The sequence below is a fragment of the Actinomyces sp. HMT 175 genome (assembly GCF_016694895.1).
Classification (GTDB): Bacteria; Actinomycetota; Actinomycetes; order Actinomycetales; family Actinomycetaceae; genus Actinomyces; species Actinomyces oris.
The window spans coordinates 861823-1323195 of sequence record NZ_CP068012.1 but is presented as its reverse complement, the minus strand read 5'-3'; the positions used below and the strand labels follow the sequence as shown (position 1 = coordinate 1323195).

General features: G+C 68.6%; 379 protein-coding genes, 11 tRNA genes, 3 rRNA genes, 1 other RNA gene, 2 pseudogenes and 1 riboswitch (2 of these 397 cut by a window edge). Of the genes and pseudogenes, 145 read left to right on the top strand and 251 right to left on the bottom strand.

Annotated features, from left to right (window positions below; translation table 11 throughout):
- Both JJJ14_RS05665 and JJJ14_RS05660 read left to right on the top strand, forming a co-directional pair.
- On the top strand, positions 1 to 1791 hold the 3' portion of the coding sequence (locus JJJ14_RS05665; protein ID WP_201444930.1) for a DNA gyrase/topoisomerase IV subunit A. Its footprint begins 753 nt before the window's first position; the window shows 1791 of its 2544 coding nt (coding positions 754-2544); its start codon lies off the left edge, out of view; its stop codon occupies positions 1789 to 1791.
- A 67-nt stretch (positions 1792 to 1858) separates the two neighbouring features.
- Positions 1859 to 3502 (top strand): amidohydrolase, encoded by a 1644-nt coding sequence (locus tag JJJ14_RS05660; protein ID WP_201444929.1) that lies wholly within the window; start codon positions 1859 to 1861, stop codon positions 3500 to 3502.
- A 708-nt stretch (positions 3503 to 4210) separates the two neighbouring features.
- Here the strand turns inward: JJJ14_RS05660 and JJJ14_RS05655 are convergent.
- The 3 genes from JJJ14_RS05655 to JJJ14_RS05645 all read right to left on the bottom strand — a co-directional run bounded on the left by JJJ14_RS05655 (position 4211) and on the right by JJJ14_RS05645 (position 8520).
- Complete coding sequence (locus JJJ14_RS05655; RefSeq protein WP_101558499.1) at positions 4211 to 5263, bottom strand: GNAT family N-acetyltransferase; 1053 nt, start codon at positions 5261 to 5263, stop codon at positions 4211 to 4213.
- A 129-nt stretch (positions 5264 to 5392) separates the two neighbouring features.
- Positions 5393 to 7645 (bottom strand): DNA gyrase/topoisomerase IV subunit B, encoded by a 2253-nt coding sequence (locus JJJ14_RS05650; RefSeq protein WP_070513056.1) that lies wholly within the window; start codon positions 7643 to 7645, stop codon positions 5393 to 5395.
- 101 nt (positions 7646 to 7746) lie between these two features.
- The gene (locus JJJ14_RS05645) at positions 7747 to 8520 is read right to left on the bottom strand and encodes a hypothetical protein (protein WP_201444928.1); all 774 of its coding nucleotides are present in this window, start codon (positions 8518 to 8520) and stop codon (positions 7747 to 7749) included.
- A gap of 184 nt (positions 8521 to 8704) precedes the next feature.
- Between JJJ14_RS05645 and JJJ14_RS05640 the strand changes: the two genes are divergently transcribed.
- Entirely contained in the window at positions 8705 to 8977 is a 273-nt protein-coding gene (locus JJJ14_RS05640; RefSeq protein WP_004565039.1) for a DUF7455 domain-containing protein, read from the top strand.
- A 238-nt stretch (positions 8978 to 9215) separates the two neighbouring features.
- Positions 9216 to 9623 (top strand): rhodanese-like domain-containing protein, encoded by a 408-nt coding sequence (locus tag JJJ14_RS05635; protein WP_201444927.1) that lies wholly within the window; start codon positions 9216 to 9218, stop codon positions 9621 to 9623.
- An 11-nt stretch (positions 9624 to 9634) separates the two neighbouring features.
- On the opposite strand, the gene JJJ14_RS05630 is transcribed toward JJJ14_RS05635, so the two are convergent.
- Together JJJ14_RS05630 and JJJ14_RS05625 are read right to left on the bottom strand one after the other, a co-directional pair.
- Positions 9635 to 10693, bottom strand: a complete 1059-nt coding sequence (locus tag JJJ14_RS05630; protein ID WP_236592922.1) for a trypsin-like serine peptidase — start codon at positions 10691 to 10693, stop codon at positions 9635 to 9637.
- 229 nt (positions 10694 to 10922) lie between these two features.
- A complete protein-coding gene (locus JJJ14_RS05625; RefSeq protein ID WP_201444925.1) occupies positions 10923 to 12569 on the bottom strand; it encodes an RNA polymerase sigma factor in 1647 nt (548 codons plus the stop codon).
- A gap of 224 nt (positions 12570 to 12793) precedes the next feature.
- On the opposite strand from JJJ14_RS05625, the gene JJJ14_RS05620 reads away from it, so the two are divergent.
- Both JJJ14_RS05620 and pknB read left to right on the top strand, forming a co-directional pair.
- Positions 12794 to 13954 carry a polyprenyl synthetase family protein gene (locus JJJ14_RS05620; protein WP_201444924.1) on the top strand — a complete coding sequence of 387 codons (1161 nt, stop codon included), beginning with the start codon at positions 12794 to 12796 and terminating at the stop codon, positions 13952 to 13954.
- A 112-nt stretch (positions 13955 to 14066) separates the two neighbouring features.
- Entirely contained in the window at positions 14067 to 16094 is a 2028-nt protein-coding gene (gene pknB, locus JJJ14_RS05615; protein WP_201444923.1) for a Stk1 family PASTA domain-containing Ser/Thr kinase, read from the top strand.
- 77 nt (positions 16095 to 16171) lie between these two features.
- Here pknB and JJJ14_RS05610 read toward each other — a convergent pair whose 3' ends face one another.
- The 4 genes from JJJ14_RS05610 to JJJ14_RS05595 form a co-directional block, all read right to left on the bottom strand.
- Positions 16172 to 17521 carry a class II 3-deoxy-7-phosphoheptulonate synthase gene (locus JJJ14_RS05610; RefSeq protein WP_236592942.1) on the bottom strand — a complete coding sequence of 450 codons (1350 nt, stop codon included), beginning with the start codon at positions 17519 to 17521 and terminating at the stop codon, positions 16172 to 16174.
- A gap of 317 nt (positions 17522 to 17838) precedes the next feature.
- Positions 17839 to 19068, bottom strand: coding sequence for a pyrophosphate--fructose-6-phosphate 1-phosphotransferase (locus JJJ14_RS05605; RefSeq protein WP_201444921.1), 1230 nt, complete (start codon positions 19066 to 19068; stop codon positions 17839 to 17841).
- Positions 19069 to 19108: 40 nt separating this feature from the next.
- Positions 19109 to 24196, bottom strand: coding sequence for a hypothetical protein (locus tag JJJ14_RS05600; RefSeq protein WP_201444920.1), 5088 nt, complete (start codon positions 24194 to 24196; stop codon positions 19109 to 19111).
- Positions 24197 to 24326: 130 nt separating this feature from the next.
- Positions 24327 to 25205: a lysophospholipid acyltransferase family protein gene (locus JJJ14_RS05595; protein ID WP_201444919.1), complete on the bottom strand. Its 879-nt coding sequence runs from the start codon at positions 25203 to 25205 to the stop codon at positions 24327 to 24329.
- Between the two features lie 188 nt (positions 25206 to 25393).
- On the opposite strand from JJJ14_RS05595, the gene JJJ14_RS05590 reads away from it, so the two are divergent.
- On the top strand, positions 25394 to 27052 hold the full coding sequence (locus JJJ14_RS05590) for a DEDD exonuclease domain-containing protein (protein ID WP_269089890.1): 1659 nt from the start codon (positions 25394 to 25396) through the stop codon (positions 27050 to 27052).
- A 62-nt stretch (positions 27053 to 27114) separates the two neighbouring features.
- Here JJJ14_RS05590 and JJJ14_RS05585 read toward each other — a convergent pair whose 3' ends face one another.
- Entirely contained in the window at positions 27115 to 27558 is a 444-nt protein-coding gene (locus JJJ14_RS05585) for a hypothetical protein (RefSeq protein WP_201444918.1), read from the bottom strand.
- A gap of 180 nt (positions 27559 to 27738) precedes the next feature.
- Here JJJ14_RS05585 and JJJ14_RS05580 point away from each other — a divergent pair, with 180 nt between their 5' ends.
- Complete coding sequence (locus JJJ14_RS05580; RefSeq protein ID WP_009405978.1) at positions 27739 to 28362, top strand: superoxide dismutase; 624 nt, start codon at positions 27739 to 27741, stop codon at positions 28360 to 28362.
- A gap of 101 nt (positions 28363 to 28463) precedes the next feature.
- Here JJJ14_RS05580 and JJJ14_RS05575 read toward each other — a convergent pair whose 3' ends face one another.
- From JJJ14_RS05575 to JJJ14_RS05560, 4 genes are all read right to left on the bottom strand, one after another.
- Complete coding sequence (locus tag JJJ14_RS05575; protein ID WP_101558284.1) at positions 28464 to 29456, bottom strand: FKBP-type peptidyl-prolyl cis-trans isomerase; 993 nt, start codon at positions 29454 to 29456, stop codon at positions 28464 to 28466.
- A gap of 40 nt (positions 29457 to 29496) precedes the next feature.
- Entirely contained in the window at positions 29497 to 29889 is a 393-nt protein-coding gene (locus JJJ14_RS05570) for a HesB/IscA family protein (RefSeq protein WP_070510173.1), read from the bottom strand.
- A 236-nt stretch (positions 29890 to 30125) separates the two neighbouring features.
- The gene (locus JJJ14_RS05565) at positions 30126 to 31784 is read right to left on the bottom strand and encodes an ABC-F family ATP-binding cassette domain-containing protein (RefSeq protein WP_176747172.1); all 1659 of its coding nucleotides are present in this window, start codon (positions 31782 to 31784) and stop codon (positions 30126 to 30128) included.
- Between the two features lie 48 nt (positions 31785 to 31832).
- The gene (locus JJJ14_RS05560; protein WP_201444917.1) at positions 31833 to 32489 is read right to left on the bottom strand and encodes a hypothetical protein; all 657 of its coding nucleotides are present in this window, start codon (positions 32487 to 32489) and stop codon (positions 31833 to 31835) included.
- Between the two features lie 375 nt (positions 32490 to 32864).
- Between JJJ14_RS05560 and JJJ14_RS05555 the strand changes: the two genes are divergently transcribed.
- Complete coding sequence (locus JJJ14_RS05555; protein WP_201444916.1) at positions 32865 to 34994, top strand: glucose PTS transporter subunit IIA; 2130 nt, start codon at positions 32865 to 32867, stop codon at positions 34992 to 34994.
- Positions 34995 to 35143: 149 nt separating this feature from the next.
- On the opposite strand, the gene JJJ14_RS05550 is transcribed toward JJJ14_RS05555, so the two are convergent.
- The 4 genes from JJJ14_RS05550 to JJJ14_RS05535 all read right to left on the bottom strand — a co-directional run bounded on the left by JJJ14_RS05550 (position 35144) and on the right by JJJ14_RS05535 (position 38908).
- A complete protein-coding gene (locus JJJ14_RS05550; RefSeq protein WP_201444915.1) occupies positions 35144 to 36004 on the bottom strand; it encodes a TrmH family RNA methyltransferase in 861 nt (286 codons plus the stop codon).
- Between the two features lie 148 nt (positions 36005 to 36152).
- A complete protein-coding gene (locus JJJ14_RS05545; RefSeq protein WP_201444914.1) occupies positions 36153 to 37451 on the bottom strand; it encodes an SPFH domain-containing protein in 1299 nt (432 codons plus the stop codon).
- Between the two features lie 61 nt (positions 37452 to 37512).
- Positions 37513 to 37980: an NfeD family protein gene (locus JJJ14_RS05540; RefSeq protein WP_201444913.1), complete on the bottom strand. Its 468-nt coding sequence runs from the start codon at positions 37978 to 37980 to the stop codon at positions 37513 to 37515.
- Positions 37981 to 38086: 106 nt separating this feature from the next.
- Positions 38087 to 38908, bottom strand: a complete 822-nt coding sequence (locus JJJ14_RS05535; protein WP_004565070.1) for an ABC transporter ATP-binding protein — start codon at positions 38906 to 38908, stop codon at positions 38087 to 38089.
- 121 nt (positions 38909 to 39029) lie between these two features.
- Between JJJ14_RS05535 and JJJ14_RS05530 the strand changes: the two genes are divergently transcribed.
- On the top strand, positions 39030 to 39770 hold the full coding sequence (locus tag JJJ14_RS05530) for a hypothetical protein (RefSeq protein ID WP_201444912.1): 741 nt from the start codon (positions 39030 to 39032) through the stop codon (positions 39768 to 39770).
- A 59-nt stretch (positions 39771 to 39829) separates the two neighbouring features.
- Here the strand turns inward: JJJ14_RS05530 and glgA are convergent, their stop codons facing one another.
- A complete protein-coding gene (gene glgA / locus JJJ14_RS05525; protein WP_201444911.1) occupies positions 39830 to 41059 on the bottom strand; it encodes a glycogen synthase in 1230 nt (409 codons plus the stop codon).
- A 349-nt stretch (positions 41060 to 41408) separates the two neighbouring features.
- Here glgA and glgC point away from each other — a divergent pair, with 349 nt between their 5' ends.
- Both glgC and serB read left to right on the top strand, forming a co-directional pair.
- Complete coding sequence (glgC, locus tag JJJ14_RS05520; protein WP_070512678.1) at positions 41409 to 42653, top strand: glucose-1-phosphate adenylyltransferase; 1245 nt, start codon at positions 41409 to 41411, stop codon at positions 42651 to 42653.
- 97 nt (positions 42654 to 42750) lie between these two features.
- The gene (gene serB, locus JJJ14_RS05515; protein WP_201444910.1) at positions 42751 to 43461 is read left to right on the top strand and encodes a phosphoserine phosphatase SerB; all 711 of its coding nucleotides are present in this window, start codon (positions 42751 to 42753) and stop codon (positions 43459 to 43461) included.
- A 28-nt stretch (positions 43462 to 43489) separates the two neighbouring features.
- On the opposite strand, the gene JJJ14_RS05510 is transcribed toward serB, so the two are convergent.
- Positions 43490 to 43990: a SixA phosphatase family protein gene (locus JJJ14_RS05510; RefSeq protein WP_201445088.1), complete on the bottom strand. Its 501-nt coding sequence runs from the start codon at positions 43988 to 43990 to the stop codon at positions 43490 to 43492.
- A gap of 85 nt (positions 43991 to 44075) precedes the next feature.
- The gene (locus JJJ14_RS05505; RefSeq protein ID WP_236592920.1) at positions 44076 to 44804 is read right to left on the bottom strand and encodes an SDR family oxidoreductase; all 729 of its coding nucleotides are present in this window, start codon (positions 44802 to 44804) and stop codon (positions 44076 to 44078) included.
- Positions 44805 to 44979: 175 nt separating this feature from the next.
- On the opposite strand from JJJ14_RS05505, the gene dusB reads away from it, so the two are divergent.
- Positions 44980 to 46284 carry a tRNA dihydrouridine synthase DusB gene (dusB, locus tag JJJ14_RS05500; RefSeq protein WP_201444909.1) on the top strand — a complete coding sequence of 435 codons (1305 nt, stop codon included), beginning with the start codon at positions 44980 to 44982 and terminating at the stop codon, positions 46282 to 46284.
- 45 nt (positions 46285 to 46329) lie between these two features.
- On the opposite strand, the gene JJJ14_RS05495 is transcribed toward dusB, so the two are convergent.
- The gene (locus JJJ14_RS05495) at positions 46330 to 47661 is read right to left on the bottom strand and encodes a YibE/F family protein (protein WP_201444908.1); all 1332 of its coding nucleotides are present in this window, start codon (positions 47659 to 47661) and stop codon (positions 46330 to 46332) included.
- A gap of 111 nt (positions 47662 to 47772) precedes the next feature.
- On the bottom strand, positions 47773 to 49164 hold the full coding sequence (locus JJJ14_RS05490) for a glycine--tRNA ligase (RefSeq protein ID WP_004565079.1): 1392 nt from the start codon (positions 49162 to 49164) through the stop codon (positions 47773 to 47775).
- A gap of 226 nt (positions 49165 to 49390) precedes the next feature.
- Between JJJ14_RS05490 and JJJ14_RS05485 the strand changes: the two genes are divergently transcribed.
- The 4 genes from JJJ14_RS05485 (at position 49391) to JJJ14_RS05470 (ending at position 52788) form a co-directional block, all read left to right on the top strand.
- Positions 49391 to 50470: a metal ABC transporter substrate-binding protein gene (locus JJJ14_RS05485; protein WP_201444907.1), complete on the top strand. Its 1080-nt coding sequence runs from the start codon at positions 49391 to 49393 to the stop codon at positions 50468 to 50470.
- A gap of 73 nt (positions 50471 to 50543) precedes the next feature.
- Positions 50544 to 51479, top strand: a complete 936-nt coding sequence (locus JJJ14_RS05480) for a metal ABC transporter ATP-binding protein (RefSeq protein WP_201444906.1) — start codon at positions 50544 to 50546, stop codon at positions 51477 to 51479.
- Complete coding sequence (locus JJJ14_RS05475; RefSeq protein WP_004565082.1) at positions 51476 to 52366, top strand: metal ABC transporter permease; 891 nt, start codon at positions 51476 to 51478, stop codon at positions 52364 to 52366. The genes JJJ14_RS05480 and JJJ14_RS05475 overlap by 4 nt, the downstream gene beginning before the upstream one ends.
- Positions 52363 to 52788 carry a Fur family transcriptional regulator gene (locus JJJ14_RS05470; RefSeq protein WP_101558301.1) on the top strand — a complete coding sequence of 142 codons (426 nt, stop codon included), beginning with the start codon at positions 52363 to 52365 and terminating at the stop codon, positions 52786 to 52788. The genes JJJ14_RS05475 and JJJ14_RS05470 overlap by 4 nt, the downstream gene beginning before the upstream one ends.
- Before the next feature lie 499 nt (positions 52789 to 53287).
- Here JJJ14_RS05470 and uppS read toward each other — a convergent pair whose 3' ends face one another.
- From uppS to leuA, 3 genes are read right to left on the bottom strand one after another with little or no spacing between them, the layout of a single operon-like run.
- Entirely contained in the window at positions 53288 to 54157 is an 870-nt protein-coding gene (uppS, locus tag JJJ14_RS05465) for a polyprenyl diphosphate synthase (protein ID WP_201444904.1), read from the bottom strand.
- A 2-nt stretch (positions 54158 to 54159) separates the two neighbouring features.
- Positions 54160 to 54909 (bottom strand): DNA repair protein RecO, encoded by a 750-nt coding sequence (gene recO / locus JJJ14_RS05460; protein WP_004565085.1) that lies wholly within the window; start codon positions 54907 to 54909, stop codon positions 54160 to 54162.
- A 22-nt stretch (positions 54910 to 54931) separates the two neighbouring features.
- The gene (leuA, locus tag JJJ14_RS05455; protein ID WP_201444903.1) at positions 54932 to 56713 is read right to left on the bottom strand and encodes a 2-isopropylmalate synthase; all 1782 of its coding nucleotides are present in this window, start codon (positions 56711 to 56713) and stop codon (positions 54932 to 54934) included.
- A 370-nt stretch (positions 56714 to 57083) separates the two neighbouring features.
- Here leuA and JJJ14_RS05450 point away from each other — a divergent pair, with 370 nt between their 5' ends.
- Genes JJJ14_RS05450 through JJJ14_RS05440 form a run of 3 tightly spaced genes read left to right on the top strand, consistent with a single transcriptional unit; the run spans position 57084 to position 58980 of the window.
- Entirely contained in the window at positions 57084 to 57938 is an 855-nt protein-coding gene (locus JJJ14_RS05450) for an ABC transporter ATP-binding protein (protein ID WP_201444902.1), read from the top strand.
- Positions 57935 to 58753: an ABC transporter permease gene (locus tag JJJ14_RS05445; RefSeq protein WP_201444901.1), complete on the top strand. Its 819-nt coding sequence runs from the start codon at positions 57935 to 57937 to the stop codon at positions 58751 to 58753. The genes JJJ14_RS05450 and JJJ14_RS05445 overlap by 4 nt, the downstream gene beginning before the upstream one ends.
- 2 nt (positions 58754 to 58755) lie before the next feature.
- The gene (locus tag JJJ14_RS05440) at positions 58756 to 58980 is read left to right on the top strand and encodes a helix-turn-helix transcriptional regulator (protein ID WP_020991564.1); all 225 of its coding nucleotides are present in this window, start codon (positions 58756 to 58758) and stop codon (positions 58978 to 58980) included.
- 7 nt (positions 58981 to 58987) lie between these two features.
- Here the strand turns inward: JJJ14_RS05440 and JJJ14_RS05435 are convergent, their stop codons facing one another.
- From JJJ14_RS05435 to JJJ14_RS05405, 7 genes are all read right to left on the bottom strand, one after another.
- Positions 58988 to 59335, bottom strand: a complete 348-nt coding sequence (locus JJJ14_RS05435; RefSeq protein WP_201444900.1) for a type II toxin-antitoxin system PemK/MazF family toxin — start codon at positions 59333 to 59335, stop codon at positions 58988 to 58990.
- Positions 59322 to 59561, bottom strand: coding sequence for an antitoxin (locus tag JJJ14_RS05430; protein WP_201444899.1), 240 nt, complete (start codon positions 59559 to 59561; stop codon positions 59322 to 59324). Before JJJ14_RS05430 ends, JJJ14_RS05435 begins: the two co-directional genes overlap by 14 nt.
- 152 nt (positions 59562 to 59713) lie before the next feature.
- Positions 59714 to 63286, bottom strand: a complete 3573-nt coding sequence (locus tag JJJ14_RS05425) for a proline dehydrogenase family protein (RefSeq protein WP_201444898.1) — start codon at positions 63284 to 63286, stop codon at positions 59714 to 59716.
- A gap of 156 nt (positions 63287 to 63442) precedes the next feature.
- Positions 63443 to 64732, bottom strand: coding sequence for a GTPase Era (era, locus tag JJJ14_RS05420; protein ID WP_201444897.1), 1290 nt, complete (start codon positions 64730 to 64732; stop codon positions 63443 to 63445).
- Positions 64725 to 66011, bottom strand: a complete 1287-nt coding sequence (locus tag JJJ14_RS05415; RefSeq protein ID WP_075253436.1) for a hemolysin family protein — start codon at positions 66009 to 66011, stop codon at positions 64725 to 64727. Before JJJ14_RS05415 ends, era begins: the two co-directional genes overlap by 8 nt.
- Positions 66012 to 66018: 7 nt before the next feature.
- Entirely contained in the window at positions 66019 to 66477 is a 459-nt protein-coding gene (gene ybeY / locus JJJ14_RS05410) for an rRNA maturation RNase YbeY (RefSeq protein ID WP_004565094.1), read from the bottom strand.
- A complete protein-coding gene (locus tag JJJ14_RS05405) occupies positions 66467 to 67657 on the bottom strand; it encodes a PhoH family protein (protein ID WP_236592919.1) in 1191 nt (396 codons plus the stop codon). Before JJJ14_RS05405 ends, ybeY begins: the two co-directional genes overlap by 11 nt.
- 192 nt (positions 67658 to 67849) lie before the next feature.
- On the opposite strand from JJJ14_RS05405, the gene JJJ14_RS05400 reads away from it, so the two are divergent.
- On the top strand, positions 67850 to 69100 hold the full coding sequence (locus JJJ14_RS05400) for a hypothetical protein (protein ID WP_201444896.1): 1251 nt from the start codon (positions 67850 to 67852) through the stop codon (positions 69098 to 69100).
- Between the two features lie 1521 nt (positions 69101 to 70621).
- Here JJJ14_RS05400 and JJJ14_RS05395 read toward each other — a convergent pair.
- The 7 genes from JJJ14_RS05395 to JJJ14_RS05365 all read right to left on the bottom strand — a co-directional run bounded on the left by JJJ14_RS05395 (position 70622) and on the right by JJJ14_RS05365 (position 75432).
- A complete protein-coding gene (locus JJJ14_RS05395) occupies positions 70622 to 71491 on the bottom strand; it encodes an EamA family transporter (protein WP_201444895.1) in 870 nt (289 codons plus the stop codon).
- 86 nt (positions 71492 to 71577) lie between these two features.
- Positions 71578 to 72324, bottom strand: coding sequence for an ABC transporter permease (locus tag JJJ14_RS05390; protein WP_201444894.1), 747 nt, complete (start codon positions 72322 to 72324; stop codon positions 71578 to 71580).
- A complete protein-coding gene (locus tag JJJ14_RS05385; protein ID WP_201444893.1) occupies positions 72324 to 73154 on the bottom strand; it encodes an ABC transporter ATP-binding protein in 831 nt (276 codons plus the stop codon). The genes JJJ14_RS05390 and JJJ14_RS05385 overlap by 1 nt, the downstream gene beginning before the upstream one ends.
- Before the next feature lie 54 nt (positions 73155 to 73208).
- Positions 73209 to 73826 (bottom strand): TetR/AcrR family transcriptional regulator, encoded by a 618-nt coding sequence (locus JJJ14_RS05380; protein WP_201444892.1) that lies wholly within the window; start codon positions 73824 to 73826, stop codon positions 73209 to 73211.
- A 147-nt stretch (positions 73827 to 73973) separates the two neighbouring features.
- A complete protein-coding gene (locus tag JJJ14_RS05375; protein WP_236592918.1) occupies positions 73974 to 74318 on the bottom strand; it encodes a type II toxin-antitoxin system PemK/MazF family toxin in 345 nt (114 codons plus the stop codon).
- Positions 74309 to 74533 carry a hypothetical protein gene (locus JJJ14_RS05370; protein WP_236592917.1) on the bottom strand — a complete coding sequence of 75 codons (225 nt, stop codon included), beginning with the start codon at positions 74531 to 74533 and terminating at the stop codon, positions 74309 to 74311. The genes JJJ14_RS05375 and JJJ14_RS05370 overlap by 10 nt, the downstream gene beginning before the upstream one ends.
- An 86-nt stretch (positions 74534 to 74619) precedes the next feature.
- A complete protein-coding gene (locus tag JJJ14_RS05365) occupies positions 74620 to 75432 on the bottom strand; it encodes a 16S rRNA (uracil(1498)-N(3))-methyltransferase (RefSeq protein WP_201444889.1) in 813 nt (270 codons plus the stop codon).
- A 60-nt stretch (positions 75433 to 75492) separates the two neighbouring features.
- Here JJJ14_RS05365 and JJJ14_RS05360 point away from each other — a divergent pair, with 60 nt between their 5' ends.
- Positions 75493 to 76323, top strand: coding sequence for a YggS family pyridoxal phosphate-dependent enzyme (locus tag JJJ14_RS05360; RefSeq protein ID WP_201444888.1), 831 nt, complete (start codon positions 75493 to 75495; stop codon positions 76321 to 76323).
- A gap of 38 nt (positions 76324 to 76361) precedes the next feature.
- On the opposite strand, the gene dnaJ is transcribed toward JJJ14_RS05360, so the two are convergent.
- Positions 76362 to 77486, bottom strand: a complete 1125-nt coding sequence (gene dnaJ, locus JJJ14_RS05355) for a molecular chaperone DnaJ (protein ID WP_201444887.1) — start codon at positions 77484 to 77486, stop codon at positions 76362 to 76364.
- 91 nt (positions 77487 to 77577) lie between these two features.
- Entirely contained in the window at positions 77578 to 78663 is a 1086-nt protein-coding gene (gene hrcA / locus JJJ14_RS05350) for a heat-inducible transcriptional repressor HrcA (protein ID WP_201444886.1), read from the bottom strand.
- A 170-nt stretch (positions 78664 to 78833) separates the two neighbouring features.
- Here hrcA and JJJ14_RS05345 point away from each other — a divergent pair, with 170 nt between their 5' ends.
- Complete coding sequence (locus tag JJJ14_RS05345; RefSeq protein WP_201444885.1) at positions 78834 to 79910, top strand: DUF3097 domain-containing protein; 1077 nt, start codon at positions 78834 to 78836, stop codon at positions 79908 to 79910.
- Between the two features lie 31 nt (positions 79911 to 79941).
- Here JJJ14_RS05345 and JJJ14_RS05340 read toward each other — a convergent pair whose 3' ends face one another.
- The 8 genes from JJJ14_RS05340 to lepA form a co-directional block, all read right to left on the bottom strand.
- Positions 79942 to 81363 carry a sodium:proton antiporter gene (locus JJJ14_RS05340; RefSeq protein WP_201444884.1) on the bottom strand — a complete coding sequence of 474 codons (1422 nt, stop codon included), beginning with the start codon at positions 81361 to 81363 and terminating at the stop codon, positions 79942 to 79944.
- Positions 81364 to 81498: 135 nt separating this feature from the next.
- Positions 81499 to 82542 carry a ferrochelatase gene (gene hemH / locus JJJ14_RS05335; RefSeq protein WP_201444883.1) on the bottom strand — a complete coding sequence of 348 codons (1044 nt, stop codon included), beginning with the start codon at positions 82540 to 82542 and terminating at the stop codon, positions 81499 to 81501.
- Positions 82543 to 82695: 153 nt separating this feature from the next.
- The gene (locus tag JJJ14_RS05330) at positions 82696 to 83328 is read right to left on the bottom strand and encodes a hypothetical protein (protein WP_201444882.1); all 633 of its coding nucleotides are present in this window, start codon (positions 83326 to 83328) and stop codon (positions 82696 to 82698) included.
- A gap of 707 nt (positions 83329 to 84035) precedes the next feature.
- Positions 84036 to 85283, bottom strand: a complete 1248-nt coding sequence (hemW, locus tag JJJ14_RS05325; protein ID WP_236592940.1) for a radical SAM family heme chaperone HemW — start codon at positions 85281 to 85283, stop codon at positions 84036 to 84038.
- A gap of 35 nt (positions 85284 to 85318) precedes the next feature.
- Positions 85319 to 86638: an MFS transporter gene (locus tag JJJ14_RS05320; protein WP_201444880.1), complete on the bottom strand. Its 1320-nt coding sequence runs from the start codon at positions 86636 to 86638 to the stop codon at positions 85319 to 85321.
- Complete coding sequence (trmB, locus tag JJJ14_RS05315) at positions 86635 to 87645, bottom strand: tRNA (guanosine(46)-N7)-methyltransferase TrmB (RefSeq protein WP_201444879.1); 1011 nt, start codon at positions 87643 to 87645, stop codon at positions 86635 to 86637. Before trmB ends, JJJ14_RS05320 begins: the two co-directional genes overlap by 4 nt.
- Positions 87646 to 87721: 76 nt before the next feature.
- Complete coding sequence (locus JJJ14_RS05310) at positions 87722 to 88537, bottom strand: MOSC domain-containing protein (RefSeq protein ID WP_201444878.1); 816 nt, start codon at positions 88535 to 88537, stop codon at positions 87722 to 87724.
- A 95-nt stretch (positions 88538 to 88632) separates the two neighbouring features.
- A complete protein-coding gene (gene lepA, locus JJJ14_RS05305; protein ID WP_330831702.1) occupies positions 88633 to 90552 on the bottom strand; it encodes a translation elongation factor 4 in 1920 nt (639 codons plus the stop codon).
- A 164-nt stretch (positions 90553 to 90716) separates the two neighbouring features.
- Between lepA and JJJ14_RS05300 the strand changes: the two genes are divergently transcribed.
- The 19 genes from JJJ14_RS05300 to ribH all read left to right on the top strand — a co-directional run bounded on the left by JJJ14_RS05300 (position 90717) and on the right by ribH (position 113582).
- Positions 90717 to 91205, top strand: a complete 489-nt coding sequence (locus JJJ14_RS05300; protein WP_201444877.1) for a DedA family protein — start codon at positions 90717 to 90719, stop codon at positions 91203 to 91205.
- Positions 91206 to 91353: 148 nt separating this feature from the next.
- Positions 91354 to 92967, top strand: coding sequence for a S8 family peptidase (locus JJJ14_RS05295; protein WP_201444876.1), 1614 nt, complete (start codon positions 91354 to 91356; stop codon positions 92965 to 92967).
- A 274-nt stretch (positions 92968 to 93241) separates the two neighbouring features.
- Positions 93242 to 95029: an anthranilate synthase component 1 gene (locus JJJ14_RS05290; RefSeq protein ID WP_201444875.1), complete on the top strand. Its 1788-nt coding sequence runs from the start codon at positions 93242 to 93244 to the stop codon at positions 95027 to 95029.
- 3 nt (positions 95030 to 95032) lie between these two features.
- Positions 95033 to 95740, top strand: coding sequence for an anthranilate synthase component II (locus JJJ14_RS05285; protein ID WP_101558329.1), 708 nt, complete (start codon positions 95033 to 95035; stop codon positions 95738 to 95740).
- Positions 95741 to 95853: 113 nt separating this feature from the next.
- Positions 95854 to 96942, top strand: a complete 1089-nt coding sequence (gene trpD / locus JJJ14_RS05280) for an anthranilate phosphoribosyltransferase (protein ID WP_201444874.1) — start codon at positions 95854 to 95856, stop codon at positions 96940 to 96942.
- A gap of 9 nt (positions 96943 to 96951) precedes the next feature.
- A complete protein-coding gene (trpB, locus tag JJJ14_RS05275) occupies positions 96952 to 99216 on the top strand; it encodes a tryptophan synthase subunit beta (RefSeq protein WP_201444873.1) in 2265 nt (754 codons plus the stop codon).
- Between the two features lies 1 nt (position 99217).
- A complete protein-coding gene (trpA, locus tag JJJ14_RS05270) occupies positions 99218 to 100093 on the top strand; it encodes a tryptophan synthase subunit alpha (protein ID WP_101558332.1) in 876 nt (291 codons plus the stop codon).
- 206 nt (positions 100094 to 100299) lie between these two features.
- Positions 100300 to 101835 (top strand): hypothetical protein, encoded by a 1536-nt coding sequence (locus JJJ14_RS05265; protein WP_201444872.1) that lies wholly within the window; start codon positions 100300 to 100302, stop codon positions 101833 to 101835.
- Positions 101836 to 102017: 182 nt separating this feature from the next.
- A complete protein-coding gene (locus JJJ14_RS05260; RefSeq protein WP_101558506.1) occupies positions 102018 to 103529 on the top strand; it encodes a hypothetical protein in 1512 nt (503 codons plus the stop codon).
- A gap of 158 nt (positions 103530 to 103687) precedes the next feature.
- Positions 103688 to 104341, top strand: coding sequence for a type II toxin-antitoxin system PemK/MazF family toxin (locus JJJ14_RS05255; protein WP_101558334.1), 654 nt, complete (start codon positions 103688 to 103690; stop codon positions 104339 to 104341).
- Between the two features lie 184 nt (positions 104342 to 104525).
- A complete protein-coding gene (locus JJJ14_RS12795) occupies positions 104526 to 104945 on the top strand; it encodes a lactococcin 972 family bacteriocin (RefSeq protein ID WP_442859496.1) in 420 nt (139 codons plus the stop codon).
- Positions 104946 to 105011: 66 nt separating this feature from the next.
- Positions 105012 to 106997 (top strand): hypothetical protein, encoded by a 1986-nt coding sequence (locus tag JJJ14_RS05245; protein WP_201444870.1) that lies wholly within the window; start codon positions 105012 to 105014, stop codon positions 106995 to 106997.
- The gene (locus tag JJJ14_RS05240; RefSeq protein WP_201444869.1) at positions 106990 to 107694 is read left to right on the top strand and encodes an ATP-binding cassette domain-containing protein; all 705 of its coding nucleotides are present in this window, start codon (positions 106990 to 106992) and stop codon (positions 107692 to 107694) included. Before JJJ14_RS05245 ends, JJJ14_RS05240 begins: the two co-directional genes overlap by 8 nt.
- Before the next feature lie 142 nt (positions 107695 to 107836).
- The gene (gene rpsT / locus JJJ14_RS05235) at positions 107837 to 108097 is read left to right on the top strand and encodes a 30S ribosomal protein S20 (RefSeq protein ID WP_009396927.1); all 261 of its coding nucleotides are present in this window, start codon (positions 107837 to 107839) and stop codon (positions 108095 to 108097) included.
- Positions 108098 to 108204: 107 nt separating this feature from the next.
- Positions 108205 to 109692: a DUF1846 domain-containing protein gene (locus JJJ14_RS05230; RefSeq protein ID WP_009405457.1), complete on the top strand. Its 1488-nt coding sequence runs from the start codon at positions 108205 to 108207 to the stop codon at positions 109690 to 109692.
- A gap of 131 nt (positions 109693 to 109823) precedes the next feature.
- Positions 109824 to 109953, top strand: a riboswitch (FMN riboswitch).
- An 86-nt stretch (positions 109954 to 110039) separates the two neighbouring features.
- Positions 110040 to 111128, top strand: coding sequence for a bifunctional diaminohydroxyphosphoribosylaminopyrimidine deaminase/5-amino-6-(5-phosphoribosylamino)uracil reductase RibD (ribD, locus tag JJJ14_RS05225; protein ID WP_201444868.1), 1089 nt, complete (start codon positions 110040 to 110042; stop codon positions 111126 to 111128).
- Entirely contained in the window at positions 111128 to 111787 is a 660-nt protein-coding gene (locus JJJ14_RS05220; RefSeq protein WP_070512573.1) for a riboflavin synthase, read from the top strand. Before ribD ends, JJJ14_RS05220 begins: the two co-directional genes overlap by 1 nt.
- Positions 111781 to 113112, top strand: coding sequence for a bifunctional 3,4-dihydroxy-2-butanone-4-phosphate synthase/GTP cyclohydrolase II (locus tag JJJ14_RS05215; protein WP_201444867.1), 1332 nt, complete (start codon positions 111781 to 111783; stop codon positions 113110 to 113112). Before JJJ14_RS05220 ends, JJJ14_RS05215 begins: the two co-directional genes overlap by 7 nt.
- Positions 113109 to 113582: a 6,7-dimethyl-8-ribityllumazine synthase gene (gene ribH / locus JJJ14_RS05210; RefSeq protein ID WP_201444866.1), complete on the top strand. Its 474-nt coding sequence runs from the start codon at positions 113109 to 113111 to the stop codon at positions 113580 to 113582. Before JJJ14_RS05215 ends, ribH begins: the two co-directional genes overlap by 4 nt.
- Before the next feature lie 7 nt (positions 113583 to 113589).
- Here the strand turns inward: ribH and holA are convergent, their stop codons facing one another.
- The 5 genes from holA to JJJ14_RS05185 all read right to left on the bottom strand — a co-directional run bounded on the left by holA (position 113590) and on the right by JJJ14_RS05185 (position 119510).
- A complete protein-coding gene (holA, locus tag JJJ14_RS05205; protein WP_236592939.1) occupies positions 113590 to 114492 on the bottom strand; it encodes a DNA polymerase III subunit delta in 903 nt (300 codons plus the stop codon).
- A complete protein-coding gene (locus tag JJJ14_RS05200) occupies positions 114489 to 116381 on the bottom strand; it encodes a ComEC/Rec2 family competence protein (protein WP_201444865.1) in 1893 nt (630 codons plus the stop codon). Before JJJ14_RS05200 ends, holA begins: the two co-directional genes overlap by 4 nt.
- A complete protein-coding gene (locus JJJ14_RS05195; RefSeq protein ID WP_201445083.1) occupies positions 116378 to 117151 on the bottom strand; it encodes a ComEA family DNA-binding protein in 774 nt (257 codons plus the stop codon). Before JJJ14_RS05195 ends, JJJ14_RS05200 begins: the two co-directional genes overlap by 4 nt.
- Before the next feature lie 157 nt (positions 117152 to 117308).
- On the bottom strand, positions 117309 to 118184 hold the full coding sequence (locus JJJ14_RS05190; protein WP_101586989.1) for a DegV family protein: 876 nt from the start codon (positions 118182 to 118184) through the stop codon (positions 117309 to 117311).
- Positions 118185 to 118253: 69 nt separating this feature from the next.
- Positions 118254 to 119510, bottom strand: coding sequence for a glycosyltransferase (locus JJJ14_RS05185; protein ID WP_009406116.1), 1257 nt, complete (start codon positions 119508 to 119510; stop codon positions 118254 to 118256).
- 267 nt (positions 119511 to 119777) lie between these two features.
- On the opposite strand from JJJ14_RS05185, the gene JJJ14_RS05180 reads away from it, so the two are divergent.
- A complete protein-coding gene (locus tag JJJ14_RS05180) occupies positions 119778 to 121790 on the top strand; it encodes a helicase HerA-like domain-containing protein (protein ID WP_101558345.1) in 2013 nt (670 codons plus the stop codon).
- Between the two features lie 121 nt (positions 121791 to 121911).
- Here JJJ14_RS05180 and JJJ14_RS05175 read toward each other — a convergent pair whose 3' ends face one another.
- On the bottom strand, positions 121912 to 124893 hold the full coding sequence (locus tag JJJ14_RS05175) for a leucine--tRNA ligase (RefSeq protein WP_101558346.1): 2982 nt from the start codon (positions 124891 to 124893) through the stop codon (positions 121912 to 121914).
- A gap of 283 nt (positions 124894 to 125176) precedes the next feature.
- Between JJJ14_RS05175 and JJJ14_RS05170 the strand changes: the two genes are divergently transcribed.
- Positions 125177 to 127705 (top strand): HNH endonuclease signature motif containing protein, encoded by a 2529-nt coding sequence (locus JJJ14_RS05170; RefSeq protein ID WP_201444864.1) that lies wholly within the window; start codon positions 125177 to 125179, stop codon positions 127703 to 127705.
- A 26-nt stretch (positions 127706 to 127731) separates the two neighbouring features.
- Here the strand turns inward: JJJ14_RS05170 and JJJ14_RS05165 are convergent, their stop codons facing one another.
- A complete protein-coding gene (locus JJJ14_RS05165) occupies positions 127732 to 128178 on the bottom strand; it encodes an HIT family protein (protein ID WP_201444863.1) in 447 nt (148 codons plus the stop codon).
- On the opposite strand from JJJ14_RS05165, the gene JJJ14_RS05160 reads away from it, so the two are divergent.
- Complete coding sequence (locus JJJ14_RS05160; protein ID WP_201444862.1) at positions 128162 to 128395, top strand: hypothetical protein; 234 nt, start codon at positions 128162 to 128164, stop codon at positions 128393 to 128395. The genes JJJ14_RS05165 and JJJ14_RS05160 overlap by 17 nt on opposite strands.
- A 318-nt stretch (positions 128396 to 128713) precedes the next feature.
- Here JJJ14_RS05160 and JJJ14_RS05155 read toward each other — a convergent pair whose 3' ends face one another.
- The 7 genes from JJJ14_RS05155 to JJJ14_RS05125 form a co-directional block, all read right to left on the bottom strand.
- Entirely contained in the window at positions 128714 to 129634 is a 921-nt protein-coding gene (locus JJJ14_RS05155; protein WP_236592916.1) for an Abi family protein, read from the bottom strand.
- 177 nt (positions 129635 to 129811) lie between these two features.
- Positions 129812 to 130576, bottom strand: a complete 765-nt coding sequence (locus JJJ14_RS05150) for a metal-dependent transcriptional regulator (protein WP_201444861.1) — start codon at positions 130574 to 130576, stop codon at positions 129812 to 129814.
- On the bottom strand, positions 130573 to 131307 hold the full coding sequence (locus JJJ14_RS05145; RefSeq protein WP_201444860.1) for a vitamin K epoxide reductase family protein: 735 nt from the start codon (positions 131305 to 131307) through the stop codon (positions 130573 to 130575). The genes JJJ14_RS05150 and JJJ14_RS05145 overlap by 4 nt, the downstream gene beginning before the upstream one ends.
- Before the next feature lie 93 nt (positions 131308 to 131400).
- On the bottom strand, positions 131401 to 133416 hold the full coding sequence (locus JJJ14_RS05140) for a metallophosphoesterase family protein (RefSeq protein ID WP_201444859.1): 2016 nt from the start codon (positions 133414 to 133416) through the stop codon (positions 131401 to 131403).
- Positions 133417 to 133424: 8 nt separating this feature from the next.
- On the bottom strand, positions 133425 to 134282 hold the full coding sequence (locus JJJ14_RS05135) for an HAD hydrolase family protein (RefSeq protein ID WP_101558352.1): 858 nt from the start codon (positions 134280 to 134282) through the stop codon (positions 133425 to 133427).
- Positions 134283 to 134397: 115 nt separating this feature from the next.
- Positions 134398 to 134571, bottom strand: coding sequence for a methionine/alanine import family NSS transporter small subunit (locus JJJ14_RS05130; RefSeq protein ID WP_004565149.1), 174 nt, complete (start codon positions 134569 to 134571; stop codon positions 134398 to 134400).
- Position 134572: 1 nt separating this feature from the next.
- Positions 134573 to 136153, bottom strand: coding sequence for a sodium-dependent transporter (locus tag JJJ14_RS05125; protein WP_101558353.1), 1581 nt, complete (start codon positions 136151 to 136153; stop codon positions 134573 to 134575).
- 227 nt (positions 136154 to 136380) lie between these two features.
- On the opposite strand from JJJ14_RS05125, the gene deoD reads away from it, so the two are divergent.
- Together deoD and JJJ14_RS05115 are read left to right on the top strand one after the other, a co-directional pair.
- Positions 136381 to 137103: a purine-nucleoside phosphorylase gene (gene deoD / locus JJJ14_RS05120; RefSeq protein ID WP_101558354.1), complete on the top strand. Its 723-nt coding sequence runs from the start codon at positions 136381 to 136383 to the stop codon at positions 137101 to 137103.
- Positions 137104 to 137476: 373 nt separating this feature from the next.
- Positions 137477 to 137755 carry a DUF1540 domain-containing protein gene (locus JJJ14_RS05115; RefSeq protein ID WP_101558355.1) on the top strand — a complete coding sequence of 93 codons (279 nt, stop codon included), beginning with the start codon at positions 137477 to 137479 and terminating at the stop codon, positions 137753 to 137755.
- 117 nt (positions 137756 to 137872) lie between these two features.
- Here JJJ14_RS05115 and JJJ14_RS05110 read toward each other — a convergent pair whose 3' ends face one another.
- The 5 genes from JJJ14_RS05110 to JJJ14_RS05090 all read right to left on the bottom strand — a co-directional run bounded on the left by JJJ14_RS05110 (position 137873) and on the right by JJJ14_RS05090 (position 143748).
- Complete coding sequence (locus tag JJJ14_RS05110) at positions 137873 to 138760, bottom strand: hypothetical protein (protein ID WP_201444858.1); 888 nt, start codon at positions 138758 to 138760, stop codon at positions 137873 to 137875.
- A gap of 1116 nt (positions 138761 to 139876) precedes the next feature.
- The gene (locus JJJ14_RS05105; protein WP_201444857.1) at positions 139877 to 141487 is read right to left on the bottom strand and encodes a DUF6119 family protein; all 1611 of its coding nucleotides are present in this window, start codon (positions 141485 to 141487) and stop codon (positions 139877 to 139879) included.
- A 75-nt stretch (positions 141488 to 141562) separates the two neighbouring features.
- Positions 141563 to 141802: a DUF2188 domain-containing protein gene (locus tag JJJ14_RS05100; RefSeq protein ID WP_201444856.1), complete on the bottom strand. Its 240-nt coding sequence runs from the start codon at positions 141800 to 141802 to the stop codon at positions 141563 to 141565.
- An 18-nt stretch (positions 141803 to 141820) separates the two neighbouring features.
- Positions 141821 to 143002 carry a helix-turn-helix domain-containing protein gene (locus JJJ14_RS05095; RefSeq protein WP_269089889.1) on the bottom strand — a complete coding sequence of 394 codons (1182 nt, stop codon included), beginning with the start codon at positions 143000 to 143002 and terminating at the stop codon, positions 141821 to 141823.
- A gap of 2 nt (positions 143003 to 143004) precedes the next feature.
- Positions 143005 to 143748, bottom strand: a complete 744-nt coding sequence (locus JJJ14_RS05090) for a hypothetical protein (protein ID WP_201444854.1) — start codon at positions 143746 to 143748, stop codon at positions 143005 to 143007.
- A 162-nt stretch (positions 143749 to 143910) separates the two neighbouring features.
- Here JJJ14_RS05090 and JJJ14_RS05085 point away from each other — a divergent pair, with 162 nt between their 5' ends.
- The 3 genes from JJJ14_RS05085 to JJJ14_RS05075 are packed head-to-tail and all read left to right on the top strand — an operon-like array spanning position 143911 to position 145315.
- Entirely contained in the window at positions 143911 to 144300 is a 390-nt protein-coding gene (locus JJJ14_RS05085; RefSeq protein WP_201444853.1) for a helix-turn-helix domain-containing protein, read from the top strand.
- Complete coding sequence (locus JJJ14_RS05080) at positions 144281 to 144898, top strand: DDE-type integrase/transposase/recombinase (protein ID WP_201444852.1); 618 nt, start codon at positions 144281 to 144283, stop codon at positions 144896 to 144898. Before JJJ14_RS05085 ends, JJJ14_RS05080 begins: the two co-directional genes overlap by 20 nt.
- A gap of 33 nt (positions 144899 to 144931) precedes the next feature.
- Positions 144932 to 145315 (top strand): transposase, encoded by a 384-nt coding sequence (locus JJJ14_RS05075; RefSeq protein ID WP_201444851.1) that lies wholly within the window; start codon positions 144932 to 144934, stop codon positions 145313 to 145315.
- Between the two features lie 113 nt (positions 145316 to 145428).
- On the opposite strand, the gene JJJ14_RS12790 is transcribed toward JJJ14_RS05075, so the two are convergent.
- Positions 145429 to 145632 carry an integrase core domain-containing protein gene (locus tag JJJ14_RS12790; protein WP_442859491.1) on the bottom strand — a complete coding sequence of 68 codons (204 nt, stop codon included), beginning with the start codon at positions 145630 to 145632 and terminating at the stop codon, positions 145429 to 145431.
- Between the two features lie 17 nt (positions 145633 to 145649).
- On the opposite strand from JJJ14_RS12790, the gene JJJ14_RS05065 reads away from it, so the two are divergent.
- Both JJJ14_RS05065 and JJJ14_RS12785 read left to right on the top strand, forming a co-directional pair.
- A complete protein-coding gene (locus tag JJJ14_RS05065; RefSeq protein ID WP_201444850.1) occupies positions 145650 to 146162 on the top strand; it encodes a hypothetical protein in 513 nt (170 codons plus the stop codon).
- The gene (locus JJJ14_RS12785; protein WP_442859495.1) at positions 146152 to 146595 is read left to right on the top strand and encodes an integrase catalytic domain-containing protein; all 444 of its coding nucleotides are present in this window, start codon (positions 146152 to 146154) and stop codon (positions 146593 to 146595) included. Before JJJ14_RS05065 ends, JJJ14_RS12785 begins: the two co-directional genes overlap by 11 nt.
- On the opposite strand, the gene JJJ14_RS05060 is transcribed toward JJJ14_RS12785, so the two are convergent.
- Positions 146521 to 147750 carry an IS3 family transposase gene (locus JJJ14_RS05060; protein WP_201444849.1) on the bottom strand — a complete coding sequence of 410 codons (1230 nt, stop codon included), beginning with the start codon at positions 147748 to 147750 and terminating at the stop codon, positions 146521 to 146523. The genes JJJ14_RS12785 and JJJ14_RS05060 overlap by 75 nt on opposite strands.
- On the bottom strand, positions 147747 to 148031 hold the full coding sequence (locus JJJ14_RS05055; RefSeq protein WP_201444848.1) for a transposase: 285 nt from the start codon (positions 148029 to 148031) through the stop codon (positions 147747 to 147749). The genes JJJ14_RS05060 and JJJ14_RS05055 overlap by 4 nt, the downstream gene beginning before the upstream one ends.
- Here JJJ14_RS05055 and JJJ14_RS12780 point away from each other — a divergent pair.
- Positions 148030 to 148392, top strand: a pseudogene (locus JJJ14_RS12780) (zinc ribbon domain-containing protein); the annotation flags it as partial. The gene JJJ14_RS05055 and the pseudogene JJJ14_RS12780 sit on opposite strands and share 2 nt — an antisense overlap.
- A 553-nt stretch (positions 148393 to 148945) precedes the next feature.
- Here JJJ14_RS12780 and JJJ14_RS05045 read toward each other — a convergent pair.
- The 7 genes from JJJ14_RS05045 to JJJ14_RS05015 form a co-directional block, all read right to left on the bottom strand.
- Positions 148946 to 149018, bottom strand: a tRNA-Ala gene (locus JJJ14_RS05045).
- A gap of 40 nt (positions 149019 to 149058) precedes the next feature.
- Positions 149059 to 149131, bottom strand: a tRNA-Ala gene (locus JJJ14_RS05040).
- Between the two features lie 93 nt (positions 149132 to 149224).
- Complete coding sequence (locus tag JJJ14_RS05035) at positions 149225 to 149866, bottom strand: histidine phosphatase family protein (RefSeq protein ID WP_201444847.1); 642 nt, start codon at positions 149864 to 149866, stop codon at positions 149225 to 149227.
- A complete protein-coding gene (gene rsfS / locus JJJ14_RS05030; RefSeq protein WP_004565156.1) occupies positions 149863 to 150282 on the bottom strand; it encodes a ribosome silencing factor in 420 nt (139 codons plus the stop codon). The genes JJJ14_RS05035 and rsfS overlap by 4 nt, the downstream gene beginning before the upstream one ends.
- A gap of 66 nt (positions 150283 to 150348) precedes the next feature.
- A complete protein-coding gene (locus JJJ14_RS05025; protein WP_201444846.1) occupies positions 150349 to 152037 on the bottom strand; it encodes a hypothetical protein in 1689 nt (562 codons plus the stop codon).
- The gene (gene nadD, locus JJJ14_RS05020; RefSeq protein WP_009405885.1) at positions 152027 to 152710 is read right to left on the bottom strand and encodes a nicotinate-nucleotide adenylyltransferase; all 684 of its coding nucleotides are present in this window, start codon (positions 152708 to 152710) and stop codon (positions 152027 to 152029) included. The genes JJJ14_RS05025 and nadD overlap by 11 nt, the downstream gene beginning before the upstream one ends.
- A gap of 178 nt (positions 152711 to 152888) precedes the next feature.
- Entirely contained in the window at positions 152889 to 153974 is a 1086-nt protein-coding gene (locus JJJ14_RS05015; protein ID WP_201444845.1) for an ROK family protein, read from the bottom strand.
- Positions 153975 to 154257: 283 nt separating this feature from the next.
- Here JJJ14_RS05015 and JJJ14_RS05010 point away from each other — a divergent pair, with 283 nt between their 5' ends.
- The 10 genes from JJJ14_RS05010 to JJJ14_RS04965 all read left to right on the top strand — a co-directional run bounded on the left by JJJ14_RS05010 (position 154258) and on the right by JJJ14_RS04965 (position 166619).
- Entirely contained in the window at positions 154258 to 155034 is a 777-nt protein-coding gene (locus tag JJJ14_RS05010) for a DeoR/GlpR family DNA-binding transcription regulator (protein ID WP_009405609.1), read from the top strand.
- 112 nt (positions 155035 to 155146) lie between these two features.
- The gene (locus JJJ14_RS05005) at positions 155147 to 156439 is read left to right on the top strand and encodes a glycosyltransferase family protein (RefSeq protein WP_201444844.1); all 1293 of its coding nucleotides are present in this window, start codon (positions 155147 to 155149) and stop codon (positions 156437 to 156439) included.
- Complete coding sequence (locus JJJ14_RS05000) at positions 156436 to 157731, top strand: glycosyltransferase (RefSeq protein ID WP_201444843.1); 1296 nt, start codon at positions 156436 to 156438, stop codon at positions 157729 to 157731. Before JJJ14_RS05005 ends, JJJ14_RS05000 begins: the two co-directional genes overlap by 4 nt.
- Complete coding sequence (locus JJJ14_RS04995) at positions 157731 to 158900, top strand: glycosyltransferase family 4 protein (RefSeq protein ID WP_201444842.1); 1170 nt, start codon at positions 157731 to 157733, stop codon at positions 158898 to 158900. Before JJJ14_RS05000 ends, JJJ14_RS04995 begins: the two co-directional genes overlap by 1 nt.
- A gap of 50 nt (positions 158901 to 158950) precedes the next feature.
- Positions 158951 to 160726, top strand: a complete 1776-nt coding sequence (locus JJJ14_RS04990) for an ABC transporter ATP-binding protein (protein WP_201444841.1) — start codon at positions 158951 to 158953, stop codon at positions 160724 to 160726.
- Complete coding sequence (locus JJJ14_RS04985; RefSeq protein ID WP_201444840.1) at positions 160723 to 161940, top strand: aminoglycoside phosphotransferase family protein; 1218 nt, start codon at positions 160723 to 160725, stop codon at positions 161938 to 161940. The genes JJJ14_RS04990 and JJJ14_RS04985 overlap by 4 nt, the downstream gene beginning before the upstream one ends.
- A gap of 32 nt (positions 161941 to 161972) precedes the next feature.
- Positions 161973 to 163034 (top strand): phosphotransferase, encoded by a 1062-nt coding sequence (locus tag JJJ14_RS04980; protein ID WP_201444839.1) that lies wholly within the window; start codon positions 161973 to 161975, stop codon positions 163032 to 163034.
- Positions 163031 to 164359 carry a UDP-glucose dehydrogenase family protein gene (locus JJJ14_RS04975; RefSeq protein WP_201444838.1) on the top strand — a complete coding sequence of 443 codons (1329 nt, stop codon included), beginning with the start codon at positions 163031 to 163033 and terminating at the stop codon, positions 164357 to 164359. The genes JJJ14_RS04980 and JJJ14_RS04975 overlap by 4 nt, the downstream gene beginning before the upstream one ends.
- Before the next feature lie 74 nt (positions 164360 to 164433).
- Positions 164434 to 165963 (top strand): sensor histidine kinase, encoded by a 1530-nt coding sequence (locus tag JJJ14_RS04970; RefSeq protein WP_201444837.1) that lies wholly within the window; start codon positions 164434 to 164436, stop codon positions 165961 to 165963.
- Positions 165960 to 166619: a response regulator transcription factor gene (locus JJJ14_RS04965; protein WP_009405416.1), complete on the top strand. Its 660-nt coding sequence runs from the start codon at positions 165960 to 165962 to the stop codon at positions 166617 to 166619. Before JJJ14_RS04970 ends, JJJ14_RS04965 begins: the two co-directional genes overlap by 4 nt.
- Before the next feature lie 33 nt (positions 166620 to 166652).
- On the opposite strand, the gene JJJ14_RS04960 is transcribed toward JJJ14_RS04965, so the two are convergent.
- Complete coding sequence (locus tag JJJ14_RS04960; protein WP_201444836.1) at positions 166653 to 167150, bottom strand: ubiquitin carboxyl-hydrolase; 498 nt, start codon at positions 167148 to 167150, stop codon at positions 166653 to 166655.
- Positions 167151 to 167333: 183 nt separating this feature from the next.
- On the bottom strand, positions 167334 to 168629 hold the full coding sequence (locus JJJ14_RS04955) for a glutamate-5-semialdehyde dehydrogenase (RefSeq protein WP_201444835.1): 1296 nt from the start codon (positions 168627 to 168629) through the stop codon (positions 167334 to 167336).
- Between the two features lie 104 nt (positions 168630 to 168733).
- On the opposite strand from JJJ14_RS04955, the gene JJJ14_RS04950 reads away from it, so the two are divergent.
- Positions 168734 to 169888: an AAA family ATPase gene (locus tag JJJ14_RS04950; RefSeq protein ID WP_201444834.1), complete on the top strand. Its 1155-nt coding sequence runs from the start codon at positions 168734 to 168736 to the stop codon at positions 169886 to 169888.
- A 620-nt stretch (positions 169889 to 170508) separates the two neighbouring features.
- Here JJJ14_RS04950 and proB read toward each other — a convergent pair.
- From proB to JJJ14_RS04925, 5 genes are all read right to left on the bottom strand, one after another.
- Entirely contained in the window at positions 170509 to 171678 is a 1170-nt protein-coding gene (proB, locus tag JJJ14_RS04945) for a glutamate 5-kinase (RefSeq protein ID WP_201444833.1), read from the bottom strand.
- 11 nt (positions 171679 to 171689) lie between these two features.
- Entirely contained in the window at positions 171690 to 173297 is a 1608-nt protein-coding gene (gene obgE, locus JJJ14_RS04940; protein WP_201444832.1) for a GTPase ObgE, read from the bottom strand.
- 86 nt (positions 173298 to 173383) lie between these two features.
- The gene (rpmA, locus tag JJJ14_RS04935; protein WP_003785909.1) at positions 173384 to 173641 is read right to left on the bottom strand and encodes a 50S ribosomal protein L27; all 258 of its coding nucleotides are present in this window, start codon (positions 173639 to 173641) and stop codon (positions 173384 to 173386) included.
- 69 nt (positions 173642 to 173710) lie between these two features.
- On the bottom strand, positions 173711 to 174031 hold the full coding sequence (gene rplU, locus JJJ14_RS04930; RefSeq protein WP_004565174.1) for a 50S ribosomal protein L21: 321 nt from the start codon (positions 174029 to 174031) through the stop codon (positions 173711 to 173713).
- Positions 174032 to 174207: 176 nt separating this feature from the next.
- Complete coding sequence (locus JJJ14_RS04925) at positions 174208 to 177465, bottom strand: Rne/Rng family ribonuclease (RefSeq protein WP_201444831.1); 3258 nt, start codon at positions 177463 to 177465, stop codon at positions 174208 to 174210.
- 621 nt (positions 177466 to 178086) lie between these two features.
- On the opposite strand from JJJ14_RS04925, the gene JJJ14_RS04920 reads away from it, so the two are divergent.
- From JJJ14_RS04920 to JJJ14_RS04900, 5 genes are all read left to right on the top strand, one after another.
- A complete protein-coding gene (locus JJJ14_RS04920; RefSeq protein ID WP_201444830.1) occupies positions 178087 to 179646 on the top strand; it encodes a cytochrome ubiquinol oxidase subunit I in 1560 nt (519 codons plus the stop codon).
- A gap of 21 nt (positions 179647 to 179667) precedes the next feature.
- Positions 179668 to 180801, top strand: a complete 1134-nt coding sequence (gene cydB / locus JJJ14_RS04915) for a cytochrome d ubiquinol oxidase subunit II (protein WP_201444829.1) — start codon at positions 179668 to 179670, stop codon at positions 180799 to 180801.
- 66 nt (positions 180802 to 180867) lie between these two features.
- Positions 180868 to 182643: a thiol reductant ABC exporter subunit CydD gene (gene cydD, locus JJJ14_RS04910; RefSeq protein WP_201444828.1), complete on the top strand. Its 1776-nt coding sequence runs from the start codon at positions 180868 to 180870 to the stop codon at positions 182641 to 182643.
- Positions 182640 to 184553: a thiol reductant ABC exporter subunit CydC gene (gene cydC / locus JJJ14_RS04905; RefSeq protein WP_236592915.1), complete on the top strand. Its 1914-nt coding sequence runs from the start codon at positions 182640 to 182642 to the stop codon at positions 184551 to 184553. The genes cydD and cydC overlap by 4 nt, the downstream gene beginning before the upstream one ends.
- A gap of 14 nt (positions 184554 to 184567) precedes the next feature.
- Positions 184568 to 186661, top strand: coding sequence for a GAF domain-containing sensor histidine kinase (locus tag JJJ14_RS04900; protein ID WP_201444827.1), 2094 nt, complete (start codon positions 184568 to 184570; stop codon positions 186659 to 186661).
- Between the two features lie 47 nt (positions 186662 to 186708).
- Here JJJ14_RS04900 and JJJ14_RS04895 read toward each other — a convergent pair whose 3' ends face one another.
- The 6 genes from JJJ14_RS04895 to coaD form a co-directional block, all read right to left on the bottom strand.
- Positions 186709 to 187368: a response regulator gene (locus tag JJJ14_RS04895; RefSeq protein ID WP_020991587.1), complete on the bottom strand. Its 660-nt coding sequence runs from the start codon at positions 187366 to 187368 to the stop codon at positions 186709 to 186711.
- Positions 187369 to 187469: 101 nt separating this feature from the next.
- Positions 187470 to 188537, bottom strand: a complete 1068-nt coding sequence (gene mutM / locus JJJ14_RS04890; protein ID WP_201444826.1) for a bifunctional DNA-formamidopyrimidine glycosylase/DNA-(apurinic or apyrimidinic site) lyase — start codon at positions 188535 to 188537, stop codon at positions 187470 to 187472.
- Positions 188537 to 189331, bottom strand: a complete 795-nt coding sequence (gene rnc / locus JJJ14_RS04885) for a ribonuclease III (protein WP_201444825.1) — start codon at positions 189329 to 189331, stop codon at positions 188537 to 188539. The genes mutM and rnc overlap by 1 nt, the downstream gene beginning before the upstream one ends.
- A complete protein-coding gene (locus tag JJJ14_RS04880; RefSeq protein WP_101558379.1) occupies positions 189331 to 189921 on the bottom strand; it encodes a YceD family protein in 591 nt (196 codons plus the stop codon). Before JJJ14_RS04880 ends, rnc begins: the two co-directional genes overlap by 1 nt.
- Positions 189922 to 190095: 174 nt before the next feature.
- On the bottom strand, positions 190096 to 190647 hold the full coding sequence (locus JJJ14_RS04875) for a hypothetical protein (protein WP_004565185.1): 552 nt from the start codon (positions 190645 to 190647) through the stop codon (positions 190096 to 190098).
- A complete protein-coding gene (gene coaD, locus JJJ14_RS04870; protein ID WP_201444824.1) occupies positions 190644 to 191231 on the bottom strand; it encodes a pantetheine-phosphate adenylyltransferase in 588 nt (195 codons plus the stop codon). Before coaD ends, JJJ14_RS04875 begins: the two co-directional genes overlap by 4 nt.
- Positions 191232 to 191345: 114 nt before the next feature.
- Here coaD and JJJ14_RS04865 point away from each other — a divergent pair, with 114 nt between their 5' ends.
- Positions 191346 to 192344 (top strand): LacI family DNA-binding transcriptional regulator, encoded by a 999-nt coding sequence (locus JJJ14_RS04865; protein ID WP_201444823.1) that lies wholly within the window; start codon positions 191346 to 191348, stop codon positions 192342 to 192344.
- A 112-nt stretch (positions 192345 to 192456) separates the two neighbouring features.
- Here JJJ14_RS04865 and fucP read toward each other — a convergent pair whose 3' ends face one another.
- The 4 genes from fucP to JJJ14_RS04845 form a co-directional block, all read right to left on the bottom strand.
- The gene (fucP, locus tag JJJ14_RS04860; protein ID WP_201444822.1) at positions 192457 to 193785 is read right to left on the bottom strand and encodes an L-fucose:H+ symporter permease; all 1329 of its coding nucleotides are present in this window, start codon (positions 193783 to 193785) and stop codon (positions 192457 to 192459) included.
- Positions 193785 to 194213: an RbsD/FucU family protein gene (locus tag JJJ14_RS04855; protein WP_141407112.1), complete on the bottom strand. Its 429-nt coding sequence runs from the start codon at positions 194211 to 194213 to the stop codon at positions 193785 to 193787. The genes fucP and JJJ14_RS04855 overlap by 1 nt, the downstream gene beginning before the upstream one ends.
- Positions 194214 to 194277: 64 nt before the next feature.
- Complete coding sequence (locus tag JJJ14_RS04850) at positions 194278 to 195747, bottom strand: rhamnulokinase (protein WP_201444821.1); 1470 nt, start codon at positions 195745 to 195747, stop codon at positions 194278 to 194280.
- A 12-nt stretch (positions 195748 to 195759) separates the two neighbouring features.
- Positions 195760 to 197535 carry an L-fucose isomerase gene (locus JJJ14_RS04845; protein ID WP_101558384.1) on the bottom strand — a complete coding sequence of 592 codons (1776 nt, stop codon included), beginning with the start codon at positions 197533 to 197535 and terminating at the stop codon, positions 195760 to 195762.
- Positions 197536 to 197743: 208 nt separating this feature from the next.
- On the opposite strand from JJJ14_RS04845, the gene JJJ14_RS04840 reads away from it, so the two are divergent.
- Together JJJ14_RS04840 and rsmD are read left to right on the top strand one after the other, a co-directional pair.
- Positions 197744 to 198412 (top strand): class II aldolase/adducin family protein, encoded by a 669-nt coding sequence (locus JJJ14_RS04840; RefSeq protein ID WP_004565191.1) that lies wholly within the window; start codon positions 197744 to 197746, stop codon positions 198410 to 198412.
- 50 nt (positions 198413 to 198462) lie between these two features.
- Positions 198463 to 199023 (top strand): 16S rRNA (guanine(966)-N(2))-methyltransferase RsmD, encoded by a 561-nt coding sequence (rsmD, locus tag JJJ14_RS04835; protein WP_201444820.1) that lies wholly within the window; start codon positions 198463 to 198465, stop codon positions 199021 to 199023.
- Positions 199024 to 199057: 34 nt separating this feature from the next.
- Here rsmD and JJJ14_RS04830 read toward each other — a convergent pair whose 3' ends face one another.
- Complete coding sequence (locus JJJ14_RS04830; protein WP_201445079.1) at positions 199058 to 201316, bottom strand: ATP-dependent DNA helicase RecG; 2259 nt, start codon at positions 201314 to 201316, stop codon at positions 199058 to 199060.
- Positions 201317 to 201480: 164 nt separating this feature from the next.
- Positions 201481 to 203433 (bottom strand): DAK2 domain-containing protein, encoded by a 1953-nt coding sequence (locus JJJ14_RS04825; protein WP_201444819.1) that lies wholly within the window; start codon positions 203431 to 203433, stop codon positions 201481 to 201483.
- 518 nt (positions 203434 to 203951) lie between these two features.
- Between JJJ14_RS04825 and rpmB the strand changes: the two genes are divergently transcribed.
- Entirely contained in the window at positions 203952 to 204143 is a 192-nt protein-coding gene (gene rpmB, locus JJJ14_RS04820; protein WP_003785965.1) for a 50S ribosomal protein L28, read from the top strand.
- A gap of 96 nt (positions 204144 to 204239) precedes the next feature.
- On the opposite strand, the gene JJJ14_RS04815 is transcribed toward rpmB, so the two are convergent.
- From JJJ14_RS04815 to leuC, 7 genes are all read right to left on the bottom strand, one after another.
- On the bottom strand, positions 204240 to 205349 hold the full coding sequence (locus JJJ14_RS04815; protein WP_201444818.1) for a thiamine-phosphate kinase: 1110 nt from the start codon (positions 205347 to 205349) through the stop codon (positions 204240 to 204242).
- Complete coding sequence (locus JJJ14_RS04810; RefSeq protein WP_201444817.1) at positions 205336 to 206502, bottom strand: D-alanine--D-alanine ligase family protein; 1167 nt, start codon at positions 206500 to 206502, stop codon at positions 205336 to 205338. Before JJJ14_RS04810 ends, JJJ14_RS04815 begins: the two co-directional genes overlap by 14 nt.
- 85 nt (positions 206503 to 206587) lie before the next feature.
- The gene (locus JJJ14_RS04805) at positions 206588 to 207643 is read right to left on the bottom strand and encodes an NAD(P)H-dependent glycerol-3-phosphate dehydrogenase (RefSeq protein WP_201444816.1); all 1056 of its coding nucleotides are present in this window, start codon (positions 207641 to 207643) and stop codon (positions 206588 to 206590) included.
- Positions 207640 to 208407, bottom strand: a complete 768-nt coding sequence (locus JJJ14_RS04800; RefSeq protein ID WP_201445078.1) for a lysophospholipid acyltransferase family protein — start codon at positions 208405 to 208407, stop codon at positions 207640 to 207642. Before JJJ14_RS04800 ends, JJJ14_RS04805 begins: the two co-directional genes overlap by 4 nt.
- Before the next feature lie 123 nt (positions 208408 to 208530).
- Positions 208531 to 209853 (bottom strand): UDP-N-acetylglucosamine 1-carboxyvinyltransferase, encoded by a 1323-nt coding sequence (gene murA, locus JJJ14_RS04795; protein ID WP_009747258.1) that lies wholly within the window; start codon positions 209851 to 209853, stop codon positions 208531 to 208533.
- 246 nt (positions 209854 to 210099) lie between these two features.
- Positions 210100 to 210753, bottom strand: coding sequence for a 3-isopropylmalate dehydratase small subunit (gene leuD / locus JJJ14_RS04790; protein ID WP_004565201.1), 654 nt, complete (start codon positions 210751 to 210753; stop codon positions 210100 to 210102).
- 81 nt (positions 210754 to 210834) lie between these two features.
- Positions 210835 to 212328 (bottom strand): 3-isopropylmalate dehydratase large subunit, encoded by a 1494-nt coding sequence (gene leuC, locus JJJ14_RS04785; protein ID WP_101558390.1) that lies wholly within the window; start codon positions 212326 to 212328, stop codon positions 210835 to 210837.
- Between the two features lie 202 nt (positions 212329 to 212530).
- Between leuC and JJJ14_RS04780 the strand changes: the two genes are divergently transcribed.
- A complete protein-coding gene (locus tag JJJ14_RS04780; protein WP_004565203.1) occupies positions 212531 to 213280 on the top strand; it encodes an IclR family transcriptional regulator in 750 nt (249 codons plus the stop codon).
- A gap of 62 nt (positions 213281 to 213342) precedes the next feature.
- Here JJJ14_RS04780 and JJJ14_RS04775 read toward each other — a convergent pair whose 3' ends face one another.
- From JJJ14_RS04775 to JJJ14_RS04765, 3 genes are all read right to left on the bottom strand, one after another.
- On the bottom strand, positions 213343 to 214485 hold the full coding sequence (locus JJJ14_RS04775) for a glycosyltransferase family 4 protein (protein ID WP_201444815.1): 1143 nt from the start codon (positions 214483 to 214485) through the stop codon (positions 213343 to 213345).
- 82 nt (positions 214486 to 214567) lie between these two features.
- Positions 214568 to 215023: a transcriptional regulator NrdR gene (nrdR, locus tag JJJ14_RS04770; RefSeq protein ID WP_010614925.1), complete on the bottom strand. Its 456-nt coding sequence runs from the start codon at positions 215021 to 215023 to the stop codon at positions 214568 to 214570.
- A gap of 107 nt (positions 215024 to 215130) precedes the next feature.
- On the bottom strand, positions 215131 to 215880 hold the full coding sequence (locus JJJ14_RS04765; protein WP_101558392.1) for a LysM peptidoglycan-binding domain-containing protein: 750 nt from the start codon (positions 215878 to 215880) through the stop codon (positions 215131 to 215133).
- A 213-nt stretch (positions 215881 to 216093) separates the two neighbouring features.
- Here JJJ14_RS04765 and lexA point away from each other — a divergent pair, with 213 nt between their 5' ends.
- On the top strand, positions 216094 to 216882 hold the full coding sequence (gene lexA / locus JJJ14_RS04760; RefSeq protein WP_101558393.1) for a transcriptional repressor LexA: 789 nt from the start codon (positions 216094 to 216096) through the stop codon (positions 216880 to 216882).
- 73 nt (positions 216883 to 216955) lie between these two features.
- Here lexA and JJJ14_RS04755 read toward each other — a convergent pair whose 3' ends face one another.
- From JJJ14_RS04755 to JJJ14_RS04735, 5 genes are all read right to left on the bottom strand, one after another.
- Positions 216956 to 217957, bottom strand: coding sequence for an L-lactate dehydrogenase (locus tag JJJ14_RS04755; RefSeq protein ID WP_004565208.1), 1002 nt, complete (start codon positions 217955 to 217957; stop codon positions 216956 to 216958).
- Between the two features lie 118 nt (positions 217958 to 218075).
- Positions 218076 to 220136 carry an ATP-dependent DNA helicase gene (locus JJJ14_RS04750; protein ID WP_330831701.1) on the bottom strand — a complete coding sequence of 687 codons (2061 nt, stop codon included), beginning with the start codon at positions 220134 to 220136 and terminating at the stop codon, positions 218076 to 218078.
- A gap of 8 nt (positions 220137 to 220144) precedes the next feature.
- Positions 220145 to 221794, bottom strand: a complete 1650-nt coding sequence (hflX, locus tag JJJ14_RS04745; protein WP_201444814.1) for a GTPase HflX — start codon at positions 221792 to 221794, stop codon at positions 220145 to 220147.
- Positions 221795 to 221872: 78 nt separating this feature from the next.
- The gene (locus tag JJJ14_RS04740; protein WP_201444813.1) at positions 221873 to 222418 is read right to left on the bottom strand and encodes a hypothetical protein; all 546 of its coding nucleotides are present in this window, start codon (positions 222416 to 222418) and stop codon (positions 221873 to 221875) included.
- A 165-nt stretch (positions 222419 to 222583) separates the two neighbouring features.
- Complete coding sequence (locus JJJ14_RS04735) at positions 222584 to 223474, bottom strand: hypothetical protein (RefSeq protein WP_201444812.1); 891 nt, start codon at positions 223472 to 223474, stop codon at positions 222584 to 222586.
- 169 nt (positions 223475 to 223643) lie between these two features.
- Here JJJ14_RS04735 and JJJ14_RS04730 point away from each other — a divergent pair, with 169 nt between their 5' ends.
- Entirely contained in the window at positions 223644 to 224252 is a 609-nt protein-coding gene (locus JJJ14_RS04730) for a class I SAM-dependent methyltransferase (RefSeq protein ID WP_201444811.1), read from the top strand.
- On the opposite strand, the gene JJJ14_RS04725 is transcribed toward JJJ14_RS04730, so the two are convergent.
- The 7 genes from JJJ14_RS04725 to miaB all read right to left on the bottom strand — a co-directional run bounded on the left by JJJ14_RS04725 (position 224227) and on the right by miaB (position 232244).
- On the bottom strand, positions 224227 to 225762 hold the full coding sequence (locus JJJ14_RS04725; protein WP_201444810.1) for an MFS transporter: 1536 nt from the start codon (positions 225760 to 225762) through the stop codon (positions 224227 to 224229). The genes JJJ14_RS04730 and JJJ14_RS04725 overlap by 26 nt on opposite strands.
- Positions 225763 to 225790: 28 nt before the next feature.
- Entirely contained in the window at positions 225791 to 227194 is a 1404-nt protein-coding gene (gene brnQ / locus JJJ14_RS04720) for a branched-chain amino acid transport system II carrier protein (protein WP_101558401.1), read from the bottom strand.
- Positions 227195 to 227276: 82 nt separating this feature from the next.
- Entirely contained in the window at positions 227277 to 228227 is a 951-nt protein-coding gene (locus tag JJJ14_RS04715) for a diaminopimelate epimerase (RefSeq protein WP_201444809.1), read from the bottom strand.
- Between the two features lie 10 nt (positions 228228 to 228237).
- On the bottom strand, positions 228238 to 229233 hold the full coding sequence (gene miaA, locus JJJ14_RS04710) for a tRNA (adenosine(37)-N6)-dimethylallyltransferase MiaA (RefSeq protein ID WP_201444808.1): 996 nt from the start codon (positions 229231 to 229233) through the stop codon (positions 228238 to 228240).
- A gap of 5 nt (positions 229234 to 229238) precedes the next feature.
- Positions 229239 to 230027: a YbjN domain-containing protein gene (locus JJJ14_RS04705; RefSeq protein ID WP_201444807.1), complete on the bottom strand. Its 789-nt coding sequence runs from the start codon at positions 230025 to 230027 to the stop codon at positions 229239 to 229241.
- Positions 230027 to 230497: a YbjN domain-containing protein gene (locus JJJ14_RS04700; protein WP_004565218.1), complete on the bottom strand. Its 471-nt coding sequence runs from the start codon at positions 230495 to 230497 to the stop codon at positions 230027 to 230029. Before JJJ14_RS04700 ends, JJJ14_RS04705 begins: the two co-directional genes overlap by 1 nt.
- An 85-nt stretch (positions 230498 to 230582) precedes the next feature.
- On the bottom strand, positions 230583 to 232244 hold the full coding sequence (gene miaB / locus JJJ14_RS04695) for a tRNA (N6-isopentenyl adenosine(37)-C2)-methylthiotransferase MiaB (RefSeq protein ID WP_201444806.1): 1662 nt from the start codon (positions 232242 to 232244) through the stop codon (positions 230583 to 230585).
- A gap of 175 nt (positions 232245 to 232419) precedes the next feature.
- Here miaB and gcvP point away from each other — a divergent pair, with 175 nt between their 5' ends.
- Genes gcvP through gcvH form a run of 3 tightly spaced genes read left to right on the top strand, consistent with a single transcriptional unit; the run spans position 232420 to position 237069 of the window.
- Positions 232420 to 235341, top strand: a complete 2922-nt coding sequence (gcvP, locus tag JJJ14_RS04690; RefSeq protein ID WP_201444805.1) for an aminomethyl-transferring glycine dehydrogenase — start codon at positions 232420 to 232422, stop codon at positions 235339 to 235341.
- Between the two features lie 30 nt (positions 235342 to 235371).
- Positions 235372 to 236637, top strand: a complete 1266-nt coding sequence (locus JJJ14_RS04685; protein ID WP_201444804.1) for a glycine cleavage system aminomethyltransferase GcvT — start codon at positions 235372 to 235374, stop codon at positions 236635 to 236637.
- Between the two features lie 45 nt (positions 236638 to 236682).
- Positions 236683 to 237069, top strand: coding sequence for a glycine cleavage system protein GcvH (gcvH, locus tag JJJ14_RS04680; protein WP_201444803.1), 387 nt, complete (start codon positions 236683 to 236685; stop codon positions 237067 to 237069).
- A 4-nt stretch (positions 237070 to 237073) separates the two neighbouring features.
- Here gcvH and JJJ14_RS04675 read toward each other — a convergent pair whose 3' ends face one another.
- Entirely contained in the window at positions 237074 to 238597 is a 1524-nt protein-coding gene (locus JJJ14_RS04675) for an NAD(P)/FAD-dependent oxidoreductase (RefSeq protein WP_201444802.1), read from the bottom strand.
- A 98-nt stretch (positions 238598 to 238695) separates the two neighbouring features.
- Positions 238696 to 239838 carry an ROK family transcriptional regulator gene (locus JJJ14_RS04670; RefSeq protein ID WP_101558409.1) on the bottom strand — a complete coding sequence of 381 codons (1143 nt, stop codon included), beginning with the start codon at positions 239836 to 239838 and terminating at the stop codon, positions 238696 to 238698.
- 190 nt (positions 239839 to 240028) lie between these two features.
- Here JJJ14_RS04670 and JJJ14_RS04665 point away from each other — a divergent pair, with 190 nt between their 5' ends.
- The 4 genes from JJJ14_RS04665 (at position 240029) to JJJ14_RS04650 (ending at position 245603) form a co-directional block, all read left to right on the top strand.
- Positions 240029 to 242209, top strand: coding sequence for an alpha-galactosidase (locus JJJ14_RS04665; RefSeq protein WP_201444801.1), 2181 nt, complete (start codon positions 240029 to 240031; stop codon positions 242207 to 242209).
- A gap of 112 nt (positions 242210 to 242321) precedes the next feature.
- Complete coding sequence (locus JJJ14_RS04660) at positions 242322 to 243233, top strand: carbohydrate ABC transporter permease (RefSeq protein WP_070512411.1); 912 nt, start codon at positions 242322 to 242324, stop codon at positions 243231 to 243233.
- Positions 243234 to 243246: 13 nt separating this feature from the next.
- Positions 243247 to 244200 (top strand): carbohydrate ABC transporter permease, encoded by a 954-nt coding sequence (locus JJJ14_RS04655; protein WP_101558411.1) that lies wholly within the window; start codon positions 243247 to 243249, stop codon positions 244198 to 244200.
- Between the two features lie 8 nt (positions 244201 to 244208).
- On the top strand, positions 244209 to 245603 hold the full coding sequence (locus tag JJJ14_RS04650) for an ABC transporter substrate-binding protein (protein WP_201444800.1): 1395 nt from the start codon (positions 244209 to 244211) through the stop codon (positions 245601 to 245603).
- A gap of 66 nt (positions 245604 to 245669) precedes the next feature.
- Here JJJ14_RS04650 and JJJ14_RS04645 read toward each other — a convergent pair whose 3' ends face one another.
- Positions 245670 to 247397: a formate--tetrahydrofolate ligase gene (locus JJJ14_RS04645; RefSeq protein WP_201444799.1), complete on the bottom strand. Its 1728-nt coding sequence runs from the start codon at positions 247395 to 247397 to the stop codon at positions 245670 to 245672.
- 162 nt (positions 247398 to 247559) lie between these two features.
- Between JJJ14_RS04645 and JJJ14_RS04640 the strand changes: the two genes are divergently transcribed.
- A complete protein-coding gene (locus JJJ14_RS04640) occupies positions 247560 to 248828 on the top strand; it encodes a hypothetical protein (RefSeq protein WP_233431536.1) in 1269 nt (422 codons plus the stop codon).
- 20 nt (positions 248829 to 248848) lie between these two features.
- On the opposite strand, the gene JJJ14_RS04635 is transcribed toward JJJ14_RS04640, so the two are convergent.
- From JJJ14_RS04635 to pgsA, 6 genes are all read right to left on the bottom strand, one after another.
- Positions 248849 to 249340: a regulatory protein RecX gene (locus JJJ14_RS04635; protein ID WP_101558415.1), complete on the bottom strand. Its 492-nt coding sequence runs from the start codon at positions 249338 to 249340 to the stop codon at positions 248849 to 248851.
- Positions 249340 to 250581, bottom strand: a complete 1242-nt coding sequence (gene recA, locus JJJ14_RS04630; RefSeq protein ID WP_009747550.1) for a recombinase RecA — start codon at positions 250579 to 250581, stop codon at positions 249340 to 249342. The genes JJJ14_RS04635 and recA overlap by 1 nt, the downstream gene beginning before the upstream one ends.
- Before the next feature lie 267 nt (positions 250582 to 250848).
- Positions 250849 to 251067, bottom strand: coding sequence for a DUF3046 domain-containing protein (locus tag JJJ14_RS04625; protein WP_075374468.1), 219 nt, complete (start codon positions 251065 to 251067; stop codon positions 250849 to 250851).
- 129 nt (positions 251068 to 251196) lie between these two features.
- Complete coding sequence (locus JJJ14_RS04620) at positions 251197 to 251607, bottom strand: helix-turn-helix domain-containing protein (protein WP_004565236.1); 411 nt, start codon at positions 251605 to 251607, stop codon at positions 251197 to 251199.
- 161 nt (positions 251608 to 251768) lie between these two features.
- Positions 251769 to 252290, bottom strand: a complete 522-nt coding sequence (locus JJJ14_RS04615) for a CinA family protein (RefSeq protein ID WP_201445076.1) — start codon at positions 252288 to 252290, stop codon at positions 251769 to 251771.
- Between the two features lie 16 nt (positions 252291 to 252306).
- A complete protein-coding gene (gene pgsA / locus JJJ14_RS04610; RefSeq protein WP_201444797.1) occupies positions 252307 to 252930 on the bottom strand; it encodes a CDP-diacylglycerol--glycerol-3-phosphate 3-phosphatidyltransferase in 624 nt (207 codons plus the stop codon).
- 238 nt (positions 252931 to 253168) lie between these two features.
- Here pgsA and JJJ14_RS04605 point away from each other — a divergent pair, with 238 nt between their 5' ends.
- On the top strand, positions 253169 to 254329 hold the full coding sequence (locus JJJ14_RS04605; protein ID WP_236592914.1) for a CapA family protein: 1161 nt from the start codon (positions 253169 to 253171) through the stop codon (positions 254327 to 254329).
- A gap of 171 nt (positions 254330 to 254500) precedes the next feature.
- Here the strand turns inward: JJJ14_RS04605 and JJJ14_RS04600 are convergent, their stop codons facing one another.
- The 3 genes from JJJ14_RS04600 to JJJ14_RS04590 form a co-directional block, all read right to left on the bottom strand.
- On the bottom strand, positions 254501 to 257416 hold the full coding sequence (locus tag JJJ14_RS04600; RefSeq protein ID WP_201444796.1) for an FtsK/SpoIIIE family DNA translocase: 2916 nt from the start codon (positions 257414 to 257416) through the stop codon (positions 254501 to 254503).
- A 147-nt stretch (positions 257417 to 257563) separates the two neighbouring features.
- Positions 257564 to 258499 (bottom strand): PfkB family carbohydrate kinase, encoded by a 936-nt coding sequence (locus JJJ14_RS04595; protein ID WP_075415005.1) that lies wholly within the window; start codon positions 258497 to 258499, stop codon positions 257564 to 257566.
- Positions 258500 to 258517: 18 nt separating this feature from the next.
- Entirely contained in the window at positions 258518 to 260152 is a 1635-nt protein-coding gene (locus JJJ14_RS04590) for a ribonuclease J (protein ID WP_201445075.1), read from the bottom strand.
- A 173-nt stretch (positions 260153 to 260325) separates the two neighbouring features.
- On the opposite strand from JJJ14_RS04590, the gene JJJ14_RS04585 reads away from it, so the two are divergent.
- Entirely contained in the window at positions 260326 to 261168 is an 843-nt protein-coding gene (locus JJJ14_RS04585) for a polysaccharide deacetylase family protein (protein WP_442859490.1), read from the top strand.
- Between the two features lie 122 nt (positions 261169 to 261290).
- On the opposite strand, the gene JJJ14_RS04580 is transcribed toward JJJ14_RS04585, so the two are convergent.
- The 4 genes from JJJ14_RS04580 to JJJ14_RS04565 all read right to left on the bottom strand — a co-directional run bounded on the left by JJJ14_RS04580 (position 261291) and on the right by JJJ14_RS04565 (position 261688).
- Positions 261291 to 261363 (bottom strand) — tRNA-Glu (locus JJJ14_RS04580).
- 48 nt (positions 261364 to 261411) lie between these two features.
- Positions 261412 to 261484: transfer RNA gene (locus JJJ14_RS04575), tRNA-Glu, on the bottom strand.
- A 41-nt stretch (positions 261485 to 261525) separates the two neighbouring features.
- A tRNA-Glu gene (locus JJJ14_RS04570) sits at positions 261526 to 261598 on the bottom strand.
- An 18-nt stretch (positions 261599 to 261616) separates the two neighbouring features.
- Positions 261617 to 261688, bottom strand: a tRNA-Gln gene (locus JJJ14_RS04565).
- Between the two features lie 942 nt (positions 261689 to 262630).
- Here JJJ14_RS04565 and JJJ14_RS04560 point away from each other — a divergent pair.
- Positions 262631 to 263416, top strand: a complete 786-nt coding sequence (locus JJJ14_RS04560; RefSeq protein ID WP_233431539.1) for a serine/arginine repetitive matrix protein 1 — start codon at positions 262631 to 262633, stop codon at positions 263414 to 263416.
- A 141-nt stretch (positions 263417 to 263557) separates the two neighbouring features.
- On the opposite strand, the gene gltX is transcribed toward JJJ14_RS04560, so the two are convergent.
- Positions 263558 to 265174 carry a glutamate--tRNA ligase gene (gene gltX / locus JJJ14_RS04555; RefSeq protein WP_201444794.1) on the bottom strand — a complete coding sequence of 539 codons (1617 nt, stop codon included), beginning with the start codon at positions 265172 to 265174 and terminating at the stop codon, positions 263558 to 263560.
- A 451-nt stretch (positions 265175 to 265625) separates the two neighbouring features.
- On the opposite strand from gltX, the gene JJJ14_RS04550 reads away from it, so the two are divergent.
- Positions 265626 to 266429, top strand: a complete 804-nt coding sequence (locus tag JJJ14_RS04550; protein WP_180806171.1) for a hypothetical protein — start codon at positions 265626 to 265628, stop codon at positions 266427 to 266429.
- Positions 266430 to 266579: 150 nt separating this feature from the next.
- Here JJJ14_RS04550 and JJJ14_RS04545 read toward each other — a convergent pair whose 3' ends face one another.
- The 6 genes from JJJ14_RS04545 to JJJ14_RS04520 form a co-directional block, all read right to left on the bottom strand.
- Entirely contained in the window at positions 266580 to 267404 is an 825-nt protein-coding gene (locus JJJ14_RS04545) for a fumarylacetoacetate hydrolase family protein (RefSeq protein WP_201444793.1), read from the bottom strand.
- Positions 267405 to 267429: 25 nt separating this feature from the next.
- Positions 267430 to 269025: an alanine/glycine:cation symporter family protein gene (locus JJJ14_RS04540; RefSeq protein WP_101558423.1), complete on the bottom strand. Its 1596-nt coding sequence runs from the start codon at positions 269023 to 269025 to the stop codon at positions 267430 to 267432.
- A 240-nt stretch (positions 269026 to 269265) separates the two neighbouring features.
- The gene (locus tag JJJ14_RS04535) at positions 269266 to 270735 is read right to left on the bottom strand and encodes an alanine/glycine:cation symporter family protein (RefSeq protein ID WP_201444792.1); all 1470 of its coding nucleotides are present in this window, start codon (positions 270733 to 270735) and stop codon (positions 269266 to 269268) included.
- Between the two features lie 5 nt (positions 270736 to 270740).
- Positions 270741 to 272195 (bottom strand): alanine/glycine:cation symporter family protein, encoded by a 1455-nt coding sequence (locus JJJ14_RS04530; protein WP_201444791.1) that lies wholly within the window; start codon positions 272193 to 272195, stop codon positions 270741 to 270743.
- A complete protein-coding gene (locus JJJ14_RS04525) occupies positions 272192 to 273739 on the bottom strand; it encodes an alanine/glycine:cation symporter family protein (protein WP_101558426.1) in 1548 nt (515 codons plus the stop codon). Before JJJ14_RS04525 ends, JJJ14_RS04530 begins: the two co-directional genes overlap by 4 nt.
- Positions 273740 to 273862: 123 nt before the next feature.
- Positions 273863 to 275038, bottom strand: coding sequence for a hypothetical protein (locus JJJ14_RS04520; RefSeq protein WP_101558427.1), 1176 nt, complete (start codon positions 275036 to 275038; stop codon positions 273863 to 273865).
- 126 nt (positions 275039 to 275164) lie between these two features.
- On the opposite strand from JJJ14_RS04520, the gene JJJ14_RS04515 reads away from it, so the two are divergent.
- Positions 275165 to 277825, top strand: a complete 2661-nt coding sequence (locus tag JJJ14_RS04515) for a DEAD/DEAH box helicase (protein ID WP_201445074.1) — start codon at positions 275165 to 275167, stop codon at positions 277823 to 277825.
- Between the two features lie 2 nt (positions 277826 to 277827).
- Here JJJ14_RS04515 and JJJ14_RS04510 read toward each other — a convergent pair.
- The 3 genes and pseudogenes from JJJ14_RS04510 to mmuM all read right to left on the bottom strand — a co-directional run bounded on the left by JJJ14_RS04510 (position 277828) and on the right by mmuM (position 280033).
- Positions 277828 to 278463: pseudogene (locus JJJ14_RS04510) on the bottom strand (GyrI-like domain-containing protein).
- The gene (locus tag JJJ14_RS04505; RefSeq protein ID WP_201444790.1) at positions 278453 to 278971 is read right to left on the bottom strand and encodes a PadR family transcriptional regulator; all 519 of its coding nucleotides are present in this window, start codon (positions 278969 to 278971) and stop codon (positions 278453 to 278455) included. The pseudogene JJJ14_RS04510 and the gene JJJ14_RS04505 overlap by 11 nt, the downstream one beginning before the upstream one ends.
- A gap of 84 nt (positions 278972 to 279055) precedes the next feature.
- Positions 279056 to 280033 carry a homocysteine S-methyltransferase gene (mmuM, locus tag JJJ14_RS04500; protein WP_201444789.1) on the bottom strand — a complete coding sequence of 326 codons (978 nt, stop codon included), beginning with the start codon at positions 280031 to 280033 and terminating at the stop codon, positions 279056 to 279058.
- 190 nt (positions 280034 to 280223) lie between these two features.
- Between mmuM and JJJ14_RS04495 the strand changes: the two genes are divergently transcribed.
- Positions 280224 to 281564, top strand: a complete 1341-nt coding sequence (locus JJJ14_RS04495) for an amino acid permease (RefSeq protein ID WP_201444788.1) — start codon at positions 280224 to 280226, stop codon at positions 281562 to 281564.
- Between the two features lie 29 nt (positions 281565 to 281593).
- Here the strand turns inward: JJJ14_RS04495 and JJJ14_RS04490 are convergent, their stop codons facing one another.
- Both JJJ14_RS04490 and JJJ14_RS04485 read right to left on the bottom strand, forming a co-directional pair.
- The gene (locus JJJ14_RS04490) at positions 281594 to 281968 is read right to left on the bottom strand and encodes a YccF domain-containing protein (protein ID WP_004565258.1); all 375 of its coding nucleotides are present in this window, start codon (positions 281966 to 281968) and stop codon (positions 281594 to 281596) included.
- Between the two features lie 50 nt (positions 281969 to 282018).
- Complete coding sequence (locus JJJ14_RS04485) at positions 282019 to 282939, bottom strand: ATP-grasp domain-containing protein (protein WP_004565259.1); 921 nt, start codon at positions 282937 to 282939, stop codon at positions 282019 to 282021.
- A 181-nt stretch (positions 282940 to 283120) separates the two neighbouring features.
- On the opposite strand from JJJ14_RS04485, the gene JJJ14_RS04480 reads away from it, so the two are divergent.
- The 6 genes from JJJ14_RS04480 (at position 283121) to JJJ14_RS04455 (ending at position 285312) form a co-directional block, all read left to right on the top strand.
- Positions 283121 to 283633 (top strand): hypothetical protein, encoded by a 513-nt coding sequence (locus JJJ14_RS04480; RefSeq protein ID WP_075378778.1) that lies wholly within the window; start codon positions 283121 to 283123, stop codon positions 283631 to 283633.
- Between the two features lie 182 nt (positions 283634 to 283815).
- Positions 283816 to 283888, top strand: a tRNA-Lys gene (locus JJJ14_RS04475).
- A gap of 48 nt (positions 283889 to 283936) precedes the next feature.
- A tRNA-Lys gene (locus JJJ14_RS04470) sits at positions 283937 to 284012 on the top strand.
- 281 nt (positions 284013 to 284293) lie between these two features.
- Positions 284294 to 284518, top strand: coding sequence for a hypothetical protein (locus JJJ14_RS04465; RefSeq protein WP_201444787.1), 225 nt, complete (start codon positions 284294 to 284296; stop codon positions 284516 to 284518).
- A gap of 155 nt (positions 284519 to 284673) precedes the next feature.
- Positions 284674 to 285150 (top strand): thioredoxin-dependent thiol peroxidase, encoded by a 477-nt coding sequence (gene bcp, locus JJJ14_RS04460; protein ID WP_201444786.1) that lies wholly within the window; start codon positions 284674 to 284676, stop codon positions 285148 to 285150.
- Positions 285151 to 285227: 77 nt separating this feature from the next.
- Positions 285228 to 285312: transfer RNA gene (locus JJJ14_RS04455), tRNA-Leu, on the top strand.
- 300 nt (positions 285313 to 285612) lie between these two features.
- Here JJJ14_RS04455 and JJJ14_RS04450 read toward each other — a convergent pair.
- The gene (locus tag JJJ14_RS04450) at positions 285613 to 285762 is read right to left on the bottom strand and encodes a hypothetical protein (RefSeq protein WP_201444785.1); all 150 of its coding nucleotides are present in this window, start codon (positions 285760 to 285762) and stop codon (positions 285613 to 285615) included.
- 419 nt (positions 285763 to 286181) lie between these two features.
- Here JJJ14_RS04450 and JJJ14_RS04445 point away from each other — a divergent pair, with 419 nt between their 5' ends.
- Together JJJ14_RS04445 and JJJ14_RS04440 are read left to right on the top strand one after the other, a co-directional pair.
- Positions 286182 to 287135, top strand: a complete 954-nt coding sequence (locus JJJ14_RS04445; RefSeq protein ID WP_201444784.1) for a hypothetical protein — start codon at positions 286182 to 286184, stop codon at positions 287133 to 287135.
- Between the two features lie 78 nt (positions 287136 to 287213).
- Entirely contained in the window at positions 287214 to 288203 is a 990-nt protein-coding gene (locus tag JJJ14_RS04440; RefSeq protein WP_201444447.1) for an IS481 family transposase, read from the top strand.
- A 339-nt stretch (positions 288204 to 288542) separates the two neighbouring features.
- On the opposite strand, the gene JJJ14_RS04435 is transcribed toward JJJ14_RS04440, so the two are convergent.
- Positions 288543 to 288857 carry a hypothetical protein gene (locus JJJ14_RS04435; RefSeq protein WP_144033407.1) on the bottom strand — a complete coding sequence of 105 codons (315 nt, stop codon included), beginning with the start codon at positions 288855 to 288857 and terminating at the stop codon, positions 288543 to 288545.
- A gap of 223 nt (positions 288858 to 289080) precedes the next feature.
- Here JJJ14_RS04435 and JJJ14_RS04430 point away from each other — a divergent pair, with 223 nt between their 5' ends.
- Positions 289081 to 290433, top strand: coding sequence for an SMI1/KNR4 family protein (locus JJJ14_RS04430; protein ID WP_101558439.1), 1353 nt, complete (start codon positions 289081 to 289083; stop codon positions 290431 to 290433).
- 1 nt (position 290434) lies between these two features.
- Here the strand turns inward: JJJ14_RS04430 and JJJ14_RS04425 are convergent, their stop codons facing one another.
- Entirely contained in the window at positions 290435 to 290728 is a 294-nt protein-coding gene (locus JJJ14_RS04425; protein ID WP_004565265.1) for an antibiotic biosynthesis monooxygenase family protein, read from the bottom strand.
- A 153-nt stretch (positions 290729 to 290881) separates the two neighbouring features.
- Between JJJ14_RS04425 and rph the strand changes: the two genes are divergently transcribed.
- Together rph and rdgB are read left to right on the top strand one after the other, a co-directional pair.
- Positions 290882 to 291688 (top strand): ribonuclease PH, encoded by an 807-nt coding sequence (gene rph, locus JJJ14_RS04420; RefSeq protein WP_101558440.1) that lies wholly within the window; start codon positions 290882 to 290884, stop codon positions 291686 to 291688.
- 3 nt (positions 291689 to 291691) lie between these two features.
- The gene (gene rdgB, locus JJJ14_RS04415; protein WP_201444783.1) at positions 291692 to 292399 is read left to right on the top strand and encodes an RdgB/HAM1 family non-canonical purine NTP pyrophosphatase; all 708 of its coding nucleotides are present in this window, start codon (positions 291692 to 291694) and stop codon (positions 292397 to 292399) included.
- A gap of 30 nt (positions 292400 to 292429) precedes the next feature.
- Here the strand turns inward: rdgB and JJJ14_RS12605 are convergent, their stop codons facing one another.
- The 7 genes from JJJ14_RS12605 to clpS all read right to left on the bottom strand — a co-directional run bounded on the left by JJJ14_RS12605 (position 292430) and on the right by clpS (position 297182).
- Positions 292430 to 292597 (bottom strand): L,D-transpeptidase, encoded by a 168-nt coding sequence (locus JJJ14_RS12605; protein WP_236592912.1) that lies wholly within the window; start codon positions 292595 to 292597, stop codon positions 292430 to 292432.
- Positions 292594 to 293790 (bottom strand): L,D-transpeptidase, encoded by a 1197-nt coding sequence (locus JJJ14_RS04410; protein ID WP_236592911.1) that lies wholly within the window; start codon positions 293788 to 293790, stop codon positions 292594 to 292596. Before JJJ14_RS04410 ends, JJJ14_RS12605 begins: the two co-directional genes overlap by 4 nt.
- Before the next feature lie 167 nt (positions 293791 to 293957).
- Positions 293958 to 294488, bottom strand: coding sequence for a DUF3054 domain-containing protein (locus JJJ14_RS04405; RefSeq protein WP_236592910.1), 531 nt, complete (start codon positions 294486 to 294488; stop codon positions 293958 to 293960).
- Complete coding sequence (locus tag JJJ14_RS04400; protein ID WP_101558444.1) at positions 294485 to 295282, bottom strand: MBL fold metallo-hydrolase; 798 nt, start codon at positions 295280 to 295282, stop codon at positions 294485 to 294487. Before JJJ14_RS04400 ends, JJJ14_RS04405 begins: the two co-directional genes overlap by 4 nt.
- Entirely contained in the window at positions 295279 to 296142 is an 864-nt protein-coding gene (murI, locus tag JJJ14_RS04395) for a glutamate racemase (RefSeq protein WP_219350726.1), read from the bottom strand. The genes JJJ14_RS04400 and murI overlap by 4 nt, the downstream gene beginning before the upstream one ends.
- A 30-nt stretch (positions 296143 to 296172) precedes the next feature.
- Positions 296173 to 296853, bottom strand: a complete 681-nt coding sequence (locus tag JJJ14_RS04390) for a DUF2017 family protein (protein WP_201444782.1) — start codon at positions 296851 to 296853, stop codon at positions 296173 to 296175.
- Positions 296853 to 297182, bottom strand: a complete 330-nt coding sequence (gene clpS / locus JJJ14_RS04385) for an ATP-dependent Clp protease adapter ClpS (protein ID WP_180806172.1) — start codon at positions 297180 to 297182, stop codon at positions 296853 to 296855. Before clpS ends, JJJ14_RS04390 begins: the two co-directional genes overlap by 1 nt.
- An 80-nt stretch (positions 297183 to 297262) precedes the next feature.
- Between clpS and JJJ14_RS04380 the strand changes: the two genes are divergently transcribed.
- On the top strand, positions 297263 to 298633 hold the full coding sequence (locus tag JJJ14_RS04380) for a nicotinate phosphoribosyltransferase (RefSeq protein WP_201445072.1): 1371 nt from the start codon (positions 297263 to 297265) through the stop codon (positions 298631 to 298633).
- Positions 298634 to 299404: 771 nt separating this feature from the next.
- Here the strand turns inward: JJJ14_RS04380 and JJJ14_RS04375 are convergent.
- The 17 genes from JJJ14_RS04375 to JJJ14_RS04295 form a co-directional block, all read right to left on the bottom strand.
- Entirely contained in the window at positions 299405 to 301228 is a 1824-nt protein-coding gene (locus JJJ14_RS04375; protein WP_201444781.1) for a DEAD/DEAH box helicase, read from the bottom strand.
- Positions 301225 to 301590, bottom strand: a complete 366-nt coding sequence (locus JJJ14_RS04370) for a DUF3039 domain-containing protein (protein WP_004565276.1) — start codon at positions 301588 to 301590, stop codon at positions 301225 to 301227. The genes JJJ14_RS04375 and JJJ14_RS04370 overlap by 4 nt, the downstream gene beginning before the upstream one ends.
- A gap of 91 nt (positions 301591 to 301681) precedes the next feature.
- Positions 301682 to 302422, bottom strand: a complete 741-nt coding sequence (nagB, locus tag JJJ14_RS04365; RefSeq protein WP_009747490.1) for a glucosamine-6-phosphate deaminase — start codon at positions 302420 to 302422, stop codon at positions 301682 to 301684.
- Positions 302423 to 302562: 140 nt separating this feature from the next.
- Positions 302563 to 304287 (bottom strand): transporter, encoded by a 1725-nt coding sequence (locus JJJ14_RS04360; protein WP_201444780.1) that lies wholly within the window; start codon positions 304285 to 304287, stop codon positions 302563 to 302565.
- Positions 304263 to 305108 carry an ABC transporter ATP-binding protein gene (locus tag JJJ14_RS04355; RefSeq protein WP_029316630.1) on the bottom strand — a complete coding sequence of 282 codons (846 nt, stop codon included), beginning with the start codon at positions 305106 to 305108 and terminating at the stop codon, positions 304263 to 304265. Before JJJ14_RS04355 ends, JJJ14_RS04360 begins: the two co-directional genes overlap by 25 nt.
- 204 nt (positions 305109 to 305312) lie before the next feature.
- On the bottom strand, positions 305313 to 305594 hold the full coding sequence (locus tag JJJ14_RS04350) for an HU family DNA-binding protein (protein ID WP_003783064.1): 282 nt from the start codon (positions 305592 to 305594) through the stop codon (positions 305313 to 305315).
- A 202-nt stretch (positions 305595 to 305796) separates the two neighbouring features.
- Positions 305797 to 306546, bottom strand: a complete 750-nt coding sequence (locus JJJ14_RS04345) for an N-acetylmannosamine-6-phosphate 2-epimerase (RefSeq protein ID WP_010614842.1) — start codon at positions 306544 to 306546, stop codon at positions 305797 to 305799.
- Positions 306547 to 306582: 36 nt separating this feature from the next.
- Positions 306583 to 307623: an ROK family protein gene (locus JJJ14_RS04340; RefSeq protein ID WP_201444779.1), complete on the bottom strand. Its 1041-nt coding sequence runs from the start codon at positions 307621 to 307623 to the stop codon at positions 306583 to 306585.
- 168 nt (positions 307624 to 307791) lie between these two features.
- The gene (locus tag JJJ14_RS04335) at positions 307792 to 308712 is read right to left on the bottom strand and encodes a dihydrodipicolinate synthase family protein (RefSeq protein ID WP_201444778.1); all 921 of its coding nucleotides are present in this window, start codon (positions 308710 to 308712) and stop codon (positions 307792 to 307794) included.
- Positions 308713 to 308881: 169 nt separating this feature from the next.
- Positions 308882 to 309661, bottom strand: coding sequence for a carbohydrate ABC transporter permease (locus JJJ14_RS04330; protein WP_225792465.1), 780 nt, complete (start codon positions 309659 to 309661; stop codon positions 308882 to 308884).
- 60 nt (positions 309662 to 309721) lie between these two features.
- Positions 309722 to 310609 carry a carbohydrate ABC transporter permease gene (locus JJJ14_RS04325; protein WP_178388574.1) on the bottom strand — a complete coding sequence of 296 codons (888 nt, stop codon included), beginning with the start codon at positions 310607 to 310609 and terminating at the stop codon, positions 309722 to 309724.
- A 57-nt stretch (positions 310610 to 310666) separates the two neighbouring features.
- A complete protein-coding gene (locus JJJ14_RS04320; protein ID WP_004565285.1) occupies positions 310667 to 312052 on the bottom strand; it encodes an ABC transporter substrate-binding protein in 1386 nt (461 codons plus the stop codon).
- Positions 312053 to 312123: 71 nt separating this feature from the next.
- Positions 312124 to 314439 carry a sialidase family protein gene (locus JJJ14_RS04315; protein WP_201444777.1) on the bottom strand — a complete coding sequence of 772 codons (2316 nt, stop codon included), beginning with the start codon at positions 314437 to 314439 and terminating at the stop codon, positions 312124 to 312126.
- Between the two features lie 661 nt (positions 314440 to 315100).
- Entirely contained in the window at positions 315101 to 315928 is an 828-nt protein-coding gene (locus JJJ14_RS04310; protein WP_004565287.1) for an ATP-binding cassette domain-containing protein, read from the bottom strand.
- Positions 315928 to 318078 (bottom strand): dipeptide/oligopeptide/nickel ABC transporter permease/ATP-binding protein, encoded by a 2151-nt coding sequence (locus tag JJJ14_RS04305; protein ID WP_070509887.1) that lies wholly within the window; start codon positions 318076 to 318078, stop codon positions 315928 to 315930. The genes JJJ14_RS04310 and JJJ14_RS04305 overlap by 1 nt, the downstream gene beginning before the upstream one ends.
- Positions 318078 to 319043 carry an ABC transporter permease gene (locus tag JJJ14_RS04300; RefSeq protein WP_201444776.1) on the bottom strand — a complete coding sequence of 322 codons (966 nt, stop codon included), beginning with the start codon at positions 319041 to 319043 and terminating at the stop codon, positions 318078 to 318080. Before JJJ14_RS04300 ends, JJJ14_RS04305 begins: the two co-directional genes overlap by 1 nt.
- A gap of 208 nt (positions 319044 to 319251) precedes the next feature.
- Positions 319252 to 320877, bottom strand: a complete 1626-nt coding sequence (locus JJJ14_RS04295) for an ABC transporter substrate-binding protein (protein ID WP_101558452.1) — start codon at positions 320875 to 320877, stop codon at positions 319252 to 319254.
- Between the two features lie 266 nt (positions 320878 to 321143).
- On the opposite strand from JJJ14_RS04295, the gene JJJ14_RS04290 reads away from it, so the two are divergent.
- Positions 321144 to 321890, top strand: coding sequence for a FadR/GntR family transcriptional regulator (locus tag JJJ14_RS04290; protein ID WP_411674817.1), 747 nt, complete (start codon positions 321144 to 321146; stop codon positions 321888 to 321890).
- Here JJJ14_RS04290 and JJJ14_RS04285 read toward each other — a convergent pair.
- The gene (locus JJJ14_RS04285) at positions 321887 to 322975 is read right to left on the bottom strand and encodes an alpha/beta hydrolase (RefSeq protein WP_101559913.1); all 1089 of its coding nucleotides are present in this window, start codon (positions 322973 to 322975) and stop codon (positions 321887 to 321889) included. The two genes, JJJ14_RS04290 and JJJ14_RS04285, sit on opposite strands and share 4 nt — an antisense overlap.
- Positions 322976 to 323190: 215 nt before the next feature.
- Between JJJ14_RS04285 and JJJ14_RS04280 the strand changes: the two genes are divergently transcribed.
- The gene (locus tag JJJ14_RS04280) at positions 323191 to 323910 is read left to right on the top strand and encodes a FadR/GntR family transcriptional regulator (RefSeq protein WP_201444775.1); all 720 of its coding nucleotides are present in this window, start codon (positions 323191 to 323193) and stop codon (positions 323908 to 323910) included.
- A 163-nt stretch (positions 323911 to 324073) separates the two neighbouring features.
- Here the strand turns inward: JJJ14_RS04280 and ssrA are convergent.
- The 5 genes from ssrA to ftsE all read right to left on the bottom strand — a co-directional run bounded on the left by ssrA (position 324074) and on the right by ftsE (position 328243).
- Positions 324074 to 324444: a transfer-messenger RNA gene (ssrA, locus tag JJJ14_RS04275) on the bottom strand.
- A gap of 165 nt (positions 324445 to 324609) precedes the next feature.
- On the bottom strand, positions 324610 to 325146 hold the full coding sequence (gene smpB, locus JJJ14_RS04270) for an SsrA-binding protein SmpB (RefSeq protein WP_004565296.1): 537 nt from the start codon (positions 325144 to 325146) through the stop codon (positions 324610 to 324612).
- A 154-nt stretch (positions 325147 to 325300) separates the two neighbouring features.
- Positions 325301 to 326617, bottom strand: a complete 1317-nt coding sequence (locus JJJ14_RS04265; RefSeq protein ID WP_004565298.1) for a peptidoglycan DD-metalloendopeptidase family protein — start codon at positions 326615 to 326617, stop codon at positions 325301 to 325303.
- A gap of 6 nt (positions 326618 to 326623) precedes the next feature.
- The gene (gene ftsX / locus JJJ14_RS04260) at positions 326624 to 327541 is read right to left on the bottom strand and encodes a permease-like cell division protein FtsX (protein WP_004565299.1); all 918 of its coding nucleotides are present in this window, start codon (positions 327539 to 327541) and stop codon (positions 326624 to 326626) included.
- A gap of 12 nt (positions 327542 to 327553) precedes the next feature.
- The gene (gene ftsE, locus JJJ14_RS04255) at positions 327554 to 328243 is read right to left on the bottom strand and encodes a cell division ATP-binding protein FtsE (protein ID WP_004565300.1); all 690 of its coding nucleotides are present in this window, start codon (positions 328241 to 328243) and stop codon (positions 327554 to 327556) included.
- 215 nt (positions 328244 to 328458) lie between these two features.
- On the opposite strand from ftsE, the gene JJJ14_RS04250 reads away from it, so the two are divergent.
- Entirely contained in the window at positions 328459 to 329019 is a 561-nt protein-coding gene (locus JJJ14_RS04250; RefSeq protein WP_075415567.1) for a TY-Chap domain-containing protein, read from the top strand.
- Here JJJ14_RS04250 and JJJ14_RS04245 read toward each other — a convergent pair.
- From JJJ14_RS04245 to JJJ14_RS04230, 4 genes are all read right to left on the bottom strand, one after another.
- On the bottom strand, positions 329012 to 329734 hold the full coding sequence (locus JJJ14_RS04245; protein ID WP_201444774.1) for a single-stranded DNA-binding protein: 723 nt from the start codon (positions 329732 to 329734) through the stop codon (positions 329012 to 329014). The two genes, JJJ14_RS04250 and JJJ14_RS04245, sit on opposite strands and share 8 nt — an antisense overlap.
- Before the next feature lie 167 nt (positions 329735 to 329901).
- Complete coding sequence (locus JJJ14_RS04240; RefSeq protein WP_004565303.1) at positions 329902 to 331404, bottom strand: GTPase; 1503 nt, start codon at positions 331402 to 331404, stop codon at positions 329902 to 329904.
- Positions 331401 to 333002, bottom strand: coding sequence for a GTPase domain-containing protein (locus JJJ14_RS04235; protein ID WP_009747438.1), 1602 nt, complete (start codon positions 333000 to 333002; stop codon positions 331401 to 331403). Before JJJ14_RS04235 ends, JJJ14_RS04240 begins: the two co-directional genes overlap by 4 nt.
- 308 nt (positions 333003 to 333310) lie before the next feature.
- Positions 333311 to 333383, bottom strand: a tRNA-Arg gene (locus tag JJJ14_RS04230).
- 395 nt (positions 333384 to 333778) lie between these two features.
- On the opposite strand from JJJ14_RS04230, the gene JJJ14_RS04225 reads away from it, so the two are divergent.
- Positions 333779 to 336466: an ATP-binding cassette domain-containing protein gene (locus tag JJJ14_RS04225; RefSeq protein WP_201444773.1), complete on the top strand. Its 2688-nt coding sequence runs from the start codon at positions 333779 to 333781 to the stop codon at positions 336464 to 336466.
- A 98-nt stretch (positions 336467 to 336564) separates the two neighbouring features.
- Here the strand turns inward: JJJ14_RS04225 and JJJ14_RS04220 are convergent, their stop codons facing one another.
- The gene (locus JJJ14_RS04220; protein WP_201444772.1) at positions 336565 to 339072 is read right to left on the bottom strand and encodes a serine/threonine-protein kinase; all 2508 of its coding nucleotides are present in this window, start codon (positions 339070 to 339072) and stop codon (positions 336565 to 336567) included.
- A gap of 182 nt (positions 339073 to 339254) precedes the next feature.
- On the opposite strand from JJJ14_RS04220, the gene orn reads away from it, so the two are divergent.
- The 3 genes from orn to JJJ14_RS04205 all read left to right on the top strand — a co-directional run bounded on the left by orn (position 339255) and on the right by JJJ14_RS04205 (position 341127).
- Positions 339255 to 339866: an oligoribonuclease gene (orn, locus tag JJJ14_RS04215; protein WP_040321314.1), complete on the top strand. Its 612-nt coding sequence runs from the start codon at positions 339255 to 339257 to the stop codon at positions 339864 to 339866.
- A 118-nt stretch (positions 339867 to 339984) separates the two neighbouring features.
- A tRNA-His gene (locus tag JJJ14_RS04210) sits at positions 339985 to 340060 on the top strand.
- A gap of 206 nt (positions 340061 to 340266) precedes the next feature.
- Positions 340267 to 341127, top strand: a complete 861-nt coding sequence (locus tag JJJ14_RS04205; RefSeq protein ID WP_201444771.1) for a polysaccharide deacetylase family protein — start codon at positions 340267 to 340269, stop codon at positions 341125 to 341127.
- A gap of 6 nt (positions 341128 to 341133) precedes the next feature.
- On the opposite strand, the gene tagD (JJJ14_RS04200) is transcribed toward JJJ14_RS04205, so the two are convergent.
- A complete protein-coding gene (gene tagD / locus JJJ14_RS04200; protein WP_101586776.1) occupies positions 341134 to 341556 on the bottom strand; it encodes a glycerol-3-phosphate cytidylyltransferase in 423 nt (140 codons plus the stop codon).
- A gap of 584 nt (positions 341557 to 342140) precedes the next feature.
- On the opposite strand from tagD (JJJ14_RS04200), the gene JJJ14_RS04195 reads away from it, so the two are divergent.
- The 7 genes from JJJ14_RS04195 to JJJ14_RS04165 are packed head-to-tail and all read left to right on the top strand — an operon-like array spanning position 342141 to position 349260.
- Positions 342141 to 342515 (top strand): dolichyl-phosphate beta-D-mannosyltransferase, encoded by a 375-nt coding sequence (locus JJJ14_RS04195; protein ID WP_236592909.1) that lies wholly within the window; start codon positions 342141 to 342143, stop codon positions 342513 to 342515.
- Complete coding sequence (locus JJJ14_RS04190; RefSeq protein WP_004565311.1) at positions 342512 to 343552, top strand: glycosyl transferase family 4; 1041 nt, start codon at positions 342512 to 342514, stop codon at positions 343550 to 343552. The genes JJJ14_RS04195 and JJJ14_RS04190 overlap by 4 nt, the downstream gene beginning before the upstream one ends.
- A 4-nt stretch (positions 343553 to 343556) precedes the next feature.
- A complete protein-coding gene (locus JJJ14_RS04185; RefSeq protein WP_201444769.1) occupies positions 343557 to 344831 on the top strand; it encodes a glycosyltransferase family 4 protein in 1275 nt (424 codons plus the stop codon).
- Complete coding sequence (locus tag JJJ14_RS04180) at positions 344824 to 346545, top strand: glycosyltransferase family 4 protein (RefSeq protein ID WP_201444768.1); 1722 nt, start codon at positions 344824 to 344826, stop codon at positions 346543 to 346545. The genes JJJ14_RS04185 and JJJ14_RS04180 overlap by 8 nt, the downstream gene beginning before the upstream one ends.
- Complete coding sequence (locus tag JJJ14_RS04175) at positions 346542 to 347456, top strand: ABC transporter permease (RefSeq protein ID WP_060956507.1); 915 nt, start codon at positions 346542 to 346544, stop codon at positions 347454 to 347456. The genes JJJ14_RS04180 and JJJ14_RS04175 overlap by 4 nt, the downstream gene beginning before the upstream one ends.
- Positions 347443 to 348480, top strand: coding sequence for an ABC transporter ATP-binding protein (locus tag JJJ14_RS04170; protein WP_201444767.1), 1038 nt, complete (start codon positions 347443 to 347445; stop codon positions 348478 to 348480). The genes JJJ14_RS04175 and JJJ14_RS04170 overlap by 14 nt, the downstream gene beginning before the upstream one ends.
- Before the next feature lie 3 nt (positions 348481 to 348483).
- Positions 348484 to 349260, top strand: a complete 777-nt coding sequence (locus tag JJJ14_RS04165) for a DUF6270 domain-containing protein (protein WP_201444766.1) — start codon at positions 348484 to 348486, stop codon at positions 349258 to 349260.
- A gap of 51 nt (positions 349261 to 349311) precedes the next feature.
- On the opposite strand, the gene JJJ14_RS04160 is transcribed toward JJJ14_RS04165, so the two are convergent.
- From JJJ14_RS04160 to JJJ14_RS04115, 10 genes are all read right to left on the bottom strand, one after another.
- Complete coding sequence (locus JJJ14_RS04160; RefSeq protein WP_201444765.1) at positions 349312 to 350556, bottom strand: glycosyltransferase family 2 protein; 1245 nt, start codon at positions 350554 to 350556, stop codon at positions 349312 to 349314.
- The gene (locus JJJ14_RS04155) at positions 350556 to 352964 is read right to left on the bottom strand and encodes a hypothetical protein (RefSeq protein WP_201444764.1); all 2409 of its coding nucleotides are present in this window, start codon (positions 352962 to 352964) and stop codon (positions 350556 to 350558) included. The genes JJJ14_RS04160 and JJJ14_RS04155 overlap by 1 nt, the downstream gene beginning before the upstream one ends.
- Positions 352961 to 354886 (bottom strand): glycosyltransferase, encoded by a 1926-nt coding sequence (locus JJJ14_RS04150; RefSeq protein ID WP_236592908.1) that lies wholly within the window; start codon positions 354884 to 354886, stop codon positions 352961 to 352963. The genes JJJ14_RS04155 and JJJ14_RS04150 overlap by 4 nt, the downstream gene beginning before the upstream one ends.
- Positions 354883 to 356727: a glycosyltransferase family 61 protein gene (locus tag JJJ14_RS04145; RefSeq protein WP_201444762.1), complete on the bottom strand. Its 1845-nt coding sequence runs from the start codon at positions 356725 to 356727 to the stop codon at positions 354883 to 354885. The genes JJJ14_RS04150 and JJJ14_RS04145 overlap by 4 nt, the downstream gene beginning before the upstream one ends.
- Complete coding sequence (locus tag JJJ14_RS04140) at positions 356724 to 360713, bottom strand: CDP-glycerol glycerophosphotransferase family protein (RefSeq protein ID WP_201444761.1); 3990 nt, start codon at positions 360711 to 360713, stop codon at positions 356724 to 356726. Before JJJ14_RS04140 ends, JJJ14_RS04145 begins: the two co-directional genes overlap by 4 nt.
- A 140-nt stretch (positions 360714 to 360853) precedes the next feature.
- A complete protein-coding gene (gene tagD / locus JJJ14_RS04135) occupies positions 360854 to 361246 on the bottom strand; it encodes a glycerol-3-phosphate cytidylyltransferase (protein ID WP_075255204.1) in 393 nt (130 codons plus the stop codon).
- A 264-nt stretch (positions 361247 to 361510) separates the two neighbouring features.
- A complete protein-coding gene (locus JJJ14_RS04130) occupies positions 361511 to 364720 on the bottom strand; it encodes a bifunctional glycosyltransferase/CDP-glycerol:glycerophosphate glycerophosphotransferase (RefSeq protein WP_201444760.1) in 3210 nt (1069 codons plus the stop codon).
- Positions 364702 to 366009 carry a UDP-N-acetyl-D-mannosamine dehydrogenase gene (gene wecC / locus JJJ14_RS04125; RefSeq protein ID WP_201444759.1) on the bottom strand — a complete coding sequence of 436 codons (1308 nt, stop codon included), beginning with the start codon at positions 366007 to 366009 and terminating at the stop codon, positions 364702 to 364704. The genes JJJ14_RS04130 and wecC overlap by 19 nt, the downstream gene beginning before the upstream one ends.
- Before the next feature lie 75 nt (positions 366010 to 366084).
- On the bottom strand, positions 366085 to 367221 hold the full coding sequence (locus JJJ14_RS04120; protein ID WP_101558470.1) for an LCP family protein: 1137 nt from the start codon (positions 367219 to 367221) through the stop codon (positions 366085 to 366087).
- Positions 367222 to 367400: 179 nt separating this feature from the next.
- Positions 367401 to 368576, bottom strand: a complete 1176-nt coding sequence (locus JJJ14_RS04115) for a branched-chain amino acid aminotransferase (protein ID WP_004565326.1) — start codon at positions 368574 to 368576, stop codon at positions 367401 to 367403.
- Positions 368577 to 368662: 86 nt separating this feature from the next.
- Here JJJ14_RS04115 and JJJ14_RS04110 point away from each other — a divergent pair, with 86 nt between their 5' ends.
- Positions 368663 to 369490 carry a gametogenetin gene (locus tag JJJ14_RS04110; RefSeq protein ID WP_101558472.1) on the top strand — a complete coding sequence of 276 codons (828 nt, stop codon included), beginning with the start codon at positions 368663 to 368665 and terminating at the stop codon, positions 369488 to 369490.
- A gap of 34 nt (positions 369491 to 369524) precedes the next feature.
- Here the strand turns inward: JJJ14_RS04110 and JJJ14_RS04105 are convergent, their stop codons facing one another.
- Complete coding sequence (locus tag JJJ14_RS04105) at positions 369525 to 370184, bottom strand: hypothetical protein (RefSeq protein WP_201444758.1); 660 nt, start codon at positions 370182 to 370184, stop codon at positions 369525 to 369527.
- Between the two features lie 67 nt (positions 370185 to 370251).
- Positions 370252 to 371319, bottom strand: a complete 1068-nt coding sequence (locus tag JJJ14_RS04100; RefSeq protein WP_009405925.1) for a 3-isopropylmalate dehydrogenase — start codon at positions 371317 to 371319, stop codon at positions 370252 to 370254.
- Between the two features lie 116 nt (positions 371320 to 371435).
- On the opposite strand from JJJ14_RS04100, the gene JJJ14_RS04095 reads away from it, so the two are divergent.
- Together JJJ14_RS04095 and JJJ14_RS04090 are read left to right on the top strand one after the other, a co-directional pair.
- Positions 371436 to 372056 (top strand): TetR/AcrR family transcriptional regulator, encoded by a 621-nt coding sequence (locus JJJ14_RS04095; RefSeq protein ID WP_075415218.1) that lies wholly within the window; start codon positions 371436 to 371438, stop codon positions 372054 to 372056.
- On the top strand, positions 372053 to 373312 hold the full coding sequence (locus JJJ14_RS04090; RefSeq protein ID WP_201444757.1) for an MFS transporter: 1260 nt from the start codon (positions 372053 to 372055) through the stop codon (positions 373310 to 373312). The genes JJJ14_RS04095 and JJJ14_RS04090 overlap by 4 nt, the downstream gene beginning before the upstream one ends.
- A gap of 79 nt (positions 373313 to 373391) precedes the next feature.
- Here JJJ14_RS04090 and ilvC read toward each other — a convergent pair whose 3' ends face one another.
- From ilvC to JJJ14_RS04075, 3 genes are read right to left on the bottom strand one after another with little or no spacing between them, the layout of a single operon-like run.
- Positions 373392 to 374423 carry a ketol-acid reductoisomerase gene (ilvC, locus tag JJJ14_RS04085; RefSeq protein ID WP_101558477.1) on the bottom strand — a complete coding sequence of 344 codons (1032 nt, stop codon included), beginning with the start codon at positions 374421 to 374423 and terminating at the stop codon, positions 373392 to 373394.
- A 9-nt stretch (positions 374424 to 374432) separates the two neighbouring features.
- Positions 374433 to 374945 (bottom strand): acetolactate synthase small subunit, encoded by a 513-nt coding sequence (gene ilvN, locus JJJ14_RS04080; RefSeq protein ID WP_003784785.1) that lies wholly within the window; start codon positions 374943 to 374945, stop codon positions 374433 to 374435.
- A gap of 5 nt (positions 374946 to 374950) precedes the next feature.
- Positions 374951 to 376735, bottom strand: coding sequence for an acetolactate synthase large subunit (locus JJJ14_RS04075; RefSeq protein ID WP_101558478.1), 1785 nt, complete (start codon positions 376733 to 376735; stop codon positions 374951 to 374953).
- A gap of 305 nt (positions 376736 to 377040) precedes the next feature.
- On the opposite strand from JJJ14_RS04075, the gene JJJ14_RS04070 reads away from it, so the two are divergent.
- Entirely contained in the window at positions 377041 to 378807 is a 1767-nt protein-coding gene (locus JJJ14_RS04070; RefSeq protein ID WP_236592937.1) for an aspartate:alanine exchanger family transporter, read from the top strand.
- Between the two features lie 105 nt (positions 378808 to 378912).
- On the opposite strand, the gene JJJ14_RS04065 is transcribed toward JJJ14_RS04070, so the two are convergent.
- The 4 genes from JJJ14_RS04065 to JJJ14_RS04050 form a co-directional block, all read right to left on the bottom strand.
- Complete coding sequence (locus JJJ14_RS04065) at positions 378913 to 380298, bottom strand: threonine/serine ThrE exporter family protein (RefSeq protein WP_201444755.1); 1386 nt, start codon at positions 380296 to 380298, stop codon at positions 378913 to 378915.
- Between the two features lie 176 nt (positions 380299 to 380474).
- A 5S ribosomal RNA gene (rrf, locus tag JJJ14_RS04060) occupies positions 380475 to 380591 on the bottom strand.
- Positions 380592 to 380791: 200 nt separating this feature from the next.
- Positions 380792 to 383969: ribosomal RNA gene (locus JJJ14_RS04055) — 23S ribosomal RNA — on the bottom strand.
- A gap of 427 nt (positions 383970 to 384396) precedes the next feature.
- Positions 384397 to 385940 (bottom strand): 16S ribosomal RNA (locus JJJ14_RS04050).
- Together the 16S, 23S and 5S rRNA genes form the textbook arrangement of a ribosomal RNA operon.
- 653 nt (positions 385941 to 386593) lie before the next feature.
- On the opposite strand from JJJ14_RS04050, the gene JJJ14_RS04045 reads away from it, so the two are divergent.
- Entirely contained in the window at positions 386594 to 387151 is a 558-nt protein-coding gene (locus tag JJJ14_RS04045; protein ID WP_010614761.1) for a hypothetical protein, read from the top strand.
- Between the two features lie 117 nt (positions 387152 to 387268).
- Here JJJ14_RS04045 and JJJ14_RS04040 read toward each other — a convergent pair whose 3' ends face one another.
- The 4 genes from JJJ14_RS04040 to gatC all read right to left on the bottom strand — a co-directional run bounded on the left by JJJ14_RS04040 (position 387269) and on the right by gatC (position 392329).
- Positions 387269 to 388657 (bottom strand): NAD(P)-dependent malic enzyme, encoded by a 1389-nt coding sequence (locus JJJ14_RS04040; RefSeq protein ID WP_201444754.1) that lies wholly within the window; start codon positions 388655 to 388657, stop codon positions 387269 to 387271.
- 335 nt (positions 388658 to 388992) lie between these two features.
- Positions 388993 to 390489, bottom strand: a complete 1497-nt coding sequence (gene gatB, locus JJJ14_RS04035; RefSeq protein ID WP_009405656.1) for an Asp-tRNA(Asn)/Glu-tRNA(Gln) amidotransferase subunit GatB — start codon at positions 390487 to 390489, stop codon at positions 388993 to 388995.
- A complete protein-coding gene (gatA, locus tag JJJ14_RS04030) occupies positions 390486 to 392027 on the bottom strand; it encodes an Asp-tRNA(Asn)/Glu-tRNA(Gln) amidotransferase subunit GatA (protein WP_201444753.1) in 1542 nt (513 codons plus the stop codon). The genes gatB and gatA overlap by 4 nt, the downstream gene beginning before the upstream one ends.
- Positions 392024 to 392329: an Asp-tRNA(Asn)/Glu-tRNA(Gln) amidotransferase subunit GatC gene (gene gatC / locus JJJ14_RS04025; RefSeq protein WP_003789737.1), complete on the bottom strand. Its 306-nt coding sequence runs from the start codon at positions 392327 to 392329 to the stop codon at positions 392024 to 392026. The genes gatA and gatC overlap by 4 nt, the downstream gene beginning before the upstream one ends.
- Before the next feature lie 403 nt (positions 392330 to 392732).
- Between gatC and JJJ14_RS04020 the strand changes: the two genes are divergently transcribed.
- Entirely contained in the window at positions 392733 to 394562 is a 1830-nt protein-coding gene (locus tag JJJ14_RS04020; protein WP_201444752.1) for a L,D-transpeptidase family protein, read from the top strand.
- 86 nt (positions 394563 to 394648) lie between these two features.
- Here JJJ14_RS04020 and ligA read toward each other — a convergent pair whose 3' ends face one another.
- A complete protein-coding gene (ligA, locus tag JJJ14_RS04015) occupies positions 394649 to 397105 on the bottom strand; it encodes an NAD-dependent DNA ligase LigA (protein WP_201444751.1) in 2457 nt (818 codons plus the stop codon).
- A 42-nt stretch (positions 397106 to 397147) separates the two neighbouring features.
- Between ligA and JJJ14_RS04010 the strand changes: the two genes are divergently transcribed.
- A complete protein-coding gene (locus tag JJJ14_RS04010; RefSeq protein WP_201444750.1) occupies positions 397148 to 400870 on the top strand; it encodes an FtsK/SpoIIIE domain-containing protein in 3723 nt (1240 codons plus the stop codon).
- A 206-nt stretch (positions 400871 to 401076) separates the two neighbouring features.
- On the top strand, positions 401077 to 401325 hold the full coding sequence (locus JJJ14_RS04005; RefSeq protein WP_003779481.1) for a WhiB family transcriptional regulator: 249 nt from the start codon (positions 401077 to 401079) through the stop codon (positions 401323 to 401325).
- A 98-nt stretch (positions 401326 to 401423) separates the two neighbouring features.
- On the opposite strand, the gene JJJ14_RS04000 is transcribed toward JJJ14_RS04005, so the two are convergent.
- The gene (locus JJJ14_RS04000) at positions 401424 to 402899 is read right to left on the bottom strand and encodes a sensor histidine kinase (RefSeq protein WP_070511887.1); all 1476 of its coding nucleotides are present in this window, start codon (positions 402897 to 402899) and stop codon (positions 401424 to 401426) included.
- 176 nt (positions 402900 to 403075) lie between these two features.
- Here JJJ14_RS04000 and JJJ14_RS03995 point away from each other — a divergent pair, with 176 nt between their 5' ends.
- The 5 genes from JJJ14_RS03995 to JJJ14_RS03975 all read left to right on the top strand — a co-directional run bounded on the left by JJJ14_RS03995 (position 403076) and on the right by JJJ14_RS03975 (position 406426).
- Positions 403076 to 403570: a DUF2505 domain-containing protein gene (locus JJJ14_RS03995; RefSeq protein ID WP_075377725.1), complete on the top strand. Its 495-nt coding sequence runs from the start codon at positions 403076 to 403078 to the stop codon at positions 403568 to 403570.
- A 164-nt stretch (positions 403571 to 403734) separates the two neighbouring features.
- Positions 403735 to 404175 carry an OsmC family protein gene (locus JJJ14_RS03990; RefSeq protein WP_201444749.1) on the top strand — a complete coding sequence of 147 codons (441 nt, stop codon included), beginning with the start codon at positions 403735 to 403737 and terminating at the stop codon, positions 404173 to 404175.
- Positions 404176 to 404250: 75 nt separating this feature from the next.
- The gene (locus JJJ14_RS03985) at positions 404251 to 404949 is read left to right on the top strand and encodes a hypothetical protein (RefSeq protein WP_009747504.1); all 699 of its coding nucleotides are present in this window, start codon (positions 404251 to 404253) and stop codon (positions 404947 to 404949) included.
- Positions 404946 to 405839, top strand: coding sequence for a thymidylate synthase (locus JJJ14_RS03980; protein WP_101559344.1), 894 nt, complete (start codon positions 404946 to 404948; stop codon positions 405837 to 405839). The genes JJJ14_RS03985 and JJJ14_RS03980 overlap by 4 nt, the downstream gene beginning before the upstream one ends.
- The gene (locus JJJ14_RS03975; protein ID WP_201444748.1) at positions 405836 to 406426 is read left to right on the top strand and encodes a dihydrofolate reductase; all 591 of its coding nucleotides are present in this window, start codon (positions 405836 to 405838) and stop codon (positions 406424 to 406426) included. The genes JJJ14_RS03980 and JJJ14_RS03975 overlap by 4 nt, the downstream gene beginning before the upstream one ends.
- A 40-nt stretch (positions 406427 to 406466) precedes the next feature.
- Here JJJ14_RS03975 and JJJ14_RS03970 read toward each other — a convergent pair whose 3' ends face one another.
- The 7 genes from JJJ14_RS03970 to JJJ14_RS03940 form a co-directional block, all read right to left on the bottom strand.
- A complete protein-coding gene (locus tag JJJ14_RS03970; RefSeq protein WP_201444747.1) occupies positions 406467 to 406874 on the bottom strand; it encodes a winged helix-turn-helix transcriptional regulator in 408 nt (135 codons plus the stop codon).
- 147 nt (positions 406875 to 407021) lie between these two features.
- Positions 407022 to 407645: an NADPH-dependent F420 reductase gene (locus JJJ14_RS03965; protein ID WP_101559347.1), complete on the bottom strand. Its 624-nt coding sequence runs from the start codon at positions 407643 to 407645 to the stop codon at positions 407022 to 407024.
- Positions 407646 to 407801: 156 nt separating this feature from the next.
- Positions 407802 to 408812 (bottom strand): ABC transporter substrate-binding protein, encoded by a 1011-nt coding sequence (locus JJJ14_RS03960; RefSeq protein ID WP_201444746.1) that lies wholly within the window; start codon positions 408810 to 408812, stop codon positions 407802 to 407804.
- A complete protein-coding gene (locus JJJ14_RS03955; RefSeq protein WP_101559349.1) occupies positions 408809 to 409489 on the bottom strand; it encodes an ABC transporter permease in 681 nt (226 codons plus the stop codon). The genes JJJ14_RS03960 and JJJ14_RS03955 overlap by 4 nt, the downstream gene beginning before the upstream one ends.
- A complete protein-coding gene (locus tag JJJ14_RS03950) occupies positions 409486 to 410190 on the bottom strand; it encodes an ABC transporter permease (protein WP_101559350.1) in 705 nt (234 codons plus the stop codon). The genes JJJ14_RS03955 and JJJ14_RS03950 overlap by 4 nt, the downstream gene beginning before the upstream one ends.
- Entirely contained in the window at positions 410187 to 411056 is an 870-nt protein-coding gene (locus JJJ14_RS03945; RefSeq protein WP_101559351.1) for an ABC transporter ATP-binding protein, read from the bottom strand. The genes JJJ14_RS03950 and JJJ14_RS03945 overlap by 4 nt, the downstream gene beginning before the upstream one ends.
- A 271-nt stretch (positions 411057 to 411327) precedes the next feature.
- Positions 411328 to 411768 (bottom strand): VOC family protein, encoded by a 441-nt coding sequence (locus JJJ14_RS03940; protein WP_198283005.1) that lies wholly within the window; start codon positions 411766 to 411768, stop codon positions 411328 to 411330.
- Positions 411769 to 411977: 209 nt separating this feature from the next.
- Between JJJ14_RS03940 and JJJ14_RS03935 the strand changes: the two genes are divergently transcribed.
- A complete protein-coding gene (locus JJJ14_RS03935) occupies positions 411978 to 412745 on the top strand; it encodes a DeoR/GlpR family DNA-binding transcription regulator (RefSeq protein WP_101559352.1) in 768 nt (255 codons plus the stop codon).
- A 30-nt stretch (positions 412746 to 412775) separates the two neighbouring features.
- On the opposite strand, the gene JJJ14_RS12700 is transcribed toward JJJ14_RS03935, so the two are convergent.
- The 4 genes from JJJ14_RS12700 to JJJ14_RS03920 form a co-directional block, all read right to left on the bottom strand.
- Positions 412776 to 412904 carry a hypothetical protein gene (locus JJJ14_RS12700; protein ID WP_269089887.1) on the bottom strand — a complete coding sequence of 43 codons (129 nt, stop codon included), beginning with the start codon at positions 412902 to 412904 and terminating at the stop codon, positions 412776 to 412778.
- An 89-nt stretch (positions 412905 to 412993) separates the two neighbouring features.
- Positions 412994 to 414820, bottom strand: a complete 1827-nt coding sequence (locus JJJ14_RS03930) for a subtype A tannase (RefSeq protein ID WP_201444745.1) — start codon at positions 414818 to 414820, stop codon at positions 412994 to 412996.
- A gap of 231 nt (positions 414821 to 415051) precedes the next feature.
- Positions 415052 to 416488 (bottom strand): class II fumarate hydratase, encoded by a 1437-nt coding sequence (gene fumC, locus JJJ14_RS03925; RefSeq protein ID WP_070511858.1) that lies wholly within the window; start codon positions 416486 to 416488, stop codon positions 415052 to 415054.
- Positions 416489 to 416583: 95 nt separating this feature from the next.
- The gene (locus JJJ14_RS03920; RefSeq protein WP_075375199.1) at positions 416584 to 417177 is read right to left on the bottom strand and encodes a TetR/AcrR family transcriptional regulator; all 594 of its coding nucleotides are present in this window, start codon (positions 417175 to 417177) and stop codon (positions 416584 to 416586) included.
- Between the two features lie 84 nt (positions 417178 to 417261).
- Here JJJ14_RS03920 and JJJ14_RS03915 point away from each other — a divergent pair, with 84 nt between their 5' ends.
- Entirely contained in the window at positions 417262 to 417642 is a 381-nt protein-coding gene (locus JJJ14_RS03915) for a nuclear transport factor 2 family protein (RefSeq protein ID WP_020991835.1), read from the top strand.
- 39 nt (positions 417643 to 417681) lie between these two features.
- Here the strand turns inward: JJJ14_RS03915 and JJJ14_RS03910 are convergent, their stop codons facing one another.
- A complete protein-coding gene (locus JJJ14_RS03910) occupies positions 417682 to 418566 on the bottom strand; it encodes a purine-nucleoside phosphorylase (protein WP_201444744.1) in 885 nt (294 codons plus the stop codon).
- Positions 418563 to 420011 carry a purine-cytosine permease family protein gene (locus tag JJJ14_RS03905; RefSeq protein ID WP_201444743.1) on the bottom strand — a complete coding sequence of 483 codons (1449 nt, stop codon included), beginning with the start codon at positions 420009 to 420011 and terminating at the stop codon, positions 418563 to 418565. The genes JJJ14_RS03910 and JJJ14_RS03905 overlap by 4 nt, the downstream gene beginning before the upstream one ends.
- A 255-nt stretch (positions 420012 to 420266) precedes the next feature.
- Between JJJ14_RS03905 and JJJ14_RS03900 the strand changes: the two genes are divergently transcribed.
- A complete protein-coding gene (locus JJJ14_RS03900) occupies positions 420267 to 420455 on the top strand; it encodes a CsbD family protein (protein WP_020991836.1) in 189 nt (62 codons plus the stop codon).
- 75 nt (positions 420456 to 420530) lie between these two features.
- On the opposite strand, the gene JJJ14_RS03895 is transcribed toward JJJ14_RS03900, so the two are convergent.
- The 3 genes from JJJ14_RS03895 to JJJ14_RS03885 form a co-directional block, all read right to left on the bottom strand.
- Entirely contained in the window at positions 420531 to 421742 is a 1212-nt protein-coding gene (locus JJJ14_RS03895; RefSeq protein ID WP_201444742.1) for an RCC1 domain-containing protein, read from the bottom strand.
- A gap of 38 nt (positions 421743 to 421780) precedes the next feature.
- On the bottom strand, positions 421781 to 422428 hold the full coding sequence (locus JJJ14_RS03890; protein ID WP_201444741.1) for a peptidase: 648 nt from the start codon (positions 422426 to 422428) through the stop codon (positions 421781 to 421783).
- A 167-nt stretch (positions 422429 to 422595) separates the two neighbouring features.
- Positions 422596 to 423276: a ferritin-like fold-containing protein gene (locus tag JJJ14_RS03885; RefSeq protein WP_201444740.1), complete on the bottom strand. Its 681-nt coding sequence runs from the start codon at positions 423274 to 423276 to the stop codon at positions 422596 to 422598.
- A gap of 264 nt (positions 423277 to 423540) precedes the next feature.
- Between JJJ14_RS03885 and JJJ14_RS03880 the strand changes: the two genes are divergently transcribed.
- Positions 423541 to 425211: a DEAD/DEAH box helicase gene (locus tag JJJ14_RS03880; RefSeq protein WP_075375205.1), complete on the top strand. Its 1671-nt coding sequence runs from the start codon at positions 423541 to 423543 to the stop codon at positions 425209 to 425211.
- 67 nt (positions 425212 to 425278) lie between these two features.
- Here JJJ14_RS03880 and JJJ14_RS03875 read toward each other — a convergent pair whose 3' ends face one another.
- Together JJJ14_RS03875 and JJJ14_RS03870 are read right to left on the bottom strand one after the other, a co-directional pair.
- Complete coding sequence (locus tag JJJ14_RS03875; protein ID WP_075375206.1) at positions 425279 to 425908, bottom strand: MarC family protein; 630 nt, start codon at positions 425906 to 425908, stop codon at positions 425279 to 425281.
- Positions 425909 to 425964: 56 nt separating this feature from the next.
- Positions 425965 to 426810, bottom strand: a complete 846-nt coding sequence (locus tag JJJ14_RS03870) for a PHP domain-containing protein (RefSeq protein ID WP_201444739.1) — start codon at positions 426808 to 426810, stop codon at positions 425965 to 425967.
- A gap of 57 nt (positions 426811 to 426867) precedes the next feature.
- On the opposite strand from JJJ14_RS03870, the gene JJJ14_RS03865 reads away from it, so the two are divergent.
- The 4 genes from JJJ14_RS03865 (at position 426868) to JJJ14_RS03850 (ending at position 431070) form a co-directional block, all read left to right on the top strand.
- Positions 426868 to 427968 carry a Gfo/Idh/MocA family protein gene (locus JJJ14_RS03865; protein WP_201444738.1) on the top strand — a complete coding sequence of 367 codons (1101 nt, stop codon included), beginning with the start codon at positions 426868 to 426870 and terminating at the stop codon, positions 427966 to 427968.
- Positions 427969 to 428033: 65 nt separating this feature from the next.
- The gene (locus tag JJJ14_RS03860; protein ID WP_201444737.1) at positions 428034 to 429659 is read left to right on the top strand and encodes an aminopeptidase P family protein; all 1626 of its coding nucleotides are present in this window, start codon (positions 428034 to 428036) and stop codon (positions 429657 to 429659) included.
- Positions 429660 to 429727: 68 nt separating this feature from the next.
- Positions 429728 to 430099, top strand: a complete 372-nt coding sequence (locus tag JJJ14_RS03855) for an ArsR/SmtB family transcription factor (protein ID WP_010614721.1) — start codon at positions 429728 to 429730, stop codon at positions 430097 to 430099.
- The gene (locus tag JJJ14_RS03850; RefSeq protein WP_201444736.1) at positions 430096 to 431070 is read left to right on the top strand and encodes a cation diffusion facilitator family transporter; all 975 of its coding nucleotides are present in this window, start codon (positions 430096 to 430098) and stop codon (positions 431068 to 431070) included. Before JJJ14_RS03855 ends, JJJ14_RS03850 begins: the two co-directional genes overlap by 4 nt.
- 6 nt (positions 431071 to 431076) lie before the next feature.
- On the opposite strand, the gene JJJ14_RS03845 is transcribed toward JJJ14_RS03850, so the two are convergent.
- Positions 431077 to 431925 (bottom strand): sugar phosphate isomerase/epimerase family protein, encoded by an 849-nt coding sequence (locus JJJ14_RS03845; protein WP_201444735.1) that lies wholly within the window; start codon positions 431923 to 431925, stop codon positions 431077 to 431079.
- 29 nt (positions 431926 to 431954) lie between these two features.
- Positions 431955 to 432761 (bottom strand): general stress protein, encoded by an 807-nt coding sequence (locus JJJ14_RS03840; RefSeq protein ID WP_201444734.1) that lies wholly within the window; start codon positions 432759 to 432761, stop codon positions 431955 to 431957.
- Positions 432762 to 432841: 80 nt separating this feature from the next.
- Between JJJ14_RS03840 and JJJ14_RS03835 the strand changes: the two genes are divergently transcribed.
- The 3 genes from JJJ14_RS03835 (at position 432842) to JJJ14_RS03825 (ending at position 435911) form a co-directional block, all read left to right on the top strand.
- Entirely contained in the window at positions 432842 to 434134 is a 1293-nt protein-coding gene (locus JJJ14_RS03835; RefSeq protein WP_003789676.1) for a magnesium transporter MgtE N-terminal domain-containing protein, read from the top strand.
- Positions 434127 to 434699 (top strand): DUF1003 domain-containing protein, encoded by a 573-nt coding sequence (locus JJJ14_RS03830; protein ID WP_101559366.1) that lies wholly within the window; start codon positions 434127 to 434129, stop codon positions 434697 to 434699. Before JJJ14_RS03835 ends, JJJ14_RS03830 begins: the two co-directional genes overlap by 8 nt.
- Before the next feature lie 69 nt (positions 434700 to 434768).
- The gene (locus tag JJJ14_RS03825; RefSeq protein WP_201444733.1) at positions 434769 to 435911 is read left to right on the top strand and encodes an Mrp/NBP35 family ATP-binding protein; all 1143 of its coding nucleotides are present in this window, start codon (positions 434769 to 434771) and stop codon (positions 435909 to 435911) included.
- A 93-nt stretch (positions 435912 to 436004) separates the two neighbouring features.
- Here JJJ14_RS03825 and JJJ14_RS03820 read toward each other — a convergent pair whose 3' ends face one another.
- Positions 436005 to 436949 (bottom strand): twin-arginine translocase TatA/TatE family subunit, encoded by a 945-nt coding sequence (locus JJJ14_RS03820; protein WP_101559368.1) that lies wholly within the window; start codon positions 436947 to 436949, stop codon positions 436005 to 436007.
- Between the two features lie 159 nt (positions 436950 to 437108).
- Here JJJ14_RS03820 and JJJ14_RS03815 point away from each other — a divergent pair, with 159 nt between their 5' ends.
- Entirely contained in the window at positions 437109 to 437744 is a 636-nt protein-coding gene (locus tag JJJ14_RS03815) for an O-methyltransferase (protein WP_009406302.1), read from the top strand.
- 148 nt (positions 437745 to 437892) lie between these two features.
- Here JJJ14_RS03815 and JJJ14_RS03810 read toward each other — a convergent pair whose 3' ends face one another.
- Together JJJ14_RS03810 and JJJ14_RS03805 are read right to left on the bottom strand one after the other, a co-directional pair.
- Positions 437893 to 438060, bottom strand: a complete 168-nt coding sequence (locus JJJ14_RS03810) for a DUF3117 domain-containing protein (RefSeq protein ID WP_009396029.1) — start codon at positions 438058 to 438060, stop codon at positions 437893 to 437895.
- Positions 438061 to 438165: 105 nt separating this feature from the next.
- Positions 438166 to 438921, bottom strand: a complete 756-nt coding sequence (locus tag JJJ14_RS03805; RefSeq protein ID WP_201444732.1) for a TIGR00730 family Rossman fold protein — start codon at positions 438919 to 438921, stop codon at positions 438166 to 438168.
- A gap of 300 nt (positions 438922 to 439221) precedes the next feature.
- On the opposite strand from JJJ14_RS03805, the gene JJJ14_RS03800 reads away from it, so the two are divergent.
- Entirely contained in the window at positions 439222 to 440961 is a 1740-nt protein-coding gene (locus JJJ14_RS03800) for a phospho-sugar mutase (RefSeq protein WP_101559369.1), read from the top strand.
- A gap of 64 nt (positions 440962 to 441025) precedes the next feature.
- Here JJJ14_RS03800 and JJJ14_RS03795 read toward each other — a convergent pair whose 3' ends face one another.
- The 16 genes from JJJ14_RS03795 to JJJ14_RS03720 all read right to left on the bottom strand — a co-directional run bounded on the left by JJJ14_RS03795 (position 441026) and on the right by JJJ14_RS03720 (position 457860).
- Complete coding sequence (locus JJJ14_RS03795; RefSeq protein ID WP_075404339.1) at positions 441026 to 441916, bottom strand: metal ABC transporter permease; 891 nt, start codon at positions 441914 to 441916, stop codon at positions 441026 to 441028.
- Entirely contained in the window at positions 441913 to 442971 is a 1059-nt protein-coding gene (locus JJJ14_RS03790) for a metal ABC transporter permease (protein ID WP_201444731.1), read from the bottom strand. Before JJJ14_RS03790 ends, JJJ14_RS03795 begins: the two co-directional genes overlap by 4 nt.
- Positions 442968 to 443795: a metal ABC transporter ATP-binding protein gene (locus JJJ14_RS03785; RefSeq protein WP_236592906.1), complete on the bottom strand. Its 828-nt coding sequence runs from the start codon at positions 443793 to 443795 to the stop codon at positions 442968 to 442970. Before JJJ14_RS03785 ends, JJJ14_RS03790 begins: the two co-directional genes overlap by 4 nt.
- An 8-nt stretch (positions 443796 to 443803) precedes the next feature.
- Entirely contained in the window at positions 443804 to 444988 is a 1185-nt protein-coding gene (locus tag JJJ14_RS03780) for a metal ABC transporter substrate-binding protein (RefSeq protein WP_201445070.1), read from the bottom strand.
- Between the two features lie 163 nt (positions 444989 to 445151).
- Positions 445152 to 445805, bottom strand: a complete 654-nt coding sequence (deoC, locus tag JJJ14_RS03775; RefSeq protein ID WP_201444730.1) for a deoxyribose-phosphate aldolase — start codon at positions 445803 to 445805, stop codon at positions 445152 to 445154.
- A 47-nt stretch (positions 445806 to 445852) separates the two neighbouring features.
- Complete coding sequence (locus JJJ14_RS03770; RefSeq protein ID WP_201444729.1) at positions 445853 to 446083, bottom strand: hypothetical protein; 231 nt, start codon at positions 446081 to 446083, stop codon at positions 445853 to 445855.
- Between the two features lie 77 nt (positions 446084 to 446160).
- The gene (locus JJJ14_RS03765; RefSeq protein ID WP_201444728.1) at positions 446161 to 446964 is read right to left on the bottom strand and encodes a hypothetical protein; all 804 of its coding nucleotides are present in this window, start codon (positions 446962 to 446964) and stop codon (positions 446161 to 446163) included.
- Positions 446961 to 448304: a thymidine phosphorylase gene (locus JJJ14_RS03760; RefSeq protein WP_201444727.1), complete on the bottom strand. Its 1344-nt coding sequence runs from the start codon at positions 448302 to 448304 to the stop codon at positions 446961 to 446963. The genes JJJ14_RS03765 and JJJ14_RS03760 overlap by 4 nt, the downstream gene beginning before the upstream one ends.
- 40 nt (positions 448305 to 448344) lie before the next feature.
- Positions 448345 to 448779 carry a cytidine deaminase gene (locus JJJ14_RS03755; protein ID WP_201444726.1) on the bottom strand — a complete coding sequence of 145 codons (435 nt, stop codon included), beginning with the start codon at positions 448777 to 448779 and terminating at the stop codon, positions 448345 to 448347.
- The gene (locus JJJ14_RS03750; protein WP_201444725.1) at positions 448776 to 450068 is read right to left on the bottom strand and encodes an ABC transporter permease; all 1293 of its coding nucleotides are present in this window, start codon (positions 450066 to 450068) and stop codon (positions 448776 to 448778) included. Before JJJ14_RS03750 ends, JJJ14_RS03755 begins: the two co-directional genes overlap by 4 nt.
- A gap of 3 nt (positions 450069 to 450071) precedes the next feature.
- Positions 450072 to 451391 carry an ABC transporter permease gene (locus tag JJJ14_RS03745; RefSeq protein WP_201444724.1) on the bottom strand — a complete coding sequence of 440 codons (1320 nt, stop codon included), beginning with the start codon at positions 451389 to 451391 and terminating at the stop codon, positions 450072 to 450074.
- Positions 451388 to 452917: an ABC transporter ATP-binding protein gene (locus JJJ14_RS03740; RefSeq protein ID WP_201444723.1), complete on the bottom strand. Its 1530-nt coding sequence runs from the start codon at positions 452915 to 452917 to the stop codon at positions 451388 to 451390. Before JJJ14_RS03740 ends, JJJ14_RS03745 begins: the two co-directional genes overlap by 4 nt.
- A gap of 57 nt (positions 452918 to 452974) precedes the next feature.
- Entirely contained in the window at positions 452975 to 454075 is a 1101-nt protein-coding gene (locus tag JJJ14_RS03735; RefSeq protein ID WP_060956554.1) for a BMP family lipoprotein, read from the bottom strand.
- 792 nt (positions 454076 to 454867) lie between these two features.
- A complete protein-coding gene (locus JJJ14_RS03730) occupies positions 454868 to 456097 on the bottom strand; it encodes a mannose-1-phosphate guanylyltransferase (protein WP_201445069.1) in 1230 nt (409 codons plus the stop codon).
- Between the two features lie 81 nt (positions 456098 to 456178).
- Positions 456179 to 457201, bottom strand: coding sequence for a YihY/virulence factor BrkB family protein (locus tag JJJ14_RS03725; RefSeq protein WP_201444722.1), 1023 nt, complete (start codon positions 457199 to 457201; stop codon positions 456179 to 456181).
- Entirely contained in the window at positions 457198 to 457860 is a 663-nt protein-coding gene (locus JJJ14_RS03720) for a 2'-5' RNA ligase family protein (protein ID WP_201444721.1), read from the bottom strand. The genes JJJ14_RS03725 and JJJ14_RS03720 overlap by 4 nt, the downstream gene beginning before the upstream one ends.
- Before the next feature lie 315 nt (positions 457861 to 458175).
- Here JJJ14_RS03720 and JJJ14_RS03715 point away from each other — a divergent pair, with 315 nt between their 5' ends.
- From JJJ14_RS03715 to JJJ14_RS03705, 3 genes are all read left to right on the top strand, one after another.
- Positions 458176 to 458973: a DeoR/GlpR family DNA-binding transcription regulator gene (locus tag JJJ14_RS03715; protein ID WP_020991847.1), complete on the top strand. Its 798-nt coding sequence runs from the start codon at positions 458176 to 458178 to the stop codon at positions 458971 to 458973.
- A gap of 71 nt (positions 458974 to 459044) precedes the next feature.
- Positions 459045 to 460313: a galactokinase gene (gene galK, locus JJJ14_RS03710; protein WP_201444720.1), complete on the top strand. Its 1269-nt coding sequence runs from the start codon at positions 459045 to 459047 to the stop codon at positions 460311 to 460313.
- A gap of 182 nt (positions 460314 to 460495) precedes the next feature.
- A protein-coding gene (locus JJJ14_RS03705) for a biotin/lipoyl-binding protein (RefSeq protein ID WP_003789614.1) crosses the window boundary here: on the top strand, positions 460496 to 461373 show its 5' portion. Its footprint extends 190 nt past the window's final position; only the first 878 of its 1068 coding nucleotides appear in the window; its start codon is at positions 460496 to 460498; its stop codon lies beyond the right edge, outside the window.

Here is a 461373-nt window from a genome sequence, read left to right as displayed (position 1 = left end):
GCCACCGCTCACGTGGAGTCCGTCTCCCCGCGCCGCAAGGGCATCGTGGTCACCGAGCTGCCCTACATGGTGGGACCGGAGAAGGTCATCGCCCGCATCAAGGAGGCGGTGGGCTCCAAGAAGCTCCAGGGCATCACCGACGTCGCCGACCTCACCGACCGCAAGCACGGCACCCGCCTGGTCATCAGCGTCAAGAACGGCTACAACCCCGAGGCGGTCCTGGCCCAGCTCTACAAGCACACGCCGCTGGAGGACTCCTTCGGCATCAACAACGTCTCCCTCGTGGACGGTCAGCCCCACACCCTGGGGCTGCGCGAGCTGCTGGAGGTGTTCGTGCGCCACCGCCTCACGGTGGTCACGCGGCGCACCCGGTTCCGTCTGGGCAAGCGTCGCGAGCGCGCCCACCTGGTGGACGGCCTGCTCATCGCGATCCTCGACATCGATGAGGTCATCGCCGTCATCCGCTCCTCCGACGACGCCGCCACGGCGCGAACCCGGCTCATGCAGGTCTTCGACCTCACCGAGCCGCAGGCCGGATACATCCTTGAGCTCCAGCTGCGCCGGCTCACGAAGTTCTCGGTTATCGAGCTGGAGAAGGAGCGCGACGAGCTGGCCCGCGAGATCGAGGCCCTCGAGGCGATCCTGGCCGACGACGTGCTGCTGCGGCGCGTGGTCTCCCGTGAGCTGGCGGCCGTGGCCGAGCAGTTCGGCACCCCGCGGCGCACGGTGCTGCTGGAGGCCTCCGGTGAGCGCGTGACGTCGTCGGCCGCTGCAGAGACTGCGGACGACGCCTCCGCCTCAGGTCGGGGTGCGAAGCGGGCCGGTGGCGCCGCTCAGCCGATGACGCTCATGCCCAGCGCCTCCCCGGTGCCGCTGACCGTCCCCGACGACCCGTGCCGGGTGCTGCTGTCGGCCACCGGACTGGTGGCGCGCACTGCCGGCACCGAGCCGGTGGCCCGCACCGGTGGGCGCCAGCCCCACGACGCCCTGACCTCCCAGGTGGCTACCACGGCGCGTGGGCGCATCGGAGCGGTCACCGACACCGGGCGGCTGGTGCTGCTCGACGTCGTCTCCACCACGGAGGTACCCCGCACCGAGGGGGCCCCGGGGCTGGCCGGTGCGACTCAGGTTCGCCAGCTGGTGGACATCGAGCCGGAGGAGAAGGTGGTGGGGCTGGTCCCGGTGGGGTCGGCCGACAACCCGCCGATCGTCCTGGCCACGGCTGAGGGCGTCATCAAGCGGGTCAAGCCCGGTGATGAGCCCAGGAACGCCGAGAGCTGGGAGGTCATCTCCCTGTCCGAGGGCGACCGGGTGGTCTTCGCCGACACCGCGGCGGACACGGACTTCCTGGCACTGGTGACCTCCGACGCCCAGCTGCTGCGGTTCCAGGCCGCCAAGGTGCGTCCGCAGGGCCGGGGCGCCGGCGGCATGGCGGGGATCTCGCTTCATGAGGGCGCCCGAGTCATCGCCGGTGCGGCGGTTCCTGAGGAGCTCCTGGCCGAGGCCGTGGTGGTGACGGTGGCGGGCTCCGAGGGCTCGCTCCCGGGCACCGGCGGAGGCAGTGTCAAGGTCACGCCCTTGGATCGCTACCCGGCGAAGGGCCGGGCCACGGGCGGGGTTCGCTCGCACCGGTTCCTGCGCGGCGAGGACGAGCTGATGGTGGCCTGGGTGGGAGTGGCCCCGCCTAGGGCGCTGCGCGAGGGCGGCAAGCCGGTCGCGCTGCCGGAGCCCGATGAGCGGCGTGACGGCTCCGGCTCACCGCTACCGGCCCCCATCATCGGAATCGGCTGACGGGGCCGGTCGCAGCAGCGTCTCGGGGAGCCGCCCACGAGCAGGGCGGCTGTGCCTACAGTGGCGCATGGCCGATCAACCCTCCGCAGACCTGCTTATCAAGGACGCGCGCATCGTCCCTTTCCGGTCCCGCACCGAGCTGGGGGCGCTGCGCCGAGGTGACCCTCACCCCGACGCCTTGGCCGCGCCGCCGCCCCCGGGTGAGCCCGTGGATGTGCGTATCAAGGCGGGCCGGGTCGTCGAGGTGGGACAGGGGCTGAGTGCTCCCGGGACACGGGTCCTTGATGCCGAGGGCTCCTTCCTCATTCCCGGCCTGTGGGACGCTCACGCCCACCTGGACATGGAGGCGGCGCGCTCGGCACGCATCGACACGCTGGCCACCCGCAGCGCGGAGGAGGCCCTGGAGCTGGTGGCCCGGGCGCTGCGGGATTATCCGGGCGGTTCGCGGCCGGCCACGATCCAGGGCTTCGGGCACCGCCTGTCCAACTGGCCCCGGGTGCCCACGGTGGCCGAGCTCGACGCTGTCACCGGGGAGGTTCCCACGCTGCTCATCTCCGGGGACGTGCACTCCGGGTGGCTGAACTCGGCGGCACTGCGTGTCTTCGGCCTGCCGGGGGCCAGCGCCCAGGACCCGGGAGCACCGATGAAGGAGGATCCGTGGTTCGCCCTGCTGGACCGCCTCGATGAGGTGCCCGGGACGCGAGAGCTGCGGGAGTCCGGCTACCGGCAGGTCCTGGCTGACATGCTGTCCCGGGGTGTCACCGGCGTGGTGGACATGAGCTGGTCGGAGGATCCCGATGACTGGCCGCGGCGCCTGCGGGCCATGGCGGACCAGGGCGTTCTTCCCCAGGTGCTGCCCCGTATCCGCATCGGGGTCTACCGCGACAAGCTGGAGCGGTGGATCGCCCGGGGCCTGCGCACCGGGACGGGGCTGGCGGGTTCACCCCGCTTGCCCGACGGATCCCCGGTGCTGGTGCAGGGGCCGCTCAAGGTGATCGCTGACGGCTCGATGGGCTCGGGCAGCGCGCACATGTGCGAGCCCTATCCGGCCGAGCTGGGGGTTGACCACCCCCACGGCGTGGTCAACATCGACCGGGCCGAGCTCACCGACCTCATGGCCCACGGCTCCCGGCAGGGTTATGAGATGGCCATCCATGCCATCGGGGACGCGGCGGTCGACGACGTCGCCGCGGCCTTCGCGCACTCGGGTGCCGCCGGGCGCCTGGAACACGCCCAGCTGCTGCCGGCCGACGCCCTCGACGAGCCTGACGGGGCGCTCAGGCGCCTGGTGGGCTGCGGCATCGAGCTGTCGGTTCAGCCGGCCCACCTCATTGACGACTGGGCGGCCGTGAGCCGGGTATGGCCGGGGCTGGAGGGGCGCACCTACGCCTTCGCAGACATGGTGGCCGCCGGGGCCCTGCTCCAGCTGGGATCGGATGCGCCGGTGGCGCCCTTGGACCCGTGGCTGGCCATGTCGGCGGCCGTGGGGCGTCGGACGCCGGATGGGTCGGTGTGGTCGCCGAATCAGCGCCTGACGGCCGAGGAGGCGCTGGCGGCCAGTGTCAACGGGGCCGGCTCGGTGGCGCTGGGTTCTCAGGCCGACCTGGTGCTCCTGGCCGAGGATCCCCTCCGCCTCGGGGCCGAGGAGCTGGAGGGCGTTCGCCCAGTGGCCACCGTGGTGGCCGGAGCCGTGGCCCACCTGCGCGGGTGAACCGCCCGGGAGACTGTGTTGTCTCATAACTTCTGAAAGTTTCGGATGTCATGACATCTCAAGACACCGGTGGGGTGCGTCTGCGAGATGGCAGAACTGCTGCTTCAGCCTGTCGGAGCGGACACACCCGGTCACTGTGGTGGCTTACGGCGTCGTCTGGACGCACTGCACGAAGGCGGGGTGCTACTGGATGAGGGTCGGGTGCACTTCGGGTGGGTAGGGCCTTCGTGCAGTACGCACAACCCTTGGCCAGTAGATCCCGACCCTCGTGGAGCAGGCCGACTCGAGCCGACTCGGGGCGGGGCCGGCGTCTAACCATGACCACTGGGCCCCAGCGCAGACGTCGGCCAGGGAGCGGTGCAGGAGGACCTGTGACGGAGGCGCCGGGCTCTGCGGCAAGAACCCCTGACTCACTCCTGCGCGGCCCGGTGTCCACAGCGCTGACATTACCGAGCCTGCCGCCGAAGCGCCCAGCGGGGATCGTTGGAATACTGCAGTTTCTTGTCAGGCGCGCAGTCCCGATTCGGGGCTAATGTCAGCGCTGTGGACACCCACGCCCCGTTATGCCTCACCCCTAAGCCTCCCTCGCCTCCAGGACCACCAGCCCACCCAAGGTTCCCACCCGAGCGAGTGCCTCAGAACTCATCACACCCACATGTCTCCCAAGCGAGAAGACAGCACAAACAACCCGGGAGACGAACACCCCGCTCAGACGTCGAGGGCGTAGAGGATGGTGCCGCGGGTGGGTACGTAGCCCAGGGACTCATACAGGTCCACGGCGCCACTGGGGTTGTCGGTGTCGACGCCGGCGGCGGCGTACTCCATGCCGTCGGCGGCGTAGGCGCGCATGGCGGCCACCAGCAGCGCGGGTCCGATCTGGCGGTGGCGGTAGTCGCTGAGGACCCCGAGCACGTCGGTGTAGCCCTCCCGCCAGCCCAGGGCCTGCCAGTCCTGCTCGTAGCGGCCCGAGCGCAGGTACCCGGCGACACGGGCCCGGTCCCCGGAGCGGTCCATGGCCACGAAGCTCCACTGCGGGGCGAAGTAGGCGCTGCCGGCAGTCCAGTCCTCGGGGGTGACGTTCTCCGTCTCCCAGGTCTCGGCCATGGCCTGGTTGTAGGCGCGCCGGACGTCGTTGTCGATCTCGGGGGTCCACGGGTCAATGGTGATGAAGCCGTCCAGGTCCACCTCGGGGATCTCGTCGCCGAGGAATCGGCGCACCTCCCGGTACCAGCGCATCGGCTCAAAACCCATGTCCGCCAGGTGCCCCTGCATGCGTTCGTCATCCGCCATGACGGTGGTGACCACGTGGGCGGGGATCTGGGCCGCGCCCTTGCGTGGCACGGAGCCGGCCCGCTCGGCGCCCACGAGGTGGCGGGCCCGCTCGGCCTGCCAGTGCAGCAGAGCGCGTCCGATGCCACGGTTGCGCACTGCCGGGTCCACGGTGCCGGTCATGGAGGCGTAGATCTCCCCGGCCGGACGCAGGCGTACCAGCCCGAAGGCGCGCATGACGCCGTCGGTGTCGCGCCCGGCGACCCCGGAGTAGGTGGGGTCGAGGAAGTACTCGGCCGTCTCCTGCTCGCTGGTGCGGTAGGGCGGGTTGTCGACGTCCTCGGCCCGGGCGATGAGCGCGGCCAACTCGTGGTTGTCCTCCGGGCCCAGCGGCCGCCAGGTCAGCTCCCGTGACAGGGACGAGCGGGGCCCGGGGCGCAGGATGGGCCACGGTGAGGATCCCGCCCGGCGGATGCCGTAACCGGGTGCCATCAGCACACCTCCCTCAAGAGGACGAAGAAAGACGATCAGTCAGTGAACGACGCGCCTCGACCTTCGGCGGGCCGTGACACGAAGGTTACCGACATTACCTGAAGGAGCGGCCGAGACCTGACGCGCCGGTCAGGCGTCGATGCGCTCGCGATCAACGTCACGGGCGCCTTCGACGATGAAGTCGCGTCGGGGCTCGACCGAGGAGCCCATGAGGAGCTCGAAGACAGACTCGGCCTCCATGATCTGGGCCTCATCCCCCAGAGTGATGCGCCGCAGGGTGCGGTGCTGAGGCTCCATGGTGGTCTCGGCGAGCTGGTGGGCGTCCATCTCCCCCAGGCCCTTGTAGCGCTGCGGCTCCTTGAAGCTGCGACCCGCGCGCTCCAGACGGCGCAGGGTGGTGACGAGCTCCTCGTCGGAGTAGGTGTAGATGATCTCCTTCTTGCGCCGCCCCGAGCCGGAGACCTCGATGCGGTGCAGAGGCGGGACGGCGGCGAACACCCGGCCCGCCTCGATCATGGGGCGCATGTAGCGGAAGAAGAGGGTCAGCAGGAGGGTACGGATGTGAGCGCCGTCGACGTCGGCGTCGGTCATGAGGATGACCTTGCCGTAGCGGGCGGCCTCCAGGTCGAAGGTGCGTCCGCTGCCGGCGCCGACCACCTGGATGATGGCCGAACACTCGACGTTGCGCAGCATGTCGGCCTGGGATGCCTTCTGCACGTTGAGGATCTTGCCGCGGATCGGCAGGAGCGCCTGGAACTCGGAGTCGCGGGCGTTCTTGGCGGTCCCCAGGGCGGAGTCACCCTCGACGATGAACAGCTCGGAGGCGGCGACATCGTCACTGCGGCAGTCGGCGAGCTTGGCCGGCAGGGAGGAGGTCTCCAGGGCGGTCTTGCGGCGAGTGATCTCCTTGTGCAGGCGCGCCGAGACGCGGGCACGCATCTCACCGACGATCTTCTCCTCCAGGGCGCGCGCCTGGGTCTTGAGGTCCCGTTTGGAGGAGGTCAGCAGGGCGGTGAGCTCGCGCTCGACCACCTTGGAGACGATCTGGCGCACGGGCCCGGTGCCCAGGACCTCCTTGGTCTGGCCCTCGAACTGGGGCTCGGGGACGCGCACGGTGATGACGGCGGTCAGGCCCGCCATGATGTCGTCCTTCTCGACGCGGCCGTCCTTGGCGGTGAGCTTCAGGGCCCGGGAGTCGGCCTCGATGCGCTTGCGCAGCACCTTGGTGAGGGCCTGCTCGAATCCGGTCAGGTGGGTGCCGCCCATGGGGGTGGCGATGATGTTGACGAAGGAGCGCTCCGTGGTGTCGTAGCCGATCCCCCAGCGCAGGGCGACGTCGACCATGCAGGTGCGCTCGACCTCCACGGGGCGCAGGTGCCCGCTGGCGCGGTCGAGCTGCTGGACGGTCTCGGTGTAGGTGCCCTCACCGGTGAGGCGGAAGGTGTCAGTGACCGAGCCGTCGGAGGCCAGAAAGTCGACGAAGTCGGCGGTGCCGCCCAGGGCCTGAAAGACCTCGACGCCGTCGTCATCGCCGGTGTCGAACAGGTCGCCGCGGTTCTCGGTGGCGTTCTTGGCGGCCGCCCGCAGGGTGACCTCGTGGACGGCGTCGTCGGTCTCGCCGGCGTCGGCGGCCGGCGTGGTGGAGGCGGCGATGGCCTCGGCCTCGGGGCGCTTGTCCTCCAGGCGCAGGGTGAGGCCCGGAACGAGGAAGCTGGTCTGGCGCAGGCGGGCGCGCAGGGCGGCGGCGTCGTACTCAGTGGGCTTGGGGAAGATCTGGGGGTCGGCCCAGTAGCGGACCCGGGTTCCGGTCACGCCGCGGCGCACCTTGCCGATGACGCGCAGCTCGGAGGCCTTCGTGAACCCGGTGAAGGGTGAGGAGGGGCTGCGCCCGGCGGAGTCGTCGAAGATGCCGGGCTCGCCGCGGTGGAAGCTCATGGCGTAGGTCTTGCCGCCGCGGTCGACCTCGACGTCCATGCGCTCGGCCAGGGCGTTGACGACGGACGCCCCCACGCCGTGCAGGCCGCCGGCGGCGCCGTAGGAGCCACCGCCGAACTTCCCACCGGCGTGCAGCTTGGTGTAGACGAGCTCGACGCCGGTCAGGCCGGAGGAGGGCTCGATGTCCACGGGCACTCCGCGCCCGTTGTCACGCACCTCGATGGAACCGTCGTCGTGGACGGTCACCGAGATGTCATCGCCGTGCCCCTCGAGGGCCTCGTCGACGGCGTTGTCGACGATCTCCCACACGCAGTGCATGAGACCGCGCTGGTCGGTGGAGCCGATGTACATTCCCGGGCGCTTGCGCACGGCCTCGAGCCCCTCCAGGACGGAGAGGTGGCGGGCGGAGTAGTCGCCCCGGCTGGTCTTGTTCTCAGATGAGGGCACGCTGGGAATCTAGCCGATCAGTGCCGCCGGCGCCTTGTGCCCCGCCGCGGTGCGCGTGTGGCGTCATGCGTCATGCAGCCACGCCCGAGGCCGTTGGGCCCCTATGTCAGCGGGAGGGCTGGGCTCACCCGCGCGCTGCCGATCCCGCGGTCGGCCTTGCCCAGGCGGAAGCGCACCCGCCTCTTGAGCACGGTGCCGGAGACGGCCCGCCCGTCCACCAGCCCCTCGGCGGGCAAGAGCGTGAAGGTCCATCGCTCGGCGTAGTCGGAGTCGGGGACGAGCCCTGGCGGGCACTGCAGGAGGCGGGCTCCCCAGATCTGACGGGTCATGAAGGTGCGGGTGTCAACGCCGTCGACCTCGAAGAGCTCCGCGGCGGCGGTGACGTCCTCGTGGCTTCCCACCGAGATCCCGTACTGGCCGACGACGCCGGCGACCACCATCCAGCCGTCCTTGGCCAGCGTGCTCCCGGCAGTGCCAGTGGCCCCGGCGAGGTCGGCCCCCTCCCCCAGGGCCGGGTCGACGAAGTCCTCGGCCAGATCGGGCTGCTGACCGCGGCGGATGTTCAGGTCCATGGTCCCGCGGGTGTCGAGTCGGTTGCTGGCCGGGATCGCCAGGAGCCCGTAGTCGACGTCGTTGGAGAAGCGGAAAGGGGCGAAGTGCTCCCTTAAGCGGGCCACTGCGCACTCGGCCCGCGCCCAGCGGGCACCGGCACCGCCTCCGTCTCCTGCGCCCTCGTCCAGGCACTCGACGACGACCTCGGCGGGCGGCCTCAGCCCCACGGACTCCAGCCTCTGACGAAGGGCCGCGTTGGTCGCCCAGCCCGAGCGCTCCAGGCGCGCGATCTCACGGTCGCGAAACTCCTGCACCACCGACATCCCGACTGCTCCCTCCCGAGCCCTGCGCTGTGACAGCTCACCACGGCCGCCCTCCAGCATTCACCCGATCGGTCGGCTCCGTGGTGACGTGCACCATGATGCCGATGCGCCGTGGGCGAAAGCGCGTGCGCCTCAGGCGGAAACAGCCGCCTAAGACGGGTGAAGGCGTCTGCGTCATGATGCAATGCAGTCCATGAGCACAACCGGAACCTCAACCGCCACCCAGGCGGTGACCACCCTGGACGAGCAGACCACTCCTGCCGCCGACTCCGCCGAGCGCCCGCTGACCACAGCCGACCGCTGCGACGTCTGCGACGCACAGGCCTACGTCCGAGTCGTCATGTTGACCGGCGAGCTCTTCTTCTGCGGCCACCACGCCCGCAAGCACGCAGACAAGCTCAAGGAGGTCGCCCTGCTGTTCCAGGACGAGACCTCGAGCCTGACCGCCGGCAGCTGACGCCGTCGGCCGGCCGGCTCGGCCGATAACCCGGCCAACGTGGACTTTTTCACTGAGGTCGGCACTGCGATTCACTGAGTATCACAGTCTTTTTCTACCGGATGCCGCATATCCTCGTTCCTGAGGTTCTGATCCTGTTCCCACCCCGAGTCTCCCTCCCCAGAAGCCTCGCCCTGATCGAAGCATCGTGCCCCGCATCCAGGCTTGATGAAGCCGTACTCCCCTCAAGGAACTGTCTGTGAAACGCTCCCTCCGCGTCATGACCGCCTCCGCCCTGCTCCTCCTTTGCGGCGCGCTCACGCTTTCCGGATGCTCCGGATCTACAGGCTCCAGCGCCTCCTCCCCAGCTAACACCGCCTCGGCGGGTGCGAAGGCCGCCGGTCCCGTCATCATCGACCTGCGTTCAGCTGAGGAGTTCAAGAAGGGGCACCTGGAGGGGGCCGTTAACTACGACTTCTCCTCGGGTGATTTCTCCAGCCAGATCTCGGGCCTGGACCGCAGCTCCCAGTACCAGCTCTACGGCTCCGCCGACCAGCCCAAGATGGCCAGCGCCGTCATGCGCAACGCCGGCTTCTCCGGCGTCACCGAACTGGGAACCCTCGACGCCGCCAAGAAGACCACCGGGGCCAAGGTCGTCACCGACTGAGGCCCCTCCGCTCAGTCCCCGGCGGTCGCGTCCAACATGGTTTTGACCGTATCAGTGAAGTAGGGACCTCGGTTCACACCGTCCAGCGGCCGCCACAGGGAGGTCACCGACCTCACGTAACCGAGCCCGGTGGACTCGTTGTAGCGGTAGAGCCAGGGCCCGCCTGAAGCCCCCATGCCGAAGTCGCAGCCCTCGACTTTCAGCTTGCCCTCCGACTGCTCCGTGGTCCTGACGCAGGAATGGACAGTGCTACTGCCGTCGGGGGTCGTCTTGTTGGTGGGGTATCCGAAGATCGTGGCTTGGAAAACGTAACTGCCTCCCCACGCCAGCCCGTATCCACCGACGACATCGGCAACAGGCTTGTTGGCGTCCCCACCGTTGTTGAGCGTCACGTAGGCGACGTCGCTGCTGTAGTCAGTCTGATCGGCTCGCCAGCTGTTGAAAGTGCGTATTGAACGAACCGTCCATACTCCCACCGGATCCGGGTCGGCCTGGGTGCGGTCATAGTCCGGCACGAAGACCGCATTCTTCACCCACCCTTCCTCGGCGTTGTAGACGCAGTGGGCCGCCGTGATGACGACGCTCTTGGACGGGGTACTGAGAACCGAGGCGGTGCAGTAGGTGTTGTCAGAGGCGTAGCCGTTGAAGAACAGCTTCCCCTTGGCCCTGGCGGGCGGTGTCGCTCCCCCATCAGCAACCGGGGCGACGGGCTCAGTCATTGCGGCCGGATCCGTGGAGCTGGAGCTGTCACCATTGTTGCCGTCGGCCACCGACCGTTCTTGAGTCGAGTCATCAGCCGCAGGAGAATCCAGGGACTTGGAGGCAGCCATACGCTCATGCGTCCAGTAATTCAGAACGTTCTGGTCCGGTGCATGGTTCACTGTGGTCGCAGGCAGCTCATCGGGAATCGGCTCTGCGCTCCTACCGAAGCTGGTGGGCGCGGTCACCGCCATCGACGCAGCCTCAGGTCCCCCTGCCGGCACCGGCTCAGCGCCATGAGCCGACGGGGAGACCAGGGACAGTGGGACCATTCCTGCCGCCGCCAGCATGAGTACTGCAGCAGCAGTCATCGGTCTGCACAATCGAGCAGTTCTCTTCATTGGTTCGCTCCCGATGTGACGTAGTTATTTACCTTCGTCCAACGGAAGAAACCTACCACTATTACTACCGTTCGGTCTGCCGAAGGAACCGAGCATCAGGCACGTCGATAACGGCGTCGGCCCCGGAACCTCATGGGTTTCGGGGCCGACGCCGTTGACACGAAGGAGCCGGGAGTGCCCTTCGTCAGAGGCAGTCCGCTCAGTCCAGGTAGTCGCGCAGGACCTGGCTGCGCGAGGGGTGGCGCAGCTTGGACATGGTCTTGGACTCGATCTGGCGGATGCGCTCCCGGGTGACCCCGTAGACCTTGCCGATCTCATCGAGGGTCTTGGGCTGGCCGTCGGTCAGACCGAAACGCATGGAGACCACGCCGGCCTCACGCTCCGAGAGGGTGTCGAGCACGGCGTGGAGCTGCTCCTGCAGGAGGGTGAAGCTCACCGCGTCGGCCGGGACCACGGCCTCGGAGTCCTCAATGAGGTCACCGAACTCGGAGTCCCCGTCCTCACCCAGGGGGGTGTGCAGGGAGATCGGCTCGCGGCCGTACTTCTGGACCTCGACGACCTTCTCCGGGGTCATGTCCAGCTCGACGGCCAGCTCCTCCGGGGTGGGCTCACGTCCCAGGTCCTGGAGCATCTGGCGCTGCACGCGGGCGAGCTTGTTGATGACCTCGACCATGTGCACCGGGATGCGGATGGTACGGGCCTGGTCCGCCATCGCGCGGGTGATGGCCTGGCGAATCCACCAGGTGGCGTAGGTGGAGAACTTGAAGCCCTTGGTGTAGTCGAACTTCTCCACGGCGCGGATGAGGCCCAGGTTGCCCTCCTGGATGAGGTCCAGGAAGAGCATGCCGCGGCCCGTGTAGCGCTTGGCCAGGGAGACCACCAGTCGCAGGTTGGCCTCCAGCAGGTGGTTCTTGGCCCTCTGGCCGTCCTGGGCCACCCAGTGCAGCTCGCGACGCAGCTTGGCCGGCAGGTCGTTGCCCTCCTCGGCCAGGCGGTGCTCGGCGTAAAGACCGGCCTCGATGCGCTTGGCGAGCTCGACCTCCTGCTCGGCGTTCAGCAGCGCGACCTTGCCGATCTGCTTGAGGTAGTCCTTGACCGGGTCCGCGGTGGCGCCGGCGGTGACGACCCGCTGGGCGGGCTCGTCGCCCTCGTCGGAGTCGGAGACGGTGAAGGAGCCGTCCTTGTCCTGGGACTTGCCGCGCTTACCGGACTTCTTGGAGGCGGCCTTCTCCGCCTCCTCCCGGCGCATGCGCTCGAGCTCACCGGTCAGGGCCGCGATGGAGGGCTGCATCTTGATGCCCTTGATGACCCATCCGCGGAAGATGTAGCCGTTCTGAGCGAGGTAGTCGCGCGCCACCATGGGCGCGGAGTCGCCGATGACGAAGCGGGGCACCGGTCCGTGGCCGTAGGGGGCCAGCGTGATGGGCTCCTCCAGGGTGCCGTGGCCGGCGATCTCCAGGTTCTCCACGACCGTGCGCGAGCGCACGAAGAGAGTCGCCCCCGGGGCCAGGCGGACCCCCTTGAGAGAGGCGGGGTTGTTGAAGGGGCTGCGCTTGGAGCCGTCGCCGTTCTCCTCCAGGCTCACGTCCAGGTAGTAGTCGCGCAGCTCGGGGGCCGGGCCGTCATCCTCCTGGACGGCCTGCGCCTCGGAGTCGTCGTCCTGGTCCTCCTCCTCGTCAGAGGAGTCCTCGTCGTCAGAGTCGTCGTACTCCTCGTCGTCATAGTCGGCGTCGTCGGCGTCGTCGTCTCCTTCATCGTCGAGGTCGAAGTCCTCGTCGTCGAGCGGGGTCTCGTCGACGTCGTCAGTGAGCTCGGTGCTGGAGCGCGTCACTGTGGAAGAAGCCACGGAGTTCCTTTCGCGTGAGCGGGCGGACAGCCGGTGACGGGGTATGGGAACCCGCTCCGGCACAGCAGACAACCCCAGAATTGTAGCGTTTATTCCCCAGGATCACCGCACGGGCGACTTAGTATGCCCTACCTTGTCCGCACTCGGCGTCGCGCCGCGGCAAACCTGCCGTCGGGAGCATCGCCGGCCCTCCTGACGTCTGAGCTGGGACTACTCTGGCGGTCATGAGTGCGTTGCCTGCGGCCCTGGGCCGTATCCGTCCCGCCGTCGAGCACCGTCTGACCCAGGTCCTGGAGGACTGCCACCGGCGCTGGGAGGACCTGGGCCAGGCCGCCCCTGAGCTGCTCGAGGCCGCCGGGAGCGTCCTGAGTGGGGGCAAGCGCATGCGCGCCGTCCTGGGAGCCGTCGGCTGCGCAATCCTGAGCACCCCGGAGCGGCGATCCGAGTACCTGACCGCTTCCGACGCCATCCACCTGGGTGCGGCGCTGGAGCTCTACCAGGCCAGTGCCCTGGTCCACGACGACCTCATGGACGGCGCCAACACGCGTCGGGGCCTGCCCGCGGCGCACCGGGTCTTCGCCCGGGACCACGAAGACCGGGGCTGGCTGGGGCGCCCGCAGACCTTCGGGGCCAATGGCGCCATCCTGCTCGGCGACCTCCTGCTGTCCCTGGCGGGTGAGGAGATGAGCGCACTGGCGCCGTCGCGCACCTCCAGCCAGACCCGAGGCAGTGCGGTGCGGCACGCCCGGTCCGCCTTCGACGCCATGACCACCGAGGTGGCCCTGGGCCAGTTCCTCGACGTGCGCAGCGAGAACCTGCCCCTGCCCTGGGACCGGGAGCCGGGCGCCGCAGCCAGGCTCATGCAGGGCGACGCCCTGTCGGTGGTTCGACACAAGTCGGCCCGCTACTCGGTGCGCCACCCGCTACTGATCGGCGCCCTCCTGGCCGGCCTGGACCCGAACGGGACCACCGCCGAGCACCTGGCCGCCTTCGGCGAGGACGTCGGCATCGCCTTCCAGCTGCGCGACGACGAGCTGGGGGTCTTCGGCTCACCGCAGGCCACCGGCAAGCCGGCCGGCGACGATCTGCGCGAGGGCAAGCGCACAGTGCTGCTGGCCCTGACCTGGGGGCGATGCGACGATACCGGCCGCCGGCTGCTCGGCAGTGTCCTGGCCAATCCCGAGGCCACGGAGGAGCAGATCGGCGAGGTCGCCGCTCTCATCGAGGACTGCGGCGCGCGCGCCGCCCACGAGGAGATCATCGCCGCGCACCGCGAGGCCGGGAACCGGAAGCTGGAGCGCCTCGGGGACGAGGGCGTGGTGAGCACCGCATCCCTGGAGGACCTGGCGGTGCTGGCGGACCTGCTGACGCACCGGGTCTCCTGATCCGGCGCGGGCAACGGGGCGACCCAACAGATGGGCAGCACAGATGGGCAGCACTACCCGCCTGATCCGGCCGGCGGCTGTGACCATCCCACCGGCATCGTAGAATCGCGGCGTGGTCACAGATCCCCTCATTGGTCGGTTGGTCGACTCTCGCTACGAGATCGTCGACCGCCTAGCGCGTGGCGGGATGGCCACCGTCTACCGCGCCCATGACCGTCGCCTGGACCGGACCGTGGCGCTCAAGCTCATGCACGCCCACCTGGCCGACTCCCCCGACTTCGTCTCGCGCTTCCGCCGTGAGGCGCGGGCCGCGGCACGCCTGTCCAACCCGGGCGTGGTGGCCGTCTTCGACCAGGGCAGCCTGGACGGGGTTGCCTACCTCGTCATGGAGTACGTCGAGGGGCCCACACTACGCGACCTCATTGCGGCAGGCCCGCTGTCGGTCAAGGAGGCCCTGGGCCTGGTGGCCCAGCTGCTGCGCCCGCTTGGTGCCGCCCACCGAGCCGGCCTGGTCCACCGCGACATCAAGCCGGAGAACGTGCTGCTTCCCTCGGATGGCTCGGTGGCCAAGGTGGCCGACTTCGGCCTGGCTCGGGCGGTCACGGAGGTGACACAGACGACGACGGGCAACGTGCTGGGCACGGTCGCCTACCTGGCGCCAGAGCTCATCACCTCCGGGGACTCCACCTCTCGCGCCGATGTCTTCTCCGCCGGGGTGGTCCTCTACGAGCTCCTCACCGGCCAGCAGCCCTTCACCGCGGACTCCCCCATTCAGATCGCCTTCCGCAACGTCCACGAGGACGTGCCCCTGCCCTCCAAGCTGGTGCCCGACATGCCGGCCGACGTCGACGAGCTCGTGGCCACCATGACTCGCCGTGAGCCGCAGGAGCGCCCGGCCGACGCCGACGAGGCGTTGGCGCTGCTGCGCAACGTCGTTGACGAGCTCACCGACTCCGAGCTCTCCGTACGCCGCGGGGGCGGGACCGGCTCCATCCGGACCCAGCAGGTCATGACGGCCAACGCTCAGGCCGCCCGCTCCGCCATCGACAACGAGCCCCAGGACGACGCCGACGACTCCTCCGCCGAGGAGGCCTCGCCGCACGCCGGGATGCGCACCGTCTCCCTTCCCATTGGTTCGATCGGCCCGGACTCCAAGGGGAGAACACGTGCGCTCTCCCGCAAGGCCCTGGCGGCCGACGCTCAGAAGACCACTGCCGTCCCCACCCCGAAGAAGAGTAACGGCGGCTTCAGTCGCCGTCGTGCACTCGTCATCGGGCTGCTGGCCGTGGCTGGGACCGGTGCGAGCGCCACCTGGTACCTGACGGCCGGTCCCGGCAGACGAGTTTCCGTGCCCAACATCATTGGCATGTCTGAGGACCAGGCGCAGCTCGCTCTGGAGAAGCAGGGGCTCGACTGGGGCACGCCCGAGCGCGTCTACTCCGACACGGTCCCGGCCGGCAGCATCGTCTCCTGCCAGCCGAAGGCGGGCCAGAAGGTGGGGCTCGGCCAGGCCGTCACCGCCACCGTCTCCCGAGGCGTGGAGACCAAGACCGTTCCCGACGTCGTCAGGAAGACCAAGGACCAGGCCACGGCCGCGATCACGGCGGCCGGCCTGACCCTGGGGGACGTCACGGAGGAGTACTCCGCCAGCGTGGAGTCGGGCAAGGTCATCTCCTGCGACCCCAAGGCCGGCAAGGTCATCAAGCACACCGAGAAGGTCTCGCTCGTGGTCTCCAAGGGCAAGGAGCCGGCCACGATCCCCGACGTGACCGGTATGAGCGAGGACGAGGCCAAGAAGGTCCTGGAGGACGCCGGCCTGAAGAAGGGCAAGGTCAGCAAGGGCTACTCCGACTCCGTGGCCAAGGGGAACATCATCTCCTCCTCCCCCATCGCCGGGGCTTCGGGCTACTACAAGGGCGACTCGGTGGACCTGACGGTCTCCAAGGGGCCGGAGAAGGTGACGGTCCCGGATGTGACCGGCAAGAGCCAGGACGAGGCCAAGAAGGTCCTGGAGGACGCCGGGCTCAAGGTGGAGGTCAATAAGCGCCTGGGCGGCCCCTTCGGGACCGTGCGCTCCACTGATCCTGAGCCGGGCTCCAGCGTCAAGCCGGACTCCAAGGTCACCATCAACATCTTCTGACGAATGTGGCCCGGTGCCGCTTCAGCGGACCGGGCCACGTTTCGCCTGCTCTGCAGGCGGGCGCTCAGCGAGTGTTCTCAGCCCTTGAGCATCTCGGCGATCTCGAAGGCGACCTCGAGGGACTGCTGGTGGTTGAGCCGCGGGTCGACGAGGGTCTCGTAGTGCTCGGCCAGGCCGGCCTCGTCAATGTGCTCGCCGCCGCCGAGGACCTCGGTGACGTCGTCGCCGGTGAGCTCGACGTGGATACCGCCCGGGGCGGTGCCCAGGGTGCGGTGCACCTCGAAGAAGCCGCGGATCTCGTCGAGGATCGTCTCGAAGCGGCGGGTCTTGTAGCCGTTGTCGGAGGTGATGGTGTTGCCGTGCATTGGGTCGGCGATCCAGGTGACGGGGCGCCCGTCGGCGCGCACCGCCTCCACCAGCGGCAGCAGGGCCTCGCGGATGCGCTCGGCGCCCATGCGGGTGATGAGGGACAGGCGTCCGGGCAGGCCCTCGGGGTTGAGACGGTCCATGAGCCGGGCGATGTCGTCGGGGGACGTGGTGGGGCCGACCTTGACGCCGACGGGGTTGTGAACGCCGGCGAGGATGGCGACGTGGGCGCCGTCGGCCTCGCGGGTGCGCTCCCCCACCCAGAGCATGTGGGCGGAGGTGTCGTAGAGGCGCCCGGAGCGGGAGTCCTCGCGGATCATGGCGTCCTCGTACTCCAGGAGGAGGGCCTCGTGGGCGGCGTAGAAGTCGACCTGGCGCAGGGCCTCGAAGTCCACGCCTGCGGCATCCATGAAGCGCATGGCCCGATCGAGCTCCTCGGCGAAGGACTCGAAGCGCTTGTAGGCGGGGTTGGCGGTGAAGCCGCGGTTCCAGGAGTGGACCTCGCGCAGGTCCGCGTAACCGCCCATCGTGAAGGCGCGGATGAGGTTGAGGGTGGTGCCCGAGCGCAGGTAGGCGTCCAGCATGCGGGTGGGGTCGGGGATGCGGGCCTCGGGGGTGAACTCGTGGCCGTTGACGGAGTCGCCGCGGAAGGCGGGCAGGGTGACCTCGCCGCGGGTCTCGGTGTCCGAGCTGCGGGGCTTGGCGTACTGGCCGGCCATGCGGCCGATCTTGACCACGGGCGTGGAGGCGCCATAGGTGAGGACCGCGGCCATCTGGAGGATCGTCTGAACCTTGAGGCGGATGTTGTCGGCCGTGTTGTGGGTGAAGGACTCGGCGCAGTCCCCGCCCATGAGGACGAAGGCCTCCCCGGTACTGGCCTGGGCGATGAGCTCGCGCAGAGAGTCGACCTCTCCGGCGAAGACGAGCGGGGGTCGGCGGCGCAGGTCCGCCACCACGTCGGCAAGCGCGGCCTCATCAGGGTAGGCGGGCTGCTGGAGGGCGGGCAGGTGGCGCCATGCGGGGGCCTGGGCGTCCGTGCGGGCGGCGGAGAGCTCGTTCATCACGCCCGTCAGCATAGGCCAGTCGGGAGATTGCCCGGGTTCGGCGCCGCATCGCGAAACACGGGGGTTGGGAGACGAATTCTGTCACTGTGGGCGACTTTTAGGGCTGCAACAGAGCGCGCACCGACTGGTTGCAACGCCCTGACCTGCACGGATGCGAAGGCCGCCGTTACAAAAGCGCCGCGGGCGGGTTGAATAGTCGCCAAACGTGACACCTGGGGCCGCCGGCACCACCCTCCAGGGCACAGACGGGCACAGAGAGGCGGCCGGCGCCGTCACGAGGACGGCACCGGCCGCGGCAGGATGCGGGCTCAGCCTCAGTGCTCGGGGGCGGCCTCGGCGGGCTCCACCTTCTGGCCCAGCTCGGCCATGAGCTCGGTAAACCAGGCCTGGGTGATGTCGAAGGGCTTGGCGCCGGCGATGCGCGGGAAGGCGATCGCGGTGAGCTCGTCGTTGTTCTCCTCGTCCTGGCCGATGACGCCGGACTCGCCGCGCAGGGCGCAGTCGACGGCCAGGTCGCACATCTTCTTGATGAGGGCGAGGTCCTCGGCGTTGGCGTGGGCGGCGCGCGAGTAGTAGCCGGACTTCTGGACCATGACCTTCTCAGCACCGATGAGCTCAGCGAACTGCTTGGCGAACCACTGGCCGGGGTTGATGGTGTCGAGCTTGACGTGGCCGAAGGGGTCGCGCTGGACCTCCTGGCCGGCGGCTTCCATCTCCGCGATGATCTCGGGGACGCCGGCGCCCTCGGACAGGAAGATGTTGACGTTGCCCTGCTCGTCCATGATGGCCTTGAGGCGCTCGGCCTCGGCGGCGATGTCCAGCTTCACCTCGGGGAGGAAGACAGCGTGGACGTCCCAGCGCTCCTTGGTCAGGCCGAGGGAGGGGGCCCACTGCTTGGTCTGGAGCAGGTCGTGGTAGCGGCGGGCGGTCTCGGCGGTGAGGTAGCCGCAGTTGCGGCCCATGCACTCGTGGACGATGAGCATGCGGGGGTTGGAGCGGTGCTCGCCGATGACGTTGAAGGCGAAGCCGGCGCCCTCGTCGGCCGCGGTCCAGGCGCCCAGGGACTGGCGGATCGGAACCACGTCGTTGTCGATGGTCTTGGGCAGGCCGACGACGGTGAGCTCGTAGTCGTTCTCGTGGAGGTAGGCGGCCAGGTCGGCGGCGGTGGTGTTGGTGTCGTCGCCACCGATGGTGTGCAGGACGTCGACGCCGTCCTTGCGCAGCTGCTCGGCGGCGAACTCCAGGGGGTTGACGCCCTCCTCGACGAGGCCGCGATCGACGAGGTTCTTGGCGTTGGTGAGCTTGACGCGGGAGTTGCCGATCGGGGACCCGCCGAAGTCGCGCAGGATGCCGGCGTTCTTGCGGCCCTCGTCGTCGATGACGATGTAGTTGCCGGTGAGCAGGCCGTGGTAGCCGTACTGGTAGGCGATGATCTCGACCTCGGGAGCGACCTGCGTGTAGCGCTCGATGAGGTCGCCGACGGCGGCGGACAGACAGGGGGCGAAACCGCCAGCGGTGAGCAGGGCGACGCGACGAATCGACATCGGGAACCTTTCCTTGGATACGAGGAGTGACGGACCCATCCTAACGGTATGCCCCGGCGTCCCCGCCAGGCCCTTCAGGCCCAAGGTCGGGGTCGGACTCCGGGGCGGGGCATCCCTCGGGATCGATGAGAATCCGTTCATCTACGAGTTGTACTGCCAGTTCTGGCGCCACGCGCAACAGGAAGTCGAAGTGTTCCCAGACGGATGCACGGTAGGACCAAGAGCGAACCAACGCACCGCGTGCAAAATTATTCCATAGTCGCACATCAGCAGGATAACTATCACCCATCACGCCAACATCAGAACACAGCCGAGCAAAACGCAAACAGCAATTTGCGGCATCCTCCCTATCCGACAAGATTTCCGTCAGCCTCAACTCCCAACGCACAACGTCCGCAGCGTCAAGCATCATGCCGTTTTGGATCATCGCCTTGACCACGATGAACTGCACACCAACCCTTAAATCAAAGCTAGCAACCCGTTTTACGACAGATTCGGCCAACTCTAACAATCCAACCTTCACTAGGTGTCTCACAACTCGACTTACAGCACCCTCCCTCAAAGAAGAGTCAGCAATATCCTCGGCGAGCTCCATGGAAACAAATGCCAAATTCTGAGCCTGCTCAAACTGACCCGCATCCGCCAAAGCACCGGCAATCTTCACCAGAGCCTCACCACGCCACCGGGAGTCCATTACTCCGGCAGCGACTTCCTGAGCCTGCTCAAACCGACCCGCATCCGCCAAAGCACCGGCAATCTTCACCAGAGCCTCACCACGCCACCGGGAGTCCATTACTCCGGCAGCGACTTCCTGAGCCTGCTCAAACCGACCCGCATCCGCCAAAGCACCGGCAATCTTCACCAGAGCCTCACCACGCCACCGGGAGTCCATTACTCCGGCAGCGACTTCCTGAGCCTGCTCAAACCGACCCGCATCCGCCAAAGCACCGGCAATCTTCACCAGAGCCTCACCACACCGCCAGGAGTCCATTACTCCGGCAGCGACTTCCTGAGCCTGCTCAAACCGACCCGCATCCGCCAAAGCACCGGCAATCTTCACCAGAGCCTCACCACACCGCCAGGAGTCCATTACTCCGGCAGCGACTTCCTGAGCCTGCTCAAACCGACCCGCATCCGCCAAATCACCCGCAATCTTCACCAGAGCCTCACCACGCCACCAGGAGCGCTTAATTTCGGCAGCGACTTCCTGAGCCTGCTCAAACCGACCCGCATCCGCCAAAGCACCTGACATCTTAAACAGAGCAGTTTCGCGCCACCAAGAACCAGTAATCCGTTCGAAGGCATCACGGGCCCGATCAGCCTGCCCCACTTCAGATAAAGCGATGACAAGTTTTACCAGAGCTTCATTACGTGAGTGCCACTCTTCGATGTGCAACACTGTACGGGAAGCCATGTCAAACGCATGCTCGATGAAACCCAAATTAATCAAGACACATAGCGCTTTTATGAGCACCTCGGCACGCAAACGAACATTATAGATTCCTTCAGCTAGGTTTATGACGCGGTCGGAAGTTTCCTGTGCTTGTTCGACTGCTCCCACAGAGACAAGATCGTCAACTATCCTCACCAGCACCGCGGCACGCACCCCTTGATCGTCAATCTGATACGCAACCTGCCGGGCCTGTTCAACATAACCAGCTCTCGCCGCGACGCACGCCAAATCTGGCAGGCGCTCCTGAAAGTCACCGATTCGTTCTGCAACTTTCTGGGCCTGCTCGAGTAGACCCGCGCCAGCAAACGCACACGCCACCTTCATCAACGCCTCACCACGCAAACGAAAATCAGCCACCTTCTCAACCGTCCGCTGCGCCTTCTCTGCGACCTCCCGAGCCCGCTCGAGTAGACCCGCGCCAGCAAACGCACACGCCACCTTCATCAACGCCTCACCACGCAAACGAAAATCAGCCACCTTCTCAACCGTCCGCTGCGCCTTCTCTACGGCCTCCCGAGCCCGCTCGAGTAGACCCGCACCAGCAAACGCACACGCCACCTTCATTAACGCCTCACCACGCAAACGAGAATCACCGATCAGCCCAGTCACTCGCTGCGCTAGATCAAACGACCCCGAATCCGTCAATTCTCTAACCAAATTAAAATGAGCTTGATCGCGCAAACGAACATCATCAATCTCCTGAGCAATCCGCTGCGCTCGGTCGATCAAACCGCCATCAACGAAGACTTTCTGAACCTTAACCAGCGCCTCTACTCTCCACCATGGATCATCAATTTGCGCAACTACACACTGCACCTCCTCCGCAACCATTTCAGCCTGTTCAGCTAACCCCACACTTGCCAACGAAACTACCGAATTAGCCAATGCTTCAGCCCTCCATCGGAAACCACTAACCCGCCCAGAAAGCTGTTCGACAACGTTGGCGCAGCGCCGAGCTTCCTCCATCATCCCCACACTCACCAAGGCAACCACAGCATTCCTCAATGCCTCAGTACGTAACCGAAAGTCATCAACCCGCCAAGCTGCCCGTTGACTAGTAATGGCGCAGCGCCGAGCTTCCTCCATCATCCCCACACTCAACAAGACAACCGCCGCATTCCTCGACACTTCGGCACACAATCGAGAACTATCGATAGATTCAACTAACTCACAAATATGGCCTGCCAAGACTTCAGAAGTTAGCGTAGGGACACCTTTTGAGACAGAACTAAGACACAAATGTGGTTCGAAATTACATCTCCAGACTGTACCGTCATCAACAAGCGACTGTTCGGTTCGCTTCACACCAATCAGCGCACACAAAAGTTTTATTATAATTCTAAACCGCATTGCAGGCTCTTCAACACTATCGACTATTGCCTTCAGGCTATTCCAGTATGAAGAATACGCTTGGCTACAGCAATCAACTTCGAGAGATGAGGGATTCACACAGGCGGAAGTTTGCAAAGAATCTTTGGTAAAACCACACCAAACAGAATACTTACGCAGCAGCGAAGTCCTCCAACTAACCTCATCTACATCATGACCTAAGGCCCCAATGTCAACAGCTACAATATCGATCAGTATTCTCGAAAGTTCATCACGAATCTTCGGGCAGGAATTTAGTGAGTCTAGCACTTCCGGAAAGAAGTTTAGCAGTTCGCAGCCTCGACCACCTCGCACACAAGCTTCACCTACCTCTTCAACAGCTCTTAACCTGGACTCAACTGAATCTAGAGATAGCACTGTGTCTTGAATTTTTTCAATGGGGGCATTAAAGTACAAGCAGGACAATTCCAGCATGCCCGGCAAATAAGATTCCATACGAGCGAGCGCCTCTTTTAGTTCGACGATCTCCAGAAACAATCGCTCTGAATTCTCCGGAACCTCGTCACCATAAAGTTCCAACACTTTACTGTAATCACGTTCAATTGTGCGCAGAACATGGGAACGCCTCCCGAATCGACGCCATATTTCATGGTATCGATTTGAATCAAATACGAGGTCAATAGCCGGTTTTCTCTCCACATCCACGTCGGTCATCATGTCGAAGCAAGGCTCACTCAACATATAGTTGGGAGTTGTGCTGTTCCACCCGTCGGCAGCCCGCTTTTCCACCCATGCCCGGATAACACGACGATATGGCTTCAGGGCTCTACCACGGGCCGACGCCCACCAGGTTTCAGCTTTTGACTCATCATCTTTTCCGAAGCCGTCGGGAGAAATCTCACGTAGCACGGCACGCAGAACAGCGTCATGTCCCAGAATGTAGGATGGGATTTCTTGGTTTCCGAAGCCGACGTTGACTCGCATGAGCATACGACCAGGAGAATGATCTACACACGCCTTGACGTCTCTACTGGGCACATTCTCAAGATGGCGATGCCTAGCGATCAACTGCCGCAACTCATCGATGGTGAGAAAACCCCCACACGCCGCTAGAAATGCTCCGATATCGACAGCGAGATCAGATTTGAAGAACGTTTCAATATCCTTCTGATTGATCTTCTCTTGAGCAATAGGAGAAGGTTTAAGTGAGGCAATTGTCCTCGAAGAATTGCATACTATATCCTCTGGCATCCGAGGGTTCGGCCGAGACGCCGTCACCAACTTCACACCTTCGGGAAGATGTCGCGGCAGCAACGATAGAATGGACTTAGCTGCAGCCTCATCTGGTCGCTCGTAGTAGGAATCCTCGTCCACTCCGTCAATGACAAGAACCAAAGGCCGAGGGTTCTTGTCTGATTGGCAAGCCGTTGCTGCTCGACGCAAAAGTTGACGGAACTCGGTGTTCTGGGATGCCGGCTCAGAAACCCGCTCTGTGTACTCATCTCCTAAAATTTCTGCCAATTGAGCCCCAGCAACGAAAGAAAAACTTTTCCAGTCATTCCCATCGCCACCCATGCGACGAATGAAGAAGGAAACGATGTGCACGCCATCGGGCGGATTCAATGCGAAGGAGGACATCAGGGCGGTTTTTCCGCTAATCATGCCCGCCTCCATGGCGTACCAAGTGTCTTGTGAACCTCGGACAAATGTTTCTAGCTCGGCCAGCTCTCGCTCTCGATCCTCCAGTGGATCGGGAGCAAGGTCGCGGACCACCTCCATATGGTCAGCAACGACGGCGCGCGTCTGGGAGGCTCCAGCGGGACGTTCGGCGAGCCGTTGAATCCCAGCACGGACTTCCTCGACGCTTTCGAGAATAGAGGCCAACGCCTCCTTCTCGGTGAAGCAATCAGCAATGCGTTGGCAGGCCACTTCAAGCACCCAGTCGAAGGCCTGCCTCGCTGACTCGTCCGCCAGATCGCTGCGCAGGTCTGTGCCACCCAGGTCAAGAAGAGTCCGGCGCAGCTCTTCCCAGTTGTATCCCGCGGCAAGCCGTTCCTTCTCCGAGAGCTGGTCGATGAGGGATGCCGCCTGTCGGGCTGCCACATGCCAGTCAGCCTCGGAGATCCCCTGATGCTCTCGGAGCAGCTGCTTTGCTGCATCGTCGGCGATCTTCTCAGCAAAGACCGCCCGATTTCCGCCGATTTCCAGCGTTCTCCGGAACTTCGCCAACAGCCCGGCACCTTCGCCAACCGCTGTGGCGAGTGCTCCCTGTCCGGAGGCTATGAGGAGCAGCTTCACAATCGATGTCCCGAGGGGAATGAAAGTGTCGCGATCCATGGCAGCCATGAGCACTCCTCATCGTGTGGTGCATGTTACAGGAAGATTCCGTAACTTTATCGCAGCACACCGACACTCTGGAACCGGTTGGTCAGCCGTCAGGCAATCCTCGCCCTGCCGGGATCAGCCGCGCCCGCCCCTACTCGGCACCGGGCTCGGCCTCGTCGTCGGAGGTCTTGTCCTTCTTCTTGTCCTTGCCGCTCTTGTCCTCGGGCGGCTCGGGCACGGAGACCTCGGGGGCGGGGCGGCCACCGGGCGCGGCCACGGGGGCCGCCGAGGGGCGGGCCTGCGCCTGGGCGGCGAGCATCTCGGTGACGACCTCGTCGGCGGTCTTCTTCTCCGAGTCCATGGCCTTCTTGACGTCGGCGGCATAGAGGTCCACGTACTCCTGGCCGGAGAGGGCCATGAGGGCGTACATGATCTCGTCGGTGATGGAGCGCAGCACGAAGCGGTCGTTCTCCAGGCCCTTGTAGCGGGAGAAGTCCAGCGGCTCGCCGATGACGATGCCCACGCGGTGGCGGGTGGAGGGGATGGACTTGCCGATCGGCTGGGCCAGGTTGGAGCCGATCATGGCCACGGGCACCACGGGGGCTCCAGTGGCCAGGGCGATGCGGGCCACGCCGGTCTTTCCGCGGTAGAGGCGCCCGTCGGGGCTGCGCGTGCCCTCGGGGTAGATGCCGAAGAGCTGCCCCGAGCGCAGGCGGTCGATGCCGGCCTGGAGCGCCGCCTGGGAGGCCTTGCCGCCGGAACGGTCCACGGGGATGGTGCCCACGGTCTTCATGAAGTTCTTCACCGCCCAGCCCTTGACGCCCTTGCCGGTGAAATAGTCGGCCTTGCCGATGAAGGCGACCTCGCGGTCCACCAGCAGCGGAAGGAAGAAGGAGTCGATGACCGCCAGGTGGTTGGAGGCCAGGATCGCCGCGCCCTCGGCGGGAATGTTCTCCTCGCCACGGATCCAGGGCTGGTAGAGCATCTCCAGGGCCGGGCCGACTGTTGCCTTGATGGGTCCGTATCCCACGCGGGGCCTCCTGTGAACTGCTGGCTGGGCGGCCACCACACGGTCCTGCACCATCGGAGACGGACGGCACCGGAGCCGGCGGTGCCGCTCGGGTATGGGGTGATTCTAGGGTGCTTCCCACCCTGCTCGCACCGACTTCCCGACTGCCGGCGAGGATGCATGTCACTGCCATCCTCTAGCCTGCGACCGTGAGCACCATCGGGACCCAGGTGTCCTTCGCCGACATGGGCACGCCCCTGGAGCGGGCGACCTTCGTCGTGGTGGACCTGGAGACCACCGGCGGGGCGCCGGGCGCTCGCTCTCTGACGGAGATCGGGGCCGTCAAGGTGCGCGGCGGGCAGGTGCTGGCGGAGTTCTCCACCCTGGTCAACCCCGGTGTCGCCATCCCCGCCCAGATCACCATGCTCACCGGCATCACGAACGCCATGGTGGCCGGCGCCCCCGGCGTACGCACCTGCGTGGAGGCCTTCCTGGACTGGGCGGACCTGCTGGCCGACGACGTCGTCCTCGTCGCGCACAACGCCCGCTTCGACGTCGGTCACCTGCGTGGCGCCGCAGCGGCCCTGGGCCTGGAGTGGCCCGAGCCCCGCGTGCTGGACACCCTGGCGCTGGCCCGCAAGGCCTGGACCCGCAGCGAGGTGCCCAACCACAAGCTGGGGACGCTGGCTGCCTTCGTGGGCTCCCAGACCCATCCCACGCACCGGGCCCTGGATGACGCGCGCGCCACCGTGGACGTGCTGCACGGCGCCCTGGAGGTTATGGCGCCGCTCGGCGTCACGCACCTGGAGGACCTGGCCACCGCCTCCGACCCGGTCCCGGCCAGGCGCCGCGCCAAGAGCCGCCTGGCCGACGCCCTGCCCGGCGGCCCCGGCGTCTACCAGTTCCGCTCGGCGGCCGACCAGGTGCTCTACGTGGGCAGCGCCGTGGACCTCAAGCGCCGGGTGCGCTCCTACTTCACCGCCGCGGAGAAACGCCGCCAGGTGGCGCAGATGCTGGACACCACCGTGAGCGTGCGGCACATCGCCACACCCACGCTCATTGAGGCGCGGGTGCGCGAGCTGCGGATGATCGCCGAGCTCGACCCGCCGGTCAACCGCCGCTCCCGGGCCCCGCGCCGCCGCCCCTGGCTTCACCTGACCCAGGGCTCAGGCCCGGGGACCGAGCCGCGGTTGGCGCTGACCACCGTGCTGCCCACGGAGGAGGTCGGCCATGCGGTGGGCCCCTTCGCCTCACGCGGCAGGGGCCAGGAGGCCCTGCGGGCCGCCGAGTCGGTGCTGCGTCTGCGCCGCTGGGACGGGCGCGAGCTGCGGCGGGTGCGCCACGACGACCTCCCGGCTGAGCCGGCCGAGGTGCTGGCCTGCCTGTCGGGCGAGGTCGACCTGGTGGCCTCTCCCCTGCTGGAGCGCATCGCGGAACTGTCCCGGGCCGAGCGCTACGAGGAGGCCGGGACCTGGACGGGCCGCCTGCGCTGCCTGCTGCGGGCTGTGGACCGGGCTGAGCGGGTGCGGCCCCTGCTGGCCTGCCCGCATCTCATGGCGGCCCGCCGCCGCGAGGTCGGCAGCTGGGAGCTGGTGGTGGTGCGCTGGGGCGTGCTGGCCGGCTCCATGACGACCGCGCCGGGCGCCGACCCGCGCCCCGCCGTCGAGCTGCTGCGCGCCAGCGCCCGGGTCGTTGAGCGGCCCGGCCGCGTCGGTGAGGTGGCGAGCATTGAGGAGACGAGCCTGCTGGCCGACTGGGTCCTGGACGAGGGCGCCCGCATCGTGGAGGTCGACGGCGACCCCGCGGTGCTCACGTGGCCGATCGGTGCGGCTGCCCGCCACCGCAAGGTCCTGGCCTCGCAGGAGTGAGGGCGCCGAGCGCGGGCCAAGCGCCCCGTGGCCGACGTCGGACGGGGACAGCGGAGCCGAGCTCAGCCGGCGGGGGTGACGGTGCCGCGGCGGGCGGTGAGGGCCTTGGCGACGCCCTCCTGGAGGCTCAGCGGGTCCAGGGGGCGGGGCACGACGACCTCCGCCTTGGCCCAGGCGGCCAGCCAGTCGTCCTGGGGGCGGGCGGTCAGCAGGACGACGGCGGGGCGCTCGTCGAGCTCGGTGAACAGCTCGTGGGCCAGTCCCATGCCGCCGAGCTTCTTGGCCTCGGCGTCCAGGACCAGTGCGTCGAAGGGCGCCTGGCCCTCCTTCTGGCGGTCCTTGATGGCCATGCGCACGCCCTCGGCGGTGGCCGCCTCGGTCCAGCTCACCAGTGGCAGCCCCTTGGCCGGTCGGCGTCCGACACCGTCGATGACCTCCTGACGCACGGTGGCGTCGTCGGAGAAGACGAGAAGCTCGAGACGGGCGGAAGCAGCCTGGTCGGTCATAGCGGATCCTTCGTGGACGGGTACGGACGGCAGTGTTTCCGCGGTCAGTGTAATCACACGCGGGCTCCCTATCCCTCTTCCGGCGCCACGTCTAGCATGAACCATGTTCAGGACTTCAGTCCTAACGAGCCCTGCTGAGGCGGGACTGAAGCCACCTCACCCACCGAAAGGCAGTCCTTGATGGCCGTGTACACCCTTCCCGAGCTCCCCTACGACTACGCCGCCCTGGAGCCCCACATCTCCGGCAAGATCATGGAGCTCCACCACGACAAGCACCACGCCGCCTACGTCGCCGGCGCCAACGCCGCCCTGGAGGCCCTGGCCGCCGCCCGCGAGTCCGGCGACCTGGCCGCCATCAACCTGTGGGAGAAGAACCTGGCCTTCAACCTGGGCGGCCACACCAACCACTCCATCTTCTGGAAGAACCTCTCCCCCAACGGCGGGGGCCAGCCCGAGGGCGAGCTCGCCGAGGCCATCAAGGACTCCTTCGGCTCCTTCGAGAAGTTCCAGGCGCAGTTCACCGCCACCGCCATGGGCATCCAGGGCTCGGGCTGGGCCGTGCTCGCCTACGACTCCCTCTCCGGAAAGCTCGTCACCTTCCAGCTCTTCGACCAGCAGGGCAACGTGCCCGTGGGCACTATCCCGCTGTTCATGGTGGACATGTGGGAGCACGCCTTCTACCTCGACTACCTCAACGTCAAGGCCGACTACGTCAAGGCCGTCTGGAACATCGCCAACTGGCAGGACGTCTCCGAGCGCCTGGCCGACGCCGTCGCCAAGGCCCAGGGCCTCATCGTCCGCTGACGCTCGGCCCGGACACGCGCCGCACAGGCTTGTGGCCCGCGCCCCTTCACGGGGTGCGGGCCACAGCCTTATCGCGAATGGTTGCCTGAGCGGCTCCGTGCTCAGATGACCTTCTCGACGTCGATCACGAAGATGTACGCCGACTCACGCTTCCCTCCGTTGGAGTTGCCGGGGGCCAGCAGCACGATCCTGGAACCCGCCGGCAGCCCGGCCGCGTTGATCTGCGCGGCCGGCATGGCGCTGGGGGCGTGGTCCTCCCAGGTCGAGCTCCTCGTCGTGCCGTCCCACGAGGTGCGCGACATCTGCACGGCCACCGTGTCGGTCTCCTTGATCGCCTGGCCCTTGCCGCGGGCAACGACGAAGACCTCTGACTGCAGGGGCTCCTCGGCCTGAGGGCCCGCAAGGCCGGCCGCGGGAGCACCCAGGTCCCCGGAGACCGTCACGCCGCGGTCAGAGAGCTTCTTGACCGCCGCGGAGTCGACCGTGGCGTCCTTGGTGGACGGAGTCAGCTCATCGCCCGTGATACGAGCGGTGATGTCGACGACGAAGACGAGCGGCCCGGTCGGCGAGTTCGGGCGAGCCGGATCGGCGGTCTCGCCGTATGCGAGCTTGCCCGGGATCGACAGCTGGACGCGCTCACCGACCTTGTGCCCGGCCAGGCCGCAGGTCCATCCGGGGATGACCCCGGTCAGGCCGAAGGTGACCGGGGCACCCTTCTTGAAGGAGGAGTCGAAAGCCTCCGTTGACCCCCACTTCCAGCCCACGTAGTTGACGGTGACGACGTCGCCCGAGGACACCGCCGGGCCTTCCGCGGCGGTGAGTGTCTTGGAGACGAGGTTGGCAGGCGCCTGCTTCCCCTCACTCCAGGTGACGGTCGGCTCGGCCCCCGCATCGCCTCCGATCGCCGGAAGCGCCTCGGAGTCGGTCTCGATCGTTCCGGCCTCCTGAGCGCAGTCGATGATCGAGCGGGTCAGGGTCGGGGACGCCTGGGCCGACGGCGTGGCGGAGGCGTTCTTGGACGACCCCGAGCAACCGGCCAGCGTGAGGCAGGCGGCCGCGGCCAGGGCGGTCAGGGTCAGGGATGTGCGGCGCACATGAGCTCCTTGAATGAGGGAGGGGCCTGCGCGGGAGGGATCAGTGGAAGGACTCGCCGCAGGCGCAGCTTCCGGCGGCGTTGGGGTTGTCGATGGTGAAGCCCTGCTTCTCGATGGTGTCGGCGAAGTCGATGGTGGCGCCCGACAGGTAGGGCACGCTCATGCGGTCGACAACCACCTCAACGCTAGCCATCTCGTCGCTGCCCGTGGGGAAGGCGCGCACGGCGTCGCCGTCCAGGAGACGCTCGTCGAAGTAGAGCTGGTAGACCAGTCCGGAGCAGCCGCCGGGCTGGACGGCCACGCGCAGGCGCAGGTCGTCGCGCCCCTCCTGGGCCAGGAGGCTGGCGACCTTCGCAGCGGCGGTCTCGGTGAGGATGACCTCGTGCTCGGGGGTCTGGGTGTCAGTGGTCTCGGTCAGGGCGGTCTCTGCCATGCTCATCTCCTGGTCTGGTGTGCCTACGTTCGTCTGCGGCGCCTCGTGCGGAGCCGCTGAAGGTCCTGCGGTGGCTCTCGTGACGAGCGCCTGAAGGATCCACTGGAGCCAACGCTCCAGCTCGATGCCTTGTTCCTGGTGACAACCCTACGCGGTCCGCACCGCAGAGCCGTGGTGAGGGGACTCACTGTGTCCGCCGGCATCAAACCCCGGGGCGAGAGGGAGCGGTCTGCCCCTCAGGCCAGAGCCACCAGCTCGAGGTACTCCGGCCCCCACAGGTCCTCGTCGCCGTCGGGCAGCAGGAGGACCCGGTCGGGGTTGAGGGCCTCGACGGCGCCCTCGTCGTGAGTGACCAGGACGACGGCGCCGGCGAAGGTGCCCAGCGCCCCGAGGATCTCCTCGCGGCTGGCGGGGTCGAGGTTGTTCGTCGGCTCGTCGAGCAGGAGGACGTTGGCACTGGAGACCACGAGCATGGCCAGGGCCAGGCGGGTCTTCTCCCCGCCGGACAGGACCCGGGCGGGCTTGTCGGCGTCCGCGCCCGAGAAGAGGAAGGAGCCCAGGACGCTGCGCACCTGGGTGTCGTCCATGCCGGGGGCGGCGCGGCGCAGGTTCTCCACGACGCTCGCCGCGGTGTCGATGGTCTCGTGCTCCTGGGCGTAGTAGCCGATCTTGAGGCCGTGGCCGGGGATGACCTCACCGGAGTCGGGCTCCTCCACGCCGCCGAGCAGGCGCAGGAGCGTGGTCTTGCCGGCGCCGTTGAGGCCCAGGACCACGACCCGGCTGCCTCGGTCGATGGCCAGGTCGACGCCTGCGAAGACCTCCAGGGAGCCATAGGCCTTGGACAGCCCGGCGGCGCGCAGCGGGGTCTTGCCACAGGGGGCGGGGTCGGGGAAGCGCAGGTGGGCGACCTTCTCCACAGCCGCCTCGTCCTCCAGGTCGGCCATGAGACGTTCGGCCCGCTTGAGCATCTGCTGGGCGGCCACGGCCTTGGTGGCCTTGGCCCGCATCTTCTCCCCCTGGGCGCGCAGGGCGGCGGCCTTCTTCTCGGCGTTGGCGCGCTCCCGACGGCGCCGGTGCTCGTCGTCGGCGCGCTGCTTGAGGTAGGCGTCCCAGCCCAGGTGGTAGACGTCGAGGACCCCGCGGCCGGCGTCGAGGTACATGACCTGGTTGACGGTGTCGCGCAGGAGCTCGACGTCGTGGCTGATGACGATGAAGCCCCCGGCGTAGGTGCGCAGGTGGTCGCGCAGCCACAGGATCGAGTCGTGGTCTAGGTGGTTGGTGGGCTCATCGAGCAGGAGCGTGTCGGGCTGCTGGAACAGGACCCGGGAGAGCTCGACCCGACGGCGCTGGCCACCTGAGAGCGTGCCGATGGGCTGGTCCAGGATGCGGTCGGGCAGGCCCAGGGCGGCACTGATGCGGGCGGCCTCGGAGGCGGCGGCGTAGCCGCCGGCCATGGTGAACTCGTGGTCCAGGCGCGTGTAGCGGTCCAGGGCCTTGGCCTGAGCCTCACCCTCGGTGACGGCGATGCGCTCCTCGGCCTTGCGGATGCGGGCCAGGAGCGCGTCGATGCCGCGGGCCGAGAGGATCCGGTCACGGGCGATCTCGCTGAGGTCCCCGACCTTGGTGTCCTGGGGCAGGTAGCCCACCGAGCTCGTGCAGGTGATGGTGCCCTCGTGTTCGACGGCCTCCAGCCCGTGGCGCTCGTCGGCGTCGTTGACGGCACGGCCGGCGCCCTGGGCCACGGAGGCGGCGGCGAGCAGCTTGGTCATCGTGGTCTTGCCGGCGCCGTTACGACCCACGAGGCCGATGCGCATCCCCTTGTCGACCCGGAAGCCGGCGTGAGCGACGAGCTGGCGAGCACCGATGCGCATGGTGAGGTCCTGGACATTAATCACGCGCGCCATCGTACGGGCCCACCGGTACTGCCCGCCGCAACGGGCCTATCAGTCCCACCACATCCACCAGCCGACCGCGCCGCCGGCCCACTCGGGTCGGGTGCGCACGATGTCGTCGGGAATGCAGCCGGCGTCGAGCTCGTACCGGTCCCTGACCCGCTCCCACAGCGCGGAGCACTGGCAGTCCCGGCTGTGCTCGACGAGGACCTCGTAGCCCTGCAGGTCGGTGTCGGCGACCCACAGGGCCTCGGCGCTCAGCCGCTCGTCCTCCCGCTGGGGGCCGATGCCGTAGCCGCACAGGCGTACCTGCCCGTCCGCTCCGGCGCAGGCGGTCAGCATCGTCTTGAGGCTCGGGGCGAGGTTCTGGCGGTCGCTCAGTGCCGCAGCCGGCAGCCGGTTCAGCAGGTCGGCCGCGGTGGCGGCGTCCATGCCGCGGAAGGGCACGTAGTCGCTCTCCGGGGCGCCCCGGGCATCCAGTCGCAGCGGGCTCTCCCCCGGCAGGCAGCGCGGGGTGTCGAGCCAGGGCTCCAGCAGGCGCCACAGGCCGATGCGCACCGTCCATCCCGGTGGACCGTAGAGCCGCGACAAGTCGGGCGCGGCGGTCGGGGCCGGGACGGGAGGCGGAGTCGTGGTGGGCGGGCGAACCGGGATGTTCGGTAGGACCGGCGATGCCGGCTGTGCGGCCAGGGAGGTCTGCGCGCTCATGTCGAGCTCCTTCGCTTGAGACGGGGTCGGTGTGCCTCAAGCGTGCAAAACCCGCTCCCGTGGTGCACCCACTGACCCGAGCACCTGTGCGCACACCCCGTCTCAACTGCGCAAACACCGACCAGTGGATACCGGGATCGCGCAGATTCTTGGCCATTGTTCGTCTTGGGCCAGGTGCGGGCGCCATCCAGATGGACTGTTCCCTTTTTGTTCTGAGCCGTGAGACAGTACCCTCTTCCTCAACCACCTTTTTGCGCCCGCGCGGCGCACGAGGTGTCAGATCCCCACCACCGAGAGCGAGCCCGTCGAGGACTCGGAGTGCACCGGGGTGCAGCCACCGTCCTCGTCACCTTCGCTCAGTAGGAAAGGGCCCGAATGGCAACCACGACCTCAACCCCTGAGGCAATCCTCGACGCCGTGGGCGGCGCCGAGAACATCATCCATTTCACCCACTGCGCCACCCGACTGCGCTTCGAGCTCAAGGACGCCTCCGGCATCGACAAGGCGGCCGTCGAGGCCATCCCGGGCGTCATGGGCGCCGTTCCCCAGTCCGGGGACCGCTACCAGATCGTCATCGGTGGTGCCGTGCAGAGCGTGTACGACGAGATCAACAGCCTGCCGGCCATGAAGAACCAGGGCGGCTCCTCCGGCTCGGGCCAGTCCGACGCCGACGTCAAGGCCGCCGCCCGGGCCAAGGCCCGCGGCAAGAACGCCTACGTCGACGCCTTCTTCGAGTACCTCTCGGACTCCTTCCGTCCCCTGCTGCCGGCGCTGCTGGGCGCCTCCCTCATCATCGCGGGTGAGGCCATCTGTGAGGCCTTCGGCCTCATCAACACCCACGCGGATGCGGCGGAAAAGCCGGCCACGCTGCTGTTCGTCGACGCCATGTTCCGTGCCGTCTTCTACTTCCTGCCCATCATGGTGGCCTACAACGCCTCCAAGAAGCTCAAGATCGACCCGTGGGTCGGCACCGCGATCATGGCTGCGCTGCTGACCCCGGAGTTCGTCGACCTGGAGAAGCACCCGAGCACGACCTGCATCGACAACGCCACAATCAACTCCAAGCTGTGCACGGCGCACATTGCCGGTCTGCCCATGCAGCTCAACGGCTACGGCGGCCAGGTCTTCGTCCCCCTCATGATGGTCGCCATCCTGGCACTGGTCTACAAGGGGCTGGTCAAGGTCGTTCCGACCAACGTGCAGATGGTCTTCGTGCCCTTCCTGTCCTTCGTCATCATGATGCCGGTGACCGCCTTCCTCATCGGCCCCCTGGGTATCTGGATCGGTACCGGCCTGGGCACGGCCCTGTTCTGGCTGAACTCTCACGCCCCGATCATCTTCGCGATCCTCATCCCCATGGTCTACCCCTTCCTGGTGCCGCTGGGCCTGCACTGGCCGCTCAACGCGCTCATGCTGGCCAACATCGCCTCCGCGGCCACGAACCACACCGACTTCATCCAGGGGCCCATGGGCGCCTGGAACTTCGCCTGCTTCGGCGCCACCGCGGCCGTCCTCGTGTGGTCCTTCCGCGACAAGGACGATGAGATGCGCCAGACCGCCACCGGTGCCCTCTTCGCCGGTCTGCTCGGTGGTATCTCCGAGCCGAGCCTCTACGGTATCCACCTGCGCTTCAAGCGCATCTACCCGTTCATGCTCGTCGGCTGTGCCGTGGGCGGCCTCGTCCAGGGCATCGGCAGCATGCTGGGAGGCATTGAGGGCGTCACGACCACGACCTTCGTCTTCACCTCGCTGCTGACCATCCCGGTCTTCAACCCCATGTGGCTCTACGGCATCTCCGTCGCCGCGGCCTTCGCCACCTCCTTCTTCCTCATCGTCACCTTCGGCTACCGCACCAAGGAGGAGCGGGCCGAGGCGCTCGCCGCAGCGGGCGTCACCAAGGGCGGCAACACCACTGCCTCCGCTCCGGCCCAGGCCGCTGAGACGCCCAAGGCCGGCGCCGCTGCGGCTGCTGCTCCCGTGGAGGAGGGCGACCGGACTGCGAAGGCCCCGACGCCCAAGCCGGCCCTGGTTCCCGGTGCGGTCACTGAGATCGCCTCGCCGCTCAGGGCCACGACCATGGACCTGGACAAGGTTCCCGACCCGGTGTTCTCCTCGGGCGCCGTCGGTCAGGGCGTGGGTCTGGAGCCCCAGGGCGACATCGTCGTCACGGCTCCGGCGGACGGCACCGTCGTCGTGGCCCCGTCCTCGGGGCACGCCTTCGGCATCACCCTGGACAGCGGCGTGGAGATCCTCATCCACGTGGGTCTGGACACCGTCAACCTGGAGGGCCAGGGCTTCGACGTCAAGGTCTCCCAGGGCGACCGCGTCAGCGCGGGCCAGGAGCTCGTCCGCGTGGACCGTTCCGTCATCGAGCAGGCCGGTTACCCGCTGACCACGCCGGTGCTCGTCACCAACACCGCCTCCTTCGCCTCGGTCGAGGTCGTCGGCGGCGACTCGGTGGAGCCCGGCGAGGCCCTCATCAAGGTCACCGCGCCTGAGGCCTGAGCCTGACATGACGCCGCTGACCTGATCGGCTGCAGACACAACGGTGGGGCCGGATCCGTCCACGGACGGATCCGGCCCCATCGTGTTTCTCGCCTGCTACTCGTCCGGCGCGAACCTGCGGCACCGGGCTGCGCGGGCTGCACTCCGGGTCAGGGCAGACGCAGCGCCCAGAAGGCCACAGCCGCGGCGGCCGCCACGTTGAGGGAGTCCACTCCCCCGGCCATGGGGATGCGCACCACCTCGTCGGCCGCGGTGATGGTCCGGTGGGACAGCCCGTCGCCCTCCGTGCCCAGGACGACGGCAACCCGCGAGTCCGGGGCCGTACAGGCCGGTGAGGCCGCGAACTCATCCAGTGCCACGGAAGTGTCCGACAGTGCCAGGGCGGCCACGGTGAAGCCCTGTGCGTGGAGCTCGTCCATGGCGGGCCAGCGCTCGATCCGGGTCCAGGGGACCTGGAAGACGGTGCCCATGGAGACGCGCACGCTGCGCCGGTAGAGGGGGTCCGCGCAGCGCGGAGTGACCAGGACGGCGTCGATCCCCAGGGCGGCCGCGCTGCGGAAGGCGGCCCCCACGTTCGTGTGGTCCACCAGGTCCTCCAGGATCGCGACCCGCCTGGCCCCGGCTCCCCTACGGGCGGCCGCAAGCAGCTCGGAAACTCCGGCGAGCTCGGGCCGGTTCATGGCGGCCAGGGCCCCGCGGTGCAGGTGGAATCCCGTGATGGACTCCAGGACCTCCTCGGGGGCGACGAACACGGGGACCTCACCGCCGTCGTCGTTGCCCCCGCAGCCGGCCGCGGAGGCGATGACCGGGCGCATCTCCTCCAAGTGGCGCGGGGCCATGAGGAAGGAGCGCGGGGCGTGCCCGGCGGCCACGGCGCGCGTGATGACCTTGGAGGACTCGGCCATGTACAGCCCCCGCTGGGTCTCCAGGCGACGGCGCAGCGCCACGTCCGTCAGCCTGGTGTAGTCCGCCAGGCGCTCGTCGGCGCCGTCGGCCAGCTCAATAATCATCGCGTCGTCACCTTCTGGGGCTTTCCCGGTCCAGTACAGCAGTACGGCGGGAAGAATAGGCCGATCATCGTGGATCGCCCACTCCTCCCGCCGCAGCGAGTGTCCCCGGGCCCTCGTCAGGTCCCCCGGGGGTGTGAGGGCAGTCGGCTCAGGCTCCGTAGGGGCCCTGGGGCGCGCCGGGAGGCGTGCCGTAGCCGGGCTGGGCCTGGATGCCGTAACCGCCGCGAGGGGGCACGGAACCGGGCTGGGCCTCCTCGGGGTCGGACACGTGGCTGCCGTGCGCGGCGTGAGACCCCTCGAGGCCGTCGGAGGTCGGGACGCTCACCGTGGCCTCGCCGTCGGCCTCATCCGCGGGAGTCTTCGGGGAGACGCCTGCCTTGGGTGCGGGCTCCTCACTGGCCTCCTGGGAGGCCGACTCGACCTCACCACGGGCCTGGGCGAGGGCCTCCTCGGGGGCCTGGAGACTGGTGCTGGCCAGATCCGAGGCGATCCCCAGGTCGAGCTCGCTACCCGAGAGGTCGACACCGGGACGGGCGGAGTCGTCGTCGGAGTCGTCCGAGCCGCCGGGGCCACCGTCCTTGCCACCGCCCAGGGCGCCGGCGATGCCGTCGAGCGCCGCCGTGAACTCCGTGGGCACGATCCACATCTTGGAGGAGGAGCCGTTGGCGATCTTGGGCAGGGTCTGGAGGTACTGGTAGGCCAGCAGCTTGGAGTCGGCGTTACCGCGGTGGATGGCATCGAAGACCTGAAGGATGGCACGCGACTCACCCTGTGCCTTGAGGATCGCGGACTGCGCCTGGCCCTCGGCGCGCAGGATCGCGGACTGCTTGTCACCCTCGGCCGTGAGGATCTGGGACTGCTTGACACCCTCGGCGGTCAGAATCGCGGCGCGGCGGTCACGCTCGGCGCGCATCTGCTGCTCCATGGAGCCCTGGATGGAGGCCGGCGGGTCGATGGACTTCAGCTCCACGCTGTTGACTCGGATTCCCCAGCGGCCGGTGGCCTGGTCCAGGACGCCGCGCAGCTGGCCGTTGATCTGGTCGCGGCTGGTCAGCGTCTGCTCCAGGTCCATGGAGCCGACGACGTTGCGCAGCGTGGTGACCGTCAGCTGCTCAATGGCCTGCAGGTAGTTGGAGATCTCGTAGGTGGCGCGCATGGGGTCGGTGATCTGGTAGTAGACCACCGAGTCGATGCTCACGACGAGGTTGTCGGAGGTGATGACGGGCTGGGGCGGGAAGGAGACGACCTGCTCACGCAGGTCCATGATGTTGCGCACCCGGTCGATGAAGGGCACCAGGAAGTGCATTCCAGCGCCGTAGGCCGCCTGGAAGCGTCCCAGGCGCTCAACGATGATCGCAGTGCTCTGCTTGACGATCCGCACCGCCCGGAAGATGGCGACGATGACCAGGACGGCCACGAGAAGCAAGATGATGGAGACGAAGGGCACGAGGTTCCTCCTGCAGGGGTTGAACGGGTGGTCAGAACAGTTGGGGCAGGCGCGGGCGGCGTCAAGACGCGGGGGCGGCGGTGGAGGTCGTCACCGGGGCGACCACGGCCACGGCTCCGTCGATCTGGGCCACGGTCACACTCACGCCGGCCTCCAGACGGGTGAGGCCTCCCTGGGCGACGGGAGCCAGGCGGGCGCTCCACTCCTCGCCGCCCAGGCGCACCCGCCCGCCTTCACGGTCGACAGGAGTAATGGTGACGGCAGACCGACCGATGAGGGCCTCGACGTTGGTCTTCATCTGCGGGGTGGCGGCCGCAAGGCGACGCTTGGCCCAGGGGCGCACGGCGAAGAGAAGCAGGATGGAGACGCAGGCGAAAACCACGACCTGCGCCCACACGGGTCCGCCGAGGAAGGATGTCAGCCCTCCTCCCAGCGCACCGCCTGCGATCATGAGGAAGGTGAGATCCGCTGTCATCGTCTCGATGACGACGAGGAGCAGCGCCCCTGCGACCCAGAACAGCCATTCCATGCGAACCTCCTGATGAACGCGGTCGGTGAGTATGTGGTCGGGTGCCGGTCAGGGACGATCACGGATCGATGCGGCCCGCAGCGGCCTTCCCTCCCGGAACCGGTGGTCAGCCCCTGGCCTCGGCGACGCGTCTGCCGTGGCCGGCCGGGAGCCCCCTGGCCGCGTAGCGACCGCGGTCGTAGGTGACCTCCAGCGGCATACCGAAGGTCGTGCTGATCGTGTCCGCGGTGAGGACCTCCTGAAGCGGGCCGGAGCCCACGACCTTTCCCTCACGCAGCGTGAGCGCATGGGTGAAGCCCTCCGGGATCTCCTCCAGGTGGTGGGTCACCAGGACCATGGAGGGCGAGTCGGGCGAGGAGATGATCTCGGTGAGCGCAGCCAGGAGTTGCTCGCGGCCGGCCAGGTCCAGCCCCGAGGCGGGCTCGTCGAGGAAGAGCATCTCCGGGTCCGGCATCAGAGCGCGAGCCAGCTCGACGCGCTTGCGCTCCCCCGATGACAGCGTTCCCCACGACCGGTCGACCAGGTGAGCGGCCCCCAGGGCGCCCAGCAGGGCGTGAGCGCGCTCGAGGTCGAAGTCGTCGTACTCCTCACGCCAGCGCCCAATGCGCCCGTAGGAGGCCGACAGGACCACGCCGAGCACCTTCTCGCCGTTCTGGACGTTGGCGGCCAGGGCCGAGGACAACAGGCCGATACGGGGGTGGAGCTCGGAGACGTCCACGCGACCGAGCCGCTCGGAGAGGATGTCGACCGTGCCGGAGGAGGGGAAGAGCCTGGCCGAGGCGATCCTGGCGATCGTGGTCTTGCCCGCGCCGTTGGATCCCAGCAGCACCCAGTGCTGCCCCTCGTCCACGGTCCAGCTGACGTGACTGAGGATCTGGTGGCTGCCGCGGTGCAGTGAGACGTCGTCGAGGTGGAGGACACTGGTCATGAGGTGATCCTATCGTGACGGTGAGTTCACACAGGGAAGATGTGCAACGAGAGCCGCGCCCCACATGGTGACCGCTCCCCTTCGGGGCTCGCCCCACCACCATTCACTATGGTTGGCCCCCATGGATCCCCTCAACCCGCCTGTCAGCATCGTGCTGGCCCTGTGGGCGCCATCGCCCTCTTCCCACGGCCTGTCGCTCGTTGAAGGCCCCGACGGCGCCCATGACGTCATCGGCAGCGTCGTCACCGGGGGCTCGGACACACCGACTGCTGCCGCCGACGACGATTCAGGACGCGTCAGCCTGGAACGGTGGCTCGCCTCCGCCCGCCCCCTGAGTCGGGTGAGCGCGGTCCTGCCCTCACCGGCCGGCGGCACCGGTACCTGGGGGCTCCTGCCCGACATCGAGGAGGGCGTCGTGCTGGAGGGGGCAGCCGGCCGGGTGCTGCTGGTTCCTGAGGACTCCGGCACCTCGGTGTCCTGGCACGCCGAGCCACTCAGCTCCCCGCTGCCTCCACTGGATGCGGCGCACGCCCGCCGGCAGGTGCACGCCGCCACCGAGGAGGCCATCGAAGCGCTCATCGAGCTCGACCTGGCCCGCGAGCGCCCGGAGATGGCCGACGCCCTCAATGACCTGCTCACCGCGGTGGTGGATCCGCGCCTCGTCCCACCGTGGCTGGCGCGCCGTGATCGGGAGCTGTTGGAGCGCTCCTTGCGCCTGGCGGGGATGTGCGAACTGGCCCTGGACGACGACGGTGCGGCCACGACCGCCCTGCAGGCCCAGCGGCGGGCCGACGTCCTGCGCCCGCTGCTGGCGGTGGCGCGTCACGGTGCCGCTGCGGCCACCGAGTGGTGGGCCCGGTAGAGGGGGGCGCACCACTCGGTGGCGTATCGGTGGGGTAGCCGAGCGGGAACGGATCCCGCTCAGCCCTGGGACAGGACCCAGTTGTAGACGTCCATGGTGCGCTGGGCGATGGCCTCCCAGGCGAAGTGCTCCTCGACGCGGCGTCGGGCGGCCTGCCCCATGGCCTCGGCCGCCTCGGTGTCGGTGACCAGGGTGGTGAGGCGCTCGGCCAGGTCGGCCTCGAAGCGGGCCGGGTCGATGGGGGTGCCGGTGCCGTCCTGGACCTGCTCGATGGGCACGAGCAGGCCGGTCTCGCCGTCGACGACGACGTCGGGGATGCCGCCGGTGGCTGAGCCGACGACCGGCAGGCCCACGGCCATGGCCTCGAGGTTGACGATGCCCAGGGGCTCGTAGACGGAGGGGCACACGAAGACGTCGGAGGCGGCCAGCACGGCGATGAGCTCGGGACGCGGCAGCATCTCCTCGATCCAGACCACGCCGGTGCGCTTCTCGCGCAGGCGGGCCACGAGGCCCTCGACCTCGGCCTTGATCTCGGGGGTGTCGGGGGCGCCGGCGCACAGGATGACCTGGACGTCCGCGGGCAGCTGCTCGCAGGCGCGCAGCAGGTGCGGCAGGCCCTTCTGTCGGGTGATGCGTCCGACGAAGACGATGGTGGGGCGGTCGGGGTCGATGCCCAGGCGCTTGAGGGTGGCGGCGGCCGCGGCGTCGGCCTCCTGGCCCTGCGGGTGCTTCCAGGCCTCGAGGTCGATGCCGTTGTGGACGACCTTGACGCGCTCGGGGTCGACGGCCGGGTAGCAGCGCAGGATGTCTTCGCGCATGCCGTTGGAGACCGCGATGATCCCGGAGGCGGCCTCGTAGGCGGTCTTCTCCGCCCAGGAGGACAGGGCGTAGCCGCCGCCGAGCTGCTCGGCCTTCCAGGGGCGCAGGGGCTCCAGGGAGTGGGCGCTGATGACGTGGGGGACGCCGTGGAGGAGGCCGGCCAGGTGCCCGGCGAGGTTGGCGTACCAGGTGTGGGAGTGGACGAGGTCGGTTCCCTCGGTGCCCTGGGCCATCTCCAGGTCGACTCCGAAGGTGCGCAGGGCGGCGTTGGCGCCGTCGAGCTCGGCGATCTCGGGGTAGCCGGTGACGCCGTCGTCGGCGCCCTCGGTGCCGGGCTCGCGGGGGCCGCCGAAGGCGTGGACGCGGACGTCGGCCAGGGGACGCAGGACCTTGGCGAGCTCGTTGACGTGGACTCCGGCGCCGCCGTAGATGAAGGGTGGGTACTCCTTGGTCAGCAGGTCGACCCTCATGGGTGTGCCTCTCCTCTGTCTGATGGATGGACTGACCGCGCCTTCCTCGGCGCAGGACGGGCGCCTGCGGTGGGGCGGGCGCCACACCCGACGTTATACGCACACGGGGCCCGGTGGGACCGTTCAGCGCCGGTGGTTTCCACCGACTCTCCTGCGAGGGGGCGGCGGCATCCGCTCCGCAGTGGAGGCGGGGATACTCGTGCGTGAGGCGTCGGGGACCGGGTCAGGACGAGTCGCCCGGTGCTCGATCGTCCTGAACGATGCCTCAGGCAACGATTCGGTGGAGAACCTACCCGTAATGTGACCCATTTGGCCCCGCGGGCCCCTCGAGCAACGTAAGGTGGGCCACATGGCTCAACCTCGTGTTCTCGCAATCGTCCTCGCCGGTGGCGAGGGCAAGCGCCTCATGCCCTTGACCGTCGATCGCGCCAAGCCGGCCGTGCCCTTCGGCGGCATCTACCGCCTCATCGACTTCTCCCTGTCCAACATGATTAACTCCGGCTTCCTCAAGGTCGTGGTGCTCACCCAGTACAAGTCCCACTCGCTGGACCGTCACATCTCCAAGACGTGGCGCATGTCCGACATGCTGGGCAACTACATCGCGCCGGTGCCGGCCCAGCAGCGCGTGGGCAAGCACTGGTTCCTGGGGAGCGCCGACGCGATCTACCAGTCCCTCAACCTGCTCGACGACGAGCGGCCGGACTATGTGGTCATCACCGGTGCGGACAACATCTACCGCATGGACTTCTCCCAGATGCTGGACCACCACATCGCCTCCGGTCTGCCCTGCACTGTCGCGGGCATCCGTCAGCCCCGGTCCCTGGCGGACCAGTTCGGCGTCATCGAGACCGACCCGTCCGACCGCGGCAGGATCAAGGCCTTCGTGGAGAAGCCCGCGGAGACCCCCGGTCTGCCGGACTCCCCCGATGAGGTCCTGGCCTCGATGGGCAACTACATCATGGACGCCAACGCGCTCCTGGAGGCGGTGACGGTCGACGCCGCCGACGAGACCTCCAAGCACGACATGGGCGGCAGCATCGTGCCCTGGTTCGTCAACCAGGGGGCGGCCGGCGTCTACGACTTCAAGGACAACGACGTGCCGGGCTCCTCCGAGCGCGACCGCGACTACTGGCGCGACGTGGGTACGGTGGACGCCTTCTTCGAGGCGCACCAGGACCTCATCTCAGTGACCCCCGTGTTCAACCTGTACAACGACCGCTGGCCGCTGTTCGCCGGCTACCAGGCCGCGATGCCTCCGGCCAAGTTCGTCTACGGCCACCACGAGCGCCTGGGGCACGCGGTCGACTCGATCGTCTCGCCGGGCGTCATCGTCTCCGGCGGTGAGGTGATCTCCTCGGTCCTGTCCCCCGGTGTGCGCGTCAATTCCTGGTCCTCGGTGCGCGAGTCCGTCATCATGGACGGAGCCGAGGTGGGCCGTAACACCGTCGTCAACCGCGCAATCCTGGACAAGTACGTCAAGGTCGAGGAGGGCGCCATGGTGGGGATCGACCCCGAGCACGACCGCGAGCGGGGCTTCACCGTGACCGAGTCCGGCATCACGGTGGTGGCCAAGGGACAGATCGTCACCCGCTGACCGCAGGCTCACCGCCTTTGCAGTGCGCGCCGTCGCCCGAGTCTCCGGGCGACGGCGCGCAGTCTTCGCCTGCCGGCTCGCCCACTAGCATGGAGCCATGAGTGACACCTCTCGACACCGTGCCGGCGACTCCGCGGACCTCAGTGGGGCGCTGAGCGAGGGCCCCTTAGTGACTGAGGGCCCCGGCCTGCTGGTCATGGACGTGGACTCCACCCTCATCGAGCAGGAGGTCATCGAGCTCATTGCCGAGCGCGCCGGGACCCGTGAGCTGGTCGCCGAGGTCACGGCCCGGGCGATGCGCGGCGAGCTGGACTTCGCGGCCTCCCTGCGCGAGCGGGTGGCGACGCTGGCCGGTGTCCCCCAGGGGGTCTTCGCGGAGGTCCTGGCCGAGGTGCGCCCCACTCAGGGCGCGGCCGAGCTCATTGAGGCGCTGCACGCACGCGGCTGCCGGGTGGGGGTCGTCTCGGGCGGTTTTGAGGAGGTCGTGGTGCCTCTGGCCGAGCGGCTGGGCATCGACCACGTGGCGGCCAACCGCCTGGAGGTGGTCGAGGGCCGTCTCACCGGTCGGGTACTGGGGCGGATCGTGGACCGTCAGGAGAAGGTCCGCTGCCTGATCGCCTGGGCCCGACAGGACGGCGTGCCCATGGAGCGCACCATCGCAGTGGGTGACGGGGCCAACGACCTGGGCATGCTGGAGGCCGCGGGGCTGGGGGTGGCGTTCTGCGCCAAGCCGGTGGTCGTTGAGCAGGCCGACGCGGCCATCCACGTGCGTGACCTGCGCGCCGTCCTGCAGCTGATCGGGGGCTGACCGGCTGCGGTTTCGGGAAGGTCCGGCCTCAGTCGCGCTTGCGGGCGGTGAAGATCTCCCGGATGCGGGCGCCCTTGGGCTCCAGGTCCGCCCAAGTGCCGGGGACGTCGATGATGACGGCGGTGGCCGTGGGCACCCCGAAGGAGATCTGGGAGGCCAGGTCGTCGTCGGTGTCGTGGAGGATGTGGGCGAGCACGGAGATCGTGGGCTCGTGTCCGACGACAATGACCGTCCTGGCATCGGCACCGTCTTCGGCCAGAACCTTGAGGATGCCGTTGGGGCCCAGGTTGTAGATCTCCTCGCGCACGAGGGTGTCGGTGGGCTCGAGGCGGTCGCGGATGGGGCGGGCGGTCTCGCGGGCCCGGGCCGCCGGGGAGACCAGCAGCAGGTCGGTGGTCTCCAGGCGCTTGCGCAGCTCCTTGGCCAGCAGGCCGGCCAGGGCCGTGCCCTTGGGGGTCAGAGGACGTTCCAGGTCGGTGACGGCGTCGTGAGAGGCCTTGGAGTGTCGGACGAGCACGAGCCGGCGCATGGGATCCGTTGTCACGTCTCTACCCTACGGCACCGCGGCGCTGCCCGGATACGGTCCCGACGACGTCTCGCGCCCCGCCGTGCGCCTAGCGCCCCATGCCCAGGCCGCCGTCGACGCCGAGGATCGCGCCGGTGATGTAGGCGGCCGCGGGAGAGGCCAGGAAGAGGACGGGGCCGGCGATGTCGGTGACGTCGGCGAAGCGCCCCAGGGGGATCTGCTCGAGGTAGGCGGTGCGGATGTGGTCGGGCAGGGAGGCGGTCATCGCCGTGGTGACGAAGCCGGGGGCGACGGCGTTGACGGTGATGCCGCGCGGTGCGAGCTCTCGGGCCAGGGAGCGGGTCAGCCCCTCCACACCGCCCTTGGCGGCGCCGTAGGCCGACAGGCCCACGCCTCCGCGTGCGGCGATGGCCGAGGAGACCAGGACGATGCGCCCCTTGCGGGCCCGCATCATGGCTGGTGTCACGGCACGCACGGTGTTGAAGGTGCCGGTCAGGTCCGCGGAGATGACCTCGTCCCACATCTGGGAGGAGGTACGGGCCGCCAGGGACTCCCGGTTGATGCCGGCCGAGGCCACGAGGACCTCGATGGGGCCGTGCGCCTCGGTGGCGTCGGCCAGGGCGTCGGCCAGGGCGTCAGGGTCGGTGACGTCGGCGGCCAGGGCCAGGGCGCCGTCGGGGGCCTCACCGGAGCGGGAGATGCCCGCCACCCGGTCGCCCTGTGCCAGGAACGCCTTCGTAACCGCCTCCCCGATCCCCCGGGAGGCTCCGGTCACGACGACGGAACGCGATATCGACGGCTCGGTCTCTTCGTTCATCAGCACAAGCACACAAAGTAACGCGCATCAGCACTCGCCATCAGCGATTCGTCATACGCTGATACTGATCCGTCCCTGTTACTTCCTTCACAAGTGGTCTATACCTGCGCCTGTTCCGGGTCGCGGGGCGGGACCGGTCACGGCCCTGGCACCCGCCGTGTGTCAGCATGTCGGGGTGACGACGAGTGAGACCTCCCCCCGCCTCCCCGACGCCTGGGCCTCGGGCCGCGCGCCCGCGCCGCTGCGCATCGGGCCACTGGTGGTGCCCACCCCCGTCGAGCTCGCCCCCATGGCCGGAGTCACCAACGCCTCCTTCCGCCGCCTCTGCCGGGAGATGGCCGAGGCGGCCCTGCCGGAGTCGCTGAGGCCCTCCTGTCCCGGTCCGCTGCCCACGTTCGACGGCGGCCTGCTGGCCCCGGCGGGCCTGTACGTCACGGAGATGGTCACCACCCGAGCCCTGGTGGAGCGCAACGAGCGCACTCTGGCGATGGTGCGCACCGACCCGGCCGAGAGGGTGCGTTCCATCCAGCTCTACGGGGTCGATCCGGCCACGGTGGGGGCCGCGGTGCGGATCCTGGTGGAGGAGGATCTGGCCGACCACATCGACTTGAACTTCGGCTGCCCGGTCCCCAAGGTGACCCGCAAGGGCGGCGGGGCGGCGCTGCCGTGGAAACGAGACCTGCTGGCGGCGATCCTCACCGAGGCGGTGCGTGCCAGTGAGGCCGCCGTCAGCGCCGCCGGGCGGGCACGGCAGGTGCCGGTGACCATGAAGATGCGCCTGGGCATCGACGAGGAGCACGAGACCTTCCTCGACGCCGCCCGCGCCGCCCAGAACGCCGGGATCGCCGCCGTGGCCCTGCACGCCCGCAGCGCGCGCCAGCACTACTCGGGCCAGGCCCGCTGGGAGGAGATCGCCCGACTCAAGGAGGCCACTGACCTGCCGGTGCTCGGCAACGGGGACGTCTGGCTGGGCGACGACGCGGTGCGCATGATGGAGGCCACCGGCTGCGACGGCGTCGTCGTGGGCCGTGGCTGCCAGGGGCGGCCCTGGCTGTTCGCCGACATCGTGGCGGCCATGCACGGCTCGCCGACGCGCACCCACCCGGACCTGGACGCCGTCATCGAGGTGATCCGTCGCCACGGGCGGATGCTGGCCGAGGAGATGGGTGAGGACCGGGGGGTGCGCGACCTGCGCAAGCACGTGGGCTGGTACCTCAAGGGCTACCCGGTCGGCGGCGCGGCGCGCGCCGACCTCATGGGGATCCGGAGTCTCGATGAGCTCGACGCCGGCCTGGCGCGGATGCGCTCGCGCCTGCCCGAGGTCGTGGACTACCCCGGCGGCATCGTCGAGGGCCCCCGAGGGCGGGCGGGCAGCCCCAAGACTCCCCGTCTGCCCGACGGCTGGCTGGACTCCCCCACCCTGGACGCGGCCCACCGCGAGATGCTCAGCCAGGCCGAGTCCGACGTCTCCGGCGGCTGAGACGGTGGTCCGCCGGGTCCTTGAGACCGGTCATCGGCTGCTCGTCTACTCGTCGAGGACCGGGGTGACGCGGCACAGGGCCGCCGCGATCGCCGTCGTCGCCGGGATCGCCAGGACCAGACCGATGGAGGAGATGAGGGTGCGCACGATCTCCTCGGCGATCTCACCCGAGAGCATGGTGTCCAGCACGGCCCGGTCCATGAGGGCGGCGGCCAGAATGAGCGGCAGCGCCGTGCCCGCGTAGGCGAAGGCCAGGGTGTAGACGGTCGAGGCGATATGGTCCCGACCGATCCTCATCCCGCCGGTGAACAGGCGTGTGCGCGACAGCAGCGGGTTGACGGCGTGCAGCTCCCACACCGAGGAGGCCTGGGTGATGGTGACGTCGTTGAGGACGCCGAGCCCGGCGATGACCATGCCGCAGGTCAGCAGCGTCTGCAGATCGATATGCGTGCGCGAGGCAAGTAGGCGGGCGGTCTCGTCAACATCGCCGGTCAGGTGGGCGGCATCGGTCCCCCACAGGGCCAGCAGCACGGTCAGCACGATGCCGGCCACCGTTCCCAGCAGGGCGGTCGTGGTGCGGATGGACACGCCGTGAGCCACGTAGACGGCCGCCAGCATCATCGCCATCGATCCGACCAGGGTCACCGCCAGCGGGTGGGAGCCGGCCAGGAGCGCCGGGATCATGAAGAAGGCGAGCACGCCGGTGGCCACCAGCAGGCCCAGGACGCTCAGGACGCCCTTGCGCCCGGCCACGGCGACGACGAGTACGAGGTAGACGACCGCCAGGGCGCCGACCGGGAGCTGACGCTGGTAGTCGATGAAGGAGTAGGGGGAGCCGGACAGGATGGCCTGGGGCGAGTAGAGGACGACGAGCCGGTCGCCGGCGTGGGCGAGCTTGCGGGGCTCACCCACCAGCTGGACCGGCATGACCAGGCCCTTGCCCTCCCCCTCGGTGATGCGGGCGCACACGTGGCCCTTGGCGAACTCCTCGGGCTTGACGCCGTTAACCTCCGTCAGGGCGCTCACCGAGCTCTGACAGCCAGACAGGTCCGTGGAGGTGATGGTGGCCTTGCCCACCGAGCCGCCCTCGGCAGTGAAGGAGCGCGAGCCGATCAGTGAGCTCTTTCCGGGCCAGAGCACGAACAGCCCGACGACGGTGGCCAGGACCAGGGCGCCGACGATGGCACCGAGCACGATCCGCACCCGGCGGGCCTCCCCCGCATCTAGGTCCAGGGGCCCGGAGTGGGAGTGGGAGTGGCCGCTACTGCTGTGACGGCCGTGGCCCCTGCTGTCCCGGCCCTCCTCGGCCGGCGGCTCGGGAAGGCTCTCGGCGGGGACGGACTCGTTGCTCGGGGAGGTCGAGTTGGTGCTCACCACCCCATCATGCCCGCCCCGTGTCCCTGAGGTGAGCCAGGGACACGGGGCGGGACCCGGATGGTGGCCGGGCCGGCGAGGCTTCAGTGAGACTGCCGGCCTGCTTGGTGCTGATCAGCAGCCGATGAGGCGCTCAGCCAGGTAGCGCTCGACGCCCTCGAGCGGGATGCGCTCCTGGGTCATCGTGTCGCGCTCGCGCACGGTGACGGCCCCGTCCTCGGGCGAGTCGAAGTCGTAGGTCAGGCAGAAGGGCGTGCCGACCTCGTCCTGGCGGCGGTAGCGACGGCCGACCGCGCCGGCGTCGTCGTACTCCACGTTCCAGGAGCGGCGCAGGCGGGCGGCCAGCTCCTTGGCCGGCCCGGTCAGCTCCTCCTTGCGGCTCAGCGGCAGGACGGCCGCCTTGACCGGGGCGATGCGCGCGTCGAGCTTGAGCACGATGCGCTTGTCCACCCCGCCCTTGGTGTTGGGGGCCTCGTCCTCGGTGTAGGCCTCCACGAGGAAGGCCATGAGCGAGCGGGTCAGACCGGCGGAGGGCTCGATGACGTAGGGGGTCCAGCGCTCGGAGCGGGTCTGGTCGAAGTAGGACATGTCCTTGCCGGAGTGCTCGGCGTGGGTGGACAGGTCGAAGTCGGTGCGGTTGGCGATGCCCTCGAGCTCGCCCCACTCCGAGCCGGCGAAGCCGAAGCGGTACTCCAGGTCCACGGTGCGCTTGGAGTAGTGGGAGAGCTTCTCGGCGGGGTGCTCATACAGGCGCAGGTTGTCCTCGCTGATGCCCAGGTCGGTGTACCAGGCCTTGCGGTAGTCGATCCAGTACTGGTGCCACTCCTCGTCGGTGCCCGGCTCGCAGAAGAACTCCAGCTCCATCTGCTCGAACTCGCGGGTGCGGAAGATGAAGTTGCCCGGCGTGATCTCGTTGCGGAAGGACTTGCCCACCTGGCCGATGCCGAAGGGCGGCTTCTTACGGGCCGCGCTCATGACGTTGGCGAAGTTGATGAAGATGCCCTGGGCGGTCTCGGGGCGCAGGTAGTGCAGGCCGGACTCGTCGTCGACCGGCCCCAGGTAGGTCTTGAGCAGGCCGGAGAACTCGCGCGGCTCGGTCCAGGAGCCCGGCTGGCCGGTGACGGGGTCGGGAACCATGTCGAGGGTGACGTTCTCGGGGTCGAGGCCCTTGCGGGCGGCGTAGTCCTCGATGAGCTGGTCGGCGCGGTAGCGCTTGTGGGTGTGCAGGGACTCCACGAGCGGGTCGGTGAAGGCGCCGACGTGACCGGAGGCGACCCAGGTCTCACGCGGCAGGATGACGGAGGAGTCCAGTCCGACGACGTCGTCGCGCGAGCGGACCATGTACTGCCACCACTGGCGCTTGATGTTCTCCTTGAGCTCGACGCCCAGCGGCCCGTAGTCCCAGGCCGAGCGGGTTCCGCCGTAGATCTCGCCGCAGGGGAAGACGAAGCCGCGCCGCTTGGCGAGGTTGATGACGGCGTCGAGGCGTGAAGGGGTGGATGCCAACGGATGCTCCTTCAGGAGTGGTCGTGGTCCCGCCTGGTTGGTGGGGACGAGTGGTGACAGTCTAGGCGGACAGGGGCCGAGCATCGGTGAGGGGCCCGTCGCACCACCGACGCGCGCACGCGCCCGGGAGGCCCTGCCGACTGCCGTCCAAACCGGCTCTCAGCAGCGCACACGCGGGCTCGCCCCGAGTTTGACGCAGGACCGACAGAGTATGAGAATGATTCGCATGAATGTTTCACAGGCTCGTTCCCGTCATCTCCACCGCGTCGTGGCGCTCGGAGCCACCCTGATGCTGGCTGCCGGCATGAGCGCGTGCAGCGCCCTGAAGGGCGAGAGCTCGTCAGACGCATCGGCGCCGCACACGATTGCCCCGGGCAAGACTCTGACGGTCTCCACGTCCTTCTACCCGATCCAGTACCTGGCCGAGTCCATTGGCGGCAAGCTCGTCAAGGTCTCCACCGTGACCCCCTCCAATGTCGAGCCGCACGACTTCGAGCTCTCCGGCAAGGAGACCGCCGAGCTGGGCAAGGCCGACATCATCGCCTACGTCCCCGGCTTCCAGCCCTCCCTGGACAAGGCCGTCAAGGAGGTCGGTTCCGGCCCCACCGTGGTGGACCTGAGCAAGCCGGCCAACCTCGTCCACCACGAGGGGGTTGAGGAGGAGCACGAGCACGGCGAGGAGGCCACCGACAGCGCCTCGGCCAGTGCCGCCGCCACCGCACAGGCCAGCGAGGCCGAGCACGACGAGCACGGCCACGATGAGCACGCCGAGGGCGGTGAGGGGCACGACGGCGACCTCGACCCGCACTTCTGGCTCGACCCGGACCGCATGGTCAAGGTGGCCGAGGCTCTTGAGGCCTCCTTCGCCAAGATCGACCCGGCCAACGCCAACGACTACAAGGCGGGCCTGGACAAGCTCAAGACGGCGCTGACCGGAGTGGACAACCAGTACAAGCAGGGCTTTACCAGCTGCCAGCACAAGACCTTCATCACCTCCCACGCCGCCTTCGGCTACATGGCCGAGCGCTACGGCCTGACCCAGGCCTCCATCTCCGGCATCGACCCGGAGACCGAGCCCAGCCCCGCCGAGATGGCCAACATCAAGTCGGTGGTCGAGAAGACGGGGGTCAAGACGATCTTCACCGAGGAGCTGGTCTCCGACGCCCCCGCCAAGGCCATCGCCGCGGAGACCGGGGCGGAGACGAGCGTCCTCAGCCCCCTGGAGTCCAAGCCCGAGCGAGGCGACTACACCGACGCCATGACCACCAACCTGGAGCGGCTCAAGTCCGCCATGGTGTGCAAGTAGCCTCAGGGCCCGGCCGCCGAGCCCGGGTTCCCGAGCAGATGACGCCCCCTCAGATTGGCATGATCGCAACCGTATGACCTCATCATCTCCACCTTCACCAGCGTCTGTGTCGACGCCGTCCGGTTCCCCCCGGGCGGCGTCGTCCGCGCTCGCCATCAAGGTCCGTGAGCTCAGCGTCGTCCTGGGCTCCTCCCTCATCCTGGACGACGTGAGCCTGGCCGTGGGCGGCGGCGAGTCCGTGGCGATCCTGGGCGCCAACGGCTCGGGCAAGTCCACCCTCGTCAAGGCCGTTCTGGGCCTGGTGCCCCTGTCCGGCGGCAGCATCGAGCTCCTGGGCACCCCCACCTCGCGCCGGCACAGGGTCCCCTGGGAGCGGGTCGGCTACGTCCCCCAGCGGATCGGTGCCGGCTCCGGCGTCCCGGCCACCGCCTTGGAGGTGGTGCGCTCCGGGCTCCTGGGGCCGCGCCGGCCTTGGGCCGATCGGGGCCGGGCCGCCAAACGCAAGGCCATGGCCGCCCTGGACGCCGTCGGGCTGGCCCACCGGGCCGCGGACCACGTCCAGGTCTTCTCCGGCGGGCAGGCCCAGCGGGTCCTCATCGCCCGGGCCCTGGTCCGCTCCCCCGAGCTGCTCATCCTCGATGAGCCTCTGGCCGGCATCGACCGCGCCAGCCGCGAGTCCCTGGCCGAGATTCTTCAGGGGCTGCGCGCGCAGGAGCTGACCCTGGTGACGGTTCTGCACGAGATGGGTGAGCTCGCCGACGTCGTCCAGCGGGCGATCCTCCTGCAGGACGGCCGGCTCGTCGCCGACGGCCCGGCCGGCGAGGTCGCTCATCTGCGCGACAGCGGGACCGGCGCGCCCCAGGGCGACCCGCACCGCACACACTCCGACTACGGCGCCGACGACGACCACCACCCGGACGCCGGCGGCCCTCCGGCCCACCACGCCCCCGTCCTCGACCATCGGCTGCCTGACACGCGCCCTCATTCCGGTAGGAGCACCCGCCCATGATCGAGTTCGTCTCCGACATGCTTGCCAGTCCCCTCATCCAGCGGGCCTTCATCGTGGCGGTCCTGGTGGGGCTGGCCGCCCCGGTGGTGGGCACCTACCTGGTTCAGCGGGGCCTGGCGCTGCTGGGCGACGGGATCGGGCACATCGCCCTGACCGGCATCGCCCTGGGCTGGCTGGCCGGGGCCGCCGCCAACGTCACTCCTCACGACGCCTGGGCCGTCCCCGGGGCGATCCTCATCAGCGTGCTGGGAGCCGTGATGATCGAGGTCATCCGCGCCAACGGCCGGACCCGGGGAGACGTGGCCCTGGCGATCCTGTTCTACGGGGGCATCGCCGGGGGCGTCATCCTCATTCGCGTCGCCGGCGGGACGACGACGAATCTCAACTCCTACCTGTTCGGCTCGATCTCCACGGTCTCGGTCTCCGACGCCTGGTTCACCATCGCCCTGGCCACCCTGGTGCTCCTGGTGGGACTGGGGCTGCGCGGCCCACTGTTCGCACTGTGCCACGACGAGGAGTTCGCCCACGCCTGCGGCCTGCCCACCGGCGCCCTCAACGTGCTGGTCGCAGTGGTGGCGGCACTGACGGTCTCGGTGTCCATGCGAGTGGTGGGGGCGCTGCTGGTCTCGGCGGTCATGATCGTGCCGGTGGCCATCGCCCAGCTCGTGTCGCACTCCTTCGCCCGCACCATGTACCTGGCGATGGGGCTGGGCGTGGTGGCCTGTGTGTCAGGTCTGACGATCACCTACCTGGTGGCGGCCTCTCCCGGCGCCATGATCGTGGTACTCCTAGTGGGGGGCTACGCCGTCGTCGCCCTCCTGTCCGGACTGCTGCAGCTCGTCAGCCGCTCGCGACGGCACCACATCACCTCAGGAGGCAGATCATGAGCGCAAGCAGCACGGCGCAGCGCCCCCGCGCCACGCGCCAGCGCGCCGCCGTCACCGACATCCTCGCCCGCACTGACGAGTTCCGCTCGGCCCAGCAGATCCATGCCGCCCTGGAGGCCGAGGGCACCAAGGTGGGACTGGCCACCGTCTACCGCAACCTGCAGACGCTGGCGGAGTCCGGAGCGGTGGACCAGGTGCGCAGCGCCGAGGGCGAGATCCTCTACCGGGCCTGCGAGGAGCAGGAGCACCACCACCACATCGTGTGCCGCCGCTGCGGCTACACCGTGGAGGTTTCCGGCGGTGGGCTGGAGGAGTGGATTCAGCGGGTCTCGGCCCGGCAGGGCTTCACCCAGATGGAGCACACGGCGGAGTTCTTCGGCCTGTGCGCCACGTGCTCGGCCCAGGACTCCTCACAGGACTGAGCAGGTCTGATCGCCCCGGTGTCCGAGCCGGGTTTCGCAGTTGCTTGGGTGGTGCCTGGCGTGTACTGAACGAGGGTCGGGAGCCACTGAAAGAGGGCCGGGGGTACTCCACGTAGGTCGGGGGTTCGTGCAGTATGCACAACCCTTGGCCAGTAGATCCCCACCCTCGTGGAGTAAGCCAACTCGGGCTGGAGCCGGTGTCGCGCTGACCCCGCGGAGTCGAACCCACCAGCAACCAAGTGTCCATAGCGCTGACATCAACGGTTTCGCCATGGAAGCAGCCAGCGTAAATCGTTGGAATTCTGCGGATTACCCCTCAGCCTACGACGCCTGAGCAGGGCTAATGTCAGCGTCATGGACACTGGCGCCCCGTGAGACCTCTTCCATCGGCCCACCATCGACTCCAGGCCAACCGTCCCACCCCGGAGTCCCTCCGAGTGAGTGCCTCCGACAGCCATGACACTCGCACTTCTCAGAAGGAGAAAGACAAGACAGTTCTCTACTGCCCGTCGGGGCGCGGTGACTCGTCAGCCTCATCGGCCTCCCGGACCTCGGCGCCGGCGGGTTCCTCGTGCAGCACCTTGTCCACGGCCCCGCCGTAGCGGCGCTCGCGTCCGGCGTAGGCCTCGCAGGCCTTCCACAGCTCGGTGCGGTTGAAGTCGGGCCAGGCCAGGGGCGAGAAGTAGAGCTCGGCGTAGGAGGAGGACCACATGAGGAAGTTGGAGGTGCGCTGCTCGTCTCCGGTGCGGATGAACAGGTCCACGTCCCGCATGGTGGGTGAGTAGAGGTAACGCTGGATGGTCTTCTCGTTGATGGAGGAGGCCTTGAGGCGGCCGGCGGCGACGTCCTCGGCGATGGCTCGGGTGGCGTCGGCGATCTCGGCCCGCCCGCCGTAGTTGATGCACAGGTTGAGGGTGAGGCCCGTGTTGTGCGCGGTGACGCGCTCGGCCTCACGCAGCTCGTGCAGGACGGACTTCCACAGGCGCGGAGTGCGTCCGATCCAGCGCAACCTGACGTTCCAGGAGTTGAGGACATCGCGCTGGACGCGCAGGACCTTGCGGGCGAAGCCCATGATGAAGCGGACCTCGCCGGGTGAGCGCCGCCAGTTCTCGGTGGAGAAGGCGTAGACGCTCAGCTCTTTGACGCCGATCTCGATGGCGCCGGCGGCGACGTCGAGCATATTGGCCTCCCCCACTCGGTGGCCCTCGGTGCGGGGCAGGCCGCGGGCGTTGGCCCAGCGTCCGTTGCCGTCCATGACGACGGCGACGTGCTGGGGCAGGGAGGCGGCCGGCAGCACGGGTGGGGTCAGGCCGGGCCGGTGCAAGGGCGGGGCGGCCTCGACCGTCATGTCTCTGGCGACGTCTGTCATGGTTATGCCCTTTCCACCAGTGCGAGGGAGCGCAGGCGCCGCTCCAGGTACCAGGTCGTGTAGGCCGAGACGAGTCCGGAGGCCTGGGAGCGCTCGCGCTGGCCGGAGGCGTCGGCCACGGCCCAGTCGCCGGAGAGCAGGGCGCCCAGGAGCGCCATCGTGGCCGGCTCGACCTCGACGGCGCCGGCCGAGCGGCAGGACTCGCACACCGCGCCACCGGCCTGGATGTGGAAGGCCCGGTGGGGTCCGGGGGCGCCGCACAGGGCGCAGTCGTAGCACGAGGGCGCCCAGCCCCCCAGGGCCAGGGCCCGCAGCAGGTAGGAGTCCAGGATGAGTCCGGGGGCGTGGCGCCGGTGGGACATGGCGGCCAGGGCCCCGGCCAGCAGCAGGTACTGCTGGGGGCTGGCCTCGGTGCCCAGGTCACCGTCGTCGGCACTGAGGCGCTCAGCGGTCTCCACCATGGTTGAGGCGCAGGTGAACATGGCGTAGTCGGCGCTGACAACCCGGCCGAAGGGGTCGATGATCTCTGCCTGGGTCACGACGTCGAGGGTGCGTCCGGCATGGAGCTGGACGTCGGTCATGGAGAAGGGCTCCAGACGGGCCCCGAAGCGGGAGGTGGTGCGGCGCACCCCCTTGGCCACGGCGCGCACCTGTCCGTGATGGCGGGTGAGCATCACGATGATGCGGTCGGCCTCGCCCAGCTTGTAGGTGCGCAGGATGATCGCCTCATCCCGGTACAGCCTGCTCGTCACGGGCGCAGTCTCTCACGCCCTCTCAGCGCAGGGCGCGATTGATGGCGGAGATGACGGCCTTGAAGGAGGAAGTGGTGATGGAGGGGTCGATGCCCACACCCCACAGGACCTGGCCGTCGACCTCGCACTCGACGTAGCTGGCGGCCTTCGCGTCGCGTCCCTCGCTCAGGGCGTGCTCGACGTAGTCGAGGATCCGCACGCTCAGGCCCGTGCTCTCCAGGGCGGTGACGAAGGCGTCCAGGGGGCCGTTACCGGAGGCGGTCAGGTGCTTCTCCTCCCCGCCGTCGACGAGGGTGACGGTGAGGGTGGAGTCCTCGTCATCACCGGTGGAGGTCAGGGTGGCCCCACGCAGCTCGAAGCGGCCCCAGCGACTGAGCTCGGCCTCGGGGGCGGCCGCGGCGGGCAGGTACTCGTCGGCGAAGATCGACCACAGGCGGTCGCCGTCGACCTCGCCGCCGTAGGTGTCGGTGTGGCGCTGGACGATGCGGGAGAACTCGATCTGGAGGCGGCGGGGCAGCTCGAGCTTGCGGGTGGTGCCCAGCAGGTAGGCGACCCCGCCCTTGCCGGACTGGGAGTTGACGCGCACGACGGCCTCGTAGGAGCGGCCCACGTCGTGGGGGTCGATGGGCAGGTAGGGCATGGCCCAGGGGACGGCGATCTGTGCCTCGGCGTCGGTCAGCCCCTCGGCCTGCTTGGTGCTGACCTGAGTGTTGCGCGCCGCGAAGCCCTTCTTGATGGCGTCCTGGTGGGAGCCGGAGAAGGAGGTGTAGACGAGCTCGCCGGCGTAGGGGGTGCGCGGGGGCACGTCCATGCCGGTGGCCCGCTCGACGGTGCGGCGGACCTCGTCGATGTCGGACAGGTCGAGCATGGGGTCGACGCCCTGGCTGAAGAGGTTGAGGGCCAGGGTCACCAGGTCCACGTTGCCGGTGCGCTCGCCGTGGCCGAACAGGCAGCCCTCGACGCGGTCGGCTCCGGCCATGAGGCCGAGTTCGGCGGCGGCCACGCCTGAGCCGCGGTCGTTGTGGTTGTGAAGGGACAGGCACACGGACTCACGCCGGGGCAGGTGGCGGCTCATCCACTCGATCTGGTCGGCGTAGACGTTGGGGGTGGCGCGCTCGACGGTGGCGGGCAGGTTGAGGATGATCTCGCGGTCCTCCTCGGGCTCCCACACGTCCATGACGGCCTGGCAGACCTCGAGGCTGTAGTCGAGCTCGGTGTCGACGAAGATCTCCGGGGAGTACTCATAGCCGAAGATCGTGTCCTCGTCGAGGACCTTCTCGGCGCGGGCCATGATCTGGCGGGTGCCGTCGACGGCGAGCTCGCGGATCTGGTCGCGGTCCATGCGGAAGACGACATTGCGGAACAGGGGCGACAGGGCGTTGTAGAGGTGGACGGTGGCCCGTGGGATGCCGACGCAGGCGTCCAGGGTGCGGTCGATGAGCTCGCCGCGTGACTGGGTGAGCACGGAGATGGTGACGTCCTCGGGGATCGCGCCGTCATCCACCAGGGAGCGCACGAAGTCGAAGTCGGTCTGGGAGGCGGCCGGGAAGCCGATCTCGATCTCCTTGAAGCCCATGTTCACGAGCAGGTCGAAGATGGCGCGCTTGGCCTGGGGGCCCATGGGCTCGATGAGGGACTGGTTGCCGTCGCGCAGGTCGGTGCTCAGCCAGCGGGGGGCGGCGGCGATGCGCTTGTCCGGCCAGGTGCGGTCGGGCAGGTCGATGGAGACGACGTCGAGGAAGGGCCGGTACTTGGCGAACGGCATACCGGAGGGCTGCTGGGGGGCGGGGCGGGCGTTACGCATCAAGACTCTCCTGGGTGAGGTGCTTCGTGATTCGACGGCGGTTCCCAGAAGACTCATCTGACTCCTGAGGAACGCGGCCGCGAACGTGGCCGAGCAGAACGAGTCAGCCGCGGTCGGGGTGCCGGCCTGTCAGGCCCCGCCGCGGCGACTAAGCAGGAGGCTCACCTGCTGGCCTGGAGTCGCTCGCACGCCGTAGACCCTACCCCGATGAGGACCCATCGTCAGGTAAGGGGCGTACGGGACCGCAGTGTGAGACAGAGGATGAAGGGATTCCCCCGCGAACGACGCCCCTCATCCCGACGCACACCAACATCATTATGTAGTATGTCTACTACATATAGTTGCGCTTCTACTCAGGAGGGTTTGTGCGATGGCTCCAGTCATCACCACGGAGAACCTCGAGTTCTCCTACGGGGACACCCCGGTGCTGCGCGGCATCGACTTGTCGGTCGAGGCCGGAGAGGTCGTCTGCCTACTCGGCCCCAACGGCGTGGGTAAGACGACCCTCGTGGAGAACCTGCTGGGGTCTCTGTCCCCGACCAGCGGCAGGGTGCGCGTGCTCGGCACTGACCCGCGCCGGGCGGGCGCCAACTTCTGGGCGAGGGTCGGGCTGGTGCAGCAGAGCTGGACCGACCACGCCAAGTGGAAGGTGAGGGACCAGCTGGAGTGGATCCGCTCGGTCCAGCTGACGGCAGCGAGCCGGGCGAGCAGCGTCGACGAGGTGCTCGACGCCGTCGGCCTCAGCGAGAAGGCCGACTCCCGGTTGTCGAGGCTCTCCGGCGGGCAGCGACGCACCGTTGACTTCGCGGCCGCCCTCATGGCCGCGCCCGAGCTCCTTGTTCTGGACGAGCCGACGACCGGACTGGACCCGGTCTCCAAGGCGCGACTGCACGATCTCATTCTGGCCCGGGTCGACGACGACGCCACCATCGTCATGACCACCCACGACCTGGCCGAGGCCGAGCACCTGGCCTCTCGGGTGCTCATCATGAACGAGGGACGGATCCTCGCCGACGGCACGGTCACGGCGCTGCGCGAGCGCCTCGACCGCGGCGCCGAGATCACCTGGATCCAGGACGGGACCCACCACGTCCACTCCACCCACTGCCCCGAGCGCTTCGTCAAGGAGCTCGACCTCGACGCCATCACCGGGCTCACCATCACCCGCCCCACCCTGGAGGAGACCTACCTCTCCCTCGTCAGCAGCAAGGAGCCCCAGTCATGAGCACTCGCACCTTTCTGGCAGTTCTACGCGCGGCCCGTCGCCAGGCGGCCCTGGACCTGCGAGCAGGCGTTGTCGGGTCGGGCATCGCATTGCTGACCTCCGTGAGCGCCCTCGTGATCGTCAGCAGGAACACCCAAGCGAATATCGGCCCAATGTTCCTCGCCGGCAGCATTGGCACGATCAGCTGCTTCATCACCTTCCAGATCGCCAGCGAGACCTACGTCGACCGTATCGGCGGCGCCCTACTGCGGGTGCGCGTCCTGCCCCATGGTCCGCTGACGTGGGCCATCGGTAAGACGATGTCCTCAGTCACTCAGACCCTCATCTTCCAGGGCGCCATTCTTCTCGGGGGAGCCCTGTTCGTTGAGGCACTGCCCCTGAGTGCGCCCCAGGTGCTGGCCTGCCTGCCGCTCATGGTGCTGTCGGCTGTTGCGACGGCCCCACTGGGCTTCCTCGTGGGTGCCTTCGTCCGCGGCGTCTACAGCTTCATGGCCTCCTACCTGCCCATGTTCGCCCTGATCGGAACGAGCGGTTTCTTCATGCCCATGGACCGACTCCCCTCCTGGCTGCAGGCGGTTCAGCTGGCGCTGCCGACGTACTGGTCGGGGCACTTGACCCGCTGGGCACTGGTGGGGGACCCCTCGTGGGAGGTGGGCCGATCCTTCTCACCAGTGCTCGCCGTCGGGGTCCTGACGGTATGGACGGTTCTCGGCTTCGCGGGATCCTCGTTCATCGTGCGGCGCAGTTTCCGCAAGGAGACGATCGGTAGTCTGGCGCGCGTGCAGTCCACCATTCGTTCCCAGACCGGTCTGTGACCATGTCCGACGACGTCGTCCACAACCGGATCGCGGTCCTACGCGCCGACCGGCGAGTGAGCCGCCGTGAGCTGGCCGAGGCCCTCGGCGTCCACTACCAGACGGTGGGCTACCTCGAGCGCGGGGAGTACGCCCCCTCGCTGCACCTGGCCCTGCGCATCGCCCGCTACTTCGACGTGCCCGTGGAGTCGGTCTTCTCCCTGGAGGAGTTCCCCCGCCTGACGTGAGGCTCCATCACAAGGAGAGATGCAGGACCAGAGCCTCATTGACCATCTTCATCAGGCCACTGGGTAACCAGCCGACAACCTCGCCGACTCTCTCCACAGCAATCGATCGAACTTGCTCCGCCTGAGCCTTGGAGTCCTTGGGCAAGCCGGTCGCCTCCGAGGGGAGGAAGACCTGAAAGGGAAGAACTCGCGAGGTTGAGCTGGTCAATGGGACCACTGTCACCACACCACGACCAAGGCGCGCGGCCGCCGCATTGGCATGGTCATTACTCACTATGAGCGCAGGTCGACGCTTGTTCGCCTCACTGCCAACAGAATGCTCGAAATCGACAAGGCGGATTTCACCTCGTAACATCCTCACCTCCATCGATCCCGTCAGCGACCGCACTATCCCAGACGGCTGCATCATCAGAGGCATCCCAGGAGGACCAGGCCTCAGCGTAAGCATCCTGAAGATCAGCTTTTCCGAGCAGACGGATGGCATTCTGAATACCAGCAGACCTCGACGCCAGACCGTCGCGCTCCACGCATCGGTCCAGCAGAATGAGGTCACTCTCCGACAAACTCACACTTAACTTCATACCTGCATGCTACTCGGGTAGCATCATCAGGGGCAAGGGAGCGACGAGGCTCATCAGGCAACTCGAAATCGGGTGGTGCCCTCCCCCAGATGGGGAGGGCACCACCCGATTACTCGGTTCGACTACGTGTCGTCGCCCTGGTGCAGACCGCCCTACAGGAGGCCCTCGGCCAGGTCCAGCGGGGTGCCAAAGCGGTGGTTGGTGATGGCCACAGCCTGCTCACGCAGGAAGGGCAGCAGCTCGGAGTGCGGGCAGGCAGTCACGGCCCCCGTGTACAGGGCGATGTCGGGGCTCCCGCCGGTCACCCGGCTGGCGTGGCTCCAGCGGGCCGCGGAGGTCTCCTCACGCGGGCCGAGGATACGCACGCGCGTTCCCAGTCCGCCGGAGGCGGAGAGCTCGGCCAGGCGGGCGTCCCAGGCTCCCTGGTCCTCGACCGCGACCTGGACGCCGGCGGCCTGCAGCGCGTTCTGCAGCGGCTGGGGCAGACGGTCCGCGACCGACAGGCTGACGAACCCACCAGCCCGCACACCTGCAGCCATGACGCGCGTCACGTCGGCCAGCTCGGTTCCCGCCCCGGCGCGCACGAGCACGTCAGTGGGCCGGTAGCGCAGGACGTTGCGCTCGCAGGCCAGTGCCGTGACATCGCGGTTGACGCCGTAGGCGGTCCGCCAGGCGGAGGCGTCGGCCACCAGGGCGCGGCGCAGCCCGGCCAGGTCGACCTCGCTCAGCTGGCCGCTGACGGCGTCGCACAGGCTCGCCACGCGCGGGTCCAGCGCCGCGGTGCCCTGGCCGGCCGGCTCCTTCACGTCCTGGCCGTCTGCGGGCTCGATGTCCCCCAGTCCCAGCAGGTAGGAGGGGCCGCCGGCCTTCGTCGTCGAGCCGATGGCCGAGCGCTTCCAGCCACCGAAGGGCTGGCGGCGCACGATGGCCCCGGTGATACCGCGGTTGACGTAGATGTTGCCGGCCTGGATCGAGTCGAGCCAGACGGCCAGCTCGGCCGCGTCGAGGGTCTGGAGCCCGGAGGTGAGCCCGTAGTCGACGGCGTTGACCGCCTCGATGGCCTCCTCGAGCGTGTCGACCCGCATGACGCCGATAACGGGCGCGAAGTACTCGGTGAGGTGGAACTCGCTGCCGGGCACGACCCCGGCGCGGATCCCCGGGGTCCACAGGCCGTCACCGAGGTAGCGGGGCTTGAGGACCCAGTGCTCACCGACCCCCAGGGTGGTCAGGCCGCGCACGGCCTTCTCGTCGTCGGGCACGACGACGGGCCCCATCTGGGAGTCCAGTGACAGCGGCAGGCGCACCCTCAGGGAGGCGGTGGCGTCCACGAGCTGGCGGGCGATGCGCTCGGAGTTTCCGGCCGAGGAGACCAGGACCAGCAGGGAGGAGGCCGAGCACTTCTGGCCGGCGTGGGCGAAGGCCGAGTAGACGGCGTCGCGCACGGCGATGTCGGGGTCGGCCGAGGGGGTGACGATGATGGCGTTCTTGCCGCTGGTCTCCCCCAGCAGGTGCATGTCCGGCTTCCAGGAGCGGAAGAGGCGGGCCGTGTCGTAGGAGCCGGTGAGGACCACGCGGTCGACGTCCTTGTGGGTCACCAGGTGGCGTGAGACCTCTCCGTCCTCCAGCGGGGCGAGCACCACGAGGTCCTCGGGGATCCCGGCGTCGTGGAAGGCGCGCACGAGCTCGGCCGCGCAGCGTCGGGCCGGCGGGGCGGGCTTGAGGATGACGGCGCTGCCGGCCGCCAGGGCCGCGGCCACTCCCCCGGTGGGGATGGCCACAGGGAAGTTCCAGGGCGAGGCGACCACGGTGACGTCCACCGGGGCGAAGCGGGCCCCGACCAGGTACTCCGGGTCGTGCAGGAGCAGCGAGGACTCCGCGTAGTGGTGGCAGAAGTCGATGGCCTCACTGACCTCGGGGTCGGACTGGTCGATGGTCTTGCCGGCCTCGGAGCCGGCGACCTCGATGAGCTCGGCGCGCCGGGCGGCCAGGACATCGCCGACACGGTGCAGGGCGGCGGCCCGCTCGGCTGGGTCCAGGGACTGCCAGACAACGGCTGCCTCGGCCGTTGAGGCCACCAGGGAGTCGACGTCGGCGTTCGTGGCCAGGCGGGCGGCGCCGGCCTCCACCTCGGCCACGCCCCGCGTGGATCCCGGGATGGCGGCAGCGATGTCCCGGGCCCACTGGCGGTTGGCGGCCAGGGCCGGGTCGGAGTCGGCCTCGGAGACGAAGGACCTCCTGGCGCGCTCGGCGACCGTGCCGGTCTCCTCAGGGATGCCCGCCTCCCGCTCGGCGAGCCGGTTCTGGGTGCGGTTGGGCACCGGCACCGGGGCGTCCGGGTCGAGGTCGGACAGGGCCGCCAGGAAGCGGTCGCGCTCGCGGGCGAAGATCTGCTCGTTGCCGGCCAGGTCGAAGACGCCGGACATGAAGTTCTCCGGCGCCGCGTTCTCCTCCAGGCGGCGCACCAGGTAGGAGATGGCGACGTCGAACTCATGGGGGTCGACGACGGGCACGTACAGCAGGAGGTGTCCGGTGTCGCGGCGCACGACCTCCTGGATGCCGGTGGCCATGCCGGAGAGCATCTCGAACTCGACGCTGTCCTCGACGCCGCGTGCGGCGCGCAGCTCGAAGGCGAAGGCGATGTCGAAGAGGTTCTGGCCGGCCACGCCCAGGCGGATGTTGCGGGTGCGCTCGGGCGTCATCGCCCAGGAGAGCATGCGCTTGTAGTTGGTGTCGGTGGCCTGCTTGGAGGGCCAGGTGGTCAGCTCCCAGCCGTGGATCTCGGCGTCGACCTTCTCCATGGACAGGTTGGCGCCCTTGACGATGCGGACCTTGACGCGTGAGCCACCGGAGGCGACACGCTTGGCAGCCCACTCCTGGAGGCGCTGCATGGCGCCCAGGGAGTCGGGCAGGTATGCCTGCAGGACGATACCGGCCTCGTAGCCGCGCATGTCCTCCTGGTCGAGGATCGCGGTGAAGACCGCGATGGTCAGGTCGAGATCCTTGTAGTCCTCCATGTCCAGGTTGAGGAAGGTGCCGTGGTCGCGGGCCAGGCGGTAGAGGGGCAGGAGGGCCTGGACGCCGTGGGCGACGACCTCCTCGAAGCCCCAGGGGTTGTGGGGGCCGGTGACGGCGGAGACCTTGACCGAGACGTAGTCGACGTCCTCGCGGGTGACCAGCCGGGAGACCTCGGCCAGTCGGCGGGAGGCCTCCTTCTCCCCCAGGACGGCCTCACCCAGGAGGTTGACGTTGAGGCGGTTGCCGCCCTTGCGCAGGCGGGCGAGGGCGGGCCCGAGTCCCTTGTCGGTGGCGTCGACGACGAGGTCGCCGACGATCTCCCGGAAGACTCGCCGGGCGACCGCGGTGACGGTGCGCGGGGCGAGGCGGGAGGCGGCCGATCCCAGCCCCATGGCTCCGGCCAGGGCGGGCGGCAGGAAGTCGGTGCGCCCTGCCGACAGGCGCTTGAGGGCGGTGCTGGCGACGTCGAGGTCGGTGGGACGCACGACGTCGTCGACGAAGCGGGTGGTGAAGGTCAGGCCCTCGGGGTCGGAGAGGATGCGGGAAAGGAGCTTGGCTGAGCGCGGTACTGGCTCGGATGCCGACTCGTCAGCCCACCGGCGTGCTCGGGCGACGGCTTTCTCGCCCAGCGCCCACAGGTCGTCGGGGCAGCGGCGTCCTGCGTTGTCTGCGTTGGTACGGGGCTGACTGGGAACGGCGGTGTTCGTCATGCGTGTGGCCTCCAGGTCGATATGACGTCGGACCCTCCAAGTGTGCGCTACGGCACCCCTTGTGCGCGACCGATTCAGACACCAAGTCGCCACGTGTCGCAAGTTCCCTTGGTCCTAGATGCCGTCCGCACCGCTGCGCTGGCAGTGTTGAGCGGATCAGAAGCCGAGGCGGGCCAGGGCTTTGGGGTCGGACTGCCAGTCCTTGGCGGTGCGCACGTGCAGGTCGAGGTAGACCTTGCGTCCCAGCAGCTTCTCGATGCCCTTGCGGGCGGTGACGCCCACCTCCTTGAGGCGCCGTCCGCCCTTGCCGATGATGATGGCCTTTTGGGAGTCGCGCTCGACGACGAGGCTCACGCGCACCTGGAGGCGGCCTCCGGCGCCCTTGATGCGGCCGACCTCGCGCTCGTCATCGGGGTCGGCGATCTCGTCGACGACGACGGCCAGGGAGTGGGGCAGCTCGTCACGCACGCCCTCCAGGGCGGCCTCGCGCACGAGCTCGGCGATCATGACCTGCTGGGGCTCGTCGGTGATCTCACCGGTGGGGTACAGCGGCGGGGACAGGGGCATGTACTTGAGCAGAACCTCTTCCAGGACGTCGATCTGCTCGTTGCGCTGGGCTGAGACCGGGACGATGTCGGCCCACTCCCCCAGCTCGCTGACGGCCAGGAGCTGGGCGGCCAGGGCCTCTCGGGTGACGGTGTCGGCCTTGGTGACGACAGCGACCACGGGGGTGCGCAGCTCGGCGAGGTCACGGGTGATGAAGCGGTCGCCGGGGCCGATCTTCTCGTTGGCGGGGATGCAGAAGACGACGACGTCGACGTCGGCGAGGGTCTCGCGCACCAGGTCGTTGAGGCGCTTGCCCAGCAGGGTGCGGGGGCGGTGGAGGCCGGGGGTGTCGACCAGGACGATCTGCGCGTTCTCCTTGTGGATGACGCCGCGCACGTTGTGGCGGGTGGTCTGGGGGCGCCCGGAGGTGATGGCGATCTTGGCGCCGACCATGGCGTTGGTGAGGGTGGACTTGCCGGCGTTGGGACGGCCCACGATGCAGGCGAAGCCGGCGCGGAAGTCCTCGGGGAAGTCGGGGACGACGATCTCGACGCGGGCCGAATCCGTGATATCGGCGCTCTCGTCCGCGTCGTCGTCCTCGTCCAGGATCGGGAAGCCGTCCGCGTCCAGCCGGATGGCGCCGGAGCCGTCGGAGTCGCCGTCCTCGCCGTCGGAGTCGTCGCCGGGCTCGTCCTCGCCGTCTTCCTCGTCGTCGGGGTCGGTGAGCGGGTTGGGGCCGTCCATGAGCTCGGTGTCGGTGGGGAAGCGGAAGCCGGCCGGGGCGGGGCCGGGTGCGGGCATCTCGAGGGGCTCGGCCAGCAGCTCCTCGGGAGTCTCCCCGGGGGCCTGGGGCTGGTCGTCGCGGGCTGCGGGGGCGGTCTGGTCGGCGGTGTCAGTCATCGGTGTCCTCTTCGGGGGCGGGGGTGCGCGAGGCGAGAATAGTGGAGACCTGGCGGCGGCGGCCGGTGGCCTCCTCGGCCTGGAGGTGGACGCCCTGGGTGTCTCCGGCGGCGCCGGGCAGGGGGACGCGGCCGATGGCCTTGGTGAGCAGGCCGCCGACGGTGTCGACGTCGTCGTCGTCGATCTCGAGGTCGAAGAGCTCACCGAGCTCGTCCAGGGCGAGTCGGGCGGGGACGCGGTAGGTGCCGGGTGCGACTTCGACGACCTCGGGCAGCTCGGGGTCGTGCTCGTCGGTGAGCTCGCCGACGACCTCCTCCAGGAGGTCCTCCATGGTGACCAGGCCGGCGGTGCCGCCGTACTCGTCGACGGCCAGGGCCATGTGGAAGCGGCCGGTCTGCATCTCGCGCAGGAGGTCGTCGGCGGGCTTCATCTCGGGGACGTACTCGGCGTCCCGGGCGAATCCGGCCACGGCGAGGGCTTCGTGCTCGGGGTGGGCGGCCAGACGTCGCAGGACGTCCTTGAGGTAGAGGATGCCGCGCACGTCGTCGGCGTCCTCCCCGATGACGGGGACGCGCGAGTAGCCGGAGCGGATGAACAGGCGCATGGCGGCGGAGGCGGGCTTGTGGGCGTCGATGGTGACCATGTCGGTGCGTGGGACCATGACCTCGCGCACGAGGGTCTGGCCGAGCTCGACGACCGAGCGCATCATCTCGCGGTCCTCGTCCTCGATGGTGTCGGTCTCACCGATCTCGTCGATCATCTCGCGCAGGTCCTCGTTGACGGCCTCGCGGGTCTCAGCGTCGGTGGGGGCGGACTCGGGGCGGCGGGTGCGGGAGACGAGGCGGCGCTGGGGGGCGGCCAGGACATCGACCCAGGTGAGCAGGCCGCCCAGGGCGAGCAGGGTGGCGGCGGGGTTGCGCCGGCCGTAGGTGCGTGGGGAGAAGCCGACGACGACGCCCAGCAGGATGATGTTGGCCAGCAGAGCCAGGGCCAGGACCTGCCACCAGGCGCGCACGAGTCCGGAGGCGGCCAGGGTGATGAGGACGGCGGCGAGCATGTCGACGGCGACGCGGGCGACGCTGAGGGCGCCCAGGACCCGGGTGCGGTGCTCGGCCAGGCGGCGGACCCGGGCGGCTCCGCGGCGGCCCTCCTCGATGAGGTCGTCGGCGGCGGCCCGGGTGAAGCGCAGCAGGGCGGACTCGCCGGCTGACAGGAGGGCACCCAGGGCCAGGACGATCACCGCGCAGGCGATGAGCGCGGCGGTGGGGATGCCGGTCACGTGGGGCTCACTTGCCGCGCTCGGCCAGGAAGGTCAGCAGGAGGCGGCGCTGGAGGTCGAACATCTCCTTCTTCTCCTCGGGCTCGGCGTGGTCGTAGCCCAGGAGGTGGAGGATGCCGTGGACGGTGAGCAGGAGCATCTCCTCGACCGCCGAGTGGCCGGCGGCAAGGGCCTGCTTGGCGGCGACCTGCGGGCACAGGACGATGTCGCCCAGGGTGCCGGCAGGGGTGGGTGAGTCGGCTGAGCCGGGTCGCAGCTCGTCCATGGGGAAGCTCATGACGTCGGTGGGGCCAGGCAGGTCGAGCCAGCGCACGTGGAGCTCTTCCATGGGCTCGGGGTCGATGAACATGATGTTGAGCTCGGCGGCGGGGCTGACGTGCATGGCGGTCAGGACGTGGTCGGCGAGGGCCGCGAACTCGGCGGCGTCGATGACGGTGGTGGTCTCGTTGATGACCTCAGTGGTCATGCGGGTTCCTCTCCGAGTGGGGCCGGGCTGGGCGGTTGCTGCTCCCCCGACGGTACTGGCTGTTGCGGCCGCTGCGGCCAGGCGGTCCGGCGGGTCGGGCGGCGGCGTCCTGGGCGGCGACCTCGGCGTCGTGGCGGGCGTAGGCCTCGATGATGCGGCCCACGAGGCGGTGGCGCACGACGTCGGCCGATCCGAGCTCACAGAAGCTGATGCCCTCGACGCCGGCGAGGATCTTGCGCACGACGATGAGGCCGGACTCGCGTCCGCCGGGCAGGTCGACCTGGGAGATGTCTCCGGTGACGACCATGCGTGAGCCGAAGCCGAGGCGGGTGAGGAACATCTTCATCTGCTCGGGGCTGGTGTTCTGGGCCTCGTCGAGGATGACGAAGGCGTCGTTGAGGGTGCGTCCGCGCATGTAGGCCAGGGGCGCGACCTCGATGGTGCCGGCGGCCATGAGGCGGGGCAGGGCCTCGGGCTCGAGCATGTCGTGGAGGGCGTCGTAGAGGGGCCGCAGGTAGGGGTCGATCTTGTCGGTGAGGCTGCCGGGCAGGAAGCCGAGGTTCTCGCCGGCCTCGACGGCGGGGCGGGTGAGGATGATGCGCGAGACGCGCTTGCGGGCCAGGGCGTCGACGGCCTTGGCCATGGCCAGGTAGGTCTTGCCGGTGCCGGCGGGGCCGATGCCGAAGGTGATGGTGGATTCCTCGATGGCGTCGGTGTAGGCCTTCTGGCCGAGGGACTTGGGGCGGATGGTGCGGCCGTGGGAGGTGAGGATGTCGTCGGTGAGGACCTCGGTGGGGCGGGTGGAGGTCTCCAGCAGGCCGACGGCGCGCTCGACGGCGTCCGCGGTCAGGGGCGTGCCGGTGCGGGCGACGTCGATGAGCTCGGAGAGCAGGACGACGACGGTGTCGACGCGGGAGGCGGGGCCGGAGACGGTGACGGCGGTGCCGCGCACGTGGATGTCGACGTCGGTGAAGCCCTTCTCAATGGCGCGCAGGACCTCGTCCCGGGCGCCCAGGAGGGTCACCGGGGCGACGTCCTCGGGCAGGGTGAGGGTGCGGACCACCACGGTGTCAGGGGTGGTGGAGGTAGGCTGGAGGGAGACGTCTAACGCCCCAAAAGCCAGCGGAAGGCTTCCCCCCTGAACCGGAGCGGGATCGTCGTCGGAAGCAGCATCAATCATCGAGAAGTCATCGTACTAGATAGAAGATGACAAGGAAGCGGCAACTCGCCACACACTATCTCCACTCGACGCACTCTAAATTCAACACCCCCCTGAACACACACTAGACGGACAACACTTGCATACCCCTGAACCAAGAACCCATATTATCCTGCGCTAACACAGCAACGACTCAACCAACTGCGGATATAGATGACACCCCGAACGCATGAAACACCAGAAGACAGGCAAGCCGAAATTAAACCAACCCCTCCCGACAGTACTAACGATAAACTTGACGACACCAAAGTAAGAACTATTACATTTATATATAGCCACTTTTTCACCTATTTCGTCATTGGCCTAATTTCACTCTCCGTTGCCATAGCCGTCACGAGACCGACATTATTTGCAACAGTTTGGCCAAACAAAAACGCCGACAAATGTTGGCAGATCCACGATTACTTAGACTATTCATCGCAATACGCGGCGCTGATTGGATCAATTCTCGCCGTTGCAGGAATTACGATAAACAACTCAAACTACATCGCAGAACTGCTAACAAAATTACTCTCGAAGCCTCTGCCATCAATCATTTTTGCTGCACTTCAACTACTCAACTGCATTATCATATTCTCCATATTCATGCTGATCTTCAAAGCCCAAGAAATAAATTGGATTCCATTAATTATCGGATTGGGATTCAATCTGATAGCAATTACATCTCCATTAATGCTGGTGTTTCTAGTCCAGCGTTTAGTAAAACGAAATGTGATGAAAAGAATTGAAATTATCGACAACTACATAAGCAAGTTAGAAAGTAAATTTCTTGACGCGAGAAGCACCTCAACTGGATTAGGGTCACGCCATAGACACCCTCGTGACGCATTCCCGGAGGATAAGCCGTTTCGTTTTATGGCACGCATTCTCCGCAGATCAAACTCCAGTTCGATTCCGTTCTGGATGGCAAGCAGCGTAGTTTGTGCAACTCTTATCGGAGCCACGATTTTCACTGCACATCTAATTTATAAAGAGAACTACCCCTACAGATCGATAGTGAGCGGCATTTCGGCCACTTCAGTCCCAAGTATATTCATATCTCTCCCACTTCTTATTGCTCTCGGGTTAACCAGAATGACTTACAAAGAATTTTTATTACAGCCTTGTGAGCGAAATACCCTAATTGCTGTGAGTGTCATCTCACTGTTTATCGTGGAGATACTTATAGTTAGAGCAGCATGGAGTGGCCTACTCGAGTATACTTCTGCCCCACTTAAAGCGGTAGCCGCTATCACAGCAATATTCATTTTCTCATCGTCTTTCATGTTATCAACATTATCAATATTATGTGAGCGAGGAAACTGGGACGGCATTTTCTATCCAAGTAATAAGTTCGCGAAGCAAACATACGAGAGGCTCCAAGCAGAAAGGCAAGACCTCATAAATGTCTGCAATTTTACATAACATGCATCTCTATAAGAGCAGTTTAGGGCAACCTATTAGCAACTCCCTGTCGTCCGACATGCGTGCGGCTAAATCTTGAGAGATTGCTGGAACCCGAGCCAGCTCAGCCGCAAATTGCCTCCACTATAAATTGTGACTACACAGTCACCTATTGTAAATAGTTCTGAAACCAATACAACGCCATTCGCACCACATCGCCCGATCTACTTGCGTTCCGCATCCAGGGACTGATCGCATTCCCGGACATGCGCCTGTGTTGACCTACCTGTGTCATAGCCTAACCAGGAGTAACTCACCGAAGTCTGCGTCGTCCGGCAGGCCGTCACACTACGAGAGTTTTGGCACCTATACGCTGCAAGTCGACCCCACATTGAAAATTTAGAGTGTCCCCAGCATAAGGGGCCAGTCCAACTAATCGTGAACTGCACACAGCTTGAGCGCTGGCATCGGTTCGGCCACACTAGAATCTATTCAGCCGAGTACGCCATCGCTGGACTGGACATATAAGAATGTGGTTGTTCCAGGGATCGGTAAAGTCGATGGGTGAGGATACTGAGCCGCTTTGGCGGGGACGGGAAGTTATTGTCGCTAGGACGGGGGTGCGTGCCCAGCGGGGACGATGAGCGGTGTCTAGTCAGCCCTTCGTCCTGGGAGCCCGTGCTGATATCATCTTCCACCACGACCGTCCTGTCGCACCAGCCCCTTGTCCCAGGTCTCAGGAACGTGACCACCCCAAGACCGGCGGGGTGTGCGCAATAACCTACCTATGGGTGCTCTCTTTAGCGGTGACAGAGGTGCTGGCCGGATGCTGCAGGCTGACGGCGATGTGGGAGCACGGCACCTATCTGACCGGCGCCGAGACGGAAGCCCTGGGCCTGCCGCTGAGGCAGGTCCCTCCGTCGAGGTTCGCCATCCGACATGTTTTCCAGAGCCCAAAACGCGCAGATGTCAAGCCTGCCTGGCCTCATGATTCCATACAAGCACGGGTACCATCGAAGATCGCAGAGTGATCGCCGTGCTTGGCAAGACCATGCGCGCAGCCCGTACCGACCAGGAACCGCCACCTCACCTGCTGTCGCCCCAGACCAGGTCACCGGAACGGTCCTGCCTCAACCGCGGCAGGCAAACCCAACGAAATCCCAGCCGTGGGAAACTTGCTTAAACCCCCAATCCTGGATGGGGTCGTCGGGACCACCGACTCCATACACACCGGCAGACAAAATTGCCTGTGGGAGAAGAATGATCCCTCGCCCAGACATGGGGTCGTCTAGATCGCTGACTACATCAACTCACTAAGTCAACGCTCACATCACTAAGTTGGTTTACTAAGTCACCAAGTCGAGTCACTAAGTCAGCTTGTCAAGGCGCCAAGCGAGGCAATAGGACGCCGAGTCGAAGCACTAAGTCACTAAGTCAGGGCGCCAAGATGAAGCACTAAGACACCAAGTGGAGGCACCAAGTACGAACGTCCTGTTGAGCAGTTCAAATGCGACCGACACCATGCTTTCTGGTGAGCAACGCTCAGAGCGCCATCGCAAGAGTTCCACTGACCAGCAGCACTAGCCCGACAAGGTACCGCCTGCTGACGGCCTCCCGCAGGACGAGGGCGGAGAAGAGGACGGTTACCAGGACGCTCAGCTTGTCGATGGGAACCACCACGCTAGCCGGGCCGTCCTGAAGTGCCCGGTAGTAGCAGAGCCAGGAGGCACAGGTGGCTGCCCCGGAGGCCAGGACGAAGCCGAGCTCACCTTTCGGCACAGTGCGGACCTCCCGGAGCTTGCCGGTGACGGCAACCATCGCCCAGGCCATCACCAGCACCACCCCGGTGCGGATCGCGGTACCGAGGTTGGACTCCACCCCAGTGATTCCGGCCTTACCGAGGATCGCGGTGAGTGCGGCGAAGAAAGCTGATCCGAGTGCATAGAGCAGCCAGCCCCCGCCGTCGCGCACGGCCCGCGGCAGGCCGCGCAGGTCATCGGCGTCGAGCATCAACAACGTCCCGACAGCGATCAGAGCCACTCCAAGCGCCCCGATGAGGCTCACCCTCTCCCCCAGGAACATGAGGGCCAGCAGCACCGTCAGCACTGTGCTCAGCTTGTCGATCGGCACGACCTTGTTGACGCTGCCGAGCTGGAGCGCCTTGAAGTAGCACAGCCAGGAGGCCCCGGTCGCCAACCCAGAGAGCACCAGCAGGCCGGTGCTGCGGGCATCGAGGTGAGCCAGTTCGGTCTGTGAACCGACGATGAGCACCATGCCCCAGGCGCCCGCCAGCACCACGATAGTGCGCAGCGCCGTCGCCACGGTCGAGTCCGTGGTGCGGATCCCCTCCTTGGCCAGGACGGCGGTGATGCCGGCGAAAAGTGCTGAGCCGCAGGCGAAGACGATCCACATAAGGCAACCCTAACCCCACCTACACTACCGCGCGGCGGGCACGAAGGTCCTCGCCCTCACGCCCGCCGTTACTGGCTCCTCCCGGTTCAGCGGGTCTTGCGCGGCACGGTGGAGGCCGCCACCCCCAGGACCACCAGGCCGAAGCAGATCAGGTAGGTCAGGTATCGGAAGAAATCGTCGGAAGGCTCACTGGATGTGGTGAGCTCAGTGACGGCGTCGACCGCCCAGCTCATGGGCAGGGCGTCACCGACCACCTCCAGGGCGCGCGGCAGCTGGTCGCGGCTCACCAGGAGCCCGCACAGGAACAGCTGGGGCGCGATGACCACCGGCATGAACTGGACGGCCTGGAACTCCGTGCGCGCAAAGGCCGAGACCAGCAGTCCCAGAGACACCCCAACGAAGGCGTCGATCAGCGCAGTGAGCACCACCCAGCCCCAGGAGGCGGAAATGTCCACGTCCAGGCCCCAGGCGGCCACGGCGCACAGGATGAGGGACTGGATGACGGCAGTCAGTGCGAAGGCGGTGGCGTAGCCGAACAGGAGGTCGGCTCGGTGGATCGGGGTGGTCCACAGCCGCTCCAGGGTGCCGCTCACGCGTTCGCGCAGCATGGCGACGCTGGTGACCAGGAACATGACCGTGGTCGGCAGGATCGCCATCATGGAGACGGCGATGTGGTTGAAGATCAGGTCCGCGCCGGGATAGTCGCGGTAGACGAAGTACAGCAGGGTCAGCAGCGCCGCGGGCACGATCGCGATGAGACCGACCGTGCGCCGGTCGGCGCGCAGCTGGGTGAGGATGCGGCGGGTGGTGGCCAGGTAGGTGCGCAGGTGCATCAGCGCTGCCCTCCTTTCTGCTCAGGCCGGCTCTCAGAGTCGGCGATGACGGCTAGGAAGGCGGCGTCGACCGTATCCGCCCCGGTGCTGGCCAGGAGGTCCGTGGCCGTGGTGGTGGCCAGGATGCGGCCGCTGCGCATGAGGAGGACCTGGTCGCAGCGGAAGGCCTCGTCCATGACGTGACTGGAGACTAGGAGGGTGGCACCGCGCTCGGCCAGGGCGCGGAAGGTGCTCCACAGCTCCTCGCGGGTGACCGGGTCCAGACCGACGGTCGGCTCATCCATGACGAGCAGGTCGGGGTCGGCCACGAGCGCGCAGGCCAGGCTCACGCGCCCGGCCTCGCCGCCGGAGTAGGTGGACACGGGCCGGTCGGCTAGGGCGGCCAGTCCGACGACGTCGAGGACCTCATCCAGGTCGCGGGCCCGGCTTCCGGCCAGGGAGGCGAAGTAGCGCAGGTTCTGGCGGGCGGTCAGATCTCTGTAGACGGCCTGGTCCTGGGTGACATAGCCGACCCGACCGCGCACGGCGGCGGCGCCGGGGACGTGCCCAAGAACCTCAAGCCGTCCGCGGTAACGCTGGACGCCGACAACGGTGCGCATGAGGGTGGTCTTGCCGCAGCCCGAGGGGCCGAGCAGACCGGTGATGGTGCCGGGCTCCAGGTTCAGGTCCAGGCCGTGGAGGATCTCCTTGCGCCCGCGGGTCACGCACAGGTCCGTCGCGGTGACGGCCGGCTGCTCCGAGGCGGTGGCCGTGATGTCTCGACTGGAGTCGGGCGATTGGTTGCTGGCCCCCGACTCCCGGGGCGCGTCTCCTCCATCGCTTTTCATCATGTGATGAATATAGGTCGACGGCGAGCCTCTGTCCAGAGATGGATTCGGATGAGCTCAGACGGGATCGACGAGGCCGGGCAGGTCGTCGAAGGCGTAGCGCTGGATAGTGGGGCCGACGAGCGCGGCGACTGCCTCGACGTCGAGGCCGGCGATGTGGTCCATGCGGGCGACCCAGCGGGCCAGGCCGAGTCCGATGATCTGGCTGGCAATGAGCTGGGCGCGCAGCTCGGGGCGGTCGGGACAGAAGTGGGTGACGATCGGCGAGAGAATCCCAGTGGCGATGAAGTCGCGGAAGGGCTCGACGTCACTGCCCTGGCCAAGCGCGGCATGGATGACCGCCGTGAAGCGGTCCGCGCCCGCGTCGTCCCACAGGCTAACGACGGCGCGCACGATCCCCTCCCCCAGCTGCTCGGGCTCGAGCTCGGTGATGGAGGCCGCTCGGTGCATGAGGTTGGCGTCGACCCCGGCGGTCGACTCGATGACGGCCTTCGCGAAGAGCGTGGCTCGGTCCGGGAAGTAGTGGTGGACCAGGGCCGGGTCGACGCCGGCGTCGCGCGCGATGCCGCGCAGGGAGGTCTGGTAGCCGTCGCGGGCGAAGGCGGTGCGGGCCGCCGCCAGGATGGCCTCGCGCGTGTCCGGACTGCCCGCCGGCCGCCGCCCCCGCGGACTCATCGCTCACTCGTCTCGCTCATAGTCAGAGCATGCCCGCAAGCCGCCCCGTTGGGAAGCAGCCGCGCTACGGCTCCCAACCGCCGCGCGACCCTCCGCACGCAGGCAGGTGCCGCCAGCATCATTGTTTCTGCGACCTCTCAGCGCGTGCTATCTGATGCAGTCGAGCAGCCATTCGCGCACGTCCCGAAGGACAGATCCCTCCACGACTCCGATCTTTTTGGCGAGACGCTGACGTGAGATCGTGCGCACCTGTTCGGTCATGGCAAACGACCGCTGCTCCATCCCTGCTCCCGCATTGAGCTCCACGTGATTCGGCCAGCCCCGATCCTTCGTTGTCACAGGAACCACGACGACAAGCGTCGTCACCGTTCGATGGAATCGTTCATTGGACACAATGAGAACCGGACGACGCCCGGACTGCTCTCGCCCGACAGCAGGATCGGGAAGTGCCCACCACACCTCGCCCGGCTCAACCGGGACTGCTAGCTCCATGCTTCCGACTCCCACTCACGGAGCTCCTTGAGATAGGTCTCGTCCGGCGGATGCACCTCCATTGCACGCCGCACCTCGGCGAAGCGCCGCTCACGTGCCGCCTCCTCCAGCAGCTCCTTGAGCGCAGCATCCATGGTCACCCCGCGCTCTGACGCCAGGGCCCGCAAGCCGTCCCTCGTGCTGCGCTCCACCTTGATCGTCGTCATGCCAGTCATACTCATAGTATGTATGACAGTCATACTCATGTGAAGGCGCCTCACTCCATTCCTTAGTCAGGACTCGAGCAACGCACTCGCGCGTCTCACTCCCACAGGCCGCTGGCGTGGGCGAGGACGGCCAGGGCGACGGGGCCGGCTGAGGCGGTGCGCATGACGTGGGGGCCCAGCCGCACCGTCGTTGCTCCGGCCACCTCCAGGGCCGCCGTCTCCTCGGGGCTGATGCCGCCCTCGGGCCCCACGACGACGGCCAGCGCCAGCGGCTCCTCTCCGGGCGCAGGCAGGCGCACCGACTCCATGGCGGTGCTGATCGGGGTGCTGGCCTCCTCGTGCAGGACCAGCACCACTCCCCCGCCGCGAACCGTCTGCGCCACCCAGTCGACCAGCCTGCGGGTGTCCCGCATCTCTTCGACCTCGGGGACGCGGGCCCGCCGGGCCTGCTTGGCGGCCTGGAGGGCGGTGGCCTGCCAGCGCTGGCGTCCCTTGGCCTGCTTGGCCCCCTGCCACACGGACACGCAGCGCTCGGACTGCCAGGGCAGCACCAGCCCCACCCCGACCTCGGTGGCGGTCTCCACGGCCTGCTCGTCGCGCCCGCCCTTGGCCAGGGCCTGGACGAGGGCCAACTGCAGCGAGGGCTCGGGCTCCTCAACACGCTCCAGGACCCGCACGGCCAGACGGTCCTTCGCTCCGCCGACGCCGGCCCCGGTCACCTCGCACACCAGGCGCAGGCCCGCGCCGTCAACCAGGTCCACCCGCTCCTGGGCACGCAGGCGCTTAACGGTCACGGCATGGCGGGCCTCAGGTCCGGTGAGCATGAGGACAGTGCCGAACGTGGCCGAAGCGACGGCGTCGGCGGGCTCGATGGTCTCGGGCGTGAAGAGGAAGACGGGTGCGGTCACGGCTCCAGCCTACGGGCCACATCCAACCGGTGTCCGCCGGCGGTGCTAGCGTCAGTGACCATGACCGAGCCTTCAGCCGCCCATACCCCTCAGTCGTCCCCATCCCCCACCTACACCGCCGCCGTCACGGTGGAGGACTTCCGCCGCAACCTGGCCGCCATCCGCGCCCGGATTGACGCCGCCGCGAAGCGCGCCGGCCGCGACGCCGCCGAGATCCGTCTGCTGCCGGTGTCCAAGACCGTCCCCGAGGAGCGCCTGCGCACCGCCTTCGCCGCGGGCATCACCCAGATGGGTGAGAACAAGGTGCAGGAGGCCCAGCGCAAGAGTGAGAACCTGGCGGACCTGGGCATCTCCTGGTCAGTCATCGGTCACCTGCAGACCAATAAGGCCAAGAACGTGGCCGCCTTCGCCGACGAGTTCCAGGCCCTGGACTCCCTGCGGCTGGCCGAGGCCCTCGACCGGCGCCTCCAGGCGGCCGGGCGGGGCCTGGACGTCTACGTGCAGGTCAACTCCTCGGGCGAGCCCAGCAAGTTCGGTCTGGAGCCCGACGACGTCGCAGACTTCCTCACAGCGCTACCGGCCTACTCCTCGCTGCGGGTGCGCGGGCTCATGACCCTGGCCGCCAACACCGACGACGCTGCGCGCGTGCGCGAGTGCTTCAGCATCATGCGCCGGCTGCGCGACGCCGCCCTCGAGGCGGGCACCGTCGGTGACGGACTGCTGTCGATGGGGATGAGCGGGGACTTCGAGGCCGCCATCGAGGGAGGCTCCACCTGCGTGCGAGTGGGTCAGGCGATCTTCGGGGCCCGGGCCACCCCCGACTCCCACTACTGGCCCGAGTCACCTGAGGCCGACCAGTCTCAGACCGACCAGCCGCCGGCCAGCAGCTGAACGGCGAGCCCCGACCGCTAGCCCAGCCCCGGTGGCGCTCAGCGCCCGGAGAAGCGCTCCTTGAGCTTGCCCATGACGCTGGAGTCGCGCACGGGTTCGACGTCGTCCTCCCCGCGCAGGCGGGCCAGCTCGGCCAGCAGCTCGCGCTGACGGTCGTCCAGGCGCGTGGGGGTCTCCACGATGATGGACACGTGCAGGTCTCCGCGGCCCTTGCGGCGCAGGCGCCCCACGCCCAGGCCGTCGAGGACGACCTCGTCGCCGGGCTGGCTGCCGGCCTTGACGGTGACGTTCTGCTCGCCGTCGAGGGTCTGCAGCGGGAAGACGGCGCCCAGTGCGGCCGCGGTCATGGGCACGCGCAGCTCGGTGTAGAGGTCGTCGCCGTCGCGCTCGAGGAACTCGTGCGGCTTCTCGTGGATCTCCAGGTAGAGGTCGCCGTTGGGGCCGCCGGCCGGGCCGGCCTCGCCGCGCCCGGACATGCGGATGCGGGTCCCGGTGGACACCCCGGCGGGGATGGAGACCTCCAGGTCCTGGCGCACCCGGGTGCGGCCCTCGCCGGAGCAGTCCTTGCAGGGAGTGACGATGACGGTGCCGTAGCCCTGGCAGCCCGGGCAGGGCGAGGAGGTCATCACCTGTCCCAGCAGGGTGCGGGTCATGCGCTGGACGTTGCCGACCCCGTTGCACTGGGAGCAGGTGACCGGCTCGGTGCCCGGTGCGCAGCAGGAGCCGTCGCAGGCGGTGCAGGTGACGTAGGTGTCGATGGGGACCGACCGGGTCGCTCCGAAGGCGACGTCGGAGAGCTCCACGTCCACGGCCACGAGGGCGTCCTGGCCGCGGCGGGCCCGGGAGGCCGGTCCGCGGCTGGCCGCTCCCCCGCCGAAGAAGGACTGGAAGATGCCGCCCAGGTCGCCGAAGTCGGCTCCGGCGAACCCTCCGCCGAATCCACCGCCGCCTCGCACGGCGTCCTCCCCGCCCAGGTCGTACATTTGGCGCTTGTCGGGGTCGGAGAGGACCTCGTAGGCGGAGGAGACCTCCTTGAACTCGTCCTCGTGGCCGGGGCCGGCGACGTCGGGGTGCAGCTGGCGGGCCTTCTTGCGGTAGGCCTTCTTGATCTCCTCGGGGCTGGCGTCGCGGCTGACGCCGAGGACCTCGTAGTAGTTGCTCACTGCGTTCTTCCTTTACGGCTACGACTTCTGCGGTGGTGGTTTGGGGGCGTGCCCGGCCGGGCCGCTTGGGGCGGGTCGGGCAGGCCGGTTCTCACGTCTCCGGTGGGGACAGGAACCGGGACAGGTAGCGGGCCACGGCCCGGACAGCGGTCATGGTGGCCGGGTAGTCCATGCGGGTGGGGCCGATGACCCCGAGGTGGGCGACGGCCTCACCGGTTCCCGGCCCGTAGGTGGTGGTGACGACGGAGGCCTCGGCCAGGGCGTCGTCGTTGTTCTCCGATCCGATGCTCACGCGCATCCGGTTCTCGCCGGCCGGGGCGCCGTTGTCGGCGGTGAACAGGCGCAGCAGCACCACCTGCTCCTCGACGGCGTCCAGGAGGGGCCCCAGGGAGGAGAAGTCGGGGGTGGCGCGGGCCAGGTTCGCGGTCCCGGCGACGACGAGCCGCTCCTCCGCGTCGGGGCGCAGTGCGGCGATGAGCTCGTCGGAGACGGCCTCGAGCAGGAAGCGCTCGTCGGCGGACGCCTGCTCGGCCAAAGCCGCCAGGATCGGGGCGACGTCGGCGGCGCGGCGGCCCGCGAGGGCGCCGTTGAGCCGGGTGCGCAGGCGCTCCAGGACGAGGGGGTCGACGACGTCGGCGATGTCGAAGCCCCCGTCATGGCGCGCGCTCACGGAGCCCCGGGACCTGAGGGTCACGGTGCGCTGGTCGACGCGCCCCGTGTCGGTGATGATGACCAGCAGGACGCGCTCGGGCCCCAGGGCCACGAGCTCGAGGTGCTGGAGGGCCGCGTACCGCAGGCTGGGGTACTCGACGACGGCGAGCTGGCCGGTCAGCTGAGCCAGGGCCCGCACGGTGCGGGCCACGACCTGTTCCAGGTCGACCGCTCCGGACAGGAGCGCGGTGATGGCGGCGCGCTCGGGCGCTGAGAGGGGCTTGATGCGGGCTACCTCGTCGACGAAGAGCCGGTAGCCCTTCTGGGTGGGCACGCGCCCGGCCGAGGTGTGCGGCTGGTGGATGTAGCCCTCGTCCTCCAGGGCCGCCATGTCGTTGCGGATGGTTGCCGGGGACACGCCCAGCCGGTAGCGCTCCACGAGGGCCTTGGACCCCACGGGCTCGCGCGTGCGCACGTAGTCGGTGACGATGGCGGACAGGACCTTGAGACGTCGGTCGTTGGCCACGGGTCCTCCTCCCTCATCAGTGCCGAGACGCGATCAGTGCCGGTGTTAGGCGGCAGGCCGCCCGCACACCTGTGGGATGCGGCCAGCGATTAGCACTCACCCCACGTGAGTGCCATCCTACGCTGTGGTCCGGCGGGTCCACCGCCGGCGGACCGTGAGTTTCCCCTACCGTGCCGAGGGTGAACACGCCCGCCCCTTACCGCTCCCCCGTTCCCGGATCGACCGCCGCCCGCCGAGCCGCCCTGAGGGCTCGCGCCGAGGCCGAGCAGAGGCAGCAGGCACAGGGCGCCCCGGCCGCTTCGCGCTCGCGCGGTGGGGCGGCTGCGAGCAAGTCCGCTGCCCGCAGGCCCTCGTCGAGCGACCGCTACGGCGGGGACGTCCTGTCGGTCAACCCGCACCGCACGGGGCCCGGCGCCATACGCCCGGAGTCGGTGCACGTGCCGGTGACGCCGGGACTGGTGGTTGAGGACCGCCAGACCGGCTTCGTCGGCGCCGCGGTGGCGGTGGAGAAGTCGGGCGGTCAGCACGTCGTGGTCCTGGAGGACCGTCACGGTGTGCGCCGTGGCTTCGCCCTGGGGCCGGGTTTCTGGATCGAGGGCCGCCCGGTGATCCTGGACCCGCCCGTGGCGCGCAAGCGCAAGCCCACCGGAGCGGTGAGCGCCGCCGGCAGACGGCTGACGGCCTCGGGCTCCTACGCGGTCGAGGGCGAGCGGGCCAAGGTGGCGCGCGCCTCGCGGATCTGGGTGGAGGGCAAGCACGACGCCGAGCTGGTGGAGAAGGTCTGGGGTGACGACCTGCGCCACGAGGGCGTCGTCGTCCTCATGCTCGATGGCGTCGACAACCTTGAGGAGGTCATGGCCGAGTTCGGCCCGGCCCCCGAGCGGCGGGCCGGTGTCCTCGTGGACCACCTGGTGGCCGGCTCCAAGGAGTCGCGGATCGCTCAGCGGGTGGCCAAGATGCCCGGCGGGGAGAACGTGCTGGTCCTGGGGCACCCGTATGTGGACGTGTGGCAGGCGGTCAAGCCGGCCCGAGTGGGTCTGGAGCGCTGGCCGGACATCCCGCGGGGCACCGACATCAAGCACGGCACCCTGGAGGCCCTGGGCTGGCCGCACGCCACCCAGGCCGATATCGCCCGGGGCTGGCAACGCATCCTGGCGACCGTACGCTCCTACAAGGACCTCGAGCCGAGCCTGCTGGGCCGCATGGAGGAGCTCATCGACTTCGTCACCGCCCCGGGCACGCGCTGAGGCCGGAAACGGATCATGAGGGCAGGGCGGCTCAGCCCTCAGCGGCCTCGGCCTGGTCGGCCAGGGCCAGGCGGCGGGACTGGGACAGCAGACGGGCGTCGAGCGCCAGCAGCCCCACGGTGAGCACTCCGCCCAGGACCTTCCACAGGAGGCCCGGGGCGATGAAGAGCAGGACCATGGCGGCGATGATCGGCACCAGGTGCTTCATGGAGCGCCCCACGTAGCCGCCGAAGCTGGGCATCTCGACGCCGTCGGACTCTGCGACGGACTTGACCATGAAGTTCGGGCCGTTGCCGATGTAGGTGATGGCTCCGCACAGGACGGCGCCCAGCGAGATGGACACGAGGTAGAGCTCGGGAATCCCGGCAACGTCGGCGCCGCCGGGGTGGGAGACCTTGCCGGCCATCTCGAAGAAGGTCGCGTAGGTGGGGGCGTTGTCCAGGACGGAGGAGAGCCCGCCGGTGAAGATGAAGAAGGTGACCTCGTTGAGCGGCAGCGAGCCGGCGACCTCGTCGAGGTAGTGCAGGGCCGGGATCATGGTGAGGAAGATGCCGATGAACAGGATGGCGACCTCGGCGATGGGGCCCCAGGTGAACTGGTTGTCCTTGAAACGGACCTCCCGGCTGCCCAGGAAGTAGGAGCCGGCCGCGGAGGCGAGCATGATGAACTCGCGCACGGGGATCCAGTCGCCCAGGGCGGCGTGCCCCTCCTCGATGGCGTGAGCGTCGACGGAGGGGGCGAAGGCGACGGCGGCGATGATGACGGCGAAGAAGACGAAGTTGAGTGAGCCCTTGAGGCCCAGGGGCTCGATCTCGGTGTCGTCGTCGTGCACGGCCTTGGCGGGCTCCTGGGAGTAGTAGTAGGAGTCCAGGGCGTAGTAGCTCACCAGCAGCATGACGTTGACGAAGAGGTACTCGCGCAGGAGGTTGAAGGTCCAGGTGAAGGGCACCCCGCGCAGGAAGCCCAGGAACAGGGGCGGGTCGCCCAGGGGCGTGAGGAGGCCGCCGCAGTTGGCCACGATGAAGATCGTGTACAGCACCGTGTGCACCCGGTAGTGGCGCTCCTTGTTGGTGGCCAGCAGGGGCCGGATGAGGAGCATGGCGGCGCCGGTGGTGCCCACGAAGGAGGCGATGACTCCGCCGATGGCCAGGAAGATCGTGTTGTTGCGGGGCGTGGCCCGGATGTCGCCCTTGAGGAAGATGCCTCCGGAGACGACGAACAGGGCCAGCAGCAGGCAGATGAACTGGACGTACTCCACCACGGCGGCGAAGACGGACGTCCAGCCCAGGGCGACCCACATCCAGGCGGCCACCGGCACCCCCAGGCCCACGGCGACGATCAGCTGGCTGGAGTGCTTCTCCCACCAGTGGGCCGTGGCCGGGATCAGCGGCAGGACGGCGATGCAGGCGAGCATGCCCGCGAAGGGCAGGACGGACCACCACTCAAGATGCACGGCGACTTCCTCACAGAATCGGGACTGTCCGCGTCACCATACCGTCCCGGACAACAGTTTCCCCGGTGAGGGCCTGTGGTCTCTCGTGCTGAGACCGACCTTCCGGCCTGCTGCGGCCACGGGGCCGCGCCGGGCTCAGATCCAGCCGGCCAGCACCTTTCTGGCCTGCTGAGCCAGGGTGGCGATGGCGCCGTCGGAGTCGTTGCCCCAGGGGATGTAGTGGAAGCTGCCGCCCCCGGCAGTGGTGAAGGTCTCGCGGTTGAGCTGGTTGATCTCCTCAAGAGTCTCCAGGCAGTCGGAGACGAAGCCGGGGCAGATGACGTCGAGGCGGGGGCAGCCGGCGCGGCCGAGCTCGCCGACCGTGTCAATGGTGGCCGGCCCGATCCAGGCGGCGGGCCCGAAGACGGACTGGAAGGTGAGTTGGGCAAGGCCCTCGGGCAGGTCGAGCCGCCGGGAGAGGAGCTGGGCGGTGCGCTCGCACTCGGAGCGGTAAGGGTCTCCGGCGTCGTGCATGGCCTGGGGGATGGAGTGGAAGGACAGCAGGAGGCGCTCGCCGGCGGCCGGGTCGGGGCGGCCGTGGACCTGCCAGTGCTGCTCCAGGGCGGTGGCGAGGGCCTCGATGTAGGCGGGCGCCGTCTCGAAGGAGCGGATGGTGCGCAGCTCGGGCTGGTTGCGGGAGGTCAGGATGAAGCGGGCGGCCTCATCGACGACGGTGCCGGCCGAGGAGGCGGCGTACTGCGGGTAGAGCGGGATGAGGGCGATCCTGCGGCAGCCGGCCTCCATGAGCTCACCCATGACGCGGCGCATGGCCGGCTGCCCGTAGCGCATGGCGATACGGACCTGGACCGATTCGCCGAGCTCGTCCTGGAGCAGCTCGCCCTGGCGCTCGCTGTAGTGCATGAGCGGGGAGCCCGAGCGGCTGGTCTCCTCCCCGGGGCGCCAGATGGTGGCGTACTTCGCCGCCGATGCGCGAGGGCGCACCCGCAGGATGATGCCTTCCAGGACGGGCCGCCACAGGAGGGGGTGCATCTCAATGATCCGGCGGTCAGAGAGGAACTCCCGCAGGAAGGGCCGGACGGCTCTGGCCGTGGGGGCCGCCGGCGTGCCGAGGTTGGCCAGGATGAGGGCGGGGCGCTCGTCCGCGCCACGCGGGTCAGGGGCGGTGAGGCTCAGGGGCACGGAAATCCTTGGGAGGGGCAGGATCGTTCTCGACGACGACGGTATTGAGCGACGTCGGCCTCACTCTATCCGAGTGGGTCCGCCCTCCGGCTCGCAACGAGTCCGCGCCCCGCCGGTTGAGACGAGCGGGGCGCGGAGGGGGCCTGAAGAGATTCAGCGGACGACGTCGTAGCCCTGGATGCGCACGTAGGAGTAGGCGGACAGGAGCATCACCAGCGGGACCGTCACCAGCCAGCCGATCAGTGTGACCGCGCCGAGGATGTAGAGGCCGACGCCGGCCAGAGCGAAGGGGAAGAGCTCTCCGACGTGGCTGGACAGGGTGGCCCAGGACGCCTTCATTCCTGCAATGCCGTCCATCCCCTTGTCCACGGTGAAGTACACCGAGTAGTGGAAGAGGAAGGCCGCAATAATGCCCGGAACAGCGCACAGAAGGACGCCCACGGACGTGGCGAGCCACGTGAGAAAAGCCGCGAGAAGGCTCGCACCGAAGTTCGGGAACGTGAACAGGTCACCCCAGGCCAAGGGCCGCCCGGTGGCCACCTTGATCGCCATGTGAGTGGTCACGATACTAGCGAAGAGACCAATAGCGAAGGCGATATAGGTTCCGAAGGGAACTCCCAGGCTGAAGCCATGCTCCTCTCCGTTGACAGTGTAGTGGGCCTCTACAGTGAAGCTGGAAAGAACAGTCCACAGGCCCATCCCCACAACGAGAATGAGCGCATTCTCCTTGAACTTGGACCACGCCCAGGACATGCCGTCACCGACGCTCAGCGGCGCCCCTCCCATCGCACCTGGAGGATAAGGAGGCATCCCTCCACCGGCGCCCATACCGGGCTGGGGACCGTAGCCCGGGACGGCCCCCGGCTGGGAGGCGTAGTCCGGACCGGCAGCGGGTTGAGGACCGTATCCCTGCGTCGCCCCGGGCTGAGGGCCATAGCCGGGTTGCTGTTGAGGGTCGGGGCCGGCCCCGTAGCCGGGCTGTGCCCCGTAGCCCGGAACGCTCCCGGCCTGGGGATCGTAGCCTGGTTGCGGCCCATAGCCGGGGATACCTGCTCCCTGAGGGACACCACCAGCCTGGGAACCGTCGTCTGGGTAACCTGGATACTGTGGAGTAGTCATCCCGTCAGGTTGCCACAACTCCCTGGCACTACACTGAAAATATCAAGACATCGGCAAGGGTAGATCGTGAGCGGCCCGCACCTGCCTGCTCGCGTCAAGGACCTTCTTCCTACTGGGGTGGAGCTCGAAGATGAGCTCCGTGGTGGCGACCAGGAGATGCCCTCGACTCGCCACGCGACACAACTTACTGCAGCATCTGCTGGCTCCCCTACCGCTTCCACCGAGCTGCGAAAAACGACTAAGAACTGCTCCGATCGGCCCTAGAATAATGAGAGCCGCAAGTACGCGCTTGAGCCAGATGGAAAGCACAGTCAGAATTCCTTCGATTGCAGATCGAAATCCTAACCTACCAGAAGTTCGGATCGGCTTCGGGCTCACTGGGTCAGGGCGCGGGTGACGGTATCGGCCATGAGACGGCCGCGCAGGGTGAGGACCGCCCGGCCCCTCAGGGCCGCTCCGGCGTCGAGGAGTCCATCGCCGACGAGGCCGGCCACGACGGGTACCAGGTGAGGAGGAGTGGCTCCGGCAGCATCAGGCCGGTTTAGTGACGGACCGCCCGGCCGACCCCCGAGACCGGCCAGCTCGAGGCCCTCACGCAGCCGGATGCCCAGCATGATCCGCTCCAGCTCCCGGGAGTCGGCGTCAATGACCTCGTGCCCGGCCACGGGCAGGTGACCGGTGGCGATCTGCCCGGCCCAGGCGACCGGGTGCTTGGTGTTCCACAGGCGCACGTCCCCCAGGTGGGAGTGGGCTCCGGGTCCGGCTCCCCACCAGTCCCAGTCCAGCCAGTAGGCCTGGTTGTGGCGGCACTCGGCACCGGGGCGCGCCCAGTTGGAGATCTCGTACCACTCGTAGCCGGCCTGTCCCAGGGCGGCATCAGCCATCTCGTACTTGATGGCCTCGTCGTCGTCCTCGGGCATCGGCAGCTCCCCGCGGCGGACCTGCCCCCACATGCGAGTGCCCTCCTCGATGACCAGGGCGTAAGCGCTCACGTGTTCCGGGCCGATCCGGGTCACCGCGTCCAGGGAGCGCTGCCAGTCCTCCAGGGATTCCCCCGGCGCCCCGTAGATGAGGTCCAGGGAGGTGCTCAGCCCGGTTCGCCGCGCCCACTCCACCACGTGGGGCACCCGGGCGGGCTCATGGGTGCGCTCCAGAACCTTCAGCACGTGGGGCACCGCCGACTGCATGCCGAAGGAGACCCGGGTGAAACCGCCTTCGGCCAGGGCTGCCAGGCCGGCCTCGTCCACGGAGTCCGGGTTGGCCTCGGTGGTCACCTCCGCGTCTGCTGCGAGCCCGAAGCACTCGCGCACCAGCTCCAGCATGCTCACCAGGTCGGAGGCGGGCAACATGGTGGGGGTTCCTCCGCCCACGAAAACGGTCTGCGCAGCGCGCACCGGCAGGCCCGCCTCGTCCATGGCGCGGCGGGCGGCGCGCAGCTCGCCGGCGAGGGTTCCCACGAAGTCCTCGGCCGAGGCGCCCTGCCCCATGGCCAGGTTCGTGTAGGTGTTGAAGTCGCAGTAGCCGCAACGCACCCGACAGTAGGGCACGTGCAGGTACACCGAGAACGGGCGCTCACTGCCGTCCGGTGCGGAGGCGGCCGCCTGCGCCGGCAACTCCCCCATCCCCGGCAGGGGGTCACCCACCGGCTGGGCCGGGCTCACTCGGCACCGCCTTGAGCCTCGGCCCGCTCGTCGTCGCCCTCCAGGACGCCGGCGGGAATGGCCGGCTCAGGCCTGCCGGAGTCGCCCGCGCGGGCCGCGATCTGGGCGCACACGGTCATGAGCACCAGCACTCCCACCACCATGGCGAAAGGGGCCACCCATCCGCCGCTGTGCTCATGGACCCAGCCCATGACCACCGGGCCGACGGCGGCCAGGCAGTAGCCGGTCGTCTGAATGACCGCGGTGGTCCGGCGGTTCTCATCGACCGACTCCGAGCGACGGATGACCAGGGTGAACAGGGCGGCGAAGAAGGCGCCATGCGCGATGCCCGAGAACATGCAGGGAACCAGCCAGTAGCCGGGGGCCACCGTCAGGCAGACCGGCAGCATCAGCCAGCAGGCGCAGATGACGCCCAAGACCCTGCTGGCCGGCCACCCCAGCGCCTCGAACATCACCGGGACCAGCAGAGGCCCCACGATTCCCAGCAGGGAGAACACGGAGGCGGCCACTCCCGCACCGGACTCGCTCATGGCAAGCTCGTCGACCAGGGCCGTCGGCAGCCACCCCGAGATCGCGTAGTAGGAAAAGGTCTGGGCCGCGAAGGCCACCGCCATCACCCAGGTCAGGGGGCGTTTCCAGACGGCGGCGCCGGTCGACGACGTCGGACGGGCCAGGGAGCGCTCCGTCACCCAGGAGGTCATGCCCGACCGCTCCCGCAGGCTCTGCCGGGGCGCCTGGCTGCCGGGCGGGAAGACCCACAGCCACATGGCACCGGCCAGCAGTACCGGCATGGCTGTCCAGGCGGCGGCCGAGCCCTGCCAGCCGATGACGAGGGCCAGCGGCACGGCCAGGGCGGTGGCCGCGGTGACGATGACATTGCAGGTCGAGGAGTACAGGCCCGTCATGAGTGAGGTGCGGTGCCAGAAGTCGCGGCCGATGACCATGGGCGCCACCAGGTTGCCCACCGTCAGCCCCGCCCCGATGATGACGGTTCCGGCGAAGGCAGCCCAGGTGGTGCCGGCCGAGCGCAGCAGTGCCCCGACCAGAGCCATTCCCAGGGTGAGCAGGCCCGCGGTGTTGATGCCGACGCGGCGCACCACCGTCGAGGCCAGCGGGGTGAGCAGCCCGAAGCACAGGATCGGCACGGAGGTCAGTGCGCCGCGGGCCACCTCCCCCATGCCCAGGTCCTGCCCCAGGCGCGTCAGCAGGGGCGGGATGACGCCGACCGGTGCCCGCAGGACCGCGCAGAACCCGAGGAAGCCGGCGACGATGACCATGAGCCAGGCGCGGCGGGGCAGCCTGGCAGCTGCGCTCACGACCGGTCCGCCGGGTGCAGCAAGCCGTCACCGCGCCCCTCACGCAGGCGCCAGGGCTGGGACTCCAAGTGGTTCCAGGCCTGCCCCTCGGCCTCGAGGTGATCCAGCATGGAGGCGCCCCGCTCGGGGATCCAGGCCACCTCGGTGCGCACTGCGGTCAGGTCCCGGATCGTGCGTCCCGCGTCCAGGCCCCTCTGCTCGAAGCGGGTCATGACCCGCCCCTCGTAACGGGGTGACCACCCGCCGCGCACGCCCGCCGGGGATCCCGGGTCCAGGCCGTTGCCCAGGCTGTCCTCCTCGGCGGTCTCGGCCCCCAGGTCGGGGCGGGCGCCGGCGTCGTCGTGCCGGAAGTAGGGCAGGGTGATGTCCGGGCGCAAGCCGGCGGGCAGCGCCGCCACGGCCTCGATGACGTCGCGCATCTGCCAGGCGTAGTCCGCCCAGTCGGTGGCCAGGCGCCACACCCCGCCGGGACGCAGCACCCGCGCCACCGAGTCGGCGAAGGCGGTGGTCACCAGGCGGCGTTTGCGGTGGCGGGGCTTGCGCCAGGGGTCGGGGAAGAACACCCACACCTCACTGGCGCAGGACACCGGCAGGGCCGTGGCCAGCAGCTGGGAGGCGTCGGCGGGGACGACGCGCACATTGTGCAGGCCCTGACGGTGGATCGAGGTCACCAGGCGGGCGATGGCGGTCTCCCAGACCTCCACCGCCAGGTAGTCCACCCCCGGGTGGGCGGCTGCATGGGCAAGGAGCGCCTCCCCGCTGCCCGAGCCGACCTCGACGATCAGCGGCCGCACCTGCCCCATGTGCCCGAAGACCTTCTCCGGATCGAGGCGGAAGCTCGGGGACACGGTACGCACGGCGTCGGCCCGCGGCACATCGACCACGTAGCGGGGGCCGAGCTGGGCCAGGGCCTCGGCCTGGACGGGACGCAGCCTGCCGCCGGCGCGCGAGAAGGAGCGCACCCTGGAGTGGATGGCGTGGGAGCGGGGCGGGTGGTGCTGAGCCATGCGGAGCCTTGCATCCTTTACTTCCGTGAGGTCTCGAAACCGTCTGCCCGGGGTCGTCGGGCACCCAGCGGCGCCGTCAGCCCACCTGCTCATGGGCGGCGGCCCGCACGTACTTCTTGGTGAAGTCGGCGATGACGCAGTTGCCGAAGATCTCGGAGTTGAGCATTCCCTGGGCGTCGCGCGGGTCGTGGTGGGCGAACCAGCGCCTGCAGGTGACCCGGTGCCCCGGGGAGGAGACCACGCGCACCTCGTCGCCGGCCTGCACCGTCCCCTCGGTGAGCACCGCCAGGTAGACACCCACCCGGTTGCGCGCCGAGAAGACCTCCACCCAGTCCGCACGGCCCACACCGCGGGCGAAGGTGGCGCACGGGTTGCGCACGCCGGTCACCCTGACCCGCAGTCCTGCGTTGCTCGGGTCGCCGATGGACAGGATCGCGCCGATCTCCACGTCGTCGATGTCGCCCTCGATGAGGAGATTCTCCCCCAGCCGCCCCGGCTCAATACCGCCCAGGACCTCGGACCAGTGACGCTGCTCAGCGGCGCTCATGACGTAGAGGGCCTTGTCACTGCCCCCGTGGTGGGCGCGGTCCCCGTGCCTGTCGGTGACGATCCCGGTCCGGCTCACCTCAACCGGCCCGTCGACGGCGCCCTTATGGATCGCTGAGACGCCTGCCGCTCCGGCGTCGGGCCGCAGCCCCTTGACGGTGCATACCGCGCCGACGGTTCCCACCAGGTCGCCGTCGTGGAACGGTGAGGGCTCGTCCTGGTGGCGCCCGTCCGCGCCTGCGTGGGGCTCACCCAGGACCCGGGCCAGCTCCCGGGTCAGGACCAGGCCGGAGCCGTCGTCGCTCAGGGCAGCGTCAACCGTGGTCTGCCTGCTCGTGTCACTCATGTCCGCAGCCGTCCTTCCGTCGTCCGCCGGCACCGTCCTGGTACTACTCGGTCCTACTCAGCCCTGCTCGATCCTGCTCGTGCCCGCCGGCGGCGCTACTTGCCCGGCTTGGCGCCGGTGGGAGTGTCCGCGCCGAGGGCTGCGATGAAGGCCTCCTGAGGCACCTCGACCCGGCCGATGGCCTTCATGCGCTTCTTGCCCTCCTTCTGCTTCTCCAGCAGCTTGCGCTTACGGGTGATGTCACCGCCGTAGCACTTGGCGAGCATGTCCTTGCGCAGGGCCCGGATGGTCTCGCGGGCGATGACGCGGGTGCCGATGGCCGCCTGCACGGGGACCTCAAACTGCTGACGCGGGATGAGGTCCTTGAGACGCTTGGTCATCATGACGCCGTAGGAGTAGGCCGAGTCGCGGTGGACGATGGCGCTGAAGGCGTCCACCTTGTCCCCGTTGAGCAGGATGTCGACCTTGACCAGGTTGGCGTCCTGGGAGCCGTCCGCCTCGTAGTCCAGGGAGGCGTAGCCGCGGGTGCGCGACTTCAGGGCGTCGAAGAAGTCGAAGACGATCTCCGCCAGCGGCAGCACGTAGTGCATCTCCACGCGGGACTCGGAGAGGTAGTCCATGCCCTGCATGGTGCCGCGACGCGACTGGCACAGCTCCATGACCGTGCCCACGAACTCGCTGGGGGTCAAGATCGTGGCCCGCACCACCGGCTCGGAGACGGAGGAGACCTTGCCCTCGGGGAACTCGCTGGGGTTGGTCACCGTGTGCGTGCTGCGGTCCTCCATCGTCACCTCGTAGACCACGGAGGGGGCGGTGGAGATGATGTCCAGGTTGAACTCGCGCTCCAGGCGCTCGCGGATGATCTCCAGGTGCAGCAGGCCCAGGTAGCCGCAGCGGAAGCCGAAGCCCAGGGCCACGGAGGTCTCCGGCTCGTAGGTCAGGGCGGCGTCGTTGAGCTTGAGCTTGTCCAGGGCATCGCGCAGGGCCGGGAAGTCCGAGCCGTCCACCGGGAACAGGCCGGAGAAGACCATGGGCTTGGGGTCCTGGTAGCCCGACAGGGGCTCGTCGGCCGGGGCCGCCGCGGAGGTGACCGTGTCACCGACCTTGGACTGGCGCACGTCCTTGACCCCGGTGATGAGGTAGCCGACCTCGCCGGCCCCCAGACCGGCCGACGGCGTGGGCTCGGGGCTGATGACGCCGATCTCCAACAGGTCGTGGACGGCCTTGGTGGAGAGCATCTCGATGCGCTCGCGGGGCTTGAGCGCGCCGTCGACGACGCGCACGTAGGTGACCACACCGCGGTAGGTGTCGTAGACGGAGTCGAAGATCATGGCGCGGGCCGGGGCCCCGGGGTCGCCGTGCGGGGGCGGGACGGTCTCGACGATCCGGTCGAGCAGCTCGGGCACGCCCTGCCCGGTCTTGCCCGAGACCTTGAGGACGTCGTCGACGTCGCAGCCGATGAGGGAGGCGATCTCCTCGGCGTGCTTCTCCGGCTCGGCGGCGGGCAGGTCGATCTTGTTGAGGACCGGGATGATGGTCAGGTCCCCCTCGATGGCCATGTAGAGGTTGGCCAGGGTCTGGGCCTGGATGCCCTGGGCGGCGTCGACCAGGAGGACCGCGCCCTCGCAGGCCGCCAGGGAGCGGTTGACCTCGTAGGAGAAGTCGACGTGCCCGGGGGTGTCGATCATGTTGAGGGCGTAGGCGCGCGTGACGCCGTCGTCGCCCTCGATGGCCCAGGGCATGCGCACGGCCTGGGACTTGATGGTGATGCCGCGCTCGCGCTCGATGTCCATGCGGTCCAGGTACTGGGCGCGCATGTCGCGGGGCTGGACGACGCCGGTGGCCTGGAGCATGCGGTCGGCCAGGGTGGACTTGCCGTGGTCGATGTGCGCGATGATGCAGAAGTTGCGCAGCCGGGCCTGCTCGGTGGCGGCGGGCTGGACGCTGGTCATCTGCTCTGGTGTGGGGATCGGTGACACGGAGATCGGTTCCTGGCTCTTCCTCATATCCGGCATGGGTCTGGCCCAAGTCTCCCACGACGGCGGCCCGCCGCCCCAGCCCGCCGGGCCAACCTGCAGTGTGAGGTGCGGCCGTACGCCGGCTCCCCTCACTTCCCACGGGCGCAGGCGTAGGCGAGCCCACAACCGGAGGGCGATCGACTTAGGTTAGCCTTCCTCGCATGCTGGAACGGATCCACTCCCTGCCTTATCCCTGGGTCTTCCTGTTCTTCTGGTGCCTGGCCATGATGCGTTCGCACACCATGTACTGGATCGGCCGGGGCATCACGGCGGGGACCGCGCGCACCCGGTGGGTCTCGCTGCTCGAGTCCCCCGTGTACGCCCGCGCCCAGGCGTGGTCGGCGCGCTGGGGCGTGCTGGCAGTGCCGGTGTCCTTCCTGACCGTCGGCATCCAGAGCGTCATCCAGCTCTCCGCGGGTGTGGCCCGCATGCCGCTGCGCCGCTACGTGGCGGCCACGGCCGCCGGGGCGATCGCCTGGGCCGCCGTCTACACGACCATCGGCATGGCGATCCTGTCGGCCTGGCTCACCGGGCCGACAGGGCGTCTCGTCTCCCTCCTGATGGTCGCAGGTTTGGCACTCGCCGTGGTCATTCGCCGCAGTCGGGTCATGCGCGCAGGCCGCGGCAGCGGGCGCCGCGAGCGCGTCTGACCCGGGCAGCTCCGTCCCCAGAGCCCGCTGGGGAGGCCTCCCCACACTCACCGGTGGGAGTTTTCCGCCGTCTCATGCCAGAATCGTCGCATTCCGGGTTCCTGAGCACTCCCTGTCCCGAGACGTCCCTACCGAAAGCCTCCCCACCATGACCCTCAGCAGAAAACGCGTCCTGCTCATCGTCGTCGCCTCCGTCGCGACAGTCTGTCTCATCGCCGTCGGCCTGGTTCGCGCCGGAGTCATCGGCGGACACAAAGCCACCGCTGCGGCATCGGCCTCCGCCCACGGCAACGCGGCGAAGGTCACCGAGCCCAGTGACCGCTTCATCATCTCTTACGCTGAGAACTCAGCGGCGGGCAAGGTCATCGCCTCCGCGAAGGCCTACGGAGAGAACGTCCTCAACTCCCTGCCCGCCAAGGACAAGGAGGCACTGACCGCCGCCGCGGGCAAGTTCTCGGTCAAGCTGGAGAGCGTGACCGCTCACGCCATGAGCACTGCTGCCGTGAAGCTCAGTGACAAGCTCACCGTGGATCAGGTCAAGGAGTTCATCTCCACGCTCGAGGCCGCCGACGGTATCGAGGCCGTCGAGCCCGATATTCACGTCACTGCCCTGGGCGACACCTCCGCCCAGGACAGCAATGTCCCCAACGACCCCTACTTCTCCAAGCAGTGGGACATGACCTCGGGCTCCTACGGAATCAACGCCACCAACGCCTGGTCACAGTCCACCGGCAAGGGCGTCACGGTCGCCGTCATCGACTCCGGCATCCTGACCGACCACCCGGACCTCAAGGGCCAGCTCCTGCCGGGCTACGACTTCATCGCCGACGCCGAGAGGGCCCGCGACAACGACGGCTACGACGCCGATCCCTCCGACGAGGGAGACTGGTCCGAGCCGGGTGAGTGCTCCGCCTATGACGGAGGCAGCAAGCACCGGGACAAGGGCCAGCAGTCGACTTGGCACGGTTCCCATGTAGCCGGAACCATCGCCGCGCGCACGAACAACGGCGATGGTGTGGCAGGTGTCGCCCCGGACGCCAAGATCGTGCCCATCCGCTTCCTGGGCCGCTGCGGCTCCGACGGCGCCAACCTCGTGGACGCCATCACCTGGGCCTCGGGCGGTAAGGTCAACGGCGTACCGGTCAACAAGAATCGCGCCCAGGTCATCAACATGAGCCTGGGCGGCCCTGGCGTGTGCACACGCTTCCTGCAGAAGACAATCGATTCCGCTGTCGCACGCGGCTCCATCATCGTCGCCGCCGCCGGCAACAGTGATGAGGACGCCGGTAACGTCAATCCTGCCAGCTGTGAGAACGTCATCACCGTCGGTGCCACCACGAGCACCGGGGTCCGCTCATCCTTCTCGAACTACGGTGACACCGTCGAGATCTCCGCCCCCGGTGGAGAGGACGGCAGGACCAGCCCCAAGATTCTGTCCACGACCGACGAGTCGCCGACAGCCCCACAGACCCCCGCCTACTCCTTCATGATAGGCACTAGTCAGGCGGCTCCCCACGTCTCCGGCACCATCGCGCTGATGCTGTCCGCCAACCCCGATCTGAAGACTGCAGAGGTTGTCAGCATCCTGCAGAACACGGCCACCCCCATGGCCAAGTGCGACCGAAAGTCCTGCGGTGCCGGCATCGTCAACGCGGCCTCCGCCGTCGCCGAGGCGGGCAGCAAGAGCGCCAAACCCAGCAGCAAGCCCAGCGCCAAGCCCAGTGCCACCACCGGTGGAAGAACCCTCCGCCTGGGCAACTGACGCGGACGAGCACCTGAGGCGCACCGATGCCTGTGCACGCCGCACGACAGGTGCGGGCAGGCGTCTCATCTCCGGCCGACGATTTGGTCACGTCACGACCTCGTTCTACCCTCGGTGCCATGACAGCGTTCCGTGACCGCCAGTGGTGGTGGCTCCCCTCGAGGCGAGCCGCCATCATCCTGACGCGTTAGGACCTTCCGGCTCGCTCACCGCGGGCCCGCCCGACGCATGAGTGAGAGGCCCGCCTGAACCCCGATCTCAGGAAAGAGGCCCCATGTCACCCACCGTGCCAGACTCCGTGCCAGACACTGCCCCCGAGGCCGCACCGTCAGCCGCCTCATCCACTGTGCTGACACGTTCAGTGCGCTACCACGCCGACGGCGGTGCCCTGCTGGAGCAGCTGACTCGCTCCGGTCTGCTGCGCACCACTGCGGGCCCGGCCGCGCAGGGCGGCTCCGTGCGGCCGGTGGACTGCGTCTTGCTGGAGAGCGCCGACATCACGACCAAGGCCTCGCGTACCACGGTCGCCGTCCTGGAGGCCTCGGCCAGGCTGACGTGCTGGGGCGGGACCGTGATGGCTGAGGCGCTGGACGCCGTCGATGGAGGAGCCCCCGGGGCCGATGGCCTGGCGGCTCTGGCGCGTCTTGAGGCGGGGCTGGCCGAGCACGTCACCGACCGCCGCCCCGGCCGGCTGACTCTGACCCTGCCCACGATCTGCGACGACGACCCGTCCATTGAGGAGCGCGAGCGGCTCACCGCCCTGTCCACGATCGAGCCGCTACGCCTCCTGGCCCGGGCAGAGGTCGACCACCCCCACCTGCCGCTGGAGGCGGGGGCCTTCGCCTTCGACTACCTGTCCACCTTCGAGTCCCTGCCCGAGGTGGCCCAGGGCGCCAACACCTGCCCCGACTACCTCTTCTACGACGCCCGCATCATCCTGGTCGTCGACCACCCCACCCAGGAGGCGACCCTGGTGGGGGCCTCGGTCGACGCCTCCGACCTGGAGCGGCGCATGGAGGCGTTGGCCACCGCCATTGACAGGATCGAGGACCCGGCCGACAGCGCCGACACAGCCGCCAACGCAGCTGCCGACACAGCCGTTGAGGCACCGGCACCGGCCGGTGGCCCTGACTCCCCCGTCCTGCACGCGGTGCCCACCGTCTCCGACGCCGACTTCGAGACGGTCGTGGAGGAGATGCGCGGTTACATCGCCGACGGCGACGTCTACCAGGTGGTGCCCTCGCGCGGCTTCACCATTGACTGCCCCGACGCGCTGGCCGCCTACCACGTGCTGCGCCATGCCAATCCCAGCCCCTACATGTTCTACCTGGCCGCCCCGGACTTCGAGCTCTTCGGCGCCTCCCCGGAGTCGGCGCTGCTGTACTCGGTGCGCAGCGGCCGGGTCGCCATCCGCCCCATCGCCGGGACCCGGCCGCGCGGGCTGCACCCCGACGGCTCGGTGGACCACGAGCGCGACACCCGCCTGGAGCTGGAGCTGCGCACCGACGCCAAGGAGGTCGCCGAGCACGTCATGCTCGTGGACCTGGCCCGTAACGACGTCGCCCGGGTCAGCCGTCCGGGCACCCGCAGTGTGCAGGACCTGCTGCGCGTGGACCGCTACAGCCGGGTGATGCACCTGGTCTCGGAGGTCTCCGGCGAGCTGGCCGAGGACCTCGACGCCCTGGACGCCTTCCGCGCCTCCATGACGATGGGCACCCTCACCGGGGCCCCCAAGCTGCGGGCCGCCGAGCTCATCCGCCAGGCAGAGGGCGTGCGTCGCGGCTCTTACGGCGGCTCGGTGGGGTACGTCCGCGGTGACGGGGAGCTGGACACCTGCATCGTCATCCGCTCCGGCTTCGTGTCCGCCGGCACCGCCCTGGTCCAGGCCGGGGCCGGTGTCGTGGCGGCCTCCTCCCCGGCCGCCGAGGCAGCCGAGACCGTCCACAAGGCCCGCGCCGTCCTGGAGGCGGTCGCCGCCGCGCAGGGCGCCGCCCTCGTCATCGACCAGACCAGCAGCCAAACCGACAGCCGGACCGGCAGCCGGACCAGCAAGGAGGCCTGAGCCATGCCCCTTACCAGCAGCCAGAGCACCAGGCAGGCCACCGGGAGTCGTGCCGAGGCATCGGCACCGGCTCGAGTGGTTCTACTCGACAACCGCGACTCCTTCGTCTACAACCTCGTCGACCAGTTCGCGACCCTCGGCTCCCAGATCGAGGTCTACCGCAACAACGTGCCGGCCTCCCGGGTGCTCGCCGCCCTGGAGCCCACCGAGGCCGAGCGCCAGGCAGGGCGGCGCCCGGTCCTGTGCCTGTCCCCCGGGCCGGGCTACCCGGCGACGTCGGGCTGTCTCATGGAGCTCATCGCCACCGCCCTGGACGAGGCGATTCCCACGCTGGGTATCTGCCTGGGGTTCCAGGCCCTGGTCGAGGCCTGCGGCGGGCGGGTCGCCCCGGTCGGCCCGGTCCACGGCCGCTCCGACCGCCTCGAGGTCACTGAGGCGGGGCGCGCGGACGAGGCCGTCGCGGTCCTCGACGGCGGTCCGCTGGACGTGGCCCGCTACCACTCCCTGGGCACGCGCACACTTCCTGAGGCACTTGTCAGCCTTGCCCGGACTACCCCGACAGATGAGGACCCAAGCGGAGGCATCGTCATGGCGGCCCGGCACCGGTCACTGCCCGCGGTCGGGCTGCAGTTCCACCCCGAGTCGATCCTCACCCCGCAGGGACCGGCCCTGCTCAAGGCCGTCACCACCGGACTGGCCCGAACCCCCTGAGCCACACCTGCGCCCCGTCGGCCCGCACATACCGACGTCGGAGCCACCGTTCGGGCAGAATCACCCCCGGGCGCTCGACCAGCCTCAACCACCTGCGAAGGAGCTACAGACCAATGAGTCAGACCAACAGCGCGGCCCCGGCCGCTGCGCAGACCGCGCCTGCTGCCACGGCGCAGGAGGCGCACGAGCTGCTGCGAGAGGTGGTGCAGGGACGGCGCCTGAGCCGCGAGCAGGCCTCCACGGTCTTCGCGGCCCTGGGCGCCGGCGAGCTGTCCGAGCTGGAGACGGCGGCGCTGCTGGCGGCGCTGCACGCCCGCGGTGAGGAGCCCCAGGAGGTCGCGGGGGCCGCGAGCGCCTTCCGTCAGGTGGCCCGGGACTTCCCGTCGGTGTCCTTCCCGCTGGTGGACGTCGTGGGCACCGGGGGCGACGGCGTGGGCACGATCAACATCTCCACGGGGGCGGGCCTGGTGGCCGCCTCAATGGGGGTCGCGGTGGCCAAGCACGGCAACCGGGCCGTGTCCTCCAAGACGGGGGCGGCCGATGTCATCGCCGAGCTGGGGCTGCCCCTGGACGTGGAGCCGGCCACGGCGGTCGAGCTGTTGGCCCGTGACCACTTCACCTTCCTGTTCGCCCAGGCCTACCACCCGGCGATGCGGCACGTGGCACCGGTGCGCAAGGCGCTGGCCACGCCCACGATCTTCAATGTCCTGGGGCCGCTGGTGAACCCGGCTCACCTGACCTTCCAGCTCATGGGCGTGTGGGACCCGGGCATGCTGGACATGATCGCTGAGGCCATGGTCCAGCTGGGGCGCGAGCGCGCGCTCGTGGTGCACGGCTCGGGCCTGGACGAGATCGCCGTCCATGGTCCGACCCTCGTGCGTGAGGCGACACCCGACGGGGTGCGGGCCTATGAGGTCACGCCTGCGGATCTGGGGGTACCCGCCTACGAGCTGGCCGACCTGCTGGGTGGGGAGCCGGCCGACAACGCCCGTCTGCTGCGCGAGGCCGTCTCGGGTGAGGGACGGCCCGCCCATCGCGACGCGATCGCCGTCAATGCCGGTGCCCTGCTGTACCTCACCGGCCGGGCCGACAGCCTCGCCGACGGCTCTGCGGCGGCCCTGGAGCAGATCCGTTCCGGTGGCGTGGCCCGCCACCTGGAGTCCATGACCAAAGCCAGTGACCTCGCCACTGAGACGGCCTGAGGAGAAGCCGTGACCACCCCCGACACCGCCCCCGTCCCCGCCGCGTCACCCGATGGCGCAGGCCCTGGCGAGCGCACCCACCGTGAGCCGGTCGAGGCGCGTCTCATCGCCACGGGCACCGTCCTGGACTCGATCGTCCAGGCGCGCCGCGAGCGCATTGATGAGCTGCGCGCCCGTTTCGGGCACCTGAGAGCCGAGGATCTGGAGCGCTCGCAGCGCTCCTTCGCGGCCGCCCTGCGCACCCGTAGCGGCCAGGGTCGCAGCCCGCAGCCGGCCCTCATTATGGAGTGCAAGGCGGCCTCGCCCTCACGCGGCACCATCCGCTCCGACTACGACCCGGCCTCGCTGGCCGCCCAGTACGCGCCCTACGCGGCCGCGGTCTCAGTGCTCACCGAGCCCGATCGTTTCAACGGCTCCTTCGACGACCTGGCCGCTGTGCGCGAGGTGGTGGATGTGCCCGTCCTGTGCAAGGACTTCATCGTCGATGAGGTCCAGGTGCTGGCGGCTCGCAGCCTGGGGGCGGATGCGGTCCTGCTCATGCTCTCGGTGGTGCCCGACGACGTCTATCGCGAGCTGGCCGAGCTGGCTCACAGCCTGGGCATGGAGGTGCTCACGGAGGTCTCCACGCCTCAGGAGATGCATCGTGCCTCGGCCCTGGGGGCGGAGGTTATCGGCATCAACAACCGTGATCTGCGCACCTTGGAGACGGATCTGGCGCGCACCGAGGAGATGGCTCCGCTGGCCCCGGCCGGGGTGGTGCTTGTGGGTGAGTCGGGGGTCGGTGCTGCCGAGGACGTGCGGCGCCTGTCGGGCCTGGTGGACGCCCTCCTGGTGGGCTCGTCCCTGTCCGGGGCCCCGGAGCCGGCCGAGGCCGCTCGTCAGCTGGCCACCGCGGTACCGCTGCCTCAGGGTGAGGGTACGTCGTCGGCCCTGGACCGGGACGGGCAGGAGACGGGGCACCACCCGCGCCTGCCGGCCTTCTTCGGACCCTACGGGGGCCAGTTCGTGCCCGAGCTGCTCATCCCGGCGCTGGACCAGCTCGAGGACGCCTTCATCGACGCCCAGGCCGATCCGGCCTTCGCCGCCGAGCTGGAGATGCTCATGACCCGCTACCTGGGGCGTCCCACGGCGGTCACCGAGCTGCGCAACCTGCCGCTGGAGGGCAACGCCCGTATCCTGCTCAAGCGCGAGGACCTGGTCCATGGTGGCGCCCACAAGGGCAACCAGGTTCTGGGGCAGGCCCTCCTGGCCAAGCGGATGGGTAAGCGGCGTATCATCGCCGAGACCGGCGCCGGCCAGCACGGGACGGCCACCGCCATGGTCTGCGCTCTGCTGGGCCTGGACTGCACCATCTACATGGGGGCCACCGACGTCGTGCGTCAGGCGCCCAATGTCGAGCGCATGGAGCTCATGGGCGCCACGGTGGTCCCGGTGGACAGTGGTGCGGGCACGCTCAAGGACGCCGTCAACGAGGCGCTGCGCGACTGGACGGCCTCCTTCGCCGACACCCACTACCTGTTGGGCACGGCTGCCGGGCCGCACCCCTTCCCCACGATCGTGCGCGAGTACCACCGGGTCATCTCCCGGGAGGCCCGCGCCCAGGTCCTGGGCCTGACGGGGCGGCTGCCGGACTCGGTCATCGCCTGCGTGGGCGGCGGCTCCAACGCGATCGGCATGTTCGCCGAGTTCATCGATGACCCCGGGGTCGAGCTCATCGGGGTTGAGCCGGCCGGTGAGGGCCTGGACACCTCCCGCCACGGCGCCCCCATCAACAAGGGGCTGGTGGGGATCCTCCACGGGGCGCGCAGCTACCTCATGCGCACCTCGGAGGGACAGGTCGAGGAATCCTTCTCGGTCTCGGCGGGCCTGGACTACCCGGGCGTGGGGCCCGAGCACGCCTGGCTGTCGGACACCGGCCGGGCCCGCTACGTGGGCATCAGTGACGACGAGGCGATCGAGGCCTTCCGCCTGCTGTCGCGCCACGAGGGGATCATCCCCGCGGTGGAGTCGGCCCACGCCCTGGCTCAGGCCCTGGCCATGGCCCGCCGGGTGCCCGACGGCGAGGAGCCCCCGATCCTGCTGGTGTGCCTGTCGGGCCGTGGGGACAAGGACCTCGACCAGGTGCAGGCGAGGCTGGGCGGCTCCTTCTCCACTGACGGCGCCGTGGCCAGGGCCTCGCGCATGGTGGAGCAGATGGGCAAGCGAACCGAGTACGCGGGTCTGAACGCCGCCAGGGGCACCAGCCCGGACGCCGGCCCGGATGAGGAGTTCTGAGATGAGTCGTTATCCCGCGATGTTCGCCGCCCTCAAGGAGCGCGGCGAGGGCGCCTTCGTCCCCTTCGTCATGGTCGGTGACCCCGACCCGGACACCAGCGAGGCCGTCATCGAGGCACTCATCGCCGGTGGAGCCGACGCCCTCGAGCTCGGTGTGCCCTTCACCGACCCGGTCGCCGACGGCCCCACGATCCAGAAGGCGCATGTGCGGGCCCTGGCCGCGGGCGTGGGTTTCCAGGACTGCCTGGAGGTGGTTCGGCGGGTGCGCCGGCGCCACCCGTGGCTGCCCATCGGCATGCTCATCTACGGCAACGTGCCCTTCGCCATGGGCCTGGAGCGCTTCTACTCCGAGTGCGCGCAGGCCGGCATCGACTCGGTGCTGCTGCCCGACGTCCCGATCCGCGAGTCGGCCCCCTTCAGCCGGGCCGCCGAGGAGGCCGGTGTCGACGCCGTCTACATCGCCCCGCCGTCGGCCGCGGCCGAGACTCTGGACGCAGTGGCGGCGGCCTCACGCGGTTACGTCTACGCCGTCTCCCGGGTGGGGGTGACCGGCACCGAGCGAGCCTCCTCCACCGTGGGGCTCGCCGAGTCGGTGGAACGCCTGCGCGCCGACGCCGCCGCACCAGTGATGCTGGGCTTCGGCATCTCCACGCCCGAGCAGGTCGCCGAGGCCATCGCAGCCGGTGCCGACGGCGCCATCAGTGGATCGGCCACGGTCAAGATCGTGGAGCGCTACGCCCCCGAGATCATGGCGGCCGCCAGCGGCAACAATGGCGCAGGCGGTAACGAGGAGCGTCGTCACTACGCGCTCGGAGCGCTGCGCAGTGACCTCGTCGCATTCACCGCCACGATGAAGGAGGCCACGCGCCCGCACTGACGGGGCGAAGTCTGGCAGACGAGCCGCGAAGAACCACGACAAAGGTCGGTTGCACCGAAAGCTGGGCGCGACCGACCTTTGTCTATTCCTTTCATGAAGGCGGGGAAAGCGCGGCAGAAGAAGCACTGCACCATTTCCATAGCACTGTGTTCAGAGATATATTAAAGGACCGGTCGGCGTCCCTTCCGATCATTTCAGTGAAAGGCATGCTCATGCACGTCCCGTCCTCCCCATCCACTCGTCCGTGGCGGCGCCTCCTGGGTGTCGCCATGGCTCTTCCCCTGCTCACCGTCGGCGCCGTCGCCGCTCCGGTGAGCGCAGCCGTCCCAACCGCCGCCCCGGACACCGGTATCACCGTGGAGGGGCGCTATCATCCCGCTGGCGCCGGCTGCCACGGTTCCGACAGAGCCGAGGGCTGCCTGAGCTGGGGTGTCCGAGTCCCCTCGACCGTCGCCCCGAACTCATCGACCACCGTCACCATTGAGGCCGATTCCGTGCCGGGTCAGTGGACCTGGTCCTGCCCCTCTCCGGACGGCGACAGGGTGGCCGGGACCAGTGCCTTCTACATCGACAGGGGCAAGGACGAGCCCGTGTCGAAGCTGGCCGACTCCGGCCTGGGTTTCTTCGACCATCTCTACTACAACCAGCACGGGGACAGCGCCGGCTCGGTCACAGCCGTTTCCTGCACTCCTGAGCACCTGAGCCTGACCTACGAGGTCGACTTCGACTCCGCCCGGGACCAGAGCTCCTATCTCGACCTGGACCTGGGGACCACAGTCGTGGCTCCCGGCGCGGACGCGCGCAGCTACACCTTCAGCCCGAAGATCACGACCTCCACGGGCAGCCTGGTTCTCACGCCCAACGCGACGGCTCACAAGCCCGCTGCCAGCGAGGCTCACGCCACCGTGTCCACCCAGGAGGTCGCGGTCGACGGCGCCGCCAAGGACACTTCCCGCTTCACCATGACGGCGCGGAACGACTCCACCACGCCCCTGTCCAACTTCACCATCTCCGCCGGCCGGACCAGGGGGCAGTCCCAGGTGGGCGCCCTGACCTGCGACCTGACCTCCTTCGGAGGCAAGGTCGTCTCCGCCACCGGACCGGCCGAGAGTCTCAGCGTCTCCAGCGGAACGGCCAAGGTCCCCCAGGGCAAGGAGATCACCTGCCAGGTGGACCTCACCGGTGTCACGGGACGCAACACGGTCAAGGCCGCACTGACCACCGGCAAGCAGACCTTCTCCAGTGACTTCAACAAGGATCGCCCCATCAGCGAGGTGAAGGTCGAGCCCACTGATCGCGGAGTTGAGGCCGCTCCCACCGGCACCTACGAGGTCGAGGTCGGCTACTCCGTCACCTTCACCAACACCACTGACGCCGTGGGACAGACCTCCAATGTCGTCCTGCATCCTCCGGTCCCGGCCGGCTTCACCCTCAAGTACGTGTGGGGCAGTGGCACGCCGTGGTGGATCAGTATGGACGACTACGCGCTCCAGCCCGATGGCTCCATACCCCTGTCCACGAGCGACACCTTGTACGCCCACTCCTCGACCACGATGACCTTCACCGCCTTCTACGAGGTCAAGGCCGAGGCGGTCACCGAGGACACCTGGAAGTCCCTGGGCACCTGCGACCCCAAGGACCCCTCCAAGGGACTGACCACCCAGATCGACGTCGTCGGCAGCGACGGGGTTGAGCCCGGCACCTACTCGGCCTGCACCGTCGTGACGCGCACGAAGAACTGAGCACGAGCTCAGGTCGATCAGCCCGGCTGGCTGAAGGTCGGATAGGTGAGTATTTCACCTATCCGACCTTCATGTGGCTGTCTCCCGCAACGGAAATCCCATTCAGTAAGAAGCAGTCCGTTGAAGACGCAATTCGTTCCTTACTCCATTCACCTCACTTCACCTCACTGAAAGGCGTGCTCATGCACTTCCCATCCTCCCCACCCTCTCTTTCCTGGCGGCGCCTCCTGCGCATCGCCCTGGCTCTTCCCCTGCTCGCCGCCGCAGCCGTCGCAGCCCCGGTCTCCGCTAATACCGACATCACTGTGGAGGGGCTGTATCACACAGCCGGTGCAGGCTGCCATGGCTCCGACAATGCCGAGGGCTGCCTGAGCTGGAAGGTCCGCATCCCATCGGCCATCGCCCCGAAGAGCGCCACGGACGTCACCATTGAGGCCGACTCCGTGCCGGGCCAGTGGACCTGGACCTGCCCCTCCCAGAACGGTGACGAAGTGGCCGGGACGAGCTCCTTCTACATCGACAATGGCGGCGGTGAGCCCCCGGCCTTGATCGTGGACTCCGAGCTGAGCTCCATCTCTGAGCTGTACAACCCCCTGCTGGGTGAGCCCGTCGGCTCGGTCAAAGCCGTTTCCTGCACTCCTGAGCACCTGAAGCTGACCTATGAGATCAACTTCTACCTCCAATGGGACAAAAGCAGCTACGTCGACCTGGATCTGGGGACCACGGTGGCGGCTCCCGGTGCGGACGCGCGCAGCTACCGTTTCACCCCTACCGTCGAGGTCTCCACGCGCAACGCGATTCTTCAGCCCACCGTCACGGCCCACAAGCCCGCTGCCAGCGAGGCTCACGCCACCGTGTCCACCCAGGACGTCAGGGTCGACGGCGCCGCCAAGGACGCCTCCCGCTTCACCATGACGGCGCGGAACGACTCCACCACCCCGCTGTCTCACTTCACCATCTCCGCCGGCCGGACCAGGGGGCAGGCACAGGTGGGCGCCCTGACCTGTGACCTGACCTCCTTCGGAGGCAAGGTCGTCTCGGCCACGGGACCGGCCGAGAGTCTCAGCGTCTCCAGCGGAACGGCGAAGGTCCCCCAGGGCAAGGAGGTCACCTGCCAGGTGGACCTGACCGGCGTCGTGGGACGCAACCGGATCAAGGCCGCACTGACCACCGGCAACCAGACCTTCTCCAGCGACTACGTCAACCACCGGCCGGTGATTGAGGTGGAGACTCATCCCACGGATCTCCTGGTCGAGGCCGAGCCCACCGGCACCTACGAGGTCGAGGTCGGCTACACCGTCACCTTCACCAACACCACCGACGCCAACGGATCCAGCTCCGATATCGTCCTGCGGCCCGGGATTCCGGCCGGCTTCACCCTCAAGAGCGTGACAGGTACCGGCACCCCGTGGTGGGTCAGCCCGGACAGCTATGCCCTTCAGGACGACGGCTCCCTGTACTTGCGCACCGGTGACTCCCTGAACGCCCACTCGTCAACCACGATGACCTTCACCAGCACCTACCAGGTCAACGCCGAGGCGGTCACCGCGGAGACCTGGAAGGCCCTGGCCACCTGCAACCCCCAGGACCCCTCCCAGGGACTGACCATGCAGATCGACGTCGCCGGCAGCTACGGCGGTACCGAGGCCGGGACCCACACGATCTGCACCCCTGTGACGCGCTCCGGGAACTAGTACCTCACCGACGCGAGTCTCCTGGCGCACCGCACCGTCACCCATTCGCCGGCGCCACCAGTGGACCTCCTGCTTCGAGGCAGGTCCACCGGTGGCGCTGGTCGCCGTCGTGAGCCTGCAGCAGCCGCCCCATCCCGCCCGGCGGTAGGGTGGCGCCCATGGCCAGCCTTCTCAACCGGATCCTCACCCTGCTCGGACGCGCCGCCTCCGACGCCGTCAGCGACGCCCTTTCCCAGAAGTCCTCGACGCCGTCGGGCACGTCGGAGAGCAGGCCATCCGGTTCAGCTCAGACCGCGCAGTCTCGCGCCCCCAAGTCGTCAGCGGCGAAGCCGTCACCGACCCGGCCCCGCTCCCACGACAGCGGCGCCGCCGCGGACGCGACGGGCCCCTCGGCGCGAGGCGTCAGCGTCTACGACGTCTCCACCCTGGGGCTGCCCGACTTCGCTTACTCCCCCGCCCCCGATGGCGAGGCCGACCCCGGCGAGGTGGTGTGGACCTGGGTTCCCTTCGAGGAGGATCCCGCCCAGGGTAAGGACCGGCCCGTCCTGGTCCTGGCTCGCCATGAGACCCGTCTGGTCGTGGCCCAGATGACAAGCAAGGACCACGACCGCGACGCCGCCCAGGAGGCGCGCTGGGGCCGCTTCTGGCACGACGTCGGCACCGGTGACTGGGACCGGCAGGGTCGCCCCAGTGAGGTGCGTCTGGACCGTCTGCTCCTGGTGGAGCCGGCCTCGGTGCGCCGCGAGGGGGCCACGATGAAGCGTGAGGTCTTCGACGGCGTCGTGGCCGCCCTGCGCCACCACCACTCCTGATCGCCTCCAGATTTCGACAGATCGCACAGGATACGGATGTCATCCGCTAGGCCCGGACACGCTGGAAAGCACCTGTATCGGAGGTTTCTACAAAACAAGATTGAAGTATTGCCTATCCCCCCTTCACGCATAAACTTGACTTACTGGCCAGCCCACCTATCCCTATGAAGTGATCGGAGCGATCATGGCACTCCCAACAGTCACCACCACCCTCAAGGGCTTGGCTGCCATCACCCTGGCCTCGGTTCTCACTCTTAGCACGTCATCCCCCGCATTCGCAGACGATTCACCTATCCCCGATGACGCCACCGAGTACGGCTCAGTTACTGTCGAAGACAGTCCTGCCGGAAGCTCATGCATTCGCCCTGCCTGGATCACCGGTTCTCACACGGTCAAGGTCGCCGGCGGGACCTGGAGCTACGGCACGAACTCGAAAGTTGTCTACTCGAACTTTCATCACCCTTCTCGATGCCATGGCTCCTCAGCCCGAACCTACAATGGGCTCATCACCGCACGAAGTCCCAAAACTGCCGCAGGGAAGTGGTCTTACGCTCAGGTCCAACGCTCCACTGACACAAACGAAGCCTTCTACGGGTTCTGCTGAGAGCCATTAGTGTCTTGCGGTAGGCGGCGGCCCCGCTGATGGAGCCCCACCTACCGCACCACCCTCATGAAGATTCTTCTCAGAGCCACCTGGGCCCTCAACCTCACGCTGTGCTTGGCGACTATCCTGCTTATCCCACAGTCGCTCCTTTTCTTGTTCCCAGCCGAGACGAACGGCTATGTCATTATCAGTGAAACCGGCGTCGACCCGGATGAGCTTCATCAGATCGGCAAGCAGGCCGGCGTCGAGGTTGCCCAGGTACGCCACATCACGGACTTCGCCGATACCACCGACGAGTCATACTCGACAACCAGCGTCGAGCTCCTCGGCTACGAGGCTGATGACTACATTCGCCCGCCATTGACTCCCCTGCTCCTGCCGGAGCCCATCGCCTACAGCGGCAGCACCGTCCAAGACGACGCCCTGGGCGGGTGGTACGCGATCGGCTCGCGGCAAAGTACCACCCAGTTCCTCAGCCAGGTCACAGACCGGTGGGGCGATCGCATCAATGAGTCGGGGATTCTGACACCGGGCCTTGCCCTGTCCACCGCCATGAGCTCCGAGATCGGCGTGAGCCTGCTCCTGGCCCAGACGGTTCTGGCGCTCGTCCTGGCCCTTGCCACCGTCTCCCAGTCCTCTTCCTACAGAAGCGCCCGGTTGCAGGGCCGCTCCCACACCCGTCTGGCCCTCCACCTCCTCAAGAACAGCCTCCTGACAGCATGCCGGTGGCTTCTGGCCCCTTTGGCACTCCTCGCCCTGCTGGTGGCCTACGACATCTACGGCTCCGCCGTGCTGAGCGTCCACCGTCTGAGCGCCGAGCTCATCGCCTGCTGCGCGCTCCTGACCCTGGCCGCAACCCTGACCGGCACGCTCGCAGGATGGGTGGTGCTCGCGGTTGGAGGCCGACGGCGGCCCGGGGCAGCAGCGCGTCCGCGCCACGGGATCGCTCTGCTGACCTATGCACTCGTCCTGACCATGACCTGGTCCTTCTCCACCGCGAGCACCAGTCTCATCGTCGATGTACTCCAGGCGCAGGCACTTCGCAACCAGGCCCAGGCCCAGCGGTCCCTTCCCCCGGCCACCGCTCTGAGCATCTGGTCCGTCAGCGAGCCCACTCTCGGTGCCAAGACACCTCAGATAGCCTCCTTCATCAGCCAGGCCCAGAAGGAGGGGAGCCTCGTTCTGGCCTGGGCAATCCCTAACGGCTCCACCGGGGACGGCGACGGGCCGCCCACCCTGTATCTCAACAACACGGCCGCCGCCCACTACGGTCTGCCCAAGGTCACCGAGCAGCAGGTGACCCTCTACCGGCCCCGGTCGTTGGCCGGCCAGGACGAGGCCTTGACCCAGGAGCTCGTCGAGCAGGCGCGCTTCAACACGGTGCACGGGGCGAGCGTGAACGCTGTCACCGTCACCTCCCACGACCTGGAGGAGGTCAGCTCGCTCCTGCCGGAGAGCCTCCCCGCCGTCAGCTTCTTCCTCAGTAGCGAGGGCACCCGCACCAGCGACTGCCTCATCGCCGTGGTCCCCGACGGCTACTTCGCCCCAGACGACTACTTGTCCGCCATCACCCAGGGGGCTGCAGTCCTCACCGGCCAGAACCTCGTCTCCTTACAGGAGCGGCTGCGCGAGCACCACGTGGAGGACCTCGTGGCGCGCTTCGACGCCGTCGGCACCGGCAACACGGCCCTCAGGGAGCAAACCATGCACACGGCAGTCCTGCACGCCCTCGTCTTGCTGACTACAGCCACCAGCACCGCGGCCAGCGCCGGGCTCGCGGCACGCGCCTGGGCACAGGCCAGGAGTCGCAGACGTGAGATCGAGCGCCTGCTGGGGCATCGCATGCTGGCCGAGCGCCTCCTGACCGCGGTCCTCATCACCATCCCGGTACTCATCCTCGCCTGGCCACTCCTGGTCCAACCCAGCAGCGAACTGGTCCTTACTCAGGCGGCGTGCGCACTCGTTCTCACTGCCGCCGCTGTCGTGGGAACACGCCACGCCACCCCCAGGCCCACTCACCCCCGCCGCAGGAGGCAGGCCCGCCATGGCTGACACACTCACCGCTACAAACCTGACCATCTCCAGAGGCGGGCGGCTGCTCGTTGACGGGCTGGATCTGTCCCTGAAGGAGGGTACTGTCACGGCACTGACCGGCCCCAACGGCTCCGGCAAGACCACCACGGCATGGTGCCTGGGCCTGCACGACCTCGATTTCACTGGGACCGTGACCATCGATGGCCGCCCCTCCGGCGAGATGAGCCCGCGCGACATCCGCCTGACGCATCGCACCACGATCGCCCTCCAACCCCAGGACCTTCTTCTGGAGGACTCCTGGACCCCCGTCACTACACTGCGTCACGCCGCATGGGCGCTCGGGCTCCCCCGGCGCCAGCGCGCGGCGCGGATCGCCGATGCCCTGAGCACGGTCCGGCTCACCCCCCTGTCCCGAACCCGCACGGGCCTGCTCAGCGGCGGAGAGCGAATGCGGGTGGCCCTGGCACGCACACTGCTCATGGAGCGCCCCCGCCTGGTCATCCTCGACGAGCCCACCGCCGGTGCGGATGAGGAGCTGGCCACGGTGGTCATCGGCGCCATAGACGCGTGGGCTCGAACCTCTGCCGCGATCCTCGTGGTCACCCATGACCCAAGGCTTGTTGAGCGTGCGGAGAACCAGGTAGAGCTCAGCACAGGCGAGCAAGTTCACGTGCACAGCCTCCATGAGCACGAAGCCATTGAGAATTTGGACTGATAGAGTCACCCCTTGGACCTCTGGCCTGGCCGGCTGCGGGGTCCGGCGACCGGGTCAGCCAGGTGCCCCACCACCTCATGTCAACCCGTGGCGCGAACCCTCTCTCCGGCCATTGACCAATCAGACGCGAGAAAGTTTCACCGTGGCGAACATCAAGTCCCAGATCAAGCGCATCAAGACCAACGAGAAGGCCCGCCTGCGCAACAAGTCCGTCAAGTCCGAGCTCAAGACCTACGTGCGCCGCGTGCGCGAGGCCGTCGAGGCCGGTGACAAGGACGCCGCGCTCGAGCACCTCAAGGCCGCCTCCCGCAAGCTGGACAAGGCCGTCTCCAAGGGCGTCATCCACAAGAACCAGGCCGCCAACCGCAAGTCCAAGCTCGCCAAGCGCGTCGCCTCCCTCTGAGGCCACCGCAGCAGTGAGCATCTGAAGGGCGCCTCCCACCGGGGAGGCGCCCTCCCCTTTTTTCCATCACCTTCACCCGTTCATCAGACCGCTTCAAGGAGAGCCCATTGCGCATCGGATTCGACCGCGACAAGTACCTGCGGATGCAGTCCAGCCACATCGCGGAGCGCCGCGCCCAGTTCGGCGGCAAGCTCTATCTGGAGTTCGGCGGCAAGCTCATTGACGACATGCACGCCTCGCGCGTGCTGCCGGGCTTCACCCCGGACAACAAGATCGTCATGCTCGCCGAGCTGGCCGACGAGGTCGAGATCGTCATGGCGGTCAACGCCAAGCACCTCGCCCGCAACAAGGTCCGCGCGGACCTGGGCATCCCCTACGAGGACGACCTGCTGCGCCACATCGACGCCTTCCGCAGCTACGGCCTCTACGTGGGCAGCGTCGTCGTGACCCAGTGGACTGATGACAACCGCCAGGCCCAGGACTTCAAGCGCAAGCTCGAGGCGCTGGGCATCACGGTCTACCGTCACTTCCCCATCCCCGGCTACCCCGGTGACGTCGCCCGCATCGTCTCGGCGGAGGGCTACGGGCGCAACGAGTACATCGAGACCAGGCGGGACCTGGTGGTCGTCACCGCCCCCGGCCCGGGCAGCGGCAAGATGGCCACCTGCCTGTCCCAGATCTACCACGACCACCAGCGGGGCATCTCCTCGGGCTACGCGAAGTTCGAGACCTTCCCGATCTGGAACCTGCCTCTGGACCACCCGGTCAACATCGCCTACGAGGCCGCCACCGCCGACCTCGACGACGTCAACATGATCGACCCCTTCCACCTGGCTGCCCACGGCGTCCAGACCGTCAACTACAACCGCGACGTCGAGGTCTTCCCGGTCCTGAGCCGCCTGTTCGAGGAGATCCTGGGCTCCTCGCCCTACGCCTCCCCCACGGACATGGGCGTCAACATGGCCGGCAACTGCATCAGCGACGACGAGGTCTGCCGGCAGGCCGCCTGCCAGGAGATCATCCGCCGCTACTACCGGGCCCTGGTGACCGAGAAGCGCGAGGTCATCGCCCCCGTCCAGTCCCAGCGGATCGCGCTGCTCATGGCCAAGGTGGGGGTGAGCAAGGAGGACCGCCCCGTCGTGCCGCCCGCGCTGGAGGTGGCTGAGGCCACCGGCGAGCCGGCCTCGGCGATCGAGCTGCCCGACGGACGCATCGTGACGGGCAAGACCTCCGCCCTGCTGGGGTGCTCCTCGGCGATGCTGCTCAACGCCCTCAAGCTCCTGGCCGGGATCGATGATGACGTCAACCTGCTGGCCCCGGCCTCCATCGAACCCATCCAGAAGCTCAAGACCCAGAGGCTGGGAAGCCGCAACCCGCGCCTGCACACCGACGAGGTGCTCATCGCCCTGGCCGTGTCCGCCAACGGGGACGACAACGCCCGCAAGGCCCTCGACCAGCTCGAGACGCTGCGGGGCTGCGAGGTCCACACCTCCACGATCCTGGGCTCGGTGGACGAGGGCATCTTCCGCGCCCTGGGAGTCCAGGTCACCAACGAGCCCGTCTACGCCACCAAGTCCCTGTATCGCAAGAAGTGAGGCCCGGTGCGGGCCACCCTCCTGCGGTGCGCCCGCACCCGGACACCCTGCCGAGGTGTGGATGGTCACATAGGTGCGCAGAGGTGACTGAACGCACTCGCGCGCGGTACATTCTCCCCAACGAGATGAGCTCGTGTGCTCTGGGGTCGGTGAAAGTCCGAACCGGCGGTGACAGTCCGCGACCCGGTCGCATCCAGCGACCGGCTGACCAGGTGGAACTCCTGGACCGACGGTGAGAGTCCGGATGGGAAGCGCACACGGGACACACCATGCCTCGCCCGGTGCCGTGCACCCGGCGGTCGACCATGGCGGTGTCTCTCCCCAGCGCACCCGAGGGAGAGGACCGGATGACCTCGTTCACCACCGTGCAGACGGCCGCGATGCAGCGCGCCCTTCGGGCCGCGGCCTGCCCCGACGCCCCGCCCGGCCCCAACCCCCGGGTCGGCTGCGTCATTCTCTCCCCCGACGGCGACGTCCTCGCCGAGGGCCATCACCGTGGCGCCGGCAGCGCCCACGCCGAGGTCGACGCACTGGCGAACCTCGCTGCGACGGGCGCCTCCGCCCGAGGAGCGACCGTCCTGGTCACCCTCGAGCCGTGCAACCACCAGGGCCGCACCGGCCCGTGCGTCAAGGCGCTCCTCGACGCCGGCGTGGCCGAGGTCATCTACGCCCAGGACGACCCGACCGAGCAGGCCGGGGGCGGCGCGGCGGCGCTGGAGGCCGCCGGCGTGCGGGTACGGCGTGGGCTGTGCGCCCAGGAGGCAGCGCGTCTCAACCGCCCGTGGCTCCTGGCCGTGACCCGCGGGCGCCCCATGGTGACGTGGAAGCTCGCCGCCACCCTCGATGGCCGTATCGCCGCTGCTGACGGCACCAGCCAGTGGATCACCCCGGTGGCGGCCCGCCACGACGCCCACCGCCTGCGCCGCCAGTGCGACGCCATCATGGTGGGCACCGGCACCGCCCTCGCCGACGACCCCGCCCTCACCGTCCGCGATGAGGCGGGTCAGCCCGCGCCGGCCCACCTCCAGCCGTTGCGCGTCGTCGTCGGCTCCAGGAGCCTGCCTGCCACCTCCAGGGTGCTCGCCGACGACCACTACCTCCTCCTGCCCGACCACGACCCGCACGCCGTCCTGGCCGTCCTCGCAGAGCGCAAGATCCGCCATGTCCTGCTCGAAGGAGGCCCGACCCTCGCGACCGCCTTCCTGCGCGCCGGCCTCGTCGACCAGGTCGTCGCCTACACGGCCCCCGCGCTTCTGGGCGCGGGACCGGCCGCCCTCGCCGACTTCGGGGCGGCGACGATCGGCGATGCCCTGAGGCTGAGTCACCCCCGCGTCGAGGTCCTCGGCGCGGGTGACGAGCTCGCCGTCCGCTTCTGCGGTGATCTGGAGGCCAACGACGTTCCCACTGCCCACTTCCACACCGAGGAGAGTCACTGATGTTCACCGGAATCGTCGAGGAGCTCGGACGCGTCGTCCGGCTCGAGACCGTCGAGGACAGCGCCCGGCTGACGGTCGAGGCGCCCACCGTCACCCAGGACGTGAATCTGGGCGACTCCGTCAGCGTCAACGGGTGCTGCCTGACGGTCACCGCCGTGCACGGAAGCACCTTCACCGCCGACCTCATGGCCGAGACTCTCACGCGCACCACCCTGGGCTCCCAGGCGCCGGGAGACCCGGTCAACCTCGAGCGCGCCCTGCGCGCCAGTGACCGGCTCGGCGGGCACATCGTCCAGGGGCACGTCGATGCCACCGCCGAGGTCCTCGACCACCACCGCGGTGAGCACTGGGACCTCCTACGCATCGGCCTGCCGCAGGAGATCGCCCGTTACGTGGCCGTCAAGGGATCGGTCGCCCTCGACGGGGTGTCGCTAACGGTCGTCGACGTCGTCGACGCCCCCAGCACCCTCGACGTCGCCCCTGTGCCGGGTGCGGGGGCGTCGCTCAGCGTCGGGCTCATTCCCGAGACGCTGCGACGCACGACCCTGGGCACGAGGCGACCCGGAGAACGGGTCAACCTCGAAGTCGACGTCCTGGCCAAGTACGCCGAGCGTCTTCTGGGCGCCCGCCCGAGCCAGGAGGGGCAGCAGGCATGCTGAGCACCAGGAGCGCATCCCCGGGCACGCGCATGGACCGCGTCGAGGACGCTCTCGCCGCCCTGCGCGAGGGCCGGACGGTCATCGTCGTCGACGATGAGAGCCGGGAGAACGAGGGGGACCTCATCCTGCCCGCGCAGAGCGCCACGACCGAGCAGCTGGCCTTCGCGATCCGGCACTCGACCGGCATCATCTGCGCCCCCATGGCGGGCCAGGAGCTCGACCGACTGGGCATCCCCATGATGACCGAGCACAACACCGACCCCAAGAGGACGGCCTTCACCCTGAGCGCCGACGCCCGCATCGGCATCACCACGGGTGTGAGCGCCGCCGACCGGGCTCGCACCGTCCGCGTCCTGGCGGACCCGGACTCAGCTCCCGACGACCTCGTCCGCCCCGGCCACGTCTTTCCCCTGCGGGCGCGCGAGGGCGGGATCCTCACGCGCCGCGGTCACACGGAGGCCGCCGTCGACCTCATGCGCCTGTCGGGCAACCGGCCCGTGGGGGTCCTCGTGGAGGTCATCAACGACGACGGCACCATGGCGCGGCGGCACCAGCTGCGTGAGCTCGCCGACGCCCACGCCATGCCCATGATCTCGATCAGTGACCTGGAGCGCTACCGGTGGCTGCACGAGGAGCTCGTCGAGGAGGTCGTCTCGGCGCACCTGCCCACCGCGCACGGGGAGTTCACCGCCCACGCCCTGCGCAGCAGGGTCGACGGCACCGAGTACCTCGCACTGGTGTGCGGCCGCATCGCGGACGGTGAGGACGTCCTGGCCCGAGTCCACTCCGCCTGCCTGACCGGCGACGTCCTGTCCTCCCTGCGCTGTGACTGCGGGCCGCAGCTGCGCGCCGCCATGGAGGCGATCAGCGCCCGTGGCCGCGGGGTCCTCGTCTACGCCTCCGACCATGAGGGGCGCGGCATCGGACTCATCGACAAGCTCCGCGCCTACGCGCTGCAGGAGGAGGGTATGGACACCCTCGACGCCAACGTCGCGCTGGGGCTGCCGGCCGACGCCCGCAGCTACGCCACCGCCGCCCAGGTGCTGCGCCACCTGGGCGTGCGCTCGGTCGAGCTCATGACGAACAACCCGGACAAAGTGGCAGGCCTGGAGCGTTACGGCGTCAGCGTCCGCTCCATGACGCCGACACCGACCTTCGCCAACGGGGAGAACCTCGACTACCTGCGCACCAAGCGCGACCGCATGGGCCATCTGCTCAACGGGCTCGACCCCACCGGGGCCGACGCGGACTCACCACCCGGCGAGACGAGGGCCGACGACGACACTTGGCACACGAGCGACGAGAACGAAGGAGAGGAACGATGAGCGGATCCGGGGCACCTGAGCAGAGCGCACCTCACGCGCGGGGCATGAGGGTGACAGTCGTAGCCGCCCAGTGGCACGAGCGCATCATGGGGGGCCTGGTCGCCGGGGCGCTGCGCGCCGTCGAGGAGGCCGGAGCCCAGGCGAGCGTCGTCCGGGCGGTGGGCTCCTTCGAGCTGCCGGTCCTCGCCGCGGCCGCCGCCCGGGGCGGTGCCGAGGCGGTCGTCGCGCTGGGCGTCGTCATCCGCGGCGGCACCCCGCACTTCGACTACGTGTGCCGGGCCGCGACCGACGGGCTGAGCCGGGTGGCGCTGGACACCGGGGTGCCGGTGGGCTTCGGCGTGCTCACCTGCGACGACGAGGCCCAGGCGCTGGCCCGCTGCGGCGGGCCGGGCGCGGAGGAGGACAAGGGCTACGAGGCGGCGTGCGCGGCGATGTCCACGGCGCTCACGCTGGCCGCCATGCGGGGCTGAGAGCTGCTCAGCGCCGGCGACTGCCGGCGCAGCGGGCGTTGCAGATGGTCAGGACCGCCCGCTCGACGGCGTAGACGGGGTCGCGGCTGGCCCCCTTGGCCTCGGCGTCGGCCCGGGCCACGGCCAGGATCGAGGTGGCCAGGGCGTCGTCGGACCAGCCCTGGAGCTCGCGGCGGGCCCGGTCCACCTGCCAGGGGGCCATGCCCAGCTCGGCGGGGCTCATGCGTCTGCCCCCGGCGGCCGCGACCCGGGCGAGCTGGCGCACCTTCATGGCCAGGGCCGCGACGATGGCCACCGGGTCGGTGCCGGTGGCCACGGCGTGGCGCAGGGCCGTGATGGCGGCCGGGGTGTTGCCGGCCGCGGCGGCGTCGGCCACAGTGAAGCCGGTGGCCTCGATGCGCCCGGCGTAGTAGGTGCGCACGTGGTCGACGCTGATGGTGCCCTGGGTGTCGGCGAGGAGCTGGTCGACGGCGGAGCACAGCTCGCGCAGGTCGCTGCCCAGGGCGTCGACGAGGGCACCGACGGCCTCGGGAGCGATACTTCGTCCGGCGCGGCGCACGTCGGCCACGACCAGGGAGGACTTGTCCTTGGCGCTCTTGACGGCCTCGCACTGGATGGTCGGGTAGGGCGAGGCCTTGATGGCGTCCAGCAGGCGCTTGCCCCGCTGGCCCCCGTTGTGGCGCAGGATGACGCTGACCTCGGGGTCGGCGGCGCCCACGTAGGCGATGAGGTCGCTCAGCAGGGCGTCAGTCATCTGCTCCAGCGCGGGGACGTAGACGAGTCGGGGCTCACCGAACAGGGAGGGCGACACGAGGGTGTCGAGCTGGTGGGGCTCGTAGGTGGCGGCCTCCAGGCGCGTGATCTCGGTGGTGGGGTCCTTGGCCTTGGCCTGCGCCAGGAGGCTCCTCACCGCTCGGTCGGCGAGGACCTCCTCGCCGGCGCGGATGAGGACGATCGGCGCCAGCTGGGCCTGGTCCCAGCGCAGTCCAGCCGGTGCCTTGCGCGGGCCCCGGGAGCGGGGGGTGCGGGTCGCTGCCATGGGGCAAGCCTGCCACGAGCGGGCCGCCTCAACCGCCCGGCTTCCTCCAGCAGGGCGCGGCGGGCGCGAGGAGCCGCCGCGAGCAGGACCCCGATCTCGCAGGCCCCCAGTGCCAGGGCGCCCGTGAGGCCGCCTGGCCAGGGCAGGGCGGCGCCGGGTAGGTGGGCGAAGAAGCCGGCAATCCGCACCATCCAGGAGCAGGCCGCGAGCGCCGGCCAGGCGGTGACGGCGGCGGCCGCGGGCCAGGCCGGTGCGATCAGCGCCGCCAGGAGCCCGCTGATGGTGGCGATGACGGCAGCCGGCTCACTGAGCAGGTTAGCGGGCACCGACCAGGCCCCCGCCGAGGGCTGAAGGAGGATGAGGATCGGCCCGCAGGCGGCCTGGGCCACCAGCGGCAGGGCCACGGCGGCGGCCAGCCACCTGGGCAGGCGGCGTGAGAGGTGGGCGGCGACTGGCTTGGAGCCGATGACGATCCCGGCGGTGGCCACCACGGACAGTGCGAAGCCGTAGTCGCGGGACTGCCAGGGGTCGATGAGCAGCAGGACGATGGCTCCGGCGCACAGGGCGGGCACGGAGGCGGCGCGTCTGCCGGCGACGACGCCCAGCAGCATGACGGCCCCCATGGTGGCGGCGCGCAGCACGGAGCCTGAGGGGCGCACCAGGATGACGAGGAGGGTGAGCATGACTGCGCCGAGCAGTGCCCGCCACCGCCGGGGCAGCGCCCCGAGGGCTTCCAGGCCCAGTCCCAGGATGATGGCGACGTGCTGCCCGGAGACGGCGGTCAGGTGCGTCATGGAGACAGTGCGCATGTCCTCGCGCAACGGGGCCGGCAGGGCGTGGTCGTCGCCCAGAGCGACACCGGGTACGAGGCTGCGGGCTCCCGGCGGCCACAGACCTGTCTCCTCCCCCGCTCCTGCGGCGACCGGGGCCCCGATGCCCGGGGCGCCGACGGCCTGGGCGAGACCGGCGCGGACGGAGGTGACGGCCCCGAGTATCCCGCTCGGTGGGCCAAGAACGGTCAGACCGGCGCGCTTGGGGATGATGGCCGCCTCAGCACGTCCCGCTTCGGTGGGGCGCAGACGTGTGCGCACGCGGACGCGGGTCCCCATGGGCAGGCTCAGCCACTGCGTGTCGCCCAGGACAGTGGCGCTCAGGGTGGAGGCCCGCGTGTCCACTTGCTCGACGTCGAGGGTGGTGATGACCAGGGTGGAGCGGCTGGTGGCTGAGACTCGCGGCTGCTGGGAGACGGTGCCGATGAGGGTGACCGGCTGCCCAGTGGCCACTGCCGCGGTCAGCGGGTCGCGCTGGCGGGCCCACAGGTGGACGGCGCTGATGGTCAGGACCGCCGCGGCGCACAGGGCGCACACGAGCAGGCTGGCGCTGAGGGTCCCCATCGCCCCGGGGTCGTGCTCGGGGGCGCCGGGACGCGGGTCGGCCCGGTGGCGCGGTGGCCGGAAGCGCAGAACAGCCACCACAAGCAGCGCAGCCAGGGCGGTGCACCCGGAGGCCAGGAGTAGGACCTGCCTCCAGGCGTCTGCCGCCTCACGTCCAACGGCCCACCCGGCGCCGGCCCAGCAGGCCAGCGCCGGGGCGAGCAGGCGCAGGTCGAGGGCCTCGGGGGCCTTGGAGGAGGTGGCGTGCCGGCCTCCGTCTGGGTACCGGTTGCGCTCCTGCTCCTGGCGCAGGTGCGCATACAGCGCGGGGTCGTCCCACGGTGCCCTGGGACTGCCCCCACCATTGCCCCCGTGGTCCTCGTTCATACGGTGGCCTGTTCTCGCAGGCCCTCGAGCTTGGCCTTGCCGATGCCGGGGACGTCGGTGAGGGCGTCAACGCTGGCGAAGGGCCCGTGGGAGTCGCGGTACTCAACGATGCGTTGGGCCAGGGCCGGGCCGATTCCGGGCAGCTTCTCCAGCTCGGAGGCCGAGGCCGTGTTGATATTGACCATCCCGGATGCGCCGCCACCGCCGGACTTTCCCGGGGCGGTTCGCGCACCGGAGGCGGCGTCCCCACCGGTTTGGGGTGCAGGATCGGGCAGGACCTCGCCGATGCGCGGGACCCGGATCTGCTCGCCGTCGGTCAGGACCCGGGCGAGGTTGAGCTGCTGGGTGTCTGCCTCCGCGCTGGCTCCTCCGACGGCGTTGATGGCGTCGGTGACGCGGCTTCCCGGGGGCAGGGTCACCACCCCCGGGCTGCTCACCGCCCCGGTGACGTGGACGACGACGCTGCCCGATGTCGTGCTCAAGTCGCCTGGTCCTGCTGCCGGTCCCGTGGTCGGCACCGGGGCCGGTTTCATGCCTGGACTCGCGGCCGACCCTGTGGGTGGGGGCCGCATTGGAGCCGATGCCCCCGCCGCTGCGGCCGGAGCCTCGTGGCCGCCGGTGCCGGCGGAGACCAGTACGGCTCTCAGGGCCAGGGCGAGAGCCAGGATGAGGAGGGCGGAGCCGGCGATGATCGCCGCCCGGGGCGCGATCGCGAGGCGACGTGGCCTGCGCACCGGCTCCTCGGGGTCGGTTGAGCAGGCCAGACGCACAAGGTCATCCAGGGACCTGTGCGCGTCGCTCCGTCTGGCTCCCATGTCCTCGACGGTAGGGACCGGACCCATGGGGCGCATGGTGAGGCCGTCTGCCCTGTGGAGAGCAGTGGCGCCTGGCGGCCTGTGGCAACCGGGCCGCGTCGTCAGGCCTGGCTCAATGGGTCTTCAGGTCCGGGGCGACGGCGATGCCGAGGGCGCCGGGGCCCACGTGGGTGCTCGTCGCCTCGTCGACCGGGAGGGTGAGGACCTCGGAGACCTTGGCTCCTGCCTCCTCCATGGCCTGGCGCAGATCGGTCTCGAGCAGTGCCAGCTTGGAGGCGTCGTCGCCTTGAATGACCAGGCGCACCGGGTCTGCGGGGTGCCTGGGGCCGGACAGGGCGGTCCCGCCGGCGACGCGGACGGCCTGCGCGATGAGGTGGCGCCTGGCTCGGGCCGCTCCGCGCACGGTCTCCAGCGTCCGGATTCCGTCGCGGGTCAGGGCCAGGACCGGGCGGATTCCCAGGACACCGTCCAGGCGGGCCGTGGTGCGGTCGATCCTTCCCGAGCGGGCCAGGCGTCCCAGGTCGTCGACGACGAAGAGCTGGCAGGACCGGGCGGTGCTGGCCTGAGCCAGGGCGGCACCGCGACGGGCGTCGTGGGCGCCGGAGGCTGCCAGCACCGCGAGCCCCAGGGCGCCGGAGCTGGTGCCGGAGTCGACCACGCGCAGCCACTGCGGGCGTCGGCGCCCCGCGCTCGGGCCCGGGCCGTTGGGCTGGTCCCGGTACTCGGCCTCGAGCTGGGCGGCGGCGATGCGGGCGTTGTCCATGGTGCCGGACAGGGCCGAGGAGATGTGGATGGCCAGGACCTCTTCGGCCCTGCTGGCCGCGCGCCGGTAGGCGTCCACCAGCTCCTGGACACTGGGCCGTGAGGTGGTGGCGGGCTCACCGTTGTCAGCGGGGATGGCGTGCAGCGGCACCACCTCGATCGCGCGCTCACGCAGCAGGGGCTCCGTCAGGCAGGCGGCGGAGTCGGTGACGACGGCGAGCGACATGCCGCATACCTTATCGGCAAGCCGCGCACTGACCGGCAAGGCGCCACGGCTGCTCTCCAGGGCCGGCCGTCAGCGATACGAGACCAGGAGGTCCTCGTAGAGGTTGATGAGCCGCCTGGTCATCGTCTCGGAGTCGAACTGCTGAGCCACCTCCAGGGCCCCCTCGGACAGCGCGGCGAGCCGGGCGTCGTCGGACAGCAGGGAGGCGAAGACCCGGGCGAAGTCCTCCCCCTCGATGCCGTCGGTGAGGATGGCGTTGCGCTCGGTGAGGCACTCGGTCATCCGCTCGTCGCAGTAGACGATCGGCAGCCCGCAGGCGGCGGCCTCCAGGAACACCATGGGCTGGTTGTCGAAGTGGTAGGAGGCCAGGGAGAAGACGTCGGCCTGCTTGAGCAGGACGGCGACCTCCTCCGGCGAGCACGTGCCGGTCAGGATCACCCGGTCCGCCACCCCGAGCTCCTCGGCGCGCCGCCCCAGCTCCTCCTGGGAGGGGCCCGGGCCCACGAGCACCAGCTTGACCGGCAGGCCGGACAGGTGGGGCATGGCCTCAACGAGCGTCATCTGCCGCTTCTCCGGGCTGAGGCGGGCCACGCAGATGATGATCTTCTCGCCGGGGGCCTTGGGGATCGGTGAGTCGGCGGCGCGGGCACTGCGGTAGCGGGTGGAGTCCAGCCCGTTGGGCAGCACCATGCAGGGGGTGGTCAGTCCGCCGTCGTCGATGAGAATCCGGGCCAGGTGCTGGGAGGGCGACAGGCATGCGTCGCACTTGTTGGCGAAGGCCGCCGTCAGGCGCCACCCCTGACGGGACAGGGCCGTCTTCATGTCGCGCTTGTTGAGGTGCTTGATGGTCTCCCGGTGAACGCGCGGCAGGACAGGCTGCGACTTGAGCGCCACGGGGAAGGCGACGGACAGGGCCAGCAGGCCCGAGAGCACGGCCAGCGGGTAGTCGTCGATGAGCTCGGTGTAGAGGGTGTGGATGGTGGTGACGTGGGGGATGTTCTGGCGCTTGGCCACCCAGTGCGCCAGGACCCCCAGGCTGAACTGGGTCTGGCTGTGGACGATGTCGAAGTCGTAGGCGTCGAAGCGCCGGGCCAGGCCCGGATAGATGGTGGCGACCTCGCGGCTGTCGAAGACGTAGTAGCGAGAGGAGGACAGGCGGATGACGTGATCGTCGGTCTCCTCATAGCCCTCGGCCTTGGGGGCCACCACGTAGACCTCGTGTCCCATGCGCTCCAGGGCGGCACGGAAGGTGGCTGTGGAGGTGGCCACGCCGTGGACGGAGGGCAGGTAGTCGTCAATGAAGAAGGCGATCCGCACAGCGTTCACCTGTTCCTGTGGTTCGGGTGCACCAGCAGCAGGCCCGTCAGGGGCGGTTCTTTCGGAAACGACGACGCAGGGGGCAGCATGGGGGCGTGTAAACCTCGCGGCACTGGGGCGGGCAGGTGCGGGATCAGACGTAGTATCTCAACGCCATTGAGGCCCGAGGGTACCTTGTTCGCCGGGCTCCTGCCTCTCTCGCGGTCAGAAACGGCGCCGGCTCCACTGGCACGCCCAGGTCAGCGCACTGGCAGGTTCGGCGTTTACGATGGTTCCATGACCGATTCCGCTGAGATCGCACGCCTCAAGGCCGAGGCCGCCCAGGCCGCCGCCGAAGCCGCCGCAGCCAAGGCAGCCGCCGCCCAGGCGGCCCTTGACGCCGCCATCGCCTCCACCCCGGCCTCGGCCGTGGAGCAGGCCGGCGAGCCCCGCACTACTGACGCACCGGGCGAGCCCCCCGCTCAAGCAGCCGATGCCACCCCCTCCGCCGAGCCGGCTGCGGCCGCCGATCAGCCCCAGGAACCCGTGCAGGAGCCAGTTCAGGAGCCGGCACCCGCGCAGGCCGAGACCGCCGCTGCAGCCGAGCATGCCTCGGGCAGTCAGGAGGCCGAGGAGACCGGCTACACCGCCCAGGTACGTTCCGGCTACAGCTTCTCCTCCCCCACCCTGCCGGTGGGCACCTACCTCGACACGCTCTCGGGCGGTGAGCCCGCGGCGGTCAAGGGCCTGTCGGTGGGCATCCCGCTGGGACTGCTCAACCGGCACGCGCTGGTGGCCGGGGCGACCGGAACCGGTAAGACCCGCACGCTCCAGCTCCTGGCCGAGGGACTGTCCGCCGCCGGCGTCCCGGTGTTCCTGGCCGACGTCAAGGGGGACCTGACCGGACTGGCCGAGGCCGGAGCCTCCAACGACAAGATCGCCTCCCGCATCGCCTCCACCGGCCAGGACTGGACGGGCCAGTCCTTCCCCATCGAGCTGTTCAACCTCGGCGGGTCGGACTCCGGCGCCGGCATCAGCGGCACCCCGATCCGCACGACGGTCACCGAGTTCGGGCCGATCCTGCTCTCGCGGGTCCTGGGCCTGAACGACACGCAGGCCTCCGCCCTCCAGCTGGTGTTCCACTGGGCGGACAGCCAGGGGCTGGCCCTGCTGGACCTGAAGGACCTGCGCGCCGTCGTCGACTACCTGACGAACACGGAGGCCGGTAAGGAGGAGCTCAAGACCATCGGTGGGGTCTCCGCGGCCACGGCCGGGGTCATCCTGCGGGAGATCGCCGCCCTGGAGGCGGCCGGCGGTGAGGCCTTCTTCGGTGAGCCGGCGCTCGACGTGCGTGACCTCATGCGGGTCTCCCCCGATGGGCGCGGCATCATCTCCGCCCTGGAGCTGGCCGACATCCAGTCCCAGGGCACACTGTTCTCCACCTTCCTCATGTGGCTGCTCGCCGAGCTCTTCGAGACCCTGCCGGAGGTCGGCGACCCGGACAAGCCCACCATGGTGTTCTTCTTCGACGAGGCGCACCTGCTGTTCTCCGGCGCCTCGAAGGCATTCCTGGAGGCCGTGGTGCGCACGGTGCGGCTCATCCGCTCCAAGGGCGTGGGCATCGTCTTCATCACCCAGTCCCCCACGGACGTCCCCGACGAGGTCCTGGCCCAGCTCGGCAGCAGGGTGCAGCACGCGCTGCGCGCCCACACCCCGGCCGACGCCGCCAACCTCAAGAAGGCGGTCTCCACCTTCCCGGTCAGCCCGGTGGACCTCAGCCGGGTGCTCACGTCGCTGGGCACCGGCCAGGCCGTCGTCAGCGTGCTGGACGAGAAGGGGCGCCCGGCGCCGGTGGCCCCGGTGGTCATCAACGTGCCCGCCGCCGTCATGGGGCCGGCCCAGGACGGCACCGTCAGCCAGGTGCTGGCCTCCTCACCGCTGAAACCCAAGTACGCCACGAGTGTGGACAACGAGTCCGCCTACGAGCTGCTGGCCCAGCGGGTCCAGGCCGACGCCGAGGCCGCCGAGGCCGCTCGCGCCGCCGAGCAGGCCGCCAAGGAGCAGGCCAAGGCCGACGCCGCCGCCCAGAAGGCCCTGGAGAAGGAGGCCGCCCGCCAGGCGGCTCAGCGTCAGAAGGAGGCCGAGCGCCTGGAGCGCGAGGCCGTCAAGGAGGCCCAGCGCCGCCAGCGCGAGGCGGAGAGGGCCGCCGAGCGGCGCAAGCGGGAGGTCGAGAAGACCATCGGCTCGGTGGGCCGCCAGATCACCCGCGAGATCACGCGCTCCATCTTCGGCACCCTCAGGCGCCGCTGAGAACCGGCTCATGCTGAGCGAAGGGGCTGCACCAACCATCTCGGGTCGGTGCAGCCCCTCGTGCTGTTCCTGAGCTACCGCGGCGCGGCCGTGAGCGGCACCGTCGGAGAGCCCACCCCGATCACTCGGGAACGATACTCACCAGCTTGGGGGCGCGCACAATCACCTTGCGCACGCCGCGCCCGTCCAGGGTGCGGATGACGCCGGGGGCCTCCAGAGCCAGTATCTCGAGCTCGGCCTCGGAGATGTCGGGGTCGACTTCGAGGCGGTCGCGGACCTTGCCCTTGACCTGGATGACGCAGGTGACCTTCTCGGCGGCCAGCAGCGCCTCGTCGGTCACGACCGGGAAGTCCTCGTGGGCCAGGGAGTGCTCGTGGCCCAGGCGCTTCCAGATCTCCTCGGCGATGTGCGGGGCCACAGGCGCCGTCATGAGGACGAGGGCCTCGACGGCCTCACGCGGGACCTCCCCGAGCCCGGTGAGGTGGTTGTTGAGGACGATGAGCTTGGCGATGGCCGTGTTCAGGCGCATCCCCTCGTAGTCCTCACGCACGCCCACGATCGTCTTGGCCACGAGCCGGCGGGTCTCCTCGTCGGCGCTCTCCTCGGTCACCGTCAGCTCGCCGGTGGTCTCGTCGATGACGTTGCGCCACAGGCGCTGCAGGAAGCGCTGGCTGCCGGCGACGGCGCGGGTGTCCCACGGGCGGTCGGCGTCCAGCGGCCCCATGCTCATCTCGTAGACGCGGAAGGTATCTGCGCCGTAGGCCTCGTACATGTCGTCGGGGGTGACGATGTTCTTCAGGGACTTGCCCATCTTGCCGTACTCGCGGCGCACGGGCTGCCCCTGCCACAGGTAGCTGGTGGAGCCGTCCTCGGCGGTGACCTCCTCGACCTCGTCAGCGGGCACGTACTGGCCGCGGGAGTCGGTGTAGGCGTAGGCCTGGACGTAGCCCTGGTTGAAGAGGCGGTGGTAGGGCTCGGAGGAGGAGACGTGGCCCAGGTCGAACAGGACCTTGTGCCAGAAGCGCGCGTAAAGCAGGTGCAGGACGGCGTGCTCGACACCGCCGACGTACAGGTCGGTGCCGCCGGAGATGTTGCCGGCCTGCGGGCGCGGCCCCATCCAGTAGGCCTCGTTGGCCGGGTCGACGAGCGCCTTGTCATCGGTGGGGTCGATGTAGCGCATCTCGTACCAGCACGAGCCGGCCCACTGCGGCATCGTATTGGTCTCGCGGTAGTAGGTCCGGGGGCCGTCACCCAGGTCGAGCTCGACCTCGACCCACTCGGTGGCCTTGCCCAGCGGCGGCTCCGGGGAGGAGTCGGCGTCGTCGGGGTCGTAGGAGCGCGGCGAGTAGTCGGTGACCTCGGGCAGCTCGACCGGCAGCATCGACTCGGGCAGGGCGTGGACGCCGCCGTCCTCGTCCCACACGATCGGGAAGGGCTCGCCCCAGTAGCGCTGGCGGGAGAAGAGCCAGTCGCGCAGGCGGTAGGTGACCGCGCCGCGGCCGGCGCCCTTGGCCTCCAGCCAGCCGATCATGGTGGCCTTGGCCTCGTCCTTGCCCATGCCATTGATGTCCAGGTCGCCCTGGGCGGAGTTCACGACCACACCGTCACCGGTGTAGGCCTGGGCGCTCAGGTCGACGCCGTGGGGGTCGTCGGCTGGGCCGATGGTCTGGACGATGTCGATGTCGTACTTAGTGGCGAAGGCGTAGTCGCGCTCGTCGTGGGCGGGCACGGCCATGATGGCACCGGTCCCGTAGCCCATGAGGACGTAGTCGGCCACGAAGACCGGCACCTTCGCCCCGTTGACGGGGTTGATGCCGAAGAAGCCGGTGAAGACGCCGGTCTTGACCCGGCCCTCGTCGGTGCGGTCGGCGTCCGACGTCGCCGCGGCCTGGGCGCGGTAGGCGGCCACGGCCTCGGCGGGGGTCGCGTAGCCGCCGGTCCAGGCCTCCTTGGTGCCCTCGGGCCAGGCGGCCGGGACAGTCAGGGCCGCGGCGTCGTCGGCGATCTGAGCCTCGGTGCGCACCGAGCCGGAGGCCTGCAGGCCACCCAGCATGGGGTGCTCGGGGGCCACCACCATGAAGGTGGCGCCGAAGAGGGTGTCGGGGCGGGTGGTGTAGACGCTCAGCGACGCGTCCTGCTGGGCGCCTTGTCCGGCCCCGGGGACGGTGAAGGTCACCTCGGCGCCCTCGGAGCGTCCGATCCAGTTGCGCTGCATGAGCTTGACCTTCTCGGGCCAGTCCACGGTGTCCAGGTCTTCGGCGAGGCGGTCGCCGTAGGCGGTGATGCGCATCATCCACTGGCGCAGGTTGCGCTTGAAGACCGGGTAGTTGCCCCGCTCGGAGCGGCCCTCGGAGGTGACCTCCTCGTTGGCCAGCACCGTGCCCAGGCCGGGGCACCAGTTGACAGGGGCGCTGGAGACGTAGGCCAGGCGGAAGGAGTCGACGACCTCGGCCTGCTCGGCGGCGCTCAGAGCGTCCCAGTCGCGGCCGTCGGGGACGGGGACCTGGCCGGAGGCGAGCTTGTCGCGCAGCTCGGTCACCGGCCGGGCCGCACCCTTGCCGCGGCCGTCGCGGCGCGGGGCCTCGGGGTCGAACCAGGAGTTGAAGACCTGCAGGAAGATCCACTGGGTCCAGCGCACGTAGTCGACGTCGATCGTGGCCAGGGAGCGGCGCGGGTCGTGGGACAGGCCCAGGCGGCGCAGCTGGCGGCGCATGTTGGCGATGTTGGCCTCGGTGGAGATGCGCGGGTGCTGGCCAGTGGTGACGGCGTACTGCTCGGCGGGCAGGCCGAAGGCATCGTAGCCCATCGTGTACAGGACGTTCCTGCCAGTCATCCGGGTGAAGCGAGCGACGACGTCGGTGGCGATGTAGCCCAGCGGGTGGCCCACGTGCAGGCCCTTGCCGGAGGGGTAGGGGAACATGTCCAGCAGGAAGAACTTCTCCTTGTCCGCCCCGGGGCCGGCCAGAGCGCCGACGGGGTTGTCGGCGTTGAAGGTGCCCTCGGCCTCCCAGCGGTCCTGCCAGGCGGTCTCGATGGAGTCCGCCAGCTCCGCCGTGTAGCGGAAGGGGGTGTCGGACTCGACCGGTGCGGTTCTCTCTGACATCGCAGCAGCGCTCTTTTCCTACTCGTGCTTCCTGGTGCTGAGGCACAGCCTATCGTCCGCCAGCAGTGGCGCCCGGCGGCGTCCGTCCCACGGGCGGGCGAGACCGGTCACGTCGGCAGAGCCCAGCGAGGTTCGAGCGGTCTCTGCGGGCCATCACGCCGGCTCCGAGAGAGAATGCGCCGGCGATAAAGGCGCCAGATATGCGGTTAATCGTTGCTGTTCCAGTGATTCTGGAGCCTGCTTCAGCGTGCGGGGCACGGGCACCACCTGCTATACTGTACATATGTTCGAAGGTGGTGTGCTTCCTCGCGTCCCGGCCGGTGATGCGGTCGGGATGCTGGGTGCGCCTGGCGGGGCTCCCACGTCGATACCGCAGGTCTCGGCAGAGGAGACGGCAGCCCTGTTGGCCTCCCTGGGTGCGGGCCAGGCGCTGGCCGGTGTGGTGGAGGGGCTGCTGGCCCACCTGCTGGTGACTGCCCAGGACGCCGACGACGAGTGCTCTACCGCTGCCAAGGCTGCCGTGCCGTCCCTCTTCACCAATGAGTCGGGTACTGACGTGGCGCTGGTGGCCGCCTCCGAACAGCGCCGAACAATGAGCGTGGAGGAGGTCGGCACCTCAGGGCTCATGTCTCTGGGGGCCTCGGGTTTGGGAGAGCTGGCCGCGGCCTGCCACCGCCTGGCGGCCTGGGCCACCTGGGGCGAGGCCCTGGCGGCGGCCTGCCTGACCGGGTGCCCTGAGCTGTCCAGTCACCCGGGCCAGTGGGGTCCGCATGCTGAGGTCTCTCCGGTGGTGGGTTATGAGGAGCGGCGGTTCAATGCCACCTGTCTGCTCTCCACCCGCCTGGGCGTCTCTCGGACTCGGGCCGGTCAGATGGTGAATCACGGCCAGGCCCTCATGAGCATGGGCTTCGCCCCAGTCGAGGCCATGGAACGCTGCGGGGTCCTGGACTCGGCGAAGGCGTTCCTGGTGACCCACCGCCTGGAAGACGTACCCACTCCGGTGGCGCTTGCAGTCCAGGACAAGGTTCTGCCTCAGGCGCCTAGACGGAGCGTGTCGCAGGTGGAGAGGGATCTGGATCGTGCCCTGACGGAGATTGACCCTGACGGCCACGCTGAGCGGAGCCAGAACAATACCGAGCAGCGGTGCGTGTCGCGCCCCCGGCCTGCGGGAGAGGGCCTCTGCCAAGTCCGGCTTCTGCTGCCAACCATGGACGCCCTGCTACTGGACGCCACCCTGGACGCAATCGCCGCTTCGGCGCGGGCCTGCGGCGAGAAACGCACCCTGGGTCAGCTGCGAGCCGATGCCATCACCGCGATGACCCTCTCAACACTGCGCACCAGCCAGCAGGCCGCCTACCATATGCCCGCGCAAGACCCCACCACCCCCGCAAACACAAATCACGACGGCAGCAGCGGTGGCGACGACGGCACCGACAACGACAATCACGGAGGGTACAGCCTCGGCGGCGGCATCTGCGGCAGCGGCATCGGTGCCAGCGGTGATGACGGCATCTGTGGTGGTGGTGGTTTGAGTGAGCCGGGTTCAGTGCTCTCGTCCTCGGTTCCTCTTGAGCCCCCTTCCCCGGGGCGGCTGCTGCCTGACGGGGTACCTCTGGAAGGGCTCCTGGGCGCTTTGAGCGGCCTGGTGGGATCGAACAGCCCGTGGTGGACCCCTTCAGCCACCGGTCACCTTCCTCTGCCAGAAGGCATCCGCATCAACGTCAACGTCACCGTTCCTCTGAGCAGCCTGGTTGGTCTGGCTCTGCCGGAAGAGGGCCCCACCGGCGGCGTCGATCCCGGAGGCGTCAGCCCCGGCACCTCATCCGAAGACAACCGGCTCCGGGACGGCATTTCTGGGGGCTGTGGTCCTGGGGACAGCGAGAGCCCCGACGACCCCCGCTGTCTTGATCCAGGTGGAGCCGGCCCTGGCGAATGCTCCACAGCCGCGCCCGAGCCTCTCAACAGCGCAGACTCCCCGAGCGGCGGGAGAAATCTGCCCACCCCCGGTGGGAGAAGTCTGCCCGGGCCTAGAGGGAGGAGTCTGCCTGAACTCGCCCCGGTTGCTCCCACCATCCAGCCCACCGCCCAGGTCATCTCCCCGTTTTCCGCCACACCAGTAGAGGTCGCTGAGGTGAGGATCGGGGCGCGCAGCGCAGCGGTACCGGCCATGACTGCCTGGGCCCTGGCCGCCGGCGGGACCTGGAGGCGCCTGGTGACCGACCCCGCCAGCGGCACCGTCCTGGACGTCGGCCGCACCAGGTACCGGCCTCCGGTGGGACTTGCGGACCTCGTGCGAGCCCGCGACAAAACATGTGTTTTCCCCACCTGCCAGACTCCGGCCTCCCGCTGCGATATCGACCACCTCACCGCCTGGAGCCAGGGCGGGACCACCAGCCTGGACAACCTCGTGGTGCTCTGTCAGGCCCATCACCGACTCAAGCACACTCCCGGATGGGCACTCACCAGAGACCGTGACAGCGGGGTCTTGTCTTGGCACACCCCGGACAAGACCGTCTATCGGCGCCACCCAGACGGCACCATCGACCGCCTGCCCCACAAGGTCGGCCCCCACCAGCACCTTGTTCCCAGCACCGTCGTCCCGGCCGACCTGAGCCAGCAGATCGGCCCTGAGCTCATCGACCGATTCAACACCGCCCTCGACCGTACCCAGCCCAGCAGCGGTAGTGCCCGCCTCGTGACCCGAGGCCCCCTACCCGGCGAAAAGGCGGGAGACTACGAGACCACCCCTCTTCCGAGGGCCGCCCACTCCCTGGGACTAGCGCCCCTCATCGACCAAGCCCCACCCTTCTGACGAGGACAAAGGGGGTAGCGTCGGGGCTACGCGAGCGCCGCGCTGTCCATCTGCGCGGGCACGAACTCGCCCCAGCCGTCCTCGACGAGGCCGGCCCGCAGGCGCTCCATGGCGGCGTCGAGCTCGGGGACCTCGGGGTGGCGGGCCGAGGAGAAGGACAGGTCCTCCTCGCAGCGGATCGGCAGCACGTGCAGGTGCAGGTGGTCGACGCCGTAACCGGCCACGATGAGCCCGGCGCGGGGCGCCCCGAAGACGCGCACCTGTGCAGCTCCAATGCGCTTGGCGACCACGGCCAGGTGCGCCACCACGTCATCGGGCGCATCCACGTAGGAGTCGACCTCGAGCCGTGGGACCACGAGGACGTGCCCATCGGTGTGCGGCTCAATGGTGGCGAAGGCGACGCAGACCTCGTCCGCCCACACGAAACGGCCGGGGATCTCGCCGGCGATGATCTTGGTGAAAATCGTGCTCATGGCCCCATTGTCCCCCAGCCGGGCCCGGATCCGTCCAGGTTTGTCAGCAGACGACCGGTCGCTCACGGGCACGAGTCGGCGCGACGTCGAGCCACAGGCGAATGCACAGATGCCGCGCCAACTGATCCGGAACGAACTGGACCTGAGCGAGATCGAGCCGTTCAACGTGCTCGATGGCCGTGAAGAAGACGGTCTCCAGGTCGCGAACCAGGGCTGAGACACCCGTCACCTCCAGGTGCAGGCCGGGAGTCGCTGGGCCACCATCCGTACTGTCCACTCCTCATCATGGATGAGAACATGCTCTCTGACGGCATAGGCGGAAGTGTCTGCCTCACTTTGGAAGAAACGGTGTCGCCAGGAACTGCCTATTGCTGTCCCATCCCATGAGTCACTCTCACGCTCGAGCCACGATGAACACACAGGAGCCTATCAAACCGGCAAGTACGCAACAGCCCGACTTCGAGTAGTTTCGATAGCAATAGTCCGAAAAATCAAGTCCACACCACCAACTATACCTCTCAACACACTAGATGACCTACAATTTCCACAGTCCACTCTGAATCCAACCATCAGGAGCGCCCGTGCTCCAAAAAGGAACAATCTCGTTTTCTGGAAACGTCTTGAACACCGAAGGCAGTATTTTAAGATTACCCACCTTAAGAACTCTCAGTAGATATTGAATCAAAGTAGCCTGACCAAAAATTCGATTCAGTGCACCGGCACAGAAAAGCACCTCGGGATGCGTTTCCCTTCTCGGCAACCTAGGCGTTTTACCGTAAACTCGATTATACATACGTCCATGATGTGCCGCGATGTTTCTCACTATATTCAGGGCTTTTAGCCAAGATTCCAACTGAGGAGAAGTGAGGTTGACAGCATCAGCAACCTTCACCTGAGCAACGCGAGGTGACATTGAATAAAGATGCGTCAACATCCCCCAGTCCAACACCTCAACCGCCACCCATATCGGAAGGGTTCCACCATATCTCTCCTTGTGGTGCTGCACAAAGTCCTCGCGAGAAGTATCCAACTTTCCGTCATACCTATTCAGCCACTCTTCGTATTCTGACGAGCGCTCCCCTCTTGCGACAGGGCCTAACAAATCTGCATTAAGATGGATGCACGGGTCTATCTCACCCAACGCATGCCCAACCAAGGCTCGCATCGACAGTTCAACTGGCGCCAGCGCAGCGAGGACCGCCACCCTAAGTCTTGCATCAAAATCATAGAGAACAACCACATCATCAAAAGTAGACCCAGGAAGAAAACGATCAGATCGACCATCCCCACCCGGCTTACGCATACGGAACGGATACCAGTACCCCGATAGGCGATAGTAATTGACCCGACGCAATTTCTCGATGACTTGGTCACGATCTGCAACACACATTCCCCGCCCTATAAGGAGATCCACCTGCTCCTCATAAGTTTTAAAGCTTTTGGGTTGTTCAACCACCACTGCCGCCTTGACTCATCGTCGAGATAAAACGAAGACCGGCCCTGGACTTCCTTAACGGAAGCGGAACCGGTCGTGATAACCAGAAATATAATCGACGAAATGCCCGACATCCAACTTAATGGAATATGACTTAAGTCACAATTTTGCACAAAATAGGGTAGTGCGAGCTTCAGGTCAGCCCAACAGCCACAGGGAGCCGTCGGGGATGATGGCCTCCGGGGCACCCTTGGGCACTGTGCTGCGTGAGGCGTCCTCGTCCAGCAGGGCGATGACGGTCGCCCGCCTGCGGCCGCCGCCCTCCACGGCCGGTGCCACGGTGCCCCGATCGCGGATCCGCACCCGGCTGTCCAGCCCGATGCCGGCCCGCTCCAGGCGGCGCAGCGTCTCGGTGTCGTCCTGAATCCGTCCGACGACGCCGTCGGAGCCCACCGGCAACGTCTCCAGGCCCACCAGGTCGGGCACGATGAGGCGGCCGTCGGCCGTGGGGATCGGGTCCCCATGCGGATCACGGGTGGGGTGCCCCAGGACCGCGTCGAGCCTCTCCAGCAGCCGCTCAGAGACGGCGTGCTCGAGCTCCTCGGCCTCAGCATGCACCTCATCCCAGCCGAAGCCGAGCCGAGTGACCAGGTAGGTCTCCAGGATGCGGTGACGGCGGATCATGCCCATGGCCCGACGTCGCCCCTCCTCGGAGAGGGTGACGGCCTTGTAGGGCTCGTGGACGAGCAGCCCCTCCTCCACGAGGCGAGCCACGTTCTCCGAGGCGGTCGAGGGGGCCACCTCCATGCGTTTGGCCAGGCCGGTGACAGAGGCGCCCGCGCCGCCCCACTCGCACGCGGCCCACACAACCTTGAGATAGTCCTGCGTGACGGTCGAGTCCCCCGCCACCGAGGACTTCCCACCAGACCCGCTTGGAGCCCTCCGCTCCTTGGGCGCAGTCACCCGAACAGCCTCGCCAGCTGGCCGCCGAAAGCGATGACGATGGTGAGAACCACCGCCAGGTACATCGCCGCCGTGATCCACCAGCGGGCCTTGAGCACGTCCAGCGCCAGGTTGTCACACAGCCCCAGGTGCCCGCCGGCCGCGGCCCAGGCCCAGGAGTGAGCGGCCACCGGGATGGTGACGGACCAGATGACCATGCAGAAGGGGCAGAGCTTGCCGAAGGTCATGATGGATACGGACAGGAACCAGATGACGAAGGCGATCCCGCCGAGGCTGCCGGCGCTGAGCCCCCACCACATCCAGCGCGGCAGGCGCGCACCGCTGAGCAGTACCAGGCCGATCGCGGCCAGGGCCCCGAAGGCGATGGCCCCGACGAAGGAGTTGGGCACCCCCAGCAGGTTTCCCTGCCACACGTTGAGGGAGTCGCCGCAGGACACCAGGGGGCTGACGTCGCAGACGAGCTCCGCGTACGGGTTGCGCAGCAGGTTGAGCTGGGCGGTGATGAGCTCCCAGCAGGCGAGGATCCCGATCAGTGCGCACACGGTGAGCAGCCAGCCGAATCCCCGCTCGGCCCCGGAGCGCCGCAGCCAAGCTGGGCGCGCGGACGAGCCCTCGCCGGTATCACGACGAGCGCGCCGGTCGAGCTCTTGAGCGGGGCCGGAGCCCAGGTAGGCCTCGAGCTCTTCCTCGCTCATCTCATCGATCTCGGCATCTGTGGGCATGCGCGACATCGTCAGTCTCCTCACCGGTGGTGCATCAGCAGTTCTTCTGGGCCTCGTAGGGTTATCAGGACGAGAGCGTAGCCACAGACGGTCACCTCTGTCCTACCCGTCCGAGGATTCGCTCTCCCCCTGGGGCTCTGCCCCCTCCTGTGGCGCAGAGCCATCCTCGGGCCTCGTGCTCTGCGGGGCTCCGGTCGGTGTCGGCACCGGGGTGGCCGACGCCGTCGGGCTCGGGGTTGAAGCCATCGTGGCTGTCGTCTGTCCCGCGGCGAGACCCGGCACGGACCGCCAGGCCCCCACCGTCACCGAGGCGTCGGAGTGGAGGATGACGGCGCGCCAGGCCACCAGCGCGCCGGCGGAGTCGAAGGACATGACGTGGAGGAAGGCGTCCTCGGTGACCGACCCCAGGGACGTGCCGCCCTTGCCTGCGCCCGAGATGATCCCGGAGACGGGCAGACCGGTTCGGGGGCTGATCGTCGTGGTCATCCCCCGTTCGGCGTGGACGTGCCCGGCCAGGAGCAGCGGCGCGCAGCCCTCCTTGGTGAGCGTGTCGAAAGTGGCGGGCTGATGAATGAGGACGACGTCGACCTGCGTGCTTCCGCAGCTGGTCGTGGCCAGGCGGGAGGCGATCTTCTCGGTGGTCTCCCCGTTGCGGGGCTTGGTGCCCGCAGCTGTTGTGCGCTCGGCGTCGTCGTGCCCCAGGAAGGTGATCCCGGCGACCGTCTGGACCGAGCCGTTGGTGACGGTCCACCCCTGGGAGCGCAGGCGGGCGGCCGTGGCGTCGGAGTCGTGGTTGCCGATCGTGGCGACCTTCTTCGTCGAGCTCGGGACCGCCTGGGTCAGCGCGTCGACGCACACCCGCTCCGGGTCCGAGCCGGTCATGGTCAGGTCACCGTCGTCCATGTGGATGTCGGCGCCCGAGAGCTGGTCGAGGACCCCGGAGAAGGCGATGACGTCGAGGTTGCAGTGCAGGTCCGTGGTGAGCACGGCGGTCTTGCGTCCCCGCTCTGGCACTGATCGGGCCCCGGTCACCGAGATCGAGGGCGTCGCGGTGGCCCGTGGGCTCTCCGAGGGCTGCGGGGCGGTGCCGGGCTCCGGGTCGGGGCCGGCATCCACCAGAGTCTTCGCGGAGGAGGCCCTGACCCGGCTCTGAAGGCTCTCGGTATCCACCTTGCCGTCGACGGCGGTGACGTCCACCAGGCCCTCAGTCTGCTCGGCGGCCTTCCATGCGGCCCGCAGGTTGGTGTCCGCCTTGGCGTAGAAGCCCTTGTTCGTCTCCACGAAGGTGCGCGCCTTGGACCCGTAGGCGGTGACGACGTCGGCAATGCGTCCCGAGAAACGGGCCTGGGCCAGCGGCGTCCCCTCCAGGACGGACAGGGTGGAGCCGGGCGAGGTGGCCGTGCGCATGGCCGGCACCAGGAGGGAGACCGCGGTGGCCACGGTCGCACAGGCCGCCACGGTGGTGGCCCAGCGGTGTGAGGCGCCGGCTCGGACGGTCTCGCGCCAGGGCTTGGTCGGCGCCAGGCGCCAGGCGGCCACACAGCACAGGAAGATCGCCTCAACGACCCCGGCCCGGCGCAGGGCGTCGCCGGCCAGTGCGTAGAGGCCCTGCCGGATCGTCAGGTCGGGGTGGGAGACCAGTGAGAGGTAGGAGGTCGCGTCGGAGGACAGGGACTGGCCCACGCTGGCGGCATTGGCCGTATTGGGTGTCGGATCGCCCGGGATCTCCCCCAGAACCACCTTGACGCCGAGCATTCCTGCCGGGGACTCAAGCGAGGCCGTTCCCAGCGGCCCGAGGTCCAGCGTGACAGTGGAGTCCAGGGTCGTCGACCAGGTCGCCTCATGCGGGCCGACCGGTGACGAGGCCGTCGCCGTGGACAGACCCAGCAGGAGGGAGACGAGGCTGGAGGCCAGTATCATGGCCGCTGTTCCGATCACCGTGCGGGTGCCGGGGCGACGACGACGCCACCACAGGCGCGGCGACAGCAGCACCGTGGCGACCAGGGCGCAGCAGCGTCGCACGGCCGTCAGCAGACCGTCCCACAGGTCTCCTGCTCGCTCGGCGGTGCCGGTATCGGCGTCGGCTCCGGTGTCAGGGCCTGAAGATGTCTGTAACACCGCTCGCCTCAGAGCCGAGCACCCAGCGAGACCTGGGCGGCCGGGTCCTCACCGCCGTGCACGTCAGAGGCGATCAGACTCGCCAGGGAGGTGACGTAGGCAACGGTGTCCTGCCAGCCGCTCACGGCCTGGCAGGGAACGCCCAAGGCCTTGACGGGGTAGTCGTTGCCCTCCGGGTCCAGGCGGTCGCCGACGAAGATCATCTCCTCCAACGCGATGCCGGTCATCTCCGCCAAGCGCTTCATGCCGTAGGCCTTGTCCACCCCTTTGAGGGTGATGTCGACACTTGTGGAACCGCCTGAGCGAACCTCCAGGTCCGGAAGGAGCGGGGCGACGGCGTCACGCAGGGCGGCCTTCTTCTCACCCGTGGGATCCCACGCGCGTTTGGCGTCCAGGGGAGCCTCCTGCCCCAGTGCGGAGAAGGTGATCTGGCTGCCGCGGTCCTCCAGGATCGCCCCCCAGGTCTGCTCCTCCCACAGACCGAGGCGTCGCGCCTGGGCCTCGACGATCTCAAAACCGGTGCGGATCTGCTCAGGGGTGAGGTCGTTGGCGTAGACCAGCGTCCAGGCGTCCTTATCGCTCTGGGCACGGGAGGGGTCGTAGGTGTAGTAGCGCGTTCCGCAGGTGGGCATGAGGTGAAGCCGGGAGAGCTCATCGGCGTCGGCGTCGAGGTGGGCCAGGACCTGGTCGCGGAACTGCCCCACCTGCCCACCGGAGATGATGCAGACGGGGACGACGTCGAGCAGCCGCCTGAGCGCTGTGGCCATGGCCGGTGGCATGGCCGACTTGGAGGGCGCCAGCGTGTCGTCGAGGTCGAAGGCCACCAGGCGGGGCAGCGCCCGGGGGCTCACATCAGTCTGAGTCATAGGCGTATTGTGTCCCACCCGCCTGGAAACCGGCCGAACCGGGCCCCAGACGGGTGGTGGAGTCAGTCTCTCTTCTCAGGCGGTCACGTCCGCGTTTCTCAGCGGACCGCACCGGTCAGTCGGTCTGCTCGGGGTGGAGCATGTGCTCGCGGGCCCGGGCCGAGGCCTCGGCCCGGGCGTCGCGGTCCTCGCGGCGTCCGCGCGAGATGAGCGCGGTGATGGAGACCGCCAGACCGCCCCAGATGATGACAATGGCGAGCAGCATGATGAGCACGGCGATTCCGGTCATCTCAGTCCTCCTCCTGGGAAGCGGCCTCCAGCGTGAGGGCCTCGAAATCGTCCACCGGGGTCCTCCAGGGGATGAGGCTCATGACGGCGGTGCCCAGGGCAACCACCAGCAGCATCCCCCATCCGAAGACCATGACGAAGCCGCTGGAGTAGGCCTCCGACTCATATCCTTCGGACAGGTACGTCCACAGGGTCTGAATGAACATGTACCCCAGCAGGACGGGGACGACGGCGCCGACGAGGACCCTCCACCACAGGCCGATCATCCGGGACTCGGAGACGGCGTTGAGGTGGTCCTGAAGCAGCTTCGTGCGCCGCAGCAGCCAGGCGACCACCACGCACATGATGATGGCCGAGACGACCACGCCGATGTTGTTGATGAAGGCGTCCACCACGTCGAGGTCCGGCAGGCCCGAGCTGGTGGCGAACAGGACGAAGGACAGGACGGCGGCCGGGACGCCGACGACGAGAGAGGCCTTCTTCGGCGTCAGGTCGAGCTTCTCCCCCACGCCGGCGGCGACCACCTGGATGATCGAGATGAAGGAGGTCAGCCCCGCCATGGAGAAGGAGGCGAAGAAGAGCACCCCGAAGAGCGCGCCTCCGGGCATCTGGCCGATGACGGTGGGGAAGGTGATGAAGGACAGGGAGGGCCCGGTGATCTTCATCTCGCTGATCCCGACGTGCTGCGTGTGCGCCATGAAGCCGAGGGTCGCAAAGACGCCGATCCCCGCGAACAGCTCGAAGGAGGAGTTGGCGAATCCCGCCACGAGGCCGGTTCCCACCAGGTTGGAGCGGCGCCGCTGGAGGTAGGAGGCGTAGGTGAGCATGATGCCGAAGCCCACGGACAGGGAGAAGAAGATCTGCCCGAAGGCCGCCATCCACACCTGGTAGTCCAGCAGGGCGGACCACTTGGGCGTGAACAGGGCATTGAGCCCCTCTCCCGCGCCCGGGAGCAGGAGGGCGCGCACCACGAGGCCGGCGAACATGATGACCAGCAGCGGCAGGAAGATCTTGTTGGCCTTCTCCACACCCCCACTCACACCCAGGGCGGTCACCACCAGGCCGAAGCCCCACACGAACAGCAGCGGCAGGGCAACGCCCATGACGACTGACGGCGAGTAGGCAACCTCGGAGCCGAGCCGGTCCATCCCAATGTAGTGCTGGAAGAAGCCCGCCGCGTCGTCGCCCCAGGCGATGTTGACGGAGAAGAACATGTAGCGCAGGGACCAGGCCACGACCACCGCGTAATAGGTCATGATGACGAAGCAGATGAAGACCTGGAACCATCCCAGCCACTCGAGCCTGGTGGACAGGCGCCGGAAGACCGCCGGCGGCGAGCCCCGGAAGCGGTGCCCCAGGGCGTAGTCGAGGAAGAGGATCGGCAGCCCGGCCGCCAGCAGCGCGATGACGTAGGGGACGATGAAGGCGCCGCCGCCGTTGGTGTAGGCCACCCCTGGGAAGCGCCAGATGTTTCCCAGGCCGATCGCCGAGCCGATGGCGGCGATGAGGAAGCCGAGCTGCCCGCTCCACTGCTCGCGCGGGGGAGCCTGAAGAGACTCGCTCTCCCCTGTCTTGGAGGACATGAGTACCTTCCGTGATATGACGAATGCAGGCGGCCCAGGGGCCACCTCTTCCTGCGGACTGGTCGCAGGCCCTTTTGTCGTTGGACGCTAGTCGAGCGACCACGATGTGTCGTCTGACGTCCACGATACGGACAGTCGTCAGGGTGGTCACCTGTCTTTTCTCACGCGATCCATGCCACACTGAACACTACTGTTCACACCTGACTCACCACCCCGAGAGGACCCCCATGGCCACCCCTCACATCGCTGCAGAGCCCGGAGACTTCGCCCCCGCCGTCCTCATGCCCGGCGACCCCAAACGGGCCCAGCGCATCGCCGAGCTCCTCATGGATGACGCTCGTCTCGTCACTGACGTGCGCGGGATGCTGGGCTTCACCGGGACCGTGAACGGCAGGCCACTGAGCGTCATGGGCTCAGGGATGGGACAGCCCTCCTTCACGATCTACGCCACCGAGCTGTTCAGCCAGTTCGGGGTGGAGCGGATCATTCGGGTGGGCACTGCCGGCGCCCTGTCCTCGAAGGTCAAGGTCGGCGACGTCATCGTGGCCACCGGCGCCCACACGGACTCCTCCATGAACCAGCTGCGCATCCCGGGCGTCAACTTCAGCGCCGTGGCGGACTTCCGGCTGGCCGCGGCCGCATACCAGGCCGCGCAGCCCGAGGGGGCTCAGGCTGGAGGAGCAGTCCACCTGGGCACCGTCATGTCGCGGGACCACTTCTACTTCACCCCCCAGGGGCAGACGGAGGCGCTGGCGAGGTACGGGGTCCTGGGAGTGGAGATGGAGGCCGCCGCCCTCTACGGGGTCGCCGCCGAGTACGACAAACAGGCGCTGGCGATCCTGACCGTCTCCGACCACCTGCTGGACCACTCCAGCGACATGAGCGCCGCCGAGCGCGAGACACGTTTCACGGACTCCCTGCGCCTGGCCGTGGCCGCCGCGCACAGCTGATCGGCGCACGGCCTTCGGGCTTGCCGGCCTGTCCGGGCAACCCAGGCAGCAGCAACTCCCCTGAGGCGGGGCGGGCACAGCTCGCCCCGCCCTTGACGTCAGTGCCCTCCACACAGTGGAAAGTCCTCGACCGCACTCGCGCAGGACTGCCTTACCTGCGAGGAATAACGAAAGTCGACAGCACACAACCCGGACTTTCCGCGAGGGTTGCGAACAGACCTGAACACCTTCTCCTTGGCCGCTAAAACGGCGTCATTTCAACGTTCTTCGACATGCCGGGAGGCAGGGCAGGCTGTCCTTCGTTGCCGGGGAGCGGATGCGGATTTACGTTATTCATGTCCGCAGCGCACATCCGCTCGAAAGGAAAAGCATCATGTCCGTCACCAAGATCTCCTCCTGCACCACCACCTCCTGCGCCTTCAACAACGGCGGCTGCACCGCCTTCGCCATCACCGTCGGTGGCAACAACGGCGCACCGGCCTGCGACACCTTCATCAGCCTCGACGCCCGCGGCGGCCTGCCGGTGGCAGAGGGCCACGTGGGTGCCTGCCAGCGTCTCGAGTGCGTCCACAACAAGGACCTCATGTGCACGGCTGAGGCCGTGACCGTCGGGGGCGACACCGCCGCCTGCACGACCTACGAGGTCCGCTGACCGGAAGGCTCTCCAGCTCGAGCGGCTGGGGGCCAACGGGGGATGCCACCACATGGTGGTATCCCCCGTTTCGGTATTCGCGGCCAGCTGGTCGCGGCCGCAACTGAGCTGACAGCCTCAGGGCCGGGTCAGGCGCTGCGGCAGAGCGTGAGAGGCCAGCTTCTCCAAGGCCGGCCCCACCTCGCCGGCGTCGGCCAGTGCCTGCCCGAAGGAGACCACGAGTGTGGTGACCTCCTCACCGGTGATGGACATGAGGGTCACCCCGTGAGCATCGACGTCGACGCACAGGGTCCTGTCCCACAGCGTCGGGCACACCCCGACGGCGGGGCGGGAGGAGCAGATCCATCCGGGCATCTGTCCCTCGCGTACAGCCTCGCACACAGCCCGCAGACCGAGCTGACCGACGGCGCTGACCGCCTCGTGGGCGTCCATGATCTCCTGGGGGCTCCAGGAGGCTGAGGGCGCCGCAGCGGCATCGGCCGAGTCGATGTCGAGGATCTCCTCAATGTCGTGGCTGGAGACCCCGGAGACGCAGTGAAGCATGACCCGTTCACAGGTGATGACGCCCAGCCGGCCGCCGGGACCCGCGGCGATCTCCCGGACCCGCTCGAGCGGATCCTCCCCGAGGATAGCGCAGTGGCAGGCAGAAGCCCGAGAGGAGGCCAGCAGCAGGGCGCGGTCCTCGCCCTCGAGCCAGGTCAGGCTCCCCAGCAGGTGAGCGGTGGCAGCCGTGATGCGCACACCGGGCTCGGCGGCGTCGAGAGTGACATCGAGCCGGATGTCGACGGCGACGTCGTCGGGCGCGATGGCCAACGGGGTGCCCTGGGGAGGACATGCGGCAACGAGGATCCGGCCATCGGCCCGCAAGGCATGAGCGACGAAGGCGGCCGGCGCGGAGGGGTCGATGCGGTAGGCCGTTACCGCGGCGCTCCCACTGCCGGCCAGAAGACGCCGGGCCGTGCGCCGGGCACGCTGCATGATGTCGGGAACCTGAACGGACGTCACACGCTTACCTTCCTACCGTGTTGCCGCACGTGGGGGCGGGTGCTCCGGGCAACATCTGAAGGTGAGGCTACCCTCAGAGTGCCCGATGGGCCAGTTCCTTGCTGAAACCCGCACGTGGAGCGTGTCTCAGCGAGCCAGCCCGGGGAAGAGGTGCTGGATCCCAACGACGATCATCTGCACCGCGATGGCCGTACCCGCATGGTGCCGCACGCGCTGGCGGCGAGCAGAGAAGCAAAACGGCCCTCACCTGACGGCGGGGCCTGCTGATGGAGAACTGTGGACCTAGCGGGAGGCTTGTCGAAACTTGCCCCGCCGCTGAGCTACATGAGATCACTGCACCGAACGATCCGCAGTCGCGCGGGGCAGCCTACCCAACGTGAGCTGGCACTGGTAAGTGCGCACCGCAGCATCAGTAGCGAGACACTCGACACTCTGGAACGGCGATATCACGATGGCGAGCCGCTCCGCGCGATCGCCAACGATGTCGGTCTGAGCCGTCACCGGCTGGCGTCACTACTCCGGGGGCGAGGCGTCCGCATCCGCGGAGCGTCTCCTTCTCCCACGGAGGTTCGAGAGGTGGCCCGGCTCTACCGGGCCGGCGAATCGCTCAAACGCATTGGTGGCGGCTTGGGGTTCTCAGCTGGCACGATTCGGAACCACTTGCTCGCCTCTGGAGTGACTCTGCGTGGCCCACATGCCCGTGATCGATGAAGGCCCCCATACGACGCGCGGCGCGCAGGCGTAGGTCACCCTGGAGCCCCGATGGCCCTCCGGGGCGCTTGCGACCATGAACCCCGAAGTTCAAGCGCCGCAACCTCGAAGCCCTCGATCACCTGGTTGTGGGCAACGTGGGTCATAACGACGCCGCGAACGGGGACGAGGCCAAGCACTTCCCGTACCGCTCCAGCATGTACATCACAGGGTTCTTCCAGGAGCTGGACACGGAGTACGAGCACGACGGCTCGACTCGTCATCGCTGGGTAGCTGACGTACTCGAACAAATGCTGGCGAAACCACACGATGGCCCCAACCGGCCACCAGAGATCTTCTGCCGTCGTTCCTCTCCAACACCCAGTGCGTCAGGCAGTGCGTTGGAGAGCACCCCGGAGTGACGCTCTACTTGGAGTCAGTGATCGGTACACGGGCCACGGCGACACTGAACCCCATGGTGAGGAGTTGCCGGCCTTGCTGCATCAGGTTCAGCTTGCTGAAGAACGGGAGCCAGTCGCGTCCCTCGCGAGTCGAGTTCGCGATTACTGCGTACGTGACGCGGTACCGCGATCTATCTACCGTCTCGTCGGCTCTCGGCACAAGCCGGAGCCAAGTCTCGCGTGACTCCGCCGCGACCTCATCTTCAATCAGCTGGCGGACTTGGGTTCGGAACGCGCCGTCATTGATGAAGGTGGAGGCGGAGACGCTTCCTTGCGCGAAAAGGTGGCTCAGTGTTGCGGAGCGGGACTTCCGCTTGACGTGGATCAGGTCACCCTGGTCGGAGAGGACGTCACAGAACTCTATGCCGCTGCTAGCACCGCCAGGTCGTTTGATGCGGGCGTCCAATTTAAGCATGTGCTGTGGCGAGGACTCCGCCAGGCGAGTGTTGTAGTCGGCTTCGAGCTCGCCCGAACGTGCCGGAGGAAGGGCCACGTGCGTGTCTGGTAGTCCAACAGCAAACGCGTCTACTTCCTCGACGAGCGTGGAACTGACAGCGAACCAGCGCCCTTCGATGAGGACATGAAGGCGGCTGTCGAGCCGCTGTTCGGTCACGATGCACTGATAGAGGTTCCACCGCTTGTCGAAGTTCCCTGAGCGTCCAAACCGGACGGAGACGTACCTAGTCTTAAGGTTCTCCAGCGTGATTGTGGTGCGGTCGTCGCCAAGTCGGCTCAGATAATCATCGAGGTCCAGGTCTTCATAGACGTACCTGCGAGTTCCGGCGATCTTGAATTCGATGATGTCCTCCCAGTCGATCGTCTCTGGCATGGCGAGGTGTGTCGACCCAGTTGACCCAGTCCGCAGTTGCGCTACAAGAAGGTCGTTGAGTGCTTCGACGGTAGCGTCATCCCGCACGAGTGAGAGCTGGTCGACCCACCCGAAGTCCGTCTTGTAGTCGTCCGCGGTGAAAGCAGTCAAAAGGTCGTCACAGATGGCAGGAAGCTCCAACGATGGGGTCTTGACACCCATGACCAGTGAGTCTGCTCCGGCGATTCTCTTGGAGAATGTTTGGTCGCGGGGTTCGCCGGTTACCGCGCGCAGGATGTCTCGGGAAATGTCGACACCAAAGGTCGGCAGCTCAGCACTCTTGCTCGCTTGAGTGTTGGTTGACACGACAAGATCCTCGAACGTCTTGGTGTCGAGGCTGCGGATCTGGCGAGGGTCGATGCGATTGAGCGCGACGCGTAGACCGAATTGGTACTCGATCTTCGAGAGGTCGAGCAATGATCGCCCGTACCCGAAGGTGAGCGCGAAGATGCGGCCGCTCGTCCGGAGGAGCAGCAGTGCCGATGTGGAGGCTGAGCAGATGCCACTGAGTTGGTCCGTCAGTAGAGGTTGCACGAATCCAACCCATGTTGGCACGGATGACTGGGGTTTGACGTAGAAAAAACGGCCGTCGATACCGGTGGATGGGTCGATCTCGACGGGCAAACTTGGCTTGTCCGGGTCGAGAGCGTCGTCGAAGTCGGCGATGTCCTCTCGTAGGAGGTAGAACGTGAGTCGTCTCGATTTCATGATGCTCCTGTCAGCGGTGACGGGGCTGTCCGCGGAGCCAGATCACCTATCGGACTCCGCAGACAGGCACGGCAATCATCCCTTTGAAGACCGTGGGTCGCTGCCAGGGACAATAGTGTCCTGTGCACGGATGGTTCCCTTCTTGGAGCGCACCTGTAGCTCGCCGCCTCCGTCGTTATCGAGGATGGTGCGTGCCCTGCAGATGCCAGCGGCCTGCGTTGGGGTGACCGCACTTGCCCGCGAAGCGCCTGGCTTCCGGACCTCCCAGTCGCCGTCGTCGCGTTGTTGCACCACACGCTTGTTGGGCTTTCCCATGATGCTCTTCCCCTTCTTCTACATGAACTCGTGCGGGAGTGTCGAGTTCGGGTCATTTGGCCGATTCGGCACGAGTGTCAGTTTCGGCTGCGGATCGTCAATGCCTGCCAGGCGTCGCACGTGACGGGGGGTCATCTGAAGGTCGGCTGCGATCTTGGCGAGGCTGGTCCCAGAGCCATCGAGAAGGTCGATCGCTGACTTCAGCAGCTCCGGACGCTCTCCAGGGAAGTCACCAATAGGCATCGGCCGCCGCGGAAGGCTGTTCAGCGTGATGTAGCCGCGGCGAACCGTGGACTCGGAGAGTAGATCAAGTTCACGGGATCGATAGAGTAGCGATGACACCGAGACGCCCCATCGCTGGCTGATCTGTTCGTAGCGGTTGAAGTTTACCCGCCTCGGTAGCTCGTTAGCGATCACGTCGCGCGGGGTGAGGAACTCGGCGGCGAACATGTCCGCTTGACGTTCCAACTGGCTGTCGGCCCCATGGCGACCGTGATGTAGCACGACGTGTCCCAGTTCGTGCGCTGCTGAAAAGCGGTGCCGCATCACGTCGTTCGCCTTGTCAGGTGTGAGCACAATCATCGGGCGAGGGAGGGCTGTGGTCGAGAACGCGTCGATGCGGCTCTTCTCGTCCAAGCTGTCGTCCTGCTTCATGGAGAAGAAGACCGTCAGGATTCCGTGCTGTTCGATCTGGTAGACAAGGTGCCGGATGGGTTCGCTCCCCAAGGACCAGTATCGCCGAACAGCTTGTGCTGCAGTCACGGGGTCCGGAACATTGGCGGAGTCAACGCTGGCCCACTCCGGAAGGTCGACTTCCGGAAACTCGACGCTCTCTTCGAGATAGCACGCCAGTTCCCAGGCTTGCTCGACGTAAGCAGTGGCCTGCTGTTGTTGAGCGACGCTGGTAGAGCGAAGACGCCGGAAGGAAGCCTCGGCGATGTCGACCTGGGCGCGAGGGCGCCCGAGGGCGAAGAATCCCGGCGGAACGCGAAGGGCGTCGGCCAGCGCGGCGACAGTTTCGGCGCGAGGGCGGACCTCCCCGCGTTCGTATTGTCCGATCGCGGCGGCGGAGACGCCGACTTCGCGGTGGAGCTCTGTCTTGGACATCTTGTTGATGCGTCGAGCTTGGGTGAGTCGGGCGGGGTCGAAAAGTCTCGCAACATCAGCCGGGTCTGCGGACTGACTACGGGGGTCGCCCATCGTTAACTGCTTTCCTTCTCGGTCGGGCACCGGCGAAGCTTCACGGTGGTGCGGGGGCGATCACCTTCCGCGAAGCTGCCAACAGGCGCGAGCACAGCTGCGGGCGCCTCACCCGCAACAGGAACCTGATAAGTGAGGCGTTCGGGGTCGGTGAACTCCAGGTGGCAGCCGTTCAGCCGTGCCGGAGCGAAGTAGATCGTGCCGATGCCCTGGGGCGAACTGCTGTAGTAGGGCACGAACAGTGTTGCGCGTGTGTCACCTTCGCTGAGGGCGGTGAGCGCGTCGCCGAGTCGGGCGGGCTGCTCAACACCGGGAACTTCGTCAAGCTCGAACAGTCCGGCGTCGACGTACTTGGTGTTGCTGGTCTGCTCCAAGAGTTCGCGACGCGACTCCGGGAGGTAGTTGAGTCTGATGCGGCGGTGGTTTCGAGGCATCTGCTTGCCCACCCGAAGTGGGAAGATCAGGGCATCACCGAGGAAAGTCAGCGTGCGGCGACTCCTGGGTACCTGTACCTCGCGGTAGGAGGAGAAGTTCGCGAGAAGAGTACGGAGTTCCTTCTGCACACCACGGGACATGCCGGCGCCGTACACGTCTTGGTCGCCATCGGGGTCGTCGTACTCCGTGTGGGCTCGGGCAGAACGCTCCTGGCTCCTCTGGATCGCATGCGGAACCTCCCGGCGGATTGCAGATAGTTCCTCTCGTGTGAACTCGCCGCGCCAGTCCTGGCGTTCGTGCTGCCCGGTCATGGGACTCCTCTCAATGGCGAGTTCAGATTACCCTAAACTTTAGCTGTACACACAATTCTGTCATTCTCACGCGTGTCGATGTCACTGTGTTGTCTCATGACTTCTGAGAGTTTCGGATGTCATGACATCTGAGACACCGGTGGGGCGGGTTGCCTGGGGGTTATGGGTAACTCGATTTCGCCGTTGCGGCGCCAGCAGGTCATAGACTTCGACTCCAGGACCAGTGGGATGAGCGTGGAGGAGTTCTGCGCTCAGGTGGGTATCTCGCGGGCCTCGTTCTACCGGATACGCCGACGCGCTGAGCACGAGGGTATGGTCGCTGCTCTGACGCCCCGGTCACGGGCCCCGCACCAGCCGGCGCGGGTGTGGGACGAGAGCGCTGATGAGCGTATCGCCCAGGTTCGTGCTGACCTGGTCGCCGCCGGCCGGGAGGCGGGGCCGGCCTCGGTGTGGTGGGTGATGAGCCAGGGCGCCAGCGTTCCGGCTCCTTCGCGCGCGACGATCGCCCGCACCCCTGCGAGCCAGCGGCCTGGTGGTCCCGGCCCCGCGTAAGCGGCCCAGAACGTCCTACAAGCGCTTCACCCGCAGCGCGGCCAACGAGCTGTGGCAGATCGACGGTTTCGAGTGGCGCCTGGCCGGGAGCCTGGTGACCGTCTACCAGGTCGTTGACGACTGCTCGCGGGTCATCACCGCCCTGCGGGCGTGCTGGGGAGGGGAGAGCGTGGACGGCGCCCGCATGGTCCTTCAGGAGGCCTTCGCCACCTGGGGGCGTCCGGCGGCGATCCTGTCGGACAACGCCTCGGCGTTCAGCACCAGCCGTACCACTGGTCCGGGGGCCACCGAGAAGTGGCTGGCGTCCCTGGGGGTGCGTCCCATCAGCGGGCGGGTGGGCCACCCTCAGACCCAGGGCAAGGCCGAGCGCTCCCACCAGCCGGCCGCGGCCTGGCTGCGTGCCCACCCGGCCAGCACCCTTGAGGAGCTCAACGCTGAGCTGGACCGCTTCACCAGCTACTACAACACCGAGCGCCAGCACCAGGGCCATGGGATCGCGCTGACCCCGCTGAGGGTGTGGACCCAGGCCCCCAGGGCTCTGGCCAGCCCTGCGCCCATCGACCTGGAGCGCCTACCAGCTGAATCGTCCCGGGTTTGATGGAGGCAGTGATGACACGGAAGGATCACTGTCATGGGACAGAAGAAGTACCCCGATGAGCTGCGCGAGCGAGCCACGAGGATGACGTTGGAGGCACTGGCTGACCCGGCGCGGGCCAAGGGCGCGATCCGCAGGATCGCCGACGAGCTTGGCGTTCACCCCGAGGCTCTGCGCACCTGGGTCAAGAAGGCCCAGGTCGATGGTGGTCTGAGGCCGGGAACCACCACTGACCAGGCACAGCGGATCAAGGAGCTGGAGAAAGAGGTCCGAGAGCTGCGAAGAGCCAACGCGATCCTGAAGAGCGCGTCAGCTTGTCTATCACGGCGGAGTGTGAGCGCCCATCTCGTTGATCTGCCAGTACATCGAGACCAAGAAGGAGGAGTTCGGGGCCTGGCCGATCTGCAAGGTGCTCACTAGCGCCGGAGTCAAGATCGCCCCGAGCACCTGACTCACGCTCGCCGTAGCCGGCCTCCTAGTGCCAGGGGCCTTGGACTGCTGGGTGTTTTTCGGACAGTGCTTGTTTTCTTGCTTCAGGCTACCTTCGTTGAGTTCGGGAGCTCGCGTTCGACCTCGTTCGGGGTGCGGTATCCCAGGGCTGAGTGAAGGCGGACATGATTGTATGTCAGCTCGATCCATGAGGCAATATCCCGACGAGACTCATGAAGGATGCCCGCGTAAGAGGCTCGGTGCCTTATGTAGGGCTGCCCGCGAAGCTCGTGGACCGTGGTGGGCATGGGAAGTGGGTTGCCTGGTGCAGGCCAGGGCCGAGATCACGGGAAAGTACGCCAGGGTGTACACCAGGGCGTCGAAGAAGGACAAGGGACGGATCCTTGATGAGGTCTGCGCAGTCACTGGCTGGAGTCGGGACAACGCGCGCCGACGCCTGGTGGCCGCAGCCAAGCGCCCACCGGGTCGCCGAAAGTCGGCGGAGCGCAGGGCTAGAGCCCGCAGGTACTCCTACGACACCTTGAAGGTGCTCCAGCGAGTGTGGGCCGCCAGCGGCGGGCAGTGCGGCAAGTACTTCAAGGAGTCCATGCCGGTGCTGCTGGACCTGCTGGAGGCGAGCGGTGAGCTCGACGACGAGCCGCGCTACACCCCAGCCGTCAGAGACGAGCTGGTGGCCATGAGTGCGGCGACCACTGACCGCTACCTCGCCCCGGTGCGGGCTACCGAGCAGCTGCGGGGCAAGTCGACGACCAAGGCCGGTCCGTTGCTGCGCAGCTCCATCAAGATCCGCAAGGCCGGCGGGCGAGATCGAGGCTGAACCTGGGTTCTTCGAGGTCGACACCGTCGCCCACTGCGGGCCGACCCTCAAAGGAGAGTTCACCCGGACTGTGAACATGACCGACGTGCTCACGGGGTGGACCTTCACTCGCTCAATCCGAAACAACGCTGAGAAGCACATCATCTCCGTCCTGGACGCCGCCGTGGGATGCGTCCCGTTCCCCGTTTTGGGCATGGACTTCGATAACGGCTCAGAGTTCATCAACCACAGCGTGGTGCGCTGGGCCGGGGACTTGGACATCTACTCCCGCCCGCTCACGCCTCTACAGGAAGAACGACCAGGCCACCATCGAGTCGAAGAACAACCACCTGGTGCGCCGCTACGCCTTCTACTACCGCTACGACACCAGCGAGGAGCGCGAGGTCCTGGGCCGTCTCTGGGAGCAGGTCAACGTCAAGCTCAACTCCCCTAGACCCCCACCCGCAAGCCCATCGGATGGGGCACCGATAAGGCCGGCAGGCGCAAGCGCCTCTACGACGCTCCTCGTACCCCATTGGACCGGCTGCTGGACACCAGCGCCCTGACCAAGGCCCAGAAGACTGACCTGGTCTCGTACCGCAACCAGCTCAACCCCGCCTCTATCACCCGCCGCATCATCGAGCTCCAGGACGTTCTCATCCGCCTGGCCAAGGACAAGACCGACCAGCTCTACCTCGCCCAGTTCCCAAGCATCCTGCCCGACGTCCACAAAGGCGTACGAGTCAGGAAAGCCTCCTAACCACCCCTCAACTTGGCGGGCATTCCTACATGAGGCACCGAAGACACTTCGCGGGCACCTTGACATGAGGCACCCCGTATCCTTGACCGCCTTATCCTTCGTGGGGTACACCATCCGGTGGACCCTCTCATTCTTCAGCGTGGCATTAAAGGATTCCGCCCACGCATTGTCCCAGCACGCCCCCGTGCGCCCCACCGAGGGGCGAATCCCGTAAGCCTTGAGGTGGTCCAGGAATCTTTGAGACGTGTACTGACTACCTCGGTCCGAATGAAAGACCGTCACGCCCTCCTCGACTGGGCATCTCTTGACCGCCATGTCAATGGCCTGGCACACCAGGGACGTGTGCATGTGGTCGGCCATCGCATAACCCACGACCTTCTTGGTGCAGCAGTCCAGAACAGTAGCGAGATAAATGAATCCGGCCCACGTCCTGACGTAGGTGATGTCCCCGCACAGCTTCTTGCCGGGCTTGTCAGAGGTGAAGTCCCGCCTGAGCAGGTCCGGGCGCTCGTCCAGGTCCTCGGCCGGTATGGTGGTTCGGACCTTTGCCCGTGGTTGTGCGGCCTGTAGCCCCAGGTCCCGCATGATGGACCGGATCGTGGCCCCGTCGGCCCGCACACCGCGCCGCTCCAGGACCACCTGAATCCGTCGGTACCCGTAGGTACCATCGGAGTCCTCAAAAACGTCCTTAATCAGGACGGCCAGCTCCTCCCTCCGAATGGCCGTCTGCGACTGGGGACGGTCGCGCCAGGAGTAGTACCCTGATTTTGACACCCTGGACCACCGGCACATCGAGGAGATGGGATAATGGCCTTCTTCGCGGTTGATGAGCTCGTAGCGCTCGGTCACGGTCGTTCCTTGGCGAAGAAGGCAGCTGCTTTTTTCAGGAACTCGTTCTCCTGACGCAGCTCACGGACCTCTGCTCTCAGTTTTGCTATCTCGGCCGACTCGGAGGCTTTCTCGCGGTCCTGGTCGGTGGCGTGCTCCTTTTTGTATCTTGCGACCCAGTTACCTACTGTTTGGGCAACAAGGTCGTATGAGGCGGCCACTGACGCTATCGTGCGTTCCTTCTCGACGACTTCACGCACGACCTGCGCCTTGAACTCCTCCGAGTATTTCGCTGCTGGCATGGGATCTATCCCATCGACTCACGGGAAGAAAGACTCCCCCAGTCCGAGAAACACCACGCACCCCACCGTCACCTTCCGCAACGTCACCTACGACGGCACCCACGAGCCCCTCGTCGACGCCGAAACCTGGCTGCGCGTCCAAATCAACCTCGACGCCAACAACGCCCGCGGCGAACGACCACAGAAGTACGACCACTACCTCAAAGGCACCCTGTACTGCGCCTGCGGAGCCAAGCTCATGATCGAACGTCCCCGCGACAAGACCGGGGACCGCTACGAGTACTTCACCTGCTCCGGACGACGCCGCAAAACCACCAACTGCACCCGCTCAGCGATCCTCGCCGAACGCGCCGAAGCCGAGATCGAACGCACCTACCAGCGCAACTCCCTGAGCCCAACCCAGGCTGAGCACATCCGGAAGGTCCTCAACGACGTGTTCGACCAGCTCGAAGGATCCAGCGACGACGAACGCAAGCGCCTGACCGCCCAGCGCGACAAACTCGAAGCCGAACGCCTCAAACTAGCCCAAGCTCACTACGCCGACGCGATCCCCCTCGACCTCCTCAAGAGCGAGCAAGACCGCATCCGCGCCAACCTCGACCAGATCACCACCCGGCTCGACAACCTCACCGACACCTACGCCGAGGCCCGAACAGGCTTGGACCAGCTCACCGAACTCCTGGTCGACCTAGACGACCTCTACAACAAGTGCGAACCCGCCGAACGACGCATCCTCAACCGCGCCCTGTTCACCCGCATCACCATCGACGACGAAGAGAACGCCACCTACACCCCCGAGCAGACCGCCGCCAGCGTCCTCGCCCACACCACCATCGATGCCCCGGCCAAAGTCACCGCAGAAACAAAACTGCCCCGCCATCAGGCGGGGCAAGTTTCGATTTTCTCATCTTACGTGGAGCTAGGGGGATTCGAACCCCCGACCTCTTCCATGCCATGGAAGCGCGCTACCAACTGCGCCATAGCCCCGTGACGGGTGTCCCACCCGGCGTTCACTCCGAGGGGATCGTGGAGCTAGGGGGATTCGAACCCCCGACCTCTTCCATGCCATGGAAGCGCGCTACCAACTGCGCCATAGCCCCGTTCGGGCGTCGCTCGCGTGCGGCGACGCGGATAACTGTATGAAGTTCGGACCCGTCAGGGCAAATCCGCACCACGTGCGCTACCTCACCTGCTCAGCCCAGGATTCTGCCCAGCGGACTGGAGTCCACCGGTGGTCCGGCATTCCACGTCACCACCGCCCAGCCCGGAGGCCGTTTGTTGGTCCGCAGGAGTGCGTAGCAGCAGTTGCTCATGCCACGCAGGCCGAACCACTGCTGAGCATCCATCCCCAGCAGGTAGGTGGCCCCCAGGTTGGTAGCCGCTCCGTGGGAGACGGCCACGATGATGTCGTCCTTCTGGGAACCTGCGACGATGGCCTTGAGCGCCTCCCCCACTCTCTCGGCGGTTTGGCGGCGCCCCTCGATCCGGAACTGAGGGAGGTCTCCCCCGGCCCGCCAGGTGGCGTAGTGCTCCGGCCACTGCTCCTTGATGTCAGCGGCCTTGAGACCCTCCCAGTCCCCGAAGGACTTCTCCGCCAGACCCTCATCGATCTCGACGCTCAGTCCGGTCAGCGACGCCAGCGCCTCGGCCGTGTCCCGCGCCCGAATCAGCGGGGAGGAGACGATGCGAGTGGGCCCCAGGGCCGCGATGTCCTCGGCGGCACGCCGGGCCTGGTCACGACCGGTCTCATTAAGAGGGACGTCAACCTGGCCCTGAATACGCCCTTGACTGTTGTAGTCGGTCTGACCGTGGCGCCACAGAATGAGATCCGTCATGACGCGGTGGTCTCCCGACCGCCGAGGGAATCACCGTCCTGGCTGCCCTCATGCGCCAGGTCCGCCGGCAGCTCGATGGCGGGGCAGTCCTTCCACAGGCGTTCGAGCGAGTAGAACTCCCGGTCCTCGTTCTGCAGGACGTGAACGACGACGTCGCCGTAGTCCACCAGGACCCAGTGGGCGTCGGCGAAGCCCTCCCGGGTACGGCGCTTGGCCCCGGCTCGGTGCATGGCCTCATCGACCGCATCGACGATGGCGTGGACGTGGCGGTCGTTCGCCCCGGAGGCCAGCAGGAAGACGTCGGTGAGTCCCAGTCGCTCGGAGACGTCGATGGCGGCGAGGTGCTCAGCCTTCTTATCGGCCGCCGCGCGAGCGGCAGCGATCGCCAGGCCGGTGGCGTGTTCAGTGGCGGACACGGATCTCCTTCGGGAGGGTCAGTCGGACATCATGCGGCAGCGGCGACTGTACCGTGCCCACCTCCATCAAACGAGCTGACGAATCCACTCCCCCGCACCGATGCTGGCTGCCATGGCGCTCGTACCACCGCCGAGCTTGCCGTTGGAGATCAGCAGCGCCAGGACAACAGCGATGATAATCAGCAGCAGGACGATGATGAGCGCGGCCATGAGGATCTTGCCGGTGCGCGAGGAGGCGCCGGGCTGCTCCATCGGCAGGACGTGATCCGGGGTGGGAACCCTTCCGGTCACCTCGTTGACGGGAGCCAGGTAAGGCTCCTCAGGGACCTCGGCAGCCGGGGCCGCCACGGAGTCCCACTCGGAGGCCCCCATCGGACCGTTGCCGTTCTCGACCTCGTCGCTGTAGAAGGCGTAGGGGCTGACGGCCTCGCCGGAGACGGCTGCGGTCTCTGCCGTCCCGTCGACGATCGCCTCCTGGAAGCTACCCGCCTGCGGGGGCTGATGCAGCGACCTCCACTGCGGAGCCCCGGGCGCACCGAACTCGGAGTCCTGCGCCCCCTGAGTCGAGGGTGCCGACGTCGACACCACCATGGTCTGCGCCTCAATGTCGACCTCGACCTCGGCGTCGTCCTGCACCATCGGTTCCTCGATGGAGGGGGCGCCGTAGACGTCCTGCACGTCGGCCGCCTCCTGGGCGGACGGCGAGCTGTCCACGGGCTGGACCGAGCTGAGCTCTCCCGTGGAGGCGTTCACGGTGCGCACACCCTGAGCAGCGGCCGGAATCCGCACGATGGGTCGGCGCACCGAGCCGGCGGAGGACGCCGAGCCGGCGCTGACCCCGCTGCGGGAGGGCTCGGCGCTCCGCGTGGCCCCAGCCTGCCCGTAGGCGGCGACGTCGGCAGCGCCGGGGGCGGTTGCGGAGACGGCGGGAACAGCGGAGGCGGCGCTCACGGCCTCGACCGCCGAGGAGGACTGTGAGGAGGCGCCCCCGTCGTCCTGGGCCAGCGGCTCGAGACCCTCCCGGTAGTCGTAGGGGCTGGTGGCGGGCTCCTCGGTCTCAGCGTCACCGCTCACCTCGACGGCGCCCTGAGACTCATTGTCCTGCGGGCTCTCCGGTTCGTCCGCCTCGGAGACGGAGCCACCTTCAAGACGGTCCTTGAGTGAGAAGCGGGTGGGGACCGGCGCCGGCTCGGAGCTGGCGTTCGCGGCCCAGTGAGCGTCGTAGTCGAGGGTGGCCACCGGCAGGTCGACGGCCTCCATCAGGCCCGTCTCGATCTCGGAGATCGCCACGGCCTCGGCCGCCGACAGCGAGCGCCAGCTCGGAGCAGAGGCGGCCGACCCCTCGGGGACGGACATGCTCAGGGGCGGGTTCTGCCCGCCCTGCTCGAGATAGTCACCCCCGTCCAGGGCGGTGGGCTCGGCCGGCTCCCCCGGCCCGGACTCGGCCTCGTCACCGGAGGTGGCGGAGGAACGGGAGGTGACCGACGCAGGATCGGCAAGAGGATCCTGGAGCGCCTGCGCCTGCTCAGGGGTGATCTCGCCCGCCTCGACGGCAGCCCTGAGCGCCTTGGCCTCCTCGCGCAGACGCCGCATCTCACGCCGGGTCAGGAGCGGCTGCTGACCGGTCAGGATCGCCTCGCGCTCCGCGGCGCGCTCCGCCTGCCGGATCGCACGACGACTACCGCGTGGAGCGTGCTCATCTGGCGTCGGCTCCTCGGACGTGGGGGCATTGACGCCGGTCTGCTCAGTGCTCACCGTCGTTCTCCTTCCTCAGGGACTGCTCGCGGGCCACTCTCGCCGTCATCGACGTCGCCGACGCCGGCCGCAAGGCCATACGATAGAGCCCGTACTTGCGTATGTACTGCACGACACCGTCAGGGACCAGGTACCACACCGGAGACCCCTCCCCGACCCGCTGGCGGCAGTCAGTCGACGAGATCGCCATGGCCGGCACCTCGACCAGCGAGATCCGGTCACGGGGAACCCCGGAGTCACTGAGGACGTGCCCGGGACGCGTCACCCCCACCAGATGAGCCAGGTCGAAGATCTCCTCACTGTCCTTCCAGGTGAGGATCTGCGCCAGCGCGTCGGCTCCAGTGATGAAGTACAGCTCCGCGCCCGGGTATTCGGCCGCGATGTCATGCAGGGTGTCGATCGTGTAGGTCGTCCCACCCCGGTCGATATCGACCCGGGAGACCGTGAACCTCGGGTTGGAGGCCGTGGCGATCACCGTCATGAGGTACCGGTGCTCAGCCGGGGAGACCTTGCGCTCCTTCTTGAAGGGCTGGGCCCAGGTGGGCACGAAGATGACCTCGTCGAGAGCGAAGACGTTCTGCACCTCACTGGCTGCGACCAGGTGCCCATGGTGGATCGGATCAAAGGTTCCACCCATGATGCCGATGCGAAGCGGACGAGCAGACAGGGTCACGCGCTGCGCCTCGCTTCTCTCCTGGGGGACACGTTTGGTTCTCCTCAACCGGCTTGGACTACTGCAGTTGGCGAACATACTGCCACGGCCTGCCCCCATTGTGGGTCTCCGCAACGCCATAAGCGAGTTATCAGCCAAGGGCGCAGAGACGCGAGGCGACATTCGGGCTGCTGTCAGGCTACTTCCAGTCGGCCAGTGCGCGCCCCGCCGCCCCCAGCGCCGGGGCGGTCGCCCCGAGCCGGGCCGCCACCAGCCGCGGCGCCGGCAGGTCGCCCACGAGATCCGCCACCCGGCCTCGCAGAGGCTCCAGGAATGCAGCCTCGTCCGCCCGCATCAGCTCGGAGTTGACGACGACGTCGAGGGGGCCGAGCAGGCCCACACCCTGAGCGATGAGCTCAGCCAGGCAGTCCAGGCCGGTGTCCCAGACACGGCGCGCCTCCCGGTCCCCCGAGGCGATCGCGCCCAGGAGGGACTCCAGCCCCGTGGCGCACTGGGCGAATGACTCATCGGAAGCGTCGTCGCAGCCGCCCGGCTCCGGCGCGGCGGAGCCGGAGCCGAGGGAGCCGGCAGAGTCATCGAGCATGCCGGCGGTGTGCCGCCTGACCATGGCGCACACGGAGGCGACATCCTCCAGGCGGGCCCGCTCCCCGCTCCAGTCCGGATCGGGAACCAGGATCCGACCGACCTGACCGGCCCAGCCCTCACCGAGCACCGGGGCTCCGCCCAGCAGGACGGCGGAGGAGATCCGCTCACCGACCTCCAGATAGAGGCAGTTCCTCCCGGCCGCGCCCCACTGACTCTCGGCCCAGGCGCCGCAACCGGCATCCTGATAGAGCCTCACCTCAAGGCCTCCGGAGAGTCCGGGTGACCCGGAGGCCTGAGACGACAGCGACCGTCTCACCAGACTCGCCAACGGGGCGTCCTGCAACCCAAGAGTCTCGCTGCGGCGCACACGCCCCTCGTCCTCGTCGACGACACCGGGCACACTGACCCCGACGACGAGGGCCGCTGCCCCGGACACCTCACCACTGAGGTCATCGGCGAGGCCCGCGCACAAGGACTGGATCGCGCTCCCGATCTCCTGGGCCAGCCGGTCGGCGTCTGCGCGGCACTGCCTGGGAACCGGCCGCTCCACGGAGGAGATGACACTCCCCCGGCCATCAGCGACAACCGCAGAAACGGCGTCGGCACTGACATCGACCCCTATGGCGACGACGCCCTCCCCACGGCGGAGGGGCTCGGCAAGGTCAGCGGGACAACCCATATCTTCTCTGTTCTCGGAGGCGGGATGGCGAGCCCACGGGGCCACCACTCCACACGATGACGTGATTGATGTCGACGACAGTAGCAAGGTTTACATCGCGATGTGTCGCCCTCAGGAGGCAACTGGGGACATCCCTGAACTATGCTGACGTCGGTACACCGACTACCTGCCGCACGGTCACTAGAATACGGCAAGTGGTTGATGCACAAATCAACCGTGCATCCCCTCCCAGCCCATCCCCACTCCGTCCCGCACCACCCCCTTGACCCCCAGGAGGATCGAGATGTCTCGGCATGATCGCCATTCGGCCATCCTCGACATCGTCATGGACGAGGGCAGCGTCCATATCGACGACATCATCACGCGGCTGGGGGTCTCAGCGGCCACCGCGCGACGCGACCTCGACCACCTGGCTGACCAGCAGCTGGTCAGCCGCACCCGTGGCGGAGCCATCGCCAACCCCACCTCCACCGAGCCGCCTCTGCGCTACCGCACCTCCAAGATGGCCGATGAGAAGACCCGTATCGCCAAGGCGGCGGCCGCTCTGGTGCACCCGGGCGACTCCATCGGTCTCAACGGCGGCACCACGACCACTGAGGTGGCGCGCGAGATCGCGCTCCTGCCGGCGCTGACCGATCCGGAGGTGCCGGTCACCCTGGTCACCAATGCCGTCAACATCGCCAACGAGATGGCCGTGCGCCAGTGCGTGCGCGTCGTCGTCACCGGGGGGATCGCACGAGCCCGGTCCTTCGAGCTCACCGGCCCTCTGGCCTCTCTCATCCTTCCCTCGATCAGTGTGGGCACGCTCTTCCTGGGAGTCGAGGGACTTGATGAGAGAGGCGCCTACGCCCAGCACGACGGGGAGGCGGCCATCAACGCCGCACTGGTCGAGGCCGCCGAGCACGTCGTCATCGTGTGTGACAGCTCCAAGCTCGGCAGGACGGCCTTCGCCCTCATCTGCCCCACCTCCGGGATCGACACGGTCATCACTGACGACGGCGCCTGCGCCGACCAGGTCGAGGCCCTGCGGCGAGCCGGAGTCCAGGTGCAACTGGTCTAGCATCCGACAAACCTGAGAGCTTTCTCATCCGCCCCTAATCGTCATCTTCTTCTGGCCGGTCAGGATCGTTTCAGAACGATCCAGAACCGACACCGGGAGAAGAGAGACGATCATGACGAGCGCTCCCCTACGCGTGGCCCTCTACAGCCACGATGCCAAGGGGTTGGGACACCTTCGCCGCAACCTCGCTCTGGCCCACCACCTGGCCCGAGCACTACCGGGGCTCACCGGCCGTGACGTCACCGGCCTGGTCATCACCGGTCTGGCCCCGGGCCAGGAGTACCGCCTCCCCGATGGCTTCGACTGGCTGGTACTGCCGGGGATCAAGAAGTCCGAAGGCATCTACCAGCCCCAGCGCCTGCGCATCACCCACGAGGACCTGGGCGAGGTCCGTAGCGCTCTGCTGAACGGCGTCCTGGGCACCTTCGCCCCGGATCTGCTCATCATCGACCGACACGCCTACGGGGTGCACCTGGAGCTGCGCGAGCCCCTGACTCACCTGCGCCGCACTCACCCCGGCGCGCGCGTGGTGCTCGGTCTGCGCGAGGTCCTGGACACCCCCGCAACCGTGCAGCGCGAATGGGATGAGCTCGGCGAGGCCGACACGCTGCGCCGGCTCATCGACGAGGTCTGGGTCTACGGGGACGCCGCGGTCCACGACCTGAGCGCCACCGGCGAGGCCCCGCCTGCGCTGGAGGACCGGATGCACTACACCGGTTACCTCGCCCACGGTCGCGACATCGCCGAGCACAGGGACGGTTCCGAGGCCTCACCCGCTCTGGCCGGTAACGCCCTGGACCCCGAGCCCTTCATCCTGACGACCGCCGGTGGCGGCTGCGACGGCATCGACCTGCTGCGTGCCGCCGCGCAGGTACGCGTCCCTGACGGCTACCGGCATGTCGTGGTCACCGGCCCCCAGCTCGACGCCGCCCTGTTCCACCAGGTCGCTCAGGCGGCCGGTCCCCGCACCGTGGTACGCCGGTCCTGGCCCGGCATGAGTCGCCACATCCAGCAGGCCGCTGCGGTCATCGCGATGGCCGGCTACAACACGGTCACCGAGATCCTCGCCTCCGAGACCCCGGCCCTCCTCGTCCCGCGCGAGACGCCTCGCCTGGAGCAGTTCATCCGGGCCTCCGGCCTGAAGAAGGCAGGCGCCGTCGACCTGCTGAGAGTCACGGATCTGAGTGCCGCAGCGCTGGAGGACCGGCTCTCCGAGCTGCTGGGCGACCAGGAGGCCTCCCGTCGCCAGCTGACGGGGCGACGTCGTCTGCGTCTGGACGGCCTGGCCACGGTCCCCCTGCTGGCCGCCGAGCTCATGGACCACCGATATGACGCACCCACCACGAGCCCGACCTACCTCACCAGCCACCCCACCAGCCTCACCAGGATGGAGATCCCCGCATGAATCCCCCACTCGACACCCGCCAGCCCCACCAGGGCGCCCCCCGTATCGGATACGTCCTCAAGGTCTACCCCCGCTTCTCGGAGACCTTCATCGTCACCGAGATCCTGGCCCGCGAGGCTCAGGGCGAGGACCTGAGCATCTATGCACTGCGCCCCACCACGGATGCGCGCTTCCACCCCGAGATCGCCCGGGTCGCCGCCCGCGTCAACTGGGTGGGCCGACCGAACCGGGCCATCGACCTGTGGAGCCAGCTCACCGAGGGCCTGACCCGCCAGGAGGACCGCGAGCGCTTCGCCGCCATCATGCCGGTCCTGGCCGAGCTGCCCGGTGACGTGGTGGCCCAGGGCGTCGAGCTGGCGCGTCAGGCACGCCGGGACTCCATCACCCACCTGCACGCGCACTTCGCGTCCCTGGCGGGGCGGGTGGCGTGGATCGCCTCGGCCCTCACCGGCATCCCCTACACCGTGACCACCCATGCCAAGGACATCTTCCACGAGTCGGTGGACCCGGTGTGGCTGCGCCGGATCTGCGCCGATGCCCAGCGGGTCATCGCCATCAGCCGTTACAACGAGGACTACCTGGGAACTGTGCTGGCGGGCACGGGGGCCAAGGTGTCGCTGCGTTACAACGCCCTGGAGCTGGATCGCTTCTCCTACCGTGCCCCGCAGCCGGTGTCCGCCACGAGGGCAGAGCCGCTGCGGGTGTGCGCCGTGGGTCGCCTGGTGCCCAAGAAGGGCTTCGCCGATCTGGTCGAGGCGGTGAGGATCCTGGTGAGCTCGGGGATCGATATCGAGGTGGAGCTGGCCGGTGACGGCGATGAGCGCGAGCGCCTGACCGAGCAGATCGAGCGCCTGGGACTGGCCGACAGGATCCGTCTGCTGGGTCCGCTCACGCAGGCGGAGGTGCGCGAGCTGCTGGCGCGCTCGGACGTGTTCGCGGCGCCGTGCATCGAGGCGGCCGACGGCAATATCGACGGTCTGCCCACGGTGGTCCTGGAGGCGATGGCCTGCGGGACGCCGGTGGTGGCCACGGCGGTGTCGGGACTTCCGGAGGTGGTTCACGACGGCGTCACCGGGATTCTTCTTCCCCCGGGTGACCCGGCCTCGCTGGCCGTGGCCCTGCGCGGGATCGCACAGGGCGAGGTGGACATCGTCGCGCTGTCGCGCGGTGCGCGGGCACTGATTGAGGAGCAGTTCGACTCTCGGGCCCAGGCCGCGGTGCTGGCCGCCTGGCAGTCGGGTCCCGTCCCGGCTTCCGGCGTGCGCCTGGCCGATCAGGAAGGAGCCGCCTGATGCGCATCGCCTACATCTGCTGCGACCCGGGCATCCCGGTGTTCGGGACCAAGGGCGCCTCGGTGCACATTCAGGAGGTCGTTCGCGAGCTGCGGGCCGCCGGCCACGAGGTGGTGCTCTACGCCCTGCGCTCAGGCGAGCACGTGCCCGCCGACCTGGCCGATCTCGAGCTGCACCTGGAGGCGGTCGCCGACGTCGCCCCCGCTGAGCGGGAGCAGGCGCAGGTGCGTGCCGCCCAGAGGATTGCCTCGCGGGTGATCGCCGACGGCGCTGACCTGGTTTACGAGCGCTACTCCCTGTTCTCCACGGCTCTGGCCGACATCACGGCGGCCACCGAGGTGCCGGGGGTCCTGGAGGTCAACGCTCCACTGATTGACGAGCAGCGTCGTCACCGCTCGCTGGTGGACGCCTCCGGTGCTGAGCAGGCGCTGCGCCGTCAGGTCGGGGCGGCTCGGGTCACGGTGTGCGTCTCGGACCCGGTGGCCGACTGGGTGCGCCGTCGCACCGCCGATATGCCGGACGCGGAGGCTGTTGCCGCCAGGGTCCACACGGTTCCCAACGGTGTGAGCGTGCGCCGCATCCAGCCTCAGCCGGCGGACCCCGAGCGGGTGGTCGTCACCTTCGTGGGGACGCTCAAGCCCTGGCACGGGGTGGCCGACCTCATCACGGCGGCGGCCCTGGCGCGTCAGCGGTGGAGCCTGCGGATCATCGGCGACGGACCCGAGATGGAGACGCTCCGTGCGCAGGCCGAGCGCCTGGGGGTGGAGGCGGACTTCCGTGGGGCGGTCGCCCCTGAGGAGATTCCCACTCACATGGCGGGTTCGGCGATCGGGGTGGCTCCCTATCCGGATCTGGGGGGTCTGGAGCAGCAGTACTTCTCCCCCATGAAGGTCCTGGAGTACCTGGCCGCGGGGCTGGCGGTCGTGGCCTCCGACGTCGGTCAGATCCCCCAGCTCCTTGAGGAGGGATCGCAGCGCCACGGCGTGCTCGTGGCGCCCTCGGACCCCACGGCGCTGGCCGCGGCCCTGGATGATCTGGCGGCCTCCCCCCAACGGCTGGCCCGGATGGGGCGTAACGGTCGTCTTCTGGCTGAGGAGCGTCACTCCTGGAATCGGGTCGTCACCCGGATCCTGGGGCTGGCCGGCGTCGCTGAGGGTGGTGTGCGGTAATGGCTCCGCTTCCTCGTCGTCACGGGCGCAGTCGAATGCGCCACTCCCCCATGCGACAGACCCTGCGGCTGGTGGGCCCTGATGCCGCGCCGCAGTGGCGCCTCATGGCCGGCGGCACCGCGGTGCTTCTGGCGGAGGTGGTCTTCCGGGTGCTGGAGCCCTGGCCGCTGAAGGTCACCATCGACTCACTGGTGGCGGCGCTGGGCCGCCACACGGGCAGCGCCCCCGCCACGGTCTCCTCCCTGGTGGGGCTCGGTATCGCCCTGCTGGCGATCGTGGCCGGGCGGGCGGTGTGCAACTACCTGGCCACCGTGGCCTTCGCCCTGGTGGGTTCGCGCACCGCGGCCTCCCTGCGCAGCCGGGCCTTCCACCACGTCCAGGGCCTGTCCCAGCAGTTCCATGCCCGCAACCGCAGCGCGGACACGGTTCAGCGGCTCATCGCCGACGTCAACCGCATGCAGGAGGTGGCTGTCACCGCCGGCCTGCCGATGGCCGCCAACACCTTGACCCTGCTGGTCATGGTCGTGGTCATGGTGTTCCTGGACCCGCTGCTGGCCATGATCGTGCTCCTGGCGGTGGCGGCCTTCATGCTCGCCTCCTCGGGCAACTCGCGGCGGATCTCCGCAGCCTCCCTGCGCAGCCGCAAGTCGGAGGGGAACCTGGCCAACACCGCCCAGGAGGCGCTCGGCGCCATCAAGGTGGTCCAGGCCTACGGTCTGGAGCCGCTGCTGCATGAGCGTTTCACGGGCGCCAACTCGGTGTCCCTCAGTGAGGGGGTGCGCTCGCGCCGTATCGCCGCGCGCCTGGAGCGCTCCACGGACGTCATCGTCGGCGTGGCCACCGCCGTGGTCATGGTCGGCGGGGGCATCCGGGTCCTGAACGGCGCCATGTCCCCAGGGGATCTGGTGCTCTTCACGACCTACCTGCGCACCACCATGAAGCCGCTTCGGGACATGGCCAAGTACACCGGCCGCATCGCCCGGGCGACGGCCTCGGGTGAGCGGGTAGCCGACCTCATGGCGGTCAAGCCCGACATCGTCTCCCCTGCTGACGCCATCGTGCTGGACCGGGTCCACGGCATGATCCACTTCGACCACGTGCACGCCGCCTACGAGGGCCGCCCGGTGCTGCACGGTGTGAACCTGACGGTGGTACCCGGTGAGCACGTGGCCCTCGTGGGGCCGTCGGGCTCGGGCAAGTCCACCCTGGTGTCCCTGGTGGTGCGAGCCCTGGATCCGACGTCGGGCACGGTGAGCCTGGACGGGCACAGCCTGAACGAGCTCGATCTGCGGTTCCTGCGCTCGCAGGCCTCGGTCCTGCACCAGGAGGCGGTGCTGCTGACCGGCACGATCCGGGAGAACATCCGTCTGGGCCGGCCCGATGCCTCCGACGAGGAGGTCGAGGCGGCCGCACGTGCGGCCCACGCCCACGAGTTCATCACCCAGATGCCCGGCGGCTACGACACGACCGTGGGCGAGCGAGGAGGCACCCTCTCCGGCGGCCAGCGCCAGCGCATCGCCATCGCTCGGGCGCTACTGCGTGACTCGCCGATCGTCATCCTGGATGAGGCGACCACCGGACTGGATCCGGCCTCGACGTCGGCGGTACTGGAGGCGATCGATGAGCTGGTGGCCGGGCGCACGACCCTGACCGTCACCCACGACCCGCAGGCCGCCATGCGCGCCGACCGGGTGGTGTGGATCCAGGACGGGCGCATCCACCTGGAGGGCAGCCCTCAGGACCTCATGGAGTCCTCGGCCGACTTCCGTCGGTGGGCGAACAGCCACCTGGCGGACTCCTTCGCCCTGGTGGGGAGCGGATCATGACTCCTTCGCTCATCAAAGCGATGACCACGGCCGACGCCGTCGCCGCGGTCCTCGACGCCGATCGGCTCAGTGAGCTCCTTCAGCGCCCGGTGCGGGCCGCCAGGCTGCGCATCAAGCCTGAGGTCTCGGTCCTGGTCTCTCTGACGGACCGGAGCACCGGGCTCACCGCGGGCTGGGCCCGCTTGCTCTGGCCGGTCTCGCACTCCAAGGCCGCTCAGGCCGAGCGCCTGGCCGCCTCCCTGGGGCTGCAGCCCCCCGTCACCCGGTCCCTGGACGAGGGCCTGCTGCTGCAGTGCGGTGCGGTCCTCACCGACCCCAAGCTGGCTGAGCCTCTCGCCCAGGCCACGGAGCTGGGGGTGCCGAGCAGCTGGGAGGCCCGGGACGTGCTGCGCTACAACCCCTCACGGCGCCTGGTCCTCCGGGACGGCTCCACGGTTCTGCGGCTGCGAACCGGCGGCGGGGGACCTGCCGACGACGTCCACCGCGCCCTGTCCGGGCTCCTCCCGGTCCCCGGTCTGCTCGACTCACAGGCCGTGGCCCAGTGCGAGGGCCGTCTCAGCGTGCAGCAGTGGTGCGGAGACACGAATCTGGCTGACGTCTACGCGGACGACGCCGACCGGGCGGCCTCCGCTCAGGGCCTGAAGGAGGCCACCAGGCGCGTGGGGGCTCTGCTGGCCGAGCTGCACTCCTGCGCCGGGCAGCTGCCGGCGGACCTCATCGACCGGCTGCCGCATCAGCCTGCCGGCTCCCGGGAGCTGGCCGAGGTCCACGCTCGTCAGCTCGATGTCCTGGCGCCTGAGCTGGCACGCCAGGTGCGGGCGGTGGGCGACATGCTGCCCTCCCGCCTCCCCGGGACACCGGTTCTCACCCACGGCGATGCCTCCCCCGACCAGGTGCTCTACGAGTACTCGACCGGGCGGATCTGGCTGACCGACTTCGACCGGGTGCGCCTGGCGCCGGCGGCGACGGACCTGGGCTCCTACCTGGCGGAGGCACCGTCCTGTCAGCGGCATGCGCTGCTGGAGGGTTACGCCGTGCACCGGCTGGTACCGAGCGACGAGGAGCTGGGATGGGCGATCGCACTGTCGCGGCTGGCGCGGCTGGCCGACCCCCTGCGACGGGCCCACCCGTCCTGGCGTGAGCGCATCAGCGCGGACCTGGCCGCCATCGAGCGCATCGCCCGGTCGCCGGAGAAGGAGGCCAGCTGGGCATGACGGACACGACGAGCACAACACCAAGGACTGAGATGACACAGACGACGGAGGCGGCCGACATGCTCAGCACGCTGCGGGCCATCCCCGGGCTGCGACGGGCCTGGCCCGCCGGCCGGGACTCGGAGCCGGCGAGCGCGAGCATCGAGTGCGTCGACGGCCGGGGCCGCCTGCGCGCCGGGCACGTCACCGTGGGAGCCGCCCCCGACCTGCTGCCCTACGCCAGTGACCCGGCCCTGCCGGCCCTGTCCAGGCAGCTGACCGGGAGACTCGTCGTCCACCGCGCCGGCCGCCGCGCCGTCGTCATGGAGGCCTCCCGGGTCCGCAAGATCGTGCGGCCCCACAAGGCCGCCTCCCTGGTGCGGGCCCACACCACCGCCGCCTCGGTGCTGCGGGTCACCGGTCTGCGCACCCCCAGGATCCTCGGCAACGGGGACGACGTCGTTGACCTCGAGCTGCTGCCGGGCCGCAGTCTCGACGAGCTCGGTGACGCCGGCCTGCCCGGGTGGAAGCGGTTCACGGAGGCCTGGTCGCTCCTGGGCGATCGTGAGGCGGACCTGCCCGTCCACGGGCCGCGTCAGGAGGCCCAGGTGCTGCAGCGCTGGCTGGCCTCCGCCCGCCGCTGCGGCCTCATCGACCAGCAGGATCTTCTGCACGAGCAGGTGGTGGACACCTGCCTGAGCCTGACAGAGGCGAGCGGGGTGCACGTCATCACCCACCGCGACCTCCACGACGGCCAGCTCCTGTGGGACGGAACCGACCTGTCCCTGCTCGACCTGGATACCGCGGCCATGGCCGAGGCGGCCCTCGACCTGGGCAACCTCTGGGCCCACGCGGATCTCATGGCGGTTCGCGGCCGGATCGGCCCCGAGGCCCACGCCCGGGTCCGCGGGCTGCTCGACGACCTGGCCCGCGCACTGCCCGTGACGGAGCAGCGCCTGGAGACCTACTACCGCTCCTCAGCGCTGCGGCTCGTCTTCGTCCACGCCTTCCGGCCCGCCGCCCACCGGTGGCTGCCGATCTGGGTGCGCCACTGCCTGGGAGACGCCTCCCCCTTCATGTCCCTGGACCTCACCAACGATTGGAACGACTCATGACCACCCCTCTTAAGCTCACCGTCATCGGCTGCGGATACCTCGGTGCCGTCCATGCCGCTGCCATGGCCCACCTGGGACATCACGTCCTGGGGATCGATACGCGACCCGAGCAGGTCGAGGCCCTCTCCCAGGGCCGCGCCCCCTTCTATGAGCCCGGGCTGCCCGAGCTGCTGGTCACCGGGGCCCAGCAGGGAGACCTGCGCTTCACCTCAACGCCGACGCCGGCCGAGCTGGCCGAGGCCGACGTCCACTTCATCGCCGTGGGGACCCCGCAGTCCACCACTGGCGGGGAGGCCGACCTGAGCCAGCTGTGGAGCGTGGTCGACATGCTTCACGACGCCCTGCCCGAGGGTGGGCGCAGCCTGGTGGTGGGCAAGTCCACCGTCCCGGTGGGTACCGCCCAGCAGGTGGCCGAGCGCCTGGCAGGACGCGCCCTGGTGCTGTGGAACCCCGAGTTCCTGCGCGAGGGCTTCGCCGTGGCCGACACCCTCCACCCCGACCGCATCGTCTACGGGGTCCCTGCCGATCCCGCCGACGCCCAGGAGGCCCAGGCCGTGCTCGACGCCGTCTACCAGGACCTGCTGGAGGAGGGCATCCCCCGGATCGTCACCGACTACCCCACCGCCGAGCTGGTCAAGACCGCGGCGAACTCCTTCCTGGCCACCAAGATCAGCTTCATCAACGCCATGGCCCACCTGTGCGACACCGCCGGGGCCGACGTCACCGTCCTGGCCGACGCTATCGGCCACGACCCGCGCATCGGTCGGCGATTCCTCCAGGCTGGCGTCGGCTTCGGCGGAGGCTGCCTGCCCAAGGACATCCGGGCGCTGCGGGCCAGCGCCGACCTCCACGGCGCCGTGCACCTGGCGGACCTGCTGGGCCGGGTCGACTCCATCAACCGCGAGCAGCGCGACCGGATCGTCGAGCTGGCCCGCACCCACGTGGGCGGCGACCTGTCCGGTCGGGCGATCACCATTCTGGGGGCGGCCTTCAAACCCCTGAGCGACGACGTACGCGACTCCCCCGCCCTGGACGTCGCCTCCCGTCTGGCCGACCTCGGGGCCGAGGTCACGGTCTGCGACCCGCAGGCCCTGCCCGTGGTGGCCCGCTCCCACCCCCACCTCACCTTGGAGGACGATCCCCGCGCCGCGCTCAAGGGAGCCGAGCTCGTCCTGCTGCTGACCGAGTGGGACCAGTTCGTGGCCCTCGACCCCGTTGAGGCCGCCACCGGCGTCGCCGAGCGCGTCATCATTGACGGACGCAACGCCCTGGACCCGGTGACCTGGCGTGAGGCCGGGTGGACCTACGCGGGAGTGGGACGCTGAATCGGGCCGCTCCCGGCTCCGCCCATGCCCGGATCCATGGGGCGGAGCCCAGTGGATCCGGGCACAATGGCGAGGTGACCTCACTGCTGCCCACTCGTACCGTCACCATCGGAACCCGCGTCATGTGGGCGATCGTGCTGGTGGCCGGCATCGCGCTGGTCATGTGCGGGGCGATCGTGTGGGCGCTGGGGGTCTCCAGCGTGTCGACCGATGCCACCAACCGGCTCGAGCACAGCCGCGACCGGATCCGCCAGCTGGCCGCCGACAGGAAGGACCCCTCCAGCGGTCAGCCCCTGGAGGACGTCTCCGCGGTTCTTCGGACCCACATCCAGCGCACTGCCGAGGGGCGCGGTGAGGCCGAGCTCGGCTTCGTGGGCACCGATGCCAGTACGAAGCTGACCTGGGTCTCCGCAGACAACGTCTCCTTCCGCCCCGAGCAGGACAAGGAACTGCTCACTCGGGTCTCCTCCCAGGCCGCCGCCTCGGAGTCCGTCATCGAGACGGTGCGCACCCCCACCTCGAGCTACCGGGTCCTCGTTGTCCCGTTGCAGGGCGGCGCCCAGCGCGGCGCACTCGTGCACGTCATCGACCTCAAGGTCGCCGAGTCCCAGCTCCGGCGCACCATGGCCTTCTACGCGGCCGCGGCCGTGTTCACCGTCGCCCTGGTGACGGGTCTGGCCTGGTTCGCCGTCGAGCGGCTCCTGCGCCCCATCGAGCAGCTGCGCCGAGCCACCGAGTCCATCGGCGAGGAGGACCTGACCACCCGGGTACCGGTCAAGGGCCGGGATGACCTGACGGCCCTGGCCGCGGCCGTCAACCGGATGCTCGACCGGGTCCAGACCTCGGTGGAGGCCCAGCGCAACCTGCTGGACGACGTCGGCCACGAGCTGCGCACCCCGATCGCCGTGGTCCGCGGTCACCTCGAGCTCACCGACCCCGCGGACCCCGAGGACGTGCGCCAGACCCAGCTGCTGGCCCTTGACGAGCTCGACCGGATGGGAATGCTCGTGGGCGACCTGATCCTGCTGGCCAAGAGCGTCCAGAGCGACTTCGTCACCCCAGTGGACACGGATGTCGCCGAGCTGACCGAGCTGGTCTTCGACAAGTCCCTCGCCCTGGGTGAGCGCCGCTGGAAGATGGAGTCGGCGGCCTTCACCCGGGCCATGGTCGACCCCACCCGGATCACCCAGGCCTGGCTCCAGCTGGTGGCCAACGCGGTGAGGTACTCCGAGCACTGCTCCACCGTGTCCCTGGGATCGGCCGTTCGCGACGGCCACCTGCAGATGTGGGTCAGGGACGAGGGCATCGGGATCGCCCCCGAGGACATCGACCTGGTGCGCCAGCGCTTCAAGCGCACCGCCGGCGCTCAGAAGCTCGCCTCCGGAACGGGACTGGGTCTCAGTATCGTCGAGACGATCGTCGCAGCACACGGCGGGAGGCTGGACATACTCTCTGAGGTGGGCCGAGGATCGGTGTTCACCATGGTGATCCCTCTCAGGCCCCCCACCGCCGTGGCCTCCTCCCGAGGCGACGCCCTCACACCTGCCGGGGACTCGCTCCCCGCTCAGCCCCCGACAGCCTCCCGAAGGAGTCACTCACCATGAGCCGCATCCTCATCGTTGAGGACGAGCCCCGCATCGTCGCCTTCCTCACCAAGGGTCTCAAGGCGGCCGGGTTCACCCCCCACACCACCGCCGAGGGCGGGCAGGCCGTGGCCCTGGCGGTCCAGGAGGACTTCGACCTCATCATCCTGGATGTGGGCCTGCCCGACATCGACGGCTTCGAGGTGCTCCAGCAGCTACGCGGCCAAGGGGTGGGAACGCCGGTCATCATGCTCACGGCGCGCTCCTCGGTGGCCGACCGCGTCGCCGGCCTGGAGGGCGGCGCGGACGACTACATGCCCAAGCCCTTCTCCTTCGAAGAGCTCCTGGCCCGCATTCGGGTACGGCTGCGCCCGGATGCCACCGGCCCTGACCAGATGCGCCTGACCCACCGCGACATGGTTCTGGACCTGCGCACCCGCACCCTGACATTGGAGGGCAGGACCGTGGAGCTCTCCGCCAGGGAGTTCGCCCTGGCCGAGACCTTCATGCGCCACCCCGGTCAGGTCCTCAGCCGCGAGCAGCTGCTGAGCGCCGTGTGGGGGCTGGACTTCGATCCCGGCTCCAACGTGGTGGAGGTCTATGTCTCCTACCTGCGCAACAAGCTGGGAAGGCAGCGGGTGGAGACCGTGCGCGGCATGGGCTACCGGCTCATCTGATCCGCGGCGCCGGCCGTCTCGTCAGCCGTCCGCTCAGTCATCGTCGCGGTCGTCGTCATCGGCTTCCTTCACACCGTTCCTGGCCGGCTTCTTGTCGTCGTCATCATCGTCCACCTCGGTGCGTCCGGGGGCTGCCGGTGCGGCGGTCCCGGCCGGGGCAGCCGGTGCGGCGGGGGCCGGCTGGCGATGGCCGTGGTCGACGGCGACAGGCGGGTCGGGCTCCACCGCCTGAGGCGCGTGGCCCTGCGTCGAGGAGTCCGATGAGGTCCAGGAGTCCGCCGCGGAGCCGCCGGACTCGTGCTGGGTGGAGCTGGCACCGCCGCCGGCAGTCGAGCTCTGCGTGGCCGTCACAGAGGACTGGGACGAGGTGACCCGTGGGGTTGCTGTCAGGACGATTCCCGGCTCCTTGGCGGACTCGGCGGGGTGGGAAAAGACCATGCGGGTGACTGCGAGCAGGAGACCCGCGGTCACGATGACAACGGTGGTGGCTACGACGCGGCCACGTCCGAAACGATGCAGCAGACTCGCCATTCCAGCGTCCCCCTTCTGCCCGGCTCTGGCTTGACGGGACCTGCCCGACTTTTGTCGACCGTAACACGAATGAGATGACAAAGCACTGGAGCACAGCACCGGGAGAATCACAGAACTGATCCGCGGGCTTGTCGCAATCAGCACAACTCCGCGGCGCCCGGTATCACTCGCGGGTGCGAGGGGTCAGGGACGGATGTGGCCGTCTCCCTCGACGATCCAGGTCGTCGTCGTCAGCTCGCTCAATCCCATGGGGCCGCGGGCGTGGAGCTTCTGGGTGGAGATGCCCAGCTCGGCTCCCAGCCCCAGCTGTCCGCCGTCGGTGAAGCGGGTCGAGGCGTTGACCATGACGGCCGCCGAGTCCATGCCGGCGATGAAGTCATTGATGACGCTCACGTCCTGGGCGAGGACCGCCTCGGTGTGTCCGGTGGTGTGGGCGCGGATGTGGTCGATGGCCTCCTCCAGGCTCTTCACGACGCGCACGGCCAGGTCCAACGAGCCGTACTCGGTGTCCCAGTCGGCCTCAGTGGCCTGGGTCAGGAGGACATCACGTCCAGCGGTCGTCACAGCCTCGGTCAGGATCCGGTGGGCGGTGGGGTCGGCGTGCAGGACGGTGTCCTTGTCCCACAGGGCGCGGGCGGCAGCCGGCAGGTAGGTGGCGGCGACGTCGGCGTGGACCAGGAGCGTCTCGGCGGCGTTGCACACGCCGACGCGCTGGGTCTTGGCGTTGACGATGATGTCCACCGCGGCCTCCAGGTCAGCGCTGGCGTCGACGTAGACGTGGCAGTTGCCCGATCCGGTCTCGATGACAGGCACGGTGGACTGCTCGACGACGGTGCGGATGAGCCCGGCCCCTCCCCGAGGCACCAGGGCGTCGACCAGTCCGTGGGCGCGCATGAGGGCGCGGGCCCCGTCCCGACCGGCGGCATCGACGCTGGTGACGAGATCTGCGGGCAGTCCCTGCGCCTCCAGGGCGCTGCGCAAGGCCGCGACGATGGCGGCGTTGGAGCCCTGGGCGGCACTGCCCCCGCGCAGGATGATGGCGTTGCCGGACTTGACGGCCAGGGCAGCGGTGTCGACGGTGACGTTGGGGCGGGCCTCGTAGATCATGCCGACGACGCCCAGTGGCACCCGTACCCGGCGCACTCGCAGCCCGTTGGGCATGACCGAGCCGTCAACGACCTGGCCCACGGGGTCGGGCAGGGCGGCCACCTCGCGCAGGGAGTCGGCGATGGCCGACAGCCGCCCACTGTCCAGGGCCAGGCGGTCGAGGAGACCGGCCTTCATCCCTGCCCGGCGTTCGCGCTCCAGGTCGGCGGCGTTGGCCGCGAGGATCGCTTCGCCGTGCTCGGTGAGGCTGTGGGCCATGGCCTCCAGGGCGGCGTCCTTGACGGCGCGCGGGGCCCTGGCCAGGCTCCGTTGCGCCACGCGGGCGGAGCGGGCGGTTGCGGTGACGAGCTCATGGGCCTCAACGTCGTTCATGGGGACACCTTAGAAGAAGAACACAATCTAGCAAAAGTGAAGTTGAAGCGATAGACTAGTTGAACCCTCTTAGACACCACCCATTCGATGGGAGAAAATCTTCCGTGAAGATAACCCACATTTCGGCGAACAACTGGCGAAACTTCAAAACAATAGACTTCGACCTTGAACGCAGACTATTTATTGTCGGCCCCAACGCGGCCGGAAAATCCAACCTACTCGACCTCTTCCGATTTCTAGGTGACGTCGCTGCACCTGGAGGAGGTCTCGCCAGCGCAATTTCCAGCCGAGGCGGCCTCAGCAAAGTACGCAGCCTGTTCTCCCGAAACTTCCGAAAAGGAAGGCTCATCATAGATGTCGACCTTGTCGACGGCGACACTTCCTGGAGGTACCGCTTGTCCATCAAGGGGGAATCAGGAGGACTCAATCGGCCGATCGTCGACGAAGAACTTGTTGAAAAAAACGGGATAACAATACTCAGACGCCCCGACTCCGTGGACAATTCCGACAAAGAGCGCCTCACACAAACACACCTTGAGCAGATCGCAGCAAATCAGGATTTCCGAGAAATAGCAGACTACTTCAGCAAGGTCCAGTATTTCCACTTGGTGCCACAGATCATTCGAGATCCCGGGCGAATCAACGCCACCCCCCAAGACCCGTTCGGGAGAGACTTCATCGCTCAAATGAACGCCACCCCCAAACGCACGAGGGACGCATGGATGAGGCGAATGCAACGAGCCCTGCAAGCAGCCGTTCCCGAGTTCGAGTCTCTTGAGATCGAGGTGGATCCCTCAGGAACCCCCCACCTCAAAGCTGGCTACAGGAACTGGCGGTCCACCCCCTCAACGCAGTATGAAACAGATTTCTCGGACGGAACTTTACGCCTTATCGGCCTCCTCTGGACCATCATCAAAGCACCGAGCAATGCCGGAGTTCTCCTTCTAGAGGAGCCCGAGCTGTCACTCAACTCGGCTATTGTCAAAGTTCTTCCTTCCATGTTCGCCATGGCACAGCGTTCCAACGACCTTCAAATCGTATTATCCACCCACGCTCCAGAGCTCCTCGACGAGGAGGGAATCAATCCGAAGGAGATACTCGTTCTGCAAGTTACTGACGACGGAACGACCGCGAATCTGCTTTCAAGCATCAGCAATGCAATAGAAGACATCGAAATCGGCCTCCCTGTTTCAGACGCTATTAATGGCCTCATTGCACCAGAGGAGTTGCAGGGACTCGTCGACTCTTCAGGTCGCTGAAGGTGCACCAGCATGTTGACACCGTACGTCAAGGTAGCCGTCGAGGGACAATCAGACCAAGGGATGGCCAAAAGGATAATTAGGCACTCCGGTCTCTCTCTGGCCCAAATTGTTCCCAGGAACGGCTCAGGCAACATTGACAAACTTATTCAAAGCCTATCAAGAACCTCACCATCCAACCCTTGGGTAGTTTTTCGCGATTCTGACGCAAAATGCCCAGTGAGACTTCGCAGACGACTAACGAAATCAGATACAGCCAACCCAGCATTTTTGCTGCGCATTGTCCACCCAATGACGGAGGGGTGGCTCATGGCTGACCCCCAGTCATTCTCGCAGTACTTCAAAATTGCAGCGAAGACCGTCCCCGCCGACACCGAGCTTCTGCCACACGCTAAACGTACTTTGCTCGCACTATGCAGCAAGTCACGCAATCGTGATATCCGCAGTGACCTAGTCCATCCCGACGGAAGCGCCGGCCCATTGTATGTCTCTCAGATCAACAAATTCGCAGAGGACTACTGGGATGTAGCCGCAGCTGCTCAGAACAGTCCGAGTCTTCATCGTGCTCTTGTGCGTTTAGAGGAAATGCGTTCATTCCTATTAACGCGGTAGAAGAACTTTCAGACTCCAGCGATGCGGGGCAGCTCAGCCAGATCGTCGCGGTGGATCACGGGAGCCACGTGGTCGGGGGCGGGGGAGCCCTCGGCCCGGGCCGCCAGGACCTCGCGCAGCTCGGCTGCGGCGTAGCGGCATATCCCCCGGGCCAGGACGCCCTCGGGGCCGACGACGTCGACGACGGAACCCGACTCGAAGTCGCCGTCGAGGCCGGTCAGGCCCGGCAGCAGGAGCGACTTCTTCCCCACGGTCAGGGCCCGGGCCGCCCCGGCGTCGATGAGAACGCGCCCGTCGGGCTGGGAGGCGTGGGCCATCCACAGCCGGCGGCTGGGGCGGTGGGGACCGGTGGGCTCGAACCAGGTGCCCAGGTCGGTGGGAACCTGTTCCTGGCCCAGGAGCGCTGCGGCGTCGTCGGCCCGGGCGATGAGGGTGGTGGTGCCCGAGGCGCAGGCGATGGTGGCGGCCTGGAGCTTGGTGGTCATGCCGCCGGTTCCCACGAAGGAACCGCGCCCGGAGACACTGACCCCCGCCAGGTCCGCCGAGGAGCACACGTGGCGGATGGGAGTGGCGCCGGGGGTTCCGGGGCGCGCGGTCCACAGGCCGTCGACGTCGGTGAGTAGCACCAGGACGTCGGCGGTCACCAGGTGGGCCACGAGGGCGGCGAGGCGGTCGTTGTCGCCGAGGCTGAACTCGCTGGTGGCCACCGCGTCGTTCTCGTTGATGATGGGGACGGCTCCCAGTGAGAGCAGGGAGTCGAAGGTGGCGCGCACCGTGCGGTAGTGGCTGCGGATGGCGACGTCGTGGGCGGTCAGGAGGACCTGGGCGGTCACCAGTCCATAGGCGCTCATCGCGGTCTCCCAGCGGGCGGCGAGCCGCCCCTGTCCCACGGAGGCGGCCGCCTGCAGGAGGCTGAGCTCGTCGGGGCGCCGGCTCAGCCCCAGGGGCACCAGCCCTGAGGCGACGGCCCCGGAGGAGACCAGGACGACATCGTGGCCGCGACTGCGCATACCGGCGATGAGGCCGGCGAGGATGTCGATGCGGTTGAGGTCGAGCCCGCCGTCGGCGCGTGTCAGGGAGGAGGAGCCGACCTTGACCACGACGCGGGCCCCCTCAGGCAGGCGTTCCGGGCGCTCCTGTCCGTGGTCTAAGTCGGCACCGGTTGCTGCTGGAGTCATGGGTTCACGCCTCAGTCCTCGTCGTCCCCGTGCCAGGAGGCGGCATCGGTCCACAGCCCCTCGGCGGCCTCGTCGCGCAGCTGCTGGCGCGCGGCCTCCTTGGCATCCATCATCTCGTGGTACTGGCTGCGCCGCTCCACGTTGGTCCGACGCCGACTGGTCTCCAGGCGCAGGTCGGTGCCTCTGGCGCCCAGCAACTCGGGCCCGGTGGTCATCGTGGGCTCCCAGGTGAAGAGCACTCCCCCATCGACCTCGCCGATGAGGACGGTGTCGCCGGCGTGGGCGCCGGCCTTGACAAGCTCGTCCTCGACCCCGGCCGCGGCCAGGCGGTCGGCGAGGTAGCCGACGGCCTCGTCATTGGTGAAGTCGGTCTGACGCACCCAGCGCTCGGGGCGCTGCCCGCGGACCTGGTAGACCTGCCCCTCGCTGGGATGGGCCAGCAGACGCACCTGGGCGATGCTCTCCTTCTCCCGCCGCCCGACCGCCGCGGGCCGGATGACGGGGCGCGACTCACCCGAACCGTCAGTCGCACCGGGCTCGCCGTCGCTCCGGGGAGTCGCCGGAGCGGCCTTCCGTGCCCGCTCGACCTCACTGGCCAGGGCGAAGGACAGGGGGCGCAGCCCCGTGTGCGCGACCGCGGAAATGATGTGGACAGGCAGTCCCCGGGCCTCGATGTCGGCGCGCACGAACTCGGCGAGCTCCGCGGCGTCGGGGACATCGACCTTGTTGAGCACCACGATGCGGGGGCGCTCCATGAGGGGGACCCGGCCGGTGAGGGAGGGGTTGTCCTCCTGCTCGCCGAGGCGCTCGGAGTAGGCAGCGAGCTCGGCCTCAATGGTGTCCAGGTCGGAGAGGGGGTCGCGCCCCGGCTCGAGGGTGGCGCAGTCCAGGACGTGGACGATGACGGCGCAGCGCTCAATGTGCCGCAAGAAGTCAAGTCCCAGACCTTTGCCCTGGGAGGCTCCGGGGATGAGTCCGGGGACGTCGGCGATGGTGTAGCGCACGTCGCCGGCCTCGACGACCCCGAGGTTGGGGACGAGGGTCGTGAAGGGGTAGTCGGCGATCTTGGGGCGGGCGGCGCTCATGGCGGCGATGAGGGAGGACTTGCCGGCACTGGGGTAGCCCACCAGGGCGACGTCGGCGATGGTCTTGAGCTCCAAGGTGATGTCCTGCGCCTGACCGGGCTCTCCCAGGAGGTGAAAGCCGGGGGCCTTGCGCTTAGAGGAGGCCAGGGAGAAGTTGCCGCGCCCGCCGGTGCCGCCCTGGGCGACGACGACGCTGGTGCCCTCCCCCACGAGGTCGGCGATGACCTGACCGCGCGAGTCCTTGACGACGGTGCCCTCGGGAACGGGCAGGAGGAGGTTCTTGCCGTCGGTACCGCGGCGCCAGTCCCCCATGCCGGGGGTGCCGTTGCCGGCCCGCTGGTGCGGGGAGCGGTGGTAGCTCAGCAGGGTCGTCACCCGGGGGTCGACCGTCAGGACGACGTCACCGCCATGACCGCCGTCGCCGCCGTCGGGCCCGGCCAGGGGCTTGAACTTCTCACGGTGCACGGAGGTGCAACCGTTGCCGCCGTCGCCGCCGGCCACGTGGAGGACCACTCGGTCAATGAAGCTGGGCATGGGGTCTCCTGTGAGTCCGGGATAGCGCGAGAGGGCGGACGGCAGGTGCCGTCCGCCCTCTCGCGACGTGGTGATGTGCTCGGGGCTCAGGCCTCGGGGAGCACGACGTTGACGACCCGGCGACCGCGGAAGGTACCGAACTCGACGTTACCGGCGGCGGTGGCGAACAGGGTGTCGTCGTTGCCGCGGCCGACGTTACGGCCCGGGTGGAAGTGGGTGCCGCGCTGGCGGACGATGATCTCGCCGGCCTTGACGAACTGGCCGCCGAAGCGCTTGACGCCGAGGCGCTGCGCGTTGGAGTCGCGGCCGTTACGGGAGGAACCAAGACCCTTCTTGTGTGCCATGGTTGAAGGCTTCTTTCTTCTCGAGCGTGTGCGTTCAGGATGCCCGCGTACTGGCTGACGCCGGGGCGGTCACTTGATGGCGGTGACCTTGACGGCCGTCAGCTGAGCGCGGTGGCCCTGGCGCTTGCGGAAGCCGGTCTTGTTCTTGAACTTGAGGATGTTGATCTTGGGGCCCTTCTCGTCGCCGATGATCTCGGCGGTGACGGAGGACTTGGCCAGATCGGCGGCAGAGGTGGTCACCTTGTCGCCGTCCACCAGCATGACGGGGGCGAGGGTGACCTCGTCGCCGATCTCACCAGCAAGCTTGTCGACAACCACGACGTCGCCGACGGAGACCTTCTCCTGACGGCCGCCGGCCTTGACGATCGCGTAGACCACTTGAATGCTCATCTCTGTAGATTCTTCGAAAGGCTCTCACTCGCTGCAAGACCGGGATCGGCCTCGCCGGGAGGGCCCTGTCTGGGCAATGGCGCAAGAAGCACCGGCAGATAACTCTAGGCGATCATGTCGCCAGCACCAACCTCCGATCCGCCCCGCCCCCTGTGTTCTTGGGCACGGAGACGTCGTCAGGCCGACTCCTCCGGGGTGTCTGAAGAATTCTCCGGTGAGGGCGCGGCGCTCTTGGCCGTGGCCCGCCGTCGTGTCCTCCTCGCCGGCTTGTCCTCAGCCGGCTCCGACGGCGCCTCGCCGGGCTGCGGCTCAACGGGGTCCTCGGAGGTCGCGGCAGCCTTCTTCTCGGCCTTCTTGCCGGTCTTCCTCCCCGACTTCTTGTCCACCTTGTCGCTCTTCTTCTCACTGGACTTCTTCGCCGGCTTCTTGTCAGCCGCCTTCCTCGACCGGCTCCTGACCGGCTTGTCCTCGACCGGGACATCCGAAGCATCCTGGCCATCGGCGGGCTGCCCGTTCTCCACGGTCTGCGCCGCAGCGTCGGCGGTGTCACTCACGCCGGCCTCCGGGGCCTCAACGGCCCCCTGATCCTCATGAGACTCCTGCCCCTCCTGCTGGCTGTCCTTGTGAGCCTGCTCGGCGGCGGCCGCGATCTGGGCCAGAGCGCCTCGCACTGCCGCCCGGGCCTCGTCGTCTACTCCGGACTCGGGCGATGCGGCGACGTCGCGCCCTGCCGATGCCTTGCCGCGACCGGAGCCCTTGGAGCCCTTGGTCTCCTGGGAATCCTGCTTGGTCTCCTTCTTGCCCCCGCCGGTAGCCTGCTCCTCACGGTTCTTGCGTCCGCGCGAGCGTCCGCCGCCGCGTGAGGCGGAGGCCGACATGTCGACCTGCTGGTTCTCCACGGGCTCGTCGTGAACGATGAAGCCCCGGCCCTTGCAGTGCTCGCAGGTGGTGGAGAAGGCCTCGACCAGGCCCTGCCCCACCCGTTTGCGGGTCATCTGGACCAGTCCCAGCGAGGTGACCTCGGTGACCTGGTGGCGTGTCCGGTCGCGCCCCAGGCACTCCACGAGCCGGCGCAGCACGAGGTCCCGGTTGGACTCCAGGACCATGTCGACGAAGTCGATGACGACCATGCCGCCGATGTCGCGCAGGCGCAGCTGGCGGACGATCTCCTCGGCGGCCTCCAGGTTGTTGCGGGTGACGGTCTCCTCCAGCGTGCCCCCCGCGCCGGTGAAGCGCCCGGTATTGACGTCGATGACGGTCATCGCCTCGGTGCGGTCGATGACCAGGGTGCCGCCGCTGGGGAGCCAGACCTTGCGGTCGAAGCCCTTGGCGAGCTGCTCGTCGACGCGGTGGGCGGCGAAGACGTCCTCGGGCCCGACCCAGTGCTCGAGGCGCTCGGACAGATCCGGGCTGACCTCGTCGATGTACTGCGAGATCGTGGACCAGGTGTTGTCCCCGGAGACGACGAGCTTGCGGAAGTCCTCGTTGAAGACGTCGCGGATGACTCTCACGGCGAGCTCGGGCTCACCCTTGAGCAGGACGGGGGCCTTGCCGCTGCCCTTCATGACGGAGGACGCCTTCTTGTCGATGGCCTCCCACTGGGCCACGAGGCGCTCGACGTCGGCGGTCAGCTGCTCCTGGGTGGCCCCCTCCGCGGCGGTACGCACGATGACTCCGGCCGAGTCGGGCACGATCCGCTTGAGGATCTTCTTCAGGCGGCTGCGCTCGGTATCCGGCAGCTTGCGCGAGATACCTGTCATGGTGCCGCCGGGGACCAGGACCAGGTATCGGCCCGCCAGGGTGATCTGGCTGGTGAGCCGGGCGCCCTTGTGGCCGATGGGGTCCTTGGTGACCTGGACCAGGACGGTGTCGCCGCTGGAGAGGGCGTCCTCGATACGGCGGGGCCTGCCCTCCAGGCCGGCGGCGTCCCAGTTGACCTCGCCGGCGTAGAGGACGGCGTTGCGCCCCTTGCCCAGATCCACGAAGGCGGCCTCCATGGAGGGCAGGACGTTCTGAACCCGGCCGACGTAGACATTGCCGACCATGGAAGTCTGGGTGTGCCGGGAGACGTAGTGCTCCACGAGGAGCCCGTCCTCCAGGACGGCGATCTGGTTGAGACCGTCGGACTCGCGCACGATCATCTGCCGGTCCACGGACTCGCGACGGGCCAGGAACTCGGCCTCAGTGACGATGGGACGACGGCGCCCGGCCGCCCTGCCCTCGCGGCGGCGCTGACGTTTGGCCTCCAGGCGGGTGGACCCCTTGAGGGCGGTCACCTCGTCACGCAGGTCACCACTGTCCGAGCGGGTACGGGAGCGACGTCGCCGGCGGCGCGATCCGGACACGGTACTCGTGGCGCTCTCTGCAGCGGCATCGGAGGAGGTCTCACGCGAGGGAGTCTCATCGGCGCTGTCATCCTCCGCGGCCTGCGACTCATCATCGGCATCGGCGCGCGTCGGGTCCTCACCCCGCGAGCGCGAGCGCCGACCGCGCCCGCCACGGCGCCGCTTGCGGCGGGCCCCGCCCTCGTGGGCGTCCTCCGAAGAATCGGCCCGGGCCTCATCGGTCCCGTCAGCACTGTCAGTGCCATCGTCCTCTGAGACCTCGGCGGGCTCGGCGTCAGCCCCGTCGTGGGAGGAGTCCTCGCGGCGCTCCTGCGGGGTCCCGGTACCGGCGGCAGCCCGCCGACGCCGACGGCCGCGACCACCACTGCGGTCGGCACGGGAGGACTCGGACTCAGCATCATCGTCATGTCCCTGGGCACCGGTCCGCGCGTCAGCGCCCCCCTCATCCGCCTCGTCCTTGGCTCCCTGGTGACGCGAGGCGGTCGGCGCCTCCTGGGGAGCGGCGCTCGCCGCGGTGACCCGACGACGCCGACGGGCCCGGCTGGGGTCGGGGGCCTGGAACAGGAGCGAGGCGGCAGGAAGCCGGGGGACCTGGAGGTCCTCCTCCTCATCGAGGTTCGTGCCGGCGGGCTCGTCGCCTTCGTGGGGCTGGTCGGCTTCCTCGTCGTCGGTCTCGTCGATCTCAGCCGCCCCCTCGACCTGGTCCTCGAGATCCTCCTGCGCGGCTTCGCCGCTCGATGCATCCTCGGTCACGCCCGGCTCGTCAGGATCGTCGGCGACACGGGCCTCGGCGGCGGGAGCCTCCTCAGGAGCGGCGGAGGCCGCGACAACCTTCCGGCGCCGACGCGGCGGGACCGGCTCAGCCACAGGAGCTGCCGGGGCCTGCTGCACACCGGGTTCCTCAAGGCCGGAGGTGGTGACGGTCTCCGAGCTCCCCGCCGAACCGGGCTGCTCGGCAACGGGGGCCTGTGCGGGGGCGGCCGCGGCCGCGGTGACCCTGCGGCGGCGGCGCGGAGCCGGGGAGCTCACGGCCTCACCGTCGCCGTGCTCGAAGGATTCTGTTGATTCTGATGTGGTGCGACGTGCCATGGGGCTTGCACTCTCCGGGGCCGACGCCGTCGCCGTACCCTCGACGCGTCAACGCGGTTGTGCCCCCTAGCGGGAGCAGCGAAAAAGTCTTGAGCGCACCCGCGAGGGCGCACGCCTCACCTGACGTCCACTCAGACCGGGCTCGCAGCGGCGCATCTCAGGCGGCGCAAGGTCCTCGGACAGGGACGGTCGTAAGGCGCGGCTTCAGGTACTGGTACGAGGCACCCGACGCCGACTCGAAGTATCCCACACAAACGCCGAGATGCGCTTGTGCGACTCATGGCGCCCTCGATCTGCGTTCACGTTGCCCTCATCACGCCCCCAGCAGGCACCCACCCCTCGACCAGACACGCAGCAAGCCCTACCAACGTGTCACGGACTTTCATCCCCGTTCTGCGACAACCACACCTGCACCGCTTGCCCGATAAAGCGCCGCGACATCGCCTCGTCAGCGAGGCACCCACAAGAAAAGAACCGGTCGGACCGCATACTGCGACACCTTCACACGCCACACGTTTCACGACATGACGTCATGGTTGCCTTATAATGCTCCTATTGACCTGTAGGACGATCTACAGAGAAACCTATCGATCTCATCACCATCTCCGAAAGGTGGCGCGGATGGCCATCTCTCCTATGGCGCTGGACTCTCTGGATCTAGCGCGCTGGCAGTTCGGTATCACCACTGTCTACCACTTCATCCTGGTTCCGCTGACCATCGGGCTGTCCCCTCTGGTGGCTCTCATGGAGACGCTGTGGCGCAGGACCGGTAACCAGCAGTGGCTCGTGGCTACCAAGTTCTTCGGCAAGATCCTGCTCATCAACTTCGCGCTCGGCGTGGCCACCGGCATCGTTCAGGAGTTCCAGTTCGGCATGAACTGGTCGGAGTACTCCAGGTTCGTCGGCAACATCTTCGGCGCCCCCCTCGCCTTCGAGGCCCTGCTGGCCTTCTTCATGGAGTCCGTCTTCCTGGGCCTGTGGATCTTCGGATGGGACCGTCTGTCTCCCAGGCTGCACAACCTGTGCATGTGGGCTGTGGCCGCCGGCACGAACTTCTCCGCCTTCTTCATCCTCACCGCCAACTCCTGGATGCAGCACCCGGTGGGCGCCGTCGTCAACCCCAAGACGGGGCGCGCCGAGCTCGACGGGGTGAGCGGCTTCCTCAAGCTCCTGTCCAACGAGCTGGTGTGGGCCACCGTGCTGCACGTCATCTCCTCGGCTCTGCTGGTGGCCGCGGCCGTCGTCATGGGCGTGTCCGTGTGGTGGATGGTCAAGGCCGCCCAGGCCAAGCAGGACTTCGAGGCGCGTGAGCTGTGGCGGCGGGTCGCCCGTTTCGGGGCCATCACCATGGTGGCCGCGGGTCTGGTCACCGCCGGCACGGGCCACATGCAGGGTCAGCTGGTCGCCGAGTACCAGCCGGCCAAGATGGCCGCTGCCGAGGGTCTGTGCCACACCGAGGCCGGAGCCCCCTTCACCGTGGCCGCCTTCGGGGACTGCAAGAACGAGGACGGCATGGTCCGGTTCATCTCGGTTCCCGGTGTCTACTCCTTCATGGCCACCAACGACTTCAACGCCAAGCTCACTGGGCTCAAGGAGGCCGGCGACACCTACGCCAAGCAGTACGGCACCACCGATGCGCGCGGCAACGCCGTCGACTACAGCCCCAACATCATGGTCAACTTCTGGTCCTTCCGCCTCATGATCGGGCTGGGCATGGCCTCCATGGGCCTGGGGGCCCTGGCCCTGTGGCTGACCCGCTCCAACAGGCTCATCTCCCGCCCGCTTCTGGGCAAGGCGGCACTGGCAACCATGTGGCTGCCCTTCATCGCCTGCTCCTTCGGGTGGATCTTCCGTGAGATGGGCCGTCAGCCCTGGGTCATCGTCCCCAACCTGTCCGATCCGGTCTCCCAGGTCTACATGCTCACCGCCGACGGCGTCTCCTCCGTGGTCTCCTCGGGCACGGTGCTGGCCTCCATGGTCATCTTCACCCTGCTGTATGCCGCGCTCGGCGTGGTCTGGTTCGTGCTGCTGCGCCGCTACATCCGTGAAGGGGTGCGCACCCCGGTGCCGGACAAGACTGAGAAGTCCAAGCAGACGGACCGGGATGGCAAGGACACGGACTCCGGCGATGATTCCGTTGACTCCTCCGAGGCCGCCCCGGCCCTGTCCTTCGCCTACTGAGCCGAGGAAGGTAGAAAACCCATGACACTGAGCATCCTCTGGTTCATCCTCATCGCCGTCCTGTGGATCGGCTACCTCACCCTGGAGGGCTTCGACTTCGGCGTCGGCATGATCCTGAAGATCCTGGGCCGCGACGAGCGCGAGCGGCGTGCGACGCTGGCCACGATCGGCCCCCACTGGGACGGTAACGAGGTGTGGCTGCTGACTGCCGGCGGGGCGACCTTCGCCGCCTTCCCCGAGTGGTACTCCACCCTGTTCTCCGGGGCCTACATCGTCCTGTTCATCATTCTGCTGTGCCTCATCGTGCGCGTGTGCGCCATCGAGTGGCGCCCCAAGGTCAACTCCCAGACCTGGCGCGACCGCTGGGACTGGGTCCACACGATCAGCGCCTGGCTGCCCTCCATCCTGTGGGGCGTGGCCTTCGCGAACCTGGTTCAGGGCATGCACATCGAGGTCGTCCAAATCTCCAACGGCGCCGTCGTCCCGGCCGCCCAGGTGCCGGCCGACTCCCTGGTGCCCGGTGCCGCCCACCAGATCACCGGGGGCCTGCTCACCATGGTGACTCCCTTCACCCTGCTGGGAGGCGTCGTCACCTGCCTGCTCTTCCTCAACCACGGTGCGCTCTTCGTGGCCCTCAAGACCACCGGCGACCTGTCGCAGCGCGCGCTGGGGATGTCACGCCGCCTCGCCCCGGTGGCCACCGTGGTCACCGCCGCCTGGGCCCTGTGGGCGCAGCTGGCCTACTCGAGCAGCGCCCTGTCCTGGATTCCGCTGGTCGTCGCCGCCGCCGGACTCATCGGCTCCCTGCTCATGGGACGCACTGGGAAGGAGGGCCGGGCCTTCGCCCTGCACTTCGTGGGGATCGCCTTCGCCGTCGTCTTCATCTTCGCCGCGATGGCCCCCAACGTCATGCGCTCCTCGGTGGACCCGGCCTACTCGCTGACGATCCAGCAGGCCGCGAGCGCCGACACGACCCTGCTCATCATGAGCGTCGCCGCGGCGGTGTTCGTCCCCGGGGTCCTGGCCTACACGATCTGGAGCTACAAGGTCTTCGCCTCGCGCATCAACGTTGAGAGCATCAATCCCGACGAGGGCGGGCTGCACCCCACGCTGGTGCGCGACTCGACCCAGCCCGAGGCGCACTTCGGGTACTGACGGACAGCGCGACGCATCGGCCGGGGGTCTCCGGGCCCTTGGACCTACTCCCCTATCCTTGAGCAGGTGAAGCCCCTCGATCCCCGGCTGATGCGTTACGCACGCTCCGCCCGCCGATACATCGCCGCCACCGCCGTCACCGGAATGGTGACCGCCGTGCTGGTGGTGGTTCAGGCCTTCCTCATCTCCGGTGCGGTCTCCTCGGTCATCTCCGAGGGGGCCGCACCGTCTGCCGTCAGGGCACTGGCGGTGGCTCTGGGCGGGGTCCTGGCGGCCAGGGCCCTGGTGGTCCTGCTCCAGGAGGTTCATGCCCACCGGTCCGCCACGGAGACCATCGTTGAGCTGCGTCGGATGGTTCTGGAGCACGCGGCCCGACTAGGCCCCCGCTGGCAGGCGCTTCACGGGACGCAGACGGCCACTCTTCTGACTCGCGCGCTGGACGACCTCGAGCCCTACTTCACCCGCTACCTTCCCCAGCTGGTGCTGGCCTCGACGGTGACACCGGCCACGGTGCTGGTGCTCCTCACCCAGGACTGGTCGGCCGCGGTGGCCGTGATGTGCACCTTGCCCCTCATTCCGATCTTCATGATCCTCATCGGCAGGATGACTCAGTCCGTCTCCCAGGAGCGTCTCAAGACCATGCAGGTCCTGGGCGATCAGGTGCTCGATCTCATCTCGGGCCTGCCCACGCTCAAGGCCCTCGGGCGCGAGCGGGGACCGGTCGAGCAGGTGCGCTCCTTGAGCCGCTCCTACCGGCGCACCACCATGTCGACCTTGCGGGTCGCCTTCCTGTCGGGGGCGGTCCTGGAGTTCATCACGACGCTGTCGGTGGCGATCATCGCCGTCCAGATCGGGTTCCGGCTCGTGGCCGGACGCATGGACCTGTTCACCGGTCTGCTCGTCCTCATGGTGGCCCCTGAGGTCTATCAGCCGCTGCGGCAGGTGGGTTTCCAGTTCCACGCCTCGGCCAACGGGGTGGCGGCGGCGAACGCCGTCTTCGAGGTTCTTCAGACCCCGGTGCCCGAGCACGGCGACCTGCCGGCCCCCGACCTGCGCTCGTCGACGATCGAGCTCGATGAGGTGTCCGTCGCCTCCCGGGGCGCGTGGGCCCCCGCCGGGCTCAGTGCCTCGATCCGGCCGGGCAGCCTGGTGGCGCTGACCGGCCCGTCAGGTGCGGGCAAGACGACGACGACGCAGGTCCTCCTCGGCCTGCTGCCCCCCGACCGGGGGCGGGTGAGGATCGTGCCGGACGACGGCGCCCCCAGCGGCGTCGTCGACCTCGCCCAGATCGATCCAGCCACCTGGTGGGAGCAGATCGCCTGGGTGCCCCAGCGCCCCACCATCACCCCGGGCACGGTGCTGGACAACGTCCTGGATCATGCCGAGCCGGGAGCCGCGGCGGCAGAGGACGTACCCGACGTACTGGTCGAGGCGGCCCGGGCCACGGGCTTCGATGAGGTCGTGGACGACCTGCCGCAGGGGTGGCGGACCCCGGTGGGCAGTGCAGGTGTGGGACTGTCCGTGGGGCAGCGCCAGCGTCTGGCCCTGACCCGTGCCCTGTGCTCGACGGCACCCCTGGTGGTCATGGATGAGCCGACCGCACACCTGGACGCGGCCAGTGAGGCCCACGTCCTGGACGCAGTCCGTGCGCTGCACGCCTCGGGGCGCACGGTGGTGGTCATTGCGCACCGTCCTGCGCTCATGGCCCTGGCCGAGCAGACCATCGCCGTGACGAGCCAACCGGTACCGCCGGCGGACCTCGCACCTGACCGGACACCTGACCGGGTACCTGACCAGGTATCTGCCCATGAGGCGGCGACGGCGCAGGAGGAGGCCCTGTGAGCACGGCAAGCACATTGACCCCTGAGCCCCCTGAGAACCCCGTGAACCCCGCACATCCGACGACCTCCGCCCTCTCCCCCGCGCTGTCCGCTGATGAGCGACGCTCCCTGCGCCGGGCGGTGGGCCTGCTGAACCTGGACCGCTCACGCTTCATCCTGGCCGTAGTCGCCGGGACGGCGGGTATGGCCTCGGCAGTGTCCCTGTCCGGGGTGGCGGCCTGGCTCATTGCGCGGGCCTCACAGATGCCCGACGTCGTCGCACTGGGGGTTGCGCCAGTGGCGGTGCGGCTCTTCGGCATCTCACGCTCCGTGCTGCGCTACTGCGAGAGGCTCGTCTCCCATGACACCGCCCTGAGAGGCATGGGCGCTCTGCGCACCCACCTCTACGAGTCCCTGGCCTCAGCCCGCACCGACACGGTTGCGGGGCTGCGCCGCGGCGACGTCCTGGCGCGAGTGGGCAGCGACATCGACGCGGTCGGGGATCTCGTGGTGCGCGCCTATCTGCCGGCGGCTGTCGCCGCCGTCCTGGGCGCAGCCACATGTCTCGGCGTCGGCGTGGTCTACTTGCCGGCGGGCCTCATCCTGCTGGCCTGTCTGCTGCTGTCGGGACTGGTGGGCCCGTTGGCGACCATCCGTTCGGCGAGAATCGCCGAGCAGGCCCGTCAGAGGCAGGCCACTGAGCTGTCCGCGGAGGTGCTGGCGGTCCTGGAGGGGGCCCCCGAGCTGTCCGTCTCCGGGCGGCTGGCCGGCTCGATGCGCCAGGTCGTCTCCCGGGAGGATAGCCTGACCCGTCTGCGGGACCGGGCCGCGGTACCGGCCGCGATCGCGGCGGCCGTGGACGTGGCCGCCATGGGCCTGGCGGTCCTGGGAAACCTGGTGGTGGGGGTGAGCGCCGTGTCCTCCGGGCAGCTGGCCCCGGTCTGGCTGGCAGTGATCGTCCTGGTTCCACTGGCCGCCTTCGAGGCCACCTCAGCGCTCGGCCCGGCCAGCGTGCAGCTGGTCAGGTCGGCCGGCGCCGCCTGCCGCATCGTGGAGCTCATCGAGGCCGCTGAAGCCAGTGCCGCCAGCGGCTCCGCGATGTCCTCCGCGCCTCTGGAGCTGCCCGAGCCCTCCGCCCAGGGCCCGTACCTCGAGGCAAGGGGGCTGGCGGTGGGCTGGCCGGGCGGCCCGGTGGTGGCCGAGGGCATCGACCTGGATCTGCGGGTCGGTCGCCGAGTGGCGATCGTGGGGCCGTCGGGGATCGGCAAGTCGACACTGCTGGCCACGCTGGCGGGGCTGCTGGAGCCTCGGGGCGGCACGCTGACGCTCGACGGCGTCCCCCCGTGGCAGGCGGCCCACTCAGAGGTGGCGGCCCGGGTGTGCCTGACTGCGGAGGACGCGCACGTCTTCCACACCAGCGTCCTGGAGAACCTGCGCGTGGCGCGCGGGGACGTCACCCCCGCCGAGGCCGGCGAGCTGCTGAGCCGGGCCGGCCTGGGGAGGTGGCTCGAGGCTCTTCCCGAGGGAGTTGAGACCATCATCGGCACCGATGCCACCACACTGTCAGGTGGGGAGCGGCGTCGGCTCCTGCTCGCCCGGGCCCTGGCGGCTCCGGCTCCCCTGATGCTGCTGGACGAGCCCGGTGAGCATCTCGATGCCCTCACCGCGGACCGGCTCGTGACCGACCTGCTGACAGCGGGCGACCAGGGCCGCGGCACTCTCCTGGTCACCCATCGTCTCAGCGCCCTGGAGCACGCCGACGAGGTCCTCGTCATGGGACACCGGCCGCAGGCCACCGGCGAGCAGGCCCCGGCGACTATCCTGCACCGAGGCAGCCACCGCGAGCTCCAGGACGTCTCCGAGACCTACCGGTGGTCGCTCTCCCAGGAGGATCAGGACAGGCAGCAGGACCACGTATCCGGTACGAGCTGAACGAGCTGAGCACGATGACGACACCCCACCCGCAGCACGCAGCAGACACTCTCGGCGAGAGTCTTGGCTTCCCCGGTGTGCCCGAGGACGCCCTGGAGGAGCTCGACGGCCCCCCGGCGCGCCGTGAGGAGGCGCTGGCGACCTCTTCGGAGGAGAACGCCGCGGCGGGGCGTCTGGCCTACGCCGTCCACGCCGACCAGCTGGTCTCCACCCGTGGCCGCCGGGTGTCGGCCCTTCAGCCGAGCCTGGACGAGGCGACTGTCGCCCTCATCCAGGCGGCCCTGAGCCTCACCAGCTCCCTGCGGGTCCCCGACGCGCTGCGCCGTCTGGTGGAGTCGGCCTGCTCCATCACGGGTGCCTCGTGGGGAACCATCGCCGTGCTCAACCACGCGGACATGGATGTTGACCCGGCCGGCCCCCTCTCGCCCGATTCCTCCGGCGCGAGCTCGGGCACCGGTCTGTGCAGCGGGGTGCCCACGGCGACCCTCGATGAGCTCGCCCAGATGGCCGGCGCCCCCGATACCGCCGGCACTTCGCACGCCTCCTCTGAGTCCCTGCTCAACGGGCTCGAGGGAACCGGGATGGTCATCGACAACGACCTGGGCAGGGCATCGGCCTTCACCGGTGCCATCGAGGGTGAGGAGACCGGCAGTCTGCTCTCGGCCCCGCTGCGCCTTCACGGCCAGGTCTACGGACATCTCTACCTGTGTGACAAGCCGGGGGGCTTCACCCGCTCGGACGCCGACGCCGTCCTGACCCTGGCCCAGGCCGCAGCCGTCGCCGTGGAGAACGCCCGCCTGTACCGCGAGGCCCGTGACCGCGAGCAGTGGATGGTGGTCTCCCAGGAGCTGACGACGCTGCTGCTCTCGGGCGCCGAGGAGGATGACGCGCTGACGCTCATCGCCCACCGTGTCCGCCAGGTCGCTCACGCCGACACCGCCGCCCTCATCCTGCCCAGCATCGGGGAGCGCTGGATCTGCGAGATCGCCGACGGCGAGCACGCCCGGGAGCTGATCGGCACCTTCTTCCCGCCCGAGGGTCGGGCCCTGACCACCCTGGCCCATCAGACCGGCCTGGTCGTGGACTCCCTGGAGGACGCCTGGGGCGACGGCGACCTGATGGTCCCCCAGCTGGGCCAGTTCGGGCCGGCCCTCTACGCCCCCATGATCCACCGGGGACGGGGCGTGGGGGTGATGCTGCTGCTGCGCTCCCCCGGCGCGGCACCCTTCACCGCCCAGGACCTGGAGATCGCCGAGCTCGTGGCGGGACAGGCAACCATGGCCTTCGAGCTGGCCGACGCCCAGCACGCCGAGGAGATGGCCACGCTGCTCGATGAGCGGGCCCGGATCGGCCGGGATCTGCACGACCTGGCCATCCAGCAGCTCTTCGCCACCGGGATGCAGATCTCCGCGGCCCGGGAACGGCTGGCCTCCAGCGCGCAGGCGGACCTGGATGCGGTGTGCTCCGTGCTGAGCACCGCCCTGGAGGCGGTGGACGACTCCGTGGGCCAGATCCGCTCCATCGTGCGTTCCCTGCGCGATCGCGATGAGGAGGTCGGGGTGATCGAGCGGCTGCGGCGCGAGGCCTCCCTGGCCCGCAACGCTCTGGGCTACGCCCCCTCGCTGCTGCTGAGCGTCGACGGCCGGGGTCTGGCCCAGGTGGACCGCGACGAGGAGGACCGGCTCATCGCCTCGGTCGACGCCGCCGTGGCACCGGATATTGCCGACGACATGGTCGCCGTCGTGCGTGAGGGACTGAGCAACGTTGCCCGTCACGCCCACGCCTCCTCGGTGACGGTGGACGTCAAGATCGAGGGGGTGCAGCCGGGCTCGGAGCAGTGCTGCGGCCCCGGCGACGACGAGGGTCACGCCTCGGGAGACGCCGAGCCCTTCCGGGGCAGCCCGGTGGTGGAGATCGTCTGCCGTGACGACGGCGTCGGGGTGAATCCCTCCGTGACGCGCCGTTCGGGGACAGCCAACATGGCCGAGCGAGCCCGCCGCCACGGCGGCAGCTTCGTCATCGGTCCACGGGCCCGCTCCGACGGCGAGCGGCGCGGCACCTGCTTCACCTGGCGAGTGCCCTTGGACGGGGGCGGCCGGGTGCGCTGAGTCCGCGTGCGCCCCTCAGTGGCGGGCTCAGCGCGCAGAAGGACCCGTCAGCTGTTGCGCCAGCCTGAGGCCCGCTGACCGGCGACCCAGGCGGCGACCTGGGTGCGTCGCTGCAGACCCATCTTGGCCAGCAGGGAGGTGATGTGGTTCTTAACCGTCTTCTCTGCGACTCCGAGCCGCTCACCGATCTCCCGGTTGGACAGGCCGTCACCGATGAGGTCGAGGACCTTGCGCTCGGCGTTGGTCAGGTCGGCGGTAGGGTCGTCGTGGTCCGCCCGGCGGCGCGTCACGGTGCGCTCATCGAGCAGGACGCGTCCGGAGGCGACTGCCCGCACGACGTCGCTGATCTCGGCGCCATGGACCGTCTTGAGCAGGTAGGCCCGGGCACCTGCTGCCAGGGCCTCAGCCAGGGCCTCGTCGTCGTCGAAGGAGGTCAGCACGATCGGCAGGGCCTGGGGCACGGAGTCCCTCAGCTCCTGCATGAGCTCGATGCCGGTGCCGTCGGGCAGCTGGAGGTCCACGAGGATGACGTCGGGGCGTACCAGCTCGGCCCGACGCACCGCCTCAGCCCGAGATCCCGCCTCGGCGACGACGTCGAGCCCATCGGCGCGGTCAATGATCTCGGCGATGCCGCGACGGACGATCTCGTGGTCGTCCACGATCATGACGCGGACGATCTCCGACGATGGGGTGTGTGCCATACTCATGACATTACCAGGGTATGGAAACCTACGTCACAACCCTGGCGGCACTGTGGCGATGCTGCGGTGATGCTGTCGTGGAGGCTCCCTGCGAGCACTGGCGGCGCCTACCGGTGCCGGCGCGGACGGGTCTGGCAACGGGGGCAGTAGGTGTGAGAGCGACCTCCCAGAGTCTCACGCGCCATGGTGGCCCCGCAGCGGCGGCACTCCAGCCCATGGCGCCCGTAGGCGCCCAGCTCGCGGGCGAAGAACCCGGCGGCACCCTCGACATCGACGTAGAGGGCATCGAAGCTCGTGCCACCGACCTCAAGGGCCCGGCGCATGACCTCAGCGGTGGACTCAAGGATTCGGGCCACCACCCGCGGGCCGAGACCGGTTCCCGGGCGCAGGCCGTGCACCCCGGCCTCCCACAGGCCCTCGTCGGCGTAGATGTTGCCGATGCCCGAGACAAGTCCCTGGTCGAGCAGCTGGGTCTTGATGGCGCGCCTCGAGGCGCGTACCCGGGCGACGACGCCGGTGGGGCCGGCCAGCTGCAGGGCCGGGTCGAGCAGGTCACGGGCGATATGGGTGGCGTCGGCGGGCAGCAGCGGCCGCGGGTCGCCCATCCCGCCGGGAGCGCCGTCGGCGGTGGGGATCAGGTCGACGACGTGCAGGCCACCGAGCATGCGCTGGTCGACCAGGTCGAGGACCGCCGCGCCGGCGCCGTTGTCACAGTTATCGCCGCCGAGGCCGGTGCTGAGGTGGAGGCGCACTCGCAGGTGGCGGGCAGAGGTGGAGATGTCCCGCACGTAGCGGGGCTGCTCGGTAGCACTCAGGTCCGCTGGGCGCCCGCCGGGCAGAGTGTCCGGATCGGCCAGGAAGGCCGCGGCACGGTGGGACTCCGGGGCAGCGTCAGGAGCGGTCGCGACGGTGGTGCCGCGCACGAGCAGCTGGCCGCTCATGCCCAGGTGGGCCGACAGGGCGCGTCCGTCATCCAGGGGCAGCCACAGGAACTTCCCGCGGCGGACGGCCGCGGTCAGGGTGCGCCCGGTGAGCTGGTCGACGAAGGCCTGCGCTCCCCCGTCCTGGCGGCGCAGCGGACGCGGGTCAAAAACCTCGACGCGGGTGACGGTGCGTCCGGCCACGTGCCGGGCGAGACCGGCGCGCACCACCTCGACCTCGGGCAGCTCTGGCATCAGCTCGTCTGGGAGCCCTGCCCGGTGAGCAGGTCGGCGCGCAGGGCCTCGTTGACTCCGGGAAGGTTGAGGCCGCCGTCGCCCCGGGCGGCCAGGATGGCGGCGTAGGCGGCCTCGGCGGCGTCATGCTCGGCGACCTTCTTCGAGCTGCCGGTGCCCTGCCCCAGGATCTCGCCGTCAACGATGGCACTGGCGGTGAAGACCCGCTGGTGATCGGGGCCAGTTCCGGTGACCTCGTAGGCGGGGTTGCCGAGCTGGTGGACGGCGGTGAGCTCCTGGAGGCTCGTCTTCCAGTCCAGGCCCGCGCCGCGGGTGCGGGCAGAGTCCAGGAAGCGGGAGACGAGCCGGGTGACGACAGTGCGGGTCTCCTCCAGACCATGGGTGAGGTAGGTGGCGCCGATGAGGGCCTCGACCGTGTCGGACAGGATGGAGTCCTTGTCCCGCCCGCCCGAGAGCGCCTCGCCCTTGCCGAGCTTGATGAACTCTCCCAGCCCCAGGTCGCGGGCGACGGCGGCCAGGGCCGGCTCGGAGACGGTGGCCGCACGCATTTTGGCGAGCTGGCCCTCGGGGACCTCCGGGTGGGTGCGGTAGAGGTACTCGGTGACGATGATGCCCAGGACGGAGTCGCCCAGGAACTCCAGGCGCTCGTTGGTGGGCAGACCGCCGTTCTCGTGGGCGTAGGAGCGGTGGGTCAGGGCCAGGTCGAGCAGGTCGGCATCGATGCTCGGCCCCCAGCGGTAGACGAGGGCCTCGGTGTCGGTGCGCGCGGGCGGGGCGCTGCGGCGCTTGGCCATCAGGCCTGTTCCTCCCCGCTCGTGGGCGCGTCCTGCTCGCCCTCCTGACCGGTCTCGGTCTCCAGCAGGCCGGCCAGGGCGGACCAGCGCGGGTCAAGGACCTCGTGGTGGTGGTCGGCGGGCAGGTCCTCGAGCCGCTTGCCGCAGTCGGGGCACAGTCCGGGGCAGTCGGGGCGGCACAGGGGTTGGAAGGGCAGCGTGGGCACCAGGGCGTCGCGCAGTGCCGGCTCGAGGTCCAGGGTGGTCTCCCCCACCGCCAGGAGGTCCTCTGCCTCCTCATCGCCTTCGGCCCGCTGGGCCTCGATGACCTCGGGGAAGAGGTAGAGCTCGTCGATCCGCACGCTGCGGTCCTCATCGAGGTCGCGCAGGCAGCGCACGCACTCGCCGTGAATGTGCAGGTCGGCGTCGGCCTGCGCCAGGACGCCGTCGTCCATGGAGGTCAGGGTGACGTCGAGGGCGAGGTCGCTGCCCTCGGGCACGCCGATGACCTCCGTGCCCAGGTCGGCGGGGGCCGGGGTGCGGATCTGCAGGTTCTTGACCGAGCCGGTGGCACGGGGCAGGTCGACGATATCGACGACGAGTCCTGACATGGGTTCCTCCACAGCGGGTTGACCGCGCCGCATCCAGCGATGACCGAGGGGCCCAAGCGGCATGATGTCCGCGTGATGCCCAGGTGATGCACATGGTGCCGGGCGGCTGGTGGGCGGGGTGATGGACGAGGTGTCTGGCGCGAGCGTACCCGGTGGGGCTGCGGCGCCTCTGGTTCAGTGGGCGGAGGGGTCCACGGACCAGCCCGAGCGGCGGCGCACGGGCTCCTGGATCTCCACCGGCTGGCCCGCGCCGTCGCCCAGGCGGCCGGCCAGGACCTCGCGGCCGGCGCGGATCTGCTCGGCAACCTTGGCGACCTCGGCCTCCAGGGAGGCCAGGGTGCGGTCGGAGTACTCATCGGCCCCGTGACGCAGGGAGGCGGCCTTGTCCTCCGCCGCGGCCACGATGCTGTCGGCCCGGTCATTGGCCATGCGCACGATGTTCTCCCCGGCCACGAGCCGCTCGGACTCCTCCTGGGCGTACTGGACGAGCCGTTCGGACTCGGCCCGTCCCTCAGCCAGGACGGCGTCGGCATCGGCGACGATCTTCTCGGCACGGCGAACGGCGCTCGGGACCGCGTCACGAGCCCGGTCGATGAGGTGCAGGGCGTTCTCCCGGTTGACGATCGCCGAGGCGCTCATCGGCATGGATCGGGCGTTGCTGATGAGCTCGTCGAGCTCATCGAGGATGCGCAGCAGGTCTTCTCCGGCATCGCGGCTGGTCGTCACGGTAGGTCCTCTCGAGTGTGGTCGGCGCCGACGAAGCGGCTTGGCGGAGTCCCGGGCGGGACGAGTCCTGAGTCGACGCCGTCGTGGGCTACAGACCCGGGGGCCTGAGCCAGCCGGACCGCCAGGGCGCGGGCAACAGCGGGCGGGACGAGGGCGGAGACGTCCCGGCCATAGCCGGCGACGTCCTTGACGAGGGAGGAGGAGATGTGCGCGTAGGCGGCGGACGCGGGGAGGAAGACCGTTTCGGGCGCTCCCAGGTCGCGGTTGAGCAGGGCCATGGGCAGCTCGGCGTCCAGGTCGCTGCCGCTGCGCAGGCCCTTGATGATGGCGTTCGCGCCGTGCTGAGTGCAGTAGTCGGCCAGGAGCCCGGGGACGATGTCCACCTCGACGCCGGGCAGGTGGGAGGTGGCCTCCCTGGCCAGGCGGAGGCGTTCGTGGGCGTCGAGCAGGTGGCGTCCGGCCTTGGCGGCGTTGTGGGCGATTCCGATGACGACGACGTCGAAGAGCGTGGTCGCGCGGGCGGCGATGTCGACGTGCCCCAGGGTGAGGGGATCGAAGCTTCCGGGGTAGACGGCCAGGCTCATACGGTCACGCTACTGGCTGGGCCCGCCGCGGTGCGGGACGCGCGCCGCACCGCCCTCGCCAGCACGCCAACGCGGCGCCCCGGGATCCTGGGGCGGCGCTGCTATATTCTCCTTGTGTCCACACGCGTGACCCTCAGTGACGTGGCCGAGGCCGTCGGAGTCTCAGCGCAGACCGTCTCTCGCGTACTCAACAACCACCCGTCGGTCCGTCCCGAGACACGTCAGAAGGTTCTGGCGGCCGTTCAGGCGCTGGGTTATGAGCCGAACCTCGCCGCCCGGTTACTGGCCTCGGGATCCTCCGGGGCCGTGGGCATCCTGCTGACGGCCGGGCTGTCGCACGGGATGGCCTCCACCTTCTCCGCGATCGCCAGGGCGGTGCGCGAGCGGGGGGACACCTTCGTCCTGGCCACTGCCGAGGGCGGCGACCCGGAGTCCGTGCGACAAGCACTGGCTCACCTGCACGGTCACCGCGTGGCGACCATCGTGGTCCTGGCCCAGCGCGCCGACGTCCTGACCATCCTCTCGTCCCAGCGCCACCGCGGCCCGATCGTGGCCATCATCTCGGGGCAGCACGAGTTCTCCGAGCTGGCCACCGTCTCCATCGACCAGGCCCTGGGAGCCAGGCTGGCCACGGAGCATCTTCTGGATCAGGGGCGCAACCGCCTGCTGCACGTCACCGGGGACCTGTCCTGGCAGGACGCCTCGGAGCGCCTGGCTGCCTACCAGTCGGCGTGCGCGCAGGCCGGGGTTCCCGGCCGCTGGGTGGGCACGGACGCCTGGACGGGAGAGGCCGGGGCCAAGGTTGCCAGGCGCCTGCTCGACAGCGGTCTGCCCGACGCCGTCTTCGCCGCCAACGATGACATCGCCCTGGGGCTGTGCCATGAGCTGCTCGCCGCCGGCGTGAGGATCCCCGACGACGTCGCCGTCGTCGGCTTCGATGACATCCCGCTGGCACGTTGGGCGACCCCATCCCTGTCCAGCGTCACGCAGGACTTCGACGCCCTGGGACGGGCCGCACTGAGCCTGTCCGACGAGATCGTCGAGGGCGCCCCCGCCCGCAGTGTCTGCCTGGAGCCGACGCTCGTCGTCAGAGCGTCAACAACCAAGGCCTAGCATGGACGATCACCTTCCCGGACGAGCCCACTGGACCCACTGAGCCTGCGAAGCTCTGCGCGCCCGGCTCGTACCGAGTGGGCGCACAGAGCTCCGAGGTAAGAGGCGACCGTCAGGAGGCGCTGACGGGCCTGGGCGTGCGCAGCGTGTAGACCCCGTAGGCGGACACCACCACGAAGCACCCGGCTACCGTGATGTAGGACACCGCAGGAGACGTCTTGTCCATGATGTAGCTCTGCACCAGAGGCATGGTGGCTCCGCCGATGATGGCCATGACCAGGCCGGCGGCCCCGAACTTAGTGTCCTCCCCCAGCCCAAGGAGGGCCTCGCCGTAGATAGTGGGGAACAGCAGGGAGATGCACGCCGACAGGGAGACAATGGCCAGCACCCCCAGAATGTTGACACTCACCATGGCGAACAGGGACAGGCCGACCCCGAGGGAGCACATGAACAGAAGCAGCTTTCGTGCGTCATACCGCCCCATGAGACCCACCATGAGGAACCGGAAGACCAGGAAGACGATGAGACTCGCCTGCAACCAGTATCCGGCGATCTTGTCCGACACCCCCAGGGCATCTGTGACGTAGTGCAGGGTGTAGGTCCAGATACAGGTCTGGGCGGAGACGTTGAAGTACTGCGCCACCACCCCGAAGCTGTAGCGCTTGTTGCGCAGCAGGCGCGCGAGCCTGCCCGGCCCGCCGCTGTCACCCGCAGCCGATTCCACCGGCCTTTCCAGGACCTTGACCCGGCCGATCATGACGGCCAGCAGGATGTAGAGGAGCCCGAGGGCGACATAGGGGCCCATGACCGCCTTGAGCTCTGCGCTCTGGGTGGCCAGCAGCACCTCGTGGCTCATGGCCTTGCGCTGCTCGGCGGTGGCCGGGTTCACCTTGGGCAGGATGAGTAGGGCGGCCAGCAGCACCCCCAGATTGGAGCCGATGGGGTTGAAGGCCTGCGCGAAGTTGAGGCGCCGAGTGGCATTGCGCTCCGGCCCCATGGACATGACGAAGGGGTTGGCGCTGGTCTCCAGAATGGACAGGCCGGCAGCCAGGGTGAACAGGGCGGTCAGGAACACCGAGTAGGTCATGACGTAGGCCGCGGGGATGAACAGGAGCCCGCCGGTTCCCGCCAGCACCAGCCCGATGAGGACGCCGCCCTTGTAGCCCAGGCGGCTGTTGATGAAGGCCGCCGGGATCGCCAGGCAGAAGTAGGCCCCGTAGTAGGCGGACTGCACCAAGGAGGACTGGAAGTTGTTCATGGAGAACACGGAGCGGAAGACCTTGACCAGAGGATCGGTCATGTTTCCGGCCAGGCCCCAGGCGGCGAAGCAGGAGACCAGCAGACAGAAGGGCAGCACCATGCCGGGATACAGGAACCCCCGCTTGGTCGTCCCCTCCCGGACAGGGGTCTCCTCAGCCACGGACTCACGGATCGCAGTCATCACAGCACGCCCTTCTTGAGAATGAGATTGCCGTACAGGGCGGTCTCCCCGGTGAGGACGACGGCGTAGACGCTGGGGGTGTAGTCGTAGAAGGCCATGCGCTCAATCGTCTTGACGCTCACCGGTCCGGCATCCTTCTCGGCCTCGTTCCAGATCTCCTCGTAGACGTCCCACACCGGAGGCCGAGGGTCATCGCCCACCGTCTCCATGAGGGCCACCTGGTAGCTGCTGTAGCGGTCCAGGGGCATGAGCGTGAGGATGGACCGCAGCAGGTCGGGGATCCCCAGACCGTCGGCCCGCACCGTGGTGGGGTGGAGGTGGTGCCCGGGGAAGTTCGCATCGGCCAGGAGAATCTCATCCCCATGGCCCATCTCGAGCAGGATCTTGACGAGTTCGGGTGACAGGTTGGCGGGAATGTTGCGGAGCATCGTTGCTCCTTTCGTGTGGTGGGTGTTCAGTTCAATGTGTGGTTGCGCTCGACGCGCCTGGCGGTCAGTCGGCGGTGGCGTTGCCCAGCCGTTCCCGCATGGCGTCGAAGGCGCCGGGATCGGCGATGGTCCCGGAGGCCTCGACCTCCACGGAGCCGATGCTGCGGCGCAGCACCTCACCGCGAGCACTCGGGCCGAGGACCTCGGCGGCCTCGAGCTGGGCGAGGATGTTGCCCAGGGCACTGGCCTCCGGCGTGCCCACGATGACCTGGCGGTGGCAGGCCGCCGCCGTCATGGCGGGCAGGAGGCTGTTGCGAGCCCCGCCTCCCACCAGGTGGATCGGTGCCGCCGGGTCCAGCTGGTCGCCGACGACGTCCTGCAGCCCCTGGGCGTAGGCGGCGTGGGCGCAGGCGAGCGACTCGAGGATGAGCCGGACCGTCTGCGCCGGCCCCTCGGGAGCCACCTTGTAGTGACTGCGGCACCACTGGGCGATCTTGGCCGGCATGTCGCCGGGACTGGCGAAGAGCTCATCATCGGGGTCGATGACGACGCCGAGGGAGGCGCACTGCCCCGCCGCCTCGACCAGCGCACCGGTGTCGGGCTCGTTCCAGGCTCGCTGGCACTCCTGGAGCAGCCAGAAGCCGGTGAGGTTGCGCAGCAGCCGGATGCCTCCGTCAGTGCGCACCTCGTTGGTCAGTCCGGCCCACAGCGCCGCTGCGTCCAGGACGGGGCTGGGAACCGCCGCCCCGATGAGGCTCCAGGATCCTGAGGAGATGAACAGGCGCACCTCGTCACCGGCCAGACCGAGCGCATGGACGGCGCAGGCGGTGTCGTGCCCGCCGGGACGCACAATGGTGATCCCCTCCGGGGTCGTCCCGGCCACCGTGGCGTCGTCGACGAGCGGGGGCATCCACCCCTCAGGAATCCCGGTGGCCTGGAGCACGCCAGCCGACCACTCTCGCGCCCCGGGTGAGGCGAGCCCGGTGGTCGAGGCGATCGCCCGCCCCGCCTGCGCGGGGGCTCCGAGCAGGTGGGCTACGAGGTCGGGCAGGGGCAGGAAGCGATCCACGCGATCGATGAGGTCGGGCTCCTGCCTCAGGTCCGCGTAGAGCTGGTAGACCGTGTTGATCTGCTGGGGCAGGATGCCGGTCTCCCGCCAGGCGGCCTCCACAGGGAGGGCCCGGTCCAGGTCCGCGGCCCAGCGGGCCATGCGCCGGTCCCGGTAGGCACGCGGGGCGCGCAGCAGCTCTCCGTGGGCGTCGAGCAGGCCGTAGTCGACCCCCCAGGTGTCGATGCCGATGGAGTCGGGGGCCCGCCCCAGGCGCTGCGTCGCCATGGCGATGCTCCGACGAACACCATCCATGATGCGCTCGAGGTCCCAGGTGAGGGTGCCGTGGTCGTCCACCGCCTGGTGGTGGAGGCGGAAGACCTCCTCAGTGCTGATGACCCCCTGCCGGTAGTTCCCCAGGACCGCTCGCACGGAGCTGGAGCCGAGGTCGAGGGCAAGGGCGTGGTGCTCGTCGGTGCTCGTCATGGCAGCACTCCGTCAGCGGTAGAGAGGACCGAAGGTGGCGCAGGCCCGGAAGTCGGCGCTCTCGGGCTCGGCGGTACCGAAGGGCACCCAGGCCTTGGGGCGCAGGATCCTCTCGCGCTCGACGTTGTGCATGTAGACGGGGATGCGCAGCATCGAGGCCAGGGTGATGAGGTCGGCGCCGAAGTGCCCATAGCCGGTGGCCGTGTGGTTGGCGCCCCAGTTGGCCATCCAGTCGTAGACGGAGGTGAAGGCGCCCTGACCGGTCAGGCGCGGGACGAAGAAGGTCGTCGGCCAGGTCGGGTCGGTGCGGTTGACGATCTGGTCGCGCACGTCGTCGGGCAGCTCCACGGTCCAGCCCTCGGAGATCTGGAGGACCGGTCCCTGGCCTGCCACGAAGTTGAGGCGGGTCGCGGTGACGGGCATGCCGCCGGCGGTGGTGAAGTGCGTGGAGAAGCCGCCTCCGGGGAAGTACTCGCGGGTGGCGGCGTGGAAGGTGGAGGCCTTCAGATCCGCCTCGATGTCCGCCTCGGTGATCTCCCACCAGTGCTTGATGATGGGGTTGCCCTCGGCGTCCTTCTCCTCACCGGTGGCGTTGAGCGTGGTGGCCCCGGAGTTGCGCAGGTCGATGAAGCCGTTCTCGGCGCGTCCCTCGAGCTTGTACCCGGTGACCCGCTCAACGGCCTCGGGGCTCCAGTAGGTGCGCACGTCGCTGAAGAGCTGGGGACGGTGGGTCAGGACGGAGTTGAAGAGCATGGCCACGGCGTTGCCGGCGTCGCCCTCCGTGGCGAAGACCTTCTCGGGCCGCTTGCCGTTCCAGTCGAAGGTGGTGTTGAGGAAGGTCTCGAGGATGTCCCCGTTAGGCTTGTAGTCCGTCCACTGACGCTGCCCCTGGAAGCCCGCCGCGATGGCGTCGTGACCCTCGGCCTCCTCGACGAAGCCCAGCTCGGCCAGGGCGGGGTTGCCCTCCATGAGGTCGCGGCCGATGAGGAGCATCTTGATGCAGTAGTCGAACTGCTCGTCGTACTCCTCCTGGGTGAAGCGGTTGGCCTCCGGGTTGCGGTTCTCCCCGATGGTGAGGTGCTCCCGGGCCCAAGCCAGGGCGGTCTCGTACTCCTGGTGGTCGTAGATGCCGTGCGCGATACGGCGGTCGATCTCGATCATGTCGATGTACTCGGCGCGCATGCCCAGGTAGTCGACGAAGAACTGCTCGGGGACGCGGCAGCCGGCGATCCCCATGGAGACGGTCCCGATCGAGAGGTAGCTGCGCCCCTTCATGAGGCCGACCCCCAGGGCGGCGCGCACGTAGCGCAGGATGTTCTCGACGACGTCCTCGGTCAGGCCCGAGTCGTCGGCGTCCTGCACGTCGTGGCCGTAGATGCCGAAGCAGGGGATGCCCAGCATGTTGTAGGCGGCGGCCGCGGCGGCCAGGGTCACGGCCCCGGGGCGCTCAGTGCCGTTGAAGCCCCAGATGGCGTGCGGGATGGAGGGGTCGAGGTCGAGGACCTCGGTGATGTAGTTCCAGGAGGCGGTGACGGTCAGGTCGGCACACACGTTCTCGGTGCGGAACTGCTCCTTGCAGCGGTTGGCCTCGGCCACGCCACCGATCGCGGTCTCGGAGACCACGCAGCGCACCGGGCTGCCGTCGGGGTAAGTCAGGCGCGAGGAGATGAGCTCGGCGACATCCTTGGCCAGCTGAGCGGTCTTGTCCTCGAGGGACTCCCTCACGCCACGACGACGTCCGTCAATGAGGGGACGGATTCCGATGGCGGGGTAGGACGCAGCGGACATGGCAAGTTTCCTTTCACTGGGCGACGATGACCAGGACCCACATCAATGTGAGCGCAAACATAGGATGCCCCTGACCGAACGGTCATGTCAAGCATAGAAACAGAAACACGAAATCGTAGACATGAGAGCGCCAACATGAGACGATGCCTCGGTACCACTTCTGACGCAACGGGGCGCGCAGCGGTACGCCCCGGGGAAAGAGCCCATCATGCTTCTCAACGACGCTCGACAGCAGATCGCCGATGCCTGCTCCCACTTGTCCGACGACGGCCTGGTCGTCGGCACCGCCGGCAACTTGTCCGTTCGGGAGGGGGACCTGGTCGCCATCACCCCCTCGGGGCTGCCCTACCAGGAGATGCGCCCCGACCTGGTCGCCGTGGTCGAGTACGCCACCGGCAAGCAGGTCGAGGGGCCGCTCAAGCCCGCCAGCGAGCTGGACCTGCACCTGACCGCGCTGCGGGCGACCGGACAGATGTCGGTTGTGCACACCCACTCCTATGCGGCCACTACCGTGGCCAGCCTCGAGGGCGTGAGCGCGCTCCCGGCCGTGCACTACTACATCTGCATGTTCGGCGGCAGCGACGTGCGGGTGGCCGACTACGCCATCTACGGCTCCCCCGAGCTGGCCGCCAATGTCGCCAAGGCCCTTAAGGGACGCACCGCGGCCCTCATGAGCAACCACGGATCCGTGGTGACCGGCCCGGACCTGGCCTCCACCTACGTCCTGGCCCAGGAACTGGAGTGGGTCTGCGAGCTCTATCTGCGCACGCTCGCCGTCGGCACCCCCAAGATCCTCACCGATGAGCAGATCGAGGCGGTCGCGTGCAAGATCCGGGACACCGGCTACGGTCAGCACGCCCCGGCCGAGGAGGGCTGAGCGCCGCGGCCACAGGGGACACAGTCTGCGGGCCGGGTAGGGTCTTCCCCATGACGAGGATCGTGGCCGGAACCGTGGGCGGACGCAGGATCGAGGTGCCCCGGTCCGGGACGCGCCCCACCTCCGAGCGCGTCCGCGAGGCTCTTTTCGCCCGCCTGGACCACTACGGGGTGCTCGACGGCGCCCGGGTGCTGGATCTGTGCGCAGGCTCGGGGGCCCTGGGCCTGGAGGCCGCGAGCCGGGGAGCCGGCGAGGTCACGCTCGTGGACTCCTCGCGCGGTGCGTCGCAGACCTGCCGACGCAACATCCGCTCACTGGGCCTGAGGGGGGTATCGGCGGTGACCGCGAAGGCGGCCGCCTTCCTGGCCGGCCCGGCGGGCGCTCCGGCGGACCTGGTGCTGATCGATCCTCCCTACGAGCTGAGCGAGGAGGAGCTCACCGCGATCCTCACTGCCCTGGTCCGCAGCGAGGATCCGTGGCTGGCGCCGCGCGCCGTCGTCGTCGTCGAGCGTTCGACGCGCTCACCGGAACCCACCTGGCCGGCGGGGCTGGAGCGCTTCGCGGACAAGCGGTACGGCGAGACCACGGTCTGGTTCGCCGAGCCGGCCTGAGCCGGGGACGCTCCTCGGCCCGTATCCTGGCGCCTCAGGCTCTTTCGAGGAAGGCCTGGGACTCCTCATCGAGGCGCTCGACGATCGCTGCGGCCAGGGCCCGGTGGTCGCTCAGCTGAGGATCGGCGGCCACGATCCGCTCGGCCTGACGCCTCGCGGTGGCAATGAGGCGGGCATCGCGGGTCACGCGCAGCAGGTCCAGCCCGGAGGTGCGCCCCGACTGCGAGGCCCCCAGGACGTCACCTTCGCTGCGCAGCTCGAGGTCGGCCTCGGCCAGCGCGAATCCGTCCGTGGTGGAGGCGAAGGCCTTGAGCCGGTGGAAGGCGGTGGAGCCGACCTGTGCACCGGTGACCGCCACGCACAGGGACGGCCTGCTGCCACGCCCGACCCGCCCGCGCAGCTGGTGGAGCTGGGACAGTCCGAAGCGCTCGGCATCCAGGATGACCATCATGGAGGCCTCGGGCACGTCCACCCCCACCTCGATGACAGTGGTGGACACCAGGACCGGGGTGTTGCCCGAGGCGAAGTCGGCCATGGCGGCCGCCTTGTCCTCACCACTCATGCGTCCAGTGAGAACCCCGACGCCGATACCCCCCAGAGCGGGCTCACCGGTCAGTCGCTGCCTCCAGTCCTCGACAGCGGCCAGCGGGCGGTCGGGATGCGAGCCGTCCCCCTCCTCCGCGAGCGCCTCCTGCTTCGGCCCGTCATCGGTCTCGACAGCCGCCGCGCCGTCCATCGGCGCCTGTCGGGGCTCGTCGTCGACCTCGATCCGGGGGCACACGACGTAGACCCGCCCCCCGGAGGCGACCTCCTTGGCGGCGCGCCGCCAGATGCCCTCCACCCAGGAGGTGCGCGACCACGGGACGAGGTGGGTGGGTACGGCGCTGCGCCCGGCGGGCAGCTCGTCCAGGACGGAGGTGGCCAGGTCTCCGAAGACCGTCATGGCGATGGTGCGCGGGATCGGGGTGGCGGTCATAACCAGGAGGTGGGGCGTGTGGGTCTGTCCAGTGACTGGGTCGGTCAGACCGCCGCGCTCACGCAGGGCGTCACGCTGGGCGACGCCGAAACGGTGCTGCTCATCGACGACGACCAGGCCGAGGAAGGGGATCTGCACCGTGTCGGACAGCAGGGCGTGGGTACCCACGACGATCGCCGGCTCACCGGCGGCCAGCCCAGTGAGGATCCGACGGCGCTGAGCGGCGGGGGTGGAGCCGGTCAGCAGGTGGACGCGGGTGGCGCGTTCAGCGCCGCCAAGCATCCCGAGGCGGGCCATGGGCCCCAGGACCGCCTCCAGTGAGGAGTGGTGCTGGGCGGCGAGGACCTCGGTGGGGGCCAGGAGGGCGGTCTGCCCGCCGCCTCCAACCACCTGGAGCATGGCGCGCAGGGCCACGAGGGTCTTTCCACTTCCCACGTCGCCCTGAAGAAGGCGCTGCATGGGAACGGTGCGGGCCAGGTCGGCGGAGATCTCCTCACCGACCCGCTTCTGCCCGGCGGTCAGGTCGTAGGGCAGGCGGGCGTCGAGGTCCGCTCTCAGGGAGCCCTCCGCCTCCGGTACGGGCCAGGCGACCGCGGTGCATGTCGCCTCATGATGGGCTCGACGCTGGGCCAGGGCGACCTGCAGGATGAGGGCCTCCTCGTGGCGCAGCCGTTTCCGGGCGGCTTTCCACTGCCCGGAGTCCTCGGGCCGGTGCACCCAGCGGTAGGCGGTGTAGGCGTCGACCAGCTCCGCCTCGCGCCGCAGCTCCTCGGGGAGGGGGTCGGCGACGTCGCCCGGCTCCAGCTGGTCCAGGACGCTGCGCACCGCCTTGGCCACCAGCCAGGACGGGAGGGCCTCCGTGCCGGGGTAGATGGGCATGGGTCGGGCCAGCAGGGCCGCGCGCTCGTCCTCATCGAGCTCGTCGAGGACGTACAGGCGCGGGTTGGACAGCTGCTTGCGTCCACGGTGGAATCCCACCTTGCCGCTGAGCAGGACGGTGGTTCCGGGGGCCAGCTGAGCGGCTCGGGCGCGCATCTGGCCGGCCGCACCGAACTGGACGAGGTCCATGGTGGAGGCGCCGTCGGTAACGGTGGCCTCCATAAGGGCCGGGACCCGTCCGGAGCGGGTGCGCCGGGAGGAGGCGCGCACGACCTGGGCCTGGATGGTGGCTTGCTCACCCTCGACGAGGGTGCGCATATCGGTCAGCTCCCCCCAGGTGTCGTAGCGCCGGGGCAGCAGGCGCAGCAGGTCCGCCCCGGTCTCCACCCCCTGCTTGGCGAGCTGTGCGGCCGTGCGCTTGCCCACGAGCCGGGTCACGGGACGCTCGAGCAGGCCGACGCTGCCGGGACGGGGCGTGCGGGTTGAGCGATCAGACGAGCCGGACACGGCCCCACCCTATGACGAAGGAGCCTGGGAGCCCTTCATGACCCGAGGCGCTTGCATATGCGAGCGCCTCGAGACATGGCAGCGCGCAGAGAGGGCTACTCGATGGCGATGAGGACGTCGGGGTGCTCCTGCCCTCCGGCATGGACAGCGACCTCCACGTCCTCGCCGACCACCTGTCCCCGGACTCCCACCGCCGCGCTGGCGGCCAGGGCACCGACGTCGCGACCGGCGTTGCGGCCGGTGATGACGGTCAGGAGCTCGTCGGAGGGGCGCAGCGCCGAGGCCACGGCGCGAGCCACGGCCTCACCGTCGGCCTGGGCTCCGTTGAGGGCGAAGGTGCGCAGGCCCGCGGCGGCGCTCCAGGCGCGACGGGCCAGGTCGGTCAGCTCGGCGTCCTCGCTGCGGCCCGCCAGCGCGACGGCGGCCGCCAGGACCCGGGCCTCGTCGTCGGTGTCGCACACGAGGAGCTGAATGCCCTCGGCCTCATAGCGCTCCGAGGCCACCCCGGCGCGGGCGGTCTCTCGAGCGGCGCCCGTCTTGCGGGTGGTACCCACCGGAGGGCGGACGGTGGAGACGGCGGAGCGGGCCGCCAGGAAGCGGGCGGCATCGTGGGCCGCCTCGGTGCAGGCGGCATCACAGGGCAGCACGATGACCTGGGAGGACCCCAGGTCCGCTGCGGCGCGGGCGATCCCCTCCCGGTCCGGGTTGAGGACGACGGCGGCGTCGGAGCGGGCGAGCTGCTCGATGAGCCCGGGAGCCCGGGTACAGGCGATGACACCGACGCCGGACTGCCGTGAGCGCACGGCCAGATGCGGGGCCTGCGCCGGTGCGGGACGGGGGGCGGCCGCCTGGGAGGGGTGCATGCGCACCGACTGCGCCTTGCGCTCGGCCCGGCGCGCAGCCAGGCGCTCGAAGGAGACCACGTGCCCCGTGGGGTCGGAGTCGAACGCCTCCCACGGAGAGGGCGGCTCGTCCGTGGGGCTCACCAGGGCTGTGGGGTGGAGGTGGTGGATGCAGATCTGCCGGGCACGGCCCGCGTGCGGCAGTGCGGCACGCGGGGTGTCGGTGTGGACGTGGACCTGGTAGAGGCCCACCCCCAGGGCGTCCGGGGTACCGACGACGCCCACGGAGTCGCCGATGCGCTCCAGATCCCGACGCAGCTGACCGGCCTGGACCGCGGTCGCCTCCAGCAGGTACATCACCTCGAACTCGCCGGTGGACATGCCCAGGGGCTCGGGACCGACGCTGTGCGGAACCCCGCCGGCGGCCAGATCGGTGAGCATCTGGCGGGCGACGGCGGTGTAGGGGGCGTGCTCGTCGGCGTCCTCGTGGCCCTGACGCAGCTCTGGGGCCTCAGTCGCCCCGCGGCCGGCGTCCTGCATCGCGTCGATGGTGTCCGACAGGCAGGTCAGCAGCAGCATGAAGGCCGCTCCCCCGGCATCCACCGGGCCGTGTCCGAGGCCGGAGGTCTCCACAACGGATTCCTGGGCGCCGAAGGCGGCGGCGGCGGCGATGAGGCTCAGGGTGGCGGGCGAGCTCGCCGTCGCCTCCTCCAGGGCGGAGCGGGCCGCCGTGGCCGCGTCCCGGGCGACTGACAGCAGGGTCCCCGAGACAGGGCGTGAGACCGCGGCCCAGGTGGTGTCCGCCATGGCCTCGTAGACGTGGACAAGCTCGACGGGACGCAGGCCGGTGGGGTCGGGGGCCTCGGCGCAGACGTCCGCGAAGGCGGCCAGGGCCTGGGAGATCAGAAGACCCGAGTTCCCTCGGGCTCCCCGGACGGCGCCGTCGGCTGCAGCGCGGGCCACCTGAGCGGCATCAGCGGCCCGGCCCAGTCGGTGGAGGGCGTCGGAGGCCGAGCGCAGGGTGAGCAGGACGTTGGTTCCGGTATCTGCGTCCGGCACGGGGAAGACATTGAGGACATCGACGAGGTCCCGGGTCTGATCGGCAACGATCTCCGCCAGCGCAATCCAGCGCCGCACTGCGGCCCCCTGCAGCACATGGGCCTCTGAGACAGGGGTAACGGGGCGATGTCCTTGAGACTGCGCCATCTTCGCCTCCCCTGGGTCCCGGCTACGACCAGCACACCATGTGTGTCACGCTGCGAACACCTTCTGTTCCATTGCATGATCTGCATATGTGCAGGCGTTCAGCGAGCCTGGTTCATGGCTGGGCCGAGCCTTCGGTTTGATATGTGGTTTTAGAGTACCGTCCCAGGCACATTCCTCCCACCGGAGCGAGGCGCACGGACAAGGACCGTGCTCTCAGCGACGCAGAGCCGAAAGGGCACTCAGGCCACCGGCACGCTGGTCAGGCCGCTACCACCACATCCACCTGAGACACACGTTCTTCGATCAGTGAGATGCAACACACTATCGACTCACTCTACCCTTACTCCTCGGGTTCCATACAGGGCAGCATGTGCCCGAACGCACGCCAAGGCGGCTTGGGGCGCCGCACACGGGTCCGCTATTGTGTTCGGGTTGCCCGGCGCCTCACGCCTGGGCGGTAAGACCTGGCGCCAGGCATCAGCCTGAGCGTTGAAGCATTGAAGATCAGGAGTGAGACCGTGGCTGCTGTGTGCGACGTTTGCGGCAAGGGCCCCATCTTCGGCAAGAGCGTCTCGCACTCCCACGTGCGGACCAACCGCCGGTGGAACCCCAACATCCAGCGTGTGCGTGCTCTCGTCAATGGCGCCCCCAAGCGCCTCAACGTGTGCACGTCCTGCCTCAAGGCCGGGAAGGTGACGCGCAACATCTGAGCGCATCATCTCGAGTCCTTCGAGCACGAGGCCGTCGCTGCGCAAGCAGTCGGCGGCCTTTATCGTACCCCGTGTCCCTCAACGAGTGACGGCCCGTCATGTGTGGGAGAAGTGGTCCCATCCGGTGTGCTCCTGCGCGGGTTCTCCTGCCAGCAGGACACCCGGTCGGTGCCCCAGCACCCGGGCCGGTGAGGACTGCGGGCTCAGGACCCGGCCGATCACCCGGGCGCCGGCGGGCAGCCGATCAAGTGCGTGTGCCGGGACGGTGGCAAGCAGTCCGTGGTCCTCTCCCCCGGTGAGCAGCCAGCTGCGGGCCAGGGCGTGAGCGGCCGATCCGTCACAGCCGCTCACGAGCGCAGCCACCGGCTCGAGGAAGGACGCGTCCGGCAGGTCGCCAGGATCGTCGAGGTCGATGACGACGCCGCTGGCACGGGCGATCCGACCGGCATCCCGCAGCAGCCCGTCGGAGACGTCCAGCATGGAGGTGGCGCCGGCCCATGCCAGGTCGCGGCCCGCAGCCAGGGGCGGGATGGGGGCGCGGAAGGCCTCGATGCAGGCCCAAGCCTGTGGGTGCTCCTGACCTGAAGGAACAACGGCTCCCGAACCTGATGCGCAGTCAGAGCCCGCACTGAGCAGGGCGAGTCCCGCTGCGCTGCGCCCCAGGGTTCCGACGTGCACCACGGCGTCGCCGGGCCGGGCTCCGCTTCGCAGAACCGGGGCTCTGCCCTCGAGGTCGCCCAGGACCGTGACGGACACGATCAGCGAGTCACCGCCACTGAGGTCACCGCCCACGACGCCCGCCCCGCAGGGCTCACAGCCCTGGGCCAGTCCTCGGGCGAAGTCCCGTACCCAGCCGACCGGGGTGGACGCGGGCATGACCAGGCCGACGACGAGCGCGACGGGCCTGGCCCCCATGGCGGCGGCGTCAGCCAGGTTCTGGGCTGCGGCCCTGACCCCGACGTCGCGGCCCGTGGACCACTGGGTGCGGAAGTGACGCCCTTCGACCAGGACGTCGGTGCTCACGGCCGTTCGCGAGTCTGGGAAGGACAGGACCGCGCAGTCGTCCCCCGTGCCGACGGGGGTCTGCGGGCCGCGGGGCAGGAGGGGGGTGATGACGGCGAGGAGCTCCTCCTCGCTGAGGTCACCGACCCGCGCGCCCTGCCCCGCTGCCTCTGCGCCGGCCGGGGCAGGCTCAGCGGTTGACATCGGTGGAGCGGGCCACGGCCAGCTCGATGAGCTCGGAGACCAGCTCGGTATAGCCCAGTCCGGAGACCTGCCACATGTAGGGGTACATGGAGAAGGGGGTGAATCCGGGCATCGTGTTGATCTCGTTGACGACTGCCTCACCGGCATCGGTGAGGAAGAAGTCGACCCGGGCCAGTCCCTCGCAGCCGAGCGCCTCGAAGGCCCGGGCGGCGGTGTCCATGAGGAGATCGCGCGCCTCGGGGCCGATGCGCGCCGGGCACACCATGGCCACGGCGTCGTGGGCCAGGTACTTGGTCTCGTAGTCGTAGAACTCGCCTGCGCCCTGGGAGGCGTCCATGGCGATCTCGCCGGGCTCGGCCACCCGGGGGGCGTCGTCGCCGCGGCCCTGAAGGACGGCGACCTCGACCTCGCGTCCCACGATGCCGCTCTCCACGAGGACCTTGGGGTCGACCGCGCGGGCCGCCTCGATGGCCCCGGCCAGGTCCTCGGGGCGGTCGACCTTGCTGATGCCCAGGGAGGAGCCGGCGCGGGCGGGCTTGACGAACAGGGGGTAGGTCAGGGACCGGCAGGCCTCCAGGATCGCCTCGGGGTCGCGCTTCCAGGCATGGGGGCCGACGACGACGTGCGGCGCCGTGGCGATGCCCGCGGCCCCCAGGAGCACCTTGGTGACCTGCTTGTCCATGCCCGCGGCACTGGCCAGCACCCCGCAGCCGACGTAGGGAATGCCCATCATCTCCAGCATGCCCTGGATGGTCCCGTCCTCGCCGTAGGGCCCGTGCAGCAGCGGCAGGACGACGTCGACCCGCCCCAGGATCTCAGGCCCCGTGGGGCCGAGCACCGTGAGCTCTCCGCCTCCCAGGGGTGCGGTGAGCCTCCCGCGTCCCAGGCCCTCGGCGGTGATGGTCACCGGGGGGCGGTTATCGCTGAGCTCGAGGGCGGCCGGATCGTCCTCGACGAGCAGCCACTGGCCCTCGGGGGTGATGCCCACCGGAAGGACCTCGTAGCGGTCGCGGTCGATGGCTGACAGGACACCGGCGGCGGTGGCGCAGGAGATCGTGTGCTCACCGCTGCGTCCGCCGAAGACGACGGCAACACGCACGGTGGGCTTGTGAGAACTGGGCACGGAGGGGCCGGTTTCCTGGAGGGCTGTCATAGGTCCCACGCTACCGCGCTGCGCCCGACATACTGATAATGCACAACGAACCCGGGATAAAGCAGGCCTCCACACCCCTGGGAGGCTAGGCCTGCGACGGTGCCGCGTGCACGCCCTCGGACTTGCGGGGACGAGCCAACAGCGCGTCAGTGACCTGCGCAACGCTGGCGGCGCCCTCGACGACGGTGACGACCCCGGCGGTGATGGGCATGTCCACGCCGTGGGCCCGGGCCAGGTCCAGGACGGCGCGGGCCGACTTGGCGCCCTCGGCCACGCCCCGGGAGGCCGCAGCGGCCTCGGCCACGCTCATCCCCTCGCCGAGGTGGCGGCCGAAGGTCTGGTTGCGGCTCAAGGGCGAGGAGCAGGTGGCCACCAGATCCCCCATGCCGGCCAGCCCGGAGAAGGTCTCCGGGCGAGCCCCGAGCTTGAGGCCCAGCCGGGTGATCTCCACCAGGCCCCGGGTGATGATCGTGGCCTTGGAGTTGTCCCCCAGGCCCCGGCCCGCGGCCGCGCCGACGGCCAGGGCGATGACGTTCTTGACCGCCCCGCACAGCTCGACGCCCAGGACGTCGGTGTTGGTGTAGGGACGGAAGGTGCCGGTGGCGCACAAGGAGGCGATCCGGGCGGCGACCTGCTCGTCGTCGGCAGCCACGACGGTGGCGGTGGGCTGGCCCGCAGCGATCTCGTCGGCGAGGTTGGGGCCGGAGACGACCACGACGCGGGAGGGGTCGATGCTCAGGGCCTCAGCCAGGACCTCGCTCATGCGCAGCCCGGTACCCAGCTCGACGCCCTTCATGAGGGAGACGGCCACGGCGTCGTCGGCCAGGGCGCCCCTGAGGGGCTCCAGGACCCTCCGGGCCTCCTGGGAGGGCACGGCCACGACGACGACACTCGCCCCCGTGACGGCCTGGGCCAGATCGGTGGTCGCCTTCAGGCCCTGCGGCAGACGGTGACCGGGGACGTAGCGCTCGTTGGTGCCGGCATTGATCTCCTCGGCCACCTCCCGGCGCCGGGCCCAGATCGTCGTGGGAGTGCCGGCCTGGGCCAGGAGGCTGGCGAAGGTGGTGCCCCAGGCTCCTGAGCCGATGACGGCCGCGGCCGGGCGCAGCGGCGCACTCGTTGCGGGATCGACGCCGCTCACTGGTCCTCCTCCTGAATGTCCGCCTCGGGCAGCGGGTCGGGACGGCGCACACCGATCTTCCCCTTGCCGGGGTCTCCGTCGTAGTGCATGTCGAAGGGGCGGGGGGCCTTCTCGCCGCGAAGCTCCTCAACCAGGGCGGTGATGGCCCGCATGATCTCGGCGGTGCAGGCGCGCACGGCCTCGCGGTCCTGGGTGTCCTGCCCGAAGCGGGACAGGTCCATGAGCTCACCGATGGTGACGCGCACGTCCTTACGAGGGAAGGGGTGGAAGGAACGCCCGTAGGTGTCCAGGATCTCGTGGGCCCCCCACTGCCCCATGGGCAGGACGGGGGCGCCACTGGTCATGGCCAGCCGGGCCGCCCCGGTCTTGGCCACCATTGGCCACTTGAGGGGGTCGCGGGAGAGCGTGCCCTCGGGGAAGATCATGATGGCGCCGCCGTCGGCCAGGACCTCACTGGCGGCCTTGAGGGCCGTGGCCGCGTTCTGGGTGCCCCGCTGAACCGGGATCTGGCCGCCTGCCCGCAGGATGGAGCCGAGCACCGGTACCTTGAACAGAGTGGACTTGGCCAGCGAGTAGACGGGGACATCAGCATCGACCAGGGCTCGCATGGCCGTGAGCGAGTCGAGGTCGGTCAGGTGGTTGGCCACGGCGATGAAGCCGCCCTCGCGGGGGATGTTCTCCAGACCGCTCACTGTCTGCCGGGAGACCATCTTGAGGAACGGGATGATCGCCCCGCGCGCGGCGAAGCGGTAGAACGGGGTCATGGGGCGTGTTGCAGGCACGGGTGAACTCTATCCGCTTCAGCGCTCTGAACGCGGCCGTCCGAGCCGGGCCCACGGCCCGCACGGCCCTGGCCTCGCGAATCCTCGGGCAGGGACCGGCCCGCCTCAGGCCAGGCGGGTGACGGCGGCGTTGAGGGACTCCAGCTTGGACATGAAGTGCTCGTAGCCGCGGTCGATGAGGTTGACGCCCTCGACCCGGCTAGTGCCCTCGGCGGTCAGGGCCGCGATGAGGTGGGAGAAGCCGCCGCGCAGGTCGGGCACGACGATGTCGGCACCGGTCAGCGGCGTGGGCCCGGAGATGACCGCGGAGTGGTAGAAGTTGCGCTGGCCGAAGCGGCACTCGGTACCGCCCAGGCACTCGCGGTAGACCTGGATGGTGGCCCCCATCTTGCACAGGGCACCGGTGAAGCCGAAGCGGTTCTCGTAGACGGTCTCGTGGACGATGGACAGGCCCTGGGCCTGGGTGAGCGCCACGACGAGGGGCTGCTGCCAGTCGGTCATGAAGCCGGGGTGGACGTTGGTCTCCACCACGATCGACTTCAGGTCACCGCCGGGGTGGTAGAAGCGGATGCCCTCATCGGTGACGTCGAAGGCGCCCCCCACCTTGCGGAAGGTGTTGAGGAAGGTGGTCATGTGGCTCTGGTGGGCTCCACGCACGAACACGTCCCCGCGAGTGGCCAGGGCGGCCGAGGCCCAGGAGGCGGCCTCGATGCGGTCCGGCAGGGCCGAGTGGGTGTAGCCGCACAGCTCGTCGACGCCCTCGACGTGGATGGTGCGGTCGGTGTCCACCGAGATGATGGCGCCCATCTTCTGCAGGACGTCGACCAGGTCCATGATCTCGGGCTCGACGGCGGCATTGCGCAGCTCGGTCAGTCCGTGCGCGCGCACAGCGGTGAGCAGGGTCTGCTCGGTGGCTCCGACCGAGGGGTAGGGAAGCTCGATGACGGTGCCCTTGAGACCGTGCGGCGCGGTGAGCCGGATGCCCTGGGCCTGCTTGTCGACCGCGGCGCCGAACTGGCGCAGGATCTCCAGGTGGAAGTCGATGGGGCGGTCACCGATGCGGCACCCGCCCAGATCGGGGATGAAGGCCTCCCCCAGGCGGTGCAGGAGCGGACCGCAGAAGAGGATCGGGATGCGCGAGGAGCCGGCGTGCGCGTCAATGTCGGCCATGTGGGCCGACTCGACCTTGGACGGGTCCAGCTGGAGGATGCCCTCGCGCTGGTCGTAGTCGATGCTCACTCCGTGCAGGCTCAGCAGCCCCGAGACCACGTCGACGTCACGAATGAGCGGGACGTTGCGCAGCACTGAGGGAGTCGACCCCAGCAGCGCCGCCACCATCGCCTTGGGAACCAGGTTCTTGGCTCCGCGGACGGTGATCTCACCAGTCAGCGGGCGACCACCCTCGACCTGGAGCAGACCGTCGACCATGCACACCTCCATGCGTCATCTGGGCGTGCCGCGCGCGTGAGCCGCTCACCCATCCCCGCGCAGGCGCGCGAGGCCGTCCCAGCATAAGCGCACCGAAGGGGCTCCCAGGACCTTTTTCAGGGCCGTATCAGGTGGCCTTCGACTCACAGAAAGTGCCGATTAATCCCACCCAAAGCCGTGCAAATACCGATGAAACTGACAAGACGAGCTCTTCCGCGAACCAGCTGCGAGCGCTCCCGGTCCCGCTCAGGGTCGAGGCATATCCGCGGCCCGCGCCGAGACGACCTCCTGGGCCGGCAGGTGCTTGGCCGGCAGGGTGCGCGGCTTGAAGGCCGGGCGGGCCTCCTCGTAGGCGCGGATGGCGTCCTCCTGGGTGAGGGTCAGGGAGATGTCGTCGAGCCCCTCCATGAGAATCCAGCGGACGTAGTCATCGATGGAGAAGGCACACCGGAAGGAACCGGCCTCGACCGTGCGGTTCTCCAGGTCCACCGTCACCTCGGTGCCCGGCTCAGTCTCGAGGATCTTCCACAGCTGCTCGCAGTCCTCCTGGGAGACCACGCCGGCCACCAGTCCCTGCTTGCCGGCGTTGCCGCGGAAGATGTCGGCGAAGCGGGGGGCCAGGACGACCTTGAAGCCGTAGTCCTTGAGCGCCCACACGGCATGCTCGCGCGAGGAGCCCGTGCCGAAGTCGGGACCGGCGACGAGCACCGAAGCCCGCTTGTAGGCCTCCTGGTTGAGGATGAAGTCGGGCTCACCGGCCCGCCAGGAGGCGAACAGGGCGTCGTCGAAGCCCGTGCGGGTGATGCGCTTGAGATACACCGCCGGGATGATCTGGTCGGTGTCGACGGCGCTGCGCCGCAACGGGGCGCCGATGCCGGTGTGTCGGATGAACTTGTCCACGGTCGTTGAGCTCCTTGCCTCTACTCGGCCCCTACCGGGCCTGTCCTCGCCTGTATGCCTTCATCTCCTGCGCGCCGGCCCCTACTGGACGGTTGCCTCATGCGCGGCGGAGACCGGCGCAATCGCCGGGACCGTCGGGATATCGCCCGAGTCCTGCGTGGCCTCGGGACGCGGCGGCAGGTCTCCCGGGGCCGACAGCGCCCCGCGCACGGCGGTGGCCGCGGCGACGACGGGCGAGACGAGGTGGGTCCGTCCACCCTTTCCTTGACGCCCCTCGAAGTTGCGGTTGGAGGTGGAGGCCGCACGCTCCCCGGAGGAGAGCTTGTCGGGGTTCATGGCCAGGCACATGGAGCAACCGGCGTTGCGCCACTCGGCGCCGAAGCTCGTGAAGACCCGGTCCAGGCCCTCGGCCTCGGCCTGCAGACGCACTCGGGCAGAGGCCGGCACCACGAGCATACGCAGCCCCTCGGCCTTCTTGCGCCCACGCACCACCTCGGCAGCGGCCCGCAGGTCCTCGATACGGCCGTTGGTGCACGAGCCGATGAAGACGGTGTCGACCTTGATGTCGCGCAGAGGCGTTCCCGGAACGAGGTCCATGTACTCCAGGGCCCGTTCAGCGGCCAGCCGCTCGGTGGCGTCGGCGATGTCCTCGGGGTCGGGGACCCGCGCGGACAGCGGCAGGCCCTGTCCGGGATTGGTTCCCCAGGTGACGAAGGGCTCGATGTCCTCGGCCTGCAGCACCACCTCGGTGTCGAAGACGGCGTCGGGATCGGTACGCAGGCTGGACCAGTACTCCACGGCGGCGTCCCAGTCCTCGCCGACGGGGGCGTGAGGACGGCCCTTGAGGTAGTCGAAGGTGGTCTGATCCGGGGCGATCATGCCGGCGCGGGCCCCACCCTCGATGCTCATGTTGCAGATCGTCATCCGGGCCTCCATCGAGAGCTGCTCGATGGCCCGCCCGCGGTACTCAATGACGTGCCCCTGGGCGCCGTTGGTGCCGATCTTGGCGATGATGGCCAGGATGATGTCCTTGGCCCCGCTGCCCGAGGGCAGGTCCCCGTCAATGGTGACGCTCATCGTCTTGAAGGGGGCGATGGGCAGGGTCTGGGTGGCCAGGACGTGCTCGACCTGGGAGGTACCGATACCGAAGGCGAGGGCCCCGAAGGCGCCGTGAGTGGAGGTGTGGGAGTCGCCGCAGACCACGGTCATGCCGGGCTGGGTCAGGCCCAGCTGCGGACCGACGGCGTGGACGATCCCCTGGTCGGCGTCCCCCAGGGAGTGCAGCCGTACCCCGAACTCGGCGCAGTTGGCGCGCAGGGTCTCGATCTGAGCGCGGCTGGTGACGTCGGCGATCGGCAGGTCGATGTCCACAGTGGGGGTGTTGTGGTCCTCGGTGGCGATCGTCAGGTCGGGACGACGCACCGGGCGTCCGGCCAGTCGCAGCCCCTCGAAGGCCTGGGGGCTGGTGACCTCGTGGACCAGGTGAAGGTCGATGTACAGCAGGTCGGGGGCGCCATCGCTACCCTTGGACACCACATGATCGCGCCAAACCTTCTCGGCGAGAGTCATTCCCATCGACTTCATCCTCTCAGCAACAGTGTTCCCGATCCGCCCGCACTCAGCAGCGCCCGACGACGCCACTGACTCGCGCAGACCGCACGAGGCGGCCGCGCCGCATCCGAGGCCATAGCCTTGGCCTGAAGGATGCTGACACTGCGCCGCTTCCCTGGCGGACCCTAACTTGAAATCTCATACCTTGAAATGCCAGTATCAGATTATGGACAGCCCCTCAGAGAACTCCCCGGAGAACGACAGCAGCGGCGTCGGCGTCATCGACAAGGCAGCCCTGGTGATGAGCGCACTGGAGTCGGGGCCGGCGACCCTGGCCCAGCTCGTGTCCACCACGCACCTGGCCCGCCCCACGGCTCACCGCATCGCGGTCGCCCTGGAGTTCCACCGCCTGGTCACCCGCGACTCCCAGGGACGCTTCATTCTGGGCCCCAGGCTCACCGAGCTGGCCAGCGCCGCAGGAGAGGACCATCTCCTGTCCGCCGCCGGGCCGGTGCTGGCGGCTCTGCGCGACAAGACCCACGAGTCGGCGCAGCTCTACCGCCGCCAGGGGGACGTGCGCATCTGCGTGGCCAATGCCGAGCGCCCGATCGGGCTGCGTGACTCCATTCCCGTGGGCGCCACCATGTCCATGCAGGGCGGCTCGGCGGCCCAGGTGCTTCTCGCCTGGGAGGAGCCTGACCGCCTGCACCGGGGCCTGGTAGGAGCCCGCTTCACCGCCACCATGCTCTCAGCGGTCCGACGTCGGGGGTGGGCTCAGTCAGTTGGGGAGCGCGAGCCCGGGGTCGCCTCCGTCTCGGCGCCGGTACGCGGTCCCGGAGGCAAGGTCGTGGCCGCGATCTCGATCTCAGGACCCATCGAGCGGATGGGGCGTCAGCCCGGCCGGGTTCACGGACACGTGGTCATGGCCGCGGCGCGTCGGCTCTCAGAGGTGCTCACCGACACCAGTACCGTCTGACGGAGGTCGCACCTCATTCCCACCCTCGCGGCGACTGCGGCACCCCACCGCCCCTCAGGCCCTCAGGCACCGACCAGGGCGATGGCGCGCCGGTAGGCCTCGACGTGCATCTGTGCCACGGCACCCCATTCGGCCAAGGGGGCGACCTCGTAGTTGTGGGTCTTGATGCGCTCGAGCAGCTCGTCGTCTCCCAAGAGAGTGGCGAGCTCGCGGCCCAGACCGGCGTCGTCGTCAGCGAGGAGGCCATCGACGCCATCGGTGATGAAGTCGCGCACCCCGCTGGAGCGCATAGCGACGACGGCCAGCCCCGCACTGCGGGCCTCCAGGGTGGAGATGCCGAAGGACTCGGCGGGTGAGGTCTGCAGGTAGATGTCTGCGCGTGTGAAGGCCTGGGCGAGCTCAGTGCGCTCGACGCGCCCCACGAGCTCGATGCGGTCGGCCAGGCCGGACTCGGCAACCTCCCGGGTGAGTCGCTCACGCAGCGGGCCGTCCCCGTAGATCTTGAGGATCGCATCGGTGCCGGGGGTGCTCCTGACCGCCTGAGCGAAGGCGCGCACGACCTGCAGGGGGCGCTTGCGCTCGACCCACCGCAGGGAGGCCACGACCGTGACCGGCCGGTGAGGCCGTCGTTCCTGGGGACCGGGACGCTCCAGGTGCCAGTCCTCGACGGTGATGCCATTGGGCAGAATGGTGACGGGATCATGAGCACCGGCGCGGCGGACCTGGGCGGCGAGCATGGAGGACACGGCCGTCAGGTCGGCGCCGCCGCGCTGCCACAGCCGCACGGGACTGACGGGCCCCAGTGCTCCGGCCACGCGCGCCCAGGGTCCCAGGACGCAGTGGAAGGTGACGGCCAGCGGGAGCCGCGCTCGCCGGGCGGCGGAGATGCCGGACCAGGCGAAGGGTGAGACGACGCCGACGTGGGCGTGAACGACGTCGGGGCGCAGGCGGGACAGGAGGTCGTCGAGCTCGCGGCCGGCTCGAGGATGAACGGGCAGCTCACTAGGTAGGTGCGCGGTGGTGCGGTAGACGGGGAAACCATCGACCCTTTCGACGCTGCGGCCACGACCGTCACCGACTGGCGTGGCGGTGACGACGGCGGGCTCGTGGCCGGCCAGCCTCAGGTTGCGGGCGAGATCCCGCACCTGAGTCTCGATGCCGCCCAGCCTGGGCGCATAGCAGTCGGAGACGATGAGGACGCGCATTGCCTCAGTCTGCCACGTCCTGCTTGGGCGCATGCCCCTGACAGAACCCTCACACCGCGCAGGCCCTCGTCGGCCGGTGACGTCAGCAGGCCGCCTCGGCGCTGCGCAGCCCGGCGATGGCCTTCTCGAAGTCCTCCAGGGAGTCGAAGGAGGAGTAGACCGAGGCGAAGCGCAGGTAGGCGATCTGATCCAGCTCACGCAGGGGGCCCAGGATCGCCAGCCCGACGTCGTGGGAGTCGACGAGCGCCTGACCTCCGGCGCGGATGGCCTCCTCAACCTGGTGCGCCAAAAGCGCGAGCTGATCGTCGGACACGGGGCGCCCCTGGCAGGCGCGCCTGACCCCGACCACGACCTTGTCACGACTGAAGGGCTCGACGACGCCGGAGCGCTTGCGGACCGACAGGCTGGCGGTCTCCAATGTGGTGAATCGACGCCCGCACTGCTGACACTCACGACGACGACGGATGGAGGTGCCGTCCTCAGCGGTCCGGGAGTCGACAACGCGCGAGCCGTCATGACGGCAGAAGGGGCAGTGCACGCCTACAACCTCCGAACTCACTGGACTACGTGTCAGTCCATCGGAGAGTAAACGCCCGGCGGGCCGCCCCGCAAGCCCGCCTCAAGGTGCGATCCGTGCACGAGTTCTCACGCCGCAGGGATCTCCAGCGTCTGCCCGGCACGGATGGTCGTTCCCTGGAGGTCATTGAGTTCGGCGATCCGGGCCACCATCCCCGGGACGTCCGCGGTCCCGCTCGCCTCGGCGATGTCCCACAGGGACTGACCGGGACGAACCACCGTGGTGGTGGTATCCGCCTGCACCTGGGCAACCGCCGTAGCGGGGCCCGCCCAAGCCATGCCCGCCAGGGCCCCGATGGCCAGTCCGCTGCATGCGAGCACGAGGGCCGCGGCGATGACCGCAAGACCGCCACGAAGAAGCCGCAGTCCACCTGGGGAGCGCACCTCCGTCTCCACCGCCTCCCGCGGGCGGGACGGGACGGGCTCCCCCTTGCCGGGACGCTGAGCGGCGCCGCCTCTCCGGCCCTCCTCCTGCAGAGCGCTACGTCGCAGCCCAGCGGCACGCACCGCCGGGTGCCGCGGGGCCAGCCTCTCCAGCTCCGAGCGACGACCCCGCAGTGCAGCAGGCGCCGCGGGGCGACGCATTGGCAGCGCTGCCGGCAGCACCGGGACACGAGCGGATGCGACCCCGGGGCGCTGCGCGCCCTCGACACTACGCCCCACAGGAGCCTCGGGGACGAAGTCGTCAGTGACCAGCCTCAACCGAGGCCGACGGGAGGACTGCCCGCCGGCCCGGCCACTGGCCGGCCCAGCGACGGGCTCATCACTCCGAGCCCGAGAAGCCTGACGGGACGGGAGCGGGATGGCGATGGCACTCACGGCAACCTCCTGAACACATGTTCGACGAACGCTTGTTCGATACATTAGCGCCTGAGAGGCAACACGTCCAGCATGTCTTCGAACATGTGTTTGAATCGTGGTCGCGTCGCCGGTAGGCTGGTCATGTCCAAGACGATCACGGACCACCGACATCTATTCCGCGCCCTTGACGCCCCCGGGCCTGAGGGTTGTCCGGCAGGGAGGGCCAGGACTATGAGCACCACAGCACGCCAGGGCGACTCATCGACCCCGATGCCGCACGCCGGAGCCGGCGGTGCTGAGCAGATCAGCGCAGCAGCGGTCACGGAGGTCGTCAACGACCTCGACAAGCGCGCCCGCGCAGTCTATGAGGCCGTCCGCGCGGCCATCGCCACCCACGGCTACCCGCCCTCACTGCGTGAGATCGGCGAGCAGGTGGGCCTGACCAGTCCCTCCTCCGTCAAGCACCAGCTGGACAAGCTCGAGCGCCTGGGCCTGGTGCGCCGAGACCCGAATCGGCCTCGGGCGATGGAGGTCGTCTGCGCCGACAGCGCACCGAGCGGCCGCGCGGCCACCCCCGGCAGCGCTCACGTCACCTCACTTGACTCCCCCAGCGTCCCCGGCGTCGAGGACGGGGAGGCGGTCGCCGTTCCGCTGGTGGGAAGGATTGCCGCCGGGGTCCCGATCCTGGCGGAGCAGGAGGTCACCGATGTCATGGCCCTGCCTCGCCGCCTGACCGGCGAGGGCGAGCTCTTCATGCTGGAGGTGCACGGGGACTCGATGATCGAGGCCGCCATCTGTGACGGTGACTGGGTGGTGGTGCGCTCCCAGCCCGACGCGGCCAACGGTGAGATCGTGGCGGCCATGATCGAGGACGTCGACGGCGCCTCGGCCACGGTCAAGGTGCTCTCGCGACGCGACGGCCACCAGTGGCTGCTTCCCCGTAACTCCAGCTACGCCCCGATCGACGGAGACCGGGCCACGATCATGGGCAAGGTGGTCACGGTGCTGCGCGCCCTGTAGGCACGCCAGGCCCGCATGACGGAAGGACCGCCCCGTTGACCGGGGCGGTCCTTCCGTGTTTCAGACCAGTGGCTCAGTAGCCCAGGCCGCGCGCGACCTCGCGCAGGTGGTCGGCGGAGGCGGTCAGGCGCTCCTTCTCCTCGGGGGTCAGGGGCAGCTCGAGGCGGCGCCCGGCGCCCTCACGTCCCACGATCGTGGGGACGGCCATGCATACGTCGGAGATGCCGTGCCAGTTGTCCAGCAGCGGGGAGATGGTGAGCACCCGCTGCTCGTCGTTGAGGACGGCGCCGATGATGCGCTGCACGGCCAGGCCGACGGCGTAGTTGGTGGCGCCCTTGCCCTCGATGATGCGGTAGGCGGAGCGGACCACGTCGTGGGCGATGCGCTCACGCTTGGACTCGTCGAACACGCCGCCGTCGAGGGTGGTGCCCCACTGGGTGATCGGCACACCGCCGATCTCGGTGGAGGACCACAGGGGCACCTCGGAGTCGCCGTGCTCACCGGCGATGTAGCCGTGGATGTTCTGGACGGCCGTGCCGGTCTCCAGGGAGATGAGGTACCGCATCCGGGCGGTGTCCAGCACCGTGCCGGAGCCGAAGACCTGGTTCTCGGGCAGACCGGTGATCTTCTTGGCGCAGTAGGTGACCACGTCCACCGGGTTGGCCACGAGGACGAAGATCGCGTTGGGAGCGACCTCGACCAGCTTGGGGAGGATCTTCTCCATGATGCCGACGGTGGCGCCGGCCAGCTCGAGGCGGGACTGGCCGGGCTTCTGCTTGGCGCCGGCGGTGATGGCGATGACGTCCGCGTCGCGGCAGATCTCGGGGTCGTCGGAGCCGGAGACGGAGCCGGCGGAGGTGAACTGGATTCCCTGGGCGATGTCGAGGGCCTCGGCCTCGACCTTCTCCTTGACGATGTCCTGCAGCACGACCTCGCGGGCAACGCCCTTGGTCACGCAGGCGTAGGCGAGGGTGGAGCCGACGGCCCCGGCACCGATGACAGCGACTTTGGAGGGGCGGCCGGAACGGTTGGTGGGGTAGGAGCCTTCAGCGGTAGTGGTGATGTGGTCTGACACGTTCTTCTCCTCGATGGGATCTGCTGGGCAGGACCGCAGGGGCGCGAGCACCCGCTCGCCTCAAGCCTACGTGCATATCCTCCCGAGGGGCACATACCCAAAGGCCCAGCCGATGGGTTCACTCCTCCCCCGGGGCATCGGAACGGAGAGCAAGACGCCTCAGAGCGGCACGGACCACATCGGGCTTCGTCGTCGGCCACAGGGCGGGCATGGAGCGGGTGAGAAATCCCCCGTAGCGCGCCGTGCGCAGACGCGAGTCCAGGACGGCGACGACGCCGCGGTCCTGGCTGCGGCGGATGAGGCGCCCCGCCCCCTGGGCCAGGAGCAGGGCCGCGTGGGTGGCCGATACGCTCATGAAGCCGTTGCCGCCGGCGGCCACGACGGCGTCGGTGCGGGCCTGGGCGACCGGGTCGTCGGGCCGGGGGAAGGGGATGCGGTCGATGACGACGAGGCGGCAGGTGCGCCCGGGCACGTCCACGCCCTGCCACAGCGAGAGGGTGCCCACCAGGCAGGCAGCCTCGTCCTCGGCGAAGGCCCGCACCAGGGTGGGCAGCTGGTCGTCGCCCTGGGCGTAGACGGGCAGGTCGGTGGCTCCGCGCAGCACCTCGGCGGCCTCCTGGGCGGCGCGCTTGGAGGAGAACAGGCCCAGCATGCCGCCTTCGGAGGCCTCGACCAGGGCGAGCATCTCATCCAGGGCCGCTTCGGAGATGCCGGCGCCGGGGCGGGGCAGGTGGGCGGCCACGTAGAGGATGCCCTGACGGGGGTAGTCGAAGGGGGAGCCGACATCGAGACCTCTCCAGGGCTGCTCGGCCAGGGTCAGTCCCAGGGAGCGGGCCATGGGGTCGAAGCTGTCCCCCAGGGCGAGGGTCGCCGACGTCATGACGCTGGCGCGGCCGTTGAGCAGGTGGCCGGCCACCGATCCGGCGACCTCGATGGGGGCCAGGAGGAGGCGCGGGGGCTCGGCACCCATGCGGGGACGCTCGATCCAGGCCACGTCGCGTCCCTGGGCCACCGAGTCCGAGGTCATGCGGTCCAGGGCGTCGACCAGGTCCGCGACAGCGGTGCGGGCGACCGCCAGGCCCCCGGCGGCCTCGCTGGAGCGATCGCGGCCCAGGGCGCGGGCCTGGTCGCGCACGTCGGAGGCGACCTGGCGGGCGGCGCCGTCCAGGAGCACGAGCGCGTCGTGCAGGGCGGTGGGCAGGGGCGCCTCCAGGCGGCCGTCGGGCAGCTCGGCCAGCGCGAGCTGGAGGGTCTGGCCCGCGGACTCCAGCTCGCTGACCAGCACGGAGGCGTGCTTGCGGGCGGTGGCTGCGGTGCGCGCCACGGCGGCCGCCGACAGGGCGATGGTGCCCTGGGAACGGATGCGGTCGGCCAGCTCGTGGGCCTCGTCGACGATGAGGACCTGGTGGTCGGGCAGGACCCCGGGGTTGCCGGCCACGACCACGCCGAGCATGGCGTGGTTGGTCACCACGAGATCGGCCCGGGAGGCGGCGGCGCGCGCCAGCTCGGGGAAGCACTCGGACTTCAGGGGGCAGGACTGCCCCAGGCACTCGGCCCGGGAGACGGAGACCTGGGCCCAGGCGCGCTGGGAGACGCCGGGGACAAGGTCGTCGCGGTCACCGGTATCCGTCCTGGCCGCCCACTCGCGCAGGCGGACCACCTGCTCGCCCAGGCTCGCGTTGCTCCCGTGCCCGGCGGCCGGCTGGGCGATGGCGTCCCCGACGCCGAAGAGCGCGGCCTCGTCCTCCTCCGGCGGGTAGCCGCCGTCCAGGCGGTGGCGGCACAGGTAGTTCTGCCAGCCCTTGAGCAGGGCAACTTCGGGGCGGGTGCCGGTGACATGCTCGACGGCATCGGCGGCCAGAGGCGCGTCCTTGGTGAGGATCTGCCGTTGCAGGGCCAGGGTGGCGGTGGAGACCACGACCCGGGCCCCGGCCTGCACGGCATGGGCCATGGCGGGCACCAGGTAGCCCAATGACTTTCCCGTCCCGGTGCCGGCCTGCACCAGGAGGTGGGTGCCGTCGGCCAGGGTCTGGGCGACCTCCCGGGCCATGGTGGTCTGCCCCTGGCGGGGGCTGCCGCCCATGGTGCGCACCGCGGCGTCAAGGACGTCCAGGACCCTGCGGTCGCCGGCGCCGTCAGTGTCAGGCCGGTCCGTGCGGCTCGGCTCGCTCGGGGTCACGGCGCCTCTCAGTCGACGGTGACGCCTGCGGCGGCGCCCTCGATCTCGGCCGCCAGGGCGGCGCCGACGCGCGCGACGACGTGAGTGCCCGCCTCGACGTAGTCGACTGTGTCGATCTCCCCCTCGGCGTGGACCCGGGAGACGAGGTCCCCACGGGAGTAGGGCACCACGACGTCGATGCTCACCTGCGGGTGGGGCAGCATCTGCTCGATGCGGGCGCGCAGCTCCTCGATCCCCTGCCCGGTGCGGGCCGAGACCGCGACCGCCCCGGGCAGGCCGGTGCGCAGCGCGGCCAGGGTGACGGCGTCGGCGAGGTCGGTCTTGTTCAGGACGATGAGCTCGGGCACGTCCAGGGCGCCGGGGATCTCAGACAGGACGGTGCGCACGGCGGCCACCTGGCTGAGGGGGTCGGGGTGGGCGGCGTCGACGACGTGCAGCACGAGGTCGGCCCCGGCGACCTCCTCCAGGGTGGAGCGGAAGGCCTCAATGAGCTCGTGGGGCAGGTTGCGCACGAAACCGACGGTGTCAGTGAGGGTATAAGTGCGCCCTTCGGAGGTCTCGGCCCGCCGGACGGTGGGGTCGAGGGTGGCGAACAGTGCGTCCTCGACCATGATGCCGGCCTCAGTGAGGCGGTTCATGAGGGAGGACTTGCCGGCGTTGGTGTAACCGGCGATCGCCACCGAGGGGATGGCACCGCGCCGGCGCGAGCCCCGTTTGGTCTCGCGTGAGGGCGCCATGGCCTGAATCTCGCGGCGCAGGCGGGCCATGCGCTGGCGGATGCGGCGCCGGTCGAGCTCGATCTTGGTCTCTCCGGGGCCGCGTGAGCCGATGCCCTGACCGGCGGCCACGCGGCCTCCGGCCTGTCGGGACATGGACTCGCCCCATCCGCGCAGGCGCGGCAGAAGGTACTCGAGCTGGGCGAGCTCGACCTGGGCCTTGCCCTCGCGGGACTTGGCGTGCTGGGCGAAGATGTCCAGGATGAGGGCGGTGCGGTCGACGACCTTGACGCCGACGACGTCCTCCAGGGCTCGGCGCTGGGAGGGGGCGAGCTCGCCGTCGACGATGACCGTGTCGGCGCCGGCCGCGGCCACGACGTCGGCCAGCTCACGCGCCTTGCCGCTGCCCAGGTAGGTGGCGGGATCGGGGTGGTCGCGCTTCTGGATGAGGGCGTCGAGGACCTCGCTGCCGGCGGTCTGGGCCAGGGCGGCCAGCTCGCGCAGGGAGGTATCGGCGTCCTGGGTGTCGCGCACCTGGCCGCTGCCCCCTGGTGCGCCGGCGGCCGGGCCGTGGGTCCGGGGCAGCTCCAGGCCGACCAGGACGACTTTCTCCAGGCGGACCTGGCGGTACTCGACCTCGCTGACGTCCTCCAGCTCGGTGGACAGGCCGGCCACACGGCGGCGGGCGGCGCGGGCCTCCCGCTCCAGGGCGCCGTCGTCGAGGCCGTCCGCGTAGCCACCGGCGTGCTCGTGCTGGGCGGCGGTGGAGGCCAGGGCGGTTCCGGTCCGGGACAGGACCCGGGCCACAACGTCATGGACATCGTGAACGTCACGGACGTCACGGATGTCACGGCCCTCGTGGACGTCGCGGTCGTCGCGGGAGTCGCGGAGGTCTGCTGCGTCCTCGGGGGTGGAGGGGGTGGTGGAGTGGTGATGGGTCACAAAATGTCCTTCGTCGTATGCCTGCGCCCCTCCGATGGGGCGCGTTGGTTCTGGCGGGGAGCGGCGCCGGCCGCCGTTTCAGCGCATACGAAGGATCCACATGGGGGCGATGGTACTGCCCGTGGGCGCGTGGGGCCACCCGCCGACTCGGGCGGCGCGTCGGGCCAGCAGCGGGGTGAGGAGGAGCCCCACGGCGAGCAAGATGAGTGTGTGCCACAGCCGGTCCGTCTCGACACCGGATGCCGTGGGGGCGACGAAGGCCGCGGCCAGCGTGGTGCGGCGGCGGTAGACCTTCGGTTCCCGCGCCGGATGGGCCCCGCAGACAAGCGCGACGACCGGCCAGCCGATACCGCCTGCGGTGAGCGCCCAGCCGATCTGGGTCGGGGTCATGTCCAGGACATCGTGGGCGCTGGGAGCAACCAGGTAGTCCAGGGTCAGGAAAAAGGCGCACACCCACATCAGGGTGGCGATGCCCGCGCACCGGCCGACCGCCAGGCACAGGGTCCCTGCAGGCAGGACGCGGGAGCAGGACCAGAGCACCAGTGCGGTCCCGCCGGCGACTCCGGGCCAGAACCAGGGGCTGGAGACGCGAAGCGCCCCGATGATCGCCACACCTGTGGCCATGGCCCGGGCGGCCAGGCCCCGCAGGATCTCCCCGAGGACGTAGACCTCGATGTTCGGGGCGAGGGCTCCGACGACGGCGCCGGAGGCGCCTCCCGTTGGCTTCTCCGATGTGCTACCGGACCTTCCGACACGGGGTCGGATGGTAGCGGAGACATCGTCATCACATCAGGCTACCCGCCTCGATACAACCGCTGTGCGGCGTTCCAGCCACCGCCGCACCACCATGAAGACAGTTCCGGCAAGCGCAGCGTGCACAAGGCTGATCCCGGCCACCTCGGGCGTGGCGAACTCGATCCCGACCCCGGAGTCGATCCAGCCAAGACCGCCCAGAAGCACGCGGTTGATGGTGAGAAACGTGTGATGGAAGGCGATCGCAGAGGTGAGCGCACCCGGTAGTGGGATCCGTCGGGCCGCAACCAGTGTGAGGCCGAAGACGAACAGCAAAACTATGTAGAAAAAGGGGTCGTTACCGCTCGGCGCCAGAGAGAAGCCCGTGGTTCCGCCCCCTAGAACGAGCGTTGACGTCATTCGAATCAGATTGCTGAACGCCGTACTGAGGCAGAAGAGAACCGTGATCGTCATGGTGGCCGCGAGCGGGCCCCAACTTTCCCGTAGAGTCGACCACCCGTAGCCGCGCAGCGCGATCTCCTCCGGCAATGCCTCGTACAGTAGCAGGACGACCGCGTTGACTGCGAGGAAGGTTGCGAGCGCCACCGGTTCGAGGTGATCGAACCGGGCCCAGCCGATCAAGAACACGGGTGTCCACACAACAGCCCCGGTCACGACAGCGACGGCCACCCCGGTCGCGGCCGCGGCGGGCCAGTGACGTGATAGGCCCATCCCGGCGAGAGTCCTGCGGTCAAGGAGACGACGACAAGCCACGATCGCGGGAACAACGAACAATGTGACCAGAACTGCCTGAGACACGCGAATGAATGCAGGTCCGGTCTCAGTCCTGGATCCGACAGCCTGTGCGATCGCTATCGAAAGAGTCACCCCCAACGTCAAGATTGCCCAGCCGCTGAGCGCCTTTGCGAGAGCCTTGTATCGGCTCATGACAACATCCCTCTCCTACCGTCCGCACCCCTATGGAGACGCGATCGTATTATCAAAAAGCCGCGTCTCGCAAAATCGGCACTCCTCGCCTGGCAAGGGGGCAGCGGACTGATGACCGCCTTGGTTTCCTCCCTCTGTCGACGAGCAGAGCCCGGGTAGCCTGGACCACGTGAGCGAGCACTACTTCACCGCCTCCCCCGCCGTCGAGGCCGAGGAGCGCACCCACCGCTTCTCGATCCGCGGCGTCGAGCGCACGGTGGTCACGGCCTCGGGCGTCTTCAGCGCCGACCGTCTCGACAAGGGCACCCAGGTCCTCCTCGACCACGTCCCCGATCCGGCCCAAACCGGCACGTTCCTCGACCTGGGCTGCGGATGGGGGCCGATCACGCTGGCCCTGGCCGGGGCCGCTCCGCAGGCGCGGGTCCTGGCCACCGATGTCAACGAGCGCTCCCTGGCCCTGACCGCCCGCAACGCCGCTGCCGCAGGCCTGGACAACGTGCGGACCGCCCCGGCCGACGCACTGCTGGCTGAGCTGCGCCAGAGCTTGACACCGGTGGATCTCATCTGGTCCAACCCTCCGGTGCGCATCGGCAAGGAGGCCCTGCACACGCTGCTGCTGGACTGGCTGGCGCTGCTGTCCGACGACGGCGAGGCCTGGCTGGTGGTGCTCAAGAACCTGGGAGCCGACTCCCTGGCGACCTGGTTGAGTAACCAGGGCTGGGACGTGAGCCGAATGGCCTCCTCGAAGGGCTTCAGAGTCCTGCGGGTGTGCCGCTGACACGACGGCGGGGCGCCAGGAGCAGGTCGATGACGGCGACCCCGGCGGCAACGGCGATGGTGGCCACGACGGCCAGCAGGCCGGCTTGAGCGGCGGCCTCCCAGCCCGAGGAGTGCGAGACGCGGAAGGTCAGGCCCGTGATGACGGCGATGCCGATGGAGGCGCCGATGCGCTCACCGGTCTGGAGGATGCCTCCCGCGGCCCCGGCGTACTCCAGGGGGACGTCGGCCAGGGAGAGGGTCTGGTTCGGGGAGACCACGAGGCCCTGCCCCACTCCGAGCACCAGCAGCGTGAGGGTCAGCCACCAGGGACTCCACCCCGCACGCGCATGCATGTGCATGATGCCGATGCTCCCCAGCAGCCCAGCCATGCCCAGCACCATGCCGCCGAGCACCATGGCCCGCCCCACCCGGATCACCCTGCGGCCGGCGACGGCGGCGGCGACCGATCCCGCCAGGGCGGCCGGGACTCCGATGAGGCCGCTGGCCAGCGCGGTGGATCCCAGGCCGGCCTGGACGTACTGGGCCACGATGATCCACACGCTGGTGTAGCCCAGGAAGTACACGGCGATGGCCAGGCTGCCGTAGGCGAAGGAGGGGATGGCCAGCAGGCTGAGGTCCACCATGGGGGCGCCGCCCTTGGCCCGGTAGCGCTTCTCCCAGGCCACCCAGGCGGCGATGGCGCCGATGCCGGCGGCCTCCAGGCCCCAGATCCAGGTGCCGGCCGAGGCCTCCATGAAGGGGATCATGATGAGCAGCGTGCCGACGGCGAGCATCCCCATCCCCACCGGGTCGAGATCGACACCGCTGCGGTGGGCGGCCACGGTGGCGCCGGCGCTCCCGGCGGCGTCGCCATCGGGGCTGTCCGCCTGTTCCGTCTGACCTGTGTCGCTTCCCCGGCGCCAGGCGGAGGCCGGCAGGTAGCGACGCGCGGCCCAGACGCCGGCCAGGGTGAGGGGGACGTTGATGAGGAAGGAGGCGCGCCAGCCCCAGTCGTCCCCGAGCCAGCCGATGAACCCGCCGCTGAGCACGGGCCCCAGCGCTACCGAGACCCCGATGACGGCGCCGAAGAGCCCGAAGGCACGTCCTCGGGCCTCACCGGAGTAGTACTGCTGGATCATGCCGGTCACCTGCGGGTTGAGCAGCCCTGAGCCGATCCCCATGACGACCCGGGCCAGGTTGAGGGTGACGACGTCGGGAGCCAGCCCTGAGGCGAGCGAACCGGCACCGAAGAGGAGCATGCCGATGACGAAGAGCCGTCCCCGTCCCATGACGTCGCCGGCGCGGCCGGCCGGGACGAGGACGACCCCGAAGACGAGGGCGTAACCGGAGACGACGAGCTGGAGCCCGGCGGTGCCGGCGCTCAGGCTGTGGGAGACCGCCGGCAGGATGACATTGACCGAGGAGACGGCCAGCAGCGTGACGAAGGCGGGGATGAGAAGTGTCGGCAGAAGCCGCTCATGGTTCGGACGCGGCGTCTGGGCCGGGTCGCGGGGGTGAGGCGTGGGCACGTCGAGAGGCTACCGCGTGCCGGACCGCTTACAGCTGTGAGGCCGCGGCGTGCTCGACGTCCTGCTGGACCCGGCTGGGAGGCTCCCCGGGGGCGGGCGTGGACCAGGCTCCGGAGCGGATGTCCAGGAGGATGCCGATCAGCAGGGCGAGGAGTGCCGGAGGGATCCATCCGGTGGAGTCGCTCCACAGGCCGGTTCTCGCCAGCAGCCTGCTGGGGCCATCCCAGCCGGCGGCGGTGATGGCGGGCACGGATCCGAGAATCCCGGCTGAGCTCACGCACCACAGGTAGGCGGCCTTGAGCCGTCCCGGTGCCACGGCGTCGACCAGGGTCACGGCGACCAGGGCGATGGCCAGGGGGTAGAGCAGGAACAGCAAGGGTCCCGCGATCTTGAGGATGGCACTCAGGCCCAGGTTGGCCAGGGTGAAGGACACGATCGCGCAGGCGGCGAGCTGCCGGTTGAAGGAGACGGCCGGCCAAGCGGTGTAGGCGTAGCCGGCCCAGGAGGCCATCAGGCCCACGGCGGTGGTCAGGCAGGCCAGGATGACGATGGCGGCGAAGATGACCACTCCCGAGGTCCCCAGCGTCGAGGAGGCCGCGTTGCGCAGCAGCTCGGTGCCGTCCTTGGTGTCGACGGTGATCTGCCCGCGGGTACGCGTCCCCAGGACGGCCAGGCCGACGTACACCAGCCCCAGGAGCACAGCGGCGATACCACCGGACAGGACCGTGCCACGCACCAGGGCGCGGGGAGAGGTCAGGCCGCGTTCGCGCAGGGAGGTGATGACGACGATGCCGAAGACGGTGGCCGCCAAGACGTCCATGGTGAGGTAGCCCTGAGTCAGCCCATTGGTCAGAGGATCACTCGCGTAGGGCTCGATGGCCTCGCGCTCCACCCTGGGGGACATCGCGATGGTGACCCCGCACAGCAGGGCCAGTAGGGCCAGCAGGGCGGGAGTGAGCCAGCGCCCGACGCGGTCGGCCAGGCGGCTCGGGCTGCGGGCGATGCTGAAGGACACCCCCATGAACACCGTCACGTGCACCAGCAGGGCCAGGCGGGAGTCCTGAATCCCCAGCAGCTCGAGTACCGGGCGGGTCGCCAGCTCGTAGGCGACCGTGGTGACACGGGCGATGGCGTACAGCGGGCCGATCGCCAGGTAGACCGCCAGCGGCATGACGGTGCCGAATCGGGGTCCCACTCTGCGAGCCAGGCCCAGGATCCCCTCACCGGAGGTGGAGACGGCGACCACGGTGATGAGTGGCATGAGCACCCCGGTGGCGAGGAAGCCCACCATGACCGGAATGAAGGATCTGCCCGAGGCGGCGCCCAGCAGGGGCGGGAAGATGAGGTTGCCCGCTCCGAAGAACAGGGCGAAGAGCATCAGGCCGGTCGGCAGGATGGTGCTGACGGCGGCGCGTGTGGATGGCTGGCTCATAGTGGTGGTCGGTTTCTCTTCTCGGATGTGGCGTCGGTGCGACGTCCGGGAGCAGTGCGGATGGCGGCGGGGCTGAGGGGCCTCAGGCGACGGTGATCCGCCCGGTGATCGTGGCCGGGCCGGTCAGCAGCACGCTGCTGTCCTCGCCCAGGGGGTCGCCGCCCACGTGGACCCCGATCTCTCCGCCGGGAACGAGCAGTCGGTAGTCCTCGGGAGCGCCCGGACCGGTCCAGGCGTGCAGGGCGACGGCGACGGCGCAGCACCCCGCTCCGTAGGAGAGGGACTCCCCCACGCCGCGCTCCAGGACGCGCATACGGGCGATACCCACCGATGACTGGGTGTCGGGGTCGGTCTCCTCCCCCAGCGGCACGACAAGCTCAAGATTGGTGCCGACCTCGGGGGCGGGCTCGTAGGCGACCGGGTCCGCGGAGTCGGTGAGCCCGGCGAAGGCGGCCGCCTCGAGCTCGCCCTCCTCCCCCAGGGCGACGACGGTGTGGGGGCCGGAGATTTCCACGCTCAGGGCGGCCCGCGGCCCGTCCAGGCCAGGGACGACGACGGCCGTGTCCCAGCCCTCGTCCTCGGCCTCCTCGGGGCTGGTCAGGCGGGCCGGCCCCATGTCCACGGTCCACAGCTCGCCCAGGCGGGTGATGGTGCAGGCCCCGCCGCGTGTGCCGATGGTGACGGACTCGCCGTCGGCGATGGGGCACAGCCCCTCACAGTCCAGGACGTGGGCGAACAGGCGTGCGGCGTTGCCGCTCATCTCGGCCACGGTTCCGTCGGCGCGGTAGTAGTCCAGGAACCACTCGGCCTCGGGCACGGAGGCGGCGAAGGCTCCGCCGCCGGGCAGGGCGGTGGTCCGTACAACGCGCACGAAGCCGTCGGCGCCGATGCCGCGGTGGCGGTCGCAGACCGCCGCGATGTCGGCGCCGCTGATGGCGACCTCGCAGCCGGGGTCGACCAGCATGAGGAAGTCGTTGAGGGTCGCGTGGCCCTTGATGAGCTCACGACCGTGAAGACCTGTCGAGTGCGGCATGGTCCCTAGCCTAAGCGACGCCGCGACCCGCGCAGACGAGCTCCCATGCCTGCCGGGTCAACCGGGAGCGCTCGGAGTCGGTGCACTGCCCGGTCTCGGTGAGGGCGACGTCGATCCAGTGCAGCCGTGGGTCGCGCCGGAACCACTTGATTTGGCGGGAGGCGAGCTGGCGGGTGGCCAGGGCGGTGGAGTCGACCGCCTCGGGCACACTCATGGTCCCGTCGATGACCGCGAGCGCCTGGGCGTAGCCGATGGCGCGTGGGGCGGTCTCCCCCTCCCGGATGCCCTGGTCGATGAGGGCCTCCACCTCCTCGACGAGGCCGCCGTCGAACATGGCGCGGGCCCGCTCGTTGATGCGCTTATCCAGGAGTCGGCGCTCGCAGCGCAGGGCGATGTGGACAGTGGGGGCGATGTCCTCGTAGCGGGGCAGGGAGGCGGAGAAGGGACGGCCGGTGATCTCGATGACCTCCAGGGCCCGCACGATCCTGCGGGTGTTGGAGGCCTCCACGCGCTCGGCGGCGACCGGGTCGAGGCGGGCCAGCTCGGCGTGGAGGGCGGCGGCTCCCTCCTGCTCGGCGCGCTCGCTCAGGCGGCTGCGCACGGCCGGGTCGGTGCCGGGGAAGTCGAGGTCGTCGGTCAAGGCTCGCACGTACAGGCCGGAGCCTCCGGCGATGATCGGCAGGTGGCCCCGTGACTCGACGGCGTCGATGTCTCCGCGGGCGCTGCGCTGGAAGGCTGCCACGGACGCCCTGTCCCTGACGGTGAGGACGTCGATCTGGTGGTGGGGGACGCGGGCCCGCTCGGCGGGGCTGGGTTTGGCGGTGCCGATGTCCATGCCGCGGTAGAGCAGGGAGGCGTCGGCGTTGATGATCTCGGCGCGGGTCGCCGGTTCGTCGGAGTGCATCCGCTCGGCGAGGTCGAGGGCGAGGGCGGACTTGCCGGTGGCGGTGGGCCCCACGACGACGAGTCTGGGCAGACAGGGGACGCTCGGGGACGCTGGGCTCATGGGGCTCAGATCTCCGGCAGGAGAGGCCCCACCAGGCTGAGGGCCTGGGTGCAGGCGGACAACGCCGTGTCCAGGTGGAGGCGCAGCTGGGCATCGGTAGCCCCGGCGGACAGGTCGGTGAGGTAGGTGGCGCGCACCAGCGGACCGATGGGGGTGTCGATGACGCCGACGGTGGGGAAGAACTTGTCCCGGTTCCAGTCGTTGACGCTGGCGGCAATCTCGTCCCTCTGGGAGGCGGGGGCGGCCTCCTCCCAGTCCCCCGAGACCAGGAGCCAGCCGTCGTGCCCCTCAGGAATCTCGATGACGAAGGGGAAGGAGTCCCAGGTGCCTAGGAGGCAGGGGTGCTCGCGGTCCTCGGTCAGCTGGACGTTGTACTCCATGGGGCCGGTGAGCATGGACTCGATCCGGGCCAAGGTCAGCTCCTGGGGCTCCTCGTCGGCCGGCTCCAGGTCCGAGGAGCGGTCGGCGCCCCGTCCTTCCACTGCCGGCTCCTCCTCCGACCGGCCTGATGTGCTCGACCAGCTGCGTGAGGAGTCCAGGGTCTGCGCCGAGGCGGTTGTCCTGGCCGGCTCCGATGGACCACTGGAGTCGGTCGGAGTGGTTGAGTCGGCTGATTGGCCTGAGGCTGCGGGTTCCACGTGACCTGTGACGTACGGCGAGATGGTCGGGGGCTCGTCGGATCGGCTCTGGGAGTCAACCGGCCCGCTGCTGCGCCGGTGGTCCAGCGCCCGCACGTCCCACTCCTTGCCCAGGAGGCGCGCGATGAAGTCGGTGAGGCGTTGCAGTCTGGGCATCACGGCTCCAGGCTTCCGCGCAACTCGTCGGGGAACTGCTCCTCGGCCTCGTGCATGAGGGCGACGATGAGCCGGCAGCCACCGAAGACGAAGTCCTCGAGCTGTCGGTCCGTCATTCCCGCCTCGAGGGGGTAGGTGTACTCGCCGTGAAGGCGCACGACTCCGCCGTCGGCGACGGTGAGGTAGGCCTTGGGGCCGATGCGGGTGGTGTTCCAGTCCTCGACCAGGGCGCGCAGCTGGGTCAGGTGCTCGGTGTCGGCGATGCGGTGCCAGATTCCGCGCATCTGGACGGCCCTGGTGTCCTGGAAGATAGCGTGGACGGTGACGTAGCGCCAGGGGATGCCGATGTCGCCCTCGTCGTCGATGAAGTAGCGCAGTCCCAGTCGTTTGACGCACTCGTGGATACGGTCGACGTCCACGGGCCTGGGGACCGTGGCGGCGGCAGCAGAGCTGGCGTCGAAGCTGGGCATGCTTCCCAGCCTAGCGGGGCCTACGGGCTGCTCCCCAGCGCAGCCCGGCCCGCTCCACCGTCAGCGCAATCAGCCGTGGTCCGCCTCAGGCCGGTGCGCCCACGCGCAGGGTGGGCAGACCCAGGCTCACCGGAGCGGTGTCGGGCTCGGGAGTGGCGCAGGCCTCGGCCTGGCGGCGCTCCCAGGCGTCTCCGGCGCGGGTGCGTCGCACTTGGAACAGGGCGGGGCCGTCGTCGAGCCAGAGGCGGTCGCCGGGTTTGAGGGCCTCGTTGGCGGCCGCGGCGCGCGGGTCCAGCTCGCGTCCGCAGCGGGCGGAGTCGGCGATGAGGTTGTGGGGGGCGCCGTGGGTGACGCGCACGGTGACCATGTCGCCGGGGCGCGGGGCCCCGCCGGCGTAGTCGTCCTCGGCCAGGTCCTCGGGCAGGGCGACGTGGACGAGGCGGTTGTCGGCGGCGCGTCCGGAGATGCGGGCGGTGACCGAGTCTCGGCGCCCTTCGCCCTCGGCGACGAGCACCTCGACGACGCGTCCCTCCTGGCGCTCGTTCTCCTCGTGGGCGATGCGGCGCACGAGCGCGTCGAGCCGCCGGTAGCGGTCCTTGACGACCTCGGTGGGGACCTGGTCGTCGCGGTCGGCGGCGGGGGTGCCCGGGCGCGGGGAGTACTCGAAGGTGTAGGCCGAGGCGAAGCGGGCCTGCTCGACGACGTCGAGGGTGGCCTGGAAGTCCTCCTCGGTCTCGCCGGGGAAGCCGACGATGATGTCGGTGGTGATGGCGGCCTCGGGCATGACGGCGCGGACCTTGTCCAGGATGCCCAGGAAGCGCTGGGTGCGGTAGGAGCGGCGCATGGCGCGCAGCACCCGGTCCGAGCCGGACTGCAGGGGCATGTGCAGGCTGGGCATGACGGCCTCGGTGGTGGCCATGGCCTCGATGACGTCGTCGGTGAAGGCGGCGGGGTGGGGGCTGGTGAAGCGCACGCGCTCGATGCCCTCGACTGAGCCGGCCGCCCGCAGCAGCTTGGCGAAGGCGCCGCGGTCCCCGAAGCCGACCCCGTAGGAGTTGACGTTCTGCCCCAGGAGGGTCACCTCGATGGCGCCCTGCGCGGCGACGGCCTCGACCTCGGCCAGGACGTCGCCGGGGCGGCGGTCGCGCTGCTTGCCGCGCAGGGAGGGCACGATGCAGAAGGTGCAGGTGTTGTTGCAGCCCACGGCGATGGAGACCCAGGCGGCGTAGGAGGACTCGCGGCGGGTGGGCAGGGTGGAGGGGAAGACCTTGAGGGACTCCTCGAGCTCGACGGCGGCCGCGGAGTTGTGCCGGGCGCGCTCGAGCAGGGCGGGCAGGACGTCGAGGTTGTGGGTGCCGAAGACGACGTCGACCCAGGGGGCCCGCTCGACGATCCCCTCCCCCATCTGCTGGGCCAGGCACCCGGCCACAGCGATCTGCATGCCGGGGCGCTCGCGCTTGACGGCGGCGAGCTGGCCCAGGTTGCCGAAGAGCCGGGTGGCGGCGTTCTCACGCACCGAGCAGGTGTTGATGATGACGACGTCGGCCCCGCCGTCACCGGCGTCGGTGGCGCGGGCGGCGGCCTCGGGCACGTCCTCGACGCGCAGGTAGCCGGCTCTCTCCAGCAGTCCCGCCATGTGCTCGGAGTCGTGGACGTTCATCTGGCAGCCGAGCGTGCGCACGTGGTAGGTGCGCGGCAGGCCGCCTCGGGCGTCGAGAACGGGGGCGGAGGTGGTCAGCGTGGTCATCGCCGAGCAGTGTAGGTGGCGGCGGGGCCCCGCCCCAGCCCTGGCGCAGCGTCGTGACCAGATGCACGGCTGATGGTCCTCGACCTGGGCCTCACGGAGCGCCGCTTCCATTCTGCTGCGCGGATGCGGGCTCCTTCACTAGGATGTGACGCGCCACACGACGAGAGGGAGGGTTATGACGGCGCCCCACACACCTACGCGCTTCCTGGACCGGCACCTGGGCACGACGGGAGCGGACCTGGACACGGTCCTGACCCGCATCGGTGCTCGGAGCCTGGAGGACCTGGCCGTCCGGGTGGTCCCCGCCACCCTGCCCATCCTCGACCCCCCGCAGCAGCCCGAGCGCCCCGATGCCGTCGGCGGCGGTCTGAGCGAGGACGAGGCCGTCGGCGCCCTCAGGTCCCTGGCCGCCCTCAACGACCCACACACCGAGATGATCGGGCGCGGTTACCACCCCACCGTCACCCCCGCCGTCATCGTGCGCGACGTCCTGTCCAACCCCGCTTGGACCACCGCCTACACCCCCTACCAGGCGGAGATCAGCCAGGGGCGCCTGGAGGCCCAGCTGCTGTTCCAGACCGTCGTGGCCGATCTCACCGGCCTGCCGGTGGCCTGCACCTCCCTGCTGGACGAGGCCACGGCCGTGGCCGAGGCCGTCCTGCTCATGACGCGCGCGCACCGCGGCCCCGGCGCTCCCGTGCTCCTCGACTCCGGCCTGCACCCCCAGCTCATCGAGGTGGCCTCGGCCCGGGCCGAGGCCCTGGGCATCGACGTCGAGGTCGTCTGCATCTCCACGATCACCGAAGACGGCGCTCCCCTGACCGGGGCGGTCCTGGCCCACACCACCAGCCGCGGACTCGTCCAGGACCTCTCCGGTGCCATCGCGGCCGTCCACGCCCGCGGCGGCCTGGTGGCAGTCGATGCCGACCCGCTGGCCCTGACGCTGCTGACCGAGCCGGGCGCCGTCGGCGCGGACATCGCCGTCGGTACCGCGCAGCGCCTGGGGGTGCCCCTGTTCTTCGGAGGCCCCCACCCGGGCTTCATGTCCGTCACCGAGGCGCTGCGGCGCCAGCTGCCGGGACGCGTCGTCGGCGTCTCCCGGGACACCGAGGGCCGTGAGGCCTACCGCCTGGCCCTGCAGACCCGCGAGCAGCACATTCGCCGGGAGAAGGCCACCTCGAATATCTGCACCGCGCAGGCCCTGCTGGCGGTCGTCGCGGCCTTCTACGCGGTCTACCACGGTCCCGAGGGCCTGGTGTCCATCGCCGAGCACGTGCACCGCCGGGCCGAGCACCTGGCCGTCGGCGCCTGCGCGCTCGGGCTCGGCCTCGAGCACGAGGAGTTCTTCGACACGGTGAGCGTGCGCCTGCCCGGCGCCGCCCGCCACGCCATCGAGCGCGCTGAGGCGCTGGGCTACAACCTGCGCCTGCTCGATGCCGACCACGTGGGCGTGAGTGTCAACGAGACCACCACCGATGACGACGTCACCACGGTCCTGCGGGCGTTCGCCGACGCCCTGCCCCGCGCCGCGCAGGATCCCGCCCCGGGCACCGACGGCGTCTCCCGGTTCCCCCTGCCCGCCTCGCTGGCGCGCACGAGCACCTTCCTGACCCACCCGAGCTTCCACCGCTACCGCAGCGAGACCGCCCTTGTGCGCTACATCCGGCGGCTGGCGGACCGCGACCTCGCCCTGGACCGGACGATGATCCCGCTGGGCTCGTGCACCCTCAAGCTCAACGCGGCCGTGCAGTCAGCCGTGTGGCTCAGCCCAGGGCTCGCCGGCATCCACCCCTACGCCCCCGCGACCCAGACGCGCGGCTGGCGCCTGCTGCTGGACGGTCTCGCCGACCGGCTGGCGCGGCTGACCGGCTACGACCGGTGCAGCCTGCAGCCGGCCTCCGGCGCCCAGGGCGAGCTCGCCGGCCTGCTGGCGGTGCGCGGCTACCTCCGGGCCACCGGGCAGCAGCAACGCGACCTCGTCCTGGTACCCGCCAGCGCCCACGGCACGAACGCCGCCTCGGCCGCCGGCGCCGGCTTCAGCGTCACGGTGGTCGCCACCGCCGAGGACGGATCCATCGACGTCGACCATCTGCGCGAGCTCCTGGCCGAGTACGGTCAGCGCGTCGCGGCCATCATGCTCACGTACCCGTCCACCCACGGCGTCTTCGAGCCGCAGGTCACTGAGGTGACCGCCCTCGTCCACGACGCCGGTGGCCAGGTCTACATCGACGGCGCCAACCTCAACGCCCTCACGGGGCTGCTGCGCCCGGGTGACCTCGGTGGCGATGTGTCCCACCTCAACCTGCACAAGACCTTCGCCGTCCCTCACGGCGGCGGCGGTCCGGGCGTGGGCCCCGTCGTCGTCAAGGAGCACCTGGCCCCGTACCTTCCGGCCGGCCCCGCCGGATCGGCCCTCCCGACGGACGAGGACCACGACCGGGGCTTCGGCGGAGCAGCGGCCATGGGGGCCCGCTTCGGCTCGGCGGGGGTCATGCCGCTGGCCTGGACGTACCTGGCCACGCTCACCGACGCCGATCTGCGCCGGGTCACCCTCACGGCGCTGGCCCACGCGAGCTATCTCTCGCAGGCGCTCGCCGACGTCTTCCCCACCCTGTACACCCATCGCGGGCACGTGGCACACGAGTGCGTCCTCGACCTGCGTGCACTCACCGCCGCCACCGGCGTGACCGCCGAGGACGTGGCCAAGAGGCTCATCGACTACGGGTTCCACGCGCCGACCCTCTCCTTCCCGGTGGCCGGCACGCTCATGGTCGAGCCCACCGAGTCCGAGCCCCTGGCCGAGCTGGACCGCTTCATCGCGGCCATGCGCTCGATCCGTGCCGAGATCGACGAGGTCGCCTCGGGGGCCGTGGCGCTGGAGGACTCGGTGCTGCGCCGCTCGCCGCACACGCTGGCGGCCGTCACGGCCGAGCCCTGGAAGCGGCCCTACTCGCGCGCCACCGCGGCCTTCCCGCTGGCGGGCATGGAGACGGACAAGTACTTCCCCCCGGTCTCGCGGGTGGACAACGCGTGGGGCGACCGCCACCTGATGTGCACCTGCCCGCCACCCGATGCCTTCGAGGCGCACGAGGCCTGAGCCGAGACCACGTCTGACGAGGAGACAGCGATGAGCGAGCACACCGAGACCGGCGCAGCCGTCCTGCGCACCACGCCCCTGCACCGCGTGCACACGGCCCTGGGCGCGTCCTTCACCGACTTCGGCGGCTGGCAGATGCCGTTGCGCTACACCTCTGACCTGGCCGAGCACCACGCGGTGCGCCGCAGCGCGGGGATCTTCGACCTGTCCCACATGGGTGAGGTCAAGGTCGCCGGCCCCGAGGCGGGCGCCGCCCTGGACCACGCGCTCGTGGGGGCCCTGTCGGCCGTGGCGGTGGGGCGCGCCCGCTACACGATGATCGTCTCGCCCTCCGGCGGGGTCATCGACGACCTCATCGTCTACCACGTGGGCGACGAGGAGTACCTCGTGGTGCCCAACGCCGGCAACCGCGAGCGCGTCGCCGCCGAGCTGGTCGCCCGTTGCGCGGGCTTCGACTGCACGGTCGAGGACATCTCTCTGCGCACCTGCCTCATCGCCGTCCAGGGGCCGCGGGCGCAGGAGGTGCTCGTCGGCGTCGTCGAGTCCGGTGCCGCCATGCCCGGAGCCCTCAGGCCTCTTGAGGGCTCGGAGGAGGAAGACTGCGGACCGGATGTGCTGTGCGGTCCCACGCTCTTGGAGCGCCTGCGCTTCTACGCTGCCGTCAGGGCGACGGCGGCGGGGCACTCGGTGCTGCTGGCCCGTACCGGCTACACGGGTGAGGACGGCTTCGAGCTGTTCTGCGGCGCGGAGGACGCCGTGGACCTGTGGACGGTCATCACCAGCGCCGCGGCGGCCCTGGAGCCCACCGTCATCGACGGCGAGCCGGTGCCGGCGCTGACCCCCTGCGGGCTGGCGGCGCGCGACTCCCTGCGACTGGAGGCCGGGATGCCCTTGTACGGGCACGAGCTCCACGAGGGGATGACGCCCTACGACGCCGGCCTGGGCGCGGTGGTGCGGCTCGACAAGGGCGCTTTCGTCGGACGTGACGCCCTGGCCGCCCGGGCCGAGCAGGAGGGCACCGAGGGAACCTCGGTGCTGGTTCCCCTGACCGCTGAGGGGCGGCGTGCGGCCCGGGCCGGTGCGCCGGTGCTGGGCGACGACGGCGAGGTGCTCGGTACCGTGACCTCCGGCCTGCTGTCACCCACGCTGGGTCGCCCCGTGGCCCTGGCGCTCCTGCATCCCTGGCGTGAGGACGCCCCCGCCTGGCCCGTGGGCACGGCGCTCGTCGCCGACGTGCGCGGCAGGCCGCTGGAGGTCACGGTCGTCGACTCCCCCTTTTACAAGCGGACCCGATAAGGCGCCCCGCACCACCCACCACCTCCTGACAGGAAGGACCCCATCATGGCCCAGAGCGTGCGCGCCCACCTGCGCTACAGCATCGACCACGAGTGGCTGGAGGACGGTGAGCCCGCACGCGTGGGCATCACCACCGTCGCCGCCGACGCCCTCGGTGAGGTCGTCTTCGTCGAGCTGCCCGAGGTCGGCGCCCAGGTCGAGGCGGGAGAGCCCTGCGGCGAGCTCGAATCGACCAAGTCCGTCTCGGACCTCGTCTCGCCCGTGAGCGGCACCGTCGTCGCCGTCAACGAGGCGGTCGTCGACGAGCCGGGCACCATCAACGAGGACCCCTACGGTGCCGGCTGGCTGTTCACGGTGACGGTCAGCGCTGAGGGAGATCTGCTCAGCGCCCAGGACTACGCAGACAAGTTCGACGCCGTCGTCGACGGCTGAGCGCTCAGGCCCCGCTGTCGGCGGCCTTGCGGCGGGCGGCGAGGTCGGCGTCGTGACGGGCCGCCGTGGCGAAGGCCGCGCCGGGCTCGGCGATGGAGCCGAAGGAGGCCAGGTCGCGACGGAAGACGACGGCGGCCAGCCAGTCCATCATGATGCGCACCTTCCGGTTGAGGGTCGGCATCGCGTAGACGTGGTAGCCGCGGTGAGCGGTCCAGGCGGTGAAGCCGCGCAGGTCCCGGCCCATGATGCGGGCGACGCCCTTGCCGATGCCCAGGGAGGCCACGGTGCCCAGGTTCGCGTGCGCGTAGGACTTCAGAGGCACACCGTTCTCGTCCCCGGCGGCGAGGACGGCCACGAGGTTGTCGGCCAGCAGCTTGGCCTGACGCACCGCGTGCTGGGCGGTGGGGGCGCAGGTGGCCTCGGGGTCCTCGGAGGTCAGGTCCGGGACGGCGGCGCAGTCTCCGGCGGCCCAGGCTCCCTCGACCGGCGCGCCGTCGCGCGCCACCTGGAGGGTGGGCAGCGCGGTGACACGGCCGCGGGCGTCGATGGGCAGGTCGGAGGCGGTCTGCAGCACCGGGGCGGCCTTGACGCCGGCGGTCCACACGATGGTGTCGGCGTCGAACTCGGTGCCGTCGGACAGGACGACGTGGCCGTCGACGCAGGAGTTGAGGAAGGTGTTGAGCCGCACGTCGATGCCACGCTCGCGCAGCTGCTGGAGCCCGTAGCCGGAGAGCTCCTCGGTGAGCTCGGGCAGGATGCGGCGCGAGCCCTCGACGAGGACGAAGCGGACGTCGCGCTGCTCGATGGAAGGGATGGTGCGCACGGTCGCGCGTGCCATGTCCTCCAGCTCGGCAATGGCCTCGACGCCCGCGAAGCCTCCTCCGACGAAGACGAAGGTGAGCAGGCGCCTGCGGCGCTCGGTGTCCCAGGTGGAGGCGGCGTCCTCGATGCGGGTGAGGACCCGGTTGCGCAGGGCGGTGGCCTCCTCGACCTGCTTGAAGCCCATGGCCTGCTCCGCCAGGCCGGGGATCGGCAGGGTGCGGGCCTCGGCGCCCAGGGCGATGACGAGGTGGTCGTAGGTCAGGGTGTAGGGCTCGACCCGCTCGTGCGTGGACTGGGGGGTCGGGGGACGCACGGTGACGGTGCGGCCCGTGTGGTCGATGGCGGTGACGGCGCCGGTGATGATGGTGACGCCGTCGAGGTTACGGCGGTGGGGGGCGACGACGTGGCGCGGCTGGATGGAGCCGGCCGCGACCTCCGGCAGGAAGGGCTGGTAGGTCATGTAGGCGCGCGAGTCAATGATGGCGATCTCGACCTGGTCGAGGTTGAGCTGGGCGCGCAGGGCCCGGGCGACGCAGAAGCCGACGTAGCCGCCACCGGCGATGACGACGCGGGGCGGACGGCGGCTGCCCGTGCCGGCGGCGACGTCGGGGACGTCGTGGCGGGCCGGACGTACGGCCAGTGCGAGGGCGGCTCCGGCGGCCAGGAGTCCGGCGGTCGACAGGGCAATGGTGGTGCGACGACTCATGGGCACAATCTAAGGTTACCCTTAGTCCAAGATCACGCTAGGACCTATTTCCTAGACATGGTTCCTGTCACAGTGCCGTGCCCGGCCAAGAGCCGCCTTCACCGGCCGCCTGCGACCACCGTCCACTGATCCAGGGCCAGAGCGGCCGCCCCTCGCGCCCACTCGTCGAACTCGAAGGGACGCAGCAGGACGGGCACGGGCGCCGCAGCCCAGTGCCGCAGGCCGCCCACCTCCTCATCAAAGACCTCGCGGTAGGTCTCCACTACGGCGACCCCCTCCCCGGAGACGACGACGAGCTCGGGATCGACGTAGGCGATGAGAGTCCCCACGACCCTTCCGATCGCCAGCACCGCACGCCGTAGGACGTCGTCGACGCCGTTGTGGCGACGCATGTCGGGACTCAGGAGCAGATCGAGACTCAGCTCGCCGGCCTCACACTCCAGGTGCTCGGCGGCCGCCCGCAGGATCCCGGGGGTCGAGGCGAGGGCCCGAGCGCACCCGGGGTGCCCGATCTCGCAGCTGGGCCCCGAGGGATCCACCGGCAGGTGCCCGACGCTGCCGGCCGCCCCCTGCGCACCGGAGACGACCTCACCGGCCACCACGACCCCGCAACCGATCCCGGCGCCGAGGGTGACCATGGCGAAGGGGTCCTTCCCGCGGCCGGCCCCGAACCATGCCTCGGCGTAGGCGAAGGCGCGCACGTCATTGGCCGCGACGCAGGGAAGCCCGGTGGCCTCGGAGACCATGGCGGCCAGAGGCACGTCGCGCCATCCCAGGAAGCTGGCCACCACCACAGTCCGTCTCCCGACGACGGCCGCCCCCAGGGAGATTCCGATGGCATCGGGCCGTCGCCCGCTGCGCTCGGCCAGCTGCGCCACCACCGAGGCGATGAGGGCGGTCACGGAGCCGGCATCGGTGTCGGTCAACGGCCGAGAGTCACTGATGAGGACCTCGCCCAGCGGATCGGTCAGGACGGCGTAGAGGCGGTCATCTGTGAGCTTGATGCCTGCAACGGTGGCACTGCTCGGGACGACGGCCAGCAGGCGGGTGGGTCGTCCCGGCCCGGCCACCTCCACCGGCGGCTGCTCCTCGATGAGTCCCGCCTCGATGAGGGGGCGCACCGTGCGTGTCGTCGTCGCCGCGGACAGCCCCAGGCGCTCGGCGAGGTCGCCGCGACTCATGGGGCCGGCGGAGATCAGGGCGAGCAGCGCCCTGGCTCCGAGGCTGCGTCCACCGCCCATCGTCGACTCCCACTCCCATCGTCGTCAGCTGCCACCGGGGCCGCACGGCCTGTGACCTGGGACGACGTTCACCGCCGTCCACGTCGTACCGACACTGTAGAGCAAACCCTTGCAAAATCTAGCATCGTCAATTATTTTCATCTTACAAGGAATCGCCCCTGGTTCCTCCCCCTCCCCTGGAAGGACGATGATGACCCTCCATCTGCGATGCGCCGACACCTCCGTGGTCCTCGACCTGCCCGACGACCGTTTCCCGGTGGTGCGCCACTGGGGCCCTGACCTGGGTGACGTCAGCGGTGACGACCTGTCCGACGCGGCCCTGGCCGCCGAGACGTCCTTGGGCACCAACACCGCCTGGATCACCAACGATCTGCCGATCCTGCCCCTGGCCCACCTGGGCTGGAACTCACGTCCCGCCGTGGCGCTCTCACGCACCGACGGCTCGGCCTTCTCGCCCCACCCCACCGCCTTCACCCACGAGGAGGGCTCCGAGGACACCCCGGCCGGAACCGCCCTTGTTGTGCGCTCCAGCGGAACCGACGCCGACCACGAGCTGACCCTGGGCACTGAGCTGCGCCTGGAGGCCTGCGGCCTGGTGCGTCTGCGCGCCTGGGTCCGCAATGACCGCCCCGAGTCCGACGGCGAGCAGGGGGCCGACCTCGTCGTCGGCGAGCTCACGCCGGTACTGCCGCTGCCAGACAGCGCCGACGAGCTGCTGGACACCACCGGCCACCACGTCCAGGAGCGCCGGCTCGTGCGCACCCCCTTCACCCCGGGTACCCGCCTGCGCGAGTCCTGGGAGGGACGCCCGGGGCACGACGCCGTCACCTGGCTGGCGGCCGGCCCCACCGGCTTCGGATGGCGCAGCGGGCGCGTCCACGGCGTTCACGCGGCCTGGTCCGGCAACGTCCGTCACCTGGCGATGAACCCGGCCTCGGGCCGCAAGCTCCTGGGAGCCGGAGAGCTGCTCCTGCCGGGCGAGGTCTCGCTGGCCCCGGGGCAGACCTACACCTCTCCGTGGACGGTCTTCTCCTGGGGCGAGGGCCTGGACACCCTGGCCCAGCGCAGCCATGCCTGGCTGCGCTCGCGCCCGTCCCACCCCACCCGTCCCCGCCCGGTGCTGCTCAACACCTGGGAGGCCGTCTACTTCGACCATGACCTGGACAAGCTCAAGGCCCTGGCAGACGCCGCCGCCCAGGTCGGTATCGAGCGCTACGTCCTGGACGACGGCTGGTTCGGCTCCCGCCGCGACGACACCTCGGGACTGGGTGACTGGCAGGTCTCCCCGGAGGCCTGGCCGAACGGTCTGGAGCCGCTCGTGGAGCACGTCCACGCCCTGGGCATGGAGTTCGGCCTGTGGTTCGAGCCGGAGATGGTCAACGTCGACTCCGACGTGGCTCGCGCCCACCCGGAGTGGATCCTGTCCGACGGCGCCGGCGGAGCGCCCGAGCACCGCCACCAGCGGGTCCTGGACCTGTCCGCTCCTGGAGCCTGGGACTACTTGTTCGATGCCATCTCCACCCTCGTGGAGCGCCTGGACATCGCCTATCTCAAGTGGGACCACAACTCCCCTCTGCTGGCCACGGGGCATGAGGTTGCCGACCCCACCGCGGGGCGCCCGGGGGCGGCCGCCGTCCACGACCAGACCCTGGCCGTCTACCGTCTCCTGGATGCGCTCCATGAGCGCTTCCCCTCCCTGGAGATCGAGTCCTGCGCCGGCGGTGGCGGCCGCATCGACCTGGGGATCATGGAGCGCACTCAGCGGGTGTGGGCCTCGGACTGCATCGACGCTCACGACCGCCAGAACATCCAGCGCGGTACCACACTGCTGCTTCCTCCCGAGATGGTGGGCACCCACGTCGGCTCGGGGCGGGCCCACACCACCTTGCGCGACCTCGATCTCGACTTCCGGGCCGGTACCGCCCTGTGGGGCCATATGGGTGTGGAGTGGGACCTCACCGAGGCCGACGACGCCACCCGCGAGCGCCTGGCCTCCATCATCGCGCTGCACAAGGAGCTGCGCGGCCTGCTGCACTCGGGGGTGACGGTCCATGCGGACCTGCCTGACGACGACGTGCTGCGCATTGAGGGGGTCGTCGCCCCTGATGGCTCCGACGCCCTGTTCGAGATCGCCTCGCTGGGCCAGCTCCTGGCTTGGCCCACGGCGCCGCGCCCTCTGCCCGGTCTGGACCCCTCACGCCGCTACCACGTGCGCCTGGCGGCGCCGGTCTACCCCGAGCTGCGCCTGGCGGCGGGCTGGATGGCCCAGGGCGTCACCCTGCCGGGCTCCTACCTGACCACCACGGGGCTGGCGCTGCCGGTGCTGCACCCCGACCACCTCGTCCTGCTGCGCGTGAGCGCCGTCGACTGAGGGATCGGCGACCCTCCGAGTCGCTGATCCGTCCTCTCTTCTTCTACCCGTCCCTACCCCACCCGTCCGTTTTCGACCCGTTTTCCCTCATCACCGTCGATTTGGAGACCCGATGTCAACCTCGACCCCGGTCGCACGACCATCGCGTCGGCAACGCAAGCCACGCTCCGACCTCAAGCTCGGCCTCGCCTTCATCCTCCCGGCGACGATCGGCCTCGTCGCCTTCTACATCTGGCCCCTCGTCCGAGGCATCTGGCTGTCCTTCACCGAGTACAACCTCCTGACTCCCGAGGAGTTCACCGGCCTGGACAACTACAAGCGCATGGCCCAGGACGACACCTTCTGGAACGCCGTCGTCGTCACCGTGGAGTACGTGGTCATCAATATCGGTCTGCAGACGATCCTGGCGCTCCTCATCGCCGTCCTCATGCAGCGCCTGACCCAGTCCACCTTCGTGCGCTCCATCGTGCTGACGCCCTACCTGGTCTCCAACGTGGTCGCCGCCATGCTGTGGCTGTGGATCCTGGACAACACGCTGGGCATCACCAACCAGCTCCTGGAGTCCCTGACGGGCTCAGCCGTCGACTTCTTCTCCTCGTCGATGGCCATCCCCACCATCGCCATCATCAACGTGTGGCGGCACGTGGGCTACACGGCCCTGCTCATCTTCGCGGGTCTGCAGTCGATCCCGAACACGGTCTATGAGGCGGGCAAGATGGACGGCGCCAGCGAGTGGCGGATGTTCTGGCGGATCACCGTCCCGCTGTTGCGTCCCATCCTGGCGCTGGTGCTCATCATGACGATGATCGGTTCCTTCCAGGTCTTCGACACCGTCTCGGTGGCTACCCAGGGCGGCCCCGTCAACGCCACCCGCGTGCTGCAGTACTACATCTACGACATGGCCTTCGGACGCTTCCAGTTCGGATACGCCTCAGCCATGGCGGTGGGGCTGCTGCTCGTCCTGGCGGCGATCACGATCCTGCAGTACCGCATGACCCGTGCGGGCGAGACGGACCTGGACTGAAGGAGGACCACCCATGACCACGACAACCGCATCCGTCTCCTCCGCACCGTCCCCCAAGGCGCCCGCTGCGGCATCCTCCGAGGCCCCGGGGCGCCGGTTCACCGTCGGCAAGGCCCTGGCCTGGGCGGCGATGATCCTCATCATGCTGTTCACGCTCCTGCCCTTCTACTGGGTCCTGCGTACGGCACTGTCCTCCAACGCGGGCATCACCGCCCACCCCACCAGCCTGCTGCCGGTGGACATCAACCTGCGCGGCTTCGCCCGTGTCTTCGGCATGCAGTCCACTGAGGAGGCACTGGCCGACGGCGGCAGCGGCGCAGCCATCAACTTCTGGCTCTACCTGCGCAACTCGGTCATCATCTCCACACTGGTCACCGTCGGGCAGGTGTTCTTCTCCGCGATGGCCGCCTACTCCTTCTCCCGCCTGCGCTGGAGGGGACGCGACACGGTCTTCGCCGTGTTCCTGGGCGCCCTCATGGTCCCCTCGATCTTCACGCTCCTGCCCAACTTCGTGCTGGTCAAGCAGCTCCACCTCATCGACACCTTCCTCGGGGTGGCACTGCCGACCATGTTCATGACGCCCTTCGCGGTGTTCTTCCTCAAACAGTTCTTCATGAACGTCCCGCGCGAGCTGGAGGAGGCCGCCCTGCTCGACGGAGCCTCCAAGGTCCGGGTGTTCTTCACCCTCATCCTGCCCATGGCCAAGGCCCCGATCTCGACGCTGGCGATCCTGACCTACATCACGGCCTGGAATGACTACTTCTGGCCCCTGCTGGTCTCCTACACGGACTCCTCGCGGGTACTCACGGTGGCTCTGGCCGTCTTCCGCTCCCAGGCCCCTCAGACCGGTCCCGACTGGGCCGGGCTCATGGCCGCCACGCTCGTGGCCGCCCTCCCGATGCTCCTGCTGTTCATGGCCTTCGCCCGGCGCATCGTCAACTCCATCGGCTTTACCGGAATCAAGTGAGGCACCAGATGACGACTCAACCGATCAGCCCTCTTCGCTCCTCACTGTCGCGCCGAGGCCTCCTGTGCGGCTTGGCCTCGGGCGCGGCCGCCCTGACCCTGGCCGCCTGCTCCGGCGGCTCCAGGAAGTCGGGAGCCGGCGCCGTCGAGTACTGGATGTGGGACGCCAGCCAGCTGCCCGCCTATGAGGCCTGCGCCAAGGCCTTCGAGGCCAAGACCGGCATCAAGGTCAACATCACCCAGATCGCCTGGAGTGACTACTGGACCAAGCTGACGGCCGGCTTCATCGCCGGAACCGGCCCGGACGCCTTCACCGACCACATCTCCAAGTTCGCCCAGTTCGTGGACCTGGAGGTCCTGGTTCCACTGGAGAAGCAGGCCGCCTGGGCGGGCGTCGATGAGTCCGCCTTCCAGGAGGGCCTCATCGACCTGTGGAAAGGGGAGGACGGCCACCAGTACGGCTGCCCCAAGGACTGGGACACCGTGGCGGTCTTCTACAACCGGGACATGCTCGCCCAGGCGGGCCTGTCCGAGGCGGACCTGGCCGACTGGTCCTGGAACCCCGCTGACGGCGGAACCTTCGAGAAGATCCTCGCCCGCCTGACTGTGGACAAGAACGGCGTGCGCGGAGATGAGCCCGGTTTCGATAAGAACCGCGTGGCCGTCTACGGCCTGGGTATCCAGGACGCCGGTACCGGGGACGGCCAGACCCAGTGGAGCCCCTTCACCGGCTCAGCCGGCGACTGGTTCTACACGAACAAGGAAACCTGGGGTGACCACTACCGCTACGACGAGAAGGTCTTCCAGGACACGATGGACTGGTACTTCGGCCTGGTGGACAAGGGATACATGCCTCCGCGCGGCGCCTTCTCCTCCACGACCAGCACCGATGTCCAGCTCGGCAGCGGCAAGATCGCCATGTGCTTCAACGGGTCGTGGATGTTCGGCACCTACGCCAAGCTCGACGTCAAGGTCGGGATCGCGGCGAACCCCGTGGGCCCCAACGGCAAGTCGGTCTCCCTGTTCAACGGGCTGGGCGACTCAATATCCAAGCAGTCGGCCAATATCGACAACGCCTCCAAGTGGGTGGCCTTCCTGGGAACCGCTGAGGCGCAGGACATCGTGGCCTCTCACGGAATCGTCTTCCCGGCGATCGCATCCTCCACGAAGAAGGCCGTCAAGGTCTTCGAGGAGACGGGGCTTCCCACCAAGCCCTTCACCCAGCACCTGGAGGACAAGTCCACGTTCTTCTTCCCACTGACCTACTTCGGAGCGGATGTGGGCGCCATCATGAAGCCGGCGACGGACGACCTGTGGGCCAACCGGGTGCCGGCCTCAACGCTGACGAAGTACAACGAGCAGGTCAACCTCCTGTTCAAGACGTCCAAGCACAAGAAGAGCTGACACCTCGGTTGCTCGTGACCAACCACGGGCCGGGTCCGGTACATCGCCGGACCCGGCCCGTGATCGTCAGCGCAGCCCCACGATCTGCCCGGTGTCGAGGTCGACGTCGATGCGCTCGGCGGCGGGCCGGCTCGGCAGCCCCGGCATGGTCGACAGGCTGCCGCAGATCGCGTAGACGTAGCCGGCCCCCGCGGCCAGGCGCACCTCGCGCACCGGCAGGCGCCACCCGGTGGGCACGCCCTTGCGGCCGGGTTCAGCGGACAGGGACAGCGGGGTCTTGGCGACGATGACGGGCAGGTGGCCGAAGCCTGCCTGCTCGTAGGCCTCCAGCAGTCTGCTCGCGGCGGGGGTGTAGTCCACGCCGTCGGCGCCGTAGAGGTCGGCGAGCTTGGAGATCTTGGTGCGCAGGTCGTCCTGCGGCTCGTAGGCGGGTCGGCTGCTGGCAGGCTCTCCCGCCTCCTGGCAGGCCTCGACGACGGCTCCGGCCAGGTCGAGGCAGCCCTCGCCTCCCCTGGTGACGGGGTGGCAGACCGCGACCCGGGCTCCGGCGTCGCCGGCGATACGCGTCACCTCCTCGATCTCGGCGTCGTGGTCGGTGGGGAAGACGTTGACGGCCACGACCGGGGTGATGCCGAAGCCCCGCACGATCTGCAGGTGCTTGAGCAGGTTGGCGGCGCCGTCGCGCACGTCATCGACGTTCTCCTGGAGCATCTCCTCGGGCAGGTCCTTGCCGCTGACGAGGCGGTGGCGTCCGCTGTGGGCCTTGAGCGCCCTGATGGTGACCACGACGACGGCGACGCTCGGGTGCATCCCGGAGACGGCGCACTTGAGGTCGATGAAGCGCTCCAGGCCCATGTCGGATCCGAAGCCGGCCTCGGTGAGGATGTAGCCGCCGTCGCGGGCTCCTGCCGCGGCGACGCGGTCGGCGATGACCGAGGAGCATCCGGTGGCGATGTTACCGAAGGGCCCGGTGTGGACCAGGACGGGGGTGCCCTCGCCGGTGCGCAGGAGATTGGGTTCGAGCGCGTCGCGCAGGACGGCGCACATGGCCCCGGCCGCCTTGAGATCCTCGGCGCTGATCCACTCCCCGCCACGGCTTCGGCCGATGACGATGCGCCCCAGGCGCCTGCGCAGGTCGGACAGGTCCGTGGCCAGCGACATGATGACCATGAGCTCGCTGGCCGGGGTGATGTCGAAGGATGCCTGCCGGGTGACTCCATCGATCTTGGCCCCCAGGCCGGAGACGATATGGCGCAGGGCGCGGTCGTTGACGTCCAGCACCCGGGGCCAGGTGATGGTGCGCTCGTCAATGTCGAGCTCATTGCCGTGGTGCAGGTGGTTGTCGATCATCGCCGACAGGAGGTTGTGGGCGGCGGTGATGGCGTGGAAGTCGCCGGTCAGGTGCAGGTTCATCCGCTCTGCCGGCAGGATGCGGGCGCCTCCGGAGCCGCCGGCTCCGCCCTTGATGCCGAAGGTGGGGCCCATGGCCGACTGGCGCAGAGTCAGGACTGCCTGCTGGCCCAGGCGGGTGAGCCCCTGGGCCAGTCCGATGGCCGTGGTGGTCTTGCCCTCCCCGAAAGGCGTCGGCGTGATCGCAGTGACGACGACGTAGTGAGGGCTACTCGCCCCACCGCCGCTCACGTGCTGGCTGGATTCCAGCGCCCGCAGGTCGATCTTGGCCACATCACGACCATAGGGAATGACGTATTCGGCGGCTATTCCCGCTGATGCCGCCAGCGCGTGGAGGTCGATCGGAGCGTCGGAGCCGTCAGTGGCCGCAATCACCTGGGTCATGGATGAAGCCTAGTCTGAACCTGCTCCCGGCTTCTGTCTTTCGCCATGGAGCCGCCAATCAGTGGAACATTGGTTGCTCCCGGCAAAGAGTCATACCTTCAGCACGCCGAACCTCATTCGACTAGTCTGTCGGTTACCCATCGGTCAACCATGGAGGTTGTTGTGAACCGTCGGATCGTCCTCTCCACCCTCGCCGCATCGGCGTCACTGTGCCTTGCTGTGACGGGGTGCTCCGGCACATCGGGAACATCGCAGACCGGCGCCAGCAGTTCTGCGACTGCGTCGCCCGCGGGCCCTGTCGGCACCGTCGATCCGCCGTCGGATATCGAGGGCCTCGACAAGCTCGGCCTGTCGAAGGCCACGATGAGTATCAAAACCGCTCCCGGACTGAGCAACTATGACGAGAAGGGCCTCACCTACGTCGACCCGATTACGGATCCGGCCGCCGATCTCTCGGTCCATCATGTGACCTGGGACGGTAAGGAGACCTGGAAGGCGAGCGTGCCGGTCCCCAGCGGCGCCGATCCCGCCTCGCTGAGTCCTGTGATGAGCTTCGATGATGCGCTCGGCGTCGTCTCTTACTGGTTCACCACCGACCAGGTCGATCCGAAGGACTCCACCCTCCGCCTCCACCCGGTCGTCGGCAAGCTTCACTGGTTCAACACCAGCACGGGACAACAGGGCTCTGACCCCTTCGCCGAGGACGGCAACACCTACTCATCGCACAGCCAGCTGGTCGGAGGGCTTCAGCTGGGCAACGACGGAGGAATGAGCGCGGTGAAGGTCGTGGACTCCTCGCAGGCCCTTGTGAGTCACTCCGCGCAGGAGCTGGGACTGAGCGGCGGCAGTCGGGGCGAGTTCTACTCATGGAAGGGGCAGGTGCGTTTCAGAGGCACTGAGCCCGCCGACCCCGCAGATCTTCTCAAGCTCAACACCTCCAAACCCATCCCCGACCTCAGCGCCGACGCCCGAATCTGGACCACGCCCACCAGAATCCTGGTTCTGGACCAGTCGGACAGCCGCTTGCAGTCTGTGACCGACAGTGGGGCGCAGGTCCTGGATCTCAAGGGATGCACCATTCCACCCAAGAGCAACCTCACGGTCGGCAGCGGCGACACCTATGACCACCTCGGGCAACTGCGCATCGCCCAGGACGGGACCACGGAGTGCCTCTCCAAGACCATCGGAAACCCCGCCGACACCATCAGCACCACCCTGAGCGATGGCGGCATCATCGTTCGTTCCACCGCCGATGAGGGAAAGACCTTCTCCTTCCGCTATATCAGCGCCGACGGCTCCACGAAAGTCGATCTGCCGAAGAAACCGGTCCCCAGCGCCCACGACAAGCACCTCGTGTACTCCACCTCCGCCGACGGCATCTCAACCGTGACCGCCTTCAGCGAGAAGGACCTCAAGCCCTCGGGCTCCTGAGCCATGGGCTCCTCTCGGGGCTACTCCTCGGCGAGGGCCTTGGCGATGGCCCGCATGGTCACGTCCCGGCTGTAGCCCTTGCGCCCCAGCACGGCCGCGGTGCGACGCCGGCGCACCTCCCAGGGCAGGTGGCCGGTGGCGGAGAGCTTCTTGCGAGCCAGCGCCAGCGCCGCTGAGTCCTCGTCCTCGGAGCTGATCTGCTCGAGGGCCTGAGCGACATCCGACTCACCCAGCCCCTTGCGCCGCAGTTCCTCGGCGATGGCTCGCCTGGCCGCCCCCTTCTCCGCGAAGCGGGTGCGCGCGAGGCGGGCCGCGTAGGCGGTGTCGTCAATGACTCCGGCGGCCTCCAGACGGTCAAGAACCTCGGAGGCTACACGGGGGTCCACCTCCTTGCGCTCGAGGAGCTCGGCCAGGGCGGCGCGAGGAGCCGCGCTGCGGTCCAGGCGGCGCAGGACGATCTCCCGCGCCGCCTCGACCGCCTGCGCATGGGCGTCAGGGATGAGCCAGGGCATCAGAACCCGCCGGCCTCCTCACCGAAGATGGTGTCCGACTCATCCGCCGACGCCTCCTTGGAGGTCTTGACGCTCTTGGAGGTCTTAGCAGTGGAGGTGGCCTTCTTCCCGCGCCCTCGGGCGGTCTTGACCGCGCTCGTGGCGGCGGTGTCAGCGCTCTCCACCGGGACGGCTGCCGCGGCCACGGCGGCCTCGGCAGCAGCGAGCTCCTCAGCCTCCCGGGCCTTGCGGCCGGGCTCACCGATGCCCAGGGCGGCGAGGATCTTCTCCTCGATCTCGGCAGCCAGCTGCGGGTTGTCCTTGAGGAAGTTGCGGGCATTCTCCTTGCCTTGACCAAGCTGGTCCTCCCCATAGGTGAACCAGGCCCCCGACTTGCGCACCACGCCGTTGTCCACTCCCAGGTCCAGCAGGCTGCCCTCGCGGGAGATGCCCTGGCCGTAGAGGATGTCGAACTCGGCCTGCTTGAAGGGCGGCGCCATCTTGTTCTTGACAACCTTGACCCGGGTGCGGTTGCCCACGGGCTGGTCCCCGTCCTTGAGGCCGCCGATGCGGCGTACATCCAGGCGCACGGAGGCGTAGAACTTCAGGGCCTTCCCTCCGGTGGTGGTCTCCGGGTTGCCGAAGAACACACCGATCTTCTCACGCAGCTGGTTGATGAAGATGGCCGTGGTGCCGGTGGAGGACAGCGCACCGGTGATCTTGCGCAGCGCCTGGCTCATGAGGCGGGCCTGGAGACCGACGTGGGAGTCCCCCATCTCCCCCTCGATCTCAGCCTTGGGGACCAGGGCCGCCACGGAGTCGATGACGATGATGTCCAGGCCGCCTGAGCGCACCAGCATGTCGGTGATCTCCAGGGCCTGCTCCCCGGTGTCCGGCTGTGAAACCAGGAGGTTGTCGATGTCGACGCCCAGGGCCTTGGCGTAGACCGGGTCGAGGGCGTGCTCGGCGTCGATGAAGGCCGCGTTCCCGCCGGCCCTCTGCGCGCTGGCCACGGCGTGCAGGGCGACGGTGGTCTTTCCGGAGGACTCCGGCCCGTAGACCTCGACGATGCGTCCCCTCGGGAGCCCTCCGACCCCCAGAGCCACGTCGAGGGCGACCGACCCTGTCGGGATGACGGAGACCGGAGGACGGGACTCGTCCCCCAGACGCATGACGGATCCCTTACCGAAGCTCTTGTCGATCTGGGCGAGGGCTGTGGCCAGGGCCTTGGAGCGGTCCTGGGTCTGGCTGGCAGCAGGCATTGTTCTACCTCGGTTCTCAGGGCGGCGCGCAGCCGCGGCGGGCATGGCTGGTCAACTTCGGCGAGGTCCCCTCTCCGGGGCTCACCAACGACGGTATGCCTGACCACTGACATCTATCTCCGCCCCGCATCAGCCCTGTGGACTCAGGGGGCGTCGTCGTCGTTCGTGGAGAACAGTACCCGAACACCTGTTCGATCGTGACATCATCGTCACGCGCGTGTCGGCGGCTCCACACCTGTCCCCCGCATCCACCCTCGTCACCTGGGCTCAGCGACGCGGATCCGAGCGGAAGATCCATCGCTCGGCATCCGAGCGCTCGGTCTCCTCGCACAGCAGGCCCCAGACCTGCTCCGGGGCCACACCGTCGTCGAGCGCCTGCACGCAGGTCACCCCCAGCCCTGGAAGAACCAGATCCTGGGCCAGTGACCGGCCGTAGGCCGGACCGAAGACCGTCTCGACGGCGTTCCAGAACTCCGAGTGCTTCACCACTCCCCCTTTGTCAACAGGCAACCCGGCGGCGAGTCCACTCATTGTGGCCCCACCGCCGGGAAGGTCGGCTCACTGGCAACGATCTGCGCGCCACAAGAGCGGCGCACGCGGAGCGTCAGCGGATGGTCACCGCAGGGCGACCCCCTGCTGACGCACGAGCTCATCGGGAACCGTGTCCGGAATCATGACGCCCTCGGTCAGGGCGATGCGGTCGGAGACCTCACGCAGCACCATGGACAGGGGGGCGTCAAGCGCCTGGCAGATGGAGGCGAGCAGCTCGGAGGAGGCCTCCTTCTGGCCGCGCTCGACCTCGGAGAGGTACCCCAGGGAGACACGGGCCTGCGAGGAGACCTCGCGCAGTGTGCGTCCCTGGTGCTGTCGGACGCCGCGCAGGACTTCTCCGATCTCGCGGCGTAGGACGACATTCTCGTGCTTCGGGGTGTCCACGGACACACCGTACCCTGCCCCGGGTCCCTGGCGCATCGGCATCCGGTTGTTGATCGGGCGAGTGGTGCGGGGGTGAGTCGTGTTGTTCATCGTCTAGCACAACCATTCACGTCGTGGATTCATTCCCGCCACGTGGGGCCAGCTCTCCGGCTCCGGTGACGTTGAGAACCACTCTACCGGCATTCCTGAGAGAAATCTGAAATACGTCTTAGTCTGCGGTCTGTAGTTGGTCAGTCGTCATTGAGAAGCAATCAGGGCTGCGGCCCACACTCGTCCTTCTGTAGGAAGCCGATGGCCAGCTCACACACCTCCATCACGGTGGCGCACCGGATCTGCGAGCGATCACCGCTCAGGTGCAGCTCGCGGTGCCTGAGCCCCCAAGGAGCGACGACGGCGATATGAACCGTTCCGGCCGGATGTCCGTCGGCCGGCCCCGGCCCGGCCACCCCGGTGGTCGCCAGTCCCAGATCGGCCCCAAGGAGCCGACGCACTCCGTGCGCCATCTGCAGGGCGACATCGCGGTCCACCGGCCCGGTTAGCTTCAGGTGCGCAGCATCGACCCTGAGGACCTGCGCCTTGATCCGGGTGGCGTAGGCCACGACCGCCCCCACGAGCACACGGGAGGCGCCGGGAACCTCCACCAGACTGGAGGCGACCTGTCCACCCGTCAACGACTCGGCGATCGCCAGAGTCATTCCGCGCTCCTCTGCGGACTGCAGGAGAGCCCTCGCCGCGCGGACACGGTCCTCGGCGCCGGGCGCGCCCTCGATCACCACGGCCCCCGGGCGGTCACTGGCCGCCCCGCCCGTTCTGACGGCTCAGCAGCATCGCCTGGCGGACGTAGTCCAGGCCGGTCACCACTGTGACGATGAGCGCCGCAGCCACAATGACGTAGGCCGCCTTGGTCAGGAACGCGGCCGGCCCCGCGGGCAGCATGAGCATGGACCATGGCGTGAGCAGCCCGACCAGCCCCACCATCTGCAGCGCCGTCTTGATCTTGCCGCCGCGCGAGGCCGCCATGACGGCACGGCGCAGCATGAAGAAGCGCATAACCGTGATGCCGAGCTCGCGCACGACGATGAGGATGGTGACCCACCACCACAGTCGTTGGTTGACGCTCAGCAGAACGAAGGCGGACAGAGTCAGCGCCTTGTCCGCGATCGGGTCGGCGATCTTGCCGAAGGAGGTCACCAGCCCCCACGAGCGCGCCAGCTGGCCGTCCAGGCGGTCCGTGAAGGCCGCGACGACGAAGACCACGACGGCGGCGAGCCTGGCCCGGTCCCCGGGCAGCAGGGCGAGCCAGATGAAGACGGGCACGAGCAGCAGGCGCAGCACCGTCAGGACGTTGGCGATGTTGAGCAGCGGCGCCTGCTCTGACGGCGCGGCGCCATCCGGGGCGGTCGGGGCGTTCATCAGGTCCAGCCTAGTCGCGGACGACCTCCCGCCGACGCAGAAACCTCGATCCATCTTCTCAACGGCCTCGCATCCGAACGCCTGCACCGTACGCGCTATGCCCCATTGCAGACGACACGCGGCATAAGATCCGTTCTCACCCGCGGTTCACGCCGACATCCGGGAGCCTCCCCCGCACCACTGGAACGAGCACGAACCGCGCACACACTCTTAAGGTTCACTTCATACGTTCATCATCATGTACCCCTCCACTCCTCCACCATCATCCTCACCGGACTCCGCCGGCCTCAGCCGCAGGTCACGGGATCCTGGCCTGCTGACCGCCGTCGTTCTCACCGCATCCGTCGCCATGAACGGTTGCTCGACGAGTTCCGATCAGGCTGTGCCGGCTCAATCGCCGACTCCGTCCGCCTCCGCCAGCGTCGGCGGCTCGCAGGACGTGCACTTCACCGTGGGTTACGCCGGCGACGTCCTCATGCATATGCCGGTGATGGAGTCCACTCCGGCAGGCTCAGGGGATATCACCGCCAACATCGCCGCTGAGACCCCCTGGGTCGAGGGCCTGGATCTGGCCCTGTGCGGGATGGAGGTTCCTGTCGCTCCGGACGGGGTCTACTCGGGCTACCCCGCCTTCGGCACCTCTACCGAGGTCGTGGCCGCCTTGGCGAGGTCCGGCTGGGACGGCTGCGCAACCGCCTCCAACCACGCCGCGGACCGGGGGGAGGCCGGCGTCGTGGCCACCTTGGACGCCCTGGACGCTCACGGGTTGGGCCACGCGGGCACCTACCGGAGCCAGCAGGACGCCTCGGTGCCCTTCGCGCTCTACGAGCTGGAGCGGGGCGGGCGCACCGTGACCGTCGCCCAGATCTCCACGACCATGGACCTCAACGGCCTGGAGGATCCCACCGGATACTCCGTGTCGCTCAACGACATCGGCGCCATCACGAAGGCGGCGAAGTCGGCCCGTGCGGCGGGTGCCGATCTCGTCGTCGTCCATTCCCAGCTCGGTGAGGAGTACGAGACCACGCCCAACGACAAGCAGGTCTCCTACGCCCAGTCCCTGGCCGACACCGGGCAGGTCGACATCTTCTTCGGCGCTCATCCCCATGTGCCTCAGCCCGCCGAGAAGCTCTCCGGAGGAGTCGGGGGCGAGGGGATGTGGGTGTCGTACTCGGCCGGCAACTACATCTCGAACCAGGATGAGGAGTGCTGCGCCCCGCTGTCCGACGTCGGTCAGCTGGTCTGGGCCGACGTCACCTCCCACGCCGACGGCTCAGTGAGCGTGGACAAGTTGAACTGGCACCCGTTCACGATGGATCTCGCCGGCGGCCACAAGATCAGGGACCTGGCGGCGCTTCACAACGGTGAGCGTCCTGCCGGCCTGGGCCTGAGCACGTAGGAGATCGACCGGCGCTGGAGCCTGCTCACCTCTCAGGTCAAGGACGCCTCGACCGTGTCCACCACGCTGCCCAAGGCCACCGGACCGGCTCCGACGATTCCCAGTCGAGAAGAGGTCATCACACGGGCAGGGGCACACCCGGCCCCGCAGGGCGCGGCGTCGGCCTCCGCCTCACCACGATGAGCCGCGGCCAGTGAGCGACCAGGCGTCCTCGGAGTCCTCATCGGCGGAAGTGTCGTCCCAGGACTCCGACTCCGGCAGGCTGGAGGCGACCTCCAAGGGATCCGTGCTGTAGCGGTTCGACGGCATGACCGCAGTACGGGGCTCATTCGCAGCCGGAGCCGACGGGGCCTCGGAATCGGGCTCGCCCTGCGAGGCGTCAGGGGCCTCGGGACTCTCCGCGCTTCCCGGCGCACCGCCCTCGCCCTTGATCCAGGCCAGGGTCTCCTCGAGCTGCTCGGGCTGGACGAGGACATCGCGGGCCTTGGATCCCTCCGAGGGGCCGACGACCTCACGGGACTCGAGCAGGTCCATGAGGCGTCCGGCCTTGGCGAAGCCGACCCGCAGCTTGCGCTGGAGCATGGAGGTGGAGCCGAACTGACTGGAGATGATGAGCTCGGCGGCCTGCAGGAGCAGGTCCATGTCATCACCGATCTCCTCGTCGATCTGCTTCTTGACCTCCGGGACGACGACGTCCTCGCGGTACTCGGGCGTCAGCTGGGACTTGACGTGCTCGACGACGGATCGGATCTCGGACTCGGTGACCCACGAGCCCTGGATGCGCACTGGCGTGGAGGCGCCCGGGCCCAGGTAGAGGGCGTCACCCTGGCCGGTGAGCGTCTCGGCCCCGTTCTGGTCGAGGATGACCCGGGAGTCCAGTTGGGAGGCCGTGGCGAAGGCCAGGCGCGAGGGGACGTTGGACTTGATGAGGCCGGTGACCACCTGGGCGACGGGACGCTGGGTGGCCAGCACGAGGTGGATCCCGGCAGCGCGGGCCAGCTGGGTGATGCGCTGGATGGAGGCCTCCACGTCCTTGGGGGCGGTCATCATGAGGTCGGCGAGCTCGTCGACGACGACCAGGAGGTAGGGGTAGGGGCTCAGCTCTCGCTGGGATCCCGGCAGGGGCTGGACCTCGCCTGCGCGCACCGCCTTGTTGAAGTCGTCAATGTGCTTGAAGCCGAAGGAGGCCAGGTCGTCGTAGCGGGCGTCCATCTCGCGCACCACCCACTCCAGGGCCTCGGCCGCCTTCTTCGGGGAGGTGATGATCGGGGTGATGAGGTGGGGGATGCCCTCGTAGATGGTCAGCTCCACCCGCTTGGGGTCCACCAGCACCATGCGCACCTCCTCGGGGGTGGCACGCATCATGATCGAGGTAATCATCGAGTTGACGAAGGAGGACTTACCCGAACCGGTCTGCCCGGCCACCAGCAGGTGCGGGGTCTTGGCCAGGTTGGTGACGACGTAGTCGCCCTCGACGTTCTTGCCCAACCCGACCACCAGCGGGTGCGCCTGCTTGCGCGCGGCCTGGGAGCGCAGGACGTCGCCGAGCTTGACCATCTCCCGGTCGCTGTTGGGGATCTCGATGCCGATGGCGCTCTTACCCGGAATGGGGGTGAGCAGACGGATCTCGTCGGAGGCCACCGCGTAGGCGATGTTCTTCTCCAGCCCCGTGATCCGGGAGACGTTGACCCCCCGGCCCCGGTGAACCTCGTAGCGGGTGACCTGGGGGCCGCGCGTGTAGCCGGTGACCGTGGCGTCCACGTTGAACTCGGCGAAGACGTTCTGCAGGGACTCCACAATGGCGTCGTTGGCGGGGGTGCGGGTGGAGTGGCCCGGGCCGGGACCGAGCAGCGCGTCATCGGGCAGGGTGTAGGTCGATCCGTCGGGCAGAGCCATGTCGCTCATGGCGATCTGGTCGGCGAGGTCGGGCTCCTCCAGCGCGACCTCGGGGGTCTCCTCAGTGACGGCGTCGAAACCGGAGGGCGACTGCGGGGTCGGCTGCGGTGCGCTGCGCTTGGCGGATGAGGGTTTGCGCTGCCCTCCTGCGGCCGGGCCGGAGGCCACGGAGCCACCCGCCGGGCCGGCGGGCCTGCTCCGGGTGGCGGAGGCGGCCGAGGATGCCGGGGAGGCGATGACATCAGTCTCCTCGCCCACGTCCGGGATGACGAAGTCCTCGCCCTCGGAGTGAGCCCCGTGATCGGCGCCCGGCTCGAAGAGCTCGGTGATCGTCGTCTGCTGGGCCTGCCGGTCGGCCGAGCGCTTACGGCGGCCACTGCCCCGTTTACGTGAGGCCGATTCCTCCACCTCCAGGGCTGAGCGGAAGGGCTCGTCGCCGTCATAGGAGTCCAGGAGCACCCTCTGATCCGAGTCCGCGCCGGAGGCGCCCGCCCGCTCAGAGCCTCCGCGGACCCGTCCCAGCAGGCGCCGGGCCAGAGAGTCGCCCGATCCATCGGCTCCGTGGGAGGCTCCGTCACTGTCCGCGGCCCGGTACTGCTCCAGCAGCTCGCGAATCTCGGCAACGGTCTTGCCGGACAGGACCAGTGCGGAGAACGCGGTCAGGAGGAGGAACAGGATGAAGGCCCCCACGGAGGAGAACAGTGCCGCCAGCGGGTAGCCCACCAGCCATCCCAGCAGCCCTCCGGCGGCCTCCAGTCCGCCGATGTTGTTCTTGAGGACCGGGTTGCCGCTGCCGACCTGGATCATTCCGGTCAGAGCCGTCAGCAGGCCCAGGCAGCCCACGGAGACCCGTGCGTGCACCGCCCCCAGGCTGTGGACCCGCAGCATGGCGATGCCCAGCGCCGCCAGGAGCGGGGGCACGAAGACGCCCAGGACGCCGACGGGGCCCGCGGCGATGTGGTGCAGGAGATCGCCTGCGGCACCGGAGATCCCGAACCACTCGCGCAGTGCCAGCACCGCTGCGAGGGCCAGGATGAGGAAGGCCCAGCCGGTACGGCGGTAGCGTCCGCCCGAGGGCCCGGTTCCGGGCGCGGAGAAGGGAGCGGTTCCTGAAGCGGAACCGCCTCGATTACGTCCTCTGCCGGTTCCCGGTGAAGGCGCAGCTGTTCTCGTGGTGCGACGATTGGCCATGATGCCCTAGAAACTATCGGATTCTCGGTGTCATTGACCTTGCCACGCCGCCCGCCCCGGCCGGAGACACGTCACCTTCTCGGTGCCGCGGCCCGGTACGGGGGCTCGTCCCCCTGAGGGCAGGGGCGGGCGCGCCCCGGGCCCCCGTCAGGACCTCTCATCGTCAGCGCGGAGGAACTCATCGATCTCCTCGCACAGCGGTGCCTGGGCCGGGCCGCTGCGGGCCACGGCGTGGGCGGCGGCCGCGTTGGCTCGCCTGGCCGCCTCGACGACGTCGAGCCCACCCAGGAGGCCGGCGACCAGGACACCGGTATGCGTGTCTCCCGCTCCCGTCGTGTCCACGACCTCACGCACGAAACCGGGTACCTCGATCGGCTCACCGCCCACCGGATGGAGAACACAGCCGTTCACGCCGGTACGGTGGACGATCAGTGCTTCAGGGCAGGCCTGCCGGATGGCACCGGTGCCGCCCAGTCGCTTCTCGAGGCGCCCCATCTCCAGGTCGTTCCCGGTCAGTATCGTCGCCCTCCTCAGCAGCGGAAGGAGCACCTGGTCGGGGATGTCGGGCTGGACCGGGCCGAGGTCGATCACGAGCCCGACGCCGTCGGGGATCGACAGGAGCCAGTCGGCCAGGATGCCGCGGCTCGTGTAGTGGGCCAGGTCGTAGCCCGTGGCGTAGACCCAGTCCCCGGCCCTCAGGTCGATGCTCTCGAGATCCTCACGCTGAGGCTCGCCCTCAACACCCGCGGTGGTGATGAAGGTGCGTCGGCCGGAGGGCTCGATGAGCGTGGTGCAGGTGCCGATGTCCCCGACGAGCTCCTCGACGAGCAGCTCCACCCGGTCCAGCCGCATCGACTCGCGCACCCGCGCGGAGTTGGGTCCGGTTCCCAGGGTGGCGGCCAGGGCCGTGGGAACACCCTGCCGGGCTGCGGCCGAGACCACGGTGTACCCGCCACCGACGACCGGACCCGACGACGCCCCGGTGATCGCCCCTCCCGGCGTCGGCACACTGCTGACGTGGAGGGGGATGTCAATGAGGATGGATCCGGTGGATATGAAGCACGCGGGCCGGAAGAGAGTCATGCAGTAAGCGCCCTCCCGCTATGCCTCGATGACGACCGGGACGATCATGGGACGGCGCCTGAGGCGGCGCCCGATCCAGCGCCCCAGGGTGCGGCGCATGACCTGCTGGAGGGAGTAGGCGTCCGCCTTCCCGGTCTCCAGCGCAGCCGACAGGGCCTCGGTCACATCGGGAAGGATCTCCTCGAAGACCGAGTCGTCCTCCGCCACGCCCCGCGCCTGGATGTGGGGGCCGGCCAGGATCGTGCCGGTTGTGGTCTCCACCACGGCGTAGACCGAGACGAAGCCCTCCTCCGCCAGGATGCGGCGGTCCTTGAGCTCAGCCTCATCGATCTCCCCCACCGAGGAGCCGTCGACGTAGATGTAGCCGCAGGGCACCTGGCCGGCGATACGGGCCACTCCCCCCTCCAGGTCGACGGCCACGCCGTCCTCACACAGCATGACCCGTTCCGGGGCGATGCCCGTCTTGACGGCGAGCCCACCATTAGCCACCAGATGACGAATCTCACCGTGAATGGGCATGACGTTGCGGGGCTGGACGATGTTGTAGACGTGGAGCAGCTCCTCGGAGGAGGCGTGCCCGGAGACGTGGACCTTGGCGTTGCCCTGGTGGACCACGCGTGCCCCCAGCCTCATGAGCTGGTTGATGACCCGGAAGACGGAGTTCTCGTTGCCGGGGATGAGGGAGGAGGCGAAGATGACGGTGTCCCCGGGCTCGATGGTGACGCTGCGGTGCTCGGAGTGGGCCATCCGGGACAGGGCCGCCATGGGCTCTCCCTGAGAGCCGGTGACCATGAGGACTCTCTCGTGCGGGGGCAGCGAGGTGATGTCCCGGGCATCGATGAGGACACCTGCGGGGACCTTGAGGTAGCCGCGCTCGGAGGCGATCCCCATGTTGCGCACCATGGAGCGCCCCACGAGGGCGACCCGCCTGTCGTGCAGGGCGGCGGCGTCGAGGACCTGCTGGACGCGGTGGACGTGGCTGGCGAAGGAGGCCACGACGATCTGCCCGTCGGAGTCGGCGAAGACGTTGTCCAGGACCTGGCCGATCTCGCCCTCGTGGCCCACCATGCCCGGGACCTCGGCGTTGGTGGAGTCCACGCAGAACAGGTCCACGCCCTCCTCACCGAAACGGGCGAAGGAGCGCAGGTCCGTGATGCGCCCGTCGATGGGCAGGGAGTCCATCTTGAAGTCACCGGTGGCCAGCACGTTGCCGGCATCGGTGCGGATCATGACGGCCATGGCGTCGGGGATGGAGTGGTTGACGGCCACGAACTCCAGGTCGAAGGGGCCGTAGGAGACCTCCTCGTGCTCGATGACCTGGCGCAGCACCGGGCGGATACGGTGCTCCTTGAGCTTGGCCTCCACGAAGGCCAGCGTGAGCTCGCTTCCCACCAGGGGGATGTCGTCACGCAGGCGCAGCAGGTAGGGCACACCCCCGATATGGTCCTCGTGCCCGTGAGTCAGGACCAGGGCGACGACGTCGTCGATGCGGTGCTCGATGGAGGAGAAGTCGGGAAGGATGAGGTCGACGCCCGGCTGGTCCTCCTCGGGGAAGAGCACACCGCAGTCAACGATGAGCAGCTTGCCGTCCAGCTCGAAGACGGTCATGTTGCGGCCGACCTCGCCCAGGCCCCCCAGGGGAGTGATGCGCATGGCGCCATCAGCGAGGGGGCCGGGGGTCTTCAGCGCGGGAAAGTTCGTCACGCGGGCATCCTACCGAGGATGTCTCGGATATCGATTGATACGGCGCGAGGCAGTTCGACGCCGTCGTGGTTCTGCAACGTTCCGACGGCGAGTTCAGGGGCTTGCCGGGTTCGCTCTACGATATGCCGGTGACGACCACGAGCCTGCCGGATGACGGAGCCAGGGACACCGCTCCCTCTTCGTCAACCGAGTCACAGCCGAGTCCCGCTCCTCGTGAGAGCCGGCGAGGCCTCCTGGGAAGAGCTGCCCTGGCAACGACGGCGGGCGTGCTCGGCGCGGGCGCCGGCGCAGGAGCCACTCACTGGCGGGAGACCCACCTCTCCCCCACCGCCAGAACCGCCCCTCGCCCGGCGGGCCCCGGTAGCGCGCTCGGTACGCGAGTGGTCTTCCAGACCGACGGGAAGTCCGGAAAGCTGGCGCTGACCTTCGACGACGGGCCGGACCCCCGTTGGACTCCACGGGTGCTCGACATGCTGGCGAGGCTGCACATACGGGCCACCTTCTTCGTTCTGGGCTCCGCGGTGCAGGCCCACCCCGAGCTGATCGCGCGACAGGTCGCCGAAGGACACGAGGTCGGGGTCCATAACTGGGTGCACACGGATGTCTACGGCGTGAGCTTCTCCGAGCTGAGCGACTCGGTGGACCGCACGTGCGAGGCGATCGTGGCGGCAGGGGCCCCGTCTCCGCGCCTGTGGAGGCCTCCCTACGGCCGGGTTGACGCGCCGGCCATGATGGTTGCCTCGCTCAAGAGGATGGACCTGCTGCTGTGGAGCGTTCACACGCCATCGGCGGCGGCCGCCGACGCTGTCAAGGACGTTGCCGGCGCCGGATCGGTGGTGCTGTGCCACGACGGGCGCACGCAGCCCTCCGAGGGCCTGTTCTCCGCCCTGGAAGGAGGTCTGCGCTCACTGCTGGAGCGAGGGCTCACCGTCACAACGGGCAGCGACCTGCTGGCCTCCGCCTGATGGACGGCTGAGGAACCCTCACCGGCATGAGCGCGGTTCACCGCGGCGGCATGGGGCGAACAGATGGGCGAGTACACAAGGCGCCCGCTCCACCGTGCGGTGGAGCGGGCGCCTGTTCCTCGTACCCCCAGCCGGATTCGAACCGGCGCCGCCGCCGTGAGAGGGCGGTGTCCTAGGCCACTAAACGATGGGGGCAGGCTATGGAGTTGTGAACCAGCAGACCTGATCGGACTGCTTGATCCGTACCCCCAGCCGGATTCGAACCGGCGCCGCCGCCGTGAGAGGGCGGTGTCCTAGGCCACTAAACGATGGGGGCATATGACAGTCCGAATACCGCAATCGGCAACCGGACCCTCGTACCCCCAGCCGGATTCGAACCGGCGCCGCCGCCGTGAGAGGGCGGTGTCCTAGGCCACTAAACGATGGGGGCCACAGATCATGAGATCCGCTGGGGTACCAGGACTCGAACCTAGAATAACTGAACCAGAATCAGTCGTGTTGCCAATTACACCATACCCCAAGGGGCTTCACCCCGGAACGGATCACGTCCGAGGCAGCGGGCAGTAATCTACACGCCCACCCTCAGCCCATCAAATCGCCAGGAGGTGAAGACCGACACACAACGGACGTCTCGGGATCGTCCCCCCTCCATCCTCCCACTCGCCGCCTCACAGGACCCTGGCAGCCGGCACCGCAGCCCCTCCTGAGCGCTCACAACCAAGCGGAGCTCCAGAGGCATCCCCTACACTCCCATCTAGTTCCTGCCCACCCCACCCTTCTGGGAGGCAATATGCCCACCCACCTGCGGCACCGTCACCGCCTAGGTCACGGCCCCTGCAGCACTCGCCTCCGCGCCCTTGGACCGACCCGGATCGCCGCCCTCCCCCTGGGCGCCTGCGGCCCCGCACACGAAGGACAGCTGAGCGTCGAACCCACCGGCGCCTCTACCAAGACCGTCCCCTCCGGCTCACCAGCGCCGTCCACAACACCGCCCCCGACGCCGTCGGCAACACCTTCCGCAACAGCCCGGACGGCCCCGAACGTCACGATCTCCCACGACCGGGCCGGCACGTGGCTCCGGCAGGACGACATACTCAAGCAACCGGTCACGACGTCGACAGAAATCGGCCAGGCCTACGACTTCGACGCAGGAGGATGTCCAGCCATTATTTTCTACAACGCAGATCCGTCGATCGACAGCGAAAGAAAAAGGGGTGGAGACAACACAATCTCTTCCATCAAGGTACGGCAGACGATGTCCAACCACGCTTCTTTCGTGGTGACCTCAGGGCAGACCCCCGTCGAAGCCATACCGGACGAGCTCGCCTCCACCGATGCATGGCATCAGTTCCTGTCCTCGACACGAGTGGCGGGACTCGATGCTGGGGTCATGGAATAGATGAGTTTCAGTACCGAGCCACACCACCACCCTCCCTCCTTCCTCACCACCAGGAGAGCCGCATTGCCTCATCCAGCACCGCACCACCACCAGATGTTCCTCGCCCGCACCCCCTCCAGAGCTCGTCGCCTGGCCCTGGGGATGTGCCTCGCAGCCAGTCTGGCGCTGAGCGCCTGCGGCCCGGCCCACAAGGGACAGCTGAAGGTCGAGCCAGCCGACGCCTCCGCCGAGGCCAGTGCCGAGGCCAGCGAATCCAGCTCACCCACACCGTCCAAGTCACCGAGCCCCACCGCCTCAGCGTCGACGCCCTCCCCCTCGGCAACGACATGGACGGCACCGAGTGTCACGGTTTCCAGTGAGGACTCGTCGGTCTGGACGCACGACGACGAGCGCATCAAGAAGGACTCGGCCGGCCCTAACGGGACTATTGACGGATACACGGTTAACGCCAACCCCGCCTGCTTCGGCTATGTTTCCACGAGCGCCGAGGAGAGGTACTACAGCCTCCGAGGAGTCGGGGACGACATTCAGTCCAAGGCGGCTCTCAAGAGTCAGCAGACGATCTTTTCCGGATATCAGACGACACAGGGCCCAAACCCGGTGGAGGCCGTCCGGGACGACAGTGGGACCCTCCCGGGCTATGAGGAGACCTTTTCCGTGACGGTCAACTTCTCGGACGCCCCCAACACTCCCATGGATGGATATCGCTTCGACAGGCGAGTGGGAGAGAAGGGGTTCGCTGTCGAGGTCATGCTGCTGTGCCCCCAGGGCTCCCTCATCGGGCTGGATCAGTGGCACACGATTCTGGGAGGCATCCGGCTCCAGGGAATCGACGCCGGAGGCATGTAATCGGCCGGCGCGGCCCGCAGAAGAGCGGGACGACTGGTGCGGTCCTGTACTCAGCTCCGCACTCACTGGCCGGTGGGGCCGGTACGCGCACGCTCAGCGCCGCGTCCCGGCCCCACCGGCTCAGTTCATCGTGCAGTCACCTCACCCGAGCCGGGCCCGAAGAGCCTTCAGCCTGGCCAGGGTGGAGGTGCTCCCGAGGATCTCCATGGACTCGAACAGGGGCGGAGAGACCTGTCGCCCGGTCACCGCGACACGCAACGGGCCGTAAGCCAGACGCGGTTTGATCCCCTCGCCGTCGGGCATGCCCCGCCCCTCGACGATGGCGGTCTTGAGGGCCTCCTCCAGATGGCCCTTGTCCCACTGCTCAGGGTTGAGCCCCTCCAGGGCGCTGATGCCCGCATCCAGCACGTCTCCGGCCGATGCCTTGAGCTTGGACAGAGCCTTGTCGTCGACGACGAGATCGTCGTCGGACACGAAGAGGAAGCCGAGCATGTCGCGGCTCTCTCGCAGCAGCTGGATCCGCGTCTGAATAAGGGGGGCCGCCGCGTTGAGGATCTCCTGCTCGCGCGCCGTGAGCTTGTCGAAGGCCTCCGCTGAGACCAGTGGCACCTGAGCGGTCTCACCGGTCGGGTCGGGGTAGGCGTCGGCGAGGTAGGGCACCAGCCGGTCCCGGAAGTCGGTCTCCCCCAGCGCACGCACCTGCTCGGCGTTGATGGCCTCGCACTTCTTGGGGTCGAAGCGGGCCGGGTTGGGGTTGACGTCATGGACGTCGAAGGCCTCGATCATCTCTGCGGCTGAGAAGACGTCGCGGTCCGCGCTCAGTGACCACCCCAGGAGGGCCAGGTAGTTGAGGAGACCCTCGGGGATCATGCCGCGGTAGCGGTGGATGAGGAGGTTGGACTGGGGGTCCCGCTTGGACAGCTTCCGGTTGCCCTCCCCCATGACGTAAGGCAGGTGCCCGAACTCGGGAATGACCTGAGCCCGACCGATGTCCATGAGGGCCCGGTAGAGGACCACCTGCCGCGGGGTGGAGGACAGCAGGTCCTCACCGCGCAGAACGTGGGTGATGCCCATCGCGGCATCGTCAACGGGGTTGACCAGGGTGTAGAGGGGCTCACCGCCCGCGCGCACGACGACGTAGTCCGGCACGCTGCCGGCCTTGAAGGTGATGGGGCCGCGGACCAGGTCGGTGAAGGTGATGTCCTCGTCCGGCATCCGCATCCGCAGGACGGGCAGGCGACCCTCGGCGCGGAAGGCGTCCTTCTGCTCCTGGGTCAGATCGCGGTCGAAGCCGTCGTAGCCGAGCTTGGGGTCCTCGCCACGCTCACGGTGGCGCGCCTCGATCTCCTCGGGGGTGGAGAAGGACTCGTACAGGTAGCCCGCCGACAGCAGCTCGGCGGCCACCTCCTTGTACAGGTCCATGCGCTGGGACTGGCGGTAGGGCTCATGAGGGCCCCCTTTACCCACGCCCTCGTCCCAGTCCAGGCCCAACCAGGTCAGGGAGTCCAGGATGGCGTCGAAGGACTCCTCGGAGTCACGGGCGGCGTCGGTGTCCTCGATCCTGAAGACGAAGGTTCCGCCGGTGTGGCGGGCGTAAGCCCAGTTGAACAGGCAGGTGCGCACCATGCCCACGTGAGGGGTTCCCGTGGGTGAGGGGCAGAAACGTACGCGCACGGACGATGAGCCCTGCTCCGGGATACCGGAGGCGCTGGTGGGCTCAGGACGGAAAGCGGATGAGTGATCACTGAGTTCAGGCATGATGAGGCCAGGATAGTCCCCTCTGACGCCCCCCAGGGAACAGGTCGGGCCGCCTCGGGCGGGGTCCCCCGCCACGCCGGCCGCCGCCGGCACCGTGAACGCTCCAGCGGCCATGACCAGCACTGAGACCCCTACGGCACTATGCCGAGCAGGCAGTGTCCTCATGGCCACGACTTCCTTTTCTTGCGTCAACATGTGCTGACGATCATGTGCTGCCCGAATTCATCATCGGACACGGGGACACTATGAGGGGGTCCCTCACCTGGAGTATTCGACCTCGACTTCGAGGGATGGGGAACTTGCCCCATCGCTCTGCGCACACAGGCGAATTAACGTGGCACCCGTGAGATCATGATGTCGCCGCCAGGAAGTTCTCGCGGCTCCCACCAGAGGTGATGACATCCCCAGTCCGTTCGGGAAGACTCCCGACTCATCGTTCCTTGGAGGCCTCATGTCCCCGTCCCCACATCCCGCGGCACGTTCCACCAGCCGCCGCCGATCGGCTCTCAGACTTCCCCTTGTCGCCGGTCTCAGCCTCGCCCTGGCGATCCCGGTTCTCGCTGCGTGTCAGGACGAGTCCGGCCCCGCGCGCTCCAGCACCTCATCAGGCAAGAGCTCGTCGCAGTCCTCGGACAAGCCCTCCGACTCCGGCAGTACGAAGGGTACGGAGGTCAATGGAGGAGCAGCCGGTTGGCACATCATCGTGTCAGCACCGGGCTGGACCAACACGAAGCGCGATACCGGAGGAGTCAATGAGCTGGTCAGCGACGACGGCTGCCAGTTCGTGACGACGCAGAACCTCCTCAACGGACAGCTCTCCACTGACCGCGAGGACACAGATACCCACGCGGCGAACGAGCAGCAGAAGTTCTCTCAGGGTGTCACCCACGTGAGCTTCAAACCCGCACAGGATGATTCGACCTCCGTCAAAGACGCCTCTGGAAACGCCATTGAGACCAAGAGGCTGGACTGGACCTACACCGGCAAGGACGGCAAGGAATACCAAGCCACTGAGTTCATCAGGGCATTCTCGACCATCAAGAGGCCGACCATGCTCACCGCGACTCTCATCTGTCCCAAGGACAAGTACTCCACCGCTGTTCTTGACGATCTCATGAAGGACACGACCGTCACCGACCCGGGCCCGGCCGACATGGACGAGGGCGCATCCGGCAATGGTGCGGGCAAGGACTCCAAGAGCGGCGACAAGAAGAGCGACGAGAAGGGCTCAGGCGGCTCACCCAAGGACACCTGAGCCTGCCTCGGCTCCCCATGGCCGAGCAGAAACAGCCGAGGAGCAGCACCAGCACTCGCCGATGGGCGGGATTCTCAGGGCACGCCCCGGGAGTCCCGCCCATCGTCGTCGGGACAAGGACTCCAGCTCGGTGAGGCCGGCCGCGTCGACTCAGCGGCGAACCACCGGGTTGGAGAAGGAGCCGATGCCCTCGACCTCGACCTCGATGCGCTGACCGGCTCGGATCTCGCCGACTCCCGCCGGCGTTCCGGTGAGAATGACGTCACCGGGAAGAAGAGTGAAGATCGTCGATACGTAGGCGACCAGCTCGGGAATCGAGCGGATCATGTCAGCGGTGCGCCCCTCCTGGACGAGGCGGCCGTCGACCCGGGCGCGCACCACCGCGTCTCCGGGTGAGAAGAGCGGCTCGCGGCCGGGCTCGGGGACCTCGATCCACGGCCCCAGGGGGCAGGAGGTGTCGAAGGCCTTGGCCCGTACCCACTGCGGCTCGGCGCGCTGGCGGTCGCGGGCCGAGACGTCGTTGGCGACCGTGTACCCCAGGATGACGTCGTCGGCGTGATCCACGGGGACGTTCTTGGCGAGGGTCTTGATGACGACGGCGAGCTCGGCCTCGTAGTGAACCTCCTCGCTCCAGGCGGGCAGGACGATGGGAGCGTCCGGTCCGATGACGGAGGTGTTGGGCTTGAGGAAGACCACCGGGTCGCGCGGCGGCTCGTCCTCCCCCATCTCGGCGATGTGGCCCCCGTAGTTCTTCCCGATCCCCACGACCTTGGAGCGCGGGATGACCGGCGACAGGAGCCGGACCTCGCCCAGCTCGACGACCTCCCCGGTGGCCTCGGGCAGGGAGTAGAGGGGGTCTCCCTTGAGGACCAGGAGGTGCCCCTCGGACTCGCCCGAGGCGACCTCATGCTCGGGCAGGCCCTGGACGATGCCGTAGCGGGGCTCGTCACCGGTGGAGAAGCGCGCGATCTTCATGGGCCTCAGCCTAGCGCTGTTGGGCTCAGCTGCCCGAGGCCTCCTCGAGCGCGGCGCGACGCTCCGTGATGGCGGCGTGGGCGGCACCGTCAACGGCCCAGATGTCCCCGGGAAGCGTGCCGGGCAGGTAGGGGTTGTCGGTGGCGATGAAGCGGATCTCGTCCTTCTCACCGGCCTCGACGGCGCGACGCTGGGCCTCCCAGTCGCGCAGGGCCCCGAAGGCCCAGCCTCCCAGGGCGAGGATGGAGACCATGTTGATGACGGTCATGGCCCCCATGACGAGGTCGGACAGGCTCCACACGAAGGTGAGGGTGGACAGGGAGCCGACGGCGGTGGCCACGATAATCATGGCCCGCAGGGCGTAGTGCTTGTGCTGCTTGCCCTGGAGGTAGTCCATGTTGACCTGTGCGTAGGTGTAGTTACCCAGGAGCGAGGAGTAGGCGAAGACGAAGATGATGACGGCCATGAGGTACTGCGCCCAGCCACCGAGGACGTTGGTGACCGATGCCGAGGTCAGGGTGTTGGCGGCGCCATTGGCAACCTCCGGGGCGGATTGAGCAGCCACCGGGTCGTAGACCCCGGAGAGCAGGACGATGAGGGCGGTGACAGTGCAGACCACGATCGTGTCGACGAAGACGCCCAGGGACTGCACGAATCCCTGCTGGACAGGGTGGGGGACGGTGGCGGTGGCTGCGATGTTGGGGACCGATCCCTCACCGGCCTCGTTGGAGAACAGGCCTCGGCGGGTGCCGTTAAGAAGTGCGGCGGTGAATCCCCCGGCGGTCCCGGCGAAGGCCTGGTCGACTCCGAAGGCGCCCTCGAAGATGGAGAGGATCGCTCCCGGGATCGCGGTGACGTGCAGCACCAGGATGGCCACGGCGATGAGGGCGTAGACCACCGTCATGATCGGCACGAGCCACTCCGAGACGGCAGCGACCGACTTGATGCCCTTGAAGATGATCGGCGTGGTGATGACGACCAGAGCAACGGCGGTCATCCACGGCTCGACGTGGAAGGTGCTCTCCATCGTGGCGGCGATGGTGTTGGCCTGGGTGGCCTCGTAGGCGAAGCCGAAGACGAAGGTGATGACGACGGCGAAGAGCTTGGCGGCGGGCTTGGAGCTCAGGCCGCGCTGGATGTAGTAGGCCGGGCCGCCGCGGAAGGTGCCGTCGGGGTGGGTGACCTTGTAGAGCTGGGCGAGGGTGGCCTCGATGAATCCGGTGGCCATGCCCACCAGCGCCACGATCCACATCCAGAACACGGCACCGGGGCCACCCATGGTGATGGCGATGGCCACACCCACGATGTTGCCGGTGCCCACGCGGGAGGCCAGCCCGACGGCGAAGGCCTGGAAGGAGGAGATCCCGCCCTCCTTGCTGTCACGGGAGGAGGTGATGGCCCGCACCATGTAGGGGAAGAGCCGCAGCTGCACGAATCCGGTCCGCACGGTGAAGTACAGGCCTCCCAGCACGAGCAGCCAGGCGAGCAGGTAGAGGAACAGGTACCCGGCGGCGTCATCGAGGATCTTGGCGCCATCGTTGAAGAAGCGTTCCAAGGATGCGGTCCAGTTGTTGCCTGCGCTGGATGCCGCACTGGTCAGGGAAGCCAGAACCGGTTGCACGTGAGATCCTCCGTAGGGGTGGGACGACGGCGCGGGCGAGGTGGGCGTCGGGCGCGCGAACCAGCACGGGAGCGGTCCGGGATACACGTCCTGCCCACGTCCCCCTCCTTCGGGAGGGAGGGCACCGTATTCGCGAAGGCTACGGATACAGTGTTTCGATTCGGTGACGGCCCTGTGGCATCGCTGCCGCACGTGCGCGAGGCGCGTGGTGCGTTGTGCGCGACACCGCCCATCTACCGGTCACCTGCCCCCCTCCCAGGCGCCTTCCGGCAGAGGCGCCGGAAGGTACTCGGAGTGCCTGCGGAAGACCGACTTGTCGCCCTCCGCCGTTGACGTGCCCCGCCTGGCCTCCCAGTCCCTCAGCGCTCCGACGACCCATCGGCTCAGGAGCACCAGCGCCGCGAGGTTGATGATGGCGCCCAGCCCCAGGAGCACGTCCGCGAGGGTCCACACGGTGGTCAGCTGCTGCACGCTGCCGATGCCGGCGCAGATGACGGCGCCGATCTGCAGCGCACGCGCGACCCAGGGACGATCGGTGAGGTAGTCGAGGCAGACCTGGGCGTAGGAGAAGGCCCCGATGATGGTGGTGTAGGCCAGGACGACGACGAGCAGCGCCATGGGCCAGCGGCTCCACTCCCCCACGAGGTGGGCGATGGCGTCCTGGGTCAGGGTTCCCGCACTCTCCTTGGCGCTCGCCCCGGGCTGGAGGACGTCCGCACCGGCGACCAGGATCGCCAGCGCCGTCGCGGTGCAGACGAACAGGGTGTCCACCACGACCCCGAAGGCCTGGATGAATCCCTGCTGGACGGGGTGGCTCACGGTGGCCGAGCCCGCGGCGCAGGCGGCCCCTCCGAGTCCCGCCTCATTGGAGAACAGGCCGCGGCGCACGCCGTTGAGCAGCGCGGCGGTCACCCCGCCGGCCAGGCCGCCCAGCCCCTGGCGCAGGCCGAAGGCGCCCTCGATGATGGAGCGCACCGCCTCGAGGGCCTGGACGGGGTGGGTCAGGAGGATGGCCAGAACCAGCACCAGGTAGGCCAGCGCCATGAACGGGGCCAGGTACTCCGCCACGCGGGCCATGGCGCGCAGGCCCCCCAGGAGGACCGGCGCGGTCAGGGCCACGACGAGGACGGCTCCCAGACTCGGTGAGAGCCCTCCGGCCCCCTGCAGGGAGGCAGTGATGGCGTTGGCCTGCACCATGGGCATGACCAGGCCGTTGGCGATGAGGAAGACGACGGCGAACACCCCGCCCAGGATCGGCAGCCCCAGTCCTCGCGAGATGTAGTAGGCGGGACCACCGCGGAAGGTGCCGTCGGGGCGACGCACCTTGAACAGCTGGGCGAGCGTGGCCTCGCTGAAGGCGGTGGCGGTTCCCAGGATCGCCACGAGCCACATCCACAGCACGGCTCCGGGCCCGCCCAGGATGAGCGCCAGGGCGACCCCGACGATATTGCCGGTCCCCACCCTGCAGGCCAGTCCGACGGCGAAGGCCTGGAAGGAGGTGATGCCGCCGTGGCTGCCGTCGCGGGAGCCGATCACTGAGGCGGCGATCGCGTCGGTGTGCCGCACCTGGACGCCCCGGGTCCTGACGGTGAAGAAGACGCCCGCCCCGATGAGGAGCCACATGAGGCCCCAGGAGTAGAGCATGTCGGAGACGGAGGCCAGGACGGCATCGACCTGGCCCATCCATGAGATGCGCCCCAGAGGTGCCATGAGAATCAGCCCCGCTTCGCCACGTCGTCGGGCTCCCAGATGCCGGGGACCACGTCTCCGGGCAGGAGGGAGTTGCCGTGGCCCACGAAGGCGGGCTCGGTGATGCCCCGGGCACGCTGGGACTCGAAGTCCCGCAGGGCTCCGATGACCCAGGGGGCCAGCCGGATGATGACGACGAGGTTGAGCACGCCCAGGAGCCCCAGGGCGATGTCGGACAGGGCCCAGACGACGGGCAGGGTCAGGACGGTGCCGCCGAAGGCCGCAGCGGTCAGGACGATCCCGAAGATCTGCTCGGACCGGCGCTCTCCGCCCAGGAAGTTGACGTTGACCTGGGCGTAGGAGTAGCAGCCGAGCACCGTTGAGAAGACCAGGACGAAGATGAGCACCACCATGGGCCAGGTGGTCCAGGCACCCAGGTGCTCGGCAACGGCCTGCTGGGTGAGGATCGCTCCGACCAGGGAGCCGTCGCCGGGGTGATAGGTCTTGGTGGTCAGGAGGATGAGCAGGCCGGTGGCCGTGCACACGAGGATCGTGTCGACGAAGACGCCGAAGGACTGGATGAGGCCCTGTCGCACGGGGTGGGCGACGGTCGCGGTGCCGGCGGCATTGGGGACGGTGCCGAGCCCGGCCTCGTTGGAGAACAGCCCGCGGCGCACGCCGTTGAGCAGCGCCGCGAGGACTCCTCCGGCGGTGCCGAACAGGGCCTGGTTGAGACCGAATGCCCCTTCGAAGACGCTCCCCAGGACCTCCGGGAGCCTGCCAATGTTGAGGATGATGACCACCAAGGCCATGAGCACATAGGCCAGCGCCATGATGGGGGCCAGCCACTCCGCGACGCGGGCCACGAGCCGGACCCCGCCCAGGACCACGGGGGCAGTCAGCAGGACGAGGAAGACCCCGACCATCCAGGCCGAGACGCTGGGAACGGTGGCGGTGATGACCTGGGCCAGTGAGTTCGTCTGCACCATGACCACCGTCACGCCGACTGAGACGATGCAGATGGCGGCGAAGATCTTGCCCCACAGGGGCGAGCCCAGACCGTTCTTGATGTAGTAGGCCGGGCCCCCGCGGAAGGTGAAGTCCCGGCCGCGCTCCTTGAAGATCTGGGCGAGCGTGGACTCCACGAAGCTGGTGGCCATGCCGATGAGGGCGACGACCCACATCCAGAGCAGAGCACCGGGGCCGCCGGCCACAATGGCCAGGGCGACTCCGGCGATGTTGCCGATGCCGACGCGCGCGGCCAGGCCCACGGCGAAGGCCTGGAAGGAGGAGATGCCACCCTGCGCACCGGATCGGGACCCGGACAGCGAGTTGACCATGGTGCCGAAGTGGCGCAGCTGAACCAGACGGCTACGTGCGGTCAGGTAGATGCCGGCCAGGATGAGCAGGGCGGTCAGAAGATAGGTGTAGAAGAAGTCGTCGACGGAGTTGAGCAGGTTCTCGATACTGGTGAGGTTCATGCGTCGGCTCCTGTCGAGGCGGCGGGCTGGCTGCTGGCCGGGGTGGCTGCGGGAACGCCGTCGTCGGCGGTGCTGTCCGCCTCGGCCAGGTGGGTCCTCTCGCCGGTCCAGACGTCACCGGGGAGGTCACCGGGCAGGTAGGGGTTGCCCACGCCGCTGAACAGGGGCGCGACTCGTCCCGCCGCGCGCTGTGCGTCCCAGTCCCTGAGTGCCCCCACTCCCCAGCGGGCGAGCCAGATGAGGGCGACCAGGTTGGTCAGGGTCATGACGGCCATGGTGATGTCGACGGTGTTCCACACGACGGTCAGAGAGGCGAGCGCCCCCAGCCCGGTGGAGACCACCGAGACGAGCCGGGGCAGCCAGCGCCACTCGGGCCGCTCGGAGATGAAGGTCATGGAGACCTCGGAGTAGGTGGCTGCGGCGATGATGGAGGAGAAGGCCAGGACGAAGATGACGATGGCCATGGGGACGGCCGTCCAGCTGCCGAGGGTGGCGGCGACGGCGTCGGAGGTCAAGGTGCCCGCAGCCTTGGGGGTCAGCGTGCCGGCCTGGACGAGGGCGGGGCTGTAGACGCCGGAGACCAGGATGATGAAGGCGGTCGCGGTGCACACGATGATGGTGTCGACGAACACGCCGAGGGACTGGATGAGCCCCTGCTGGACGGGGTGGGCCACGGTGGCGGTGGCGGCGGCGAAGGGGGCGGTGCCCTGTCCGGCCTCATTGGAGAACAGGCCGCGGCGGGTCCCGTTGGTCAGGGCGGCGATGATGCCGCCGGTCACCCCTCCGGCGAAGGGCACCGGACCGAAGGCCGAGGAGATGATCGTGACCATAATCCCCGGGAGCTGGGTGATGTGGAGGGCGACGATGACAACGGCCATAACGACGTAGACCAGGGCCATGATGGGCGCCATCCACTCGGTGACGCGGGCGACCCGGCGTACTCCGCCCAGGATGACCAGGGCGGACAGCCCCACCAGCACCGCGGCGGCGGCGCTCGGGGGCAGGTGCAGCGGGGAGTCAGGGCCGATGACCCCGGCGACGGCGTTGGACTGGACCATGATGATGGAGAAGCCGCAGGTGAAGATCGTCAGTCCCGCGAAGGCGACACCCAGGGGGCGGCTACGCATCCCGCGCGCCATGTAGTAGGCGGGCCCGCCGCGGAAGGAGCCATCGGTGTGGCGGACCTTGAACATCTGGGCCAGGGTCGCCTCGAAGAAGGCGGTGGCCATCCCGACCAGGGCGACCACCCACATCCAGAAGATCGCGCCGGGGCCACCCAGGATGAGGGCGGCGGCCACTCCGAAGACATTGCCGATGCCCACGCGGGCGGCCAGGGAGATCGTGAAGGCCTGGAAGGAGGAGATGCCTCCCTGAGCCCCGGAACGCGACCCGGCCACCTGGCGGAACATGTCCGGCAGACGGCGGAGCTGCACGAAGCCGGTGCGGATGGTCAGCAGGATCCCGGTACCGACGAGCACCCACATGGTGATGTGGAGCGTGATCCAGTCCGAGACGGCCTCGAGCTGAGCGGCGAGGGCATCCATGGGAGATTCAGCCTTTCACGGTGTCGCGACAGGTGGGGACGGCCCGCATGCTCTCATGAATCGCCGCCCGGGACATAGTGCGGTCGTTCCTCAGGACGCGGGCGCGGGCCGACGCCGCACGGCTCAGGCCCCGGCCGTGGCCTCGGGCGGGTCGGCGGGCGCCCAGAGCTCCTGGTGGTCGAGCACCAGCTGGACGGGCCGGCCGTCCTCATCCAGGCCCCAGTAGGCCTGGGCGACGCCGGGATGCCGGCCGGCCGAGGCCGAGGCGCCGATGGGCCCCGACCCCGGATCCATGAGGAAGGCCCGTTGCATCTGTCGCCATACTCGGGAGTACTGCCGGTGGGTCATGCCGAAGTAGGTATCGGCGTCGGCGATGGCTCCGTTACCCGACCTGGTGTCCAGCTCAGGCCACGAACAGAAGTCCATGGAGCGCGCCGGCTTCGTCCCGACGATCGCGTGCTTCCACTGCACCGGCTCGCGGTCCGCGAGGATGACGCGCAGCGCGGCCACACTCCGTTCCCCACCCAGCGTGGTGAGCAGGGCCTGAGCCCGAGCCGTTCCGGGATCGAGCCTGAGGGTGCACAGGCACATCCCTCCGAAGGGGTCTCCCACCGCCAGGTAGCTGCCGTGCGGGAACTGACCGATCTCCTGAATCTCGACCGGCCCGACCTCAGCATGACGACGCGCCTGCTCAATGGCTTTGGCGAGCAAGGGGGCGAAGACCTCCGGGTCGTCCCAGTCGCCGTCTCCTTCCTGCCACTCCATGCCCTCCTCAATGAACTCCTCACTGAGCGCCTCGCAGGCCCAGGAGGCGGAGAACACGGCCGCGGGGTCGGGCATGTCCTCCTTGTGCTGGGCCTCCATGGGACTCGTCTTGTCGGCGGCGGCCTTCCAGGCCTCGAGCACGTCCTTGTCCACCAGTGGGGAGCCCGGCTCCTCGTCGTAGTCGTCAATGGTGTCGATCCGCCAGTCGTCGCCGACGCGAACCAGCATCATCTCGATAATGGGGTCCCCCATGGCGCGCCGGCTTCGAGCCAGCCTTGCCATAGCACTCGAACCATAGACATCGATACGTTCAATCGTGACGGCTTCCGGGCTGAAGGCTGCCGGTTCAGAGAAACCGGTAATGTCTCCCTTGAGCGATCTCTCCAGCTGATGAGTGGCTCGGAGTGCTGCCGTCTTCGTGAACCACGCGGGGAACGGATCCTCCTCTTTCCACTTGTCGAACAGCGGCTTGACCTCAGCATGGGCGGCGGCGTAGTCCGCCAGGAAGGCCTCGATGCGGGCACGGGGGTCCATCATCCTCCTACGGCAGACTGGACGGACGGTAGGTGCCCAGCATGCCACAGGCCCTCTGCTCCGCCTGTTGTACCCACGTGAGACGATGACGCCGTGACCTCCCAGACTGCTCCGGCCCTCAACGCGATGCTCGATGCCCTCATTCCGGCTGACGATCCCGAGCGCGTCCCCGAGCCCGAGGAGGTCTACCTGGCCTTCTCAAGCTGGGCGGAGACGACCGGCCGTCCCCTCTACCCGCACCAGGATGAGGCGCTGTCGGAGATCCTGGAGGACCGCCACGTCATCGCCGCCACCCCGACCGGCTCGGGCAAGTCGATGATCGCGCTGGCCGCCCACACCGCATCCCTGGCCCGCGGGGGCCGCTCCTACTACACGGCCCCCCTCAAGGCCCTGGTCAGTGAGAAGTTCTTCGAGCTGGTGCGCCTGTTCGGGGCGGACAACGTCGGCATGGTCACCGGCGACACCTCCATCAACGCCGCCGCCCCGATCATCTGCTGCACCGCGGAGATCCTGGCCAACCAGTCCCTGCGCGAGGGCGAGGACATGGACGTGGACTGCGTCATCATGGACGAGTTCCACTACTACGCCGACCCGCAGCGCGGCTGGGCCTGGCAGGTGCCCCTCCTGGAGCTGCCCCAGGCGCAGATGGTGCTGCTGTCGGCCACGCTGGGCGACGTCTCCTTCTTCGTGCGGGACCTGCGCGAGCGCACGGGCCGCGAGGTCGCCGTCGTCGACGACGCCGTGCGGCCGGTTCCGTTGGAGATGGAGTACGTCGTCGAGCCGATCGGTGAGCTGCTTCAGCGCCTGGTGGGGCAGGACAAGGCGCCGGTCTATGTCGTCCACTTCTCCCAGAAGGAGGCGGTGGAGCGGGCGACCTCCCTGCTGAGCGTGGACCTGGTGCCCAAGTCGCGTAAGGCCGAGATCGTGAAGGCGCTCGGCGACTTCCGCTTCGGGGGCGGTTTCGGGGCCACACTCTCGCGGCTGCTGCGCGCCGGGATCGGCGTGCACCATGCGGGCATGCTGCCGCGCTACCGGCGGCTGGTGGAGCGCCTGGCCCGCGAGGGCCTGCTGTCCGTCATCTGCGGCACGGACACGCTCGGGGTGGGCATCAACGTGCCGATCCGCTCAGTGGTCATGACCTCCCTGGTGAAGTTCGACGGCTCCAAGGAGCGTCACCTCACCGCCCGAGAGTTCCACCAGATCGCCGGGAGAGCCGGGCGCGCCGGCTTCGACACCCGCGGCTACGTCTCCGTCCAGGCCCCCGAGCACGTCATCGAGAACGCCAAGGCGCTGGCCAAGGCCGGCGACGACGAGCGCAAGCGCCGCAAGATCGTGCGCAAGAAGGCCCCCGAGGGGCGAGTCAACTGGACCGACAAGACCTTCGAGCGGCTACGCGACGCGGCCCCGGAGACACTGAACAGCCAGTTCCAGGTCACCACCACCATGGTGCTCAACCTCATGGAGCGCGCCGGCGACCCGGTGGCGGCGATGGCGGAACTGCTGGAACGCGCCCACGAGCCCGAGGCCCAGCGGCGCCGCCACGTGCGACGCGCCCTGGAGATCTACCTGTCCCTGCGCACGGCGGGGGTCCTCACCCATGTCTCCAGCGCCCAGGCCGCCGCCGATGGGCGCCCCCGACTCCGCCTGGCGGTGGACCTGCCGGCCGACTTCGCCCTCAACCAGCCCCTGGCGCCCTTCGCCCTAGCGGCCATGGACCTGCTGAACGTGGAGGCCCCGGAGCACACGGTCGACGTCGTCAGCGTCGTCGAGGCCACCCTGGACGATCCGCGCCCGCTGCTCTACGCCCAGCAGCGCGCCGCCCGCGGCGAAGCGATCGCCGCGATGAAGGCCGAGGGCATGGACTACGAGGAGCGCATGGCCGCCCTGGAGGAGGTCACCTGGCCCCAGCCGCTGGCCGAGCTACTCACTCCTGCTCTGGAGATGTACAAGCAGGCCAACCCGTGGATCGCCGAGCACGAGCTGGCGCCCAAGTCGGTGGTGCGCGAGATGGTGGAGAACGCGATGACCTTCTCCGACCTCATCTCCCGCTACGAGCTGGGCCGCAGCGAGGGCGTGGTGCTGCGCTACCTGACCGACGCCTACCGGGCGCTGCGCCAGGTCGTGCCCGAGGAGCACCGCACTCCTGAAGTGGTCGAGCTCATCGACTGGCTGGGGGCACTCGTGCGCGCCGTCGACTCCTCCCTGCTCGATGAGTGGGAGGCGCTCGGTCAGGCCCAGGCAGGCAAGGCCGGCGAGGCCGCCGGCCTGCTGGAGGGCGACCGTCCCGGCGCGGACGACTCATCCGGGGTGGAGCGGGCCTTCGGCGCGGACGAGAACGGGACGGTGGCCTTCACTCGCAACCGTCACGCCTTCCGAGTGGCGGTGCGCCGGGAGATGTTCCGGCGCGTGGAGCTCATGGCGCGCGACGACGTCGAGGCCCTGGGCCGTCTGGACGCCTCCTCCGGCTGGGGCGAGGACCGCTGGGACGAGGTGCTGGGCCGTTACTGGGACGAGTACGACTGGATCGGCACCGACACCTCGGCTCGGGCGATCTCACTGGCGCCGCTCGACGAGGCCCCCGATGAGACGGCCCTGGCGGCCGCCGGGGTCAGTGAGCGCCTGCGCGAGGCCCTGGATGCCTCCGGCAAGCAGGTGTGGCTGGCCACGCAGGTCCTGGAGGACCCCGACGGCGATCACGACTGGCGGCTGACGGCCCTGGTGGATCTGGCTGAGTGCGACCGGGAGGGACGCGCGGTCGTCCACCTTCTGTCCGTGGGCCCACAGTAGGGTTAACCCGCCTCGTTGGCTTCCACGACGGACCGGACCGGCTGGCGCAGGACGGTTTTCATCCTCTCCGGTGCCACGCGCCTGGGGTCGCTGAGGTAGATCTCGTGGTGGGGCCCGTTCCAGGTGAGGCCGAGGCCCGGCATGATCTCGTCGTGCAGGCGCGCCAGGGTGGGGGCCTCGTCGTCGTAGGTGCCCACGTGGAGGATCTGCAGCGACCTGCCCTCGCTCAGGGAGAGCTCCTTGAGAGCGGAGACGGGCAGCTCCGGCTTCTTGCGCGCCGCCTGCGCCAGCCCCTCGGCGATGTCCTGCGAGGAGACCGCCTCGGGCAGGGGGATCATCATGGTCCAGTCCCACTCCCCCTTGTCACCGGCGACGAAGGCCGCATTGTCGGCGCTCGTCCACAGTCCCTCCAGGGGGCCGACGACGAAGTCATCGCCGGTTCGTTTCTTCAGCACGGCGCGGATCGCGTAGGCGCCCGCGTAGAGCGCCTGGATCGCGGTGGCGTAGGCCGGTCAGGTGTTGGGGTCGCCATGGCCGTCGATGGCCAGGTAGGTCATGGCCGGTACGTCCACCTCCGTGAAGTCGGCCTTTCCCGGCAGGTACAGGTCCTTGCGGTCCTTCTTGATGTCAGTCCTCATCACTGTCTGCTTTCTTCAGAAGGGATCGGGTCCAGGCGAGATCCGCTTCCTGGCGCAGGATCTCGTAGTCGAAGATGGCCAGGGCGTGCTCCTCGTCGACCTGGGCACGCAGGGCGCGCAGCTCATCGAGCCTGCCGAGGAGTGCCTCGGCGCGACGCGCGAGGAGGGCCGCGAGCGCAGGATCGTCGAGCCGGCTATAGGCGTTGAGGGCCGGGAGCACTCCGGCGGAAGGCGGAGCCGGGGCGAGGACACGTTCACTGGCGGCCTGTTTCAGCTCGCGGCGCCCGGCCTCGGTGACGCGGAAGACGGTGCGCCGTCCCTGAGTGCCCTCGTCGGGCTCGAGGAGCCCCCGCTCCGACAGGCGCTTGAGGAGGTAGTAGATGGAGGAGAAGGCCAAGGAGGTCCACTGGCGGTAGCCGCGCTGCTCGATGACCCGATCGAGGTCGTAGCCATGGCGCGGCTGCTCGGCAAGGAGAGAGAGGACAACGATGTCGGCGTCGGAGGACATACCGATACTCTAGCGCTAGAGTAATGGTAAGCAAGTCGGTTACCGTGCTGATTCACCGGAGCGGCAAGGTCGAAGGACTCTCAGTTACGGGCAGACCGCGCGGGCGAGCTGACGGATCTGGGCCGGCCGGGTGCGGCAGCAGCCGCCGACGAGCCGAACCCCTTCAGCGATCCATGAGGGAGCCAGCTCCGGGATTCCAGCCCCGTCACCTGCGGACTGCCAGGTCTTGGTTGCCGGGTCGTAAAGATCGCCCGCATTGGGATAGGCCACCAGCGGCTTACGGGTAGCCGCACGCAGTACCGGCAGCGCGCGGGCGACAACGCCCGGGGCCACACAGTTGACGCCGACCGCGACGACTATCTCCTCCAACTCAGCCCAGGCCGCCGCCTCGTCCAGCGGCGTACCGTCAGCAAGAGTGGAGCCGTCGGGGCGCACCTGGAAGGAGACCCAGCACTGGGCCTGAGGGGCGAGGCCCGTGACCATGGAGGCGAGCGCCCGCGCTTCATCCAGACGCGGAAGCGTCTCCAGGGCGAATAGGTCGATCCCCTCCCCCGCCAGCACCTCGATGCGCGGCAGGTGAACCTCCTGGAAACCGGAGTCCTCAAGGATGTCGATGCCGTAGGCACCGGTGTACTCGCTGCCATCAGCCAGATAGGCCCCATACGGCCCGAGCCCTCCGGCGACGAGCACCGGCTCCTCGGGATGCTCTTTGCCGAACTGGCGGGCCGCCTCCTTGGCCAGGCGGGCGCCGGCTGCGATGACCCGCCTTGCTCCGGCGGCATCCTCCCCGGAACGGACCAGCGCCGGAAGCGTGGCCTGGTACGTGTTGGTGGTGATGACGCGAGCCCCCGCATCCAGATAGTCGGAGTGCACCTTGCGCACGACGTCGGGCGCCGTGGTGAGCGCACGCGCCGACCACAGCGCGTTGCGGGTGTCGACTCCGCGGGCGTCGAGCTCGGTCCCCATCGCTCCATCGAGGACGACCGGACCTCGGTCCAGTAGATCAGACAACCGGACCGGCTCTCGACCGAAGGCCGTGGCGGGTACCGAGGACGTTCGCATTGCGACACGGTATCGAATGGCTCGAGACGACACCGGTAGCGTCTCAGGCATGGACCCGGTTGCACATCACCGCGAGCCCGCCACCGCATCGGATACGTCACCCGCCCCTCCCCCTCGGCCCCACCACGACGGCCCCGAAGGTCGGGGAGACCATGACAGCCAGGGGCGTGTCACCGCGCTGGAACGCCGCATGAACCGACGTCACCTCATGATGATTAGCTTCGGCGGGGTCATCGGCACGGGACTGTTTCTCTCGACCGGCAACACGATCCACCAGGCCGGCCCCTTGGGGACCGTGCTGGCCTACTCCATCGGCGCAGTCATCGTCTACCTGGTCATGCAGTGCCTGGGAGAGCTGAGCGTTGCGATGCCCTTCACCGGCGCCTTCCATGTCTACGCCCGCCAGTACCTGGGGCCCGCCACGGGTTTCGTCACTGCCATCCTGTACTGGCTCACGTGGACGGTCGCTCTGGGAAGTGAGTTCACCGGCGCGGCGATCATCATGTACGGGTGGTTCCCGGGCGTTCCGGTATGGGTGTGGGCGGCCGCCTTCATCGTCCTGGTCCTTGTGCTCAACATGGTCTCGGTCCGGGTCTTCGCCGAGGCGGAGACTGTGCTGTCCGGGATCAAGGTGGTGGCCATCATCGTGTTCATCGCCCTGGGCACGGCCGCAATCGTCGGCCTGTTGCCCTACGAGGGGCACCGCTCGTTCCTGGGGCTGACGAATCTGTACCGGGACGGTCTCTTCCCCAACGGCTTCGGCGCGGTGTTCACCACGATCCTGGCCGTCAACTTCGCTTTCTCCGGCACCGAGCTCATCGGCATCACCGCTGGTGAGGTCGAGGATCCGGGCACCACTGTTCCGCGCGCGATCCAGGCGACCCTGGCCCGCCTGGCCATCTTCTTCATCGGCTCAATCATCGTCATCGCCGCCCTGATCCCGTGGGAGAAGGCCGGAGTCGAGGAGAGCCCCTTCGTGACGGTCCTGTCCAGAATCGGCGTGCCCTACGCCGGGACCCTCATGAACATCGTCATTCTGGCCGCGATCCTGTCGGCGGCGAACTCGGGGCTCTACGCCTCGACCCGCATGCTGTGGTCGCTGGCCAACGAGGGCACTCTGCCCAAGGTCCTGGCGCGCACTAATCGCTTCGGGGTGCCCGCCCTGGCGATGGGCCTGTCCATGGTCGGCGGGCTGGCCTCGCTGCTGACCTCGACCTATGCGGCCTCCACGGTCTACCTGGTCCTGGTGTCAGTCTCCGGTCTCGCCGTCGTCCTGGTCTGGGTGGTGATTGCCGCGTGCCACCTGTCCTTCCGACGGCGCTGGCTCGCTGAGGGCCGCAGCCTTGAGGACCTGGCCTACCGGGCTCCCGGGCATCCGTGGGTCTCGATCGCGGCGCTGGGGCTGTCCGTGGCTTCGTGCCTGCTCATCGTCTTCGACCCCGAGCAGAGGGCCGGCCTGGCGATCACCGCCGTCTTCCTCGTGGTCTGCTACGTGGGCTACTGGGGAGTCAACCGCCGCGTCAGTCTGTGAGCCGCTGGTGGTCCGGCGCCCGAGGGGCCTTAGCGGGTCTCGATGATCTGCTTGCCGAAGGGGAAGCAGGTGACGGGGATAAGCTTGATGTTGGCCACGGCCAGCGGGATCCCGATGATGGTGATGGCCTGCGCCACGGCGGTGGTGAGGTGGCCGATGGCCAGCCAGAGCCCGGCGACCAGGAACCAGATGATGTTGCTGATCCCGCTCATGGCGCCGGCCCCGGGGGCCGGAACCACCTCACGCCCGAAGGGCCACAGGACGTAGGCGGCGATACGGAAGGAGGCGACACCTGCTGGAATCGTGACGATGAGCAGGCAGGCGATCAGTCCGAAGAAGAGGTAGCTGAGGAAGAGCCAGAACCCGCCGAAGACGACCCAGATGATGTTGAGCAGCGTGCGCATGGCACCTATCTACCACATCCGGGGACCTCGGGACGCCCGCGCCCACGAGGTCACCAGAAGATGCGCTGAGCGATGGCGTCGGCGAAGTTGTCCAGCGCCTCCGGTGCCGCCCCGAGGTAGAGGCCCGCATCGATCAGCGAGACCTCCATGAGGTAGAAACCGCCCTGACCGTCCCCGACGACGTCGACACGGTTGAACAGGAGCTGGATGTCGCGGCCGGAGACCTCCTTAATCAGCGTGTGGATGGCCTTGCGCACCCGCTCACCCCAGAGCCACTCCTGCTCACTGGGCTCGCGCGCCGTGACGATCTCCTCGTGGATCTCGTCGGTGGACTTGAAGGAGGGGTGGAGCATCGGGGCCTTCTCCACCGCGTGGGACAGCACGCCGTTGAAGTAGACCAGGGAGACCTCGCCCTTACGGTCGACCTCCTCGAGGTAGCGCTGGACCATGACGGTGCGCCCGCGGCGCAGGTGGTGCATGGCGTCATTGATCGCGGCGGACCGGGAGGCGGCGTCGGTGGCGGTGTATCGCCCGGTGCCGCGCCCGCCCGAGGAGACGGCCGGCTTGACGACGAAGTCGCCATGGGCCGGGAAGCGGGTGTGAACCTGGTGCTTGGAGTATCCGGCCTCGGGCTCCAGCCACATCGTCGGGATCATGGGGACCCCCCACTCGCTGAGCCGGGTGAGGTAGTGCTTGTCCGAGTTCCAGGTGACGACGTCGGGGTGGTTGGCGAGCCTGGGCACCGACCGGGCCCACTGGAGGAACCGGGAGTAGTTGCCCTTGGTGGCGTAGTCGCGCACGCTGCGCAGCACGACCGTGCCGGACTGGCTCCAGTCGACGTCGGGGTCGTCCCATACGGCAACCCGCGGCTCGATGCCCCGCGCACGCAGGGCATCCGGCAGGCCACGGTCATCGTCATCAAGGTGAGGGAAGTCGGCGCAGGTCGCCAGCGTCACGATCGGGTCGCTCATGCGGCCCACGCTACCGCGCGCAGCACTGCGACGAGAGCCGCAGACATGTGACACTGAACCGTGCCCGCACCAGCGGACATGGCTACCTACTGGTCGGGGCGACCAGCAGGTCTCCGTTCCGCAACCTTTCGACACCCGCACGCTGCTCAGCCCGCGTGTGCGAGGGTGTCACAATGCCGAGGTGACTTCTCAATCCCGCAAGCCGCGCATCACCGCCGCGCAGCGCTACTGGGCATCCATGGCCGCCATCGTCGTCGTGACCATTCTTGCCGCGGGCCTGCTCGGAGGAACCGTCTCGATACTCACTGGCGCCCGCGCTGGCCGCAGCAGCATGTGGGGCGGCATGGTGGTCGCACTGGTCATGTTGGCGGGCTGGACCCTCGGCACCCGGGTGCGCGACCGCAAGAAGCTCGACCTGCCCTTGTGGCACCGTCTCACCGAGGAGCAGGCGGCCACGCTGAAGCAGTACCACCAGTGGTCTCGCACCGGCCGCATCGAGCAGGACGACGACGCCAAGCGCACTTCCGCCGGGCGGAGCGGCCATCGCCGCAGCGGGCGGACTGGCGCTGGCGCATCGAAGGCAGCGCCGTCGAGGGGGTCATCCTCGACCGGTGCGATGTCGAAACGCGACCGCGCCCGTGCCGCCGACGTGCGCCGTCGCAGGCAAGGCCGCGAGGGCCATTCATCGCACTGAACGGGGACACCGGGCAGCACGCAGCGGCAACTGCTTCTGTCCACCCAGCCCCACCACACCCTTGAGACTTGCCGCACAATCGCCTGGTTTCACAGATCCTGACTGGACGAAGCCCTCCTCCATCCGTAAAGTATTCCTCCGTCGCCCAGCGAGCCACGTCGAATGACATCGCTGTGGTGAAAGCACCGCTAGCTCAATTGGCAGAGCAGCTGACTCTTAATCAGCGGGTTCAGGGTTCAAGTCCCTGGCGGTGTACGAGTCTTCCAGCCCTCGGGGCCGGAAGAGCTGGTCACAACTGACCGAGCACCGCTAGCTCAATTGGCAGAGCAGCTGACTCTTAATCAGCGGGTTCAGGGTTCAAGTCCCTGGCGGTGTACCACGAAGGGCACGCGCTTCGCCCGGGATGATCCCGCAGGCATATCAGTAGGCGCGCCACGGAGGTTGAAGACAACCACCTCCGCACTGAGAAATTCTCAGGACTCCACCGTTTCATCGGTTCCTACGCCCTCGTGACCACTGTCTGCAGCGGCGCAACCGGCCGCTGCGCCAGGAGTCTTGACCCGCGCACGCCGGCTCGGCAGGTACGTCCCCGCTTCGGCACGTGCTGTGACCCCAGGCCCCTTCGGGCCGACGACGTTGAAGGAAGATGAGGAGATACGTATGACACGCAACATCCACACCATGACCGCCATGACGACTCCGGCCACCGGGCCGGAAGCCACTGACGCCCTGGCCGACGAGGCCGCTATCAGGGAGCTCTTCGCCGCCCGCGCGGAGCTCGCCTCTCTGGGGGCAACCGCCTCCCCCTCGCGCCTCGAGCGGGCGCTGGAGCGCCTGGAGGCGGCGCAGCAGGCCTCGCGGCGAATGCTCGCCCAGGCCGCCTGACCCGGAGGTCCCACCCGGAGCCGGGTCGGGGGTCCCGGGCGACTGACGTGCTGAACGTTTGCCAGATCACGAAAGTAAGTCCTCGAATTCACTGCCGCAGGCACCGGAGGCGATGCGAGGATGAGTGCATCTGTCCAGGAGCCCGAGGAGGACCCATGCCCCAGCTCGCCGCCGGTGATCGAGCCCCGGAGTTCGCCCTGCCCGACCAGAATGGCCGCACCGTGGCCCTTGGCGACCTTTGCGCCAGCACGGACAAGGGCGTCATCGTCTACTTCTACCCCAAGGCCTGCACTCCGGGATGCACCAAGGAGGCGTGCGACTTCAGGGACTCCTTGGAGGCGCTCGAGGCGGCCGGCTATGCCGTCGTCGGCATCTCCCCCGACCCGGAGAGCGCGCAGGCCAAGTTCTCCGACCGCCACGACCTGACCTTCCCCCTGCTGTCGGATGCCGACCACGCCGTCATGGAGGCCTGGGGCGTGTGGGGCGAGAAGAAGAACTACGGCAAGGTCTACACCGGTGTCATCCGCTCGACCGTGGTGGTGGGCCCCGACGGGACCGTGGCGCTGGCCCAGTACAACGTGCGAGCCACCGGTCATGTCAAGCGGCTGCGCGCCGCACTGGGCGTGGACTGAGTGGACTGATACGAGCACGGCAGCGGCCGCCGCATTCTGCTATCCGGGACCTGGGTCGGTAGAGTGGGCGCCGCACAGCGCGAGTGGCGGAATTGGTAGACGCCCCAGGTTTAGGTCCTGGTGCCTTCGGGCGTGAGGGTTCGAGTCCCTTCTCGCGTACCAACAAGCTCTTACCCGAACCCACCCCAGTCGAAACAGGCCGCGATACGGTTCCAGATGATGGACAACGCTCACCCACCAGGGTGGGCGTTGTTCGTGTTTCGGGTCTCGTGGGCTCATCGTCAGCGGTGGGCGGTGTGGCTGAGGCGCCAGGCTGAGCCAGGTGCTGCAGGTGGTGCGTGTGCGGCGGTGTGCAGGCTGGGGCTGGCCAGCTGGTCGAAGGGTGGGGTGAGTAGGGCGCTGAGGCGAGTGCCGAAGCCGGTATCGGCGAGGTGGACGGAGTGAGGAGTCAGGGTTGGCGTGTCAGCATCGGCAGCCCTCCCTCGCTGGCATCGCTGGCTCCTTCTTCTTCTCCAGCGCTGTGCTGCCCATCGTGTGCGCCTGCACCGTCTTAACGGCGGCGATGGACATGCGGGTGGAGAAGTTGGAGGGTGGGATAAGCGAGTAAGCCACAGGGAGTGTACCAGCGCAGGCACCTCGATCGCTCCGTTGGACACCTGCTCGCCAGCGTCTACTGCCCCGTCCTGCTGCGATAGTGCCGTTCTCCAGCGCGAAGAGAGACACGATAAGCCTCCTGCCGGCAATCAGCAGACACGCCAGCCCGTGAGCGCACTATGAGTGCCGTTGAGCCCAGGGCACGAATCGCATAGCAACGTGCACTTCGACCACATCAGATCACAATTCAGCCGCTAACAACCGACCAGGACGAGAGACGGTCACTGGCTGGTCGTGCAGCACTTTACTATCGCTTACGGCAACGCGGCCCCGTGCCTGTTGGAGGCATCTTCCAGCCCCTGTCCCCTGTGGCGACACCGGCGTCGCTCGGCGCTGCACTGCCGTATATCCCTCTCAATCCTGCGGTGGAGCCTCACATGAGCCTGACGCGCGAACTGAACAAGAAACAGTCTCCCTTCCGACAACTGGTGGAAGGTTGCGCCCCTGCCCTAGCCATAGCGGGTGGCAGGTCCCCGGAAGGCAAACGGATCGCTGAACGGCTTGGTTTCTACGATCTCGTCAAGGCACGCTCCCCTGCACCACTGCCGGATGGAGTGACCGACGCCCGGCGGCACTCACCAACTGTCGGCATGGCCTTCGACATCCGCACCAGGATGATGCTGGGCCAGTTCGAAGCACGCCGGAGCGCCTCGGCGATGGGCATGGACGTCTTCAACCATCTCCTCGCACCGATATTGCCGAACGGCCAGCACATATCAGACGTGCTTGGCGACGCCTTCCTCGAAGCCGAACGACTCACCAGAGACGGCGACGACGTCGACCAGGACTACGCCAGCATCATCTTCGCGTGGTGCGAGTCCCTCTACCGCGCCGGCATGCGGGCGATACGCAGTTCGCTGGGCAAACGCCTGTCAGCAGCACGGAACGTCGATGAGGTGTACGACTCGATCCCACCGCTCATGCTCGAAGACCTCGCTCGCCTGCGCATCGTCAACCAGCGCCAGATCAAGCACTGGCGCCTGCGCATGTACCAAGGGGCCTTCTTCATCTCGAACCCATCCTTCTCCGGCGACTTCTTAGTCGGCGGCGCCGACGGCGACTGGTTCATCGACGATACCCTTTTCGACTTCAAGGTCGTGGACAAGATCAGCGCACCATGGGTGCGGAAAGTCCTCATGCAGCTCCTGGGCTACCTCATCCTCGACCTCGACAACGACTACCACGCCAAACACATCGGCATCTGGTTACCACGCCAAGCGACCGTTAGAATCTGGGAGATAGAAGAAATTCTTGGTAGTAACGCGAGCAAGATACTATCTAAGTGTACTGATCGGGAGGGTTGGTTGAGGGGGTGTGATCTGAGTCTTTGAGGTGAGGAGAGCGCCTTGGGCTGGTTGAGTGGAGGTGTTGCAGTTCCCCATCAGCCAGACACGAAAGGTGCTCTCCTCATGTCCCACGCTAACGCAGCCCTGACCCCGCGTGCTCGTTTGAGGGTCGCCCGTCTGGTGGTTGAGGAGGGCTGGCCCGTCAGCGAGGTTGCTGCCCGGTTCCAGTGCTCATGGCCCACCGTCAAGCGCTGGGCCGACAGGTACAGGGCCGGCCAGCCCATGACCGACCGCTCCAGCCGCCCACGCTCGTGCCCTCACCGCACACCCAAGGCAGTGGTCAAACGGATCGTCTCGCTGCGCATGCGCCTGCGTGAGGGCCCCGTCCAGCTCGCTGCCCGCACCGGGGTCGCAGCCTCGACCGTCCACCGCATCCTGCGAGCCGCCCACCTCAACCGCCTGTCGTACACCGACCGGGCCACCGGTCAGGTCGTGCGCCGCTACGAGCACCCCTACCCCGGATCTCTTGTCCACGTCGACGTCAAGAAGATCGGCAACATCCCCGACGGTGGTGGATGGCGCTACGTCGGTGCGCGCCAGGGCGCGCGCAACCGCGCCTCCACCCCCGGCAAGGCCCGTAGCCAGGCCAGCCGCAGACCGGTGATGGGCTACGCCTGCGTGCACTCGGTGATTGATGACTACTCCCGCGTGGTCTACAGCGAGATCCACGACGATGAGAAGGCCGATACCGCCGTCGGAGTGCTCCAGCGCGCGGTGTCATGGTTCAGCGCCCGAGGAGTCAAGGTGGAGCGAGTCCTGTCCGACAACGGTTCTGCCTACCGTTCCCAGGCCTGGCAAGCCGCCTGTCAGCAGCTGGGCATCAAGGCCAAGCACACCCGCCCCTACCGCCCCCAGACCAACGGCAAGATCGAGCGCTTCCACCGCACCCTGGCCGACGGCTGGGCCTACGCCCGCCACTACACCTCCGAGACCCAACGCCGCCAGGCCCTACCCGCATGGCTGCACCTCTACAATCACCACCGACCCCACACCGCCACCCAAGGCCACCCACCCATCACCCGCCTAACCAACCTCCCCGATCAGTACATCTAAGGCACGACGTGATGTTCGGGGCACAATGAAACGAAAGATTGGGGCCATAACATAGATTAGGATCACAAAAGCGTAGCATTGAACCTCCAGCATATTGCAGATGTTTATCGCATCATTCTAACTACTTTGACCAGATGGCGCGACAAGACCAAAAGATCTCAGCTACATGGGATCTGAGATAGAGGAAATGTAGAATAAACTTAACCGACCAACAAGACGGCATACACACATTAAGGAATACGCCAATAATTCATAAGGCCCCGTCAACAACCGACTGCAGTATATAAATGTCGATATCTGTTCAACCACGCCATCGTTAGCAGATAATGCGAGTCCCTATCAGTTCGATCGCACTACATCTCGTTTTTCCTTCTTCCGGCAGCAGCATCTGTCATCAAATACGCTCTGAAAACTTCCTCTATGCAGCTCGAGTTTTCGCTGCTTGGAGCAGATGACCGCCAGCCCCGAACCTGTCGTCGCTGCGGTGCAGTTGGTGTGGACGGTGATCGCTGCGACGTCGACCTGCGCAGCGATCTGACTGACAGGCAGACCGTGCAGGCCAAGTCTGGAATCTGTTGCTTGTTCGCCACGCCGATCAAAGGACGGCAGGCCGTGATACGGGCACCGCGAACCGTTGCGGTCTCGCTTACCCACGCAGTAGACGCTACACTAGACCCACTCGATTCCGTAGCCGCATCACCTGCGATGAAGCACCCGCGAAAGAAGAGCCGAGACAGCCACTCTTTGGTTTAATGCTGCCCAGGTGTACAGATTTCAGTTCCCAGCACCAAGCGGGTCGCCAAACTCTGACAGAAGGCTCTGTCTTTTTCGTACGCTCCGACACCTGCCGCTCCCGCCGACCTGTTCCGAGGCATCGATGACAGAGAACTCCTTCAGTCAGGACTCCCCCACACTCGACGTCGTGCTGGCGCAGACGATCGCCAGGCACTTCCGAGGCGCCACGACCGAGACCATCGACGGTACCCAGACGGTCCGGCTGGGCGAGGGCCTGCCCGCCATCGAGTGCTTCATTGACGAGATTCAGGACCACGAGCCATACGGCGCGTTCCTCTTCCTTCAGATCAGTGGAGGCGCCTTCGGGGACCGACCGGTCCTGGTCACGGCCAGCGGCTACGGCTCCAGACAGTTGGAGTCGGTGGTCACCGCCGGATGCAACTGGGCTTGTGCCTTCGGCCCCGTCCTCCTGACCGGAATCGGCCGCCCGGACCTCATTGATTCTGATAATCCCAACGTCGAGCAGTTCAAGGCCACGGTGGGAGGCCGACGCTACCGGGTGGCCACCGGGCATCTCGACCGCAGCATGAACATGCCGATCGAGGAGGTGGAGGCCTACCGCCGGCGGCTGGGTGGCTCCCGCGCCCTGACCGACCGGGTACTCGCCAGTCCCTTGATTCCCGCCACTCGCTCCAATGAGGCGGTGGCACTGGGCTGTTATGCGGGCATTGGCCCCCACTCGATTACCGAGCTCAAGCTCGCCGGCGCCGACTGGCCCGCGGGACGCAGCGTCCTGGACGCGATCCCACCCGAGCCCGGTGGCCACCGCATGCTCCGGGAGTGGTCGGTACTCACGCCCTTGGAGCCCGCCCCGCCCCTGACCAGGGACGGGCTCCAGCACACCCTCAACCTCATCGCCGCGACCTCCCACGATCCCAGCAGCGAAGCCGGCTGGCTCGGCAGCAGCCACCACGGCATGAGGCTGGGGCCTCCGAACCTGCCTGCGGGGCTCTCGCTGCCGGAGGACCTGCGCTGGTTCCTCAGCACCATCGCGGGATCGGGCGCCGGCCCCGGCTATGGGCTGGACATCTACCCGGCCGATGACGGAGGCATCCACCTGGCCGACGCCGGTTGCGGCGCCGAGTGGCGCATGAGTCCCTACGACGGCAGCGTCTGGCTGGACTCACGGGCCTGCGACGATGGCTTCACCCGCGTGGCCCCGAGCTTCATCTCCTGGTACGAGGCCTGGCTCGACCACGCCATCCGCGGCGGCGGCTCCTTCGGGCGGTGGTCCTACCAGGTCGATGCCGCCTACAAGATGCTCGAGCAGAGCGCCGCCGAGTTCGGCGTCGATCGCCTCCCCGAGACTGTCACCCGGGTGAAGATCCAGACCCCGACCAAGGCCTTCGGCCCCTGCCACGCCTGCCAGCTCGTCTACTCCCGGTGCGGGGTACCGGCGTCGGTCTTCGTCACGGCCCCCTCCCCGGCTCCCTGAGTCACTCCTCGTGCTGGACGACCTCGAAGCCGAGGACCTCCACGCTCATGCCCCGGCGCTTGTCGTCCTCGTGCCCGCCGGCGGGCCGCGCCGCACTCCAGCGCTCGTAGTCCTCGCGCCGGTCCCAGCGGGTCACCACGAAGTAGCGGTCCTCTCCGACCAGCGGGCGCAGCAGCTCGAATCCCTGGAAGCCCTGCGAGGTGTCAACGCCTCGCTTCCGGGCGGCGAAGCGCTTCTCGATTTCGGCCTGGGCGCCCTCGGGGAAGGTCAGTGCGGTGATGTTGACATAGGTCATAGGTGCTCTCCTCTGTGTCTCCGTCGGCTCACGGCCGCGAGCAGATATCGCAACGAACGCTACCGCCTGACTACCGGTGCGGACTACAGACATGAAGCATCCCGCGGCGCTGAGCCGCCCCGAGACCGGATGGCCGCCGGGTAGCCTGAGCCCATGACAACTGTCCCCTTCACCCGCAAGGACGGCCGCGCCGTCGACGAGTTGCGTCCTGTGACTATGACCCGCCACTGGCTCGACCACGCCGAGGGATCGGTCCTGGTGACCTTCGGGCGCACCCGGGTCCTGTGCGCCGCCTCCTTCACCGAGGGCGTTCCACGCTGGCGCAAGGGCAGTGGCGAGGGCTGGGTGACCGCCGAGTACGCCATGCTCCCCCGGGCCGGCTCGGAGCGCTCCGGCCGGGAGTCCGTGCGGGGCAAGGTCGGTGGCCGCACCCACGAGATCTCTCGCCTCATCGGCCGCAGCCTGCGCGGCATCATCGACGTCGCCGCGCTGGGTGAGAACACGATCGCCCTGGACTGTGACGTGCTGCAGGCCGACGGCGGCACCCGCACCGCGGCGATCACCGGCGCCTACGTGGCCCTGGCCGACGCCGTCGCCTGGGGCACGCAGCGCGGCCTCATCAAGGCCCGTCCCGGCAAGCCGGTGCTGTCCGACTCCCTGTCGGCCATCTCGGTGGGGATCATCGACGGCGTTCCCTGCCTCGACCTGCCCTATGAGGAGGACGTGCGCGCCCAGACCGACATGAATGTCGTCCAGACCGGGGACGGGCGCTTCATCGAGGTTCAGGGCACCGCCGAGCACGCCCCCTTCGATCGCTCCGAGCTCGGAGAGCTGCTCGACCTGGCCGCCACCGGCAACAGCCGTCTGGCGGCGCTCCAGCGCCAGGCCCTGGCCGGCCCCAGCGGTGAGCCCTTCACCGTGTCCTCGGCGGACTCCTCGGCCCAGTCCACGCAGGCCTGAGCCGTGAGTACCTCGTCAGACGCCGACGGCGCCGCCCCGCTCACGAACCGGGTCCAGGTGCCCGCCGGAGCCTGCCTCGTCCTGGCCACCCACAACGCCGGCAAGCTGGCCGAGCTGCGGCAGATCCTGATGCCGCTCGTGCCCGGGCTGGTGCCCGAATCCGTGATCTCGGCCGCATCGCTCCAGGCGCCTGAGCCGGTGGAGGACGGTCTGTCCTTCGCCGACAACGCCCTGCTCAAGGCCCGCGCCCTGGCCCGGGCCACGGGCCTGCCCGCGGTCGCCGATGACTCGGGCCTGTGCGTCGACGTCCTGGGCGGGGCTCCGGGGATCTTCTCGGCGCGCTGGAGCGGCCGGCACGGGGACGACACCGCGAACCTTCAGCTGCTCCTGGACCAGCTGGGCGACGTCGCCGACCCGCACCGCGGCGCCTGCTTCACCTGCGCGGCGGTCCTGGTCCAGCCGGCCTCCGGTGGGCAGGCGGAGCAGGTCTCCACCATCGAGCGCTCCATGGAGGGGCGCCTGCTCCACGCTCCTCAGGGCGAGGGGGGCTTCGGCTACGACCCGATCTTCGTGCCCGTCCAGGAGGATGAGCCGGGCGGTCGGGGCCGCACCACCGCCCAGATGACGCCTGAGGAGAAGCACGCCATCTCCCACCGGGGACAGGCCTTCCGCGCCCTGGCGCCAGTCCTGGCCGAGGTTCTGGCCGGCTGAGCCCGCGAGGGCGCCATCAGTGAAGTGCCGTCAGTAGTGTGTCACCACGGTGGTACCGATCTCGGACCACTGCCAGATCGCCTGAGCGTCCGGCACCGGGATGTTGATGCAGCCGTGCGAGGACTCATCTGTCCCGATACCGAACTCCTTGACCCAGGGGGCGCCGTGGAGGGCGTAGCTGTCGTGCCAGTAGCTCACCCACGGGACCCCTCGTTCGCAGTAGGGCCACTCGGGGTGCAGCCCATGTCCTGCGCCTGGTAGCGCAGGTAGATCTTGTAGGTGCCGGTGACGGTCTCGTGCCCGACACCGCCGTGGTTGATGAGGATCGGCCCGTAGACGACTTTCTGCCCCTCGTAGGCGGTCAGCGTTGAGTCGGTGAGGTTGACATCGACCCACTTCTCCCCCGCCTTGGCCTGGTAGGCGAAGCGCTCCGGCCCGTTGGGCACCACCCGGTTCTCGCTGGAGTGGGGCACCTCGTCCCAGCTGATCTGCTGACTGACGCTCCGGCCCTGGCCGAGGCCCTGGACGAGCGCCGTCGTCACCGGCTCGATGTTGCCGGCCTTCCTCCCGGCCTTGCCCGGGCGGGCGAGCTGGAGCACCGTGCCGGCTGAGTCGACGTCGTTGATGGCGTTGACCGGTGTGCGCTCCTCCGGCGTGCTCAGTGAGGTCACCCAGGACCTGACTCTCTCCTGGGAGACCGTCGGCACGATGCGGCCCTCCTTGACGGGGAAGTCGATCCATGAGGCCTTCTGAGCCTTGGAGGCGGCGTGCGCTGAGCCGTCGACCGTCACCTGGAGCTCGGCGTCCAGCAGCGCGGTTGCCGATTGTGCGACCGTACTCGCCTCCTGGGCGCTCACCGTGGGCTCGGTCCGGCGGATCGACACCGGCGCGGTATGGTTCTTCGCCAGCTCGCGTGCGGCGACGTCGAGCGCCGCATCAACATCAGCGGGGTCGATGTCGTTGCCGGCTCGTCCCGGTGAGGTGGTGAAGCCGCCGCTGCCCTCGTTCCAGGTCAGGGCCGGCTCGACGACGTGGTCACGCAACGTGCTGCTCAGTTGCGACACCAGCGCGGCGCGGGCCTCCTGGTTGACCACGTACCGCACCGCCACTTGCCGTGTCCCCACAATGCCGTGCAGGTGGGTCACCAGTGACCCCGCCCCGGACACGGCTGCCTCCACGGTGGCTCGGGCATCGACCTGGGCGATCTGGGTGAGCGGAACCGTGGTGGGAGTTCCGTCGACGGTCAGCGTCAGTGACGCCGACGCGGCCCGCTGAAGCACGAGCGCGGTCAGGGTCGACCGGTCCATTCCGGTCACGTCCTGGCCCATGAGGATGGTTCCGCGCGGAGCCCGCCCCTCGTGCCTGTGGAGATAGACGACCGATCCGCCCACCGTTCCTCCCAAAATGAGGCAGACGGCGATCAGGACGCCGACCCACCGAAGCGGTCGACGTCGACTGGCGCAGTGGTGCATGGCGCCAAGGTACGAATGGCGGGGTTGTCATTCAATAAAGACAAGCGACCTGATATAGGAACCAGTCCGGGCCGACCACCGCCGGGCTAGGTGCCCTCCCTCTCCTGCTCGGCGAGGCGCCGCGCCACGGGCTTGGGGGTCAGGGAGTCGTGGGCGCGCACGTAGCCGTAGAGCCATCTCCATCCGCCCAGGAACACCAGGAGGAAGGCCCCGGTCATCACCGCCCAGGAGGCCATGGCGGACACGTCGTCGAATGCGGATGCCACCTGGCGCAACGCGGTCCAGACCACCCAGCTGACCCCCACGACGATGAGCCCCTCGGGCAGCGCCATCTCCAGGTGATCGGGGCGGGAGCGTCGCACGAGCCAGGTCACGCCCCAGGCGACGAGGAGGGCCGCCCCCGCCTGCCACAGGGAGGCGGGAACCTCCCCCAGGCTGCGGGTGGAGGCGGCACCGAACAGGGCCACGAGGGCCGCCGCCGCCAGGTCGGCGGGAACCACCAGCCACCAGCGAGTCCGTCTCCCCCGAGTCCAGGGGCAGTCCACCCCGTCGGGAAGAGCCGGAGTGAAGGAGACCGTTCTGCGCGGGGCGGGGCGATCGTGCCCGTCAGCGCTCACAGCTCCCAGACGGCGTCCGCCGTCGCCGCCTCCAACGGGCCGGAGTAGACGGCTGCGGCCTCCTTGAGGGGCACGGCCGGATCCGTCCAGGGCTGGATGTGGGTGAGGACCAGGTGCCCCGCGCCGGCCTGGGCGGCGAGCTCGCCGGCGCGACGCCCCGTCATGTGCATGCCGCCCACGGTGTCGCGGCCCTCGACGAAGGCCGCCTCGGCCAGGAGGAGGTCCACTCCTTGAGCCATGTCGCTCATCGTCTGGCAGATGTCCGTGTCCCCAGTGAAGGCCAGGCTGACCCGACGGGAGGGGTCCTCCTCGCTGGGGCCCTCGATCCGGTAGCCGTAGGCCTCCACGGGGTGGAGCGCCTCGAAGGGGGAGATCACCAGGGGGCCCACGCTGTAGGACCTACCGGGCACGGCGGTGACGAAGCCGAACTCCGTGGCGTAGCGCTCACTGGGCGGGACGCCGTCAACCCCCTGGAGACGCTCCAGCAGCTCCGAGGGACCCAGGCAGGCCACCGGCCCGAGCGCCCCGGTGGGCAGCCAGCGCCGGTAGACGTGCATGCCCACCAGGTCCACCATGTGATCGGCGTGGCAGTGGGAGATCGCAATGGCGTCGAGCTCGGCGGGATCGAGGTGACGCAGCAGCTGGCCCATCGACCCCGGCCCGAGGTCCAGCACGATCGAATAGGTGCGCACCGCGCCGTCGGCGTCGACTCCGTCGGCCTGCACCAGGTAGGAGGAGGCCGAGGACTGGGGGCCCGACATGGAGCCGGAGCAGCCGATAATCGTGAGTCTCATGCAGATCCTTGGTGGGAGGTGGGAGGTGAGGGAGGGTGGGGCAGCCCGGCAGGGGCGCCGGCTGCCCCAGGGGCGAAGGCGACATGCTCAACGGCGGTGACCTCGGGGCCCAGGAAGCGCCGGGCCAGGACGGAGAATGCCTCCGGGTCGCCGGTGGAGGCGAAGTCATGGCGCGGTTCAGGAGCCTCCGGCCCGCGCAGAAGGTTCTTGCCGGCCAGCGCCCGGTAGACGTCCTTGGCGGTCTCGTCCGAGGAGGTCACCAGGGTCACGTCCCGCCCCATGACATAGGAGATCGGCCCCACCAGCAACGGGTAGTGGGTGCAGCCGAGGATGAGGGTGTCCACACCGGCGGCCTTGATGGGGGCCAAATACTCCTCGGCGACGTCGAGCACCTCGGGGCCGGTGGTCACCCCCCGCTCGGCCAGCTCGACGAAACGCGGGCACGCCTGAGAGACGAGCTCGACGCCGGGAACGGCCTGGAGGGCGTCGTCGTAGGCGCGCGAGTCGACCGTCCCGCGGGTGGCGATCAGCCCCACCTTGCCGTTGCGGGTCACTCGGGCCGCGGTACGCGCCGCCGGGTGGATGACCTCGATGACCGGGACGCCCCGCCCCAGGGTGTAGCGCTCCCGCGCATCGTGCAGGACGGCCGCCGAGGCGGTGTTGCAGGCGATGACGAGCAGCTTGACCCCGCGGTCCACGAGCTCGTCCATGATGCTCAGAGCCAGCGACCGGACCTCGGCGATGTCCCTGGGGCCGTAGGGACTGTTCGCGGTGTCCCCGATGTAGAGCACCTGCTCATGGGGCAGCTGGTCGAGGACAGAACGGGCGACGGTGAGGCCACCGACCCCAGAGTCGAACATCCCGATCGGAGCATCATTCACACCGCGAGACTATGCGGGCCCTGTGCCCCCGAACAGCGCGGATACCAGTGATTCCTGCCACCAGGTGACCATGTCGTAGACGAGCGCCGTCCCCCGGTACCACTGCTCGCGAGAGGTCTCCTCCTCGGGGGCCTCCTGGAAGGCGGCTGCGTGAACGCGCTCGGCGTCCTGAGCCGACTCGATGCCCAGACGCTGGGCCAGCACGAGCCGGATGTCATTGCTCGCCCCCAGCCAGTCGGACTCCTGGCCCGGGGCCACGAGCACCGTTCCCTCAGGGCCCGACGGCGCCCGCAGCTCGACGGCCAGGCGCGCCAGGCGGTCGACCTTGTCACCCCGCAGGCGCGCACGAGTCAGGCTGCTGACCTCCATCGAGGTGATGGGATCCTCCGAGGCCTGCGGGAGCAGGACAGCGATAACGGGGTCCGCGCTCGGGCGACCGGGGTGAACGTGGTTGGTCGGCGGATCGGGGTCGAAGTCCAGGGCCTCCAGGACCTTACGATCCCGCTCGCTCTCCCCCGGGCGCACCGGGTCGGGGGGCGACGGCGAGGAGGTCTCGGACTGGCCGACCCCCTGGGGAGCATCCGCTTGGAGAAGGGCCCTCACCTCCAGGGCCAGCCTGGCCAGGAGCTCGCGCTCCCAGTCGTCAAGGCCGCAGGCCAGCCCCTCGGGGACGCGGCGGAAGGCTCGCATCAGCGACCTCCTGAAGAGTCGTCCGCACCGGCGTCGTCACCCACGGGCTCGATGGTGGCGCGCAGGCCGTATCCGTGCATCGCCGTGACATCGACCTCCATGCGCTCTCGGGCTCCCTGGGAGACCACGGCGCGGCCGGTGGTGTGCACCTGCATCATCCGGGCCTCGGCCACAGGCAGCGAGAAACCGAAGTAGGAGTGGAACACCCAGGTCACATAGCTCATCGTGTTGACCGGGTCGTCGTGAACCACGGTGCACCACAGGCGCTGAGCACGGACGCGCGACTCCTCCAGGATCTCCGGTTCCGCAACGGGCAACGAGGTGCTCATACCACCAGGGTAGCGGTGAACCGCGATAGGTTGTTCCCGTGAACAGCTACGCGCCCTCTGCCGATTCCGCCGCCGCCTCCATGGACGTGTCCACGGCCTCAACCTCCCTGCTGACCGACATGTACGAGCTCACGATGCTGCAAGGAGCACTGGCGTCGGGGGCCGCCTCACGGCGCAGCGTCTTTGAGCTCTTCGGCCGCAGCCTCCCCGGGTCACGCCGCTTCGGTGTGGTGGCGGGCACTGGTCGGCTGCTGGACGCCATCGAGGCCTTCACGTTCACCCCCGTCCAGATCGACTTCCTGCACCGCACCGGGGTCGTCAACGACGAGACCCTGGACTTCCTGCGCGACTACCGCTTCTCCGGGACGATCCGCGGCTACGCCGAGGGCGAGTGCTACTTCGCCGGCTCCCCGCTGCTGACCGTGGAGGGCACCTTCGCCGAGGCCTGCATCCTGGAGACCCTGGCCCTGTCGATCTACAACTACGACTGCGCCGTCGCCGCAGCCGCCTCCCGCATGACCATCGCCGCCCACGGGCGCCCCTGCGTGGACTTCGGGGCACGCCGGGCCCACGAGCAGGCAGCCGTCGCCGCGGCCAGGGCCTCGGTCGTCGGCGGTTTCGTGGGAACGAGCAACCTGGAGGCGGGGCTCCTCTACGGCATTCCCACCGTGGGGACCTCGGCCCACTCCTTCACCCTCCTGCACGACACCGAGGAGGAGGCCTTCGCGGCGCAGGTGGCCAGCCTCGGACCGAGCACCACGATCCTGGTGGACACCTACGACATCGCCACCGGCGTGGAGCGGGCGGTCAAGGCGGCCCGTGCCGCGGGCGGTGAGCTCGGGGCGGTGCGTCTGGACTCTGGCGACCTGGTGGCTGAGGCCTTCAAGGTGCGCGCCCAGCTCGACGCCCTGGGGGCGACCTCGACGAGGATCACCGTCACCAACGACCTCGATGAGCACGCCATCGCGGCACTGGGGGCGGCCCCCGTGGACTCCTACGGTGTGGGCACCAAGCTCGTGACGGGCTCGGGGCGCCCGACTGCGGCGCTCGTCTACAAGCTGGTGGAGCGCGAGGGCGCCGACGGCACCATGGAGGAGGTCGCCAAGTTCTCCTCGGGCGGCAAGTCAACCGTGGGTGGCCGCAAGTGGGCCGGCCGCATCCTCAGCTCCGAGGGCACGGCCGCCGAGGAGCTGGTGGTCGCCTCCAGCTCGCAGGATGAGGGGATGACGGCGTTGAGCCAGGCCGGTGCCCGGCCGCTTCAGGTGGTCCTGGTCGATGAGGGCCGGATCATCGAGGAGCACCGCGGCAAGGAGGCCTTGAGCACCGCGGCGGAACGGCACCGGGCGTCGCGCGCCGAGCTCCCCTACGACGCCTGGCGTCTGAGCGACGGCGAGTCGGCGCTGCCGACCCGTCACATCGACCTCGACGGGCGAGGCGCCACCCGACGCTGACCGGCGGCCAGGGGCGCATCCCGCCCCTGGCCGGCGCTCCTTGTCAGCGTTATCGGCGTTATCAGCGTTGTCGGCATTGTGTCGTCAGCCTTAACAACTGTGCTGTCTCCTCACTTCTGAGACATGTGAGTGTCATGACTTCTGAGACACTCGCTCGGGCAGGAACCCGGGGCGGGCCGGTGGTCCAGGAGGCGAGGGTGGCTGAGGGGCGAGGCATGACGGGGCGTGGGTGTCCACGGTGCTGACATCACAGGCGCACCGACGCCGCACACCGAAGAAGAACCGCAGGATTCCAACGATCCCCGCTGGGCGCTTCAACGCCAGGCTCGTCAATGTCAGCACTGTGGACACCAGGCCGCGCAGGAGCGAGAGCCCGTGGTTCGTACGGCACGGCCCGGCGCCTCCGTCACAGATCCGCCCCACCGTCCCCTGACCACCGCCTGCGCAGGGACCTGAAGGCTATGACTCGACGCCGGCGCCTCGTTGAGCAGGCCTGCTCCACGAGGGTCGGGATCCACTGACCAAGGGTTGTGCATACTGCACGAAGGCCCCACCTACCCGAAGTACCCCCCACCCTCCTCCAGTAGCACCCCACCCTCGTGCACTGCATCCAGACGACGGCAACCACCACAGAGACCGGGACAGCCCCTCCGACAGGCCGAAACAGCATCTCTCCCATCTGGCAGACGCACCCCACCGGTGTCTTGAGATGTCATGACATCCGAAACTCTCAGAAGCCACGAGACAACACAGTCGGCCCTATCAGCACTGTCAGCGCTTGCCGACGAACCAGCGCCGCAGGGTCTGGATGCGCTTCTCGATCTCCTCGGTGGAGGCGGCCGCGACCTCCGGCCCCCCGCACACGCGCCTGAGCTCGTTGTGGACGACGCCGTGGGGCTGGCTCGAGCGGCGGGCCCAGGCGGCCACCAGCTGGGAGAGCTCCTTACGGGCCGCTGCCCGCCGCCGGGCGTCGTCGACCCCTGAGTTCTTCCGCCTCTGCGCCTCAGCGGCGGCCTGCTTCTTCTGGGAGGCGATCTGCTTGTCCTGGCGCTGGCGCAACAGGGCGGTCACCTGCTCGGGCTCCAGCAGACCGGGCAGCCCCAGGTACTCCTGCTCCTCGATACTGCCCACCATGGCACCGGTGCCGAACTCGCCGCCGTCGAAGAGCACCCGGTCGAACTCGGCCTGGCTGTCCATGGCCTCGAAGCCCGGCAGCAGCTCGGCCGAGGCGTTCTCAGTCTTGTTGGCCTCGGCGAGGAGCCGGTCCTCGGGGCTGAACAGGGAGTCCTCCTGCACCGCCGAGTCGGGGCGGCTCAGGACATGGTCACGGGCCACCTCCATCTCCCCGGCCAGGGCCAGCAGCGGCGTGACCGAGGGAAGGAACACCGATGCGGTCTCCCCCCTCGCCCGCGAGCGCACGAAGCGCCCCACGGCCTGGGCGAAGAACAGCGGGGTGGAGGTGGAGGTGGCGTAGACGCCCACGGCCAGGCGGGGCACGTCCACTCCCTCGGAGACCATGCGCACGGCCACCAGCCAGCGGTCGGTGGAGGCGGAGAAGGCCTCGATGCGGCTGGAGGCGCCGTTGTCGTCGGAAAGGACCACGGTGGGGGCCTCGCCGGTGATGGCGCGCAGCTGCTTGGCGTAGGCGCGGGCCTTGGCCTGGTCGGAGGCGATGACGAGGGCTCCGGCGTCGGGCACCTGGCGGCGCACCTCGGTCAGGCGCTGGTCGGCGGCGGCCAGGACCGCGGGGATCCACTCCCCCGCCGGGTCGAGCGCGGTGCGCCAGGCCTGGGACTCCAGGTCCTTGGTGAGGGGCTCGCCCAGGCGCGCCGCGACCTCGTCGCCGGCCTTGGTGCGCCACCGCATCTGCCCCGAGTAGGACATGAACATCACCGGGCGCACGACTCCGTCGCGCAGCGCGTCGGAGTAGCCGTAGGAGTAGTCCGCCTGGGAGCGCTTCGCCCCGGAGGCGTCCTCCTTGTAGCGCACGAAGGGGATCGGGGAGGTATCGGAGCGGAAGGGCGTTCCGGTCAGAGCCAGTCGCCTCCGTGCCGGGGTGAAGGCCTCCCGGATCGCGTCACCCCAGCTCAGGGCGTCTCCCCCGTGGTGGATCTCGTCGAGGATGACCAGGGTGCGGGCCTGGTCGGTGCGGGCGCGGTGCAGGTTGGCGTTGGCAGCCACCTGGGCGTAGGTCAGGGCGACGCCGTCGAAGCGTGACCCGAGTGCTCCCTGGGAGTTGGAGTAGGAGGGGTCGATATGGATACCGACGCGGGCAGCGGCCTCGGCCCACTGGTACTTGAGGTGCTCAGTGGGGCAGACGATCGTCACCTTGTGGACGTCTCCGGAGCTGAGCAGCTCGGTGGCCACTCGCAGCGCGAAGGTCGTCTTGCCGGCCCCAGGGGTGGCCACCGCCAGGAAGTCCTGGGGCATCGTCTCCAGGTACTGCCCGAGCGCAGCGGCCTGCCAGGCGCGCAGTGAACCTGCTGTCCCCCAGGCGGCGCGGCGCGGGTAGGCCGGGGAGAGGTTCTGGGCTGCCGACGTCGAGGCTCGCGTCGGGGTGGGATGGGTCGCCTGGCCGCCGCGGGCGGCGTTCACCGACCGCCTCGCCCGAACGGGAAGCGGGGGAAGCGAGGCCCCTTGCCGTCGCCGGAGCCCTCCCCGTTGCGCATCTCCTCGTAGATGGACTTGCAGGTGGGGCACACCGGGTACTTCGACGGGTCGCGCCCGGGCGTCCACACCTTGCCGCACAGGGCGACGACGGGACGCCCGGTGACAGCGGCCGCGGCGATCTTGTCCTTGCGGACGTAGTGGGCGAAGCGGTCGGCGTCGCCGTCGTCGGTCGACTGGAGCTCCTCGCGCTCCAGGACAGCCGTACCGACGCCCTGGGTGGGCTCGGCGGCCGGGTCTGTCGGGGCTCCGGGCGATCCGGGATCGGCACTGGCGAGGACGTCTGTCATGCCGCCCAGTGTAGGTCGGACAGCGCGTACCGGCAGTCGCCCGCCCCGCCCCTGTGGGCAGGCTCTCCCTTGAGGAGAGCCTGCGCCGTCGTCAGTGCGTCGAGGTGAGCCGGCTGGCGGCGGCGGGATCGACCAGCACGAGGGCGTCGTCGTGACGCTGCATGACGGTCGCCGGCCACTGGGTGCTGACCTCCCCCTCGACGAGCTGGGCGATGGCCTCGGCCTTGCCCTCGCCGGTGGCGATGAGGACCAGTTTGCGGGCCTCCATGATGGTGGCCAGCCCCTGGGTGATGCACTGGGTGGGCACGGCCTCGACGTCGCCGCCGAAGAAGCGGGCGTTGTCCCGGCGGGTCTGCTCGTGGAGCTCGCCCAGGTGCGTGCGCGAGTCGAGGGCGCCACCGGGCTCGTTGAACCCGATGTGCCCGTCGGAGCCGATGCCGAGGATCTGCAGGTCGCAGTACCCGGCCGCAGCCATCTGCGCCTCGTAGTCCCGGCAGGCGGCCTCGAGGTCCTCGCTCAGTGCGTCCGGGCCGTGGAGGGCGCCGGGGCGCATGTCGACGCGGGAGCGCAGGTTGGTCTCCATGAAGGTGGCGTAGCGCTCCGGGTGGCCTGCGGGCAGGCCGACGTACTCGTCGAGCATGAATCCAGTGACCTCGGCGAAGCTGAGGCGTCCAGCGGCGCAGCGAGCAGTGAGCTCGTCGTACAGGGGCAGGGGCGAGGAGCCCGTCGCGGTTCCCAGCACGGCTGCTGGTTTGTCCTTGAGCAGCGCCTCGATCTCGTCGGCCGCCCGCTGCGCGATCGCCTGCGCGGAATCCAGAATGACAAGCTGCACGGTGATGTCCTCTCTGACACAACAACTGGTGGTATGGGGTGTACGGATCTCTGAGAGCCGCTCACTGAGTGAGCGAGTTTAAAGCAATCCTACCCCGAGTCATCAGAATCAATCACCCCGTTGTGGTGTGACCAGGGCGATCACACCGGCTGGGAGTGTCCCGGCCAGGTGCGGATCGTGGCAAGGACCTGAGGCCCTCGCCGATCCAGCACCCGCCCGCCGACAACGACTCCGCCCCACAGCAGCAGACCGCACCACACGACCCCCGCAACGAGCGCCACCCAGGCCCACACCGGCGCGCCTTGGACGACACCGTAGACCGCCACCCCCAGAACCGGGGAGCACACGGCCAGCAGAAGCAGGATCGCCGCCATCTGAATGAGCGCGGCCAGGAAGGCCGTCCCCGAGGTCCGCGAGCGCATGGGGCTGTCCCCGGGGGCGAGCGTCTCGTAGGGCAGCAGGACGCTGGCGAGGCAGGACCAGGCCAGCGCACAGCCGTAGAGCGCCAGGCAGGCGCCGGTGACGGCGGGCAGCGCCTCCCATCGCCCTGTCCACGCGACCATGAGCAGATCGATGACGACCAGCGCGGGAACCTGCCACACGGCCGCCCCGACCACCCGCCCCAGACGGTCGTGGGCCCCGCGGATCCCGGCGCTGATATGACTCCACAGGGCGGTGGAGTCCAGGCCGAGGTCATCGTGGATCACCCATCCCATGAAGACGGCCAGGGCGGGTGCCATGAACAGCAGCGGGGCCGGCGCGTGCCCGAGGGCGAAGCTGGTGTCCACCGGCCGGCCGTTGACACCGGCGGAGAACCGACTGGAGTTGAGAGCAGGCCCCAGAACGATCACAACGGGAAGGAGCAGGGCGGACAGGAACTGAACCAGGTACCTGGGATCGGTGCGCCAGTAGCGCAGGCTGCGGGCCGCCACGGCGGCGGCGGGGGCGGGCAGGGCGGCGCCGAGCCTGCGGGCCCATGGCAGCACATCGGGCAGGCCCTGATTCCGCGCGTCGGAGTCCGTGCTACCGGCTGCGTAGGCCCGCGTCCGGGTGTGCGATGTCCCCGGAGAGGTCATCACCTTGCCCACCACACGCTGCCACAGGGGCAGCAGGATCACGGGGAGCATCCATGCTCCGACCGCCAGCGCCAGGGCCGGCAGCACGGAACCGGTGGCCATGAGACCAGGGGCCGCGAAGGCCCACCCGAAGGGGCTCAGCCCCATGACCTTGGCCAGGGTCCGGAGCTGTTGAAGAAAGCCGGTGGGATCGTCCCCGAGAATCCGGGGGATGAGATTCGGTGCCTGCGTCACCACCAAGAAAAAGACGAAGGCGATGATCGCCGTCGTCTCACGCCCCCGGCGCGAGGAGGAGATGCCTGCGGCCGTCACGATGATCCGGGACAGCAGGACGCAGGCGGCCAGGGCGGCCGGAGCGCACAGCAGCGCCAGGAGCGCCGCCGCGAGCTGGCCCGCCAGCAGCCAGGTGAGAACCGGGATGAGGCAGACGGCAGCCGTGATGCAACCGGGAATCCCCAGGGCGCCGGCGGCCAGCAGGCCGAGCGCCAGCCCTCTGGACGGAGCGGCCCAGGCCGCCATGGCGCGGGGATCCAGGGTGGAGTCGACCCCGGTGACGAGCAGTGGCACCACGGCCCAACCTGCCACCAGCAGCGCCCCGAGAGCCCCGAGCACCAGCCCGATGACGTCAGGGGCGACCTTGAGCCCCAGCCCGACGGCGCCGGCCAGCACCATGACGAGCGCCCCGATACCGTAGAGGGCCCCGAACACGGTCCCGATGATGGCCCAGACGTTCTTGGTCAGCGCGTTGAGGGTCAGACGCCACTTCAGCTTGACGAGGGTCGCAACCATGACAGCCCCTCCGTTCGCACGTGGCCCCCCACCAGCTCGGTGAAGCGCTGCTCGAGGTCCGCGCCGGCGGCGACCTGCTCCGTCGTGCCTGCGGCGACGACCCGGCCGGCATTGATGATGGCCACGTGGTCGCACAGGCGCTGCACCGTGGCCATGACGTGGCTGGAGATGACCACCGTGCCGCCGGCGGCGGCGTAGTCCCGCAGAATCGCCTGGATCGTCTGGGCGGAGATCGGGTCGACGGCCTCGAAGGGCTCGTCCAGGACCAGGATGGAGGGCGAGTGCACCATGGCGCAGGCCAGGTGGATCTTCTTGCGCATACCCGCCGAGTAGTCGGCGACCAGGGTGGTTCCGGCATCCCACAGCCCCAGTACCTTGACCAGCTCGGTCGCCCGGGGCACGACGACGTCGCGCTCGAGCCCACGCAGGAGTCCGGAGTAGGTGACGAGCTCAAGACCGTTGAGCCGGTCGAAGGTGCGCAGCCCGTCGGGCAGGACCCCCAGAAGGGTCTTGGCCCGCTGAGGCTGCGTCCACACGTCGACGCCATGAACGAGGACCTGACCGGCGTCGGGGCGCAGCAGGCCGGTGGCCATCGACAGGCTGGTCGTCTTGCCCGCTCCGTTGGGCCCGACGATGCCGTAGAAGCTGGACACGGGAATGTCGAGGCTCAACCGATCCACCGCGACTTTGCGATCGAAGGCCTTGACCAGCCCCCTCATCTGAAGTGCCGGAACGGAGGCAGGAGCGGGCGAGGCCCCGGCCAGTGCGCCAACCGCGTCCGTGCCGTCGGGCGAGCTCACCGCGAATGTGGAAGCAGACATGTTTCCACTGTAAAAGCCTTGTCCTATTCAGCCCTCCGCCGCAGGGAGGAGATCACTGATCCCGACATCCTCCCGGAGAACCGCCCTGAGCTTCATCAGCCCGACGAGGAGGGAACCGCTGGAGAACACGATCCGGCCCGTTGCCACGCCTCGACCGGGCGGCAACGGGCCGGAATCAGGACATCAGGGGCGCGGCCCCACGTATCACTCGGCGACAGCCTTCTTCAGCGAGGAGCCGACGGTGACCTTGACACCGTAGCCGGCGGGGATCTGAATCTCCTCACCGGTGCGGGGGTTGCGGCCAGTGCGTGCGGCACGCTCGACGCGCTCGATACCCATGAGGCCGGTGATCTTCACGGCCTCACCCTTGGCGACGTTCTCAACGAGGACATCCTGGAAGGCTCCCAGGAAGGCGTCGGCGTCGGTCTTGGTCAGGCCGGCCTTCTCGGCGATGGCGGCGATGAGCTCGGTGCGGTTGACGGACATGTCTTCCCTCTCGATCGTGGACGGACACCCTTGTGTGGTGCCACTTCTGGCAACGCTACGCATAAAACCTTGGGTTTGTCAGGTCAGACCGGAGTGTCGCGCTGGGTAGCGAGTAACAATTCGCACATTTGCGCCACAGCAGTCACATCCGTCACACACGGAGCGAGTCGCGGAACGGCGCCGTTTCCTTGCGCCCTTCCGCTCATTCCTTCCACAGGGCGCCGGGCAGCGCGCTGGCGAACCATGAGGTGATGGTCGTCGGGTGGGTGATGGCGGTTCCGACGACGACGGCGAAGGCGCCGTGCTCCATGGCGGCGGCCGCCTGCGCGGGCGTGTGGACCCTGCCCTCCACCACCAGCGGGACCTCCGCGATGCCGGCGACCTGGTCGACGAGCTCGAGGTCGGGCCCGTCGGTCTTGGGACGCTCCCCGGTGTAGCCGGCCAGGGTGGTCCCCAGGATGTCCACTCCCGCGTCCTGTGCGGCCTTGGCGTCGTCCAGGGAGCCGCAGTCGGCCATGATGAGGACCTCGGGGCGGGCCGCTCGCAGCCCCTCGACGGTCTGGGCCAGGCTCAGCCCGTCGGGGCGGGGGCGCCGGGTGCCGTCCAGTGCCACGATCTGGCTTCCGGTGGCGGCCACGGCGATGGCGTGGGTGAGGGTCGGGGTGATGAAGACGCCGTCGTGCCCGTCCTTCCACAGGCCGATGACGGGGACGTCGACGTGCTGGCAGATGAGGGCCAGGTCCGCCAGTCCTTGTGCACGGATGCCGACGGCGCCGCCGGCGACGCAGGCCTGGGCCACCTGGTCCATGGTGCGGGGGTCGCGCATGGGCTCGCCCGGGTAGGCCTGGGCGGAGGCGATGAGCCCTCCCCTGAGGCGTTCCAGGACGGGGTGGCCCCCCGCCGTGGCGCTCTGCGCCTGCGTTGACGGCTGTGAAGATGACTGCTCGGTCATAGGTGTGTCCTGTCTGATGGTGCCCAAGCCCGGCGGCTAGGGGCGATGGTTGTCGTTGCTGGCGGCCAGGGCGAGGGCACCGCGAGCCGCGCCGACGATCGGCGCGGTGGTCCCCAGGGTGGCGGGAAGGATCTTGATGGGAGCCAGGGGGTCGATGATCTCTGCGGCGAAGGTCTGCCGCAGGGGCTCCCACCACAGGTCACCGGCGCGGGCCAGGCCACCGGAGACGACGATGACGTCGGGGTCGATCACGGTGACCAGTCCTGCCAGTGCCCTGCCCAGGCAGGTGGCCGAGTCGCGGTAGACCTCCGCAGCGATGTCGTCCCCGGCAGCAGCGCGCTCCTCGACCCCGCGGGCGTCGGGAACGTCGGGGTCTCCGCCCTTGGCCAGGTAGCGGCGGTGGATCTGAGGTCCGGCGGTGATGCCCTCCAGGTGCCCCGTCCTGCCGCAGGTGCAGGGTTCGCCCTGGGCCCCGGGGACGGGGACGTGGGCGATCTCGCCGGCCACGTGGTGGGCGCCCCTGCGGGTTCGCCCATCGAGGACGAGGGCGCCGCCGACCCCGGTGCCCACCGCCACCATGAGGACGACCTCGGCTCCGGTGCCGGCACCGAGCCAGGCCTCTCCGGCGGCGTAGGCGTCGACGTCGTTCTCGACGTGGATCGGCAGCTCACCCAGCCCCTGGGCGGCGAGCCGCTCGCGAACGCCGGCGGCGACCTGCGTGCCGGCCCATCCGGTGATGGCGTCAGTGGCCGACAGGATGGTCCCCCGCTCGACGTCGACGACGCCGGCGGTACCGATTCCGACCGCCGTGATCGCCGCGGCCTTGCCGGGTTCCTGGTGCGTTCCGGTCTCGACGACCGTCGCGATCAGGCCGCTGATGGCATTGAGCATGGCGGTGGGGCCCTCGTGAGCCGGGGTCGGGCAGGAGCTCACCGGTCCTTGCAGGGTTCCGCCGGAGTCGACCAGTGCGGCGGCCATCTTGGTGCCGCCCAGGTCGAGTCCGACGACGAGCGGGGCCTGACCGGACGACGATGATGATGGGGCAAGGGGGGTGGATGGGAGGACATCCTGACTCATGACGCTCTCCGACGGGATGCTGGGCGCTGGCGCACCGGGGTGAGAAATGAATGAGGGGCGGCCGCAGGAGGCCGCCTGGTGCGAGGCTCTAGGCCTCGCCGCTGCCACGGCGGCTGCATGTCCGGATCGGTCGGTGCCGCGACCACCGGCCATGCAGCCGCCGGGACGTCAGATGAGGCCCTGGGCCTTGACGATCTCCAGGACCCGCTCCTTGGTCTCGCCCTCGAGCGCCTTGACGGGGAAGGCCATCTCGTTGGTGGCGATGATCCCGATAGCCTCCATAGCGGTCTTGAAGGCGCCGATGCCGGTCGCGTCGGCCGAGCGGCCCTGGGGTACGAAGACGATCTCGAAGCCGGCGCAGACCTCGTCCTGGAGGCGGCGCACCTCGTCCCACGCCCCCTCGCGGGAGGCCTTCCACATCTCGGCGTAGCGGACCGGGTCCACGTTGCCGTATCCGGGGACGAGGCCGTCGGCACCCAGCAGCAGCATGCCGTCGACGACGCACTCGTGGCCGGTCAGAAGGGCCAGGGGGTGGCCCGCGGCCTCGTTGGCGGCCACCAGCCTGCGGAAGGCGACGTCGTTGCCGGAGGAGTCCTTGACACCGGCCAGGACGCCCTCCTTGCCCAGCTCGACGAGCAGCTCGCAACCGAGCTTCGCGCCGCCGAGGCGCACGGGGACGTCGTAGGCGAAGACGGGGACGTCGATGGCCGCGGCGATGGCGCGGAAGTGAGCCTTGATCTCCTCGGCGTCGTTGAGCGCGTAGAACGGGCAGGTGGCCACGATCGCCTCGGCGCCCAGGGCGGCTGCCCGACGAGCCTGGTCAATGACCCGGTGGGCGGTGGTGTCGATGGCACCGGCGAGCACCGGGACGCGTCCTGCCGCGGTCTTGACGACCCGCTCGATGACGGCGTCGCGCTGGGCGTCAGTGAGGTAAGCGACCTCTCCGGAGGACCCCAGGGCGAACAGGCCGTTGACACCACCGGCGATGAGGTGCTCGACGACCTTGTCCAGGCTGTCGAAGTCAACCTCGCCCGCGGCGGTGAAAGGGGTGACGACCGGCGGGATGACGCCGGTGAAACGGTTGTCCATTGTGGTGACTCTCTTCATTGAAAGGATATCGGACGTCTGACATCTGACGTCACGAGGTATTGTTGCAGATGCTCCCGGTTGGCGCCACCCCGGTGCCTGTGAGCATGCGATCACTCACGTCACAGGCACCGGAGCGGCAGGAGGCGGACCGGGGACCGCCCCGGAGGCGCTACTTGACGGAGCCCTCCGAGAGCCCTCCGGAGATGTGCTTCTGAATGACCATGAAGAAGACGACCGATGGGACGATCACGATCACGGAAGCAGCCATCATGGCTCCCCAGTCAAGAACCTCCGACCCCTGGAGAGAGTAGAGGCCGACTGCGACGGGCATCCTGTCCGACTCGGTGATGAACAGGAGCGCGTAGAGGAACTCGTTGAAGGTGTTGATGAAGGTGTAGACGGCGGTGGCCACGATCCCCGGGAGGATGATCGGGACCGAGATCTGCCAGAACACCCGGAACCGACTGGCCCCATCCACGGCTGCCGCCTCCTCCACCCCGATGGGGACCGTCTGGAAGAAGCCGATGAGCATCCAGATCGCGTAGGGGATCGAGAACGACAGGTAGGCGATGATGAGCCCGAAATAGCTGTTCATGAGACCGAGCTTCACCATCGTGATGGTGTACGGGATGGCGAGCAGAATCGGCGGGAACATGTAGGTGCCGATGAGGAGCTTGGTCAGCTGCTTGCCGACACGGGGGAAGAATCTCACGATCCCGTAGGCGCCAAGCAACGAGACCAGGACCGCGATGACCGTCGAGCAGCCCGCGATCAGCAGTGAGTTCTTCAGGTTCGTCAGGAACCCGATCTCCTCGACCACCTTGCGGTAGTGCTCGAGGGTCGGCGAGCTCGAGAACAGCTGCAACGGATTCTGCGCCAGCTCGTGGGAGGTCTTGAACGATGAGGAGACCACCCATACGAGCGGGAAGACCGCAACGAAAGCAGCCACAATGAGAATGAGATACACGCACACGGTACCCCACGGACCACGACCAGCACGTCGCATGATTCAGCCCCTTTCCTTTTCCCAGCGGTTGAGCATCCTGAAGGCGCCGAAGGCCAGCGCCAGCAGGAAGAGAAGCAGCAGGATCGTCACGGTGGAGGCGACCCCGAGCTGCCGCAGATTCCAGCCCTCCTGGTAGGCGAAGATCGGTAGCGTCGTCGTCCTCTCCCCCGGACCTCCGCCCGTCAGGAGGAAGAGCATGTCGAAGTTGTTGAAGACCCAGATGGTGCGCAGGATGACGAGCAGGCCGATGACCTCTCGAATATGGGTCAGCGTGATGAACCTGAACCTCTGCAGCCCAGAGGCGCCATCCACCATGGCCGCCTCGTACTGCTCCTGAGGGATGGTCTTGAGGGCGGAGAGGATATTCACCATGAACATCGGGGCGCCGAACCAGATGTTGATGAGCAACGCCACCCAGAAGGTCGTCGAGGGATTGCCCAGCAACGCCATGTTCTTATCAGTGAGACCGAGAGTGGTCGCAAGATTGGGCAGGAACCCGTAGACGTCATTGAGGATCCACTTCCAGGCGAACGCGGTGATGATCGCCGGGAAGGCCCAGGGCACGATGAGGAGTGTCCGGAACACCCCAGAGCCCCGGGGCACCCGGTCCAGCGCCAGGGCCAGAACCAGGCCCACAGCGAGCTGGCCGATGATCGACGCCGCGGTCCACTTGATCGACACCCCGAACGCGTTCCAGAAGCTGGAGGATGCCAGGAGGTCGGTGTAGTTGGACAGACCCACCACGTGATAGCTGTGGCGCAAGAGGTGCTTGTCGGTGAAGGAGTACCAGATGCTTGAGAACACCGGGTAGATCAGCAGGGCAAGAACAATGAGTATGGATGGCGCCACGAAGACGACGCCCGTCCAGTTCATTCGCTTCATTCGAGTCATGAGCTCACCTTTCGGACTGGGCGGTGGGGAGATTCCTCTCCCCACCGCGTCGCCAAGTCACTTGATGCTGGCTCCGGCGGCCTTGAAGGCCTCGTTGAGCTTCTTCTCGCAGTCCTTGGCGGCGGCCTCGACATCGGTCTTGTCGATGATGATCGAGTGGTACATCTTCTCGATCAGCCCCTGGCTGGTGAGGACTCCTGCCTGGACGAGCGGGCCCTTCTCCATGCCGATGGCGGTGCCGACACCGACCTGGTCCTGAATCACCTTGATGGAGTCGGAGTACTTCTTGATCGTCTCGTTGTTCGTGTAGCTCGGGTCCTTGGCAATGTCGTTGAGGACCGGCAGCATGCCTCCGGGGACCGAGTGCAAGAACTCGATGTACTTGTCCTTGGTGAACAGGAACTCCAGGAAGGCCTTAGCCTCCCGCTTGACCTTGGAGGCCTCCCACACCACCAGGGGCACGTTGGACACCTCGGCCGGGTAGTTCGCCGGGTCGGAGGCCTTCATACGGGGAAGAGGCGCCGCAGCGATGGAGTCGACCAGGTTGGGGCTGTCCTTGGCCACTCCGGAGATGTGGAAGCCGGAGTTGAAGTCGAAGGCGGTCTTGCCCTGGTAGAAGAGCGTTGCCTGGTCGAGGACCGCGTAGTCCAGCGATCCCTCCGGGGAGACTGACTTGTACAGGTCGGTCCAGTACTTGATGCCACCCAGGGCGGCCTCGGAGGTGAGGTTGGCCGTCCCGTCGTCCTTGAGCAGCCTCTGGCCGGCGGAACGCACATAGAAGTTGAGGTAGCGGGCCCCCAGCATGTCCCCCGTCCCCAGAGGCACGGAGAGTCCGTAGAGGCTGTCGGACTTTCCGATGGCCTTGGCGGCCTTGGCCAGCTCCTCCCAGGTCGTGGGAACGGACAGCCCCTTGGAGCTCAGCACGTCCTTGCGGTACCACATCACCTGGGCGTGGGAGTAGATGGGCACGGAGTAGGACTTTCCGTCCGACTGCCCCTCGGCCAGCGCCTGCTTGGGGAAGCGGTCCCGACCGATGGAGTCGATGACCTTGTCCAGCGGCACCAGGGCCTCGGAGTTAATCATCTCCACGACGTCGTTGGGCAGTGCGGTGGAGATATCCGGCACCTGGCCCGCGGTCAGTCCAGTGGTCCACTTCGTCTTGAACTCGGACCAGGAGAACTGCTCGATCTTGACGGTGACGTCGGGGTTCTTCTTGTGGAACTCCTCGGCCATCTTCTTCATCCAGTCCGCACGGGGCCCCTGGGTGAAGGAGGACCACATGGTGACCGTGCCGCGCAGAGGCCCGGTCCCCTCGTCCTCGGCGGAGTCCTTGCCGCCGCATGCGGCCAGCGCACCGCACATGCCGATGCCGCCCAGGACCATGAAGCCGCGACGGCTGAGTGCGGAGGCCGAGTGGGATGAGACGGGGGTGGAGGGAGTCATGACAGTTCTCCTTTGAACGGGGGATGATGGATGGGTGGTGAAGTGAGGTGTGGATGACAGGTGATTCATCGTCATGACTGTGAGTCCTGCGACTCGGCCTGACGGGGATCGACGGTCTCGAGGCCGTCGGAGAACCAGCTCAGGGGCAGGCGTGAGAAGTACAGGCCCTGGCACTCGTTCTCCCAAAGAATCCCGATCCTGCCGTCGGGTAGGACGCACATGCACTGGTAGACGTAGTGCCCGGGGTTGAAGGTCCGCGAGTGCTTCCAGCTGCGTCCGCCGTCGAGGCTGAGCCGAATGACTCCGCAGCCTCGAAACGGGAGCATGAGCGAGGCGTTGGCGAAGACGATGCGGTCCTCCCCCTCGGGCGAGGGCAGACTGATCGCATTGGGCTGGCACCAGATCTCGGGCAGCGCCTCATCGAAGCGGATCGGCCCCCAGGTCTGCCCCGCGTCGTGGGACTCGCTGACGGCGACCCGCCCACGGGGGTGCTGGTTGCGCATGAACAGCACGAGCACGCCGTCGTGCCGTTCGACCACGGCGGCCTCGTGCAGCGACCAGGTCTCGTCAACGAAGGTCTGCGGGTCGAGCTCCCCCTGGGGGGTCTGCCGCCCTTCATTGGGGCCGTGACCGAGCTGCCAGGTCTCGCCGTGGTCGTCGGAGTAGGCGACCGTGGCGCACATCGCCAGCCAGTTCTGGTCGTTGTTGAAGTAGAGGGGGACGATGAGCCGTCCGGCGTGAGGGCCGTTCCTCAGGGCGATGCCGTTACCCGGGCAGGTTCCCAGGAACCTCATCCACGGCTGCTTCAGTTCGGGGTTGAGGTCCCGCGGCCGGCTCCATGTGAGGCCGTTGTCGTCGGAGTAGGCGATCTGCAGGTAGCTGGTGGGGATGGCCAGGAGGGTCTCGGCCGGGTCCGCTCCGGGGGCCAGCTCGATGTTGCCCGCCGGGTTGCCGTCCCGCAGCACCGTGCCGTCATCCAGTACTCGGAACTCGGTGTCCTGGCCCTCGAGCGTTGTGACCGCGCCATCGGGGTCGACGACGTAGCGTCCGTCGTCGAGATCTCTGAGCAGTCGCCTGCCCTGCTCATCGAATCCAGTTGAGGCCCAGCAGTTGGGCTGCCCGATCCCTCCCGGGAAGTGGTCGATGAGGACATAGACCCGTCCGGTACTCGGATCCTGGACCATGCAGGAGTCGATGACTGACGAGGCGTCCTCCCCGCTTCCCGGGCAGTCGATGACGGTGCTCACCGGCTCCCAGCTCCGTCCTGCGTCCAAGGAGCGGCGCACGACGAAGTTGATGTCGTTGGGAGAGTCGTTGGCGTTGGAGACCCGCTGGTCGGCCCCGGCCAGGATGGTGCCCGAGGACAGCGTCAGGAGAGAGGGGATCCGGTAGGAGGCCGAGCCGCAGTAGCCGCGGTCGAACAGGGCGTCGGTCTCAACCGGCTCCACCTCGGACAAGCGCTTGATCTGCGCGTCGCTGAGCGCGTAGTCGTAGAGCCCTGCTCGCTGGACCTCTCCGGACAGACGCACCCCCTCGCAGTCCTGGCCGACGACGATCTCGTCGAGCCCCTCGACCCCTGCGAGGAAGAACTCGCCTGGAGCGTGCGTCTCACGGAAGCCGTCGACGTAGAGGTCGACCGCACCGTGCCCCACAGCGACCACGACCTCGTGCCAGCCACCGTCGCTCCAGGCCCCTGTGGCCTTGACCTGTCTGCGCTCCCCCGTGGTGCTCACGGCCGTGTAGGCGATCCCCTCGGGCCCCACGGACACGGTGAGCTGCTCGCGCCCGTGTCCGCCGGCTGCGAGGAGGGCCCCTTGTTGCATCCGTCCCCGCACCCGGAAGCGCAGCCAGAAGGAGCCGTGCCGCACGTCGGCGAAGCGGGCGACGTCGTGAGGGCTCAGACGGTTGGCGGCGACCTCGACCAGGGGCTCGGCTCGCTTGGACAGGGCGAGGACCTCCCTGGATGTCAGGACCCGGGGGTGCACCGTGAAGGCGGTGACCTCAGGACTGTCCCCCTGCCCCACGACGGCCTGCGTCAGACCGGGAAGGTCCTTGAGGAAGGTCGTGGTGGTACCGCAGAAGACCTGGTAGCCGTCGAGGTAGAGGCGGGTACCGGCAGAGCTGACGGTGACAACGGCGCTGTGCCAGCGCCCATCATCGAGCGAGCGCACGTCCTCGGCCTCCAGCTTGCTCCACCTGCCTGGAACCGTCGCCTCGTACACGAGTGACGATCCGACGATGCGCAGCTCAAGACCGGCCCCGTCGGCTCCTCGCAGCGCGAAGAGGTTGCCGTCGGACCTCGACCGGAACTCACAGGAGATACTCCCTGTCTCAGAGTCGAGGATTTCTTCATCAAGCCGCAATGCGGCACAGACTGACTCAGTCACTTGTCACCTGTTTCTTAAAATGGGCATAGAAGTACCCATCAGTCACTATGTGGATCGCAATCCCTGGAATTCCGCACCCAACATCATGGGCCGGCCTCATCAAGAATGCGTCTGATCGCAGACGCGCCCGGCTTCAGCGACTCACGCGCGTCTCGACTTTCTCATCACCTCATGCTTCGCCGCGATGAGGCGGCACCGGAGGAGCGCTTACCGCGCCTCACTCGCCCCTGACGCGACCCTCTGGTTTCTCACCAGCTGGTCAGAGGCGAATCAAGGACGGGCCCCGACCCTCACGCACGACGGACTGGCGACGCGCCGTCGTGGTCACACGCCATGGCGCTGTGACATACATAGGAGACCCTCCTTTACATTCAACACCTTTGTTGGCGGCTGTGTGTGCCGCTATCAGCTCCTCTCTGAACTGATAAAAGTAATCTACACGACATGTGACCCAGAAGTCAATGCTCACACGCTCAGATTTCATACGAGATCGGAAGAGCAATCTCTCGCAATCACCACAGCAGCACCCGGCCTCTAACAGCATCGACATAGATAACAATCCCCCTCTTAAACGGAACCGATAGACAGGTGAGGGGCGGACCCGAGTGGGTCCGCCCCTCACCTGGAGGTGCTGGCGCAGGCAGCGGCCGGAGCCGGCTACTCAGACATCGAGCAGCGAGGGCACTGCCGACAGCAGAGTGCGCGTGTACTCCTCCTGAGGGTTGTTGAAGATCTCCTCAGTGGTGTTGAGCTCGAGGATCTTGCCGAAGTACATGACGGCGATCCGGTCCGAGACGTAGCGCACCGTGTTGATGTCGTGACTGATGAACACCAGCCCCAGCCCCAAGGAGGCCTTGAGGTCCTGGAGGAGGTTGAGCACCTGGGCGCGCACCGAGACGTCCAGGGCGGAGGTGGGCTCGTCGGCCACGATGATGTCGGGGTCCAGGGCGAGCGCTCGGGCGATGGCGACGCGCTGACGCTGACCACCGGAGATCTGCCGAGGCAGCACGTTGAGTGCGCTGGGGGGCAGCCCGACCAGGTGGAGCAGGTCGCGCACCTTGGCCTCACGCTCCTTGGGCGACCCGATTCCGTGGACGTTGAGCGGGTCGATGAGCGCGTCGTGCACGATCATGCGCGGGTTGAGGGCCGTGGCCGGGTCCTGGAAGACCACCGAGATGCTGCGTCCCAGATCGCGACGGTCCGAGGCCGAGCGCCCCAAGGGACGCCCCTTGAAGATGACCTCACCGGAGGTGACCGGCTGCAGACCCACCATGACTCGGGCCGTGGTGGACTTGCCGCAACCCGACTCTCCCACGAGTCCCAGCGTCTCTCCGCGCTTGACGCTCAGCGAGACGTCGTTGACCGCGTGAACCGTGTCCGGGTGGAACAGGCCACCGGTGCGGGACTTGTGGATGACATTGACGTTCCTGAGCTCGACGACCGGCTGGTCCTCGCTCCATGAGGACGATGCAGACGTGTTGGGGGACATCAGTGCTTCTCCTTCGCGAGCAGAGCCTCGAGCTCGGGGGTGATGGCGTAGCTGTGCTCCGTCGTGCCCGGCACGGGCTTGAGCACCGGACGGGTCTCAAGTCCGACCGTCGGGTGGGACGATCGCGGGGCGAACCGGTCGCCCTTGACGAACTCGCTGGGTGAGGGGACGACCCCTCGCACCTGGTGGAGTCGCTTGGAGCCGGACTCGATGGAGAGCACCGCGCCGAGGAGGCCCCGGGTGTACTCGTGAACCGGGTTGGCCAGCAGCTCGCTGGTGGGCGCCTGCTCAACCACCTGGCCCGCGTACATCACGGTGATCCGGTGTGCCAGCTTGGCCACGAGGGCCAGGTCGTGCGAGACGAAGACCATCGCGAAGCCGAGCTTCTCACGCAGCTCGTTGAGCAGGTCGATGACCTGCTTCTGAACGGTCACGTCCAGCGCGGTCGTCGGCTCGTCGGCCAGGACCAGGGAGGGGTCTCGGGTCAGCGCCATGGCGATGAGGACGCGCTGACGCTGGCCGCCGGAGAGCTCGTGCGGGTAGCTGCGCAGCGTGCGCTTGGGGTCGAGTCCCACCAGCTCGAGCAGCTCCTCGGCACTGCGAGTGCCTCCGCGCGCACTGAGCTGGGCCATCTGGGTGCGGATGAGCATGGAGGGGTTCAGTGAGGACAGAGCATCCTGGTAGACCATGCTCATCTCGTGACCACGCAGCGCGTTGTGCTCGGCCGGCGTCATCTCAAGGATGTTGCGTCCCTTGAAGAGGATCTCACCGGAGATACGGGCCGAGGGAGGCAGCAGCCCCATGACGGCCATCGAGCTGATGGACTTGCCGCAGCCGGACTCCCCTACCAGGCCCATGGTCTCGCCCGGACGCACGGAGAAGGAGACGCCATCGACGATGTTGACCTCACCGTGCTGCTCGGGGAAGGCGATCGTGAGGTTCTTGACCTCCAGAACCGGGTCCTCGCCAGTGTCCTCGTAAACCAGGCGGTCTCGCCGGGCGAGCTCGGCCACCCGCAGGGAGCTGAGCCGCTCGGACAGAGGAACATCCTCGGTTGCCGGGGCGGCGACGCCGGTCAGTGAGCTGAACCCATTCGTGGCGTCGTCCCCGTCGGCGACGGAGGCGTTGGCGACCACCGCCTCAGCGGCGTCGTCCCAGGCGTTCAGGGTCTCCTGAGCCTCCATGGCCTCCTCGTCGGCCTGAACATCGGGCTTGGCCTTGATGCGCGGCGAGGCCATCGCATCGGTCAGTCCCTCGGACAGGACGTTGAGGCACAGGGTGGTGATGAGGATGAGCAGGCCGGGGAAGAAGGTCGGCCACCAGTGGCCCGACAGGAGCAGCTCCTTGCCCTCGGAGAGCATGTTGCCCCAGGTCGGGGTGTTGACGGACTTGATGCCCGCACCGATGAAGGACAGCGAGGCCTCGAAGACGATCGCGTCGGCCACCAGGACAGTTGCGAAGACCATGATCGGGGCGATGCAGTTGCGGGCCACGTGCTTGAGCAGGATCCACGGCACCGGCGCCCCCATCACCTTGGAGGCGGCCACATAGTCCTCCCCGAACTGGGAGATGATGTTGGCGCGCACCACGCGGGTGAGCTGGGGGATGTAGAGGATGCCGATGGAGACGATGATGACCGGCAGCATCGGCAGGCGGGTCGACATCGCCGAGACGAGGACGGCCGCCAGAGCGATGCCGGGGAAGGACATGACGACGTCGAGCACGCGCATGAGGGTCTCAGCGATCCACTTGCGCGACGTGGCGGCGACGGCCCCGAGGACCGCGGCCACCACCAGGGCCAGGCCCGTGGCCGTCAGGCCCACGACCAGCGAGACCCTGGCGCCGTAGACGGCGCGGGAGAAGATGTCACGACCGGTGCCGTCCGTCCCGAACAGGTGGGACGCGGAGGGGGCGACGACCGGATCGGAGGAGGTCACCTCACCGACGCCCTCGATGTAGGAGGTCGTCTTGGTCTCCGCCAGCCCGGTGGCACCGGGAGAGTAGGGGGCGATGACGGGAGCCAGGATGGCGATCAGGGCGATGAGGCCCAGCACGATGATGGCGATCTTGGAGCCGACAGGCAGCGCCTTCCAGCCCTGGAAGCGCAGCCCGGGCCGCGAGGCCTTATCCAGTGTGGAGCGGTGCAGCATCAGATGCTCCTGATTCGTGGGTTGACGAGGACGTAGAGCATGTCAACGACGATGTTGATGATGATGAAGGCCAGTGCCACCGTGATGGAGACGCCCTGGACGATGTTCACGTCGTTACGGGTGATGCCCTGGAAGATGAGCTGTCCCATCCCCTTGATGTTGAAGATCATCTCGATGACGACGGCGCCTCCCATGGCGTAGCCGATGCGCAGGCCCAGCACGGTCAGCGGCGTGATGAGCGCGTTGCGCAGCACGTTGCGGGCCACGACGACGTTCTTGGGAACACCGCCGCCGATAGCGGTGCGCACGTAGTCGCGGTCGAGCTCCTCAACCATGGCAGTACGCACCACGCGGGTGAGCGAACCGGTGTTGGGAACCGCGATGGCCAGTGCCGGCAGGAAGATCTGGTTGAGGTACGTTCCGGGATCCTCGCTGAAGGGAACCCACTCGGATACCAGCGCGGGGAAGGCCCCCGTTCCGCCCGGAATGTCGGAGAACCACTGGATGAGCAGCAGGGCGAGCCAGAAGGACGGTGTGGCCAGGCACGCGATGGAGATGACGCGGATGACCTGGTCCTGCCACTTGTCGCGGTAGAGGGCTGCGATGATTCCCAGGATCGTAGCCAGGATGACGGCCACGAAGATTCCAATGAAGGTCAGCTGGAGCGTGATCGGGAAGGCCGCGGCCACCATGTCGGAGATCTTGGCTCCAGTGAAGGAGGTGCCGAGATCACCATGGATGAGGCCCAGGAGGTACTCCCAGAACCGCTTGAGAAGAGGGTCGTTGAGATGATGGGCGGCTCGGTACTGCTCGAGGGCGTCTGACGTGGCCGACTCACCCAGCGCAAGACGCGCCGGGTCTGCCGAGGAGAACGACATGACGATGAAGACGAGCAGCGTCACGCCCAGCACCATGACCGGCAGCGCGACCAAGCGCCGTCCGATCAGGCGGATGAGGTTGGACACTGAAATGCTCCTTTGCGTTAGCGTCCTGCCGCCTTTGGAGGGCGGCTGGGTCACGTGGCAGCCGCAGAGCCAGCCGCCATTCCGATTGTCTGACGTCTGACGTCAGATTGCAAGTCCGTTGCTTTCGCCTCGGACACACTGACACCCCGAGCACGACACGGGCGGTGCAGCAACCTCCAGCGACTGCCACACCGCCCGCACGCGAGTCTCAGGACTTGGTCGAACCCGTCCCCACGAAGGACAGGCCGGTCAGCGCGATCGGCTTGAAGTTCTCCAACGTCGTCGAGTCGTAGGCCGTCGGAGCCTTGCGGTGGAAGATCGGGTAGAGCGGAACGTCCTCAGAGAGCTTGTCGAAGATCTCCTGCCACTTGGAGACCTGCTTGTCACCCTCCAGCTTGACCGCCTCATCGAGCAGCTTCTGGACCGCGGCCTGGCTCTCCGAGCCCTTCCAGTGCATCCGACTCTCGGTCCACACGTCACCGCTGTACCACCAGCGCATGAGCAGGTCCGCGTCATTGCCGAAGACCGAGGGGTCCCCAGGAGCGATGAGCACGTCCCACGCCCCCTGCCCGGAGTCGATGAAGGAGTAGGTGTCCGCAGACTTCTTCTCGTCGTACTTGACCGTCACGCCCAGGGCCTCGAGGTTCTCACGGATGATGGGCCTGACGGCGGAGAACCAGCCGTGGTCCGTGCACAGCAGGTTGATGGTCGTGATGCCGGCCTCCGACAGGAGCGACTTGGCCTTGGCCGCGTCCTTGGAGTAGACCGTCTTGGCCTTCTTGTACGCGGGGTGCCCGTCCTGAACGAAGCAGGTAGCCGGCGTCGCCAGACCGGCCATGCCGGTGTCGCAGATCTTGGCGTAGTCCAGCGCGTAGAGCACCGCCTGGCGCGCCTTGACGTTGGAGAAGGTGGTGTTGTTGAACATGGCGAAGAGCAGTCCGAAGCCCTGCTGCGCTGCCACCTTGACCGGGTCCTTGAGCGTCTTGAGGTTGGCCGCCGGGACGGCGTCGATGGCCTGCACGGAGCCAGAGGTCATCGCGTTGGTGCGAGTGGTGTCGTCAGGCAGGACCTGCCAGGTCATGGACTTGGCCAGCGCCGGGCGAGGACCGTTGTACTTGTCGTTACGCTCGAAGACGAGCTTCTGGCTGGCGGCACCGTTGTCGGTCATCTTGTACGGACCGCTTCCGACGGGGTTCATGTCGAACTTCTTGGCGTCCGCCTCGACAACCGCCTTGGGGACGATCTTGACGACGCTCAGACGCTCGGCCACCAGGGAGAAGGCGTACTTGAGCTTGATGGTCACCGTGCCTGCGTCCTTGGCCTCCACCTTGTCGATGAAGGGAAGGAACTGCGAGTACAGCGACTTGTTGGCCGGGTCGAGCACGCGCGTGAAGGAGAAGACGACGTCGTCGGCAGTCACGGCCGAGCCGTCGGAGAACTTCGCGTCCTTACGCAGCGCGACCTCATAGGTGGTGTCGTCCACCTTCTTGGGCATCTCCGCCGCCAGAGCCGCGTACACCTCGCGGGTGGCCGGGTGAAGCTCGGTGAGCCCCTCCAGGGTGTGCCAGTTGGCAGCGACCGTCAGAGCCGACGACGTCGTCATCGGGTCGTAGCCGTTGGTGCCCAGCTCGTAGGAAATACCTGCGGTGATGACACCGTCCTTGTGAGTGACCTCCTGATCGGTAGCCATGCCACTGGCCTTTGCGCCACCCGCAGTCTTGCCCTTACCGCCGCAGGCCGCAAGGCTGACAGCCAGACCAGCAGCCATTCCGAGGGTGCCGGTCAGCCTGATGAAGTCCCGGCGGCTGGAGCCGGCCGGAGTCGTGATCGCCATTGATTCTCTCCTGATGTCTGACGTCTTATGTCTGACGTTGGTAGGATGACTGTAGCAGAAGTCAGGGCGTCCAGACCACTCACGACCTCGCAGGCAAGGCGTTCGCGAACTGCCGCCCCACCGCTGGGGCGAGTCGTTCGACGAGCGGAATCACATCGTAGTGACCAACAATGATTGACAGAGCAAGAACCGTGGCCGACACCAAGAAGAGCAGCACCATGAACAGAGCCTCCGCACCGCAAGCACCCACCACCGCAGGAAAAGAGATGAACCTCACGCCCACAGTCGATGAGCCGATCATCCCTCATGGCCCCTACTCCACGCTGATGGCGTCGCCCACTACCCAGGCGGAGGCCACGATGGCGGAGATCAAGAACTACATCCTGCGCTCCGGTCTGCAGATGGGTGACGCGTTGCCCACGGAGTCCCAGCTGTGCACCGACCTAGGAGTATCCCGCTCCTCCGTGCGCGAGGCCGTCCGCACCCTCGTCGCCCTCGACATCGTCGAAGTACGCCACGGACACGGAATGTTCGTCGGCCAAGTCTCCATGCGCCCCATGGTCGAGTCCCTCATCTTCAAAGGCCTCCTCAACCCCGGAGACGACCACCGCGGACTACGCGACATCGTCGAAGTACGCATCACCCTCGACAACGCCCTGGCCGAACCCGTCACCCACGCCTGGCACAACCGCCACGACCCCGAGCTCAACACCCTCGTCGACAACATCGAGCACCTCGCCTCCCAAGGCAAGCTCTTCACCGACCAGGACCGCTGCTTCCACACCCGCCTGCTCCAACCCCTCGACAACCACCTCTACCTCCACCTCACCGAAGCCTTCTGGGCCATCCACACCCTCACCGTCCCCCTCCTGGACGCCCCCAAGCTCGAAGACCTCACCAGCACCGCCAAAGCCCACCGAGCCATGCTCCAAGCCGCCCACGCCGGAGACACCCCCGCCTACCGCAAAGCCATCACCGACCACTACGCCCCACTCCTCGCCGTCCTCACCTAAGACAACCCAGCGGAGAACTCCTCCGTCAGGGCCGGATAGGTGCCGGCCTGCGCCACGGCCACGACATTGAGGCGCGGATCCTCCGGACGGAGCAGCCTGTCCATCCACAGGTCGCGTGCCGCCGTCAGCCCCTGCGCGAGCCATCGCGCGTTGACGAACTCCATGGCGTGAGTGCCCCCGGGATAGACGTGCAGCTCGGCATCTCCGCCGTCGCGCCACACTCTGGAGGCGAAGGCGACGTCCTCGTCCCGGAAGACCTCTGCGGAGGCCACCGAGATGAACAGCGGCGGCAGCCCGCCCAGCCAGGCGGCACGGGCGGGGGCCTCATAGGGGGTGACCGATTCCGTGCCTCGCCGCTCCCCCAGCGCCGCGTCCCAGGCGACGTTGTTGTACGCCGTCGGCCAGGTGCCGTCGTCCGGGTACTGACGCGCCGAGACCGAGCCCTGCCAGTGCGGCATGCCGGTGCGGTCATCCAGCATGGGGTAGTCCAGCAGCCCGCCGAGAACGGCCGGCCCCCGTCTGTCTCGCGCCATGAGCAGCGTGCCGGCGCTCAGCCCTCCCCCGGCACTCGGCCCGACGACGATGACGCGCTCCGGATCGGCACCGAGCTCCTCGGCGTGCTCGACCGCCCAGCACAGCATGGTGTAGCAGTCCTCGACGCCGGCCGGTGCCGGATCCTCGGGAGCCAGACGGTACTCGGGGCTGACGATGACGCCCCCGTACCGCCGCAGCCACGGGACAACGGTCGACAGACCGTTGAAACGGCAACCCATCACCAGCCCTCCCCCGTGCAGAGAGAGGAACAGGGGGCCGGGGCGGCCCACGCAGGCACCCTGGGCGCTTCGTGCAACCGCGGCGGGAAGCGTCGTCCCGTCCTGACGAAGGACGTCAACGTCCTCCAGGTCGATGTCGGGGTGCTTGAGCAGGAAACCCGCCCGGACCTCGTCGGCCGGTGCGCGCCAGCTCGGGATCTTCTGCACCGTCATGGTCCCGAAGACGCCGAGCGGCTCGATACGCTCGAGCAGGGCGGCGGTGGCACTGTCGTAGGCAGGACGGGCGGGGAGCTCCTCATGCGTGCGAGACATGCCGTAACTGTTGCACTGTGAGCGCTGTAGCACCAACTCACTCACAATCAGTCACTGATCTACGGTACCGGTGCCCACCGCCAGCCGGCCGACGACGTGTCTCTCGATGGCACCCGCCCTCAGTACGGCATCCGCCCGGATGCCTCGAGATCGCACGGGTGAGGACGATTCGACATTCACCAGCGTAAATGAACCAAAAGTCGGACAATGGGGTCATGCAGGTATCCCGCGGTGTCATGTCCGGCCTCACCACCACCCCGATGACTCAGTCATCCACGGCGATCGCCGAGATCAAGAACTACATTCTCACCAAGGGCCTGCATCCTGGTGACGCGTTGCCCACGGAGTCCCAGCTGTGCACCGACCTAGGAGTATCCCGCTCCTCCGTGCGCGAAGCCGTCCGCACCCTCGTCGCCCTCGACATCGTCGAAGTACGCCACGGACACGGAATGTTCGTCGGCCAAGTCTCCATGCGCCCCATGGTCGAGTCCCTCATCTTCAAAGGCCTCCTCAACCCCGGAGACGACCACCGCGGACTACGCGACATCGTCGAAGTACGCATCACCCTCGACAACGCCCTGGCCGAACCCGTCACCCACGCCTGGCACAACCGCCACGACCCCGAGCTCAACACCCTCGTCGACAACATCGAGCACCTCGCCTCCCAAGGCAAGCTCTTCACCGACCAGGACCGCTGCTTCCACACCCGCCTGCTCCAACCCCTCGACAACCACCTCTACCTCCACCTCACCGAAGCCTTCTGGGCCATCCACACCCTCACCGTCCCCCTCCTGGACGCCCCCAAGCTCGAAGACCTCACCAGCACCGCCAAAGCCCACCGAGCCATGCTCCAAGCCGCCCACGCCGGAGACACCCCCGCCTACCGCAAAGCCATCACCGACCACTACGCCCCACTCCTCGCCGTCCTCACCTAAAACAACCAACAAAGGCCCCCTGCGGCGCTTTCCGCCCCAACACAATGGAGCCCCTACCACCCGCAATGGGTGGTAGGGGCTCCATGCTGCGTTCCCGAACGGGATACTCGCCCTGTACCCTCACCGGGTAACCGCGGGCATTATTCGTTGGAAACTCATGTAGTGGTGGAGATGGGGGGAATCGAACCCCCGTCCGACGGCCGCACAACAGGACTTCTCCGGGTGCAGCTCGCTAGCGTTTTTCTCGGCCCCGGCGTCTCACGCGAGCAAGGACGCCGACGGGCTCAGTCGATGAAAAGTCCCGAGAGCCCTACCGACACGGGCTCTCAGCAGTGGCTTCCTAGATGACGCCAGGAACCGGGGCGGAAGCGCTCCCCGGGCTGACGGACTTCGAGGCTCGCTCAGGCGGCGAGGGCGAAGTCGGTGCGAGTGTTATCGGCACCTATTGGTTCGCGCAGAGCGTTGACGAGATGACTGCGCATCCTCGACCCGCTTCTCCTGAACCTACGACCGTCGTCGAAACCGATCATCCCCTATGAAGGTGTCACCGGGCTCCCGCAGGAGACCCGGAACGCGCTCTCAGCAGAGCCAGGCCACTCTAGCAGAACCAGGAGACGAGAGCACTGAGGGCTACTGCTCCATACCTCACGCGGCCGGTCAGCAGGTAGAAACGCTCAAGGAGCCCTGCTCCCTCCTGCCTCAGCCCCGACGCCGGTTGGCGGCTGCCATGGCCCGGGCCGCCTCCCGCTTGTCCTGCGCCTCACGCAACGCCTGGCGCTTGTCCCAGTCCTGCTTACCCCGAGCCAGGGCGATCTCCAGCTTGGCGCGTCCCCCGATGAAGTACAGCTCCAGCGGGACCACCGTGTAGCCCTTGGCCTGGACCCTGGTCGCGAGGCGTTCCAGCTCGCTGCGGTGCAGGAGCAGCTTGCGCTTGCGACGCGGGGAGTGGTTGTTCCACGTCCCCTGCAGGTACTCGGGGATATGAGCCCCCTGGAGCCAGGCCTCGCCATGGCGGTCGATCTCGATCCAGGCCTCGGTCAGCGAGGCCCGCCCCATGCGCAGCGCCTTGACCTCGGTGCCGGTAAGGACCAGCCCCGCCTCGTAGCGGTCCTCGATGAAGTAGTCGTGGGTCGCCTTGCGGTTCCGGGCCACCGTCTTGTGGGCGTCGGAGGCGGCCTTCGCCTTCTGCCCGGCCGTTGGCTTGGGCGCCCGAGCGGACTTGGAGGCAGGGGTCATCGGCCTGTCCTTTCACGAGTACGGGATGGCTGGCGCTCCCCGTCAGGACGGCCCGGAGTTCCCTCCGAGCGGGCCGAGCCCGACCGGGGCATCGTGGCGTGACACGACGACGCGCAGGGACAGGAGTCTACGGGCCCCGTCAAGAACGACCCGGCTAGAAGCCGGGCAGGGACATCGGATCGATGTACGCCCCGTCCTGGGCCACCTGGAAGTGGACGTGCGCCCCGGTGGCGTAGCCGGTTGAGCCGGTCGCGCCGACGACATCGCCGCGCTTGACCTGCTGGCCGTCGGCGATGCTGCGCGAGGAGAGGTGGCACAGAGTGATGACGTAGGAGTGCCCGTCAATGATGCCGCCGTTGATGTCAATGCCGATGCCGCAAGACTCGGAGTCCCAGTAGGTGGCCACTCCGGAGACCGCCGCGTACTGGGGCGTTCCCTCACTCGCGGCGAAGTCGACCCCCTGGTGTCCTGTGGCAACACCGGTGACCGGGTGGACGCGGTACCCGAAGGGCGAGGTCACCTCGAGCGGGCCGGTGATCGGGTGCCCGATGTACCCGCTTCCCAGGGAGTCGGCGCCGATCGAGCTGGCGGGGACCGAGGGCATCGTTCCGGCGCTGGCCGCGGCCCGGTTGGCGGCGTCGATCTGGGCGACTCGTGCGGCCGCTGCCGCCGCATCGGCGTTGGCCTGATTGAGCTGGGACTGCAGATCGCTCTTACGGCTCTCCAGCGCCTCGGCGGCCGACTTCTTCTGGGCAGCCAGCTTGGCGACCTCGTCCCGCTTGGTCTTGGCCGCGTCCCGGGCGGCCTTGGCGTTCGCCTCGGCGGTGTCAGCCTCGGTCTTGAGCGTGCTGACTCGCGTGGTGGCAGCATTCTGCCTGGCCTCACGGTTGGCGTTCTGAGCACGCTCGACCTCGGCGGCGGACAGTACCGCCTCCTGGACTCCCGAGCCGATCTCAACCGCTGAGGCGCGCTGGCTGAGCTCCTCGACGTCCTGAGAGGCGAGGACATAGCTCCAGGAGGTCACCGAGTTGTCCCCCTGATAGGTGGACACCACGATCTCCGCCACCGAGTCGGAGGTCTCCTCGGCCGTCTTCTTGGACGCCTCGGACTCCTTCTTGACCGTCTCCAGGCTGTTCTGCGCCGTGGTCAGGCGGTCACTGGCGATCTGCTGCTCCCTCTCCTTGGCGGCCAGATTCGTCTCGGCGGTGGTCAGCTGGGTCTCCGCGGTGCTCAAGGAGGCCTGGGCGTTCTGAAGCGAGATGTATGCCTGTCCCAGATCGGCGCTGACCCCCTCCAGCGAGGACATCACCTGCTGCTGCTTGCGCTGCGCCTCGTTCTGCTTGGCAACGGCGTCGTCTCGCTCATCAGCCAGGGAGATGTCCCCGGAGTAGAAGAAGACGAGGCTGGCGGCCGCCAGGGCGCAGACTGCGGCACGCCGGCGTGAGCGGCGCAGGAACAGACGAGACAGCATGTGAGATCAGATCCTCGTGTACTTGGACAGCGATAGGGCGGAGGAGACCGCGGCCAGGGCGATGGCGGCCAGGATCAGCCAGGGCGACAGGAAGAGGACATCCCTGGTGCTGATGAAGGCGCTCGTGAAGGAGATGGATGAGGCGAGCCACCCCTCCACGACGTAGCGGACTCCCAGCCACAACGTGGCCACGGCAAGAATCGCCCCGGTGAGGGCGGCGATGACCCCTTCGAGGATGAAGGGCAACTGGATGAAGAGGTTCGAGGCCCCCACCAGACGCATGATCCCGGTCTGTCGGGAGCGGGACATGGCCGACAGCCTGATGGTCGTCGAGATGAGCAGCACCGCGGCCACCGCCATGATGGTTGCCAGCCCTCCCGTGATCCAGGAGGCCCGGTTCATCACGAGGAAGAGCGGCTCGAGGGTAGAGCGCTGGTCGACCACCCGCTCCACGCCGCTGTGCCCCTCGAACTGCTCGGCCACCAGCTTGTAGTTCTCGGCGTCCTTGAGCTTGATGCGGAAGGACACGGGCATCATGTCCTCCGTCGCGTTCCTCCCGACGGCGGACTTGGCGTAGGCCTTCATGAAGTTCTGATAGGCCTGGGCCTTGGTCTCCATCTGGTAGGACTTGACGTAGCCGGAGGGGGCGCCGCTGGTGATGAGGTTCTCGACCTCGCTGATCTGAGCGGCGGTGGCCTCGCCGTTGGCGCAGTTGGAGGAGGCCGAGGACTTGGGGCACATGTAGACCGAGACCTCGACCTTGTCGTACCAGTCGCCCTTCATGGTCGAGATCTGGCTCTGCAGCAGCGACGAGGCCCCGACGAAGAGCAGCGACACGAAGGCAACGAGAATCACGGACACCGTCATCGCCAGGTTCCGGTACATGCCCTTGGCGGTCTCCGACAGGACGAAACGCAGTCTCACAGTTCTTCTCCTTCAGCGATCCGAGCCGTAGACGCCGCGGTCCTGGTCGCGCACGACCTCGCCGCCCTTGAGCTCGATGACGCGTTTACGCATCTGGTCGACGATCTCGTCGTCGTGAGTCGCCATGACGACCGTGGTCCCCTGCCGGTTGATGCGGTCGAGCAGACGCATGATCCCGACCGACGTCGAGGGGTCCAGGTTCCCGGTGGGCTCATCAGCCAGGAGGAGCTTGGGCCGGTTGACCATGGCGCGGGCGATCGCCACGCGCTGCTGCTCACCACCGGAGAGCTCGTGCGGCAGGCGCCTCTCCTTGCCGGCCAGCCCCACCAGATCGAGGGCCTCGGGCACAGCGGAGAGGATGTAGTGGCGCGGCTTACCGATGACCTGGGAGGCCAGCGCCACGTTCTCCAGGACGGTCTTGTTCTCCAGGAGCCGGAAGTCCTGGAAGACGAAGCCGATCTCCTGCCGCAGCTGGGGCACCTTCCACGAGGAGATCTTCGACAGGTCACGTCCCAGGACGTGGATGCGTCCCTTGGTGGGGCGCTCCTCCCGGATGACCAGCCTCAGGAAGGTCGACTTGCCCGATCCCGAGGCGCCGACAAGGAACACGAACTCGTCACGATTGATCTTGATGTCGACGTCGTCGAGCGCCGGACGCATCCCCCGGTCATAGACCTTCGAGACGTGGTTGAAGCGGATCATCTGCTCGTTGCTCCCCTGCTGCGCCCCGAGCACGGCACTCGGGTTCATGGCGTTGTGGCCACCGTATGCGCCGACACGCCATTTTTCCGCCGTGACACGCCCAGCGTCGATGTGGCTTGTGATGGCCGGGACGCGGCGTGATCCTCCTGTGATCCCAGACCTCGACAGCCCCAAGCTCCAACCACTGACCGGCAACGCACCCTAGGCTTGGGAGCATGAGTGAGACCTCCCTATCGCCCGCGCTGACACGTGCCTTCGAGGATCGCGTCGACCTGGGTTCCTGGGCGGGCTTCACCTCGTCGCTGGCCCGGTTCCTCGACGAGGTGTGCAGGCCGCCCGCGCAGCGGGGAGAATCCGTCGAGGCCGCCATTGACCCCTCCGGCGGTACCCTGCTGCTGACTGCCCCGCTCCCCATGGTCAAGCCCGAGGAGCTGGTTCCCCAGGGGCGCTGGTCACAGCTGCTGGCGAGGCTGTCCCTCGTCACTCCCCCGGTCCCCTCCCCGGACCTGCCGGGCGTGGTCCTCGTCGGTCGCTCCGACGGCGTCGAGGTCTCGCTGCCCGAGCTCGATGCGCAGGGACGGGTGCTGCTGGGCCCCACCGAGCGCAGAATCCTGGGGGCGATCGGCTGGCAGGAGAGCCATCACGTCTTCGCCAGGCTGCTGTCCGACGCAGACGAGACCGCCGACCTGGTGACCCGCATCCTCATCGAGGTGCTCGAGGTCGCCCATCCCGCGGACCTGGACTACCTCCTGCGCGCGCACTCCGACATCAGCTGACCCCGAGGGCCTGCTCGACGAGATCATCGGCGAGCTCATAGACGGGCCACCGCTCCCCAGTCTGATCCTCACTGCGCGCACAGGCCGGATCGATGACGAAGGACTCAGGGCTCTGCGCGTGCGTCGCGCTGGACTGACCAAGCCCGGTGGGCTCAGTGGACTCGGTGGACTCACTGAGCTCGGTGGACCCTACGGACTCTCGGGGGTCTCCAGGCCCCGGGGCCGGTGAAGCCGAGGCGCCTGAGGCCACCGCCTCAACCTCCCAGTGATCCGACGGGACGCGCTCCTCGCCACCGGGCTCGAGCTCGGCATCACCGGTTCCCGCCCCGGAGGAGGCCGACGGCGCCGACTCCGCGGCTCTGACGCGCGCAAAGCGGGACTCCCCTCTGGTCAGGTCGTGACCGGCGGCCTGAAGCGTAATGACGTTGGTCTCGTGCTTCCTGCCGTTGCTCTCCCAGGACTCCTGGGAGAAGCGTCCGGTGAGCAGGACTGCGTCCCCTTTGCGCAGGGAGTGGCTCAGATTGGCGGCGAGCTGGCCCCACGCCTTGGCGGTGAACCAGATCGTCTCGGCATTGTTCCAGCCCTGCTCAGTGCGGTAGGTGGGGGTGACGGCGACGCGGAAACGGCAGTAGGGACGGGCATTGTCCCCGACACGGGACAGGGCCGGATTGGTTCCGACGACGCCCTGAACGGTGAGGTCGAGCTGACGAGTCATGAGGGGCTCCTTGGTTGTGGGCGGGCGGCCCTCTGCCGCCCCTTCACCACAACGGTGCTCGGACCGTCCCTCAAGTGCCCAGCCGGCCGCGCGCTCAGTCCCCACCTCTGTCTCACCGAAGGGCAGGCTCAGGGCTGTGGCCACACAGCTGCCTTGCACAGACGGGGTTAGAGCCCCAAAGCCGATTGCAGCACCCGGTGCTTGTCCAGAATCTTGCCAGCCGGCCGGCTCAGTCCTCGCTCAACCACGGACTCCAGGCGGTCACGCACCCGTTGTCCATAGCGCTGCGCCTCACGGCGCGCTCTGCTGCGCCGGCGCACCGTGGCGATCAGGAGCGCCAGGAGTCCGACGGCGACGAGGCAGACCGGGGCGATCTCGATGCTGCGGTGCAGGACCTCGAGCCCCTCTCGCACCACGGAGGCGGTCAGCCACGACACCCCGCCGAGCACCATGAGCAGGCCTCCCCACCACAGCAGGTCGATCAGCGGCTGGCGGTGCCCCGGCAGCGCCACTGAACCAACCGCCTCGGCGGTCTGCCCCGCTAAGGTCTCCGGGGAGGCGACGGAGGCCTCCAGACTCCGGGCCCACGTGGGCGGCAGCCCCTGCGAGGTGCGGTGGACCCAGGTGGAGTGGGCCGAGGACACCGCGGTGCGCGAGGGCGGTTCGGGACGGGCCAGTGCCCTGGGCAGCACCCTGGACAGCCCGGCCCTCACCGAGTCCTCCACCGCCTGGGCGCCGGAAGCCTGCAGCAGCACCTTGGTGGTCTCCTCGGTGAGCTCGGCATCGAGCTCCACCTTGTTGCGAGCCACCGTGGGACGCAGACGACGGGTGATCGCGTCGAGCTCGGCCGAGGCCGTGCGTGCCGCGTTGGACTCCCGGGCGACGCGCTGGCGCAGCATGCTGCGCACGACGTCGAGGTTGTCGCCGCGCACGGCCGAGACCGGGAGCACCTGAACCTGACTGAGCCCGTCGTCCTTGAGAAGAGACCCGACGTCATCGAGCAGACTCGCCAAGCCGCTCTCCGGGAGGGTATCCACCTGGTTGACCAGGACGAGCATGTCCTCCTGGCGGGCGCCCAGTCCGCGCAGGTAGCCGTCGTGCAGGGCCGCGTCGGCGTACTTCTGAGGATCGACCACCCACACGAGGATGTCCGCCAGCGGAACGAGGCGATCCACCTGTAGGGAATGCTCCGTCGTCACCGAGTCGTAGTCGGGGACGTCGAGCAGGACCAGACCGGCCATGGAGCCCTGGTCCTCGCCGTCGAGGATCGAGTCCCTCCGGATTCGCCGTTCCGAGGAGACCCCGAGGAAGTCCAGGAGCGGGCCGGCGTCGTCACCCCAGGAGCAGGCGGCGGCCCGCGACGTCGTGGGGCGACGCGCGCCGACATCTGCGAAGTTCAGCTGAGTCAAGGCGTTGAACAGCGACGACTTGCCCGAGCCGGTGCCCCCGAAGAGCGCGACGACGGTGTGATCCACTCCCAGCGCCAGACGCTGGGCCACGGCATCAAGTGCCTTGTGAGCAGGGATCGACAGGGAGGCCGGAACCTCCGTGGGGCACAGGCGCAGCGCCTCCCGAACCGCGCTGAGACGGGCATCGAGGTGCTCGGCGTCGAGCACCTCGAACCCTCTGTGCGCCGAGGAGGTGGAGGGGACGGATTCGGAATGGCTCATGCTGTGGCTCCGGGACGGGTAAAGGGCTTGAGCTCGCCCGAGCGCAGACGCAGCGCAGCGGCGAACCCAGGGGCGGGGGCGAGCGAGGTGGCCGCCCCCTTGGGGACTGTGGCAGTCAGCGCCTCGGTGACCGCTTCCACCAGGAGAGCACTGGCCTGAGCGGTCTGCTCCTCCAGTCCCAGGCGTCTGGCGGCTGCAACAGCCCCGTCGACACCGGCTGCCGCGGAGATGAGGAGGTCGATGACACTACCGGGGCTCAGTCTACGGATGTCCTGCGGGTTCTCGATATTGGCCTCCAGGTAGCCGACCCAGGCCTCAATGGTCGCGGCTGCGTCATCACCCTGCCCCAGCAGCCTGCGAGCGTGCTCCTCGGCCCCCGCTTCGGCCCAGGCCCTACGAGCCTCGGCGCTCAAGGCGATCATGGCGGCCTGGAGCTGGTTGGCCAGGGCCTCGCGGGCATCAGTGGCCAGCTGGGAGAGCCCCTCGGCCCGGGCCTTGTCCGCCCGCCCCAGGAATCCTCTGCGCAGCCTGCCTCCCTGGGCCAGCGAGGCCAGGGGGCCTCCGGAGGAGGCCAGGGTGATCCACCGGGTGGCGGTGGCGCCCTGGCCTGCTGAACCGGCCCTGATGTCAGCGCTCAGCGCCTCAATGGCGGTCTCCCTCAGCTCCTGGCACGTCCTCTCCAGCTCCTGGGCCACCGCGTCCTGGGCGTCGACGTCGTCGGCCAGGCGCTCCAGGTCGGCGCGCAGAGTGCTCCACACCCCCCTGCCGGTACGCCGCACGAGACCGGCTGCGCGGTGACGCCCGGCGAGGAGCTGCAGCCAGTCACGCAGCTCGCTGACGCCGTCATCCGACAGGAGCCCCTCGTGCGGCCCGGCATCCGGGACGACGAAGAAGGGCGCCTCCGACAGCCCCAGCCCCTGCAGGCGGGTAATGAGATCCCGACGCACCTCGGGCAGGATCTTCGCCGGTACCCGGTTGAGAACCACGCCGATGGGGGTCTCGCGGCGCGCGGCCTCCTCCAGCGTCGTCCACGGCGTCTGGTCGCCGTAACGCGCCGCGGTGGTGACGAAGAGCCACAGGTCGGCGGCCTCCAGCAGCCTGCCGGCCAGAGCCCGGTTGGCCTCGTGCACGGAGTCCAGGTCCGAGGCATCGATCAGGGCCAGGCCGGCCGGAATGGCAGCGGAGACCTCCTGGCGGCAGACCTGGGTCAGAGGGTGCTCGGACAGCGAGTCCATATCCTCAGGATTGGCCACCAGGACCGGGGTTCGAGTGGTGGGCCGGAGTACTCCGGCGACTGAGACCTCCTGGCCGAGCACGGAGTTAACGAGCGTGGACTTCCCGGCTCCCGTGGATCCCCCAACCACCACGATGGAGGGAACATCAGCATCCTGGAGGCGGGGAACGACCTGGTCACGGACCTGCCCGATGAGACCGTCGCGCAACGTGCGCGCAGCCTCGATGCCGTCGGCACTCAGGGCCAGGTCGAGGCGCTCGAGGTCCCGGACCAGGTCGGACAGGACATCGAGGAGCTGAGCGCGACTCAGGGCGGAGACGGGGGCATCGTCCTTGGAGTGGCGCGAGGGGACAGGAGCGGGCATGTGCCAACACTATGAGCACAGCGCAGCAGAGTCGACGATTAATCTCGACAGTTCACACCACATGTGTCGCAAGCTCAGTGAGAATCTCCTGTCACTCCGCTGTGACCACCGCGAGCGCGCGCCGAGTCCCCCTCGAGAAGGCGGATGACACTCTCAGGCGGGCCGGGAACGCAGCCGCCGGCCACGTCCTCAGAAGCGGGGAGCTCACGGGGCGATGAGTGCGACACCATCGTCACAGCCCCGGCGAGCCGGCGACCCGAACGGTCGATAGTCCGCGGAATATCAACCTTCTCGGCCTCGACCGCCAGTGCCCCCGGCCGGACTCGAACCGGCAACCTGCGGATTAGAAGGCCGATGCTCTATCCATTGAGCTACGGAGGCGTGCGCGAAGCGCCTCACCAGCCTACGCCATCAACCCGGCGGCCCCACCCCTGACGAGGGGGACGTCCCGAGGCGGTCGTCAACACCAGAAAGCGATCTCGAGAAGATCACATCGCCATGACGAGAACGCATCGATCTGAACGAGCGAATGGTTCTGCGCAGCCGCGACGTTCACGCCTCACACTGCTGAGCACAATCACCGCAATACGACCGTGATCGCACTGCAACAACCCTGTGACCGATTCGATCGACACCGGGGAGGGCCCGCACCTGCCCCGACGGCGTCGTCCGCGTGTATCCAACCTCACGCCGGGGAGTCCTCACTCTTAGCGACGACGGCGAAACACCAGTATCGTGGCCGCAGCCCCATCCCACACCTCCGGAAGGACTGCGCCTTGCCCACTCCCGCACTCATCGTGCGTTCCCTCTCTGCCCAGTCATCACTGGAGCCCCACACCTTCACCGCTCCTTTCACCGTGGGACGCTCACCGGACAGCGACGTTCAGATCGTCCACCCCCTCGTCTCCCGCACTCACCTCCAGGTGACCCCCACCCCAACCGGGTGGGCGGTAAGGTGCCAGGGCCGTAACGGCATGCTCGTCAACGGGGCCGTGACGCGCGAGGCGCTCGTGACGCAGGGGACTCGAATCCAGCTGGGCGACGCCTCCGGGCCAGCGCTGGGGCTCACTCCGGTCGTCTCCGGCAGCGCGCCTCAGGCCGGCGCCCCCAACCAGCCCCGGCAGATGGGCCGGCCCGCGCCATCCGCGCCGAGCGCCCCTTTCATCCCATCGCAGCCGAGTGCGGCCTCCGCCCCGCAAGCAGCACCCCTCCAGCGCCCGGCAGGCCCGCCCCCGGCCGCGGCCCTCCCGGCGCAGGCCGCGCCCATGCCCCAGGCCATGGCATCGGCGTCCTCTGCAGCCACCTACGTGGCACCCCCGGGCCGCCAGGCGCCTCCCTCATCGAGCTCAGCGGGCTCGGGAGCCTTCCCCACCTCACGCCACACGCTCAAGTCCTTCCGCGTCACCTCCTCGGGCACCATCGGGCGCGCGCCCGACAACACCCTGGTCCTGGATGACCCGCTCATCTCCAAGCACCACGCCCGTATCGACGTCTCCCCCAACGGCATGGTCGTCACCGACCTGGGATCCACCAACGGTCTGTACGTCGCCGGGCAGCGCGTGTCGCAGGTCCAGGTCACCCAGCCCGTGCTGATGGGTCTGGGATCGACCTTCATCGCCCTGAGCCCGGACGGTCTGTGCGAGGTCCAGGTCGCCGGCGGAGCCGGCGGCGAGCTGGTGGGTAAGGACCTGACCTTCCGGGTCAACAACGGCAGCATGACGCTGCTCGACGGCATCTCCTTCTCGCTGCCGGGCAACGAGCTGCTGGCCGTCGTCGGCCCGTCGGGAGCCGGGAAGTCGACGCTGCTCAAGGCCCTCACCGGCGAGCAGAAGGCCCAGGAGGGCCAGGTGCTCTTCAACGGGCTGGACGTGTACGAGCACTACCCGGTCATGCGCAACAAGATCGGTGTGGTCCCCCAGAGCGACGTCATCCACTCGGCCCTCACTGTCCGCAAGACCCTCGAGTACGCCGCTGAGCTGCGCTTCGCCAAGGACGTGTCCAAGGCCGAGCGGCGCCAACGCATCGCCGAGGTCCTGGAGGATCTTGACCTGACCGCGCACGTGGACAAGCGGGTCAAGAAACTCTCCGGAGGCCAGCGCAAGCGGGTCTCCACCGCCATCGAGCTGCTGACACGCCCCAGCCTCCTGTTCCTCGACGAGCCCACCTCCGGCCTGGACCCCCAGCTGGACCGTGACGTCATGGACCTGCTGGCGTCCCTGGCTCACGGCACACGTCCTGGTGACACCGGCCGCACGGTCGTCGTCGTCACCCACAATGAGAACCACATCGACCGCGCGGACAAGGTCCTCATCCTGGCTGCGGGAGGCAAGCCCGTCTACTACGGCTCCCCCCGCGAGGTACTCCCCTACTTCCGCCAGAGGCTCAACGAGATCGCCTCCCAGGGCCGCCTGCTGCTCAACACGCCGAAGGGCACCCTGCCCGACCCGCCCGCCGTGGACGGCTACGCCGATGTCTACGCCCTCATCCGCAACCACACCGCGGAACTGCGTCAGTACATGGAGGCCACGGTGCCCTCGACGCGGCGAGGAGGGGCTCCCGCAGCGTCCGCGGGGCCGGCGACGCAGGAGAAGCCGCCCAAGCAGCAGTCCGTGCTCAGGCAGGTCTCGACCCTCGTGCGGCGCCAGCTGCGGATCGTGGCGGCGGACCCGTCCTACCTCGCCTTCATGCTGCTGCTCCCCATCATCATGGGACTGCTCACCAAGGCCATCGAGGGCAGCGACGGCTTCGCGGTCCCCCACTACCCGGAGCCCACTCCCCCGACACCGGAGAACCCCACTCCCCCGATCATCAGGTACTCCAGCCAGGCCCTGCAGCTGTTGGTCATCCTCATCACCGGGGCGGCGTTCTCCGGGATGTCAGCAACCATCCGCGACCTCATCGGGGAGCGGGACGTCTTCCTGCGGGAGAAGGCCGTCGGGCTGAGATCCGGCGCCTACCTGTTCTCCAAGGCGACCATCCTGGCGCTCATCACCACCATTCAGACCGCACTGATGCTGGGCATCGCCCTGGCCCTCAACAAGGGCCCCTCAGATGCCGTCATCCTGGAGGGGTGGCCGGGGCTGGAGCTGGCCTTCTGCTGCTGGGCCGTCGCCTTCGTCTCCGGGCTCCTGGGGCTGGCCGTCTCCGCGATGGTCTCCTCCTCCGAGCAGGTCATGCCGGTCCTGGTCGTCTCCATCATGGCCCAGCTGGTCCTGTCCGGTGGCATCATCCCGATCTCGGGACGGGCGGTCTTCGAGCAGCTCGCCTGGTTCATGCCGTCGCGGTGGGGTTATGCCATGGCCTCCTCCACGTTGGAGATGCTCGCCATCCTGCCCAACCGTGACGACGCGTTGTGGAAGCACGAGACCGCGCAGTGGCTGACGGACTACGGCATGCTCTCAGCCATCGGCCTGGTCTGCATGGTGGTGTGCTACGCCGCTCTGGCCCGCCGCGGGCGTCGCTGATCCCCGTCTCAAGCCCTCCCGATACGAGCGCCGGGGTGCCGACCACTGAGCTGGTCGGCACCCCGGCGCCACGTATCGGCCGTGTATCGCAGGTGCTCCTACTTGCTGGTGATCCGGGAGACCACCAGATCGAAGTAGAAGGAGGCGCCTTGGGCGACCAGAAGACGGGCGTCGCTCTGGCCCTTGGCGGGAGGGACCGTGCCGCCGTAGGCGCCGGGGGTCTTCCAACCGACCTTGCCCGTATCGGGCGACACGGCGACGACGAGGTTGCCCGGTTCACTGTCCCATATGCTCTGCCTTCCGACCTCGACCAGCACCTGTCCGTCACTGAGTAGCCCGATGGGCCTGATGTGGCAGCCCTCGCGCTGCGAGAACTCAGGCAGCGCGAGCTTCTTGCTGCCGACCTTGGCCGTGCAGGCGCTCGTATCGATGACGACGTTGACCGTGCCGCTGGAGCCGATGACCGGGGTGGTCGAGGACGATGCCTTGGCCAAGGAGGAGTAGGCGTCCTTCAGCGCCGAGACATTCAGGGGTGCTGACGCCGCCCACCAGTGCTTCTCCGAGAACTTGCCTGAGACGGTTGCCGCCTCGCTGCCGTTGGCCTTGTAGATCGTGGCACCCGAGGACGTCACTCGGGAGAAGGCCTCCGGACCGGATGCGATATTGAACCCACCGGGGAATCGAGTGTCCTCATCGAAGTCCGAGCCCTGCTGCTTTCCGGGCTCCGAGACGAGCACCTCGCCGTTCTTGGCGGACAGCACCTGGAACTGTCGCGACTTATTCTCGTAGGTGAGGATGAAACCGTTGTCGACCCGGCCTGCCTCGTACTGACCGGAAGCAGTCCACTTCTCCTTGCCGGATGCGTCGTAGGCCTTCATGGAGCCTCCGTCGGAGGACTCCCCCTTGTCGGACACGATGCCGAGGTCAGGTGTCGCGCCGATGTAGAAGGAGCCCTTGGAGAAAGGCACCTTGGAGGTCTTGCCCGCAGCCCCGATCACCGTGGACTCGTCACTGGTCTGGGTGCAGAGCATCGAGCCACCGACCCAGGGGCGCACCTTGAAGCACTCACCGCTCCACACCGGCGTCGTCGTGCTCTTCGTGAGATCCACGAGGTGCTTCTTGCCATCGCGTTGGAAGGCCATCGTGGTTCCGTCTGCGGATGCGACGGGCTCGGAGACCTCCGCGTAGCGCAGCTCCTCCCGGACACCGTTGCCGGCGGGCAGAGCCGCCGCCCATCGGTTGTCGATCTCCGCTCCGGAGAAGAAGTACCACCAGGTCGCGCTCGCCCCCACCACTGCCAGGACGGTGACCACGGCGGCCACAGCCACCCACCGACGGCGCCACCACCGCCGACGCGCGCCGGCCTGCGGTCCCCCCGCCGTAGCCTGCGGGTGCTGCGAGCCCGGCGGGCTGTAGAAGGCGGGCGTGGAGGGACTGGAGATACCGGGGCCGGCCGGCATCGCAGGAGCGGCGATGCCCGCGGTCCCTGCCGTTCCCGGGCTGAGGGGAACCTGTCCGGGGCCGGGGACGTACTGCTGCCCGCCCACCAGGGTCGGCGCATCCGGGGCGAAGGCCATCGTGGCCGAGGTCACCGCCGGACTCGGCAGCGTCGCCGGCGGAGCCGCGGGCTCGGCAGGAGGGAGGGCGTCCCAGTCGTAGGGAACGAGCGAGGCCGTCGACTGCGGAGGTGAGGCGAGGCGAGGCGCTGCGGGAAGACCGGCCAGAGCGGACTGCATGACGTCCAAGCGCTGGGCGACGTCCTCAATGGAGGGACGCATATCGGGCTGCTTGGAGATCATCGCGGCGATGAGCGCCCACAGCGGGTCGGGCACTCCCAGAGGCCGGCCCGCATCGCGTCGGGCGTGCTGGCTCAGCAGCTGGGCGGGCTCCCCCACGAACGGCGTCGTCCCGCACGTCATCTCGTAGAGCATGATGCCCAGTGAGTAGATGTCGGCGGCGGAGGTCGGGGCCTGCAGCGACAGGATCTCCGGCGCCATATACAGCGGTGTGCCGATGGCCCCGGTGAGGTGGGAGGCGGAGAAGGTGTCGCAGATGCGCGCCACCCCGAAGTCCGCCAGTCGGGGTACAACAGTCTCGGGCACCTCCCCTCCCGGGGCGACACCGACGACGACTGTCTCAGCGGGGTCGCCGCCCCGGCTGGGACGGGAGCTGAGCAGGACATTGGCGGGTTTGATGTCCCGGTGGATCACGCCGGCGCGATGAACCGCGGACAGTCCCTGAGCGATACGCGTCCCCAGGGACGCCACCTGCGCAGGCGGCAGACTGCCGTGAGACCTCAGCAGATCTCGCAGGTCACCGCCGTTGACGTAGTCCATGACGATCGCGAAGGTGGCGCCCTCGATGACAACGTCACGAATGGCGACGACATAGGGGCTGCGCACCCGCAGCAGAGTGGAGCGTTCCTTGATGAAGCGCTCCACGACGTCGGGGTTCTCCACCAGCTCCGCACGCAGAACCTTGAAGGCCAAGGTCTCCCGGGCGTCCGTACGCCGACCGCGCCAGACCTCTCCCTGGGCACCCGCACCGATCCGGGTCTCCATGATGTAGGAGCTTCCGAGGTGACGGGGGTCGGGGCTTTGGGACATGAGTGCTCCGTGTTGCTCAAGGGCGGTCAGACTTCATAGAGACCTTATCGCGATCTTTGCACCGCCGGACCGCTATGCCAGGACGCGGTCGCCCATCGCGCCTCGAATCTCACCACCCCATGGGAGGGTCCACGGTTCTGAAGCTCGCCGAGGTGACTACAGTGGTTCCCGTGAGCAAGCAGATGACTACCTCTGACCCGCTGGTGTGGATCGACTGTGAGATGACGGGGCTGGACCAGAGCGCCGACGCGCTCATCGAGGTCGCCGTCGTCGTCACCGACTATGAGCTCAAGCCCTTGGCGGAGGGAATCGATGTGCTCATCAAGCCTCCCGCCGCCGCGCTGGAGCAGATGGACGACTACGTGCGCACCATGCACACCTCCTCGGGCCTCCTGGCCGCCCTGGAGGACGGGGTGACCATGGAAACCGCCCGCTCCACGGTCCTGGACTACGTGACCTCCCTGGTTCCCGAGCCCCGCACTGCCCAGCTCGCGGGGAACTCCGTGGGCACCGACAAGGCGTTCCTGGCCCGCGACATGCCCGAGCTCATCGAGCACCTCCACTACCGGATCGTGGACGTCTCCTCCCTCAAGGAGCTGGCCAAGCGCTGGTACCCCAGGACCTTCTTCCACGCGCCGAAGAAGGCCGGCGGCCATCGTGCGCTGGCGGACATCCTGGAGTCCATCGACGAGCTGCGCTACTACCGCGAGGTCCTGTTCCCCGCCGGGGAGGGCCCGAGCTCTCAGGAATGCAAGGACGTGGCTGAGCGGATCCTCAACACGCCTACCAGGTGAGCGGGACGACGGCGTCCTCGGCGCACCCCTCGAACGTGACGTAGTGCACCGACTCCAGTTTGGTGTGCGGGGAGAGGAGCGGATACAGTACCGACTCGTTGCGGTGATACCGTACATGGTGGCTGTAGCTCAGTCGGCAGAGCGCCTGGTTGTGGTCCAGGAGGTCGCGGGTTCAAACCCCGTCAGCCACCCCATTGATGGCGGATCATCCGCCCCCTCTCCCCCTCCCAAGGCAGCAAACGACGCTGCCACCTTAGCGGCGCAGGCTTGCTGCGGACAGCAATGGCTTCAGCCTTCTCTCCTGCGCCCCGACAAATGAGCAGCGTGCTCACTGCGACGCCCCTGCCGGCGGAGCAGGTGCTCGATGCTCTGACAACCACCCTTCGAGAAAGTCCCTCCCATGCAACGCCGCGACTTCCTACTCGCCCTGGCCGCCGGAACCGCAGGCTGCCTCAGCGCTTGCAACACCGCACGGACGGCGGCCCATTCCACCTCACCGGCCTCGTCCCCGACGCAGAGCTCACCCCTGGCCTCCACGTCACCCTCCCCCACACCCTCGCCGACTCCCTCCCTCAGCCCGCTCCACCTTCAGGACGGCCCACCGCCACTTCCCGCACCCACTCCTGCGGACTCGCTCATCACCGGCCTGCCGGAGAACGTCGGCAACGTCGTGGCCATCACCATCGACGACGGCGTCGACTCCTCAGTCGTGGACGCCTACCTGGACTTCGCCAAGGACTCCGGAGTCCGTCTGACCTTCTTCGTCACCGGCTGCTATCCGAGCTGGACCGACAACCGGGACAAGATGAGGCCCCTGGTGGAATCCGGGCAGATTCAGCTGGCGAACCACACCTGGACTCATCCTGACCTGACGACGCTGTCGGAGGGCGGGATCATCGACGAGCTCACCCAGTGCGAGAACCTGCTGCGCAACACCTACGGCGTCACAGGCGCGCCCTTCATCCGGCCCCCCTACGGCGGCCGCAGCTCCTACACCGACTCGGTCTGCGCCAAGATCGGCTACACGACCACGACCATGTGGTACGGCTCCTTCGGAGACTCAGGGCAGCTCACGCCGGAAGTCCTTCTTGGTGAGGCACAGAAATGGCTGCTCGCTCAGCACATCGTCATCGGTCACGCGAACTTCCCCACCATCACTTCCGTCTACGGTCAGATCATCGACATTCTGCGTCAGCGCTCTTTGCAGACGGCCACGCTCGACGACGTCTACTTCGGCCCCGGACACAATCGTCACGCCTGAGGGCGCTCACCGCACGAGAGTCTCCCGGGCCTCCTCCTGTCCCTCGCCGCACGGTCGCGTCCGATCGAAGGAGCCGATCTCCGGGGTCCGCGGAAGGTAGGCGATCTCGCAGCGGCCCTCGAGCTGCTCGTCGAAGGTGCCGATCCAGTCATCGCCGATGACGAAGACATCGATGCCGTACTCGTCGATGTCCCGACTCTTCTGCCCCCAGGTCTGCTCGGGAACGACCATGTCGACATAGCGGACGGCCTCAAGCATCGCCTTGCGCTGCTCATAGGTGAAGTAGGCGCGCTTCCCCTTGGAGGCGCTGAACTCATCGGTCGACAGCGCAACAATGAGATAGTCACCCATGGCCTTGGCCCGGCGTAGCAGCTCGATGTGCCCGTAGTGGAGCAGGTCGAAGGAGCCGTAGGTGATGATGCGTTTCATAGGGATTGTCCTCGCGGGTTGAACCCGTCGATCTTTGTATGAATCACACAAGAATCGATGGTGTTGTCGTTGGTTGCACGTATGGCGGTTGAACGCGCTCGCCACTAAGTCTAGGCACGAGACACCCCCCAAGAATCCTTTGTTACCCCTCTGAAGCAGGCTTTCAACTATGTCGGCCGTCACCCACTATCGCGTAACCCAATGAATGCGCGAAACTGCCACCCCACCCCTCGGCTCGGGACACCACAAGCTGAGGCCATCATGTGACAGAACCCCAGTATTCCGCGGTATAGCAACGATTACGAGCGGTTTCGGCGCCGTCACGATAAGCCTCGAACATCACAGTCTGATTGCAGACGAGCCAATCATGACGACTACCGCTTTTCCTACTGGGCGACACAACTACCGTTATAAGAAAGCGAGTAAAGAAGGCCGCACCCCAGGCCTTTCCCGTCCCAGAAGACCGGAGGTCACCAGTGGTCGCAGTAGTTCCTGCCCGGCCCCTTGCCACCCCCTCCCGCACCTCCTCCGGTGTCCCCTCCGTGGCCGCTTCAGCGCCCGGCCTCCCGTCTGATTTCTCGGCAGTGAGCCGAGACATCGCCTCCTGGGCGCTGTGGCTCTTCCTGGCGACCCTTATCAGGACGCTCTTATCAACGCATCGAATTCTTTATCCGCGTCTGCTCCTGATAGGAGTCGCGGCCGCGGTTCTCATTCAGGTGACCGCCTGGTGCGTGACATGGCATTACTGGCCGTGGGCCTCGACGCGGGTCATGCCCTTCATCATCGTGGCCGGGGCCGGGTTCGCAGTCGGTTCCTGCTTCCTCGACTTCGCCACGCAGGTCCATCTGCTTCCGTGGACCGCGGGCCTGGCAGGGTCGGCCGTCGCGGTGGCGGATCAGTGGCGGCTCCGCCTGAGATGGCGGGCTCACGCCCGGCGGGCCCTGGAGGCGGCCTCATGACCACCCTGCTCCTGAGCGGACTCGCCGTGACAGCAGCCGTCTGCGCCTCCTTGACCGCGGCCGTGATCCCACTTCTGAGGAGAGCCCGCGTCGTCGACGTCCCCGGGGACAGATCCCTGCACCGGACGCCTGTCCCCCGCGGTGGTGGACTCGCCATCGTCCTGGCCGCCTCACTGGCCACCTGGACAGCGGTCCTCGCTGCGGTGCACCTGCAAGGCGCTGTTCACGCGATGTCCGGGGTCGACGTCGCGCTCATGGGGCTGGCGACCGTGCTCGCCTTCGCGCTGCTCGGGCTGATCGAGGACCTGTTCTCGGTGTCCGTCAGGACCCGTCTGGTTCTCCAGCTCGTCCTGGGCGCAGGGCTCGGTCTGGTGGCGCACAGCGCCTTCGAGGTCTCACTGTGGTGGACCCCGGCGATCTGCGTGGGCACCGCCGCGCTGGTCAACGCCACGAACTTCATGGACGGCGCCAATGGTCTGGCCTGCGGCCACGCCCTGCTGACCTCCCTGTGGTACGTCCAGGTGGCAGCCGTCGCCCCGGTCGCCGGGCTGGGGCTCGTCATGGTCTCGGTGGCCGGAGCCTGCCTCGGCTTCCTTCCATTCAACACGCCTCGCGCCAAGGTGTTCCTGGGTGACTCCGGCTCCTACGCCCTGGGCAGCGCCTGGGCCTTCGCCGTGACGGCCTGCCTGTCCCGGGGCGTGGCCGTGGAGGCGGCTCTCGCCCCCGTCCTCGTGCTCCTGGCGGATACCGGCTACACCCTGTGGATGAGGCTGAGAGCGGGCCAGTGCTGGTACGCGCCGCACCGGCTGCACGTCTACCAGCGCCTGGTCTGCGCCGGATGGCCGCACTGGGCCTCCGCCCTCCTGGTGACCCTGGCGGCGGCGGCGTGCTCCGCCCTGGCGGCCAGCAGCCTCCTGACCAGCAACCGACTCTGGATGCCCCAGGTCGCCATGGCAGCAGTCCTGATCGTCTACCTGAAGATGCCCTCCATCATCGGAGCCCCCAACCCCTTCCCCACCCTTCGAAGGGCGAGGTGAGGACATGCGCATCCTTCTGCTCACCCACTACTGGGCACCGGAGGTCGGCGCCCCCCAACGCCGCTGGAACCGACTGGCCGAGGCGCTGATCTCACGGGGCCACGAGCTGGCGGTGCTGGCTCCGGCCCCCCACTACCCGGGCGGTCGTCTCCTGCCAGGCGGCGCGGCCCACGTGGCTGGTTCGATCAGGCGGGACGTCACCGGGGCGATGGTGCACCGCACGATCTTCCGCCCCTACAGCAGCGGAGTGTGCGGACGAGGCACCGATCAGATGGTCGCGGCGGCCGACTCCGTGCGCCTGGGGGTGGCGCGCTTCCGGGGCGCCAACCGTCCCGACATCATCCTCGGCTCGGTTCCCGGGCTCCCCACCCTCCCGGCCGCGCTCGCCGTCGGCAGGGCCCTGCGCCGCCCGGTCGTGGTGGAGCTGCGCGACGCCTGGCCGGATCTGCTCCTGTCAGCCGCGCAGTGGTCCGAGCCGGCCACCTGCCCATCGGCCCTGGCATGGGCCCACCGAGCCCGCCGGCTTCACGTCGTCGACCGGGGTGCGCGCAGCCTCCTGCCACCCCTCATCACCCGCCTGGAGCGGGAGGCCGCGGCCGTGGTGACGACGACGGACTCCTTCGCCCAGGTCCTGCGCTCGCGCGGGATACGCCGCGTGGTGACGGTGCGCAACACCGGCGCCGCGGTGCAGACAGGCCGCACGGGTGCCGACCGACGCCGCTGGGACGGCACCCTGCACGTGCTGTACCTGGGAACCGTGGGGCGCGCTCAGGGACTGGGCTTCGCGGTGCGGGCCGCACACATCGCTCAGCGCAACGGCACCCCGGTGGTGCTGCGGATCGTCGGCGACGGCGCACAGCTCCAGGAGGTGGCGGCCCTGGCCCACGGGCTCGACGCCCCCGTGGAGATCCTCCCCCCTGTGCCCTGGAGCGAGGTGGATCAGCACTACGCCTGGGCCGATACGGCGCTGGTAAGCCTGCAGAACTGGCCGGCCATGTCCATGACGGTCCCCTCCAAGCTCTACGAGATCATGTCCGCCGGAGTGCACGTGTGCGCCTCGGTGGACGGGGAGGCCCGGCGCATCGTGGAGGACGCCGGCTGCGGTGACGTCACCGCCCCGCAGGACCCGCAGGCCCTGGCCTCCCTGTGGAGCGCCCTGGCTGCAGACCGCAGCCGTCTGGACGTGACGGGCGGACGGCGCTGGCTGGCGGTTCACGCCGACGCCGAGGCCATGACCAACCGCTACGAGTCCCTCCTGAGGCAGGTGGCCGGTGACTGATGACCTCCAGATCCTGAGGAACCTGGCACTGCTGAGTACCTCCGCCACCCGGCAGCTGGTCGAGGATCCGGTGCTGCTCGCCCTGCAGGGGGCGCGTCGGCTCTCTGAGCCCTGGCGCGGCCGCAGCGCTCGGGCTCTCGGCATCGGCGCGGGCGAGCACGAGCTGCGCCGGGCGCTGTCGGCGTTCATCGCCGACCGACCGGACTCGGCTAGTGACGCGCTGAGCCGGGCGGTGCCGCGATCGACCCTCGGTCGCCGGCTCGCCGCCGAGATGGCGATCCACCTCGGTTCCGCCGAGCGCAGGCATCTTGATGATGCGGGCCTGAGCCCCACGGTGCGCGCGCGGGACCTGTGGTCCCGGGGCCACCTGAGCGCCGCGCTCAGCGCACTGGAGGCAGCGCCCGGCTCCGGGGCGCTGCGGGCCCGTCTGCGTTCCCAGCTCGCCATGATGAGCCCGGGCTTCCACCTGCCCCGCTTGTCCCCCTCACCGGGCTGGACCGTTCCTGACCCCGGCGAGCCGCTGCGAGTCCTTCACCTGCTGACAAGCTCACTGCCCCACACCCAATCCGGCTACACCGTGCGCTCGCACGCACTCCTTCAGGCGCAGTGCGACGCCGGCATCGACGTGCGGGCGGTGACCCGCATCGGCTACCCCGTCATCATCGGCAGGCCCGCCGCTCAGGCCACCGACGTTGTCGACGCAGTCACCTACCGGCGGCTTCTGCCCGCGCGCACCCAAGCCGCCCCGATAGCCCGGCTGACTCAGATGAGCCGCCTGCTGGCGCGGGAGGTGGAGGCATTCCACCCCCACGTGCTGCACACGACCACCAACTACGTCAACGCCCTGGTCACCCAGGCGGTGGCGCGCTCCTACGGCCTGCCCTGGGTCTACGAGATGCGAGGGGTACTGGAGTGCACCTGGGTGGCCTCCAGGCCGGTGGGTCAGCAGACCGAGGCACTGAGCTCCGAGCGCTTCGCGCTGCTACGGGCCAAGGAGGCCGAGATGGCCCGGAGGGCCGACGCCGTCGTCGTCCTCTCACGGGTCCAGGCCGAGGACCTCGCGGCCCGGGGTGTCGAGCCCGGCCGGATCACGGTCGTCCCCAACGCCGTGGAGCAGGATGTCCTCAACGCCACTAGGTACTCGCCGGAAGACGCCCGCCAACGGCTGGGCCTGCCCCGCGACGGCCTGTGGGTGGGCAGCGTCTCCTCCCTGGTGGGCTACGAGGGCTTCGACGTGCTCCTGCGGGCCGTGGCGCTCTGCCGTGCTCGAGGGGTCGACGTGCGGTGCGCCGTCGTGGGTGACGGGGTCAGCCGACCCGGGCTGGTGGCCCTGGCCGGAGAGCTGGGGCTGGAGGCCTCGGTGTGCGTCCTTCCCGGACGGGTGGAGCGCGCCACGGCCCTGGACTGGTACCAGGCCCTGGACGTCTTCTGCGTGCCGAGGCTGGATACGCCGGTATGCCGGCTGGTGACACCGCTCAAGCCGATGACGGCGATGGCGCTGGGGCGGCCGGTGGTGGTCTCCGACCTTCCCGCACTCAGCGAGCTCACCGCCGCAGCGACGAATCGGTCCTTCCCGGCCGGGGACGTGGAGGCGCTCAGCCGAGTGCTGACTGGTATGGCGTCTGGAGATCCCCTGCCCTCAACGCATCAGCCGCTGCCCACCTGGAGCGGCAACGCAGTCCGTCAGGCCGAGATCTACAAGGAGCTGGTATGAGCAGGGCGTCCTGGGCCCCGTGGTCCGATGGGCAGCCGTTCTGGGGCGGCAGCTCGGAGGTCAGTGTCAGCGTCGTCGAGCTCAGCGAGCTCTACCCGGTGGGCCGGCGCCCGCCGCTGGGGGCCTACATCCGCCAGCTCTGGCAGCGCCGGCACTTCATCTGGGCCGACGCCCGGGCCAAGGCCCTGGGCTCTCAACGGGGCACCTTCCTGGGCAACGCCTGGCTCATCGCCAAGCCGATGCTCGACGCGATCGTCTACTTCCTGGTCTTTGGTCTGCTTCTGCAGACGAGCCGCGGTATTGACAACTTCATCGGCTACCTCATCATCGGCGTCACGTTCTTCCCGCCGCTGCAGCGGGCGGTCACCGGTGGCAGCCAGGTGATCGTCACCGGCAGGAACCTCATTCGAGGCTTCTCCTTCCCTCGGGCCGCCCTGCCCGCGTCGTACACGATTCGCAGCGCGATCGACCTGGTCCCGCCGATGATCGCGCTCCTCGTCCTCGTGGTGGTCCTTCCTCCTCACGCCTGGCCGAGCTGGCACTGGGTCCTCATCGTCCCGGTCCTGGCGCTTCAGGTGCTCCTGAGCCTGGGACTGACGCTGGCGGCCTCCCGTATCACGACGACGATCCCGGACATGCGCAATATCTGGCCCTTCCTGACTCAGTTCTGGTTCTACGCCTCGGGAGTCTTCTTCTCCTACGAACGGTTCATCAATCACCCGGTGATGCTGCGGGCCATGGACCTCAATCCCGGTTACCTCATCATCACGATGTACCGGGACGTGATCCTGTACCAGCGTGTTCCGCAGCCGCGCATGTGGCTCATCCTCAGTGCCTGGTCGCTGGGGCTGACCGCCGTGTCCTTCGTGTTCTTCTGGGAGAAGGAGGAGGCCTACGGTGTCGAGCGCTGAGACCGGAGCAGGGAAGGATTCAGCGGCCCTCCAGGCGGACGGGCCGGGGGAGGTGACACCTCCCTCCCCCATCGTCATGATGACATCGGATGGCGACTCGTCGGCCGCTGTCATGACCGCGGCCGAGGGTCACGAGGCCGGCATCGGCACCGCCACCGTCGTGGTCGACGAGATCGGGGTGAGCTACCGGGCGCCCTCCACGGACGCCGAGGATCTGCGCGCCGCCTCCGTGGCGCAGAAGATCGTCATGGGGATGACTGGGCACAGGCCGAAAGTGAGGGTCGAGGCCCTCAAGAACATCTCCTTCGTGGCTCGCGCCGGGGAGTCGATCGGGATCCTGGGGCGCAACGGGGCGGGGAAGTCCACGCTGCTGCGCGTCATGGGCGGCTTGGAGACGCCGACCTCGGGAACGGTGAGCGCCCGTTCCACCCCGGTGCTCCTGGGCGTCAACGCGGCCCTCGTCCCGGAGCTGTCCGGCGAGCGCAATGTGCGCCTGGGCTGCCTGGCCATGGGGCTGACTCCCCAGCAGATCGAGGCGATCATCCCGGAGGTCATTGAGCTGGCCGGGATCGGGAAGGCCATCTACCGCCCGATGAAGACCTATTCCTCGGGAATGGCCTCACGTCTGCGGTTCGCGATCGCCGCCGCGGCGAACCCGGACATCCTCCTCATCGACGAGGCCCTGTCCACCGGTGACGCCGCGTTCAAGGAGCGCAGCGAGATCAAGATGACCGAACTGCGGCGCGCCGCCGGGACGGTGTTCATCGTCAACCATGCCGCACAGGTCATCGAGGAGATGTGCACCCGGGCGCTGTGGCTCATGGATGGCGAGCTCATCGGTGACGGCCCGGGCCCCCAGATCGCCCACGACTACCGGTGGTGGTCCTGGAACATCGCCAAGAACAAGCCGGACAAGGCCGCCACGATCCTGGCCGAGTGCCGGGAGAAGTGGAAACCGGCGGGGGTGCGGATCCAACGCTCGGAGAGCCGCACCCTGCCCTACCGACACGCCCGAGGAGTATGACCCATGCACAGTGAGGAAAGCACGATGACAGCAGGACGAATCACGGTCTACGGCTCTTGCGTGGCCAGGGACGTGGCCGGTGAGATGGAGCAGCGGGGCTGGAGCGTGGAGCGTTACATCGCCCGCCAGTCCCTCATCAGTGCGGGGTGCCCGGCCGACGTCGGCGACGTCGATCTGTCCCTGCTCAGGTCGTCCTTCGCCCGTCGGTCCTTCCTGTCCGACATGGTAGGCAACCTGGAGGCGCAGCTCACGGCCGTCGCCTCCTACACCGACCTCCTGCTGTGGGACCTGACCGATGAGCGGCTCGGCGTCCTGGAGACCTCCCCCGGGACCTTCCTGACGCGTTCGACCGAGGCGCTGACGGCCGGCCTCTACGAGGGGCTTCCCGCCAGGTTCCTCGAGCTGGGGACGGCCGAGCACCTGCACCTGTGGCGGCCCGCCCTGCTGCGTTTCCACGCCCTCCTGGAGCGGCTCGACCTGGCCAGGCGGACGATCCTCATCAACGTTCCCTGGGCGACACGGACCACCTCGGGGATGTCCACCGTCCCGAGCTGGGGGCAGACGGCCATGGAGGCCAACTGGGTCATGACCCGCTACATCGAGCTCGTCTACCAGGAGACCGACCTGCGGATTCTGCAGGTGCCCGACGAGCTCGTGGTGGCCGACGACGCGCACCGCTGGGGGGCCGCCCCCTTCCACTACGCCGGCTCCCTGTACTCCTGGGTCGCCGACGAGCTGGAGATCTCCCTGGCACCGCGCAGCCTCGCCCCGGCGCTGTGAGCCCCACCCCGTGAGGCAGGGCGGCGTAGGGCCGGTGGGGATCGACGCGCTTCAGCGACGACGCCGCAGCAGCCTGCGAAGGCGCCCTGTCCCGGCCGGGCGCGGCTCGGCCAGCCGGGGTCGGCGGGGCCACAGAGGGACGCGGGGGACGTCTGCACCGGAGTAGCGCTGCGCCGCCTCGGCTCCGGTGAGGACCCAGCCGACGTCGGTGCCGGCGTAGCCCAGGGGCTCCGCCTGCCGGCTGGAAGGCTCGACGGTGCACAGCTCGATGACCTCGCCGTCACGCACCACCGCCACCTCGGGTCGGCCTTTCCACAGCAGAAGGCGGGCCCGGTCCCGGGCACCGAGGTTCCCCCAGGGGCTGCGGAGGATCTGCTCGGAGTCGAGGCGCTGCGCCAGCCCACGCATCTCGGCCGCGTGCATCTGCCCCAGTCCGGGCGGATCAGCGGGCATCCGGCCGGCGTCGACGACCCCGAAGTACCAGCCCAGGTCGTACAGGATCGTCTGCTGAGCCCAGGGCACCCCACCGGCGGCATCGAGAAGGGCGTGGTAGCGCGTGCGCATCTGAGCGATGTAGCGGCCCGGCCGCGACCAGGCGGTCTGAACCGCGGAGTCGCCTGCGACCCGCTTGTCATAGTGGTAGACGGCCTCGGGCACGTAGGTGATCCGGCCCCAGCGGCTGCGGATACGCCCCAGGTAGAGGGCGTCCTCGAAGGTGGGGGCCTCACGGTCCTCCGGGAACCGGGCCGCGAGCGCCCGGTCGGCCCGGATGAGGCACTCGTGGACGGAGAGCTGGATGGCCTGCGGCTGCCGGGCGGCGTCGACCCGGGCGGTCCCGCCCTGGAAGCGGAAGTCGAGGGGGTGGGGGATCTCAGCACCGTCCTGGTGGATGAGGGTGCGGCCGGCCAGGAGGACGTCGCCACGGCGCCTGGCGGCCAGGAGCCGGGTGAGGAAGTCGGGGGCGAGCCAGTCATCGGGATCGGGGAAGCCGATCCACTGTCCCCGGGCCCGCTCCATCCCGAGGTTTCGGGCGCGTCCCTGTCCGCCGTTGTCCGTCTCGATGATCTCAACGTCGAGGTCGGTTCGCCGCGCCCAGCTCCGGCAGGCCCGCGGAGAGTCGTCGCAGGCCCCGTCCAGGACGAGCACGACCTGAAGACGGTGGTGCGGGTGGTCCTGGGCGTCGAGCGAGCTCAGGAAGCGGGGCAGGTAAGGGGCCACCCCGTAGACGGGGATGACGAGGCTGACCAGGGGCGGGCGGCGGCGCATCGGCGGGGCCCCCGCCAGCGGGGCCGGCATCAGATCACGTCGCGTCGGAGCTGGGCGGTCAGGCGGGCGCAGGCTCCGGCGTCGAGCAGGAGGAGGTCCTCGGGGGCGGTGACTCGTCCGGCGACGACGTCCCCCACCGCCTGATGCACCTGCGCACTGGTGTCGGCGCCGATGGCTCCAATGGCCTCGTGACGGGCGCGGTAGCGATCCGTGTCCGGCCGCCCTCGAGGGTCCCAGACGATGCCGACGCAGCCGGCGATCATGCCCTCGTCGAGGACGGATGAGCGGTCCGAGACCACCGCCCAGGAGCGGGCCAGGGTCTCGGGCAGCTCGCGGCCGGTGACTGCGGGCACGCCCAGGGCCCGGAACCACTCGGGTGCGTGCAGCACCAGCTTGGGGTGGGCGAACAGGACGGTGCGGTGGCCGGCCTGGATCAGGCCGGCGGCCAGCTCGAGCCAGGGCCGGTAGAGCGCGCTGAGGAGTCCGACGGCGTCGGGGTCGCTCTCCAGGGCTCGTGAGACCTCGGGGTCCCAGGTGGGGGCCAGCAGGATGCTGTCGCGCTCGCGTCCCAGCAGGCTGTGGAGGTGGTCGTGGCGGGGGAAGCCGGTACGCCAGACCTCTCGGTCGGTGAGGGTGTAGGAGGTGTGGTCAGCCGTCAGCCCGGCCTGCTCGGCGGCGGTGGCGCACACGACGACGTCCATGCGGGCACCGTTGAACCAGCGCCACATGTCGCGCATGGTCACGCCGTGCTGGAGGAAGACGAGGCGCTGGTCGGGGCCGACGCCCGTGCCGGTGAGGCGGCCCGCGATGAGCGGATCGCCGATATCGGACAGGAGGATGGTCTCGGCGCCGCTCCAGGCGGCGTCGAATCCGGGGCCGGTCGGGTCCAGCAGGACGAAGCCGTCCTGTGCGAGGCGCTCCCAGTCCGGGCTGCTGCGCTCGATGACGAAGATGTGCCGAACGCTGGGTGCGTGGGTGCGGGCGTAGCGGTACAGCGGCTCGGCGTTGTCACCGGCGCTGTCGTGGCGGTCCATGTAGAGCCAGGTACGGGGCCAGTCGGAGGGGGATGAGGCGGTGTACGGCGTGGGCGCTGAGGAGGAGGCCACGGAAGTCGTGGAGGACGCCGCGGAGGAGGCCTCCGGAGCCGGTGACGTGCCGTCGGGCGTCTGGGTCTCCTGCGTGGCGGTGGGACTCAGGAGCCGGGCCAGGCGCCGGCGCAGCCCGGATGAGGCCGCTCCCGGGCGGCCTCGCCCCGGAGGCGTCTCAGGCGGCCTGGGATTTCCCCGGTAGGGGGCGACCGGGAGCTCCTGGCCGTCGATGACGGCGGTGATCCGCCCCTTGGGCAGCCAGACGATGCGCTCGTGGAGCACCACGTCGTCGAAGTAGCGGTGGTCGACCGTCTTGGCGCTGGTCGGCCGGGCCCAGGCGCCATCGACCTTCCACTGCTCCTGGGGCATGTCGCCGGCGTAGAAGTAGGTGGCCTTCTGGTCACTGCGGAACCTGCGCCCCGAGGGCAGGATCGGGGCGGGCATGGGGCCGGCGGCCATGGCGACCAGTGCGGTGCGACGGCCCACGGCCAGCGGCGTGGAGCAGTACGCCTCGATCTGGGGGGCGGGGACGCGCCGGGTGACGGCACGCAGAAGCTGGGCCACCTCGGCGCGCTCGGCGGCCGTGAGCCCCGCCGAGGGGTAGCGCAGTCCGCGGTCGGCGTCGGTGACCTGGATGAGGCGGTGGATGATGAGCTGGTGGACCCAGGCCGGTGGGGGGCTGCCGGCCTGCAGCCACGCCGGCAGCACCGTGCCCAGCAGGTGGCGGTAGTGGTCGATCCTGCCCCAGGGGCCGGGGGGCTGGGGGGCGTGGCGGATGACGGCCGGGCCGTCGTGCAGCCCCACCCGGTTGCCGGTGGCCATGATGTGGGCAATGAGCCCGCTCAGGGCGGCGGTGTGCTCGTCATCGGTCGCGGTCTGCACGCCGGCGGCGTCGTCCCCGCCGTGGAGGGCCCCCGGTCCGTCCCAGTCCTGCAGGCCGTGGCGGGGGATGGTGAGCACCGCTCCGCTAACGGTGTCGGGGAAGATGTGGGGCTCGACGGTCAGGTCAGCGGTGCGGTTGCCGTGCTTGAAGCGCCACTGCAGCCGCTCGTCGCGGGTGCCGTCGGGGCGGATGGTCACGGTCGGGGTGAGGACGACCGCCTCGCCGGTGCCGTGCTGGGCCACTGAGGTGATATAGCCCGGCTCAACCCGGTCTCCCGCCTGGAGGAGCAGGACCCGGGTCCCTGCGGCCAGAGGGCGCAGGACCTGGCCCAGCCCCGCCGGATCGGGGCAGCCAATGGGGACGATCCCGCCTTCGGGCGAGTCCTGGTCAAGAGAGCCGAGTGTGTCCTGCCCATCTGCGGAACCGATGATGATGACGTGCAAGGTCTCGGTGCTGCGGGCATTCATGAGGTGGGCATCTCCATTTCGTGGGGCGGTCCCCAATGACTAATGGTGGACGTAGCCAGCACCTCCGCGTTGGAGATGTCCCAGGTGTGTCCGAAAGTCGTCCCTCTCCGTTGGACGAACCCGAATCGGGAGGCCGAATAGATACGGGCCCCGGCACGTGCGCAGTCATTGAGGAAACCGGTGTCCTCACCAGTGGTCGTCTCGGGAAAAGTCACCTCGCGCGCCAGGTCCGCCCGAGCCACCAGGGTCGGCCCGGAGACGAAAGTCGTATAGCGGTGCTCCCAGTCGGCGAAGCGCAGCACCGTCAGGTCCGGGCCCGTCAAGTGCAGGTAGTGGGCGTGCTTGCCCACGACCTCGGCACGGGCGTAGTCGGCCGCCGCGAGGGACTCGAAGAGGTAGTGATCGCCGTAGAGGTCGTCGTCGTCCATCTTGGCGATGTAGTCGGCCTCGACCCGCGAGAGCATGAGGTTGTAGCAGCCCCCCAAGGGAGTGCTGGTCTCGGCGCTGAGCCAGTCGATCTCCAGGCCCAGCTCGCGGGCCCGGGCCCTGCTGCGGGCCGGGGCGGTGAAGCCATGGGTGAGGATGACCGGGGCCATCGTCACCCGCTGCTGACCGGCTAGGGTCTCAAGGACGTGGTCGATCTGCTCGGGCCGGATGGTGGACACCAACGGTGCGATGGTGGGGCGGCGCGTGGCCCGCTCCCCCATGCCGACGGCTCGCAGCACGGTCTCCACGCGGTGGCTGTAGGTGTGCCGGCTCCAGATCTCCCGTTGCGCCAGATGCGTCATGTACTCCCCGAGGGCCGGGTTGGTCACAAGCGCTCGCACGGTGTGACCGGCCTGGGCGCGGTCGGTGACCTTGGCCAGGGCGCCTGCGGGCAGCAGGCGGTCGGTGGCCGGCGTCGGGGTGCTCACCACGGGAGTGCCGCAGGCCAGGACCTCAATGACGCGGCGCGGAAGCATGGAGGGGCTGTCCACCACGGAGCTGACGTTGAGGAAGACGGCGTAGGCGCGGTAGGCGCTGAGCATCTGGGTGTAGGTGAGGCTGCCGCGCACGTGCGAGTCCCAGGGAGCCGGGAACTGGTAGGTGTCGTCGCCGCCGAGGTACCGGGAGAAGATGTCCAGCCCGTGGGGCAGGCGTGCCGCGACGTCGTGGGCGCCGCCCAGGACGATCTCCATCTGTTCGCGCCGCTCGGGGTACTTGTGAGCGAAATAGGTGCCGGCGAAGGCGACATCCCTCAGGGGCGCGGGACGCCCCGCCTCGTCCAGCAGGCGGATCGGGTTGTGGATCGCGGGCTGGGCGGCGAAGGGCAGGATCCCGATGCGGTCATGTCCCAGGTCGCGCCGGTAGTGCTCTACCATCGCCTCATCGGTGGTGAAGACCCAGTCGAAGAGGCGTGCGGTCTCGATGGCCTCGTCGTAGTGGGCGGGATCCTCCTTGTTCCAGAAGACCGTCGGCACTCCTCGGTCCCGCAGCACGGTAACCATGTCCCTCAGGTGGCCCGAGGGTCCCTGGGAGCCGATGACCTGGAAGCGCCAGGCGTCGTCGTTGCCGTGCCAGGCGGACTCTACGAAGAGCAGGTCGATGGGGGTCTGCTCGACCTGCTCGCGCCAACCGGTGGGGGTCAGGGGCACCGAGCGCCACTCGTAGCCCAGGGCGAGCGCCGTGAACTCGTCGGCGATCACCCCGACGGTCACGTCGTGACGGGGCCCGGTCTCCTGGGGTGTGGGCAGCGGCCAGTCTGGCAGGAGCGTCCGACCCCGTCTCTTGGAGGCCCATCGGCGGGGGCGGGCCCAGGCGGTGGCCCGACGACGGCGCAGGTGCTCACGCAGCCCCGACAGCCCTGAGTGACGCAGGTGCCACAGGGCTCGCCGCAGCTCGGGGGCCGTCCGAGGCGAGGTGCGGGTCTCCGGCGAGCTCATGACTCCCCCCATGTCTCCTCCAGGGAGTCGAGCAGCTCGTCGAGCTGGTCGCCGTCGCGCTCGATGTTGAAGACGTAGTCCCGGTTGGTGACTCCCAGGTCCCGGCCCTCGCAGTCCTTTCCCCTGCCATCGGTGATCTCATCACCGTAGAACAGGTGCAGGCGGTGGCCGAGGACCGAACAGATGAGGTACTCGTTGGTGGCCAGGTAGGACTGGTTGATGAAACCGATGACGTCGATCGGGCGGCGCGCGAACATGATGTTGTACAGGGCCGAGCCGATGTACCCGGCCACGACGTCGGCCTCGTAGAACATGCGGGCCTGCTCCACGATGGAGTGGCCCTCGGGCCGGATGACGGTGAAGCCCCTGCGGGCGAAGCACTCCTCGACCTGATTGCCGTTGAGGCACTCGCGCCACATGTCGGGTTTGCGGGAGATGAAGAGCCTGCGCTGGGGCTTGTCGTTGGGGGTTGATCGCTCCAGCAGGCCGTCACGCAGCCGGTGGCAGGTTGAGGCCAGAGCCGGGTCGGCGAATCGCCCGTTCTGCATGAGGGGCATGGCGCACACGAGGGTGTCGACCTTCACCGGGGAGGTGATGACCTCGACCAGGTCGTCGTCGATGCCGTAGGCCTCCAGGAGGATGCGCTGGTAGGCAGGGGGACGGCCGCGGTCGGCCCTGCTGTTGGTGAGGATCCGGATGTCGGGGTGCGTCGCCCGCGCCAGCTCCCAGGCGTAGAGCCTGGGAACGACCTCGGTCATGAAGTGGCCGAAGTGCCGGTTGTACTCGATGTCCAGGTAGAAAAAGGTTCCTTCACGTCTGGGAGCCGACTGCGTATCGACCGTGGGCGCGGCGTAGTAGTGGTTGAGTTCCTTCAGCGCCGTGTTGACCAGCCGCTTGGTCGTGGCCAGGCGGAAGGTATTGGGCAGCAGGAGATGATCCTTGACAAGCACCTGACGAGGGGCGACGCACACGTCCCGGTACTCCAGGACGGAGGTCTCGGGGATGCGGTTCTCGCGCGGAAACCTCTTGGCGCACAATCCCGGGTTGTTGGTGACGCCAATGACCTCCAGCGGGGTGACCCGGGCGGGGAGGGTCTCCAGTGACCGCCCCCAGGACTCGCCGTAGCGGGCGGACAGGATCGGCGGGGTCTCGGCGTATCGGAGCTTGACGAATCCGTCTCCTCGTTTGCGCAGCACGACACCGCCGTCGAGGACGGTCAGTGCGGCCACCTGCTCACCGTAGGACCGTTCGTCCCCACTCAGCTCCCCCGCGGCTCCGTGCAGACCGGCGAGGCTGCGCGAGGCCCGGGTGATGAGCCCAGCGGTGTTGAGACTCTCGCCCAGCGCCGCACCATCGATGGCGACGTAGTACCCGCCGTCGCGGACAATACCGATGAACAGCTGGGCGGACGTGGCGCGCATGCCCGGGCTGTGGGTGAGTGCGTCCACGAGGACGTCGAACCGGCCGTGAGTGGCCAGGGCCTGGTGCAGGTCGACCTGGTTCGTGAAGGCAACCACTCGGGCCAGACCGATGAGACCGGAGTACTCCACTGGTTCCGCCTCCGGGCACCCGTCCTGCTCGTCCTGCTCGTCCCGCATTGAGCAGACGATCAGCTCGCGCGCTCCCAGCGCCGCCCCGAGCCAGTTACTCAGGTGGGGCTGAGGGCGGTCCAGGAGCACGGCGACACGGAGCGCTGCTCCGGACTCCTCCCCGCGGGACAGCCCTTGGAGGACCTGCTGGAGGATCTCCCCCAGCTCCGCCGAGGGCTTGCCGGCCGGCATCGGGGCACAGACCGCACCCTGGCGAGCCGCTGTGGGCTGTGACCCGTGGGGGCCCGTCATGCGGGCTTCCCTCGCGAGGCCGCCCGCTTGCGCCGCCGCCTCTTGGAAGCCGTCTTCCCCTGGGGCTGCTGGTGGAGTGCCTCGGGGCCGAGCACTGCCTCCAGGGTGTCCCGCAGTGAGCGCGCGTTGTGCTCGGTGACGTCGAAGGCTCCGTGGGCGAGGCGGGGATCGGCCAGTGCCGAGCGGATCGCCTGGGCGATGTCCTGGGGCGAGGTGCCGCTCAGAACCCCGTATCCGAGGTCGATCAGCTCCCGGTTGCCTGGAAGGTCGGAGGCCACGACCCCGGTTCCCAGCGTCATCGCCTCCAGCAGGGTGACCGGCTGTCCCTCGTGCAGGGAGGGCAGGACGAACAGGTCGGCTCCGCCCAGGACCGGGAACGGGTTGTCCATCTGCCCCAGCAGCGCGACGTGCCCGGACAGGCCCAGGGAGTCGATCCTGGCCCGCAGCGTCGCCTCGAGCACCCCGGAGCCGACGATCGCCAGGCCGACGTTCAGTCCCTGAGCGCCGCCGCCCTCGGTGCCGTCCTGCTTACGCAGAAGGGCGAGCGCCTCGATGAGAGCGACCTGGTTCTTCTCCATCGACATCCGCCCCATGGTGGCAAGGACGATGTCGTGCTCGTTCTTCAGGGTGGTGAAGGCCTCCGGGGCGGGTGCCTGTGCCCCGCGGCGGACCCGCTCGACGTTCAGGAGGTTGCGGGCCGAGAGCTGGTGCTGGGTGAGGTCGACACCCAGCCCGGCCAGCCCGCTGCGGTTGTGGCGGGCCAGTCCCGGGCTGACGGCGACGACGGCATCGACAGCGCTGTAGAGGGTGAAGACGCGTCTGAGGCCCGGGTACTTGTCCCGGTACTCGTTGTCCATCTGGTTGTGCTGGTAGCAGGAGGTGCGCGATCCGCGGCGACCCCAGGCCGCGATGAGCGAGACCCAGGTCTCGGCGTAGCCGTCGTACTCGATGGCGGCGTCGGGCACGAAGTCGCCCAGGATGCGGCGCGTCTCGCGCTCGTAGTAGGCCCAGTAGCAGTCCCAGAAGCTCTGCGAGGTGAAGGCATCGGGGTGGCGGGCGAAGTCGTTGACGCAGGCCCGTTCGTGGATCCGCCAAGGAGCGGCCCCGGGCTTGCAGATGACATGGACGTGACGGGGCAGACGGCGGAACATCGCCTGACGGTCCTCGTTGTTGCGCAGGACGGAGGGCTCGACAATGAGGTTGACCGAGTAGAGGTCCGGATCGAGCGCCTCCAGGAGAGCCAGGAGGGCGGAGGCGATCCCGTTGGGGATCATGGAGGCGTGAAACAGGAGGGTACGGCGTCTGCGGGAACCGTCGCCAGACGCGGGCTCGAGGGCGTGGTCCCTGATGATCGCCTGCCGTCCGTGGTCGAGGTCGTCGTCGAAGAAGGCTCGGGCCAGGCGTGACGAGGCCTGTCCGTCCTCGTAGGGGCAGTACCGGTCGAGGGCCTTCTGGGGCGCGACCCCCTCTCCGGCCAGGGCACGCCCGATGGCCGAGGCCAGCTCAGCGCGGTCATAACAGGCCAGCCCGGGGACCTCCCCAGGATCAAGGTACAGGCCCCGTTCGGCCCGGTACTCCTCGATGTCGTGCATGTAGAGCACGATGGGGCGCTTCTGGGGCAGGAAGTCGAAGAGGATCGAGGAGTAGTCGGTCACCAGGACGTCGACGGCGGCCAGCAGCTCATTGGTGTCGATGTCCTTGGGGACGACGCTCACCGGCAGATCGACGCCGGCCAGCAGCTTCTCGGACAGACGGTGGGCGCGGTAGACCACGAGCACGTCGTCACGGGAGGCCATGGCGGTCAGGTCGGCGACCAGGGCCTCGCGGTCCAGCTCTCGCTTGCTGACCCCGCCGCGCCAGGTGGGGGCGAACAGGACCAGACGGCGCTCATCGTCCTCAGCGAGTCCCAGGCGACCTCGCAGCTCCGTGCGCTCCTGGGCGCTCATCGTCAGCGAGGTGTCCAGTCGGGGGGAGCCGGCGACGATGGTGCGGCCCCGGTAGACGTCGAGCAGATCATGGTCCTCCACCAGCGCCCATCGGGTGAGCTCATTGGGCGCCATGAGCGTGGTGCTCAGCTGGAAGTTGCGCTGCAGGTTCTCGTAGTCGAGCAGACCTCCCCGCATGGACCGTCCCAGGGTCTTGAAGGGGGTGCCGTGCCAGGTGTTGAGGTAGCGCTGCTCGCGGCGGCGCACGAAGTAGGGGGCGAAGGAGACGTTGTTGACGAGGTACCCGGCGGTGGCGAGGTACTGCATGTACTCGGTGCTGTGCAGGGGGACGAAGACGACGTTGCGACGCCCCAGCAGATCCGCGGGGATGGCGCCCAGGTCATTGACGGCCCACACGTGCAACAGGTGGGAGTACTCCGGCCGGTCCACCATCCAGCGGAAGATGGCCAGGGGATGGCAGCCGATCGAGGCGCCGTGGTTGGACTCCCACAGCACCAGGTGGGGGCTGACGGGAAGGACCTCCAGGGCCTCGGCGTAGCGGATGTTGCGGGCGGCTGTCGCGGTGCGTCCATAGGCCCTCGGGTCCAGCCCGTCCTTGCAGCCGAACTCCTCGGCCTGCTCGAGGATCTCGCAGGCGAGCTCCACCTGCCCGGCGTCCTGGGCCAGCTGGGCCAGGACCAGGCGGTGATTCCGGTCCCCCTTGAGAACCAGCGGGAGGACATGCCGGATGGACTGAGCGGCCTGACCCGCTGCGGCGGACGGGATCGCCTTACCGGCACCGGGATCATCCGTGGGGTTGTGGGAGCTGAGAGCCTCGTGAAGGCCGAGCATGACGTCGCCGATGGTGGACTCGACCAGGTCCTCCGGCCGCTGCCGAGGCGGAGGTGTGCTCTTCGCGCGGACCAGGTCGAGGAAGCCCGTGCTGGCCAGCTGCTTGGACACCGATGCCAGCCCGCGTGGGGCCGGCCCCAGGTAGGCCCAGAAGGAGGCCAGCGCCTCGTCGTGGCGTCCCAGCCTTGCCAGGCAGACCCCACGGCGATAGTTCCACCAGCTGCGTGCGGGCTTCTTGAGCGTCCGCAAAGCCTCCTGGTACGAGCGCTCCGCGGTGGCGAGGTCGCCGACACGTTCCGAGGCGAGTCCCAGCTTGTAAAGAGTGTTCCCGTTGCCGGTGTCCAGTGAGGCGGCCAGGGCGTACTGTCCTTGTGCCCGCTCGTGCTCGCGCAGACGGTCCAGGCAGTAGGCCAGCTCGTAGGCCCGCTCCACCCTCGTCATCCCCTCGCCCGGGTAGATCTCGAAGAGCTCGGCCGCCAGTCTCCAGTCTCCCCGGGAGCACGCGAACTGGGCCGGTCCCTTGCTGCAGGCCTTTCCCCCGGCGGCCTTGCAGGCGGCGGCGAAGCTGGCGGCGGCGGAGGCCCGATCACCCTCACGGTGGGCGATGACCCCCTGCTCGAAGAGCTCCTGCGCGCTGAGCTCATCGATGTCGGCCAGGGCGTCCAGGGTGCACCTGGCCGGCCCGTTGAGCCCCAGGTGAAGCTGAGCCTGAAGGAGCTTGCGCAGCCAGGCGGCGTCGTTCTCGTGCTCCGGCAGTCCGGAGAGCAGAACCTCCAGGCGCTGCCACTGCGGGGTGCTCGCGGGCAGGCAGGCGAGCAGATTCTCCGAGTAGCGCCGGTCCCGCACCCCCGAGGAGAGGGCCCGCGAGAAGAAGACGGAGGCCCCCTCCGGATCGTCCTGACGCTTGAGGAGGCAGCCGGCACGGTAGAAGGCCTCTCCGCAGGAGGGGTCGCGGTAGGCCACCTCGGTGTAGGTCCTCAAGGCCGCCTCGAACCGTTCCTGACGCTCAGCGATGACTCCCAACCGCAGCCGGCTGGCCGTGTCGTGGCCGCTCTCAGAGAGCTTTTCATACAGACGCTTTGCCTCAGCCAGGTTACCGTCCTCGTACTCCCTGGCGGCGGCATAGCGCACCAGCCGGGTGGTGGCCGGCAGCTGCAGGCGGCCGGAAACGGCACGCCCCATTTTTCTGAGAACAGCATCCTTACTCATGATGGTCGCCCTTATTTCAGTATGAACATTACGCGTATTTAATCCTGCGCCTGTTGACGCAGCATGCAGCGAGCCTCGATCCAGGCCTCCGCCCACCCCTCGATACAGCCCGCACAGCGAGCCGCCGCTCAGCGCACCACTCAGCCCAGGCGCATATCACTCTTGATCCGAGTCGTTGAGACCTCGGGAGTCCGCGGGAGGTAGACGACCTCACACAGCCCCTTGAGCTGGTCGTCGAACTCGCCGTTCCAGTCGTCCCCCATGACGAAGACATCAATACCGTATTTGGCGATATCCTCGGTCTTCTGCCCCCAGGTCAGCTCGGGCACCACGAGATCGACATACCGGATGGCTTCGAGCATCACCTTGCGCTCCTCGTAGGAGAAGTAGGCCTGCTTGCCCTTTCCGGCATTGAACTCGTCACTGGACAGCGCCACCATCAGGAAGTCCCCCAGCGCTCGCGCACGCTTCAGCAACGCAATATGACCATAGTGGAGCAGGTCATATGTGCCATAGGTAATCACGCGCTTCATGGGGTCACTTCCTGTTTGGACGTTCGAGGTTCGTCCTCAACAACACTCCGGACAAACCACCGTGAGTATTCCCCACCCCGAGAACCAAAATCGAAGATGTCATAGAATCGATGCGATACCGATATTCCGCCGAAATACCCGTCGTTCGCCGTCGAATATCACAGAGAGTTCCGCCTCACCTTTCCCTCACTCTCACACTCTCGTCACAATTTTTCTTTCCAGTTCTTTTGAGAGGCGATGTTCATCCGCCCTTCCGGTCGCTTATCAGCTCAGGAAACGAGCGATCCATCCCCGGATCCACGTGAGGTTGTCCAGGATCGGCGCGGGTTCCACCTCCAGTGGGGAGTAGCGCCCCTCAGCGACGTCGATGTCGCCGAGGAGCCGCTGCAGGTGGGATGCGAGCTCATCGTGGTCGGCGGCGACCGGCAGCCCCGAGCCCAGGGGCCAGTCACCGTACAGGCCCCTTTCGACATCTCGGTAGGAGGTCAGGTCGGGTGCGTAGACCACTGCCGGTTTCCCAGTCAAAGCGAAGTCGAAGAAGATGCTCGAGTAGTCCGAGACCAGGATGTCGGCCGCCAGCATGAGCTCCTCGACACTCGGGTACCCACTGACATCGATCATCCCTGGGACACATCCGGCCCGGTTCATGTGGTGGCTGCGCATCAGGACCACCGCATCGAGGAGCTCAGCCAGACGCGGCCCGTCCAGCGCCCCCACAGGTCCCGGCCCGTGCGCGGCGGCGCAGCCGGCTGCACCCGTCGAGGGCCGCAGGCTCTCGCGCCAGGTCGGGGCGTAGAGAATGACGGGCTGTCCCGGAGCGATACCGAGCTCGTGGCGCACCCGTCGCCGTACTTCAGCGCCTCCGAGCAGCCTCACGTTGCGGGGGTACTCCCCCACCCGAACCGGCCCGCGGTATCCCAGTGCCTGTTGAAGGCGCCGACCGGCCTGCGGGCTCTGGGCCAGCAGCAGGTCCCACTGAGGGACCTGGCGGTCCATGAGTCGCCGGTATCTCAGGGTGACGGCTCTCGGCGCGTCGTGCAACAGCTTCTTGATCGGAGTGCCGTGCCAGGTCTGGAGCAGGTACTGGCCCTCACGCTTGGAGAACCAGGAGGGGAGGTGGTCGTTGGTGACGATGACACGTGAGGTGCGCAGCGCCTCCACCCACTGCGGGGATCCGACGACGACGGGGCGCGCGCCCGCCGGCACGCGAACCGTCCCGTCAACAACCGACCACCACAGGGGTGCTCCCACGCCGTGGGCCGCCAGGTCCTCGCAGATGGCGGCCGGGTTGTCTCCCGCGCTGCGTCCACCGAAGGACTCCAGGAACACTCCCGGTCTCAGGGGGCCCGCCTCGCGCTCGATGAGGAGCCGGTGGCCCCGTCGTGAGCGCACGCCAGGAGTCAGCGGAGGGATGACAGCAACGGCCACGGAGCCGTCCGTGCGGGTGAGGATCCGCGCGCGGCGCGCCGGGCGCCCGGCATCCGCCCTGGTGACGTCACTATCGGGTTCCGCCGCGCAGCTAGTGGGCGCCGCGGCGATAGGAACCTCGGTGGCCGGACCGTCGATCCCCTCTCCGGCCAGGCAGGCTCCCTCGATCCTGTTGCCGGGCTCGTCCTGCGATACGGTGCTCCAGCTCAGCGGGTAGGTCGCCAGCTCGATGTCGGGATCAGCCAGATCGATGCGCGCCGACCAGCCGCCACCAGGGGCCAGGACGGCCGGCACCGTCATCGCCCGAGCCTCGGCGGCCCTGCCGCCCAGGACGATATCCAGCCCATCCGGGGCCGGCGCCACCGTTCCACTCAGCACCAGCGTTGCGTCAGTGTCCAGACGCGCGCAGAGGAGCACGACGTCGATCTCCCCGCCGGGCCGCGCCTCGCTCCCCCGGATCCCGCTCGGCGCCGGGGCGACCTGGAGCAGCCCCCGCTGACCGCGCGCCTCCAGATGCTGCCCGGTCTCCGGCGGCGCCAGGTGCCTCCTGCTGGAGCCGGCCGGTTGCGGCATCCATGCCCGCACCTCTCGCCCGGCAACGCGGGTCACCACCCGGAACCAGGAGGGGCGGCCCGCTTCGACCTGTAGACGCACCACGATCCCCGAGGTGAGGTAGGAGCGCCACGGGTCGCCGGCCTCCAGGTCGGCTCGGGGGGCCTCACAGCGATCAGCCTGGGCGCGGCCTCGAACTCGTCCGGTCTCATCGACCACCTCGACGGTCGGGCGGTCGATCAGGCCTGGGTCGAGCCCCCAGACCCAGGCGCATCCGCGTACCTCCAGGGTCCTGGGGCCCAGCCAGCGCACCGCGTCGACACCGACGTGCAGTCTTAAGTCGGCGTCCCGGATCTCGGTGAGTCGGCGAGGCACCGGGGCCCCTTCCAGGAGAGCAGGCTCGGGGCGCACGGTGCCCGCCTCGATGGTCAGGGGAAGGTGGCCCAGGTCCTCGCAGCGTCTGCCGATCAGCTCCTCGAGCTCCACGGCGCCGGCCGGCTCGTCCTGGATGAGGAGCCACAGCACGAGTCGGTCGAGCAGCCCGACCGCCTCCCACGCGAGGTCGTCGGCGTCGGCGAGCGCCCTTCTCGCAATGCGGCGCAGCCTCCTGGAGAAGTCGGGCCCCTCCCGGTGAGCGGCCTCGGCCAGACGAACCAGGTCCCGACTCAGGCGTCCGGCGACCAGGCTCCGACGCACCGCCTCCGGGGCGTCGGCGGCCAGCTGCGCCAAAGCGTCCACCTCCGCCAGGAGGCCGACGGGATCCGTGTCCGCACTGAGGCCACGGGCCGCAGAGCCTGCGCGCCAGGTGTAGACCTCCTCATCCAGGACGTCCATCCGGGTCGCGGCCAGAAGCACCGCGAGGGCCCTGGCGGGCAGTGACACGGCGGGGGCGCGGAGCACTCGAGGCCGTCTCGGCGGTGCCCACAGCCTTCGGCGCGCCATGACCGCGCCGGCCACCAGCTCCTCAACCGCCTCGGGCACCCGAGCCGGCGGCTGCGCGAGACGAGGCGCGCGGGGAGGTCCCGCCCCCGGCCCGGCCCCGGTTGCCGGTGTCAAGGACCGCGAGCGCGCGACGACGACGTCGGAGCCCGACCGCTCCAGGCACTCAATCATCGACTGGCAGGCACCGTCGACAAGTCCGTCCCCACCGTCAACAACGGTGACCAGGCCTCCCCTGGCTCGTTTCAGGGCGGCATCCAGCCAACCATCCGGGCCAGCGCCCCGGACATCGTCCCGGTCGCAGGACACGACCCGGACGCGCCGGTCCCTGGCGGACAGGCCGGTGGCCACCTGCTCACCGGAGCTCAGCGCATCGGCCCCCGGACCGACGACGACCAGGACCTCCAGGTCCCTGAAGGTCTGGTTGAGTACGGAGCGGATGGCCCCTTCCAGGTGAGGACCGGCCCCCGCTGCTCGGACGATGACGCTGAGTCGGGGCCGGTGCACGCCGCGCACAGCCGCACCGATGAGACGTCTCAGACGCCTGCCGCCCATGTCCTTCTACCCGTCAGCTGGGGCTCTCGGGCGCGCCAGAACCCCGTGGCGTCGATGACGCTGCGCCCCTCGAGCAGGTGCGGATCAAGGTCGGCGAACTCCTGGTGGCCAACCAGCACCGCCACGACATCAGCCTGTTCGACGGCCTGCCGCCACCCGGTCAGCCGCACGTTGTCCCACCGCGCCAAAGACGCCGGGAGCTCCTTGGCGTGCGGCTCGGCCACCAGGACCTGGGCATGGGGCGCAGCGGCGGCCACCTGCTCAGTGATCGCAAGCGCCGGCGACTGGCGCAGGTCATCGACATCGGCCTTGAAGGTCAGGCCGAGTACCGCCACGATCGGCGAGGAGAAGGGCTCCATCGCCTCAAGGATGCGCCCGACGTAGTGGGCCGGCCGGGAGTCATTGACCTGGCGGGCCGTGCGGATGAGCCGGGTCTCCTCCGGAGCGCTGGACACCAGGAACCAGGGGTCCACGGCGATGCAGTGGCCGCCCACGCCGGGGCCCGGCTGCAGAATGCTCACCCGCGGATGGCGGTTGGCCAGCTCGATGAGCTCCCAGACGTCCACCCCGACCTTCTCGCAGACAAGGGCCAGCTCGTTGGCGAAGGCGATGTTGAGGTCACGGAAGGAGTTCTCCGTCAGTTTGGTCATCTCGGCGGTGGTGGCGTCGGTCAGGACCAGCTCGCCGGCGCAGAAGGTGGCGTACAGGTCTCTGGCCAGGTGCGAGGCCTCGGGGGTCAGGCCGCCGATGACCCGGGAGTTGGTCACCATCTCCGTCATGATGCGCCCGGGCAGCACGCGTTCGGGGCAGTAGGACAGATGCACCTGGGGCCGTGCGCCACTGCCGTCCGTGGACAGGTCCGGGCGCATCAAGCCGATCGCCTCAGCCAGGGCGCGAGTGGTACCGGGCGGGCAGGTCGACTCCAGGACGATGAGCTCTCCCCCTGTGAGACGAGGGGCGATCTGCCTGGTAGCGGCCTCCACCAGGGACAGATCGGCCGCGTGGTCCGAGCCCATCGACGGGGTCGGCACCGCGATGATGTAGGTCCGTGCCGAGGGCGTCTCCATCTGGGCGCGCAGGCGGCCGGCCTCGACCTGTTCGGCCAGCACGGTGGCCAGCCCCTCCTCGAGGAAGGGAAGCTCTCCACGGTTGACGGCCTCGACACGTTCCCGGATCCGGTCCACCCCGACGACGTCGAGCCCGGCGCGGGCCAGGACCGCTGCCGTGGGCAGGCCGATGTACCCCAGCCCGATGACCGCGACGTCGGCTACTTCAGTAGTGTCAGTCATGAGTCTCCATGCATTCGTTCGCGTCCCCGGGGAGCTCCCCGGGGACGCTGCTCCGTGAGCCACGTGTCCGTACCTCTAGTTCACCGTGGCGGGGAGCAGCTCAACGGCGTCGGGGTGCTCGGTGAGGTAGGCGCTCACCCGGTCCTCGGCGAAGGCCTTGAACAAGGGGGTGTCCGCGTCGGCGTCGAGCGTGACGATGGACTGCCCGTCCGTGGAGGTTCCCGTACCGGCGGTCGGCACGGTCATGAACCTGATGTCGTTGCTGTGGAGGTGGCGCGTCTCCAGGGCCAGGGACTGCATCTGGTTGAGCGTGAAGGACTCGTCCACGGCGACTGTCCGCGAGGCGGTCTTGAGGAAGGAGTACAGAGCCGTGGGACTGCTCAGGGTGCCGTTGGTCAGGACCCTGCTCACGATGGAGCGCATCCAGGTCTGCTGGCGCTTGACGCGGTCGAAGTCCCCGTTGGGCAGGGAGGAGCGCTCGCGGGTGTAGGCCAGGGCCTGCTGCCCGTCGAGTACCTGGGCCCCTGCGCCGAGTTCCTTGCCGGCGAGTGTCTGAGGCGTCTTGAGGTTGATGCGCACCCCACCGATCTCGTCGGTCAGGGCGACGAAGGACTCGAAGTTCGCCACCGCGAAGTGGTCGATGTGGATGCCGGTGAGGTTCTCCACGGTGTGGATCGTCAGCGAGGGCCCCCCGTAGGAGTAGGCGGCGTTGATCTTCCCCTGGCCGTGACCGGGGATCTCCACCCATGAGTCACGGGGGATCGACATGACTGAGACCGTCTTCCGGTCTCCGCTGACCTGAACGATCATGATCGCGTCCGTACGCTGGGCCCCCTCCTTCCACTGGGAGGGGTCGGAGGCGGAGGTGCGCGAGTCGGTCCCCAGGACCAGGATGTTGACAGCCGGTTCCTCGCCCGCGGCCACCTTCTGCTGCGGGGCCCGTGCGGGAATTCCCGCGAAGGGATCGGCGATGAACTCGATGCCGGAGGCGATGGAGTGTCGCACCCACAGGGCCAGGCCTCCTGTGGCCAGGGTCAGAACCAGGAAGATCGCCAAGACACTGAGAAGGGCGATCCTCCATCCTCGTCCGGGACGGCGCAGGGCGCTGCCTGCACTGCGCGCAGAGGTCGTGTCGGCCCCTGACGAGGCGGCTTCAGCATCGCCCTTTTCAATCGGACTGCTTTCGGGTTCTGGTAGGAGGGACTGAGTCATGGGCCAATGGCACCACATATTTCTCGAGCGTTTTGCCCGGAATCCCCTTGTTTTAGGAATTCCGGGCAAAACGCTCAGGAAATGAGATGCAACTGAGACCGACGCAATCTCATTGTCACCATTTCATGTCACATAAACAATATCTTTCTGGACGTTCAGAAGGAATATCGTCGGTGGTTTTATGAACGAGGAGGCACGAGCTGATACATCCACCCGTAGGGATCCTCGGCGCGGCCGGTCTGAATGGCGGTGAGCCGGTCGTGAATCTGCCGGGTGACCTCACTGCCCTCGATGCGGGCGTCGAAGCCCTCGCCCTTGAGATGCCCCAGAGGCACGACGACGGCGGCGGTTCCACAGGCGAAGACCTCACTGACCCGGCCCGACTCGATGTCTGCGAGCAGTCCCTGAAGGCTGATGGTCTCCTCCACGACATTCCGCCCGGAGTCGCGCAGCAGGCGGATGATGGCGCTGCGGGTGCAGCCCTCGAGGATCGTCCCGGTCAGGCGCGGTGTGCGCACGGTCCCGTCGGCGTCGACGACCATGAGGTTCATGCCGCCGAGCTCCTCGATGTTCTTCTGCGAGACGTCGTCGAGGAAGCAGACCTGGTCGCAGCCCTGCGCGTAGGCCTCCTGCTGGGGAAGCAGGGAGGAGGCGTAGTTGCCTCCGGTCTTGGCCGCCCCGGTCCCTCCGCGTCCGGCGCGGTGGTACTCGGTGGTCACCCAGATGGAGACGGGCTCCAGGCCGTGAGGGAAGTAGGAGCCGGCGGGAGAGGCGATGACGTAGTAGTCCACCACAGCGGCGGGGCGCACGCCCAGGAAGGCCTCGGAGGCGAAGGCGAAGGGGCGCAGGTAGAGGGACTCGCCCTCACCTGAGGGCACCCAGGCGGCGTCGGCGCGCACCAGATCCACCAGGGAGGCCACGAAGTCCTCCTCCGCCAGCTCGGGCAGAGCCATGCGCCGGGCGGAGGCGTTGAGGCGCGCCGCGTTGTAGCGGGGGCGGAAGGTCCACACCGATCCGTCCTCGTGCCGGTAGGCCTTGATGCCCTCGAAGACCTCCTGGCCGTAGTGGAGCACAGCGGCGGCCGGGGACAGGCTGAGGCTGCCGTAGGGAATGACGCCGTAGTCGCCCCATCCCTCGCCCTGCCTCCAGCGGGCGTGAGCCATGTGGTCGGTGAAGGCGTTACCGAAGTGGAGACTCCTCAGGACCGCTGCCCGTTCGTCCTCGGCGAGGGGTGAGGGGTTGGCGGTCAGGGGGAATCGACCGGCGAGCGCATCGGCCTGCGGGACGGGGACCTCGGCGGCGCGGGCCAAGGAGGTGGATGCGAAGTCGGTTGAGGTGGCGTCTGTCTCGGGCATAGGTCCACCCTACCGCCGAGGCCACAACTCGGACACGACCTTCCCATATGCTGGCAGGCGGGCGGGCTCAGAGCTAGGTTCCGGCCATGACTTCCGTTCGTCGTCCCTCGGTCAGTACTCGCCGAATGGGTGCACGAGCCCGGTTCGCCCGGGCGGCGGTGGCCGGCACAGTCCTCCTGACCGGGGTGAGCGGATGCGCACAGGTGGACCTGGATCAGCTCGCCGGGTCGGTGTCGGGGCCCGACTCCCCTTCTACGGCTTCGCAGTCCTCGACGGCTCCGTCCCGGATGGTGATGCCCACCGCGCTGCCGACCGCCCAGGCCACGGCGGCAGCCGCGCTCACGGTCAGCTTCCCGGACCTTCCCGGCTACACCGCCTCCACCGCGTCCCCGACCGCCACGAGCGCCCTGCACGGGAGCACCACCCCTACCGGGCCCGCGACGGCGTCAACCCCGGAGGCATCCTGGTCGCGCTCCTACGCCTCGACCTCCTCCGGATGCCAGGTGAGCGCCGAGGTGACCAGCGCAGCGGCGCTGCTCGTCTCCGGCGGCGATGACCGCGCCCTGTCCGAGCACTGGTCCGCCTCCTTGGCGGGGACCTACCCGGACTACCGGCAAACCGGTCGAGAGGAGCTCACGGCGACGAACCGCTCCGCACCCTATGCCGGTATCGCCACCGCCTTCAGCGCCAGCCTCCGTGGTTCCCGGGTCGCGGGGAGGGCCTTCGTGCGGGTGTGGTCGGCCGACGGCGCAGCCGTGTCAGTGACCCAGGTCTGTCAGCAGGGGGTCTTCGACGAGGCGGCGTGGGACGCCGTCCTTCGCGGCGTCGCCGTGAACGGCCTGTCAGGTCAGTCCCGCTGGCCCACGAAGGCGGCACCCGGGTCTGAGACGCCGGCTGCCTCCACCACCGGATGACCCCGTCTCATCACGGCCCCTGAGACTGCTCCCCTCACGAAGGCGGCCCCTGGGCCGGTTCAGCGGAGTCCTGGGGGCCCGATGGCTCGCTATCGGACGGGGCGCCGACCTGAGCGGGAGACTCGGGCTCCCCCTCCCCCGGCCGGTCCGCCCCTGCGGACTCGCCGTCCCCTCCCCTGCCAGGACCTCCTGGCGGGCTCTCCTCCCCGGGCGCAGCCACCTGGTCCTGCCCGGCTGAGGAGCGCCGGGCCGAGACCGCGGACTCGGCCGCAGCCACGGCGTGACGGAGGTTCGTGAGCGCCGTCGTGATCGCCTCGACGTCCTCGCCCTGCATCGCCTGGTCGAGCGCCGACCTCGCGACCTCGAGGCCGGTGGACTCGGCCTGACTCAGGTCGCTCGCCACAGCTCCGACCCTGGTGGCCAGCGTCGCGGCCTCCGCGGCGGCATCGCTCCGGACCCGGGAGAGCGACAGGGCCTCCGTGATGGCGGAGCGTTGATCCGCTGCCGCCACCGCGGTCGCTTGGAAGGCCCGTCCCCGCGATCGGGTGGCGTGCGAATCCGCCTCAGCCAGGAAGGCGGACATCTCGGAGTCGGTCAGTGGGGCGTCGGTCAGGACGTCGCAGCCGCACAGGCCGGTGAGGCCGGCGAGCAGGAGGCAAACGGCTGTCCGACGTCGGGGACCGAGTAGCGACATACTCGGAATGTAACGGCCCGCTCGCGCACTGCGATCACGCTGCGGACACGAAGAGGGCCATAGGGTCTCAAAGCGATGACGTATCGGCCCCGGCCGTCACCGCCTCGGCGATGGCGTCACCGATCTGGCTGGTGGAGCGCTGGGCGCCGCCGCGCCGAGTGGCCATGTCCGCAGTGACTCCGGCCTCGACCTTCGCCGCGACCTCGGGCAGCCCGAGGTGGTCGAGCATGAGGGCCACCGCACTGATCGTGGCAGTCGGGTCCGCCTTGCCCTGACCGGCGATGTCCGGGGCCGAGCCGTGGACGGGCTCGAACATGGAGGGGAAGGCCCTCTCGGGATTGATATTGCCCGAGGCCGACAGTCCGATGCCGCCGGTCACGGCGCCGGCCTCGTCGGTGAGGATGTCGCCGAAAAGGTTGTCGGTGACGATGACGTCGAAGCGGCCGGGGTCGGTCACCATGTAGATGGTGGCGGCGTCCACGTGGCAGTAGTCGACGGTGACCTCGGGGTACTCGGTGCCGACGGCCTCCACGGTGCGCCGCCACAGGTCGCCGGCGTGGACGAGCACGTTGTGCTTGTGGACGAGGGTGAGGTGCTTGGCCGCCCTGGCCTGGGCCTTGGCGAAGGCGTAGCGGACCAGGCGCTCCACCCCGTAGGCCGTGTTGACGCTGACCTCGGTGGCGATCTCGTGCGCCGTGCCCTGGCGCACGACGCCGCCGTTACCGCAGTAGAGGCCCTCGGTGCCCTCGCGCACCACGACGAAGTCGATGTCGCCGGGATCGGCCAACGGCGTCGGCACGCCCGGGTAGTACACCGAGGGACGCAGGTTGACGTAGTGGTCCAGGGCGAAGCGCAGACGCAGGAGCAGACCGCGCTCGAGCACACCGGAGGGGACGGAGGGATCGCCGACAGCTCCCAGCAGAATGGCGTCATGGGTCTTGATGGCCTCGAGATCCTCGTCGGTGAGGGTCTGGCCGGTGCGGTGCCAGCGCTCGGCCCCCAGGTCGAAGGTGGTGGGACGGACCGTGACCCCGGTTCCCTCCAGCGCTCGCTCGAGGACCTTGAGCCCTTCGGGGACGACCTCCTTACCGATGCCGTCACCCGGGATTACTGCCAGCTTGATGGTCTGCGTCATGGGGCCACCTTAGGGCAGGATCAGGATGCGAGACAAAGAGTCCGCATGACGGATGTGCGCACTCGCGTCTCGACCGTCGGTCGGTTAGTCTGTTTCCGACACACCAAGGAGGAGCCATGCCGCGCATCCACCGCCCCACCGCGCAACGTCGCGAGGAGATTCTCGACGCCGCCCACACCCTGTTCACCACCAAGGGCTTTCAACCCACGACCATGGAGGACATCCTGAGGATCGTGGGCATCGCCAAGGGGACGCTCTACTACCACTTCCCCAGCAAGGAGCAGATCCTCAAGGCCCTGGTACTGCGCATCGTCCACCAGGTCGAGCAGCAGGCCCGCGAGATCGCCGCCTCATCGGCCCCGGCGGCCGACAAGCTCGCAGCGATCATGAGCGCGATGAGGCTGGTGGACACCGAGACCGAGCTCGTCGACCAGTTCCACGCGCCGGGCAACGCGGAGTTCCACCTGCTGTCCATCACGGCGATGATCGAGCACCTCACCCCGGTCCTGGCCGAGGTCATCACCCAGGGGGTGGCCGAGGGGACCTTCACCACCGAGCGTCCCCATGACGTCATCGAGCTGCTGCTGAGCGCCTCGGGCATCCTCCTGGACCAGGACATCATGAAGCCCAGCCCCGCTGAGCTCGCCCGCCGCCAAGAGACCCTCATCTGGGCCAGTGAGACCCTCCTGGGTGCCGCGCCCGGCAGCCTCGGCTTCCTGACGAAGGCGGAGCCATGAAGCACGTCGGACTGCTGGTCCTGGGTTCCCTCATCAACTCGCTGGGAACGGGCCTGAGCGCCTTCGGCCTGGCCGTCGTCATTCTGCGCACCTACGGAACGGCATCTTCAGTGGCAGCCGTCCAGATGAGCGCCTTCGCCCCCATTGTTCTTCTGGCACCCCTGGCCGGGGTCCTCGCAGACCGCTACGACCGCCGCCTGATGATGATGATCGGTGACGCCGGCTCGATTCTCGGGCTGGGCGTCATCCTGTCGGCCCTGTCCTCGCCCCGGCCCTCCTTGGGCTGGATCTGCGCAGGAGCCGTCACCTCCTCCTGCCTGGCGGCCCTGACCGAGCCGGCGCTGCGGGCCAGCGTCACCGACCTGGTGACCGAGGAGGACTACGTGCGCTCCTCCGGTCTGCTCCAGCTCGCCTCCGCTGCCAAGTACCTGCTGGCGCCGGCCGCGGCGGGGTTCCTCATGCCTCTTGTCGGCCCCCGGGGTCTCGTGCTGCTGGACGCCAGCACCTGCCTGGTCACCGTGGCGTGCACCATGACAGTGCGCCGGGCTCTGGCAGCCGGCGCCTCGCAACGTGCAGCGTCCCAGCCCGGTGACGACCGCGACGTCATGGCGGGTTGGAGGACCATCACCGCCTCCCCCGGTCTGCGCGCCCTCGTGGTCCTCATGACGCTGGCGACCCTCGCCATCGGAGTCATCCAGGTTCTCATCAAGCCGATTCTCCTGCCCACCGTGAGCACCGCCGAGATGGGGGTGGTCGAGACGGTGGCCGCCACCGGCATGCTCGTGGGCGCGGCCCTGGTCACGGCCTGGAAGAGCGCCCAGCCCACGACGCTGCTTGCCGCAGGGCTGGCCGGGACCGGCGCCGCCATGGCGCTGGTCCCCCTGGGGCCGGGCGCCTGGTGGGTGGCCGCCTGCGGCTTCCTCACCTTCGCCTGCCTGCCCCTGTCCCAGGCGGGTGCGGAGGTCCTGGTGCGCACGCAGGTCGACAACACTCGGCAGGCACGCACCTGGGGCACGATCAGCCTGGTCACCCAGACGGGTTACCTGGTGGCCTACCTGTGCTCCGGAGTCCTGGTGGACCATGTGCTCCAGCCCCTGCTGGAGCCCGGACGGTCGCTGTCCACCAGCGTGGGAGCCGTCGTCGGCATCGGCCCGGGACGCGGCGCCGCCCTGCTCGTGGGCCTCATGGGCGCGGTCATGGCCCTGGTGGCTCTCACCGTTCGCCTCCAGCGACGCCAGCTCGCCTCACCCCAGTAGTGGCGTCGCACGACGTGGGCGGTGCCCCGATGACGTCAGGCCATCGGGGCACCGCCCGTTGTCAACGGATCACAAGTCCTCAGCGGGCCACGGAGCCCTCCGTGTAGTCCTTGTCGACGTCGGCGCGCCAGGCGAACATGGAACGCACCTCGCGGCCGGTGGCCTCGATGGGGTGCGCCTCACCCTCGGCCCGGAGCTTCTTGAACTCCGGAGCGCCGGCGGCCTGGTCGTCCATGAAGCGCTTGGCGAAGGTGCCGTCCTGGATGTCGGACAGGACCTCCTTCATGTGCTCCTTGACCTCGGGGGTGATGACGCGCGGGCCGGAGACGTAGTCGCCGTACTCAGCGGTGTCGGAGCAGGACCAGCGCTGCTTGGAGATGCCGCCCTCGTTGATGAGGTCCACGATGAGCTTCATCTCGTGGCAGACCTCGAAGTAGGCCATCTCGGGCTGGTAGCCGGCCTCGACCAGGGTCTCGAAGCCGTACTGGATGAGCTTGGAGACGCCGCCGCACAGGACCGACTGCTCGCCGAAGAGGTCGGTCTCGGTCTCCTCGCGGAAGGTGGTCTTGATGGCGCCGGCGCGGGTACCGCCGATGGCCTTGGCGTAGGACAGGACGAGGTCCCAGGCGGTGCCGGAGGCGTCCTGCTCCACGCAGACGAGCACGGGCACGCCTCGACCGGACTCGAACTCGCGGCGCACGGTGTGGCCGGGCCCCTTGGGGGCCACCATGACGACGTCAATGTCCGCGGACGGCTTGATGTAGCCGAAGTGGATGTTGAAGCCGTGGGAGAACAGGAGGGCGGAGCCGGCCTTGATGTTCGGCTCGATCTCCTCGCGGTAGAGGGTGGCCTGCACCTGGTCGGGGGCCAGGACGGTGACGACGTCGGCCCAGGCCACGGCCTCGGCGATCGGCTTGACGGGCAGGCCCGCCTCCTCGGCCTTAGCCACAGAGGAGGAGCCCTCACGCAGGCCGACAACGACCTCCACACCGGAGTCGCGCAGGTTCAGAGCGTGAGCGTGCCCCTGGGAACCGTAGCCGATGACGGCGACCTTCTTGGACTGGATGACGGACAGGTCGGCGTCGTCGTCGTAGAACTTCTCAGCTGCCATGATTGCTTCTCACTTCTCCTTGAGTTGATCGGTGATGGATCGTGGGCCGCGCGTGATCGCCACGGCACCGGACTGGACAATCTCTTTGACACCGTACGGCTGGAGAGCCGTCAGTAGAGCCTTGACCTTGGATTCTGAGCCGATGGTCTCAATGACCACCGACGTGGGGGCGACGTCCACGACGTGGGCCCGGAACAGGTCGACGACCTGGAGCACCGCCGTGCGATTGGCGTCATCGGCGTGCACCTTGATGAGGTAGAGCTCGCGCTCGACCGAGGTGTCGGGGTCGAGCTCGACGATCTTGAGGACGTTGACCAGCTTGTTGAGCTGCTTGGTGACCTGCTCCATGGCCAGCCCCTCGGCGTCGGCGATCACCGTGATGCGCGAGATGTCCTCGTGCTCGGTGGGCCCCACGGCCAGGGAGTGGATGTTGAAGCCCCGGCGCGTGAACAGCGCCGAGACCCGGGTCAGGACGCCGGGCTTGTTCTCCACCAGGACGGACAGCGTGTGCTTCTCGCTCACGGCGCTCACTCCTCTTCCCACACCGGGCTCATGCCGCGGGCGTGCTGGATCTCGTCGTTGGACACCCCGGCCGCGACCATGGGCCACACCTGGGCGTCCGCGGAGACGATGAAGTCGACGACGACGGGGCGGTCGTTGATGGCATTGGCCTGGGCGATGACGTCGTCCAGGTCCTCCAGGCGCTCACACCGCAGCCCAACGGCCCCGTAGGCCTCGGCCATCTTGACGAAGTCGGGAATCCGCTTCGTTCCGGCCCCGGTATGCAGGTCGGTGTTGGAGTAGCGCTGCCCGTAGAACAGCGTCTGCCACTGCCGCACCATCCCCAGCGAGGAGTTGTTGATGATGGCGACCTTGATGGGGATGTTGTTGAGGGTGCAGGTGGCCAGCTCCTGGTTGGTCATCTGGAAGCATCCGTCCCCGTCGATGAGCCACACTGGCCGGTCGGGGCAGGCCTCCTTGGCACCCATGGCGGCGGGCAGGCCGTAGCCCATGGTGCCAGCGCCGGCCGAGTTGAGCCAGGTGTGCGGACGGCGGAAGGTGAGGTAGTGCGCCGCCCACATCTGGTGCTGTCCCACGCCTGTGACCCAGATGGTGTCCTCGGAGGCCGCCCGATCAAGATGGGTGATGACCTCCTGGGGCTGAAGCAGTCCGTCGTCGGTGTCGGTCCAGCCCGTGGGGTAGGTGGCCTGGATGCGCTCGATCTCACGGCGCCACGGGGCGATGTCCACCCGCCCCTCAGCGGCGACGTGGTCGCGGAACTCAGCGCTCAGCGCGGGAACGACGTCGGCCAGGTCCCCGACGATCGGGACGTCGGCGGTGCGGATCTTGGAGATCTCGGCGGGGTCGACGTCGACGTGGATCACCGAGGCCTTGGTGGCGAAGGTGTCCGGCTTGCCAGTGACCCGGTCATCGAAGCGGGCTCCCAGACAGACGACGACGTCGGCCCGCTGCAACGCCCCGACGGCAGCCACGGTACCGTGCATGCCGGGCATCCCCAGGTTAAGCGGGTGCTCACTGGGCATGACGTCCAGGGCGGTCAGAGTGGTGACGAAGGGCGCTCCGATGAGCTCGATGAGCTCGGTGAGGTCCTCGGTGGGAACCTGCGCCCGGTTCAGGCCACCGCCCAGGTAGAGGACGGGTCGCTCGGCCGCGGAGATCACCTCGGCGGCCTGAGCCAGGCGCCGTTGGTTGGGCTTACCCGGCAGGCGGTAGCCGGGCAGGTCCCGGGCCGGGGGCCACACGAACTCGGTGAGCCCCTCCTGGGCATCCTTAGAGATGTCGATGAGGACCGGACCGGGGCGTCCGGTGGAGGCGATGTGGAAGGCCTCAGCCACGCACGGGACGATGTCCTCGGCACGGGTGATGAGGAAGGAGTGCTTGACGAAGGGCATCGTGGCCCCGACGATGTCGGCCTCCTGGAAGGCGTCCGTCCCGATTCCGCGGCTTCCGACCTGCCCGGTGATGGCCAGCATGGGCACGGAGTCCATGTGGGCGTCACCGATGGGGGTGATGAGGTTGGTGGCTCCAGGGCCGGAGGTGGCGACGCACACCCCGGGGCGACCGGTGACCATGGCGTATCCCTCGGCGGCATGACCAGCACCCTGCTCGTGGCGCACCAGGACGTGACGGATCTTCGTCGAGGCGAGCAGGGGGTCGTAGAAGGGCAGGATGGCGCCGCCCGGCATCCCGAAGATGTCTGTGACGCCTAGCTCCTCCAGCGCGCGCACCAGAGCCTGGGCGCCTGTCATGACCTGGTGGTCCTGACGTGCGGGAGCGTCTTCGCGTGTCATCGCTCGCTCTCCTTCTCCGTGCCTACCGTCCGGCGACCTGCCGGGTAATGAACGTTAGATCAGTCTCTGCGCAGAGTCATAATGAGACGGCGGCGATCTCACATCGTGGAATCACGGACCCGGTGGCATGTCGGCGGCATGGAGGATCCCCACGCGCGAGGCCCGATCCGCTCCCCCGGTGAATCACGGACCTTAGTAGGTCATCATCGCCTGCGGAGATGACACAATGCTGCTGTTACTCCTGACAAAACAACCGCTGCATCACTCTCAGCAGCGATTCGGAAGGCGGAACTAGCGACGTGGCTATGGTCCTGGACTATCTGTTGGACAACCCGGTTGTCATCGTCCTGCTCATGGTTGGCTCCGGAATGCTGCTCTGGCGCGCCAGGCGCGGGAGCATACGCGTCCCGGCAGCGGCTCTCCTGATCGGCAGTACCGCCCTGTTGATCTGGAAGGTGGCTCACGCCAACATCCTCCACCATCTGGCCGGGAACGTGGTGCTCGTGCTGTTCGTCCTGGTCGGCACCGGGATGTTGCTCGGGCACGTCAAGATCAAGGGAGTCAGCCTCGGAGCAGCAGCGGTGCTGTTCTGCGGCATTGCGCTGGCGGCCTGGGGAACGGCAGCCGCCACCCCCATTGAGGTTCCCAAGGAGCTGGGAACCCTGGGGCTGGCGATCTTCACCTTCGCCATCGGCATCCAGTCAGGGCCGAACTTCTTCCACGTCATCCGAACCGCCGGTGGACCGCTGGCGCTCCTCCTGGGCATTCTGGGCGTGGCGGCCCTGGCAGCCGTGGGCGTGGGACGTCTCCTCGGGCTCAAGGCGGCGATGATCGCGGGAGCCTTCGCCGGTGCCGTCACGAACACGCCCGCCCTGGCCGCAGCCGGTAACGCCGCCGCCATGGCCGGAGACAAGGGCGGACCGGGTGACGCCACCGTCGCCTATGCCGTCACCTACCTCTACGGTGTCATCGGCATGCTGTTCTTCTGTCTGCTGGCGCTGCGCTACCGGCGCAGCGACAAGGACACTCCCTCCCCTCTCATCAACCGCACCATCCGGGTGGAGCGCGAGGACGGCCCGCTCCTGGGCAACATCGTCGAGACCATCTCGGGACAGCTGCGGTTCTCTCGTCTGCGCCGGGGTGAGAAGGGGCCGATCACCCGGCCGAAGAATGACGACCGGCTGTACAAGGACGACCTCATCACCGTCGTCGGCACCCAGGACGCCGTCAACCAGGCGATCAAAGCGGTGGGCCACGGCTCCTCGCACTCACTCATTGAGGACCGCAAGTATCTCGACTTCCGCCGGATCACGGTCTCGGACCCGAAGCTGGCCGGCCGTACCATCGGTGAGCTGGATATCGACAGCCGTTTCGGGGCAACGATCTCGCGGGTACGCCGCGGCGACGTCGACATGGTGGGCACCCCGGACCTGGTGCTTCAGCAGGGAGACCGGGTGCGCGTCGTCGGCCCGACCGGGCGCATGAAGGATATTTCCACGTACTTCGGCGACTCCTCGCGCGGCCTGTCCTCTATCAACCCGGTGGCGCTGGGCCTGGGGATGGCACTGGGCATCTTCATCGGTGAGTGGAAGTTCCTCACCCCCACCGGAGCGACCTTCTCCATCGGATCGGCTGCCGGGACGCTCCTGGTCGGCCTCATCTTCGGGCGCATCGGCCGTATGGGGAGGTTCGTGACCGCCATGCCCTTCACTGCCACGGCGGTGCTCTCGGAGTTCGGGCTCCTGGTCTTCCTGGCCCAGGCGGGCACGAAGGCCGGTGGGGAGATCGCGCACGCCTTCACCGGTGGTGACTGGTGGAGGATCTTCGTCACCGGTTTCGTCGTCACCACCATCGTCGGACTGGGGATCTACGCCTCCATGCGCTGGATCGTCAAGATGGGTGGCACTCGCCTGTCCGGCCTCATCGGTGGTGCACAGACCCAGCCCGCGATTCTGGCCTTCGCCAACGAGCGCACCGGCGCCGACCCGCGGGTGGCGCTGGGGTACGCGATGGTCTACCCCGTGGCGATGATCGTCAAGATCTTCATTGCGCAGGTCCTCGGCGGGCTGTGACCCGCGCACCGCAGGCTCGCCGGTCTCGCATCATCGATGGTGGCCCGTCGCTGTATGTCAGCGGCGGGCCACCATCGTCCGTCTCAGGCGAGCACAGGCCGAGGGTCAGTCCTCCAGCGGCTGCTCCACCGCCTCAACGTGTGTGCGGGGCAGCGTGATGTGCCCGGAGGTGGCGACGTCGTGACGCCAGTTGTGGTCGGTGATGATGCGCGCCAAAGCCAGCCCCACACCGATGGCGGTGATGACGAAGAAGACCTCAGCCAGGTTCGTGGCCGCCTCGCCGACGTCGACGCCGAGCTTGTCCACGGAGAGCGTGTTGAGCGCGGAGATGGCTCGGTAGAAGGGGACTCCGGGGATCATGATGACGACGGCGGGAACGGACAGAGCCACCCGGGACAGGGAGGCGCGGGAGACGAAGAGCTGGGCGAGCAGGCCGATCGTGACCGCGGCCAGGCCCACTGCGAGCTGCCATGGCACGTGGAAGACGTCAATGAGAAGCAGTCTGCCGGTATTAGCCAAAGCCCCGACCACTGCAGCCAGCATGCTGGCCTTCACGCCTGCGTTGAACAGCATGGCGAATCCGTAGGCGGCGATGAAGGAGCAGAAACAGCGCAGAACGTAGAGGAGAGGACCGTCGAGCGTGCTGCCGCTGGCCGCGGCAACATCCCAGCGGAAGATGAAGGTCACGGTCCACACGGCGACGCCGGCCGCAGCCATGACCATGAGCACGTAGGCGCTGCGTGACAGGGCCGAGGAGAAGTCCTGTCGGAACAGGTCGAGCATGGCGGTGACCATGGGGAAACCAGGAATGAGGAAGAGGATCGCCGAGATGATGCCGCCCTGGTGGTTTCCCGCCACCGCGCCAGTGGCGTTCAGGACTGTCACGATGCCCATGTAGGTGCCGGAGGCCGCAACTCCGCAGACGAGCCAGGTGAAGAAGTGCTGATAGTGGCGCTCCAGCATCTGCCGGCGAACGAACTGTCCGAGGAATGCCGCGACGAGGACTGTCAAGCACTCCACCCAACCGCCCTTGTTGAGGAAGCAGAATCCGGCACAGGCCACGCCCGAGGCTGCCGCGTTGGTGAAGGCGTTGTAGCGCGCATGCATCTTCTCGACCTGTTGAAGCTTGGCCTCGAGGTGCTCGACGGTTTCGTGGGCTCGCAGGTCGTGGACGATACGGCGCAGTGCCTCTAAGCGACCGACGTTGACGCCGACCCGACGCACTTCGCAGGCCTCGGTACGGAAACGGTTGCCGACGTAGGAGGAGGTGACGATCTCGGTCATCGTCACGGTCGCCTCGTGGCGGTCGAGCCCAACAGCCGAAGCGGCTCTGGCCATGGAGGACTTGATGCGGTAGGAGCCGGCACCGGCAGCGAGCATGAGCCGTCCCAGGTGCAGCACGACGTCGGACTGTTGCATGAGCCGATCGGCATCGAGACTCGGTTCGTGGCCGTTGTCCGATGGAGTGGCAGGGAGGTCGCTATGAGTCACAGAGACAATGGTGCACCGTTTCGCATCCCGCTGTCAGTTCGGTCCGGGTATCTCTCGGTTTCAGATACTGGAGTGCGGGGTGTTGTGGGGTGGTGTTGCGTGTCTTGTTGGTGCGAGAGCATAAGTGACTGGCCCGGAGCCGCTCGTGGCGGTTCCGGGCCAGTTGTGTGGTGTGTGCTCGGTGGTGTCCTACTCTCCCGCACCCTGGCGGGTGCAGTACCATCGGCGCTGTCAGGCTTAGCTTCCGGGTTCGGGATGGGTCCGGGCGTTTCCCTGTCGCTGTGACCACCGAGACGACTACATGGGCAGTGCGTCAGTGTGTTCCTTGATTCTGTTGTCGGCTCGCCTCTCAACCCGCACACGCGCTTGCGCGTGCGTGTGTGGTTGGTGGTTGGGTTGGGTGTGGACCGTATAGTGGACGCTCGCGTTTACCGTATCACTCACCCCCCACCGGTACTCCCAGGCACGCTGGGCGCGTGTGATTGGGGGGTGTTGTTGTTTGTGTCGGCCTATTAGTACCAGTCAGCTCACAGACCGTTGCCGGTCTTCCACTTCTGGCCTATCAACCCAGTAGTCTGCTGGGGGCCTACCAGAACACCAAAGGTGTTCTGTGGAGACCTTATCTTGAAGATGGTTTCCCGCTTAGATGCTTTCAGCGGTTACCCTTCCCGAACGTAGCCAACCAGCCGTGCCCCGGGCGGGACAACTGGCACACCAGAGGTTCGTCCGTCCCGGTCCTCTCGTACTAGGGACAGGCCTTCTCAAGTCTCCTGCGCGCGCAGAGGATAGGGACCGAACTGTCTCACGACGTTCTAAACCCAGCTCGCGTACCGCTTTAATGGGCGAACAGCCCAACCCTTGGGACCTGCTCCAGCCCCAGGATGCGACGAGCCGACATCGAGGTGCCAAACCATGCCGTCGATATGGACTCTTGGGCAGGATCAGCCTGTTATCCCCGGGGTACCTTTTATCCGTTGAGCGACGACCCACCCACACGGGATCGCCGGATCACTAGTTCCTACTTTCGTACCTGCTCGACCCGTCGGTCTCACAGTCAAGCTCCCTTGTGCACTTGCACTCAACACCTGGTTGCCGACCAGGCTGAGGGAACCTTTGAGCGCCTCCGTTACACTTTAGGAGGCAACCGCCCCAGTTAAACTACCCACCAGGCACTGTCCCTAACCCGGATCACGGGCCCAGGTTCAGGCGCACGCCATAACCAGAGTGGTATTTCAAGGACGACTCCACCACCACTGGCGTGGCGGCTTCACAGTCTCCCACCTATCCTGCACAAGCTATAGCGGGCGCCAATACCAAGCTGTAGTAAAGGTCCCGGGGTCTTTCCGTCCTTCTGCGCGAAACGAGCATCTTTACTCGTACTGCAATTTCGCCGAGCTCATGGTTGAGACAGCGGGGAAGTCGTTACGCCATTCGTGCAGGTCGGAACTTACCCGACAAGGAATTTCGCTACCTTAGGATGGTTATAGTTACCACCGCCGTTTACTGGGGCTTAAATTCACCACTTCACCCCACAAGGGGGTTGATGGTTCCTCTTAACCTTCCAGCACCGGGCAGGCGTCAGTCCGTATACATCGCCTTACGGCTTCGCACGGACCTGTGTTTTTAGTAAACAGTCGCTTCCCCCTGGCCTCTGCGACCCTCCCCCCTAGCCCGCGATGGGGCTTCAGGGATCAGGCCCCCCTTCTCCCGAAGTTACGGGGGCATTTTGCCGAGTTCCTTAACCATGATTCACTCGTGCGCCTAGGCATACTCTGCCCGACCACCTGTGTCGGTTTAGGGTACGGGCGGCTTGCACCATCGCGTCGAGGCTTTTCTCGGCACCCCAGGATCACCCTGTTATCCCCCACCAGTGTAAGGTCACCATCACGCCTCACCCCCGTCATCAAAGACAGTCCCCCGGATTTACCTGGGAGACGGGCTGCGCGCTTGAACGGACCAAGCCATCAGGTCCGCCGGGCTACCACTGTGCGTCACCCCTGTTAACACGCTTGCCTACCTGCACGGAGGATCCCCAGACCCCACCACCACAACCACACCGTCAGGCGAACCTGACACATGCGGCCTTTATGGTGGTTGGGCGTGGGTTAGCACCCGCGCGTCAGCATGGGCGGTGCTTCGCCGGTACGGGAATATCAACCCGTCATCCATCGACTACGCCTGTCGGCCTCGCCTTAGGTCCCGACTCACCCAGGGCGGACTAGCCTGGCCCTGGAACCCTTGGTCATTCGGCGCTAGGGCTTCTCACCCTAGTATCGCTACTCATGCCTGCATTCTCACTCCCGCACCGTCCACCAGCAGTCACCCACAGGCTTCCCCCGGTGCAGGACGCTCCCCTACCACCCACAACCCCTGCCACCACCCGGACAAGCCGGACAGTGAAGGGAACACGTCATGGGTCCGCGGCTTCGGCGGTGTGCTTGAGCCCCGCTACATTGTCGGCGCACGATCACTTGACCAGTGAGCTATTACGCACTCTTTCAAGGATGGCTGCTTCTAAGCCAACCTCCTGGTTGTCTGCGCGACCGCACATCCTTTCCCACTTAGCACACGCTTAGGGGCCTTAGCCGGCGATCTGGGCTGTTTCCCTCTCGACCACGGAGCTTATCCCCCGCGGTCTCACTGCCACGCTACAACCCGACGGCATTCGGAGTTTGGTTGACGTCAGTAACCCTGTGGGGCCCATCAGCCACCCAGTAGCTCTACCTCCGCCGGGCAACACGCGACGCTGCACCTAAATGCATTTCGGGGAGAACCAGCTATCACGGAGTTTGATTGGCCTTTCACCCCTACCCACAGCTCATCCCCCCAGTTTTCAACCTAGGTGGGTTCGGTCCTCCACACGCTCTTACACGTGCTTCAACCTGGCCATGGGTAGATCACCCCGCTTCGGGTCCAGAACGCGCCACTACAAACGCCCTATTCGGACTCGCTCTCGCTACGGCTACCCCACACGGGTTAACCTCGCGACACGCCACTGACTCGCAGGCTCATTCTTCAAAAGGCACGCCACCACCCCCACACAAGGTGCGGAAGGCTCTGACGGCTTGTAAGCGCCCGGTTTCAGGTACTATTTCACTCCCCTCCCGGGGTACTTTTCACCATTCCCTCACGGTACTATCCACTATCGGTCATCAGGAGGTATTCAGGCAGCCAAGTGGTCTTGGCAGATTCACACAGGATTCCACGAGCCCCGTGCTACTCGGGCAACACTGTCCCAGACACGCACCAACCAGTTCCGCCTACGGGGGTATCACCCACTACGCCACGCCTTCCCAGACGATTCAGCTACCAGCCAGCACACGCGCCCCCTCTCCGGCAGAAGAGAAACAGGACAGCCCCACAACCCCGCACACGCAACCCCTGCCGAGTATCACACGCACACGGTTTAACCATCATCCGCTTTCGCTCGCCACTACTCACGGAATATCTTCTCCTACGGGTACTGAGATGTTTCACTTCCCCGCGTCACCCCCCACACCCTATACAATTCAGATGCAGGTGACACGACATAACTCGTGCCGGGTCCCCCCATTCGGAAACCCTCGGATCACAGCCCGCCAGCCGGCTCCCCGAGGAATATCGCAGGCCACCACGTCCTTCATCGGCCCCTGATGCCAAGGCATCCACCGAACGCTCAAAAAAACAAACAACAAAGACACACGAACAAAACAAGAAACACTTTGTCGCAGAAATCTTACAGTAAGATGCTCGCGTCCACTATACAGTTCACAACCAACCCACCCACACCCACCCACAACCCCCAACAACCAGGAGCCCCAGACAGGTCAGGCAACCAGGGCGCACTGCCCCAGAACCCCGACAGCATGCCACCCCCACACACGCAGGGGCACCCACCACCAGCAGACCACCACGACCACAACAGCCCCAGCAGCCCACCACAGCGGGCGTGTCTTCTATGCCAGCACCAGGCCAGCCAACCACCCCGCGAGAACAAACCCACGAGACACGGTCGGCCGCCCAGCCTTCCACAAGGGCAAGCCCCCAGCCGGCCCAGACCCATTCAACGATCCAGACAACACACGACCAGGAAGCCACCCCCGCATAACCAATCCTTAGAAAGGAGGTGATCCAGCCGCACCTTCCGGTACGGCTACCTTGTTACGACTTCGTCCCAATCACCAGCCCCACCTTCGACCGCTCCCCGTAGGGCCACGGGCTTCGGGTGTTGCCGACTTTCATGACGTGACGGGCGGTGTGTACAAGGCCCGAGAACGTATTCACCGCAGCGTTGCTGATCTGCGATTACTAGCGACTCCAACTTCACGGTGTCGAGTTGCAGACACCGATCCGAACTGAGACCGGCTTTAAGGGATTCGCTCCACCTCACGGTATCGCAGCCCTCTGTACCGGCCATTGTAGCATGCGTGAAGCCCAAGACATAAGGGGCATGATGATTTGACGTCATCCCCACCTTCCTCCGAGTTGACCCCGGCAGTCTCCCGCGAGTCCCCACCACAACGTGCTGGCAACACGGGACAAGGGTTGCGCTCGTTGCGGGACTTAACCCAACATCTCACGACACGAGCTGACGACAACCATGCACCACCTGTGAACCGGCCCCACAAGGAGGAAACCCCGTCTCCGGAGCCGACCGGCACATGTCAAGCCTTGGTAAGGTTCTTCGCGTTGCATCGAATTAATCCGCATGCTCCGCCGCTTGTGCGGGCCCCCGTCAATTCCTTTGAGTTTTAGCCTTGCGGCCGTACTCCCCAGGCGGGGCACTTAATGCGTTAGCTACGGCGCGGAAGACCCGGAAAAGGCCCCCCACACCTAGTGCCCAACGTTTACGGCGTGGACTACCAGGGTATCTAATCCTGTTCGCTCCCCACGCTTTCGCTCCTCAGCGTCAGTAACGGCCCAGAGACCCGCCTTCGCCACCGGTGTTCTTCCTGATATCTGCGCATTCCACCGCTACACCAGGAGTTCCAGTCTCCCCTACCGCACTCAAGCCGGCCCGTACCCACCGCAAGCCCCCAGTTAAGCCAGAGGATTTCACGACAGACGCGACCAGCCGCCTACGAGCTCTTTACGCCCAATAATTCCGGACAACGCTCGCGCCCTACGTATTACCGCGGCTGCTGGCACGTAGTTAGCCGGCGCTTCTTATCCAGCTACCGTCAACCCACCCACAAAAGGGACAGGCCTGCTTCACTGGCGAAAGAGGTTTACAACCCGAAGGCCTCCATCCCTCACGCGGCGTCGCTGCATCAGGCTTGCGCCCATTGTGCAATATTCCCCACTGCTGCCTCCCGTAGGAGTCTGGGCCGTGTCTCAGTCCCAGTGTGACCGTCCACCCTCTCAGGCCGGCTACCCGTCACCGCCTTGGTAGGCCATCACCCCACCAACAAGCTGATAGGCCGCGAGCCCATCCCCCACCGAAACAATATCTTTCCCACACCCACCATGCAGCAGGCGCAGAATATCCCGTATTAGCCACACTTTCATGCGGTTATCCAGAAGAAGGGGGCAGGTTACTCACGTGTTACTCACCCGTTCGCCACTCATCCAGAACCAGCAAGCTGATCCCTTCACCGTTCGACTTGCATGTGTTAAGCACGCCGCCAGCGTTCGTCCTGAGCCAGGATCAAACTCTCCAAACAAAACCAACAAAACCAGGCCCCAACCAACCACAAACAGCCAGCCAGAACCCACAGTCAGTACAACAGTCCAGAAAACCAGACCAGGCCCAACCCAACCCCAAACACAGGGCCAGGCAAACCAAAACAAAACAAAACCCCAAAAACCACACACAACCAAAAGTCACGCGCAGCCCCCAGGGCCATGGCATAAAAAACATGACACACTATCGAGTTCTCAAACAACACACCCAGCCGGAACTCAATCAAGCCTTTGGACTCAACTTCGCTCTGGCGAGCAACTCCGCTACTCTAGAACATTTGTCGGTTCGACGTCAACCTCAGAAGTATTGTTCCCGGTCACACCGATCGACGCTCTGTCGTAGCGAGTTCGCTGCTGGAGGGTCTCGGGGGAAGCCCGGGCCGCTCGGCAGCGGGCTGTACTTTAGGCAGGTCCACCCCACAGACGTCAAACCGATCGCCCATGATCCAGGACACACCGACTTTTCCGCGCCATTCCAACCGCTTCGCTGAACGCATCGCTGCGCATCAACAACACCCCGCCATTCGTCAGTGTCCACCGAGCAGTTCGGTATGACTACAATCAGCCAGTCAGTTTACGATTCAACTACTGGCGTCCGGCATCGGACACCAGCGATCATCAAGGAGCACCTCCCGTGCCTGCTTCCACTCGTGGCGCCAAGCGCCCTCGTTCCGGATCCGACATCGTGACCAGCCCGTCGGCTCGCATCGTGCTGGCCGTCCTACGGATCGTCGTCGGCTTCATTTTCCTGTGGACCTTCCTGGACAAGACGTTCGGCCTCGGATTCTCCACCCCTCGTCAGATGGCCTGGATCCACGGAGGTCAGCCCGCCCAGGGCTTCATCAAGGGCGTGGCAGTTCACAGCCCCTTCGGGAGCGCATTTGAGCTGCTGGCCAACCCGGTCGGGGACTGGCTGTTCATGGCTGGGATGCTCGGGGTGGGCGTCGCCCTGACTCTGGGCATTGGGCTCAAGGTGAGCGCATTCGCGGCCTCAGCACTCATGGTGCCGTTGTATCTGGCCCTGTGGCCCATCGGCACCGGAGGTACCGAGAACGCCGCGACCAACCCCCTGGTCGATCTTCACTGGGTTCTGACTCTGTCTGCCATCCTGTTCGCCCTGACTCGGGCCGGCGACACCCTGGGGCTGGGCGCCTGGTGGTCTCGTCTGGTCGGGGACTCCTGGCTGCGTTGATGTCTCCGTCGTCGTGACCGATGAGCGACCTCAGGCCACGTGCTGCGTAGGGCCAGGGGCGTGAGACACCCGAAGGTGTCTCACGCCCCTGGCTACGTCACCTGGAACCTACGCTTCTCACTCCGTCTCAGCGAACTTGCGGACCGCCTTGGCCACGGCGTCGGCGACCCGGGTGTCGAAGGCGCCGGGGATGATGTACACGGGGCTGATCTCGTCGTCGGCGATCACCGAGGCGATACCGGTCGACGCGGCCCGCAGCAGTTCGGTGGAGATGTCGGTGATCCCGGTGTCCAGCAGACCTCGGAAGAGCCCGGGGAAGGCCAGGACATTGTTGATCTGGTTGGGGAAGTCCGAGCGTCCGGTCGCCACCACGGCGGCGTAGTCGGCCGCGCGGATCGGGTCGACCTCCGGGATCGGGTTAGCCATGGCGAAGACGATGGCGCCCTCGTTCATGACCTCCAGGTCCTCGGGCTCGAGCAGGTTGCCCGACGAGACGCCGATGAAGACGTCGGCCCCCTTGAGGCCCTCCTTGAGGGAGCCGGTCACCTGACGCGGGTTGGTGTTCTCTGCCAGCCACTTGCGGTGCTCGTTCATCCCCTCGGTGTTCGCCGCGGACAAGGCTCCGGTGCGCCCGTAGCCGACGATGTCCGTGGCGCCGTGCGCCATGAGCAGCTTGGCGATGGCGCTGCCGGCCGCACCGACACCGGACAGGACGATGCGCACGTCCTCGATCTTCTTGCCCACGATCTTCAGAGCGTTGATGAGGGCCGCCAGGGTCACGATGGCGGTGCCGTGCTGGTCGTCGTGGAAGACCGGGATGTCGAGCTCCTCGCGCAGGCGGGCCTCGATGTCGAAGCACTTGGGGGCGGCGATGTCCTCCAGGTTGATGCCGCCGTAGGCCGGGGCGATGGCCTTGACGATGGAGATGATCTCCTCGGGGTCCTTCGTGTCCAGGGCCACCGGCCAGGCGTCCACGTTGCCGAACTGCTTGAACAGAACGGCCTTGCCCTCCATGACGGGCATGGCGGCGGACGGGCCGATGTCCCCCAGCCCCAAGACCGCGGTCCCGTCGGTGACGACGGCGACGGTGTTCTTCTTGATGGTGAGCATCCGGGCGCGCTCAGGGTGGTCGTAGATGGCCTTGCAGACGCGGGCCACTCCGGGGGTGTAGACACGGGCCAGGTCACGACGATTGTGAATCGGGTACTTGCTAGCGATCTCAATCTTGCCTCCGACGTGAGTCAGGAAGGTCGAGTCGCCAACGTTGCGGACGACGACGCCGTCAATCTCCTCCAACTTGGCAACCAGCTCGTTGCGGTGCTTAGAGTCCCGGGTGTCCGCCGTGAGATTGACGGTGAGCTTGTCGCCGTCGGAATCGGCCACGTCGACGCCGGTGACGATGGCACCAGTCGCAGTGGCAGTGTCGACCAGGCGGGCCACCGCCTTCTGGGAGGCGGGCACCTCGAGGTACAGGGCGACGGTGTAACTGGGACTGGGCTGAACCATGGGCACTCCTCGTGGGATGGGCGGGACTTGAGGTCAGTACTCCGAGCCTATCTCTCACCGACCGCCAGCCACTCGGATGACGGTCCTATTGTGACCGGATGCTGAGATTCCGGGCAGCTTTCGCAAGCAATCTCACCCTGCTCGCAAGCCCTCCATTACCGACGCGAGCCGCCGGGGATGCTGAGGGGAACCGCCGGCAACGGACAGTCCGGCCCGTCACCGCTGGCTGGATGCAGCGGTGACGGGCCGGATTGTCCCGAACCGCCCTCAGTACGGGAGGGCGATGCAAGGAGAAAAGGAGAAGAGGATTCAGCAGACCTGCGGCGAGACCCGCCTCAGCCCTGCACGCGCTCCATGACGAGCTCGCGTACGCGCTTGGCGTCGGCCTGGCCGCGGGTCGCCTTCATGACGGCTCCGACGATGGCGCCGGCGGCCTGGACCTTGCCGCCGCGGATCTTGTCCGCCACGTCCGGGTTGGCGGCCAGGGCCTCGTCCACGGCGGCCAGCAGCGCGGAGTCGTCGGAGACGACCTCGAGCCCGCGAGCAGCGGCCACGGCCTCAGGATCACCTTCGCCGGCCAGGACCCCTTCGAGAACCTGGCGGGCGAGCTTGTCGGTCAGGCGCCCGGAGTCCACCAGCCCTTGCAGCTCGGCGATCTGCTCGGGCGTGACGGCCATGTCCTCCAGGGCCGTCTCCTGCTCCTTGGCCCTGCGGGAGAGCTCACCCATCCACCACTTGCGGGCGGCCTGACCGGTGATCCCCGCTGCCGCGGTGGCCTCGATGAGCTCGAGCGCCCCGGCGTTGACGACGTCGCGCATCTCGGTGTCGCTCAGGCCCCACTCGGCCTTGAGGCGACGACGCTTGGCCGCGGGCATCTCGGGCAGCCCCGCACGGATCTCCTCGACCCATTCGCGGCTGGGCGCCACCGGAACCAGGTCCGGCTCGGGGAAGTAGCGGTAGTCGTCGGCGTCGGACTTGACGCGACCGGCGCGGGTGGTGCCGTCGGCCTGGCCGTGACGGGTCTCCTGAAGCACCTCTCCCCCGGCGGCCAGGATGGCGGCCTGGCGCTGGATCTCGTAGCGGACGACCTGCTCGATCCCACGGAAGGTGTTGACGTTCTTGGTCTCGGTGCGGGTGCCCAGCGGCGCGTCGGGCGACTCACGCAAGGAGACGTTGACGTCGGCGCGCACGTTGCCGCGCTCCATACGCGCCTCGGAGACGCCCAGGGCCCGGAAGATGTCGCGCAGTGTGCGCACGTAGGCGGCGGCGACCTGAGGCGCCCTGGCGCCGGTGCCCTCGATGGGGCGGGTGACGATCTCCACCAGCGGCACGCCGGCGCGGTTGTAGTCCACCAGGGAGTGGCTGGCGCCCTCGATACGGCCGTCGGCACCTCCGATGTGGGTGTTCTTGCCGGCGTCCTCCTCCATGTGGGCCCGCTCGATCGGGATGGTGAAGAAGGAGCCGTCCTCCATCTCGATCTCCAGGGCGCCGTCGTAGGCGATGGGCTCATCGGACTGGGAGGTCTGGAAGTCCTTGGCCAGGTCCGGGTAGAAGTAGTTCTTCCGGGCGAAGCGGCAGGACTGCGCGATCTCGCAGCCCAGAGCCAGGCCGATACGGATGGCGTACTCCACGCCACGGGCGTTGACCACCGGCAGCGCGCCGGGAAGGCCCACTGACGTGGGGGTCACCATCGTGTTGGGCTGAGCGCCGAAGACGTTGGGGGCGGCGTCGAACATCTTGGTGGCGGTCCCCAGCTCGACGTGCACCTCGAGTCCCAGGACCGGGTCGTAGCGACGAACGGCCTCGTCGAAGTCCATCAGCGTGTCACTCATCGTGTCTCCTCCAGCTCGGGCGCACGCGACAGCAGCGGCGCCCCCCATGTCTCCTCCAGCGCGGCCTCCAGGACGGCACCCACGCGGTACAGGCGGTCATCGGCCCTCTGCGGCGCCAGGATCTGGAAGCCCACCGGAAGCCCGTCATCACTCAGCCCCGAGGGCAGGCTCATGCCGGGTACCCCCGCGAGGTTGGCCGGGATCGTGGTCACGTCCAGCTTGTACATCGCCAGCGGGTCGTCCTTCTCCCCGAAGCGGTAGGCCGTCACCGGGGCGGTGGGCGAGACGAGGATGTCCGCCTTGTCCCAGGCGGCGGCGAAGTCGCGCTGCACGAGAGTGCGCACCTTCTGGGCCGAGCCGTAGTAGGCGTCGTAGTAGCCGGCCGACAGCACGTGGGTGCCCAGGATGATGCGGCGCTTGACCTCGTCACCGAAGCCCGCCCCGCGGGTGGCCGCCATGACGGTCTCGGCGGTGACCGGTCCCGACGTCGGTTCGACCCGCAGGCCGTAACGCATCCCGTCGTAGCGGGCCAGGTTGGAGGAGGCCTCGGCGGGCATGATGAGGTAGTAGGCGTCCAGCGCGTACTCCAGGTGCGGCAGGGAGACGGTCTCCACCTGCGCGCCGGCCGCCTCGAGCAGCTCCAGGGCGGCGTGGAAGGAGGCCACGACGCCGTCGTGGTAGCCCTCTCCGCCGTCAAGCTCGGAGATGACGCCGACTCGCAGTCCGGTCAGGTCCCTTCCCTCCTGGGCGGCCCGGACCACGGCAGCCATGTCGCGCGGGGCGTCCGGCAGCGAGGTCGAGTCCAGCGGGTCATGAGAGGCGATGACGTCGTGCAGTAGAGCGGTGTCCAGCACCGTACGGGCCATGGGGCCCGGCGTGTCGAGGGAGGAGGCCATGGCGATGACGCCGAAGCGCGAGACCGTGCCGTAGGTCGGCTTGACGCCGACCGTGCCGGTCACGGCCGCGGGCTGGCGGATCGAGCCCCCGGTATCGGTGCCCACGGCCACGGGGGCCTCGTAGGCGCCCACGGCCGCGGCCGAGCCACCCGAGGATCCTCCCGGGATGCGGCCCAGGTCCCAGGGATTGGCGGTGCGGCCGAAGGCCGAGTGCTCGGTGGAGCCGCCCATGGCGAACTCGTCGAGATTGGTCTTGCCCAGGATCGGGGTGCGGGCGGCGCGCAGGTTGCGCACGAGGGTGGCGTCATAGGGCGGCACCCATCCCTCGAGGATCCGTGAGGCGGCGGTGGTGACCTGGCCTCGGGTGACGATGAGGTCCTTGACGGCCACCGGCACACCGGTCAGCTCGCTGGTCGCCTGGCCCTCCTTGCGGGCGGCGTCAGCGGCGTCGGCCTGGCCCAGGGCGCACTCGGCATCGACGTCGAGGAAGGCCCCGACGGCGCCGTCGACGGCGGCGATGCGGTCGAGGTGGGCCTGGGTGAGCTCGCGCGAGGAGACCTCCCCCGCCGCCAGGGCCGCGGCCTGCGCGGCGGCGCTGCTCCTGATGAGGTCGGCCAGGGCGTTGGTGCTATGAGCGCTCATGAGGCGGAGTCCTCCCCCAGGATCTGCGGAACGAGGAACATGGAGTCCTCGCTGGCCGGCGCGCCGGCCAGGAGCTCGTCGACGTCGAGCGTGGGGGCCGGAACGTCCTCACGCAGCACGTTGGTCAGGGGCACGGGGTGGGAGGTCGCCGGCAGGTCGGGCGTGACCACGCTCGTGACCCGGGCGAAGGAGGAGGCGACCGCGTCCAGCTCTCCGGCCAGACGCGACACCTCCTCATCGCTCAGGGCAACCCGAGCCAGTGCCGCAACCCGTGCGACCTCATCAGTGGAAATAGCAGACATGGTGTGGAGTCTAGCCGGGTCGAGCCGGGCTGCGGCCCCACCGCGTCGACATCGCAGGCGCGACCGGCACGCCCGGCCCGCATCGGCGCCCTCTCCCGCCGGCGGCGCATGGCGCCAGGCCCTGCGGGTTCCTAGGAAACTGAACCGACACCGAATTCGTGCGATCTCACAGAGTCTCATCCCCGAGGATGATTGACATCGTCTCGTTTCACAGATGTCATGGTAATCACCAGGGTGAGGACCGCCCCGCCGGCGACGGCGCTGCCGCGTTGACGCAGGTCGGACCAAGAACAGCCCTTGGGTCAGACCTCCATCCAGCACCTTGGACCACCGGAGGTCGGATGGACCACTGAATTCGGCCACCCCGCCCCACACGGGACCCGTGGCCGAGGGACGAGGATGCATGAGCAGCAATACTTCCCCCGCTGGCACGCAGCACCAGGGAGAAGCCTCACAGGGCGAGACCACTGTGCTCAGCACGCCCTACGGGCAGCCCGAAGGCGTGCGTCGTCAGTCCGTCTTCCAGGCGGCTGCGAAAGCCACGGCACCGCAGGCCCATTCCGCCAATACCGCCTCAAGCGGTACGAGCGCCGAGCAGAGCAGTACTGAGGAGATCGAGGCCATCGCCCCGGCAGCGACCTCAGAACCGGGCTCCGGCAGCGAGCCCGACGATCAGTCGACGCTCGAGGGCGCTTCAGGAACCGAGAGCACTGTCAGTGCCGGTTATTCCGCTGCGGCCGTCCCGGGGACGAACGCCTTCCCGGCGCTGACCTCCACCGCTGCAGAGCCATCCTCGACCGAGCCGCGGCGGCGTCGCCGTTGGCCCCTGGGAGTCGCGGCCGCAGCGCTCCTCCTGCTGGGTGTCGCCGGTGCCGGAGGCTACGCCTACGCCGCGCACTACGACGGCCGGGCCGTCCCGGGGACCACTGTGGCCGGCACCGACGTCTCCGGCAAGAGCCGGCAGGAGGTGGTGGCCGCCATTGAGGAGCGCGCCAAGAGCACCAAGGTCGATATCTCCGGAGACGTCACCGCCAGCGCCTCTCTGGCGGACCTGGGAACCACCGTGGACGCCCAGGCGACCGCCGACGCCGTCATGGCCCGAGGCGACACGCTCGGTGAGAAGTTCCGCGCCCTGGTCTCCCAAGGCAAGAGCGAGGTCCCGGTGGTCTCCACCACCGACAAGACCAAGGTGAGCAGCTACGCCACCTCCCTGATCCCCGAGGACCGAGCCAAGGCACGCAACGCCACCGTGGTCCTGGGCGAGGACGGCACCACCTTCACCACCACGAGCTCGGCCAAGGGATCCTCCCTGGACGCCAACACCCTGGCCCAGGCCGCACAGAAGGCCGCCACGTCCCTGGACTCCTCGTCGATCTCCCTGACGATCACGGACGCCGCCCCGAAGGTCTCCGACTCCGACGCCCAGAAGGTCGCCGACAAGGCCAACGGCTGGGTCTCCCAGGACGTCACCATCACCATGGGCGAGGACTCCTACACGGCGGAGAACACGGACAAGGCCTCGTGGATCAAGATCACCAACTCGACCGAGTCCGCCCCGACCATCGCCGTGGACTCCTCAAAGGTCTCCCAGTGGGTCAAGTCACAGGCTGAGGAGGCCAGCTCCGAGCCCGTCACCGGCGAGCGCAACGTCAATGCCAGCGGCCAGGTGGTCTCCACCCCGACCGAGGCCAAGGACGGCAAGACCGTCAACAACGCCGACGCGGTGACCACCGCGATCACGCAGTCCCTGGGCAGCAACAAGGCCTACTCCGGCTCCTTCGAGGCCACGACGGTCAAGGCGGAGTGGAAGGAGCGCACCATCGCCAATGGTGCGGAGAAGCTGCCCTACCAGGCCGCTCCGGGTGAGAAGTGGGTCGACCTCAACCTGTCGAACAAGACGGTGACCGCTTACGAGGGGGCGACCGTCGTGCACGGCCCGGTCTCCATCGTCGACGGCGCCGCCGAGACCCCCACGGTCACCGGCACCTACAAGGTCTACCTGCAGTACGAGTCCCAGACCATGCGCGGTGAGAACGCCGACGGCTCCCCCTACGTCGCCGAGGACGTCCCGTGGGTGAGCTACTTCTACAGCGGCTACGCCTTCCACGGCGCGGGCTGGCGCTCCAGCTTCGGGTACTCCGGCTCCCACGGCTGCGTCAACATGCCGGTCCCCGAGGCGCAGTGGATCTACAACTGGGTCGACACGAACACGGTGGTCCACAGCCACTACTGAGCCGGTATCAGCGCCAGTAACAGCCGAGTCGCGAACGGGGCGGGGCACCTTCTGACAAGGAGGTGCCCCGCCCCGTTCGTGCGTCCTCAGGAGACCGCCTGGGGTCCGCCCTCCAGGAGCGCCACGAAACCCTCCTCGTCAAGGATCGTCAGCCCCAGCTCGCGGGCCTTGGTCTCCTTGGAGCCCGCCTTGTCCCCTACGACGACGAAGCTCGTCTTCTTCGAGACGCTGCCCGAGGCCTTGCCGCCGCGCGAGACGATGGCCTCCTTGGCGCTGTCCCGGGTGAATCCCTCCAGGGAGCCGGTGACGACGACGGTCAGGCCCTCCAGGGTGCGCGCCGGCTCCTCCTGCTCCTCCGAGTCCTCCTCCCGGGTGCGGACCCCGGCGGCCTCCCAGCGGCTGAGGATCTCGCGATGCCAGTCGACCTCACGCCACCTGGCCCAGGACTCGGCGATGGTGGGGCCGACGCCGTCGACCTCGGCCAGCTCGGCAACATCGGCCTGGCACAGGGCCTCCAGGGACCTGAAGCGCGCCGCCAGGGCCCGGGCGGCGGTCGGGCCGACGTGGCGCACAGACAAAGCCACCAGGATGCGCCACAGCGGGCGGCTGCGGGCCTGGCGGAGCTGGGAGAGCATGGCGGTGGCGTTCTTCCCCGGAGCAGTCGCCTTCTTGACCCGACCGTCGGCGTCGTAGGTCTGCTTGGTCCAGAAGAACCGGCTCAGGCGCCAGTCACCGGTGGGCACGCCTCGACGGGAGACGGGGCGCCAGACGAAGACCTCGCGCAGGTCGTCCTCGGTCAGGTCGAACAGGGTGGCCTCGCCGGTGAGTACCGGTGTCTGCTCGGTGATCCCCGCCTGCTTCAGGAGCTCCTCGACGGCCTCCACCCGCTGGGAGACGTGGAGGGAGTCGAGCTCTCCGGGCGGGAGGCTGAGCCGTCCGCCTTCGGTCTCCAGGCTCCGCCCGGCCGCGAGCGCGGTCAGTGCCTCGAGGCGTCCGGCGTCGGGGCGGGTCAGGGCCCCGGCGGCCTCGTCCCCCAGCCCTTCGACGTCCAGAGCGCCCCGGGAGCCGATGTGAGCGATCCTCTCGGTGAGCTGGGCGGGGCAGGACCGGGTATTGGGGCAGCGCAGGTCGACGTCGCCGTCCTTGGCCGGCGCCAGCTCGGTGCCGCAGGAGGGGCAGTGCGTCGGCATCACGAAGTCCCGCTCGCTGCCGTCACGCAGATCCACGACCGGCCCCAGGATCTCAGGGATGACGTCGCCGGCCTTGCGCACGATGACCATGTCCCCGATGCGCACGCCCTTGCGGGCCACCTCGGTGGCGTTGTGGAGAGTGGCGCGAGCCACCGTCGAGCCGGCGACCAGGACCGGCTCCATCATGCCGAAGGGCGTGACGCGGCCGGTGCGTCCGACCTGGACGGCGATGTCCAGCAGGCGGGTACGGACCTCCTCGGGCGGGTACTTGTAGGCGGTGGCCCAGCGGGGCACTCGGGAGGTGTGGCCCAGGCGGCGCTGAAGGGAGTGGTCGTCGAGCTTGAAGACGATGCCGTCGATCTCGTGGATGAGGTCGTGGCGGTGGGCGGCGTAGCGCTCGATGTAGGCCTCACGCTCGGCGCGCCCCCTCACCACGGCGTTGTAGGGGGACACCGGCAGCCCCCAGCCGGCCAGCAGCTCATACCACTCGTGCTGCCGGGTGGGGAGGCTCTCCCCCGGTGCGGGGGTGATCGCACCGACTCCGTGGGCGATCATCGCCAGAGGCCGGGAGGCGGTGACAGCGGGGTTCTTCTGGCGCAGCGAGCCGGCGGCCGCATTGCGGGGGTTGGCGAAGACCTGCAGGAGGGGGGCTCCGTCGGCCTGCCGCTGCACGTTGCGGGTGCGGCGCTCCTCGTTGAAGGCCTCGAAGTCCTGGGTGGGGAAGTAGACCTCTCCGCGCACCTCGAGCAGAGACGGGTGGGCGTCGCCGGCCAGGACGAGGGGGACCGAGGCGATGGTGCGCACGTTACCGGTGACGTCCTCACCGGTGGTGCCGTCGCCGCGGGTCGCGGCCCGGGTGAGGATGCCGTCCTCATAGGTCAGGGCCACGGCCAGGCCGTCGATCTTGACCTCTGCTGTCATGGCGAGTTCGTCGTCGCCGACCCCGGTCTCGGCGACCATGCGCTCGGCCCACTCCTGGACCTCGTCGAGGGAGAAGACGTCCTGAAGGGAGTACATGCGCTCGTGGTGCGGGGCGGGGGCGAAGTCGGTGACGGCGCGCCCGCCCACGGAGCGGGTCGGTGACCCGGCTCGGGCCAGGAGGGGGTGGGCCGCCTCCAGTCCCTCCAGCTCCCGATAGAGGGTGTCGTAGTCGGCGTCGGACATGGGGCTCTCGGCATCGATCGCGTTGTAGTAGGCGTCGCGGGCGGCCTCGATGTCACGCACCAGCTCGCTCCAACGCTCCCGGGCGGCGGTGGGGATGGCGCTCAGATCCACGGGGCCACGCTGATCGGAGCGTGCCGAGGAGGGGGCCGGGGCGAGAGCGGATCCGCGGGGCGCGTCGGTGTCAGTCATGGGGTCATCTTCCCCCAACCGGGTTCACACCGGGATCCGCCCGTGTCCACAGTGACCATGAACATCCCCGAACGCCGAGGTTGTCCACACCCGGGGCTGACCAACGGCGACGCGACGGTCCCCAGCGGCGATTCTGGAGCAATGAGCACTCCCACCGCCGTCCCGGACCACCACTGGCTCCTGCCGGCAGAGGCCTCGGCCTCGTTGCGCCGGCGCTCGGCGGGTGAGGCAGCCGCGGAGGCGGCTCTGGCCGCCTTGGCCGGTCCGTGGCACCTCGCGGTCCTGGACGGTCCTGACCGAGGCCTGGTGATGGCCGTCAGGGACGGCACTTTTCTGGGCCGGGGCGAGGTTCTCAGTGACCCCTTGGTCTCCCGCCATCATCTGCGCCTGCGCCTTCACGGCGGCCGAGTCCTGGCGCAGGACTGCGGATCGGCCAACGGCTCCTACCGCTACTGGCACCTGGGGCTGTGGCTGCGTATGCGCCGGGAGACGAGGATGAAGGAGGGGACGCTCCTGCGGCTGGGAGACAGCCTGCTCGAGCTGCGCAGGCGCCCCTGCGACCTGGTAGTGGCGGCCCCTGCGACACAGGCCTCGTCAACGGCATGGTTGATGGTGGGCTCACTGGTCTGCGTCCTGGTCATGGGCGGCTCAGCAGTGATCGCGCTCAGGACGGGCAGCCGCGGTGCAATGGGCATGGTCATGGTGGCGCCGATGGTCACGATGACGATCATGCGTCTGGTGCCCTTCCTGCAACAACGGCGAGCCCAACGTGCCGGGCGCGCCGGGCGTGCCGGTGGGGCCCGATGGCGCGCTCGCCGGTACCACCGGGGACGCCGACCGGGGTGGAGGCGCAATGAGCCGGACCCTGCCACGATGCTGCTGGCCGTCGCCGCGCGCTCCAGCATGTCTCAGGCCGTCCGGGACTCCCGGTCCGAGGGCTCAACGCCCGCCTCCGCCGCTCAGGAGGTCCTGGCCGCGTGGAGTGCCGCTCGCCGACGACGCTGCGTCCTGACGCTCTGCGACGGCGAGAGCCTGGCCCTGGTGGGCAAGGGCGCCGGCAATGCGCTGCGATGGTGGTGTGCCCAGCTTCTGGCCCGCGACGAGGTCCGGGTGACCGTGTTGGATGCCCCGTCAGGAGCCCTGCAACATGAACGCGCGGGCCATCGGGACAGTGCGCAAAGTGAGGGATGGGAGATGGCGAGCGGCCGGCTGGGGCTACGCCTCGCCTGGGGCCCGCAGGCCCACCCTCACAGCGCACAGATAGTGACTTGCGCCCACGATAAGGTCCCGCCCCAGGCTCTGAGCACACGGCCCGCTCCGGCCGGGGCGCCGTCGTGCTCACCGACCTGGTGGGAGGCGGTTCAGCACCTGAGCCGCTCCCGGATCACGGAACCGCCCCGGTCGTCGTCCCGGGTCGATGGCGTCCCCGACGTGGTCCCCCTCAAGACGCTCATGCACGACCTCGACGCCCACGAGCTGCGGGAGCAGTGGCAGGAGCAGGCGCACTCGCCGACCCGGGGCGCCCCGGCGCTGTCAGCGGTGCTCGGCGTGGGAGCACGAGGGCCGGTGCATGCCGACCTGGTGGCGGACGGCCCGCACGCCCTGCTGGCCGGGACAACGGGTTCGGGGAAGTCCGAGCTGCTCATCTCGTGGCTGGTGCAGCTGGCGCTGAGCCGAGCGCCGGACCGCCTCACCCTGGTCCTGGTCGACTACAAGGGCGGTGCCGCCTTCGGCCCCCTCGCCGGCCTGCCGCACACGGCCGGGGTCCTGACGGATCTGGATCCCGCCGGCACCCAGCGCGCCCTGTCCTCCTTGGAGGCCGAGGTGCGCCGCCGCGAGCGGATCCTGGCCGCCCACGGCGCCAAGGATCTCTCCTGCCTGCCGCCACAGGTCGTCGTCCCCGATCTGGTGGTGGCGGTGGACGAGTTCGCCACCTTGGCCGGCGAGCACGCCGAGGTCCTGGAGTCACTGGTGCGTATCGCCGCCCAGGGGCGCAGCCTGGGCATCCACCTCATTCTGGCCACACAGCGCCCTCAGGGGGCCGTGTCCCCGGCGATTCGGGCCAACACCTCCTTGCGAGTGTGCCTGCGGGTGCTCGACGCCGCTGACTCCAGGGACGTCCTGGGGCACGACGGGGCCGCCCGGATCGGTCATCATCCCGGGCGGGTCCTGGTCAGTGGCGCCGGCGGCGCTCAGGAGAGTGCCCCTGACCGGCAAGGTCTCTCCGACGGAGCCAGTGGTGCTCCCAGCCCTGGCAGTCAGGTGCTTCAGGCCCCCTGGTGCGGCTCGACACGTGAGGTCCAGAGGATCGTCGACCTCATCTCACTCGCAGCCCAGGGGCAAGCCTCCCCGTGGCGCCCCTGGGCGCCGGCCCTGCCCGCCTCGATCAGCGCGGCCGAGGCGCTCGAGCTGGTTCGGCTCCGGGGCCCCCGGGCACCGGGTGATCGTGAGGAGCAGGGAGCCGACGGGGCACTCGCCCCCACGGAGCCTGCTGACCACGCAGGGCTGTCCGGGTGCGACGACGACCATCTTCTCCTGGCCGTGACCGACCTTCCTCGCCAGCAGAGCCTGGGGCTGTGGCACTGGCGGGTCACACGCCCACTGCTGGTCCTCGGGGCCTCAAGGTCAGGGCGGTCCACAGTCATCGCCTCAGCCGCGACGGCAGCACTGGGCGCGGGCCGAGGAGTGCACCTGTGCGGCTTCGCCTCCCCGACCTTAGACGCCTCCGGCCAGGCCCCGGACGAGGCCTCACCCATACGCGAGATCCTCACCCACCCCGGGGTGGGCACGGTGGTCGGCACGGAGGACCCGCGACGCCTGGCCCGGCTGTGGGGACTCGCCGCCAGTGGGCACCTCGGCACGGACCTCCTGTGCCTCGATAACGTCGACGCGCTCGTCGCGACCATCGATGAGGTGCTGGGCCCCGGCCAGGGCAACGCCCTGCTGGAGGCCGTTATCCGCACCACGTCCGCAGCGGGCACTCCCCTGCTGCTGACCGCCCCTTTGGTCGCCTCCACCGCCCGGTGGGCCGGATCCATGGGCCTCAGGCTGGTTCTCGGTGCGGCCACCGGCACACAGGCCGCTCTGGCCGGTCTTCCACGCGGGGTGGTCACCGGCGGCGCCCCGGGGCGTGGCGTCATCCTGGACGGGGCGACGACGACCGCCTGCCAGATCGTGCTCCGTGCGGACTTCCCGGTATCCGCCTCCGAGCGCGACGGCGCCCGCGCGCTGCGGCTCGAGCCGCTGCCGACCCGGCTCACCTGGGAGGACGTCCCGGAGGGCACCTGGGCTGTGGGAGGAGACGCGGCGGCACCGGTCACGCTTCCGGCTCACACCAGCGTCCTGGTCGCCGGGCCTCCCGGCTCGGGGCGCTCCACGGCACTGCGGGCTCTGGCCCAGGCGATGGCCTCCGACCCCCTCGTCGTTGACGACCTGGACCTGGCGGACATCACCACCGCCACTCAGGTGGAGGCCGCGCTGGCGCGCTCCGAGGTGGTCCTGGCCTCCGCCTCGACGGAGAAGGTCGCCACGACCTTCCGCGGCGCGATCTCCACCATGCGTGAGCGTGAGGCACTCGTCGTGCTGTGGCCCGGTATGCGCCCTGCCGATCAGGCCGCCGGCATCTCCTTGCGGACGGTCACCGACCCCAGAGCGATGACGCTGCCCGGTCGTGGGGCACTCGTCTATCGCGGAACGTGCCTGCCCATTCAGATCGTGCTACCCCGGCCCGAAGACAATGATCGTCCTATTGAACACCCTGTTTAACAGGCATTCTCAATGAAGGAAAGTGGTGTTATCTCAACAGCTCAGCATCCTGTGAGGATCACGACAGGGTATCGGCACAGGTCTCATGATCGAGGTCTTGCCCACCGCCCCCCGTCGTGTGAAAGTTGTTCTCAGACGCGGCCGCCGTTCCCTGACAAGTTGGGTCGGCGCCAACCGCATGACCGATGACCTTGTAGGGGGCCCTTATGGACTGGCGCAGCCAAGCCGCATGTCTCACCGTTGACCCGGAGCTCTTCTTCCCCGTGGGGAACACAGGTCCCGCCATTGCCCAGATCGCCAAGGCAAAAGAGGTGTGCGGCCGCTGCGAGGTGGTGGACACCTGCCTGAAGTGGGCACTGGAGAACGGCCAGGACGCCGGCGTCTGGGGAGGCATGAGCGAGGACGAGCGCCGTTCTCTCAAGCGCCGGGCGGCCAGGGCCCGCCGGTCCTCCTGAAAACTGATCGAGTTCTTGACACTGCGGTGTTCGCACGGTTAATCGTGCGAACACCGTTTTGTTGATCCAGTGGTTCTCTACAGCGGGAAAAGGAAAGGTCAGGCTTCAGCCCTGGCAGCCCGCTGATGAAGGCGGGCATGAATGACGACGTCGGTGCCCCCTCCGCTCAGAGGCTCCCAGTCAATGACCCCGCGCAGCTCTCCTCGCACGAGCGTGGTGACGATCCGTGTTCCCAGTCCGGTCATGAGGGTGTCCGGCGCCAGGCCCGCACCGTTGTCCATGACGTGGACCTCGAGCCGGTCCTCGTCACGGTGGGCCGTGACCGTCACGCGGCCGTCGCGGCCATCGAGGCCGTGCTCGACGGCGTTGGTCACGAGCTCGGCCAGCACCGTGGCCAGCGCCTGCGCCGTGTCAGCGTCGACCACCCCGAAGGAGCCCTCCAGCTTGGTGCTGACCTCGCCCGTGGGCGTGGCCACGACCGCGGCCATGCGCAGGATGGAGGAGAAGACCTCATCGAAGTCCACGTGCTCGTTGACGTTGTGGCTCAGGGCGTCGTGGACGGTGGCGATAGTGGTCACCCGGCGCTCGGCCTCGGACAGGGCCTGACGGGTCTCCTCGTTCGAGGCGCGGCGGGCCTGCATACGCAGCAGCGCCGAGACGGTCTGCAGGTTGTTCTTGACCCGGTGGTGAACCTCCCGGATGGTGGCGTCCTTGTTGAGCAGAACCTGCTCACGCCGACGCACCTCGGTGACGTCACGCACTAGAAGCACCGCCCCGGAACGGCGCCCCTTGAGCGTGAGCGGGATGGAGCGCACAGACAGGAACACTCCCCCGACCTCGACCTCGGTGAGCCAGGCCTGCCTGCCCATGAGGACCACGGCCAGCGTCTCATCGACGGGGGTACGAGCAGGAATGATCGAGGTGACGGCCTCAGCCAGCAGGATCCCCTCCAGCTCGCCCTCAATCCCCAGGCGGTGGAAGCAGGAGCGCCCGTTGGGGCTGACGTAGACGATCCGCCCCTCCTCGTCCAGGCGCAGGACGCCGTCGGCCACGCGCGGCGTGCCGTGGCGGATCGTGGTGCCGGCACCCTGGATGGGGAACTCGCCCGAGGCGGTCATCTGGCACAGGACCTCGGCGATCTCCTCCATCTCCCGCTCAACGATGCGCCCGCCCCGGATAACACCCACCGAGGTCTCCCGAGTCACGACGGCGATCGGCGTGCCGGCGTGAACAACCGGGATGTACTCCTCCTGGACCGCGGCGGTACCGGTCCAGTAGGGCTCGGCCGCGTCCTGGATCTGGGCGGTGGACAGTGACTCCATGGCCATGGCCTCACGCGAGGCCGGCATGCGCCGCCCGACGACGTCCTCGAGGTGAACGGTGGTTCCCCCCGAGGGGCGGGTGTGGCCCGCGGCAATGAAGCGCCCCGCACGAGTACGCACCCACAGGACCAGGTCGGAGGTGGATAGGTCCGCAATCAACTGCCAGTCGGCCACCAGCTGGTGGATCCAGTCGAGGTCGGCCTCAGCGAGGTCGACTGCGTCTCTCAGGGCGCTAGGCAGAAGATTAGGCACCTCTCAAGGTTATCGGCAGTGAGCGGAACCGGCTCGTTGAGCCGGCTAATTGCCAAGCAGGACACATGTTCGGGACCTGAGCGATCCCGCATTCAACCGCACGAGCACGCCTTGGCTTCCGTCCCCGCGGAGGTCGGAACATGCCCCGGACCGGCGAAACATGACAGGATCGCACCATGAGGAAGACCATCACCATCACCTATCCCGCCACTCCGGCACGCACCGCGCAGATGCTCGCCGACCCCGCCTACCAGGAGGCACGGGTCTCGCGGGCCGGGCTCGACAACGCCTCGGTGGACGTCGCCCAGCGCGGCCAGGGCTTCGTGGCCACCATCGCCGGAAGCATCCAGCCCTCCCAGCTGCCCTCGGTCGCCTCGAGGTTCGTGCGCTCGGCGGTGTCCTTCTCCGTGGCCGAGTCCTGGGGCGAGCCGAAGGATGACGGCTCACGCTCCGGCGGCTACGACGTGACGATCAAGAACGCCCCGGTCAAGGTCAGCGCCACCTCCACCATGTCTCCCGCCGGTGAGGCCACCACCGTCACCGTCGACGTCGACCTCAAGGTCACCGTGCCGTTGGTCGGCAAGACCATCGAGGAGAAGGCGATGGGCATGGTGGGCCGAGTCGTGGCGGACGAGGAGCGCCGGGCCGCCGACTGGCTCGCCGAGCACTGATTCGCGTTTCATCACGCCCCGATCACGCACGGATCACTGACTGTGCGCTGCGTCGCCCAGCGGCGTTATTCCCGTACTGCGCCCCTGTCCGCCAGTGGCGCAGCACGGGGCTGTACGCCGATTCCACCGCCGAGTCTCACCCGGTTTCATGGCACGATCAGGCCATGAGCACTTCTAACACAGCCGCCTCCGCCCCTAACGCCGTGTGGGCCGAGCGCGCAGGCACCCGCCAGTACATCGGCCGCAACTCCTCGGGCGCTGAGGTCCGCATCGGCATGGGCCCGGGCGAGTTCTCCCCCGGTGAGCTGATGAAGATCGCCCTGGCCACCTGCAACACCCTGTCCGCCGATCACCGTCTGGCCAAGGCCCTGGGCGAGGACTTCGAGGCCACCGTGGGCTGCTCGACCGTCAAGAACGACGCCGAGGAGCGCTACGAGTCCTTCCAGGTCGAGATCGTCACCGACCTGTCCTCGCTCGACGCCGAGCAGCGCGAGCTGCTCAGCCAGCGGGTCGCCGGCGCCGTCGACCGTCACTGCACCGTGGGCCACACCATCGAGCACGGCGCTACCTACACCACGACGATCGTCGACCCCAACGAGGACTGAGCCCTCAAGCACTCCGGCCCTTGAACCGGCCGCGCTCCCCGAGGCCCCCTGCGTCACTCAGGTAAGGAGACCACTGTGAACACCTCCCGCTCCGGGCGCTCCACAGCGCTGGAACGTGCCCTCGACAAGGCGATCGCCATCCCGGCCTCCCGCATCGAGGAGCGTGTCGCACGGATGCGCCGGGACCGCCCCGGGGCCGACGCCGCCGAGCTCGTCGAGATGGCCGGCGCCCGCTTCCGGCGGGATGCAGGGTTGTCATCGGGGGCGGTCGGGGCCTCGGCGGCCATCCCGGCCATCAGTACGGGCGCGGCCGCTGCCCTGACGGTCGGCCAGAGCGCCGCCTTCATCGCCTCGGCCGTCACCTACGTTCTGACTGTCGCGGAGATCCAGGGGGTCCACGTCGTCGACACCGAGCGCCGTCGGGCCCTGGTCCTCTCCGCCCTTCTGGGCAAGGAGGGATCCGAGGCGGTTCAGGGCCAGCTGGGTCTGTCCTCGATGTTCTGGGCGGCTCAGCTGCTCATGCAGATGCCCCTGCCGTCGGTGAAGTCGATCAACGCCCACCTCATCAAGCGGGTGGCCAAGCGCTCGGCCGCCAAGGGCGGGGCGCTGGCACTGGGGCGCCTCCTGCCCTTCGGGATCGGGGCCGCCATCGGCTGGAAGGGGGGCCGGGCGCTGGCCAACCAGGTCATCGAGGGGGCGCAGGCGGCGCTGGGGCCCCAGCTCGCTCTGAGCGACTACGTCGACAGCTCCCACGTCGAGGTGATCGAAGCGTGAGCGGTATCGGCAGCGGCAGCGAACCCTCACCGTCGGCCGCCCAGTACCCGGCCCTGGCGCAGATGGGGCTCGTCCCCCCGCCAGGTGTCGACGTCGCCTACGAGAACCTCCTGGCCGAGGTCCTGACCAACGGGACTGCGAAGTCCGACCGCACCGGCACCGGGACGCGGTCACTCTTCGCCCGCCAGCTGCGCTACGACCTGCGCCGCGGCTTCCCCCGCATCACCACGAAGTTCGTGGCCATGAAGGCCGTCAAGGGTGAGTTGCTGTGGTTCTTGCGCGGGGAGACCAACGTGCGCTGGCTCCAGGAGCGGGGCATCACCATCTGGGACGAGTGGGCCGACGACTCCGGTGAGCTGGGACCGGTCTACGGCTCGCAGTGGCGCTCCTGGCCCACCCGGGACGGGGGCGCGATCGACCAGATCACCGGACTCATCGATACGCTGCGCACCGACCCGGACTCGCGGCGCATGCTGGTGTCGGCCTGGAACGTCTCCGAGCTGGGATCCATGGCGCTGGCCCCCTGCCACGCCTTCTTCCAGTGCTACGTGGCCGACGGCCGCCTGAGCCTGCAGATCTACCAGCGCAGCGCTGACCTGTTCCTGGGGGTGCCCTTCAACATCGCCTCCTACGCGCTGCTGACCCACATGCTCGCCCAGCAGACGGACCTGGAGCCCGGAGAGCTCATCTGGACCGGCGGAGACTGCCACATCTACGACAACCACATCGAGCAGGTCCGCACCCAGCTCTCCCGGGTGCCCAGCGCCCACCCCTTCCCCACGCTGCGCCTGGAGCGGGCCGAGTCCATCGACTCCTACGACATGGACGACATCGACGCCTCCCAGGGCTACGAGCACCACCCCACGATCAAGGCCCCGGTCGCGGTATGAGCGGCCTGGGGATGATCTGGGCCCAGGACGTCACCGGCGTCTTGGGAGCCGACGGCGGCATGCTGTGGCGCGTGCCGGCGGACTTCGCCCACTTCAAGGCCACGACCATGGGCTGCGGGCTGGTCATGGGGCGCACCACCTGGGACTCACTGGGAGGCCCCCTGCCCGGGCGGCGCAACGTGGTCCTCACCCGTGACCGCTCCTGGCGGGCCGAGGGGGCGGTCCGCGCCGGCTCGCTGCGCGAGGGGCTCTCGCTGGCGGCACGGGGCCTGGCCGCTGAGCTGGGGCACGATCCCCGTGAGGGGGATGCTGCGGGGCTGCCCCGCCTGTGGGTCATCGGTGGCGGGAGCGTCTACGAGCAGGCGCTGGCTGACGGCCTGCCCGATGTGCTCGTCGTCAGCGTCCTGGACCTGGATGCCACGCAGCGGGCCCGCGAGCGCGGCCTGCCCGACTCGGCGCTCGTGCACGCACCGGGGATCAGCACTCAGGAGTGGGCCATCGATCCGGCCCTCTCCGACCCGCGGGGGCAGTGGCGCCCCACATCCGGGGACGCGCGCTGGCGCGTGGAGACCTGGCGGCACCTGTAGACGCGCTTGAAACGCCCTCGGCGAGCATTTCAGCGGATGCTCAGTGCTCGGCGTCGTAGCGCGCCCGGGCCTGGCTGACAGCGCCGAGGTGCTCAGTGGCCCAGGCCTCGACGTGAGCCAGCGCCTCCGCCAGCCCCTTGCCTGAGTCGGTGAGCTCGTAGGTCACTCGCGGTGGGATCTCAGGGTACTGATGGCGCTCGATGAGTCCATCACGCTCAAGGCCCCTGAGGGTCTGGGTGAGCATCTTGGTGGAGATACCGTCGACGCGGGTCGCTATCTCCTTGAAGCGTTGCGGCTGGTCCGCTTCGTGGAGCGCCCCGACGACGAGCACGGTCCACAGGTCGCCGAGCGACTTGAGCAGGCCGCGTGAGGGGCAGCTGCGGCTATAGGGGTCGGGCGCCATCTCCCCCGCCTGCTGCGTGCCGGTCGGCTGCTCAGTGTCGGCCACGTCGTCTCCTCGTGTGCTTGGTCGCTGATCCGTCGTCGGCCACCCACGCGTGTGAGCGGCCAACGACGGGCATAGGCGACAGGTTACCTGCGAACCGGGAGCCTTACTCGAGGCTTAGTCGGGGCTCACTCGGGGCTCACTCGGGGCTCACTCTGACACGACGGCGAGGCCGCCGGTCCAACCGACCTGCTCCGTGACACCCAGGGCGATGTTCAGTGCCCCGAGTGCCTCCATACGCTCTGCCCGCTTGAGCTCGCCGGCGTCGGCCCACGCCAGTCCGGCGGCCTCGACGAACGAGCGCAGGCCCGCCTTGGCCTCTGCGGAGTCGGAGGCGGCCAGGACAGTGGCCGGGCGCGCGCCGATGGTGCCGCTCGCCAGGACGGCGGCGAAGACGGTGTTGAAGGCCTTGACCACCTGGGCGTCCGGGAGCTTCGCTGCGAGCTCGGCGCTCGCGGAGCTGCCGGCCGGGACGAGAGAGTCGAGAGTGGTGAAGTCCAGGGGGTTGGTCGGGTCGACGACGACCTTGCCGGCGAATGCCTGTGCGCCGTAGGTGGCGATGACCTCGTCGATGGCGGCGTAGGGCAGGGCGAGGACAACGATGTCACCGGTCAGGGGCGAACCGATCTGGGCGACGTCGACGCCCGACAGGCCGGTGGCCTTGGAGGCGTCGCGCACCAGGACCTGAGTACTGGCACCGGCCTTGACCGCCAGACCCGCGACCGCCGATCCGATGTTGCCGGCGCCGATGATGGAGATGGAGGGGACAGACATGAGAGCTCCTTGAGCGTTAGTTGTTGAACGAACAACTAAACTCTCTCACGCGCAGTCACTTTCCGAAAGAGAGTGACTGTATGTAAGAGATCACAACTGTTGTCCGCACGCTCTCCGCCATCACTGACACGCCGGACACCGCGGTCCTCTCGCCGCTCAGAGCAGCTTCTTGGAGGTGAGCCAGTCGGTGGCGATGGTCTTGGAGCTGAGCTTCTCGCCGGTGGAGCGCTGGTTGAGGGAGCGCAGCTCGTCGGGGGTCAGCAGGGCCGAGACCCGGTTGATGGCGGTGGCCGCGATGGCCGGCAGTGAGGCGGAGACCAGCGGGGTGACGTTCTGCGGGAGGATGAGCATCTGGGGGTCGGACAGGATGACGAGGTTCTTGGCCCCGATGGCGGGATCGGAGGAGTAGATGTCGGCGACATCGACGGTGCCGTCGGTGAGGGCCTTGACGGTCAGAGGCCCGCCGGAGTCCTCCACCGGCGTGACGGAGGCGTCGACGCCGTAGACGGCCTTGAGGCCCTTGGGGCCGTAGGGGCGGGTGGTGAACTCCGAGTTCGCGGCGATCGTGACGGACCGCCCCAGCGAGGCCAGGTCGCCGATGGAGGTCAGGGAGTGGGCCTGGGCGGTGGCCTTGGTGACGGTCAGGGAGTCCTGGTCCGTCGCCTCGGCCGGGTTCAGGACGGTCAGCGAGTGCGGCAGGGTCCTCAGCAGGCTGTCCTGGATGGAGGCGGTATCGCCGGCGGCACGGGAGGGGGTCGCGGTGGCGGTCGCGGTGGCGGTCGTGGCAGTCGGGCCGTCTGAGGCGGAGGTCTTGCTGTAGTACTCCAGCAGGTTGCCGCCGTACTCGGGGATGACGTGGATCTTGCCGGCCTCGAGCTCGGGCAGGTAGACCTCCCGCTGGCCGATCTGGTACTGGCGGGTGACGGTCAGGCCCGTCTTCTCCATCATCTGGGCGTAGAGCTCGGCGATGATCTCGTTGGAGTAGTACTGCTGGCTGCCGACGATGATCGGGCCGCCGGAGTAACCTCCCGAGGCTTGGTCAACGGCGAAGGGGTCGGTGTCGGAGCAGGCGCTCAGGGCGAGCAGGCCTGTGGTCGCACCGACGCCGGCCAGCAGGCCGCGTCGCGTCAGCAGCTTGCCGGGGCGCGAGTGGGACGGTGCAGTCATGCTGATTCCTTCCGGTGCTGCCGGGCACCTGGGGGCGTGACCCCCCATTGGATGAGGGTGAAGACGGCCTCGGAGGCCAGGGCCAGGGAGATGACCAGGAGCGCCGAGGAGAGCATCATGACGTAGTCCTGGGTCTTGAGGCCCAGGAACATGAGTCGGCCGAGCCCACCGGCGCCGGTGTAGGCGGCCAGCGTGGCGGTGGAGATGACCTGGAGGCTGGCCGAGCGCAGCCCGCCGACGAGCAGCGGCGCCCCCAGCGGGATCTCGACCCGGCCCAGCACCTGCAGCTCGCTCATGCCGCTGGCCCGGGCGCCGTCGACGGCCATGACTGAGGCCGCCCGCACCCCGCTCATGGCTCCGGCCAGGACACTGGGCAGGGCCAGGATGACGAAGGCGATCATGGGGGCGCTCAGGCCGACCCCGAGAACGAGGCCGAACAGCGTGATGAGGCCGAGGGTGGGCAGGGAGCGGGCCGTACCGCTGAGCGGCTGCACCCAGGTGCGCCCGCGTCCGGTGTGCCCCACCCACCAGCCGGCGGGGACCCCGATGAGGGCGGCGATGAGGACACCGGCCAGGGAGTAGAGGACATGCTGGACCAGCAGCGGGCCGATCCCCATGGCCCCGCTCCAGTGAGCGGGATCGGCGATGTAGGCCAGGGCGGCCAGAACGAACCTCACGCCTTGCCCTCCTGACTGTTCGAGGCGGCTGCGCAGGCTCCGGCAGGGACTACCCCGGCGTCGCCGGCGCGCTTCCAGGTCCAGGGCAGGCACAGCCGCCCCAGAGCGAGGACGAGCCCGTCCAGGACGAGGGCCAGGGCCGCGGTGGCCACCAGGCCGGTGACGATCTCCGCGGTGATGCCGCGCTGGAAGCCGTCGGTGAACAGCCAGCCGAGGCTGCGCACACCGAGGACCGCCCCGACAGTGGTCAGTGAGATCGTCGAGACCGTCACCACCCGCAGGCCCGTGAGGATCGCGGAGCCCGCCAGCGGCAGCTCGACGGTGAGGAAGCAGCGCAGCCGCCCCATGCCCATGGCGGTGGCGGCGTCCAGGACACGGGCGTCAACGGCGTCGAGCGCGTCGGCGGTGGCCGGCACCAGGAGCGCCAGCCCGTAGAGGGTCAGGGCCACGATGACGTTGAGCGGGTCGCGGATGCCGGTGGCCAGGATGATGGGGAGGATGACGAACAGGGCCAGGGAGGGGACGGCGTAGAGCAGGGAGGAGCCGGTCACCAGCACGGCTCGCAACGGCCGGGCCACGCGGGCCAGCCGGGCGATAGGGATCGCCAGGACGAAGGAGGCGATGATCGCGGGAACCGCCTGGAGCAGGTGGGCCAGGAGGTGCCCGGCGATGGTGGGCAGGTTGGCCAGGACCCAGCTCATGCCCGTTCCTCCGCCTCCGAGGAGGATTCGTCGGCCAGGCGCCCGACGGCGCGGCCGGCCCGGTCCAGGACGATCCGGGACTCGGCGACGTCCGTGAGCTGAAGCTGGCGGGCGGCGTCGTCGAGGCCGAGGAAGCGGGCGACGAAGTCATCGGCCGGGTCGGCCAGTAGCTGGGGACCGCTGCCTCGCTGGGCGACCTGGGCGCCTTCACGCAGGAGGATGATCTCGTCGCCCAGGGCGAGGGCCTCGTCGACGTCGTGGGTGACGAAGATGATGGTCTTGTCCAGCTCGGCCTGGATGCGGGCCATCTCGCGCTGGAGGTCGCGGCGCACGAGGGGGTCGACGGCGCCGAAGGGCTCGTCCATGAGGAGCACCTCGGGATCGGCGGCCAGTGCCCGGGCCACACCGACCCGCTGGGCCTGGCCGCCGGAGAGCTGGTGGGGGTAGCGCCCGGCCAGGTCGCGGTCGAGGTCGAGCATGTCCATGAGCTCGAGGGCCCGGCACCGGGCGTCGTGGCGGTCGGCGCCCTGGAGGCGGGGTACGAGGGTGATGTTGTCGATGACGCGCCGGTGCGGCAGCAGCCCCGCGTTCTGCATGACGTAGCCGATGGAGCGACGCAGGGCCACGGCATCGCGGGTGGCGACGTCCTCGTCATCGATGAGGACCCGTCCGCTGGAGGGCTCCACCATGCGGTTGACCATGCGCAGCAGGGTCGTCTTGCCACAGCCGGACGATCCCAGCAGGACGGTGGTAGTGCCGGCCTCAATGTGGGCGGTGAAGGAGTCGACGGCGGGGGAACCTGATTCGGCGCCCCTCCCGGCCGGGTACGACTTGGTAACGGTATCGAAGGTAATGGTGCTGCTCATTGCGGGTGCCGGGTGTCCTCTCATGGCCTCTGGCGGCGCGGCCCGATGGCGTATTGCCACCGTACCAGCCACCATCTGCCGATCTGCCAGATGGCAGCCTTTCCCAAGGCGATTGGTGCAGGATTGAAAGCAAACACCCAGGTGCTCACCATCGACACGTCGAAGGTATCGACGAGCTGCTCCCTCTCAACACCGCAGCAGTGCGCACCATTCCCGCACTGCATGCCCAGGCTGCGACCCCGGGCGGGCTTTCCGGATCAGAAGGTCCGGATCAGAAGGCCGGGCGCAGGGCGACGTCGTCGGAGTAGTCGGAGGCAACGAGCTCGACGCGGTTGCCCTCGGGGTCAAGCACGGTGGCCTCGTAGTACCCGTCGCCGGTCTCGCGAGGTCCGTCGACGACCGGCACACCGGCTTCCGACATGTAGGAAGCCAGGCGGTCGACGTCTTCGCGCCCCGGCAGGCCAAAAGAGACGTGAGCCCACCCCAGCCCGGCGGCCTCGCGCCCCTCGGCCAGCTCCGGACGGGTCATGATCTCCAGGCGGGTCCCCCGCTCGCCCGCGGGCGTCTCGGCGAAGTGGAGGATGTGGGTGCGCAGGCCGGTCCTGGGGTTCTCGTAGAGACCGTTGGCATGCCCGTCAAACCAGTGGGAGTAGAAGTCGCGGGCGCTGTCGAGGTCGGCGACCCAGATGGCGACGTGGTCGAGGTACGGCATGGTCATTCCTTTCCTGACGGTGAAGAATCACTACCGACAACCAGAGATGATCGTACGATCACTCCTCCAGGCAGTGATTTTTCGGGATTGAATCAACGGATTCCTGCAAATCTGATCCGTTGACACCAACAGTAGAAGACCATACGATCATTGTCATTGCTCGTTCTCCAGCAAAACGATCACCTCGTTGCTACCGATGCGGAGGAAGCATGCGCGACAGTCCCCACGACAGGCGCCGCACGATACTGCGTGCCCTGAGCCCCACCACGGTCCACAGTGTGCAGGCGCTGTCCCGGCTGACCGGGGTCTCGGTCATCACCATCCGCCGGGACCTGGCCGAGCTGGCCCAGGAGGGCCTCGTGACCCGGGTCCACGGCGGGGCTCTGCGTGCACCGCGCCGTGGAGCCGCCCGACCGGCCTCCATGCGTCGCAGGCAGGATGTGGAGATCAAGCGCCGTCTGGCGCAGGCCACTGCCGAGCTCATCGAGGACGGGGAGGCAGTCATCATCGACTCGGGGACCACCTGCGAGATGGTGGCCGAGCAGCTCGCCGGCCGCGACATCCGGGTTCTGTGCCTGTCGCTGGGAGCCGGGGCGGCAGTGGCCTCCGTGCGTGGAGCCGCGGTGACCATCGCGGGCGGCCCGGTGGATCCGGAGTCCCTCTCCCTGTTCTCCGCTGAGGCGGTCGAGGCTGTGCGCGCGTTCCGCGCCGACGTCGCGGTCCTGTCCACCTGCGCCGTGTCCACCCATGAGGGCATGACCGTCATGGAGTCCGACGACGCGATGGTCAAGCGCGCCATCATGGCCTCCTCCACCCGACGCGTTCTGCCGACCGCACCGAGCAAGATCACCCAGACCAACACCTACCGGTTCGGGCGTATCGAGGACCTCGACACGCTGCTGACAACAAGCCAGATCGACCCCGAGGCCCTCGAGGAGCTGCGGGGCGCCGGGGTTGACGTCATCCTGTGCGACTAACGGCGAACGACCGGGTCGCAGCGGAGCGGCTCAGCCCAGCAGTGCTGCGATGGTGCAGGAGACCGCCAGCAGCGGGAGGATCCCCTGCTTGGCGGCCGCGCCCCGGTGGTGCGCCGACGTCAGGGACACAGCGGCCGTCAGCATGGGCACTCGATTCATGAGACGGATGGAAACCGGTCGGCTCAACCGCCCCATCGCCGTCGTTATTCCCCCGGGATTCCTGGCGCAGTCTCCTGAATGTCCTGCGCTCAGGAGGCCTGCTTGGTCACCCAGGCGATGAAGTTCTCCTCACCGGTGCCGGTCAGCTCGGCCATCGTGTGCCCCTGCCCCCAGATGGTGGCGAAGTCGACGTTGCCGGCTCCGGCCTGCTGGAGCGCCAGGGCGAGGTTCACCTCGACGGTGGAGGCCGTGTCGCCCTGGGTGATGCCGGTGCGGATACGCCAGGCGGGGGCGATGGTGGAGCTGCCCCGCCCCTTGGAGTCCTGGGTGAGGTAGTACAGGGGGTCGTACATCGCCACGCGCGTGACCATGTCGGTGCCGACCGAGTCCTTGGCGGCCAGGTCCTTCTCGTAGGCGGCGACGCCGTAGTCCTTGTTCCAGCCCGACAGCCCCGAGTACCTGGACTGCCCCTTGGAGATGACCTCGCGGCTCAAGGAGGAGAAGTGCTGCTTGTTCTCCCCCGAGCCCATGACGAGGTTCTCGGTCTGGGCGCGGCCCACGCCGTCGAAGGCCCCCACGCCCTTGGAGGCGTTCTTCTGGGAGGTGACGAAGCCCTGCAGGCCGGTGATCGTCGCGGTCTTCTTGGAGGCGTCGTAAGCGACCCACTGCGAGGAGGAGTTGAGGAAGGCGATGTACTCCTCCACCGTCTTGTAGGTGGTGGACTCGGCGCTGCCCTGACCACCGCTTCCGGATTTCCCACCCTTGGGGGGCGTGCCGCCACCGTCGCTGGGCGGGGTTCCCGACGGCGCCCCGCCGCCACCGCTGGGCTCCATCCCCGCCATCTCGGTGGAGGAGGGCGTGTAGGGGAAGGTGGTAGCCGCCAGGAAGTCGTTGAGGGACTTCTGGATGACCGACACGAGGTGGTCGTAGTAGGAGCCTGACAGGTAGGTGCCCTGGGAGGAGGACTCCAGGGTCAGCGGCTTGCCCTGGGAGTCGGTGAGCTTCAGCCCATTGAGGTAGGTCGGGAAGGCCGCCGCGAGGTCCTGGGAGTAGGCCCGCGTCCAGGTGCCCTCGGCCCGGGTGTCGGAGGAGGCGAACTGCCCCATGTTCCACTCGTAGGCGGCGTTGGCGCTGTCCAGGCTGGTGATCGGGCACCAGCACATGGCTCCGGCGACGGCGTCGGACAGCGCCTTGCCGCTGGTGTCAGTGGTGGCGGCCCCCAGGACGGCCAGGTAGGGGGCGAACAGCTCGCTGTCCCCGGAGGCTCCGGCGACGGCGCTCTGCGCCCCTCCCCCGCTGTGCCCGAAGACGTAGACCTTCGCGGCGTCGCCGGGAACGGCGGCGGAGTTGTAGCGCCGGTAGCGCACGGCGGCCTTGAGGTCGGCGACGCCCCAGGGCGCGTTGCCGGAGTAGGTCTGGGAGTTGGAGTCCTTGCCGCGCAGACCGGCGAGGACGTAGATGAAGCCGGCCTCCATGTAGGCCTTGATGGTGTCGTAGGAGTACTCGGTGGGCGGCTTCTGGGCGGAGTATCCCGGGGTGTTGACCGGGAAGACGGTGGGTGCGGTGGCAGCGGTGAAGCTGCCGACGGCGCCCGAGGCGTTGACGGTGACCGTGTAGGTGCCGTTGCCGTTGTCCTTCCCAGTGAAGTAGGCACCGGGCACGTAGATGCCCAGGGTCTCGTAGTCCGAGGCCTGGGGCGTGGCCACATAGCGCAGACCCAGCTGGTAGTAGACCTTGTGGTCCGCGTCGTAGCGCCAGGCGGCGGAGTCCAGGGCGAGCTTGGCATCGGTGGGTGCCTGAGACGAGGCCGTGGAGGACGCCTGCGCGGTGGCCCCTCCGGTGGAGCAGGCTCCCAGGCCCAGGAGTCCCGCCGTGGCGGGCAGGGCGGCAAGGATGGTGCGTCGTGGCAGGTTCATCGTGGTTCCCTCCGGCACGCTCAGTCGCGTGCCTCGCTCGGGTGTCTGCGTACGTGGCTAGCACATCACCTTAAGGCACGGACGATCCCAGGACGGGGTTGTGCCGCTTCTGTGAGTCGGCATCCGCATGCTGGCGAGCAAGCCAGAATGTGGGCTCGGCTCGTACGACGACGGCGTCGCCCTCACGTGAAGGGCGACGCCGTCGTCAGCTATGAGGGACAGTCCAGAGGATCAGTCCTCAGCGGCACTGGGGTGAGTCATGTCCATGGGCACGACCCACTTGTCGAACTCCTCAGCGGTGACGAAGCCGAGCTCGAGGGCGGACTCGCGCAGGGACAGGCCCTTGTGGTGCGCGTTCTTGGCGATCTTGGAGGCCTTGTCGTAGCCGATGTGGCGGTTGAGGGCGGTGACCTGCATGAGGTTGGTCTCCAGGTTGGCCTTGATCCGCTCGGTGTTGGGCTCGATGCCGTAGGCGCAGTTGGTGTCGAAGGAGACGCAGGTGTCACCCAGGAGCTGGATGGACTCCAGGACGCACCAGGCCATAACCGGCTTGAAGACGTTGAGCTGGAAGTTGCCCTGGGATCCGGCGAAGCCGACGGTGGCGTCGTTGCCGAAGACCTTCGTGGCCACCATGGTCATGGCCTCGCACTGGGTGGGGTTGACCTTGCCGGGCATGATCGAGCTGCCGGGCTCGTTCTCCGGGATGATGAGCTCGCCGATGCCGTTGCGGGGGCCGGAGGCGTACCAGCGCACGTCGTTGGCGATCTTCATGAGGGCGTCGCCCAGGACGCGCAGGGCGCCGGAGACCTGAACCAGGGCGTCGTGGGCGCCCAGGGCGGCGAAGAGGTTGTCCGCCTGGGTGAACTCGATGCCGGTCTCCTCGGAGATCTTCTTGGCGCACAGGGCCCCGAACTTCGGGTGGGCGTTGAGGCCGGTGCCGACGGCGGTCCCGCCGATAGCCAGCTCACGGGCGCGGGAGTCGGCGTAGCGGATGCCGTCAAGGGCGAAGTCGATCTGGGCGACCCAGCCGCTGATGACCTGCCCCAGGGTGATGGGGGTGGCGTCCTGCAGGTGGGTGCGGCCCACCATGACGACGTCGGCGTAGGCCTTGGCCTTGGCGTCCAGGGTGTCGCGCAGCTGCTGGACGCGCGGGTACATGGCGGCCAGCTCGTTGACGACGGCGATGTGCATGGCCGTGGGGAACGTGTCGTTGGAGGACTGGCCGCGGTTGACGTGGTCGTTGGGGTGAACCGGGGTCTTGGAGCCGCGCTCGCCACCGGCCAGCTCAATGGCCCGGTTGGAGATGACCTCGTTGGAGTTCATGTTGGACTGGGTGCCCGAGCCGGTCTGGAAGACCACGAGCGGGAACTCGGCGTCGAGGTCACCGGCGATGACCTCGTCGCCGGCCTTGGCGATGAGCTCGGCGATGTCGGCGGGCAGCTCGCCGAGCTCGGCATTTGCCAGGGCGGCGGACTTCTTGAGGATCCCCAGGGCCTTAATCATGGGGCGGCCCCACACGAAGGTCTCGCGGCCGATGTCGAAGTTGTGCAGGCTCCGCTCGGTCTGGGCCCCCCAGTAGCGGTTGGCGTCCACCTCGATGGTGCCCATGGAGTCGGATTCGGTGCGGGTCGTGACAGCCTGGTTGGGCGTCTTTGCATCAGTTGTCATAGGTGCAAGGTTAGGCGCTCGTGCTCGCCGCCGTGCGGGGACGGGCGTCCCAGACACGTCTCAGATCGCTACCGGCCGACATCACCGAAGGCGCATCACACGGGTCGCAGCTGTTCCAGGGCCAGGTCCAGCAGATCCGCAAGATGCTCATTGCCGTCAATGGTCCGGGGCTCGTGGAGATGACCCGTGATCTGCAGGGCAGCGAGCCCATGAAGCAGAACCCAGATGACGGTGGCGATCTCACGGGTGGGGCCGGGTCGTAGTAGACCGGCTCCCTGGGCCTGGGCAACGAGCTCGCCGACGGCGGCCATGGCGTCGTCGGCGGCCTCCTCCAGCCCGGGGTCCGGCTCCGCAATCGGGGCGTCCCCGAAGACCAGCTGGTAGTGATGGGGGCACTCGACTGCGTAGTCGATGTAGGCCCAGCAACCGGCGCGCAGCCGCTGTCGCGCCCCCCGGTGCCGCTCCGCACCGTGACGAATCCGCTCTGCGATCTGCCGCAGGGTCCGTCCCGCCAGGGCACGCATGAGCGCAGCCTTGTCCGCGTAGTGACGATAGGGCGCCGAGCGGGACACGCCGGCAGCCTCACCAACGGCGCGCAGCGTCACCGACTCAGGTCCCCTGTCCTCGAGCAGCGTTGCAGCGGCGTCGAGGATGGCGGCGCGCGTCGGACCTGGATCACGAGGGCTCATGGCCCAAGCCTACCCACATGTTGACACAGTCAACTTTCCGGTTATGCTGACATTGTCAACTTAATCTGAGGAGAGGAACGACTCATGACCGACACCACCCGTACCGGCGCCGACTTCGACGCGAGCTACCTGCGCACCTGGACTGAGCCCGACGCCGGTCAGCGCCGTGCACTCATCGAGCAGATGTGGGCCCCGCACGGGTCGCTGCACATCTCCTCACCCGCCTTGACCGTCACAGGAACAGCCGACATCGCTGAGCACATCAACCGCGTCCACAACGACCGCATTGCGGGTCAGGGCCTGACCTTCAGCTACGACCAGCGCATGGAGTCCGGCGACGCGCTATTGCTGCGCTGGTCAATGACCGCCCCAAGCGGCGACGTCGTCGGGCGCGGAGTCGACACCGTCTTCCGCGACGTCGACGGCAAGGTGACGCGTGCCTATATGTTCATGGGCGTGAACTGACCCGAGCGATCCCCTGCGACTCGCCTCGACGTCGGCAGCTCAGGACATCGCCGCCAGCACCGCCTCGGTGCCGGCGGCGATCGTCGTGTGCGCACCGGCCGCGAGTCGGATGACCTCGTCGGGGTCGGTGGGCGCCTGGGCGAAGGACAGGTCGGAGACGACGCTCATGCCGGCCACGCGCACCCCGAGCTGGTGCAGGGCGATGGCTTCCAGGACGGTGGACATGCCGACACAGTCGGCACCGGCGGATTCCAGCATTCGCGTCTCCGCCATGGTCTGATACTCCGGCCCGCGCACAGCGGCATAGACGCCTGACCTCTCTGTGACACCGCGCAGGACGTCAGCGAGCTCGTCGTCCCACACACTGCGAACGTCAGTGAAGACCGGGCCGTCGAAGGGTGAGGAGCCGGTGAGGTTGAGGTGGTCGGTGATCGTCATGACCTCGCCGATGTGCCAGCTGCGCAGGCAGCCGCCGGCGTTGACCAGGACGGCCCCGCGTACGCCGGCTGCGGCCGCGATACGGGACAGGGTGACCACGGGTCCTGGGCCGTGCCCCTCGTAGAGGTGGGTCCGTCCGCGGGCCACGAGGACGCGCCGCTCTCCCCCGACCTCCTGTCCGGCCACCTTCCGACCACGAGCGACGACATAGGAGTCGAGGCGGTCCTCATGTCCCGGCGCGACCGGGACCATGACCCCGGGCAGGTCGGACAGGCGCAGGCTCGCAGCCGGCTCACCCCAGGACGCCAAGGCATCAGCGGCGCCGGACCCCAGGACCACCAGGAGGTCGTGGCGAGGTGCGCCGGTGCGTCGGGCGATCTGGTGGGCGCCTTCCACGGCCGGGCCCGGGCCTTCTGCGCCGGCAGAGGCGCTCAGGGCCTCCAGACGCTCAGGCTCGAGAGCGAAGCCTGTGGCCTTGTCGTTCACGAACGGGCCTCCTGGAGGGCGACCCGGCCTCGGCCGAGGGCAAGGTGCCCGAGCACACCGATGAGCAGAGCGGCCAGCACACCGAGGTTGGCTCCGGCCCAGGCCCCGTCGCGGCCCCCGAGAGGCCCGAGCAGGTAGCCCTGCCAGGACAACCAGGAGGCGGCCGAGTTGACGACCAGCCCCCAGCCAACGACGGAACCGGCAGCCACGAGGACGATGGCCTCCCAGTTGACTGAGCCGTAGACGCCGTCGGGTGTGAAGAGGGCCTCCTCGTCGTAGTCGCGCTTGCGCAGAATGACCTCGGCGACCATGACTCCGGCCCAGGCGGCGATGACGACTCCCAGGGTGGTGAGGAACCCTTGGAAGGGGCCGAGGAAGTCATCGGCACCGAAGATGACGGCGATGGTGCCCACGGTCATGATGGTGGCGTCGATGGAGGTGGCCACGTGCCGGCGCACGGGCAGGCCGGTCGCCAGGAGCGACAGGCCCGAGGAGTACAGGTCCATGATGATGCCGCCGGCCAGCCCCAGGATGGCGACGATCGCGAAGGGGATGAGGAACCACGTGGGCAGGATCGTGGTCAGGGCGCCGATGGGGTCGGTGTTGATGGCCTGGCCGAGCTCGGCGTCGGAACCCACCAGGAGGATGCCGAAGAAGACGAGCACCACGCAGGGCAGTGCCGATCCCAGCGTGGTCCAGCCGATGACGCCGGCCGTCGAGGCCTTGCGGGGCAGGTAGCGGGAGTAGTCGGCGGCGGCATTGACCCAACCGAGGCCGAAGCCGGTGGCCACCATGACCAGGGCTCCGATGAAGGCCGCGGGGCCGCCCGACGGCAGGGCCAGAATCCTGTGGACACTGATCTGGGGAGCGACAAGGACGAGGTAGATGATGGTGAGGACACCGGTGGCCCAGGTGATCCAGGTCTGGACCCTCATGATCGCCTCGAAGCCGAGGATGCCGGCACTGGCGGCCAGGCCGACAGTGAGCAGGAAGCCCAGGATCTGGGCACCGACCTGGTTGTGCCAGCCCAGGGCCTGGAACACCGTGGCTGAGGCCAGGGTGGCGGAAACGCACAGGACGGTTTCCCAGCCGACCGTGAGGATCCAGGACAGGGCCGCGGACAGGCGGTTGCCGTTGTAGCCGAAGGCCGCTCGGGACAGCGCCAGGGTGGGGGCGCTGCCTCGTTTGCCCAGGACGGCCACGACGCCGCACAGGAGGAAGGAGACGATGACACCGACGCTGCCAGCAACGACCGCCTGCCAGAAGGACAGTCCGAATCCGAGGACCCAGGCGCCCCAGGACAGTCCCAGCACGGAGATGTTGGCCGCGAACCAGGGCATGAAGAGATCGCTCGGCCGTCCCTTGCGATCGGACTCGGAGATGACGTCAAGACCGGCGTTCTCGACGCGGGTGGCGGCGGGGACGTCTGCGGGTGCACTGCTCATGGGTGATCGACCTCGATGTCGGTATCAGGTGGCTCTCGAAGGAGAGGTGCCTGAAGTCTACGGGCACTGAGATGCGGCGAACGACGTCGGAGAGAGGAAACGATCCACCACACCCTCAGTAACATAGGATATGTCACACATTCTAGGTGGTCTCCATAGAAACTCTCACTGAATATCGGGTGTCGTCTCAGATGTACGCCTGTATAGTCGAGCCATCCTCCACCTCGTGGAGACTCACTACGGAAAGGAGCTCTCATGAGCGACAACGGAACCTTCGACAGGATCGCCGGCAAGGCCAAGGAGGCCGCAGGCAAGGTCACTGGTAACAAGGAGACCGAGACCGAGGGCAAGCTCCAGCAGGCCGAGGGCAAGATCAAGGAGGTCGCCGAGGACGCCAAGGACGCCATCAAGGGTGCGGTGAACCACCTCAAGGGCGACAAGTAAGCGTCGTCGCGACATACGCAATAGCGCCCAGCCTCCTGAAGGAGGCTGGGCGCTACTGCGTTGCCGATACCGGCGTCAGCTGCTCGCAGGGATCAGGGTCGGCGCCACGTTGACCACGCTCTGCGAGGGGTCGGCCTGCCCCCAGGAGTTGTTCCCCCAGGTCCAGGTCCCCTTGTCAACCGTGGCCCACGTGTCATAGCCGGAGGTGCCGATCTGGGTGGCCCCGTCGATCTTGTCCACCTGCACCAACCCTGAGGGGGTGTCGGAGACAGTTCCGTTGACCTGTCCGTAGCGGTTGGAGCCGAAGCACCAGACTGTGCCCTTGGCGAGCGCACAGGTGTGCTCGTAACCGGAGACGAGCGCGGTGGGAGCGGCCGGCAGCTTGCCGACCTCCACAGCCTGGTTGACCAGCGCCTCGTCAGTCTTCTTGCCGAGCTGGCCGACCTCGTTGGCGCCCCAGGCGTAGACCTTGCCCGAGTCATCCACGGCCACGGCGAAGCCCTTGCCCACACTCAGCGCAGAGACCTTGACCTTCTCCAGGCCGGGCACCGCCGTCGGCGAGACACGTGCGCCCTGAGTGTTGGCCTGGGCGTCAGCGCCCCAGCAGGCGACTCCGGTACCGCCCGAGGAGCAGACGAAGGAACCGCTGCCGGCGCGCAGGGTCGTAGGCTTGTTGGCAGCAGGGGCCGCCGCAGCGGGGGACGACGGAGCCGCCGCGTCCTTACCGGGCCACAGCCAGTGCCCTCCCAGGGCACCCCCGACCAGCCCGAGGGCGAGCACGCTGACCGCTACGACCGGGAGGACCCAACCGCGACGCGGAGCACTGCTCGGGTACTGGGAGACATCGCTCTGCGGTGCCTCCATCTCTGTCACCGCGGGCAGCGGCTGAAGCCTGTAGCCCTGCGGCTGAGGCTGCGTCGGTGTCGCCATCTGCGGCTGGGGCGGCGCGACCGCAGCCGGCTGCTGAGCGGGCTGAGTCGGCTGAGCCGCCCCGTAGTCCACAGTGCCGCCACGAGCGCCGTCGCCCCCGAATACGCCATCAAAGGCCGCGGGCTGTGCAGGCGCCCCGTACACGGGCGCGGGCTCTTGAACGGGCACCTGCTGCTGAGCAGGCGGGTACCCGGCAGGCTGCTGAGGGGAATATCCGGCAGATGCTGCGATCTGTTCGAGCTGCGCACGCTGCTCGGGCGTCCAGGCGTGTCCGGCGGCAAGGGCCTCCTGAGCACGCTCAGGACTGCCGCCGATGAACCACAGCACCCTGTCCCCGTCGAGCATCCGGTCATCCATGGGCCAGACCTCTCCTCAACGTCAAGGACCGATGTGTGTCAGTAGGTCAGCCTACGGCGAGCCATGAGCATGGCGGCGCCTGTCGCACCGGTGCCCAGCACCATCCAAGCGGCGGTCGTTCCCGCTCCGGTCTGAGCGAGGGTGGAGCGACCTGCGGTGGCGGTGCCCTGCTGGCCAGAGGCAGCCTGCTCGCGGGGTGCGGCGGCCTGCTCACCGGGAGCCTCCGCGGCTCCCTGGGGGGCGCTCTCCTCGGCCGCCGCAGGGGCGCCTCCCTCAGAGGACTGCTCGGGGGCCGGGGCCTGCTGCTCGGGAGCAGCCTGGGAACCGGCAGGATCGCCCTGCTGCTGGTCGCCCTGGTTCGGCTGGGACTGCTCAGCCGGAGCCTCCGGCTTGTTCTCCTGCTGCGCCGCGGCGTTGTTGGCACCCGGAGCCTGAGGTGCCGCCTTGCCCGCGTCCTCCGCGGGGGCGGGAGCAGGCTCGGGGGCGGGGGCAGGCTTGTCACCATCGGGCTTGGGAGCGGCCGGGGAGGGGGTGTCGGGCTGGGGAGCGTCGGCCTTCGCGCCACCGGACTGCGGCGCCACCTGCTCGGCGGCAGGAGCGGGGTCCGTCTCGGCAGCAGCCGCGCCGACCGGGACGACGGACAGGGCGACGGCCGCGGACGCGGCCATCCATACGCTTCGCTTCATGGGAACTCCTTCAGGATGTGAGAGCCACGACTCTCACATCGGGTGATGAGGATGTGGATGCGGACACCTTACCCAACGCAGCCCGGGTCCTGTCACGCCACCGACACGGGCACTACTCCACTGTTGGGCACTTCACATCTTAGCCGCTCGGACGTGCTGAGAGACGGTCAGACCCTCAGGCCCAGCCCTCTCATACGCGAGACCGCCCCCTGGGTCAGCACCGAGTGGAGCTGCTCCTGAGCCATCTGCCCGAGGAGCTCGGGGAACTGCCCCAGGAGCCTCTGGAAGGTTCCGATCTCCTCACCGATGACGCGCCGACCCCACAGCCCCAGCCGGGCGGCCAGCTGTGGGTCGGCCGCAATGACCTCCTCCAGCTCGGCGACGGCGTAGGTGCTGATCGGGTCCTGGCTGAGCTCGTGGACGAGCCCTCTGCGCAAGGGATCCTCCAACGACTCGCTCAGCGCCATCCCGAAGTCGATGAGCAGCCCGAAGGTGATGTAGGTCTTGAGCAGGCGCTCGGCCCAGTCCAGTGGCCGCAGCCGCTCGTCGAAGTCGCCCAGCACGTCGGTGAAGCGCTCGGCCGCCCCCAGGGCGTCGATGCCGTGGGTCGCGGCCAGCTCCACGACCCGGTCGAAGGAGGCGACCTCCCAGGCGCTCATGCGCAGCAGGTCGACCCGGGCCGTCATCCGCGGAGCCCGGTCGGCATCCTTGGCGTAGCGGGTGCAGGCCGCCGTCCGGGAGATCGCGACGACGCCGACGACCGACAGCTCGTGAGGACCGACCTGCATCGGGGTGGAGGCGCTGCTGGGCTGAGGTGACGGAGTCGGCATCTGGGACATGGCCACCATCGTATCCAGGTCTTGTCGTGCGTGAAGCACAGCCGTGACATCGACCACGCCGACGGCGCACCTCCCCATCCAGACAGGCCATCATCATGTTTTCCCGCTACGCTGACGGCGTCCACGGTTGCCCGGTCGTCAGATGGACTCAGCTATGACTCGCGATCGGCTGCCAGATCCGACGGCGCCGACGCCCACGCAGCGCACCCGACTGTGCGCGCGAGCGACAGCCGCGCCGGAGCGGTTCAACCCGATCAGAAGACAAGGAACCTCGTGAGCAACGAGCAGCACGGGGCCGACGCCGTCGAGCCCGACCACAACTCCACAGACGACCAGACCCCCATCGAGGGTGCCGACGCCGCTGCCGGCGCCACGACCGCCCCGTCCGGGATCATCGAGACGGCCGGCGCCCACGCCCCCGTCCTGGACGAGGCCACTCCCGACATCACCGACGAGGGCGACCAGACCGACCTGAGCCGCAAGACCTTCGCCGACTTCGGTGTCGAGCCGGAGATCTGCGAGGCCCTGGACGCCAAGGGCATCACCCACCCCTTCCCCATCCAGGCCCTCACCCTGCCAGTTGCCCTGGAGGGGCAGGACATCATCGGTCAGGCCAAGACCGGCACCGGCAAGACCCTGGGCTTCGGCATCCCCCTGCTCATGGACACCCTGGGTCCCGGGGAGGAGGGCTGGGACGAGGATCCCGCCTCCGGCAGCCCCCAGGCCCTGGTCATCCTGCCCACCCGTGAGCTGGCCAAGCAGGTCGCCGAGGAGCTGTCCACGGCTGCCGCCAAGCGGACCGTGCGCATCGTCCAGGTCTACGGCGGGCGCGCCTACGAGCCCCAGATCGAGGACCTCGAGCGGGGAGCCGAGGTCGTCGTGGGAACGCCCGGCCGCCTCATCGACCTCATGGAGCGCGGTGTGCTGGACCTGGCTCACGTCACCACCGTCGTCCTGGACGAAGCCGACGAGATGCTGGACCTGGGCTTCCTTCCCGACGTGGAGAAGATCCTGGCCCGCACCCGCGCCGACCGGCACACGATGCTCTTCAGCGCCACCATGCCCGGGGCCGTGGTCGCCCTGGCGCGCCGCTACATGACCCGCCCCACCCACATCCGCGCCCAGGACCCGGGCGACGAGGGTATGACCGTCCAGACGGTCCAGCAGGTCGTCTACCGCACCCACTCGATGAACAAGGTGGAGGTCGTCTCCCGGATCCTCCAGGCCGAGGGGCGCGGGCGCACCATCATCTTCGCGCGCACCAAGCGCACAGCGGCCCGGGTGGCCGACGACCTGCGCGCCCGCGGTTTCGCCACCGGGGCCCTGCACGGCGACCTCGGCCAGGGGGCCCGCGAGCAGGCCCTGCGCGCCTTCCGCAACAACAAGGTGGACGTGCTGGTGGCCACCGACGTGGCCGCTCGGGGTATCGACGTCGACGACGTCACCCACGTCATCAACTACCAGTGCCCCGAGGACGAGAAGATCTACGTCCACCGCATCGGGCGCACCGGACGCGCCGGCAACTCCGGCACGGCGGTCACCTTCGTGGACTGGGACGACGTGCCGCGCTGGCGGATCATCGCCAAGGCTCTGGGCCTGCCCATCGAGGAGCCGGTGGAGACCTACCACACCAGCGAGCACCTGTTCTCCGACCTGTCGATCCCGGAGAAGGTCACCGGCCGCCTGCCCCGTCACAAGCGCACCCTGGAGGGGCTCGACGCCGAGGAGATCGAGGACCTGGGTGAGACCGGCAAGCGTGGGCGCAAGCAGTCCGGCCGACAGGGCGGGCGCTCGGAGCGCGGCCGGGGCGGCAGGGGCGCCAAGGACTCCAAGCGCGGTGAGCGTTCCCGGCGCTCCGCCGACGGCGAGGCCAAGCCCCGGCGCAAACGCACCCGTAAGCGCACGCGCGGCGGCCGCCCGGTTGACGGGACCGCCGGCGAGTAGGACTGACAGGCAGCGGCTGAGACTCACGTGGGTCTCAGCCGCTGCCCGACTCCGGGGCGAAGCCGGGTCAGAGGCGGGTCGCCAGGAAGGCGAAGACGCCGTCGGCCATGATCTGGACGGCGATGGCCGCCAGGAGCAGTCCCATGACCCGGGTGAGGATCCGGATGCCGGAGGTGCCCAGCACCCGGTTGAGCCCCAGGGAGAAGCGCAGCGAGGCCCAGATGGCGATGTGCGTGCCGATGATCGCGGCCGTCACGGATACCCACCCGGCCACCCCGCCTCCGGTGGTGTCCACGGCGACCATCGCCGCGACGATGGCGCCGGGCCCGGCCAGCAGGGGCGTGCCCAGGGGCACGAGGGCGGCGTTGGCGGTGACGGCGTCAGGATCGGGACTCTCATCGACCTTGTCGGTCAGCAGCTCCAGGGCCACCAGGAGCAGCAGCAGTCCGCCGGCCACCTGGAGGGAGGGCACCGAGATCCCCAGGAACTTCAGGATGTAGCGTCCGAAGACTGCGAAGAGCACGATGACGGCGAAGGAGACGACCGTGGCCTGGCGTGCGGAGGCGGCGCGCTCCGGGGGTGTCTGCCGCGAGGTCAGGGACAGGAAGATCGGGATGGCGCCCAACGGGTCCTGGATCACCAGGAGCGTGGTGAAGGTCGTGGCGAAGACCGTGGTGTCGAAGACGGACTGCAGCATGGGGCGTTTCTATCACCACCGCTCGGCGGGAGTCGGGTGCCGTGGCCGGTCGGCCCTCAGGGGCGGACGAGGTCGAGGGCGCCCTCGTCGAGGATCTGTTCCAGCAGCTCGGGCGGCATGAGGTTCTCCCCCAGGCGGTTGGGCTTGCCGGAGCCGTGGTAGTCCGAGGCCCCCGACAGCCCCAGGCCCAGGCGCTGGGCCAGGAGGCGAACCTGCTCGCGCTGCTCGGGGTCCTGGTCGCGGTGGTTCATCTCCAGGGCCGCCAGGCCGGCCTCGGCCATCTGGGCGAAGGTCTCATCGGGCACGAGGCGGCGTTGGCGGGAGGCGGCGCGCGGGTGGGCCGCCACCGGGACCCCACCGGCGGCGCGCACCAGGCGGCAGGCCTCCACCGGGTCCAGCGCCCAGTGGTGGACATAGTAGGGCGAGGAGGTGGCCAGCGGCCCGGCGAAGGCGGCGTTGCGATCGGGGAAGGAGCCGGCCGCTACGAGGGCGTCGGCGATATGGGGCCGGCCGATCGTGTGGGAGTCGGCCGACTGGGTCAGAACGTCCTCCCAGGTGACCGGGTAGTCCTCGCTAAGGCGCTCGACCATCCGCTGGGCCCGGCTGTCGCGCGAGCGGCGGGCACGGGCGAAGGCGGCCTCCAGCCCGGCGTCGTCGGCCCGGTGCAGGTAGGACAGCAGGTGGAGGGTGACCCCATCGGCGGCGCAGGAGATCTCGGTGCCGCGCAGCAGGGCGACACCGGCGAACGGAACGGCCCGGGCCGCCTCCTGCCAGCCGGCCATCGTGTCGTGGTCGGTCAGGCCGACGACGTCGAGGCCGGCCTCGGCCGCCTTCTCCATGAGCTCGGCGGGCGAGTCGGTGCCGTCGGAGCAGGCCGAGTGGGTGTGGGGGTCGATGCGCACCGGGACAGTGTAGGTAAGTGCGGGCAGCGCGCAGGGAGGCGTGGAAGACTGGACGGCATGAGCGAGTCGAGCCGTATGAGCAGTACTGTGCCCACCACGCGGCGCACCGACGACGCCCTGGTCCGCTTCGGGGTGATCGGGGCCGGTTTCATCGCCCGCTGGTTCGCCGAGGCCGTCGCCCGCGAGCCGGGTGCACAGATCGTGGCCGTCACCTCCGCCCACCGCGAGCGCGCCGCCGCCTTCGCCACCGAGCACGGGATTGCGCATGCCTATGCCTCGCTTGAGGAGATGCTCGCCGCCCACGGCCCGGGCTCGCCCGACCCGATCGACGTCATCCATGTGGGTTCCCCCAACTCCCTGCATACGCAGCACTCGATCGCGGCCCTGGAGGCAGGTTTCCACGTGGTGGTGGAGAAGCCCTTCGCCCTGACGCGCTCGCAGGCCGAGGCGATGGTGGAGGCGGCACAGGCGACCGACCGCTTCCTCATGGAGGGGTGGCTGTCCGCCTTCGAGCCCGGAGTGGCTCAGCTGCGTAAGCACCTTCCACGGCTGGGGCGGCTGCACCGGGTGGTGCTGTCTAAGGAGCAGTTCTCCTCGCGGATGGAGGTCTACCGCTCCGGTGGCCTGCCGCCGGCCTTCGATCCGGCTCTGGGCGGCGGCTCCCTCATGGATCTGGGCATCTACCCGGTCAGCCTGGCCATTCACCTCTTCGGTGAGCCGGACCGGGTGACGGCCACGGGGACGCTGCTGGAGTGCGGTGTCGACGCACGGGGCACGGTGGTCCTGTCCTACGACTGCGGTGAGCACGCCGGGCTGGAGGTCGTCTGCCTGCACTCCAAGACCTCCCCGGGGATGGAGTCGATCTTCGCCGGGGACCATGACGTGCTGAGCATTGACGACTGCCAGTGGCCCCGGCGCATTGGGCTGCGCGGCCCGACGGCGGCGACGGGCACGGGTGAGGACCTGTCGGTCGAGCGCGGCGCTGAGGCGTCCGGTCACCAGCTCGTCTACGAACTGGCCGAGGTGTGCCGCCTGGTGCGGGCCGGAGCGCGCCAGTCCGATCTGCACCCGTTGAGCCGCTCCGTGGCGGCGGTCGGGGTTCTGCAGGAGGCCCGTCGCCAGGTGGGGGTGCGCTTCCCGGCCGATGAGCAGGACTGAGCCGTCCCCGATTCTGAGCCCCCCACCGAGCGCAGGTTGGGGCCCAACAGTGGGATGATGCCCCTATGACACCGACTTCTTCCGCAGACAACCACCCGTCCGACGAGTCCCCCGCCTCCTCGCAGGAGGCCCCCCAGTCCTTGGCGGCGCGAGGCTCCAACCGGTCCCGCCAGCCCGAGAACCAGGCCTTCCGTGACTTCATCGGCTCGGGGTGGGGGCCGCGTCCCGAGGGTCTGCCCGCCCGCAGCGAGGCGGCTCCCTGGGCGGCCGCCCGCCGTGAGGCCCTCGGCAGGCTCTTCCCCGGCGAGCGCCTGGTCCTGCCCGCGGGCGCGCTCAAGGTGCGCAACAACGACTGCGACTACCGGTTCAGGCCCCACAGCGCCTTCGCCCACCTGGCCGGAACCGGCACGGACTTCGAGCCGGATGCCGTGCTCGTCCTGGACCCCCTCACCGAGCCGAGTCAGGACGCCGGTTCCGCGGACGGCTCCGATGACACCGACGACGTCGCCCCGACGCATGAGGCAGTCCTCTACTTCCGGCCCCGGGCCTCGCGATCCAGCCAGGAGTTCTACGGCGACCCCCGCTACGGCGAGCTGTGGGTGGGGGTGCGGCCCTCCCTGGAGGAGGTCGAGGCCTCCACCGGCATGCGCTGCGCCCACATCGACTCCCTGCCCGACGCGCTGGCCAAGGATGCCGGTCCCGACGCGGTGCAGCTGCGCGTCGTCGCCGAGGCCGATGAGTCCGTCACCGCTCTGGTGACCTCCACGCGGGAGAAGGTCGGGTTGCAGACCGGCCAGGGCGCCGCGGAGGTCGACGCCGGTCTGGCCGAGGCCGCCAGCGAGCTGCGCCTGGTCAAGGACCCCTGGGAGATCGACCAGCTGCGTGCCGCCGTCGCCGCCACCAAGGCCGGCTTCGACGACCTCATCCGCTCCATCCCCCGGGCCCGCGGCCACTGGCGCGGTGAGCGGGTCCTGGAGGGGGCCTTCGGGGCCAAGGCCCGTGAGGAGGGCAACGGCCTGGGCTATGACACGATCGCCGCGGCCGGCAACCACGCCAACACCCTGCACTGGATCAACAATGACGGCGCTGTCGAGCCCGGCCAGCTGGTCCTGGTGGACGCCGGTGTCGAGGTCGACTCCCTCTACACCGCTGACGTCACTCGCACGATCCCGGTCGATGGTCGCTTCACCGAGGCTCAGCGCCGGATCTACCAGGCGGTTCTCGACGCCGCCGACGCCGCCTTCGCCCGTGCGGGCACCCCGGGCTGCCGCTTCAAGGACGTCCACGCCGCCGCCATGGAGGTGATCGCCGCCCGCCTCGAGGAGTGGGGGATGCTGCCCGAGGGCGTCAGCGCAGCCGACTCCCTGGCCCCCGAAGGCCAGTACCACCGGCGCTGGATGGTGCACGGCACCAGCCACCACCTGGGCCTGGATGTCCACGACTGCGCCCAGGCGCGCCGCGAGATGTACATGGAGGCCGAGCTCAAGCCGGGCATGTGCTTCACCATCGAGCCGGGACTGTACTTCCGCGAGGACGACCTGCTGGTGCCCGCCGAGATGCGTGGCACGGGCGTGCGCATCGAGGACGACGTCGTGGTGCGTGAGGACGGCAGCGTGGAGCGCCTCACTCAGGACGTGCCCCGCACCGTGGAGGAGGTCGAGGCCTGGGTGAGCGGGCTCATCGCCAACTGACTGCCGACTGACTGACTGCTCGGCCACCCCCCTTGCCGCTCATCGCTATTTGTAGATAGCATCGCCGCATGACGATGAAACATGGGCTGCTGCCCGAGGACCGCCCCCAGGACCACGGTGCTGTGCGCGAGGCCTCCACCGTGGCCTCCCTGCTCGATGTCCTGGGGGACGCCACCCGCCTGGCGATCCTGCGCCACCTCCACGGCGGCGAGCACCGGGTGGTGGAGCTGACCGAGCACTTGGGCCTGGCCCAGTCGACCGTCTCCCAGCACCTGGCGATCCTGCGCAGCGCCGGTCTCATCTCCAGCCACTCCCACGGACGGGCCAACGTCAGCCGGATCGAGAATCCCGAGGCCATCGAGCAGGTCCTGGCCGCTGCCGAGTCCTTGGCCGCCGTCATCTCCGCGGACGGAGTGAGCCGGGGCAAGGAGCCGCAGTGAGCACCCCAGCCGGTCACGAGCCCGACACCCATTCCCACCACCACTCCCACGGTCACTCGCACAACCACGGCGCCGGGGCCTCACGAGGTCGGCTCCTGGTCGCCCTGTGCCTGTCGACCACGGTCCTGGTGGCCGAGATCGTCAGCGCCCTTGTCACCGGATCGCTGGCGCTGCTGGCCGACGCCGGGCACATGCTCACCGACGTCGCCGGCCTGGCCATGGCCCTGACGGCCGCCCAGCTGTCCACGCGTCCGGCCACGGACCGCTCCACCTGGGGCATGCGTCGCGCCGAGGTCATCGGGGCCGCGCTCCAGGCGGGCATGCTCGCCGTCGTCGGGCTCTTCGTGGCCTTCAAGGCGGTTCACAACCTGCTGGTGGCCCCGCAGGTCGAGGCCTCGGGCATGCTCGTCATGGGTGTCATCGGTCTGGCCGCCAACGTCATCGCGCTGCTGGTCCTCTCTGGCGGCCGGGGGCATGACGGACACGGCGAGAACCTCAACATGAGGGCCGCTCTGCTGGAGGTCCTCAATGACGCCCTGGGATCAGTGGGCGTCATCATCGCTGCCGCCGTCGTGGCCCGCACCGGCTGGACGCGGGCCGACGCCGTGGCCTCCCTGCTCATCGCCGTCCTCATCCTGCCCCGGGCGGTGACGCTGCTGCGCTCGGCCCTGGCGGTGCTCATGGACTTCACTCCCCGGGAGCTGGACCTGGCGCAGGTGCGCTCGCACATGCTCGGCATCGACCACGTCGAGGAGGTCCACGACCTGCATGCCTGGACCGTCGCCTCGGGCATGCCGGTGCTGACCGCGCACGTCGTCGTGCGCGACGAGTGCCTGCGCGACGGTCACACCGAGGAGATCCTCGACCGGCTCCAGAACTGCGTGGCCGAGCACTTCCCGGTCAGGATCCAGCACGCGACCCTCCAGCTCGAGCCCGTCTCGCACCTCGAGCACGAGGCCGCCTACTGCTAGGCCGGGTCAGGAACGGCGGTAGCGTTTGCGGGTCGGCTCGGGAATGTGAGCCGGCTCCCCACCTTCCAGGTGCTCACGGGCGAAGGCCAGCGCGCTGGCGAGGCCCTCGAGACGCTGGGAGGCCGTCATGGACCGGGTGGTCACCTCGACGACGACCTGTCCCCCACCGGCCTCGAAGCCGGTGGCCACCAGGTGCTTGAGGACCCCGGCGCAGTCCTGGTTGCCCTGCCCGGCCAGCAGGTGGTCGTCCAGGGGCCCGGGCACGCCGTCGGTCAGGTGCAGGTGGCGCAGCGTGGGCCCCAGCGCGCGGGCCATGGCCAGGGCGTCGGAGCCGGAGGTGGCGGCGTGGGAGATGTCCAGAGTCACTGACTTGTAGCCCTGCCCCACCGGATCCCAGGTGGGCGAGTAGGCCTGGAAATCGCGCGTGGAGTGGGCGTGGCGGGGCCGCCAGGTGAACATGTTCTCCACCGCCAGGTGGATGCCCGTGGTCGCCTCGCGCTGCGCGACCCCGGCGATGAAGGAGCGCGCGTAACGGGTCTGCCAGAAGAAGGGCGGGTGCAGCACCACCGTGGGCGCCTCGAGGTAGTGGGCCAGCTCGATGGAGCGGTCCACCTTGTCCCACGGATCGGCGCCGAAGACCCCACGGGTCACCAGCAGCGTGGGGGCATGGACCGCCAGCACCGGCTGGTCGTGCTTCTCCACCAGGGCCGCCAGCCGGGTGGCGTCCTGGGATGCCTTCTCACTCCAGACCATGATCTCGACGCCGTCGTAGCCCAGCTCCTGGGCGATGGCGAAGGTGTCGGGAACACTGCCAGGAACCACACAGGCGGTCGACAGCCCCACCGGAATGCTCATTGTCGCGCTCCCTCGTCCCTCAGTGCCGCTCAGCCCTTGTCACCGGAGCCGGTCTCATCGCCGGACTCCTGCGACGACGCCGGGGCCCCCGGCTCCTTGCGACCCTCCGATCGCGAGGGACGCAGGAAGGGGTCGTAGTCCTCGGCAATGGCCGGGGCGCCGGAGGCGGAGCCGGCCGAGGCAGTGGGGGTCCGCTCAGGAGCGTCACTGCCGGGCTGCGGCAGGCGCACCCCGAAGCGGGGCTGCTCGTCGGGGCGCGAGCCGAAGGCGGTGGGCCCGGGGGCCTCCTGTCGCGCACGACGCCGCTCCTGGGAGCGCCGCAGCGCGCCCGCCCCACGCGCGAGGTTGCCCGGGACGTCGGCCAGAGCCTGGCTGGCCTCGTGAATCTCCCGGGCGGCGAGGATCGAGTAGCGCGAGGCCACGACCTGACTGATGGAGGTGAAGTCGCGCCGCCCCCGGGTCAGGGCGTAGCTGAAGAGCTGGAAGACGATCCCCCACAGCACCCCCAGCAGGACACAGGCCCAGAAGTTGAGCCTGGGACCACTGCTGCCGGCCACCGACATGATGATGCCGAAGAACACCCCGATCCACAGGCCGTTGAGAGCCCCCGACATCGCCGCCCTCCCCCAGCTCATACGCCCGGTGATGCGCTCGACCTGACGCAGGTCGGTGCCGATGATCGCCAGGTGCTGCACCGGGAAGCCCTGGTCCGACAGAGCGTCGACCGCCCTCTGCGCCTCGGGGTAGGTCGCGAAGGAGGCCACCTCCTCCCCCTGGGGCATGACACCACCACTGGACGAGGTCAGGGAGGACAACGGGCTCGGATTGGCACTCATGGGGGCTATCGTCGCACGCGCGGGCACGCGGTACGGGCCCATCGGCAGGCAATCACGCCTCAGGCGCATAGGCTTGGCTTGTGGAGAACACCAGGACGCGCACGACCAGCAGGGTTTTTGTGGCCCGCCTCATCGGTACCTCCGTCTTCGACCCCTTGGGCGATGAGGTGGGCAAGGTCCATGACGTCGTCGTCCTGCTGCAGATGCGCGGAGAGCCCAGGGCCGTCGGCTTCGTCATCGAGGTCTCCAGCCGGCGCCGCGTCTTCCTGCCCCTGTCGAGGATCACCGCCATCGAGCCCGGGGCCGTCATCACCACGGGCCTGATGAACATCCGCCGCTTCACCCAGCGCCACGTGGAGACCCTGGTCGTCGGCGAGCTGCTGGACCGGGTGGTCACCATGCGCGACGGCTCGGGGAACGTCACGGTGCGCGACGTGGCCATCGAGCGCGACCGCGGCATGGACTGGAAGGTGACCCGCCTGTTCGTCCAGCGGGCCTCCTCGGGCCCCCTGGGCCTGCGCCGCGGGGAGACCTTCACGGTGCGCCCCGACGAGGTCAGCGGCCTGGCCGCCAGCGCCGACCAGCAGGGCGCCACCGCACTGCTGGCCACCTTGGAGGACCTCAAGCCGGCCGACCTGGCCGACGTCATGCGCGACCTGCCCCAGGACAGCCAGATGCGCGTGGCCGCCGAGCTGACCGATGAGCGCCTGGCCGACGTCCTGGAGGAGCTCGGCAACGAGGACGCCGTCGCCCTCCTGTCCCGCCTGGAGGCCGGGCGCGCCGCCCACGTCCTGGACGCCATGCAGCCCGACGACGCCGCCGACCTGGTCGCCGACCTCCCCCAGCTCAAGGCCGCCGAGCTGCTGGGCCTCATGGAGCCCGAGGAGGCCGAGGACGTGCGCCGCCTCATGGCCTACGACGAGTACACCGCCGGCGGACTCATGACCACCGAGCCGATCATCCTGCCCCCCGAGTCAACAGTGGCGACCTTCCTGGCCCAGTCCCGCAAGGCCGAGATCCCTCCCGCCCTGGCCGCCGTCGGCTTCGTGTGCCGCCCGCCCCTGGAGTCCCCCACCGGCAAGTTCGTGGGCATGATCCACTTCCAGCGGGCCCTGCGCGAGCGCCCTCAGCGCATGGTCGGTTCCATCGTGGACACCGACGTCGACTCCGTGCGCCCCGAGGACTCCATCGGTACCGTCACCCGCCTGCTGGCCACCTACAACCTGACGGCCCTGCCGGTCCTCGACGACGCCGGACGCCTGCTGGGCGCCGTCAGTGTCGACGACGTCCTGGACCACCTCATGCCCGACGACTGGCGCGTGGCCGACGAGGCCGTCACCGACGAGACGATCGAGAGGGGCGCCAATGCCTGACCAGCTCGACCAGCCCTTGCCCGACAGTCGCCTGCGGTGGCTGCGCAGGACGCATCCGGCCCACGCCTCGCGCTCGGACGGCTTCGGCCGCTTCGCCGAGGCCACCGCCCGCTTCATGGGCTCGCCCAAGTTCGTGCTCTACATGTCGATCTTCGTCGCTGTGTGGATCGTGGCGAACCTCATCCTGGCCAAGATGCAGCAGGCCTGGGACCCCTACCCCTTCATCCTGCTCAACCTGGCCTTCTCCACCCAGGCCTCCTACTCGGCCCCCCTCATCATGCTGGCCCAGAACCGACAGGACGACCGCGACCGCGTCACCGCCGAGCAGGACCGCCAGCGCGCCCAGCGCAACCTGGAGGACACCGAGTTCCTCACCCGGGAGATCGCCGCCCTGCGCCTGGCCATGAACGACGTCGCCACCCGCGACTTCGTGCGCAGCGAACTTCGCGACATGCTCAGCGAGATCCTCGCCGAGGAGCGCCTCACCCGTGAGGAGATCGCCGAGTTCCAGGACAGCGGCGATGACGAGCCCGACACCATCCCTGAGCAGCGCACCGCTCAGTGAGGGGCACCCGGCCCTCACGTGGGACTCGCCACCTGTCGTGGCGCTCGACGGCACCCCTAGGATGGGCCCATGACGCAACCGACTCATGACGCCGTCATGGAGGCGCTGACCAGGGTCATCGACCCCGAGCTGCACCGCCCCATCACCGACCTGGGAATGGTCTCCTCCGTTGACATCGCCGAGGACGGCGTGGTCAGCGTCGAGGTGCTCCTGACCGTGGCCGGGTGCCCCTTGAAGGACACGATCACCGCCGACACCCGACGCGAGGTCAGCACCGTCGAGGGTGTCACCGAGGTGCAGGTGAGCCTGGGCGTCATGAACGATGAGCAGAAGGCCGAGCTGCGGCGCCGCCTGCGCGGTGGGGCCGCCGAACCGGTGGTTCCCTTCACCCAGCCGGGCAACCTCACCCGGGTCTACGCCGTCACCTCCGGCAAGGGAGGGGTCGGCAAGTCCTCGGTGACCGCGAACCTCGCCGCCGCCATGGCCGCCCAGGGCCTGAGCGTGGGCGTGGTGGATGCCGACATCTACGGCTTCTCCATCCCCCGCATGCTGGGGGTGGAGCGGGTGCCCACCCAGCTCGACGGCATGATCGTGCCGCCTGTGGCCCACGGGGTAAAGGTCATCTCCATCGGCATGTTCGTGGAGGACAAGCAGCCGGTTGTGTGGCGCGGCCCCATGCTGCACCGCGCCGTCCAGCAGTTCCTGTCCGACGTGTTCTGGGGCGACCTGGACGTCCTGCTGCTGGACCTGCCGCCCGGCACCGGCGACGTGACGATCTCCGTGGCCCAGCTGCTCCCGAACGCCGAGATTCTCGTGGTCACCACCCCGCAGACGGCCGCCGCCGAGGTCGCCGAGCGCACCGGCCTCATCGCCACCCAGACGCACCAGAAGGTGGTGGGCGTCATCGAGAACATGTCCTACATGCCCCAGCCCGACGGCTCACGCCTGGAGATCTTCGGCTCCGGCGGGGGCGAGATCGTCAGCGCCTCCCTGAGCGAGACCCTCGGCTACGAGGTGCCGCTGCTGGCCCAGCTGCCACTGGACATCCGCCTGCGCGAGGGCTCCGACACCGGACTGCCGGCCACCGTGGCCCAGGACGGCAAGCCGGCCGCCGACGCCCCCGCAGCCCTGGAACTGTCCGCTGTGGCCCAGCGCCTGACTCACCGCTCCCGCGGCCTGGCCGGCAAGAGCCTGGGGGTCACCCCGGCCTGATGCCGGCCCCGCCGGCTCTCTGACCGAGTCCGGCATTGGTCACATCGCCCGACGGCTCTTTCGCCCGGCACGATGGGGCGAAGCTCGTACGGGTCAGAAGTCGACGGCGATGCGCGCAGCCTCGGCGCGGGTGCGGGCGGCGGCGTTGGCGGCGCGCACGATGTCGCGAGGGGACAGAGGACGCACGCGGGTACGGGAGTCATCACCCGCCGCGGTGGCGTCCCCTGCATCCTCGCCGGAGGCAGCGGCCTGCGGCTCGACCAGGCTTGTCGGGACCTCGACCGGCTCCGGCTCGGCCGGACGCTCGGACTGCTCCAGCTGCTCAGTGCCCTCCGTGTCCTCGGCCTCCCCGGACTGCTCGGGCTCTGTCTTCTCCGGCTCAGTCTCTTCAGCCCCGTCGGCCGACTCGACCAACTCGACCGACTCGACTGACCCAGCCTCAGTCTCGGCCTCGGCGTCATCCTCGACGTCGTCCGCCTGCTGGAGCACTCCCCGCGGCGGAGCGGCAGCTGCCTGCTCAGCGCTCTGCGGGCTCTCAGCGTTCTCGACACCCTCAGTGCTCTCGGAGTTCTCGGAGCCCTCGGTGCTCCCGCTGCTCTCAGCCTTCTCGGCATCCTTCTCGGCCAGCCGCTCGTCGCGCTTGGCCTCGATCTGCTTGCTCAGCGACGTGGCCCGATCCTTCTTGACCACGTCGTTGACAGCCTGTGCGGCGTCGTCGGACATCTCCTTGGCGGCTGAGCCGACGGAGCGGAAGGGGTGGGCGAGATCCTCGCGGATGGCGTCGATGTCCTCCCCCAGGGCGTCGCGCACGATCTTGCGCGGGTCGTACTGGCGCGGATCGAGGCTGGACAGGTCCAGGTCGGCCATCTCGGGGCCGACCTCCTCAGCGATCTGGCTGCGCGCGTTGTCCAGGAACACCCGGAGCTGACGCACCATCTGCGTGAGCTTGCGGGTGTACTCGGGCAAGCGCTGCGGCCCCACCACGATCACCGCCACCAGGATGATGACGAGGAACTCAGATCCGTTGATGCCGAACACGCCGCTCAGTATAGGGAGTCCCACCGGTCCGAATCCGCCTCGGTTCGCCTACCGGCGGACTCACCCGGGCGAGCGCCCTTCCGCCTATCAGGCCGAACACCTGGAACAATGTGGCTTGAGGGGTGCGCCTGGCACCCCGCAGCAGAAGAAAGGCTCACAGTGAGTGCGGACAAGACGCTGAGCTGGTCCTACACGGAGGACTTCACCGCGGAGGACGAGGCCACCGCCCAGGCCCGCATACGCGGGCTCGAGCTCGGCATCACCCCGGTGTCCTCGGGGACCGGAGCCGCGCTGCGGATGCTGGCCGCCTCAGTGGGAGCCAAGTCCGTGGCCGAAGTCGGCACCGGCACCGGCGTCTCGGGCCTGTGGCTGCTGGGCGGCATGGGCACTGACGGGGTCCTCACCACGATCGATGTCGAGCCCGAGCTCCAGCGCGAGGCGCGTCGCGCCTTCGACGGGGCCGGCTATCCCTCCTCACGCACCCGCATCATCCAGGGGCGGGCCTCGGACGTCATGCCCCGGATGGCGGCCCGCTCCTACGACATGGTGGTGCTCGACGTCGCCCCGGAGGAGGCGATCCTCCTGGCCTCCAACGCCCTGCGGATGCTGCGCCCCGGCGGGGTCCTGGCCGTCACTCGGGCCCTGTGGAACGACCACGTGGCCGACCCGGCCCGCCGTGACGTCACCACCGTGGCAGCCCGCGAGCTCGGCAAGGCGCTGCGGGCCTCCCGCGCGCTGCTGACCACGCTGCTGCCCGTCGGAGACGGCCTGCTCGTCTCCGTGCGCCAGACCTGACTGTTCACCGCCCAACCGGCCGGAACGACGAAGAGGGCCGGACCCGCATGGGGTCCGGCCCTCTCTCGCGAGGCTGGATGACTCGGCCACCGGCTCCTCGACGCCGAGGTCCCAGTGGTACCCGGCTGCCCCCGGGCGCCAGGATCGGTCAGATCTTGGCGTTGGCCAGGGCCTCTCCGAGTGCCTTGACCTCATCGGCCGTGATCTCGAGGACGAGTCGACCACCACCCTCAAGCGGAACCCGCATGATGATGGCGCGGCCTTCCTTGACGACTTCGAGGGGGCCGTCTCCGGTCCGGGGCTTCATGGCAGCCATGTGCTCACCTTTCGTCAGTGCTGCGCGGGCACATCGCCGCGCGACCTGTCATATTCTACGACATTCAAGGTGCAAGGTTCGAGGACGGGCCCGCCATGACGCGATTCACGCCCCCGCCCGGCCGTCGCGCAGCCTGCGGGCCGCACTGACCACGTAGGCCACGGCCGCCTCAGCGTCATCGACGACGTGCAGCAGGTCGGGGTCGCTCGCAGCGATCATGCCGCGCTCGATCATCGAGGTGCGCAGCCACTCCAGCAGCCCACCCCAGTAGCCGCTGTCCACCAGGACGATGGGGAAGGAGGAGATCTTCTGAGTCTGGACCAGGGTGAGTGCCTCGAAGAGCTCGTCGAGGGTCCCCATTCCGCCGGGCATGACGACGAATCCGTCGGAGTACTTGACGAACATGGTCTTGCGGGCGAAGAAGTAGCGGAAGTTGACCCCGAGGTCGACGTACTCGTTCATGCCCTGCTCGTGGGGCAGCTCGATACCCAGCCCCACTGAGGTGCCGCCGGCCTCGTGGCAGCCGCGGTTGGCGGCCTCCATCATGCCCGGGCCGCCTCCGGTGATGACGGCGTAGCCGGCGCGTGCCAGCCCCGCCCCCACCTCCATGGCCACCCGGTAGGTGGGATCCTCGGGCTTGGTGCGGGCTGACCCGAAGACGCTGATGGCCGGCCCCAGCTCCGCCAGGGCCCCGAAGCCCTCGACGAACTCCGCCTGGATGCGCATGACCCGCCACGGGTCGGCGTGGAGCCAGTCGGCGTCGGCGTCACTGCTCAGCAGTCGCGCGTCGGTGGTCTGGGTGGGGATCTGGGTGCCGCGCAGCACCACTGGTCCCTTGCGGTAGGACTGACGTGAACTCATGCGGCCATGATCCCCTAATCCCGCCGAGACGGCGACGTATTCAGTGCGCAGAAGAAGAGGACACGTGAGGGACAAAAGTCCCAGAAATTCATCCCCGCCACCCACACCTTTCTCACCAGCATCTCATCTCTCAGAACTCTCAGAACAAACCCGAATTATACCGCCAATTTAATTCAAGACATCTTATCTTCAGGGGCTCTCCGTCACCCTGGTGACTGAATTCTCCTTGTGTTTGGAAACACCAGTGAGGAGCGTCATTGTGAGCGTTTCCAGAAGTTATCGCGCGGTACCGTCGCAGATATGACCCGAGGCCCTGAAGATGTGTACGACGACGTTGCCGTGGACGCGTGGATCCAGGACGATCCGGACCCCGTCACCCGCGCCGAGCTCACTGAGCTGCTGAGCGCCGCCCGTTCTCATGGCGAGCAGGCCCAGGCGGCTCGCAGGGCACTCAGCGACGCCTTCAGCGGCACCCTCGCCTTCGGCACGGCCGGCCTGCGAGGCCGCCTGGGCGGGGGCCCCAACCGGATGAACCGGGTCGTCGTCATCCGCGCCGCGGCGGGGTTGTCCGCTTACCTCAAGGACCGTCTCGGTGAGGGCTTCAGCGTCGTCATCGGTTACGACGCCCGCCACAACTCCGAGCAGTTCGCCCTCGATACGGCCGCGGTCGTCACCGGTGCGGGCGGTCGGGCCATTCTCTTCGAGTCGCACTGCCCGACCCCGGTACTCGCCTTCGCGCTGCGGCGCCTGGAGGCCGACGCCGGCGTCATGGTGACGGCCTCGCACAACCCTCCCCAGGACAACGGCTACAAGGTCTACCTGGGCGGGCGGGCCGTGACCGACTCAGGTCAGGGGGCCCAGATCGTTCCCCCCTATGACAGCCAGATCGCTGCGGCGATCGACGCCGTCGGCCCGGTCAGCTCCGTGCCCCGCCCGCAGTCGGGCTGGGAGACGGTCGACCCGGAGATCCGGGAGGAGTACATCGAGCGGGCCGCTCAGGCGGCTCGGATGACGGCCCCCGCCCCGGTGAAGATCGTGTTGACGGCGATGCACGGCGTGGGTGGGGCCACCTGCCGGGAGGTGCTCGCGCGAGCCGGGTTCACCGACGTCGTCGAGGTGGCTGAGCAGTTCGAGCCGGATCCGGACTTCCCGACGGTCGCCTTCCCCAACCCGGAGGAGCCCGGGGCGCTCGACCTGGCGCTGGACAAGGCCCGGCGGGTCGAGGCGGACCTGGTGATCGCCAACGATCCCGATGCGGATCGTTGCTCCGCCGCCATCCCGGACGAGGATGCTCCCGGCGGCTGGCGTCAGCTGACGGGCGATGAGGTCGGCGCGCTCCTGGGTGAGCAGGCCGCCGAGCTGGCTGCCTTCGCGGGCAACGGGGTTCTGGCCTGCTCCGTGGTCTCCTCCCGCCTGCTGCGCCGGATCGCCCAGTCCCACGGCTTGGGCTTCCGCCGCACGCTGACGGGCTTCAAGTGGATCAGCCGGGAGCCGGGCCTGGTCTTCGGCTACGAGGAGGCCCTGGGCTACTGCGTCGATCCCGCCGCGGTGCGGGACAAGGACGGCATCTCCGCCTCGGTGCGGCTGGCGGTGCTGACCTCCGTGCTCAAGCAGCAGGGCCGGACCCTGCAGGATCTGCTCAACCGGCTCGCGCGTGACCACGGTCTGCACGCCACGAGCCCGTTGAGCATGCGGGTCGAGGACCTCGAGATCATCACCAGCACCATGGAGCGTCTGCGTTCGGGCGGGGCGCCGGCCAAGCTCGCCGGTTCCCCGGTCACCAAGACGGTGGATCTGCTCGACGGCGTCTCGGACGGCAACGGCGGTACCCTTCCCCCCACGAACGGCCTGGTGTGGGTGACGGCCTCGGATGACCGAGTGGTCGTGCGCCCCTCGGGAACCGAGCCCAAGCTCAAGTGCTACTGCGAAGTGATTCTGCCGACGAATGACACTCCGGTGGCGCAGGTGCGCGAGGCGGCCGCTGAGCGCCTGGAGGCCATCAAGGCCGACCTGCGCGGCATTCTGGGGATCGCTGCCTGAACAACCCCCATTGCAGGCCTGGCTCCGGCGTCGCCGGGAGCGCCCGCGCAGGATCGGCGCGGGCTCAGCCCCGGCGTAGCAGCGGCACTCGCACCCAGGCACCGCGCGTCGCGGCCCAGTGGAGCAGGGCTGAGACCAGGTAGACCACTCCACAGGCCACGGCGATGACTCCGCCTGCGGACAGGTTCAGCTGCACTGCGATCAACAGCCCGGCCAGGGACGTCGCCGCACCGAGAATCGGGGCGCCGATCAGCAGCCGGCTCATGGTGCGCGTCCACGGCGCCAGCGCGGCCGCGGGCGCGGCGATGAGCGCGATGGGCAGAATCGTGCCGACGGCGGGAACGAGCATCACGATGGTCAGGGTAATCATGACCATGACGGTCCCCTCGGCCCAGGCGGGCTTCAGACCGCTGGCGCGGTATCCCAGCGGGTCGAAGCTGTAGAAGGTGAGGAACCGCCCGGCCACCGCGAGCACGAGGACCGTCAGCGCCAGGACGGTGCCGACGGCAATGACATCGACGCGATTGACGTTGAGCACGGAACCGGCCAGGAAGGAGTCCACCTTGATCGGCAGCGGGGCGAACCACTTGTTGAGGAAGTAGCCCAGGGCGAATCCGAAGGTGAGGACAACGCCGGCGGCCGACTGGGAGGAGATCCCGGGAACCTGGGACAGTCGCCGCATGAGCCAGATCATCGGCAGGCACATGAAGGCGGCTCCCACCAGCACCAGCGCGGACAGGAGGGTGAAGTCGGCGTGCTGGCCGAGAACCGCCCGCGAGAACCAGGCGGCGGTGACCACGCCGACGATCGCTCCGGGGAAGGTCGCGTGAGTGAGTGACTCGGTGAAGAAGATCCGGCGATGGACCAGCGCGAGCGCCCCCACGAGCCCGGCCAGGAGCCCCATGAGAAGGACCTCGACGATGGGCAGCAGGAGGATGTCGAACCCGATTCTCATACCCGGCTCCTCTCGGTCGTCGGGGTCACGCCTCTCGCCGAGTCCTCCGGTCCCCCGACGGGATCGGCACTGGCCTGCGCACCTACCGTCGTCGAGGTCGACGCAGCTGCCGCGGACTGCACTGAGCCGGCCCGCCGAGCCGGCCCGCGCAGCCTTTCGCGCGCGGTTGAGACGCCGACGGCGATCAGGAGGATCCCGGTCATCACCAGGGCCACGGTGGCCTGCGGTGAGATCGGCTTGTCGGAGGTCTCGGGCAGGGCCATGAGCAGCATGCCCAGGTACCCCCCGCCCACACCCACGGCGATGGCGACCAGGACCATGGTGCGTACCCGGGAGGCAAGAACGCGCGCCGTCGCACCGGGGATGACGAGGTAGCCGATGACCAGGAGGATCCCCACCGCCGTCGAGGCGGAAACGACCGCGGCAGCGATGGCGGTGTTGAGGATCAGGTCGAGTGCGAGCAGCCTCAGCCCGGAGGCGCGGGCGCCGGTGCGGTCGAAGGCGTAGGCCACCTGCTCCTTCCAGGTCGCCGCAATGAGCAGCAGTGCGACGGCGCACACGATGAGCGCCTGGGCGAGGCGCGCATCAGTGACCTCCAGGAGGCGGCCGAACATGAGGGCCTCGAGCTGGCCGGACATGTCGCCCTTGGCCAGGGACAGGATGAGCCCGACGGAGAAGAAGCTGGTGAGGACGACGGCGGTGCCGGCCTCGGAGGCCTCCCCCCGATGCGAGCGGTGCGAGACGATGGTCAGCACCACGGCCGCGGCGACGGCGACGACGGAGGCCGCCGGGATGATCGCGTCGATCCCCCAGTAGACGGCGCCGGCGACGATCCCGGGGAAGACGGCGTGGACCATGGCCTCGGCGCTGAACTCGGCGCTGCGCAGGTTGACGATGACACCGATGACGCCTGCGACGACGCCCAGGAGCACCACCATCACCAGGGGGCGGAAGAGGAAGGGATACGTCGCCAGCTCGGTGAGCCCGGGGATGTTGAGGGCCGCCAGGCGCAGCTGCTCGAGGGCCTGGGTGAAGAGCGTCATCGCCTCACTCATGACGGCTCCTGCGTGCCCGCGCCGGAACGGAGCCCCAGCAGCCGGGTGGTGCCGTGGCCGCCGTAGGCCTCGTCGATGTAGCGGGCCACGAGCACGTCGTCGCGCGGTCCGAAGGCGATCTGCCGTCCGGCCAGGAGGGCCGCCTGCTCGCAGGTCTCCTGGGCCAGAACGAGGTCGTGGGTGGAGATGACCAGGGAGATGCCCTGGTCCTTGAGGTCAGTGATGATGGATAGCAGGGCGTCCCGGTTGGGCTGGTCCAGGCCGTTGAAGGGCTCATCGAGGAGGATGAGGCGGGGCCGGGCGGCCACGCAGCGCGCCACGAGGACGCGCTGCTGCTGGCCGCCGGACAGGGTGCCGAAGCGCCTGTCGGCGCGGTCGGCCAGACCCACGCTGTCAAGGGCCTCCAGCGCCCGACGACGGGCCTCGGCACCGGGGCGCCGCAGGATGCCGAGCTGGGAGTACATGCCCATCTGGACCACCTCCCGCACGGTGACGGGGAAGGTGGGGTCGAGGTCGCTGAGCTGAGGAACGTATCCGACGGACCCCCGTGGCGCTCTGCCCGGTGCCGCCCCGTTGACACGCACCCGGCCCCTGCTGACGGTCACCATGCCGAGCAGTGCCCGCATGAGTGTCGTCTTGCCCGAGCCGTTGGGACCCACGAGGGCGAGGGCCTGCCCGGCCGGGACCTGACCGGTGACACCGGTGAGCACGGTGGAGGAGCCGTAGGAGAAGGACGCGTCCTCCAGGGTGACGACTGGTTCGGCAGCAGCGGTCCGGGTGGTTGGGGAGGTCATCGCGGGAGTGCGATCACGGGGGTCTGTCATTCGGTTCCTCACTTGACGTCGGAGGCCTTGGGGCTCCACTGGGCGAGGTCGGCGGGGATCTCGGTGACCGTGCCGCCCCAGGCCTTGGTGAGGTTGGAGACGTTGTGGAGGATGGAGCCGATGTAGGTCTCGCCGTCGGATCCGGGAGTCCCCAGGGAGTCGCCGTAGAGGGCCTCGTCACCGATGACCGCCTTGACTCCGGCGACCTCGGCGACCTTCTGGATGGACTTGGGGTTGTTGGAGTTCTCAGCGAAGATGGCCACGGCTCCGGAGGACTTGACCTTGTCCGCGGTCTGCTGGATCTTGTCGGCGGTGGCGTCCTGCTGGGCGTTGAAGTCGGACAGGGCGGCACCCTCGAACTTCACGCCGAACTCCTTGCTGAAGTAGCCGAAGGCGTCGTGGCTGGTGAACAGGACCCGCTTGTCCTGGGGTACCGAGTTGAGGGAGCCTGCGGCCCATTCGTCGAGCTTCTTGAGCTTGGCGACGTAGGCGTCCACGTGGCTGCGGAAGACACCGGCCTGGTCGGGGGCGGCCTTCTCCAGGGCGGCACCGATGTTGGTGACCTGGACGATCGCGTTCTTCGGTGAGGTCCACACGTGCGGGTCGAAGCGGAACTCGGGCTCGCTCTCCCCCTCCTCCGGCGGGAAGGGCCACTTGGCGACCTCGACCTTGGCGCTGCCCCGGTCGACCTTGTAGGGCTTGGCCTCCTCCTTCTTCTTCTGGGCGGCCAGGTCATCGACGTCGGCGGCCCCAGCGACCCCGGAGGTCACCACCATGGTGCCCTTGAAGCCGGAGGAGTCGACGGCGGAGTCCAGGAAGTGCTCGAGGTCGACGCCGGAGACGAAGAAGAGATCCGCCTCGGACAAGGCCTTGGACTGGGCCGTGGTCATGTCGTGCTCATGCGCTGAGGCGTTGGGGGCCAGCAGGCAGGTGAGCGTGAGGTGGGACGTGGCCTTGGCTGCGTCGGCTCCGAAGTGCTGGGTCTTGCCGTCCGCGCCGGTGCGGTCGAAGGAGAGATCACTGGAGGCGTCGCCGCTGGCGAGCTGGGTGATGTAGTCGCAGATCTGCGTCGTGGAGGCGACCGCCTTGACCGTTCCCGCGGCGTCGGCCGAGGTCGAGCTGTGACCACAGGCAGCCAGGGCGGGAGCGGACAGGGCGAGGCAGGCAAGCGCCGCGGCGCTGCGGCGACTCATACTGGGGATGGTTCTCATAGAGCCGAGTATAGTTTCGGAGACCCGAAACTTGGCAAGTTGAGGCGATCCTTCCTACTGCATACCGAAGGGGACACGACGGGCCCGGCTGCTATGCCGGGCCCGTCCGTGAGGTGCGGTAATGTGCGACGACGCACGGTTCCCTTCAGTCCTCCAGCCCCTCCAGGACGGCGGCGCTGGCGGACAGGCCCAGGCGGTTGGCTCCGGCCTCGACCATGGCCAGGGCGTCGGCGGCGGTACGGATGCCGCCGGAGGCCTTGACGCCGAGGCGCTCTCCCACCGTGGCGCGCATGAGGGCGACGGCGTGGGTGGAGGCTCCACCGGCGGGGTGGAAGCCGGTGGAGGTCTTGACGAAATCGGCCCCGGCGGCCTCGGCAGCGCGGCAGGTGGAGACGATCTCCTCATCGGTGAGGGCGGCGGACTCGATGATGACTTTGAGGAGGGCACCCCGGCAGGCCTCGCGCACGCCGTGGATGTCCGCCTCGACGGCGTCGGCGTCACCTTCCTTGACGAGGCGGAGGTTGACGACCATGTCGATCTCCTCGGCGCCCTTGGCCAGGGCGTCGGCGGCCTCGGCGGCCTTGACGGCGGTGGCGTGGGCGCCGGAGGGGAAGCCGCAGACGGTGGCCACGTGCAGGTCGTCGGGAACCTCCAGCGGCAGGAGGCTCGGGGAGACGCACACGCTGTAGGTGTTCAGGTCCGCGGCCTCGGCGATGAGCGCGTCGACCTGGGCAGTGGTGGCCTCGGGCTTGAGGAGGGTGTGGTCGATGAGGCGGGCGATCCGGGCGCGCGTGGTCATGGGGGTCCTTCCTGGTGGGCAGTCACGACATCATGTCCCGACCCGTTTCATCCGGGCAACGTCGACTCGGCCCGGCGCAGGACGCGAAGCGCCCACGCCTGCAGGACGAGCGGGATGAGGAGAACTACCGGGAGCCATAATCCGCGCAGGCCATACAGGCCGATGGCGAAGGGAACCGACAGGATCGCCACCGCCCCGAGGACTCCGACGGTGAAGATCATGATCGCCAGGGCTCGCTGAATATCCCGGAGACTCTCATCATGGCTGACAGTCGACATCAGGCACCGCCCTTACCGGAAAGTAGATTCGCGTATCTGGTTCCCAACCTCTCGGGCCATAAGAATACTCGCCATGGTCAGTTCTCGGGCGCGATGACGGCGAGGACGCGGGGCCAGTTGCCGAGCTCGCGGGGGCCGGGGCGGTGCGGATCGCGCGGGGCAGTCAGGTCGAGGGGGCGCACGGCGCCGCTGGAGGGCTCGTAGACGTGTGCGCTCCCCTCACCGGGGTCCTCCTGCCCGACGGTCCGCCAGGGCAGGGCCAGGACGTAGTGGCGAGGCACGGCCGGGGTGCGTGCCAGGGACGTGCGCAGCCTCGTCCTCGCCGTGGGCTCGCCCTCGGAGACGTCGTCGAGGACGAGCGGGCCGCCGGTGACCAGGATGACCGGGAGTCCGCCTGCCAGCGCATCTCGGATCGAGGTGACCTCACTGCCCCAGGCGGGGCCGTGGTCGCTCACCCACCTCACCGTGTAACGACGACGCCCTCCGCCCGGAGTGCAGGTGCTCGCAATGTCGGTCATCTGCCGGGCCACGGACCAGGGCGTGGAACCCAGCGCCTTCGGCCAGGGCAGGACCCCCAGACCGCGGACATTCATGGCCCGTTGGAGACGCAGCTGCTGGCGGGACAGGACGGAGACCAGCTGTTTGCCCTCCCGGCCGGGTGGCGAGGGGGTCATCTCCTGGGCGAGGTCATCCGTCACCGCTGCGCGCTCGCCGGGCGCCAGGAGCAGTCGGGCGGCCAGGAGGCAGGTGGGCCCGCAGGTGGTGGCGTCGGTCTGGGTCAGGGTGATGGCCTGGCCCGCCTGGGCGAGGCGGCCCACTCGCAGCCGGGAGTTGACGGCTCGGGCGACGATGGCGGGCCCCACCGGCCGGGGCGTGGTCATCCGATGCGCTCCAGGATGACGCCGCGCTGACGGCGGGCCACGGCGTCGGCCGCTTCCAGCGATCCGGCCTCGGAGATGACGATGCCGCCGGCGAGTGCCTCCCGGGCGCGGGTGAAGCGCTCGGGGGTGGCGGTGTGCAGGGTGAGCAACGGTTGGCCGGCGCGTACCTCGTCTCCCGGTTTGGCGTGCATGGTGACGCCGGCGACGGCCTGGACCGGGTCCTCCTTGCGGGCCCGCCCGGCCCCGAGGCGCCAGGCGGCCACCCCGATGGCGAGGGCGTCCAGGGTGGTGAGGACCCCGTCGGCCGGGGCGGTGACGGTCTCGGTCTCCGGGGCGAGGGGCAGGGGTGCGTCCGGGTCACCTCCCTGGCGGGAGATCATGTCGCGCCAGATGTCCATGGCGCGCCCGTCGGCCAGGGCGGCGCGGGCCTGGCCCTCCTCGACGGGTCTGCCGGCGGCGGCGCACATCTCCAGGGCCAGGGCCACGGTGAGGTCGACGACGTCGGCCGGTCCCCCGCCGGCGAGCACCTCGAGGGACTCGGCGACCTCGAGGGCGTTGCCTGCGGTGCGCCCGAGCGGGGTGGACATGTCGGTGAGCAGGGCGCGGGTGGTCACGCCGGCGTCGGTGCCCAGGGCCACCATGGTGGAGGCGAGCTCGCGGGCCTGGCCCAACTCCTTCATGAAGGCGCCCGAGCCGACCTTGACGTCCAGGACGAGGGCGCCGGTCCCCTCGGCGATCTTCTTGGACATGATCGAGGAGGCGATCAGCGGCACGCAGGAGACGGTGGCGGTGGTGTCGCGCAGGGCGTAGAGGCGCTTGTCGGCGGGGGCCAGTCCCGCCCCGGCGGCGCAGATGACGGCGCCGGGGCCGTCGGCGCCGAGCATCGCCGCGATCTCCTCGCCCGTGAGGTCGGCCCGCCAGCCGGGGATGGACTCCAGCTTGTCCAGGGTCCCGCCGGTGTGCCCGAGCCCGCGTCCGGACAGCTGGGGGACGCTCACGCCGAAGACGGCCACGAGCGGCGCCAGCGGCAGGGTGATCTTGTCCCCCACTCCCCCGGTGGAGTGCTTGTCCGCTGTGGGGCGGGTCAGGCCGGAGAAGTCCATGCGCTCTCCGGAGGCGATCATGGCGTCGGTCCAGCGGGCGATCTCGGCCCGGCTCATGCCGCGCAGGTAGATGGCCATGGCCAGGGCGCTCATCTGCTCCTCGGCGACGGCGCCGCGGGTGTAGGCGTCCACGACCCAGTCGATCTGGGCGTCGGTCAGGGTGGCGCCGTCGCGCTTGGCGGCGATGACGTCGACGGCGTCGAAGGGCTCGACGGCGGGCGTGGCGGGGACGGTCACGGGGTTTCTCCTCCATCTGTGGCTGCTGGTCAGCCGGCCCTCAGCTCTGCGGGCCGACGACGCGTTCGACGTCGTCGGCGCAGAAGCGGTCGGGCAGGACCTCGTCAATAGTCATCCTCCCTGAGGGCATGGCCAGCACCATACCGTCGGCGGCGTGCTCGCTCAGGAGCTGGCGGCAGCGCCCGCACGGTGCCAGGGCCCGGCCGTGGGCGTCCACGCAGGCGAAGGCGACCAGGCGGCCTCCCCCGGTGCGGGTGAGCTCGGAGACGAGGCCGCACTCGGCGCACAGGGTGACGCCGTAGCCGGCGTTCTCCACGTTGCATCCCGAGACGAGTCGGCCGTCGTCGACCAGGGCGGCGGCACCGACCTTGAAGCGGGAGTAGGGGGCGTAGGCGTGGGTCATGGCCTCCACGGCGAGCTCGTGCAGGGCCCGCCAGTGGGCGTCGGTCAGTTCGGTGGGCACGATGCTGCTCACGGGTAGGGCACCCCCTCGGCGGCCGGCGCACGCACCTTGCCCACGAATCCGGCCACCGCCAGGATCGTGACGATGTAGGGGATCATGGAGATGATGTCCGGTGAGACCGAGCTGCCGATGACCGGCAGGGTCTGGGCCACGGAGGTGGCGAAGCCGAAGAGCAGGGCCGCCCCCAGGGAGCCCAGGGGCCGCCAGGCGCCCAGGATCATGGCGGCCAGGGCGATGTAGCCGTTGCCGGCGGTCATGTCGTTCTCGAAGGACAGGCCCGAGCCGACGGTGAAGAAGGCCCCTCCCAGTCCCGCGAGCGCCCCGGCCAGGGCCAGGTTGGCCACGCGGGTGCGCATGACGTTGATGCCGACGGTGTCGGCGGCCTTGGGGTGCTCACCGCAGGCCCGCAGCCTCAGCCCCCACCGGGAGCGGAAGAGCATGACGGACAGGACTGCCACGGCCGCGTACATGAGGTAGACGAGGATCGTCTGGCGGAAGAGGACCGGCCCGATGATCGGGATCCGGGACAGCAGCGGCACCGCCAGGGTGGGCAGGCGCAGGGCCCGGTTGAGGCTGGGGCTGGAGGACAGGAAGGTGGAGAACAGGAAGCCGGTGAGCCCGGAGACCAGGACGTTGAGGACGACGCCGACGACGATCTGGTTGACCCGGTAGCGCAGGCCGAACAGGGCCAGCAGGAGGGCCACGAGGACTCCGGCCACGGGGGCGGCCAGGATCCCCACCCAGGGGTTGGAGCAGGCCGAGGCGACGACGGCCCCCAGGAAGGCCCCGCCCAGGAGCTGGCCCTCGATGGCGATGTTGATGGTGCCCGAGCGCTCCCCGATGATCCCGGCCAGTGAGCCGTAGACGAGGGGGACGCTCAGTCCCAGCGCGGAGGACAGGATGGTCACCAGGGGGATGACGCCGCGGCTTCCGGCCCCTGCCCAGGCCAGGAAGGCCAGGACGAATCCGATGCCGATGAGGATGACGGCCCAGGTGGGGATCCTGCGGCGGCGCCGGGCCCGGTCGAAGGCGACGGCGGTGGCCGCCGCGACGATCCCAGCGGCGGCGAGGATGACCAGGCGCGCGTTGAGCTCGGGGGCACCGAGCCGGAAGAGGTCGGAGGAGGCGGTCAGGTCGAAGGTCGTCGAGCCGCGGGCCCCCAGAGCCATGAGCCCCTGCAGGAGGAGCACGACGACGCCAGTGATCGGGATTTTCAGATCCATGGGCGCCAGCGCCGCGGGTGCGGAGGCATCCGGTGCGGTCGCGGCGTGAGAGTCGGCGGAAGCGGTTGATGCGCTCATGGCTCAGGCCTCCTTCGCGGCGGGAGCGGCCGGGGCTGCGGCCGGCACTGAGGCGGGGGACGGGGCGGTGCCGCCGAGGGTGTCGCGGCGCTCCGGGAGCCGGAAGATGGCCCGGATCAGGGGCGGCGCGGCGATGAACAGCACGATCGTGGACTGCAGGACCAGGACGATCTTGATGTGGGTGCCCGGGGCGGCCTGCATGGCGGTGCCCCCGGCGCGCAGCGCCCCGAAGAGCAGGCCGGCCAGCACGGTCCCCAGGGGGCGGGAGCGGCCCAGGAGTGCCACCGTGATGGCGTCGAAGCCGATGGTGCCCACGACGGACTCGTCCATGCTCTTCTGGGTGCCCAGGACCGGCGCGGTGGCGGCCAGCCCGCACAGGGCGCCGGAGATCATCATGACCAGGCTCGTCACCCAGGGAACGCTCATGCCTGCGGTGCGGGCGGCGTCGGCGTTGAGGCCGGTGGCCCGCAGCTGGAAGCCGAGGCGGGAGCGCTCCATGAGCCACCACACGGCCACGGCGACCAGCAGGGCCAGGAGGAAACCGGCGTGGAGGCGGAAGGAGTCGCCGGCCAGTGAGGGGTACTGGGCGGCATCCGCCACGGTCAGGGACTTGCGGTTGCCGGTCTCCCCCTCCCCGTTGAAGGCCTTGAGGCTGAGCACCTGGGACAGCAGGTGGGCGGCGATGGAGTTGAGCATGATCGTCACGATCACCTCGTTGGCGCCGGTGCGGGCCTTGAGGACGCCGGCGATGCCGCCCCACACCAGTCCTCCCAGGGCCGCCCCGACGACGGCGACGAGCAGGTGGGCCACCGGGGGCAGGTTCCAGGCGATGCCCACGTAGCAGGCGGTGATCGCCCCGAGGATCATCTGCCCCTGGCCCCCGATGTTGAACAGGCCGGCACGGAAGGCCACCGCCATGCCGAGCCCGGCGATGATGAGCGGGGTGGCGTTGGTCAGAGTGTCGGTGATGGGGCGGATCATGCGCACGCCCGTCGTGGCGCGCCAGTCGAAGACGGCGCCGCGCAGCAGGGAGCTGTATGCCTCGCTCAGGGTGGAGGCGGTGGCGTGGAGGAAGTCGCCGGGACGGTTGAGCAGGTAGGTGGCGGTGTAGCGCACCTCGGAGTCAGCCGCGAGGATGAGGATCGAGCTGAGGATCAGGGCGGTCAGGACCGCGAGCAACCCGACGACGGCCGGTGAGGAGGCGACCTGCCGCAGCAGGGCGGCCTGGCCGCTCGGGCCGTGCTTGGTCTGCTCCTCGGGGTGGTCCTCGGACGGGGGCGTCGGGGTCGCTTCGGTGCTGGAGCCGGTAGTGGGGGTGCTCATCGTGTCTGCTCCTGAGGGTCGAGGGCCTGCTCGGCGGGGGTGCCGGCCATCATGAGGCCCAGGGCGTCGCGGGCGGTGTCGGCCGGGACGGTGCCGACGATCCGTCCGCGGTACATGACGGCGATCCGGTCGGCCAGGGCGTAGATCTCGTCGAGCTCGGAGGAGATGATGAGGACGGCGGTGCCCGTGTCGCGCTCGGCGACGATGCGCTGGTGGACGAACTCGATGGAGCCCACGTCCAGGCCTCGGGTGGGCTGGGAGGCGACGAGGACCTTGAGGGGCCGGGAGAGCTCACGGGCGAGGATGGCCTTCTGCTGGTTGCCTCCCGAGAGGGTGGAGATGGCGTCGTCGACGTCGGTGACGCGCACGTCGAACTCCTCGCGCATCCGGTGGGCGGCGTGGCGCACGCGCGTCGGGGACAGTGACGGGCCCCGCCCCAGGGAGGGGTCGTCGTAGCGGTCCAGGACCATGTTCTCGGCGACGGAGAGCTCGGCGACCATGCCGTCGGTGGTGCGGTCCTCGGGCACGAAGCCCAGTCCGGCTCGCAGGCGGCGGCGCACCGTGTGGCGGGTGACGTCCTGACCGTCGAAGGCGATGGAGCCGGTGGTGGGCGGACGCAGCCCGAGGATGACCTCGCTCAGCTCGGTCTGGCCGTTGCCCTGGACGCCGGCGATGGCGAGGATCTCGCCGGCGCGCACGTGCAGGTCGATGTCCTCAAGCAGGGTAGTGCCGTCCTCGATGAGGCTGATGCCCTCCAGGGTGAGCCCGTCGTCCCCGGGGGCCGCCGGGGGCTTGTCCACGGTCAGGGAGACGTCGTGGCCGACCATGAGGCCGGCGAGCTCGGCGGCCGAGGCGGTGGGCTCAGCGGTGCCGACGACGCGGCCGCGGCGGATGACGGTGATGGTGTCGGCGACCTCGCGAATCTCGCGCAGCTTGTGGGTGATGAAGACGATGGAGGTGCCCGAGGCCTTGAGCTCGCGCATGATGGTGATGAGCTCGTCGGTCTCCTGCGGGGTGAGCACGGCGGTGGGCTCGTCGAGGATGAGGACCTTGGCGTCTCTGGCCAGGGCCTTGATGATCTCCACGCGCTGCTGGACGCCCACGGGCAGGTCCTCGATGAGGGCGTGGGGGTCGACGTCGAAGCCGAAGCGGCGGGAGATCTCGGTGACCTTGGCCGCGGCGGCGCCGGTGTTGAGGAGCCCCAGCGACCCAACCGGCTCGTAGCCCAGGGCGACGGACTCGGCCACGGTGAAGACGGGCACGAGCATGAAGTGCTGGTGGACCATGCCGATGCCTGCGGCCACGGCGTCGCCCGGACCGGAGAAGGTGACGGGCTCGTCGTCGATGAGGATCTCTCCGGCGTCGGGCTGGTGGAGGCCGTAGAGGACGTTCATGAGCGTGGACTTGCCCGCGCCGTTCTCGCCCAGGAGGGCGTGGATCTGGCCGGGTTCGACGGTTAAGTCGATATGGTCGTTGGCCACGAGCGGCCCGAAGGCCTTCGTGATCCCGCGCAGCTCAAGCTTCACAACAGGCTCGCTTCCGGGTGGCGGTGGAGGCTCGGGGCGCCGGCCCCGGCCGGGCGGTCAGGAGGGGTCGTAGGGGGTGGAGACGTCGAGGGACCCGTCGATGATCTGGCCTCGCAGCTCCTCGAGCCTGGCCTTGACCGGCGCCGGCACCCGGGAGTCGAAGTCGTGGAAGGGTGCGGCGGCCACCCCGTTGTTCTTGAGGGTTCCGATGTAGGGCTCGGAGGAGAATCTCCCCTCGGAGGCGTTCTTGACGGTGTCGAAGACCGAGTTGCCGATCTCCTTGACCACGGAGGTCATGATGATGCTGCCGTCACCGGAGGAGGTGTAGCCGTCGGAGTCGACCCAGATGACGGCGTTGGTGCCCCCGGCGTCGTTCTTCTGGCGCACGGAGGACAGCGTGCCCTGGCCGACGGGGCCGGCCACCGGCATGATGATGTCCGCACCCTGGGAGATGAACTGCTCGGTGATGGCCTGGCCCTTGGCGGCGTCGGTGAAGTTGCCGACGAAGGAGCCGCCCTTGCCGGTGGTGGTGTCCCAGCCCTTGACCTGGACCTGGGCGCCGGTGTCCTGGTTGTAACGGGCCACGCCCTTGGCGAAGCCGTCCATGAAGATCTGGACGGTGGGCAGGGGCTTGCCGCCGTAGGTGCCCACGACCCCGGTGCGGGAGGTACCGGCGGCGGCGTATCCGGCCAGGTAGGCGGCCTCGGCCGTCTTGAACAGCAGCGGCTTGGTGTTGGGCAGGGTGGCGGGCTTGCCGTCGGCGCCGATGAAGGAGGCGTCGATGAGGGCGAACTGGATGTCGGGGTTGGCCTTGGCCGACTCGGTCAGGTCGGCGGCGATGTTGAAGCCGACGCCGATGACGAGCTTGCAGTTCTGCTGAATGAGCGCGTAGATGTTGGTGGCGTAGTCGGCCGAGTTCTCCGACTGCACGGCAATGGTCTTGACTCCCAGTTCCTTGCCGGCCCGATCCAGGCCCTTCTTGCCGGACTCGTTGAAGGAGTGGTCGTCGAATCCGCCCTCGTCGGAGAGCATGCAGGCGGTGAAGTTCTTGGCGCCCTCGAGGTTGCGGGCGGGCCGCTGGGCCGGTGGCGTCCCGCAGGCGGCCAGGGCCAGGGCCACGGCCGCGCCGAGCGTCATCGCGGAGCAGGCCTTCTTCATGGAAACCTCCGTGGTTCTCGCGTGCGACGGGGGACACATTCGAGTGTCAAGGATAGGCGAGAACCTCCCATTCTCACACCACGTGTTCCACCGGGATGAGCACGTGATCGTCGTGGTTTCAATGAGGGGCCCGGCACCAGAGGGCTGTCTTCTTCCGGCGCCGGGCCCTCAAAGGGCCGGCTGACCGACCCCGATTGCCGCTGCGTGCCCTACCGACAGGGGCGGCGAGGCTGCTCGCGGCAGATCGGGTGGCGTCCGGCGTCGTCTGGTCGCAATGCACGAGGCCCGGGTGCTACTGGAGGAAGGATGGGGGTACTCCAGGTAGGGAGGGCCTTCGTGCAGTACGCACAAGCCTTGGCCAATGGCTCCCGCCCCTCGTGGAGTAGGGGCGGCTCTCACAAGCCCCGGGCCGGAGCCGACGTCGGACCACAACCTCCAGGCCCCGATCAGGAGCCGAGCAGGGCCAGTGGGGTCGAACCTGGGGTGAGGGCGTCGGGCTGCGCCGCGAGAACCCCGCTGAGCCGACGCCGAAGGCAGCCCAGTGTCCACAGCGCTGACATTAGCGAACCCGCCACGGAAGCGGCCGGTGAGGATCGTTGAAATTCCGCGGTTTGCCCTCGGCGTGCGGCGCCAGAGCGGAGCTAATGTCAGCGCCATGGACATTGGCGAGACGCCGGACCTCTTCCATCGACCCACCATTGCCTTCGGGGCGGCCAGCCATACCCGGAATCACGCCCGCGTGGGCGTTTCAGAAGTCGAGGGGACAAGACGGTCCCCGGTGCAGTGGTTCGGCTAGAGCAGGTCCTCTCGGCCGGCCGCCTTGAGGACGTCGACGACGCTCTTGACGTCCTGGGCGCGCTCGGGGGTGGTGACCAGGAGGGCGTCGGGCGTATCGACGACGACGGCACCCGGCACTCCCAGGAGCACCACCGTGCGTCCGGAGGTGGAAACGATGAGGGCGCCGTCGGAGTCGAGGGCCCGGATCTCTGCGCGCGGGGCGGCGTCTCCGACGGTGCCAGTCCCGGCAGTGCCCGTTCCGGCAGAGCCGTCGGTGTCGTCGGTGTCGTCGAGCACTCTGGCACCGGTGGCCGGGCCCTGGGTGCGCGGCGGGACGAGGTCGGTCAGGGCGTCGAATCCACCGACGTCGTTCCAGCCCATGGAGACCGGCACAGTGGCCACTCCCCCGGCGGCGGCCACCGGCTCGGCGATGGCGTGGTCGATGGCGATCTTCTCCAGGGCGGGCCAGCGCTCGGCCAGGACCTCCTCGCGCTCGGGGGCGTCCCAGACGGCGGCGATGGCCTCGATGCCCTGGGCCAGCTGGGGCCTGAGCTCGGCGAGGTGGTCCAGGAGGACGCCGGCGCGGACCACGAACATGCCTGCGTTCCAGCGGTAGTCGCCGGTGGCCAGGTAGGCGGCGGCGGTGTCGGCGTCGGGCTTCTCGGTGAAGCCCAGGACCCGGCGTCCGTCGGGGGCCCCGGGCACGTCGGTGGGGTCGCCGGCGTGGATGTAGCCGAAGGCGGTCGAGGGGCCGGTGGCCTCGATCCCGATGGTGACCACCCAGCCCTGCTCGGCCAGGAGAGCGGCCTGGCGGACGGCGTCGGCGAAGGCGACCCGGTCGGCCACGGTGTGGTCGGCGGCGAAGGAGCCGACGACGGCGTCTCGCCCGTGGCGGTGGGCGATGACGGCGGCGGCCAGACCGATGGCCGCCATGGAGTCTCGCGGGGAGGGCTCGGCCAGGAGGTTGTCGCGCGGAACGCTCGGGAGCTGGTCGGCCACGGCGGCGATGTGGGCGACGCCGGTGACGACCGTCGTCGTCGCGGTCACCGGCGCCAGGCGCTCAACGGTGTCCTGCAGGAGGCTGCGGCCGACCCCGGTGAGGTCGAGGAGGAACTTGGGGCGCCGGCGTCGGCTGAGCGGCCACAGCCGGGTGCCCGCACCTCCGGCGGGAATGATGGCGTGAATGGCCGGCGCCGAGCTGTCGGGCTGTACGGCGCGATCGGGCTTGCCAGGGTTGCCAGAAATCTCAGTCACCGCCACAGGCTATCGTCCCGGCCCGCCGCCTGTTCACCAGGTCGGGCTCACGGCAGCGCCGGGACCCGGCCTTCACGGGATCGGCACCGGGGGGACGTAGTCGGGGTGCGCCGTCGGGTCCGCCTCGAGGCTGCCGGTGATGGACTGGCGGGGCCAGGCCAGGGTCTCGGGCACGGAGAGCGTCACGTAGTTGGGGCGCTCGTGGGCGTGGACCTCGTCGGGGTGGTCGACGTCGCGGGGCAGCGGCGGGTTGGCCATCCAGGCCGCCACGAGCAGCACGACGCGGCTGGTCAGGTGCAGCCACAGGATGAGGACGGCGATGGCCGCGAAGGAGGCCAGCAGCGGGTTGCGCGTCACCGAGCCGACCGCCCCGGTCCCCACCTGGCGCAGCACGCCCAGGGCGAAGGCGCCCAGCATGCAGCCCTGCAGCAGGTCGCGTCGGGGAGGGCGGATGCCGCACACAGTGATGAGGAGCGCCAGGACACCGGTGTCGATGAGGAAGGAGAGCATGAGCGTCATCACCCACGCCCCGGTTCCGGTCAGCGACTGCGGCAGGCCCAGGGAACGACCGACGCTGCCCGACAGTGTCGTCGTCACCACCGAGGCGATGGCCGTCACCAGCACTCCGGCCACGATGACGAGGAACCCCGCGATATTCGCCAGCTGCCCGATCACCGGCCTCATGACGGGATTGACCAGTCCGAACATGGCCCGCAAGGCGATCTTGAGAGTACCCATGAGGCTGATGACGGAGTAGATGAAGGCCCCGGCCGCCAGCACCGATCCCAGGTTGAGCGCCGAGGGAAGGGTCAGCTGCTCGACCGAGACCAGTCCCTTGCCGTTGCCGGTGTCGATGACACCGGGCAGCAGTGAGTTGATGGAGTCCACGACGGCGGCCCGGATGGTGGGGTGCTGACCGAGCATCGCCATGAGCATGCTCACGCCGATGACGAGGACGGCGAAGACCGAGAACATACCCGTGTAGGCGATTCCTCCGGCCATGAGCGCGCCTCGCGCCGTGCCGTAGCGGATCAGGGCCCGGCCGACCCGCGTGCGCCGCCCGGCCTCCAGCAGTTCCTTGACGCGCTCGATCACACCGAGACCACCGGAGTCGTCGGGGGCACCGACACTGCGGGCACAGCAGTGTCGGCGGAGGCGTCAGGGGCCAGGGAGCCCCCGAAGGCGAAAGCGGCCACCACGTCCCAGCCCCCTTCCGAAGCCGAGCACCGGCCACCGCCGTGGCCGGCGGGCCGGCTGCGGTGTCGGTAGAGATGAAGCTCGGTGACGGTGAAGTTCATGGTCAGGTCCTCGCCCTTCCTCGCCGCGGTGTCGAGGCCGTCCTCAGCAACCTCGTGAGCCAGGGTCACGTGCGGGTGGAAGGGGAAGCTGAGCGAACGGGCCAGGGGTCCCCGGCGGTCGCGCACCCGCACCTGAAGACGGTCGCACTCCTCGGCGCCGCTGCGCAGCCCGAGGTAGACCACGGGGCTGACGGGCCGAAAGGTGCCGACCTCGTCCAGCCGCACCTCGAAGGGGCTCGTCCCAGCAGCCACGTTGCGCAGGTGCCGCATGACCTCGTCGAGGGAGTCGACGTCGACGGCCGTGGGCGGCAGCAGCGTGATGTGGGGCGGCACGACCTCGGCCAGAGGATCCCCGGCGGCCTCCCGCACCGCCCGCACCTGGGCGGCGTAGTGGGAGGGCAGGGCGATGGCCACACCGATGACGCACTGGTGCGCGTCTGGTGCGGGGATCTGCATGACTCCTGGGCTCCTACGGGATGACTGGTTGATCGGGCTGATGTGAGTTCCTGCGTCCGGAGAACGCATGACCACGAGGGCGACCCGAACACATTACCGTGTCACACCCCCGTTATCCCAGCCGGGAGCGCAGCACGAGCGGGATATAGTGTGCCATGACCGACCGAACGGGTGGAACGGCCGCCACCACCGCCGCCTGTGCGACTCTGTGCGGGAACGTGCGGACATGGCGTTTTCGACGTCGAGGTCTGGCAGACTGGGCCCATGCAACCCGGCCCCTCAGCCTCCGCCGTCGGATCGCCCCGCCCGGCCCCGATGCTCGCCCGTCAGCGCCAGGAGCACATCCTGGAACGGGTCGCGGCCACCGGCGGGGTCCGGGTGGCCGACGTCGTCGAGGAGCTGGGTATCTCCGAGATGACCGTGCGCCGTGACATCACCGAGCTCGTCACCCAGGGGCTGGTCGAGCGCGTCCACGGCGGGGCGGTGGCCGCCGGCCCCACCACCCTCGAGCCGCGATTCACCGCCAAGTCGACCCTCAACCTGGAGGCCAAGCGCCGCATCGGTCAGGCCGCGGCCGCCATGGTCCGCCCCGGGGACTCCCTGGCGCTGTCGGCCGGGACCACCACGCTGGCGCTCGCCCAGGCCCTGACCGAGCTGGAGCACTTCCCCACCCTGACCGTCATCACGAACTCGCTGCCCGCCGCGCAGGTGCTCTTCGACGCCGCCGACGCCGCCCGCGCCGAGAACCGCGACGCCCCCACGGTGGTCATCACCGGCGGCGAGCGTACGCCGTCGAACGCCCTGGTGGGACTGGTGGCCATTGACGCACTGAGCACGATGCGCGTGGAGTGGGTCTTCCTGGGCGCCCACGGATTCACTCCCGAGGCCGGGCTCATGACCCCCAACCTGCAGGAGGCCTCCGCCAACCAGGCGCTGGTCGCCGCCGGACGCACGGTGGTGGCCACGCTGGACTCCTCCAAGTGGGGGGTCCTGGGGCTGCGCTCCTTCTGCGCCACCCGGGACATCGGGGTCCTGGTGACCGAGGCCGAGCCCGACGCCGACGGCGTCGACGCCCTGCAGCAGGCCGGCACCCGCCTGACCATCGCCACCTGACCCCGTCCCGCGGGCCTTTCCCTTCCACAGCCTGTCCGCCCACTCACAACAACCCACCACAGGAGAACACGATGACCAACGATGCTCCCGTCTTCGCCCCTGCACTGAGCCCCCAGGAGGGCGCCGAGGCCGCCACCGCCCTGTTCCGGGAGGTCTTCGAGGCCGAGCCCGACGGCGTGTGGTACGCCCCCGGGCGCGTCAACATCATTGGCGAGCACACCGACTACAACGGCGGCCTGGCCCTGCCCATCGCCCTGCCCCACCGGGCGCACCTGGCGCTGCGGCGCCGCGAGGACCGCGTCGTGCGGCTGGTCTCCCCCCAGACCCGGGAGAAGGTCGACGTCATGGACCTCGACACGATCGGCCCGAAGGGAACCCCCGGGGAGGTGGCGCACTGGGCCTCCTACATCGCCGGCGTCGCCTGGTCCCTGGAGCGCGACGGCTTCGAGAACCTGCCCGGCTTCGACGCCGCACTCGTCTCCTGCGTGCCCCTGGGAGGCGGACTGTCCTCCTCGGCGGCCCTGGAGTGCTCGGCCGCCGTCGCCATTGACGAGGTCGCGCACCTGGGCATGGCCGGGACTGCGCAGGAGCCCGACGACGCCGGGCGCGCCCGCCTGGTGACCAACTGCGTGCGCACGGAGAACGAGATGGCCGGGGCCCCCACCGGCGGCATGGATCAGTCGGCCTCCCTGCGCTGCCGCGAGGGGCACGCCCTGGAGCTGGACTGCCGCGACGGCTCGGTGACCCACGTGCCCTTCGACCTGGCCGCCGAGGGCCTGGCCCTCCTGGTCATCGACACCAAGGCCAAGCACTCCCTGGACGACGGCCAGTACGGGGCCAGGCGAGCGGCCTGCGAGCGGGCCGCTGAGATCCTCGGGGTGGAGCTCCTGGCGGACATCGCGATCGAGGACCTGCCCGGCGCCCTGGAGCGCCTCGCGGCCACCGACGGCGACGAGCTGGTCAAGCGCACCCGCCACGTTGTCACCGAGATCGACCGCACCCGCCGGCTCGTGGCGCTCCTGCAGGACGGGCAGCCCCTGCGCGGGGAGAAGCTCGCCGAGGCGGGCAGGCTCATGGACGCCTCGCACGAGTCACTGCGTGTGGACTACGAGTGCACCTGCCCCGAGCTGGACGTGGCTGTGGAGGCGGCCCGCGCCGCCGGCGCCCACGGGGCGCGCATGACCGGCGGCGGATTCGGCGGCTCGGCGATCGCCCTGGTGGACGCCGACGCCGTCCACGACGTGGCCCGCGCCGTGGCCGAGGCCTACCAGCGCGAGGGCTTCAACCCGCCGGCCTTCCTCGACGCGGTTCCCGCCGCCCCGGCCGGCAGGCTCGCCTGAGCGGCCTGGGGCACCGCTGAGCCTCCACGCCTGACGGCCATCAGTCCTCTCCAACCTCGGTTGGAGAGGACTGTCAGCATTCCTCCTTCAGGATGAGGTCAGACAACCGCCTGTGCCGTAGTCTCTGCGCGTATTAATCAGGAGCCCGGGGTCCCTACCCGGTTCTGATCCCGCCGCCTTCCATGGAGGACGCCGTGAAGCGCTTCGTCTGGCCCGCCCTCAAGACCCTCATTGCGGTGATCGTCGCCGTCGCCCTGGTGAAGATCGCTTTCTTCCCCTCGCAGGGCGACGGGACGACCGCTGACATCTCCCCGGGTTACGCCGCCGACGTCAAGACCGTCCCCGTGACCAAAGGCAGCATCTCCAACACGGTCTCGGTCAAGGGTCACATCGTTCAGGACGCCACGGTCGAGGTCCAGGCCGACCTGGCCGGCGTGGTGGACTCCGTCGCCGTGGAGAAGGACACCCAGGTCAGTGCCGGTGACCCGCTGCTCTACATCAAGCACTCCGAGTCCCAGCCCCCGGTGACCAAGACCGATGAGAGCGGCAACGTCACCCAGACCCCGACCGAGGACAAGGTCACCTGGTCCACGATCTACGCCCCCGTCAGTGGCACCGTGACCCCCAAGGTCCTCAAGCAGCAGGAGACCGGCGTCGGCGTCGTCGTGGCCACCATCACCCCCGCGACCTACTCGGCCACCGGCACCGTCAGCGCGGCGCAGCAGTACCGGCTCACCAACGCTCCCACTGCCGCGACCCTGACCCTGGAGGGGGGCCCGGCACCCTTCCAGTGCAACAACCTCAAGGTCGGCACCAAGGCCTCCACCTCCACGACCACCGGTGGGGACGGCTCGACGACGACTACCTCCGGTGACGGCACCAGCGTGGAGATGCGCTGTGCGGTTCCCGGCGACCAGAAGGTCTTCGCCGGAATGCCGGTGACCATCAGCGTTGACGCCGGCAGCGCCTCAGAGGCCCTGATGGTTCCGGTCACCGCCGTGGAGGGCAAGGTCGGCTCGGGCTTCGTGTGGCTGGTGCCCGAGTCCGGGGACGCCTCCAA

Coding starts and splice junctions, on each gene's coding strand:
- JJJ14_RS05660 (WP_201444929.1), top strand. CDS start 1,859: ATGGCCGATCAACCCTCCGCAGACCTGCTTATCAAGGACGCGCGCATC.
- JJJ14_RS05655 (WP_101558499.1), bottom strand. CDS start 5,263: ATGGCACCCGGTTACGGCATCCGCCGGGCGGGATCCTCACCGTGGCCC.
- JJJ14_RS05645 (WP_201444928.1), bottom strand. CDS start 8,520: ATGTCGGTGGTGCAGGAGTTTCGCGACCGTGAGATCGCGCGCCTGGAG.
- JJJ14_RS05640 (WP_004565039.1), top strand. CDS start 8,705: ATGCAGTCCATGAGCACAACCGGAACCTCAACCGCCACCCAGGCGGTG.
- JJJ14_RS05630 (WP_236592922.1), bottom strand. CDS start 10,693: ATGACTGCTGCTGCAGTACTCATGCTGGCGGCGGCAGGAATGGTCCCA.
- JJJ14_RS05620 (WP_201444924.1), top strand. CDS start 12,794: ATGAGTGCGTTGCCTGCGGCCCTGGGCCGTATCCGTCCCGCCGTCGAG.
- JJJ14_RS05610 (WP_236592942.1), bottom strand. CDS start 17,521: ATGAACGAGCTCTCCGCCGCCCGCACGGACGCCCAGGCCCCCGCATGG.
- JJJ14_RS05605 (WP_201444921.1), bottom strand. CDS start 19,068: ATGTCGATTCGTCGCGTCGCCCTGCTCACCGCTGGCGGTTTCGCCCCC.
- JJJ14_RS05600 (WP_201444920.1), bottom strand. CDS start 24,196: ATGGCTGCCATGGATCGCGACACTTTCATTCCCCTCGGGACATCGATT.
- JJJ14_RS05585 (WP_201444918.1), bottom strand. CDS start 27,558: ATGACCGACCAGGCTGCTTCCGCCCGTCTCGAGCTTCTCGTCTTCTCC.
- JJJ14_RS05580 (WP_009405978.1), top strand. CDS start 27,739: ATGGCCGTGTACACCCTTCCCGAGCTCCCCTACGACTACGCCGCCCTG.
- JJJ14_RS05570 (WP_070510173.1), bottom strand. CDS start 29,889: ATGGCAGAGACCGCCCTGACCGAGACCACTGACACCCAGACCCCCGAG.
- JJJ14_RS05560 (WP_201444917.1), bottom strand. CDS start 32,489: ATGAGCGCGCAGACCTCCCTGGCCGCACAGCCGGCATCGCCGGTCCTA.
- JJJ14_RS05555 (WP_201444916.1), top strand. CDS start 32,865: ATGGCAACCACGACCTCAACCCCTGAGGCAATCCTCGACGCCGTGGGC.
- JJJ14_RS05550 (WP_201444915.1), bottom strand. CDS start 36,004: ATGATTATTGAGCTGGCCGACGGCGCCGACGAGCGCCTGGCGGACTAC.
- JJJ14_RS05540 (WP_201444913.1), bottom strand. CDS start 37,980: ATGGAATGGCTGTTCTGGGTCGCAGGGGCGCTGCTCCTCGTCGTCATC.
- JJJ14_RS05535 (WP_004565070.1), bottom strand. CDS start 38,908: ATGACCAGTGTCCTCCACCTCGACGACGTCTCACTGCACCGCGGCAGC.
- JJJ14_RS05530 (WP_201444912.1), top strand. CDS start 39,030: ATGGATCCCCTCAACCCGCCTGTCAGCATCGTGCTGGCCCTGTGGGCG.
- glgA (WP_201444911.1), bottom strand. CDS start 41,059: ATGAGGGTCGACCTGCTGACCAAGGAGTACCCACCCTTCATCTACGGC.
- glgC (WP_070512678.1), top strand. CDS start 41,409: ATGGCTCAACCTCGTGTTCTCGCAATCGTCCTCGCCGGTGGCGAGGGC.
- serB (WP_201444910.1), top strand. CDS start 42,751: ATGAGTGACACCTCTCGACACCGTGCCGGCGACTCCGCGGACCTCAGT.
- JJJ14_RS05510 (WP_201445088.1), bottom strand. CDS start 43,990: ATGCGCCGGCTCGTGCTCGTCCGACACTCCAAGGCCTCTCACGACGCC.
- JJJ14_RS05505 (WP_236592920.1), bottom strand. CDS start 44,804: ATGAACGAAGAGACCGAGCCGTCGATATCGCGTTCCGTCGTCGTGACC.
- JJJ14_RS05485 (WP_201444907.1), top strand. CDS start 49,391: ATGAATGTTTCACAGGCTCGTTCCCGTCATCTCCACCGCGTCGTGGCG.
- JJJ14_RS05480 (WP_201444906.1), top strand. CDS start 50,544: ATGACCTCATCATCTCCACCTTCACCAGCGTCTGTGTCGACGCCGTCC.
- JJJ14_RS05475 (WP_004565082.1), top strand. CDS start 51,476: ATGATCGAGTTCGTCTCCGACATGCTTGCCAGTCCCCTCATCCAGCGG.
- JJJ14_RS05470 (WP_101558301.1), top strand. CDS start 52,363: ATGAGCGCAAGCAGCACGGCGCAGCGCCCCCGCGCCACGCGCCAGCGC.
- uppS (WP_201444904.1), bottom strand. CDS start 54,157: ATGACAGACGTCGCCAGAGACATGACGGTCGAGGCCGCCCCGCCCTTG.
- leuA (WP_201444903.1), bottom strand. CDS start 56,713: ATGCGTAACGCCCGCCCCGCCCCCCAGCAGCCCTCCGGTATGCCGTTC.
- JJJ14_RS05450 (WP_201444902.1), top strand. CDS start 57,084: ATGGCTCCAGTCATCACCACGGAGAACCTCGAGTTCTCCTACGGGGAC.
- JJJ14_RS05445 (WP_201444901.1), top strand. CDS start 57,935: ATGAGCACTCGCACCTTTCTGGCAGTTCTACGCGCGGCCCGTCGCCAG.
- JJJ14_RS05440 (WP_020991564.1), top strand. CDS start 58,756: ATGTCCGACGACGTCGTCCACAACCGGATCGCGGTCCTACGCGCCGAC.
- JJJ14_RS05435 (WP_201444900.1), bottom strand. CDS start 59,335: ATGTTACGAGGTGAAATCCGCCTTGTCGATTTCGAGCATTCTGTTGGC.
- JJJ14_RS05430 (WP_201444899.1), bottom strand. CDS start 59,561: ATGAAGTTAAGTGTGAGTTTGTCGGAGAGTGACCTCATTCTGCTGGAC.
- JJJ14_RS05425 (WP_201444898.1), bottom strand. CDS start 63,286: ATGACGAACACCGCCGTTCCCAGTCAGCCCCGTACCAACGCAGACAAC.
- era (WP_201444897.1), bottom strand. CDS start 64,732: ATGACTGACACCGCCGACCAGACCGCCCCCGCAGCCCGCGACGACCAG.
- ybeY (WP_004565094.1), bottom strand. CDS start 66,477: ATGACCACTGAGGTCATCAACGAGACCACCACCGTCATCGACGCCGCC.
- JJJ14_RS05405 (WP_236592919.1), bottom strand. CDS start 67,657: ATGATTGATGCTGCTTCCGACGACGATCCCGCTCCGGTTCAGGGGGGA.
- JJJ14_RS05400 (WP_201444896.1), top strand. CDS start 67,850: ATGACACCCCGAACGCATGAAACACCAGAAGACAGGCAAGCCGAAATT.
- JJJ14_RS05395 (WP_201444895.1), bottom strand. CDS start 71,491: ATGTGGATCGTCTTCGCCTGCGGCTCAGCACTTTTCGCCGGCATCACC.
- JJJ14_RS05390 (WP_201444894.1), bottom strand. CDS start 72,324: ATGCACCTGCGCACCTACCTGGCCACCACCCGCCGCATCCTCACCCAG.
- JJJ14_RS05385 (WP_201444893.1), bottom strand. CDS start 73,154: ATGATGAAAAGCGATGGAGGAGACGCGCCCCGGGAGTCGGGGGCCAGC.
- JJJ14_RS05380 (WP_201444892.1), bottom strand. CDS start 73,826: ATGAGTCCGCGGGGGCGGCGGCCGGCGGGCAGTCCGGACACGCGCGAG.
- JJJ14_RS05375 (WP_236592918.1), bottom strand. CDS start 74,318: ATGGAGCTAGCAGTCCCGGTTGAGCCGGGCGAGGTGTGGTGGGCACTT.
- JJJ14_RS05370 (WP_236592917.1), bottom strand. CDS start 74,533: ATGACTGGCATGACGACGATCAAGGTGGAGCGCAGCACGAGGGACGGC.
- JJJ14_RS05360 (WP_201444888.1), top strand. CDS start 75,493: ATGACCGAGCCTTCAGCCGCCCATACCCCTCAGTCGTCCCCATCCCCC.
- JJJ14_RS05330 (WP_201444882.1), bottom strand. CDS start 83,328: ATGGGAGGGGCGCCGCTGAGCGTCGGTGACGGCATGTCCTGGGCGTGG.
- hemW (WP_236592940.1), bottom strand. CDS start 85,283: ATGGGGGAGTTGCCGGCGCAGGCGGCCGCCTCCGCACCGGACGGCAGT.
- trmB (WP_201444879.1), bottom strand. CDS start 87,645: ATGGCTCAGCACCACCCGCCCCGCTCCCACGCCATCCACTCCAGGGTG.
- JJJ14_RS05310 (WP_201444878.1), bottom strand. CDS start 88,537: ATGAGTGACACGAGCAGGCAGACCACGGTTGACGCTGCCCTGAGCGAC.
- lepA (WP_330831702.1), bottom strand. CDS start 90,552: ATGCCGGATATGAGGAAGAGCCAGGAACCGATCTCCGTGTCACCGATC.
- JJJ14_RS05300 (WP_201444877.1), top strand. CDS start 90,717: ATGCTGGAACGGATCCACTCCCTGCCTTATCCCTGGGTCTTCCTGTTC.
- JJJ14_RS05295 (WP_201444876.1), top strand. CDS start 91,354: ATGACCCTCAGCAGAAAACGCGTCCTGCTCATCGTCGTCGCCTCCGTC.
- JJJ14_RS05290 (WP_201444875.1), top strand. CDS start 93,242: ATGTCACCCACCGTGCCAGACTCCGTGCCAGACACTGCCCCCGAGGCC.
- JJJ14_RS05285 (WP_101558329.1), top strand. CDS start 95,033: ATGCCCCTTACCAGCAGCCAGAGCACCAGGCAGGCCACCGGGAGTCGT.
- trpD (WP_201444874.1), top strand. CDS start 95,854: ATGAGTCAGACCAACAGCGCGGCCCCGGCCGCTGCGCAGACCGCGCCT.
- trpA (WP_101558332.1), top strand. CDS start 99,218: ATGAGTCGTTATCCCGCGATGTTCGCCGCCCTCAAGGAGCGCGGCGAG.
- JJJ14_RS05265 (WP_201444872.1), top strand. CDS start 100,300: ATGCTCATGCACGTCCCGTCCTCCCCATCCACTCGTCCGTGGCGGCGC.
- JJJ14_RS05260 (WP_101558506.1), top strand. CDS start 102,018: ATGCACTTCCCATCCTCCCCACCCTCTCTTTCCTGGCGGCGCCTCCTG.
- JJJ14_RS05255 (WP_101558334.1), top strand. CDS start 103,688: ATGGCCAGCCTTCTCAACCGGATCCTCACCCTGCTCGGACGCGCCGCC.
- JJJ14_RS12795 (WP_442859496.1), top strand. CDS start 104,526: ATGGCACTCCCAACAGTCACCACCACCCTCAAGGGCTTGGCTGCCATC.
- JJJ14_RS05245 (WP_201444870.1), top strand. CDS start 105,012: ATGAAGATTCTTCTCAGAGCCACCTGGGCCCTCAACCTCACGCTGTGC.
- JJJ14_RS05240 (WP_201444869.1), top strand. CDS start 106,990: ATGGCTGACACACTCACCGCTACAAACCTGACCATCTCCAGAGGCGGG.
- ribD (WP_201444868.1), top strand. CDS start 110,040: ATGACCTCGTTCACCACCGTGCAGACGGCCGCGATGCAGCGCGCCCTT.
- JJJ14_RS05220 (WP_070512573.1), top strand. CDS start 111,128: ATGTTCACCGGAATCGTCGAGGAGCTCGGACGCGTCGTCCGGCTCGAG.
- JJJ14_RS05215 (WP_201444867.1), top strand. CDS start 111,781: ATGCTGAGCACCAGGAGCGCATCCCCGGGCACGCGCATGGACCGCGTC.
- ribH (WP_201444866.1), top strand. CDS start 113,109: ATGAGCGGATCCGGGGCACCTGAGCAGAGCGCACCTCACGCGCGGGGC.
- JJJ14_RS05200 (WP_201444865.1), bottom strand. CDS start 116,381: ATGAACGAGGACCACGGGGGCAATGGTGGGGGCAGTCCCAGGGCACCG.
- JJJ14_RS05190 (WP_101586989.1), bottom strand. CDS start 118,184: ATGTCGCTCGCCGTCGTCACCGACTCCGCCGCCTGCCTGACGGAGCCC.
- JJJ14_RS05180 (WP_101558345.1), top strand. CDS start 119,778: ATGACCGATTCCGCTGAGATCGCACGCCTCAAGGCCGAGGCCGCCCAG.
- JJJ14_RS05175 (WP_101558346.1), bottom strand. CDS start 124,893: ATGTCAGAGAGAACCGCACCGGTCGAGTCCGACACCCCCTTCCGCTAC.
- JJJ14_RS05170 (WP_201444864.1), top strand. CDS start 125,177: ATGTTCGAAGGTGGTGTGCTTCCTCGCGTCCCGGCCGGTGATGCGGTC.
- JJJ14_RS05165 (WP_201444863.1), bottom strand. CDS start 128,178: ATGAGCACGATTTTCACCAAGATCATCGCCGGCGAGATCCCCGGCCGT.
- JJJ14_RS05145 (WP_201444860.1), bottom strand. CDS start 131,307: ATGTCGCGCATGCCCACAGATGCCGAGATCGATGAGATGAGCGAGGAA.
- JJJ14_RS05135 (WP_101558352.1), bottom strand. CDS start 134,282: ATGACTCAGACTGATGTGAGCCCCCGGGCGCTGCCCCGCCTGGTGGCC.
- JJJ14_RS05130 (WP_004565149.1), bottom strand. CDS start 134,571: ATGACCGGAATCGCCGTGCTCATCATGCTGCTCGCCATTGTCATCATC.
- JJJ14_RS05125 (WP_101558353.1), bottom strand. CDS start 136,153: ATGTCCTCCAAGACAGGGGAGAGCGAGTCTCTTCAGGCTCCCCCGCGC.
- deoD (WP_101558354.1), top strand. CDS start 136,381: ATGGCCACCCCTCACATCGCTGCAGAGCCCGGAGACTTCGCCCCCGCC.
- JJJ14_RS05115 (WP_101558355.1), top strand. CDS start 137,477: ATGTCCGTCACCAAGATCTCCTCCTGCACCACCACCTCCTGCGCCTTC.
- JJJ14_RS05105 (WP_201444857.1), bottom strand. CDS start 141,487: ATGAAATCGAGACGACTCACGTTCTACCTCCTACGAGAGGACATCGCC.
- JJJ14_RS05100 (WP_201444856.1), bottom strand. CDS start 141,802: ATGGGAAAGCCCAACAAGCGTGTGGTGCAACAACGCGACGACGGCGAC.
- JJJ14_RS05095 (WP_269089889.1), bottom strand. CDS start 143,002: ATGGGCGACCCCCGTAGTCAGTCCGCAGACCCGGCTGATGTTGCGAGA.
- JJJ14_RS05090 (WP_201444854.1), bottom strand. CDS start 143,748: ATGACCGGGCAGCACGAACGCCAGGACTGGCGCGGCGAGTTCACACGA.
- JJJ14_RS05085 (WP_201444853.1), top strand. CDS start 143,911: ATGGGTAACTCGATTTCGCCGTTGCGGCGCCAGCAGGTCATAGACTTC.
- JJJ14_RS05075 (WP_201444851.1), top strand. CDS start 144,932: ATGGGACAGAAGAAGTACCCCGATGAGCTGCGCGAGCGAGCCACGAGG.
- JJJ14_RS12790 (WP_442859491.1), bottom strand. CDS start 145,632: ATGCCCACCACGGTCCACGAGCTTCGCGGGCAGCCCTACATAAGGCAC.
- JJJ14_RS05055 (WP_201444848.1), bottom strand. CDS start 148,031: ATGCCAGCAGCGAAATACTCGGAGGAGTTCAAGGCGCAGGTCGTGCGT.
- JJJ14_RS05035 (WP_201444847.1), bottom strand. CDS start 149,866: ATGACGGATCTCATTCTGTGGCGCCACGGTCAGACCGACTACAACAGT.
- JJJ14_RS05015 (WP_201444845.1), bottom strand. CDS start 153,974: ATGGGTTGTCCCGCTGACCTTGCCGAGCCCCTCCGCCGTGGGGAGGGC.
- JJJ14_RS05010 (WP_009405609.1), top strand. CDS start 154,258: ATGTCTCGGCATGATCGCCATTCGGCCATCCTCGACATCGTCATGGAC.
- JJJ14_RS05005 (WP_201444844.1), top strand. CDS start 155,147: ATGACGAGCGCTCCCCTACGCGTGGCCCTCTACAGCCACGATGCCAAG.
- JJJ14_RS05000 (WP_201444843.1), top strand. CDS start 156,436: ATGAATCCCCCACTCGACACCCGCCAGCCCCACCAGGGCGCCCCCCGT.
- JJJ14_RS04995 (WP_201444842.1), top strand. CDS start 157,731: ATGCGCATCGCCTACATCTGCTGCGACCCGGGCATCCCGGTGTTCGGG.
- JJJ14_RS04990 (WP_201444841.1), top strand. CDS start 158,951: ATGCGACAGACCCTGCGGCTGGTGGGCCCTGATGCCGCGCCGCAGTGG.
- JJJ14_RS04985 (WP_201444840.1), top strand. CDS start 160,723: ATGACTCCTTCGCTCATCAAAGCGATGACCACGGCCGACGCCGTCGCC.
- JJJ14_RS04980 (WP_201444839.1), top strand. CDS start 161,973: ATGACACAGACGACGGAGGCGGCCGACATGCTCAGCACGCTGCGGGCC.
- JJJ14_RS04975 (WP_201444838.1), top strand. CDS start 163,031: ATGACCACCCCTCTTAAGCTCACCGTCATCGGCTGCGGATACCTCGGT.
- JJJ14_RS04965 (WP_009405416.1), top strand. CDS start 165,960: ATGAGCCGCATCCTCATCGTTGAGGACGAGCCCCGCATCGTCGCCTTC.
- JJJ14_RS04960 (WP_201444836.1), bottom strand. CDS start 167,150: ATGGCGAGTCTGCTGCATCGTTTCGGACGTGGCCGCGTCGTAGCCACC.
- JJJ14_RS04955 (WP_201444835.1), bottom strand. CDS start 168,629: ATGAACGACGTTGAGGCCCATGAGCTCGTCACCGCAACCGCCCGCTCC.
- proB (WP_201444833.1), bottom strand. CDS start 171,678: ATGACTCCAGCAGCAACCGGTGCCGACTTAGACCACGGACAGGAGCGC.
- obgE (WP_201444832.1), bottom strand. CDS start 173,297: ATGCCCAGCTTCATTGACCGAGTGGTCCTCCACGTGGCCGGCGGCGAC.
- rpmA (WP_003785909.1), bottom strand. CDS start 173,641: ATGGCACACAAGAAGGGTCTTGGTTCCTCCCGTAACGGCCGCGACTCC.
- rplU (WP_004565174.1), bottom strand. CDS start 174,031: ATGAGCATTCAAGTGGTCTACGCGATCGTCAAGGCCGGCGGCCGTCAG.
- JJJ14_RS04925 (WP_201444831.1), bottom strand. CDS start 177,465: ATGGCACGTCGCACCACATCAGAATCAACAGAATCCTTCGAGCACGGC.
- JJJ14_RS04920 (WP_201444830.1), top strand. CDS start 178,087: ATGGCCATCTCTCCTATGGCGCTGGACTCTCTGGATCTAGCGCGCTGG.
- cydB (WP_201444829.1), top strand. CDS start 179,668: ATGACACTGAGCATCCTCTGGTTCATCCTCATCGCCGTCCTGTGGATC.
- JJJ14_RS04900 (WP_201444827.1), top strand. CDS start 184,568: ATGACGACACCCCACCCGCAGCACGCAGCAGACACTCTCGGCGAGAGT.
- JJJ14_RS04895 (WP_020991587.1), bottom strand. CDS start 187,368: ATGAGTATGGCACACACCCCATCGTCGGAGATCGTCCGCGTCATGATC.
- mutM (WP_201444826.1), bottom strand. CDS start 188,537: ATGCCAGAGCTGCCCGAGGTCGAGGTGGTGCGCGCCGGTCTCGCCCGG.
- rnc (WP_201444825.1), bottom strand. CDS start 189,331: ATGGCCAAGCGCCGCAGCGCCCCGCCCGCGCGCACCGACACCGAGGCC.
- JJJ14_RS04880 (WP_101558379.1), bottom strand. CDS start 189,921: ATGTCAGGACTCGTCGTCGATATCGTCGACCTGCCCCGTGCCACCGGC.
- coaD (WP_201444824.1), bottom strand. CDS start 191,231: ATGAGCCTGGCCGTCTACCCCGGAAGCTTCGATCCCCTCACCCTGGGG.
- fucP (WP_201444822.1), bottom strand. CDS start 193,785: ATGACTGCGATCCGTGAGTCCGTGGCTGAGGAGACCCCTGTCCGGGAG.
- JJJ14_RS04855 (WP_141407112.1), bottom strand. CDS start 194,213: ATGCTCCGCAACATTCCCGCCAACCTGTCACCCGAACTCGTCAAGATC.
- JJJ14_RS04850 (WP_201444821.1), bottom strand. CDS start 195,747: ATGACGAGCACCGACGAGCACCACGCCCTTGCCCTCGACCTCGGCTCC.
- JJJ14_RS04845 (WP_101558384.1), bottom strand. CDS start 197,535: ATGTCCGCTGCGTCCTACCCCGCCATCGGAATCCGTCCCCTCATTGAC.
- JJJ14_RS04840 (WP_004565191.1), top strand. CDS start 197,744: ATGCTTCTCAACGACGCTCGACAGCAGATCGCCGATGCCTGCTCCCAC.
- rsmD (WP_201444820.1), top strand. CDS start 198,463: ATGACGAGGATCGTGGCCGGAACCGTGGGCGGACGCAGGATCGAGGTG.
- JJJ14_RS04825 (WP_201444819.1), bottom strand. CDS start 203,433: ATGGCGCAGTCTCAAGGACATCGCCCCGTTACCCCTGTCTCAGAGGCC.
- JJJ14_RS04815 (WP_201444818.1), bottom strand. CDS start 205,349: ATGTCAACCGCTGAGCCTGCCCCGGCCGGCGCAGAGGCAGCGGGGCAG.
- JJJ14_RS04810 (WP_201444817.1), bottom strand. CDS start 206,502: ATGACAGCCCTCCAGGAAACCGGCCCCTCCGTGCCCAGTTCTCACAAG.
- JJJ14_RS04800 (WP_201445078.1), bottom strand. CDS start 208,407: ATGACCCCGTTCTACCGCTTCGCCGCGCGCGGGGCGATCATCCCGTTC.
- murA (WP_009747258.1), bottom strand. CDS start 209,853: ATGGTCGACGGTCTGCTCCAGGTCGAGGGTGGTCGCCCGCTGACTGGT.
- leuC (WP_101558390.1), bottom strand. CDS start 212,328: ATGGGAATGACTCTCGCCGAGAAGGTTTGGCGCGATCATGTGGTGTCC.
- JJJ14_RS04780 (WP_004565203.1), top strand. CDS start 212,531: ATGGACAGCCCCTCAGAGAACTCCCCGGAGAACGACAGCAGCGGCGTC.
- JJJ14_RS04775 (WP_201444815.1), bottom strand. CDS start 214,485: ATGCGCGTCCTCATCGTCTCCGACTGCTATGCGCCCAGGCTGGGCGGC.
- lexA (WP_101558393.1), top strand. CDS start 216,094: ATGAGCACCACAGCACGCCAGGGCGACTCATCGACCCCGATGCCGCAC.
- JJJ14_RS04740 (WP_201444813.1), bottom strand. CDS start 222,418: ATGGCCACAGGTGTGGCGATCATCGGGGCGCTTCGCGTCTCCAGCCCC.
- JJJ14_RS04735 (WP_201444812.1), bottom strand. CDS start 223,474: ATGAGCCGATACAAGGCTCTCGCAAAGGCGCTCAGCGGCTGGGCAATC.
- brnQ (WP_101558401.1), bottom strand. CDS start 227,194: ATGAGCCAGCCATCCACACGCGCCGCCGTCAGCACCATCCTGCCGACC.
- JJJ14_RS04715 (WP_201444809.1), bottom strand. CDS start 228,227: ATGCCGCACTCGACAGGTCTTCACGGTCGTGAGCTCATCAAGGGCCAC.
- miaA (WP_201444808.1), bottom strand. CDS start 229,233: ATGAGCCCAGCGTCCCCGAGCGTCCCCTGTCTGCCCAGACTCGTCGTC.
- JJJ14_RS04705 (WP_201444807.1), bottom strand. CDS start 230,027: ATGCCCAGACTGCAACGCCTCACCGACTTCATCGCGCGCCTCCTGGGC.
- JJJ14_RS04700 (WP_004565218.1), bottom strand. CDS start 230,497: ATGCCCAGCTTCGACGCCAGCTCTGCTGCCGCCGCCACGGTCCCCAGG.
- miaB (WP_201444806.1), bottom strand. CDS start 232,244: ATGACCACGCTGACCACCTCCGCCCCCGTTCTCGACGCCCGAGGCGGC.
- gcvP (WP_201444805.1), top strand. CDS start 232,420: ATGACGGCGCCCCACACACCTACGCGCTTCCTGGACCGGCACCTGGGC.
- JJJ14_RS04685 (WP_201444804.1), top strand. CDS start 235,372: ATGAGCGAGCACACCGAGACCGGCGCAGCCGTCCTGCGCACCACGCCC.
- gcvH (WP_201444803.1), top strand. CDS start 236,683: ATGGCCCAGAGCGTGCGCGCCCACCTGCGCTACAGCATCGACCACGAG.
- JJJ14_RS04675 (WP_201444802.1), bottom strand. CDS start 238,597: ATGAGTCGTCGCACCACCATTGCCCTGTCGACCGCCGGACTCCTGGCC.
- JJJ14_RS04670 (WP_101558409.1), bottom strand. CDS start 239,838: ATGGGCGGTGGACGCAGCCTCGGAGCCAGGGCGCTGCTCGCCCTGATC.
- JJJ14_RS04665 (WP_201444801.1), top strand. CDS start 240,029: ATGACCCTCCATCTGCGATGCGCCGACACCTCCGTGGTCCTCGACCTG.
- JJJ14_RS04660 (WP_070512411.1), top strand. CDS start 242,322: ATGTCAACCTCGACCCCGGTCGCACGACCATCGCGTCGGCAACGCAAG.
- JJJ14_RS04655 (WP_101558411.1), top strand. CDS start 243,247: ATGACCACGACAACCGCATCCGTCTCCTCCGCACCGTCCCCCAAGGCG.
- JJJ14_RS04650 (WP_201444800.1), top strand. CDS start 244,209: ATGACGACTCAACCGATCAGCCCTCTTCGCTCCTCACTGTCGCGCCGA.
- JJJ14_RS04645 (WP_201444799.1), bottom strand. CDS start 247,397: ATGACCCAGGTGATTGCGGCCACTGACGGCTCCGACGCTCCGATCGAC.
- JJJ14_RS04635 (WP_101558415.1), bottom strand. CDS start 249,340: ATGCCCTGGCTCATCCCTGACGCCCATGCGCAGGCGGTCGAGGCGGCG.
- recA (WP_009747550.1), bottom strand. CDS start 250,581: ATGCCTGCTGCCAGCCAGACCCAGGACCGCTCCAAGGCCCTGGCCACA.
- JJJ14_RS04620 (WP_004565236.1), bottom strand. CDS start 251,607: ATGAACAACACGACTCACCCCCGCACCACTCGCCCGATCAACAACCGG.
- pgsA (WP_201444797.1), bottom strand. CDS start 252,930: ATGAACGCCCCGACCGCCCCGGATGGCGCCGCGCCGTCAGAGCAGGCG.
- JJJ14_RS04605 (WP_236592914.1), top strand. CDS start 253,169: ATGTACCCCTCCACTCCTCCACCATCATCCTCACCGGACTCCGCCGGC.
- JJJ14_RS04600 (WP_201444796.1), bottom strand. CDS start 257,416: ATGGCCAATCGTCGCACCACGAGAACAGCTGCGCCTTCACCGGGAACC.
- JJJ14_RS04595 (WP_075415005.1), bottom strand. CDS start 258,499: ATGACTCTCTTCCGGCCCGCGTGCTTCATATCCACCGGATCCATCCTC.
- JJJ14_RS04590 (WP_201445075.1), bottom strand. CDS start 260,152: ATGCGCATCACTCCCCTGGGGGGCCTGGGCGAGGTCGGCCGCAACATG.
- JJJ14_RS04585 (WP_442859490.1), top strand. CDS start 260,326: ATGCCGGTGACGACCACGAGCCTGCCGGATGACGGAGCCAGGGACACC.
- gltX (WP_201444794.1), bottom strand. CDS start 265,174: ATGCCTGAACTCAGTGATCACTCATCCGCTTTCCGTCCTGAGCCCACC.
- JJJ14_RS04550 (WP_180806171.1), top strand. CDS start 265,626: ATGTCCCCGTCCCCACATCCCGCGGCACGTTCCACCAGCCGCCGCCGA.
- JJJ14_RS04545 (WP_201444793.1), bottom strand. CDS start 267,404: ATGAAGATCGCGCGCTTCTCCACCGGTGACGAGCCCCGCTACGGCATC.
- JJJ14_RS04535 (WP_201444792.1), bottom strand. CDS start 270,735: ATGGCACCTCTGGGGCGCATCTCATGGATGGGCCAGGTCGATGCCGTC.
- JJJ14_RS04530 (WP_201444791.1), bottom strand. CDS start 272,195: ATGAACCTCACCAGTATCGAGAACCTGCTCAACTCCGTCGACGACTTC.
- JJJ14_RS04525 (WP_101558426.1), bottom strand. CDS start 273,739: ATGGATGCCCTCGCCGCTCAGCTCGAGGCCGTCTCGGACTGGATCACG.
- JJJ14_RS04520 (WP_101558427.1), bottom strand. CDS start 275,038: ATGGACCCCCGTGCCCGCATCGAGGCCTTCCTGGCGGACTACGCCGCC.
- JJJ14_RS04515 (WP_201445074.1), top strand. CDS start 275,165: ATGCTCGATGCCCTCATTCCGGCTGACGATCCCGAGCGCGTCCCCGAG.
- JJJ14_RS04505 (WP_201444790.1), bottom strand. CDS start 278,971: ATGTCCTCCGACGCCGACATCGTTGTCCTCTCTCTCCTTGCCGAGCAG.
- mmuM (WP_201444789.1), bottom strand. CDS start 280,033: ATGCGAACGTCCTCGGTACCCGCCACGGCCTTCGGTCGAGAGCCGGTC.
- JJJ14_RS04495 (WP_201444788.1), top strand. CDS start 280,224: ATGAACCGACGTCACCTCATGATGATTAGCTTCGGCGGGGTCATCGGC.
- JJJ14_RS04490 (WP_004565258.1), bottom strand. CDS start 281,968: ATGCGCACGCTGCTCAACATCATCTGGGTCGTCTTCGGCGGGTTCTGG.
- JJJ14_RS04485 (WP_004565259.1), bottom strand. CDS start 282,939: ATGAGCGACCCGATCGTGACGCTGGCGACCTGCGCCGACTTCCCTCAC.
- JJJ14_RS04465 (WP_201444787.1), top strand. CDS start 284,294: ATGACACGCAACATCCACACCATGACCGCCATGACGACTCCGGCCACC.
- bcp (WP_201444786.1), top strand. CDS start 284,674: ATGCCCCAGCTCGCCGCCGGTGATCGAGCCCCGGAGTTCGCCCTGCCC.
- JJJ14_RS04445 (WP_201444784.1), top strand. CDS start 286,182: ATGAGCCTGACGCGCGAACTGAACAAGAAACAGTCTCCCTTCCGACAA.
- JJJ14_RS04440 (WP_201444447.1), top strand. CDS start 287,214: ATGTCCCACGCTAACGCAGCCCTGACCCCGCGTGCTCGTTTGAGGGTC.
- JJJ14_RS04430 (WP_101558439.1), top strand. CDS start 289,081: ATGACAGAGAACTCCTTCAGTCAGGACTCCCCCACACTCGACGTCGTG.
- JJJ14_RS04425 (WP_004565265.1), bottom strand. CDS start 290,728: ATGACCTATGTCAACATCACCGCACTGACCTTCCCCGAGGGCGCCCAG.
- rph (WP_101558440.1), top strand. CDS start 290,882: ATGACAACTGTCCCCTTCACCCGCAAGGACGGCCGCGCCGTCGACGAG.
- JJJ14_RS04400 (WP_101558444.1), bottom strand. CDS start 295,282: ATGAGACTCACGATTATCGGCTGCTCCGGCTCCATGTCGGGCCCCCAG.
- murI (WP_219350726.1), bottom strand. CDS start 296,142: ATGTTCGACTCTGGGGTCGGTGGCCTCACCGTCGCCCGTTCTGTCCTC.
- JJJ14_RS04390 (WP_201444782.1), bottom strand. CDS start 296,853: ATGCGAGCCTTCCGCCGCGTCCCCGAGGGGCTGGCCTGCGGCCTTGAC.
- clpS (WP_180806172.1), bottom strand. CDS start 297,182: ATGAGCACCTCGTTGCCCGTTGCGGAACCGGAGATCCTGGAGGAGTCG.
- JJJ14_RS04380 (WP_201445072.1), top strand. CDS start 297,263: ATGGACGTGTCCACGGCCTCAACCTCCCTGCTGACCGACATGTACGAG.
- JJJ14_RS04370 (WP_004565276.1), bottom strand. CDS start 301,590: ATGACAGACGTCCTCGCCAGTGCCGATCCCGGATCGCCCGGAGCCCCG.
- JJJ14_RS04360 (WP_201444780.1), bottom strand. CDS start 304,287: ATGGTTGCGACCCTCGTCAAGCTGAAGTGGCGTCTGACCCTCAACGCG.
- JJJ14_RS04355 (WP_029316630.1), bottom strand. CDS start 305,108: ATGTCTGCTTCCACATTCGCGGTGAGCTCGCCCGACGGCACGGACGCG.
- JJJ14_RS04350 (WP_003783064.1), bottom strand. CDS start 305,594: ATGTCCGTCAACCGCACCGAGCTCATCGCCGCCATCGCCGAGAAGGCC.
- JJJ14_RS04345 (WP_010614842.1), bottom strand. CDS start 306,546: ATGACCGAGCAGTCATCTTCACAGCCGTCAACGCAGGCGCAGAGCGCC.
- JJJ14_RS04340 (WP_201444779.1), bottom strand. CDS start 307,623: ATGAGTCAGGATGTCCTCCCATCCACCCCCCTTGCCCCATCATCATCG.
- JJJ14_RS04335 (WP_201444778.1), bottom strand. CDS start 308,712: ATGGACAACCGTTTCACCGGCGTCATCCCGCCGGTCGTCACCCCTTTC.
- JJJ14_RS04325 (WP_178388574.1), bottom strand. CDS start 310,609: ATGACTCGAATGAAGCGAATGAACTGGACGGGCGTCGTCTTCGTGGCG.
- JJJ14_RS04320 (WP_004565285.1), bottom strand. CDS start 312,052: ATGACTCCCTCCACCCCCGTCTCATCCCACTCGGCCTCCGCACTCAGC.
- JJJ14_RS04310 (WP_004565287.1), bottom strand. CDS start 315,928: ATGTCCCCCAACACGTCTGCATCGTCCTCATGGAGCGAGGACCAGCCG.
- JJJ14_RS04305 (WP_070509887.1), bottom strand. CDS start 318,078: ATGCTGCACCGCTCCACACTGGATAAGGCCTCGCGGCCCGGGCTGCGC.
- JJJ14_RS04295 (WP_101558452.1), bottom strand. CDS start 320,877: ATGGCGATCACGACTCCGGCCGGCTCCAGCCGCCGGGACTTCATCAGG.
- JJJ14_RS04290 (WP_411674817.1), top strand. CDS start 321,144: ATGAACCTCACGCCCACAGTCGATGAGCCGATCATCCCTCATGGCCCC.
- JJJ14_RS04285 (WP_101559913.1), bottom strand. CDS start 322,975: ATGTCTCGCACGCATGAGGAGCTCCCCGCCCGTCCTGCCTACGACAGT.
- JJJ14_RS04280 (WP_201444775.1), top strand. CDS start 323,191: ATGCAGGTATCCCGCGGTGTCATGTCCGGCCTCACCACCACCCCGATG.
- smpB (WP_004565296.1), bottom strand. CDS start 325,146: ATGACCCCTGCCTCCAAGTCCGCTCGGGCGCCCAAGCCAACGGCCGGG.
- JJJ14_RS04265 (WP_004565298.1), bottom strand. CDS start 326,617: ATGCTGTCTCGTCTGTTCCTGCGCCGCTCACGCCGGCGTGCCGCAGTC.
- ftsE (WP_004565300.1), bottom strand. CDS start 328,243: ATGATCCGCTTCAACCACGTCTCGAAGGTCTATGACCGGGGGATGCGT.
- JJJ14_RS04250 (WP_075415567.1), top strand. CDS start 328,459: ATGAGTGAGACCTCCCTATCGCCCGCGCTGACACGTGCCTTCGAGGAT.
- JJJ14_RS04245 (WP_201444774.1), bottom strand. CDS start 329,734: ATGACTCGTCAGCTCGACCTCACCGTTCAGGGCGTCGTCGGAACCAAT.
- JJJ14_RS04240 (WP_004565303.1), bottom strand. CDS start 331,404: ATGAGCCATTCCGAATCCGTCCCCTCCACCTCCTCGGCGCACAGAGGG.
- JJJ14_RS04235 (WP_009747438.1), bottom strand. CDS start 333,002: ATGCCCGCTCCTGTCCCCTCGCGCCACTCCAAGGACGATGCCCCCGTC.
- JJJ14_RS04220 (WP_201444772.1), bottom strand. CDS start 339,072: ATGTCCCAAAGCCCCGACCCCCGTCACCTCGGAAGCTCCTACATCATG.
- orn (WP_040321314.1), top strand. CDS start 339,255: ATGACTACCTCTGACCCGCTGGTGTGGATCGACTGTGAGATGACGGGG.
- JJJ14_RS04205 (WP_201444771.1), top strand. CDS start 340,267: ATGCAACGCCGCGACTTCCTACTCGCCCTGGCCGCCGGAACCGCAGGC.
- tagD (WP_101586776.1), bottom strand. CDS start 341,556: ATGAAACGCATCATCACCTACGGCTCCTTCGACCTGCTCCACTACGGG.
- JJJ14_RS04190 (WP_004565311.1), top strand. CDS start 342,512: ATGACCACCCTGCTCCTGAGCGGACTCGCCGTGACAGCAGCCGTCTGC.
- JJJ14_RS04185 (WP_201444769.1), top strand. CDS start 343,557: ATGCGCATCCTTCTGCTCACCCACTACTGGGCACCGGAGGTCGGCGCC.
- JJJ14_RS04175 (WP_060956507.1), top strand. CDS start 346,542: ATGAGCAGGGCGTCCTGGGCCCCGTGGTCCGATGGGCAGCCGTTCTGG.
- JJJ14_RS04165 (WP_201444766.1), top strand. CDS start 348,484: ATGCACAGTGAGGAAAGCACGATGACAGCAGGACGAATCACGGTCTAC.
- JJJ14_RS04160 (WP_201444765.1), bottom strand. CDS start 350,556: ATGCCGGCCCCGCTGGCGGGGGCCCCGCCGATGCGCCGCCGCCCGCCC.
- JJJ14_RS04155 (WP_201444764.1), bottom strand. CDS start 352,964: ATGAATGCCCGCAGCACCGAGACCTTGCACGTCATCATCATCGGTTCC.
- JJJ14_RS04150 (WP_236592908.1), bottom strand. CDS start 354,886: ATGAGCTCGCCGGAGACCCGCACCTCGCCTCGGACGGCCCCCGAGCTG.
- JJJ14_RS04145 (WP_201444762.1), bottom strand. CDS start 356,727: ATGACGGGCCCCCACGGGTCACAGCCCACAGCGGCTCGCCAGGGTGCG.
- JJJ14_RS04140 (WP_201444761.1), bottom strand. CDS start 360,713: ATGAGTAAGGATGCTGTTCTCAGAAAAATGGGGCGTGCCGTTTCCGGC.
- tagD (WP_075255204.1), bottom strand. CDS start 361,246: ATGAAGCGCGTGATTACCTATGGCACATATGACCTGCTCCACTATGGT.
- JJJ14_RS04130 (WP_201444760.1), bottom strand. CDS start 364,720: ATGGGCGGCAGGCGTCTGAGACGTCTCATCGGTGCGGCTGTGCGCGGC.
- wecC (WP_201444759.1), bottom strand. CDS start 366,009: ATGACTGACACTACTGAAGTAGCCGACGTCGCGGTCATCGGGCTGGGG.
- JJJ14_RS04120 (WP_101558470.1), bottom strand. CDS start 367,221: ATGACTCAGTCCCTCCTACCAGAACCCGAAAGCAGTCCGATTGAAAAG.
- JJJ14_RS04115 (WP_004565326.1), bottom strand. CDS start 368,576: ATGCCCGAGACAGACGCCACCTCAACCGACTTCGCATCCACCTCCTTG.
- JJJ14_RS04110 (WP_101558472.1), top strand. CDS start 368,663: ATGACTTCCGTTCGTCGTCCCTCGGTCAGTACTCGCCGAATGGGTGCA.
- JJJ14_RS04105 (WP_201444758.1), bottom strand. CDS start 370,184: ATGTCGCTACTCGGTCCCCGACGTCGGACAGCCGTTTGCCTCCTGCTC.
- JJJ14_RS04100 (WP_009405925.1), bottom strand. CDS start 371,319: ATGACGCAGACCATCAAGCTGGCAGTAATCCCGGGTGACGGCATCGGT.
- JJJ14_RS04095 (WP_075415218.1), top strand. CDS start 371,436: ATGCCGCGCATCCACCGCCCCACCGCGCAACGTCGCGAGGAGATTCTC.
- JJJ14_RS04090 (WP_201444757.1), top strand. CDS start 372,053: ATGAAGCACGTCGGACTGCTGGTCCTGGGTTCCCTCATCAACTCGCTG.
- ilvC (WP_101558477.1), bottom strand. CDS start 374,423: ATGGCAGCTGAGAAGTTCTACGACGACGACGCCGACCTGTCCGTCATC.
- JJJ14_RS04075 (WP_101558478.1), bottom strand. CDS start 376,735: ATGACACGCGAAGACGCTCCCGCACGTCAGGACCACCAGGTCATGACA.
- JJJ14_RS04070 (WP_236592937.1), top strand. CDS start 377,041: ATGGTCCTGGACTATCTGTTGGACAACCCGGTTGTCATCGTCCTGCTC.
- JJJ14_RS04040 (WP_201444754.1), bottom strand. CDS start 388,657: ATGGTTCAGCCCAGTCCCAGTTACACCGTCGCCCTGTACCTCGAGGTG.
- gatB (WP_009405656.1), bottom strand. CDS start 390,489: ATGAGTGACACGCTGATGGACTTCGACGAGGCCGTTCGTCGCTACGAC.
- gatA (WP_201444753.1), bottom strand. CDS start 392,027: ATGAGCGCTCATAGCACCAACGCCCTGGCCGACCTCATCAGGAGCAGC.
- gatC (WP_003789737.1), bottom strand. CDS start 392,329: ATGTCTGCTATTTCCACTGATGAGGTCGCACGGGTTGCGGCACTGGCT.
- JJJ14_RS04020 (WP_201444752.1), top strand. CDS start 392,733: ATGAGCAGCAATACTTCCCCCGCTGGCACGCAGCACCAGGGAGAAGCC.
- ligA (WP_201444751.1), bottom strand. CDS start 397,105: ATGACTGACACCGACGCGCCCCGCGGATCCGCTCTCGCCCCGGCCCCC.
- JJJ14_RS04005 (WP_003779481.1), top strand. CDS start 401,077: ATGGACTGGCGCAGCCAAGCCGCATGTCTCACCGTTGACCCGGAGCTC.
- JJJ14_RS03995 (WP_075377725.1), top strand. CDS start 403,076: ATGAGGAAGACCATCACCATCACCTATCCCGCCACTCCGGCACGCACC.
- JJJ14_RS03990 (WP_201444749.1), top strand. CDS start 403,735: ATGAGCACTTCTAACACAGCCGCCTCCGCCCCTAACGCCGTGTGGGCC.
- JJJ14_RS03975 (WP_201444748.1), top strand. CDS start 405,836: ATGAGCGGCCTGGGGATGATCTGGGCCCAGGACGTCACCGGCGTCTTG.
- JJJ14_RS03965 (WP_101559347.1), bottom strand. CDS start 407,645: ATGTCTGTCCCCTCCATCTCCATCATCGGCGCCGGCAACATCGGATCG.
- JJJ14_RS03960 (WP_201444746.1), bottom strand. CDS start 408,812: ATGACTGCACCGTCCCACTCGCGCCCCGGCAAGCTGCTGACGCGACGC.
- JJJ14_RS03950 (WP_101559350.1), bottom strand. CDS start 410,190: ATGAGCTGGGTCCTGGCCAACCTGCCCACCATCGCCGGGCACCTCCTG.
- JJJ14_RS03945 (WP_101559351.1), bottom strand. CDS start 411,056: ATGAGCAGCACCATTACCTTCGATACCGTTACCAAGTCGTACCCGGCC.
- JJJ14_RS03940 (WP_198283005.1), bottom strand. CDS start 411,768: ATGCCGTACCTCGACCACGTCGCCATCTGGGTCGCCGACCTCGACAGC.
- JJJ14_RS03935 (WP_101559352.1), top strand. CDS start 411,978: ATGCGCGACAGTCCCCACGACAGGCGCCGCACGATACTGCGTGCCCTG.
- JJJ14_RS12700 (WP_269089887.1), bottom strand. CDS start 412,904: ATGAATCGAGTGCCCATGCTGACGGCCGCTGTGTCCCTGACGTCGGCG.
- JJJ14_RS03930 (WP_201444745.1), bottom strand. CDS start 414,820: ATGAACCTGCCACGACGCACCATCCTTGCCGCCCTGCCCGCCACGGCG.
- fumC (WP_070511858.1), bottom strand. CDS start 416,488: ATGACAACTGATGCAAAGACGCCCAACCAGGCTGTCACGACCCGCACC.
- JJJ14_RS03920 (WP_075375199.1), bottom strand. CDS start 417,177: ATGAGCCCTCGTGATCCAGGTCCGACGCGCGCCGCCATCCTCGACGCC.
- JJJ14_RS03915 (WP_020991835.1), top strand. CDS start 417,262: ATGACCGACACCACCCGTACCGGCGCCGACTTCGACGCGAGCTACCTG.
- JJJ14_RS03905 (WP_201444743.1), bottom strand. CDS start 420,011: ATGAGCAGTGCACCCGCAGACGTCCCCGCCGCCACCCGCGTCGAGAAC.
- JJJ14_RS03900 (WP_020991836.1), top strand. CDS start 420,267: ATGAGCGACAACGGAACCTTCGACAGGATCGCCGGCAAGGCCAAGGAG.
- JJJ14_RS03895 (WP_201444742.1), bottom strand. CDS start 421,742: ATGGATGACCGGATGCTCGACGGGGACAGGGTGCTGTGGTTCATCGGC.
- JJJ14_RS03890 (WP_201444741.1), bottom strand. CDS start 422,428: ATGAAGCGAAGCGTATGGATGGCCGCGTCCGCGGCCGTCGCCCTGTCC.
- JJJ14_RS03885 (WP_201444740.1), bottom strand. CDS start 423,276: ATGGTGGCCATGTCCCAGATGCCGACTCCGTCACCTCAGCCCAGCAGC.
- JJJ14_RS03875 (WP_075375206.1), bottom strand. CDS start 425,908: ATGCTGCAGTCCGTCTTCGACACCACGGTCTTCGCCACGACCTTCACC.
- JJJ14_RS03865 (WP_201444738.1), top strand. CDS start 426,868: ATGAGCGAGTCGAGCCGTATGAGCAGTACTGTGCCCACCACGCGGCGC.
- JJJ14_RS03860 (WP_201444737.1), top strand. CDS start 428,034: ATGACACCGACTTCTTCCGCAGACAACCACCCGTCCGACGAGTCCCCC.
- JJJ14_RS03855 (WP_010614721.1), top strand. CDS start 429,728: ATGACGATGAAACATGGGCTGCTGCCCGAGGACCGCCCCCAGGACCAC.
- JJJ14_RS03845 (WP_201444735.1), bottom strand. CDS start 431,925: ATGAGCATTCCGGTGGGGCTGTCGACCGCCTGTGTGGTTCCTGGCAGT.
- JJJ14_RS03840 (WP_201444734.1), bottom strand. CDS start 432,761: ATGAGTGCCAATCCGAGCCCGTTGTCCTCCCTGACCTCGTCCAGTGGT.
- JJJ14_RS03830 (WP_101559366.1), top strand. CDS start 434,127: ATGCCTGACCAGCTCGACCAGCCCTTGCCCGACAGTCGCCTGCGGTGG.
- JJJ14_RS03825 (WP_201444733.1), top strand. CDS start 434,769: ATGACGCAACCGACTCATGACGCCGTCATGGAGGCGCTGACCAGGGTC.
- JJJ14_RS03810 (WP_009396029.1), bottom strand. CDS start 438,060: ATGGCTGCCATGAAGCCCCGGACCGGAGACGGCCCCCTCGAAGTCGTC.
- JJJ14_RS03805 (WP_201444732.1), bottom strand. CDS start 438,921: ATGAGTTCACGTCAGTCCTACCGCAAGGGACCAGTGGTGCTGCGCGGC.
- JJJ14_RS03800 (WP_101559369.1), top strand. CDS start 439,222: ATGACCCGAGGCCCTGAAGATGTGTACGACGACGTTGCCGTGGACGCG.
- JJJ14_RS03795 (WP_075404339.1), bottom strand. CDS start 441,916: ATGAGAATCGGGTTCGACATCCTCCTGCTGCCCATCGTCGAGGTCCTT.
- JJJ14_RS03790 (WP_201444731.1), bottom strand. CDS start 442,971: ATGAGTGAGGCGATGACGCTCTTCACCCAGGCCCTCGAGCAGCTGCGC.
- JJJ14_RS03785 (WP_236592906.1), bottom strand. CDS start 443,795: ATGACAGACCCCCGTGATCGCACTCCCGCGATGACCTCCCCAACCACC.
- JJJ14_RS03780 (WP_201445070.1), bottom strand. CDS start 444,988: ATGAGTCGCCGCAGCGCCGCGGCGCTTGCCTGCCTCGCCCTGTCCGCT.
- deoC (WP_201444730.1), bottom strand. CDS start 445,805: ATGACCACGCGCGCCCGGATCGCCCGCCTCATCGACCACACCCTCCTC.
- JJJ14_RS03770 (WP_201444729.1), bottom strand. CDS start 446,083: ATGTCGACTGTCAGCCATGATGAGAGTCTCCGGGATATTCAGCGAGCC.
- JJJ14_RS03765 (WP_201444728.1), bottom strand. CDS start 446,964: ATGACCACGCCCCGGCCGGTGGGGCCCGCCATCGTCGCCCGAGCCGTC.
- JJJ14_RS03750 (WP_201444725.1), bottom strand. CDS start 450,068: ATGAGCGCATCAACCGCTTCCGCCGACTCTCACGCCGCGACCGCACCG.
- JJJ14_RS03745 (WP_201444724.1), bottom strand. CDS start 451,391: ATGAGCACCCCCACTACCGGCTCCAGCACCGAAGCGACCCCGACGCCC.
- JJJ14_RS03735 (WP_060956554.1), bottom strand. CDS start 454,075: ATGAAGAAGGCCTGCTCCGCGATGACGCTCGGCGCGGCCGTGGCCCTG.
- JJJ14_RS03720 (WP_201444721.1), bottom strand. CDS start 457,860: ATGCAGATCCCCGCACCAGACGCGCACCAGTGCGTCATCGGTGTGGCC.
- JJJ14_RS03715 (WP_020991847.1), top strand. CDS start 458,176: ATGCTCGCCCGTCAGCGCCAGGAGCACATCCTGGAACGGGTCGCGGCC.
- galK (WP_201444720.1), top strand. CDS start 459,045: ATGACCAACGATGCTCCCGTCTTCGCCCCTGCACTGAGCCCCCAGGAG.